The sequence below is a fragment of the Caballeronia sp. INDeC2 genome (genome assembly GCF_023631325.1).
Taxonomy (GTDB): Bacteria; Pseudomonadota; Gammaproteobacteria; order Burkholderiales; family Burkholderiaceae; genus Caballeronia.
Window position 1 is genome coordinate 456172 of the sequence record NZ_JALQDG010000003.1, and the last position, 449429, is coordinate 905600.

The window sequence follows — 449429 nt, forward strand, 5'->3', positions numbered from 1 at the left end:
TTAGGAAGAATTCGAGACGCAATGCCACACGTATTGATTGTCGATGACGATCCCAGTACCCGCGAGGCGCTAGCCGCGATCATCGGCGAAGACGGACTGACGACGGCCACCGCCGGCGATTTGCGCGAGGCGCGCATTCAGCTCGTGCGGCAGACGCCGGATGTCGTATTCACCGATCTCAAGCTGCCCGACGGCACGGGCGTCGATCTTTTCGAGGATCTCGACCCGCGCTCGGGTGTCGAGGTGATCGTGATAACCGGTCATGCCACGGTCGAATCCGCCGTCAGCGCGCTCAAGATGGGCGCAACCGACTATCTCGTCAAACCGATCAACATGCAGCGCGTGAAGGCCATCCTTTCGCGCCTGCCGCGCGCCGGCGACCTGAAGGCGGAGATCGGCACCCTGCGTGGCGAATTGCGCCGCATGGGCCGTTTCGGTCTGATGCTCGGCAACTCGCCCGCGATGCAAACCGTATACGACCAGATCGGCCGCGTCGCGCCGACGGCAGCGTCCGTGCTGCTGATCGGCGAATCGGGCACCGGCAAGGAAGTCGCCGCGCAGACACTGCACGAACTGAGCCTGCGCCGCAAGCATTCGTTCATCGCGGTGAACTGCGGGGCGATCTCGCCGAACCTGATCGAATCGGAAATGTTCGGCCACGAGCGCGGCTCGTTCACAGGCGCGGATCGTCAGCACAAGGGTTATTTCGAGCGCGCGAACGGCGGCACGCTGTTTCTCGACGAAATCACCGAAATGCCCATCGAGCTTCAGGTGAAGCTCCTGCGCGTGCTGGAGACGGGCATGTTTATGCGCGTCGGCACGACCAAGGAACTCGAGACGGACGTGCGCCTCATCGCCGCGACCAACCGCGATCCCGAACAGGCGGTGCTCGAAGGCAAGCTGCGCCTCGATCTTTATCACCGACTGAACGTGTTCCCGATCAACCTGCCGCCATTGCGCGAGCGGGACAAGGACGTGGAACTGCTCGGGCAGGCGTTCCTCGACGAACTGAACTCGCGCTACAACACAAAGAAGGTTTTCCCGCCGGCCTTGCGTGAAATGCTGGCGTCGTACAACTGGCCGGGCAACGTGCGTGAGTTGAAGAACTACGTGCAGCGCGCGTACATCATGTCGGCGTCGGATTCGGACAGTACGGCGACCGTGCCGCTGCAGATTTCGCTGTCGAAGCCGTCGGCGGGCACGGCGGTAACGATTCCGTTCGGCACGTCGCTCGCGCAGGCCGACCGGCAGCTCATCCTCGCCACACTCGACCAGTGCGGCGGCGTGAAGACGCGCGCCGCGGAAATCCTCGGCATCAGCCTCAAAACGCTCTACAACCGGCTCGTCGAGTACGGCGAGGACGCGAACAAGGCGGCCGTCGGCGAGGGTGGCGACATCAACGAGTCGGACAGCGAAAATCCCTGAACGTCGCTTATCTTTAGACGAAAACACCGCCTGCGGCTTTTAAAGAAGCGCAGGCGTTTTTCATTGGCAGGCGCGTTTTCTACGCCGATAATGTGACAGGAGCAGCGCAACGGACGCTCGCGAGGGGCATGTCCCTTGCTGTCGATCGAATGACATCCGCGCGTGGCGCGCAGGCGCCGACGGATGGCGACAGTACGATCACAAGACCGCAAGGAGCCCGCCATGTCATACAGCCTGTCCAATAGCGCTTCCGAAGTTTCGCGTATCGAGGCCCAGACGCCGCAGCCGCCTGACCCTCCGGTCACGCCGCCCGATCAGCCGCCGCCGACGCCGATTCCGCCCGACACGAATCCGGATCCGACGCGCGAGCCGCCCGAGCCGCCGTCGCAGCCGATCGGCGATCCGCCGCCGGGACCGGGCGATACGCCGCACGTGTACTAGCAACGCGGAAGGACGCTGGACTGCAGACGTTGGACAATGCCCAGAATTCGTGCAAGGTTTGAATAAGTTTCCATCCGGGATGTCGAGATTACAACGGATGACGCAATAATGACCGGCGACACCTCTGTCGCCGGTCGCTTTTTCTGAAGCCGCGCTTGCCAAAGCGCACCCGTCCGGCGCCGCCGACGTCACTATCGCGACGGCCTTCTTTTCTGGAGGCATCATGAGGCATCCCGCACTTCGACGCTCCGCGCGTCACTCTTCCAAACGCGAAGCCCGCGCCGAAGCGGCCAAGGCAGCCGGCGCTCAGGGCGCATCCGCGCCGCCCGCCGATCACGATCCCGCCGCTCAGAACCGCCCCGCGCCTGGCGCGCCGCCCGACGGGGAGCACAATCAGGGCGGCGTGCGTCGCGAGGGCATCGACTATCAGCGCGATCTGGGTTCCGAGCAGGACGCGTGATTTTCGGCCGGCGGCAGCACCCGGCAAAAGAACAAAAACTTCTACGCGGTGCGCATCCGCCGCGTATTTTCGTTCGTCCGTAACATCTTCATACAAACTTTCATTTACAAAAGAGAACAAAAAGGCACAGCTTTTGCATACCCTAGATCGCCAATTCGAGCATGCAACGACAACTGATGAGGTGATGCTGTAATGAGCAGATTGATCGTGGTATCGAATCGCGTCGCACCGATCCAGGAAGGCAAGCCCAGCGCGGGCGGCCTCGCGATCGGCGTTCTAGACGCGCTCAAGGAGACTGGGGGCGTGTGGTTCGGGTGGAGCGGCGAGATCGTCGGCGAGTCGGGCGCTCCGGTGCTGGAGAAGGGCGGCAAGGTGACCTACGCGACGGTCGGACTCACACGCCGCGACTACGACCAGTACTACCGAGGTTTCTCGAACGCCACGCTGTGGCCGACGTTTCACTACCGCAATGACCTCTCGCGCTTCGATCGCGAGGAATACGCGGGTTATATGCGCGTCAACGCGAGCCTCGCCGCGAAGCTGAAGACGATGCTCAAGCCCGACGACATCATCTGGGTGCACGACTATCACATGCTCCCGTTCGCGCAGGAGCTGCGCAAGCTCGGCGTCGCCAATCCGATCGGCTTCTTCCTGCACATCCCGTTTCCAGTTCCGGAGATGATGCGCACCGTGCCGCCGCATGAGGAACTGATCGCGGCGATGTGCCAGTACGACGTCGTCGGCTTCCAGACGGACAGCGACAAGCAGTCGTTCATCGATTACGTGGAGCGCACGAGCCGCGGCCACTTCAACGAAGACGACGGCATGTTGCAGGCATTCGGCCGCATGCTGAAAGTGGGCGCGTATCCGATCGGCATTTATCCCGACGCCATCGCAAAGGCCGCCGAACAGTTCGCGAACCGCAAGCAGGTGAAAAGCCTGCGCGACAGCATGCACGGTCGCAAGCTCATCATGAGCGTCGATCGCCTCGATTATTCGAAGGGTCTCGTCGAGCGCTTTCAGGCGTTCGAGCGTCTGCTGCTGAACGCGCCGGGCTGGCATGGCCGCGTGTCGCTCGTGCAGATCGCGCCGCCGACGCGCTCGGACGTGCAGACCTATCAGCGCATCCGCCAGAATCTGGAAGGCGAGGCGGGCCGCATCAACGGGCGATTCGCCCAGCTCGACTGGACGCCGATCCAGTATCTCAACCGCAAGTACGAGCGCAATCTGTTGATGGCGCTGTTCCGCCTCTCGCAGGTGGGCTATGTGACGCCGCTGCGCGACGGCATGAATCTCGTCGCGAAGGAATACGTCGCGTCGCAGGATCCGGCCGATCCGGGCGCGCTCGTCCTGTCGCAGTTCGCGGGCGCGGCGGATCAACTGCCGGGCGCGCTCGTCGTCAATCCGTTCGATCTGTCGCAGATGTCCGAAGCGCTGGAGCGCGCCTTGTCGATGCCGCTCGCCGAGCGTCAGGCGCGTCACGCGGACATGATGGCGCCGCTGCGCGAGAACAATCTTTCGGTGTGGCGCGATTCGTTCCTGTCGGATTTGCGCAGCGTCGCAACGGCGACGTCCGTCACCGAAAAGACCGTCAAGACGGTGAAGCAGGGCGCATCCGAAGCCAAGCGTCCTGCGGCGAAGGCCTGATTTCGCGCCGAACGTCGTCACGTAATCACGGCCCCGCGCGTCGAAAGAAGCGCGGGGCTTTTTCATGCGTCGAGCGCAATGTCGCGGAACGGGATTTGCGGATCCATCATCGACACGATCCAAGGAGGTCATGATGAGTGGAAGCACATTGAACCCGCCCGAAGACGACGGCGCCGAATACGGCAAGGGACACGGCACCGGCGCGCTCGGTCCGAGCGACTCGTCCGACAGCGGCTCGGACGTGCAGGGCGAAAAGCGCTATCCCGGCGACATCGAGGACGAACTCGACGCACACGCGCTCGGCCAGTCCAAAGCCGAGCTGAACAGCGATACGGACCGCTTCGGCACCGGCGAAACCGCATCCGCTGACGGCGACAACAATCTGGAAGCCGACTCGGACATCCTTCCCGACGAAATCGAGGATGAAACCCGCGGCCTCGAGGACGAAGACGCCGACCCGGCCGCCGACAAGCCCTGACACGCATCCGGCAGCAACGTTCACGCGGCGCGCTCTTCACGGAGCGCGCCGTTTTTTACACACGCTTCGCAGTGCGGCGCTAACATCGTCGCTTGACACTTCAAGCCGCGCTCACGCTTCCCGCCGATGGATCAGGACGTCTCCGCCAATCAATCCGCGCCCGTCGCCTCGGGCCGCACGTCGCGTTTCGGCTGGCTCTCGTGGATCGCGGATCCGATCACGCAATGGTCGCAGGACCACTGCCTGATGTTCTCGGCGTCGATCGCGTTCTTCGCCGCGTTTTCGCTCGCGCCGACGCTCGTCATCGTGATCGCGGTGGCGAGCATCTTCTTCGGCGCCGATGCCGTGCAAGGGCGGCTCTTCGCCGAAATCAGCGGCGTCGTGGGCGTGGACGCGGCGCGCACGCTGGAGGCGATCGTCGCGAACGCGTGGCACGCGGACATCGCGCGCAGCACGGCGATTCTGTCGCTTGCGGGCGTGCTGATCGGCGCGTCGGCGACCTTCTCGTCGCTGCATAGCGCGCTCAACGTCATCTGGCCGACGCCCGCCGTGAGCACGCGCGAGAGCATCGTCACGCTGCTGCGCGTGCGGTTCATGTCGTTCGGGCTGGTGGTCGGCTCCGGTCTGCTCGTCGCGATGCTGCTCGTGCTCGATGCGCTCGTCGAGATACTCGGGCATTGGGTGCTCGGCGACGGCAGTCCGTTCATCGTGCTCTCAGGCCTCACGCGGCGCGCGATATCGCTCGGCGTGCTGATGATCGCGTTCACCGTGCTGCTCAAGTTCCTGCCGACTGCGCGCATGCGCTGGGGCGACGCCGCGCTCGGCGCGACCGCAGCCGCGCTGCTGTTCGAAGGCGGCAAGCGCCTCTTTGCGTTCTATCTGGCGCACGCTGGCATGGCGAACATGTTCGGCGCGGCGGGTTCGCTCGCAATCATCCTCATGTGGCTCTACTACTCGGCCGCGGTATTCCTGCTCGGCGCGGAGCTTTCGGCGACTGCCGCGAGAAAGCGCACGCATCGGGCATCGGGCTGGCGCTGATCGGAGACAAAAAAAGGCCGTCCGCGAACGGACGGCCTGTCGATTACGCTCTTGTCGCTCAGGCGCCTCGCTTGACCGGGTCGTCGCCGAGCGCTTGGGAGCGTGAAAACATCACGCCTGACGGCGCAGTTCGGCGGGCGGCACCTTCATCAGATGGCGATACTTCGCCACCGTGCGGCGCGCGACGATCACGCCCTGATCCGCGAGCATCTTCGCGAGACTCACGTCGGAGAGCGGATCGCGCGTGTTCTCCTTCGAGATCATTTCCTTGAGCAGCGCGCGCACGGCCGCAGCCGAGCATGTGCCGCCGCTTTCCGTGCTCAGTTCGCGCGGGAAGAAGTGCTTGAACTCGAAGATGCCGCGCGGCGTGGCCATGTACTTGTTGCCCGTCGCGCGCGAGATCGTCGATTCGTGCAGGCCGAGTTCATCGGCGACATCGCGCAGCACGAGCGGCTTGAGCGCGATCTCGCCATAGTCGAAGAACGCCTTTTGATGCGAGACGATGCATTCGGCGACGCGCTGGATCGTCGTGAAGCGCTGCTGCGCGTTGCGAATCAGCCAGCGGGCTTCCTGCAATTGCTGCGCGAGCGGCGATCGGCTCGCGCCGGCCGATTGCGCGAAAAGCTCCGCATACATGCGATGAATACGCGCGCGCGGCAGCACCGCCGGATTGATCGTCACGACCCATTGCTTCTTCACCTGACGCACGATGACGTCGGGCACCACGTAGTTGTCTTCGCTCTGGCCGTAGTTCTCGCCCGGCTTCGGATCGAGGCGGCGCACGAGCGCGCACGCGATGCGCAGTTCATCCGCGCTGCAGCCGATCTTCTTCTGCAACTCGGCCTGCTCGCGCCGTGCAAGGCGTTCCAGATGATGCGTGACGATCTCGAGCGCAACCGCGCGGCCCGGCGTGTCCTCTTCCAGCGCTTCGAGTTGCAGCGCGAGGCATTCGGACAAATTGCGCGCGCCGACGCCCGGCTTGTCGAGCGACTGCACGAGCTTGAGCGCGATGTTGAGTTCATCTTCGTTCAGCGCGGGTTCGATCTCGACGACATTCGCGAGCTCGCTCAATTCCTGGCGCAGATAACCGTCGTCGTCGAGGGCTTCGATGATGAGCTGCGCAATCGCGCGATCGCGCTCGTTCAGCTGATAAAGGCGCAACGCGTCGTGGAGCGTTTCGTGTAGCGACGGTTCGATGCGCACCCAGTCGGCGGGATCGGAGCCTTCGCCGTCGCCGCCGTTGCGCGAGCCGCGGCCGAACGGATCGGACGAGAATTCGCTCATGGAGTCGTCGCGCGAGTCGTCGCGTGAACCGGCATCGACGCTTTGCTCGCTCTCCATGTTCGTCTCGGGCGCGAGCGGGGCTTCGGCGGTGTCGCTCGGACTCGTCGACAGGGACGATTCGCCCATCGAGCTGCCGTTGTCGGCGCCGAGCGCATTGTCTTCAGTCTGCGACTCGTCGTATTCGAGGAACGGATTCGTGTCGAGCGCGTTGCGCAGTTCTTGCTGGAACTCCAATGACGAAAGTTGCAGAAGACGGACCGACTGCTGCAGACGCGGCGTAAGCGCGAGCGTTTGCTTCGCGCGGAGTTCGAGTGTAGGCGGCATTGCTTGCTAATCCTCGATTGTTCTAGAAATGATGGGCAGGTTTGCGGGGTAATAAAGCAACGACCGTGCCACCGTTGGATAAGGTCGTACAGCGACTACGTTTTTCACCCTCCGCTGCCGCATTTCGACGCGATTGCGAGCCTCGTTTCACGCAGTTTTTACACGCGCCCAGACAAAAGCGCCGCGGGTTTCGGGCGGCGCGGCGCACGCCGCGGCGAACGATTTCGCAAGCGTCGAAGATTTGTTCGACGACACACGAAGGCTTTGCCGCGCGGCGCTTTCGACGCATTTCGACAAAACCGGGACCGCGCTTTCTTCCGATCCGGCACGCAAGTTGCGGAAGGGACTGCACGTTCCCGCGTGCTACGGCGCGGACGTGATCAAGAGCCGCCTCGCGCATCGAAGGCGAACGGGGCGCCAGACCAAAATCGAAAAAATGGGAGTATTGCCATGAAGACGACTCAAATCCTGAAGGCAGCCGGCGGTATCGCGTGTGTCGTGTTCGCGCTCAACGTCGGCGCGCAAACCAATTCCACGTCGTCGACGAGCGGTTCGGGCACGTCGGTCGGCCAGAAGGTCGACGACAGCGCCGTCACCACGAAGGTCAAGGCCGAACTGCTCGGCGCGAAGAACGTCAAGTCCACGCATATTCACGTGAAGACCCGTTCGGGCGTGGTGTCGCTGACGGGCACGGTGCCGTCGGCGGAAGACAAGACCGCCGCCCAAGAAGTCGTCTCGAACGTCTCGGGTGTTGCTTCGGTGAAGAACCATCTTAAAATTGCCGCCGAGTAATGGCATAGTTCGTATGCCCGGCTTCGCCACGGCGGGCCGCGGTTGAGTGCCAGCAGTACGGAACCCGCGCGGGGTTCGACGATTCGCCACATGCGGCGAGGAGTCGGACGAAGCGCGGGTTCTCGCATGGAGGCACGGGCTTCGCGTTATATCGCCCGATGCTTCAGTCGCAATCACGCATGACGCATCACGCAGTGCGCTTCACCTCGCAGCACTTCGAAACTTAAAAACGAGTACGACCGTTCAGGACCGTACTTGCACAGGCGGCTCACGAATGCGCAGTAGCCCGGCGTTCAGAGGCCCCGGAAAAATGGAGCTCTTTCATGAAGACGAAAAAGATGGCATTGATCGGCGCGCTCGCGCTGGCATTCTCGACGACGGCGTTCGCGCAGGCAGCTTCCGATGCGGCCACGGCGGGCGCGGATACCGGCACGCACGCGAAGAAGCAGAAGGGCACCTATCTGCACCAGCAGGACAAGGCGCACAAGCTGAAGGGCGCGTCGGCAGCGGCGGCAGCTTCGGCGCTCGGCACCAACGACAAGGGCCAGCCGCACTAACGCCTCACACGCTTTCTCGACAAGCAAACGGCCGCATCGCGCGGCCGTTTGTCTTTAGGCGGCCCGATGGTTCATCGGGCCGCATTTGCGTCAGCGCTTAGGACTTCGCGGCCGCGTACTGATCGCGCAGATCGCGGATGCGGTCGTGATTCTCGAGCACGCCCTGATACTGACGTTCGACGATCGCACGGATATCGGCAGGCAGATCCTTGTCCAGCGCCTCGCGATAGTTCTTCTTCGCGGCATCCTCGCCGCGCTCGCACTCCGCGAGAATCGCGTGGTCGCTGTGACCGCTCACGGCCGACTTGACATCGACCCAGCCGCGATGCAGCGCGCCGGCGACCGAGCCGCCGGTTTCGGGCTTGCCGCCCAGCCGCGCGACGACGTCCTGCAGTTCGCGCGCGCCTTCCGCGCACTTCTGCGCGCGATTCTGAAACAGCAGCTTGAGGCTTGGATCACGCGTATCCTCGGCGGCCTTGAGAAAACCCTTTTCCCCATCCTTCGAGGTTTCGACGAGATCGTTGAGTACCGATACGACGTTCGTGCTCATATGACACCTCCATTTAGTTTCGATATTTCACTGCGCAGCCTCCCTGCGGGATGCGGCTCGCCGATTCATTACGCACGCGGCGTGCCAGCGCTGCTTCCGAGGGGCATGTGGTTTGCTCTAACCACGGCACAGCAGCGTGCATCCGATTCGAGACGCGCGCGGATCACGGCAACAGGAGAGCGCAGTGAAATTTTTCAATCGACTCGCGCATCGCGAGTTTCTGATCATCGTGGCGGTCGCGGCCTCGGCGCTGACCTTGCATGTTCGACAACACGTCGCCGATACGCATACGCAAACGCCCGCCGACTATGGGCGCATGTGCGAAGGTCCATCCGTCAGTCCGGGCAAGGCGCGCGTGTTGCCCGCCGATTGCGCCGTACGCGCGAACATGCGGCCCGAGCGCACGCACGCGCCTTGGGTCTGACGACGTCCGTCGGTGAGGCCATCAACGCAAACGCCCGCGCGAAGCGGGCGTTTTCATCGGCACAGCGAGAAAAAAATCACACGCGCGTCTGCGCGAACTCCTTCACCGGATGCGGCGGCTGAAGCGGATCGAAATCGCTCCACTTGCCTTGTTTCCAGCGTCCCGACGCACGCTCGATATCCATGCCGCCCGCCTCGCGCAGCGTCGTCGTGGCGCGCTCCTGCGTTTCGGGCGATACATGCACGGCGACGAGCACGCCTGCGTGACGCGTCGGCTCCTCGACGTGCGCGGCGTTGTGCGGCTTCTTCTTCGTATGCGACATTGCGCCGACGAGCGATCCCACATACGCGCCGACGCCCGCCGCGATCGCCGAGACGATCAGCGGCGCATGAAAGATCGCGAAGATCGCCGCGCCCGCCACCGCGCCGACGACCGCGCCGATCGTCACGCCCTTGCCCGCGCCTTTGGGCGATGCGCTCGCGCCCGCGTCGGTACTGACATCACCGCCGACGGGAAAGCGCGCGTGCTGGCCGCTCGGATTCACGAAAAAGAGCGTCACGTCTTCTTCCACGAAGCCCTGCGCGAAGAGTTTCTGGGCCGCCGCTTCGGCCGCGGGAAAGGTCTGGAATCGGCCCGCAATGATCAATGACATGTTCCCTCCTTGTTGGCTTGGGTGATGTGAGATGCGCGCGCTGTCGCGAAGAGAAGGCCGCTCAGTCGGGCTCCATGCCGGCGACGCGGAACAATCCGCTCCTCAGCACGGCGGGCTGGCCGCCGTTGTCGTCGAGGACTTCGGCGCACACCGCGCGAATGCGCGCCGTGCCGCGCGCGTAGGCGTCGAGCAGATCTTCCTCGCGAGGCGATTTCGCGCCGAAGTGATCTTCGAGCGCTTCGGCGGTGATCGAACATACGACCGGCTCGCCGTCGATGAGCGCGGCGAAGTGAATGGCGAGGTCGTCGCCGTCATAAACGGGGGCTTCGTCTGCAAACGTGATGTGCATGGTCGAGTCCTCATAAGCGGGACGGCAAGCGGAACGGGAAGCGGCGGCGCGCGCGGCGGCATACGCGATGCTCATGACGCCGCCTTCGCTTTCGCGAGTTGCTGCGCCATCTCGTAGTGATGACTGATGACCGGCAACGCCTTGGTCGCAGCCGCCTTCAGGGCCGTGTCGTTGCCGCTTTCGCTCTCTTTCTTGAAGAGCGCAACGGCCTTCTCATGTCCGTCCACGGCCACCTTTTCAATATAGGCCTTGTCGAACTCCGCGCCCTGGAGATTTTGCAGGCTGCCTATCACCGACGAATCCGCAGTCGCCGGCGCGGTGATGGCATGACGCTTCGCGAGCACGTCGAGATTGCGCGCGAGTTTGGTGTGATCCACGATCATTCGCTGTGCGAACTCCCGCACCTGCCGATCGCTCGCATGCGTGAGCGCGAGCTTGCTCGCGGCGAGTTCCGTCGCACCCGCCTGCCCCGCGTCCTGAAGAAACTGCTGGTCGATCGGCGAGAGCTTTTCTTCGGTCTGCGCCTGTGCGACGGGCGCGAGCGCAGCCGCAACAGCGAGCGACAACGCGACGGCGCGTGTGCGTGAGATGAGCGATCTCGACATCGGCTCGGCTCCGGTGCGATGCATCAGGCGGCGCGCGTCTTCGCTAGCGCTTCGATCAGCGCGTTGTTGAACGCGGGCAGATCGTCGGGTTTCCGGCTCGTGATGAGATTGCCGTCGATCTGCACTTCCTGATCGACCCACGTGCCGCCCGCGTTGCGAATGTCGTCCTGCAGGCTCGGCCAGCTCGTCATCGTGCGGCCCGCGACGATGCCTGCCGAAATCGGCAGCCAGCCGCCATGGCAGATTACCGCGATCGGCTTCTTCGCCTGATCGGCTTCCTTTACGAAGCTTTGCGCCTTCGAGTCGAGTCGGATCGCGTCGCCGTTGACGACGCCGCCGGGCAATACGACCGCGTCGTAATCGGCGGCGCTGACGGAGTCGAACGTCACATCGACATCGACCTTGTCGCCCTTGTCGACGTGCTTGAAACCCTGAATTTGACCGGCCTTCTGCGATACGACATCCACCTGCGCGCCGGCTTCCTTCAGCGCGCGTTGCGGCTCGACGAGCTCGGCCTGCTCGAAGCCATCGACGGCGAGAATCGCGACCTTGTAACCGTTGAGGGAAACGCCCATGAACACACTCCTTTATTGCTGTTTTCGAACCTTCCGCGTGAGCGGAAAAACTTGCCCGAAGTTTCAGCAAAGGCCGTGCCCAGCGAGCGGCCGGGCGGCAAGGAGAGAAGATGCCGGGTCAGGCGGGCTCGATGCTGCGCTTGCCGGTGAGACGCAGCACGCTGACCACCGCGGCAGCCGCCGCGAACACTGCCGCGACCGCAATCGCAATCACCGCGCCTTGCTTCGGCGCGAGCCCGAAGATCAGCGCGACGAGCGCCGCGCCCAACGTCTGGCCGGTGAGACGCGCGGTGCCGAGCATGCCGCTCGCGCCGCCGCTGCGATGACGCGGCGCGGCTGAGAGCATCTGACGATTATTGGGCGACTGGAAGAGTCCGAAGCCGAGCCCGCATACGGCCATGCGCCACGCGATGTCCAGCGCGGACGGATGCGCGCCGACGCTCGCGAGCAGCACGAGCCCGACGGTCAGGATCGCGAGCCCGATGCCGCCGAGCAGTCCGGCCGAGTATCGATCCGCGAGCACGCCCGCGAGCGGCGCGACGAACACGATGACGAGCGGCCACGGCGTCATCAGAAAGCCGGTTTCGACCTGGCTCATGCCGAAATTGTTTTGCAGCAGGAACGGCAGCGAGACGAATGCGAGCATCTGCGCGCAGAACGAACACACCGACGCGCCGACCGAGAGCGCGAACACCGGAATGCGCATCAGATCGACAGGCAGAAGCGGCGCGCTTTGCGTCAGTTGCCGCTTCACGAAGAAGTAGCCGATGACCGCCGTCACGACGATCTCGCCGATCACATACGGTCGATGCTCGCCGTGCCCGAAACCATCGACCGCGACGATCGCCATGCCGAAGAAGAGGGCGTTCATGATCGCGCTGACGTAGTCGTACGGCTGCCGATGCCCCGGCGTGCGCGGCAACGACGTCAAGCCGATCGCGAACGCCACGATGCCGATCGGCACGTTGATCGCGAAGAGCCACGGCCAGGTCGCGACGGCGAGCACGCCCGAGGCGACCGTCGGCCCGATTACCGACGAAATGGCGACGACCGTCGCGTTGATGGATACGCCGCGTCCAAGTTGATCGTGCGGATAGATGATACGCACGAGCGCCGTGTTCACGCTCATGATGCCGGCCGCGCCGAAGCCCTGCACGACGCGCGCGATGGTGAGCGTGACGAGTGAGCCGGACAGTGCGCACGCGAACGACGACACCGTGAAGAGCGCGAGCCCCGCCATGTACACGCGCCGGTAGCCGATGCGATCGCCGAGCGAGGCGAGCGGCAAAAGCGAGATAGTGATGGCGAGCTGATACGCGTTGACGACCCAGACGGAGTCGGCGGGCGAGGCGTTCAGATTGCGCGCGATGGTCGGCAGCGCGACGTTGGCGATGGCGCCGTCGAGCACCGCGAGCGTGATGCCGAGCGCGACGACGGCAATGGCCCAGTATCGCTGGGGCAGCGGCAGACCTTGGTCGGAATCCATCGATGGGCGGGAAGTGGCGAGCGGCGCATCGCATGGCGCGCCGTTTTCAAATGAGGGTGTGAGCGCGGCGCGGTCACGCCGCGCCGCGCCGCTTCCCGGCTTTACTTCAACTCGTAGAGGCCGGTGTAGGTCGCCGAATCGATTTCGTTGAGATGCGTCATGAAGCGCGCCACCGCGTTGGTCACGTTCCCGTCGAGCGGCAGGCTCTCCGCGGAGAGCGCATGAATGCGGAAGATGTAGCGATGCGGCTTGTCGCCACGCGGCGGCGCCGCGCCGCCGAAGCCGACCGTGCCGTAGTCGTTGCGAAGCTGCAGCGCGCCTTGCGGCAGCAGACTGCCGTCGGCCTTGCCGGCATTGCGCGGCAGCGAGCGCACGTCGGCCGGAATGTTGACGACGACCCAGTGCCAGAAGCCGCTGCCCGTGGGCGCGTCGGGATCGTAGACGGTGAGCGCGAGACTGCGCGTATCGGCGGGCGGGTCTTCCCATTGCAGCGCCGGGGAAATGTTCTCGCCCGCGACGCCGAAGGCTTGCTGGTCGAATTCCTGGGCGCGCGTCATAAAGCCGTTCGCCGGAAATTCGTCGGACCAGATGCGGAAATCAGCCATGAGAGTCGTGCCTCCTTCTTCTTGCAATGTGAATGGATGCGGCGCCGCGCACCGGACTGCGCGATGTCGCGCGATCCTTTGGGCGTGCAGCAAACGTGCCCGAGCGTTGCGGCCCGCGGAACGCGGGAACGCGGAAATGGCCACGAGCATGGCCGATCGAGTGTAGCATCCGCCCCCGATATCCGGCACCAGCGCAAACGCCGCGGCGCGCGTTGCAGACCGGCGATTCGACGCCGGAAATATGACGCGCGCTACAATAATGAGATGAATCCGGGCATCGACCAGGAACCCATTTTGAGCCGGCGCGAGCCGAAAGGATGACCATGCCAAACGACCCGCGCCGCGCTGCCGGTCAATTCATGCCGGCGAGCGTGCCGGAGGACGATGCCGACATGTTCGACCTCGCGCCCGTCTCGCTCTGGCTCGAGGACTTCAGCGCCGTGCGCGAGCAGTTCGAGCGCTGGCGCGCGGCGGGCGTCGCAGATCTGCGCGCGTTTCTAGCCGAGAATCCCGAACGTATCGCCGAATGTTCTTCGCGCATACGCGTGGTGAAAGTCAATCAGCGCACGCTGTCGCTGTTTCACGCGAGGGACGTCGATCATCTCGTGCAGAACCTCGACCGTGTGTTCCGTGACGACATGCTCACCACGCACATCGACGAGCTGGAGCAGTTGTGGTCCGGCAAGTCGCGCTTCGTGAGCCAGACGGTCAACTACACGCTCGGCGGCAAGCGCCTCGACGTGCTGCTCAAGGCGGTCGTTCTGCCGGGCCACGAAGACACATGGACCCGCGTGCTCGTCACGATCGAGGACATCACCGAACTCGAAGCAATGCGTCGCACGGCCGCCGCGAGCGAACTGTATGCGCGGGGGCTCTTCGAGCATTCGCCGGTGTCGCTGTGGGTGGAAGACTTCAGTTCCGTGAAGTCGCTGCTGGACGATGTGCGCGAGCGCGGCATCGTCGACTTTCGCACGTTCACCAACGTTCATCCGGAGTTCGTCGAGCGCTGCATGCAGGAGATTCACGTGCTCGACGTGAATCAGCACACGCTACGCATGTTCGCCGCACCGACCAAAGCGACGCTGCTCTCGCGCCTGTCCGACGTCTTTCGCGACGACATGCAGCAGCACTTCCAGGAACAGTTGATCGAGTTGTGGGAGGGCAAGCTCTTCCATCAGCGCGAGGTGCTCAACTATTCGCTCGAAGGCAACGAGGTGCATGTGCATCTGCAGTTCTCGGTGTTTCCGGGACACGAGGCGCGCTGGGACCTCGTGCTCGTCGCGCTCACGGACATCACCGCGCGCAAGAAGGCCGAGGCGTATCTGGAATTCCTCGGCAAGCACGACGTGCTCACGAAGCTCAAGAATCGCTCGTTCTATGTCGACGAAATCAATCGCCTCGAACGCAAGGGCCCGTTCCCGGTGACGGCAATCGCGGTCGATGTGAACGGACTCAAGGCCGTCAACGACCAACTCGGCCACGCCGCCGGCGATGCGCTGTTGCGCCGCGCGGGCGAAGTGCTCGGCAAGGCGGTGGAGAAACCGTTCCAGGCGGCGCGCATCGGCGGCGACGAGTTCATGGTGCTTCTGCCCGGCACCGACGAACGCGGCGGCGAAGCGGTGATCGAAAGCATTCGCCAGTTGCTCGAAGTGAACAACCAGTTCTATTCGGGCAATCCGCTTTCTTTCGCGATGGGCGCGGCCACCGCGCACGACGGCGAGCGGCTCGAACCGATGCTGCAACGCGCCGACGCCGCGATGTACGCGGAAAAGCGCGCGCACTACGACGGCAAGAGCGCGTAACTGGATCCTACTGCTGCGTGACTTCGTCGATGCCGCGATTGAGCGCCGGGCACGCCTCGCCGATTTCCTTCCGATACTCCGCCGGATTGCTCGTCTTCAGCTTCTCGAAGCGATCGACGGTCGGTTGCGCCTGCGCTAGACCGAGCTTCCATTCGCCGTCGAAATCGGGTGCGTCGGGATAGCTCGTGCGCACGGCGTCGCGAAAGCGCGCGACCTTCGCGGCATCGATATGGCAGACATCGGCCGCGCCGCGCGCGATGTTCGCGCTCGTCATCACCCCTTCGGCGGCCATCAGTTCTCGCGACGACGGATGGCCGGGCGGCATCGCGGTTTGCGCCATTGCGCAGAGACACCATGTGGCCAGAATGGACGGAGCCAGAAAGAGCGAATGCTTTTTGCGCATGTGATTTTCTATTGGTTTGCGGGGTGAAAAAATTATAGGTGAAGCCCTCCGTAATGAGCGCCTGTTAGGGCGAGGATGCGTCGAAATCGCGTGCTAGAATCGATTTTCAACGCCGTTCTCAGACAGAAAAATGAAGAAAGGAAGCAAGGCCGCTACTGCTGCGCCCTCGTCGACCACGGAGCAAGGGCGGCGCAAGTACGATCCTGAGGAGACCAAGCGGAACATTCTCGACATCGCCACGCAGGAGTTCTCGGCGATGGGCCTCGCGGGCGCGCGCGTCGACGCCATCGCGGAGCGCACCAACACCACGAAGCGCATGCTGTACTACTACTTCGGCAGCAAGGAAGGCTTGTACGAAGCGGTATTGGAGCAGGTCTACGGCGATATCCGCGCGCTCGAACAGGAATTGCAACTCGCGGAAATGGAGCCGGAGGAAGCGCTGCGCGAATTCATCGGTTTCACGTTCGACTATCACGACAAGCAACGCGACTTCGTGCGCCTCGTGACGATCGAAAACATTCACGGCGCGAAGTACATCGAACAATCGAAGACCTTCAAGGCGCGCAATTCGACGGTCGTAAAAACCATTGAAGATCTCATCGCGCGCGGCGTCGCGGCGGCCAAGTTTCGCGACGACATCGATCCCATCGACCTGCATCTGATGATCAGCTCGTTCTGCTTTCATCGCGTGGCGAACCGTCATACGTGGAGTGCGGCGTTCGGGCGTGATCCGTCGGGCGCGCGTTCGCGTGCGCGTCATCGCGAGATGATCGTCGATGCGGTGGTGCGCTACATGCGGCGCGACGGTTGATCCCTTCTTCGCGCGCAAGGCCAAACGGCGACACGCTCACGAGGTCGCCGTTTTTTCGTGGCCAACGGGTTATCAACGTTCCGGGTTATCAACGTTCCAGCAAGGTCTGGAAATGCGCGAACATGCGCTCGGCATCCGGCTCGCGGCCGGTAAAGATGCGCAGCGCATCGACCGCCTGGCAGACCGCCATGCCGCCGCCGCTTACCGTGCGGCATCCGAGCGCCTTCGCGGCTTTCAGCAGTTGCGTTTCGAGCGGGAAATAGACGATCTCCGCGACCCACAATTCCTTGTGCAGATACTCGGCCGGCAGCGGCAGGCCGGGCAGCTTCGCCATGCCGGTCGGCGTCGCGTGGATGAGGCCGCTTGCGACGGCGAGCGTGTCGCGCAGATCGCCGCCGCTCTTCACGATGCGATCCGGAAAGCGCGCCGCGAGGTCGGCGGCGAGCGAGGCGGCGCGTGCCGCATCGGAATCGAACAGCGTGAGTTCGCGCGCGCCCATCGTCAGCGCGGCATGCGCGACGGCCGCGCCCGCGCCGCCCGCGCCGAGCTGCACGACGCGCTCCATCGGCGCGCCGGGCAGACCGCGCTGGAACGCGCGCGCGAAGCCCGACCCGTCGGTGTTGTAGCCGATGCGTTTGCCGTCCTTCAACACCACCGTATTCACGGCGCCGAGTGCGCGGGCGTCGGAATCGAGATCGTCGAGCAACGGGATCACGCTTTGCTTGCACGGATACGTGATGTTCAGGCCGTCGTAGCCCATGCGCTCGGCGGCGTCGAGCAGATCGGGCAGGGCGGATGGCTCGAGCGCCAGCGCCTGAAGATCGATGCGTCGATACACATAGTTGAGACCGAGGTTGCTGCCTTCCTTCTCGTGCATGGCGGGCGTGAGCGAGCCGGCGATGCCGGATCCGATCAGGCCGATGAGATACGAAGTCTTGGTGGTCATGCGAGCGCTCCGGCAATGAACGAGCACTGCATGCTGCAGTGCGAGATTAATAGGCCGCAGTGTGAACGCACGCGCGAGACTTGTCGGTTCGTGTTTTCACCAATTTGTACGGTCTAGTTAGTTTGTTATTATCTCGCAGAATGACATGGATTGCGCGCGTCAGTCATGCGGACGGCCTACACTGGAAGGCGCCGCTCCGATCCATCCGCATTCACCGAATTGCAACGAGGAGGCAGCGATGCTGCGTTCAATCCGCACTTCCATCGCGACGGTATCCATCAGCGGCACGCTTCCCGAGAAGTTGCGCGCCATACAGGCGGCCGGTTTCGACGGCGTCGAGATCTTCGAGAACGATCTGCTGTATTTCGACGGCACGCCCGCCGACGTGCGTCGCATGTGCGCGGACCTCGGCCTCGAGATCTACCTGTTTCAGCCGTTCCGCGATTTCGACGGCGTGAGCCCCGAGCGGCTCGCGAAGAACGTCGAGCGCGCGAAGCGCAAGTTCGAACTGATGCACGAGTTGGGCACGGACCGCATCCTCGTGTGCAGCAACGTATCGCCCGACACGATTCGCGACGACGCGCTGCTTGCCGATCAGCTCGGCGTGCTCGCGAACATCGCGCAGGAGGCGGGCGTGATCGTCGCGTACGAGGCGCTCGCGTGGGGTCGCTACGTGAACTCGTACAAGCACGCGTGGAAGCTCGTCGACGCGGTGAATCATCCGAACCTCGGCCTCGCGCTAGATACGTTTCATACGTTGTCGATCGGCGATTCGGTGGAAGAGATCGCGTCGATTCCGGGCGAGCGCATCGCGTTCGTGCAGATCGCCGATGCGCCCGTGCTCGCGATGGACGTGCTCGAATGGAGCCGTCACTATCGCTGCTTTCCGGGGCAGGGCGCGTTCGATGTCGCGGGCTTCACGGCGCGCGTGCTCGAAGCGGGCTACAAGGGTCCGCTGTCGCTCGAAATCTTCAATGACGGCTTTCGGGCCGCGCCGACCGCGATCACGGCGGCGGATGGTTACCGGTCGCTGCGTTTTCTCGAAGAACAGACGCGCGAGTTGATGGGCGACAAGGCGCCGCCCGAGCTCTTCAACCCTCCCGCACCGCCCGCGCACATCGGCTTCCAGTTCCTCGAATTCGCCGTCGACGACCGCACGCGCGAGCACCTCGCGCAATGGCTCGGCCGGCTCGGTTTCAGGCTTGCGGGCAAGCATCGCTCGAAGGATGTCGCGTTGTACCGACATGGCGCGGGGTCGATCGTGCTCAACGCCGAGGCCGATTCGTTTGCGAGCGCGTTCTTTCAGAAGCACGGCTTGTCGCTGTGCGCGTCGGCGTTTCACGTCGACGACGCGAAGCAGGCGTTCGAGCGCGCCGCCGCGTACGGCTCGGCGCCGTTTTCGGGACAAGTCGGTCCGAACGAGCGCGTGGTGCCGGGCGTACAGTCGCCCGACGGCAGCCTCGACTATTTCGTCGATGAAGCGCCCGGCGGCCCGACGCTGTGGGAATCCGACTTCAATCTGACGGATATCGACGGACCGTACGAAGTGGGTCCGCTCTCGCGCATCGATCACGTGTGCCTGTCGCTTCCCGCAGACGCGCTCGATACATGGGTGCTGTTCTTCCGAAGCGCGTTCGGCTTCGAGACCGAAGCCGCCGTGCTCGTGCCCGATCCGTACGGTCTCGTGCGCAGCCGCGCGGTGCGAAGCCGCGACGGCTCGGTGCGCATCGCGCTGAACGCGTCGGTGGATCGGTACACCGCGGTGTCCGAATCGTTATCGACGTATCGCGGCTCGGGCCTGAACCATGTCGCGTTCAGCACGCCCGATATCTTCGATGCGATCCCGCGTCTCGAAGCCGATGGCGTCAAATTCCTGCATATCCCGGGCAACTATTACGACGATCTCGTCGCGCGCTTCGGCCTGCCTGATGAGCAGATCGACCAGATGCGCGAGCACAACATCCTGTACGACCGCGACGAGCGCGGCGGAGAGTTTTTCCACGCGTACACGGAGCAGCTCGATCAGCGCTTCTTCCTCGAAGTGATCGAGCGGCGCGGCGGCTACGACGGCTACGGCGCGGCCAACGCGGCGGTGCGGCTCGCGGCGCACGCGCAACAGCAGCAGCGCGCGCGTCGAACGGCGTGAAGCGGGGCGGCGCGTGACCTAAAATCGATACATGGCGCCAGTGAAAAGCGGAGGGACGTCATGTGGGATTTTTCGAGCATTTTCGTCGGACTTGCGTGCCTGGCGACGATCGTCATCGTGCTGCTCGCGCAGGATTGGCGCGATGGACATCGCAGGCGCGTGGCGGCGCGAGACCACGCGCATCGGCATCCGTTGCGCGAATGGTGGCTGAGGCATCGACATTGACACGCGCTCAGGCGCTTTTAGCTTTCGCGAGAGCAGCCTGCTCGCGTTCGCTTCGAAGTTCTTCTTCGCGCTGACGCCCGGCCGCCTCGAACGCGTCGATATGCAAATACAGCCGATGCACGGTCTGAATCTGCGTGTGAGAGAGATGTGACCGGCGCGTAATCGATGCCAGCCGCTCGCGCCAGTACGAAGGCGGCAGCAGCGGCCCGCCGAGATCGCACGACAATGAGCGGCGCAGCACCAGTTCGAGGTGCGTCAGGTCCTGGTCTGCCAGCAACGCCGAAAACGCGCCCTGCGGCTTGGTATCGGGATAGGGGTCCATTACTCCGATGGCGGCGCGGCTCAGCGAAACTTGATAGGTGCAAACCCTCGGTTCCGACGATTTTTTCCGGGGCGCGTCCTTGCGTTCGAATTTCTTCGCGCCGACCCCGATCCCGCCGATGGCGTTTGTTATACTCTGCGCTCGCTTGGCCGCGCTGTCGGCCACGCACGGTCCGCTCCCCGTAGTTCAATGGATAGAACGAGTGCCTCCTAAGCGCTAGATGCAGGTTCGATTCCTGCCGGGGGGACCACGATCCCGCACGCCGCCCTCGCGGCTTCTTGTTCGTTCCCGTTCCCGTCGCCGCCGCCGCGCTTCTTATCTCCGCTTTTCATCCGCTTCTCATCCGCTCCGCATTGGACCGCAAGCGCTTTCCCGCCGATAATGCGACCACTCCGGTCACGCCATCACGGCTCGCGCGTTCATGACGGAAATCCAGTCCGCGGTGCTCGTCTTCATTCTCCTTCTGGCCAGCACGGGGCTGGGCGCGATCGTGCGGCCGCTGCTGCCCGAAGAGCACAAGGCGCAGGAGACGGTGCAACTCGTGCAGTTGCTCGTCGGCATGCTGGTGACGTTCGCGGCGCTCGTGCTCGGCCTCCTGACCGCATCGGCGAAAACGGTCTTCGACACCACCAACAGCGACATGCGCAGCTACGCGACATCGATCATCGAACTCGATCGCACCATGCGCGATTACGGCGCCGATCTCGATCGCGCGCGCGAACTCCTACGCTCGTACACGGCGGCCGCAGTCGCGAGCACGTGGCCGAACGAGCCGCGGCCGCCCGGCCATTACCCGGACGTCGAGCCGTCGACGAAAACCGACAATCTCGCGAGCAGCACGCTCGGCGCGATTCTGAGCCAGGCCCAGCGCGACGTGCGCCTGCTTCGCCCGCACGACGACTATCATCGCCAGATCGCCGCCGAAGCCGCCGCGCGTTTCGAGCAACTCATCGCACTGCGCTGGAAGCTCGTGGAGGAAGCGCACGGATCGATTTCCTATCCGTTCGACCGGATACTCGTCGGCTGGCTTCTCATCATCTTTCTGTGCTTCGGGCTGATCGCGCCGCGCAACGCGCTTTCGCTCGTGACGATCATGCTCGGCGCGCTGTCGATCGCATCGGCGGTGCTCGTGATCCTCGATCTCGATACGCCATTCACCGGCCCGATCATGATCGGCAGCCAGCCGATGCGCGACGCGATCGCATACCAGAGCCGCTGATGCTCTACGACGATCCGCGCCTCGTCGCGCTCTACGACATACTCAATCCGTTCGCGCCAGATACGGCGTTCTATCTCGCGCTGGCCGAGCCGGCGAAACATATCGTCGATCTCGGCTGCGGCACGGGTTTGCTCGCCTGCGAACTGGCGAAGCGCGGGCATCGCGTGACGGGCATCGATCCGTCGCCGCAAATGCTGCGTGTCGCGCGAGCGCGTCCGCACGGCGACGAGGTGACGTGGATCGAAGGCGATGCGAACGCGCTGCCGTTCGTCGGCGCGGCGGATCTGCTCGTGATGACGGGGCACGTCGCACAAGTATTTCTCGACGATGCCGCGTTCCTCGCGACGCTCAAGGCCGCGCGACGTGCGATCCGGCCGGGCGGCGCGATCGCCTTCGAAAGCCGCAATCCGGCGGCGCGGGCGTGGGAAAACTGGACGCGCGAACGCTCGTCGAGGCGCGTCGAAGCGCCGGACGGAAAAACAGTGGAAGTGTGGCAGGAGCGGCACGCGCAACCCGATCCGTCGACAACCGGCCGCGCCGCGTTCACGACGCACTACCGCTTCATGTCGACGCCCGAGGACACGCTGAGCGCCACGAGCGAACTGCGCTTTCGCACGCTCGACGAGCTCGCGCGCCTTTTGACCGATTCGGGTTTCGCGCGCATCGACTGGTATGGAGACTGGGATCGCGCGCCGGTGGATGAAACGAGCCGCGAGCTGATCGCGGTGGCGCGGTGAAAACCCGCCCCGCAAACGGCAGTGGGTATCAGAACTCGACGACGACGAAGTCGGCCTTGCCCACGTCGCACAGCGGGCAGCGCCAGTCGGCGGGGATGTCGTCGAAACGGGTGCCGGCGGGAATGCCGTCGTCCGGCAGACCTTCTTCCTCGTTGTAGATCCAGCCGCAAATCAGGCAGACCCAGCTCTTGAATTCGATGACTTCGCTCACGACAGACTCTTGATTCGAAAGAAATAAACGGAAACCGCGTGCGCTCGAAGACGATGCGCGGCGCGGCGACCCGGCATCTTACAGGAATCGGCGCGATCGTCCCGATTACGGCGATCCGTAAGCCCGGTGTATGCTTTTTGGGTCTCCGGCGCCGCTTTCGCGCCAGCGACCGGTTTCACAACATGGAGAAAACGATGAACAAGAAAATCTTGGGTGCGATGCTGACAGGCGCGTTTCTGCTCGCGCAATACGCCGGCGCGGCGCATGCGCAGGCGCGCGTCTATTTCGTCGAGCCGAAAGATGACGCCACCGTTACGAGCCCCGTGCACGTGAAGTTCGGCGTCGACGGCATGTCGATCGCGCCGGCGGGCACGATGACCGACGGCACCGGCCATCACCATCTGCTGATCGATGGCAAGCCGCTGCCGAAGGGCACCGTGATCCCGGCGAACGATACGTCGCTGCACTTCGGCAAGGGCCAGACCGAGGCCGACGTGAAACTGCCGCCCGGAGATCACACGCTGACGATGCAGTTCGGCGACGGCGCGCACCGCTCCTACGGGCCGGAAATGAGCCAGACGATCAAGGTGCATGTGAAGTAACGCGTTTTCGGCGCGAGACGAGGCAAGGCCGCCGCGGATCGGATCCGGGCGGCCTTGCCGCATTTTGGGCTGCCGGCCCTCATCCGTTCGGCCTTAAGCCGCGCGCGTCGTGCGTTGTCGGGCGCGGCGCCCGGTACAATGGCCGCTTCCATCGGTTGTCGTGTTCGTCGCCGATTCTTCGCCATCCATCCGGTTTTCCCATGTCGCTTTATTCCATTTCGGACGCGCAGCTCGCGTTCGGCCACGTCGCATTGCTCGACCACGCCGACTTCTCGCTCGAAGCGGGCGAGCGTGTCGGGCTGATCGGCCGCAACGGCGCGGGCAAGTCGTCGCTTCTCAAGATCGTCGCGGGGCTCGCCGCGCCCGATGACGGCCTCGTCACGCGTCAGAGCGAGCTCACGACCGTCTACGTGCCGCAGGAGCCCGAGTTCGATCTCGACGCCTCCGTGTTCGATGTCGTCGCCTCCGGCCTGATCGATGCGCGCGCATTGCTCGACGAGTACGACGCCGTCGCGCACGCGCTCGCCGACACGCCCGAAGGCGCGCAGCACGACGCGTTGCTCGCGCGCATGAACGCGCTGCAATCGGCGCTCGACATGCGCGATGCGTGGAACTGGCGCACGCGCGTCGCAACGACGCTCGCGCAAATCGGCCTCGACGGCGACGCGCGCGCGGGCGACCTGTCCGGCGGCATGAAAAAGCGCGTGGCGCTGGCGCGCGCGCTCGTCGTGCAGCCCGATGTGCTTTTGCTCGACGAGCCGACCAACCATCTCGACTTCGACGGCATTCGCTGGCTGGAAGAACTGCTCGTCACGCTGCGCACCGGCTTGCTCTTCATCACGCACGATCGCGCGTTTCTCGATCGCGTGGCGACGCGCATCGTCGAACTGGATCGCGGGCGTCTGCTGTCGTATCCGGGCAATTTCAGCGCGTATCAGACGAGGAAGGCGCAGCAGCTCGAAGTCGAAAAAATCGAGCAGGAGAAGTTCGACAAGCTGCTCGCGCAAGAAGAAGTGTGGATTCGCAAGGGCGTCGAGGCGCGGCGCACGCGCAGCGTCGGGCGCATCGCGCGGCTCGTGGAAATGCGCAACGAACGCGCCGAACGCCGCAACGTGCAGGGCAACGTGAAGCTCGATGTCGGGCAGGGCGAGAAGTCCGGCAAGATCGTCGCCGAACTGACCGATGTCACGAAGCGCTACGGCGAACGCACGATCGTCGACCGCTTCACGGCCACGGTGATGCGCGGCGACAAGATCGGTCTCGTCGGTCCGAACGGCGCGGGCAAGACCACATTGCTGAAGCTCATCCTCGGCGAGTTGCAGCCCGACGAAGGGCGCGTGCGCGTCGGCACCAACATTCAGGTCGCGTACTTCGATCAGATGCGCGCGCAACTCGATCTCGACAAATCGCTCGCCGACACCATCAGCCCCGGCAGCGAATGGGTCGAAGTGAACGGCGTGAAGAAGCACGTGATGAGCTATCTCGGCGACTTCCTGTTCGCGCCGGAACGCGCGCGTTCGCCGGTGCGCTCGCTGTCGGGCGGCGAGCGCAATCGCCTGTTGCTCGCGCGCCTTTTCGCGCGGCCCGCGAACGTGCTCGTGCTCGACGAGCCGACCAACGACCTCGACATTCCCACGCTCGAACTGCTCGAAGAACTGCTCGCTGATTACGACGGCACCGTGTTGCTCGTGAGCCACGACCGCGCGTTTCTCGACAACGTCGTGACGTCGGTGTTCGCCGCGGAGGGCCGCGGCCTGTGGCGCGAGTATGTCGGCGGCTTCTCCGACTGGCAGATTCAGCGCGAACGTTCGGAGCGTATCGCGGAAGAAGCGGCGCGCCAGACGGCGAAAGAAGCGCCGAAGGACGACACGCCGAAGGAAAGCGCGGCGGGCCGCAACGCGCAGCGCACGGTGAAGCTGTCGTTCAAGGAACAGCGCGAGCTGGAAGCGCTGCCGGGGCGCATCGCCGAACTGGAAGACGAGCAGAAGGCGATCGGCGCACAGCTCGCAGACGGCTCGATCTTCGCGAAGGACGCGAAGGAAGGCGCGCGGCTGTCGGAGCGCCACGCGGCGATCGAAGAGGAATTGCTCGTCGCGCTCGAGCGCTGGGAAGAGCTGGAAGCGAAGCGCACGTAAGCGCTTTCGGGGCCGCGCACGACACGCCTTTTATCGGTCCGAGGTGGGCGCGGCGTGCGAAAACCGCTATTCTCCTAGCGCGGCTCGGATCGGCGGGCGGTTTTCCGCCTCCCGCACCGGCATCCGGCCAGGCATTTTCATCAAGCATTCGCCGGCAGATCGGGCGTCACGTTGTGGCATTTCCCGCGAGAACGCTCGAGAGCCGGATCAACGTTCAACTATGTCCACGAAAAAATCCAGCGCAATGGCGACAGGCACTGAACGAGGCAAACGCCTCGTCATGAACGCCAAGGCAGCCGGCTACAGCGAAGCATCGATCAAGGTGCTCAAGGGCCTGGAGCCGGTCAAGCAGCGGCCCGGCATGTACACGCGGACCGAGAATCCGCTGCACATCATTCAGGAAGTGATCGATAACGCCTCCGACGAAGCGCTCGGCGGCTTCGGCAAACAGATCATCGTCACGCTGCATAACGACAACTCCGTGTCCGTCGAGGACGATGGCCGCGGCATTCCCTTCGGCATGCATCCGGAAGAGGGCGTGCCGGTCGTCGAGATCGTGTTCACGCGGCTGCATGCGGGCGGCAAGTTCGACAAGGCCGCGGGCGGCGCGTACACGTTCTCGGGCGGTCTGCACGGCGTCGGCGTCTCCGTCACGAACGCGCTCGCGACGCGCCTCGAGGTCGCGGTCTGGCGCGACAACAAGGTCGCGCAACTGGCGTTTTCAAACGGCGACGTCATCGAAGAACTTACGACGCGCGCGGCCGAGCGGGGCGCCAAGAAGAGCGGCACGCGCGTGCGCGCATGGCCGAATCCGAAGTACTTCGATTCCGCCAATCTGCCGCTCGGCGAATTGCAGCGTCTCTTGCGCTCGAAGGCCGTGCTGCTGCCGGGCGTCGAAGTGGTGCTCGTCGTCGAGAAGACGGGCGAGCGTCAGACGTGGAAGTATGAAGACGGCCTGCGCGGTTATCTGCTCGAAGGCATGGGCGGCAGCGAACTGCTGATTCCCTTGTTCGAAGGCGAGCGCTACGCGGAAAGCTCGAAGAACACCGAGGAAACTTTCGCGGAAGGCGAGGGCGCCTCGTGGGTCGTCGCGTGGAGCGAGGAAGGCCCGCTCTTGCGCGAATCGTATGTGAACCTCATTCCGACGCCCGCGGGCGGCACGCATGAATCCGGCCTGCGCGATGGCCTCTTCCAGGCGGTGAAGAACTTCGTCGAAATTCACAACCTGCAGCCCAAAGGCGTGAAGCTGCTCGCGGAGGACGTGTTCGCGCGCGTGTCGTTCGTGCTGTCGGCGAAAGTGCTCGATCCGCAATTTCAAGGGCAGATCAAGGAACGCCTCAATAGCCGCGATGCGGTGAAGCTCGTGTCGTCGTTCTCGCGGCCTGCGCTCGAGTTGTGGCTGAACCAGCACGTCGAGTTCGGCAAGAAGCTCGCGGAACTCGTGATCCGTCAGGCGCAGGCCCGCACGCGCGCCGGCCAGAAGATCGAGAAGAAGAAAAGCTCGGGCGTTGCCGTGTTGCCGGGCAAGCTCACGGATTGCGAATCGACAGACATCGCGCGCAACGAGCTTTTCCTCGTCGAGGGCGATTCGGCGGGCGGGTCCGCGAAGATGGGCCGCGACAAGGAGTTTCAGGCGATTCTCCCGTTGCGCGGCAAGGTGCTGAACACGTGGGAAACGGAACGCGACCGGCTCTTTGCGAACAACGAAGTGCATGACATCGCCGTGGCGATCGGTGTGGACCCCCATGGCCCCGACGATCAGATCGATCTGTCGAATCTGCGTTACGGCAAGATCTGCATTCTTTCCGACGCGGACGTCGACGGCGCGCACATTCAGGTGCTTCTGCTCACGCTCTTCTTCAAGCACTTCCCGCAACTGATCGAGCGCGGCCACGTGTGCGTCGCGCGTCCGCCGCTCTTTCGCGTCGATGCGCCCGCGCGCGGCAAGAAGCCCGCGCAGAAGCTCTACGCGCTCGACGAAGGCGAGCTCGAAGCCATCCTCGACAAGTTGCGCAAGGACGGTGTGCGGGAAACGGCGTGGACCATCAGCCGCTTCAAAGGTCTCGGCGAAATGAGCGCGGAGCAGCTCTGGGACACGACGATGAACCCCGACACGCGCCGCCTCCTGCCGGTCGGCCTCGGCGATCTGGGCTTCGATCTCACCGTCTCGCGCATGACGATGCTGATGGGCAAGGGCGAAGCGGCATCGCGCCGCAGCTGGCTCGAAGAAAAGGGCAACGAAGTCGAAGCGGACATTTGAGCGCGACTTGAGCAACGCATAACGGATATCGATATTCGATGGGAATCACAGACGATCTCTTCGCCGAACAGACCGCACCGGACGGCGAACAACTGACGCTCGGCGATTACGCCGAGCGCGCCTATCTCGACTACGCGGTGAGCGTGGTGAAGGGCCGCGCGCTGCCGGATGTCTGCGACGGACAAAAGCCCGTGCAGCGCCGCATTCTCTACGCGATGAGCGAGATGGGCCTCGCGTCCGGCGCGAAACCGGTGAAGTCGGCGCGCGTGGTCGGCGACGTGCTGGGCAAATATCACCCGCACGGCGATCAATCGGCGTACGACGCGCTCGTGCGTCTCGCGCAGGACTTCTCGATGCGCTATCCGCTCATCGACGGTCAGGGCAACTTCGGCTCGCGCGACGGCGACGGCGCGGCGGCCATGCGGTACACGGAAGCGCGCCTCACGCCCATCGCGCGCCTGCTGCTCGATGAAATCGATCAGGGCACGGTCGACTTCATGCCGAACTACGACGGCTCGTTCGAAGAGCCGAAGCTTTTACCCGCGCGTTTGCCGTTCCTGTTGCTGAACGGCGCATCGGGCATCGCGGTGGGTCTCGCGACGGAAATCCCGTCGCACAATCTGCGCGAAGTCGCGCAAGCCGCCGTCGCGATGATCCGCGATCCGAAGATGGGCCACGCGGGTTTGATGGAGAAGTTGCCCGGACCGGATTTCCCCGGCGGCGGGCAAATCATCTCGTCGCCCGCGGAAATCTCGGCGGCCTACGAGACGGGCCGCGGCAGCCTGAAGGTGCGCGCGCGCTGGAAGATCGAAGACATGGCGCGCGGCCAGTGGCAGGTCGTCATCACGGAATTGCCGCCGGGCGTGTCGAGCCAGAAGGTGCTCGAGGAGATCGAGGAACTCACCAACCCGAAGATCAAGCTCGGCAAGAAGACGCTTACCCCCGAGCAGGTCCAGACCAAGCAGACCTTGCTCGGCCTGCTCGACGCCGTGCGCGACGAGTCCGGCAAGGACGCGCCCGTGCGTCTCGTGTTCGAGCCGAAGTCGAGCCGCATCGATCAGACCGAGTTCGTCAACTCGCTGCTCGCGCATACGAGCCTCGAATCGAACGCGACGATCAATCTCGTGATGATCGGCGCGGATGGCCGGCCGCGTCAGAAGGGCATCGTCGAGATCCTGCACGAGTGGATCGGCTTTCGCTTCGTGACGGTGACGCGGCGCACGCAGCATCGCCTCGGCAAGGTCAACGACCGCATCCATATTCTCGAAGGGCGAATGATCGTCTTCCTGAATATCGATGAAGTCATTCGCATCATCCGCGAATCGGAGGAGCCGAAGCAGGCGCTGATCGCGCGCTTCAATCTCTCCGACCGTCAGGCCGAAGACATCCTCGAAATTCGTCTGCGTCAGCTGGCGCGGCTCGAAGCGATCAAGATCGAACAGGAGCTGTCCGACTTGCGCGACGAAAAGACCAAGCTTGAAGAGCTGCTCAACAGCGACGCCGCGATGAAGCGCGTGCTCATCAGGGAAATCGAAGCGGACGCGAAGCAATACGGCGACGATCGCCGCACGCTCATTCAGCAGGAAAAGCGTGCGACGTTCGAGGCGCGTGTCGTCGATGAACCCGTGACGGTCGTCGTGTCGCAGAAGGGCTGGGTGCGCGCGTTGAAGGGCCACGGACTCGATCCGGCGGGCTTCACGTTCAAGCAGGGCGATGGTCTCTATGCGGCGTTCCTGGCGCGCACGCCGGATTCGCTGGTCGCGTGGGGCAGCAAGGGGCGCGTGTATTCGGTGCCAGTGTCGGCGTTGCCGGGCGGGCGGGGTGACGGCGTGCCGGTGACGTCGCTGATCGAGCTGGAATCGGGCACGCATCTGCTGCACTATTTCGCGGCGAACGCGGAGCAACCGTTGCTGCTGGCATCGAGCAATGGCTTCGGCTTCATGGCGAAGCTGGGCGACATGGTGAGCCGTCAGAAGGCGGGCAAGGCGTTCATGACGATCGACGAAGGTGCGGCTCCGCTTGCGCCGATGCCGATCAATCCGGGCGCGACTCATGTCGCGTGCCTGTCGAGCGCGGGCAAGCTGCTGGTCTTCGGCATGGACGAGATGAAGACGCTGTCGGGCGGCGGTCGCGGCGTCATTCTCATGGGCCTCGATGCGAAGGAAACGCTGCGCCAGGCGCTCGCGTTCGACGCGCGCGGCGTGATGATGATCGGCACGGGGCGTGGCGGGAAGGCGCGGGACGAGAAGCTCAGCGGATCGCAGTTGCAATTGCATCTCGGCAAGCGCGCGAGGAAGGGGCGTGCGCCGGATTCGTCGTTGAAGGTGACGGAGTTGAGGCCGGTATTTGAAGGGTAAAGTGTTTGAGGGGCGTCGCTGACGTCCGCCCGTGACCTGAGAAGCCCGCTTCGTGCGGGCTTTTTTTGCATCTGCCAATCTGCCTCGCGACATTCGGTTATTCACCATTTCCACACTCGCTCCAAGCCAACAGACTTTGCTTTGGCGTCGCGAAGTCTCAGCGAGATGCTTGAAAGAAACGCAGTGACGATTCCCATATTGGTATATCTGCCATTGCGTGATGGAAGAAAGAGAAGGAGGTGGTGGAGTCGTCGCGGGATGGCACCTATCGCGCCGTCTACACGGTGAAGTTCGTGCACGCGGTCTATGTACTGCATTGTTTCCAGAAAAAGTCGGCAGACGGCATCGCCACGCCGAAGCCGGACATCGACATCGTTCGGGCGAGGCTGAAAGCGGCGCAAGCGCATGCCGCAGGAGAAGGCAATGATCGAGATTGAAAAGGGCAGCGGCAACGTTTATGCCGACCTGGAAACGGCCGACGCCGACGAAATGCGAGTCAAGGCGCAACTCGCCGGCAAGATAGGCGAGGTCATCAAGGCACGTCGCTGGACACAACAGCGAGCGTCCGAGGTGCTGGGCAACAGTCAGCCGAAAATGTCGCAACTGCTGCGGGGACAATTCCGGGGCATCAGCGAGGCGAAGATGCTGGATTTGCTGGCACGTCTTGGCCGCAACGTACAGATCGTCGTCGGTCCGCAGCGGCGCTCGACGAAAAAAGAGCCGAGTGGAAGTCGTTTTCGCCGCACGACGGCGAATTCAGGTTAGCGAACGATCCGGATGACGGTAGCGAGTAGCACCGCGATGACCGCGCGTCGCATCATAAATATGCACCAATGCGGGAACTCGTTACGCGACTCGCATTCTTAGTGTTCTGGGCTCGACCGCCAAGTCTCGTCACTTGCAGCAGCAGTTTCCAATCTTCGGCTTGAGTCCGCCCATGACTTTCACGCCGCAACCCGTCCATCGAGTTTTGAACCGCATCCGGAATCCCCAATGAACAAAGCCATCGAAGCGGCGCTCTTTCTGCATTTGCTCGGCGTCGCCGTCTGGATAGGCGGCATGATCTTCGCGCATTTCTGCCTGCGTCCCGCGCTCGGTGATCTCACGCCGCAACTGCGTCTGCCGCTTTGGGAATCGGTCTTCGCCCGTTTCTTCAATTGGGTGGGCGCGTCGGTGCTCGTGATTCTGATCACCGGCGGCTTCCTGCTCATGGAGTTCGGCGGCGGTCACGCGGCGTGGCCCTTGCATACGATGGCCGGTCTCGGCATCGTGATGATGCTGATCTACGGTCATATCCGCTTCGCCGTGTTTCCGCGCATCCGTCGCGCCGTGCAGGCGCAGAACTGGCCCGACGGCGCGAGGGCGGTCGGGACCGTGAGACGGCTCGTCGTGATCAATCTCGTGCTCGGCGTCGTGACGATCGGCACGGCGGTGCTGTCGCGCGGTTTTTGATTCTTCGATACGCGTGCCGGCCTGATTTCGAGTTTCTTCGATTGCGCAGGTGTCGTGGGTTCGTCGATCTTTGCGGCGATCCAATTCCCATGACAGTGCAATCAACTCATGAACAAGCAGGCAAGGCATCGACGCAGGGCACGATGGGCGTATCGAACAGTCTTTCTGGCGCTCGCGGCGCTGGCCGGATGTCGCGAATCCGGCTCCTACGACATTCAGGTTCCGGCCGCGATCCGGCCGGCCGTACAGACGTATCGGCTCTCCAAAATCCCGAATGGCGATTTGCTCAAGCCGGAAATCAATCGCGCGCTGATCCAGCTGAGCGAGCAGGCCTGCGACCGGACCGCGATGGGCACATTGGCCGCGCAACTCGACTTGCTCGGCTTTCACGCCGACGCAGGAAGAGTGCTCGTCCAGTTTGTCGAACACTGCGGCAGGGCCGACGGTTTCCTCAGTGCGGCGGCGGACGATTTCATCGCGACGGGAGACTTCAAACAGGCGATCGATCTGCTGAACCGGCTGCTGGCGAATGACCCGCTGAATGCGCAGTTCACCTTCGACCGTGGCAGGGCGCTGGAAAGCGCGGAACGTTACGATGAAGCGCTATCCGACTACATGCAGGTGCTCGCGCTGGAGTCCGATCGCGCAGCCTTAAGCGGCAATCTCTTCATTCGCGCGGCAGAGATTCATGCGCGCGCCGGGCGCTACTGTGACGCGATCGGCATGATCCGGATGTGGACGTCCGCGAGCCCCGATCGCGCCGACAATCCACAGGCGAAGTCGATGATCGCCCGATACGCTTCGACGCAGACCTGCCCTTCGAGCTACGCGTCCGGGCAGGCGACGTTCGCGCGCCGCACCGGCAGCACGATCAAGGTCCGCGTGACGATCAACGGGACGGAAGGTACGTTCATCGTGGATACGGGCGCATCGTATGTCGGATTGACGTCCGGGTTCGCGCAGCGCGCCAGCATTCACACCGACCATGCGAAGGTGATCCACATGCAAACCGCGAACGGTGCGCGCGATGCCAAACTCACACAAGCCGATACCATCGCGCTGAACGGCGTTACGGCATCGAATGTGCCGGTGACCGTGGACAACACCGGCGGCGCGAGTTTCGGCGCCGGTATCGACGGATTGCTCGGGCAGTCGTTCCTTTCGCGCTTCGACGTGCGCTTCGCACCGAATCAATGGTCGATCGCGCAGCGATAACCGGAAAGCGTCTTACCCGCCGCGCGCATCCGTCAGCGCGGTGCTCGACTCCTGACCCGCATCCTTGCGCGAGCGCGGCGACTGTCCGCGCGGCCATCCGCACACGCCGAAGCGGTCGAGCAGCGCCTGCACGCCATCCGCCGGCACGGGGCGTGAGAACAGGAAGCCTTGCGCTTCCACCGGCCCGAGCGCCGCGAGCCATGCAATCTGCTCTTCGCGTTCGGTTCCTTCGACGACCACCGTCAGTCCCAGCGAGCGCGCCAGGTTGATGATCGCCGACACCATCACGCACACGCTGCGGTCCTCGGGAATCGCCTGGACGAACGAGCGATCCACCTTGAGCGTATCGACCGAGAAGCGGTTCAGATACGACAGCGACGAATAGCCCGTGCCGAAGTCGTCGAGCGCGATGCGCACGCCCAGGCGCTTCAACGCGACGATCTTCTCCTGCACGAGCTCCGGATACTCGACCATCACCGTTTCGGTGATTTCGAGTTCGAGCTTGTCGGGCGGAATGCCGCTCGCCTCGATCGCGCGCGCGACCGTCTCCAGCAGGTCGCCGCGCCAGAACTGCACGGCCGAGATGTTCACGGCGAGCGACAGCCCGTGATAACCGTCGCGCTGCCATTGCGCGAGCTGCATGCACGCGGTGTAGATCACGAAATCGCCGACCGCGACGATCAGCCCTGTCGATTCCGCCACCGGAATGAATTCGTTCGCCGGAATGAGTCCGTGCTGCGGATGATTCCAGCGCACGAGCGCCTCGAAGCCCGTGATGCAGCGGCGCGTGAGATCGATCTTCGGCTGATAGACGAGAAAGAGTTGCTGCTCGGTCAGCGCGACGCGCAGTTGCTGCTCCCACTTCATCAGATGATCCGCGCGATGCGACAGTTGCGGCGAATAGAACTGATAGCAGTTGCGGCCCGCGTCCTTCGCGCTGTACATCGCGAGATCGGCCTTCTTCAGCAGGTCGATTTCGCTTTCGTTCGATACCGAAAAGAGCGCGATGCCGATGCTCGCATGCAGCACGAACGCGCTGCCGCGCACGTCGAAAGGCGTGGCGAACATCGTCGAGATGTCGTCTGCGAGCGTGACGGCGCGCTGTTCGACGTCGTCGCCCTTCACGACGACCACGAACTCGTCGCCGCCGATGCGCGACAGCGTGCCGCTTTGCCCGACCGTCTCCGCGAGCCGCGACGCGGTCATTTGCAGCACGATATCGCCGGCGTTGTGACCGAGCGTGTCGTTGACCGTCTTGAAGTTGTCGAGATCGATGAAGAGCAGCGCGAGCCGCCCGATGTTCTCCGGCTGCGCCACGTCTTGCCTGAGCGCGCGCAGGGTCGAGTAGCGGTTGCGCAGGCCGGTCAGCAGATCATATTCGACGAGATGCGTCATCTCGCGCTCGCGTCCGAGCAGCTTGCCGATGAGCCCCGTCGCGACCGCGAAGAAGCCGAGCATCGCGAGCGAGATGAAGCTCGCCATCAGCAGATAGACATTGCGCGTGTGGTTGTAGTCGATCATCTCCTCGCGCTCGGAGAGGCCGACGAGCACGCCGAGTGGATAGCCGTCGATATGCCGGTACGACACGATGCGCTTCACGTGATCGATCGGATCGACGTAGATGCCCGACGCGTGATCCGTCGTCGGATACACGCCGGTCGCGCTGAACGCCGCGTGCGCGCGGTCCGCCGGGCCGCCGTGGGCATTGCTCTTAACGGCGGAACTGGCCGCCGCGTTTTCGGCGAGACTGCCGCCCGTACTGCGCGCGAGCACCGAGCCGTTATCCGACACGACGGCGATCACGCCCTCGCGTCCGATCGACGCGACGTTGTAGAAATCGCTCGTGAAATACGCCGGATCTTCCGACACGACTACGACGCCCGCGAACGAGCCGTCCGGATGATTGAGCCGGCGCGTGATCTGCAACGTCCACAAACCCGACACGCGTCCGCGCACGGGCCGGCTGATATACAGCAGGTCGTCGTTCGAATGGGCGTGGATCTTGTAGTGCTCGCGATCGGACAGGTCGATCGGCTTCGGGTGCGGATCGGACGTATTGGCGATGAGCGTGCCGTATTCGTCGATCAGCGAGACTTGCACGAGCGTGTCGCTCTGCACGACGCCTTTCTCGACGGTTGCGATCAGGTCGAAGTTGTCGGGCGACTTCTCGTACTCGTACTTGACGAAGCGGGTGATCTGGTCGACCTGATGGATCGCCTTGATGGTGTGCTGCTCGAGCGCCGAAGAAAGGATCGCGGCGGAGGCCATCGATTCGTGTGTCGTCGCTTCGCGCTCGACGGAGAGCCGGGCGAAGATCACCGCCCACAGCAGCACCAGCACGAAGGTGCCGAGCACGGGAATGGCGAGGAGGGCGCGCCGACGCCGCGCCGTCGGCGCGCCGAAGAGGGTGTCGGAAATGGCGTAGGAGCGCACGCGCTTCATGGCGCGTCCGCCGGCGCTCTGCCGCGTAGCGCGTGGCGTGCTGCGAACTGCGCGAGGTGGACGAAGCGATGCATGTTTTGAGGCGTTCGGCCGAAACGAGTGACTATACCGTGCGCGGCGCGCAGCGGATGATCGGCGGCTTGTTTCTCCGAGACCCGATCCACGTCCGGATTCACGCCAGGAGGTCGCGCAACGGCCGTTCGGCGAGCGGTGCTTCGCAGCGGCGCCCGAAGCCCGGCATGAGCGAGACGGCGAGCGTTCGGTGTCGTTAAGAGCATACGTTTGCGCTGCGGCGCAAGCGGATCACACTCGCGACGCCAGTCTTTCGCCGATGTGAAACCGCGATTGCGTTCTGATCCCCGATTGTTCAGATATTAGCGAAGCCTCGAAGATTAAGAAAGGGGCGACGCTTGGGGGTATACGCGCGCCTGCCGGCAGCGCGTAGGTCATTGTTTCAGATGCAGAATGTGCCGTCGATCACAGTTACCGAGGCCCCGCCGATCCAGATCGGTGCGCCGTCTTCCCGGTCGCCGTATTCGATGCTCACGCGGCCGTCGCGGCCGAGCGCGGTGCCTTGCCGCACGGTGTATGAAGCGCCGGGCCGCTTGCCTTGTTGTGTCAGGAGCGCGGCGAGCGCCGCGTTCGCGCTGCCCGTCACCGGATCTTCGATGTTCTCCGCGCCGAGCAGGATCACGCGCAGCTCGAAGGTCGCGGGACCATCGGCGTCATGCGGTCCGTACACGGCGATGCCGTGCGTGCCCACTTCCGCGACGAGCGCCTGCAACGCATCCCGCGCCTGCCCGCGCAGCGATAGCGCGAGACATTGCGCCGCGTCCTTCACGCGCACGACGAGCCACGGCGCGCCGTTGTCGACGGCGGCGGGCGGCGCGCTGAAATCGATTACCGCGGGCGCGAGCGCAGCGGCGAGGCGCTCGTTCTGCGCGTCGGTCAGCGGCGCGATGGTCGCGGGCGGCGCGGCGAAGGCCCACTCGCCGTTGCCGCGCTCGGCGAGCGTGACGAGCCCGACGCCGCATTCCTGCACGAGCCGGCCGGGCGTCTTCGGCGTGTAACCGCTGTCGATGAGCGCGTGCGCGCTGCCGAGCGTCGGATGTCCGGCAAAGGGCAGCTCGACGGCCGTCGTGAAAATGCGCACGCGATAGTCGGCGCGCGGATCGGTCGGCGGCATCAGGAACGCCGTCTCGGACAGATTGGTCCAGCGCGCGATCTCCTGCATGCGTTCGGCCGACAGGCCTTCGGCGTCGAAGATCACCGCGAGCGGATTGCCTTTGAACGGAACCGGCGTGAAGACATCGACCTGCTTGAACTGGACGGTGCGCGCGGACATGAGCGTATCGAATTGAAAAGCACACAAAAAACCCGACGGCCGGAGCGCGTCGGGTTTCGCTGACGAGCGACGGCAGACGCGCTTTAAGCGACTTCCGCGATCAACTCGATCTCGACGCACGCGCCGAGCGGAATCTGCGCCACGCCGAACGCCGAGCGCGCATGTTTGCCCGCATCGCCGAACACTTGCGCGATCAGCTCCGACGCGCCGTTCGTAACGATGTGCTGCTCGGTGAAGCCGAACGTCGAATTCACGAGGCTCATCACCTTGACGATGCGCTTCACGTTGTTCAGATCGCCGACGTGCGCGTGCAGGGTCGCGATCAGGTCGATGGCGACGTTGCGCGCCGCGGCCTTGCCTTCTTCCGTCGTGATGTCGTCGCCGAGCTTGCCGACATGCACCTTACCGTCCTTCTTCGCGATGTGCCCGGAGAGATACACGGTGTTGCCGCTCTGCGCGCTCATCACATAAGCGGCGGCGGGCGCGCCCGCCGTGGGTAGTTCGATGCCGAGTTCCTTCAGCTTGTCGTACACGTTGGATGCCATCTGTTGCTCCTCTGAACGTTGAAATCAGACGCTCGCGCGAATCAGCGCGCCGAGCTTGGCCACGCCTTCGTCGATCGTCGCGGGCGGAACCGTCACGAAGGAGAGGCGCATCGTGTTGAGCTGGGCCTCGTTCGCGAAGAACGGACCGCCGGGCACGAAGGCCACATTCTGCGCGATCGCCTGCTCGAGCAGCTTCATCGAATCGATGTGTTGCGGCAGTTTCACCCACACGAACATGCCGCCTTCCGGCCGGTTCCATTCGACGCCGGCGGGCATGTGGCGTTCCAGCGCGTGAAGCATCGCCTCGCACTGGTCGCGATAGAGCGCGCGGATGGTCGGAACGTGCTGATCGAGAAAGCCGTCCTTGACCACTTCGTAGACGATGCGCTGCGTGAGGCTCGGCGTGTGCAGATCGGTGGCCTGTTTTGCCTGCACCAGTTTGAAGTGCAATTCCTCGGGCGCGATGATGTAGCCCACGCGCAGGCCCGGCGCCAGCACCTTCGAGAACGAGCCGAGATGCACGATATGCTCGGGCGCCATCGAGAGCAGCGTCGGCAGCGGGGCGCCGGCGTAGTCGAGCGCGCCGTAGGGATCGTCCTCGATCACCGGAAAGGACGCCTTCTGCGCGAACGCGGCGAGCGCGCGGCGGCGTTCGAGCGGCAGGCGGCGGCCTGTCGGATTCTGGAAGTTCGGCTGCGCGTAGAGCAGGCGTGCGTTCGCGGTGAGCGCGGCGTCGAGCGCTTCGGGGATCAGGCCGGATTCGTCGGTCGGCACCTGCACGTAATGCGGCTCGAAGAGCGAAAACGACTGCAGCGCGCCGAGATACGTCGGCGTTTCGACGAGCACGCGGCTGCCCGGATCGACGAGCGTCTTGCCGAGCAGATCGAGCGCCTGTTGCGAGCCGGTCGTGATGAGCACCTGCGTCGGGCGGATATGCGCGCCGTTCACCGAATAGCGCGCGGCGACCCATTCGCGCAGCGGCATATAGCCTTCGGTCGCGCTGTACTGGAGCGCGGCGGCGGGCTGATCGCGCAGGATGCGTTCCGAGGCGTGGCGCATTTCCTCGACGGGAAACGTTGCGGGCGAGGGCAGGCCGCCCGCGAACGAAATGACTTCGGGCCGCTCCGTAACCTTCAGGATTTCGCGAATCGCCGAACTGGTGAGCTTGCGTGCGCGTTCGGAGAGTTGCCAGGGCGTGGCGCGGAGATCGGCTTGATTCATGAAATGCCTCGATTGTCTCTGGGATGATGTCTTTCGCGGCGCGGGCCGCGAATTTTTGGGCTGACGAGGTACGGCAAAGCGCAATTATCGCGCGAGTGCGTCATCTTGCGTGCGTCGTGCCTGCCGAGACGACTGCCGCCGGCGGCGCGGGACGCACGGCGGTCTTGCGGCCCAGCACGACGGTCGCAATGACGGCGGCCGCATACAGCCAGGTCGACGCGCTCACGTGCTCGCCGAAGAAGAGTGCGGAGAAGGCCATCGTGAAGAAGATCTGCAGCAGTTGGACTTGCCCGACGCGCGCGATGCCGCCCATCGCGAGTCCGGCGTACCACGCGAAGAAACCGATGAATTGCGAAAACAGCGTGACATAGCCGAACGCGAGCCATGTCTTGAGCGCGAGCGGTTCGGGATGCGCCGCATGGCTTCCGAAAAACTGCGCCCACGCGAGCCAGCCGACCGGCAGCAACAGGAACGGCGCGGAGAGCACGAGCGCCCAGCAGATCACCTGCCAGCCGCCCATCTGACGCGCGAGCCGCGCGCCTTCCGCGTAGCCGAGCGCGCCGATGCCGACCGCGACGAGCATCAGCAGATCGCCGGCCTGCAGGCCGCCGCCGCCCGCCTGCAACGCGAACGCGACGACGATCGCGCTGCCCGCCACCGCGCTCGCCCAGAATGCCTTCGACGGCCGCTCGTGCGACAGCCACGCGGCATAGATCGCGACGCACAGAGGCTGCAGGCCGTTCACGACCGCGCCGTGCGACGCGGGCACGGTCTTCATCGCCCATGCCGAAAACACCGGAAACGCGATGATCACGCCGAGCGCGACGACGGCGAGGCTCTTGACCTGCGGCCACGTCGGCAGCTTTTCGCGGCGCCAGATGAGCAGTGCGGCGGCCGGAATCGCCGCGACGAGGGCGCGTCCGAGGCCGTTCAAGAGCGGATGCACCTCCGCGACGACGATGCGCGTCATCGGCAGCGTCAGACTAAAAATGACGACGCCGATCAGGCCGAGCAGCATGCCTTCGGTTTCGCGGGTTTTCATCGTGCGGTGTCTCCTTGTTTGTCCGACGCGCGGGTTCAATCGGGTTGCGGCGGCGCTTCGGGTTCGTCCTGCGCGTCCGTTTTCTTCACGCGGCGGCGCTTCGACGCCTGCCGCGCTTCTTCCTCGCGGGCCTGCGCCTGTTCCGCCGATTCACCGAGCGTGAGCGTCGATCCGTCCGGCAGATCGAACTGTGCGACGAGCGTCGGCGCGCCCGCCATCTGCTCGATGCGCATCAGATGCGCCGCGCCGAGCCAAGCAAGCTGTTCGGACAGCGCTTGCGCTTCCGGATGGAAACCCGTCAGCGCGCGCAGCGCGATGCCCGTTTCCGGCAGCGCGTCGCTCGGATGGCGCGGCGTGTCCCACTGGATCAGCGAGGGCAGCACGCCGTCGCCGGCGCCTTGCCACGACGGAAACGCGCCGTCGTCGGGCACGGTCAGGCCCCACGTGTTGCCCGCACGCGACATCGCCGCGACGGGTGCAATGCGCTGCGGATACTGCTCGCGCCAGCGAGAAAGCGACTTCGGGCGGTCGACGCGCGCGACCCAATGCACGAGTTGCGGGCCGTCATCGGCGAGGCGACGCTGCATCCCGGGATCGTCCAATGCGAAAAGGCGCGGCCGGGTCGACTCGACGTTCGCCGCGGACGGATCGATCGCGATCACTTCCAGATACGCGCCGCCCCACAGATTCAGCAGCCGGTTGTGCGTGCGCATCAGCGGGTGCGCGCCGCCGGCTACCGTCTCGACGCCGAATTTCGCGGCGACGAACTGCGCACCTTCTTCCAGCGTGCGTGCGGCGACCACGAGGTGATCGAGTTTGAGTCGATGATCGGTCATGACGGAGCGATGCGATAAACAGGGGCCGACAGCATAACGCTTTCCGTATCGCACGCCGGACGCCGAAAGCAAAATGTAGCCGCTATCACCATAACAGTAACGGTACAATCAGCCCAATACTATTCGGTACAGTTCTTTCCGGCGCATAGCCGCGCTCCCCGTACACCGGAGGCCCGCATGTCCGTTCCGCTCGACCAGATTCCCGCCCCGCACGACGCCGCGCAACTCACGCTCGTCGATCAACTGGTGCAATGGGGCCGCCGCCGTATCGACGAGCGCGTGTTCCGGCCCGGCATGCGCATGCCGTCGATCCGCAAGCTCGCGCTCGACAAGGGCGTGTCGCGTTTCACGGTCGTCGAGGCGTACGAGCGGCTCGTCGCGCACGGCTATCTCGATTCGCGGCGCGGCTCGGGCTTCTATGTGCGCGAGCGCGTCGCGCCGGCGCTCGTCGCGAAAGGCGAGACGCCCGCCGTCGCGGCGGAGCGCGAACCGGTGCAGAACACCATCGACGTGGTCTGGCTGCTGCGCAACATGCTGCATACGTCGAGTCCTGAGAAAGGGCCGGGGCTCGGCTATTTGCCGGGCCGCTGGCTCGATGGCGAACTGATCACCAACGCGCTGCGCTCGCTGTCGCGCCAGAGCGGCGCGCAGATGCTTGGCTTCGGCACGCCGCAAGGGTTTCTGCCGCTGCGCCAGCAGTTGCAGACGCGGCTCGAAGAACTGGAAATCGGCGCGTCGGCGGCGCGGCAGATCGTGCTCGTGTCGGGCATCACGCAGGCGATCGACCTGATCTCGCGGCTGTATGTGAAGCCCGGCGACGCGGTGATCGTCGGCGATCCGGCGTGGTTCCAGATGTTCGGGCGCTTCGCGTCGCAGGGCGCGCGGCTCGTCGGCATGCCGTACACGCCCGACGGCCCCGATCTCGACGCGCTGGAAACGCTCGTCGCGACGTGGCGGCCGAAAATGCTGATCATCAATTCGGTGCTGCAGAATCCGACCGGCACGTCGCTCACGGCGGCGCAGGCGTTTCGCATTCTTCAACTCGCGCAGGAATACGACTTCATCGTCGTCGAGGACGATGTGTACGGCGATCTCTGTCCGGCGGGCTTTCCCGCGACGCGCCTCGCCTCGCTCGATCAGTTGAAGCGCGTGATCTTTCTCGGCAGCTTTTCGAAGACGCTCGCGGCCAATCTGCGCGTCGGCTATATCGCGGCGGCGCCGGAAGTGGCGAAGGCGCTCGCCGACCAGAAGATGCTCGTCGGCATGACGAGTCCCGAGATCAACGAACGCGTGGTCTACAAGGTGCTGACCGAAGGGCACTACCGGCGACACGTCGAACGGCTGCGCGCAAGGCTCGACGGCGTGCGCGACAAGACCGCTCGCATGTTGGAAAAGACCGGTTTGCGACTGTTCGCGACACCGGCGGCCGGCATGTTCCTGTGGGCGGATGCTGGCGTCGATTCCGATGGTCTCGCGGCGGCGGGCCACGAAGCGGGCTTTCTGCTGACGCCCGGCAGCCTCTTCTCGCCGCATCAGTCGCCGACGACGTGGATGCGCTTCAACATCGCCAATTGCGGCGATCCGGCGCTGCCCGGGTTGTTGTCCAACTATTTGGAAAAGGCCGCGCGGCGCAGCGCCTGACGCGCTTTTTTTGTTTGCTTGTGCTTCTATGTAGCGGATTTGGCGAACTTGAAAAACCGCCGGCCGCCCTTATTTAGGGCAAATTGGCCGCGTAGCCAACACGCCGCCAAGGCAATCGCACTAACGAAATCAACACAGAGGACCCGACCATGGCGCAAGAAACCATGAGCTTTCAGGCAGAAGTGAAGCAGCTTCTGCATCTGATGATCCATTCGCTCTACAGCAACAAGGAAATTTTCCTGCGTGAGCTGATTTCCAACGCATCCGATGCCGCCGACAAGCTGCGCTTCGAAGCCATCGAGAACAGCGCGCTCTACGAGAACGACCCGGACCTGCGTATCCGCGTGTCGTTCGATAAAGCCGCGCGCACCGTCACCATCGACGACAACGGCATCGGCATGAGCCGCGACGAAGCGATTTCTCACCTCGGCACCATCGCGCGCTCGGGCACGAAGGAATTTTTCTCGAAGCTTTCCGGCGACCAGCAGAAGGACGCGGCGCTCATCGGCCAGTTCGGTGTCGGCTTTTATTCGGGCTTTATCGTCGCGGACAAGATCACCGTCGAAACGCGCCGCGCCGGTTTGCCGGCGAACGAGGGCGTGCGCTGGACGAGCGCGGGCGAAGGCGATTTCGAAGTCGAGGACATCGAGCGCGCGCAACGCGGCACGACCATCACGCTGCATCTGCGCGCCGACGAGGACGAATTGCTGTCGTCGCACCGGCTGAAATCGATCATCCAGAAGTACTCGGATCACGTCGCGCTGCCCATTCTGATGAAGAAGGAAGAGTGGGACGCCGAGAAAGGCGAGATGGTCACGAAGGACGAGGACGAGACCGTCAACCAGGCGAGCGCGCTCTGGACGCGCCCCAAGAACGACATCAGCGACGAACAGTACAAGCAGTTCTATCAGCACATCTCGCACGATCACGACGATCCGCTCGCGTGGACGCACAACCGCGTCGAAGGCCGCAGCGAGTACACGCAACTGCTGTACGTGCCGAAGCACGCGCCGTTCGATCTGTGGAACCGCGAGCATCGCGGCGGGCTGAAGCTCTACGTGAAGCGCGTGTTCATCATGGACGATGCCGAGCAGCTGCTGCCCGCGTATCTGCGTTTCGTGAAGGGCGTGGTCGATTCGGCCGATCTGCCGCTCAACGTGTCGCGCGAAATCCTGCAGGAAAGCCGCGATGTGAAGGCGATCCGCGAAGGCGTGACCAAGCGCGTGCTGTCCATGCTCGAAGAGATCGCATCGTCCTCCGCCGAAGCGACCGAAGAAGCGGACAAGCAAAAGTACGCGACCTTCTGGAACGAGTTCGGGCAGGTGCTGAAGGAGGGCATCGGCGAGGATTTCAGCAATCGCGAGCGGATCGCGAAGCTGGTGCGGTTCGCATCGACGCATAACGACAGCGACGCCCAGAACGTGTCGCTCGCCGATTACGTCGCGCGCATGAAGCCCGAGCAGACGAAGATCTACTACGTCACCGCCGACAGCTGGCAGGCCGCGAAGAACAGCCCGCATCTCGAAGTGTTCCGCAAGAAGGGCGTCGAGGTGCTGCTGCTGACCGATCGCGTCGACGAATGGATGCTGTCGTTCCTCAATGAGTTCGATGGCAAGCCGCTTGCGAGCGTCGCACGCGGCGACCTCGATCTCGGCGCGCTCGACGACGAGGAAAAGCAGCAGCAGGAGAAGGTCGGCGAGGAGATGAAGCCGCTCGTCGAAAAGATGAAGGAAGCACTCGAAGGCAAGGCGAAGGACGTGCGTCTCACGTTCCGTCTCACCGATTCGCCGAGCTGCCTCGTCGCCGATGAAGGCGACATGAGCGGCTATCTGCAACGCATGCTGAAGGCCGCGGGGCAGAAGGCGCCGCAGGCGGAGCCGATTCTCGAAGTGAATCCGGAGCATCCGCTGGTGAAGGCGCTGAACGCGGACAGTGCGAATTTCGTCGACTGGTGCCATCTGCTCTTCGACCAGGCGTTGCTTGCCGAAGGCGGCGCGCTGGAAGATCCGGCGAGCTTCGTGAAGCGCACGAATGTGCTGTTGCTCGCGCGTTGAGTTCGCTCGAACGCTGCCGATGAACGCGCCGCCGGGAAACCGGCGGCGCGTTTTTTCTTGTGTTCGCGCGCCGTAAGACGCGGAATTTATAATCCGCAGCATGCTCACGCCCAACGATCCCGTCGATGCGCACTGGCGCATCGTCCCGCTTTCATCGCTCACCGACGCACAAAAGGACTGGCTTACACGCGGCGGCTCGCTGACCGCGCAGCTGCGCACGCTCGGCGGGGTGACGGTCGAAGTCACGCGCGAAGCCGTCGACATGCCCTGGCAGGATGAAGCGACCGCGCTCGGGCTCACGCCGCGCACGCCGGTGTGGGTGCGCGAAGTCGCGTTGAAGGTCGATGGCGTGCCGTTCGTCGTTGCGCATAGCATCGTGCCGCTGTCGCACAGCGCGGGCGTGTGGCAATCGATGCGCCGTCTGCGCACGCGTCCGCTCGCCGAACTGCTTTATAGCGACAGCAGCGTGTCGCGTTCGGCGCTCGCGAGCCGCAGAATCACTGCGCGGCATCCGCTGCATCGGCTCGCGTCGGCGCAAGGGAATGAACGTGCGCACGCGCTCGTCGCGCGCCGTTCGGTTTTCAAACGCCACGACGCGCCGCTGATGGTCACCGAGTGCATGCTCGATGCGCTCTGGCGCAGGCTCGCGACGATGCACGGTACGCATCGGCGCGAACATGCCCGCTCATACGATCACCTGAGCTCGCATGCGAAGCGCGTCGCGCACGGCGAGGCAAGATGAAACTTGCGGGATTCGAGCCCATCGGCGATGAAGAGACGCACACGCTCATCCTCGGCAGTTTTCCGGGCGTCGCATCGCTCGCGGCGACGCAGTACTACGCGCATCCGCGCAATCAGTTCTGGCGGCTCGTCGGCGCGGCGATCGGCGAGGATCTTCACGCACTCGCCTATGACGATCGTCTCGCGCGTCTCGTCGCGCATGGCATCGGTCTATGGGACGTGCTCGCCGCATGTGAGCGCGAAGGCAGCCTCGATACGGCGATCCGCAACGCGTCGCCCAACGACTTCGCGCAGTTCCATACGCGCTTTCCGAAGCTGCGCAAGGTGTGCTTCAACGGCAAGACCTCGGGCAAGTTCGCGCCCGTTTCGAGCGCCGCAGGCTACGCGACGCTCGTGCTGCCGTCGTCGAGCGCGGCCAATGCTATTCTCTCGTTCGATCAAAAATTGCGCATCTGGCGCGACATCCTCAGCACACAATGACGAATCTCATCAAGCGCGCGTCGGCGGAAGCTCGCGCGTTCGGCCGCAAAAAAGACGACACTCAATCGAAGCGCAAGCGCAGTGACGACGACCGCGACGATCTCGCGAACGCGCCGCGCATCGACGCGCCCCGCAAGCCGCGCTTCGCCCCCGTGACGTTCTCGGAAGAGGGCGGCGTGCGCTATCTGCATTTCGGCACCGAATGGGTGCAAGGCGCGATGCGTCTGAAGAAGCCCGATCACATCGAGCTCGAATACGCGCAGCAGATGATGGCGTGGCTTCTTTTCGTCGAAACGCCCGAACGCATTGTGCAACTCGGGCTCGGCGCGGCGGCGCTCACGAAGTTCTGCTATCGCTTTCTGAAGCACGCGAAAGTGGAGGCCGTCGAACTGAATCCCGCGGTCGTGATCGCCGCGCGCGCGATGTTCGAACTGCCCTACGACGACGCGCGCCTCACCGTCACCGAACGCGACGCGTGGGAGTTCGTCAACGATCGCGCGAATCACGGGACGATCGGCGCGTTGCAGATCGATTTGTACGACGCCACCGCGCGCGGCCCCGTGCTCGACAGCGTCTCGTTCTATCGCGCGTGCCGCGCGTGTCTCACGCCGGAAGCGGGCGTCGTCACGATCAACCTCTTCGGCGATCATCCAAGCTTCGTGCGCAACATGCGTCATCTGAACGAGGCGTTCGGTCATCGCGTGATCGCGCTGCCCGAAGTGCACGACGGCAATCGCGTCGCGATCGCGTTCGCCGGTCCCGCGCTCGACGTCTCGTTCGACGCGCTCGACGCGCGCGCGAAGCTCATCGAAGCGCAACTCGGCTTGCCCGCGCGCAAGTGGGTGAAGGGTCTCGCGCAGAGCGCGGGCATCGCGACGAGCGGCGCGTTTTCGATCTGATTGTCGCCGCGCAAGAAGCCAAGGCCAGAACGAGGGTTTTGGCCTATTTACACGATGCTTTCAAAACAGCGGAATAGTCGGGAATCCCCCTGCTTGACCGTGTTTTAAGGGTCCATATACTCCCTCTGTTATTTCGGGGCGCTTTCAGCGGCATGTCTATCCGACACCGGCATCCCGCCGGGCTCGCAATAACGACGCGAAACAAAACAAGAGGAGACCGTTCATGGCTCACGAAGCTACGACCGGCACCGGACAACCGCGCAACAAGCATTGGCTTTGGCTTCTGATCCTTCCGTGGATCGGTGTGGTATGGGTGCCGTTTTACAACAAGATCGAGCCCGTTTTGTGGGGCTTTCCGTATTTCTACTGGTATCAGCTCCTATGGGTGCTGATCAGCGCGGTCATCACCGCCGTCGTCTATAAGAAGACAAAGGCGCTGCCTTCGGGACGCAAGAACGGAGGTGCGCGATGATGAACGCCACTGCAACCTTCGTCTTCGTTCTCTTCTTCGTCGGCGTCACGATTCTCGGCTTCATCGCCGCGCACTGGCGCAAAGGCGATCTCGCCCAGCTCGACGAGTGGGGCCTCGGCGGCCGCCGCTTCGGCACAATCGTCACGTGGTTCCTGCTCGGCGGCGATCTCTACACCGCCTATACGTTCGTCGCGGTGCCGGCGCTCGTGTTCGGCGCGGGCGCGACGGGCTTCTTCGCGCTGCCGTACACCATCCTCATCTATCCGTTCGCATTCGTCGTGTTTCCGAAGCTCTGGAGCATCGCGAAGCGTCACGGCTACGTGACCGCCGCCGACTTCGTGCACGCGCGCTACAACAGCCGCATGCTCGCGCTCGCCGTCGCGTTGACTGGCATCGTCGCAACGATGCCGTACATCGCGCTGCAGCTCGTCGGCATCGAAGTGGTGATCGGCGCGCTCGGGTTCTCGACGCAAGGCTTCGTCGGCGATCTGCCGCTCATCATCGCGTTCGCGATTCTCGCGGCGTACACGTACACGTCGGGCCTGCGCGCGCCCGCGATGATCGCCGTGGTGAAGGACGTGCTGATCTACATCACCATCATCGCCGCGATGATCGTGATTCCGGCGCAGCTCGGCGGCTTCGGGCATATCTTCAGCGTCGTGCCGCCCGAGAAGCTGCTGCTGAAGGCGCCCGATGCCGCGAGCCTGAACGGCTACAGCGCGTACGCGACGCTCGCGGTCGGCTCCGCGCTCGCGCTCTTCCTGTACCCGCACTCGGTGACGGCGATTCTCTCGTCGAACTCCGGCAACACGATCCGCCGCAACATGTCGCTCTTGCCGGCGTATTCGCTCGTGCTCGGCCTGCTCGCGCTGCTCGGCTACATGGCGCTCGCATCGGGCGTGAAGGACATGCCCGAGTACGCGTCGTACTTCAAGGCCTACGGCGCGAACTTCGCGGTGCCCGCGCTCTTCCTGCACTACTTCCCGTCGTGGTTCGTGGGCGTGGCGTTCGCGGCGATCGGCATCGGCGCGCTGGTTCCGGCGGCGATCATGTCGATCGCGGCGGCGAATCTCTACACGCGCAACGTGCATCGCGAGTTCGTCAATACGTCGATGACGCCGGAGCAGGAAACCAACGTCGCGAAGCTCGTTTCGCTGATCGTGAAAGTCGGCGCGGTGGTTTTCATTCTCGCGCTGCCGCTGACCTACGCGATCCAGCTGCAACTGCTCGGCGGCATCTGGATCATCCAGACGCTGCCCGCGCTCGTGCTCGGGCTTTATACGCGCGTGCTCGACCATCGCGGCCTGCTGTTCGGCTGGGCGGTGGGCATCGGCGTCGGCACGTGGATGGCCGTGTCGCTGCAACTGAAGGGCTCGATCTATCCGCTGCATCTCTTCGGCTATGTCGTGCCGGGCTACGCGGCGGTGTGGGCGCTGATCGCGAACCTGATCGTCTCCATCGTCGTGAGCCTGCTCGTGCGTGTGCTGGGCCTCAAGCGCTCGGATGACCGCACGCGTCCGGAAGACTATCTGGATATCGTGGAAGGCTGATCCCGAGCGATCGACCGATCGCGCACGCCCCGGCGCGGCGCGCGAAAAGCTGGTAAAACGCCCGTAATAGCCATCCGGCCGTTACGGGCGTTTCGTTTTCCGACAGCCTTCGCTCGACGGGCGTGCGTGTTTCATCGACGTGAGCGAACCATGCTTTCTCCGACATCGACGTCACTCGGGCGTAGCCGTCTCGCGCGCCTCTTTCATTCGATCGCGTCGCCGTACTTCCGCTACCGGCACGCGAACGTAATTCATGCGGTGCGCGTCGGACTCGCGATGGCGGTGTCGATCGCGGTCACGACGGGCATCGACATGCCGCACGGCGTGTGGGCGTCGGTATCGGTGCTGGTCGTGATCGGCGGCTTGCAGCACTACGGCAACATCCGCAAGAAGGCGGGCGAGCGCGCGCTCGGCACGGCGCTCGGCGCGTTCTTCGGACTCGTGCTCATTCTCGCGCAGATGCTCACCGGCTCCGTGATGGTGTTCTTCGTGCTGATGTGCGTGATCGCGGGCGGCTGCGCCTACTACGCGATCGGCAAGGCGGGCTATGTCGCGCTGCTCACGGCGATCACCATGGTCATCGTCTCCGGCCACGGCGACCTGCCGTTTTCCACCGGATTGTGGCGCACGGCCAACGTGATGATCGGCGTCGTGATCGCGCTCGGCTTTTCGTTCGTCCTGCCGCAATACGCAACGTATTCCTGGCGCTACCGCCTCGCGGACAATCTGCGCGAGTGCGCAAAACTCTACGGCGCGTTACTCGACGGCACGCCGCTTCTCGCGGAGGAAACCACGCGGCGCTTCTACGCGATGAGCCAGCGGCTCGTGCAGTCGCGCGCTCTGATGGAATCGGTCGCGAAGGAAACCAATGTGCCGATGGCGCGGCTCGAAGAGATCCAGCGGCTGCATCGCTCGATTCTCGCGGCGCTGGAAATGCTGGTCATGTCGATGCCCGAAGTCGCGCGTGCCGCGCCTAGCCGTTTCGCGATTGCGTGTTCGCCGGGCGAGTACGCGGTGCGCCAGCAGCTTCTGCAGATGGCGCGCGCGTTGCGCTTCGGGCGTGTGGGTTTGCTGTACCGCGCGGTGGATGCGTCGGGGGTGCCGCCTTGCCCGGACGACGATGGAAACGCGACGACGCAGGGCATGCACTGGCTCGCGATGCGTTTCGTGGAGCAGGTGGATCGCCTGCGGCTGCGTCTGTCGGAAATCGAGCGGCAGTGGAATATCGAAGGCGCGCGGCCGCTCAATCTTGAAGCGATGAAGCGATGAAGCGATGAAACTCAGGCCGTCGGTGCTTCGCCTTCGTGCACGACGTTGATGAGCCAGGGCACGCCGAAACGATCCGTCAGCATGCCGAAGCCTTGTGTCCAGAACGTGGATTGCCACGGCGTCAGGACATTGCCGCCTTCAGCGAGCATGTTGAAGATGCGCTCGCCGGACGGCGCGTCGTTCGCGGAGATCGACAGCGTGAAGCCCGAGTAATCCTTGCGCGGCTGACCATAGCGGCCGTCCGAGACCATGATCGCGTTCGGGCCGACGCAGAAGACCGCGTGCATGACCTTGTCCTGCCAGTCGGGCGGTGCGTTGCCGCCGTCCGGCGCGTCGCGGAAGCGGATCAGCGCGGCGATCTGCGCGCCGAATGCTGCCTGATAGAGTTCGAGCGCGGCTGCGCAATCGCCGTTAAAGAAGATATAGGTGTCCAGTTGCATGACCGGTGACTCCGTACAAATGAAGCGGACATGCCGCCGAAGCCCGAAAGTCTATTGCAACGCGGTTCCACGCTGACTCGGAAAGAGTCAAATTACGTCATTAGGCAGCGAAATAGAAAAAACCGCATATCGCACCGATGTTCCGGCGCGATATGCGGTTCCGTTCAAACATGCGTCATTGAAGCGCGGTGATCAGCTTTTCCAGCTTGATCGCGTCGGCGGCGAATGCGCGGATGCCTTCGGCGAGCTTTTCGGTGGCCATTGCGTCGTCGTTGACGAGGAAGCGGAACGTCGGTTCGTCGACGGCGATCTTCTCCACGTTCTCGTTCTCCACCGCTTCCGGCGAGAGCTTGCGCTCGACCGTGTCGTTGCTGTCGGCGAGTTTCTTGAGGAGATCGGGGCTGATCGTCAGCAGGTCGCAGCCGGCGAGCTCGGTGATCTGGCTCACCGTGCGGAAGCTCGCGCCCATGACCTCGGTCTTGTAGCCGAACTTTTTGTAGTACGAGTAGATGCGCCGCACCGACTGCACGCCCGGATCGTTCGCGCCACCGTTCTTCACTTCGTCCCACTCGGCGCCGGCGGACTTCTTGTACCAGTCGTAGATACGGCCGACGAACGGCGAGATCAGTTGCGCGCCCGCTTCGGCGCACGCGACCGCTTGCGCGAGCGAGAAGAGCAGCGTCATGTTGCAGTGGATGCCTTCCTTCTGCAGCACCTCGGCCGCGCGGATGCCTTCCCACGTAGACGCCAGCTTGATCAGCACGCGCTCGCGGCCGATGCCCGCGTTCTCGTACAGCTTGATAATGTCGTGCGCCTTGTCGATCGACGCTTTCGTGTCGAACGAGAGGCGTGCGTCGACTTCGGTGGACACGCGGCCCGGAATGATCTTGAGAATCTCGGTGCCGAACGCCACGAGCAGATTGTCGATGATCTGCGGCATCGGCTTCTTCGCGTGCTCCTTGACGGTCTTTTCGAGCAGCGGCTTGTAGTCGTCCTTCTGGACGGCCTTCAGGATCAGCGACGGATTCGTGGTCGCGTCCTGCGGCTTGAACTGGATGAATTGCTGGAAGTCGCCCGTGTCGGCGACGACGGTCGTGTATTGCTTGAGCTGGTCGAGAGCGGATGTCATGTCGAGTCTCAGACGCGTTGCGCCTTGTCAAATTGCGGGAATCAACCCGCGGATTGCCATGATTGCGACACCGTGCGGCGACTTCGTTCGCGCGGCGCGCCCCTGATTGTCATTCTCCCATTCTAGTCCCGAGCGTGGCTGGCTCGCTGATACCGTGCGCGCCGGTTTCGAGCGGGGGCCTTCAGTCGACCGCGTAGGCGAGTTCGTGCCAGCGCCGCACCGTGCCCGAGCCGAGCTGACCCCGTGCGAAGCGCATTTTGCGGACCTCGTCGAGTGCGTGGGCGTCTTTCGCCTGATCGCCGCAGCTCATCTTGAGAACGACGTCCTGGACGTGCCCGGCGTCGTCGAGCAGCACGCGCACGATAGTCTTGCGTTTCTGGGTGGCGCCGGGCGGCGTGGAGCGCGCCAGCAGTTTGTCGATCAGAGCCATGACGGAATACGAATGTCTGTTGCGGAGAGACGGCCGGAAAGCGGGGCCGATCCCGTCATTGTAGGCTGCGTCAGGATCGCCGGGCGTTGAGCACGAAATGTGTCGCGACGCCCGCGATCAATCCCCAGAACGCCGAGCCGATCGACAGCAGCGTGAGGCCCGATGCCGTCACCATGAACGTGACGAGCGCGGGCTCGCGCTGGCGCGCGTCGTGCATCGCGTTGGCGAGGCCGCTCATGATCGAGCCGAAGAGCGCGAGCGCCGCGACCGACACGACCAGCTCCTTCGGAAATGCCGCGAACAGGGCGGCGATAGTCGCGCCGAACGTGCCCGCGACCAGATAGAAAATGCCGCACCAGACCGCCGCCGTGTAGCGCTTCTCGCGGTTCTCGTGCGCCTCGCGGCCGGTGCAGATCGCGGCGGTGATGGCCGCGAGATTCACGCCGTGCGAGCCGAACGGCGCGAGCACGAGCGACGCGATGCCGGTCGTCGAGATGAGCGGGGCGGAGGGCGTCGTGTAGCCGTCGGCGCGCAGGACGGCGATGCCCGGCACGTTCTGCGACGCCATCGCGACGACGAAAAGCGGAATGCCGATGCTCACCGCCGCGGCGAGCGAGAACGCGGGCATCGTGAAAACGGGATGCGCGAGCGCGACGTGAAAGTGCGTGAAGTCGAGCAGCCCGAGCGCGCCCGCGATCGTGATGCCCACGACGAGCGTGGCCGGAATCGCGTAGCGCGGCACGAAGCGCTTGCCCAGGAGATACGTGAAGAACATCGCGATGACGAGCGCCGTCCGATGCTCGGCCGCGCGAAAAATCTCGATGCCGATCTCGAACAGAATGCCCGCGAGCAAGGCGGCGGCGATACCCGACGGAACGCGCTTCATCAGCGTGTCGAACCAGCCGGTGAGACCGACTGCGCTCAAGAGCACCGCGCAGACGATGAACGCGCCGATCGCATCGGCATACGCGACGTTCGGCAGCGACGACACGAGCAGCGCCGCGCCCGGAGTCGACCACGCGACGACGATCGGCGCGCGATAACGCAGCGACAGCCCGATGGTGCAGACCGCCATGCCCATCGAGAGCGCCCAGATCCACGATGAAATCTGCGCGTTCGTGAGATGCGCGGCCTGGCCCGCCTGGAACATCAGCACGAGCGAACTGGTGTAGCCGGTCATCATCGCGACGAAGCCGGCGACGACGGTGGACAGTGAAGTGTCAAACAAGAAGCGCGGCGCGGCGGGCGCCGGAGCGGAAGCTTTCATGCTGGTTCTATTGGTTTTATTTCGACAGCGCCCGCATGGCGGTTTCGAGGCCTGCCATCGTGAGCGGATACATGCGATTGCCGAGGACATTGCGGATCGCGGAAATCGACTGCCGATACTCCCATAGCCGCTCGGGCTCGGGATTCAGCCACGCGTGATGCGCAAACTGATCGGCAAGCCGGCGCAGCCACACCGCGCCCGCTTCGGCATTGTTGTATTCGACGGAGCCGCCGGGCTGCAGCACTTCGTAGGGGCTCATGGTCGCGTCGCCGACGAAGATCAGCTTGTAGTCGGGCGTGAACTTGTGCAGCACGTCGAAGGTCGGCGTGCGTTCGGTGTGACGGCGGCGATTGTGCTTCCACAAATAGTCGTACACGCAGTTGTGGAAGTAGTAGAACTCGAGATGCTTGAACTCCGCCTTCGCCGCCGAAAACAGCTCTTCGACGCGCTTGATGTGATCGTCCATCGAGCCCCCGACATCGAGGAGCATCAGCACCTTCACGTTGTTGTGACGCTCCGGGACCATCTTGAGATCGAGCCAGCCCGCGTTGGCGGCGGTGCTGCGGATCGTATCGGGCAGATCGAGCTCTTCGGCCGCGCCTTCGCGCGCGAAGCGCCGCAAGCGACGCAGCGCGACCTTGATGTTGCGCGTGCCGATTTCGACCTGATCGTCGTAGTCCTTGTACGCGCGCTCGTCCCACACTTTCACGGCGGTGCGATTCCCCGACGATTCCCCGCCGATACGAATGCCTTCCGGGTTATAGCCGCCGTGCCCGAAGGGAGAGGTGCCGCCCGTGCCGATCCATTTGTTGCCGCCTTCGTGCCGCTCCTTCTGCTCGTCCATCAGCTCTTTCAGACGCTCCATGAGCTTGTCGAGGCCGCCGAGCGCATCGATGCGCTTCTTTTCCTCCGCGGTGAATTCGCGGTCGAGGCGCTTTTTGAGCCAGTCGAGCGGGATATCGAACGCTTCGTCGGGAAGCTGCGTCACGCCGTGGAAATACGTGCCGAACGCGCGATCGAACTTGTCGAAGTACTTCTCGTCCTTCACGAGCGTCATGCGCGAGAGGAAGTAGAACTCGTCGAGCGACGGAGAAATCACCTGTGCCCTCAGCGCTTCGAGCAAGGTCAGATATTCCTTCACCGAGACGGGCAGCTTCGCGTCGCGCAGCGAGTAGAAGAAGTCGATCAGCATGGCGCGCTCTCCATCGTGTCGAGTTTCAGCGGTCGAGGCGGTAGGTCAGATTGGCGCGCACCGCAGGCCACTCCGACTGGATGATCGAGAACACGACGGTGTCGCGCAACACGCCATCGCGGCCCACCTGATGATTGCGCAGGATGCCGTCCTGCTTCGCGCCGAGCCGCGCGATCGCCGTGCGCGACGCGTGGTTCATGAAATGCGTGCGGAACTCCACGGCGATGGCATCGAGCTTTTCGAACGCGTGCGTCAGCAGGAGCAACTTGGCTTCGCTGTTGAGCGCGGTCTTCTGCACGCGCCTTGCGTACCACGTATGGCCGATTTCCAGCCGCCGATTCGCTTCATCGACATTGAAGTACCGCGTCGAACCGACGACATCGCCCGTCTTCGCATCGATCACCGCGAACGGCAGCGCGCCGAGGCGCTCGCGCATGTCGAGCGCCGTTTCGATATAGCCGCGCGTCTTGTCGGGCGAGGGCACGAAGGTGTACCAGAGCTTCCACAATTCGCCATCGCTCGCGGCGGCCGTAAGGGCCGGTTCGTGTTCGCGCGTGAGCGGTACGAGCCTGACATGCTCGCCTTCCAGTGTGACGGGTTCGATCCAGCGGCTCATTTTCTTTTAGCGATGGTTGCGGTTCATGAAGAGCAGGCGCTCGAACAGCGCGACGTCCTGCTCGTTCTTCAGAAGCGCGCCGTGCAGCGGCGGGACGATCTGCTTCTGATCTGACGAGCGCAACGCTTCGGGCGGAATGTCTTCGGCGAGAAGCAGCCTGAGCCAGTCGAGCAGTTCGGACGTCGACGGCTTCTTCTTGAGTCCCGACACGTTGCGCAGCTCGAAGAAGCTCTGCATCGCGGCGGCGAGCAGGTCCTGCTTGATGTTGGGGAAATGCACCTCGACGATCGCCTTCATCGTCTCGGCGTCCGGGAACCGGATGTAGTGGAAGAAGCAGCGGCGCAGGAACGCGTCCGGCAGTTCCTTCTCGTTGTTCGACGTGATGATCACGAGCGGCCGATGCTTCGCCTTCACGAGCTCGCGCGTCTCGTACACATAGAACTCCATGCGGTCGAGTTCGCGCAACAGATCGTTCGGAAATTCGATGTCCGCCTTGTCGATCTCGTCGATAAGTAGCACGCTCTGCTGGTCCGAGTCGAACGCCTGCCACAGCACGCCCTTGACGATGTAGTTGCGGATGTCCTTCACGCGCTCGTCGCCGAGTTGCGAATCGCGCAGCCGCGAGACTGCGTCGTATTCGTACAGGCCTTGCTGCGCCTTGGTCGTCGACTTGATATGCCATTGCAGGAGCGGCATGCCGAGCGCGCCCGCGACTTCTTCCGCGAGCATGGTCTTGCCGGTGCCGGGTTCGCCCTTGATGAGCAGCGGCCGTTGCAACGTCATCGCGGCGTTCACCGCGAGCTTGAGATCGTCGGTTGCGACGTATTGCGATGAGCCTTCGAAACGCATGACGAAGATCCGGTCGGGAAAAAAATCCCAGTATAAGTCAGAAGACCTTTCGGCATTGAGGCGTGCCGGGTATCGTTTGAGCCGCTCTATCGGCGCGTTGCCGTAGCGTGCTCGAACGCGTCTTCAGCGTGCGCGCAAGCGGGCTCATGGCGTGTACAGGGACGAATTGTCGCAGGCCGAACGACTGCTTTTCAGCCGATTCCCCTTGCCAGAAGGGCTTCGGCGCGGTTCGCGTGTGGACGGGGGGTAGGTCGCGCGGTACAATTAGCGCGATTTTTTTGGCCTGCGTGGCGACACACCCTGTAGCAGCAAACAGTCCCGAGAAGGTTGTAAGCGCTCGGCGCGGGCCGCGGCCTTTGGAGCGCCGGATTTCCCCTCAAGCCAGGTTAGAAGAGCTATGAACAATTTCGTCGGCAAATGTGCCGTGATTGCAGCGCTGTCCGGTCTCGCCGGCTTCGCGACCCAGGCGTCGGCCGACGTCGTCGGCAACGCGAAGGCCGCAGAGGGCAAGGTCGCGATGTGCATCGGCTGCCACGGCATCCCCGGCTATCGGACCGCGTATCCCGAAGTCTACGAAGTGCCGATGCTGGGCGGCCAGAATGCGCAGTACATCGCCAATGCGCTGCACGCCTACAAGAAGGGCGACCGTCATTTCGACACGATGCGCGCCATCGCGACGACGCTGTCGGATCAGGACATCGCCGATATCGCCGCGTACTATGCCGCGCAGACTCCCCAATCGAAGAACAATCCCGACAAGTGATCCGCCCGTGACACGGCAAAGCGATAACGGGAAGGAGAATCCATGAAGCCCTCCAAGGCACTTCACACCAGCTTCAAGGCAGCATGCGCGGCAGCGGCGCTCATCGGCATGACGGTCGGCGTGGCGCACGCGGCCGACGTGAGCAACGGCAAGGCGCTATCCGACAGCCACAACTGCGCGGCCTGCCACGGCCCCGGTCTCAACAAGCCGGTGAGCGGCGAGTATCCGCGGCTCGCGGGCCAGCATGCGAGCTATATCTACTGGGCGCTGCGCCAGTATCAGATCGGCGGCAACAACCCGAACTTCGGCCGCAACAACGCCATCATGGCGGCGCAGGTGCAGAGCCTGTCGCAGAGCGATCTGAAGGATCTCGCGGCGTATATCGAATCGCTCGACGGCAGTCTCGTGCTCAAGAAGTAAGCGTGCGGCTTTCGCAGATTCGTCCGCAGACGACAACACCCCGCTTCTCAAGCGGGGTGTTTTCATTTCGACGGCGCGTTTTTTCGGATGCTTAGTCGCGCGAAGCACGGCGCTCGATGAGCGCGAGATAGGCGTCCGTATCGGGCGGCGTGCCCGAGCGCTGCGCTTCCCAGATCACCTGTCCGAGGCAATCCATGATCGCGTGCTGCGCGTCGTGCGGCGAACCCAGGCGCGCGACCAGCCTGTCGTGGGCGCGGCGGATGCCCGGCGGCTGATCGATCGACAATTGCTCGCTGATCGCAAGATGCATCGATAGATGCAGAAACGGATTGGTCTGGCCGCGATCGGGCGAGTAATCGGCAACGCGCGATTCCGGATTCACGAGCTCGTCGTGATATTCGGGATGCTCGCCGATCCAGTCGGCGGCCATGCTTTCGAGCGGCGTCAGAATCTCGCCGGCGCGCTCCTTGCGCCAGGTTTCGGTGAAGAACTGGCGGACTTCGTCGCGACTGGGGTTGAACATAACGTGTTGATTCGTTGCGGGTTTCTGAATCCGCTATTGTAGACCGCGACGCGCCCGGTCTGCCCAAACGCTCATTCGACGGGCGCAGGCGTCTTCGGCCGATATTCGCAGAGCGGCTCGATCGCGCAATGCCAGCACTCGGGCACGCGCGCCTTACACACGTAACGCCCATGCAGGATCAGCCAGTGATGCGCATCGTGCAGAAACTCTTTCGGCGTGAACTTTTCGAGCGCGGTTTCGACCGCGCGCACGTCCTTGCCCGGCGCTAGCCCCGTGCGATTCGCGACGCGGAAGATGTGCGTATCGACGGCGATCGTCGGCTGCCCGAACGCCGTGTTCAGGACGACGTTCGCCGTCTTCCGTCCGACGCCCGGCAGCGCTTCGAGCGCCTCGCGATTGTCGGGCACCTCGCCGCCGTATTGATCGATGAGAATGCGGCACGTGGCAATCACGTTCTTCGCCTTCGTGCGATACAGCCCGATCGTGCGGATGTACTCCGTTACGCCTTCTTCGCCCAGCGCGAGCACCGCCGCCGGCGTATTGGCGACGGGAAACATCTTGCGCATCGCCTTGTTGACGGAGACGTCGGTTGCCTGCGCGGAGAGCATCACGGCGATCAGCAGTTCGAACGGCGTGGTGTATTCGAGCTCGGTCGTCGGATGCGGATTCAGGCTTTGCAACGTCTCGTAGATGGCGCGGCGCTTCGTGGCGTTCATGATTCGATGTCCGTACTCACGCGGGTTTGTCGCTGCGATCGCCGTCGCCGGGATGGAGCGCGTTTTCGTCGTTCGCGAGGCCGAGACGGCGCCGGCGTTGCTCGGCGGCGTCGATCTGCGCCTGCACTGCGGCGCTCAGGTGATCGGTGTTCTTCGGCCCCGCGCCGAGCTTGGCCATCTCTTCCTTCTTCTTGCGCGCGCGTTCCAGCGCGGCCTGAATGATCGCGCGTTTCTTCGCTTCGGGATCGTCGCTTGCGTTTGGCGCGGCCGTTTGCGCCGGTGGCGTTTCCCGGATCGGCTGGTCGACGTGCGCCGCGCGCGCTGTCTGACGCGCGCTTGCCCGCGCCTCGGCCTCTGCGCGCTCGCGCTCGAGACGCGCGACGCGGCGGTCGTGCCGTGCGCGCGCCGCATCGGCTTCTTGCTGGCTCCATGCGTCCCAGCCGGTGCGCTCGCCGGTCACGGGCACCATCGCGATGCAATCGACCGGGCAGGGCGGCACGCACAGATCGCAGCCTGTGCACAGTTCGGCGATGACCGTATGCATCTGCTTCGCCGCGCCGACGATAGCATCGACGGGACACGCCTGCATGCACAGCGTGCAGCCGATGCACACGTTCTCGTCGATCACCGCGACGGGCCGCGGACGCTCGACGCCATGCGTCGTATCGAGAGGAATATCGGGCTTGCCGAGCAATGCGGCGAGCCGCGCGACGCCTTCGGCGCCGCCCGGCGGGCATTGGTTGTAGTTCGCCTCGCCCGCGGCGATGGCGTCGGCGTAAGGTCGGCACGCAGGGTAGCCGCACTTGGTGCATTGCGTCTGCGGCAGCAGATCTTCGATGCGCTCTGCGAGCGTCTTGGGAACAGTTGCGGTCACGAGGGATTGCGATGATGCCTTGGGGACGAGCGCAGCATGTGCGCGACGTGGCGATGCGCGTGGCTGTGATCACGTCCACTGCGACGACGGCGGCACGCTGCCTGTTCGGCGCGTGTCCCGCATTTCGGGCACGCGCTCGGCTTTGACCGACATTATCGCCGAAGTCGTCACTCGTCGTGCCGGATGGCTTTCAATCCTAATTGCCAATGTCCTTCGATGTGCGCATAATCGAAGCGCTTTTCCGTTTGACCGCAGGACGGTGTTTCCCAATAACCCTGGGCAGCGCCCGTTCACGTCATGTACCCCAATGCGGGCCGCGTGACGCTAATCCGGCAACGCGGCTCCCGAGTCATGCCACCATGAATCAGCCGAAAATCAAAAGAGATCCTGAAGGCACCCGGCGCCGTATTTTGCTTGCCGCCGCAGAAGAGTTCGCTGCCGGAGGTCTGTTCGGCGCCCGCGTCGATCAGATCGCGCGCCGGGCGGAGACCAATGAACGCATGCTCTACTACTACTTCGGTAGCAAGGAGCAGTTATTCACCGCCGTGCTCGAACATGCGCTGGCCGCGCTCGTCGATGCCGAGCGCACGCTCGAACTCGACGGCATCGCGCCCATCGAGGCGATGACGCGTCTCGCACATTTCGTCTGGGATTATTACCGGGATCATCCGGAATTGCTGCGCCTCATCAATAATGAAAACCTGCATGAGGCAAGATATATCAAAGGTTCGAATCGAATCCGCGAGCTTATTTCGCCGATCGTCACGACGCTCACTGCTATTCTCGATCGTGGCCAAAAGGCCGGATTGTTTCGCACCGACGTCGATCCGCTCAAGCTGTATATCGTGCTGTCGGGGCTTGGCTATTACATCGTTTCGAATCGCTTCACGTTGGAAGCGACTTTCGGGCTCGATTTCAGCGAGCAAAGCCAGCGCGAGCAGATCGTCCGCATGAACACCGAGTTGCTGCTCGCTTATCTGACGCGCCGCTGATCCGGCGCTGTCGAAAGAAAAAACGTCGCGCCTTTTTGCAAGGCGCGACGTTTTCATTTGGTGCGATGGAATCGGTCCCGTCGCATTCGTGCTCGGGTTCGTGCCTACGCGGGCACGGCTTCCGTTTTCGGCGTCTTGTCGTGTTCGAGAATGAACTCGCGCAATTGCGGATACACCATCGTGCGCCAGCGTCGGCCCGAGAAGATGCCGTAGTGGCCTGCCTTCTCCGCCGTGAAATGCCGCTTATGCTTCGCGGGGATGCCGGTGCACAGATCGTGCGCGGCGCGTGTCTGGCCGCTACCGGAGATGTCGTCGAGTTCGCCTTCGATGGTGAAGAGCGCAGTGTGCTTGATGTCCTGCGGACGCACGAGTTCGTCGTTCACTTCCCACGTGCCTTCGGCAAGCCGGAACTCCTGGAACACGATGCGGATCGTCTCGAGGTAATACTCGGCGGCCATGTCGAGCACGGCGTTGTATTCGTCGTAGAAACGGCGATGTTGCTCGGCGTCGTCATCGTCGCCGCGAAGCAGATTTTGATAGAAGTCCCAATGGGCCGTGAGATGGCGTTCGGGGTTCATCGCGACGAAGCCCGCATGCTGCAGGAAGCCCGGATACACCTTGCGTCCGACGCCCGGATAGTTCGCCGGCACCGTGTAAATGACGTTGTTCTCGAACCATCCGTAGGAGTGCTCGTTCGCCAGCGAGTTGACCGACGTGGGACTGCGGCGCGCGTCGATCGGGCCGCCCATCATCGTCATCGTGCGCGGGGTGTCTTCGCCGCGGCTCGCCATCAGCGAAATGGCGGCCAGCACCGGCACGGTGGGCTGACACACCGAGATCACGTGCAGGTCCTTCGCGCCGATGTGGCGGATGAACTCCTGAATGTATTCGACGTAATCGTCCAGATGGAACGGGCCGTTTTCGATCGGCACCATGCGCGCGTCGATCCAGTCGGTGATGTACACCTTGTGGTCTTGCAGCAGCGTCTTCACCGTGTCGCGCAGGAGCGTCGAATGATGGCCCGAGAGCGGCGCGCACACGAGCACGATCGGCTCGTTCTTCAGCTTGGTGACGGTAGCGCTGTCGTCGGCGAAGCGCTTGAAGCGCAGGAGCCTGCAGAACGGCTTCTCGATGACCGTCTGCTCGACGATCGGGATGTTATGCCCGTCCTTGACAATCTGATGAATGCTGAACTCGGGCTTCTCGTAGTCCTTGCCGAGCCGGTAGAGCAACTCGTAACCCGCGGCCAGACGGCTGGAGCCCGGAATGTAGGCGAGCGGGCTGGCCGGGTTGACGAACGACTTCGATGCGGCCTCGGCCCATGCTGTGAGGGGAGACAGCATGGCTCGCTGAAATTCGTGAATTTGATAGAGCATGGTTGCCCCAGTAACTCCGGTGGAAACCGGTACCCGTTGATCCGGCAATGCATCCGGCGATGAACTTCAACGGCATTCGATGACCCCCGGCGGCGCGGCGGGCTGTCGCCATGCTGCCGGGGCACTGTCCTTCCTGCGATGCGTCCTGCCTGCCTTTCCGTGCTGCCGCCCGCGCAATACCGACTTTGAAAATGAAGCTGGGAGCGCGCGCAAGATTTTCCGCGCATTAAGCATTCAATTCAACTGATCGGTCGAACTTGCCGGCCTGGAAACAACACATCTCGGCATCTTACGTTTTGTGCATTGCACCAATATTACCGGTAAACGCCAATTTCATCAAATGAAACAGAGATTTAGGACTTTCCGGTTGCAGCATCGATCTCGGCTTGCGCTTCCGTTTCGCCGTGATGTTCCGCGCCGGACGGCTGGCCGATCGCCTTCGCCATTTCCTCCTCGTGACGCATCAGGTTCATCCCGGTGTGGACCAGCGCCACGTGGGTGAAGGCCTGCGGGAAATTCCCGACCATGCGCTTTGCCACCGTGTCGTATTCCTCGGCCAGCAGTCCGACGTCGTTCGCGAGACCGACGAGGCGTTCGAACATCGCGTGCGCTTCGTCGATCCGGCCTTGTAGCGCCAGATTGTCGACCAGCCAAAAGCTACAAGCCAGAAACGTGCCTTCTCCCGGCGGCAACCCGTCCGCGACTTCGGCGGTGTGATAGCGCTTCACCAGGCCATCGTGCGTCAACATGGTCTCGATCGCATGTACGGTTCCGGTCACTCGCGGATCTTTTGGCGGCAAAAATCCGAGCAATGGGATGAGCAGCAGGCTTGCATCGAGCGCATCGCTGCCGTAGGCCTGCGTGAACGAGTTCAGCGCCGGGTTCCAGCTCTTCTTCAACACCTCGGCACGGATGCGCGTACGCATCTCGCGCCAGTGGTCGATCGGGCCGGGCAGGTCGAACTTTTCCGCCGATTTGATCGCGCGGTCGTAGGCGACCCACGCCATGACTTTCGAAAACGTGAAGTGCTGGCGTCCGCCGCGCACTTCCCAGATGCCTTCGTCGGGCTGTTCCCAGATCGTGTCGAGGTGTTGCATCATCGCGCACTGGATCGACCAGGCGGTTTCGTCGCTCTGCAGGCCGCCGACGCGCGCGAGGTGCAGCGCGTTCATCACTTCGCCGTAGACGTCGAGCTGCAACTGATCGACCGCGCCATTGCCGATGCGCACCGGCGCCGCGCCCTCGTAGCCGGGCAGCCACGCAATCTCCCACTCGGGCAGGCGGCGCTCGCCCGCGATGCCGTACATGATCTGAATCTGCGACGGCGAACCCGCCATCACGCGGCCCAGCCACGCCCGCCACGCGCGGGCTTCGTCGTAGTAGCCGCCGCGCATCATCGCGAGCAGGGTGATGGTCGCGTCGCGCAGCCAGCAGTAGCGATAGTCCCAGTTGCGCGTGCCGCCGAGCTGCTCCGGCAGCGAGGTCGTGGGCGCAGCGACGATGCCGCCGGTCGGCTCATAGGCGAGCGCCTTGAGCGTGATGAGCGAGCGGCGGATCGCACCCGCCCAGCGGCCCTTGAGTTCGCTTTGCCCCGACCATTCGCGCCAGTGGTTTTCGGTGCGCGCGAGTTGCGTCTGGGGATCGGATGCGTGCGGCAGACGCAGATGCGACTGCGAATAGCACAGCGAGAAGGGCACCCGCTCGCCGGCGCTCACGTCGAAGCAGGCGGTGGTGCGCATGTTTTCACCGACGAGATCGACCGGCGTGCGCAGCACCGCGAGATCCGGTCCGGCGATCGCGCGGATGCCGCTATCGTCGGGAAGGCGGCTGACCCAGGGCACGGCCGAGCCGTAATCGAAGCGCAGCACGAGTTCCATCTTCATGCGCACCGTGCCGCGCCGGCCGATTACGATGCGCACGAGCTCCGAATGCCCGTTGCGCAAGGGCATGAAATCGACGATCGTCACCGCGCCTTGCGGCGTTTCGAAATCGGTTTCGAGGACCAGCGTGTCCTCGCGATAGCGGCGGCTGATGACGGGCGTTTCGCCGTCGGGCATCTCGGGCGCGAGGAGCCATCGGCCATGCTCGGGCGTGCCGAGCAGCGCCGCGAAGCACGCGCCGGAGTCGAAGCGCGGCCAACAGAGCCAATCGACGGAGCCGTCGCGGGAAATGAGCGCTGCGGTGTGGCCGTCGCCGACCATCGCATAGTCTTCGATCAGTGCTGGCATAAGTGAACATCGTCCTGCTGGCGGCGCGGGCCGGATCGAAACGCGCCGCGGGTTGAGCAAAAGAGTCGGGACGCGGCGCGCCCCGAGCGAAGCGCGGCGTCATCGGCGGATGAAGCGACGCACGCCGCGCATGCTGTCTGGCCGCATTCTGCCGCAATCGTTCGCGGCAAGCAGAAAACCCGTCCGCGTGCGATCACGGTGCGCCGCGCCGCGCTGGCGAAAAAGCACTGGCGAAGCGCCGGTCGGGACGTTGAAAGGACATTCGACTGATGTTAAGAACGAGGTTCGCCGAAACTTTTGGAGCCTTTCACGCGTCTTTCATGCACGGTCCGGCGCGTTCGCACTTGCGGGCCCTGCCTGTCCCGTTTGAACCCTAACGTAGCGTTTTCGTGGAACAGAACCCGTGCTCTGTCCGTCGAACGCCGACTGCAACGCCATTCTTTCCGCCGCGAGCTGCGTCTCGGACGCCGAGGTGCTTCTCGCGCTCGATCACAAGCATCTCGGTCTATCGCGCAACGCGATGGAAACCGCCGCTGCTTTCCTCACCGAGCGCGGCTGTTTCAGCCGCTATAGTTTCTGCGCCGCGGGCGTCTCGGTCGGCGCGCTGTCGTTGCAGGGACGCCTGCGTCTGGACCAACTCACGAACGGCTGACGAACCCACGCCGGTCGTGCGTGTCCTTCTTTCGTGACACTTTGCGCACGCGCGCGGATCATCTAGTGCGCGTTGGCGTTTGCGGCCGCATCTGCGGAACCGTCGACGTGAATCGGCGTCACAACGACAGCCGCGCGCCCGTCAGAAATGAGCCGATCCCATACCGAACAGACCGATCAGCCCGATCACGATCAGATAGATCGCGACGATGAAGTTCAGCAACCGCGGCATGATGAGAATCAGGATCCCGGCGATCAGTGAAACCAGCGGGCCAAGGCTTAGGTGAATAGTCATCGCGGCAACTCCTGTTGTTGGTTCGAATCGTGTCGGTTGGCCTGACGTGCGCGGTGTATCTTGGCGGCGAACCCCGTCGCTCGTGATGGCGGTCCGCGCCGTTTGGAGCGGAATTTGCTCTCGCACGTCCTTGGGCCTTGCGATGCCGGCGAACTCGCGCGTCGCCCCCGACAACAAGCAGCAAAGAGACGATGAGGAGGTTTCATGCACCCGAGCCATCCCTGCGGCGCGAATTCGCTGATGCCCGTATTGCAAGACGCGCGCCCGATGCGCACGAGGCCTGTCGCGTGGGCGAAAGGCATCGCGCTGATGCTGTCGCTCGCGGCCGCGCAAGCCTTCGCGCAGACCGCCGCGACGCCCGCCGCGCCTGCCGCAGCGAGCGGCGCGGCCACGACGAGCGCGTCGGCCGGCGAGATCTACGATCTGCTCATCGGCACCTACACGGGCGGCGGAAAGAGCGAAGGCATCTATGTGTATCGCTTCGATACGGGCAACGGCGAACTGTCCCGCATCGCGTCGGCGCAGACGGTCAATCCGTCGTATCTCGTCGTGAGCCGCGACCGGAATTACGTGTATGCAGTGAACGAATTGCCCGGCGACAACGGCCCCGCGACGCAGCGCGGCGGCGTGAGCGCCTTTCGCTTCGATCGCGCGACCGGCCAGTTGAGCTTCCTCAACCGCGTTTCATCTGACGGCAACGATCCGTGCTATCTCGCGCTTTCGCCCGATGGAAAATATCTGCTCACCGCGAACTACTCCGTCGCTTCGAATCCGGGCGGCAGCTTCGCGGTTTTTCCGCTGTCGTCCGACGGACACGTCGGCAACTCCGTGCTGACCGTGCATCACGAAGGCGGCGGACCGGTGAAGGGACGGCAGGACAACTCGCACGTCCACTCGACCGTGTTCTCGCCTGACGGCAAGTATCTCTTTGCGCAGGATCTCGGCGTCGACAAAGTGTTCGCCTATCGCTACACGCCCGATCCGTCGGCATCGGGCCGCGGCCTCCTCGGTCCGACCGAAGCGCGCTTTACGCCGATGAAGGCGGGCTCCGGACCGCGCCATCTGATCTTCGACGCAAGCGGCAGGCACGCCTATCTGACGACCGAACTGAACGCGTCCGTGTACGTGTTCGATTACCGCGACGGCAAGCTCGCGCAGGTCCAGAACGTGTCGCTGATCGCGCCCGGCTTCAGAGGCAAGATCGGCGGCGGCGCGGTTCATCTGTCGCCGGACGGGCGCTTCCTTTACGCGACCAATCGCGGCGACGCCAACGAGCTCGTCCAGTTCGCGGTCGATTCGAAGAACGGCCATCTGAAGCTCGTCAAACGTTACCCGACGCTCGGCAAGACGCCGCGCGAATTCGCGATCGACCCGACCGGGCGCTGGCTCATCGTCGGCAATCAGGAGAGCGACAGCGCGTACTTCTTCCGCCGCGATCCACAGACGGGCGAGCTCGCGTCGGACCCGAAGAAGCTGTCGATCGGCTCGCCGGTCGATTTCAAGTTCGTGTCGCCGTCGTGATGGCCTGATCGGAGAGACCAAAGCGGCCGTCGAGCCGCGACCCACGAGCGACGCGCTGTCCGACGACGATGAAAAAAATCTGGTCAAGGCGGTCATGGTTTCGATGGTGTGCGCGCCGTTCGCGGTCCGCGCGGACGAAAACAAGCGATGCGATTTCAAGCGGGACCGAATGTCGTCGGCGTGCCAGCGTGTGATGCGCGTCGCCGACGACGGCACATGGGATCTCTACGTGACCGGCTACGGCTGGCATGTCGATGGCTTCGACAATCGCAGCGAACTGAACCCATGGTCGTACGGCGGCGGCGCGGGCAAGCACTGGACGGATGCGAACGGCAACGAGGACATTTTGTTTGCGTTCGCCTTTTCGGATTCGCATCGCAACTTCGAACCGATCGGCGGTTACGCGCGCCAGTGGTACAAGAAGCCGGTGCTCGGCGGCTTGCAGGCGGGTGGCGGGTTCTTCGTCGGCGTCGCGGCGCGCGTCGATCATGGCGACGATCATCCCGTGCATCCCGGGCCTGAACGACGGCGACGTCGCGTTCTTTTGGGGGCGCTACGAGTTCTAGTACGATGCGTTTCCGAGGCGCTTTTCTCTCGCATTCGACTGAAAGGTGTACTGAGGAAAACGAAAGGAAACAGCAGGGAATGCAAGATTGAACACGACTCGACCATTCGATTCACGCGAGCGCCCGCCCAAGCGCAACGAGCCGGCGCCGCCGGGCTTCATCAGCGCGTTCAGCTTCGCCGGCGGCGAGGCGCTGCGGCTGACATGGGACGAAGCGCGCGATTCCGTCGTGGGCGACGGCCCGACGTGGCTGCATCTGTCGGCGAACGACGACACCGTCGAAGGCTGGCTCGAAGGCGTCACGTCGATGCCGGATGTCGCGCGCGAGTTCCTGAACGGCGAGGATAAGCGTCCGCGCGTGCATATCGGCTCGAACTTCATGTACGGCGTCGTCGCGGACCTCGAACTCGTCGCGAAGACGCCGGATGCCGCCGCGCCCGGCGTGCGCGAAGCGAACCGCGCGACCGGTGCGCTGCGTTTTTACGTCGACAAACATCGCATGATCACGGTGCGCGCGCGGCCGCTGGAATCGACCGACCGGTTGCGCCACGCGGTGCTCGAGGGCGCGATCTTCCGCGATACCGTCGACCTCTTCGCGGGACTCATTCGCGCGCTGAACGATACCTTCGCGGACCGCATCGACGAAATCGGCGACTGTCTCGACGATGTCGAGGAAAGCGTGCTCGAAGGAAGCCATTCGAAATGCCGCGCGGTGCTGGGCGACGTGCGGCGGCGCATCGTGGAAGTGAAGCGGTTCATCGATCCCGAGCGCAACGCGCTGACGCAACTCGTGTTGCGCAAGCTCGAATGGGCCGAACCGCGTTCGATGGAAGCGCTCGTGCAGGCAATCCAGGTGCTGAACGGCCTGGGCGGCGGCCTGGAAGGTCTCTACGAACGCGCGAAGCTGTTGCAGGATGAAATCGCCGCGGCGCTGTCGGAAGACATCAACCGCAAGCTGCTCTGGCTCGCGATCATGTCCGCGTTGCTCTTGCCCGCCACGCTCGTGACGGGCATTTTCGGCATGAACGTGGCGGGATTGCCGGGAACGAAGGATCCGGCGTCGTTCTGGGTCGTCGTCGGCGTGATGACGGGCTGCGCCGCCATCACGATCTTTCTCTTGCGCCGCCTGCGTCTCTGGTAGCGCTCACTCCGCCGGGCCGGGCGGCGCGAGAACTTCGCGGTTGCCGTTGTTGCTCATCGACGAAACGAGCCCGGCCGCTTCCATCTGCTCGACGAGGCGCGCCGCGCGGTTATAGCCGATGCGCAACTGCCGCTGCACCGACGAAATCGACGCGCGCCGCGTGCGCACGACGAAGGCCACGGCTTCGTCGTAAAGCGGATCGGCTTCGGCGTCGGGCGTTTCGCCGAAGAGGTCCGGCGTGCCGCCGCCTTCGGAGGTAGGCCCGGACAGAATGCCTTCCTCATACTCCGGCTCGCCGAACTGCTTCAGATATTCGACCACGCGATGCACTTCGTCGTCCGCGACGAACGCGCCGTGCACGCGCTGCGGATAGCCGGTGCCGGGCGGCAGGAACAGCATGTCGCCCGCGCCGAGCAGCGATTCCGCGCCCATCTGGTCGAGAATCGTGCGCGAATCGATCTTCGACGACACCTGGAACGCCACGCGCGTCGGAATGTTCGCCTTGATGAGGCCCGTGATCACGTCGACGGAAGGCCGCTGCGTCGCGAGAATCAGATGGATGCCGGCCGCGCGCGCCTTCTGCGCGAGACGCGCGATCAACTGCTCGATCTGCTTGCCCGCGACCATCATCAGGTCCGCGAGTTCGTCGATGACCACGACGATGAGCGGCAGCGTGGAAAGCGGCTCGGGCGCGTCGGGCGTGAGCGAAAACGGGTTCGTGAGCTTCTTGCCCGCGGCTTCGGTGTTGCGGATCTTCTGGTTGAAACCTTGCAGATTGCGCACGCCGACCGCCGACATCAGCCGGTAACGCTTCTCCATTTCGCCGACGCACCAGTTGAGCGCGTTCGACGCGAGTTTCATGTCGGTGACGACCGGCGCGAGCAGATGTGGAATGCCTTCGTAGACGGACAGCTCCAGCATCTTCGGATCGATCATGATGAGACGCACGTCCTCGGGCTTCGCCTTGTAGAGCAGCGAGAGGATCATCGCGTTGATCGCGACCGACTTGCCCGAGCCCGTCGTGCCCGCGACCAGCATGTGCGGCGCGCGGGCGAGGTCCGTCACGACCGGATTGCCGACGATGTCCTTGCCCATCGCGATCGTCAGGTTCGACTTCGACGTTCGATACACGTCGTCCTCGAGAATCTCCGAGAGGCGGATCATCTGGCGCTTCGCGTTCGGCAGTTCGAGGCCCATGCAGGTCTTGCCGGGAATCGTTTCGACGACGCGAATCGACGTGAGGCCGAGGCCGCGCGACAGATCCTTCATCAGGCCGACGATCTGGCTGCCGCGCACGCCGAGCGCCGGCTCGACTTCGAAGCGCGTGATGACCGGACCGGCGGACGCGCCGACGACCGTCACCGGCACCTTGAATTCCTGCAGACGCTGCTCGATCAACTGGCCCGTTTCGTTCAGATGCTCTTCGGAGACGGGCTCGATCTCGCCGGACGCGGGTTCGAGCAGATCGAGCGTCGGCAATTCCACCGCCGATGCGTGCGGCGCGTGGAATTCGAACTCGGTCGGCAAGGAGCCGCGTACGGGCGGACGCGGTTCGGGTGGCGTCGCGTTTGGTTGACTCGGAGCCTGGGTTACGACGGGCGGCGCGGCGCTGACCGGAAAGCGCACGACGTTCGACGGCGACGCGAATTCGTCGCCCGCAACCTGGCGCCCGGCGATGCGCTGTGGCTCTTCCTCGGGCATGTCGAGCACGTCGTCCGGTTCGTCGGCGACGCGCAGAAGCGGCGGGGCAGGGGGCTCGCTGTGGCCGTCGCGGGAATCGGGTGCGTCGAGCCACGGCGGCGTCGGTGCGATATCGCGCGAGTGATTTTCTTGTTCCCGATGTCGCGCGACAGGCGGAAGCTCCGCCGCCTCTTGCGGCGCGTCTGCTTCGACTTCCGTTTCGTTTGCGTTGAACGCGGTCGACTCGGCATGGGCCGGGGGCGGCGGCGCAATCGCGACATCGGCGGCCAGCGGTTCCGGCAGACGCAAGTCGAAGAGCGGCGGCGGCTCGACGAGCGCGGGCGCGATCACGTGCGCGTCGATCAGCGGCGGCTCGATGGGCGCTTCGAATTCCTGCACGTTTTCGGGCGGCGGTGCGTGCGGCTCGACTTCCTCGGCCTTTGCGGGCGGCGGGGCCGCAGGCTCGATACGCGCGTCGATTTCCTGGGCTTTTGCAGGCAGCGGCGCGTGCGGCGCGATGCGCGGTTCGAGCACCGTTCCGGCGATGTTCACATCGGCCGTCGTCAACGGCTTCGCCTCTGCGTTCGGCTGAATCTCGGACTGGCCGGCGCGCGCCATCGCCACGTGTCCGCGGGCGAGACTCGCGCCCGCGAGCGAGGTCCACAGCGCGGTTTTCTCTTCGATGGATCGCAACGTCGCCTGAATCGCATCGGGTGCGGGCGGCGGTGCGGGCGGCCCGAGCGGCTTGGCCGGGCGCGAGAACGCGGGCGCGGCGAGCGGCGTGGGCGCAAACTCGCGCGTTCCGGCGACTGCGGAAGGACGCGCGGCCGGCGCACGCCTGATGCCCTGTGGCGCTTGTGGAAGAGGCGTTCTGCGCGCGCCGCTCATGCCCGTCGCGATTGACGTAGATGTGCTCGCCACGCCCGACGACCGTTGCGCGGGTATCGAAGTCACCGGAGCGCGGGGACGATCCATACGGGGCGCGGGCGTCGGCGGCGCGGATGCGCGCGGCTTGTCGACAGCGACGGATGCGCGCAAGCCCGAGCCCGAAGGCTCGAACGCGGACGCCCGGCGCGGCGCGAACGGCGCACGTGCCTCGCGATTCCCCGGCGACGCGGACGGATTCAGCCATTCCGAAGGCGCGACCGGCTCCATCTGCGTGACCGGAGGCGAGACGCCGGCGGCCTCGAACGCGGGGCGCTTGGCGTAAGCCTCGGCGGTGGCGATGGCGCTCGCGGTGGCCGTCGACGCGCGATTGACAGCGCTCTTGCCGTTCGAAGGCGGGCGCCACGCTGTCGGCCGCTGATAACGGGTGCTCCGCGGGGCGGTCGGAAGACCGAGCGTCGGCTCGTCGTGCGACGTGCGCGGCGAGGGCGCATCGAAACGCTCGGCGCGATGGCCACGTTCCTGCAAGTCGCGCGCGGCTCGCACGCGGGCGCGGCGTTCGAACCAGTTGCCCGACTTGTCGCGTTTTTTGTCGCGGCCGGGCGCGCTTTGCCGCGGCTCGCTTTCGCGCTCGCGCGGCGTGAGCCAGCTTTGCGGCAAGCCGAAGCCGAACGCTTCGTCCGCCCACGCGAGCACCGACCGCCAGCTGAATTCGATCAGCCAGGGCAGGAAGATGGCGAGCACGACTGCCGCGATCGCGGCTGCGCCGCCCAGATGCACGAGTCCGCTCAACGCGGTGGCGAGCGCGCGCCCGAGACGGTTGATGTTTGCCTGCGTTTCGAGGGAGTGTGCGAGCGCGCCTTCCAGCGTGCTGCTCGCGAGCAACACGCCGACGAAACCGAGCCAGAGGCGGATCGTGCCGGGGCCGCGCACGCCCCCGCTGCCCGGCAGCGCCAGCTTGACGATGCGCCAGAGAAGCGGAAGGAACCAGACGACCGATGCGCCGAACCAGCCGAGAACTACCATCTGCATGCTTGAGATTGAATCAATGTTGGGTGAAACGAATCAGGTCGGAACCCGGAGACCGCCGTCCGGCCGCGCTTGCCGGCCGGACTGTTCGATCGAGCAGTTTAACGGCAACCACACGGGAGCTGCGCGGGAACCGCGTGGCCGCCGCGCCCGCGCGACGCGCGTGCCGCATGTACGCAACACATTACTTCGCGCGAGGCGAGAACGTGAGCACCTGACCGTCGTCGAGCGTCAGTTGCAGCGCTTGCGGCGGGTTCATCTGCACGCCGCTTTTCGCGACATGTGAAAGGGCGTCGAGATAGGGCCGCTCCAGCGCGGCGCCCGTACCCGACATGCATGCCATGCGCGTGCCGGCGAGCGGGCCGAACGTGAGCTTGCCGTCCTTCAAGTCGTACGTCCCGGCGAAGCGGTTGCAGCCCGAAAAGCCGCTCGCCTGGCGATGACCGCTCGCGGTCGAGAAATCGAGCGTGATCGGCCGTGCGTCGCTTTCGCCCGCGTGCGGCACGGCGCGCGGCTGGCCGCTCGCGTCGGTCCAGCTCGTGAGTTGCCATTGCGTGTCGTCGAGCAATTGCGTGGCGGCGGGATTATAAGGATCGGTGGGCGGCGCGCTGGCATCGGGATGCGTCGGCAGCGCGCAGCCCGCGACGACGCTCGCCGCGGCGACGAACGCGCACGCGCGGGACGCGAGCGAAAGCGCCTCTTTGCGGCGCGACAGGAAACTTGACGATGAGCGCGCCCGACGAAGAGCGTATGCGCGAAGGAAATGCGTGGGCATCGATGATCCTGAAGCAGGCGAAACCGTAAGGGTATCGCACGCGTCCTGCGATTTGTCTAGCGCCCGCACGCAACAAAATGTTCGCCTCGATCGTCGGGAGGCTGACATCGATCGGAAATGTGTGGGGAATTCCAATCCGCATTCGCGTGTCAATACCGTTCGTGACGACGCAGTCAATAGACCGGACGGCAGAGTGTTGCGCCCCGCGCTGCGTGTTAACATCGCGCCCAATTCCGCCGCTTTCGGCTTTATTGGCCTCGTCATCCGATCGATTCCAGGAGCACTCATGCAGACCGATTCGTTCCGCCCCGATGCCTTGCGCATCGGCACGCCGCTTTCCGCCAACGCCACACGCGTGATGCTGCTCGGCGCGGGCGAGCTCGGCAAGGAAGTGATCATCGCGTTGCAGCGGCTGGGTGTCGAAGTGATCGCCGTCGACCGTTATGCGAACGCGCCGGGGCATCAGGTTGCGCATCGCGCGCACGTGATCGACATGACCGACGCTGCGGCGTTGCGCGCGCTCGTCGAGAAGGAGCAGCCGCATCTGATCGTGCCGGAGATCGAGGCGATCGCGACCGACGCGCTCGCCGATATCGAAGCGGCGGGCGTCGCGACCGTCATCCCGACGGCGCGCGCCACGCAGCTCACGATGAACCGCGAAGGCATCCGCCGCCTCGCCGCCGAGGAACTCGGCCTGCCGACATCGCCGTATGCGTTCGCGCAATCGCTCGACGAGATGAAGGCGGCGATCGCCAAGATCGGCTTTCCGTGCGTCGTGAAGCCGGTGATGTCGTCGTCGGGCAAGGGGCAGTCGGTGCTCAGGAGCGATGCCGACATCGAGCCGGCATGGAACTATGCGATGGCGGGCGGACGCGTGAATCACGGACGCGTGATCGTCGAGGGCTTCATCGACTTCGAATACGAGATCACGCAGCTCACCGTGCGCGCGGCGGACCCCGAAAGCGGCGAAACGCAAACTTATTTCTGCGATCCGATCGGCCATGTGCAGGTCGCTGGCGACTACGTCGAATCGTGGCAGCCGCAGCCGATGAGCCCGGCCGCGCTCGAAAAAGCGCGCGATGTCGCCGCCAAGGTGACGACCGCGCTCGGCGGGCGCGGGCTCTTCGGCGTCGAGCTTTTCGTGCGCGGCGACAATGTCTGGTTCTCCGAAGTGAGTCCGCGTCCGCACGACACCGGCCTCGTCACGCTCGCGACGCAGCGTTTCTCCGAATTCGAATTGCATGCGCGCGCGATTCTCGGCTTGCCCGTGGATACCGCCTTACGCGAGTCCGGCGCGTCCGCCGTGATCTACGGCGGTCTGGATGAAGCGGGCATCGCGTTCGAGGGCGTGGGCGAGGCGCTCGCGGTGCCGGGTGCGGATTTGCGGCTCTTCGGCAAACCCGAAAGCTTCGTGAAGCGCCGCATGGGGGTCGCGGTCGCGACGGGCGCCGATATCGGCGAGGCGCTCAAGCGCGCGAAACTCGCCGCGTCGAAGGTGCGGCCGGTTTCGGCAAAATGACCGGCGCGCGGGCGCCGGCGGGAGCGAGAACGTGAAATGGAAAGCGGTAGCCGCGCTCGTCGCGGTTTCCCTGGGACTGTCGGGTTGCGGACTCGCAGCGGCGCCGTGCCGCATCGCGTCGGCGGGGCTCAAGATCGTGCCGGTCGTCGGGCATGTCGCGGCAGCGCCGACCGACGCATGCGCGGACGTGATCGATCCGTGATCGCCGCGCTCGCATCGACTTCGAAACCATCGCGAATCGGATGATGAAGACACCAATCGCACTGACGCTCGCGTCGCTCGTGGCGCAATCGGCGCTTGCAATGCCGCTCACCGTGCCGCAGATCCAGACCGCGTCGACGCAGACGACCCGCTATGACTGCAAGGACGGCAAAAGCGTGTCCGTGCAGTACACGAACACGCGCAATCATCAGAGCTTCGCGGCGTTGACCGTCGACGGGCGCAAGCTACTGTTCGTCAACGTGATCGCGGGATCCGGCGCAAAATACGTCGCCGATCAATACACGTGGTGGACCAAGGGCCCGCAGGCGAACCTGTACGACGAAATGGCCGCGAAGGATTCGCCGCCGCTGCTCGCGGATTGCGAGGCGCGCAAGAAGTAGGCGCGCGGCGTGCCGGAATGCGGTCCGGACGCGCTTTCGCGCCGCGGGAGCCTACCCGCGCGCGGTGCTACAATGTGCGGCTTTCCGGCTGTGGAAATCGCAGCCGGTCCGAATTCCGGATTTTCCGGCACCGCCGTTCGATGCCGGCTGAGCGGTACACGGGCTCGAGCGAACCGCCGCTCAGAAAATCGGGGATGCCGCTTGCCTTGAAGGCGTCATCGAAGCCGTGTCGCATCTGAGCGCAGGCTCGATACCGGCCGCCCCGTCCAGCGCGCACTGTGTGCCTGATTGATGCGCCGCGTGCGCCAACGAAACCCATCCGCGTAAGCTGCCGGTCGCGACATCGACCGAACGATTCGACCGATTTTTTACGCGCGCCGCATCGAGCGGCACTTTAGCGAAAGCCAATATAGTCACCATGTCCGATTCCGCCGCCACGAACACGTCCACCGCAGGGGCCGACGCGCCGACGTTCGACCAGTTCGGATTGTCCGCCGACATCCTGAAAGCGGTGCGCGAGTCCGGCTATACGACGCCCACGCCCATTCAGGCGCAGGCGATTCCGGTTGTCCTCGCGGGCCGCGATGTCATGGGCGCCGCGCAGACCGGCACCGGCAAGACCGCGAGTTTCTCGCTGCCGATCATCCAGCGCCTGCTGCCGTCGGCGAACACGAGCGCCTCGCCCGCGCGACATCCGGTGCGCGCGCTGATGCTCACGCCGACGCGCGAGCTCGCCGACCAGGTCGCCGCCAACGTGCAGACCTACTCGAAGCACACGCCGCTGCGCAGCACGGTGGTGTTCGGCGGCGTCGACATGAATCCGCAGTCCGACGCGCTGCGCCGCGGCGTCGAAATCCTGATCGCGACGCCCGGGCGTCTGCTCGATCACGTGCAGCAAAAGACGGTCAATCTCGGCCAGGTGCAGATGCTCGTGCTCGACGAAGCCGACCGCATGCTGGACATGGGCTTCCTGCCCGACCTGCAGCGCATCCTGAATCTGTTGCCGAAGGAGCGCCAGACGCTGCTGTTCTCGGCGACGTTCTCGCCCGAAATCAAGAAGCTCGCGTCCACCTACCTGCGCAATCCGCAGACGATCGAAGTCGCGCGCAGCAATTCGACCGCGACCAACGTGCGGCAGATCGTCTTCGAGGTCCATGAAAGCGACAAGTCCGGCGCGGTCGCGCAGCTCATTCGCGAGCGCGAGCTGAAGCAGGTGATCGTGTTCTGCAACAGCAAGATCGGCGCGAGCCGGCTCGCGCGCGTGCTGGAGCGCGACGGCATCGTCGCGACGGCGATCCACGGCGACCGCACGCAAAGCGAGCGCATGCAGGCGCTTGACGCGTTCAAGCGCGGCGAGATCGAGGCGCTCGTCGCCACCGACGTCGCCGCGCGCGGTCTCGATATCGCCGAATTGCCGGCCGTCATCAACTTCGACCTGCCGTTCAACGCAGAAGATTACGTGCACCGTATCGGCCGGACGGGGCGCGCGGGTGCGTCGGGAGATGCGTTGTCGCTCTGTAGCGCGAACGAGCGCAAGCAACTCGCCGACATCGAAAAGCTGATCAAGCGTCCGCTCGAAGTCGAGTCGCTCGAAGTGACGGTGCGCGCGCGCCGCGACGGAACGGCGCCGCGCCGTGATGAGCGCTTCGGCCGGCCGGAGCGGACCGAGCATCGGCATGCGTCGCGCGACGAATCGGGTCCGCGTCGCCGTCCGGCGGGCGCGCACGATCGCCCGCGCGGCCGTCAGCAGCCCGTCGACGAGTTTTTCCTTAAGCCGTATGAGCCGTCGCCGTCGGCGATGAAGCGTCACGAGGAAACGGTCGAACCCGAGCGCAAGAGCGCGCCGAAGCAGCCGCTCGCAGCGTTGCTCGGCGGGCTGGGAATGCCGCGCAAGTCGTCGTGAGTTCCTGAAATCGCATGGAAAAGGCAGCCCGTACGGCTGCCTTTTTTCTTTCGAGCGACGAATCTAGCGCGCGAAGCGCTTCGCCCATTCGGCCGTCGCGGCGCTGTAAAACGCGTCGAGCGAATTGGCCGACACGTCGATGCCCAGATGCCGCGCCGCCGCGACGAGCGCTTCGAGCGGTGCGTGCCGATCGAGCGGCGCCGCGCCCGTCTGCTTGCTCAGTTTCTCGCCGATATCGTTGTTGACGACGGCCACATGCAGATAAGCCGGCGTCGGCACGTCGAGGCACCGCTGCAGATAGATCTGTCGCGCGGTCGAATCGAGGAGATCGGCGCCGCGCACAATGTGCGTGATTTCGGCGTCGGCGTCATCGACGACGACTGCCAGTTGATACGCCCACAGGCCGTCCGCGCGCTTCAGTGCGAAATCGCCGACTTCCGTCGCGAGATTCTGCATCTGCGGCCCTTGCCAGCGATCGACGAACGTAACGAGCGCCGCGTCGCCATCCGGCACGCGCAGCCGCCATGCGCGCGCGGGTTTGCCGTGCAGGCCGTCGCGGCATGTTCCCGGATACGCGAGCGTCGCATGGCGCGCGTGCGCGTGAATCAGCGAATCGGCGATTTCGCGTCGCGTGCAGCCGCATGGATAGATGAGACCCGCCGCCTGGAGACGTTCGAACGCGGCCTGATACGCATCGCCGCGCTTGCTTTGCCATACCGGAGGCTCGTCCGAATGCATGCCGAAATGCGCGAGCGTCGCGAGGATTTCATCGGCGGCGCCGGGCACGGTGCGCGGCGCGTCGACATCTTCGATGCGCACGATCCAGCTTCCGCCGTGCGCGCGGGCATCGAGAAAACTCGCGAGCGCACTGACGAGCGAGCCCGCGTGAAGCGGTCCGGTGGGCGAAGGTGCGAAGCGGCCGCGATAGCTCATCGGGCTTGCATCGGGCCCTCAGGCCGCGCGGCTGACCTTTGCGTCTGGGTGACAAGCCGGGCACGTCTCGCCCGGCTTGTAGAAAGGCGACAATTGATCTTCCACCGGCACCACCGCGCGGCAGCCGAAGCATTGCGCGGTCGCGGTGGGCTGCAGGTTCGGATCGAGCGCCGTGCGGTAATCGAACACGAAACATTCGCCGGTGTAATGCGCGCCACCAACCTCCTCGAAGTACTTCAAAATGCCGCCTTCGAGCTGATAAACATGCTCGATGCCGACTTCCTTCATGTGAATGGCGGCCTTCTCGCAGCGAATTCCGCCGGTGCAGAACGACACGACAGTCTTGTCCTGCAGATCCGCGCGATTCTGCTCGATCACCTCGGGAAACTCGCTGAACTTCGTGATGCGGTAATCGAGCGCGTTGTCGAACGTGCCGACATCGACTTCGAACGCATTGCGCGTGTCGAGCATCACGACCGGACGGCCTTCGTCGTCATGGCCGCGGTCGAGCCAGGCTTTCAGCGTGGGCGCATCGACGGACGGCGCGCGGCCGAGTTCCGGCTTGATCGCGGGCTTCTTCATCGTGATGATCTCGCGCTTGAGCTTCACCAGCATGCGGCGAAACGGCTGCTTCGCGGAGATGCTTTCCTTGAACTGCAGATCGGCGAAACGGCCGCCGAAGAGGGCATCCGTGCGGATGTAGTCGATGAATTCGCGGACTTCGGGAATTGGCCCCGCGATGAAAAGGTTGACGCCCTCCGGCGCCAGCAGAATCGTGCCCTTCAGCCCGAGCGCGTTGCAGCGTTCGGTGACGAGCGGCCGCCACGCGGGGCCGTCCTCGATGGTGACGAATTTGTAGGCGGAGAGATTCAGAATGCTCATGATCGGATGAGGCGCAACGGCTGTAACGGATAAAAAGTGCGCGGATGAATCGGGCGCAAAACACGTATTATCCCGCAAACGGCGCGCGGCTCCCGCCGATTCGATCAGCCGTGTCGCCAGTCCTTGCGCGTGCGCAATGTCGGGCGGGCGCGCGGGCCTTATCCGTTCGGCCAACGCGGCTGCCGTGCCCGCGTTCGCGTATATCCCGCATGTACAATACCGCCATGTCAGATCCCCGCTTCGTTCATCTTCGCGTCCACTCCGAATTCTCGATCGCCGACGGCATCGTGCGGCTGGACGACGTCGTCAAGGCTGCCGCCAAAGACGGGCAAGGCGCGCTCGCGCTGACCGATCTCGGCAACGCCTTCGGTCTCGTGCGTTTCTACAAGGAAGCGCGCGGCAATGGCGTCAAGCCCATCGCGGGCTGCGATGTCTGGATCACCAATCCCGCCGATCGCGACAAGCCCTCGCGCGTGCTTCTTCTCGTGCGCGACAAGCAGGGCTATCTCAATCTGTGCGAGCTGTTGAGCCGCGCGTGGCTCACGAACCAGTATCGCGGCCGCGCCGAAGTGATGGTCGAATGGCTCGAAGAAGGTCTGGCCGAAGGACTGCTCGCGCTCTCGGGCGCGCAGACGGGCGACATCGGCATGTCGATCGCGGCGGGTAATACGGCCAGCGCGCAACGCAACGCCGAGCGCTGGGCAGCGCTCTTTCCGAACGCGTTCTACATCGAATTGCAACGCGCGGGTCAGCCGGGCGAGCAGGTCTACATTCAGGAGGCGGTCAAGCTCGCCGCGAAGCTGAAGCTGCCGGTGGTCGCTACACATCCGCTGCAGTTCATGACGCCCGACGACTACACCGCGCACGAGGCGCGTGTCTGCATTTCCGAAGGCGACATTCTCGCGAATCCACGCCGTCAGAAGCGCTTCACGAACGATCAGTATTTCCGCACGCAGGACGAGATGTGCGCGCTCTTCGCGGACATTCCATCGGCGCTCGCGAACACCGTCGAGATCGCGAAGCGCTGCAATCTGACGCTCGAACTCGGCAAGCCGAAGCTGCCGCTTTTCCCGACGCCCGATGGCATGTCGCTCGACGACTACCTCGTGCAGTTGTCGAAGGAAGGTCTCGAAGTCCGTCTGAAGCAGCTTTATCCCGATGACGCCGAACGTGAAGCGCAGCGCGAAACGTATTACGCGCGCCTCGAATTCGAGTGCGGCACGATCATCAAAATGGGCTTTCCGGGCTACTTCCTGATCGTCGCCGACTTCATCATGTGGGCGAAAAACAATGGCGTGCCGGTTGGCCCGGGGCGCGGTTCGGGCGCGGGCTCGCTCGTCGCGTATGCACTCGGCATCACGGACCTCGATCCGCTGCGCTATAACCTGCTGTTCGAGCGCTTCCTGAATCCGGAACGCGTGTCGATGCCCGACTTCGACATCGACTTCTGTCAGGAAGGGCGCGACCGCGTCATCCAGTATGTGAAGGGCAAGTACGGCGCGGACGCCGTCTCGCAGATCGCGACCTTCGGCACGATGGCCGCGAAGGCCGCGGTGCGCGATATCGGCCGCGTGCTCGATCTCGGCTACATGTTCACCGACGGCATCGCCAAGCTGATTCCGTTCAAGCCCGGCAAGCATGTGACCATCGCGGATGCGATGAAAGAAGAGCCGGCGCTGCAGGAGCGCTTCGACAGCGAGGACGAAGTGCATCAGCTGCTCGAACTCGCGCAGCGCGTAGAAGGGCTCACGCGTAACGTCGGCATGCACGCGGGCGGCGTGCTGATCGCGCCGGGCAAGCTCACGGACTTCTGTCCGCTTTACACGCAGGGCGAAGACGGCGGCGTCGTCAGCCAGTACGACAAGGACGACGTGGAAGCCGTCGGCCTCGTGAAGTTCGACTTCTTGGGCCTGACCACGCTCACCATCCTCGACTGGGCCGAACGCTATATCCGCCGGCTCGATCCGTCGAAGAAGGACTGGAACCTCTCCCAGGTTCCGCTCGACGACCCGGCGTCGTTCTCCATTCTCAAGAAAGCGAACACCGTCGCCGTGTTCCAGCTGGAAAGCCGCGGCATGCAGGGCATGCTGAAGGACGCGCAGCCGGACCGTTTCGAGGACATCATCGCGCTCGTGGCGTTGTATCGTCCGGGTCCGATGGATCTGATCCCGAGCTTCTGCGCGCGCAAGCACGGACGCGAGATCGTCGAATATCCGGACCCGCGCGTCGAGCCTGTTCTGAAAGAGACCTACGGCATCATGGTCTATCAGGAGCAGGTGATGCAGATGGCGCAGATCATCGGCGGCTACTCGCTCGGCGGCGCGGACTTGCTGCGTCGCGCGATGGGCAAGAAGAAGCCCGAGGAAATGGCCAAGCATCGCGAGATTTTCGCGGAAGGCGCGGCGAAGAACGGCCTCACGCGCGAGAAGGCGGACGAGACCTTCGACCTGATGGAGAAGTTCGCCGGCTACGGCTTCAACAAGTCGCACGCGGCCGCTTATGCGTTGCTCGCGTATCACACGGCGTGGCTGAAGGCGCATCATCCGGCGGAATTCATGGCGGCCAACATGTCGCTCGCCATGGACGACACCGACAAGGTGAAGATCCTCTTCGAGGACTGCATCGCGAACGGCATGGCGGTGCTGCCGCCGGACATCAACCACTCGGCGTATCGTTTCGAGCCGGTCGCGGAACCTGACGGCAAGCGCTCGAAAACCATTCGCTATGGTCTGGGCGCGGTGAAGGGCAGCGGGCAGAACGCGATCGAGGAAATCCTGCGCGCGCGCGAGGACGGCCCGTTCGTCGATCTGTTCGATTTTTGCGAGCGCATCGACCGTCGCGTCGTGAATCGTCGAACGGTGGAAGCGCTGATCCGCTCGGGTGCGTTCGACACGGTGCATGCGAATCGCGCGCAACTGCTCGCATCGGTGCCGCTCGCGATGGAAGCCGCCGATCAGGCCGCCGCCAACGCGATGCAGGCCGGTCTCTTCGACATGGGCGACGCGCCGCTCGCGAAGCACGAATACGTCGACGAACCCGAGTGGTCGGACAAGAAGCGCTTGCAGGAAGAGAAGACCGCGCTGGGCTTCTATCTGTCGGGCCATCTCTTCGATGCCTATAAGGGCGAAGTGCGCCGCTTCGTGCGCCAGAAGATCGGCGAGCTGAAGGAAGGGCGCGACAAGCTGGTTGCAGGCGTCATTTCGGCGATGCGCACGCAGATGACGCAGCGGGGCAAGATGCTGATCGTCAATCTCGACGATGGCAGCGGGCAGTGCGAAGTCACCGTCTTCAACGAGCAGTTCGAGGCGAACAAAGCGCTCTTCAAGGAAGACGAGCTGCTCGTCGTGCAGGGTCAGGCGCGCAACGACGCGTTCACGGGCGGCATCCGCTTCACCGTCGATACGGCGATGGACCTCGAGCGCGCGCGTAGCCGCTATGCGCAGTCCGTGAAGGTCGAGATGAACGGCAACGCCGATGCGTTGCGCCTGCGCCGTGTGCTCGAAGCGCATGCGGCGGGCGCCGAGGCGCCGGCGCCCGTTGCCGCGCCGCCCGCTCGCGACAACGGCCGTTCACGTCAGTCCGCGCCGATTCCGAACGGGCTGAACGTGAGCATCGTCTATCGCAGCGAGCATGCCGAAGGCGAAGTGCGCCTGGGCGACGCGTGGCGCGTCAAGCCGACCGACGAACTCATCACGGCGCTGCGCGGCGAATTCGCGGGCAGCGCGATCGAAATCGTTTACTGATGCGCATCGGCATATCGGCGAATGCGTTGAAGCATTCCGGCGGTCTCGAGCGCTATGCGATGGATCTCGTGCGCGGTCTCGCCACCGCAGGTTTCGAGGGCAAGCGCCGGCCCGCGTTCTTCGCGCGCAAGATCGATAAATCGTTGCCCGAAAGCCGTCTGGTCGACGCGCGTCGCATCAAGGTGTCGTTTCTGCCGGGCAAGCTGCGCGATGCGTATTTCTCGTGGGCGCTGAAGCGCGCGCGCAAACGCGCGAAGGTCGATGTGCTCATCGGCTGCAATCGCGTGGAAGGTTCCGAGATCGCAATTTGCGGCGGTACGCACATCGGCTTTCTGCGCGCGACCGGACGGCGCGAGAAGCGCTCGGACATGCGGCAGATCGCGCTGGAGCGCCGCCAATATGCTCAGGCGAAGGTGGTCGTCGCGCATTCGGACATGATGAGCGACGAACTGCGCGCGCTGTACGGCGTGGACATTCGGAAGATTCGCGTGCTGTATCCGCCCGTCGATGGCGCGCGATTCTCTCCGGTCGATGCAGCCACGCGCGCACGTCTGCGCGAGCGATTCGGTTTCAAACCCGATGAAACGGTGCTGCTGTTTCCGTCGAGCAGTCACGAACGCAAAGGCTTGCCGCTGATCGAGAAGGCGCTCGCCGGCACGAACGTGGTAATCGCCGTCGCGGGTCGCGCGCCGGAGAAGAAGCCGGCGGCGAACGTGCGCTACGTGGGATACGCGAAGAACATCGAGGATGCCTATCGCGCGGCGGATTTCACGATTCTCGCGTCGAGCTACGAGCCGTTCGGGCTCGTCGGCATCGAATCGGTGATGTGCGGCACACCGGTCGTCTTTCCAGCGTGCATCGGCTGCTGCGGTGCGATCGCGGATCACGCGAAGCACGTCTTCAAATCCGGCGACGCCGACGATCTGCGCCGCACCGTGCTCGACGCCATCGAAACGCGGCACGAGGCTGCGCGCGTGCCGGACGGCGCGGTGCGCTACGACACGAGCGTCGATTCGCACGTTCGAGCGCTAATTGACATTGCTCGCGACATCGATGCGAAGCGTTGAGATGCTCAGCGCATTTCGTTCAGATACGCGAGCTTGAGAAACCGGTAGTAGACCGTCTGCGCGTTGAACACCGCGATCATGAAGCCGGCCTTGCCGTCCAGGAACCCGCGCCGCAACACATAAGTCCGCACGAATGCCCACGCGCCGCGTGCGAGCGCGATGCCGAAACTGCCGCGCTTGCCGGCCGCGTGACGCTGCTGCGCGCCCGCCGTCGAGTACGCGTCCAGCTTGCGCAGGACCGCTTCGAAATCCTCGTAGGAGTAGTGCATCAACTTGCCGGAGAGGCGCGCGACCGGCTTGCCCGTCGACAGCACGAGCCGCTCGTGCACCAGATCGGGCGAGAAGCGCGCCGTGCCGCGCCGGAACAGCCGCGGAATCCAGTCGGGATACCAGCCGCTGTGCCTTATCCACACGCCGCAGAAGCTCGACAGGCGATCGACCGCGTAGACATCCGCCTGCGGATCGGTAATGGCCGCGCGAATCGAAGCGGCCAGTTCCGGCGACACGATTTCGTCGGCGTCGATCGAGAGCACCCAGTCTGTGGTGAGTGCGTCGAGCGCGCGATTTTTCTGCGGGCCGAAGCCCGGCCAGTCGCGCGCCTCGATCACGCGCGCGCGGTGCGCCTCGGCGATGCCCACGGTCGCGTCGGTGCTGCCGCCGTCGATGACGACGATCTGGTCGGCGAAGGAAACCGCCTGCAGACATTGTGCGAGCCGCGCGGCGGCGTTGTGGGTGATGATGGCGATGCCGAGGGTGGGGAACGTCATGGTGCCTTTCAAATGGCGTGAGTGCCGGGTCGTTCGGTCGGGCGGGCTGAACGCGAAGCTCGCGCGCTCATCCGCGCAGATGCCGTTTCACGAAGAAGAACGGCGAGAGCAGCCACGGACACGTCGCATAGACGAACATCCTGAAGCGAAAGCCGAAGTCCACGTCTTTCGCAGCCGCGACGAGCGCGATCTTGCGGCCGAGCGAGCGCTCGCCAAATACCGCGCTGACGTACGTTTCGCGCGCGGATTTCGCGGCGAGCAGCGCGCGCATCGGGCCGCCGACGCCCACTTTCTCCGCATCTTCCACGAGCTGGCTCGTCTCGCCCGCGCCGTTGATGTTGGCGAGCTTGATGCGCCCGACATAGTCCGCCGGCGTGCGCCATATGCGCTTTCTGGACAGGCCGCCGCGCCGGTACTGTACGAGCGGTTCGTGCAGCGTATGGGCGCCGCGACTCATGATCGCGCGAAACGTCATGATCTGATCTTCGCCGTAGATGCCGGGGGCGATCGGCCCGAATTCCTCGAACAGCCGTCGCGTCCACGCGTGCGCCGCCCCGACGACGTGCGGCCGGTTGCCTGACCAGTCCTCGAAGCTGCGGTAGTCGTCGAGATCGGTCACGCGCAGCACGCCGTGCGCGTTGCCAACGGCGTCGATGTCCTGCAGGTCCGTCGCAACGAGGTCGTAGCGCCTGCCGCTCGCGAGCCAGTCGCGCATCACGCGCTCGACGCGCTCGGGCCTGGAGATGTCGTCGCCCGCTGCGATGAACAGCATCTCGCCCGATGCGCGCGCCGCGAGCGCGCTCAGATGCGCGCTGATGCCGAGGTTCCTGTCGTTGCGATAGAGCCGCACGGTGTGCGGGCCGCGATAGTCGCGCACGCAACGCTCGGCGACCGCGAAGGTGTCGTCGGCGGAGGCATCGTCCGAAATTAGGATTTCGAGCGGCGCCCAGGTCTGGGCTAGCGCGCCGCGGATCGCGTCGGCGACGGTTTCCTGCTGATTGAACGTGATGAGCAGGAGGCTGGCGAGCGGTGCGTCCGGCTCTATTTCTGTTGTCGCTGGCATGTCGGATTTACAACGCATGAAATGCCCGGCATCCCGTCCCGGCCGCGTGTCAGGCGTTCCGTGAGCGAAGAGCGTGCCAGGCGGCACCGGCTATAATATCGCGGGTTTTCCGGGCGCGCGACCGGACCGGCTGGTCGAATTCACGTCAGGTTCTTGATTTGGAAAAAATTCTGCGTTATGTCATCGCCGGCATGGTCTTGCTGGCCCCTGCGACCACTCTGGTCGTACGAGGTGGAACCGGTTACTGCTTTTTCGTGTTGCTCGCCATCGCGCTCTTCGCCGGATTCAGCAAGCCGTTTCGGCTGAAGGGAAGTCTGCTCATCACCGCTTATCCCTGGTACACCGCGGGCATGCTCTGTTGCATGGTCTACTTGCCATTGCAGCAGGCGATCGAAGGCTACTATCTGCCGCGCGAGTTCGACGGCCTGTCGCGACTGGCATTGAGCCTGCCGATCTTTCTGTTGCTCGTGAATCTTCCGATCCGCCATCTGAAGGCACTCGGCTGGGGCTGCGCGCTCGGTGCGATCGGCGCGGGCGCGTGGGCCGTGGACAGCAACCTCCACATGACGATCAACGATCTGAATCGCCTCGGCAACGACTATACGAATCCGATTCCGTACGGCAATACCGCGCTCCTGCTCGGCTTCCTTTCGGTGATGACGATCCGCTGGGACGACTATCCCAATGTGCTTGCGAGGCGCGTCGGCATCGCGATCAAGCTTTTGGGGCTCGTGGGCGGCGTCTATGCGTCGTATCTGTCGGGCACGCGCGGCGGATGGCTCGCGATTCCGCTGTTCCTCGTGTTGTGCTCGCTCAATTTCGACTGGATCAGGCAGCGCCGTCACTGGTTCGCAGCATTGCTCGTCGCCGTGCTGGCCATGTCGGCCTTGCTCGCATCGCCGCTCGGCCGTGAGCGCGTGATGGCGACGCGATCGGACATCGTGCGGCTGTCGGAGGGCTCGACCGACTACAGCTCCATCGGTGCGCGCCTGCAACTCTGGCGGGCGTCGATTCATCTGTTCGAGGCCCATCCGCTCATCGGCGTCGGCAAGGGGCGTCTGGAGCCGTCGCTGAGAGACATGGCGAACAAGGGCGAGGTTCCGGCCTACATCGTCAATCAGCGCGCGCATAGCGAATTTTTTTCGACGATCTCTGAACTGGGCGCGGCGGGCGTCGTCTGTCTGGCGCTGATTTACTTCGGGCCGCTCGTGTACTTCGTGCGCTATCGGAAATCGCCGCACCGCGATGTCTCGACCGCTGCGTATTGCGGGATCGCGGTATCAGGGTCGGTTATCATCTTTGGCTTGAGCATCGACGTATTCACGGTGGTGATGAGCACCGCGCTCATCGCGCTCCTCTGGGCCGTGCTGCTAGCGGTCATCACCCACGACGCGCGCCGGCCACAGGGCAAGCCGGGCCGCGGTGCAATCGGCTGATCGGCAAGCCGGTCTCGCCGGCTGACGACGCTACCAACAAACGCCGCGCGACAGGTGGGTCAGGCGCCGGGCGAAGTGGAGATACACCTTTGAACGATCAAGCAAGTTTGCGCAAACCTATCGGCGGTGAGGAAAGCAGTTCGCCCACGGCCGTCATGAAACGGCTGTGGCCGTATATCCGTCCGCTGATGGGCATGGTTCTTCTCGGCCTGTTGACGATGGGCATCGTCGCCGCGAGCGAGGCGGGCATCCCGATGCTGCTGAAGCCCTTGCTCGATCACGGCTTCGGCTCGAAGAGCAGCGATCACGCGAAATGGCTCGTGCCGGCCGCGGTCATCGGCCTCGCGCTCGTGCGCGGCGCGGCGCAATACGCGTCCGGCTATTTCCTCTCGTATGTGACGAACAAGATCCTGCTGCAACTGCGGCTCGAAATGTTCCACCGCATGATCCACACGAGCGCGGGTTTCTTTCAGCGCGAGACCGCGAGCACGGTCATCAATGCGATCGTCTTCGAGGTCAACCAGATCCTGAGCGTGCTGTCGAGCGTGGTCGTCACGCTCGTGCGCGATTCGCTCACGGTCGTGTTCCTGCTCGGGTATCTGTTCATCCTCAACTGGCGCCTCACGCTGATCGTCGCGGTGATCCTCCCGGCGATCGGCTGGCTCGTCAGCAAGATCAACCGGCGTCTGCGGCGCCTGAACCGCGAGCATCAGACGCTGACCAACGAGCTGTCGTATATCGTCGAGGAGACGGTCGGCGGCTACAAGGTCGTGAAGGTGCACAACGGCGAGCCGTATGAGATCGGCCGCTTCACGGAGATGAGCCATCGCCTGCGCGGCTACGCTATGCGCATGCAGGTATCGGGCGGGCTCGCGCAGCCGCTCACGCAGTTTCTCGCGTCGATCGCACTTGCGATCGTCATCACGATCGCGGTCGTGCAGTCGGCGAACGATCAGACGACGGTCGGGGGTTTCGTCGCGTTCGTCACGTCGATGCTGCTCGTGATTTCGCCGCTCAAGCATCTGATCGACATCAACCAGCCCATGCAGCGCGGCATGACGGCGGCCGAGCTGATCTTCGGCCTGATCGACGAACCGGCCGAGCCAGAGGGCGGCGGGCGGCGTCTTCCGCGCGCACGCGGCGAAGTCGAATTCCGCGACGTGACCTTCAGCTACGGCTCCATCGACCGGCCGACGCTCGATCGCGTGTCGTTCAAGGTCGCGCCGGGCGAGATGGTTGCGCTTGCCGGCCCGTCGGGCAGCGGCAAGACGACGCTCGTAAATCTGCTGCCGCGTTTCTTCGATCCGCGCGCCGGTCACGTGCTCGTCGATGGCGTGCCGATCGACGAATACAGCCTGCACGATCTGCGCGGTCAGCTCGCGATGGTGAGTCAGGACGTCGTGCTCTTCAACGATACGATCGCGGCGAACGTCGCGTACGGTCAGACGCCGGATCGCGAGCGGGTGATGTCGGCGCTTGCCGCGGCGAATCTGTCGGATGTGGTGACCTCGCTCCCGGACGGGATCGATACGCTGATCGGCGGCAACGGCATGCGGCTCTCGGGCGGGCAACGTCAGCGTCTCGCGATCGCGCGAGCGATCTATAAGGATGCGCCGATTTTGATTCTCGACGAAGCAACGTCAGCGCTGGATTCGGAATCGGAGCGGCACGTGCAGTCGGCGCTCGAGACGCTGATGAAAGGACGGACCACGCTCGTTATCGCGCATCGGTTGTCGACGATCGAGCGCGCGGACCGCATCCTGGTGATGGAAGCGGGGAAGATCGCGGAGCAGGGGAGTCATGCCGAGTTGTTGCGCAAGGATGGGTTGTATGCGCATTTGCATCGGATTCAGTATCAGCAGCAGGCGGCCTGACGCGCGAACCTCGCCCAAGCGCGCCTCGGGCGAGGTTTTTCGCGGGAGCTACATCAGCACGATATCGTACTGCTCCTGACTGAGATTACTCTCCACCTGCAGCGAAACCGGCTTCCCGATGAAGTCCATCAGCATCGCCAGATGCTGCGACTCTTCTTCCAAAAAAAGATCGATAACCTGCTGCGAAGCGACCACGCGAAATTCACGTGGATTGAACTGTCGCGACTCGCGCATGATTTCGCGCAGCACGTCATAGCACACGGTGCGCGGCGTCTTCACCTGACCCTTGCCCTCGCATATCGGGCACGGTTCGCACAGCACATGCGCCAGTGACTCGCGCGTGCGCTTTCTCGTCATCTCCACGAGCCCGAGCTGCGAGAACCCATTCACCGTCACGCGCGTCCTGTCCCGCGACAACGCCTTCTTCAGTTCCCCCAGAACCTGATCGCGATGCTCGACATTCTCCATGTCGATGAAATCGATGATGATGATCCCGCCAAGATTCCTCAACCGCAATTGCCGCGCGATCGTATGCGCCGCTTCGAGGTTCGTCTTGAAGATGGTGTCGTCGAAATTGCGCGCGCCCACATAGCCGCCCGTATTGACGTCGATGGTCGTCATCGCTTCGGTCTGGTCGATCATCAGGTAGCCGCCCGACTTGAGATCGACGCGCCGCGACAGCGCACGCAAAATCTCCGCCTCGATGTTGTACAGATCGAAGAGCGGTCGCTCGCCAGTGTAGTGATGCAGACGCGACGCCACCGCCGGCGTGAACTCCGCCGCGAAGTCGGCGAGCATCTGATACGTTTCGCGCGAATCGACCTGAATGCGCGTGGTCTCGTCGTTGACGAAGTCCCGCAGTACCCGTTGCGCGAGGTTCAGATCCTGATACAGCAGCGTAGTGGGCGGCACGCGCTGCGCTTGAGCCACGATCGTCGCCCAGGTCTTGCGCAGATAGGCGACATCGGCGGCGAGCTCTTCGCTCGTCGAGTCTTCGGCGATGGTCCGCACGATGTAGCCGCCTTTCTCATCGGCGGGCAAGACGGCCGTCAGGCGCGCGCGCACGGCCTCTCGATCCGCCTCGCTCTCGATCTTCTGCGAGATGCCGATATGCGGCTCCTGCGGCAGATACACGAGCGTGCGTCCCGCGATGCTCACCTGTGTCGATAGCCGCGCGCCCTTCGTGCCGATCGGGTCCTTCACGACCTGCACCATCAGCGACTGTCCTTCGAAGACGATCTTCTCGATCGGCACATGCGGCGCCGACGAATGCGGCTCGCCCGCGATGCGCGGATGCCAGATATCGGCGACATGAAGAAACGCCGCCCGCTCGAGACCGATATCGATGAACGCCGACTGCATGCCCGGCAGCACGCGCACAACCTTGCCGAGATAGACGTTGCCGACGCGTCCGCGCGAAAGCGTGCGCTCGACGTGAAGTTCCTGAACGGCGCCTTGCTGAACCAGTGCGACCCGGGATTCCTGCGGTGTGACGTTGATCAGGATTTCTTCGTTCATGGCCTGTTTAGAATGCGACGCGCGCCACGCGCAAGAGTGCTGCTGTTTCGAAAAGGGGCAAACCCATGATACCCGAATAGGACCCGTCGATTCGCTCGATGAACTCCGCCGCGCGTCCCTGTATGCCGTACGCGCCCGCCTTGCCGAGCGGCTCGCCCGACGCGGCGTAGCGCTGCAGCGCAGCACGGTCGGCGCGCGCGAAGCGCACCGTCGAGCGCGAGAGCGCGGGTTCGAGCAGCGCGCCATCGGCATCGACGACGGCGAGCGCCGTCAGCACTTCATGCTCGCGGCCCGCGAGGCGTTCGAGCATCGCGACGGCGTCTTCTTCGTGAAGCGGCTTGCCGAGAATCAGGCCGTCGATGGTCACGGTCGTATCGGCGACGAGAATCGGCGCGAGCGCATAGCCGCCCGCGACGAGCCGCGCGCGCGCCGCGTGCGCCTTCAGCGCGCAGACGCGCGCGACGTACGCATCGGCGGATTCGCCCTGCAGCTCGGCTTCGAGCGCTTCGGCGTCTTCATCGGGACGGGGAAGAAGGAGTTCGTACTGCACGCCGAGCTGACGCAGCAGCTCCTGACGGCGCGGGCTTTGAGACGCGAGATAAACGAAGCGATGAGTCGGCATCTTGAAGTCGGGTTCGAATGGCGCGCGGGCATTCGATCCGACATCGAAAAAGCCTCACGCGCGATGGTAGGGATGATTCTGCGTGATGCTCCACGCGCGGTAAAGCTGTTCGGCGAGCAGCACGCGCACCATGCCATGCGGCAGCGTGAGGCTCGACACGCGCAGCATCAGTTCGGCGCGCGCCTTCACGGCCGGGTCGAGCCCGTCCGCGCCGCCGATCACGAACGCGACATCGCGCCCGTCCTGCTGCCAGCCGGGCAGGGCGTTCGCGAGTTGCATCGTGGTCCAGTCGCGGCCGCGTTCGTCGAGTGCGACGACGCGCGCGTTCTTCGGCAAAGCCGCTTCGATACGCTGCTTCTCGGCCGCCATCACGCTCTCGGCGTTGCGTCCCGACGAGCGCTGCTCGGGCTTGATTTCTTTCAGCTCGATGCGCAGTTCGGGCGGCATGCGCTTCGCGTATTCGTCGAAGCCATTCGTGATCCAGTCGGGCATCTTGTGTCCGACGGCGAGGATGACCAGCTTCATCGAATGAAGCGGCTTCAGTGCTTGCGCGTGGTCTTGCGCGCGGGACGTTTGGCCGCGGGCGCGGCGTCTTCGTCGTCCTCGTCTTCGTCGGCGGTCACGTTCGCGCCGCCGAACATGTTCGGCGTTTGCAGCTTCACGCGCACGGGCTTGTCGCCCCAGACTTCCTCGAGGTTGTAGTACTGGCGCAGCGCGGGTTGCAGGATGTGGACGACCGCGTCGCCGCAATCGACCAGCACCCATTCGCCGATCTCTTCGCCTTCCGTGGAGATGATGTCGCCGCCGGCTTCCTTGACCTTCTCGCGCACGCTGTTGGCGAGCGCCTTGGTCTGCCGGTTCGACGTGCCGCTCGCCACGACCACGCGGTCGAACAGCGACGTCAGATGGGTCGTGTTGAACACCTTGATGTCTTGCGCCTTGACGTCTTCGAGACCGTCGATGATCGCGCGTTGAAGCTTCTGAAGTTCCATATTTACCGTGTCTGGTACAGGTGATGTTGAACAATATAGTCCCATACAGCCGATGGGACCTGATCGCGTGCATCCGCGCGGGCGCCGTGTTCGTCTGTCATCGTGCGCGCTTCCTCGCGGATCGCCGTGGCGGATACGTCGAGTAGAAGCGTTTCGTCGATGAGCACGTGCCCGTGCGGGCTCGCTTGCAGTGTTTCGGGCGATGCGGCGCGCTGTCCGACTTGCGCGGCGACCACGGCGGGCAGCGTCGAGACATCGAAGCCCGGGCGGGTTTCCACGCAGATGTGCGCGTAGTCGAAGAGCCGCATCCATTGATGCCACGAGTCGAGCTTGACGAGCTGATCCGCGCCCATCAGCAACGAAAGCGATGCGTCCGCGCCTTCGCGCTCGCGCCAGCGCGCGAGCGTGTCGACGGTATAGGTGTCGCCCTGGCGATCGATTTCATCGGTTGCGACGATGACCTGCACGCCGTCGAGCACGAGCGATGCCGCCGCCGCGCGCGTCATCGCCAGCCGATGTTCCGGCGCCGATACGCCCGCTTTCTGCCACGGCTGACCGGCGGGCAGCAGCACGAGCTCGGTCAGTCGCAGCAATTCGACGAAGCGCCGCGCGAGCGCGAGATGCCCGTTGTGGATCGGATCGAAGGTGCCGCCGAATATGCCGACGCGCTTGGCGCTCGACGCGCTCACGGTTGCGGCTTGCATCACAGCCATTCCCGCCGCACCAGAAAATCTTCGTACAGCCGCGCTTCCGGCGTGCCGGGCTCGGGTTTCCAGTCGTAGCGCCAGTTCGCGACGGGCGGCATCGACATCAGGATCGATTCGGTGCGTCCGCCGCTTTGCAGGCCGAAGTGCGTGCCGCGGTCGAACACGAGATTGAATTCGACGTAGCGCCCGCGACGGTACGCCTGGAACTCGCGCTCGCGCTCGGAATACGGCGTGTCGCGGCGGCGCTCGATGACCGGCAGATACGCTTTCAGAAACGCATCGCCGACGCTTTGCATCATCGCGAACGATTTCTCGAAGCCGGGCTCCGAGAAATCGTCGAAGAAAATGCCGCCGATGCCGCGCTGCTCGTCGCGGTGCTTCAGATAGAAGTACTCGTCGCACCACGTCTTGAAGCGCGGATACAAGTCCGCGCCGAACGGATCGAGCGCGTCGCGGCAGACTTGGTGAAAATGCCGCGCGTCTTCCTCGTAGCCGTAGATCGGCGTGAGATCCATGCCGCCGCCGAACCAGAAGATGGGCGCTTCGCCGGCTTTCGTCGCGGTGAGCATGCGCACGTTCATGTGCACGGTGGGGCAGTGTGGATTGCGCGGATGCATCACGAGCGAGACGCCGAGCGCCTCGAAGCCGCGTCCCGCGAGCTGCGGACGCGCCGCGCTTGCGGAGGGCGGCAGCGCGTCGCCCTGCACGTCGGAAAAGCCGATGCCTCCGCGCTCGAAGAACCCGCCGCCTTCCAGGATGCGCGTGACGCCGCCGCCACGCAGATGTGCGCCGGGCTCGCGGGTCCACGCATCGGTGCCGAAGGCGGTGCCGTCGAAGGCGCCGAGGGCATCGGCGATGCGCGTCTGCAGGCCCGTCAGATAGTCGCGGACGGCCCCGATATCGTGGGCTGCGTCGTGTTCTTTGCGTTGTTCCGCGCTGCGGTTCGGTTCACTCATCGATTGCTGCGTGCGCCCGTGGGCGGCCAAGAAAGGGCGGGGGTAAACCCTTCGCCTCGAAACTCTCAAAAGCGCGCTGCCGGACACGAGGTCCGGCAGCGCGTTGATTCGTGCGGCAAAAGCCGCGCCATGACATCTTCAGTGCTTGTCCGCGGGCTTCTCCGCCGACTGCTTGCGGTTCACCGCCCGATAGCCGATGTCCCGGCGATACTGCATGCCGTCGAAGGAAATCTGGTTGACTGTATCGTAGACCACGGATTGCGCGCCGCGCACGGAATCCGCCAGACCGACGACACACAGCACGCGGCCGCCCGAGGTCGTGAGCTTGCCGTCGGTGAGCGTCGTGCCCGCGTGGAAAGTGACGGAGTTATCGGTTTCCGCCGGAATGCCGCTGATGCGGTCTCCCTTGCGCGGCGTCTCCGGATAGTTGTGCGCCGCGAGGACGACGCCGAGCGCCGTGCGGCGGTCCCAGTCGAGATCGACGGTATCGAGCTTGCCGTCGATCGCCATTTCCACGACTTTCGAGAAGTCGCCCTTCAGGCGCGCCATGATCGGCTGCGTCTCAGGATCGCCCATGCGGCAGTTGAATTCGAGCGTCTTCGGATTGCCGTTCGCGTCGATCATCAGGCCGGCGTACAGGAAGCCCGTGAAGCGGATGCCTTCGCTTTCCATGCCGCGCACCGTCGGCTGGATGATTTCGCGCATCACGCGCGCGTGCAGTTGCGGCGTGACGATCGGCGCGGGCGAGTACGCGCCCATGCCGCCCGTGTTCGGGCCCTTGTCGCCGTCGAGCAGGCGCTTATGGTCCTGACTCGACGCGAGCGCCAGCACGTGCTTGCCGTCCACCATGACGATGAAGCTCGCTTCCTCGCCCGCGAGAAACTCCTCGATCACGACGCGCGCGCCCGCATCGCCGAGCCTGTTGTCGGCGAGCATCGAATCGACGGCGGCGTGCGCTTCTTCAAGCGTCATCGCGACGACGACGCCCTTGCCGGCTGCCAGCCCGTCGGCCTTGACGACGATCGGCGCGCCTTTCGCGTCGATGTAGGCGTGCGCGGCCGCGGCGTCGGAGAAAGTTTCGTATTCGGCCGTCGGAATGTTGTGGCGCTTCATGAACGCCTTCGCGAAGTCCTTCGAGCTTTCGAGCTGCGCGGCTTCCCTGGTCGGTCCGAAGATTTTCAGGCCGCGCGAGCGGAACACGTTGACGATGCCCGCGGCGAGCGGCTGCTCCGGCCCGACGAGCGTGAACGCGACATGCTCTTTCTCGACGAAATCGGCGAGTTCCGCCGGGTCCGTGATGTCGACGTTGCGCAGACGCTCGTCCTGCGCGGTGCCGCCGTTGCCCGGCGCCACATAGACGATCTGCACGCGCGGCGATTGCGCGAGCTTCCAGGCCAGCGCATGTTCGCGGCCGCCGGAACCGACGACGAGTAACTTCATTTGAATCCCCGAAATCCTGACAAAAAGCGGCTTGAGAAAAGCGGCGGGCGCATGGCCACCGAGTTGCGCGTTATGACGGCCGTCAAAACGTCGCGAAGGCGGCTCGCGCTGACATCGGCTGCGTCACGCGCCTTCCAGTGGCGATGCGGCGCCGCGAAGAAACGCGCGGCGCTGCTCCGGCATGCGAGCCGAAGCGAAAGATGTTCCACGCGAGGGCGGGGCGGCTCACGTTGCGCCGCGCCCTGTGCGATCCGAAGCTTTAGTCTTCGTTGATCGCGGCGTTTGTATGGACTTCCTGCACGTCGTCGAGATTTTCGAGCGCGTCGAGCAGTTTTTGCATCTTCACTGCGTCGTCGCCGCTGAATTCGACTTCCGTCTGCGGTTTCATCGTCACTTCGGCGAGTTCGGCCTTGAAGCCCGCGGCTTCGAGCGCGTCCTTCACCTTTTGAAAGTCGTTCGGCGGGCAGACCACTTCGATGCTGCCGTCCTCGTTCGTCACGACGTCGTCCGCCCCGGCTTCGAGCGCGGCGTCCATGAGCTTGTCTTCCGGGGTGCCGGGCGCGAACAGGAACTGGCCGACGTGATCGAACATGAACGACACCGAGCCGTCCGTGCCCATGTTGCCGCCGAACTTCGAGAATGCGTGGCGCACCTCCGCGACGGTGCGTGTGCGGTTGTCCGTCATCGTGTCGACGATGATCGCCGCGCCGCCGATGCCGTAGCCTTCGTAACGGATTTCTTCGTAGTTCGCGCCATCGACGCCGCCGACGCCGCGCTGGATCGCGCGGTTGATGTTGTCCTTGGGCATGTTGGCGTCGTAGGCCTTGTCGACGGCGAGACGCAGGCGCGGGTTCGAATCGACCTCGCCGCCGCCCATGCGCGCCGCGACCTGGATTTCCTTGATGAGGCGCGTCCAGACCTTGCCCTTCTTCGCGTCGGCCGCGGCTTTCTTATGCTTGATGTTGGCCCATTTCGAATGACCCGCCATTACGTTTCTCCGTCGCGCGCGGGCGTCTAGCCGTGCGCCTAGTGTGCTGTCGTGCTTTGTGATGCCGAATGTGTCTGCCCGCGCCGCGCTCGTGCAACGGCGGCCAGTTCGCTCGCGGATCGTCCGATCCGGCGTAACCATGTAGGAACAGACCGAAATTTTAGCATGGCGGCGCGCGCTCCCAGAACCGCTGCGCGCCGGCCGAAACGGGAAAAATGATGCAAACCGCGTGAAATTTCGGCGAATCGCGGCGAAATCGGGCAAAGGCGGCCGCAAACGCAAACCGCCGCGCAAGGGCGCGGCGGTCGAACGCGAAAACGCGCAATGAAGCGGATGCTCAGTTCTTCGTGCCGAACAGGCGGTCGCCCGCGTCGCCGAGACCCGGAACGATGTACGCATGCTCGTTCAGATGCGAATCGAGCGACGCGACGTAGAGCTTCACGTCCGGATGTGCGTCCCGGAACACCTTGACGCCTTCCGGCGCGGCCACCAGCGCGACGAACACGATGTTCTCGCTCAGCACGTTGCGGCGCTTCATCACGTCGACGGCGTGCACCGCCGAGTAACCGGTCGCGACCATCGGATCGCACAGGATGAAGACGCGCTCCTCGAGATCGGGCGGCAGCCGCACGAGATACTCCACCGGGCGGTGATCCTCCGCCCGATACACGCCGATATGCCCGACGCGCGCCGACGGCACCAGATCCAGCAGACCGTCCGACATGCCGATGCCCGCCCGCAGCACCGGCACGATCGCGAGCTTCTTGCCGGCGATCACGGGCGCATCGATCTCGACGAGCGGCGTTTCCACGCGCTTGGTCGTGAGCGGCAGATTGCGCGTGATTTCGTAGCCCATCAGCAGCGTGATTTCCCGCAGCAGCTCGCGGAACGTGCGCGTCGACGTGTCCTTGTCGCGCATGTGGGTGAGCTTGTGCTGGATCAGCGGGTGATCGAGGATGAAGAGATTGGGGAAGCGGCTGTCTTGTTTCATGGGTCTCGCGCGCGCTGCGCGTCCTGCTCGTGTGATGTTCTGCCTTCGACGCTCGGGGAGCGACAGTGGCGACAGTTTACCCAAAAGCCCGTCCGCACCTAAGAAGAATCGCGCGCTCAAGTCCGCGGCACCGCCGACGTTGCCGCCCCGATTCTTCTAGAATTGCGCGAGAGACATGAGACCCGCGTGCGCCGCGACGCGCATGCTCGACCAACGCATAAACGAAACTGGAGGATCGACGATGGATATGGGAATCGCGGGCCGCACCGCGCTGGTGTGCGCGGCGAGCAAGGGTTTGGGACGTGGCTGCGCCGAAGCGCTCGCCGCCGAGGGCGTGAATCTCGTCATCACCGCGCGCACGGCGGAAACGCTCGAAGCGACGGCCGCGCACATCCGTGCGCAATACGGCGTCACCGTGACGACGGTCGCGGGCGACATCACGACGCCCGAAGGCCACGCCGCCGCGCTCGCCGCGTGCCCCGCGCCGGACATTCTGGTGAACAACGCGGGCGGCCCGCCGCCGGGCGACTTCCGCACCTTCACGCACGACATGTGGATCAAGGCGCTGGAAGGCAACATGCTGACGCCGATCGAGCTGATCAAGGCGACCATCGACGGGATGATCGAGCGCGGCTTCGGTCGCATCGTGAATATCACGAGTTCGTCGGTGAAGGCGCCGATCGATGTGCTCGGCCTGTCCAACGGCGCGCGTTCGGGGCTTACGGGCTTCGTCGCGGGCGTCGCGCGCAAGGTCGCTTCGACCGGCGTCACGATCAACAATCTGCTGCCGGGCACGTTCGACACCGACCGCATCGCCGTGACGATGGAAGCGCAAGCAAAGGCCCAGAACATTTCGATCGACGAAATGCGCGCGCGCCGTGCGCAAAGTCTGCCGGCGGGACGGTTCGGCACGTCGGAAGAATTCGGCAAAGCGTGCGCGTTTCTGTGCAGCGTGCACGCGGGCTACATCACCGGTCAGAACCTGCTGATCGACGGCGGCGCGTACCCCGGCACGTACTGATCGAGGACACGGATATGACCACACGCGTCGCGCTGATCGCGCACGACATGAAGAAGGACGACATCGTCCAGCTCGCGGGCGAATTCGTCGATACGCTCGCGCAATGCAATCTCGTCGCGACGGGCACGACCGGCGGACGCATCGCGGCGGCGCACGGGCTGGAAGTGGAGCGCAAGCTCTCCGGCCCGCACGGCGGCGACTTGCAGATCGGGGCGGAACTGGCGGAAGGCCGCGTGAATATCGTGATCTTCCTGCGAGACCCGATGACCCCGCAGCCGCACGAGCCGGACATCAATGCGCTCGTGCGCGCTTGCGACGTGCACAACGTGCCGTGCGCGACCAACATCGCGACGGCGCGCATGATTCTCGACGACTTGCGCCTGCGTTTTGCGCGGGCCTGACGAACCGATGGAGACGATGAAGCGATGACCAAGGCAATCCGATTCGACAAGGCAGGCGGCCCGGAAGTCATGAAGTGGGTCGACGTGGACGTGGGCGCGCCGGGCAAGGGCGAGATCCGCGTGAAGCATCATGCGGTGGGGCTGAATTTCATCGACGTGTACTTTCGCACCGGTCTCTATCCGATGCCGCTGCCCGGCGGCCTGGGCATGGAAGCCGCCGGCGAGGTGACGGCGGTGGGCGAGGGCGTCACGCAATTCAAGCCGGGCGATCGCGTCGCGTATGCGTCGCGTCCGCCGGGCGCGTATGCGCAAGAGCGCGTGATGTCGGCGGATTTCGTCGTCAAGCTGCCCAATTCGATCGGCTATGAAGACGCCGCGTCGATCATGCTGCAAGGCCTGACCGCGCAATATCTGCTGCGGCGGACGTATCGCGTGAAAGCGGGCGATACCGTGCTGATCCACGCGGCGGCGGGCGGCGTCGGCATGCTCGCGTGCCAGTGGGCGAAGGCGCTCGGCGCGACGGTGATCGGCACCGTCGGCTCGGACGAGAAAGCCGAGCTCGCGAAGGCGCACGGCTGCGATTACCCGATCGTCTACACGCGCGAGAACTTCACGCAGCGCGTGCGCGAAATCACCAACGGCGCGGGCGTGCCGGTGGTCTACGATTCGATCGGCAAGGATACGTACATCGCGTCGCTCGATTGCCTCGCGCCGCTCGGCCTTTTCGTGAGCTTCGGCAATTCGTCGGGGCCGCTGCCGCCGATCGATTCGTCGGAGCTTGCGGGACGCGGCTCGCTGTACTTCACGCGGCCGACGCTCTTCAGCTACATCGCCAAACGCAGCGATCTCGATGCGATGGCGGCGGAGCTGTTCGACGTCGTCTCGTCGGGCAAGGTGAAGACGAACGTGCGCCAGCGATACCCCTTGTCCGATGCGGCGCGCGCGCACGAAGACCTCGAAGCGCGCAAGACGACCGGCTCGACGATCCTTCTGCCCTGAGATGACGCGCGAGGGCGGTTCGTCACCATAACCACCAACTAGAAGATGAGCGAGCCGTCCTTCACCGTCGTCCTGATCGAGGACGAAAAGCAGATTCGCCGCTTCGTGCGCGTGTCGCTCGAAGCGCAGGGCATGTCGGTCCATGAGGCGGAAACGGGTCAGAAGGGTCTCGTCGAAGCCGCGACGCGCAAGCCCGATCTCGTGATCGTCGATCTCGGCTTGCCCGATACCGACGGCATCGACGTGATCCGCGAACTGCGCGGCTGGACGGAGTTGCCGATCATCGTGCTGTCGGCGCGCACGCAGGAAGAAGAGAAAGTGGCCGCGCTCGATGCCGGCGCCGACGACTACCTCACGAAGCCCTTCGGCGTCTCCGAACTGACGGCGCGGATTCGCGCGCATCTGCGGCGTCGCAATCAGGCGCAGGCGAGCGAGACGCCGGTCGTCGCGTTCGGCGATGTGAGCGTCGATCTCGCGTTGCGCCGCGTCGTGAAGAACGGCGAGAACGTGCATTTGACGCCGATCGAATACCGTCTGCTCTCGACGCTCGTGCGGCACGCGGGGCGCGTGTTGACGCATCGGCAATTGCTCGTGGAGGTGTGGGGGCCGTCGCATGTCGAGAGCCCGCATTACCTGCGCATCTACATGGCGCATCTGCGCCAGAAGCTCGAGCGCGATCCCGCGCAGCCCGAGCATATCGTGACGGAAACGGGCGTCGGCTACCGGCTCGTCGGTGCGGCGTGACGGACGGTGTGCGCGGGTTCGAGCTTGAGCGAATCCAAGACGATATCGATCGGCTCTTCGCCGCCGACGAACGCGATCATCCGGTTGCTGATGCCGAACGTCACGCATTGCAGCGCGATGCGCGCGACGTCGGCGCGCGAGACTTCGGGCTTGTGCTTCGTGAGTTCGCAGGCGGGCGCGATCGCGCCGTGCGCCGGTTCGTCCGATAGCGCTCCGGGCCGGAGAATCGCGTAAGGCACGCCGCGATGCGCGACGTATTCGTCGGCTTCGCGCTTCATGCGCGAATAGTGGCGCAGTGCGAACCCGCTGCGCTCCGGGTAGAACGCCGACAGCGCGCTGATGACGACGAGTTGCTGCACGCGCCGGCGTTTGGCGTAGTCGGCGGCGTGCATGACGGCGTCGCGGTCGATCGCGCGTTGCTCGTGTACGCTTTCTGTTTGCGCCGAGCCGGCGGCGTAGATCACGTGCGTGATGTCGTCGAAGGCGTGGGAGAAATCGTTCGACAGATCGCCGAGGACGATTTCGGCGCCCATCGCGGTGAACTCGCTTTTGTGGGCGGATTTGCGCAGCATGGCGCGGAAGGGGATGGATTCGGCGTGGAGACGCTGCGCGATCAGTCGGCCCGTGCGGCCGTGGGCGCCGATCAGCAGAACCTTTAGCGGTTTCATGCGGGACGCTCCTTTGTTATGGGCCGCAGTGAGCCTCTAACCGAGAAAGTAGGCGATTTTTGCGCGGAGCGCTGGGGGAGGTGTTTGCGGGTGCAGCAATTTTGTTTTTGCTTGGGTTGTTGCCGGAACCGGCGAAAACCCAAGAGCGTCGCTCACTCCGCCATGCTCGCAGGACGCGCCCGCCTCGCCCGGCGCTCCTCCCCACGAATCCGAAACCGATCCATATACAGATAAACAACAGGCGTCGTATAAAGCGTCAACATCTGACTAACGATCAGCCCCCCGACAATCGCAATACCAAGCGGCGCACGCATCTCCGAGCCTTCGCCGGTGCCGAAAGCGAGCGGCAGCGCGCCGAGCAACGCCGCCGCGGTCGTCATCATGATCGGACGAAACCGCAACAGACACGCTTCGCGAATCGCATCCTGCGGCGTCTGCGCACCATGCCGCGTCGCCTCGATCGCGAAATCGACCATCATGATCGCGTTCTTCTTCACGATGCCGATAAGCAGAATCACCGCAATCAACGCAATGATGCTGAACTCCGTCTTGAACAGCAGCAGCGCGAGCAACGCGCCGATCCCCGCTGACGGCAGCGTCGAAAGAATCGTGATCGGATGGATATAGCTCTCGTACAAAATGCCGAGCACGATATACACCGCCGCCAGCGCCGCGAGAATCAGGAGCGGCTGGTCGTTGAGCGATTGCTGGAACGCCTGCGCCGTGCCCTGGAAGCTGCCGTGAATAGTCTGTGGCACTCCGATCTCGGCCATCGTTTCGTAGATGGCGGCGGTCGCGTCCGACAGGGATTTGCCCGGCGGCAGGTTGAACGAAATCGTCGACGCGACGAACTGGCTCTGGTGATTCACCGAAAGCGGCGTGTTGCCCGGTCCGAACTTCGCGATGGCCGATAGCGGGACCATGGTTTCCTTCGACGTCGATACAGCCGCGCCCGACGACGATCCGTTCTTGCCCGTCGCCGCGATCGCGTTGGTGGCGGAGTTCTTCACCGCGGCAAGCGCGAGGGCGGCCGTGGTGTCGCTCGTGCTAGTCGATGACCCGCCCGCGCCGGTCGATCCGGTCGCCGTAGTGGACGCGGTCGACGTCGTGCCGGACGTCGTCGTCGATTGCGTCGATGCCGATCCGCTCGCCGTTCCGCCCGACGTGCTGACGTAGATCTGCTTGAGCGTCTCCGGGTTCTGCCAGTATTTCGGCGCGAGTTCCATCACCACGTGATACTGCGACAGCGGGTTGTAGATGGTCGAGACCTGGCGCTGGCCGAACGCGTCGTAGAGCGTGTTGTCGATCTGCGCCGGCTTGATGCCGAGGCGCGCGGCGGTCGAGCGGTCGAACGTGACCATTGCTTCGAGACCGCCCTGTTGCTGATCGGAGTTGACGTCGGTGAGCTCGGGGCGCTTTTGCAGCGCGTCGGTGAGCAGCGGCCCCCATTTGTAGAGATCGGATGTCGTGTCGGACAACAGCGTGAACTGATACTGCGCGTTCGATTGCCGCCCGCCCACGCGAATGTCCTGCACCGCCTGCAGGAACGTGCGCGCGCCCGCAACGTCCGCGAGCGGTTTGCGCAACCGGTTGATTACCTGATCGGCAGACACCTTACGCACGCTCTTCGGTTTCAGCGAGATGAACATGAAGCCCGAGTTGGTCGAACGCCCGCCGGTGAAACCCGCGACGCTATCGACGGCCGGATCCGCCTCGACGATCTTCATCATCTCCGCGAACTTGATCTTCATCGCCTGAAACGACGTGCTCTGGTCCGCCTGAATGCCGCCGATGATGCGCCCCGTATCCTGCTGCGGGAAAAAGCCCTTCGGCACGATGATGTACAGATAGATATTCAGCCCGATGGTCGCGAGCAAAATCAGCAGAATCGTGCGCGGATGCGCGAGCGCCCAGCCGAGCGTGCGCGCGTATGCGCGCTGCATACGGTCGAACTGGCGCTCCAGCCAGCGCGCGACGCGGCCTTCTTCCTTGCGGTCGTGCGGCTCCACGAGCAGACGCGAGCACATCATCGGCGTGACGGTCAGCGACACGACGAGCGACACGCCGATCGCGAGCGACAGCGTCAGTGCGAACTCGCGGAAGAGCCGCCCGACGATGCCGCCCATCAGCAGAATGGGCAGGAACACCGCTACGAGCGACACGCTGATCGACAACACCGTGAAGCCGACCTCGCGCGCGCCCAATATCGCGGCTTGCATGCGCGGCACGCCTTTCTCCACATGCCGCGTGATGTTCTCCAGCACGACGATGGCGTCGTCGACGACGAAGCCCGTCGCGATGGTCAGCGCCATCAGCGACAAATTGTCTAGCGAGAAGCCGAGCAGATACATTGCGGCGAAGGTGCCGATGATCGAAATCGGCACGGCGACGCTCGGTATCAATGTGGCGCGCCAGTTGCGCAGGAACAGGAACACGACCATCACGACGAGCGCCACCGCGATCACGAGCGTCAGCTCGGTATCGTGCAGCGACGAGCGGATGGTGGTCGAGCGGTCGGCGGTCGGCGTGATCTGCACGTCGGCGGGCAGAGCCGCTTGCAGTTGCGGCAGCATCGACTTCACCCGGTCGATGGTCTCGATGATGTTCGCGCCCGGCTGGCGATACAGGATCACGAGCACCGCGCGCTTATTGTTGATGAGGCCGAGGTTGCGCAGGTCTTCGACCGAATCGACCACTTCGCCGACATCGGAGAGCTTCACCGCCGAGCCGTTGCGGTACGCGACGACGAGATCCTTGTATTGCGAAGCCTTGCTCGCCTGATCGTTGGTGTAGAGCTGAACGCGGGTGCCCTTGAACTCGATCGCGCCTTTCGGGCTGTTCGCGTTCGCCGACGCGAGCGCGGCGCGCACGTCCTCCAGTCCGATGCCGTAGTGGAAGAGCGCGCCCGGTTCCAGTTCGACGCGCACCGCGGGATTCGCGGAGCCGCTCACGTCCACTTCGCCGACGCCCGGCACCGTCGATAGCGTCTGTTGCAGCACGGTCGCGGCCGAGTCGTAAAGCGAGCCCGCCGTGCGCGTGGGCGACGAGAGCGCGAGCACGAGAATAGGCGCGTCGGCGGGGTTGACCTTGTGATACGTCGGGTTCTGGCGCAGCGCGGTCGGCAGATCGGCGCGCGCGGCGTTGATGGCGGCCTGCACGTCGCGCGCGGCGCCGTCGATATCGCGATTGAGGCCGAATTGCAGCGTGATGCGCGTCGAGCCGACCGAGCTCATCGACGTCATTTCGCTTACGTCGGCAATGGTGCCGAGATGCCGCTCCAGCGGGCTCGCCACGCTCGTCGCGACTGTCTCCGGGCTCGCGCCGGGCAGCGTCGCCTGCACGGAGATCGTCGGGAAATCGACCTGCGGCAGCGGTGCCACGGGCAGCCGCACGAATGCGAACATACCCGCGAGCGCGATGCCGATCGCGAGCAGCGTCGTTGCAACCGGCCGGGCGATGAAGATGCGCGACAGATTCATGGCTCAGCGTCCCTCACTGGCCGGCGCTGGCGGCGCGCTTCGGTGAAAACGCGCGCGCAGCCTGCGGGCGAGCGAATCGAAGCCGAGGTAGATCACCGGCGTCGTAAAGAGCGTGAGCAATTGCGACACGATCAGACCGCCGACGATCGCAATGCCGAGCGGATGCCGCAACTCCGAGCCCGCGCCCCAGCCGACCATCAGCGGCAACGCGCCGAGCAATGCGGCCATGGTCGTCATGAGAATCGGGCGGAAGCGCAACAGGGATGCCTGGAAGATTGCTTCGCGCGGCGACTTGCCCTGATCGCGTTCGGCTTCGAGCGCGAAGTCGATCATCATGATCGCGTTCTTTTTCACGATGCCGATCAGCAGCACGATACCGATGATCCCGATGATGTCGAGATCGTGCCCGGTCATCATCAGCGAGAGCAGCGCGCCGACGCCCGCGGACGGCAGCGTCGAGAGAATGGTGATCGGATGGATGAAGCTCTCGTACAGCACGCCGAGCACGATGTACATCGTCACGATCGCCGCGAGAATCAGGAACAATTCGTTCGACAGCGACGCCTGGAACGCGAGCGCCGCGCCCTGGAAGCGGATCTGGAACGATGCGGGCAGGCCGATGTCCTCTTTCGCCTGCTCGATCGCCTTCACCGCTGCGCCGAGCGACGCGCCCTTGGCGAGATTGAAGGAGACGGTCGTCGCCGGGAACTGGCCGAGGTGCGTGACGAGCAGCGGCGCCGCGCGCTCGTGGAACTTCGCGATGGCCGAGAGCGGCACCTGCCCGTTGCTCGCGGTGGAAGAGGGCAGATAGATGCCGTTGAGCGTGTCGCTGTAATGCGCGTCGCTCGGTTCGGCTTCGAGAATCACGCGGTACTGGTTCGACTGTGTGAAGATCGTCGAGATGATGCGCTGGCCGAACGCGTCGTAGAGCGCGTTGTCGACGGTCGCGGGCGTGATGCCGAAGCGCGCGGCGGTCGCGCGGTCGATTTCGATGTACACCGACTGCCCGTTCTGCTGCAGGTCGGTGGCGACATCGGTAAGGATCGACGTGTGTTGCAGGCGCTCGACGAGCTTCGGCACCCATTCCGCGAATTCGGACGGATTCGGGTCCGTCAGCATGAACTGATACTGCGTCGGGCTGACGGTCGAATCGATCGTCAAATCCTGCACCGGCTGCATGTAGAGCTTGATGCCGGGAATGTCCGCGACTTCGCTCTGGATCGTGCGGATGATGTCGCTCGACGTGTTGCTGCGGTCGTCGCGCGGCTTCAGATTGATGAGCATGCGCCCGCTGTTGAGCGTGATGTTCGTGCCGTCGACGCCGACGAACGAAGTCAGACTTTCCACGTCGGGGTTCCGCAGGATTTTCTGCGCGAGCGCTTGCTGCTGCTCCGCGACCGCCTGATACGACGCCGCCTGCGGCGCCTGGGTGATCGCCTGGATCACGCCGGTGTCCTGCGTCGGGAAGAAGCCCTTCGGAATGTAGACGTACAGCACGGCGGTGAAAACGAGCGTGAGCACGAAGACGAGCAGCGTCGCGCGTTGACGCTCGAGCACCCAGTTCAGCGCGACCGCATACCGCCCGATGACGTAGTCGATGAACTGATGCGCGCGCGCTTCGAAGCGCTTGCTCTCCTTCGGCGGCGTGTGGCGCAGGAGCTTCGCGCACATCATCGGCACGAGCGTGAGCGAGACGATCGCCGAAATGACGATGGTTACCGCGAGCGTGATCGCGAATTCGTGAAAGAGGCGGCCGACCACGTCGCCCATGAAGAGCAGCGGAATCAGCACGGCGATGAGCGAAACCGTCAGCGAGATGATGGTGAAGCCGATCTGCTTCGAGCCCTTCAACGCGGCCTCGAGCGGCGATTCGCCTTCCTCCACATAGCGCGCGATATTCTCGATCATCACGATGGCGTCGTCGACGACGAAGCCTGTCGCGATGGTCAGCGCCATCAGCGAGAGGTTGTCGAGCGAGAAGCCGCACAGGTACATGATCGCGAGCGTGCCGACGAGCGAGAGCGGCACCGACAAGCTGGGGATGATGGTCGCGTAGACGTTCGCGAGGAAGAGATAAATCACCAGCACCACCAGCACGACGGAGAGCGCGAGCTCGAACTGCACGTCGCGAACCGATGCGCGGATGGTCGTGGTGCGGTCCGTCACGACACGCACGTCGAGCGCCGCGGGCAGCGCCTGCTGCAACTGCGGCAGAATTTTCTTGATGCCGTCGACGACCGCGATAACGTTCGCGCCCGGCTGGCGCTGCACGTTCAAGATGATCGCGGGCGTCGCGTCGACCCACGCGCCGAGCTTCGTGTTCTCCGGGCCCTGCACGATGGTCGCGACGTCCGTCAGCATGACCGGGCGGCCGTTGCGATAGGCGACCACCGCGCTCTTGTAGGCGTCGGCGTCGGTGAGCTGGTCGTTCGCGTTGATCGTGTAGGCGCGCGTCGGGCCGTCGAAGTTGCCCTTCGGCGTGTTGACGTTGAGGTTCGAGATCGTCGTGCGCAGATCGTCGATGTTGAGGCCGTAGGACGCGAGCGCGCGCGTGTTCGCCCGAATGCGCACGGCAGGACGATTGCCCCCGCTCACCGACACGAGGCCCACGCCCGCGACCTGCGAGATCTTCTGCGCGAGGCGCGTGTCGGCGAGATCCTGCACTTGCGTGAGCGGCAACGTCTTCGAGCTCACGGCGAGCGTCATGATCGGCGCGTCGGCGGGATTCACCTTCGCGTAGATCGGCGGCGCGGGCAGATCGGACGGCAGAAGATTGCCCGCCGCATTGATCGCCGCCTGAACTTCCTGCTCGGCGATATCGAGCGGCAAGTCGAGGCTGAACTGCAGCGTGATGACCGATGCTCCCGCCGAGCTTTGCGACGACATCTGGTTCAGGCTCGCCATCTGCCCGAACTGCTTTTCGAGCGGCGCGGTGACGCTCGATGTCATCACGTCCGGCGACGCGCCCGGATAGAACGTCTGGACCTGGATCGTCGGATAGTCGACGGCGGGCAGCGCCGAGAGCGGCAAAAAGCGCAGCGCGACGAGGCCGACCAGCATGATCGCCGCCATCAGGAGCGCCGTGCCGACCGGACGCAGAATAAAAATGCGAGATGGGTTCATGCCGGATTCGTTACGTAATGCCTGCGGTTACTGCTGCTGCGACTGCTGACGCCGATGCCCGCCATGCCGCGCGCCCGATGCCGCCGATGCCGCGGATGCCACGGATGGCGATGCGCCGGAAGCCCCTGACGCCGCCTGCGCCTTCTCGGCCGGGATCGTGATCTTCGCGCCTTCCTTCAGGCGGTCGGAGCCGTCGATCACCACGCGCTCGCCCGCTTGCAATCCGGATTTGATGCTGGTGCGCTCGCCGTCGACCGGGCCGGTCTTCACGTTGCGCACCGTGACGGTGTTGTCCGGCTTCACGACATAGACGAACGAACCGGACGAGCCGTTCAGCACCGCGGACGTGGGCACGATGGTCGCGTTCTTGATCACATCGACGAGCAGCTTCGTGTTCACGAACTGATTCGGGAAGAGCATGCTTTCCTTGTTGTCGAAGGTGGCGCGCAGCTTCACGGTGCCGGTGGTGGTGTCGATCTGGTTGTCGACGGTTTCGAGGTAGCCCGCTTCGAGCGGCGTCGTGTTCGCGCGGTCGTACGCGGTCACCGACATCTTCGTGCCCGCGTGCAGCGGCTTGAGAATGGCGGCGAGGTTGTCCTCGGATGTCGTAAAGATCACGCTGATCGGCTGCAATTGCGTGATGACGACGACGCCGTTGGTGTCGCCCGTCGTCACGTAGTTGCCCGGATCGACCTGGCGCAAGCCCACGCGGCCCGACACCGGCGCGGTGATGCGCGCGTAGGTCAGATCGAGCTTGTAGGTATCGACGTTCGCCTGATCGGACTTCACCGCGCCTTCGTACTGCTTCACGAGCGACGCCTGCGTGTCGACCTGCTGCTTCGCGATGGAGTCTTGCGAAAGCAGCGTCTGATAGCGCTGCAAATCCAGACGCGCGGTTTGCAGCAGCGCCTGATCTTTCGCGAGCGCGCCTTCCGCGTTGCGCAGCGAGATTTCGTAGGGGCGCGGATCGATTTGCGCGAGCACATCGCCCTTCTTGACCATCTGGCCTTCCTTGAATGCAACGTCGACGAGCGTGCCGTTCAGCTGCGTCTTGACCGTGACGTTCGCGAGCGGCGTGACGGTGCCGAGCGAATTGATGACGACGGGCATCTCGCCTTGCTTGACGGTCGCCACATGCACCGGCTGCGGCTGGTTCGCCGCTTGCGCGCCGCGCCGTCCGCCTTGACGCGCGTCTTGCGGCGCGTTCGTGCCGCCGCTGCCGCGATTCCACGGGTGCCACCACGCGATCGCGCCGGCGACGATCAGAAGCGCGACGATGAGCGGAACGATCCTGCGCCGCCGCGGCGCGGGTTCGATGGCGGCGGGCGCCGGAGGCGCCGGGCGCGGCGCTGCGGGAGGATTCTTTTGGTCGTCCATCGGTTCGGAGGCTGGGTCTTTCAAATCTGTACGGAGCGCGGACGGGCGGCCGTCGCGGTTCTGACGCGCAAGGCGATGCGCCGCGCGCATGAACCGTGACCGAAGCGGAGGCCGTGAAAATCGCGGGGCCGTCGAAAGCGGCTGGAAAGCCTGCCTGTCGAGTCAGGCCGGGAATCCGGCGCGGCCCCGGTGCGCGCGAAGCATGATGCTACGTCCCGCACCCGGGGCCGTCTACCGGCCATTCTTTCTGTTGATTACGACTGTTACACGCGCGCCGGTGCGACCTTTCGACGGGCTTCGGCGCGCGCTGTGCCGTCGCGTAGTCGCGTAGTCTAACCGGCGCGTGCGGCGGTCGCCGGGCGCGTGCCGCCGATCTCGCGCGTGATTTGCTCGACGCATTCGAGCAGGACCGGTGCCACTTCGCCGGTCAGTACGTCGTGCGGGCACTGATGCGCGGCCCCGCCGCAGTTGACCGAATAACGCTCTCCGGATGGCCCGACGAAGCCCGCCGCGACCGCGTTAAGCCCCTGATGCCATTCGCCGACGGAGATGGCGAAGCCGAGGCGCAAGGCATCGTCCAGGCCGCGCTGCAGGCCGCCCGCGATGGCCGGCCAATCGTCGCCCGACGCAGTCTGTAAACTGCCGATGAGCGCGCGCCGATCCGGCTCCGACAGCACCGCGAGATACGCGCGGCCGACCGCCGTGCGGCTCAGATCCATTCTGCCGCCGACTTCGAGCCGCGAGACGAGCACGGCGGAGCGGGGGCGGATGGCATCGATTACAACCATCTCCAGCCGATCGCGCACGGCGAGGTGAACGGACAAGCCGGTGCGTTCCGCGAGCCGGATGAGGAACGGGCGCGCCCGTGCACGAATATCGAAGTTGCGTAAGAATCCGTTGCTCAGCTCGAGAACCGACGCGGTCAGCACGAAACGCTCGCTATCGGGCAGTCGCAGCAGCAGCCCGGCCCCGACGAGCGTCGCGGTGATGCGCGAGATCGTCGGCTTGGGGATGCCGGTCCAGTCGGTCAATTCACGATTGCTCACGGGGGCGTCGGCGGCGGCGATCCGGCGCAGTACGTCGAGCCCACGGGCGAGCGCGGTGACTTCCTCGCCGTCCTTCTCCCGGGCGCGTTCCCGGCTTGGCGGCCGTTCATTTTGCATAGGCATCTGTTTTGTGAAACATTGTTTTATTAGATCACGGGCCGCAATTCTACAGACCTGCGCCGCGAAACTTGCAAGCGATGCAAGCCTTCACGATAACCTGCATTCACGATGTAACTTTTGCGGCAATGCATAGGCATCGGACGAAACCTGGGCAGTTGCCCGGACCGAGAAATTTTGCTTGACTTAGGCAGCGATCCCGGAAAAAATGGAACCGAATTTCGAAACCGAGGGTGATGTGCGCGTCCGCGCTTTCCGCTCGAGGCTCGAAAGACAGGCTCTCAGGTTCTAGCACGGCCCTCGGAATGGCTAGAACTTTTAAGGCGCTACGGCAACGTAGCGCCTTTTTTTTCGTCCGTGGGTTAGCAAAGCGCTCTGGCGCGAATATAACCGACCGTACGCGGCGGCGCCGGGATGGCAAAAAGGAAGGGGTAATGCGAGGGGAGGTTGAAGCGGCGCGGAAAGCAAAACGCGGCGCACAGTGGCGCCGCGTCGAAGGAAATCAGTACATGTTCGTGAACACGCGAGGCTGCCTGAGCAGGCGCTTGCCGCGCGCAATCCAGTAGACGCTCGCGCACACGAGCAGCAGGGCGACGGCCAGCACGAGAATCGGCGAAATGCGTTCCGGCGCGGGCGGGCTCGTCGCGATGAACAATGCCGTCAGAAACGCCGCGGCCGCCTGATAAAACGAGCGGTTAGCGAGATTGCGACGCATGCGGGGTGTGGTGAAGCGTGAGACGGGGGCGCGAGTGAACGGCTCGAACAGCATCAGCCCTGCGACAAGGGCGACTGCGACATTCATGAAAAGCATGGTGCGAGAATTCGTGGAGGCGGCGATGTCGGCGAATATATGTCAACGAAGTAGGGCGCCAGAACCAGAAGTCTCTTAAATATAGAGGGAAAATTCTATTTCCGTTTCGATGCTTCTCTGCCTCCGCCGGTAGCTTGCATCGAAGACTGGCGCAGCCCTCGCGCGCCAGCCAGGTTCCCCTGCGATGCAAGGTTTCAGAGTTCGATTCGCGTGCCGAGCAGCGCGAGAAATTGCCTGATCCACGCCGGATGCGCGGGCCATGCCGGCGCGGTGACGAAATTCGCATCCGTGATGGCTTTGTCGACGGCGATGTCGGCGAAGGTCGCGCCGGCGAGCCGCACTTCCGGCGCGCACGCCGGATAAGCGGAAATGCGCCGTCCCTCGATCACGCCCGCGGCTGCGAGCACTTGTGCGCCGTGGCAGACCGCCGCGATCGGCTTGTTCGATCGCGCGAAATGGCGCACCAGTTCCAGCACGCGATCGTCGAGACGCAGATACTCCGGCGCGCGGCCGCCTGCGATCGCGAGGGCGTCGTAACGGGCCGGGTCGACATCGTCGAAGCTCGCGTTGAGCGTGAAGCGATGGCCGGGCTTCTCCGTGTAAGTCTGATCGCCCTCGAAATCGTGGATCGCCGTCTTCACGTGATCTCCGCGCTTTTTACCCGGACACACGGCATCGACCGTATGACCGACGGCCTGAAGCGCCTGGAACGGGACCATCGTTTCATAGTCCTCGGCAAAATCGCCGGTAAGGAACAGAATCTTTTTCGCAGCCATCGCCAGACCTCGTCAGGGAATGAGTTGTCGGATGCCGCGCGCAAAGCGCGCAGCGCGGACCAGTCTACTATTCAGCGAAGCGTCGCATGTGACACGCCGGGTCGCATTTCGGAGGGGCATGGCGTCGGCAGCGTATGATGTGCGCGAGTTTTTTGAGATCACGAATCAGGCGGAAGGTAACACCATGCAAATGACTCCCATGAGCCGCATCGCCGTGGCGCTCGCGGCGCTCGGCGTACTGGCCGCGTGCGAGAAGCACGACGCAACTGCGGGACAGGCCGCGGGCGCACTGAACAATCTAGCGAGCCAGACGAGCCAGAAGTTCGACCAGGCGGCGAGCTATGTCGGCCAGAAGGTCGATGCGGCCAAGCAGTCGGCGCAACAGAGTGTCGATAGCGCCGGATCGATGCCCGATGTGTCGGCGAGCAGCGTCGCCGCGACGGCGCGATCGAATTTCGATAGCGCGGCGAGCGCCACGAACGCCGCCATCAACAACGCCGCGAGCGCGACGGGCGCCGGCCTGCAATCGGCGGGACGCAAGCTGCAGGAATGGTCCGCGACCAGCGGCGCGTCGAATCCGCAAGCGAGCGCGCAAGGCTCGGTCGCAAGCCCGGCCGCTGATGGCAGCGGCGCACGCACGGAGATGGACAAGTAGCACTTATTCGTCTGAATAAATCACGCAAATCGGCTTAACATTCGGTTACGTCGCCGCTGGGCGGCGTTCCTTTCATAGCCGCTAAACTGGCGGTCTTTCAGAAATCGAGACCGTTATGAAGTTACGCAAGCTCGCGCCCGTGCGCGCGGCGGCGTCTGTCGCGATGTCCTGGATGGCGGTGCTCGTGCTTTTCGGCGCCGTGCTTACGCGCCGCGCGTCGTCAGTGCTTGCCGTGTTCGTCGCGTCGATCGCGCTCGCGGCGCCTGCCGCCCAGGCTGCTCCCGCGCTCACGCTGCCTTCGTTTCAGGAACTGATCACGCCGCCCGCGCCCGCGACCGCGTCTGCACCGGATGCCGCGTCCGCGCCCGCCATGTCCGATGCCGAGATGGTGCGCTCGCTCGACAACATCATCGCCACGCTCGACAGCGACAAGCAGCGCGCCGCGCTCGTCTCGCAATTGAAGCACCTGCGCGATGCGAAGCGCGCCGCCGACGCCGCCGTTCCCGCATCCGGCGCGGCGGCGGCTTCCGCGACGACCGACGCCACCGCGAGCGGCACGACCGCCGCGGGCGTGACGCCGACATCCGGCGCGGCGACACAGTCGGTGGTGGCGACCATCGCGCAGAACGCGGGTTTGCTCGGCGCGATCGCGTCGGCGCTCACCAATATCGAAGCCGACGTGAAGCGCGGCAAGACGCCGATCGCCTACTGGATCGGCCGCTTCAACGCAGCCGGCAACGAGCTCTTCACGATCGTCACGAGCCAGAGCCGCGAGCCGTTCGGCCGCACGCTCTTCAACTACTTCGCGACGCTCGCGGGCTGGGGCGCGTGCGCGATGGCGCTGGTCTACTTGCAGCGGCGCGTGCAGGCGCGTCATGGCATCGGCACGGGCCTGCACTCGAATCCGACGACGCGCGAACTGCTGCTGTTCGCGCTGCGCCGCGTCGCGCCGTATCTCTTCGCGTTCCTCGCGGCGCTGACCTTCACGCATTACATGCCGCTGTCGCTCGGCCGCACGCTCGCGATGGTCACCGCGTACGCGATCGTCGCGGGCGCGGTGTTTTCCGCGATCTGTCTGATCATGTTCTCGCTGTTCGGCTCGGCGCACCGGCGCGTCGCGGTGAACCTGCTGATCCTGCGCGCGCGGCGGCTGCTTTTTCTGATCGGCACGCTCGGCGCGCTCGGCGACGCCGCCGCCAATTACGACGTCGCGCAGCAACTGGGCACCAATCTCGCCGGGCTCATCTCGACGTGCGCGAACATGGGCGCCGCAGGCCTCACCGCGTATTTCGCGCTCGCGTTCCAGCGGCCCGTCGCGCATCTGATCCGAAGCCGAAGCTACGAGCAGCGCAACGCGCGCAAGGCCGCGACGGAAACGTTCGAAGTGGTCGCGTCGCTGTGGCAACTGCCGCTGCTGCTGCTCGCGTCGGCGTCGGTGGTGGCGACGCTGATGGGGCATCGGCACGTCGGAGAATGTGTTGCAGATGGCGATCGCGACCGCGGGCCTGCTCGTCGTCGCGTTCTTTCTCTCCGCGATCATCGTGCGCATCACGCGGCCGAAGTCGCGCAAACCGCGCCGGCAATCGGCGTATGTGCGCAGGCTCATCAAGTTCGTCGGCACGATGATCGTGGTCGGCGTGTGGCTCGTGTTCCTCGAACTGTCGTCGCGTTTCTGGGGTTTCTCGCTCGCCCACATGGCCGAGGAGAGCGTGGCCGCGCGCGGTATCGCGCACGCGGTCGCGATGATCGTGCTGACGTTCTTCGTCGTATGGCTGATCTGGATTCTCATCGACACGGGCATTCAGGAAGCGCTCAGGCCCGACGCGACGCGGCGCGGCGGGCGCGGCCCGAGCATGCGCGCCCGCACGATGCTGCCGCTCGTGCGCAACGTCGTGTTCGTATTCCTGCTCACGGTCGCGGCGATCGTCACGGCCGCCAATCTCGGCCTGAACGTGACGCCGCTGCTCGCGGGCGCGGGCGTGATCGGTCTCGCGGTCGGTTTCGGCGCTCAATCGCTCGTCGCCGATCTGATCACGGGGCTCTTCATCATCATCGAGGACACGATTTCGGTCGGCGATTCGATCGAGGTCGAAGGCGGCCACGCGGGCATCGTCGAAAGCCTGACGATTCGCACCGTGCGCCTGCGCGACGGTCAGGGCGCGATCCATGCGATCCCGTTTTCGCAGATCAAGACGGTCAAGAACCTGTCGCGCGATTTCGCCTATGCGGTGTTCGAAGTGCGCGTGCCGTTCACGGCCGACGTCGATGAAGTCACGCAAATGATCCGCGAAGTCGGCGCCGAGCTGATGGCCGATTTCCGCTATCGGCTGGAGATGCTGGGCCCGGTCGAAGTGTGGGGACTGGACCGTTTCGACCCGAACTGGATGGTCGTGAAAGGGCAGATCAAGACGCGGCCGTTGCAGCAATGGAGCGTCGCGCGGGCGTTCAATCTGCGCATCAAGCGCAAGATGGACGAAGCCGGCATGGAGATTCCCGTCCCGCAGATGCATGTGCAGATGACGCGCGATGCCATGCTGGGCGCGGACTCGGCCGAAGGACGCGAGCGGGCGCGGCGCATCTGGACGGGCGAGGCGCCGCCGTCAGCGCAAGAAGACGAGGCGCAAGCCGCGGCGCGCGACGTGTCGCACGAGCCGCAACCGGCGCCCCCGCCGACGGATCAGTCTGTGCCGATTCCGCCGCAAATACCGACGGCGTCCGAGCCGGGGAAGGGCTGAGCGTCCTTCAAGCCGCCAGCAGATCGTTGACGTGCGTGGCGATCTGCTCGCCCGCGACGCCATAGACATGGAGCGACACGGCGCGCATGGCGGCATCGGCGGAAAGGCCGAGTTGATGAATCGCGCCGCGTCCCGCATCCACGTACGACACCGCGCCCGGCGGCCGTGGATGACGCCGCGTTTCGAGCGCGCGATGCTCGACCGCGTCCCAGCGATAGAGCGTTTCCTCCAGCGTGCCTTCCATGACCGCATAGCCGCACCACGTCCGATGACCATGCACCGGGCTCGCTTGCCCCGGCGCCCAGACGAGCGCGGCGATTGCATAGCGGTTGAGCGGATCGGCGGCGAGCAGATGGCGGCAATAACCCTGCGGATTGCTCACGCGCTGATCGGGGCGCAGCACGCCCGGATCGGCGACGGCCCGTTGCAGCGCAAGCCGCACGCGCTGTCCGAACGACGCGTTCGGTCCGGCTTCGGCAGCCGCGAAAGCCGCATCGAGCTCGCGGCACAGTTGTTCGAGCGCCGGGCTTCGGCAGGAAGCGGAAGCCGGGGAAAAGGGCCGCGCCGGGCGGCTGACATGTTCGAGTTGCATAGTGGATGAGCCGTCGCTTTGTTGATGCCTGATCCACTCATTTATACCGGCTTGCCTCCAGAATTAGTTTCCATATAATTTCGCTCGACCATCGAGAAATAGAATAATTTCCTATAAGGGGTGCAGCATGGGAATGGACCTCATCGACCGCAAACTGCTCGAATTGCTGCAGAACGACGTGACGATGCCCATCGCGGAACTCGCGCAACGCGTGAATCTGTCGCAGACGCCGTGCTGGAAGCGCGTGCAGCGTCTGAAGGAGACGGGCGTGATCCGGGCGCAGGTGGCGCTGTGCGATCCGAAGAAACTGGGCGTCGGCACGACGGTATTCGTCGCGGTGCGCACGAATCAGCACACGCAAACGTGGGCGGAGGATTTTACGCGCGCGGTCCGCGACATTCCGGAAGTGGTCGAGGTGTATCGGATGAGTGGCGAGACCGACTATCTGCTGCGCGTCGTGGTGTCGGATATCGATGACTACGACCGCGTCTACAAACAGCTCATTCGGGCGGTTCCTTTGTATGACGTGAGTTCCAGTTTCGCGATGGAGCAGATCAAGTATTCGACGGCGCTGCCGGTGAGGCCGACGCTCGAGCCCTGAGCGTTCGCGAGCGCACTAACTTAGGATGATTAAGCGATACGCGTCGTATTTCGCCGCGCATCGATAAAACAAAAAGCCGCCCGGGAGGGCGGCTCAACACGTCCGGTCACAAGGTATCCCGGGATTTGCCCTTGCCGCCCTCGCCGGGATCGGACGCGCATGGAATCGCAATCAGTATGGTCGACCGGACGGGCTTCCTTCAAGCGGCGCGGTGCAGCAGTGAATTTCGCCATCGGCGTGCGCGTATCGAAACGACATGAGCGGAAATGCCGTGAATCGGCGAGCCTCGCAAAGCAACTGAAACCCAACACGAGTACCATGTCGGGTCTTTCTCGAAACGTCGCCACGAACCTTTTCATGAACCACGACCCCCGCGATCCTCGCCGCCCGGACGGTAAGCCGAAGAACCCGACTCGCGCCGTCAGCGTGTTCATCGTTGTCGTGGTGCTGCTCGTGATCGGCACGATTCTCTTCAACGCCATTCGCGAGAAGCGGGAGTTCGATCAGCAAAACGCGCAACCGTCTGCCGCGAGCGACGTGCGCCCCGCGGTGCCTGCGATCGGCGTATCGCAATAGCGCCAGGCGGCGTTCACACCGGCAGCCGAATCTGCGCGGCGTCCTTGCCGATGAGCGACGACGCGGTCAGCATCTGCTTGCATTGATGCGCGAGCAGTTTGAGATCGTGAAGCGCATCGGCGGGCAGCGATTGCGCGCGCTCGGCATCGACGACCATCTTGTCCAGATCGCGCCGCAATTCCTTGAGCGCGTCCGCTTGCGCGGGCGGCGCATCGGGCCTGGGCATGGCGGGCAGTTCGCCGACGGCATCGGCGAGATTGTCGCGCACGAGTCCGAACGTGCGCTGCACCGGTTCGAACGGCTGGCCGCCCGCTTCGTTGAGCGACTGCAAGAGCGGCGCGGCAGCCGTGATCTGCGAGGCGAGCACATGGCTTTGCACGAGCAGGTCGTTCAATTCGGCGACGTACCGTTGCTGCGCCTTCGGTTCGAGCATCATGCGCTGGAACGCCTGCGCGAGATTGGCGAAAGCGATATGCACGTTCTTGCGCGCGAGCCGATAGCGGAAGTCGCGATCGAGCGCGGTGGCGGCGACCGTCGCCGCGGCGGATGCGCCCTTGCTCGCGGTCGCCGCCGTGCTTTCTCCGATACTCACCGACGACAGACGCTGCGCCGTCGCGCTCGCGGCTTTCATTGCCGAATCGGCGACCAGTGCGGGATCGAGCGCCGGTGTGGCTGCCGTGATCGTCGCGGTTTGCGCGGGCACCTCCCCAACCGACGACGCCACCGCCCCCGCGCCCGCGTTGGCATCGGCGAACACGGCGCGCTCGACGGGCGTTTCCATCGCCGATGAAGAAGCCGCGCGCGCCTTCTCCGCCTGCGTCGGCGGTTTCGCTCTCCACCACCAGCTCGCTTCCAGATAACTGCGCGTCGCGGCGAGCAGATCTTTCACGAGCTTGCCCATCAACCGGTATTCCCAGTAAGGGAAGAGATGGCTGGCCGCGATGGCGATCGCACAGCCGACGACGGTGTCGATCGCCCGCTCGCCGATCAGCCGCAAGCTGCCCGGCGCGAGCAGATGGAACATCAAGAGCACATACGACGACGTGAACACGACGCTCGCCGCATAGTTGAAGAGCAGGAGGCTGTAACTCATGACCATCGACGCGAACATCACGACAAGCAGGATATGCGGCTCCTTCACGAAGAGAATCAGCGCGATGGTCACCGCGCAGCCGATCGCCGTGCCGATGATCCGCTGCGTATTGCGCTGCTTCGTCAGCGAATAGCCGGGCTTCAGGATGATCACCGTCGTCATCACGATCCAGTATGCGTTCGTGAGCGGCAACAGACGTCCGAGCCAGTAACCGATGCCGACCGCGATCGTCACGCGCAGTGCATGACGGAAGCTCGGCGAGGCCATCGTGAGATTCGAAAAGATCTGCATGAACGGCACGCGCCGGCTCGAAATGAACCGCGACAATGCGTGATCGATCTGCACTTCGGTTTCGGTCGCGCTCGCCTGGTCGCGCGTGCGGCGGCGCATCTTGTCGATGAGGCGCGTTGCGCTCCAGAGCCGCCTGAACACCGCGGCCGCCGCCGTGTACGCTTCGGGATTCTTCTCCGGCAGACCGTGCTTGCGCATCAGTTCGAGTTCGTATTCGATCGCGCGCAACTCGGCCTTCATACTGATTTGCCGCCCGGCCGGATTGTTCTGCAGCACGGCGAGGCCGATTTCTTCGAGATCCGCGCTCGCCTTACGCATCAGGTCGCGATAGAAAATGAGCACGTCCGAGCCCGCGAACGTCTTTCTGACGAGCGGATAGTCCGTGTGTGCGCCGACGAAGAACTCGTGCAAATCGACCACGTTGATGAAGAGGTTGAAGAGCCGGGCGCGCCGTGCATCGAGCTTGCCGCTCTTCACTTTCGGCAGGTTGCGCAACACGATGTCGCGCGCCGCTTCCTGCCGCTCGACAGCCGCGATCTGCTTTTCGATGAGCACGCGATAGCACTCGTCGAGGTCGGCGTCGCCGTCATAGAACTCGGCGCGCGCGAGCAGGTATTCCGCGCAACTGAAGATGCTTTCGGCGAGCGCCTGCTGCTCGATGCGATACACGAGCAGGCGGCTCACGAGCGTCGCCCAGTACGTGTACCAGAGTCCGCCCAGGAGAATCCACGACGCGTTGATGAGCGCCTGCATGGGCGTGAAATGCTCTTCGAGCGTGACGACCATCATGAAGAGCGTCGCGAAGCTGATCTGCGGCCAGCGATTGCCATATACGACGATCAGCGATAGCACGAAAGTCAGCGGCACGATGGTGAGCCATAACGTGAGCGGATGCGCCGTCGCGATGCCCGTTGCGAGCGCCGCAAGAAAGCCGATCAGCGTGCAGGCGAGCATCTCGTTGTGCTTGTGCCTGAGCGGGCCGGGCATGTCGACGACGCACGCGCCGAGCGCGCCGGTTGCAATCGTGAACCCGAGCTCGCGATTGTCGAAAACGATGAGCATCAGGACGGCGGGCAGCGACACGCCCAAAGCGATGCGCAAGCCGCCGAAGAAATACTGGCTGTAAATGAACTTCCTGATTTCGAACGAATAACGCATCGACTTCCTGTTTTTGATGCTCGTTGGTTTTCCGGGGACGAGGCGAAAACCGAGTCTAACTCAACTCACCCGGGCTTCGACCCTCGGCCATTCGGCCAGGTTCTCGCCGCCGCGCCCGCTTTGCTATGCTGGCGCCTGAACGTTGCAAAGCTTTTCGAATCCCGCCATTTCAGGCCGCACAGCACGGCGCTTTCATGCTCGAACTCTTTTATTCGAATCGTCACGAGACGCTCGCCGCGGCGCTCTTCGAGGACCTCGACGCGTTCGCGATGCGCGAGAGCGATCCTTTCGCGCGCGAAGCCGTCATCGTGCCGAGCGCGGCCGTGCGGCGGCGGCTCGAACTCGACATGGCCGAACGCTTCGGCATCTGCGCGAACGTCGATTTCTGCTATCTCGCGCAGTGGCTCTGGGCGCAGATCGGGTGCGTGCTGCCCGTGCCCGCGCATTCGCCGTTCGCGCCGGACCGGCTCGCGTGGCGCTGCTATCGGCTCTTCGAGGATCCGTCGATCGGCGATTCGGCGCGGCTGTCCACGTATCTCAACGCCGCCGACGACTCCATGCGCTACGAGCTCGCGCGCCGTATCGCGACGGTCTTCGATCACTATCTGACGTACCGGCCCGAGTGGCTCACGCACTGGCAGACAGGCGGTTCGATTCTCGCGGGCAGCGGCGCCGAAACCGATGTGCGCGGCCCGCGTCTCGCCGGCGCGAACGATATCCAGCGTGAAGACGAGCGCTGGCAGGCGGCGCTCTGGCGCGCGTTGCTCGCGGACCTCGCACACGATGCCAACGGCAACGAAAAAGATCCGACGCCGCCCGCGTACCGCTTTCTCGCTCATGTGCCCGATCTCGATCTCGATGCCGTGATGCACGCGCAATGGCCGCGCCGCATCAGCGTATTTGCATTGCCGACGATGCCGCCGCTGCATATCGCGCTGTTGCGCGAGCTGTCACGCTGGATCGACGTGCGGATCTATGCGCAGAATCCTTGCCGCGAGTTCTGGTACGACATCGTGAGCGAGGCGCGCGTCGAACAACTCGAACTGAAGGGCGAAGCCGATCATCAGGAAGTCGGTCATCCGCTGCTCGCGCAATGGGGCCGCCAGACGCAGGCGCAACTGCACATGCTGCACGAATTAACGGAAAGCGCTGCGTCGAGCGAGCGGCAACTTTTCGAGGACAATCCCGCGCCCACGTGGCTCGCGCGCGTGCAGAACGGCATCCTCGCGCTCGATGAAGAGCACGCGGAGCCGCAGCCCGAAACGATCGTCGAGAACGGCATCGAAGTGCACGTGTGTCACAGCCTTTCGCGCCAGCTCGAAGTGCTGCATGACCGCCTGCTCGACTGGTTCGACGAGATCGAAGGCCTGGAGCCGTCGGATGTGCTTGTCGCGTTTCCGGATCTCGCCGTGGCGGGGCCGCTCATCGACGGCATCTTCGGCACCGCGCCCGCTGGCGCGAGCAACGAGCGGCGGCGCATTCCGTATCGCATCACGGGCCTGCCGCCGTCGCAGGCGAATCCCGTCGCGCGCGCGCTCATCGACTGGCTCGCGCTCACCGAGCGCAGCGTCGGCGCGCCCGAGCTCGTCGAATGGCTGCGCGTGGATGCGATCGCGGCGCGCTACGGCATCGACGCCATCGCGCTCGAAACGGCGCAGGCGTGGCTCGCCGCGGCGGGCGCGCGTCGCGGATTGCGTCCCGAAGAAGTCACCGACGCCGACGTGCCCGCCGCGCGCCACACGTTCGCCGACGCGCTCACGCGTCTCTATCTCGGCTACGCGTTGCCGGGCGGCGGCGCGCCGGTTGCCGAGTGGCTGCCGATCGAAGGCGCGAACGGTTCCGATGCCGAGTTGCTCGGCCGTCTGACGCGCTTCGTCGACGATATCGATGCGTTCGCCGAACGCATCGCGATCTCGCGCACCGCGCGCGCGTGGGGCGATCTGCTGCTCGATGCGCTCGAACGCTTCTTCGATGCGGGCGTCGCGTTCACCGACGCCATCGGCGACGTGCGCCGCGCGATCGATTCGCTCGTCGTCGCGATGGACGAAGGCGCGGGCGCGACCGAGGTATCGGCGGCCGTGATCCGCACCGCGCTCACCGATACGCTCGACGATCCCGCGCGCGGCGGCGTGCCGTGGGGCGGCGTCACGTTCTCCTCGTTGACGAGTCTGCGTGGCCTGCCTTATCGCGTGGTGTGCCTGCTCGGCATGGATGACGGCATGCTGCCGAGCCTCACGCGCGCCGACGAGTTCGATCTGATGGCGCGTTTCGGCAAGCTCGGCGACCGCCAGCGCCGCGACGACGAGCGCAACCTGTTCCTCGATCTCATGCTCGCCGCGCGCGACCGGCTGATGATCGCGTACACGGGGCGCAGTATCCGCGACAACGCCGTGCTGCCGCCCGCCGCGCTCATCGACGAATTGCTCGACTATCTCGCGCAGTCCGTCGCGGGCAAACATGCCGCGCCCGATGAAATCGCAAAGGCGCGCGCGCGTTTCGTGTTCGAGCATCCGTTGCAACCCTATGCGCCGGACTATTTCGATGCGCACGGCCGTCTCTTCACGTACGAGCCCGAACGCGCCGAACTCGCCCGCGCATTGGAGTCGGGAAAGTCACAGGCCGTCGCGCGGTTTTTCTCCGCGCCGTTGCCGCAAGAAGACGACGTCCGGACCGTCGCTTTCGACGACTTCGTGCGCTTCTGGCGCCATCCCGCGCGCGCGCTGTTGCGCGACCGCCTCGGCATCGCGCTCGTCGATGCCGAAGCCGAACTCGACGAGTCCGAACCGTTCGAACTCGGCTTCGCGGGCCGCGATGCGCTCGCCGCGCGCGTGCTGCCCGCGCTGCTCGAAGCCGCCGCCGACGAGCGCGCCGCACGCGAACGCGCGAGACGCGTGGCGCGCGCGAGTCCGGAAATGCCGGGCGGCGCGACGGGCGGCGTGTGGCAGGCGCGCGAGCTTCACGCGCTCGGTCAACTGGCCGAACGCGTGCGCGCCTCGACATCGGCGGGTGTCGAGCGTATGCCGTTCTCGCTCGATCTCGCGCCGCGCTGGCCCGACACTGCGGGCATCGCGCTCTTCGGCGCGTACGACGATGCGCTCGTCGACGTTCGTCCGATGACGCTCGTCGGCACGCTCAACGCACTGACGCCGCAAGGCCAGGTGATTTATCGCTACGACACGCCGCGCGCGCGGGATTATCTGTCCGCGTGGCTCGCGCATCTCGCGTATTGCGCGGCGCTTCCCGATGGCCCGCGCCGCACGATCTGGCACGGGCGCGGATCGCAATCGGCGGATTTCGAGCTGATGCCCGTCGCCGATCCGCACGCGCATCTCGCCGCGCTGGCGGCGCTCCATCGCGCGGGACGACGCATGCCGCTCCGGTTCTTTCCGAAGAGCGCGTGGCTCAAGGTGAAGGAGGGCGATTCGAAAGCGCAGGCCGCGTGGGAGTCCGACCGCACACGCGCCGAATCCGACGACCCGGTTTTTCGCATCGCGTTTCGAGGCGCGGACCTCGCGCTCGACGATGCCTTCGCCGCGCTCGCGCGCATCGTGTTCGAGCCGCTCGTACAACATCTGCGGAGCGGCGCATGACGAACCTCATGACATCCGTCGACGACACCGGCGTGCAGGAACTCGATGTCTTCTCGTGCGCGCTCGATGGCGTCAATCAGATCGAAGCGTCCGCCGGCACGGGCAAGACCTGGAACATCTGCGCGCTGTACGTGCGCCTGCTGCTCGAAAAGCGCCTGTCCGTCGAGCAGATTCTCGTCGTGACCTTCACGAAGGCGGCGACCGCCGAGTTGCACGAGCGCATCCGCTCGCGGCTCGCAGGCGTTGCGCATGCGATCGAAAACGGCGATGCGGCCGGCGATCCCTTCATCGAGCAACTCTTCGAAACGACGCTCTCGGAGATCGACGCGCAGGAGGCCGCGAAGCGCTTGCGCATCGCCGTGTCCACGTTCGACCAGGCCGCGATCCACACGATTCACGCGTTCTGCCAGCGCGCGCTGCAGGAAGCGCCGTTCGCCGCCGCGATGCCGTTCGCGTTCGACATGGAAGCCGACGACAGCGCGCTGCGCTTCGAGCTCGCCGCGGATTTCTGGCGCGAGCGCGTGGAGCCGGTCGCGGCGCGCACGCCGTCGTTCGCATCGTGGCTCGTCGCGAAGGGCGCGGGGCCGGCATCGCTCGATGCGCAGCTCGCGCGGCGTCTGAAGAAGCCGCTCGCCGCGTTGCGCTTCGGTGGCACGGACGCCGCCGCAGCGGCGGACACGCAGGCGCTGTTCGATGAAGCCTGCGCGTTGTGGCACGCCGAGCGCGACGGAATCGCGAAGCTGCTCTTCGACGCCGAAGCCACGCTCAACAAGACGACGCACAAGCGCACGATCATCGATGCGGCCATCGAGGCGTGGGCCGACTACTTCGCCAACGCCGACTGTCATGCGCCGCCGCCCAAGGAAGCGCTCAAGCTCACCGCGACCGCGCTCGCGAAGGGCACGAAGGGCAAGCACGCGCCGCCCATGCACGCGTTCTTCGATCAGGCCGATGCGCTCGCCGCGACCGCCGCCGCAGCCGAGGCGTCGCAGCGCGCGATATGGTTCGGCATCGTGCGCGACTGGCTCGATCACGCGCCATCGGAACTCGCCGCACGCAAGCGCGCGCGCCGCGTCGTTTCGTTCGACGACCTGCTGTCGAACCTGCATCACGCGCTCGTCAGGCATGCGTGGCTCGCCGACGCATTGCGCGCGCGCTATCCGGCGGCGCTCATCGACGAATTCCAGGACACCGATCCGCTGCAATACGAGATCTTCAACCGCGTGTTCGCGCCGCACGGGCCGCTTTTTCTGGTCGGCGATCCGAAGCAGGCGATCTACAGCTTCCGCGCCGCCGACCTGCACACGTATCTCGCCGCGCGCGACGGCGCGAGCGCGCGTTATACGCTCGCGGTCAATCAGCGCTCGACGCCGCAGATCATCGAGGCGTGCAATCGTGTATTCGAAGCGAATCCGGCGGCGTTCATTCTCGATGGGCTCGACTATCAGCCGGTGCGTGCCGGCACGCGAAAGCGCGGGCCGTTCGTCGACGCAACGCCCGCCGCGGCCTATTCCGATATCGCCGATTTCTGCGTGTGGATGCTGCCGCACGGCGAATCCGCGCTTTTGAAAGCCACCGCGCAGCGCGAGGCCGCCGAAGCGTGCGCCGCCGAGATCGCGCGGCTCTTGCGCGGCGCGCAGCGCGGCGAGGTGACGATCGGCCGCGCGCCGCTTTCGGCGGGCGATATCGCCGTGCTCGTGCAGACGCATCGGCAGGGCAGTCTCGTGAAGCGCGTGCTCGCGGCGTGGGGTATCGGCAGTGTCGAGCTCGCGCAGGCGTCGGTGTTCGGCTCGCTCGATGCGGAGCAGATCGAGCGCGTGCTCGCCGCCATCGACACGCCGGGCGATTTGCGCCGTCTGCGCGCGGCGCTCGCAACCGACTGGTTCGGCCTCGACGCCGCCGCGCTCTGGAAACTGGAGCACGCGGACGCGGCCGATCCGCACGGCGAGCCGATCGATTCTACGAGCTGGGTCGAGCGCTTCTCGCGCTATCGCACGATCTGGCATGAGCGCGGCTTCGCGGTGATGTGGCGCACACTCGCGCGCGAGTTGTCGATCGCGACGCGTCTTGTCGCACGGCCCGATGGCGAGCGCAGACTCACGAACGTCAATCATCTGGCGGAGTTGCTGCAGGCGCGTTCGGCCGAACAGCCGGGCATCGCGCCGACGCTGCGCTGGCTTGCCGCGCAACGCGAGCAGCAGGGCGGCGGCGAGGAAGCGCAACTGCGTCTCGAATCCGATCGCAATCTCGTGCAGATCGTGACCGTTCACAAGTCGAAGGGGCTGGAGTACGCGGTCGTGTTCTGTCCGTTTCTGAACGACGGCGCGTCGCGGGAATCGTCGAAATCGGGCTTGCCCGACGCGCGCGAGTATCACGACGACGCGGGTGAAGCCGTGCTGCATTACGGCATCGAAGGCGAGCATGAGGAGCGCGTGAGCGCGGCGATCGCACGCGAGCAGGCGGCCGAGCGCGCGCGCCTCGTCTACGTCGCGTTGACGCGCGCGGTGTTTCGCTGCTATGTCGTCGCGGGTTTCTATGTGTCGAACCGGTCGACGAAGGAATCGCGCCGCAGCGTGCTCAACTGGCTCGTCGCGGGCAGCGGGAAGGAGTTCGATGCGTTCTGCGACGAACCGCCCGAGGAAGCGGACATCGTCGCGGCCTGGAATGCGGTCGCCGCGCGCTCGGACGGCGCGATCGGCGTTGCGCCGTTGCCTGTGATCGACATGCGCGAGCCGCTCGTCGCCAATGCGGCGAGTCGGCACGAGATCGCCGCGCGCGTGAATCAGCGCATCCTGCGCGATCGCTGGCGCATGGCGAGTTTCAGCTCGCTGATCGCCGCCGGCGCGCGCGACGAGGCGAATCAGGCACAGCCGGCCGAAGCGCGTCCCGATCACGACGAACTCGCCGCGCTCGACGACGCCGCGCGAGTAGTGGCGTCCGCACGCGACGATTCGCAGCTCGCCCCCGACGACATTCTCGCGTTCCCGCGTGGCGCGGCGGCGGGCGAGTGCCTGCATCGCATGTTCGAGCTTGCGGATTTCACCGATCCGTCCAGCTGGCCTGCCGCCGTCGAGCGCGCGCTGCACGAGCATCCGACGCCCGCGCCGGAAGCGCTCGCGCAGCGCCTGCGTCCGATGATGCTGCGTCTGCTCGCCGATACGGTCGCCGCCGAGATCGCGCCTGCCATGCAGCTACGAACCATCGCGATGACGCGCCGCATGAACGAGCTGGAGTTTCTCTTCCCGGCGCCCGCGCTCGATTTCACCGCGTTGCGGCGTTTGCTCGCCGCGCACGGTTTCCCCGACGTCGCGCTCGAAAACGGCGCGCTGCGCGGGTTCATCAAGGGATTCATCGACATGATCGTCGAGCATGAAGGCCGCTACTGGATCGTCGACTGGAAATCGAATCATCTGGGCGACGCCGCGTCCGACTACGCCGCCGCGCCGCTCGCCGTGGCGATGGCGGAACATGCGTATCACCTTCAAGCGCTCATTTACGTGGTGGCGCTGCATCGGTACTTGCGCGCGCGTCTGGCGGACTATGCGTACGACACGCATATCGGCGGATATCTGTATCTCTTCGTGCGCGGCGTGCGTCCCGACTGGCGCGACGGCGAAGCTGCCAGCGGCGTGCATCGCGGACGGCCGTCGCTGGAACTGGTCGACGCCCTCGATCGATTGATGTCGGGAGGCGCGGCATGAGCACGCTCGACGCAATGGAAGCGGCGCGTCCCGTTCCGGTGCTCGCCGACGAAAGCGCCGCGCTCGCCGAAGGCTTCGCGCGGCGCCTGAGCACGCTCGCGGCGCGGCTGGGCGCCGACGAGCGCGGCGTGCTGTGGGCCAAGCGCGCCGCACTCGCGATGAGCCGCGCGACCGCGCAAGGCCACGTGTGCCTGCCGCTCGCCGCGCTCGCCCGGCGACACGATGCACGCTTGTCCGAGGCGCGCGAGGCGCTGCTCGCGAGCGGCGTCGCGTGCCTTGCGCACAGTGACGCGCGCGCGGACGCCGCCGATCTGCTGCCGCTCGTCATCGACGAGGATGGGCGGCTCTATCTCGCGCGCTACTTCGATTACGAGCGGCGGCTCGCGCGGGCGCTCGTCGAACGCTCGCGCGATGCGCGTGTGCCGGTCTCGCAGAAGGACATCGCGCAGCAAGCCGGGCGCATCGCGCGTTATTTCGGTCCGCGCCAGGACGACGATATCGACTGGCAGCGCGTCGCCGCATTGGTTGCGCTGGCGGGGCGGCTGACGATCGTGAGCGGCGGGCCGGGTACCGGCAAGACGACGACGGTGGTCGGCGTGCTCGCGTGCCTGCTCGATGCCGACCCGGAAGTGCGCATCGCGCTCGCCGCGCCGACCGGCAAAGCCGCGCAGCGCATGCAGGAGGCGCTCATCGAACGAGCGGACAAGCTGCCGCCGGAACTCGCCGAGCGCCTGCCGCGCACGTCGTTCACCTTGCAGCGGCTGCTCGGCGTGCAGTCGGACGGGCGCTTCCGGCATCATCGCGACAATCCGTTGCCGTACGACGTGATCGTCGTCGACGAAGCCTCGATGATCGACGTCGCGCTCGCGGCGCATTTGCTCGAAGCGCTCGCGCCTTCGAGCCGTCTCGTGATGCTCGGCGACAAGGATCAGCTGTCGGCCGTGGAAGCCGGCGCGGTGTTCGCGGAACTGAGCGCGCAGCCGTCGTTCAGCCCAGCGGGCGTGGCGCGCATCGCGTCGGCGCTCTCGATCGATGCGAAGCGGCTCGAAGCGGCGTTGCCGTACGCCGAGACGACGACGAGCGAGCCGCAACTGGGACTCTTCGACGCCGCGCCCGTCGACGATTCCGAAGGCTACGGCGCGCTCTTCGATACGCTGCCCGAAGACCGGCGCGACGCCGCCAAGGAAGGCGAAACTCCGCTGACCGATTGCGTCGTCTGGCTGCAGAAGAACTATCGCTTCGGGCTGGATTCGGACATCGGCCGGTTATCGATCGCGATTCGCAACGGCGACGAGCAGGCTGCGCTCGATGCGCTCGATCCGTCCGGCGCGCGCGCGGCCGTGCTCTTCGACGACGGCGACGCGGCGCTGTCCGAACGCACGCTCGCGCGCCTCGCCAAAGGCTTCGCGCCGTATGCCGATGCATTGTCGGCCGTGCTCGATGGAACACGAGCCGATCACGCCCCGCTCTTCGACGCGCTCAATCTTTTCCGCGTGCTGTGCGCGACGCGCAAGGGACCGCGCGGCGTCGACGATGTGAACGCGCGTATCGCCGCGAAAGTGCGCGAGCAGGCGGGCATCGCGCTTGCGCTCGGTGCGCAGTGGTTCGCCGGGAGGCCGGTGATCGTCACGCGCAACGACTATGCGCTTGGACTTTTCAACGGCGATATCGGCATTGCGCTGCCGGGCGCGGACGGATCGCTGCGCGTCGCGTTCCGCATGGCCGATGGCGCGCTGCGCTACGTATCGCCGGCCGCGCTGCCGCCGCACGACACCGCGTTCGCGCTCACGGTGCACAAATCGCAAGGCTCGGAATTCGAACACGCGGCGCTCGTATTGCCTGGCGCGTTCGTGCGCGTGCTGTCGCGCGAACTGGTGTACACGGCGATCACGCGTGCGAAGCGCAGGGTGGAAGTCATCGGCTCGGCGGCGATCTTCGCGCAGGCCGTGAGGGAGCCGACGCGGCGCGATTCCGGACTTGCGGCGAGAATGCGGCGTCTCACGTGAACGCAGGACAACAAGGAGCCGACCGATGACGATGACCGACAGCCTCGCCGTGCCGCCGAACGAAATCGAGCTGACGGCCGTGCGCGCGCAGGGCGCGGGCGGTCAGAACGTCAACAAGGTGTCGAGCGCGATCCATCTGCGTTTCGACATCCGTGCGTCGTCGCTGCCGGAGCACATCAAGGCGCGTCTGCTCGCGCTTACCGACAGCCGCATCACGCGCGACGGCGTGATCGTCATCAAGGCGCAGGAGCATCGCACGCAGGACATGAATCGCGCGGCGGCGCTCGCGCGGCTCGACGAACTGATTCGCAGCGTCGCCGTCACACGGCGCAAACGCATCGCGACGAAGCCGACGCGCGCATCGCAAATGCGTCGTGTCGAAGGCAAGGTGAAGCGCGGCGCGATCAAGGCGGGCAGGGGTCCGGTGCGTGGGGATTGAGTCAGCCCCTTGTTGCTTCGGCGGCACATCGATGCGCGGGCCGACGAAGCACGGCTTCAGCACATCGCGGAGATCACGCGTCCGAGGTCGGCGAAGCGTAGTAGTTGCGGATCGTCAGAATTTGGACCGCTCGGAACTGCGGCCAGATGATATGCGTGATCAGCGCGTGATTTGGCGTCACCAGGTCGTGCGTGTCTTTCCAGTAATCGAACATCGGCTCGAGATGATGGAAGATGCGGCGACGATCGTGTAGACGAGCGTCTTTCATCCTGCATTGCGGGCGACGCGTACTAATGCTATTTCGCGCTGAACCAGCGCGCTATAACTACTAGCTTGTCAGGCCGTGCGTGGTCCAGCCCGGTTAAACCTACGAGGGCGACACTTGGGCAGCCCACGATCGGCTGGCAAGCGTGGCCAAATTGCGTGTGACCACGGGCCTAAACGGGCTGCTTTCCTTGGTTAATTTCTTTGCGTTAGCCAAAGAAAGTGACTGCCGCTCTAGGAAGGGGCAGTGCTAATAAACCGAAACCGATACAGGTTTCCCGCAAGCTCACGGCGCGACGCTGCGTCGCCCGGCAAAAGGCATGCGCTTCACGAAGCCCGTCGCAAGCGCGGTCCCCGCAAGCACGATCGCGCAACCCACGATCATCACCAGCGATACATGCTCGCCAAGAAAAAGCGCTCCCCACAAAATGCCGAAGAGCGGAATGACGAAGGTGACTGTCATCGCGCGAGCAGGCCCCGCAACCGCGACCAGACGAAAATAGATGAAATACGCGATGCCCGTGCACCCGATGCCGAGCGCGAGCACCGCACCCCACGCGTGCGCGGAAACCGGCGCGCCGGGCCACGTGAGAAACGCGATGGGCGCGAGCGTGAGGGTCGCGCCGATCATGCTGCCGGCAGCGTTGGTCAACGCATCGACGTCCATCAGATATTTCTTCGCGAAGTTGCCTGCGACGCCATAAAGCGCCGATGCCGCGAGCGCCGCGGCCGCCGCGAGCATGCCTTGCACCGGCAGGGCCGTGTCGTGCCCTCCGCGATCCGGCGCGATCTGATTCCACACCAGCACGAGCACGCCCGCGAAGCCGATCGCCATGCCGATCGAGCGTGCCGTCGTCAGACGGTCCCGGAGCCACAGGAAGGCGACGAGCGCGCCGAAGAGCGGCGTCGTCGCGTTGATGACGGACGTCGCGCCGGCCGAAAGCGTCAGCTCGGCATACGCGAAGAGACAGAACGGCGCGGCGGAGTTGAGAATGCCGACGGCGAGCAGCTGAAGCCAGCGCGTGCGCAGCGTCTTGACGGTGGCGGCGAACGGGCGCCGCGCAAGCAGCATCGCGACCAGAAACACCGCGCCGATGCCCACGCGCAAGGCCATCAGCGGTGCCACGCCGAACTCGGCCACGCCGACGCGGATAAAGAGAAACGATGCGCCCCACAGGGCGGCGAGCACGATCAGTTGCAGCAGATTGGCGGGTGACATGGCGAGGCGGACTTCGGGATGCTGATTGAAAGTCCGCGCATGTTAGCACCGCGCCCGTATCGATAGAACGCTCGTCGAACGAGAGCGCAAGAAGCGGGAGAACCGCGCCGGATTTTCAGTGCGGCGGAATCATCCACGTCAGAACGTTCTGCTGCAGCCACACGAGCACGCCGAGCACGATCGTCAGCAGGATCGAATGCTTGAAGGTGCGCGCGAAGACTAGACCTTCCTTGCCTTTGAGTTCGGTCGTCGCGACGCCGGTCGAGATGTTCTGCGGCGAGATCATCTTGCCCATCACGCCGCCCGACGAGTTCGTCGCCGCCATCAGAACCGGATTCAGGTTCAGCTGATTCGCCGCGACCACCTGCAGATTGCCGAAGAGCGCGTTGCCCGACGTGTCGCTGCCGGAGAGGAACACGGCCACCCAGCCGAGGAACGCGGACACGAGCGGGAAGAACGGCCCGACCGACGCCACGCCCAGACCCAGCGTGTAGTTCATGCCCGAGTAGTTCATGAGATACGCGAGGCCGACGATCGTCGCGACCGTCAGAATGGCGATGCGCGTCTGCACCCACGTATCCACGATCGCCGCGCCGTACTCGTGCACGGGCAGTTTCACCAAGAGCGCCGTGATGATCGACGCCACCAGAATCGCGGTGCCCGTCGCGAGCGGCTGGAAGTCCCAGATCGCGCCGTACGGCTGGTTATAGAGCGTGATGTAGACGGCCTTGTCGAGACCGGGCCACGCGATCTTGACATCGCCGATCAGGAAAATCTTGAGCACCGTCCACACGATCACGACCACCGACACGACGATCCACGGCACCCAGCCGTGTCCGCCCGAGAGCGTTGCGCGGGTTTCGCCGAGGCGATCGACGTTCACGGCGAAGCGCTCGTCGGCGACGGGCTTCCAGACGCGCAGGAACGCGATCGTGAGAATCAGCGAGACGAGCGACGAGAGCACGTCGGTGAGCGCGTAGCTGATGTAGTTCGACGTCACGAACTGCGTGAGCGCGAACGCGCCGCCCGAGACGAGCAGCACCGGCCAGATGCGCAGCATGTTGCGAAAGCCCGCATAGATGCCGATCACATAGAACGGCAGGAAAAACGCGAAGAACGGCAACTGGCGGCCGACCATTTTCGCGAGGGCGTCGGTCGGCAGGTGCGTGACCGCGCCGAGCACGGTGATCGGCACGCCGAGCGCGCCGAACGCGACCGGCGCCGTGTTGAAGATGAGCGTGAAGGTGAGCGCTTCGAGCGTCGGGAAGCCAAGCAGGATCAGCAGCGAACTCGTGATCGCGATCGGCGTGCCGAAACCCGAGATCCCTTCGAGCAGCGCGCCGAACGAGAAGCCGATCACGACGAGCACGATGCGCCGGTCGTTCGGCAGGTTATCGACCATCCACAGGCGAAACGCCTCGAAACGTCCCGAGCGCTGCGCGACGTTGTACAGCAGAATCGCGGCGAAGACGATCCACATGACCGGCCACAGCGCGAAGACCGCGCCCGCCGCGACCGAATCGAGCGCGAGCCCGACCGGGAAATGCCAGCCCGCCACGGCGATGATGAGCGCGAGAATCAACCCGGCAAGCGATGCCTGCCACGCGGGGCGGCGCGCCCAGCCCAGCAGCACGAGCACGAGGATGATCGGCAGCGCGGCGACGATGAACGATGCGAACAGGGAATGAGCGATCGGGGTGAGTAGCTGGTGGAACATCGGGTCTCCTTCTCTTTGTCGTGAGCCGAAGCGGCGCAAAGCAAAGCTGCGATGCGCGCGGAGTTCGATGTTCGGCAGCGGTCAGCCGCGAGCTTAAGCAAACGCATAACGCGCTCACTAAGAATAGGGCGCGAACGGCGTGCGTCAAGGCGTGAATGCATGTTCGAGGACGCGTCGTCGTGCAGCGGGGGCGTCAGCCCTCGGCCACCGCTTCCGGCGCGCGACCGTCCTGACCGGCAGATGGCGTCCGGCGGAACACCCACACGGTCAACAGGCCGAGCGAGGCGAGCATCCACAGCAGGAAAAACATAAAGGCCATCATGTCCGATCCCCCGATACGGAAAAGTGCGCCGATGCCGCGAGCGGAGTTTTGATACTTTGGTCGCGGCTGCGACGTGAACGTATAGGGGAGCTATATAGCCAGAACCGTGCCAAACGTCTGGCGAAATGTGCCGAAGCCTTGTCGGATAAGGAAAGTGTCGCGGCGCACAGATGCGCAATTTCCGCGCGAACGCGCGTGTTCACCGGAAAATGTTGCAGCGATGTTACGCAGCAGCGCGCAAAACGGTTTTTTGTCTCAGCGCGCGTGTCACACGACAGGGGTGATCAGTGGCCGTGGCCGCCTCCGCCGCCGCCATGCCATCCGCTGCCTCCGCCATGCCAGCCGCCGCCACCGCCATGCCAGCCGCCTCCGCCGCCGTGCCAACCGCCGCCGTGCCAGCCATGACCGCCCCAGCAGCAACCACGGCCGCCCCAATAACCGAAGCCGAACGAGACCGCCGGATAGCCGTAGCCGTAATAGGCCGGATAGCCCGCGTACGGATAGTACGGATAGGGGTAAGGATAGGTCTGGTAGTAGTCGGAATAAGGCGATCCCACCGCGTATTCATATTGCGGCGGAAGCGTGGCAGGCGAGGTAGCGACAGCCGCCCCCGACGCAGGCACCACGAATTCGCGCTGCGTGTAAATGGCGCTAGTGACGGGATAGGACGGATAAGCCGGGTAGCCGTAAGGGTAGTAGCAGCCGCTGAGTAGAAGCCCGACGGCGAGCGCGGCGGCGGCCGTTTTGGGTCCGGAAATGCTGCGGGCGGAAATCATGATGCTGCTCCTTGCGCTACGGCTTGCCGGACTCTCGAGTCTTGATCGATGAAGATCGAACGGTCCGTCAGAAGCAGCTTAAACGAATGGTGAGACGCAGGCGTAAGGTGTCATGTGACAAAGCATTACCAAAGCGCCTTTCTGTAACAGATATGAAACAGCGGCCTGGTCTATGGCGGCGATGCGGATCGCTTCGCCGCCCGGACGATGGCCTCGTTACTTCCCGACCTGATTGCCGATGACGCCGCCGACCGCAGCGCCGCCCAGCGTCGAAAGTGCGCTGCCGCCGATCACGGCGCCGCCCGCCGCGCCGACGCCCGCGCCGATAGCGGTATCCCGTTGCCGCGTGCTCATGTCGCCGCAAGCGGTCAAGCCTCCCAGAAACGCAACCACCGTTACAGCGGCGCCGATCTGTTTGATGTTTTTCATGTCGACTCTCCATTTCGATGATGAGATGAATCGGCTCCGGTTCGCCCGCGACTCGACGAGGCGCGTTGCTACCGTTTCGGCGTCGGCCGGATGAAGGCCGCCATGTTTTTCGCCGGTTCGTGCGTTTTTTGCAGCAGAAAAGATGCCCGAATCGTCAGATCAAGCGCCCATCGAAGCGCGACAAGCCATTGCGCCCGATCCGCACGCAAAAACGGCCTGCCGCACGCACGGTGCGACAGGCCGTTGCAGCCGAAAACAAGCATCAAGTCGGCTGATAGATTTCCGAGCCCTTCTTGACGAACTCGATCGCCTTCGTCTCCATGCCCTTGGCGAGCGCCTCGCTTTCGCTCACGCCTTGCTTCGCCGCGAAATCGCGCACGTCCTGCGTGATCTTCATCGAGCAGAAATGCGGGCCGCACATCGAGCAGAAGTGCGCGACCTTGGCCGAATCCTTCGGCAGGGTTTCGTCGTGGAACTCGCGCGCCTTGTCGGGATCGAGGCCGAGGTTGAACTGATCCTCCCAGCGGAACTCGAAACGCGCCTTCGACAACGCGTTGTCGCGAACCTGCGCGCCCGGATGACCCTTCGCCAGATCCGCCGCGTGCGCCGCCAGCTTATAGGTGATGATGCCTTCCTTGACGTCGTCCTTGTTCGGCAGGCCGAGATGCTCCTTCGGCGTGACGTAGCAGAGCATGGCCGTGCCGAACCAGCCGATCATCGCCGCGCCGATGCCCGACGTGATGTGGTCGTATCCCGGCGCGATGTCCGTCGTCAGCGGCCCGAGCGTGTAGAAGGGCGCTTCGTCGCACCATTCGAGCTGCAGGTCCATGTTCTCCTTGATGAGCTGCATCGGCACGTGGCCGGGGCCTTCGATCATCACCTGCACGTCGTGCTTCCACGCGATCTGCGTCAGTTCGCCGAGCGTCTTCAACTCGCCGAGCTGCGCTTCGTCGTTGGCGTCGTAGATGGAGCCGGGGCGCAGGCCGTCGCCGAGCGAGAACGAGACATCGTATTGCTTCATGATTTCGCAGATGTCTTCGAAGTGCTCGTAGATGAAGCTTTCCTTGTGATGCGCGAGGCACCACTTCGCCATGATCGAGCCGCCGCGCGACACGATGCCGGTCATGCGGTTCGCGGTCAGCGGCACGTATTGCAGCCGCACGCCCGCGTGAATCGTGAAGTAATCGACGCCTTGTTCCGCCTGTTCGATCAGCGTGTCGCGGAAAATTTCCCACGTCAGGTCTTCGGCCTTGCCGTTGACCTTTTCGAGCGCCTGATAGATCGGCACCGTGCCGATCGGCACCGGCGAATTGCGGATGATCCACTCGCGCGTTTCGTGGATGTGCTTGCCCGTGGAGAGATCCATGACCGTGTCGCCGCCCCAGCGGATCGCCCACGTCATCTTGTCGACTTCCTCTCCGATGGAGGAGGTCACCGCCGAATTGCCGATGTTCGCGTTGATCTTCACGAGGAAATTGCGCCCGATGATCATTGGCTCGCTTTCCGGGTGATTGATGTTCGCGGGGATGATCGCGCGGCCGCGCGCCACTTCCTCGCGCACGAATTCGGGCGTGATTTCCTTCGGCGCGTCCTTGCCGAACGCGGCCGCGCCGAAGGCCTGGCCGGGATGCTGACGGCCCATCATGGCGGCGAGCTTTTCGCCGTTCGGGCCGCTCTTCTTCAGGCTTTCGAGGTATTCGGCGCGCCGCTGGTTCTCGCGGATCGCGATGTACTCCATCTCCGGCGTGATGATGCCCAGCCGTGCGTAGTGCATCTGCGAGACGTTCTTGCCGGGAATCGCGCGGCGCGGATGGCGATGCAGCCCGGGGAAGCGCAACTCGGCGGTCTTCGGATCGGCGGCGCGCTCGCGGCCGAATTCGCTTGAAAGACCGCTCAGTTCTTCCGTGTCGCCGCGCTTTTCGATCCACGCGCCGCGCAGCGCGGGCAGGCCCGAGCGGATGTCGATTTTCGCGTCGGGATCGGTGTACGGGCCGGACGTGTCGTACACGTAGACGGGCGGATTCTTCTCGCCGCCGAAGCCGTCGGGCGTGTCCGATTGCGTGATCTCGCGCATCGGCACGCGGATGTCGGGCGTCGAACCCTCGACGTAGACCTTGCGCGAGTTCGGCAGCGGCGCGATGGCGGCGGCATCGACGACGGCGTTCTCGGACAGGAATTTCGGGTTGGCATTCATGTGGCTGTCTCTCCTGTGTGGACGGTTTTATCCGGCTCGACGCGGACGAACGCCGCCGAGCTCGGCTGATTCAGGAGCTAAACAGGGAGGAACGAGACGGAAAGGTACGGGTCCGGAAGAAGTGGTGTGGATGCTGCGAACCATGGAACCCGAACGCTTCCCTGCGCTGGCATTATCCAGATCAGGTTCAAAGGGTATTTCTCACCCACGCCGCACGAAGCGAGTTCGTCGATAAAACCGATCGAGATCGCGATGTGCAACGCAGGACCCCCGCGTTAGCAGCCGACACGTTACACCGCGGCGTGGCGTCTTGGCAACCACTCGTAAAGTTCTGTGGCCGCGTTCCGCGCTTACTGCATAATGTCGGGCGCCGCGGATTCTCGGGGTTTTCCCGGGGATCGCGCGGTCTCTCCTCGCGCCATCCGCACTTCTTTCGTTCCGTCATGCCGTCCAGTCTGGTTGTTGCCGCAGCGTATTTCCCGGTCTCTCTCGCAGTTATCCGGCGCGCAGCCGTCGCGGAGTAATGCATGTCCGCTCTGCCGCCGCCGCGCCTGCCGTTCAGTTTCCCCGACCGTTTTCCGTTTCGCGCGCCGCGCTCCTTCAAAGGGCAGGTCGCGTTCGCGCTGGCCGTCGTTTATCTCGTGTGGGGCTCGACGTATCTTGGGATCCATCTTTCGCTCGAGTCGTTCCCACCGCTCATGCTCGGCGGCCTGCGCAACCTGTGCGCCGGCGTCGGGCTTTTCGTGATCGCCGTGCATCGGAAGGCGGTGTGGCCCAGTGCCCGGGAAGTGCGCAATGCGGCGATCGTCGGCACGTTGCTGGAGGGCTTGTCGAGCGGGATGATGGCCTACGGCATGCGCACGGTCGGCACCGGCACGGCCGCGGTGATGGTGGCCACCGTGCCGCTCTTCGCGACGATCTTCACCGCGCTCAGCGGACGCGGCGTCGCGAGAGGCGAATGGTTCGCGGTGGCGCTAGGTCTCATCGGCATCGTGCTGCTGAATCACGGCGATCCCTCTGCGAGTTCGACGGTCGGCACGCTGGCGATTTTGTGCGCGGCGATTTTCTGGGCGGGCGGCGCGCATTTGGCGACGCGGCTGCCGCAGCCTTCGGATCTGCTGATGTCGACGGCTTTGCAGATCGGCCTGGGCGGGTTGATTGCGACGGTGATCGCGCTGGCGTCGGGCGAGCGGCTGACGCACATGAGCGTCGGCGCGGGATTTTCGTTCGTATATCTCGTGGTGATCGGATCGATGGCTGCATATGTCGCGTATAACTTTCTGATTCGCAATACGAGCACGATTGTCGCGACGAGTTGTCTTTATGTGAATCCGGTGGTCGCGGTCATGTTGGGCGCGCTGTTGCTCGGCGAAGTCGTCACGCAATGGACCGTGATTGCGACGGTCGTTATTTTGCTTTCCGTGGGGCTTTCTTTTTGGTTCGATTATCGGCGGCGGGGGCTGGCTTGACAGACTTCTTGCCGAAGAGCGCGTAATCGTCGCGAGTCCGTAATCGCTGGGCTGGGTGTCCGTGTCGCGGCGCGGATATTCGGGCGCCCCCGAACTTTATCTTCGGAGCATCAGGGTGAAACAATCTGTCTTCGTACTTGCCCGCGGGTCGAGCGCCGGACAGAATCAGCGGCCAGAGCGCGTCGCGGAGCCGACACGCGGCAACACGGAGCATCGCCATGACCACCCACGTCATCAGTTTTTTCACCGACGATAACGCTCGCGCGTCGTTTGAGAACCATCGCCGCTATTGCGCGCGGCAGGGGTACGCACACGAATACGTCGATGCGAGCGCGATCGGCTGGTTGCAAATGCGCATGATCCTGAAATACCAGGTGTTGTTGCGGACCCTGCGTGCCTGCGCCGAGGGCGATCTTGTTCTGCTGCTGACGCAAGACTCCCTGCTTTTGACCGATATCCGATGCGAAACGCTGATGGAGGATCGCAGATCGGACTGGGTCGTCGCTCTGGACAGAGAGGGGGATTCAGATTATGTGATGGCGTCGTTCCAGGTCTGGCGTAATAGCTCGGCGGCGCGCGATCGCGTGAAACGTCTCTGCGACGGCCCGAAGCTGGGTCGCGCACCGGCGAGCGAGTCCGACTTGCTGCGAATATTGGAGCCCGAGCCGTTCTGTTTGTCATACGGCGGGCGCCTTGCTGTCGCGCCGGCAGGCCTGCACGCGTCGCTGTCGTGGACCGAATGGCCGATCTTCGCGCTCGCGCTCGTCGACCTGCCCGAAGCGCCGAAGAACCATCCAGTTTTTGCGAAGTTGCGCGATCTGTTTGCCGAGCATATCAACGATTGTCAGGCGAAGCGGATGCCTTATCTCACGCTACCGTCGCCGGATGCCGGACAATCCGCTGCGGGCTACGAAGTAATGAATCCACAGGCGCCCATTGCGCTCGCCATGCTTTATACGCCGAACGTGCGCGAGTACGGCGAGATCGCGGAGCGCAACTTGCGGCGCTATTGTGCGCGGCACGGCTACGCGCTGCATCTCTATCGCGACGTGCCTGCGGAGGCGGGCTCGAGCGTTACCGGCAACTGGTTCAAGCCGTGGGTGCTGCGCCGTCATCTGCCCCAGCACCAATGGCTGTTCTGGATCGACGCGGACGTGCTGATCATCGATCAAAAGAAGCAGCTGGAGCCGTTGTTGCAGAATCGCGATCGCGTGATCACGACGGACATCAGCTGGCATTTGAACTCGGGAGTCATGGGCTTTCGCAATACGCAAGAGAATCTCCGGGTGCTGACGGAAATCGAGCAGGCGGTCAGCAAATTCGCGGACAAGTCGTCCGTCTACTCGAACGGCGGCGATCAAGATGTTTTCATTCACGTAATGCGGCGCAATGGCATGGCCACCGAAGACGAGTTACTCGATTGCACGACGCTCAACACGCCTTATCAGCTTCAGACGCCCACGAGCTTCATGGTGCACTACATGGGTATGTGGCCCGTCCTTCGCGCACTGGTGATGCATCATGGCGAGCAGATGAGTCTAGAGCTTGACGCAAGCTGTTGTTGACCTTGTGACGGCAGGCGCGCATCGCGCGCGCTTTTATTCGTTTGATCGATGACTTGCGGGTGAACAGCTTTCGACGGCGACGCCTCGAAGGCGCGCTCAATCGTTCATGCGTCGGAGCACTGTTCGCGCGCAGAACGCGCTTTGTCCTCGTTGGCTGTACGGTTCAGGAGGGCCAAAGCTATATGCTTCGGAGGACGAAAGAGCCTCCATTTTGCGCGTGGCGACGTGGCATGCGGGCGATCATGGCGCCTTCGTAGGCTCTTATGCAGGGGCTGGTGCCTCCGCTGTTGCAGTGGGCTCTCGCAGCAGTGCAGGCGACGGCGGTGCGGCGGTCGGGTTGAATTCGCAATCGGGGACGGGGTTTCGATCGGTTCTGGCGCCTTTGGAGAATCTGGCCTTGCGATCGGAACGCGCCATTCAGGAACTACAACCGCCAGGCGTCCTGTTCCAGTTCTCCGAGGACGCGTGTCAAGACTTCATCCCAGTCGCCGCGTTCTTTCTGGTTGAAAATCCGCATGCCCGGATACCACGGCGTGTCTCCGCGATCACGCATCCAGCGCCAGCAGCCATACGCGCTTGCCCATTGCGCCAGCGAGATGGGCTACGGATGTGCCGACACAGACCACGAAATCCAGCGATGCGACGAGCGCGGCCGTATCGGCGAAATCCTCTATCTCATTGATCCAGTCGACGATATGAACGCGTTGCCGGCGTAGCAGTTTCTTCGCGTCGCTCACTGGTTTCTGCAAGCTGATCCAAACTGCATGCGGCCACGAGATGAGCGCGTCGAATTTCGACCGGCATGTTTCGTCCCGCGTCCACTTCCGTTATTAGCGTGCTGCAGGCCCAAGCAAGGCCGATACGCGGCAGCGACGAGTTGTGCAGGCCGGCGAGACGTTTCGACCATCGTTGCGCTGCGCACGGTTCCGCGTGCAGATACGGGATCGCGGTCGGGCTTGTGTCGACATCCGGTCCGAATGCCATAGGCAGTGACAGGAGCGAGCTGTACTTGTCCCTGTCGCAAGTCGACGCGCGTCGCGTCGTTATTTGCGAACTGGAGCGCGGCACGGAAGAAAGAGCGAACGTGGGTTAGCGCCGTTGTCTTTCCCAAACTCCCATCACGGGGCGCCGCCGATCTGACTTGACGGCACTCATCCCCGAAAATTTCGATGAGTAAACCCCGCTTCGCCGCTTGTAAGATTCGGCCAACGATGGCGCGTCTGCGCATCTCGTCCACCTTCCGCATCTCCTCTCCCGAAGCAATCCTCTAACGAAAGCAAAGCCTTCTCGCGCAAGGCTTTGCGGCCTCTCCGAGCGATTACGCACCGATCAAGGGCACGTCGATTGCTCAATGCGTTCACCCGTCATGGCGGTGTCATCGAAGCTGACAACGCCACCGACGGCCGAGGAAGGTCAACCCGGGAGAGTCGCGACGTCGAACGCGAATGCGCATTACGCGCCACGCAATCACGCCGCGGACTCAAAGAACGATCAAAACAAAGGAAGGTGGAACCATGAAGCTCATCCGCACCGCTGCCGCGCTCGCCGCCGTCGCCGCTTTGCTCTCCGCTTGCGGAGGAAGCTCCGACGATGTCGGCAAGGAAATCGGCGTCACCCAGCCGCAAGTCCATTTCATTCACGCGATTCCGAGCGGCCCGAACGTCGACTTCTACGACAACGCCAAGATTCTGCAGCCGAATCTAGCCTACAAGGCGGTGACCAACTTCGCGAACATCGACACGGGACAGCACAGCTTCTCCTACGCGGCCGTGAACACGACGACGCAGCTCGCCACCGACACGAGCATCTCGAACGCCGCGAAAGGGCATGAGTACACGGTGATCGCGCTGCCGGACGCGGGCTTCCTGCCGTCGATCGCGGTGATCGACGATCCGTTCGACAAGGGCTTGCTCTCGGGCAGCGCGCGCGTGCGCGCGTTCAACGCGTCGACGAACGCGCCGAACCTCGACGTCTATCTCGTCGCGCCGGGGACGAATATCGCGAGCGTCAGCCCGACGATGGCCGGCGTCGCCTACAAGAACGCCGTGCCCGCGACGACGCAGGATTCCATCTATGTCTCAGGCGGCACGTATCAACTGATCGCGACGCTGCCGGGCTCGAAGACGCCGGTCTATACGTCGGCCTCGTTCGATCTCGTCAACAACGCGGACTGGCTCGTAACGACGCTGCCTTCGGGAAATGCGGCCTCGCAACTCGTGCCGGAGAAGATCCGCGTGCTGGTCGCACAGGGCGGCAACACGCAGCAACCGGCGCTGGAATTGCCCGACACGCAATGACGGTTCGCGCCTGACGCACCGAAGCCCGGCCGCGCGCATCGGCCGGGTTTTTTTTGCCCGTCCCGCGTGCGGCGGCGACGCAAAAAAATCCCGCCACGCGAACGTGGCGGGAAGACAGGGAACTACCTCAACGCTATGGAACGCCTGAGCGCGTGCGCCGCAACGATGCGGCGCGCGTCGCCCGTTACTTGTGCTCCTCGGCGGAATTCGAAATGGCCTGACCGCCCTTCGAGATGTCCTGGCCAGCTCCCGAGACGGTGTTGCAGCCCGCGAGAGCCGCCGTGCCTGCGATCAGCAGTAGAGCGATGAGTCGAGTCATGTTTATTCCCCTTGGAGTTGAAATGCGTGACAGGAATCGGGTCCGCGCATCGTGTCAGGTGACGGACGCTTTTCGTCGCCCCGCCTACCGGTGTGAACAATCATAAAAAAAGCGGGCTGTTTCAGGCTGTAGGCACGGCTGCGATTTTGTTGTCGGCGGCGTCTGCATTCGGTGTCGGCATCGTCCTACGGGGACGGCGCGACAATCGATGCATCCGCGCTGCGCTCGCGCGGCATCGACACGCTGATGGCCGTGCCTCGCGGCGACGCGCGCTCGATCTCGAAACGCCCGCCACGCGCCGACACACGCTGGCGCATGCCGACGAGCCCATGCGTCTGCGTGCGCTTGAGATCCTGCGGCCGGATGCCGATGCCGTCGTCGGTGATCGAGAGCGACACGTTCTCGTCTTCGACCCCGAGCGTCACGCGGATACGGGTCGCGTGCGCGTATTTCGCCGCATTCGTCAGCGTCTCCTGCGCGACGCGGAAGAGGGCGATCTCGATCGCCTCGCCGAGCTTCACGTCGTCGCCCGGCAGATCGAACTCGACGCTCCAGCCGTTGCGTTGCGCGGCTTCGTCGGCGAGCGAGCGCAGCGCCGTCACGAGACCGAAGCTCGCGAGCACGGTCGGCCGCATGTCCTCGATGATGCGACGTTTCAACGCGATGCCCTGATCCAGATTGCCGAGCGCGCGCGCGAGTTTCTCGGCCATCGCGGGCTCGCTGTCCTTCAGCTTGCCACGCACCCACGCGACATCCATCTTGCTCGCGGTGAGAATCGAGCCGAGCTCGTCGTGCAGTTCGCGCGCGAGCTCCGTCTTTTCGTTTTCGCTGACCGATTGCAAGTGCCAGGCGAGCGCTTCGAGCTGACGCGTGCGCGCGAACACGAGCTGATCCAGCTCTTCCTGCTGCGTGATGAGCGTCTTCTGCACGCGCGCCTGCTTGTCGAGTTGAATGCCCAAATTGCGAAAGAGCAGGATGAACAAGACGATGTTGAGCGCGCACAACGCCGCGACACACAGCGTCGAGATGCGCTGATCCGCGCGGCTGGCGTCGAGCGCGTGCTGCGCGCGCCGTTCCTCGTTCAGACGTAGCAGGGACAACGCCGCGTCGAGCGTCGCGCTCGTGTCGGGCGGCGGCAGCGCGAGTGCGCGCTCACGGGCAGCGGCGTCCGTCGGCAAGGCGGCGAGGCGGGCGGTGCCTTGCGCGATCTCATCGTCGGCGGCGGCGCGGATCTGCGCGAAGCTCGCGAGCGCGGTGTCGTCGCCGATGCGCCGGTAGTACGCATCGAGCCACGCCAGCGTGCGCCGCACGCGCCCCGCCGTGTCGCGAAAGTGCGCGGGAAATGCGCCGTCCGCCTTCAGCGCGAAGCCGCGCTCGTCGGCGGTGAGCGTGGCGATATCGGCGGCAAGCATCGAAAGCTGCGCGGTCGCGCCCTTCGCTTCGAGCGCGGTTTCATATTCCGACGCGATTCGCATGCGGCCCGATTCGAGAATGATCAGTCCGCCCACGGTGATGACGATTGCGACGGTCATCGCAACCGCCCAGCTATAGCGGCGCATCCATTCGTTGAAGCGCGCCGCGCGGCGCGCGAGGCCAGCGGGCGCGGGCGCTTTCGGGAGGTCCGGCTCGTCGGCCACGAACAGGGGCGGGTCGTCTGGCAGGATCGCGGCGGGCGGTACGTGGCTCATGTCGTCGGTGGTTCGGCGTTTCACTTCGGCAGCCGGCTTGAAAGCAAGTGTCGGTGGATTCCCACAGCAAAAAAGGAGCCTGCCCGAATGCGCCGCGCGACGGGCGTCGCTAGCATGGTTCCGTCAACCATTCTTACGGGGAACGATCATGCTGAAGTGGGCCTTGTTTTTCGCGATCGTGGCCGTGATCGCCGGCGTGCTGGGTTTCACGGGCGTCGCGGCGGGAGCGGCGGCCATCGCCAAATTCCTGTTCGTGCTGTTCCTGATCCTGTGCGTCGTATTTCTGGTGCTGGGCTTCGTCGTCACGAAGAAAGCCATCGATTAGCGTCGCTCCGGCAGGATCGCCGGACCGTTTTCAACCACTCATATAGAAGGAGCCCACATGCTTCACTACGCTGCAGTCTTCTTCGTCATCGCCATTATTGCCGCCGTGTTCGGCTTCACCGGCATCGCGGCCGGCGCGGCGGAAATCGCGAAGATTCTTTTCTTCATTTTTCTCGTCGTGTTCGTGGTCACCTTGCTGCTCGGCGTGTTCCGGACATGACGTTCGCAACCGGGCGAAAAGCCTGAACCAGCAAGCCGCGCGCGGAATTTACGACCGTCGCGCGGCTTTTTCGACCGATCAGGCATGGCGCATGCATCACGGTTTCCGATTGGATAGCAGCAGTCTATGCACGCGGCATCTGCAGCGACCTGCTCGAAGCGAAACATCGTCATGTCACCCATCACAGAGGAGCGAACCAAATGTCCACATCGTCTACTGTAAAAGCCGATTCGAACCGGTCCACGGATGCTTTTGTCCTCGATGTCGAAAAAATTCGCGCCGATGCGCGTCAGCACATGGATGAAGGCGCGGTGACGGAAGGGTACGGCGCCGACCGCGAGACGGTCCTGAAGCTGCTCAACGACTCGCTTGCCACGGAAATCGTCTGCACGCTGCGCTACAAGCGCCACTATTTCATGGCGAAGGGCATTCACTCGGAAGCCGTCGCGCAGGAGTTTCTCGAGCACGCGAACGAGGAACAAGAGCACGCCGATTCGCTCGCCGAGCGCATCGTGCAACTGGGCGGTGCGCCGAACTTCGCGCCCGACGGTTTGTCGTCGCGTTCGCATTCCGAGTACAACGAAGGCAAGGATCTGATCGATATGATCCGCGAGAATCTGATCGCGGAGCGCATCGCGATCGATACGTATCGCGAGATCATCCGCTATCTCGGCGACAAGGATGTCACGACGCGACGCATCTTCGAGGACATTCTGGCTGTCGAGGAAGAGCACGCCGACGACATGGCGGATCTGCTGGAAGGCCGTAACGGGTAAGAGCGATGCAGCCGGATATGCTGTGGGCATATCCGGCCGCTTGCATGACATGGCCGATCAACTACTACAAGAGCGTCCGGCAGCGCGGACGACGCGAATGATTCGAGTCTTGATAGCCGACGACCACGCGATCGTGCGCAGCGGATTCAGGCAGTTCGTCGTGGACGAGCCCGACATGGAAGTCGCCGGCGAGGCCGCTACCGGCGACGAAGCCATTGCGCTCGTGCGCGCGCAGGCGTTCGATGTCGTGCTGCTCGATATCGCGATGCCGGACAAGAACGGCGTCGACACCTTGCGCGTCATCAAGCAGATCCGGCCGGAGCAGGGCGTGCTGATGCTTTCGGGCTTTCCGGAGAGCCAGTACGCGATCAACCTGCTGAAGGCGGGCGCGAACGGCTATCTGAACAAGGACGCCGCGCCTGAAGAGATCGTCCGTGCGATCCGCACGGTAGCGCGCGGGCATCGTTATCTGTCCGAGTTCATCGCGGATGCGCTCGCCGACAAGCTCGACAAGCCCGCCGCGGAACGGCCGCACGAGTTGCTGTCGGAGCGCGAGTTCCAGATCTTCTGCAAGCTCGCGGGCGGCCAGATTCCGACGGAAATCGCGCAGGAACTGCATCTGTCGGTGAAGACGGTGAGCACGTATCGCGCGCGCGTGCTCGAAAAAATGCGGCTCTCCAATAACGCCGATCTCACGTATTACGCGATCAAGAACGGTCTGATCGAATAGCGGCGCACCGTTCGAAATCCGCGAGCATTGCCGGAGGGCGCCCGACGTGGGCAATCACATCACCACTGACGACCGAAGCGGACAACCGGGCGCGCGGCGCTCGCCGCTCGCGGTGTTGCTGATCGAGGACTCGCCGCTGATCCGCCGCAGCCTGACCGAGGCGATCGAAGCGCTCGGGCCGTGGCGCGTGAGCGCGTTCGCCGATGCGCCTGACGACGCGATCGCGCTTTTGTCGGCGCAGGCGTTCGATGCGGTGATCGTCGATCTGCAACTGAAGCGCGGATCGGGCATCGACGTGCTCGCGTGGCTGAAAGAACGCGGCGCGGCGCGCCTGCAAAGCGCGTTCGTTGCCGTGCTCACGAATCACGCGCTGCCGACCTATCGCGAGCGCTGCCTGCAATACGGCGTGCGTCACTTCTTCGACAAGTCGCTCGAATTCGATCGCGTGCTCGACGCGCTGTGCGACTACGCACGCGCGCGCGGCTGAATCTTCTATTGCCGATCGCGACCGCGCCAGTGGCTGAAGCCGGCGAGACCCGTCGCCGTGAGACCGGCGAGACAGACGCCCGTCCAGCCCATCGCCTGCCACGCGAGCGAGGCGATTCCCGAACCCAGCGCCCCGCCGATGAAATAAGCCACCATGTACACCGTATTCACGCGGCTGCGCGCGTCGGGCTTTAGCGCGTAGATGCGCGACTGATTCGAAATCTGCGCGGCCTGCACGCCGACATCGAGCACGATCACGCCGACGACCAGCCCCGCGATGCTCGTCGCCGAGAACGCGAACACGACAAACGACAACGCGACGAGCCCGATGCATAGCGAGATGACGGCGCGCGGGCCGCGCTTGTCGGCGGATTTTCCGGCGAGCGGCGCGGCCAGCGCGCCCGCCGCGCCGACGATGCCGAAGAGCCCCGCCGCCTGCGGACCCATGTGAAACGGCTCGCCCGCGAGCAGCAGCGTGAGCACCGACCAGAAGATGCTGAACGCCGCGAAGAGCGCGCCGCCGGTGAGCGACGCCTCGCGCAACGCACGGTTTTCCACCGCAAGATGCCACATCGAGCCGAGCAGTTTGCCGTAACCGAGGGTCGAGGTCGGCCGGCTTTTCGGGAGCCGCGCGATCACGACGGCCGCCAGTGCGATCGTTGCGAGCACGGATGCGCCGAACACGGCCCGCCAGCCGAAATACTGCGCGACGAAGCCCGACACCGTGCGCGCGAGCAGGATGCCAAGCAAAAGCCCGCTCATCACCGTGCCCACGGCGTGGCCGCGCTCGGCGGCGGGCGCGAGCTCGGCGGAGAAGGGCACGGCCTGCTGCGCGATCGTCGATACGATGCCGATCGCGAGACTCGCCGCGATCAGGACGACGAGCGTCGGCGCGCTCGCCGCGACCACGAGCGACGCGCCGAGCGCCGCGAGTTGCAGCAGGATCAGGAGACGCCGGTCGAAGCGGTCGCCGAGCGGCGCGAGCACGAGCATGCCGAGCGCGTAGCCGAGTTGCGTCGAGGCGGGCACCGCGCCGATCAGCCGGGCGTCGTCGGGAAAACTCGCGCGGAAGTCGCCGAGCAGCGGCTGATTGAAATAGATGTTCGCGACCGAGACGCCCGCGATGGTCGCGAGCAGCCACAGCGTGGCGCGCGAATAGTGCGGATGGCGCGCCGGAGGATTCGATTGCGGCGGATTGGGCATGGATCGAAGACGCGCGAGCGCCGCAGAGTGTCGTCAGAAAGGCTGCGGGCCGCCGCCCTGCTCGACGCTCATGCAATGCGTGACGAGTCCGAGATCGGCGCGCCACAGATGCAGGCCGAACGCCGGCGGCTCCATGACGAACGCGTCGGGGCCGTCGGGTTTCAGTTGCAGCGCTACCTGATGCGCGGTCGACGGCGCGCACCATGCGAGCGTGCCGCCGAACCGCGCGCTGATCGCCCGATGCACATGACCGCACACGATGCGCTCGACGTTCGAATGACGGCGCACGAGCGTATCGAGCGTGCGGCTGTCGTCGGGCGCGAGGCGAATGTCGTCCATGAAGCCGATGCCGCACGCGACGGGCGGATGATGCATGCCGATGACCACGGGCCGGTCGCGGCAGCCGTCGAGTTGCGCTTCGAGCCAGCCGAGGCGCGTGGCGCAAAGACGGCCCGCGCCCGAGCCGGGATCGAGCGTGTCGAGCGCGATCACGCGGACGCCGCCGACATCGAATGCGTATTGCACGAAGCCGTCGTGGCCCGTGAGTTCCGGGCGATCGCCGAACACCGCGCGCAGGTTCGCGCGGTCGTCGTGATTGCCGACCATGACGCGCCACGGTACCGCGAGCGTATCGAGGAGCGTGCGCAGATTCCGGTATTCGTCGATGCCGCCCGCATCGACCAGATCGCCCGTGACAAGCACGGCGTCGGGGCGCGGATCGAGCGCATTGAGCACGCCGATCGCGCGGGCGAGAAAGGCGGCCGTGTCGACGCGGCCGTAGGCGAGCGTGCCCGGCGCCGTGATATGCAGATCGCTGATCTGGGCGAGCAGCATGCGCGTGGATCTCCTAGTCGCGGGCGGTTTAGACTCTCAATCGTCGGATGCTGCGACCGGTGGCTTGGGCGCGAGTTTCGCGGGAACGAGCCACTGGAAGCCTGTCATCGACGTCTCGTTGAACGTGCATTCTGCTGCTGCGGGCACTTGCGCCGGCTTGGTGGCGGGCGGCTTCGGCGGCGTCTGGATCGTGCCGTGCACGACCACCCGCAGGCCATGATAACTCGCGCCGGAACCGGTGATTTTCAGCGGCGCGCTGGCGGCGTCGGGATAATCCGCGCGCACCTTGTCCTTGCAGGCGTCGACGTTCTTGTAATAGGACGTGCAGCCGGCGAGATAAGCGAGCGGAATCGAGAGCAGGACGAGCAGCAGTTGGCGGGTGCGATGGTTCATCGATGAATTCGGTCGGTGCCCGATGCCGCGAAGGGATCGGAGCGAAAAGAGGACGGGGCGAAACTTTATATCATGCGCCGCGCGCGGGTTGGGCCGGGCGCTTGTTTTATCGCGCGATGCGGTAGCACAATCGGCACTGTCATTCGATCAGCGCGTTGCGCACGATGGAGGCGACCGCCATGCAGAAGGACATCGAAGTAGGCGACTACCTGCTTGCGTTGCAGGCCACGCCCCGGCCCATCGCGGCCGATGGCGATGCGCAGGGTTTTGCGATCCGCGTGCGCGTGACGCGGCTCGACCGAAAACCCGTGCACGGTTCGACACTCGCCGACGATTCCGGGGAGATGACGGGTGACCACGGGCCGTTCGAGACCGTTGCCGAGGCGGTCGCGCACGGCGAGGCGTGGGGGCGGCATTACGTGGCGCGCGTGCTGGGACATGCGGTGTAGCGGCGGGCCGCGTAAGAGGGGAAGTGGTCCCCGCGTCAGGCGGGTGCAGCGCGGCGAAGGGGACCGCTAGACTCTGTTCATCGACCGGACCATCGCCGAGGCCGCCATGACGCCCGTTGCTCTCTATATCACCCCGAACTACATTGCGTCGGTGCGCAGCGGCAAGACGCGCGACTGCTTTGGCGGAACGGTGCGGTTCATCGGTGTGGATGCGTTGCCGTTCGATATCGAGCATGTGTGCCTGCTCGATCGCGATACGGCGATCGAGGCGCTGTTCGATGCGGTGAGGGATGCGGAGCGGCTGTTGAATGCGGTGTAAGGGAGCTGCTTCGACGGTCAGGAGGACCAAGGCCGCTCGCCTGCTCCGCATCAACACCTGAAAGATGTTCCGTTATGGCTAAAACTGCTTCGGCTCGAAGCCCGAAACGTCGAACTCCAACGTTCGATTGCCTTGCTGGAAGAACGTCGCTTCAAAGCGCACACGTTTCGCCTTCAGCATCGACGCGTAGAACTTGTCGAATGGTTCTATAAACAGAAGCGTCGAATCGCTGTCGGACGGTTCGGTCGCGGAGAAGCTTTGGCCGTTTGCATCGTCGAACCGAACCGTGACGCTGCAGGAACGGATGTGGCAAAGAAATTGCCCACGTTCGATTTGAAGCAATACATCTTTTCCGTGCCGGACGTGTTTTCTCAAGGTGAGTATCGAGTGCTGAGGGCCGCCGTAGGGGAAGTCGAACGTTAATTCGTTCGTGCTTATTACATAGGCGAACTTGTTGGTTCCATTTTGCATCGAGTCGGGCCGCTGCTCGTAATGCCAGTGCGGGCGCGGCGCCGCAGGTGTGGCGTTGTTTGAAGCTCCCGTTGCTGCTTGCGTGGATGTCGATGCGCCACTGGCGGGAAGGGCAGCAGACGGGATTGGTGCCGTTTCGGAATCAGGGCTGGTAAGCCGAGGAAGGACGCCGCCGATGATAAAAAGCACAATCAACGCTAGTACTATTTTGGCGAACAGTGAGGTGCGCTTTACCGGATTCTGTATTCCGCACTTCGGGCAGACCTTGGCTTGATCGCTGACTTCGGTACCGCATTCCCGGCATTTTTTAGCGCCATTATGTTTCTCCGTCCACGCTTGCAGCCAGCCTTAATGAGAAAACACAGCTTGGCTATGCTTGGTAAACATAGGTCAATTCAACTCAAGCTGAATGTGAAAAAATCGGAGGACTGCGGATTGTTTGAGTCCGAGAAATCCTCGGGGAGAAAGATTCGTTTTGCGAGCAGAAATACGTTTCTAAGCGGCAGGGACGGACGAATTCTGAATCTCGGTTCTGGCCGGCGGCGGGTTTGAACCGGGCTATCGATTACCGCAGCATGCGTTACGGAGCGCGCTATAGCTGATGGACGTGAAGTGCCTGTGGGAAGATTAATTCGGGCGTATCTCGCGATGCCCCACAAAAGCCTCGGCAGTCAACAGTCGAGCTTTACCGTCGCTCGCAAAACAAAAAGCCCCGAGAGCGTTACGCTGCCGGGGCCTTCGATAAAACCTGAGTGTCACATCGCTTGCAAACCACTTGGTGCCGGGGACCGGACTCGAACCGGCAAGCCGTGAGGCGGCGGATTTTAAGTCCTAACCCACTGTGTATACGAACAGTGGTTGAGCAAGGCTCCGACGGAAATATAAGGCTCTGCGGGCGGCGCGATACTGTATATAAAAACAGTGGATGACGATAGGTTGGCAGAAAAATGCACACCCCTATCTGCCTCCTATCTTCTCGATCGCCGTCGTCAGTTTCTCGGTGACGAGATGGCTGTAGCGCTTCGTCGAAACGATCGATAGATGCCCGAGCACGCCACCTACGGTGAAGAGGTCGACGCCTGCGTTGATCATCTCCGACGCAGCCGCGTGGCGCAAGTCATGGAAATGCGTCGTTGGGAAACCGGCGGCGCCGCGCGCGGCCTCGAAGTGATTCCCGAACACGTTTGCATTGACTGTGAAGCGCACGCGGCGCGCGAGCACGGCGATGCGCGGGTGGATCGGCACGATACGCGGTTTCCCGTTCTTCGTGTCCGTCAGCACGAAGCCCTTCTTTGTCACCTTGGCGCGCAGGATCTCCGACTTGCGCATGCCGGAATAGAACGCGATGCGGATTCCGGCGCGCACCTCTCGGTGCTTGCATGCCCGCGCGATCAGCAGCATCTCGCGCCGCTGCGGGTAGTGGTGGCGCTCGTTGCTCACAGACGGCATGGCGATGCGCGCGGTTTGATCCTCGGACAGCATGCCGACCTTGTGGGCGTATTTGATCGCCGCGCGCAGGTAGGCGAGCGTGTTGCGAATAGAAGCATCTGTCAGCGGGCGTTTCGGCATGCCGCGATGATCCTTTGCGGCGCGCATATATCCGACGAAGCGAATTGACCAGTCGTGGAGATCGAGCGCGTCCTGATCGGCATACTCGGCGCTCCATTTCTGAAGAATACGGATTCGCTTCACCGCATCCTTCCAACCATCCTTTTTATCGGCGACGTGCTTGCGCACACAGTCGCCGATCGTTACCGTCGCGCGGCGCTCGCCGTTCGCGATCGCATAGATCTCGGCTTCCCATCGCCTGGCTAAACCGTCTGCCTCTGCGGAAGAAACTCCATGAGGGAGAAGCTTGGTTTGGCGGATACGTTCGCCCTTGATGATCCGATTGAACGTCCACCGGTAGCGCTTGCGGCCGTTTTTTGTAATGGTTTCGATTGGCATGATTCGAGGTAGACGTAGAGCGATTGCAGGTCGTAAACGTGCGTCTTGCGCGTGAGTTTGAAGCGTTGAATGAACTGGCCTTCGACGTCGAGCCGGCTGATCAGGTGCGCCGGCACGCCGAGTATCTCGGCAGCTTCCTTGGCGGTCACTCGCTTTCCGGATGCGATTCCCATGTCTGGCTCTCCAGATACGCGCGCGTCACGCGCATGAATTCTTCGATGTTGCTGGTCACTTCAATCCTTCAGTTCTTTCTCAGCCTCTGCCAGCGCTGCGTTCAACTCAGTCATGGCCGCGTGCGATCCGCCTAGACGGTCCGGATGATGAACTGCTGCTCGACGGCGATACTCGGCGCTGATCACTGCCATGTCACGGACGTGCGCCGCCACTCCTAGCACCTCGCGCCACGTTCGCGAGGCACCGGGTGCCGGCAGGGCAGCGAAGCCAGTAAAGGCTGCGGCCATCATGTCCCCCGTCCCCCATCTAGCTATTCCGCGGAGAGCGTCGATCGTCTTTACGATCGCGTGCATGTTGTGCTCGACCTTGTCCCAGCGGTCGCATGCAAAGCACATCTGTTTTCCATCGAGAGTGAAGTAAGCGGCCACGCCTTCGTCCTCTAGTTTGCGATAGCTCGCGTATGGCAAACCGTCCTGGCGCAGCGGAATATTTGTCGAGATCACGAGATTCATACCGCCGAGCCGGCGAACCTCGGCAATGAGGTTGTCGCGCGCGACCGCGAATGTCGCGTTGAACGCGGCGCGGCCTCGCCGGTGCGGCGCGGTGCGAGGCCGGCCTTCGGGCCATTGAAGTGGGTAAGCTGTCGTTTCGCTCAATTCGATTTCTCCTCTTTGCTCGCCACAGCCCACGCTTGACGCGCGTCTGTCGTCATCAGAACGTGCAGTTCCACCAGTTCGACAGGCTCTTCCTCGGTCGCTTCTTCGACGTACTGCCAGTAGTAGTGAACGGCATCGCGATATGCGACATCCTTCGGCCCCGACGTCGCTGCCAGCACCATTCCACCTTTCCTGATTTCAAAGTCAGCCATCCCGCTTCTCCTCTCCGCTCTGCGCGGTTTGCATCGGTTTCCAGTGCGTCGGCGTGTAATAGACGTACATTGAGTCGTCCGGACACCACCACAGGTGACCCCGGCGCTTGAGTGACTGCTCGTTGCGAGGGCCGAAAGAATCGTCGATCTTCGTCATCACATCCTCGCCCTCCGGCGCAGTTTCAATCGGCTGCCATTCGCTCACGCTCCCTCCGTATCTTTGCTCTGCGCGTCGAGAAGGGCGCGGATCGCGTGAGCACAGGTTTCTGCGCCGTCCGACTCGCCTTGAACATAGTCACTGGCGCGGCCTTCCTCAGATCCGGTGTACGGTGCGCGGCCCTTGTACAAATTCCATCGGTCGGTGGACACTTCGTCGCATATCTGCGCCGCCCGCTCCAGCGCCTGGCGCTCGGCTGCTTGCCAGACGGCGAAACTAGCTAACAACATCGTGCGCGGCTGGCTATCGATCCACGCTTCGAATCGTTCTCGGCTAGTCATTTGCCTTCCTTCATAAGTGCGCGGATGGCGTTGGCACATGCAGTACCGGTCTCGTAGCTAACTGCGCTTACAGAGCGCACGCGTTCGCACGCCTCGGCAGCCCGTTCCAACGCTTGGCGTTCGATCTCGCGAAGGTGTTCGTCGTAGATGCGCATTACCTCTCCGAACTTGTGCTCCATCCGATGGAAGCTTGCCTGCGCCATCGTCTCGCCGCCGTAAGCCAGAAGAGCCTTAGCAAACTCGGTCCGACTATTCATTCCCTTCCTCCCCGGATTGCCTTGCTCGGTCGATGGCCTTGTGGATCTTCCAGTCGAATTTGTCGGCGTCGTCATCGAACGTAACCAGCGCGCCTTCCGGACTGCGCAGGTCCACCCATCCTGCGTTGCGCTCTAGGCCGATCTCGATTTGCCAGCCTTCCGGCAGATCGCCGCACGCGCGCTGCATCGGATCGGTGTTGTAGACCGGGTTCCAGTGCTTCCGATCTGACTGGCTTGCATCATCCGGCGCGGGGTGGGTGAATAGCGGAACAGCCCATTCGTCGCCATCAGCGAGCGGCACTTCTTCCTCAGTTTCATACAAGCAGAGGGTTTTGCTGTGCTGCCACCCGGCAGGCTCTTGCTTCCTCTCCGCCAATACGCGGGATTCGAGGGCGGCGCTCCGTGCGGCCTTGTATTGAGCGCGCAGTATTTCGAGAAACTGAACGCACACAACTTCGCCTTGCGGAACTAGTTTCAGTTCATAGGCCATTTGTCGAAGCATCTTAGTGGTTGGCTCTTCAGGTTCCCACGGCCAATTAGTCATTTGCTCGCTCCCTTGGCAAGAATCGATCGGATCTCTTTGTCCGTCTGCAAACGAATAGCTGGATCGCTGATGTGTTTCGTCGCGATCAACACGACCGCATCAATCCTGTCTTGCTCTGCGGACTCGTTAGGGGTACGGCACTCGCTGCACTGGAACGAGTGCATCACTTCTTGCAGAGCAGCCCATACGTCTGAGTACGCGGCCGTATCCCAATGGTCCGGGTAGTGAAGCGTTTCAGCGATCAATGCTGCGTGGTCTTGCTCTGCGGACTTGTCATCACGCAGGATCGACCCGGTAAGCCCTTTGCGCACCAAGTAGTCCAGTGCCTTAGCGCCTAGATCGTTGTCCGGCGAGGCTTTGTTGAGCGCGTGGACTAATCGCTGAACGAGCATCCGCAAATCGTCCACTACACCGGATTGCTCTGCGGACTGGGCGAGAGGGGCGGCGTAGAGCAAAGTGCCGTGTTTGAGCGACTTGTCTCGAATCTTGATGTCCCACGCAGTGTGACCCGTGAGCGTCTCGTATCGAACGATCTCCGCCACCGCCTCTTGCTTGTCGCTCGGATTGGCGGCAAATAAGTTAGCTAGAACGTCAGGCGGAAGCTTGGCCGCGAGTTCGCGGAATTCCGATGCAACTCGGTTGGCAACTTCCATCAATTTTTCTTCCGCCACCGGTTCATCTGAGAGAGGGGCGGGGGTGGCGAGAAGTGCGCGCAATTCGCCGACGCGCACCGTGTAAGCCTCGTCGTCGAGGTATCCGTTCAAATCGTTGAGTGTGGTCATCATTTCCTCAATCATCGTTGTCGCTGCGAGGGCGTTAGGCGGTCAACAAATCAACTTGCCGCGATCGTTCGTCGAGCAGGCCGACGTAATCCGGGTTTAGCTCGCAACCGACGAACTGCCGCCCGAGCTGGCGCGCTGCGATGGCCGTCGATCCGCTGCCGAGGAATGGATCGACCACGATCCCGCCGGGCGGCACCGAATACGCGATCAGCGGCGCGAGGATGCCGAGCGGCTTCTGGGTCGGATGCAGGGCGCGGCCGTGCTCGTTCGCGATGTCGATCACGCTGCGCACCAGTCGCGGGCCGCCGTCCTCGCTGACGTAGTGACCGGCTTCGATGTGGCCGGTGTGCGTCGGGCGCGTTTTGCGGCGCACAGTCTTCGCACGCGCGTCGTTCGTGAACTGCGGCTCCTTGTAGATCTCGCTCCACGCACCGCGGTAGAACTGGACGGCATGCTCATGCACACGGCGGAAGCGGTCGGCATGGAAGCCCGAGCCGTTTTGCTTTTCCCACACGATGTCCTGCGCGTACTTGAAACCGTACGACTCCATCTCGTCAAACATGCCGGCGATGAAGCGCATGCTGCCGAATACCCAGATCGCCGCGGAAGGCTTCAACACGCGCGCGACCTGCACGAGCCAGCCTTCGCAGCGCCTATCCCATGCAAGACTCGTGTCGCCGTAGGGCGGATCCGTGATGCACGCGTCCGCGAACGCTGCAGGCCACGTGCTCATTACCTGTCGGCAATCTCCCGCGTGTACCTTATTGAGCCAGTCGCTCATTTCTCTCTCGCAATAGGTGTTTCGGCAATCACTTCGTCAGCCGCTTGGATGAACGCGGCAGCTTGGTGCGCGTTGATCGCGTTGCCGTAGGCGCGCAGGCGTCCCACTCGGGAGGAAGCCCCATCAACCAGCGGGAATGAGCCGGGTTCAACTGGCCGCCACTTTTCGTCGCGGCAGAGCAGCCAGTCAGCATCTCGCCAGAAGCCGTTAGTCGGGCCGGCTGGCTCGATACGTTCGAAGCCGTCAGGCAAGCCATCGCCGCCAGATCGGGACCGTGCAAGCGCATCGCCTCGCGGATACCGCCTTCCGTCGAGCGCACACCCTTGTCCGCGAGTGCCGATGTCGGCGTCGGCCAGTTCGCCAGCTTCGCGACCAGACCGAGGTCCGTCAGGCTCGCGCCCATCTTCGATCCCTTCGCGATCGACTTCAGCTTTCGCGCGATGAACTGCTCTGGTGTTCCGCCTGCCTCGCACGCTGTTGGTGTAGGCCACGAAGAACGACCGATCGCGGATGTGCGGAGCACCGACGCCCGCAGACGGGAACGGGACACACCCGAGGGCGTAACCCATTGCTTCCAAGTCAGCTTGAACAAGGTCGATCCAAGGTTCGACGTCTTTGCTCGCAACCTGCTCTCCAAGGATCGTTGGAGGTCGGCGCTCGCCGATGAGCCATGCCCAAGCGGGCCAAAGGTGCCGCTCATCATCAAACCCAAGTCCTTTGCCTGCCGCGCTGAAAGGTTGGCACGGACAGGAACCGGTCCAAACAGGTCGGTCATCAGGCCATCCGGCGAGCCGAAGGGCATACGACCAGACGCCGATTCCGGCGAAGAAATGACACTGGTCGTATCCTCGGAGGTCGTCAGGTCGAACATCCTCAATGCTCCTTTCGTCGACGTCGCCAGGCGCGATGCGCCCGGCGGTTATCAGGTTGCGCAGCCATTGCGCGGCGTGTTTGTTTATCTCGTTGTAATAGACTCGGGGCACGTTGTTCTCGCAATAACAGCATTCCCGACAATGACGCTGACTCTCTGCCCGGTTATGTGCGAGAGCACTTCCACGAAGGCCACGCAAGCGGCGTGGATGAGGGCGTCAGTGGCTTTCTTCGCGCGGCCTAGGCGGTCTAGGGCTTCGAGCAGCGCGAGGTATGGGTGGGATAGGCGGATCATTGGCCGGTGGCTTTTGCAATTGCGGCGCGGGCCATGTCGAACTCGACGGTTGCTCGGTCCGCGACAGAGACGACCGCTTGAAGCGCTTCGAGCAACTCAGGCGCTGCGGCGATCAGGTTGGCATTCGCCGTTTCCTGCTCGCTATCGCCGAACGCTTCCGAGTAGACACGCGCGAGCAACGTATTAGCGGCGACTGCTGAATGTGGCAGACCGGGCTGCGCAATGCGCCCGTGGTTGGTCCACGGGCCGCGAGTGTGCTTCGTGCTCATGCTGTCCTCTTTAATCGTTATCCGGCGCAGAGCCGGGGGTGTCTGGCGTCAGAACGAGTCGATCTCGTCTTCGGTCGCCGCAGTCGTGTACGTCGGCGTGTAGCCGCCTTGCACATAGAACGGCTCGCCGCACAGTACCGAGGGGCAGACGACCTTAGTTCGGCGTTCTTCGGGCGCGAGCGCCCACAGGTCGTCGCCGTCGCTGCCTTCCGCGTAGTGGTTTGCGCCCATCTCGTCGTCGGTCATCTGGTGGCGGCAATGCGGGCAAATGATGTGCGGCTGCTTGTAGCGGTCGAGGTAGTCGAGAAAGTCGCTCATGCTTTCTCTCCGGTTGCCTCGCGCAAGTCGATTTCGAAGTCGTCGAACTCGAAGTCGTCGAAGCTGATGATCGCGATGCCCGCGCTGCCGTCCATCTTCGGGAAGCCTTCTTCGCGACCTTCGCGCAGGCTTCGCGTCCCACTCCACGACGCGATGCTCTCGCGCAGGGCGATCAGATAGACCATCTTCAGCCACTCGTCGAAGTTCGGCTTGTCGGCCCAGAAGTCGCTGCATTCCTTGAACTGGGCATCGGTGAAGACTGCGTGGTCGATCTCAAGGACCATTTCGGCGGCGCTGGCGTAGGTAAGGTGGTAGCGCTTCTTCACTGCTTCTCTCCGGTTGCCTTGATAGTCACTCTTCGCCGTCATTCGACTTGAACGCCGCAAGGAAGTCGTCATCGGTCGGAAGGGCATCGAGCGGCCACGATGCAACGAACTTGCACTGGTGGTATCGATACGGCTCGCCGCCGTTATCCTTAAACGTGTGGCCACCGGGATGCAGCGGGAACGACGCGAATCTTTCGCCTTCGGGAAGCGGTGATGTGTTGAATCCCTTGAAGGCCTCGAACGTGCCCTTATCGAAATCAGCCAGCCAGACCCATTCGCATGACAGAGAATCGCCAGCAGAGTCGGCGTCGATTCGAAGAGGAACAGCGCCATTCGCGCTCTGAATCATCGAAAGGATTTTTGCGCCAGTATCGCGGCTCATGCTCGGGTGGTGCAGCTTGAAGTTTTCCGAGACTCCCATACTGATCCATCCTGTCTCGATCGCTTCGTCATCCGCACCCGCATCGCGATACCACTGATCGATCTGCTCGCGAGTCGGCTGAAATGTCTGTTCGAGCGACGACATAAAGCGCGGCTTGTCCATCGTGTCACGAAGGAACGTGAGAGCCGTAAGGCCTTGTCCATCCGGATAGCCGTCCCACTGACCGTATTGAGCCACTTTGTATTCGCCGTTCAGCACGACGCACGTCAGATTTCGCGTTCCCATTTTTCAAGTCCTCGTTCAGTTACCAGATGCAATGCGCGTCGACTCTGGTTGCGAGTCTTGACGCGAGATGAGTTCCTTCGGCTTGCGCTTGCACTCGAAGCCGGCGTCGCGCATCGCCTGGTAGATTTCCTCGCTGATCTGGCAGCGGATGCCGATCGCTGCGGCGCGCAGGGCGGCTGCGTGTTCGGCATCGACGGTGGACTGGCGCGTCATTTCAGCGGCAGCGACTTCCAGCACACATGACCGCTGGTCTTTGCTGGAACCGAAAGCACCGCTAAACCCGGCAACAGCAAATCCACCTTGCGTCGTCTGGCCGCAGTTGAACTGCGAAAAGCTCGCTGCATAAGCACCGAGAATCGGCGCGGAAACATTACGAACCGTCTGGGTTGTGTGCTCCGGCGTCTGACTAAATTGGATGGAACCCTGAGCGACCGACTGCGAAGAACTAGTCTGATTCGCTTCGGACGTGCTCTGCGCATGCGCATGGCCGATCCCCAGAAGTGTTACGATTAACGCGGTCGTGAATTTATTCATGGCGGCTCCTTCCTCGTGTGGAGTCAGGCCCCGGGTGTTCCTAGGCACTCGGGGCCTCTTCGTTTGTGGGCTTAGTACGCGAACGAGCCGTTGAGATTCGTGTAGCCGTAGCTCGAATAATCGACACCAGCGCCGGCACCCGTTTGGCCAGTCGCGCTGCCGCTCGTGTAACCGCCCGAATTCGCAACCGTGTTCGAGCCACCGACAGCGCCCGAGAACGAACCGCCCGCGCCGATTGCGCCGATGCCGTTGTAGGCATACGATCCGGCAGCGCCCGCGCCGATCGCCGTGCCGCCTGCGGCATAGCCGGTGGCTGCGCTGTTCGACTCCTGATGCGAATAATCCGTCGAGTTCGACGTGGTTTGCGCCATCGAACCGCCCGACAGCGACACCGACGAACCGAAACCGCCGCTGACGCCGAACGAATCAGCCGCTTGTGCGTGACCAACGAATGCTGCGAGAACCGCGACTGCCAGAATTGCCTTCTTCATTTGTGTTGCTCCTCGTGATTTACGCGAATCCGTCGCGCGGCGGGTTGTGAATTTGGCGGCCGTCTCTCCGACCTGTCACGCCTAGATCTCGCCGCGGCGTTCCGTACCTCAGTGGAACCGTTTCAGGCTGAAAGCGGCCAGTCGATGCGCAGCTGCGCTTCTTCGATTTCGGCCATGCGATCAATCTCGTTTGCAGCGCCACGAATAAGAGCGATTGCACCGCCGCCGATCATCAACAAAGAGAGGACTACTACGGTTAATGTCATCATGATGGTGAGCTTTTATAGTCTAAATAGTTCAGGCTGCCTTACGCCTCAGAATTTGTTCGTTTTCGCTGACGATTCGTTCGAAGTCGATAAGATCGGTCTCGAGCTTCTCAATAAACGTTTCGTCGCGCTCCACGCGGACGTGATATATCTGCTTTCCGATGGATTCGAGCTGCGGGCAGTACATGACAAAATCAGCCCACTTTCGACCTGTGATCCAGAGCCCACCTTGGATCTGATGCACGTACTCGCTCAGATCGCCGTCGCGCCACATTGAGACGATCTTCTCAGCGCTCGCCAAACTCTTGATCTCGATGAGACCGTCATCGCCGATGAAGCCGTCTGTCGAGTAACCGAAAAGACGGTCGTCGGTGAGAACGATTCCTGACTCTGAAGCGAAGTTGCTCGTCAGAGCTTCGTATTCCATACGTGCGGACGGCTCCATCTCTGTGCCGCGTTTCATCTGCCATGACACAAAGGTCTCGTCACAAGGCTGCTTGCTGATTCGCTCGATCGCTACCTGAGCCGCGTAGAGCGTCGCCTTAGCAGTCATCGCGCCTTTCTGGGTCTTGTCGCATGCGTCGCGAAACTTGCTTGCAGTGATCACGCCGACCCGAGCGGCGTGCCACGCTTCGCTGCCTTGTTGGCATTCGATGACGATCATTGCCTTTCCTTTTCCAGAGTTGCTGCAAACTCATCGGAGAAGTCGTCGTCTTTACCCGGCTCACGTGCCGTTGGTTCTTGTGCAGCAGTGAACGACTTTCCTTTCGCTTCGACAGAGGCCTTGAACGCGTTATATGCTGGCATGTCTTTCGACGCCTTGAACACCTTCACGCCTTCAGTCCATACCAACTTTAGCGCTTCCGCTGTGGTCGAATCGTTCGCCTTCTCGATCCACTTCTGAGCGAGCGCTGAGTCTGTCACCGGCCCTGCATCAGCAAATTGCTCGCGGATCGTCTCGTCAAGGTCTTCAAGGTCTTGAGCAAAGATGTCCGAGCATCCTAGCGCGGTTAGCGTCAGATCAATCTGTGCGCGCTTCTTTGCCATTTTGAGAACCGTATTGGCCATGTCGGCCGGAGAGACGCGAATCTGCTGCGTCTGTTGGACCTTGTTCTGCCACTTACTCCACTTCACACGGCGATCAGCTTCGTCTGCGGCGTCGAACTCCTCTTGACAAACAGCGCGGCGCCACGCGTATTTGTCTTCGCCTGTAGAGCATTCGCCGACGCCATACCCGACTTCATTCCCCGTCCCGATGTGACGGCCGACGCATTTCACCCGATAGCGAATTTCGCGGATGCGGTTGCGCTCGTCACGGCTGATGAACTCTTCGACGATAGGCTCAACCGCAATGCGGAAGGTTGAGAGAAGCGCTTCGGACCCTGCTTTGTACAGACTGGGCTGTTTGCAGCCCGGAATGACACCGTAGTGAACGTCTTGCTTCATCACCGAGTGCATCACCGTTTGAATGGTGCGCGCGGTCTGGAGGGTGTCTTGAACAGAGATTGGTGCCGAATGGCTACGCACTTCCACAATGTCGTTACTCATACTGACCTCGATAAAATGCAGCCGTACCAAATTAGCGCGATCATCACGCCATACACGAGCATCCAGACAATCGGCGCGAATCGCGCTTTACGCCGAGGCGCAGAGAGTTTTTGCGTCGAGTAAGGCCCGAACGCCTCGCTGATGGAGCGGGGCGTTCGGCATGTGAAGTCTTTCAGGTCACGCGAGAACATGTCGATCCCCTACGAAAGGAACGTCGCGATCACGCCGACAGAGAAGATGGCTCCAAGGCAAATCGTGAGGTATGCAGCGAACACGCTTGCATCGTTAAGTTCTTGCTCTGTTGCGGTTCGCATTAACGCCCCCTCGGTTTGCTAATTTGTTCCCACGCGCGACGCTTCGCAATCTTCTCGATTGCATCCGTGAAGACGCCTTCTAGCTGGTAAGCGAAGTGCGTGCGATCCTTGTCGAGCGCATGCATCAGATACGCTTTCTTACGCGAGTCGAGGTCCGTCAGTTCCTCGATCACGTCGTCGAACGTGACCTCGCGCGCCGCGGCTTCTTTCGCGTCCTCGAATTCCAGATCGGCGCGCTCTTGCCGAGCGGCGGCTAGATCAGTCATGAAGTCGTAGAGACGACTGGCTTGTGCGATGCTCATGCTGTTGCCACTCCCATAAATTCGTGGAATTGCGCGTCGTTCATATCGGTGCAGTCCGTCCAGCCCGCCACCAGCAGACAGTCGACTGCGCTCGGGTGATGCCACTCGGCTGTCTTGCGCGACGGACATACGAGCAGGCGGAATCCTTGGTCACGTAAATTCACTTGGTCACCTCACGTCTCAATGAAGCGTCCTCAACGTGGGCGCTTTAGTGAAACCTGCTTTCAGCAGTACTTATCACAATGGACTAAGAAATGACCGCTCCCCGAACGGACATTCATCAATCCACTGTCACGCACGGCCCGGCTACTCCCGATCGAATCGGCTCCGGGCCCGTGAGTGGTTGATCAATTCGCTAGACGTTCTATAACTGCATCTGGCAGCCAGGCGTTTCGCGAATAGCCGTCGATCTTGTGTCAGGGGTAACGGGTTGAGCCCTGGGCCTAGCCGCTCACATCGAGCAATCGGCCTGTTCTATCTCTTCCGACTTGTTAAAGAGCGTCGCCGCTTCTGGCGTTGCGCCGTTCGTTCAGCGCATGTAGGCATATTAGGCAAAGCCTAGGAGCATGTCAAGGCAAAGCCTAAAATAATTTCGAGTGAAATTCGCGGCAGACTGGCTGGAACAACTGGAGGACGTCATGACCCCACTCGACGTGATTACTATTTTCGAAAGACTGAATGTGGAGGGAAGGGCGGATGTACCGATCGATGGGACCGTCGCCGGGTTCGCTGGATGGCTGGCCGATGCGTGGGAACGGCTCGACGATGACGACATCGCGCTGCTGACGTCGGTGGGTGCGACGCTGTGGCGGGAAGGGTTCGCCAGGCGTGGGAAACGCGGGGAAGCGCTCAGCTAGCCTTGGCGTACCGCGGCGAGAGTTCGGGCGCCGACTCGATTTCGGCTAGGAGGGACGCGGCTACGCTGGCTTGCGACGGCAGCAGACGGTTGCTGCTCGCGATGCGCTCGATGCGGCCGCGCCAGTAGGGAAGAGGGAGGACGCGGTTTTGTTCTGTGATGATCGTCGCCAGCACTGCGCGCAGGTGCGCGAGGTCTTGATCGACGAGCCGCAACTCGTAAGAGCTGGCGAGGGTGTCTCTGGGTTCCATGCCAAAAATATCGGCAGGGAAGCGCCCATCTTAAGTGCCTGCTAACAAAAAACCCGCCGAAGCGGGTTTGTGGACGAAAGCCTGGAAAGTCACTCGGGAGAGCCATCGTTAGACACTTGCGCTGGATCGATCTTCTCGGCGAGCGAAGCGAAAATGTTGGCCAAGTCGGCGTATCCCAAGCGGCCTTCTGCCACATCGACCATAATTTCTTCGAGCGCCAGGGTGCGCGGTACTAGAAATAGTTCCAGCGCCAGATACACGAGGGCAGCCATGAGCGCGGTGCGCTTGTTCGCGTCTGTGAACGCGTGGCCGCGCGCGATAGCTTCGGCATACATGCCCGCGATCTCGAACACGTCGTCGAGCTGATCGTAGTACCGCTTGGCTTCGATACGAGAAAGCGCGCCCTCGAGCGCGCTTCTGTTGACCCCTGGTACTCCTGGTTCCTCACTCAAAATAACGTCGTGAATGACGATTACCAGGTCGCAGTCTAGATTCATCGGAACGCGAGCGCCCTGAAGACGTCATGATGCTGCTCCAAGACGAACTTTGCTGCGTCAATGACCTTTCGGCGGCCTTCAGACGTGCGCGTGTTAATCTCGACGGTGGGTTGCTGGCGATGGGACCGAGCTTTGACTTCGATACCGTGGATGGTCCCGGTCTTGCCTTGGCGGATCATTTGGGCTCTCCTTCGGGTTGCTTTAGCGTTTCCTAATTGACGGTATTCTACGGGCAAAGTTTAGGGCATTGCACAACTGAAACAATTTATGCTGGCTGCCCCACATTCACCGGAGACTAGCGGCCCTTAACAGTCCAGCTGTGGACTGCTAATGCCTGCTCAATAGGTATAGGCGAGAGAGCACGTTTCAATCCTGAACGATTCGTACACTTATTACCGCTCTCGGCAATCACAGGCAGCGCCGCGCTGCCTCAACAAACTTCTGCTCTCGAGTCACCATGCGGCTGGGAGTGGCGTCACTCGGGCCGCCAGCTCGACGGTCGGCAGATTGCGCGGACGAAATGCATCTTTTCGATCTCGTCATCCTGCAAAGTGATCGGTTTGTGTGCGTCGTTTGCTGAGATGAGGTGGGTGCGAGCCGCTCGCTTATAGAGAAACTCCTTGACCATGACGCGGCCATCTTTGGATTTGACGAGGACCTCATCGCCAGGTTGGATCTCCTGATTCGGCTCAATCACCACAAATTCCCCGTCTTTGATACGAGGTCGCATCGAATCACCCTCGCACTTCAATGCGTATGCATCCGGATCTTTGGTCGGGAAATCGATGTACCCGTCTCCGTGGCCCACAGGGTACTCCATGTCGGCCCAGTGTCCGTTATCGCCCAGTTGTGCCCGTCCTACCACCGGAATTGCTCTCCATTTAGTTATAGGGATAGGGTCGTACGGATCATTGTGCCTAACAGCGGTAGTTCGAGACCCCTTTCCCAACAGGAGCCAAACCGAGTTGACCCCAAATGCTTCTTGCAAACCGACCGCGTGGTCGACGCTGATCTGGGTAGACTTTCCTGAAAGCCATCCGGCAACTACCTCGTCAGTGGTTTGGGCGGCGGCTGCCACCCTCGAGATGTTTCCGCCAGCGTCGTCAATTACAGACTTAATCCTATCAGCCAGGCCGGAACCGCCCATCGAGAGAACAGCGGCAGAATTTGCCCCTTCATCGCCGGTTATCCACCAGTCAGCGGAGTGACCGAACTCTTCGACCAGTTTTGGGATGTGCTTCTTGGCGATCCGCCCGTAGTTTACCCAATCGTATACAGAAGGGGCTTTAACGCCGAACAGGTCGGCTATCTCGGCATGCGTGAGGTTGCGGCGCGCCATCTCGTCTCGGAGGCGGTCGCCGATGTGTTTGGGTTCTTTAGGCATTGCCTGTATATACCCATCGCGATTATTTTCGGCAATGCCTTGACTGTCGTTTAGGCTTTGCCTAGAATCATCTGCATGAACGAGTCCATCAAAAATTCCGTCCTTCGTGCTTGCGCCATTCTTGGAAGCAAGTCTGCTCTCGCGCGTGCGGTCGGAGTCAAGCCGCCCACGGTCCAGCAGTGGTGCACTGGCGAGCGGCCCGTTCCTCCCAACAAGTGCGTCGAAATTGAGCGGGTCACCAGTCGTCAGGTGCTTGCCGAACATCTCTGTTCCGACGTCGATTGGGGTTTCATCAGGGAGGCGGGAGTTGTCAAGGATGCCGATTTTATCGGGGGCAAGTCGGCGGCGGTTTGACATCATCTTTCGAACTCGTTTTTGCGTCAGTTTCATTGTTGTTGGTCTCACTCGCGAAGAAGTGAGCCAACTTTATTAACCAAACAGTTCCTGCGCATTCTGCGCATATGGAATCGGGGAGAAAGCAAGTGAACGGTCAGGAATCGCAGTCTGATGGATCGTCAATTATCGTCGAGCGCCTGATTCAAGCGCGGGTCGACAAGCGGCGGAAACATGAAGTTGCAGAGGCAGTTGGCTGGGGTGTCGAGATGGTCGAGAAGGTGTGTGCAGGATCGACGGGTATTCCTGCCGAGAAGGTGGCGGCGTTGCTTACGTCGCTCGGCCTTGTTGTAACGACGATCGAGTACATGGATTACCTCGCGCGTGGCAACGTCATCGGATCGAACTGCCGATGTGCGCGGATGAACATGGGTGAGTGCGGCCGATCAGGGCGGTAAGCAGAACAGGGAAGAACTCAAACACAAGCCGTTTCTCGTTGAGACCGCTTTTGTTCGATTTCGTTGTCCTAACGGGGGACGTCCCATGGAAGACTTCTACAGCCCAAGGTCGGGCCGGCGCGTCGCTGAGACCCAGCACGCGTCGTTTCACTCCTTGACCGTAAAGCAGCTGTGCCATACCCAGAAAATGGTGATGGACTGCTTCGTCGGTCAGGAAACACTTCTCACGCGCGAGGAAATCTCGGCGCGCACCAATCTAAAACTCTCGAGCGTCTGCGGTCGTGTCCGCTCGCTTTTGGATGCAAGTCTGCTCCAGAAGCGCGGCACGCGGCGCGACGTCGCAACCGGCAAGAGCCAAGAACTTCTCGGGCTGCCGAAGGTGTCCGCGTGAGTGTTCAAGCAATGTCATGGGCGATGGATCAAGACGTCGTTCAAAACCCGACCGCGCGCCACGTGTTGCTGGTGCTTGCGAATTACGCCGACGTCCATGGAAAAGCTGCTTTCCCGTCTGCTGAAACATTGGTTCGGCAAACGGGGCTGTCGGAGCGCGCCGTGCGCAACAAGCTCTCCGAAATGGAGGAGTTAGGCGTGATCGTGCGCGGTAATCAAGCGATCGTAGAGGCATACATCGAGCGCGGCGATCGTCGTCCGGTTTGCTACGACTTGGCTATGCCGCAGGAAGAAAAACGGGGTGCATCTGGTGCACCTCGTAAGTCACGGGGTGCACGTGGTTCCGTCACGGGGTGCACCTCATTCCAAGACGGGGTGCACGTCGTTCCAGAACGGGGTGCACCACGTGCACCCAATCCATCCTCTAATCCATCCTTTAAACCACCCATAAAACAAAACCGTTCCGACGAGGGTGCTGATGCACCCATCGACGGCGACGAAAAAAAGGTGACGAGCTTGAGCGGCGAAACATGGAACGCCTACTCGAACGCATACGAGCGTCGTTACAAAACCAAGCCGGTTCGCAACGCGACCGTGAACGCGCAAATGGCCAGCTTTGTGAAGCGCCTTGGCGCGACAGAAGCGCCGGCAGTTGCCGCCTTCTACGTCGCGCACAACAACCGGTTCTACGTTCAAACGATGCACAGCACTGGCGCAATGGTGAAGGACGCCGAGAAGCTGCGCACGGAGTGGGCGACAAGTACCCGCGTCACTGAAACGCAGGCGCGTGAGGCTGACCGGCTCCAAAGCTCGGGCGATATGTGGTCCCGACTCATCGAACAAGCGGAGGTAGCAAATGGCGGCCGTTGACCTGATTCAAGCATTGGCCGCAACGGCCGAACTTTGCGGTACGAACCTGAGCGAAGCCGCGGCGAAGTTGCTTTTGATGGATCTCGCCGAATACGACGAGCGTGCTGTGATGGTCGCGCTTTCGAAGTGCCGCCGTGAGTTGAAAGGTCGCCTGACGCTCGCAGAGATCGTCACACGCATTGATGACGGTCGGCCCGGTGCTGAGGAAGCGTGGGCTGTTCTGCCGTTCGACGAGGCAACGTCTGTCGTGTGGACGCAGGAGATGTCGGCCGCGTTCTGGATTGCGCAACCGCTTATCGACCAAGGCGAGATGGTGGCGGCCCGCATGGCGTTCAAAGAATCGTATCTGCGCCTTCTTGGCGAAGCGCGCGAGAAGCGCATCGCGGCGAAGTGGACTGTCTCGCTAGGTCACGACAAAGACGGGCGCCAGCCGGTCATCGCAGCAGCGGTCGAGAAAGGGCGCATCACTCATGACTTTGCGCGGAATCTGCTGCCGAACTATGAATCGGTCGATACCGTGACGCCGCTGCTTCAGGAGCAGTCGAATAAGGCGTTTGCGATGGCCGAGCAGGTCATCAAGCGCATCGGGGGCAACAAGTGAGGCGCGCGGCAAAGATCGACGCCAACCAGCCTGAAATTGTGGCCGCGCTGCGAAAGTTTGGCGCGAGTGTGACGCCGATCCACGGGGTAGGGCAGGGATGCCCCGATCTGTTGGTCGGCTTCCAAGGAAGAACCCTGGTGCTGGAAGTGAAGGATGGCGCCAAGCCGCCTAGCGCGAGAAAGCTGACGGACGACGAGGCGGTGTGGTTCGGGAACTGGCGCGGCGAAGCGTACGTGGTTGAGACGGTGGCCGATGCGATTGAGTGTCTTACGAGGAGCAGATGAAATGGCGGGCGGAAAAGTGTGGTCGAAAGCCGAGGAAAAAATCGTCCGCGACCTGTGGTCTAGCGAGCGACTGATCAAGGAATGCATCGATCTTTTGCCGGGACGCAGCGAGCGGGCAGTCCTGACGCGCGTGTGGGTGCTCAAGCTCGGACCGCGTCCGGAAATGAACTGGCGTGCAAAGTCAGTGATTCTGAAGATGGTTCTCGCCGAGATGGAGCGAGGCTACACCTTCAGCTCGCGCGACATCTCGAACAAGTACGCCTGCACGCTCAAGCACGCTAGCGATCTTATCGCCGATGCGAAGAAGGCCGAAAAAATCCACATTCAGGATTGGCGCCGCAGCCGTCCGGGCGGCTGCTACATCGCCGTCTACGGGCTCGGAAACTTGCCAGATGCTGAGCGTCCGAGCGCCAAGACGAAGCAGGAATACAACCGCACTCGCTACGTCAACAAGCGCATCAAAGAAGGGAAGCGGATCGGCAACGTGTTTGCCGTCGCAATGGCGCAGGTCATGGGTCAAGAGACGCCGAAGCCAAGCAAGGGCCGGTATCAGAGCCGAATCTACGTGCAGGAGGCCGCGTAATGCTCCCCGACAACTTCGACGCGTACTTCGCGGTGATGGGTGTCAAGCGGCGCGATTGGGTAAAACCTGTGCAGGTGACGGAATGACGACGCCGATCCTCTATCGCGAATTCCTGATGCACACGCCAGGCGTCGGGCATCACCTCGTCGCCTTTCTGAAGGCAAACTGCGGCGCGTACGCAGACCGCGGCGAGCCGCTTCGGGTGATCGTCACTGCCGAAGAGAAGCAGCGCAACGTGCAGCAGAACCGCTTCTACTGGGGCGGCATTCTGAAGCAGATCTCCGAGAAGGCGTGGGTCGACGGGCGCCAGTTCGATAAGGACGCATGGCACGAGTTCTTCGCGCGCAAATTCGGCGTGCTCGACGAGCTGGTGCTTCCCGATGGAGAGATCGTGACCCGGCGTAAGTCGACGACGCAGATGTCCGTGGGCGAGTTCTCAGAGTTCATCGAGCAAGTGCAGGCCTATGGATCCGGCGATCTCGGCGTGGAGTTTGATCGATGACTGCGCGCCTCATCGGAATTCCAAAGCCTCACACGTTCCGCAGCGAGAAGCTTCGGCGCGCGGTGGCCGCGCTGCCGTGCGTGAACTGCGGGCTGGAGCTGTCTACTCAGGCCGCGCACGGCAACTACGGCAAGGGTGGGGCAATCAAGGCGAGTGACGCGCGCATCGCCGCGCTGTGTGTCACGTGCCATGAGGCGCTCGACCAGGGCGGCAAGATGACCAAGAACGAGCGGCGCGCGTTCGAGAACGAGGTTATCGCCAAGACCTACGTCGCGCTGATGGAAAAGGGCATGCTGGAGGTGATCAATTGAGGCGCGGAGACTATCGAGACCCGGCAGTCATCATCGAGGAACGCGAGGCGCGCACGTGCCGCGGCTGCATTCACTTCATCGAGCAGCGCCTCTTCGACGTCAGCTACGTGGCCTGTAAGCGTGATCGCACAAAGCATTGGAAGGACGATTGGAAATCGCGCCGCTGCGCGCAATACGACACGGGAACGATATGAAATTTGAAACGACCGAGCAGCGTTTTGACAACTGGGGCCGCACAGTGCGCATGCCGAAGTTTCAGGAGGGCGTGTGCGCGCAGTGGGCGCGGCTATACGTTGCGCTTCGTGATGCGTCGAGCATTCCGGTCGTCATACGTCCGGAGGAGCAAGACGGATGGTTGGTCGAGGCAGCATGGGCGGCGATGCCCAATCACGTGCACAAGTGGGTGCTGAAATACACCTACGTGTGGCGGATGTCGCCGGAGCAGGTGCAGACGCGTATGCGCAAATCGCACGGCGCCGTATTGCGCGGCCGCCAGTTCGATCTGATCCTTGCCGAGGCGGAGAAGTCACTTAACCAAAGCGTCGCTCGGATCAAGGCGGCAGATTTTGTGAAAATTTTTCGAACAGATGCTTGTAAACGATTGGAATCGTTCATATAATCACGCGCAGATGACTGAATCCGCCTAGCGCGTGAGCTTTGCTTCCCACATGGGAGGCAAAGTCGTCTCATAACGAAGCCCGCCACTGAGCGGGCTTTTTCTTTTTCTGGAGCTGATCATGACCACCTACAAAGTCGAGCTTACCGTCACGGCTGGCGGCGATCCGATCCCGTCGCCGACTGGCCTCGCGTCTGGCGCGACGCGCTTCACGATCACGGACACGAACGGTGCTGTGGTCCAGACGCAAGACGTCAACGGTGACTCGGCAACCTTCGCGGGTCTGGCCGATGGCACCTTCACGGCGAGCGCTCAGCTGCTCGATACCGCCGGCGTTCCTCTTGGCGACGCAGTGACGACCAGTTTTGTCGACGGCAACGAAGTCCCGACCGATCCGGGTCAGCCCGCTGGTGGCGAGCCGTCGAGCGCCACGTATGTTCCGCTCGCGTCGCTCAGCGCGAACGTAACGCCGGAGTAACGGTCATGCCGGAAACCTATCGGCCGCTCAAGGCCATTTCCGGCACCGTGACTGAGGAGCCGCAAGTCTGCGCTCCTCCACCGCACCGACACCACCATCCCGGACATGAACTCATGGAGGAATTGTTCGGGCGCCTCGTCCGTTTCGGTGCGCACGCGGACGCAGAGATCGTCATGCTGTTCAATCGGATCAAGGCCGAGTTCAAGTAATCCTGTCTCATCCACCTCAGATGTGGGGTTCGCGCCCGCGACGTCTCCTCGTGTCAGCGGGCGCTTTCTTTAGAGAATGAATCATGGCGCAGCAAAAAAAGGCCGCGCCGGACTGGGAGCGTATCGAAGGCGACTACCGGGCCGGTCTGTTATCGGTGCGGGAAATCGCGGCATCCCAAGGTATCTCGCATACCGCAATTCAGAAGCGAGCGAAGGCAGAAGGCTGGGTCCGCGATCTGAGCAAACGCATACAGGATAAGGCTGAGGCGCTGGTTGCCAAGCGCGAAGTTGCCAAGTCAGTTGCCATGGAAACCTCCGTTTCCGATCTGGCAATCATCGATGCTAATGCGGAAGTCATCGCCGGTATTCGACTGGCGCACCGCAAGGACATTGCGCGCTCTCGCAATCTCGCGATGGCGCTGCTGGCTGAGCTTGAATCAGTGACCGGCAACACGGAACTGTTCGAACAGCTAGGCGAAATTCTCCGCTCGCCGGATGAGAAGGGGCAGGACAAGCGGAACGACCTTTATCAGAAGGTGATCTCGATGTCCGGTCGCGTGTCGAACATGAAGGCGCTGTCCGATACGGTCAAGACGCTGGTAGGACTGGAGCGCGAGGCGTACGGAATCAATGCGGCCGCGGAAGGCGGTGGTAACGAAGCGCCAGTTGGGCTGGATCATTTCTATGGAGATGTCGAGGAAGGCGACGCTTAACCCGGCGCTCCGCCAATTCTGGAAGCAACCGGCGCGCAACCGCGTGTTGCATGGAGGCCGGGCATCGTCCAAGTCTTGGGATGCGGCAGGCTTCGCAATTTTCCTAGCTAATAGCTTCACGATCCGCTTCCTATGCGCTCGGCAGTTCCAAAACAAGATCGCTGAGTCCGTCTATTCGCTGCTGAAGATTCAGATTGAGCGGTTCGGGCTTTCAAGCCGGTTCGACGTCCAGCGCGACAAGATCATCAACCGCGCGACCGGCAGCGAGTTCCTGTTTTACGGCTTGTGGCGCTCCATCGATGAAATCAAGTCGCTGGAAGGCATCGACATCTGCTGGATCGAAGAAGCCCACAACCTCACTGAGGAGCAGTGGGAAATCCTGAATCCGACGCTGCGTAAGTCCGGTTCGCAGTTCTGGATCATCTTCAATCCCAGGCTGGCGACGGACTTCGTCTACAAGCGGTTTGTGACGAATCCGCCGCCGCGCACTGTCGTCAAGCAGATCAATTACGTTGACAACCCGTTTCTCTCCAACACGATGCTGGAGATCATTGAAGCGGCGAAGGAAGAGGATTACCCGACCTACGAGCATATCTATCTAGGTGTGCCGCGAGACGACGATGATGATTCGATCATCAAGCGTTCGTGGATCATGGCCTCCGTCGATGCTCATCTCGCGCTAGGGATTGAAGCATCAGGCGCAAAACGAATCGGCTTCGACGTCGCGGACAGCGGAGCTGATAAGTGCGCAAACGTCTATGCGCACGGCTCGATTGTCAGTTGGATTGATGAGTGGAAGGCCGGCGAGGATGAATTGCTGAAAAGCTGCTCGCGCACATACGCATCCGCTGCCGAGCGAGGCGCTTCTATCACCTATGACTCAATCGGAGTCGGCGCTGGCTGCGGTTCCAAGTTCGGCGAGATCAACGAGACACGTCGCGAGCAAGGCGAAACCAACGACGTGCACTACGCCAAGTTCAATGCTGGCGGTGAGGTCTGGGAACCTGATCGGAAGTATCAGCCGCACATCACTAACAAGGACATGTTCTCGAACATCAAGGCGCAAGCCTGGTGGATGCTCGCGGACCGATTCAGGAACACATTCAACGCTGTGCGTAGAGGTGAGAAATTTGCCGATGATCAGCTCATCTGCATTTCCAGTGACACGCCTCACCTTGAGCGGCTGATTGATGAATTGTCGACGCCGAAGCGCGACTATGACCAGAACGGACGAGTGAAGGTCGAGAGCAAAAAGGATCTGGCAAAGCGCGAGATCGCCTCGCCAAACCTCGCTGACGCCTTCGTTATGTGCTTCGCGCCCGGTGCGCGCGCTCTTGACGTGTGGGCCAGCCTAGCCGACTAAACAGAGATGACACGAAAGCGAGCAAATTCCACCGCGAGCAAACAGCCGGCGGCTGCTGGCACACGCGCGCAGGCCGGAGACAGCTTCGCTAACTTCGCCGCGCGCGTTGGTGTAGGCACGGACAATCAGTCGAGCAACTCGACGTATCAGTTTGACTTCATCAGCCGCAATCGCATCAAGCTTGAGGCGATGTATCGCTCGTCATGGATCGTCGGGCAGGCGGTCGACGTCGTTGCCGAGGACATGACTCGCGCCGGCATAGAGATAGTCGGAGACACCGTTCAGCCCGATGATAAGGAGCGTGTCTACAAAGCGTTCCAACGTCTTGGCGTGTGGGATAAGACGACTGACACTGCGAAGTGGGGTCGTCTTTACGGTGGCGCGATCGCTGTGATGCTCATTGACGGGCAGAACATGGCCACGCCGCTGCGCCCAGAGACGGTCGGAAAGGACCAGTTCAAGGGCCTGTACGTGCTCGATCGTTGGATGTGTCAACCGTCGCTCACCCAGAAGGTAGCCGAATTCGGGCCGCACTTCGGCGAGCCGATGAACTACACGGTCCAAACGAGCCAGACGCCGCTGGATGGCAAGGTCATTCATTACTCGCGCGTGCTGCGCTTCGATGGCGTTGACCTTCCGTATCAGCAGCGCTTCAGCGAACAGGGCTGGGGACAGTCGGTCATCGAGCGGCTTTACGACCGGCTAGTGGCATTCGACAGCACAACGCAAGGCATTGCTCAGCTCGTCTACAAGGCTCACCTTCGCACGCTGAAGGTCAAGGATCTTCGCAGCGTTCTCGCTGCTGGCGGCCCTGCGGAGCGCGCTCTGCTGCGCAACGTGGACTTCATACGGCGGTTTCAGTCCAATGAAGGGCTAACGCTGATCGATGCCGAAGACGAATTCGATTCGCACCAGTTCACGTTTTCCGGGCTCGACAACGTACTGTTGCAGTTCGGGCAGCAGTTGTCTGGCGCGCTGCAGATTCCGTTGGTTCGCCTGTTCGGGCAGTCACCTGCCGGCCTGAACGCGACCGGCGAGTCCGACCTCGCGATGTACCACGACAACATCAAGCAGCAGCAGGAGCGGCGGCTTCGTAGTCCCTTCGACACCCTGCTCGAGGTGCAGTGGCGCAGCGAGCTTGGCATTGATCCGCCCGAAGGCATGACGTTCGAGTTCCGCTCACTTGAACAGATGTCGGATGTCGAGAAATCGACCGTGGCGAACACGGTCGCTGATGCAGTCGGCAAGGCCTACGACATGCAAGCGATCGACCGCGCGACGGCCATGAAGGAGTTGCGCGCGTCGAGCCATGCAACTGGAATCTTCAGCAACATTACCGACGAGATGATCGCGGAAGCTGAGAACGATCCTCCTCCCGTCTTGGAACTGCCCAATGCTGATGAAAACCAGAACGGCGGACCGGGAGCGCAAGCGCAATCGGAACCGGGATCCGGTCAAAACGCGGCGGGTTGAACTGACGTACGCCGGCCAGTTGCGCAAGGTGGCGCAGCAAGTCGGCGCGATCATCGATGGATTTCCACCCGGCGATCCTGAAGCCGTGCCGACGGTCACGGACATGCTCGCGAAGTACGCCGAGATCCTGATTCCTTGGGCGACGGCTACCGCTTCGAAGATGCTCGGCGAGGTCAATCACCGAGACGAGCAGGCGTGGTTCTCTCACGCGAATGACATTTCGCGGGCGCTACGCGAGGAAATTCGCACGGCGCCGACCGGCGCTCTCATGCAGCAGTTGCTAGCGGAACAGGTCACGCTCATCAAGAGCTTGCCTCTCGACGCTGCTAAGCGCGTACATGAGCTCACGCTCGCGGGCATCGAGGATGGAACGCGCGCTAAGGAAATCGCGAAGGAGATTGTGCGGTCTGGCGAAGTGTCGATGAACCGCGCAAATTTGATCGCACGCACGGAAGTCGCACGCACCGCGTCGAAACTGACCGAAGCGCGCGCCCTGCACATCGGCAGCGATGGCTACATCTGGCGGACGTCAAAGGATTCTGACGTGCGTCACTCACACAAAGAGATGGAAGGTAAGTACGTGCGGTGGGATACACCGCCACGGCTTTCTGACGGCACGGTCACGCATGCGGGGCAAATCTATAACTGCCGGTGCTACCCGGAGCCTGTAATCCCGGATCTATGACATGAAGTTCTACGCCACACAGCAGCTCGGGCCGAAACGCTCTATGACGCCGGAGGGGTATCTCGTCTGCAAAGACGTGCCTGTCGCGCGGACTGGCGACATGACGTACGCGCCGGGAGAGGTTCCGATAGCACCGGGCCCCGATGGCTTGATTCACATCACGCGTGACGCCGATGAGGTTTTTCATCCAGACACGCTGGCCAGCTGCGAAGGCAAGTCGGTCACCGTTGCACACCCGCCGGACTTCGTGAATCCCGACAACGTCGATGAGCTTGAGGTCGGGTTGATGATGAACATTAGGCGCGGAAGCGGCATCGACTCCGATCTGGTCCTCGCCGATCTGCTGATCAAGCGGCGAGTTGGCATCGATGCTGTTCTCAAGCACGGCGTCGAGCAAGTCAGTCTTGGCTACGACGCCGACTATCAACAGGTATCACCCGGCCGCGGGGTTCAGCGCGGAATTTTAGTCAACCACGTGGCGTTGGTTCCCCGCGGCCGATGCGGTCCGCGCTGCGAAATCGGAGATGAGGAAACGGTTATGCCGACCACCGACAAGAAGCCCAGCTGGCTGGATGGCCTGAAGGCGTTTATCAAGGATGCCGAGGCCGAAGGCGAAACGGAAGCCGAAAAGGAAGCGCGGCTGAAGAAGGAAAAGGAAGACGAGGAAGCCGCCGAGCGAAAGAAGACCGGTGATGCTCTCTCTATGATCCTGCAAAAGCTCACCACGCTCGACGCTGATGTGCAGGCCCTGAAGAAAGGCAAGACCGGCGACGAAGAGACGGCCGAAGAGAAAGAGGCTCGGGAGAAGAAGGAAAAGGCCGAGAAGGAAGGCAAGACGGACGACGAAACGATCGCGGGCGCGGAGTCGCAGTCGAACGGCGTGCTCTCCGATCAAGACGTCTTGATCTACACCGGCGACAGCGCCGCCCTGATCCCGGCGCGCGCGGAAATTCTCGCGCCCGGCATCAAACTCGCGACGTTCGACTCGGCGAAGGCCAGCACGAAGGACACGGCAGCGCATCTGTGCGCATGTCAGCGTCGCGCCCTTGCCGCCGCGCACAAGACCGATGACGGAAAGGCTGTGCTCACACCTCTCGTCGGTACCGCGACCGTAGATTTCGACAAGATGCCGCCAATGGCCGTCAACGCAATCTTCACGAGCGCGGCCGAAGCAATGCGCGCGAAGAACAACGCCGGCGGCGGCAAGGGCGCGACTATCGACCTCAAGCCAATGGGCAAGATGAGCGTCACCGACTCGATTCGCAAGATGCAGGAAAACGCCAACAAAATGTGGGCCGGTTCGGTCCAATCCAAATAAGGAGCCTTAGGACATGACCGCTTACCTCTACCGCCTGCCCAGTGGCTTCGCAGGCATGATCACGCGTGTCGACGCGACGGATACGGAGCCGCAGATCATCGACAGCACGACGCCGCCGACGTCGTTCGGCGTGCCCGTCAAGATGGTCGCGGGCAAGATTCAGCCGATCGCAGCCGGTGACACCGCTTCGGTGATCTATGGCTTTCTCGTGCGCCCGTTTCCCTTCCAAGGGCAGAACATCGCGCAGGCGATCGGCACGCAGGTTCCCCCGACCTCCGGCACGGGCGACATCATGCGCCGCGGTTACATGTCGGTGAAGGCAAACGCAGGCACACCGGCGTTCGGCGGCGCTGTATATGTGCGCGTCGGCTCGCCTTCTGGCGCCAAAGTCATCGGCGGCATTGAAGCGGCTGCTGACGGTGCAAATACCGTGATCGTTCCGACCGCGCAGTTCAAGAGCGCGCCGGACGCAAACGGCAACGTCGAAATCGAATACAACATCTAAGGGGCTGACCGTCCATGAGCAAGTTCAACAAAACGCTTATCGCGGCTGCCTCCGGCCTTGTAGTGCCGCAAGCGCCAGCGATCATCCGCGCGCGCACGATGGATAGCGCGATGCAAACCTTCGACGCGGCTACCGTCGACAGCGCCGGCGCTTTCCTTATCGGCGAACTGGAGCGTCTCGATCCGACGCTGCACGCGCCGCTCGCATCGTTCACTTGGTCCCGTGACATCGATCTGCGCGAAGACATCACGCTCGCTGACGACTTCTCGTCGTTCACGCGTACGGAGTTCGCCGCTCCGGATGGCACGGCCGTGTCGAAGAAGTCGTGGATCGGTAAAACAACGACCGCCCTCACCGGCGTCGGCGTGGACAACGCCAAGACCCCGACCCCGGTTACTCCGTGGGGTATGGAACTTGGCTGGTCGATGTTCGAATTGGCGTCATCGATGCAAGTCGGCCGCCCGATCGACACCGACAAAGTCACGGCGATGAACTGGAAATACAACTTTGACGTCGACGAACAGGTGTATATGGGCGACGCTGGTCTTGGCCAGTACGGCCTGCTGAATTCGCCGCTCGTGACGCCGACCAACGTTCCGAACGGAGCGAGTGGCTCGCCGCTCTGGTCGCAGAAGACGCCCGACGAAATTCTGGCGGATGTGAACTCGACGTTGACCGGCGCATGGGCAGCTTCTGGCTACGCTTATGTACCGACTCGTCTGCTCGTTCCTCCGACCGCGTTTGCCAGCCTGGTGTCGACTAAGGTCAGCACCGCAGGTAACGTGAGCATTCTCGAGTTTCTGAAGGCGAACTCGATCGCGATGGCCAATAACGGCACGCCGCTCGAGATTCTGCCGGTGAAGTGGCTGGAAACGGCTGGTGTCGGCAGCACGCGCCGCATGGTGGCGTACACGAAGCAGCGCGACAAGGTCCGCTTCCCGCTCGTTCCGCTGCAACGCACGCCGCTGCAATTCCGCGGGATCCATCAGTACGTCGCCTATTACGGTCGTCTCGGCGCCGTGGAAGTGGTGTATCCGGAACTCATCGCTTATCGCGACGGCATCTAAGGAGGCAGTCATGGCGAAGGTAATCGCGAAGAAGGCATTCCGTCTCACGCGCGACGACGGCTCGACGGTAGACTACGCGGCTGGTGACACAGTCTCAAAGGAAGACGCAGAGCACTGGTACACCAAAGCGCATCTCGACGATGCACTCGCCGACGATGAGCAGGCTAACCGCATTGACGAGGCCGCGCAAAATCCCGCCGGCAACGTCCCGAACGCCGAAGCGCAGAAGCAAGCCGAGGCCGCCACCAAAGCGGGCGATACCGTCCGCGCATCGACGAAAGGCTGATGACACCCGACCAGTTCCGCGCCGACTTCCCAGAGTTCGAGAGCGTCTCGGATGCGCAGATCAACTTCTGGCTGACCGTATCGACAGCCATGGTTGACCCTGCGCGCTGGGATGAACTCACGAACATCGGGATCGAGCTTCTCACGGCTCACCAGCTCGCGATTGCTCTGCGCGATCAAAAGACTGGCGCAGCTGGCGGTGCGACTGGTGGAGTGTCTGGTCCAGTCTCATCGAAGTCTGTCGATAAGGTCAGCGTCAGCTACAACACGTCAGGCACACAGTATGCCGACGCGGCGTTCTGGAACATGACCTCGTACGGCGTTCGCTACCTCGCGATGGCGCGCATGTTCGGCGCCGGCGGATACCAGCTTTGATGCCATGCCCGTCAGAATCACTGTCGATAAGATGGCCAGCATCATCAAGGCCATCAACGAGCTCGGCGCAAAGGATGTGCTCGTCGGGGTTCCGGAAGGCAACACCGACCGGAAGTCCGGTGATCCTGCGACCAATGCGCTGATCGGCTACGTGCAGGAATTCGGTTCGCCGGCGAATAACATACCCGCTCGTCCATTTCTGATTCCGGGTGTGCAAGACATCCAGAAACCTGCTTCTGACCGGCTGAAGGTCGCCGCGCAGCGCGCATTGAGCGGTGACCTGTCGCAAGCTGAGAAGCAGCTGAACGCAGCCGGCATGATGGGCCAGAACTCTGCTCGCGCGAAGATCAACAGCAACATCCAGCCGAAACTGTCCGAACGCACGTTAGCGGCGCGGCGCGCGCGCGGCGTCACGCGCGAGAACACGTTGATCGACACCGGTCAGCTCAGAAATTCCATCACGTACGTTATTCGTAAGAAGTAGCCATGCCCCTTCTCGATGTTTCCGAAGTTCTGGGTGATCCGGACTTCGCGGATACGCTCGTCTGCATCCGCCAGACGCAGACGGTCGGTGACGATGGTATGGCGGTCAACGCCACTCAGACCGTCTCATTTGTCGGCGTCGTCACGGCTGATCGCGGTGTAGAACTCGCGCGGCTCGCTACAGGTTCCCATGTCTCGGGTTCAATCCTTGTTCACACGGTGTTCCGCCTAACCAACGGCGGCCCGAATGGCGTTGATTCGGATCGCGTGCAGTGGAACGGTAGCGAGTACATCGTAACGAGCGTGAACGACTATTCGAGGTATGGCGCGGGCTTCGTTTGCGCGAGTTGCGATCTGATTCCGCTTTCCGGCTGACATTCATGGCAAACGATTCTTCGACCGGCGGCTATCTAGCGCCGGTAGACGCGCAACCACCTCCAGAGGACGCAGCGCTCGATGCGATCTTTCAGCAGTTGGTTGTTGGCGTGACGGGCTTGCCCGGATCTCTGGTGCGGCCTCGCTGGCAGCCCGTTGTCCCGAAGCAACCTGAGGCGAACGTCAACTGGTGCGCCATCGGCGTGTCGGATCAGACCCCGGATGCATCGCCGGCCATTCAGCACAACCCAGCTGGCGACGGGAGCGATACCTATATAAGGCACGAGGACATCGATGTCATGTGCTCGTTTTACGGGCCTGGTGCGAAAGGCTTTGCACAGATGCTCGTCGATGGACTGTGCATCGCGCAGAACATCGAACAGATCAAGGCGCGCGGCATGGCCTTCGTGAGCACGAGCCTGATTCGCGCGGCGCCCGATTTAGTCAACGAGCAGTGGATACGCAGGTACGACCTGACCTTGCACTTTCGAAGGGCGGTCACGCGGACCTACGCAGTGTTGAACATTCTGTCGGCCCAGCCCGACTACCACAGCGACAACCCTTAACCGGATCGCGGAGAAATACTCATGTCTCAGGGACTTTCCGTCAGCGACGTCGTCAATGTGTCGATCGTCATGTCGCCGATCGCGGCCGCGGTCCGAAACTTCGGTGCGCTGCTCGTGCTTGGATCTTCGTCTGTCATCGACACCAACGAGCGCATCCGTTCCTACACGACGCTCCCCGCTGTCGGTAATGACTTCGGCACGACCTCGCCCGAATATCTCGCGGCGCAGAACTTTTTCTCGCAGTCGCCGCAGCCGTCGTTGCTGTACATCGGCCGCTGGGCGCAGACCGCGACTTCTGGCGTCTTGCACGGAGCGCGCCTGTCGACTTCGCAGCAGGCGATCGCGAATTTTCAGGCGATTACGAACGGCGGCTTCAACATTACGGTCGACGGCACGGTCAAGAACATCACCGGCCTGAACTTCTCCGGCGCAGCGAACCTGAATGCCGTCGCGGCGATTATAGCGACCGCGTTAGGTGCGTCGGCCAATGCAGTCTGGGGCGCAAACAACCAGCGCTTCGACATCGTCAGCAAGACGACGGGCGCCACGTCGACTGTGTCCTATGCGTCCGCTGGCACCGGAACTGACATCTCGACGCTGCTCGGGTTGACCGCTGCAAGTGGCGCATCGGTTCCTGTCGCTGGCATCGTGGCCGAGACGCTTCTCTCCGCGGTTGCCCAACTGGCGAACCTGTCGAACGACTGGTACGGCCTAGCTATCGCCGCGATCGGCCTGAATGACGCGGACCAGATCGCCGTTTCCGGTTTCATCGAGGCGTCGAACCCGAACCGCATTTTCGGCATCACGACGCAGGCCGCAGCCACGCTCGACCCGACTTCCACGACTGATTTGGCCTACGTCTTGGCCGCGGCGAAGTACCGCCGCACGTTCATCCAGTATTCGAGTTCGAGTCCGTATGCGGTCACCTCGATGTACGGCCGTGCCTTCACCGTCGATTTCACCGGCAACAAGACGACCATCACGCTGAAGTTCAAGCAGGAGCCGGGAGTCACCGCCGAGACGCTCACGGAGACGCAGGCTGCGACGCTGAAGGCGAAGAAGTGCAATGTCTTCGTGAACTACAACAATTCGACGGCCATCATTCAGGAAGGACAGATGTCGGATGGTTCGTTCTTCGACGAGGTGCATGGACTCGACTTCACTCAGAACGATGTGCAGACGGCCGTCTATAACGCGCTCTACACGAGTCCGACGAAGATTCCGCAGACCGACGCCGGCAACGAGATCCTCGCCAACGTCGTGTCCGCGCGGCTTGCGCAGGGCGTGACGAACGGCCTTATCGCGCCAGGCGTGTGGAACTCGGCTGGCTTCGGTGCGCTGTCTCAAGGCGACACGCTGGACAAGGGGTACTACGTCTACACGCCTCCGGTGTCTAGCCAGTCGCAGGCCGATCGCGAAGCGCGCAAGGCGGTAACGATGCAGTGCGCAATCAAGCTGGCGGGCGCAGTGCATAGCGCGAACGTCATCATCAACGTCAATCGATAAGCGGGGTTCTGGATGAGCACCTATTCGTTTCAAGACGTCCAGGCTTCGATCACGGGACCGGGCGGAAACTTTGCGCTCGGTTATGGTCAGGCGACGGCGAAGGAAGGCATTTCGATCCAGCGCGCAGCGAACAAGAACACGATGCTGGTCGGGTCCGATGGCGAGGGCATGCACAGCCTTCACCCGGATAAGTCCGGCACGATCACGCTGCGGTACCTGAAGACGGCGCCGATCAATCAGAAGCTGATGGCGCTCGCGACCGCGCAGGCAGTGAGCTCGACGCTCTGGGGGCAAAACGTCATCACGGTGACCCAGAAAGCTTCTGGCGATCTGACGACCGGACGGCAATGCGCGTTTCAAAAGATCCCGGACCTTAACTATGCAGAGGACGGTGACGTCGTCACGTGGGTGTTCGACGTGATCAAGATCGACACGATGCTTGGGGCGTACCAGCAATGACCGAGTTCGAAATCAACGGCGTGCAGTATCGTAGCGGGAAACTCGACACGTTCAAGCAGCTGCACGTCTCGCGAAAGATTGCTCCGCTGGTGCCGAGGGTTCTTCCGGCGTTCGCTGCGATCGCCCAGGTGAAGCGAGAGGACGGAGCTATCATCGGCGACGCGCTCGATGAAGCTCGTAAGCTCGGCGTCAAGGACATCGATCTGATCGCGAAGGCGATCGAGCCCGTCACCAACGTCATGGCCGATATGTCTGACGCCGATGTCGAGTATCTCTTCGCGAACTGCCTGACGGTCGTTCAGCGCAAGCAGGGAAAAGACTGGGCGCCGATCTGGCGCAACGATGCGCTGATGTTCGATGACATTGAACTGCCTCAAATGACGCAGATCGCGATGAAGGTCATCTGGGACAACCTCGGGCCTTTTATTCAAGGGTTGCTCGCCAAGCAGGCCGCGAACAACCCGGCAGAAGCATCGGTACAAGCTCAGTCGAATGGGCCACGATGACCGATGACGAGGACTGGATCATGCGTCCTTGCGTGCGTGGCATGTGTCTTTACGAAAGCATGCTGTCAGGCAAGATCGGGCTGCATGACATTGCCCGCATGAACGAGGCGCTCGACGTCCTAGAAATCAACCGCCATAAGGCGCAAGCGCTGCAACCGCGAGAGTAGATATGGCCGCTGAAACCGAGCTGATTAAAGAGTTCCTCGTCTCGCTCGGCTTCAAGATCGAAAAGGCGGGTCTTGAATCCTTCGTCAAGGGCATCACGGCCGCATCGTCAGCGGTGCTTGCCAGCGTCACGGCGATCGAGGATAACCTCGAGCGCCTGTACTTCGCCTCGCAACGTACGAAGGCTTCTGCGGACAACATTCGGGCGTTCGGTTTTGCGCTCGGGCAGATGGGTTCGAGCGCTGGTGCGGCGCTCGAGACGATCGAGAACCTTGCGCGCTTCATGCGCAGCAGCCCTGGCGCCGCGGGCCTCATTCATAGCCTGGGCGTTCAGACGCGCGATACGAACGGCCAGCTGCGCGACACGACCGACATTCTCAAGGATCTCGGTCGCCAGTTCGCGCAGATGCCGTATTACCGCGCGAACGCATACGCGCAAGCGCTCGGCATCGATGAGAAGACGCTGATCGCGTTGCGGGAAGGCGTCGGCGACTTCGGCGACACCTATCGCGACATGCTCGCGAAGATTGGCCTGGATCTGGACGATGCGAGCAAGAAGAGCCATGAATTCATGGTTCAGACGCGCACGCTGGCGTCGGCGATCGCGATCGTAGGTCAGCGCATCTCCGAATCGTTCAGCGAACGGCTGACAGTTTACATCCGGCGCTTTCGTGAGCAGCTCGTCGACAACTTCGGGCGCATCTCCGAGATCATCGAGAAGGTGACGAAAGGCGTGCTCTGGCTCGCCGACATCGTTTCGCAGATGGCTCTGCGGGCGATTCAAGCGGTGGAGACGGTTGTCGATGCCTGGAACAGTCTCGATGACGGCACGCAGAAGGTTATTGCGGGCATCGCGGCGCTCGTCGTTGGCTGGAAGTTGCTAAATGCAGTCTTTCTCGCGACGCCGCTCGGGCGCCTTACGGCGCTGTCGCTTGCGCTGCTGACCCTGTACGACGACTACAAGACGTGGCGCGAGGGCGGAAAGTCCCTCATCGATTGGTCTATCTGGGAAGAGCAGATCAATAACGCGATGTTCGGCCTCGGCAAGCTCGGACGCGCGCTGCGCGGTCTCGGGAAGATGGCGCAGGATGCATGGGCCGGTCGCTGGTCGGCGCTCCCTGCTGACTGGGAGGAAGTGAAGGCAGCGCTCAATGCGGGCGATGTGGGAGGTGGGAACAGCCAGGCCGATGTCGACGCGTACAAGGACCAAGGTGGCGCACGCCTGACACCCGATGCGCAGCGGCGTCTGTCGGGCTCGGGCGGCTTTGAGGAGGACGGCACCATCGTGGAGGTGCCCGACGCGCGCGCGCCGCGGGGCATCCGCAATAACAATCCCGGCAATCTTGAGTATCGCGGCCAGGCTGGCGCGTCGTTGGAGGACCACGCGAACCCGCGCTTCGCTCGGTTCCGTACCGCGGAGGAAGGCCTTGCGGCGCTCGCTGCGCAGCTGCGACGTTATGGGCAGCGTGGCATCGATACCGTTGGCAAGGTCATCTCGAAGTACGCGCCGTCGATCGAAAACGACACACCTGGTTACACCGGATCTGTGTCGCGAAGGCTCGGCGTAGATTCGAACACGCGACTTGATCTGAATGACCCGGCGATACTTCAAGGCCTGATGGGCGCAATCATTCAGGTCGAGAACGGCCGCAATCCTTACAGCGCCGAGCAGATTGCGGCCGCGTCGGGCGCGCGTGCGGCCGGCGTGCCGGATCGGCCCGTATCGATCAGCCAAAGCACGACGATCCATGTGGCCGGCGGCACGAATCCAGAGGCGACCGGCCAGGCCGTCGCGGGGCAGCAGGATGGCGTCAATCAACGGCTGGTGCGAAACATGAGGACGGTCGCGCAATGAGCATCCTGACGAACGCTCTGATTCTGGGCGGCGTAAATATGCTGGAAACGGTCTTGCTCAAGCGCGGCCGATCTCTGGCCGGCATCATCCCGAACGTAGTGCTCGAGGAGTCGCACACCGACGAACTGACGATCACGAATCACCCGGTGGAACGCGGTGCATCTATCACCGACCACGCGTTCAAGAATCCGTCTCAGGTCACTGTTCACTATGGATTCGGTCAGAGTGGCGCGCTCTTGAGCGCGCTTTCCGGCGCCAGCGATCCGAAGACGGTGTATCAGCAACTGCTCGACATACAGGCGTCGCGCATCCCGTTTGACCTGGTGACCGGCAAGCGCTCGTATTCGAATATGCTGATCGCGACGCTATCGGAAACGACGGACCTGCAGTCGGAGAATGTGCTGATCGTCACGGCTACCATGCGCGAGATCCTAATCGTCGACACGAGTGTCGTGACGCTCGCGCCAGCAGATGCTCAGGCGAGTCCAGAGAAGACGGCCGGCGCGGAAAACGCAGGCACGAAGCAAGCGCAGGAAAAGCCATCGGTGAGCCTGCTGTATCGCGCCAAGACGGCGATTCAATCCTCGTTGGGGTTCTGATGGCGATCTACGAAATTCCGCTCAGCGGCGTGCCGCAGTCCTTTCAGATCGCGCTCGCTGGCGTGACGTACAAGCTCACGCTCATGTGGCGAGAAGCGCCGCAAGGCGGATGGTTCCTCGATATGGCCGATGCCGCGGGAAACCGAATTCTCAGCGGTGTGCCGCTGGTCACCGGCGCGGATCTTCTCGAGCAGTATGAGTATCTTGGCATCGGCGGTGAGCTGTGGCTGCAGACAGATGGCGATGAAGCGGCGGTGCCGACGTTCGATGACATCGGCACTACGTCGCACCTGTATTTCGTCACGGCGTGATGACGCGCTCGACAGTGCACAGGATCGGTTCAAAGTGATGCGCGGTGGCGCTTGGGAAAAGGTCTTGACACTCGACCGCGGCGCGCTGCCCGCGCAATCGCTTGAGCGTATCGAAGTTCTTTCCCGTCGCAGATAGCTGCACGATACCTGTCGTGGCCAGCGGCGTGTCGGGGTCATTCGGCGTAGTCCCAGCGGTTATTGAGTGATCTAAGACGATAGCCGGAAACTTGACTCGTACTTCATTGCCAAGTTGAAGATCAGTTCCCGGAAGCATCTCAATCTTGCCGGACAGCGTAATCGGCTCCCAGTAGGCCACGCGCTCTTGAGCATGGACGGGTATCGAGGCGATCAACGCCGCAGCGAGAACGATTTTTTTCATTCACATCTCCTGTAATGGCACAGCTATATATCCGGAAGGTCAGCCTGTTGATCGGGTCCGACACTGGCGAAGGTCTTGACCTGTCGGAATTGCACCTGAACTTCGCGGTGTGGAGCTCGACAGCTCAGACGCTGCGCCACGCACGAATCCGTGTGTATAACGCAAGCGACGAGACTGTCCAGCGGATTCAGAATGAGTTCACGCGCGTCGTACTCCAGGCCGGTTACGACGGCAATTTCGGCCTCATCTTCAGTGGCACGGTCGGGCAGTACTCGCGCGGGCGAGAGAGCGCCACCGACACGTACCTCGACATCGTCGCTCAGGACTCCGACGAGGCATATAACTATGCGGTCGCGAACGCGACGCTGGCGAAGGGGTGGAAGCCTGACGACTATTACAAGTCGCTGCTCCAATCGTTCTCGCCGTACGGCATCGACCAGGGCAACAAGCCGGACTTCTCGTCGTCTGCGGCACCGCGAGGCAAGGTCGTCTATGGCATGGCGCGCGACTATATGCGCAGTTTCGCTGCCGCGACCGGCACGCGCTGGTATCTAAAGGACGGCCAGTTGCACGTCATACCGCTGAACGGGTACTTGCCCAACGAGGCCGTCGTGCTGCGTGCAGACACCGGCATGATTGGCATCCCAGTTCAGACGCTGGACGGCATCGTGGTTCGCTGTTTGATGAACTCGAACATCGTGACCGGCGGCCGCGTGCAGATCGATAACTCGAGCATCACGCAAAAGCGGATCGTCAATCCACAGACAACGAACGTCGACGATTACAACATCCCGGATCTGAGTAATGACGGTGTGTATGTCGTCTACTCGCTCACGCATGCAGGTGACACGCGCGGAAACGCGTGGGAAACGCAGATGGTGTGCTTCAACCCAAGCAACGCGCCCCGAACGGCGACCTTCACGAACGCGGTGATCGATGGACAACAGGGAACGAGTTAGCGACCCGGAGGAAACGCTTCGCGCAGCGATGGATGGATTGCGCAGTGGCCTTTGGACGTCGATGCCGGGCATCATTGATTCATTCGATCCGTCGACGCTCACCGCAACCGTGCAGCTCGCGATCAAGGGGGTTGTCACTGGAATAGACGGCAGAGCGCAGTTCGTCAACATGCCGCTGCTCGTCGACGTGCCCGTGCATTTCCCGCGCGGCGGTAACTGCACGCTGACGTTTCCGATCTCGTCAGGCGATGAATGCCTCGTCGTGTTCGCCGCGCGATGCATCGATTCCTGGTGGCAGTCGGGCGGTGTGCAGGTGCCGTTCGAGCCTCGCATTCATGACCTAAGCGACGGTTTCGCGTTCGTCGGATTCTTCTCGCAGGCCACGAAGATCTCTGGCGTCAGCACGGCCAGCGTGCAGCTACGTAGCAATGATGGCAACACCTATGTGGACCTGAATCCGACGTCAGGCGCAATCAAGATTGTGGCACCGGGTGGATTCGAGGTAGATGCGCCCACGATCGTCCTGAACGGCAATCTCGCACAGGGGAATGGGTCCACGAAGTACCCGGCAACGCTGCAAGGTCCCATTACCGTCATCAACGATGTGGTGGCCGCCGGCAAGAGCGTCAGCACCCACACCCACCATGAGAACGGCGCGGGAAGCAATACGAACCCGCCGAACTGAGTTTCGACATGCGATACCGCAAGGAAGATGGAAACGGAGATTATGTCTTCGGGCATCAGCTCGCCGACTTCTATCAGGACGTCCCCGAAGCGGTCGCGCAGGCCGTCAAGACGCGGCTCGGTCTGTTTACAGGCGAGTGGTATCTCGACACGACCGACGGCACTCCGTGGCGCACCGAAGTGCTTGGGAAATACACGAAGGAAACGTACGACGCCATCATCAAGGATCGAATCCTGGGCACGCCGGGCGTGCAGGAGATCGTTTCCTATTCGAGCTCGTTTGACGGCGATAGTCGAGTGCTCAACGTTTCCGCGACCATCACAACCGTATATGGCCCTGCGCCGATTGCGACGACTCTATGATCACGACCACCGCTCCGACGATCGACGCGACAGGCATCAGCGCGCCAGCGTTCTCGGACATCCTTGACTTCTTGAAGTCGAAGTACCAGGGCATCTACGGGCCAGACACCTACCTCGAGGATGACAGCAAGGACGGCCAGCTGCTTGCGATCTTCGCGAGTTGCATCAACGACGCGAACGCAGTCGCGATCTCCGTCTACAACGCTTTTTCGCCGGCGACCGCGCAAGGCGCGAACCTGTCGAGCGTCGTCAAAATTAACGGCATTGCGCGCGCGGTTGCAAGCGCATCCACGGTCGATGTGACTATCGTGGGCGTCGTCGGCACAACGATAACGAATGGCATCGTGCAGGACACCAATCAGGTGAACTGGGATCTGCCTGCTTCGGTGACCATTCCGCCGGCGGGCCAGATCACAGTAACGGCGACCTGCGAGCAGGCCGGCGCAATCAGCGCGGCGCCAGGCACCGTGACGACGATCGCAACGCCGACGAGTGGCTGGCAGACCGTTACCAACGCGAGCGCCGCCTTGTTGGGCAATCCGGTCGAAGAAGATGCCGATTTGCGCGTGCGACAGTCTTCATCGACCGCGCTGCCGTCGTTGACCGTGCTCGATGGAATCATCGGCGCGGTCAAGTCGGTCACGGGTGTGACGCGTGTCGCAGCCTACGAGAACGATACGAACATCGTCGATTCGAACGGGTTGCCTCCGCATGTCATCTCGCTCGTCGTCGAAGGTGGCGACGCTACGGCCATTGCGAACGCGATCGCGACAAAGAAGACACCCGGTGGCGGCACATACGGCACCACGACGGTGACGGTCACGGACATCTACGGCATCCCGCATCCAATCAACTTGTTCCGTCCGACGCCGCAGGCGATCACGGCAGTGGTCAATTTGAAGGCGCTCTCCGGTTACTCGTCTGCGGTGGGGTCGCGCGTGCAACAAGCCGTATCCGACTATGTGAACAGTGTCGCTATAGGCGGCGGTGCAGCTGGTGCTGTTGAGTGGGACGCTTGCATCGCGGCGGCGAAGGGCGTGGTCGGCGGCAATACCTTCAAGATCACGTCGCTCACGATCTCAGGCCCGGGCGGTGCTGGGGCGCCCGACGTTCCGCTCGCTTTCAATCAGTCGGCGACATGCACGCCGGCAAGCGTCACGGTGAACCCGACCTGATATGGCACAGACCAGCGATTACATCGATCTCGTCACGAGCGAGCACGCTGACAAGCCGAAGTTCATCGCGACGCTGTCGGCGCTCGTTCAATGTTTCGTCGATCTGCAAAACGTTACGCTGCAAATCCCGTTCGACTTCGATCTCGATGAAGCCATCGGCGTCCAACTCGATGCGGTCGGCGAATGGGTCGGTCGATCGAGAAACGTGAATACTCCACTGACTGGCGTTTACTTCTCGCTCGATACGGCCGGTCTCGGTTTCGACCAAGGCGTCTGGAAGGGCCCGTTCGATCCTGACACGGGAGTCGTGTCTCTGGATGACGATACGTACCGTCTGCTGCTGCGCGCGAAAATCGGCGCAAACAACTGGGATGGCACGCTCGGAACATCGGCTGCGATTCTCAACAGCATCTTTAACTCTGGTAATTCGGCCGTCGTCAATCCGGTAGCGATTACTGCGAGCAACGAGCCGTTCGGCTTGGGAGATGGCGCCACCGCTCAGTTCCAACTCAAGTATCAGGGGCAGCCACTGATTGGTGTTTCGTCCGCGCAGATCTATCGCAACGACTGGCAAGGCAATCAACTGCTGTATGCGACGCCGCGCACGAACGTTCTGGGACAATCCGAGAATCTATCGGCAAGCTGGACGATTACCCGCGCATCGCTCACGCAACCCGGATTGCAAACGCTGCGCGGGTCCCTCGCCTATAAGATCGTCGAGGATTCGAGCTCAACGACGACGCACTTCATACAGCGCACGTCTGGCGGCACGTTCAATAGCGGCGACATTGCCTGTGTTTCGGCGCTAGTGCACGCGGGAGAGCGCACGCAGGTCAGACTAGGAACATCTGCTAGTGGTGGTTTTGCTTCGACCTCAATCATCGCCGACTTAAGTGCACTGACGACCGCGACGTTTTCTGGATCGCCGATCGCTTCCGGAATCATCGCACTAGGCTCTGGATGGTATCGAGTATGGGTCGCCGTGCAGGCTACCTCGGCCGGAACGGCGACTGCGCAATGCATTCTTGCCAATGGTGGAACATCGAGCTACACGGGCGACGGTGCGAGCGGATTGTATGTCGATGCTGTTCAGATCGAACTCGTGTCAGCGGCAGCGCCTGGACCGACGAGCTACATCGCGTGCCCGACGACCGCTTCCGTCACGCTCACGGATTACACGCTGACGTCGAGTGGCGCGTTGGCTCTCGCTGTGGCGCCACTTGCTGGAGCAGTACTTTCGTGGAGCGGAAGCGGGACGATCTACCCAGCGGGAACGTACGTCTTCATCCAAGACAATGGAGACATGTCGATCACGTACGGAGTCGCCGGCAACGTTCCGAGCGCGCTGTTCCTTGCGTTGCTGCGTGGTGGATACATTCCACTAAAGCCAGAGGCAGTGCACGTTAATGGCTATTACGTCACGTCGAACCCGGGCGGTCCTCTGTTCGGATTCGATGTTGAGAACAATCTGATTTCCGGTTTCGACGTCGGCGCATGGGGCGTCGCTGCCTGACCATCACGGAGCATAAATGGCAACGAATGACTTTCTTCCGTTCGCGACCGGCGGTTCGGCGAACGTTCTTACGCAGGCGCAGTGGGCAGCGCTAGCTTCTGTCTCGACTGGCTTTCAGTCCGGACTTGCCGATTCAAAGTCGGTAAACAAGGCTTTGCGTCAGTCGAGCATCATGTCTGCCGTGGTTGCGCAGTTCATCGTCAATCAGACGGGTCAGAATGCGACCGATGACGGCACGACGGCAACGCTCATCGCAAACTTGCTTGCGGCCGTGAGGGCATCGTCGAATGCCGTCGTCGGTTCGATGCGTAATGCGAAGATGTACGTCACGACCGCCTCCGCGAGTGCAACATTCACAGCAGATGAGATCATCGTCGAATCGGTCTTGGGTGGCCTGACCTACCGCATCTCAGGCTTCAACAAGACGATCAATCTCGGCACGACGGGATCTGGTGGAATTGACTCAGGTTCAGCTCCGGTAAGCGGCTATGTCGCGCTTTATGCGATCTATAACCCGACAACCGGCGCCAGCGCGCTGCTGGCAACGAATGCAACGTCAGCTGCAGTTCCGCATGTATATGGCGGCGCCAACATGCCGACTGGATTCACAGCATCTGGTCTCGTAAGCGTATGGCCGACGAACGCTAGTTCTCAGTTCATTGTTGGATTCCAGAGAGATCGGCGAGTATCGTTCCCATTCACGTTGGCGCTGTCATCCAGCAGTTCGGCACCCGCCAGCTTCACGACGTTGTCGATCGCCGCTTTGGTGCCGATGAACGCTGTCTCGATTGGAGGCGAGGTTCTCGCGGGTTCAACATCTTCCGCGAACATCACGCTCGGCGTCGCGGCGGACAGTGCTGGAAATGGGCAGCAAGCGTCTCAGGCGGCGCTAGTCACGGTAGCGGTGTGCAACTTCAAGATTGACCTCATTGTTGCGCAGACGCTGTATTGGAAGGCGTCGGTGAGCACAGGCACGCCGAATATGTCGATTGCCCTCTCTTCTTACGAGTTCTGATATGCAACTGATAAATGTGCAGTTTGCGGATGAATCGGAGGCAAAGATTGTCTCGTATTTCGCCGGGCCGCAAGATTCGGCAGAGTATCCGAATCAAGGCACCGTGCAAACCGATGACGACAGATGGAAAGCCTTCTACGAAACCGTCTCTTCAGAGATACGTCCGTACGTGCCTTCTCCATCATAAGAGGCATTAGCCGTGCGGCGATTGCTTCTGATCACACCGAGCGGCTCTTCTTAGGTCTCGTTCTGTCCACGCCCATAGGGCAATCCCAAAGAAGCTTGTAATTAGGCTTCCATTGTTTATCTGGAAGCCAAGCATCCACGCAATCAAGACGCTCGCGGAGATTGCACCCACTAACCGGATGAACCATGTAATCATTTCTGAAGTCTCTCAACAAGAGGCCCAATAACGGCCGCCATTCTTTGCGCCTCGATTTTGTACATTTCGCCTCTTGGGTGTATGCAGTCCGACAGCATGTCCTGCCAGTTCGGAAGTGAAAGAAGGTATTCGTAGTTTTTGACCAGCGGTGTATTCTTTTCCGCAGCAACATCTTCCATCGCTTCAGCATATGCATCAAGGCCCGTGAACTGCTCTCCGTTCACGCAGGTTGGGTTGGGCTGTTCAAAGACGATGATCTTGCCGCCACGAATCGCTGTGTCAGCGATCTCCCGAAGCGCAGCCTTGTAGGCGTCTAGGCTCTCTGGACGAAGCATTCCATCGTTAATTCCGTAATTGACGATCATGATCTGTGCATTTGAATTTGCCACTACCTGCGTCCACGGAAGGTGAACGGTGTCAGATCCTTCGACTAACTGCGGAGCGCGCGTCCCTGACACACCTTGATTCGAAACCGTAACCGAATCGCCGTATTTCGCTTGCAGAGAAGATTGCAGCACAGCCGGCTGATTGTCGACCGAAATAGTCGCAAGGGTACCAGGACCGTTCAGGTAGGTATAGCCCTCCATCGTCGAGTCGCCGTATGCCTCGATCAAGACCGGTTTGGGCGCTTGTTTGACGGTCGGAGCAGTGGTGATGTTTCCGCCGCCTCCGCCGCCACAAGCACACATGATTCCGGAGGCAAGGAAGGCTATTGTTGCGGATTTCCATCCGCTGACAAGTCGACATGCGCGCCATACGCGCGCATCCGGTCGAGGATTCTTTCGAAGGTGTCCTGATCGAGTTCGAGTCGCGCCGTTGCGAAGAAGAGCATTTGGAGACTCATGTCTCGATGATTCGTCGGATCCTCCGGCTTGCTCGTATATCTGCGCCACTGACGTCCAGTCGCGACGCCAAACAGATCTGCCATCTGTGCGCTCGAATAGCCTAGCGCCTCCTTTAGGCGAACAAGATCTTCGGGTGACGGTGGCTTGTATTTCATTGCGGATTTTCCGGAGCGCGCGCAAGCGCGAATAGGCAGCAGTCGTCATGGTCATTCCCGTAGGAGCATCGAACCGCGCTGGATGCGCAGCTCTATGGCGAGCATAGTAGGTCCAAAGGGTACGAATGTCAACTTCTGCCGGGATGGGATCGCGGGGTTATGCCTTGGCAATCGGATTACGAACGGTTTATCCCGGCGTGCGCCGGATGCTCTTGCAAGGCGCCGCCTTCCCGTTCTGGACGCTTCCTTGCAAGGAATGGCTTCTCAACTCCGTAATACGAGCACACTGCGATAGCAATGCTGGCCGCCGTTGCTAGCACTGCCCAGAGGGCGAAGCGCTTAGGTCCCCAAGTCCCAACTGGGCTCACTGCATTGCCGAAGCGAATCGTTCCCTGGAGAACGAGAAGGTGGAGGAGATATAAGCTGTAGCTGATCGTTCCGAGGCCAACCATGACGCGACTGAACAACACCTTCGGATTCAGGTAAATCACAGATGCGAACGTTGCGCTGGTCACGATCCAACTGAGCAAGGCACCCGAGATGTTTCCGATGGCAGCAGAGTCGGTCAACTTCCATAGCCACAAAACCATCTGGCGATGTGGCAGTGCTATGTACAAAGCAGCAAGTGCGAGAAAGACGACTGTTCCAAGCGTCGATTGTTTTGATCGAGCCCGACTAGACTCGGCTATTGCAGCACCGGTAAAGAAGAAAAGGAGTCGATAGTAGGCGTTGTTATAGGCGAACACGAACGCAATCAGCGCGACGATGCCGCTCCACAGCAAGAAGCGATTGCCTCTGAATGCAACAAGCAAGGGAAGCAAGATATAGAACTGCCACTCATATGCCAGTGTCCAGATCGTCGCCGTGAAGTAGGTGGTGTCAACGCCATTTATGGTTTGCTGACCGTCGAACCCGAATGTGAAGAGCGCGAAGATTTGATGGAGCAATTCGCTCGTCAAAATCTTCCTTTCCCAACCGGTGATGAACCCCACGCTGATCAATACGATCGCAGCGAAGAGAAAATATGCAGGGACAAGTCGGCAAACACGATTCACGTAGAACCGCGACCAATCAGTGACCCTCCCTGATATTGCTACCTTCTTCCAGAAAAGATAACCAGTGATGCAGAAGAACAGTTCGACGCCAAAGCTTCCGGAATTCCCTGCGCACATCAACGCGAATTTGCTGAGCCCGAATTGCCCAATCCATTTAAATCCGATCCCCATAGAGGCAAATGGAAGGTGGTTGAGCACTACCAGTAACGCCGCAAACCCTCGAAGTCCTTCGATGGATAAGTCCTTCTTCAGTGCTGTTTCTTTATGTTGGATCTTCATTTTTAAGTAATCCCCACCACGCGGCCTGGAATGGGGTGGTTTCGGCGAGCCAGATGATACCGCAACCTGTCGTTAACACCTTGCGGGACTGTAAGCATCAGACCTGCAATCGAGCACCATCTGATCCCATGTGTTTTATCGCAAGCCGCCGTCGAGCGGCTTTTTTTATGCCCGGACCACCGGCGACAGTACGAGGAAGGACAGTTCATGCCATTGCCAGAGTGGACGCAAAACACCGGAGCGGGCGCGGTTGCAGCGCTCGCCTTCCGGTGGATATGGCAGGAAGTCAGAAGCCGGCGCAAAGACATTCAGGTCGATCAATCCGAGGCGCTCGCCCTCAAGAACATGAAGGACGAGATCGCCCGGCTGACCGAGCGCATCGACTCGCTGGAAAAGAAGCTCGACGAACGGGATGTCGAAGTCGAGTCCGAGCGGAAGCTGCGACGCATCGCGGAGAACGAGCTCGATCAGGAGCAGCGGCGGAGCGCCGCGCTCGAGGATCGGATCGCCGAATTGGAGAGCGAACTTGCCAAATCTTAGTCAATGGTGGCGCGCGAGCAAGTTGCTCATCGCCGTATGTCTTTTGGTGCTCGTGGCTGGCTTCGCCGGCGCGCAGTGGCAGTCACGGGCTGACGCGGATGAGCGCGCTGTGCTGCTCGATCGTTTCCCGAAGGTTAGAGCGGAGGAGCGCGCTGCATGCACGCGCGAGTTCACTGCGCAGATCAACGGCCTGAAGGCGGTGAACGAGCAGGGCGCGAGCGATCTCGCCGCGATGAAGCAATCGATCGACGACACGAATCGGATAGTCGCCTACACCCTGCGCTTTCTCGGCGACCGCGCAAAGGTCACCGACGCGCGGCAGGCGGCTCTCATCAAGCAGGCGAGGCAGGCCGCTGCCGCTGCGACGGTCGCCGCTCAGAAGACAGAGGTCGTCGAGCAGAAAGTCGCAGTCGCTGCGACGAAGGCCGATGAGGCTGCGAGCGCCGTGAAATCTGTCGACAAGAAGCTCGAAACCGCAACGCATCCGACGGCTGCAGTTCCGCCGACGCCTTGGGCCGGCAGTCGCCGCTGACATTCTCCCTTTCCACCTCAACCCGGCCGCGCGCCGGGTTTTTCATTTCTGGAGGGCATATGCCACTCATCCCGTTCACTCGCTGGCGGCTGACGCTCGCCAACGGGTGGCAGAAGCTTCATACCCGCGGCACGGTCATCGCCGGCGCTGCGTTCACGGCGCTCGCCGGCGCTGGGCCGATCATCTCGCAGGCGTGGTCCGGCATGCCGCGCGAGCTGCGCGACGTCATCCCGCAGAACGTTCAGCAGTGGATCGCCTACACGATCTTCGGCCTGACGTTCATCGCAATCCGTTACACGTCGGTGCATCGCGCGCCGGCCGATAGCGAGGCGCAACGATGAGCTGGCTCGACGCAGTCATCGCGCTGTTCAAGCCAAAGCGGCAGGGCGGCGGTTACCAGCCCTTGCCGACGCCTGAGCCGCTTCCTCCGCCACCTGCGCCCGCGCCTTCCGCGCCCGCCGTATCTCTGTCGTCCCGTCTGCCGACGATGACGCCGCAGAACGAGATGGTTCTCGTCGACGAGTTACGCCGCGACGAGGGCGTGCGATACACGCGCTACCTTGACTCGAAGGGCATACCGACTACCGGCGTAGGGCACAACCTGCAAGCGAAGCCGCTGCCTGCCGGATGGACCTATCCACTGTCAGATAGTCAGGTCGATCAGCTGCTCGAGGACGACCTCGACGACGTGTACGTCGATTTAGACCGCAACCTGTCGTGGTGGCGCGCGCTCGACGCCGTTCGTCAGCGGGTCATCTGCAACATGTGCTTCAACATGGGCATCGGCCGGCTGCTCGGCTTCAAGAACATGATCGCGGCCGCGCGCGCGGGCAACTACTCGAAGGCGGCCCTCGAGATGCTCGATTCGAAGTGGGCGCGCGAAGACGTCGGCATTGGCACGGCCGCGAAGCCGGGCCGCGCGCTGCGTCTCGCCAACATGATGAGGGACGGGAAATGATCGAACTCTTGATGAAGCTCGGGCCGTGGATCGGGATGGGGATCGCCGCCGCGTGGGCGCTGATCGTTCACGCGCGTTCGAACGCCAAGGTGTCGGACGCGAAGCAGCAGGCGCAGATCGACGTCGCGGCCGCGAAGGCGCAACAGCGAGTAGCAGAAGACAACCTCACCGCACGGAAGACGGCAGACGTGCAAGCCGATGCCGATGCAGCGAAGACTGCGGCGACCGCCGCGCAGGAGCGAACCAATGTGGAAAATTCTCAGGCCATTCTCGATGACGCTGCTGCTCGTGACGAGCTTATCCGGATGCTTCACGGCTCCGGCGAAGACAACCCCGGAAGTGGTCAAGGAAGTGCCGGGGCCGACCCGGGTCGTCGATAACTCGTGCCTGTACTTCAAGCCAATCACGCCGACTGAAGCCGACGTGCTGGGTATGTCGCGCGGCCTCGTCGATCAGATCACGGCGCACGACAAGATCGGCATCCAGCATTGCGGGTGGAAGTTGGGCGGGACAGATCAAGACCGATAGGAAAGTGCGTGCTCGTTCTCATCGAGCCACTTCTTCACCCAAGCGATCGCCACCTTTTCAGCGATCGCACTGTTCCCGCACGTTCCTAAGTCGCTGAACACGAACCGATCCTTTCGCTTCGCTTCGTCGAAAGTGAAGGCCCCGCGGAAGATCACAGCCGATGCTGTTGTCGATCCTTCGCCGACGGTCGTCGAGATCGACCAGCCTCGATATTCGCAATACGCCCCGATCATCACGCGCCCTATAAGTACTGTATTGATATACAGTATAGCCGCGCCGGCCAGATCGGGTTTGACAGAAAAATGCACACCGGCATTTCGAGTGACAGACTTCGGGTTCAGCAAAACCCTTGTCAGAAGCGTGGTGCCGGGGACCGGACTCGAACCGGCAAGCCGTGAGGCGGCGGATTTTAAGTCCGCTATGTTTACCAATTTCATCACCCCGGCAGGGCGGACGCGATTCTACCATTGCCCGACATCGCGCCAAAGCCACGCCGTTCGCCACCCGCGCACGCCATTCGACAAGTTTTCGACCCTCCCGCATAATCGGCGGCACCGATATCCGCGCGAGGACACGCGATGGGCAAGAGCCTGCCCGATGCATTCAGCGATGGCGTCATCGAACGCGCGGTCGGCGCGGACCGCAAAGGCAAGCTTTCGGTGCTGCTCTATCTCGTCGCCATTGCCGTGCCGTTCTGGCAGCCGTGGATCGCCGCAACGCTCTACGCGCTCGTCGCGGCCGCGTGGCTCGTGCCCGATCGACGCATCGAGCGCATTCTCGCGAACGAAGAAACGTGATGCGCATCGGCGTCATCTCCGATACGCACAACCTCGTGCGCCCCGAAGCGCTCGACGCATTGCGCAATTGCGCGCACATCATTCACGCGGGCGATATCTGCAAGCACGGCGTGCTCGATGCGCTCGCGTCCCTCGCGCCGCTCACCGTCGTGCGCGGTAATAACGACGTCGGCGATGACGTCGTCCGATTGCCCGAACACGCTCGCATCGAACTGGGCGGTGCGACGATCCACGTTGTCCACGATATCGCCGATGTCCCGAAGCAACTCGACGGCATCGATGTCGTCGTGACCGGTCATTCGCACAAGCCGCTCGTCGAGCGGCGCGGCGGCGTGCTCTTCGTGAATCCGGGCAGCGCGGGGCCGCGTCGTTTCAAATTGCCGATCACGCTCGCGCTGCTCGATATCGTCCATGTAAGACTGGAAGCGCACATCGTCACGCTCGTGACATAAAAAAGGCCGGCGCTCACGCACCGGCCTTACGCGTTCAAACAGACTGACGCTTTACGCGCGCACCGTGCCTTCCGGGAACGTATCGTCCATTTCCGCGGCCTCGCGATGGCCACGCAGGATTGCGTGCGCTTCCGACTTCGACGCCACGGCCGGCGGCGAACCCTTCAGCGGCTTCTTCGCTGTTTCGTGCAGCGCGAGCACCGACACGATACCGATCAGCGACGCGCCCATCAGATAGTACGCGGGCATCATCAGGTTGCCGGTCTTGTCGACGAGCCATGCCGTGACGAGCGGCGTCGTGCCGCCGAAGAGCGACACCGACACGTTGAAGCCGATCGCGAGCGCGCCGTAGCGGATCTTCGTCGGGAAGAGGGCCGGCAGCGACGACGGCATCACGCCCGTGAACGTCGACAGCAGCGCGCCGAGAATCATCATGCCCGCGAAGATCGACGGCACCGTGCCCATGCGGATCAGCGAAAGCGCCGGAATCGACAGCACCAGGAGGCCGATACAACCCGCGAGCATCACGGGCTTGCGGCCGATCGTATCCGACAGGCGGCCGGCGAAGAGCGTCAGCGGCATCATCAGCACCATCACGACGAGCACGATGAAGAGGCCGTGCGTCTCGTTGAACTTGAGCGTCGCCGACAGATAGCTCGGCAGATACGAGAGCGCCATGTAGTCGGTCACGTTGAAGATCAGCACGAGGCCCACGCATTGCAGAAGCGGCTTCCATTGCTGGATCAGCGTCTCGCGGAACTGCTCCTTCGTGGTCTCGTGCGACACCGCTTCCGCCTTCTCGGCTTCGCGCTGGAACGCCGGCGTTTCTTCGAGCTTCATCCGGACGTACAGACCGATCAGGCCGAGCGGACCGGCGATCATGAACGGAATGCGCCAGCCCCACGAGAGCAGTTCGCGCTCCGACATCACTGCGGTCAGCACCGCGACGACGCCCGCGCCGAGCACATAGCCGACGAGCGTGCCGAACTCTAGAAAGCTCGACATGAAGCCGCGCTTTTTGTCCGGCGAGAATTCGGCGATGAAGGTCGCTGCTCCACCGTATTCCCCGCCCGTCGAGAAGCCCTGCACGAGACGCGCGACGAGCAGCAGGACCGGCGCCATCACGCCGATCGACTCGTAGCTCGGAATCAGGCCGATACAGAAGGTGCCGACGGCCATCATGATCATCGTCATCGCGAGCACGCGCTTGCGGCCGATGCGGTCGCCGAGCGGGCCGAACACCATGCCGCCGATCGGGCGCACCAGGAACGCGGCCGCGAACGTGCCGAAGGTCGCGAGCAACTGCGCGGCCGGGCTGCTCGACGGGAAGAACACCTTGCCGAGCGTCACGGCGATGTAGCTGTACACGCCGAAGTCGAACCATTCCATCGCGTTACCGATGGCCATCGCGCCGACCGCGCGCTTGAGCAGGGATTGATCGACGATGGTGATGTCGTCGAGAGTGAGATCGGACTTCTGACTCGATGAATCGCGTGTGCGCCAAAGGCCCTCGTGAAGAGAAGACATAGTTCGAAAAGCTCCGTGTTCGATCCCGAGAACTCGCGGAGAGCTTCGGGCGCGCCGTCATCGAGACAGCGCGTATTGCCGGGACAGTGCAGTTTCGCGACGGCGCCGCTATGCGTTGCGGAAAACGGACGCCAACGGCTCCGCGCAGCATCCTGAATGAGGCAGATGCTGAAAAAAAGCGAACGCGGTGCCGGTGCTTCGCGGTGGGTCGCGAAATTGCACTCGGATGAAACAAACGAATTTGACGTGCGGACGGCGAACCCGGCGTGGAAGCTGAGTTGTCGCGGGTGGGCCGCGACGTCGGCGAAAAAACAGCCTGAGACGAAAAAGGCCGGCGTGAGTCTGGCAAACCAGCTAGTAAACCGACGCGCCTCTTTGTATAAAAACTGTCACTACCGCGATGTGCCCGATAAGCGATGCCCCGGACTCATGCGCGTGAATGATGGTGAATTACTGTTGATAACGAACACGATGATAACACGATGACAGAAGATGTGCAAACCGGCCGCTCTTGGCCGGTTGCGGCGGCCGCCCGAATCCCATTTTGGCTATAGGATTGCACCGAATTGCAGGCCATTCCTCCGATGGTCCAATCGGAACATTTGCGCCTGCGCAGGCAACAAAAAACCGGCCCGCGGGCCGGTTCTTGCCATGCGGTCAAGCCACCATCTCAGCTTTGCGGCGGAACGTAGCCCGTAGCCGTGTCGGCGCCTTCGCCGAAGAAATATTTCTCGGTCTGCTTGAGGAGGTACTGGCGCGCGCGCGGATCGGCCATGTTCAGGCGATTCTCGTTGATGAGCATCGTCTGCTGCTTGAGCCAACCCTGCCAGGCTTCCTTCGAGATCGTTTCGTAGATGCGCTTGCCGAGCTCGCCCGGCAGCGGCGGAAAGTCGAGTCCTTCGGCTTCCTTGCCGAGCTTCGCGCATTGAACCATTCGGGCCATTGTGAGTTTCTCCTCTGTATCGGGGGGCGAAGCGCGGTTCGCGCTTCTCAAATCGGATTCAAAGCTGTTTCATCAGGACGAGCGACTTGCGCTGCCAGTTGTAGAGGCGCCGACGATCTTCGGGAAGGTCGTCCACGGTCACCTTTACGAAGCCGCGTTTCAGGAACCAGTGCTCGGTGCGCGTCGTCAGCACGAAGATACGCGTGAGGCCGCGCGCCCGCGCACGCTGCTCGATGCGTTTCAGCAGGCGCTCACCGTCGCCCGAACCTTGCGCTTCCGGCGCGACGGTCAGGCACGCCATCTCGCCGATGCGCTCCTGCGTGTACGGATAGAGCGCCGCGCAGCCGAACAGCACGCCATCGTGCTCGATGACCGAGAAGTGATCGATATCGCGCTCGATCTGGTGACGTCCGCGCCGCACGAGCGTGCCATCGCTTTCGAGCGGCTCGATCAGCGTGAGAATGCCGCCGACGTCGTCCGGCGTCGCTTCGCGCAAGCTTTCGAGGTTCTCGTACGAGATCATCGTGCCGACGCCGTCGTGCAGGAACAGTTCGAGCAGCACGCTGCCGTCGAGCCGGTACGGAATGATGTGGCCGCGCGCCACGCCGCCGCGGCACGCGCGCACCGTGTGCTTCAGATAGAACGCCGTGTCGCCTTGCAGCTCGCCGCTTTCTTGCAGGCGATAGGCGTCGTCGAGCGACATTTCGCGGATGAGCTCGTTTTCCGAATCGACGAGCCCGGGAATTTCGGTCACGAAGATGATCTTGTCGGCGCGCAGTGCGATGGCGGCGGCGGACGCGACGTCTTCCATCGACAGATTGAACGCTTCGCCAGTCGGCGAGAAGCCGAGCGACGACAGCAACACCAGCTTGTTCGACGCGAGCGACTGGCGGATGGAATCGCCGTCGATCTTGCGCACGACGCCCGTGTGCTGAAAATCGACGCCATCCAGAATGCCGACCGGCCGCGCCGTCACGAAGTTGCCCGACACGACGCTGATGTGCGCGTGCGCCATCGGCGTGTTCGGCAAGCCCTGGCTGATCGCGGCCTCGATGTCGAGACGCACTTCCCCCGCGGCTTCCTTCGCGGATTCGAGCGCGCGGGCATCGGTGATGCGCAGGCCGTGCGAGAACGACGATTCGACGCCGTGCAGGCTCAACTGCTCGTCGAGTTGCGGGCGCGAGCCGTGCACCAATACGACGTGAATGCCCATTGCGTGCAACAGACCGACGTCCTGCACGAGCGCGTTCAGACGACCTTCCTGCACCAGCTCTCCGCCGAACGCCACGACGAAGGTTTTGTTCCGGAACGCGTGAATATACGGCGCGACGGAGCGCATCCAGTCGACGAACTGAGCGTGGAGATCCGGCGCTTCGGGCTCTGCTGCCAGAGGCGACGCGGTCATCGTGAGGTCGGTTTGGGAATTCATCCCGGGATTATAATGCGACGCTATGCCGAATGTTTCCCGTCCATCACGTCCCGATCAGGCGGGCAAGTCCCAGTCCGCCGATAAATCCCTCGATACACAGGAGCAGTTGCGACAACTGCGTGAAAATCTGCTGCGCGGCGCGCAGGAGGGCGGGGGGGCGTCCAGAGATTCCGGAGACGCCGCGGGACTGAGCAAGAAGGAACTCGCCGCGCGGCGGTTTGCGGGCGGGGCGTCTGCTGCGCCGGCGTTTGCGTCGAGCGGTGAGCGTGGCAAGGCCGGCAATGTGACGAGCGGGCAGAGTGGTACGGCGGCAACGAAACGACCGCCGACGGCCCAGCAGCCACAAGCTGCACAGCCTGGCCGCGATCGGGCGAAGCCGAAGGCCGCGCTTTCCGCGAAAGCGGATCGTGCTCCGGCGCGCGAGCCGCGTTCCGAATCTCAACAGCCTACGGCCGCGAAACGCGATGAGGCTCGTCGCGCACAAGACGCGCGTTCGTCGCGCGAGCCGCGTTCGGAATCTCGGCAGGCTGCGCCTGCAAAGCGCGACGACGTTCGCCGCGGAGAAGACGCCCGTCCGCCGCGCGAGCAGCGTTCCGAACCTCAACAGCCCGCGCCAGCGAACCGCGACGAACCGCGTCTGCCGCGCGACGGACGTCGCGTACCGACCAAAGCAGCCGATACACGCGGAACCGACGCCCATCGCGCCGAACGTCGAAACGAACGTCCCGCGGCCGACGCGCGCCGCGAGCCCGTCGGCTCAGCGCCGGCCGCCAAACGCGAGCCACACGAACCCCGCCCGCCGCGCACTCCACGCGTCGTCACCCCAAACCCGATCCCGCCGATCACCTTCCCCGAAGCGCTGCCGGTCTCCGCCCGGCGCGAGGAAATCGCGCGCGCGATCGCCGGAAACCAAGTCGTCATCGTCAGCGGCGAAACCGGCTCGGGCAAGACCACGCAACTGCCGAAAATCTGCCTCGCGCTCGGACGCGGTCTCGGCGCGGGCGGCAGCGGCCTCATCGGTCACACGCAGCCGCGCCGTATCGCCGCTTCGGCCACGGGACGCCGCATCGCCGAAGAACTCGGCACGCCGTTCGGCGAAGTCGTCGGCTACAAGGTGCGCTTTACGGACAATCTCGCGCCGGGCGCCTCCGTCAAGCTGATGACCGACGGCATCCTGCTCGCCGAAACGCAGACCGATCCGCTGCTCAACGCGTACGACACGATCATCATCGACGAAGCGCACGAGCGCAGCCTCAACATCGACTTTCTGCTCGGCTATCTGAAGGAAATCCTGCCGAAGCGCCCCGAGCTGAAGCTGATCGTCACGTCGGCGACCATCGACGCCGAGCGTTTCGCGCGCCATTTCGGCAGCGACGACAAGCCCGCGCCGGTGATCGAAGTAAGCGGGCGGCTGTATCCGGTCGAAGTGCGCTATCGGCCGATCGAGGAAGAAAGCGAGGCGATCAAAAACGCGCAAGGCACGCTGTCAAAGCGCAACGACCGCAAGACCGATCGCGATCTGATGGAAGCCATCGTCGATGCCGTCGACGAACTGTGCCGCGTCGGCGCAGGCGACGTGCTCGTGTTCCTGCCCGGCGAGCGCGAAATCCGCGACGCCGCCGAGGCGCTTCGCAAGCATCATCCGCCGCACACGGAAATACTGCCGCTCTTCGCGCGCCTCTCCGCGCAGGAACAGGAGCGCGTGTTCAGGCCGTCGAACGCGCGGCGCATCGTGCTCGCGACCAACGTCGCGGAAACGTCGCTGACGGTGCCGGGCATTCGTTACGTCGTCGATACAGGCATGGCGCGCGTGAAGCGCTATTCGTATCGCAACAAGGTCGAGCAGTTGCAGATCGAATCGATCTCGCAGGCGGCGGCGAATCAGCGCGCGGGCCGCTGCGGGCGCGTGGCCGATGGCGTCTGCATCCGTCTCTACGACGAAGCCGACTTCCAGTCGCGCGTGCGCTTCACCGATCCGGAAATCCTGCGCTCGTCGCTGGCGTCCGTGATTCTGCGCATGAAGTCGCTGCATCTGACGGCGATCGAAACGTTCCCGTTCATCGAGCCGCCGCCGGGCCGTGCGATCGCGGACGGCTATCAGCTGCTGAACGAACTCGGCGCCGTCGATGACGACAACGCGCTCACGCCGCTCGGCCGCGAACTCGCGCGCCTGCCGCTCGATCCGCGCGTCGGCCGCATGATCCTCGCCGCGCGCGATCATCATGCGCTTGCGGAAGTGCTGATCATCGCGTCGGCATTGTCGGTGCAGGATCCGCGAGACCGGCCGATCGAGGCGCAGGAGCAGGCGGATCAGGCGCATCGCCAGTTCGTCGACGAGCGCTCCGAGTTTCTGCAGTGGACGCGCATCTGGAAGTGGTTCGAGGACGCCGTCGCGCACAAGAAGTCGAACAAGCAGCTCGCCGATGCGTGCCGCGCGAATTTCCTGTCGCATCTGCGGCTGCGCGAATGGCGCGACGTGCATTCGCAATTGCTGACGGTCGTGCGCGAGCACGGCTGGCGTTTGAACGAATCGGATGCGACGTTCGAGCAGGTGCATCTGTCGCTGCTGACCGGGCTTCTCGGCAACGTCGGATTGAAAGCCGACGACGAGCCGCATTATCTCGGCGCGCGCGGCATCAAGTTCCATCTGTGGCCGGGCTCGGCGCTCCTGAAGAAGGCGGGGCGCTGGGTGATGGCGGGCGAGCTCATCGAAACGAGCCGGCTGTACGCGCGCACGATCGCCAAGATCGAGCCGGAATGGCTGGAAACCGTCGGGGCGCATCTGCTGAAGACATCGCTTTCCGATTCGCACTGGGAAAAGAAAGCCGCGCAGGTCGTCGCCTACGAGCGCGCGACGCTGTACGGGCTGACGGTCTACGCGCGCCGGCGCGTGAGTTTCGGCAAGCAGGACCCGAAATACGCGCGCGAGCTGTTCATCCGCGGCGCGCTCGTCGAAGGCGAATTCGATACGCGCCTGCCTTTCTTCGCGCACAACCGCAAGCTCGTCGCCGACATCGAGCAGCTGGAGCACAAGTCGCGTCGCCAGGACGTGCTCGTCGACGATGAACTCATCTACGGCTTTTACGATTCGCTGATTCCCGAAGGCATGTGGACGGGCGCGGCGTTCGAGCGCTGGTATCGCGACGAGCAGAAGAAGGAGGGCAACGAAAAGCTCCTTTTCCTGTCGCGCGACGACCTGATGCGCCACGAAGCCGCCGGCGTCACGACCGACCTGTTCCCGAAGCGCATGACGATGTCGGGCATCGAAATGTCGCTCACGTATCACTTCGAGCCGGGCTCGCCGCGCGACGGCGTCACGCTCGCGGTGCCGCTCTACGGGCTCAATCAGGTCGATGCGCGCCGTGTCGAATGGCTCGTTCCCGGCATGATCAAGGAGAAGGCGCAACTGCTGCTGAAGTCGCTGCCGCAGAAACTGCGCCGCCACGTCGTGCCGTTGCCGGAGTACGCGGCGGGTTTTGCCGAGCGTCATGCCGGGCCGAAATTCGGCGCGGGCGCGCTCGTCGATTCGCTCATCGCCGATATTCGCGAGCAAACGCAATTCGCCGTGAAAAGCGCGGATTTCAAGCTCGAAACGCTGCCCGCGCATCTCTTCATGAACTTCAAGGTGATCGACGAGCACGGCCGCCAGCTCGCGATGGGCCGCAATCTCGCGCAGTTGCGCGCGGAACTGGGCGGCCAGGCGCAGCAGCAATTCCAGAAGCTGACGTCGGCTGCGGCGTTCGATGCGCTCTCTGGAGAGTCGGAATCGGCGCCGCAAACGCAACCGGCAGGCGTCGGCACCGCGCTTTACGAAAACCTCACCACCTGGAATTTCGGCAAGCTGCCCGAACTGCTGGAAATCCGCCGTCGCGGACACAAGCTCTTCGGTTATCCGGCGCTCGTCGATCGCGGCACGCATTGCGACGTCGAAGTGTTCGATTCGCCCGAGGAAGCGGCGCGCATTCATCGTGGGGGATTGCGGCGGCTGTTCGCGCTGCAACTGCGCGAGCCGATTCGCTATCTGGAGAAGAATCTGCCGGGCTTGCGCGAAATGTCGATGCAATACATGGCGCTCGGCACCGCCGATGAATTGCGCGACCAGATCGTCGAGACGGCGCTCGATCGCGCGTGCCTGCAGGACCCGCTTCCCGATGACGACAGTAGTTTCCACGCCCGCCGCGACGCCGCGAAGGGCCGCCTGACGCTGCTCGCGCAGGAGATCGCGCGGCTCGTCGGCGCGATTCTGGCCGAATACGCCGCGCTCGCGAAAAAGCTGGCGCAGGCGAAGACGTTCACATCGGCGTATGCGGACATGCAGGCGCAACTGAGCGCGCTCATTAGCAAGCGCTTCGTCATCGACACGCCGTATGCGCAGCTCGCGCATTTTCCGCGCTATCTGAAGGGAATCGGGCAGCGCATCGACAAGCTCAGAGCCGATCCAGCCCGCGACGCGCGTCTTGCCGCCGATCTGCAGCCGCTCGCGCAGCACTACCAGCGCGCGATTTCGCAGCGTGGCGGGGTCGCGGATGCGCGGCTTGCCGAGTACCGCTGGTTGCTGGAAGAACTGCGCGTGTCGCTCTTCGCGCAGGAATTGCGCACGCCGATGCCGGTGTCGGTGAAACGGCTCCACAAGGTCTGGGAATCGATGCAGCGCTAGGCGGTGGCCAGGTGGCGGCTAGAACGCGGCGCAACCTGCTATTTCTTGCTCCGGTTCAGCGTATTGCGCAAAAAGCCGCACCCGGTCAACCCGCCGCGCGAAGCAAACGTTCTACAATGACGCCTGCCTTCCGAAGCCTATTTTCCATGCGCAATATTTTCCATAACGGCCGCATCCGCGCGGCCGCCGCACGCGCGGCGCTCGCCGCCGGCGCCGCTCTTGTCGCCACCGCAGCGTTTGCCAACAACATCATCGTGCTCAATTCGGCGGAAGCCACGCTGAGCCTCATCGACGAAAACACGCGTCAGGTCGTCGGCACCGTGCCCACCGGCAAGGAACCGCACCATCTGATGCCCACGCCCGACAACTCGTCGCTGATCGTCGCGAATTCGGTGTCGAACAATCTGATGTTCGTCGATCCGAAAACCGGCGCGTTCCAGCGCTGGGTGCAGGACATCGAGGATCCGTATCAGATCGGCTTTTCGCCGGACAAGAAATGGTTCGTGTCGACGGGCCTGCGCCTCGATCGCCTCGACATTTACCATTTCGACGGCAAGAACGTGAGCCTCGCGAAGCGCCTGCCGCTCGCGACGATGCCGAGCCACATCGCATTCACGAACGACAGCTCGACCGCGTTCATCTCGCTGCAAGTGTCCGGTGAAGTCGCCGCGATCGATCTGCCGACGCAGACGGTGAAATGGAAGATGAAGGTCGGCAAGGTGCCCGCGGGCGTCTGGCTCACGCCGGGCGACAAGTATCTGCTCGTCGGCATGACGGGCGCGGACTACGTGGCCGTGGTCGACTGGCGCAACCAGAAGGTCGTCAAAACCATCACGACGGGCAAGGGCGCGCACAACTTCCGCTCGATGGCCGACGGCAAGCACGTGCTGGTGTCGAATCGCGTCGCGAACACGATCAGCATCATCGACGAAGACTCGCTCACGAACGTCGGCGATATCACCGGGCTGCTGCCCGGCCCGGACGACATGGAACTTTCCGCCGACAAGAAGTATCTGTGGGTTACGTTCCGCTTCGCGAAGCACGTCGGCGTGATCGATCTCGCAAATCGTAAGCTGATCGAAACCATCAAGGTCGGCCGCTCGCCGCACGGCATCTACTTCTACAACCGCGCACCGGTGACGGCGCCCAACGGGGCGTAAGCGGAGGAAGAGGGCGCGCCTGCCGCGCCCTATACTACGATTGAGGAAGGGCCGGCGCACCGGACGGCCGCACGCACCACGGAGCATCATGTTTCATTCGATTCTTTCGTCGCTGGACGGTCTCGTTTCCTGGCTGCAGACGCTTCTTTATGTCGATGTCGTGCAGCCGGCGCTGTTCAAGATCGGCATGATGGATTACGACGAGGACACCTACGACGCGCTCTACTGGGTGATCGTCGGCGTCCTGGAAGTGCTCGCGATGTACGCGATCCTGCGCCCGCTCGAAGCGTTGCGCCCCGCGGAGCCGTGGCAGGACCGAAAGGGCGTACGTGTGGACGTGCTGTACACGTGGATCGTCAAGCTCGGCATTCTGAATCTGTTTTTCTTTTTCACGTTCCAGCCGCTCTTCGATTCGATGCAGAGCTGGCTGCGCATCCACGACGTGCCGAATCTCGAGATCGACAACCTGTGGCCCGGCGTCACCACGCAGCCGCTCGTCACGTTCGTCATTTATCTGCTGATACTCGATTTCGCGGGCTACTGGTATCACCGGCTGGAGCATCGCTTCGGCATCTGGTGGGAACTGCATGCGGTGCATCACAGCCAGCAGAAGATGTCGCTCTGGACCGACGATCGCAACCATCTGCTCGACGACGTGCTGCAGGCGAGCTTCTTCGCCTGCGTCGCGCTCGTGATCGGCGTGGAGCCGTCGCAGTTCGTCGTGCTCGTCGCCATCACGAATTTCATGCAGAGCGTGCAGCACGCGAACATCCGGCTGCATTTCGGCTGGCTGCTCGATCGCATCGTCGTGAGTCCGGCGTTTCATCGCCGTCATCACGCAATCGGCTTCGGTCACGAGGGGACGATCTACGGTTGCAACTTCGGCGTGCTGTTCTCGTTCTGGGACATCCTGTTCCGCTCGGCATCGTTCAACCGTACCGTCGAGCCGACCGGCATCCGCGACCAGCTCGGCGCACCGGGCGTGAAGCCGGTCCATTATGGCGACGGTTTCATCGAGCAGCACTGGCTCGCGTTCAAGCGTATCGCCGCGCGCCTTTCCTCGGGTCGCGCGGGCGCGTCTCCTTCGGACAACTCGGCGGCCGTCTGAACGTTCCGTCAAGACCAGCGCCCGTGTGCGGCGCTGGTTTATCCTGTCGGTTCCTCTTTCTTCTACTTCGAATCACGCATGAGTGACTTGCTGCGTTCGTTCGTGCGCGCGCTCGCGAACGTCTTTCATCCGCGCATGCTCTGGCTGACGCTGATGCCCTTCGGCGTCGCCACCGTGGTCTGGGGCTCGATTCTCTGGTTTTTCTGGCAGACGCTCACGGGCGCAGCGAACGGCTGGCTCGACGGCTGGGCGCTTACGTCCGCGATGTACCGCCTCTTCGATACGGTCGGCTTTTCGTCGCTGCACGCGGTGATCGCGCCGTTCCTCGTCGTCATCATGACGGTGCCGCTGATCGTCGTCACGGTGCTGCTGCTGATCGCGACGCTGTCGATGCCCGGCGTCGTCAAGCTGCTCACGCGGCGGCCGAAAGGGCATTATTCCTCGCTCGAAGAACGGCGCGGCGGTTCGTGGTACGGCAGTCTCGGGCATTCGGTGGTGACCACGGTCGTGTGTCTCGTGCTGCTCGTCGTCACGCTGCCCTTGTGGCTGATTCCGCCGTTCTTCGCGTTGATTCCGCCGCTGCTGTGGGGCTGGCTGACCTATCGCGTCATGACTTACGACGCGCTCGCGCTGCATGCGAGCGTCGAAGAGCGCCGCGCCATCACGCGCGATGCGCGGTGGCCGTTGCTCGGCATCGGCATCGTGAGCGGCCTGCTGAGTTCCGTGCCGACGATGCTCTGGGCGTGGTCCGTATGGCTCTTGCCGCTCTTTCCGGTCGTCGCCGCCGTGACGATCTGGGCGTATGCGTTCATCCTCGTGTTTTCCGCGCTGTGGTTCGCGCATTACTGTCTGCACGCGCTCGAGCGCCTGCGCGCGAGCGCGCCGCGTTATCCGGCGATCACGGTCGAATCCCGCGACGTTTCACTGTAAGAACAAAGGGGCATTCATGGGCATTGGCGTCATCATCATCGGCGACGAGATCTTGTCCGGCCGCCGCACCGACAAGCATCTGCCGAAAATCATCGAATTGCTGAGTGCGCGCGGGCTGGCGCTCGACTGGGCCGAGTATGTCGGCGACGATCCCGCGCGCATCACCGCCACGCTCGCGCGAACCTTCGCGTCCGGCGATATCGTCTTTTCGACGGGTGGCATCGGCGCGACACCGGACGATCACACGCGCCAGTGCGCGGCGGACGCGCTGGGCGTGCCGCTGGCTTTGCATCCGGAAGCGGCGGAGCTGATCCGCGCGCGCATCCGCGATATGGCGGAGCAGGCCGGCAAGCCGGTGGAGCTGGAGTCGCCGGAGAATCTGCATCGGTTGAACATGGGGACGTTTCCGCAGGGCGCGGAGATCATTCCGAACAGCTTCAACAAGATTCCCGGTTTCTCGGTCGGCGATCATCACTTCGTGCCGGGCTTTCCAGTGATGGCCTGGCCGATGATCGAGTGGGCGCTCGACACGAAGTACGCGCATCTGCACCACGCGACGCCGCGTGTCGAGCGCTCGCTGCTCGTGTTCGGCCTGCCGGAATCGCGCATCACGCCGCTGATGGTCGCGATCGAGCGCGATTTCGAGGGCGTGCGCGCATTCAGCCTGCCGAGCGTGGGCGATGCGGCGCGCGGTGCGCTTTACGCGCGCTCGCACATCGATCTGGGCGTCAAGGGCGATCCGGAACAGGCGAACGCGGCGTTCGAGGTGCTGCGTGAAGGCGTGATCGCGCTGGGCGGCGAAGTCGTGGAAGTGCCGCCAGAGGAAGCGAAGTGACGTTGCTGGAAGTCATCGCGACCACGGTGGCCGATGCGCGCGCGGCGCAACGCGGCGGCGCGAACCGGCTGGAGCTCGTCACCGCGATGGGCGAGGGCGGACTGACGCCGAGCATCGGGCTGATCGAAGCGGTGGCCGAGGCGGTCGAGATTCCGGTGAATGTGATCGTGCGGCCGCACAGCCGCTCGTTCGTCTACGATGCCGACGACTTGGCCGTCATCGTCCGCGACGTGCGCGCGATTGCGAAGACGCGGGCGAATGCGATCGTCGTCGGCATGCTGAACGCGCATGGCGATGTCGACACCGACGGCCTCGCGCGCGTGATCGAAGCGGCGGATGGCTTGCCGCTCACGTTTCATCGCGCATTCGACGAAGCACGCGATCTCTTCGCCGCTTTCGACACGCTCTTGACCTTCGATGCCGTGACGAACGTGCTGACCTCGGGCGGCAAGCCGTCGGTGCTGGACGCGCAGGCGACGATCGCAAAGCTCGTCGCAAGGGCTGCGGGAACGCGCTGCACGGTGCTGGCGGGCGCCGGGCTGACGGTCGATGCAGTGAAGCCCTTCGTCGCGTCGACGGGCGTGCGCGCGGTGCATTTCGGCTCGGGCGTGCGCGCGGATGGAAAGGGGCTCGCGCCCGTCGATGAAGCGTGCGTCAGGCGCGTGCATCAACTGCTGAATCAGGAAGTCGCCAGCCCCGAGGGTTGATGACGCCTAAACCGGCGGCTTCGAAGGGAGATGTGTCGCGAGTCGCCACGGTCATTTCATGCGCGCCGGCGACGGCGGCGATGAAGCCATCGGCCGAGGCGATGCCTCGTGCTTCGGCCCGTGCCTTCGTCGTCAGATCGGCGTAGCTTCGGGCGCAGTCGCCATCGAAGGGCAATATGCGCGAAGCCATGAGGAACAGCAAGCCTTCTTCGAGCTTCGCGCCGAGAGTCGCGCGTCGCTTGCCTACCGAAAGTTGCACGACGTCCCACCGGAGTCCGCGACCGAGATGGCAGACAAAAATAGCGTTTCGACCGGCTGTGAATCGAGCCACTCGACGACATTCACGTCCGGCGCCAGACGAAGCAGCTCGGAAATGACGTTGGTATCCAGCAAGATCATTCGAAGCTCACGGGCCTGGCTGGCGTCCGGTCGCGAATATCTTCGAAGATGGCAAATTCGTCGTCGCTCAGTCCCGCTTCACCGCCGTATCCGACGAGAAACGTACCCGGCCGCACGCGGCCAGCCGGTTTCACGCAGCTTCCAATATGCCGCGCACCTCCGCCTCCGTACTCCGACCGCGCTCGGCCGCGCGAATGCGCAAGGCGCGGTGCACTTCGCCTGGAAGATTGCGTACAGACGGCATCGCCCTCTCGTTCCCCATCTTGAATGCGGTTACGCCGAGGCCTCAAGCCCCGATCCACGGCAGCTTGCGAAAACACCATCCCGACACCGTTTTCCGATGCCCCTGCCCATCCTTGTCGCCTTCGAATCCTTCGAGCAGGTCATACGCTTGGGCATAACCCTCTTTCTGCGCCGCGACCGCCGCGAGCTTCGAACGCGCGGCGCTGCGGCACAGAAACACGACAGGCGTATCGGGAGTGGCGACCTGTCGCAATTGTTCGATAAACTCGGCATTCGGCACGGAGCCGGGGTAGCGGATCCACTCGATGTGCGCGTACTGCGCGCCATCAACAGCCGGGCGGCCGACCCAGTCCAGCTCGGCGCGCGTGCGAACATCTATGAGGCGCGCGCGCGGGTCGAGTTGCAGCAGTTCGAACGCTTCGACGGGCGAGAAAGCGCCGGCGTAAGTGAGGTTGTTCTCGGCCGCGCGTTTGCCGGCCTGGCTATAGAGTTGTTCGAGCGTGCTCATGGCGCAGTCTCCGTTAAGCGCAAAGAATCATTCTAGCGTGCTGCGCGAGGCGGGCAGCACGATGCGCAAGTCTGGTGCGCGACGTCGATGGCGCACCGAAAAGGTGCTTTGATTAAACTGGACAAACGGCGACGCACCGAAAAGGTGCGAATCCGATTCGCAGCGCAACAGGGATCGCTTCAAAACGCGCGCTGCTTCAAGCGCTTAGCGCAAAGATGGTGCGCTTGGCACGGAAGCTGCTTTTTCATCCTCGATTGAATCGATGTACAGGATTGGTCGGGGCGGCGAGCGATTCGCCGACTTTTGTTAATCAGGAGATAGGTAATGAGTAAATCCGTGGCCGACGTCATGCAACTCGTCAAAGACGAGGACGTCAAGTTCGTCGACTTCCGTTTCACCGACACGCGCGGCAAAGAACAACACGTTTCGGTGCCGGTCTCGGCATTCGACGAAGACAAATTTGAAAGCGGCCACGCTTTCGACGGTTCGTCCATCGCCGGCTGGAAGGGCATCGAAGCGTCGGACATGCTGCTCGTGCCGGATGCGGACACCGCGTTCATCGACCCGTTCTATGAAGAGTCCACGCTCGTTCTGACCTGCGACGTGGTCGAACCCGCCGACGGCAAGGGCTACGAGCGCGACCCGCGTTCGCTCGCGCGCCGCGCGGAAGCCTATCTCAAGAGCTCGGGCCTGGGCGACACCGCCTTCTTCGGTCCAGAGCCGGAGTTCTTCATTTTCGACTCGGTGCAATGGAACACGGACCAGTCGGGCACGTTCGTGAAGATCGGCTCGGAAGAAGCGCCGTGGTCGTCGGCGAAGGAATTCGAAGGCGGCAACACCGGCCACCGTCCGGGCACGAAGGGCGGCTACTTCCCGGTCGCGCCGGTTGACACGTTCCAGGACATCCGTTCGGAAATGTGTCTGCTGCTCGAACAGATCGGCATTCCGGTCGAAGTGCATCACCACGAAGTGGCGGGCCAGGGCCAGAACGAAATCGGCACCAAGTTCTCGACGCTGGTTCAGCGCGCGGACTGGCTGCAACAGATGAAGTACATCATCCATAACGTGGCGCACACGTACGGCAAGACGGCGACCTTCATGCCGAAGCCGATCGTCGGCGACAACGGTTCGGGCATGCACGTCCACCAGTCGATCTGGAAGGACGGTCAGAACCTGTTCGCGGGCAACGGCTACGCGGGCCTGTCGGAATTCGCGCTGTTCTACATCGGCGGCATCATCAAGCATGCGCGCGCGCTGAACGCGATCACGAACCCGGGTACGAACTCGTACAAGCGTCTCGTGCCGCACTTCGAAGCGCCCGTGAAGCTGGCTTACTCGGCTCGCAACCGTTCGGCATCGATCCGTATTCCGCACGTGTCCAACCCGAAGGGCCGCCGTATCGAAACGCGCTTCCCGGATCCGCTCGCGAACCCGTACCTGTGCTTCTCCGCGCTGATGATGGCGGGTCTCGACGGCGTGCAGAACAAGATTCATCCGGGCGAAGCCGCGGACAAGAATCTGTACGATCTGCCGCCGGAAGAAGACAAGAAGATCCCGACCGTGTGCGCGGGCCTCGACCAGGCACTCGACGCGCTCGACGCGGATCGCGAGTTCCTGACGCGCGGCGGCGTATTCACGGATTCGATGCTCGACGCATACATCGAACTGAAGACGAACGAGCTGCAGCGTTATCGTCAGGCGGTGCATCCGATCGAGTTCGAGATGTACTACTCGCTGTAAAGCGACACACGCCCGCATGATTGAAGCGCGTTTCGTCGCGAGCAGTTCGATGAAGCGCGCGACGCATGCGATGCAGTGAACAAAAAGGGACGGCGCGCCGTCCCTTTTTTAATCGCCGCAATGTCATAGATCGAGAAGAAGATCGGTATCACGAACGACCTCAACCATTGCTCGATGGTGCTAAAGAACCTCATCAAGGCGCGCAAGGGTCATGCCGATGCGCTGACGGACGACTCGCAACTGGCGGGCAGCGGACTGCTTCCGGGATTCGAAGCGCTGCCCACGAACGTGCTCGTTCTGGACATGCGCAATCTCAGGATCGCGTACGCGAACCCATCGGCGGAAGCGATGCTGGAGATGTCGCGCAAGCAGCTGACGCAGATGAACTGGCCCGAGCTCTTCGCGAACGCGGACGAGCTCGCGACCACGATCGCGTCGATCGCGGAGAACCGCTTCAATGCTACGCGGCTCGATGCGGTGCTCGAACGTCAGAGCCGCGAGCCGGTGCACGTGCATGCGATCGTCGGCTATCTCGAAGCGGCGCCGGAGTACGTGCTGCTCGAGCTCTTCGAGAACGAGCGCCATCTGCGCACCGATCGCGAGGAGCGCATTCACGATCTCACCGCCGTCAACAAGCAGCTGATCCGCAATCTCGCGCACGAGATCAAGAATCCGCTCGGCGGCATCCGGGGCGCTGCGCAGTTGCTCGAATTCGAGCTCGGCGCGCGTGAACGCGACGAACTGCGCGAGTACACGCAGGTCATCATCAAGGAATCGGATCGCCTGCAGACGCTCGTCGATCGCTTGCTGGAGCCGCACCGGCATCCGCATATCGTCGGCGATGTGAACATCCACGAAGTATGTGAACGCGTGCGTGCCGTGATCCTCGCGGAGTTTCCGCGCGGCCTCACGATCGAGCGCGACTACGACGTGAGCGTGCCCGACTTGCGCGGCGACAAGGAGCAGCTGATTCAGGCGCTGCTCAACGTCGTGCGCAATGCAGCCGAAGCGCTGAAGGAGCGCATCTCGCAAGGCGATGCGCGCATCGAACTGCGCACGCGCATCGCGCGCAAAGTGACGATCGGCAAGAAGCTGCACAAACTGGCATTGGACTTGCATATCACTGACAACGGTCCCGGCATCCCCAGCGAAATCCGCGACCGGATCTTCTTTCCGCTCGTATCGGGCAGGGAAGACGGCAGCGGACTCGGTCTCACGCTCGCGCAATCGTTCGTGCATCAGCACGATGGCTTGATCGAAGTCGAGAGCCGGCCGGGCTGCACCGAATTCGCCATCCTGCTGCCGTTTGAGAATTGATCACGATCGACCAGCGACGTCACGACAAGCACGTGACACATCAGGCATCGAAGCCTGACCGTTTCGACGGGCTCACACCGAACCATACGAAGACTTCTCGCCGAACGATATGAAGCCGATCTGGATAGTAGACGACGACCAATCCATCCGCTGGGTGCTGGAAAAGGCGCTTGCACGAGAAAACTTCACGACGCGCAGTTTCTCCGGCGTGCGCGATGCGCTCGCCGCGCTCGAAGGAGAAAGCCCGCAAGTGCTCGTCTCCGACATTCGCATGCCGGGCGGCTCCGGCCTGGAGCTGCTGCAGACCGTGCGCGACCGTCTGCCGGGCCTGCCCGTCATCATCATGACGGCGTTCTCGGATCTGGACAGCGCCGTGGCCGCATTCCAGGGCGGCGCGTTCGAATATCTCGCCAAGCCCTTCGATGTCGACAAGGCCGTCGAGCTGATCCGCCGCGCCGTCGACGAAAGCATGCGCGGCGAGGCGGCCGTCGACGAGCGCGTGACGGAGACGCCCGAGATGCTCGGTCAGGCGCCGGCGATGCAGGATATGTTCCGGGCGATCGGCCGCCTGTCGCATTCGGCGGCGACCGTGCTCATCACGGGCGAATCAGGCACCGGAAAGGAGCTTGTTGCGCGCGCCTTGCACCGACATAGCCCACGCGCGAACGGACCGTTCATCGCACTGAACACGGCGGCGATTCCGAAGGATCTGCTGGAGTCCGAACTGTTCGGACACGAGCGCGGCGCGTTCACCGGCGCGCAGGCGATGCGTCAGGGCCGCTTCGAGCAAGCCGAGAACGGCACGCTTTTTCTCGATGAAATCGGCGACATGCCGTTCGATCTCCAGACGCGCCTGTTGCGCGTGCTGTCGGATGGACAGTTCTATCGCGTGGGCGGGCACAATCCGCTGAAGGCGAACGTTCGGGTGATCGCCGCGACGCACCAGAATCTCGATGCGCGCGTGCGGCAGGGCCTGTTCCGCGAGGACTTGTATCACCGGCTGAACGTGATACGCCTGCGCTTGCCGGCGCTGCGCGAGCGCAGCGAGGATATTCCGCTGCTCACGCGCCACTTCCTGCAAAAGAGCGCGCGCGATCTGGGCGTCGAGCCCAAGCGCGTGTCGGACGCGGCGCTCGCGTATCTCGCGTCGCTGCCGTTTCCCGGCAACGTGCGTCAGCTGGAGAACCTGTGCAACTGGCTCACGGTGATGGCGCCCGCGCAGGTGATCGAGCAGAAGGATCTGCCGCCCGATCTCACGCCGCGCCAGGACTACACGCCGGAGGCCATCGCCGTTTCGTCCGATGGCGCGGTGGCTGCGGCTCCGGCGGCGCAGAACGGCGCGAACGCGTCGGCGGCGGTCGCGAGCGTCGCGACGAGCGTATGGGAGAACGGCTTGCGCACGGAAGTCGCGCGCCTCTTGCGCGAAAACTCCGCCGACGTGATGGACGAACTCGCGCGCCGTTTCGAAGCCGCGGTGATCCGCGAGGCGCTCGACTTTACGCGCGGTCGCAAGGTCGAGGCGGCGGAGCGGCTGGGCATCGGGCGCAACACGATCACGCGCAAGATTCAGGAACTGCATCTCGACGCGTGAGCGTCGTCTGAACGGGGATCAGCCGATCGTCGCGATCACGGGCGCGTGGTCCGACGGCTGATCCCATTTGCGCGGCACCTTGTCCACTTCGCATGACGTGCAGCGCGCCGCGAGCTCTTCCGACAGCAGAATGTGATCGATGCGCAGCCCCGCGTTGCGGCGGAACGCCATCATCCGGTAATCCCACCACGTGAAGAGCTTCTCGGGCTGCTCGAACTTGCGGAAGGCATCGGTCAGCCCGAGCCCGACGAACTGTGCGAAGTGCGCGCGCTCCTCGGGCGAGACGAGATTCTGTCCTTCCCAGGCCTTCGGATCGTGCACGTCGCGGTCTTCCGGCGCGATGTTGTAATCGCCCAGCAGCGCAAGCTGCGGGTGGCGCGCCATGTCCTCGCGCAGCCATTCGCGCAGCGCATCCAGCCAGCGCATCTTGTAGGCGAATTTCTCGGAGCCGGGCGCCTGGCCGTTCGGGAAATACGCGCAGACGATGCGCACGCCGTCGATCGTCGCGGCGATCACCCGTTGCTGCAAGTCCTCGAAACCGGGGATGTTGCGCACCACGCTGACTTCATCCACTTCGAAGCCCGCGTCCGCTCGCACCAGAATGCCGACGCCGTTGTACGTCTTCTGCCCCGCGAACCAGCTCTTGTAGCCGGCGGCTTCGAGCTCGGCGCGAGGGAATTTTTCGTCGGGCATCTTCAGTTCCTGAAGGCACAGCACATCGACGCCCGAGAGCGCGAGCCAGTCGATGACGTGTTGCTGGCGGACCTTGAGGGAATTGACGTTCCAAGTGGCGATTTTCATGAATCCCTGTCTTCTTCGTAGAGCGCGGCGGTGCGCCGAAGCCACGATTCTAGCGGAGCGGCGCGGCTAGTCCCGCGTCCGCGGCGACAGTGTTTTTACGCGATTTTTACGGCCCCGTTCCCACCTTTGTCGCGGCCTTTACGTCCATTTCCTTAATCTCGACCCTGTCCAGAACCACACAAGGGGAGAACACGACAATGGACCTGCTTTACCTCGCCGGCATCGTCCTTTTCTGGGGACTGTGCGTGGCGCTCACGGGCGGCTGCGAGCGTTTGCGCCGCCGCGTGCCCGGAGGCCGCCCATGAACGCCTGGATGCTGTGGCTCGCGGCAGCCTCGACGCTGCTGCTTCTCGTGTACCTCGTGTACGCGCTTCTGCGTGCGGAGGATCTCGAATGAACGCCAATACCTTGATGCAGACGGCGATCTTCATCGTCGTGCTCATCGCGCTTGCGATACCGCTCGGGCGCTACATGGCGGGCGTGTTTGACGGCACGTCGGTCGTCGTGCGCAAGATCGGGCGTCCCGTCGAAGCGATGCTCTACCGCATCGCCGGCGTCGATCCCGGTGCCGAGATGTCGTGGAAGCATTACGCGCTCGCCGTACTGCTCTTCAACGTCCTCGGCGCGCTCGTGCTGTACGCGCTGCTGCGCCTGCAAGGCATGTTGCCGCTCAATCCGCAGTCGATGAGCGGCATGACGCCCGACGCCGCGTTCAACACCGCCGTCAGCTTCGTGACCAACACGAACTGGCAGGACTACGGCGGCGAAAGCACGCTCGGCTATCTCGAGCAGATGGTCGGCCTCACCGTGCAGAACTTCCTGTCGGCGGCGACGGGCATCGCGGTCGTCGTCGCGCTGATTCGCGGCTTCAAGCGGCACTCGGCGCAGACCATCGGCAACTTCTGGGTCGATCTCACGCGCACGACGCTGTACATTCTTGCGCCGCTCGCCGTCGTCTTCGCGCTCGTATTCGTGAGCCAGGGCGCGATCCAGAACTTCAAGGCGTATCAGGACGTGCCGACACTTCAGGTCACGCGCTATCAGACGCAATCGACTAACGCGCAGGGCAAGTCCGTCACGCAGACGCTTACGGCCGACAAGCAGGCATTGCCGATGGGCCCGGTCGCCTCGCAGGAAGCGATCAAGATGCTCGGCACGAATGGCGGCGGTTTCTTCAACGCCAACTCCGCCCATCCGTACGAGAACCCGACGCCGTTCTCGAACTTCATGCAGATGCTCGCGATGCTCATCATCCCGGCGGCGCTGTGCGTCGTGTTCGGCCGCACGGTCGGCGACGGCCGGCAAGGCTATGCCGTGCTCGCGGCGATGACCATCGCGTTCGCGGCCGCGTGCGTCGGCGAGATCTCGGCGGAGCAGGCGGGCAATCCGCTGTACGCATCGCTGAACGTCGATACGCACGCATCCCCAACGCAGGCCGGCGGAAACATGGAAGGCAAGGAAACGCGCTTCGGTATCGCGCAATCGGGCATCTTCACGGTCGCGACCACGGCGGCTTCGTGCGGCGCGGTCGCGAACACGCACGACTCGCTGACGCCTTTGGGCGGCCTCGTGCCGATGCTGCTGATCCAGCTCGGCGAAGTGATCTTCGGCGGCGTCGGCTCGGGGCTCTACGGCATGCTCGTCTTCGCGCTGCTCGCCGTGTTCGTCGCGGGTCTCATGATCGGACGCACGCCCGAATACGTCGGCAAGAAGATCGAGTCGTTCGAGATGAAGATGGTGTCGATCGCGATCCTGCTTACGCCGCTGATCGTGCTCGTGGGCACGTCGATCGCCGTGCTCACGGCATCGGGCACCGTGGGCATCGCGAATCCGGGCGCGCACGGCTTCTCCGAAATCCTCTACGCGTTCAGCTCGGCTGCCAACAACAACGGCAGCGCGTTCGGGGGGCTTTCGGTGAACACGCCGTTCTACAACTCGATGCTCGCCATCGCGATGTGGTTCGGCCGCTTCGGCTCGATCGTGCCGGTGCTCGCCATCGCGGGCTCGCTCGCGGCGAAGAAACGTCTTGCCGTGACCGCCGGCACGCTGCCGACGCACGGTCCGCTCTTCGTGGTGCTGCTGCTAGGCACGCTGCTGCTCGTCGGCGCGCTCACGTATGTGCCCGCGCTCGCGCTCGGTCCCATCGTCGAACATATCACCATGATTGCAGGCCACTGAATTCGAGAACAGCATGACTCAATCTAATCAACCTCCGCTGCATCGCCCGGAGAATCTCGGGCAGGCGCGCACGGCGTCGCGCTCGATGTTAGACCCGGCGCTCGTGAAGCCCGCGATCGTCGATGCGTTCAGGAAGCTCGGGCCGCGCACGCAGCTGCGTAATCCGGTGATGTTCTGCGTCTATGTCGGCAGCATTCTGACGACGGTGCTCTTCGTCGCCGCGCTCGCCGGCCAGGCCGAAGCGCCCGCCGGCTTCATCCTCGCGATCGCGTTGTGGCTGTGGTTCACCGTGCTCTTCGCCAACTTCGCGGAAGCGCTCGCGGAAGGGCGTTCGAAGGCGCAGGCGGCGTCGTTGCGAAGCGCGAAGCACAACGTGATGGCGAAGAAGCTCAACGAGCCGCATCCGAAGTCGCCGATCCGCATCACGACGTCGACCGATCTGCGCAAGGGCGACGTCGTGCTCGTCGAAGCGGGCGACGTGATCCCCGCCGATGGCGACGTGATCGATGGCGTCGCGTCCGTCGACGAATCCGCGATCACGGGCGAATCCGCGCCGGTGATCCGCGAGTCGGGCGGCGACTTCTCGTCGGTGACGGGCGGCACGCGCGTGCTCTCGGACTGGATCGTCGTGCGAGTGTCGGTCAATCCGGGCGAGGCGTTTCTCGATCGCATGATCGCGATGGTGGAGGGCGCCAAGCGCCAGAAGACGCCGAACGAGATCGCGCTGACGATTCTGCTCGTCGCGCTCACGCTCGTGCTGGTCTTCGCTACGGCCACGCTGCTGCCGTTCTCGATGTTCTCCGTGGAAGCGGCGAAGCAGGGCCACGTCGTCACGATCACCGCGCTCGTCGCACTGCTCGTGTGCCTGATTCCGACGACGATCGGCGGGCTGCTCTCCGCGATCGGCGTGGCGGGCATGAGCCGCATGATGCAGGCGAACGTGATCGCCACGTCGGGCCGCGCGGTCGAAGCGGCGGGCGACGTCGACGTGCTGTTGCTCGACAAGACCGGCACGATCACGCTCGGCAATCGCCAGGCGTCGACGTTCGTCGCGGCGCCGGGCATCGCCGAGCGCGATCTCGCCGATGCGGCGCAACTCGCATCGCTCGCCGATGAGACGCCGGAAGGCCGCAGCATCGTCGTGCTGGCGAAGCAGCGCTTCGACATCCGAGAGCGCGACATGGCGACGCTGCACGCGACGTTCCTCGCGTTCACGGCGCAGACCCGCATGAGCGGCGTCGATCTTCACGATCGCGAGATCCGCAAGGGCGCGGCCGACGCGGTGAAGAAGTATGTCGAAGAACACGGCGGGCGTTTTCCGCAGGACGTGCAGAACGCCGTCGACGAGATCGCGCGTCGCGGCAGCACGCCGCTCGTCGTCGCCGAGCGCGTGAACGAAACGACGCGTGCGCTCGGCGTGATCGAACTGAAGGACATCGTGAAGGGCGGTATTCGCGAGCGTTTCGCGGAGCTGCGCAAGATGGGCATCAAGACGGTGATGGTGACGGGCGACAACCGCCTGACGGCCGCGGCGATCGCGGCGGAAGCGGGTGTCGACGACTTTCTCGCCGAAGCGACGCCCGAGGCCAAGCTCGCGACGATTCGCGACCATCAGGCGCAGGGGCGGCTCGTCGCGATGACCGGCGACGGCACCAACGACGCGCCCGCGCTCGCCCAGGCCGATGTCGCGGTGGCGATGAACACCGGCACCAAGGCCGCGAAGGAAGCGGGCAACATGGTCGACCTCGATTCGAATCCGACGAAGCTGATCGAGATCGTCGAGATCGGCAAGCAGATGCTGATGACGCGCGGCTCGCTCACGACGTTTTCCATCGCGAACGATGTGGCCAAGTACTTCGCGATCATCCCGGCCGCGTTTGCGACGACGTATCCGCAGTTGCGCGTGCTCGATTTGATGCATCTCGCGTCGCCTGCGTCGGCGATTTTGTCGGCGGTGATCTTCAATGCGCTGATCATCGTGTTTCTGATTCCGCTTGCGTTAAAGGGCGTTAAGTATCGGGCGCTGGGTGCGGCCTCGTTGTTGCGGCGGAACCTGCTGATCTATGGACTGGGCGGGATTCTGCTGCCGTTTCCGTTCATCAAGCTGATCGACATGACGATCAGCGCGCTGGGCTGGAGTTGATCGTTTCTTTTATCGAGGCACGTACATCATGAAGAATCTTCTGCGTCCCATGCTGGTGTTGTTCGTCGCGTTGAGCGTCGTGACGGGCGTGGTTTATCCGGCGGTCGTGACCGCGATCGGACAGGCGGCGTTTGCGCATCAGGCGAATGGCAGTCTGATCGAGCGCGATGGCAAGGCCATCGGTTCCGAGATCATCGGACAGCAGTTCGATGCGCCTGGGTATTTCTGGGGCCGTTTGTCCGCGACGACGCCGAATCCCTACAACGCTGCGAATTCCAGCGGATCGAATCTCGGACCGACGAATCCCGCTCTCGCGGATGAGGTCAAGGCGCGGATCGCCGCGTTGCATGAGCTCGATCCGGGCAATCGGGCTGCCGTGCCTGTCGATCTCGTGACTTCGTCGGGGAGCGGGCTCGATCCGGATATCAGTCCTGCGGCCGCGGCTTATCAGGTTCCTCGCGTTGCGAAGGAGCGCGGGATGTCGGTGGCGGAGGTCGAGGCGATTGTCGCTCGGGCCACGAGCGGGCGGCAGTTTGGTTTGCTCGGAGAGCCCAGGGTGAATGTGCTTAAATTGAATCTTGATTTGGATGAGAAGCACGTGGGGCGGTAGGGGGTTTTTTTTTCGCCGGATCCCGTTTTCTTTTTGGTTTATTAGCGTTGCCCCTGTGCGGGGCGGCAGTCACTTTCTTTGCTGCTGCAAAGAAAGTAACCAAAGAAAGCAGCTCGATAAGCCCGCGGTCACACGCAGTTTGGCCATGCGTGCCAGGCGATCGTGGGCTCAGTAGAGAGTGCCCTCAATGGCCCCGCCGGGCTTGGATCGCGCACGGTCTGACAAGCTAGTACTCTGAGCGTGCTGGTTCAGCATCAAATAGCACCGGCACAGCGCTACGCGCTGCCGCAGGGTATGCAAGGGACAACATCGGTCTGCACGTGCAGTGAGATGGAGGCGTTAGTAAAGAAGGTTCGGCAAACCCGATTGACCGGTCGGCCGCGAAGCGGGCCGAAGCCATTTGGCGCTGAGCCAGTGAGTGAAGCGGTGCGAGGCGACAGACCGTGCGCGAGCCAAGCCCGGTCAAACCTTTGAGGGCGACACTTAGGCAGCCCACGATCACATGGCACGCGTGGCCAAACTGCGTGTGACCGCGGGCGTATCGAGCTGCTTTCTTTGGTTACTTTCTTTGCAGCAGCAAAGAAAGTGACTGCCGCCCCGCACAGGGGCAGAGCCAATAGACCGACACGAACACAGGGTTCCATAGAAGCCCGAGCAAACCAAAGCAAAGCGAAGCAAAAAAACAGAACCATGCCCCGCCCAACCCCCGACGAACTCATCGACAAACTTCACCGCGAGGAAGAAAAACGCCAACGCGGAAGGCTGAAGATCTTCTTCGGCGCCTCCGCCGGCGTAGGCAAAACCTTCGCGATGTTGCAAGCCGCCCGCCGCCGCGACGAAAACGTAGAAGTCCTCGTTGGCATCGCAGAAACACATGGCCGCAAGGAAACGCTCGCCCTGCTAGAAGGGCTCGAAACACTGCCGCCCGCGCGCATCGAATATCGTGGCCGTCTGCTCGCCGAATTCGACCTCGACGCAGCCCTCGCAAGAAAGCCCCAACTCATCCTCGTCGACGAGCTCGCACATTCGAACGTCCAAGGCGCGCGCCACATGAAGCGCTGGCAGGACGTGCAAGAACTGCTCGATGCGGGCATCGACGTGTACACGACCGTCAACGTCCAGCACCTCGAAAGCCTGAACGACATCGTCGGGCGCATCACCGGTATTCGCGTCTGGGAGACCGTGCCCGACCGCGTCTTCGATCTCGCCGATGAAGTCACGCTCGTCGATCTGCCGCCCGAAGAACTGCTCGACCGTCTGCGCGAAGGCAAGGTCTACCTGCCGCAGCAAGCCGAGCACGCGGTGCGCAACTTCTTTCGCAAAGGCAACCTGATCGCGCTGCGCGAGCTCGCGTTGCGTCGCACGGCCGATCGCGTCGATGCGCAAATGCGCGAATATCGCGCCGATCAGTCGATCGAACGCATCTGGCGTGCGCGCGAGCGGCTCATCGCGTGCATCGGGCCAGGACCGGAAAGCGCGACGCTCGTGCGCGCGGCCGCGCGGCTCGCCGCCGCGCTCAAGGCAGACTGGCTCGCCGTCTATGTCGAAACACCGAAGCTGCAACGGCTTTCCGACGACATCCGCCGCCGCACGCTCGATGCGCTCAAGCTCGCCTCCGAACTCGGCGCGGAAACGGTCACGCTCGATGGCGCCGATGCCGCCGCGACGCTCATCGACTATGCGCACATGCGCAACGTGTCGAAGCTCGTCGCGGGCGCATCTTCGAGTGAGGGATGGCGGCGCGTGTTCGCACGGCCGGTGAGCGAGCGCATCATCCGGCAAGGCTCGGATATCGACGTGACGCTCGTTTCGACCGGCGCGCGCGACGAGCGACGCCGCACGCTCGCGCAGGTTTTCGGCATCCGGCGCGACGGCGCGCACTCGCCGCCGCGCGCCTATCTCTTCGCGCTCGCGATCGGCGGCGGCATCACGCTCGTCGCCGACATGCTGGCCGCGCATCGGTTCGCGCTCACGAATCTCGTGATGCTCTACCTGCTCGGCGTGATCTTCGCGGCGGTGCGCCTCGGGCGCGGGCCGGGCGTGATGCTGTCGTTTCTCTCCGTCGCCGCGTTCGATTTTTTCTTCGTGCCGCCCGAGCTGTCTTTTTCCGTGACGGACACGCAGTATCTGCTGACCTTCATCGTGATGCTGCTGACCTCGCTCACGATCAGCCATCTGACGTCGAGCCTGCGGCGCGAGGCGCGCATCGCGTCGCAACGGGAGCGGCGCACCGGCGCGATGTACGCGATGACCAAGGAGCTCGGCGCGGCGCTGATGACCGAGCAGATCATCGAGATCGGCACGCGGCACGTCGCGGAAGTATTTCAGTCGAAGGTCGCGATGCTGTTGCCCGACGCCGCCGAGAAAGTGCGGCAGAAAGTGGGCGAGCCCGATCCCGACGTGACGCTCGATGCCGCGCGTCTCGATCTCGACATCGCGCAATGGGTCTACGACCAGCAAAAGCCCGCGGGCCGCGGCACCGAAACCCTGCCCGCGAGCCAGGCGCTCTATCTGCCGCTGAAAGCGCCGATGCGCACGCGCGGCGTGCTTGCGCTCGCGACCGAGCGCGAGGCCGAACTCGCGGTGCCCGAACAGCGCCGCATGATCGAAACGTTCGCGTCGCAGATCGCGCTCGCGCTGGAGCGTGTGCATTACGTCGAGATCGCGCAGGACGCGCTCGTCAACATGGAATCGGAGCGCTTGCGCAACTCGCTGCTGTCCGCGATTTCGCACGATCTGCGCACGCCGCTCACGTCGATCGTCGGCTTCGCGTCGGTGCTGGAGGAACGCGCGCGTGAAATCGGCGGCGACGCGGATGAATCGCAGGAACTCGTGCACGCGATCCACGAGGAAGCGCTGCGCATGAGCGGGCTCGTGACCAATCTGCTCGACATGGCGCGCTTGCAGGCGGGCGCGATTCGCCTGAACCGCCAATGGTCGATGCTCGAAGAGACCGTGGGCGCCGCGCTCGCGACCTCGCGCCGCGTACTCGCGGGACGCGCCGTGCAAGTGCGCGTGCCCGCCGATCTGCCGCTTCTGCAACTCGACGCCGTGTTGATGGAGCGGCTCTTCGCGAATCTGCTGGAAAACGCCGCGAAGTACACGCCGTCCGCGACGCCGATACACATCGGCGCGGCGCTGGAGCACGACGGCGATGCGCGCTTCGTGCGCGTATGCATCGACGATGAAGGCTCGGGCGTGCCCTCCGGCATGCAGACCCGTCTCTTCGACAAGTTCACGCGCGGCGAGAAGGAATCGGCGCAACCGGGCATCGGGCTCGGTCTCGCGATCTGCCGCGCGATCGTCGAGGCGCATGGCGGGCGGATCGGCGTCGAAAATCGCTTGGATGCGAGCGGACGCATACCAGGCGCGCGCTTCTGGTTCACGCTGCCGGCCGACGATGCCCCGCCCGAAGTTGCGCCGCCCGATGAAGACATCGAATCGAAGGCGGCGGCGCCAGGAGCGGGCGATGCCTGATGCGGACGTATCGGTCGTCGTCATCGAGGACGATCCGCAGATTCGCCGCGTCGTGCGCGCGACGCTGCATGCGCACGGCATGACGGCGATCGAAGCCGATACGGCCGCCGCCGGTCTGCGCGAAGCCGCGACGCGCAAGCCCGATCTGATCGTGATCGATCTCGGCTTGCCGGATGCGGACGGCATCGACGTCATTCGCGAGTTGCGCGGCTGGACGCGCACGCCGGTGATCGTGCTCTCGGCGCGCACGAGCGAGCAGACGAAGGTCGCCGCGCTCGATGCGGGCGCCGACGATTATCTGACCAAGCCCTTCGGCGTGCCCGAACTGCTCGCGCGCATGCGTGCGCAGTTGCGGCGCAACGCGCAGACGCACGACGAGACGCCGACGGTTTGCTTCGGCGATATCGCCGTCGATCTGGGCAAGCGGCAGGTGATGCGCGATGGGCAGCCGGTGCGCCTCACGCCGATCGAATACAAGCTCTTGACGGTGCTGATGCGTCACGCGGGCTGCGTGCTCACGCATCGGCAGTTGCTGCGCGAAGTGTGGGGACCGGAGCAGGTCGGAAACGCGCATTATCTGCGCGTGTACATGGGGCATCTGCGGCAGAAGCTGGAGCGTGACCCCGCGCAGCCCGCGCATATCGTGACGGAGACGGGTGTCGGATACCGGCTTGCCGGCGTTGGGTAGCGCGGCGAATTATGATGTCGTCTCACCGCAAACCAGCAAACGATCGATGAGCCAACCGACCTTGAACGGGCAACGCGTGCAGCTTCGCCCGCTACAACGCGATGACCGCGCCGCCTTGCTCGACGCCGCCGCCGATGGCGAACTCTGGAATCTCAACGTGACGGTCGTGCCGAACGAAGACACGATCGACCGCTATCTCGACACCGCGCTCGCGGGCCGCGATGCCGGCACGGTGATGCCGTTCGCGATCGTGCGGGCCGATGACGGGCGCGTCGTCGGCAGCACGCGCTACTGGAAGATCGATCGCGCGAACCGCAAGCTCGAAATCGGCCATACGTGGCTCGCGGCATCGACGCAACGCACCGGCATCAACACGGAAGCGAAGTATCTGCTGCTCGCGCGCGCGTTCGACGCGATGAACTGCGTGCGCGTGCAGTTCACCACCGACGAGCTCAACGAGAAATCGCGCGCGGCGATACTCGGCATCGGCGCGAAACAGGAAGGCATCGTGCGGCACGAGCGCATCATGCCCGACGGCCGCAAGCGCAACTCGGTGCGCTTCTCGATCATCGACGACGAATGGCCCGGCGTCAAAGCGATGCTGCTCGCGAAGCTCAACCGTCGAGCGTAGCCGTCGCCTTCAGCGCCTTCAGTGCCTTCACACGCGCTTTCATGAACGCGACGAAGCCGTGCGTGACGGTGTCGTCCCGTGCATCTTGCCATGCGAGGCCGACGCGCCATCGCGCGGCCTGATCGCGCAAGGTCAGCACGCGCGCATCGCGCAGCAGGTATTGCGCACGCGACGGCAGAAACGCGGCGCCCACGCCACCCGCCACGGATGCGAGCACGGACTGGATATCGTCCGCTTCCTGAATCACGCGCGGGACGAAGCCGTGCCCGGCGCACCAGCGATCGATTTGCGCGGCGAGGCCCGGCCCGCGCGTGCGCGACAGCGCGATGAATCCCGGCTCGTTCAGCGCGTTCAGATCGGCGGGTAGACGCTTGTAGCGCGTGTGCTCGGGCACGGCGAGCGCGAGCGTTTCGTCGAGCACGGCGAAGCCGGAAAGCCCCGCGCTCGCAGGCATCCGCATGAAGCCCACATCGAGCTTGTTCGCGAGAATGCGGCGCGTCTGCTCGTGCGACGACAGATCGTGCAGCGTGATGCTCACGCCCGGATTGAGCGCGCCGAATTCGGCGATCAGCTTCGGCACGTGCGTGAGCGTCGACAGGCACAAGCCGACGCGCAGAAACCCGCGTGCGCCGCTCGCGGCTTCGCGGGCGCGCACGAGCACGGCGTCGGCGTCGCGCACGAGCGATTGCGCATCGGCGATGAAGCCCGCGCCGAACGCCGTCAGATCCGCGCCGTGACGTCCGCGCTCGAAGAGACGCGCGCCGAGGCTCGCTTCTAGCGCGGCGATCTGCTTGCTGAGCGCGGGCTGGCTGAGGTGCAGCGCGTCGGCTGCGCGGCCGAAATGGCGCAAGTCCGCGATGGTGAGGAAGGCGCGCAGGAGTTTCAGTTCCATCGGATGTTCGATTCCATTTGGCGATCGAATCGATCGAAACATTCATTTTACTTATCGATGGGCGAGCGGTTCAATGAGGCCATCTACTCGTTTGTTCGGGAGCCTCGCTTGAATGCCGCTTCGTTTCGCATCGCCGTGACCGTGCTCGATTCGCAACATGCCGATGCCGCGCGCCATTGTGCGCCGATTGCCGGCAAGCTCGCCGAGGCCGCATGTCAGGACGTACAGCTGGTGGTGTTTCCACAACTGAGCATCCGCGCGGCGGACGACCTGTCGCGTGCCGAATCGTTCGATGGCCCTTCGATCCGCGCGATCGCCGCCGCCGTGGACGATACCGGCGTCGCGGCGGGCGTCGGCTGGATCGAGCGCACCGAAGACAAACGCCTCTACGACAGCTACGCGATTCTCTTCCCGGGCGGCGCGCGCGTGCGTCATCGCAAGCTGCATGCGTCGCATCGTGGATTGCAAAGCGGCGAGCGCTTCACCGTGTTCGATTCGCCGTTCGGCGCACGCATCGGCATTCTGATCGGCGATGACAACGACGTCGTCGAGAACGTGCGAATGACGGCGCTCATGGGCGCGACGCTGCTCATCGCACCGATGCGCGATCAACGAACGCAGCGCGCGACGCTCGCCGCGCGCGCCGCCGACAACGGCATGTACATCGCGTGCAGCCATGCGTCGAGCGACGAGGCGCTGATCGCTGGGCCGGACGGCCGTATGCTCGCCCGTCGTGCATCGGCGAATAGCGGGCTCATCGTCGCGGACGTGCAGCCGTCGTTGGCCGCGACGAGCGCCGGTCGCCGGGCGCTGTCCGCGCGCCGTCCCGAACTCTACGAACCGCTCGCGCGGCAGGGCATTGCCTATCCGCTCACGATCGAACCGGAACGCGCCACGCCGCGCGGTTCGCTGCCGCTTAGTTTCGCCGTGGTCGGACGCCATCGCGTCATGCGCTGAATCGAACGCCGCACGGCTTTTCTGTCCCGATACAATCGAGCAAATACAGCGGACGAACAGCCTGCCACGGAGGTTTCGCACATGGACTTGATCATTCGCCGCGCGTCGCTCGCGGATTCGCGCGGGCTTGTCGATATCGGCATGGAAATGGGGCGCATCGCCGCGATCGAGCCGCATCTGGCCGCCACCGCACGCGAGGAAATCGATGCGAACGGCGCGCTCGTCACCGCGCCTTTCGTCGATGCGCACTTTCACATGGACGCGACGCTTTCCTATGGTTTGCCGCGCGTGAATGCGTCGGGCACGCTGCTCGAGGGCATTGCGCTGTGGGGCGAGCTGAAGCCCGAGCTCACGCAGGAAGCGCTCGTCGAGCGCGCGTTGCAGTATTGCGACTGGGCCGTGGCGCGCGGGCTGCTCGCGATCCGTTCTCACGTCGATGTCTGCGATCCGCGCCTGCTGGCCGTGGAGGCGCTTGTCGAAGTCAAACGCCGCGTGAAGCCGTATCTCGATCTGCAACTCGTCGCGTTTCCGCAAGACGGCGTGTTGCGCAGCGCGGGCGCGTTCGACAACCTGAAGCGCGCGATCGCGATGGGCGTCGATGTGGTCGGCGGCATTCCGCACTTCGAGCGCACGATGGCCGACGGCGCGGCGTCGGTGAAACTTCTCTGCGAATACGCGGCGGAGCAGGGCTTGCGGGTCGATATGCACTGCGACGAATCCGACGATCCGATGTCGCGCCACATCGAAACGCTCGCGGCGCAAACGCATCGTCTCGGACTGCACGGCCGCGTGACCGGCTCGCATCTCACGTCGATGCATTCGATGGACAACTACTACGTCAGCAAGCTCATTCCGCTGATGCGTGAAGCGGGCGTCGCGGCAATCGCGAATCCGCTCATCAACATCACGCTGCAAGGGCGTTCGGATACTTACCCGAAGCGGCGTGGCATGACGCGCGTGCCGGAACTGATGGCGGCCGGCATCACGGTCGCGTTCGGCCACGATTGCGTGATGGACCCGTGGTACAGCCTCGGCTCCGGCGACATGCTCGAAGTCGCGCACATGGGTCTGCACGTCGCGCAGATGACCGGCGTCGATGCGATGCGCGCGTGCTTCGATGCGGTGACGAAGCATCCGGCGCGCATTCTCGGGCTGGAAGGCTATGGCATCGAAGTGGGCTGCAACGCGGATTGCGTCGTGCTCGATGCGCGCGATCCTATCGAAGCGATTCGGCTGCGCGCGGCGCGCACGGCCGTCGTGCGACGCGGCAAGGTGGTCAGCCGAAGCCCCGCCGTTCGCGCGACGCTGGCGCTGGAAGGGCGGCCATCGGAGATCGATTTCAGGATCGACAGGCGATAAAAAACCCGGTCCCTTGCCTGCGGACCGGGTTTTTTTCGGCGGCTAAGATCAGTGTGCCGCTTGGCCCGACATGCCGTTATGACGCAGCAATGCGTCGATGTCCGGTTCGCGTCCGCGGAACGCCTTGAACGAATCCATCGCCGGGCGGCTGCCGCCGACTTCGAGAATCTCGCGGCGATAGCGCGTGCCCGTGGTCGCGTCGAGCACCGAGCCGTTGCCGGCCTTCGCGGCTTCCTCGAACGCGGCGTACGCATCCGCCGACAGCACTTCGGCCCACTTGTAGCTGTAGTAGCCCGCCGCGTAGCCGCCCGCGAAGATATGGCTGAACGTGTTCGGCCAGCGCGAGAACGGCGCTTGCGGAATCACATGGAACTTCTCGTTGATCGCGCGCGCGAGATCGTTCACGTTCTGCGTCGCGTTCGCGGGATCGTAGGACGTGTGCAGCACCATGTCGAACATCGAGAAGACGATCTGGCGCAGCGTGCCGAGACCGCTCTGGAAGTTCTTCGCGGCGAGCATCTTGTCGAACAGTTCGCGCGGCAGCGGCGCGCCGGTTTCGACATGCGCGGACATGTCGGTCAACACGTCCCACTCCCAGCAGAAGTTCTCCATGAACTGCGACGGCAGTTCGACCGCATCCCATTCGACGCCGTTGATGCCCGATACGCCCAGCTCGTCGATGCGCGTCAGCATGTGATGCAGACCGTGCCCGAACTCGTGGAACAGGGTGATGACTTCATCGTGCGTGAAGCAGGCGGGCTTGCCGCCGACCGGCGCCGAGAAATTGCACGTGAGATAGGCGACCGGCGTCTGCACGCCGCCCTGTGTGCGCTTGTGGCGCGAGCGGGCGTCGTCCATCCACGCGCCGCCGCGCTTGCCTTCGCGCGCGTAGAGGTCGAGATAGAACTGCGCGACGAGCGTGCCGTCCTTGTTCTCGACGCGGAAGAAGCGCACGTCGGGGTTCCATACGGCGGCTTCGTCGCGGCGGATCGACACGTTGAAAAGCGTTTCGGTGACCTTGAAAAGGCCCTTCAGCACGGCTTCCTGCGGGAAGTATTGCTTCACTTCGTTCTCGGAGAACGAGTAGCGCTTCTGGCGCAGCTTCTCGGCCGCATACGCGATATCCCACGGCTGAAGCTCGGGCATGCCGAGCTCGGTCGCGGCGAACGCGCGCAGTTCCATCCAGTCGTTTTCGGCATACGGGCGGGCGCGCTTGGCGAGATCCTCGAGGAACGCGATCACTTGCGCGGGCGATTCGGCCATCTTCGGCGCGAGCGATACTTCCGCGAAGTTCTGATAGCCGAGCGTCTTCGCTTCTTCCTCGCGCAGCTTCAGATTCTCGACGACATTGGCCGTGTTGTCCCATTCGGCCTTGCCGTCGCCGTAGGTTGGGCCCAGCTCCGACGCGCGCGTGACATACGCGCGATACATCGCTTCGCGCATCGGCCGATGTTCGGCATATTGCAGCACCGGGAAATACGACGGGAAGTGCAGCGTGAATTTCCAGCCGGCTTTGCCATCACGTTGAGCGGCTTCGCGGGCCGCTTCGATCACGTCGTCGGGCAGGCCGGCGAGGTCGCGTTCCTGCGTGACGATGTACGCGTACGCGTTGGTCGAATCGAGTACGTGATCGGAGAATGCCTTCGAAAGCGCCGCCTGTTCTTCCTGCAACTGCGCGAAACGCGGCTTGCGGTCTTCGGGCAATTCAGCGCCCGACAGACGGAAATCGCGCAGCGAGTTTTCCAGAATCTTTTTGCGCTCGGCCGATAAACCCGCGAATTCCGGACCGGCGGCGATCGCCTTGTACTTCTCATACAGCGCCAGATTCTGCCCGACGCTCGCGGAAAATTCGGTGACGCGCGGCAGGTTTTCGGCGTGCGCGGCGCGCAGTTCGGGCGTATCGGCAACGGCGTTCAGATGGCCGATGACGCCCCACGCGCGCGACAATTTTTCCGATTCCTGCTCGACCGCCTCGACGACGTCCTTCCAGGTCGCCGGCGTGTCCGGCGCGCTCGCGCGGTCGACGGCGGCTTTCGCGTCGGCGAGCAGCACGTCGAGCGCGGGCGTGACGTGCGCGGGCTGAATCTCGCCGAAACGCGGAAGATCGGAAAAATCGAGCAGCGGATTGGCCGCTGCCGGGGTGGACGTGGTGTCGCTCATGACTCTCCCGTTCTGTGTTGGATGAAGCCTGGGCGGGGATGGGTGCGAATACCGGCACCCCGCGCCGGCTCTCTCCGAGATTATTGGGGCGGGCGGGGCAAATTCCAATCGATTGTTTTTAAGGGGCCGATTAATGCCGCCCCGCGCCGATGTTCACGCCTGCGCGGCGCGCTCGGCCGCTTCGATCGTATTGACCAGCAGCATGGTGATGGTCATCGGGCCGACGCCGCCCGGCACCGGCGTGATGAACCCGGCCACTTCTCTAACGCCCGCGAAATCGACGTCGCCGCACAGCTTGCCTTCGTCGTTGCGATTCATGCCGACGTCGATCACGGTTGCGCCCGGCTTCACCATGTCGGCGGTCAGAATGTTGCGGCGTCCGACCGCGGCGACGATCACATCGGCATCGCGCGTGTGCTTCGCGAGGTCGCGCGTCTTGCTGTGGCAGATGGTGACGGTCGCTCCGGCTTCGAGCAAGAGAAGCGCCATTGGCTTGCCGACGATGTTCGAGCGGCCGATCACCACCGCGTTCGCGCCTGTCAGGTCGATGTCGTGCGCCTCGAACATCTTCATTACGCCATAGGGCGTGCACGGACGAAAGAGCGGCTTGCCGGTCATGAGCGCGCCCGCATTGGCGACGTGAAAGCCGTCGACGTCCTTCTCCGGCGCGATGGCCTCGATGACCTTGTGGCTATCGATGTGCGCGGGCAGGGGCAACTGCACGAGAATGCCGTGGATCGAAGGATCGGCGTTGAGCTTCGCGATATGCGCGAGCAACTCGTTTTCGGCGAGCGTCGCGGGGAAGCGGTCCATCACCGAATGCATGCCGTTGTCGTGGCACGCCTTCACCTTGTTGCGCACGTAGACCTCGCTCGCGGGATTGTCGCCGACGAGCACGACGGCCAGGCCCGGCTTGTGTCCACGGGCGGTGAGGGCGGCGGCGCGCCGGGCGACGTCGGCGCGGAGGGTCTTGGAAAGGGCGTTGCCGTCGATGAGTTGGGCAGTCATGGCGAATCGGATCGAGGATGGGCGAGGGCGCGCGAGGGCGTAAAGCCGACGCCGCGCCCGCCGCTTTCGGGCGGCGGCGGTGCGCGGCGCTCGCGCATGGTGCTGGGCGCAATGTCGGGAAATACGCCTCTGGGAAGGGCGAAATTATACCGCCGGGCGCTATCGCGCGTTCCGGCCCGCCATTGCCGCCATGCCGCAACTTACGGCGTAACCGCCTTCCACGACGAATCCGGATTGAACGACTTGATCGCCGCGGCCGCGCGCGTGGTCGCCGGACCGAGATCCTTCTCGTAGATCTGCCCGTCCTGATTGACGATGAAGGTCATCACGCCGGTCTGGCCGTAGCGCGCGGGCGTCGCAATCAGGCCGAAGCCTTGTGTCAGCTTGCCGTCCTGCAGATAGCTCTTAGCGCGGCCCTGCGCGTTCGGGCCCTGCGCCGTCAGGATGCGGTAGTGATAGCCGTAGTAGCCGTCGGCCGCGCTCGGCTTGTTCGGCATCGTCGCGGCGAGCGGGCCGAGCGGGCTGTCCGGCTCGCCCGGCGCGGTGTCCCAGTAGAGGCCGTCGTGCTTGCCGGGCGTGCTGACGAAGCGATCGGCGTACCGGCCGGCCGTCTTGTGATAGTCGTTCTGCGCGGCGACGTACGCGAGCGCGACCTGCATCGCCGAACGCTCGTTGCGGCCTATGCGCCGCGTGAGCACTTCGTCGCGCGCGGCGGGCATGTCGAAGCGCCAGCCGTTCGCGACCTTCACAAGCGGAATCGGCAGCGTCCAGCCGCTCGTGCCCGCTTCGATGCGCGCGGCCGGATGGCCGTTGAGCGGTTGCGCATCCTCGACGATGCGATGCTGCTGCGCCCACGCGCCGAGGTACGCATAGATGTCTTCTTCGCCGATGCTGCCCTCGGGCACGTAGCGCCCGTGGTCCTTGCCGAGGACTTTGGCGAGCGCGGCCTTGTCGTTGGTCGCGATCGCGTCGGTGAACGCCTGCGCGGCGGCTTCGGCGGTGGGATACACGGCCTGCGCCTGCACGAGCGATGCGCCGAGCGCGAGCGACGCGGCGACGAGGACGCGGAGAATTGGTTTCTTCGATGCGGCGAATGCTTGGGTAGGGGTCATCTCGGGCTCCTGAATCTGGCGTGCGCCGCGGGCGCGGCGCATGTTCGATGAGTCGGATCGATCATCAACGGCGGTGGAAGCCTCCGCCGCCGCCTCGCTGGAACCCGCCGCCGCCGTGCATCCCGCCACCGCCACCGAACCCGCCGCCCTGACGTTGCACGCCGCCGCCGCCCGCGCCGAGACCGCCGCCCGCACGCTCGATACCGCCGCCCCCGCCGCCCCCGCCGCCCCCGCCGACGCGGTTGTGCGACTGATTGGCGAACGATTCGCGGCTCGCCTGTCCGCGCTGCATGTCCTGCCGCGCACCGTTGCCATCGCCCGCGCCGCGCAGCGCGTTATCGCGATTCAGGTTCTGTGAGCGCTGCCGCAGGTCGCCCGTGTTGCGGGCGTTCTCTCCGCCGCCCTGGCGGATGTTCCGCACGCGCTGGCTCGCCGGCTGGTTGAGGTTTTGCCCAGTGCGCTGCTGCAACGTCTGGGCCGCCTGCGCGCGCGCATCCTCGCGGCCGCGAAACTGGTTGCCGTTCGCGCCGAGATTCGCGTTGTTGAACGTGTTCTGCCGGTTCGCGACGTTGGTCCGGTTGAACTGCGGATCGTTGCGGTTCCAGCGCACGTTGTTCGTGTTCGAACTGATGCGGTTGTTCACATTGATATTGTTGTAGCGGTTCACGTTGACGTTGACATCGCCGCGACCCCAGTTGCAGTTGCCCCACAGCGAATTCACGACCGCGACGCCCGCGCCGAACGCGAGACCGCCGACGAACGCCGACGCGATGGCGTATCCCGGAGGCGGCGGCACGTAGACCGGCGGATAGGCCGGATAAGGCCACGTGCCATACACGACCGTCGGGTTGTAAGTCGGCACATAGACCACTTGCGGATTGGCCGGCTCGATCTGGATCACCGTGGTGCTGGTGGTCGTGCTGCCCGCCGGCGCCGGCGCGCTCGTGATCTTCTGCTGCTCGTTCGACTTGAGATTGCCGGCGCTCTGCGCCGCGCGCCGCAGACGCTGAACGGAGTCCATCACGTCGCTCGGTTGCGCGATGAAGGCGTTGCCGAGCTGCGTCACCCAGTCGATCTTGGAGGCCATCGTCGCGAGCGCCTGCGGGAACGCGACGAGCGATTGCACGCTCGGATCCCACGGCTCGGATTGCACGGCCTTCACCGCGTCGTCGCCCTTGACGTTCGGATTCGCCTTCGACCACCCGGCCGCGTCGGTGATTTGCGATGGATACGTCGACGCCATCAGCACCTGCGCGAGCAATGCGTCGGGGTAGAGCGCGACCGGCGCGGCGAGCGCATCGAGCTGCTGGTTCGTGAGCTTCTGTCCGGTGCTCGCGGCGCCTGCCGTCTGCGCGTGGACCGGGCCGGACTGCAGCGCCGCGAACGGCAATGCGAGCGCCACGCTCATCGCCATGATGCGCAGCGTGTGCGAGCGATGCGCGAGGACGGTGTAGGGGTATCGTTTCAAGATCAAGTCCTCCGGTGCACGACGCTCGTTGCGCGTGTACTGCCGATGCGGCGGGATGCGCTTGTTGTTTGCCTATAGGCAGCGAACTGATGCGCAGTGCTTGATGAAAGCGAGGGAATCGATGAGGAAGCGTCTTCGTTTCCGAAGGCTTGAGCGTCAAACGTTCGACAGTCGAGCAAGGACGTGGCAGCCGTCTCGTCGCGCATGACCGATGTCCGGTAGTGAAGCTCACGCCAACTTACGGGCGCGCCTCGAAGTGTGTCAACGTGATTGAGGAAATATCACGTTTCACTCATGCAGACAACGGGGTTTCGGAAGGGGACCGGTGGCGCGGGCCTGGCATCAGGCGCGCCATGAAAGCGCGGCCGGCATGACGATGCCGGCCGCGAAAGGGAGAGAGCAAGCCGTTATTGCTGAGGCTTGTTCGACAGCGCGAGGCGCAGCAAATCGGCGACGGTGTTCACGGAGAGCTTCTCCATGATGTTCGCGCGATGCGCTTCCACCGTCTTGATGCTGATGCCGAGATCGTCGGCGATCTGCTTGTTCAGGCGTCCCGCGATGATGCGCTCGAGCACCTGATGCTCCCGCGCGGTCAACTTGCCCAGACGCTCGGCGGCGGCGCGCTGCTGCTGCACGCTGCTGCTTTCGCTGCGCGCCTTTTCCAGCATGCGCTCCACGAGCTTGCGCAGCTCGGCTTCGTCGAAGGGCTTTTCGATGAAGTCCATCGCTCCTTTTTTCATCGTCGAGACGGCCATCGGCACGTCACCGTGACCCGTCACGAAGATGATCGGCAAGAGCGAGTTCTCGGCGATGAGTTTTTCCTGCAGCTCGAGCCCCGTCATGCCGGCCATCCGCACATCGAGGATCAGGCAGGAAATCGCGCCGGAATGCGAGATCGGCAAATAGACGTCGAGGAACGATTCCGCGCTGGAGAAACACTGAACGCGATACCCGTTTGCTTCGAGCAGCCAGCGCAAGGAATCACGTACCGCTTCGTCATCGTCGACGACGAAGACGGTTTCCTGGGTGGTGACTGTGCTCATAGTTCTCCCGTAACTGTTTGTTGTCTCGTATGTTCGTCCCGCGCATCCGTGCCGCCCGTGCCCGATGCGCCGTCCACTTCGCCGATCGGCAGGCTGCAGTGGAAGGTCGCGCCGGTCACGTGGCCGTCCGCTTCGACGTTGTTGACCACCCAAAGGCGTCCGCGATGCGACTCGATGATCGAGCGGCAGATGTTCAGCCCCATGCCCATGCCGTCGGACTTGGTGCTGTAGAACGGCTCGAAGAGGCGCTCGGCGGTTGCCTCGTCCACGCCCGGACCTTGATCGACCACGCTGATGCACACGAAGCCGCCGTCCATGCGCTGCACGACGACGCGAATCACCGGATCGACGGCGTTCGGTTTTGCATCATGCATCGCTTCGGCCGCGTTTTTCAACAGGTTGACCAACACTTGTTCGATCAAAACCGGGTCGACGTAGATCACCGGCATGCGCGAGCGGATTTCAGTGACGATGCGGATCTTGCGTTTGCGCGCCTCGATCTCGGCGAGACCGACCGCGTCAGCGACGATATCCGCGACGCGCGTGGCCTGACGCTTGGGCTCGCTGCGCTTCACGAATTCGCGGATGCGCTTGATGATCATGCCCGCGCGCACGGCCTGCTGAGCGGTCTTTTCGAGCACGGGGAGGAGCGTCTCCTGTGTCATGCGGCCGGATTTCACCAGCGCGACGCAGCCCGAGCAATAGTTGTTGATTGCCGCGAGCGGCTGATTAAGCTCGTGCGCGAGCGACGACGCCATTTCGCCCATCGTCATCAGGCGGCTCGTGAACTGCAGTTTCTCTTCCTGCTGATGCGCGAGTTCCTGCGCCTGCTTGCGCTGCGTGATGTCGGTGGCGATCTGCATCTGCGCGAGATGGCCGTCGACCCACTGGATGTACTGGCGGCGCACCTCGAACCACTTCTGGATGCCTTCGACATAGACTTCTTGCGCGTCTGCCGAGCTTTCGGTGAGCGCGGCGGCGGGCAGGCCCGCGTAGGTGTCGACCATGTCGATGGTGTCGGACGAGCTTTGCGAGCCGCCGTCGAACGCGGCGCCGGCGAGCTCCAGATGGCCGTCCGGACGGATGCCGAACAGATGCCGGTAATAGCGATTGGCGAAGAGCAATTCGGCTTCGTCGGCGGCGAGCACGGAGACGGCCGCATCGAGGCTTTCGAGCACGGTGGTGAAGCGCTCGTGCGCCGCGGCGAGTTCTTCGCGGGCGCGCTTGGGCTCGGTGATGTCCGTCATCGACGACATCCAGCCGGTCTGGCGGCCCGAACTGTCGATCAGCGGCGAAACGTACAGCCGCGCGTGGAAGAACGAGCCGTCCTTGCGGCGCACGCGCAATTCGAAGCCGGACGAGGGCGCCTTGCCGCGCAGCGTCATGTCGAGCTGGCGCTGCATTTCGGGATACGCGTCGCGCGGCCAGTACGGGAACGGCGCGTTCTTGCCGACGAGATCACTTTCGTCCCAGCCCGTCATGCGGCAGAACGCGGGGTTCACGTGCGTGATGCGGCCGTGCATGTCGAGCACGCGCATGCCGATAAGCACGGAGTTTTCCATCGCGCGGCGGAAGAACGCTTCGGCGTACAGCGCCTGTTGCGCCTCGAAGCGCTGGCGCGTGTGCTTCCACAGGCTCCAGAGACTCCACAGCACGAAGCACGACAAGCCGGCCACGAGCCAGACGAGTGTGTTATTGGTGAAGTTCGTGAGCTGCGGATACGAGTACACACGCACCGACAAACCCTGGCCCGGCGGATCGAGCGGCAGGTCGTAGAACATGTCGCGCGGCAGGCGCGGACGGCTCGACGTGGTCGCGAGCTCGCGATTGTTCAAGTCGGTGATGGAGATCTTGTACTTCGCCGACAGTTCGGTGGGAATGTCGTGCTTCAGGATGCCTTCGATCGAGAACACCGCCGCGATCGAGCCGAGGAATTCGCGGTCGCGGAAAACCGGCGTCTGCAGGGTGATGTAGCCATTGCCGAGGTCGTCGTAGAGCAATGGCGAGTAGACTTGGCGGCGGGTGGTGCGGGCTTCGTCGAACGCGGCTTGCACGGCCTCGTCCATCTGCGTTTCGTTCGGCTTCGCGAGGCGCGATCCGAGCACGGGCAGCGGCGTGTTCGGCCAGCGCGGCTTATGCTCGCTCGTGTACCAGTTCATGTAGAGGATCTCGGGATGCCCCTGCATGATGTCGGTGGAGGAGGTCTGGAAGGTCTGCGGGTCGCCGTGGCCGCTCGCGATGTCGCGCGCGAGCGCCTGGATCTGCTCTTGCGCGCCTGTCATCGACAGACGGATTTGCTGCTGCGCCCACGCGACATTGCGGTAGAGCGTGTCTTCCTGCTGCTGTTGCTCGCGCCGGTTCAGGCTCCACAGGATGAGACTCATCACGACCAGAAATACCAGGATCGAAATGAGCGGCGTGAGTAAATAGGAGTTCGACCACCACGGGCCGTGGTGCCAGCGGGAGGGCGAGGCGTCGGTCGGCTTGCGCGCGACCCTCGCCGAGCGTTTGATCAGCCGTTCGGTCAACATGGAAGCGATTGTAACGCAGCGCCTGATTGTTAATCGGCGTAAAAAGAGGGTAAAGAAGCATGGTTCGTGGGAAAAGGAGGAGAAACGTCTGAGCAAAAAAAGCTTATGGGACGGTGCGTTGCAGCAATTTTTCGTATGGTGAGATCAGCTCTCATGATTTGAAAAATTTCTTGCGTCATGGTCTGGACCCTCTTTAGAATTGCCGGCACGCGGCCAGTGCCCGCCTTCGATCGGGCGTGCGCCGGCGGTTCTCAGAGTGTTCCTCACATCAGGAGACGAGCATGTCCGCTGTACCCGACGAAGTTCTCAAATATGTCGCCAACGCCAAGGACGACGATCCTCAGGAAACCGCCGAATGGCTCGACGCACTCGACGGAGTCATTTCCGCGGTCGGTCCTGACCGCGCGCACTACCTGATCGAGAAACAGATCGAATTCGCTCGCGTGCATGGCGAGCACCTGCCGTTCTCGGCGAACACGCCGTACATCAACACGATCCCCGTCGCTTCGCAGGCCAAGATTCCGGGCGATCAGGACATCGAACACCGCATTCGCTCGTACACGCGCTGGAACGCCATCGCGATGGTGCTGCGCGCGGGCAAGGACACCAACGTCGGCGGCCACATCGCTTCGTTCGCCTCCGCCGCGACGCTGTATGACGTCGGCTTCAACCACTTCTGGCATGCGCCGTCGAAAGAACACGGCGGCGATCTCGTGTTCGTGCAGGGCCACTCGTCGCCGGGCGTGTACTCGCGCGCGTTCCTGCTCGGCCGCCTGACCGAGAAGCAACTGAACAACTTCCGCCAGGAAGTGGGCGGCGAGGGCATCTCGTCGTATCCGCATCCGTGGCTGATGCCGGATTTCTGGCAATTTCCGACCGTGTCGATGGGCCTCGGCCCGATCATGGCGATCTATCAGGCGCGCTTCATGAAGTACATGGCGGCGCGCGGCATCGCGAAGACGGAAGGCCGCAAGGTCTGGGCGTTCCTCGGCGACGGCGAGACGGACGAGCCGGAATCGCTCGGCGCGATCGGCATGGCCGGCCGCGAGCGTCTGGACAACCTCGTGTTCGTCATCAACTGCAATCTGCAGCGTCTGGACGGCCCGGTGCGCGGCAACGGCAAGATCATCCAGGAACTGGAAAGCGAATTCCGCGGCGCGGGCTGGAACGTCATCAAGGTCATCTGGGGCAGCCGCTGGGATGCGCTCTTCGCGCGCGACAAGACCGGCGCGCTGATGCGCCGCATGATGGAAGTCGTCGACGGCGAATACCAGACGTACAAGTCGGAATCGGGCGCGTTCGTGCGCGAGCATTTCTTCAACACGCCGGAACTGAAGGCGCTCGTCGCCGACTGGTCCGATGAAGACATCTGGAACCTGAACCGCGGCGGCCACGATCCGCACAAGATCTACGCGGCATTCGACGCCGCGACCAAGACGAAGGACGCGCCGACCGTCATCCTCGCCAAGACCATCAAGGGTTACGGCATGGGCGAGCATGGTCAGGCGATGAACATCACGCACCAGCAAAAGAAGCTGCCGATCGACACGCTGAAGAAATTCCGCGACCAGTTCCGCCTGCCGCTCACCGACGAGCAGATCGCCGACGTGCCGTATCTCACGTTCGAGGAAGGCTCGAAGGAACTCGAGTACATGCGTCAGAAGCGCATGGACCTGGGCGGCTATCTGCCGTCGCGTCGCGAAAAGGCGGAATCGCTGCCGGTGCCGGCGCTCTCCGCGTTCGAGCCGCTGCTCAAGGGCACGGGCGAAGGCCGCGAGATCTCCACGACGATGGCATTCGTGCGGATCCTGAATATCCTGCTGAAGGACAAGGCGCTCGGCAAGCGCATCGTGCCGATCGTGCCGGACGAATCGCGTACCTTCGGCATGGAAGGCCTCTTCCGTCAGATCGGCATCTGGAATCAGGAAGGCCAGAAATATGTCCCCGAAGACTCCGACCAGCTGATGTTCTACCGGGAATCGGAAACCGGTCAGATCCTGCAGGAAGGCATCAACGAAGCGGGTGGTATGTGTGACTGGATCGCGGCCGCGACGTCGTATTCGACGCACGGCGAGATCATGATCCCGTTCTACATCTTCTACTCGATGTTCGGCTTCCAGCGCATCGGCGATCTGGCGTGGGCTGCGGGCGACATGCGTTCGCGCGGCTTCCTGCTGGGCGGCACCGCGGGCCGCACGACGCTCAACGGCGAAGGCTTACAGCACGAAGACGGCCACTCGCTGCTGTGGGCGGCGTCGGTTCCGAACTGCGTGAGCTACGACCCGACCTTCGGCTACGAACTCGCGGTCATCATGCAGGACGGTCTGCGCCGCATGGTCGCCGATCAGGAGGATGTGTACTACTACATCACCGTGATGAACGAGAACTACGAGCATCCGGCGATCCCGCAAGGCGATGCAGTTGCATCGGACATCATCAAGGGCATGTACGCGTTCAAGAAGGCCGATGCCGCCGGAAAGGCGCACGTCCAGTTGATGGGCGCGGGAACGATCTTCAACGAAGTGATCGCGGCCGCCGATCTGCTGAAGAACGACTGGGGCGTCACCGCCGACCTCTGGAGCGTGCCGAGCTTCACCGAACTCGCCCGCGACGGTCAGGCGTGCGAGCGCTGGAACCTGCTGCATCCGACGGAAGAGAAGCGCGTGCCCCACGTGAGCGCGCTGCTCGAGGGCGCGAAGGGCCCGGTGATCGCGTCGACGGACTACATCCGTGCGCTCGTCGACCAGATCCGCGGCTATGTGCCGAACAAGTTCGTGGTGCTCGGCACCGACGGCTACGGCCGCTCGGACACGCGCGAGGCGCTGCGCCACTTCTTCGAAGTCGACCGCTATTGGGTGACGCTGGCCGCGCTGAATGCGCTGGCCGACGAAGGCACGATCGAGCGCAAGGTCGTCGCTGAGGCGATCAAGAAGTACAACCTCGACCCGTCCAAACCCAACCCGATGACCGTCTAAGGCATCGCCCCCGAGCGTTGTGACGCGGCCGCCTTCCGAAGCGGAAGGCGGCCGCGTGCAACCCAGGAGACACTAATAATGAGTCAAGCGATCGAAGTCAAAGTGCCGGACATCGGCGATTTCAAGGACATCCCCGTGATCGAAGTGCTGGTCAAGGTGGGTGATACGGTCGAACCCGAGCAGTCGCTCGTCACGCTCGAATCCGACAAGGCGACGATGGACGTGCCGAGTTCGGCGGCGGGCACCGTGAAGGAGGTCAAGGTCAAGGTCGGCGACAACGTGTCGGAAGGCACGCTCATCGTCGTGCTGGAAGGCGGGGCATCCGCCGAAGCACCCAAGCAGGCGGCCGCGCCTGCCCCGGCAGCCGCACCGTCGGCCGCGCCCGCGTCGAGCGGCGGCGGTTCCGTCGAAGTGAAGGTGCCGGACATCGGCGACTTCAAGGACATTCCGGTCATCGAGATCGGCGTGAAGGTCGGCGACAAGGTCGAGAAGGAGCAGTCGCTGGTCACGCTCGAATCCGACAAGGCGACGATGGACGTGCCTTCGCCGGCATCGGGCACGGTGAAGGAACTGAAGGTCAAGGTCGGCGACACGGTTTCCGAAGGCTCGCTGATCCTCGTGCTGGAAGGCGGCGACGGTGCCGCAGCGCCCGCCGCGGCTCCCGCAGCTCCCGCGCCTGCAAAGCCGGTCGAAGTGCCGTCCGACGCGCCCGCGAAACCCGCTCCCGCGAAAGAGCCGCCGTCCGCGCTCGCGCAGGCGCCCGTGATTCCCGCCGGCGACGGCTCGCGCACGTCGAGCCACGCGTCGCCGTCGGTGCGCAAGTTTGCTCGTGAACTCGGCGTCGACGTGTCGCGCGTGCGCGGCAGCGGTCCGAAAGGCCGCATCACGCAAGGCGACATCACCGCGTTCGTCAAGGGCGTGATGTCGGGTCAGGGCGCGGCGCCCGCGGCGGCCGCACCGGCCGGCGGTGGCGGCGGCGAGCTGGGTCTCCTGCCGTGGCCGAAGATCGACTTCACGAAGTTCGGCCCGGTCGATCCGAAGCCGCTCTCGCGCATCAAGAAGATCTCGGGCGCGAACCTGCATCGCAACTGGGTGATGATCCCGCACGTCACGAACAACGACGAAGCCGACATCACCGAGCTCGAAGAACTGCGCGTGAAGCTCAACAAGGAGCACGAAAAGGCGGGCGTGAAGTTCACGATGCTCGCGTTCGTCATCAAGGCGGTGGTCTCGGCGCTCAAGAAGTTTCCGGACTTCAACGCGAGCCTCGACGGCGACAACCTCGTGTTCAAGAAGTACTACCACATCGGTTTCGCGGCCGATACGCCGAACGGCCTCGTCGTTCCCGTGATCCGCGACGCGGACAAGAAGGGCCTCGTCGATATCGCCAAGGAAATGGCGGAGCTGTCGAAGCTCGCGCGCGACGGCAAGCTCAAGCCCGATCAGATGCAGGGCGGCTGCTTCTCGATCTCGTCGCTGGGCGGCATCGGCGGAACGCACTTCACGCCGATCATCAACGCGCCCGAAGTGGCGATTCTCGGCCTGTCGCGCGGTCAGATGAAGCCGGTGTGGGACGGCAAGCAGTTCGTGCCGCGCCTCACGCTGCCGATGTCGCTGTCGTACGACCATCGCGTCATCGACGGTGCGGCCGCCGCGCGCTTCAACGCTTATCTGTCGGCGATTCTGGGCGATTTCCGTCGCGTCATTCTCTGATCATTTGATCCGGCCGACGGCGGGACCTCGGGGCGCTGCCCTGAGGTTCCATCCGCACATCTCTTAGGGGACAACATGAGTCTCGTCGAACTAAAAGTACCCGACATCGGCGACTTCTCCGATGTCGATGTCATCGAAGTCAATATCAAACCCGGCGACAGCATCGAAAAGGAACAGGGCGTCATCACGCTCGAAACCGACAAGGCCACGATGGAAGTGCCCGCCGATCTCGCGGGCACCATCAAGGAAGTGAAGGTCAAGCAGGGCGACAAGGTCAGCCAGGGCTCGGTCATCGCGATGGTCGAAACCGAAGGCGCGTCGGCGGCGCCTTCGCCTGCGGCAGCGCCGGCGCCGGCGGCCGAAAAGCCCGCCGCGACCGGTGGCGGCGTGCAGGACGTGAAGGTGCCGGACATCGGCGACTTCAAGGACATTCCGGTCATCGAAGTGCACGTGAAGCCGGGCGATACGGTCGAGAAGGAGCAGTCGCTCATCACGCTCGAATCCGACAAAGCCACGATGGACGTGCCTTCGCCGGCCGCGGGCACGGTGAAGGAGCTGAAGGTGAAGGTCGGCGACAACGTGTCGGAAGGCACGCTGGTGCTGACGCTCGAAGGCGGCGGCGCGGCTCCCGCATCCGCGCCTGCGCCGCAGAAGGCCGCTCCGGCAGCCGCTGCAGCCGCTCCGTCGCCCGCGCCGCAAGCGGGCAGCTATTCCGGTTCGGCCGATGTCGAATGCGACATGCTCGTGCTCGGCGCGGGTCCCGGCGGTTATTCGGCGGCGTTCCGCGCAGCCGATCTCGGCATGAAGACGGTGCTCGTCGAGCGTTACGCGGCGCTCGGCGGCGTGTGCCTGAACGTCGGCTGCATTCCGTCGAAGGCGCTGCTGCACACCGCGCTCGTCATCGACGAAGCGGCGGAACTCGCGGCGCACGGCATCAGCTTCGGCGAGCCGAAAGTCGATCTGGATAAGCTGCGCGGCTTCAAGGAGGGCGTCGTCAAGAAACTGACCGGCGGTCTCGCGGGCATGGCGAAGGCGCGCAAGGTGCAGGTGGTCACGGGCGTCGGCAATTTCGTCGATCCGAATCACATGGAAGTGCAGGGCGCGGACGGCAAGAAGGTCGTGAAGTTCAAGCAGGCGATCATCGCGGCCGGCTCGCAAGCGGTGAAGCTGCCGTTCTTCCCGGACGATCCGCGTGTCGTCGATTCGACCGGCGCGCTCGAACTGCGTCAGCTTCCGAAGCGCATGCTCGTGGTGGGCGGCGGCATCATCGGCCTGGAAATGGCGACGGTGTATTCGACGCTCGGCGCGGACATCGACGTCGTCGAAATGCTCGACGGCCTCATGCTCGGCGCGGACCGCGATCTCGTGAAAGTCTGGGAGAAGTTCAATTCCAAACGCTTCACGAACGTGATGCTGAAGACCAAGACGACGAAGGCCGAGGCGAAGGAAGACGGCATTTACGTGACCTTCGAAGGCGAGAAGGCGCCGAGCGAACCGCAGCGTTACGACCTCGTGCTGCTCGCGGTCGGCCGCAGCCCGAACGGCGGCAAGATCGGCGCGGACAAGGCCGGCGTGGCGGTGACGGAGCGCGGCTTCATCAACGTCGACAAGCAGATGCGCACCAACGTGCCGCACATCTTCGCGATCGGCGATCTCGTCGGCCAGCCTATGCTCGCGCACAAGGCCGTGCATGAAGGCCACGTCGCGGCGGAAGCGGCGCATGGCGAGAAGGCGTATTTCGACGCGTTGCAGATTCCGTCGGTGGCTTACACCGATCCGGAAGTGGCGTGGGCGGGCAAGACGGAAGACCAGTGCAAGGCCGAAGGCATCAAGTTCGGCAAAGCGGTGTTTCCGTGGGCCGCTTCGGGCCGCGCGATCGCGAATGGCCGCGACGAAGGCTTCACCAAGCTCATCTTCGATGAGGAGACGCATCGCGTGATCGGCGGCGGCATCGTCGGTCTGAACGCGGGCGATCTGATCAGCGAAGTGTGTCTCGCGATCGAGATGGGCGCGGATGCAACCGACATCGGCAAGACGATCCATCCGCACCCGACGCTGGGCGAATCGGTCGGGATGGCCGCCGAGTTGTACGAAGGCGTGTGCACGGACTTGCCGCCGCAGCGCAAGAAGTAAGTCTCCGCTCTAAGAAGTGCAAAAGGCGCGCTCCTTCACGGGAGCGCGCCTTTGTTATGTGCAAGGCCCAGACTGCAGACGACAAAAAACCCGGCGCGGTGGCCGGGTTCTTCTTCATGCGTGCTGCACTTGAGCCGGGCAGGGCCCGGCGGCAAACTTAGGCAACCGACTTCTTGGCGACGCGGGTAGCTTGCTCGGACGCTTGCGTGGCAGCCTTCGTCGCAGCCGTAGCGGCAGCGTTGAAGTTGCTTTCGGCGATCTCGACAGCTTGCTTCGTTGCCTTGTGAACCGTTTCGTACGTCGTGTTGGCGGCGGTGATAGCCGACTTCATCACGGCGACAGCGGTTTCCGAACCGGCCGGTGCGTTCTTCGCGACGTTGTCGACGAGCGTTTGCACCTTGCGGTTCTGCTCTTCGTACTGCGCTTCCGCGACGCGGGCGAATTCGGCTTGCGTGGCCGACGCGATTTCATACAGGTGACGGCCATACGACAGCACCTTTTCCGCGACCGGCTGCGTCAGGCTCGCTTGCAGCGCGAGCAGTTCTTGCGCGTCCTTCACCGACAACGCGCGTTGTGCGTTTTCCTGGCTTTCGGCCAGCGTAGACTTCACGACTTGCAGGTTCAGTTCGACCAGCTTCTCGACGCCTTCGAACGCCTTGTTCGTCAGACCGAACAGCGTGTCGAAGTTAGCTTTTTGTGCAGCGGCGATTTGCTCGGGGGTCAACAGCGTCATCTCAGGCTCCTGATGGCCGACCCATCAAACGCGGGTCGTGGTTTGGTAGTTCCGGCGCGATGAACCTTCAGCCGGCTAGGTGCAACTGCAATTGGTGCGTCGCAACATGAGACCCATTTTAGAGATATTCCGATGGATGTCAAGCATTTTTTGTGCGCCGCACAATTGGTCGAAAACGTAAGTTAAACAACGACTTACTTGATCTACGAAAGCGTAAAGCGAGCAACGGTGAAAACCCTATGCCCCCGACGGCTCACGGTATTTCAAACTTGGTGAAAGCCGATCAAAGCACGTCGCCATGAACCTTTGATGTTCCCGCCGGGTGCGAAGCCGCGTTTCATCGCCATGCAGAACGAGAAGTTTCTGAAGGTTGTCTTATTTTTAAGATGTCGCCGTACACCAATTTGCTGAAGAAACGTTAACATTTCGTCTGTCCGATCTGTCGCAAGTCGTCAGCGGCATCCGACCCGTCCCTTCCGTCGATGCGAGGTTCTGCGTTTTGTCCGATCAGATTCACACGTTCGACTAAAGTCGTGGCAAGTTTTGCCGATAGTGCGTGTGGCGTCGTGTAGGAAAGCGCGCTGTGGGCAGTTCGGTTCCGCCGGGACGATCGTTTTTTTCCGATCGAGGCGCGCTGTTGATCGGCAATATGCAACTCGTGGCTTACAACTCAGTTTAACGAGTGCCGATAAGTGCTTAATATTGCTTAAATTTCGTAGCTTCACTACACTTGGCGGTACCCTCCAGCCGCCCAACAGAACACTAATGAAAACCGAAATGTTTTCGTCGTTGAAGGTGGTGCATGGCGTGGCAGTGCGTTCGGCATTGTCCATCGCCGTCTCCATCGCAGTAGCGACGTCCTTCGCAGCGGCTCCGGCTGAAGCCCTCGCAAAGACCGCCACAGCAACCAAAACCGTAAAGAAATCCGCCGCCAAAGCTGAAAAGCCCGCGCGCGTGGCGAAAACCACGCTCAAGGCGCCGAAGCCCGCGAAGGCCGCCAAGGTCGCCGCCACGGATGACGACGACGATGCGCCCCGCGCATCGCGCAAGCGTCGCGTGTCGTATCGCATGGATGCGCATGCGCGTCGCGCCTCGGTGCACGCGGTCGCATTCCAGCCGCGGGCGACGTCGGTCGGCCAGGCGTTCGGTCTGCATGACACGCCCGACAGCCTCGCGCTGCGCTCGAGCGTCGCCTATGTCGTCGACCAGAACACGTCCGAGACGCTCTTCGACAAAAACTCGCGCGCCGTCGTGCCCATCGCGTCGATCACGAAACTCATGACGGCGATGGTCGTGCTCGATTCGCACATGCCGCTCACCGACGAGATCAGCGTCACCGACGAAGACCGCGACTACGAGAAGTTCACGGGTTCGCGCCTTGCCGTTGGTTCGGTGCTGAATCGCGAAGACATGCTGCATATCGCGCTGATGGCGTCCGAGAATCGCGCGGCGGCCGCACTGTCGCGCTATTACCCGGGCGGCCGTCCGGCGTTCATCGCCGCGATGAATGCGAAGGCGAAGTCGCTCGGCATGACCGATACGCACTTCGAGAACTCGACGGGCCTGACGAGCCAGAACGTGTCGAGCGCGCGCGACCTCGTGAAGATGGTGAACGCGGCGTATCAATATCCGCTGATCCGCAAGTTCTCGACCGACCGCAGCTACGATGTCTTCACCGGCAAGCGCAACCTCGCCTACAACAGCACGAATGCGCTGATCCGCAACGCGTCGTGGGATATCGGCTTGCAGAAGACGGGCTTCATCAACGAAGCGGGCGAATGTCTCGTGATGCAGGCCACCGTGAACGGCCGTCCGGTCGTAATCGTGCTGCTCGACTCCTATGGCAAGTACTCGCGTTTCGCCGATGCGGGCCGCCTGCGCTCGTTTCTCGATACGCTCGGCGAGCCGCACATCATGAGCGCCGATATGGGCAGCGGCGCGAACCCTTGAGCGATCGCGTTTCGCGGCTTCAAAAAAGCAAACGGGATTCGTCGAAAGACGAATCCCGTTTTTTCATGCGGCGTGGATCGCGGATTAGCGGTGCGCGTGTTGCACTTCGGCCGCCTGTTCCGGGTGATACCCCAGCGATTGCGAGATTTCGAGCGCCGTGTGGCTCAGTTGCTTGAGCCACGCGTCCTGCAGACGATCGGCCGGCGCGGAGAGCGATAGGCCGGCCACGAGCCGTCCGGTGTCGTCGTAGATGCCGGCTGCTATACAGCGCACGCCGAGTTCGAGCTCCTCGTTGTCGCGCGCGCAGGCCTGCTGACGCACCAGAGACAGTTCACGCTCGAGCTTCGAAAGATCCGTGATGCTGTTCTGCGTATGACCGGAAAGACCGGTGCGCATTGCGTAGGCGCGCACGCGTGCGGCTTCGTCGTCGGCGAGGAATAGTTTCCCCACCGATGTCAGATGCAAAGGCGCACGGCCACCGATCGCCCGCACCACCTGCATGCCCGAGCGCTCCGAATACGCGCGCTCGATATACACGATCTCGTCGCCTTGCCGCACGGACAGATTGACGGTTTGGCCGGTTTGCCGATGCAGTTCGCGCATCGGCGGCATCGCGGCCTCGCGCACCGAAAGACGCGCCTTCACGAGGTTGCCGAGTTCGAGCAGCCGCATGCCGAGGCGGTACGTGCCGGGATCGGAACGATCGACGAGACGGCACAGCACCATGTCATTGAGAATGCGGTGCGCCGTCGACGGATGCAGCTCAGTGCTCTGGGAAAGCTCTTTGAGGCTGACGGGATCGGTGTGGTCGGCGAGGGCGTCGAGAAGACGCATCATGCGCTCGATCACCTGGATGGAAGTCTTGGAGTCCGGGTTCGTATCGCTCATCGTGAAAAATCGGTTGATGCGTCAAACAGCGGAACTGTGATTGTATCTCATAATGTGAAAAAAACGAGCGGCGGTCAAAAAGATGACTCCCTTCGAAGACGCTTGCGGACCGGCGCGCGCCGCCTGGCGGGACTTTCGCGGATAATCGGCGGTGCGTTCATATCACTTCTACAAAACAGGAAACGCCCCTAATGCGAGTCGGACTTTTCGTCACGTGTCTCATCGACATGATGCGCCCTGAAATCGGCTTTTCGGTCATCAAGCTGATCGAGCGGGCGGGTTTCGAAGTGGCGGTGCCGCCGTCGCAAACATGCTGCGGCCAGCCCGCCTACAACTCGGGCGATCGTCCGCTCGCGCGCGATCTCGCCGAAAAAACGCTGCGCGAGTTCGAGCAGTTCGACTATGTGGTCGTGCCGTCGGGTTCTTGCGGCGGCATGATTCGCGCGCATTACGGCGATCTCTTTCGCGACGATCCGCAACTGATGAGCCGCTTCGGGCGCCTGCAGCCACGCGTGTTCGAGCTGACCGACTTTCTTGTGAATGTCGCGAAGGCGCGCATGGAACCCGGCGCATTCGACGGCATGGTGACCTATCACGATTCCTGCTCGGGTCTGCGCGAACTCGGCGTGAAGTCGCAGCCGCGCGAACTGCTCGCGCGGGCGGGCGTCCCGGTGACGGAGATGCCGGGCTGCGAGCATTGCTGCGGCTTCGGCGGAACGTTCGCGGTGAAATACGGCGACATTTCCACGGCGATCGTCGACGAGAAGTGCGCAAACATCAAGGCGAGCGGGGCGGACACCGTCGTGCTCGGCGATCTCGGCTGCATGTTGAACATCGAAGGGCGTCTGCGCCGCACCGGCGATACGTCGACTCGCGTGCTGCACATCGCGCAAGTGCTTGCCGGCGACGCGCAAGGCCGCGCGTGAGCGCATCCTGAAAGAGAGACCGCACATGCAAGTCCAGACGATGCATTTCAAGGCACGCGCGACAGCCAAGCTTGCCGACGAGCGCCTGCAGCAGAACCTCACGAAACTCTCGACCAAGTTCGTCAGCGCGCGTGCGAGCGCGGTGCGTGACATCGACTTCGAGGCGACCCGCGCGGCGCTCAAGGAGCGGCGCAATCGGGCGCTCGACAATCTCGATGTATGGCTCGAAACCTTCGAGCGCGAAGCGACTCGGCGCGGCGCGACGGTGCTGTACGCCGAATCGACGCAAGACGCGGCCAGGCTCGTCGCGGATATCGCCCGCAAGCACGACGTGAAGAAGGTCATCAAGACCAAGTCGATGGTCTCGGAAGAGATGCAGCTGAATCGCGTGCTTGGCGAGATGGGTGTGCAGTCCATCGAGACCGATCTCGGCGAATACATCCTGCAGATCAACGATAACGAGCCGCCGAGCCACATCATTGCGCCGGTCGTCCATAAGGATAAGGAGCAGATCGCCGATCTCTTCGCGAAGACGCACAACAAGCCGCGCCTGACCGATATTCCCGACATGACGCGCGAGGCGCGCGAAGTGTTGCGCCCGCATTTCATGTCGGCGGATATGGGCGTGACGGGCGGCAACTTTCTGATTGCGGAGACGGGGTCGGTCGCGGTCGTGACGAACGAGGGCAACGAAGGCATGTGCACGGTGATGCCGCGCGTGCATGTCGCGGTGACGGGCATCGAAAAGATCCTGCCGACGCTCGAGGATCTCGCGACCGCCATGCGGCTCCTGCCGCGTTCGGCGACCGGGCAGACGATCTCGAACTATTTCTCGCTGTTGACCGGGCCGCGCGCGGCGGACGAATCGGACGGGCCGGAGCACATGTATTTCGTGCTTGTCGATGGCGGGCGCACGGGGCTTATCGGCGGGGAGTTTCAGGAGATGCTGCGCTGTATCCGTTGCGGCGCGTGCATGAACCATTGCCCGGTCTATCAGAAGATCGGCGGACATGCGTATGGCTGGGTCTATCCGGGACCGATGGGCTCGGTGCTAACGCCGGCGTATGTCGGCATCGACAAGGCGCTCGATCTGCCGCAAGCCGCGACGCTCTGCGGCGAGTGCAACAGCGTGTGTCCGGTGGGCATTCCGCTATCGGATCTCTTGCGCAAGTTGCGCGAGAAACAGATGGAGCGCCGGCTGCGTCCGTGGAACGAGCGCGCCGCGCTCGCGGCGTGGGGCTATCTCGCGAAGCGGCCGGCGGCGTATGCGCTTTTCACGAAACTCGCCGTGCGTGTGCTCGAACGCATGGGCGGCGACAGGAAAGCGATTTCGCGCTTGCCGCTCGGCAAGGGATGGACCGGCACGCGCGACATGCCCGCGCCGGTCGGGCGTACGTTCCGGGAGTTGTACAAAGCGCAGCATTCGCATCTCGGATAGAACAAGGCCACGGCAATGTGCCGCGGCCTGTATTTCCGATGCAAGCGTTCGCCGCGTTATCCGCCGTAGCGTCCGAGAAAGCCGCGTGAATTGCCGCCTTCGCGGCTGCCGCCATTCGCGGATGGTGCGGGGGCGCGATTCGGCCCCGGAGGTTGACCCCCCACCGCCTTGGGCATCGCCTGCGGCGGGGCAGCGGCCGGAGGACGACCGCCGCCTGCCTGTGGCGGCGGGCCGTTCGGATGTCCACCGCCCGCTTGCGGCGGCGGGCCGCCCGGTCCGCGATCGCGCGGTTGCCGATCGCCATGCCAGCCACCCGGCGGCGGCCGGCGCCAGCCCGGACCGTCATCCCAGTAGCGGCTGCGGCCGGGACCGTAATAGGCCGGACCGGAGTAATATCCGCCGCCCACGACGACGCCCGGCTGAACCACCGGCGGACCGCCGTAGTACCCATAGCCCGGATCGTCGTAGACACCGGGATAGCCACCGCCATAGGACTGTCCATCGGGATAAACCGCGCAGCCGCCGAGAAACGCAGCGGACGACGCAAGCAGAAGACCAGCAACAGCGGATTTCATGATCTTGATTGAACCTGTCGAACCATTACTGTATGAGACAGCATCGGCAGGCGGATGTCCCCAAGAACTTTGTAAGCCTTTATGACGGCGAAGTGTCATAAAAGCTCACCGCCCGCGCGAAATACTTGTTGTCGTGCGCGCAACGATCCTTTGCTTTTCAACGGCTTTTTAATATCGGGACGATTCCGTACCATTCGAAGTGTCCGCCAGTGGGTCTTTGTCACTTGTTACCCACTGCGACATTTCGACCAAAGGTAGTCCCATGAAAAAGACAATATCGACTTACTGGCCCGTCGCCATCGTGCTTCCGATCGCGCTGGCTTTTTGCATGCACGCCGGCGAAGGCGGCAGCGCGGCCATGCGCCACGAAGCAACCAGCGTAGCGGGCGTGAGCGCCGAACTCGCTCGCGCGATTTCACTCGGCTTCGTCGAGGACGACGACGCGACACCCGCTGCGACATCCGTGCAAAAGACGCTCTGAGTCGGCGGTTTCCGACGCGCACAAAAAATGGCGCCCCGCGAAGGGCGCCATTTTCATTTGAAGCTTCCGGGCCGGCTTACTTCAGCACAGCCGCGACGGCGTTCGCGACGGCATCGAGGTTGCGCGTGTTCAGCGCCGCCACGCAGATACGGCCGGTGCTCACGGCGTAAATGCCGAATTCTTCGCGCAGACGATCGACTTGCGCCGCCGTCAGACCCGAGTACGAGAACATGCCGCGCTGCTTGTTGACGAACGAGAAGTCGCGATCGACGCCGCTCGCCTTCAGGCGCTCGACGAGACCGTTGCGCATCGCGCGGATGCGATCGCGCATTTCGCCCAGTTCCTGCTCCCAGGTCGCGCGCAGTTCCGGCGATGCCAGCACGGCCGCGACGATCGAGCCGCCGTGCGTCGGCGGGTTTGAATAGTTGGTGCGGATCACGCGCTTGAGTTGCGACAGCACGCGGGTCGATTCTTCCTTGCCCGTCGTGATGATCGACAACGCGCCGACGCGCTCGCCGTAAAGCGAAAACGACTTCGAGAACGACGACGAAACGAACACGTTCAGATCGGCGGCCGCGAAGAGACGCACGGCGGCAGAGTCAGCGTCGATGTTTTCCGCGAAGCCCTGATAGGCCATGTCGAGGAACGGCACGAGATTCTTCGCCCTCACGACTTCGACGATCTGCCTCCACTGATCGTCCGTGAGATCGACGCCCGTCGGGTTATGGCAGCACGCGTGCAGCACGACGACGGTGCCCGGCGCGTAGCCGTTGAGCGCGGCCAGCATGCCGTCGAAATTCACGCCGTGCGTGGCGGCTTCGTAATACGGGTAATTGACGACCTCGAACCCGGCGCCTTCGAAGAGCGCGCGATGGTTCTCCCAGCTCGGATCGCTAATTGCGACGATCGCATTCGGATTCACGCGCTTCAGAAAATCCGCGCCGATCTTGAGCGCACCCGTGCCGCCGAGCGCCTGCGCCGTCACGACGCGGCCTGCGGCGACGAGCGGCGAATTGTCGCCGAGCAGCAATTTCTGCACGGCGGCGTCGTAGGCGGCGATGCCGTCGATCGGCAGATATCCGCGCGGCAGCGCGGCGTCGACGCGCGCTTTCTCGGCTTCGCGCACGGCGCGCAAGAGCGGAATCTTGCCTTCCTCGTTCGTGTACACGCCCACGCCCAGATTGACTTTGGTCGTGCGCATATCGGCGTTGAAGGCTTCGTTGAGGCCCAGAATCGGGTCGCGGGGAGCGAGTTCGACGGCAGAGAATAGAGACATGATCTATCGGCAGTGAGGGAAGGACGTGCGGCAGGATGCAAACGGGCGATGCAGGCGCGCTTCGAACATCATGCTAAGGCGTGGCGCGCAGCCCAGTCGCACATTGTAGCGAATCCGGCGTGGCTTTTCGGACGAATATGGTGCGAATGCGCGTGCTTTTCGGCCCTTTTTTGCATCGAAAAGCATAAAAGGGACGAAAAAAAGGGTGCGAATGCGCGCGCTTGAGATTATCGGCCAATGCCCAATCTGTTGACGATCAGCCTCCCGAATCCCGTCACGTCATGGCGAGCGCGCGAATTGCGTACGACGCTAGAATGCTTGTTTGCGCAGGCGTTGACTCTCTCGATCTCTCATGTCCGACACTCTCATCGAATCACCCGAAGAACTGGACGAATCGAAGTTCGTCACGTTCGACGGTTCGCCGTTCCAGCTCTATCAGCCGTATCCGCCGGCGGGCGATCAGCCGACCGCTATTTCGACGCTCGTCGAAGGCGTCGAGGACGGCCTGTCGTTCCAGACGCTGCTGGGCGTGACCGGCTCGGGCAAGACCTTCACGATGGCGAACGTGATCGCGCGTCTCGGCCGCCCGGCGATAGTTTTCGCGCCCAACAAGACGCTCGCGGCGCAGCTCTACGCGGAATTCCGCGAGTTCTTTCCGCGCAATGCGGTCGAGTACTTCGTTTCGTACTACGACTACTACCAGCCGGAAGCGTACGTGCCGCAGCGCGATCTGTTCATCGAGAAGGATTCGTCGATCAACGAGCACATCGAGCAGATGCGGCTTTCAGCCACGAAGAGTCTGCTCGAGCGGCGCGATGTGGTGATCGTTGCGACCGTGTCGGCGATTTACGGTATCGGTAATCCGTCCGAGTACCACAAGATGATTCTCACGCTGCGCACCGGCGACAAGCTCGGCCAGCGCGACGTCATCGCGCGGCTGATCGCAATGCAGTACACGCGCAACGAAGCCGACTTTCAGCGCGGCTCGTTCCGCGTGCGCGGCGACACCATCGACATCTTTCCGGCGGAACACGCGGAAATGGCGGTGCGCGTGGAGCTTTTCGACGATGAAGTCGAATCGATGATGCTCTTCGATCCGCTCACCGGCCGCGTGCGCAACAAGATTCCGCGCTTCACGGTCTATCCGTCGTCGCATTACGTGACGCCGCGCGACACCGTGATGCGCGCGATCGAAACCATCAAGCTCGAACTGCGCGAGCGGCTCGAGTTTTTCCATGGCGACGGCAAGCTCGTCGAAGCGCAGCGCCTCGAGCAGCGCACGCGCTTCGATCTGGAAATGCTCCAGGAGCTCGGCTTCTGCAAGGGCATCGAGAATTATTCGCGGCACTTTTCGGGCGCGGCGCCGGGCGAGCCGCCGCCGACGCTCGTCGATTATCTGCCGCCCGATGCGCTGATGCTGCTCGACGAGTCGCACGTGCTGATCGGCCAGTTGAACGGCATGTACAACGGCGACCGCGCGCGCAAGGAAAATCTCGTCGATTACGGTTTTCGCATGCCGTCCGCGCTCGACAATCGTCCGCTCAAGTTCAACGAGTTCGAGCGCAAGATGCGTCAGGCGATCTTCGTCTCCGCAACGCCCGCCGACTACGAAAAGCAGAAGGCGGGGCAGGTGGCCGAGCAACTCGTGCGGCCGACCGGTCTGGTCGATCCGGAAATCGAAGTGCGTCCGGCGCGCTCGCAGGTGGACGACGTGCTCTCCGAGATCAATGCGCGCGTCGCCGTGCATGAGCGCGTGCTCGTCACCGTGCTCACGAAGCGCATGGCCGAGCAGCTGACCGAGTTTCTCGCCGATCACGGCGTGAAGGTGCGCTATCTGCACAGCGACATCGACACGGTCGAGCGCGTGGAAATCATCCGCGACCTGCGGCTCGGCACGTTCGATGTGCTCGTCGGCATCAACTTGCTGCGCGAAGGTCTCGACATCCCCGAAGTGTCGCTCGTTGCGATTCTCGACGCCGACAAGGAAGGCTTCCTGCGCGCCGAGCGCTCGCTGATCCAGACGATCGGCCGGGCGGCGCGCAACGTGAACGGCAAGGCGATTCTTTATGCCGACAACATGACCGACTCGATGACGCGCGCCATCGGCGAAACCGAGCGGCGCCGCGCGAAGCAGATCGCGCACAACGAAAAGATGGGCATCACGCCGCGTGGCGTCGAGAAGCGCATCAAGGACATCATCGATGGCGTCTACAACGCCGACGACGCCCGCGCCGAACTCAAGGAAGCGCAGGCGCGCGCGAAGTTCGAGGACATGTCCGAGAAGCAGATCGCGAAGGAAATCAAGCGCCTCGAAAAGCAGATGATGGATCACGCCAAGAATCTCGAATTCGAAAAGGCCGCGCAGACCCGCGACCAATTGGCGCTCCTGCGACAGCGCGTGTTCGGCGCGAATGTCGGCGATCACGTGAGTGGTATCGGCGGGAAATAAGCTTAGTTTCGAACTGTAGATCGAATAGGCGCGGCGAAAGGAACCCTTCGCCGCGCTTTTTTTATCTGCCGAGATTGCCTCACACCCGCGAAAAGCCTTACTGCGCCTAGGTCTGTAAGTTTGCTCAAATTGTTCCGGGTGTCGAACGATGCTAAACTGACGAACATTGAGAATGGTTCGTATTAACGTTCACAGAGTTGTGCTAGTGCGCCTCTGCGAACCGGCGGATCGGCGCTTTTCTTCCGAGCGTCTCATGTGCTGGTCCGGTATTCCGGTGGCAAGGCTCGCGTGGCACGCGCGCCAATCGATAACAACAAGGAGTTTCTGATGGGTTCAACGTTGATGCGCGGCCTCGTCGCCGCCGCAGGTCTCACGGCGATGATGGCAGCATCGGCCGCCGAATATCCGATCGGCAAGCAGCACATCGAGGGCGGCATGGAAACGGGCGCCGTGTATCTGCAACCGATCACGATGGCGCCCGAAGGCATGATGCGCAAGGCGTCGGATTCGGATATCCACCTCGAGGCGGACATCCACGCGGTCAAGAACAACCCGACCGGTTTCGCCGAAGGCGACTGGATGCCGTATCTGAACGTGACGTATGAACTCACGAAGGTCGGCTCGACGCAAACCCTCAAGGGCGATCTGATGCCGATGGTCGCGAGCGACGGCCCGCATTACGGCGACAACGTGAAGCTCTTCGGCCCGGGCAAGTATCACCTGAAGCTGCACATCTCGCCGCCGTCGCAGGAAGGTCATATGGCGTTCGGCCGCCACACCGACAAGGAAACGGGCGTCGGCCCGTGGTTCAAGCCGTTCACGATCGAATACGACTTCCCGTTCGCGGGCATCGGCAAGAAGGGCGGTTACTGATCGTCCGAGCGCCCGGCATCCCGGACCGGGCGCGTTCATCCTCAGGAAGTACGCATGAAACTGAAAATTCAGGTGGCCGCGCTCGCGATGTCCGTGTTCGCCTCCGGGACCGCATTCGCCGTCGACCTGCCGACATTCAAGCTCGAAATGAACGACGGCAAGCTCAACCCGGCGCGCATCGAGGTGCCGGCGGGGCAGCGCATCAAGATCGAAGTGCATAACGTCGGCAAGGGGGCCGCCGAGTTTGAAAGCGTGCAGTTGCGCAAGGAGAAAGTGCTTGCGCCGGGCGCGGATTCGTTCGTCGTGATCGCGCCGCTGGACCCGGGCGAGTACAAGTTTTTCGACGACTTTCATCAGACCGCGCAGGGCGTGATCGTCGCAAAGTAACGGTCGTGGCGGCGCGCAACGTCATGTCGCGCGCCGCCGATCGAAGTGGAATTGCTGGAGGTTTGGAATGGGGCAGGTACTTTTCATCGTGTGGCGGGAGAGCGTCGAGGCGTTGCTCGTCGTCGGCATTCTCTACGCGTGGCTGAAGAACGGCGACCATCAGGCGCGCCGCGGCCTGCCTTATCTGTGGGCCGGTGTCGTCATCGGTCTGCTCGCGGCCGTGGCGCTGGGCGCCGCGCTCATCGGCTTCACGGAAGTGCTGTCGGGCAATGCGCAGGATTACTTCCAGACCGCGATGGTGCTGGTCGCGTGCGTGCTGATCGTGCAGATGGTCCTGTGGATGAAGCGCCACGGCCGCACGCTCAAGCGCGACATGGAGTCGTCGCTGCAAAAGAGCACGCAGGACGGGCACTGGTGGGGCATCGCGCTGCTCGTCGCGCTCGCGATCGCGCGTGAGGGCAGCGAAACCGCCGTGTTCCTTTACGGTGTCGGCTTCGGGCAGTCGGGGCACGTCGACGTGTCGCAGTATGTCGCGATCGTCATCGGTTTCGGCCTCGCGCTGCTGACGTTCTATGTGCTGCAGCTTGGCGGCAAGATCTTCTCGTGGCGCTCGTTCTTCCGCGTCACCGAAATCATGCTGCTGTTCCTCGCGGCGGGCCTGTTCGAGACGGGCGTCGACAAGCTGATCGACATGGAAGTGCTGCCGGTCATCGTCAATCAGGTGTGGAACACGTCGTGGCTGCTCGACGATTCGAGCACCTTCGGTTCACTCGTTGCTACACTCACCGGCTATCGCGCGCATCCGGCGGGCATGAACCTCGTCGCGTATGCGGTGTACTGGATCGTCATCTATCTCCTGATGCGCCATTCGAATAACCAGATGGCGCAGAAACAAAAGGCGGCAAGCCGTCCAGCATGAGTTCCGTAATGCCTAGACCGGGCCGGCTGCAACAAGCCGGTCACTGGATGCAGCGTCACGGCAGCACGATCCGCATGATTCAGTGGATCGTCGTTGCCGTGTATGCATTTCTGATCGTCGTTCCCGCCGTGATGCCGCTGCCCGATGGCTCCGCGCATCTGTGGAGCAATCTCACGCTCGCCGCGCAGTTCGTGTTCTGGGGCATCTGGTGGCCGTTCGTGCTGCTTTCGATGGTCATGCTCGGCCGCGTCTGGTGCGGCGTGCTGTGTCCCGAGGGCGCGCTGTCCGAGTTCGCGAGCAAATTCGGCCGCGGCTGGGCGATTCCGCGCTGGATGCGCTGGGGCGGCTGGCCGTTCGTCGCGTTCGGATTGACGACGATCTACGGCCAGATGGTAAGCGTCTATCAGTATCCGAAAGCGGTGCTGCTCGTGCTCGGCGGCTCGACCGTGGGCGCGATGATCATCGGCGTGCTGTATGGCCGCGAGAAGCGCGTGTGGTGCAAGTATCTGTGCCCGGTGAACGGCGTGTTCTCGCTGCTCGCGCGGCTCGCGCCGTTTCATTACAAGGTCAGCGAAGACGCGTGGCGCCGCTCGTACAAGGAAGGCGAGCACGGTCACCGCGTCATTCCGATCAACTGCGCGCCGCTCGTCCCGCTGCGCAACATGAAGGGCGCAGCCGACTGCCACATGTGCGGACGATGCAGCGGCCATCGCGATGCCATCGCGCTCACGTGGCGCTCGCCGTCGGAAGAAGTCGTGAAACTCGGCGACAAGGCCGCGAATCCGTGGGACACCGCGCTCATTCTGTACGGCCTGCTCGGCATCGCGATCGGCGCGTTTCACTGGACCGTGAGCACGTGGTTCGTCGACCTGAAGCAATATCTCGCCGCGTGGCTGATCGATCACGACATTCTCTGGCCTCTCGATACCAACGCGCCGTGGTTCCTGTTCACGCATTACCCGGAGCAGAACGATGTCTTCTCGTGGCTCGACGGGACGATGGTGATCGGCTATATAGTCGCGACGGGAATCGTGTACGGCACGGCGTTGCTTGCGCTCCTCGCGATGAGCACGCGCATGCTCGGCAAGATGAACGCGACGCGCCTGCATCATCTGACGCTCGCGCTGATCCCGATTGCAGGCGTCGGCGTGTTCCTCGGCCTGTCCGCGACGACCGTGTCGCTCTTGCGTGCCGAGCATCTGCCGTTGTGGTGGGTGCCTGGCCTGCGGCTCGGTCTGCTCGGTGCCGCGAATCTGTGGAGCGCGTGGCTCGCGTGGCGCGTGACGAGCCGCTATGCGTCGGCGCTTGGTTCCCGCGTGCTCGCGATGGTATGGTTTGTCTCGGCGCTGGCCGTCGCGGACAGCGCGTGGTACCTGATGTTCTGGGGCTTCACCCGATAAACCGTACACGCCGTCACGCGCGGCAACGAGAGCGAGAAGTGAGAACCAAACCCGTACTGACCGACGAAGACGTCAAGATCATGGCTGCCGCCGCCGAGGCGCATGCAAGGGAACACAACTGGAACGTGACGATTGCGATCGTCGACGATGGCGGGCATCTGCTGCATCTGCATCGCCTGGACGGGGCGGGCGCGGGCACCGCCGAAATGGCAACGGGCAAGGCGCGCACCGCCGTGCTCGGCCGCCGCGAGACCAAGGTCTACGAAGACACCATCAAGCAGGGCCGCACGGCATTTCTCAGCGCGCCCATGACCGCGATGCTCGAAGGAGGCGTGCCCATTTTCGTGGACGCGGATATCGTCGGGGCCGTGGGCGTGTCGGGCGTGAAGTCGGATCAGGATGCGCAGATCGCGAAAGCGGGCATCGCGGCGCTGGGCATCGAGAACGTCTGACGCTTTCGCGCAATAAAAATGGCACGTCTTCGTAACGAAGGCGTGCCATTTTTATCGGATGCGGCGCTCGTCGGCGTGCATCGTGAGAACTCAGGCAGGAACCAAAAAAAGCGGCTTCGCTTGCTATCGACGACTGGCTGGTGTTTGCACGAAGGGGTCTAAATTCTCGCGTGCAAGTCGTCCTCGCTGGCTAAGGCCAAACACCTCTTGGCGAGGTGGTCCCCACAATACTCGGTACGTACTGCCGTTCTTGCGCTGTTTCGCGCGTTACTTCGTCAGGATCAGTTTGCCCAGCCGTGTCGCGCGCAACTGATAAGTCTCCCCGTTATGCAAGATGCTCACGTGGCTGCGTCCCTGCAGCAGCGCGTCGCTCTTGAGCGACCGTTCGACGTTGCCTTCCGCTGCGTGCGCGACGTGAACCGTGGTCACGGTGGTCGCCTTCGGGCGGGTGATGGCGGCGTCGCGGACAGCCGGGCGGCGCAGCCTGAGCGTGGAGGATCGCAGCGTGTCGGTCATGTCGGAAGGGTGCGTTCGTTGATTCGATGGGACTATAGTAAATGATAACTATTCCTATTTGCAACTAGACTTTCCGATTGAAGCCCAACTTTTGATAGCCAGTCTCGATGCGGTGGCAAAACATTCGTCACCGCATCGGTGAAACGCTCAATGCAGCGGGCTTTCGTCCTTGCGGCCGTGCACGAACTGGCGAATCAGCCGCACGGTATCGATATCCGACTCGCGATACGCCGACTTCACGATCTCCTGCGTCTGGCGCTCGTCGGGTGTCGCGTTCGCGTTCTCGGGCAGCGTCGTGCTGTAGGTGAAGCGCAGGAATAGCTGAAGCGCGTCGGGCTGCTCGATCGCCATCGTAAGCGAGCCGCCGACGTACTCGGCGGTCGGCAGGATGTCATAGCGCACGCTCGAACCGGGCGTGAGCGTCACGCGATCGCGCACGGTGGCCTGGCCATAGTGCAGCTCGCGTTCCATCGTGTCGCCATCGCGCGAGAGGATGTCGCAGCTATCCAGCCCCAGCACGAACAATTGCGGCTGCTCCGCGCGCAGGACGAGACCTTCCCATAGCTGTTCGGGCGTGAGCGAATCGACGAGCGGGTTGAGCGGATCGTTGATCTGGATCAGGTGTTCGAAATTCAAGACGACGTTTCCTTGGACGTTCGTGGTGCCTGCGATGCATCACTGCGGCGTGAGCCCGGAGTGGATGTGAATCGCGCCGGACAGAACCTTGTGCATCGGGCACGCGTTGGCAATTTGCAAGAGCCGTTCCCGCTGTTCGTCGGACAACGCGCCTTCGAGCGCGATGCGGCGATCGATGTGCGTACCTTCGGCGGTGCTCTTCATCGACAATTCGACGCGCACGCCGTCCAGCGGCCATTCCTTGCGCTTCGCGTACATCTTGAGCGTAATGGACGTGCAGGCGCCAAGGCTCGATAACAGCAGCGACGCCGGTTCCGGTCCGGTGTCGCCGCCGCCGAGGCTGGCCGGCTCGTCGGCGATCCACGAATGCGTGCCATCTTCGAGACGGACTCGATAGTCGGTGTTGCCGATCTCGGCAGTCACGGAAGGTCCGGCCATGCGTTGCTCCTTATGTTGATGGGACCGCAGGAATGACGAAAAACGGCGCGGCAAGAACGGTCATTGTGACGCAATGTGTCCGTTCATGCCGCGCCGTTTCATCGGTTCCGCTTTGGTGCGCGGGCGCGGCGCTCAGTGCGTGATCGCGCCCATCCGGCCCGCCTGAAAGTCGACGACCGCCTGACGGATTTCGTCCTCCGTGTTCATCACGAACGGGCCGTAGCGCACGACCGGCTCCTTCAGCGGCACGCCGCCGATCAGCAGCAGCTCGACGGGCTCGCCGGCGGCGAGTGCGATCGTATCGCTGTCGTCGCGAAAGATAACCATCTGCTGCGCGCGTATCGGCTGGCTCTGCGGACCGTACGACGCGGTGCCCGACAGCGGATAGGCGAACACGCGATAATCGCGCGGCACGGCCAGCTCGATCTTCGCGCCGGGCTTCAGCGAAAAGTGCTGATACAGGATCGGCGTGCGCGTTTCGATCGCGGCTTTCACGCCGAGCGCCTCGCCCGCGATGACCTTCACGCTGACCTTTCCGTCCTCGCTCGTTGCAACAGGAATCTGCGTCGACGGAATCTCCTGATAATGCGGCGCGATCATCTTGTCGCGCTGCGGCAGGTTCACCCACAGCTGCAGGCCGTGCACGCGGCCGCCGCGGCGCGTGAAGTCCTCGGCCGGCATTTCGCTGTGCACGACGCCCGCGCCGGCGGTCATCCATTGGACATCGCCGGGGCGCAGCGTGCCCGAATGACCCGCCGAATCCTTGTGGCCGAACTCGCCTTCGAGCATGTACGTCACCGTTTCGAAGCCGCGATGCGGATGGTCGGGCGCGCCCTTCGCCTCGCCGGGCGCGTAGTCGGCGGGGCCCATCTCGTCGAGGAGAAGGAACGGGTCGAAATCCATCAGAAGTCGGGTCGGAAACGGACGATGCACGACGAACCCGCCGCCTTCGACAGTGCGGATCGCCGGAATGATGCGTTCGATGCTGCGGCTCGTGGACATGGATTGCCTCGCGTTGCGACTACGGAAGTAAGGGGAATAGCGATAAATCTGAAACACGGAGCTATTATATGGGCCGTGTTTGGCGATAAAAGACGCTAGCGCGCAATGGATTGTCGCGCTGGCGATAACGAACGGACTCGACGAGCGACCATGAAAGCCGACTCGCATGACCTGAACGATCTGATGTATTTCTCGCATGTCGTCGAGCACGGCGGATTTTCGGCGGCCGAGCGCGTGCTCGGCATTTCGAAGTCGCGTCTGTCGCGGCGTGTGTCGGAGCTCGAGGCGTCGCTCGGTGTGCGCCTCTTGCAGCGCTCGACGCGCAAGCTCGCGCTGACCGAAGCCGGCCAGCTTTTCTACCAGCATTGTCAGGCGATGCTCGCGGAAGCCCAGGCGGCTGTCAACGTCGTGCAAAGCCTGCGCGATTCGCCGCGCGGCTCGGTGCGCGTAAGCGTGCCAGTGACGATCGCGCAGACGTTTCTCTCCGCGGTGATGCCGGATTTCATGCATCGCTATCCGGAAGTGCGTATCGTGCTGCGCGTGACGAATCGTGTCGTCGATCTGTTCGAAGATGCCGTCGATGTCGCGCTGCGCGTGCGCTCGGAGCCGCCCGCGAGTTCGAACGTCGTCGCCCGGCCGCTGTGGCGCACGGAGCAGATGCTCGTCGCGGCGCCGTCGCTTTTGAGGTCGAATGCGCCGCCGATGACGCCTGCCGAACTCGCGCAATACGACACCATCGACACGCCTTCTGCCGATGGCCGTCACGTCTACCGGCTGATCGCGCCGGACGGCACGCGCCACGAATTCGAGCACGAACCGCGGCTCGTCACGGCGGACCTGTCGATGATCCGCGAAGCCGTGATGCGCGGCGTCGGCATCGCGGCGCTGCCCGAGATGATGTACGGCGCGCCGCTGCGCACCGGGCAGCTCTCGCCGGTGATGCCGGGCTGGACGTTTCCGTCGCCGCAACTCTATGCGGTCTTTTTGTCACGTCAGGGCATGGTCCCCGCCGTGCGCGCGTTCGTCGATTTTCTCGTGGAGTCGATCGGCAGCGGCCAGCGCTTTCCCGGAGAATGTCCTGTTCAGGAAACGCCGGAACGCGAAACGGTTTGACTGTATCGGCGTTCGTCATTGGTTTATGACATTGAAGCGCGCGTTTGCGATGGTCAGATTCAATGATGGCCGGAATTCGCGGCGGTATACTGAAGTTCCCTTCGCTAAGGAGCTCCTTATGCGAAAACTCACGGCTGCTCTGATAGTTAGCCTGATAGGGTTGATTGCGCTGTCCGTGTCGACCACGGCTGCCGCATGCGACGGGACTTCCGGTTCTGGCTATTCGAACCCAAAGTGACCGCCTCACCCGAATGCGCCGAGTGCGCACGAAAAAAGGCCTTCATCTGACGATGAAGGCCTTTTACTTTAAAGGCTAGCGCGAGCGCTTAATTGCCGCTTTATTTCCGCCTTACTTGCCGTTCTTCGGCTCCGTGACGAAACCGATCTTCGTCAGTCCGCCAGCCTGCGCCGCCGACATCAGATCCGCGACTTTCTCGTACGCCACCTGACGGTCCGCGCGCAGATGGATCTCCGGCTGCGGATTCTGCTGCGCTGCCTGCGCAATGCGCGCGTTGAGCGTCGCTTCGTCGATCGGCTGATCGTCCCACAGCGTCGTACCGTCGGCCTTGATCGCGATATTTACGTGCGCGGGCTTCTCGTCCTGCGGCTGGCTGCTAGCGTGCGGCAGATCGATCTTCACCGCGTGATGCATGGCCGGAATCGTGACCAGGAAAATGATCAGCAGCACCAGCATGACGTCGACGAGCGGGGTCATGTTGATCTCGCTCATCATGCCGTCGTCTTCGTCTCCGGCGAAAGGGCTCATGGCCATTGCGAGTCTCCCGGGCTTACGACGCGCGCGTCGCGAGACGCAGGCTGTCGGTCGAGGCGTTCGTCGCGCGCTTGGTCGACGAGAGCTTCGAGCCTGTGACGAAGAATGCGTGCAGGCCGTGCGCGAAGCGGTTCAGCTTCGTGACGATGCCCTTGTTCGCGCGGGTGAGGGCGTTGTAGCCGAGCACCGCCGGAATCGCGACGAAGAGGCCGAATGCGGTCATGATGAGCGATTCGCCGACCGGACCCGCGACCTGATCGATCGACGTCTGGCCCGTCGCGCCGATGGTCAGCAGCGCGTGATAGATACCCCAGACCGTGCCGAACAGGCCGACGAACGGCGACGTGGAGCCGATCGACGCGAGAACCGCGAGACCCGACTGCATGCGGCCAACGCCTTCGTCCATCACGTCCTTGAGGCAGCGCGTGATCCAGTCCGACACGTCCATGCGGTCGTGCAGATGCGGCTGCGTCTGATGATGATGGTCGGCGGCTTCCTGTCCGGCGAGCGCGAGCGCGAGGAACGGGTTGTCCGCGGGGCTCGACGACTGGCCGCCGAGCTTCTTGATGCCGTCGTTGAAGTCGTCGGAATGCCAGAAGGCTTGTTCGGCATTCTTGGTGAGGCGCTTCAGGCGCACGACATTCCATGCCTTCACGACGATCACCGTCCACGAAAGCACAGACATGATGACGAGCGCGAGCGCGATGCCCCGCGTCACGAAATCGCCTTGCGCCCAGACGTGCGCAATCCCGTAGTTTTCCATTTCTCTTTCCTTGTATCTAAAAAAATCGGTCAGTCGTTCAGACTGAAAACGAATGGCACCGTGGCGGTCGCGCGAATCGCTTCGCCATTTTCCTTGTACGGGCTGCACGCGCTGCCGCGTACCGCATCGAGCGCGGCGTCATCGAGCCGCGACGATCCGCTGCTCTTTTGCAGCGTCACGTTTTCGATCTTGCCCGACAGTCCCACCGTCAGACGGACGACGGCCGTGCCGGTTTCGCCGCGCCGCCGGGACATCGACGGATAGTCTGGCTGCGCGATATTACAGCTGAGGTGCGCGACGTTCTTCGGCGCGGCGAGATCCATGCTAGGTTTGCCGATGGCCGGCGCGGCGGGCGGCGGCGCGGGTTGCGGCGGAGCGGGCGGCGTGGGTTCGGGCGCGGGCGCGGCAATTTGCGACGGCGCCTCGGTGACCGGCATCGGCGTGGGCTTCGGCTCGATTTTCGGTTTGACCTTCGGCTTGGGCTGCGGCTTCGGGACGGGTTGCGGCACCGGCTTGGGCGGCGGAGGCGTTTCGACCGCGACCGGCTGCGGCGCGGGCTGCGGCGTTTCGCTGATCAGTTGCGCGGTGATCGATTTGGCCTCGATCGGGCGCGGCAGCGGCTCGTGGTGCATCGTCAGCGCGACGCCCAGAAGCGCGGCATGAATGACGACGACAGCCGCGCACGCCGCGATCACGCGCGGATTGGCGTTTGCGGCTGGCGCCGTCTGAAAGGCGGCGGGAGTAGTGGTCGGGGACTGCATTGTTATTGGCTGCTTGCAATACTGCGTGAATGCCGGCTGATAACGCTGCCTTCCAACTCGAGGTCCAACGACTGCGCGGGCACGGCGCGGAAGAAACCAGACGGCGTCATTTTCGGAAAATAAGCAGGGAAATAAACAGGGTGGCCACGAAGCCGATCAGCAGTTCCATCTTTCCCTCCAAGGGGTAAAGGGTTGCACGACTGGCTAAAAGTGACCGGGAGTTCGAAGGTAACCTGGCTTGCTGGAGGCGAGAATAAGACCGAACGGCGCGAGCGGACATCATCGGGCGCTGTCGGTTTTGAGCGCGACCACGGTCGCGCGGGACGCTTCAGGCGGCCTGGCGCTCGTAGAACGTGAGCGGCGCAACGTGCTCGCGCTGCTCGACACCGCAGCGCGACGCGCACACGCCGCTTTCTGCCATCACGTCGCGAACGCTCGGCTCGCATTTGCCGCAGCACAGCGCCACGCCGAGCTCGAATTGCAGTTCGTCGAAAGAGTCCAGTCCTTCCGCGATGGCGGCTCGAATCTTCCGGTCGGACACTGATTTGCAGACACAGACAATCATGATCGTTCGCGATAGCTTGCGTTAATGCGAATTATTATCATTCAATATGGACGGCTTTGCAAGCGGGCCTCAGTGTTTTTTGTAACAGAGGGAGCAAGTTAGCGGGTTTATTGCTAGGAGCCTTATTGGGCGGGCGAAAGCGCGTAATAGCAGCCGACACGCCAGGAAAGAAACCCTCAGACGATGTCGGGTTCAGCGAGGCGCGTTCGGCGCGAAGGGATGTCGACGTGCTCGACTTTCGCGTCGAGCTGAAGCAGGGCGGCGGCAAGTTGGCGCTGCGATTCGCCGTCGGCGGTGGAATAGAAGCGCGGCAGGGTGTCCGGTGGCGCGGTGAGGTTCTTTTGCGCGTGTGCGTCCAGCAGACGATCGAGTTGCCGCGCGATGGCCACGCTCGTATCGATTATGTGCAGCCGCTCACCGGCGATCTCACGAATCGCGCGATCGAGAAAAGGGTAATGCGTGCAGCCGAGCACGAGTGTGTCCGCGCCTGCGTCGAGCATGGGCGCGAGATAGCTTTCGAGCAGCGCCATCAGCGCCGGCGACGACGTATCGCAACGTTCGACCGCCTGCACCAGCCCGTGTCCCGCCTGACAGATGAACCGGCAATCGCCCGCATAACGGTCGAGCAGCGACTGAAAGCGCGCGGAGCGCAACGTGACGGCCGTGGCGAGGACGCCGACCACGCGCGATTTCGACACCGCCGCCGCGGGCTTCACGCCCGGCTCGACGCCGACGAGCGGAATTGCCAGGCGTTCGCGAACGAGCGCGATCGACTGGGCGGTGGCCGTGTTGCAAGCGACGACGAGCGCCTTCGCGCCTTGCCCGACGAGCCACTCGCCGATCGCCATCGCCCGGTCGACGATGAAATCGTCGTCGCGCTCGCCGTAGGGCGCGTGACGCGAATCGGCGACGTAGATCAGACGTTCGTGCGGCAGCGTCGCGCGGATGGCGCGCAACACCGACAGTCCGCCGAGACCGGAATCGAAAATGCCGACCGGCGCACTCGCGTCGGACGCGGCATGCTCGTTCGGCTTCGGCAAGGGCAATCCACCGGACATTCGATTACTCGTGATCGCCCATCATGGTTTGCTGGTAGTTCTGGATGCCGACCTTGTCGATCAGATCGAGTTGCGTTTCCAGCCAGTCGATATGCTCTTCGGTGTCGTGCAGGATGCGTTCGAAGATTTCGCGCGAGACGAAATCGCGCACGGACTCGCAATACGCGATGGCTTCCTTGCACGTCGACTGCGAAATCTGCTCGAGCTTCAGATCGCATTCGAGGATTTCCTTAGTCTCTTCACCGATCAGCAGCTTGTGCAAATCTTGCAGATTCGGCAGACCGTCGAGCATGAACACGCGCTGGATCAGCCAGTCGGCATGCTTCATCTCGCCGATCGACTCGTCGTATTCGTGCTTGTTGAGCTTCTCGAGGCCCCAGTGCTGATACATCCGGGCGTGCAGGAAGTATTGATTGATCGCGGTCAGTTCGTTCTTCAACTGCGCGTTCAGATATTCGATGACTTTTGCGTCGCCTTGCATGATTTCGTTTCCTGTTCTTAACGTGGGGCTTTTGAAAAGATAAACCTTGAGCGTGACAATGCCAAGGTTGAGTAGAAATTTTTTGTTTCAGACAAAACTGAGAATGAAAACCTTTCTCGACTGGCGCCGTTCAAAAGAAAAGAGCCGGGCGGATTGCCCGGCTCTTTTCCTTCTAGCGGTAATAAGCCGCCATTAATTGACGATCAAGCCGTCGCGACCGGAATCTTGCCGATCTTCGCCTGCCATTCCGCGGGACCGGTCTTGTGAACCGACGTGCCGTTCGAATCGACGGCGACCGTCACCGGCATGTCCTGCACGTCGAATTCGTAGATCGCTTCCATGCCGAGATCTTCGAACGCGAGCACCTTCGCCTCGCGGATCGCCTTCGACACGAGGTACGCCGCGCCGCCGACGGCCATCAGGTACGCGGCATTGTGCTTCTTGATCGCCTCGATCGCGACCGGGCCGCGCTCGGCCTTGCCGATCATCGAGATCAAGCCGGTTTGCGCGAGCATCATCTCGGTGAACTTGTCCATGCGCGTCGCCGTGGTCGGGCCCGCCGGGCCAACGGCTTCGTCACGCACCGGATCGACCGGGCCGACGTAATAGATCACGCGGTTCGTGAAATCCACGGGCAGCTTTTCGCCCTTGGCGAGCATGTCGGCGATGCGCTTGTGCGCGGCGTCGCGGCCCGTCAGCATCTTGCCCGAGAGGAGCAGCGTCTGGCCCGGCTTCCACGATGCGACTTCTTCCGGCGTCAGCGTGTTCAGGTCGATGCGCTTGCTGGTTTCCGTGTTCGGTGCCCAGGTGACCTTCGGCCATGCGTCGAGCGGCGGCGCTTCGAGCTTCGCCGCGCCCGTGCCGTCGAGCGTGAAGTGCGCGTGGCGCGTGGCCGCGCAGTTCGGAATGATCGCGACCGGCTTCGACGCCGCATGCGTCGGCGCGGCCATGATCTTCACGTCGAGCACGGTCGCGAGGCCGCCGAGACCTTGCGCGCCGATGCCGAGCGCGTTCACTTTCTCGTGCAGCTCCACGCGCAGCTCTTCGATCCAGTCCTTCGGTCCGCGCGCGATGACGTCCTGAATGTCGATCGGGTCCATCAGCGATTCCTTCGCCATGACCATCGCCTTTTCGGCCGTGCCGCCGATGCCGATGCCGAGCATCCCCGGCGGGCACCAGCCCGCGCCCATCGTCGGCACGGTCTTCAGGATCCAGTCGACGATCGAATCCGACGGATTCAGCATCGCGAATTTCGACTTGTTTTCCGAGCCGCCGCCCTTGGCCGCGACTTGCACGTCGACCTTGTCGCCCGGCACGATCTCGTAGTGGATCACGGCCGGCGTATTGTCCTTCGTGTTCTTGCGGCCGCCTTCGGGCGGACTCACGATCGATGCGCGCAGCACGTTGTCCGGATTCAGGTAACCGCGGCGCACGCCTTCGTTGATCATGTCGGTGACCGACATCGTCGCACCGTCCCAGCGCACGTCCATGCCGACCTTCACGAACACCGTGACGATGCCCGTGTCCTGGCAGATCGGGCGCTTGCCTTCGGCGCACATGCGGCTGTTGGTCAGGATCTGCGCGATTGCGTCTTTCGCGGCGGGGCTCTCTTCCAGCTCGTAGGCGCGGCCGAGCGCCTGAATATAGTCGAGCGGATGGTAGTAGCTGATGTATTGCAGCGAATCGGCGATGCTCTGAATCAGGTCTTCCTGCTTGATGACTGTCATGGCTTGGGCTCTGGGGGACGAAATTTTTGCTTGCGTTCTATCGGACGCTTCAGTCGAGCGCGCTTCGGGGCGCGACCGTCTCGCTGTGAAAATGGCGCGGATGCGTATGCGTGGTCAACCGGTCGACATACGCCATGATGAGTGCGGAAACCAGGAACGCGACGTGGATGATCACTTGCCACAGCACCGTGTGGAACGTGTGCTGGTCGGGGTTGATGAAGGTTTTCAGCAGGTGGATCGACGAGATGCTGATGAGCGCCATCGACAGCTTCACCTTCAGCACGCCCGCGTTGACGTGATCGAGCCACTCGGGCTCGTCGGGATGGCCTTCCACGCCTAAGCGCGACACGAAGGTTTCATACCCGCCGACGATCACCATGATGAGCAGATTCGAGATCATGACCACGTCGATCAGCCCGAGCACGACGAGCATGATGTTGGTTTCGTCGAGCGTCATCGCGTGCGTGACGAGGTGCCACACTTCCTTCAGGAACAACACGACGTAGACGCCTTGCGCGACGATCAGGCCCAGATAAAGCGGCACCTGGAGCCAGCGGCTCATGAAGATGACTTTCGGCAGCAGTTTCATCGAGCCGGGCTGTGAGGGCGAGGCGGGAGAATGCTTGGGAGCGGACATGGGCGGCTTTTCAGTCGAGGCGGGTCGGACCGGAATGATGACGGGCGAATATGACGAACAAAAACGTACGATGCGCCGGCAAACGCGCGCTTTGAGCGCAATTGCGGTGTCGGGAAGCCCGCTATTGTAGCGCTTCGTCGCCGGCGCCTGCCGAAAGCCTTCGGAATCCGCCGATGAACGGCCGAGCCGTTCCTAAACGCGTGTTTCCCGCGGCACGGAACCGGCGGCGCGCGTTTTGAGACTCGCCAGCGCGATGCCCGTCACGACGCACGCGAGCGCAACGCCGTGCGCGAGCGTCGGCCGTTCGTCGAGGAAAGCGATGCCGTAGAGCGCCGCCGCGACCGGCAGGACCGCGCAGAACACGCCGGCGAGACTGCCGTCGACGTGGCGGATGCCTTTCATCCACAGCCAGAACGAAAAAATGCTGGCGGAGAGTCCATACCATAAGACGAGCGCCCATGTATCCCAGGCGACGCCGGTCCAGTCGAAATGCGCGAGCGAAGTCGCCCCGATGGGCAACATCAGCAGCAGACCGATGGCATGCGTATACGCGCAGATGTCGATGGCGGGCAGCGTCTGCGTGAGACGGCGCGACAGGATCACGTAAAGCGATTCGCAGCACACCGCGCCGAGCACCATCAGATTGCCGGGCAACGAGCTCGCGCCCGCGTCGCCGGCTTGGGCGACGTTGATGACGAGCACGCCCGCGATCGCCAGTCCAATCGATATGAATGCGCGGCCGCCCGGTTTCTCTTTGAGGAAGATCCACGCAAAGAGCGCGACCACGGCCGGGATCGTGCTCGTGATGACGCCCGCCGCGACCGCGCTCGTGCGCGCGACCCCGTTGAGCATCAGCAGCGTGAAACCGAATGTGCCGAAGAACGCCTGCAGGAACAGATTGACCCATTCGCCGCGCGCGACGCGCTTCATCTTAGACCAGCGCAGAAGCGGCCAGAGCACCGCGAGCGCGATCACGAAGCGCAGCAGCGCGAAGAGCGCAACGGGAACGGAAGCGACGATCGACTTGCCGATGCCGACGTTGCTTCCGACGAGCAGCATGGCGCCGATGAGTAAGAGGGCGTAGCGATTCAAGCTGGATACCGCGCGGGTAGTTCAGTTACGATTGTGGGGAGGCATTGTAGAAGCCGCGCGGACTCCGTGTATACCCCGTGCCCGTTGGGCCGGCCACGTAAGAAGCGGGTAAGTTGAACGGCTTATCTTGAATTCAATGCAGGATGTCGTGGGCGGACGAATGTGCCCCGACATGCTTTTCGTGCCGCCCGGCACGGTTCAAGGAGACAAGGTCGGACACGGGAACGCCGCGCGCATCCTGGTTCGAACCTCATAAACATGCGGCGCACGCAACCCATTCAGCGATGCGCGCGCCGCCGGATTTTGGAAACACCATCAGGAGAGGTTGTCGATGTCTGCGATCGAATCGGTTCTTCAGGAAAAACGTGTGTTCCCGCCGTCTGCCAAGGCGACCGCGGGTGCGGCAATCTCCGGCATGGACGCCTACAAGGCGCTTGTAGCGGAAGCAGAGCAGGACTACGAAGGCTTCTGGGCGCGCGTCGCACGCGAGACGCTCACCTGGCACAAGCCGTTCACCAAAGTGCTGGATGAATCGAAAGCGCCGTTCTATACGTGGTTCGAGGACGGCGAACTCAACGCGTCGTACAACTGTCTGGACCGTCACGTCGAAGCGGGGCGCGGCAACGAGAACGCGATCATCTTCGAAGCCGACGACGGCACCGTCACCAATGTCACCTATCAGGACCTGCTCGAGCGCGTCTGCCGCCTGGCGAACGCGCTCAAGAAACGCGGCGTGAAGAAAGGCGACCGCGTCGTGATCTATCTGCCGATGTCGGTGGAAGGCGTGGTTGCGATGCAGGCGTGCGTGCGCATCGGCGCGACGCATTCGGTCGTGTTCGGCGGCTTCTCGTCGAAGTCGCTCAATGAACGTCTCGTCGATGTCGGCGCGGTCGCGCTCATCACCGCCGACGAGCAGATGCGCGGCGGCAAGGCGCTGCCACTCAAGAGCATCGCCGATGAAGCGCTCGCCGCCGGCGGCTGCGAGAAAGTGAAGAACGTCATCGTGTATCGGCGCACGGGCGGCAAGGTCGCATGGAGCGAAGGCCGCGACGTATGGCTGCACGAAATGGTCGAGAACGAACCGGCGACGTGCGAGCCGGAGTGGGTGAGCGCGGAGCATCCGCTCTTCATCCTCTATACGTCGGGTTCGACGGGCAAGCCCAAGGGCGTGCAGCACAGCACGGCGGGCATCCTGCTGTGGGCCGCGCAGACGATGAAGTGGACCTTCGACATGAAGCCGGGCGACATCTTCTGGTGTACGGCGGACATCGGCTGGATCACGGGGCATAGCTACATCGCGTATGGGCCGCTCGCGATCGGCGCGACGCAGGTGATGTTCGAAGGCGTGCCCACGTATCCGCACGCGGGCCGTTTCTGGGAGATGATCGCGCGCCACAAGGTCACGATCTTCTACACGGCGCCCACGGCCATCCGCTCGCTCATCAAGGCGTCGGAAGCGGACGCGAAGGTGCATCCGAAGAGCTTCGACCTGTCGACGCTGCGCATTCTCGGCACCGTCGGCGAGCCGATCAATCCGGAAGCGTGGATGTGGTATCACGAGAACGTCGGCAAGGGTCAATGCCCGATCGTCGATACGTGGTGGCAGACCGAAACCGGCGGCCACATGATCACGCCGCTGCCGGGCGCGACGCCGCTCGTGCCGGGTTCGTGCACGCTGCCGCTGCCGGGCATCATGGCCGCGATCGTCGATGAAACCGGCCAGGACGTGCCAAACGGGCAGGGCGGCATTCTGGTCGTGAAGCGTCCGTGGCCGTCGATGTTGCGCACCGTGTGGGGCGATCCGAAGCGCTATCAGACGAGTTACTTTCCCGAGGAACTCGGCGGCAAGCTGTATCTGGCCGGCGACGGCGCGGTGCGCGACAAGGAGACCGGCTACTTCACGATCATGGGCCGCATCGACGACGTGCTGAACGTCTCCGGCCACCGTCTCGGCACGATGGAAATCGAGTCGGCGCTGGTCGCCAATCCGATGGTCGCGGAAGCGGCGGTCGTCGGCCGGCCGGACGACACGACGGGCGAAGCCGTGGTCGCGTTCGTCGTGCTCAAGCGCACGCGTCCGGAAGGTGACGAAGCCAAGCAGATCGCGACCGAACTGCGCAACTGGGTCGGCAAGGAAATCGGCCCGATCGCAAAGCCGAAGGACATCCGCTTCGGCGAGAATCTGCCGAAGACGCGCTCGGGCAAGATCATGCGGCGTCTGTTGCGCTCGCTCGCGAAGGGTGAGGAAATCACGCAGGACGTGTCCACGCTGGAAAACCCCGCCATCCTCGACCAGCTCGGCGAAGCGCGCTGATCTCGCGCCGCCCGCCGCCGCGGGCGCGGTCGATCCTTATTGCCGACGCCATGCGGTTTTGTTAAAAAGCCGCATGTCCGATTTCTCCAGCCCGACACCCGCCTCGCCGCCGCCCGTATCGGCGGCGATGGCGCGCGCGCATCGACGCTACTGGCGCTTCAACGTCGCGCTGATCGTCGTGCTGATGACGATCGGCTTCGTCGTCTCGTTCGGCCTGCCGCTTTTCGCGCAACGCTTTGCGCACGTGCGCGTCGCAGGCTTTCCGCTGCCGTTCTACTTCGGCGCGCAGGGCGCGATCCTCGTCTATGTCGCGCTGATCTTCGTCTATATCGTGCTGATGCAATTCGCCGATGCGCGTCTTTTGCGCGCCGCCCGATCGGAACAGGGCGACGCGGCATGAAGCTCACGCATCGGCTGATTCTTTCCTACGCGCTCTATACGCTCGGCTTCCTGCTTTTCATTTTCCTGATGGAGCGCATCGAGCGCACGACGGGGCCGGGCACATGGATCGGCTACGTGTTCCTGTTCGTGCCGATCGCGGTGTATGCGGTGATCGGTCTTTTGTCGCGCACGTCCGATCTCGTCGAATACTACGTGGCGGGGCGGCGCGTGCCGTCCGCGTTCAACGGCATGGCGACGGCAGCGGACTGGTTGTCGGCGGCGTCGTTCATCGGCCTCGCGGGTTCGATCTACTCGAGCGGCTACGATGGCCTCGCCTACGTGATGGGCTGGACGGGCGGCTACTGCCTCGTCGCTTTCCTGCTCGCGCCGTACGTGCGCAAGCTCGCGCGCTACACGATTCCCGATTTTCTCGGCACGCGCTTCTCCAGCAATCTGGTGCGGGCGCTCGCGGCCGTCGCAGCGATCCTCTGTTCGTTCGTGTACCTGGTCGCGCAGATCCAGGGCATCGGTTTGATCGCGTCGCGCTTCATCGGCATCGAATTTTCGATCGGCATCTTCTGCGGCCTCGCGGGCATTCTCGTGTGCTCGTTTCTCGGCGGCATGCGCGCGGTGACGTGGACGCAGGTCGCGCAATACATCATCCTCATCAGCGCGATGTTGATTCCCGTGTCGATGATCGCGCATCGCGAAGGGCTCGGCTGGTTTCCGCAATTCAACTATGGGCGCGTGATGGAGCGCGTCGAAGCGCTCGAGCGCGCCGTCGCCGTTTCACCCGATGAAGCGCGCGGACGCGCCGATTTTCAGCGTCAGGCAGCGCGGATCCAGCAGCGCATCGATGCGTTGCCGCAGTCGTTCCACGAGGAGCATGCGCGGCTCGTCGCGGAGATCGCCGATCTGCGCCGGCACAACGGCCCGCTGCGCGAAATCAATGAGCGCGAACGCGAACTCGCGGCCTTTCCGCGCGATCCCGCCGATGCGCAAGCTAAATGGACGCGCGAACGCGACGCCCTGATCGAGCGTGTCGCCGCGCCCGTGCCGATGACCGAGGCGTTCGCGCCCGGCTCTTCCGGCGATGAAAGTCCGCGCGTGCATCAGGTGAACTTCCTGTCGCTGCTCTTGTGTCTGTCGATCGGCACGGCGAGCTTGCCGCATATCCTCACGCGCTACAACACGACGACGTCGGTATCGTCCGCGCGGCGTTCGGTCGGGTGGACGCTGTTCTTCGTCGCGCTCTTCTACTTGACGGTGCCGGTGCTCGCCGTGCTCATCAAGCACGAAATATTGACGGGACTCGTCGGTCATCGCTTCGCGGATCTGCCGCAGTGGGTCACGCAGTGGCGGCGCGTGGAGCCGTATCTGATCCGTATCAGCGATGTGAACGGCGACGGCATCGTGCGCTGGGCCGGCATCCAGATGCAGCCGGACATGGTGGTGCTCGCGGCGCCCGAAATCGCCGGATTACCGTATGTGATCTCCGGCCTGATCGCGGCGGGCGCGCTGGCGGCTGCGCTCTCGACGGCGGACGGCTTGCTGCTGACGATCGCCAATGCGCTGTCGCACGACGTTTACTACTGCATGGTCGATCGCCGCGCAACCAGCCAGCGGCGCGTGACGATCTCCAAGATTCTGCTGCTCGGCGTGGCTTTGCTGGCATCGTATGTGGCGTCGCTCAATGCGGGAAACATTCTGTTTCTCGTCGGCGCGGCGTTTTCTCTTGCAGCGTCGAGTCTTTTTCCGGCGCTCGTGCTCGGCGTGTTCTGGAAGCGGACGACACAGCGCGGCGTCGTCGCGGGGATGATCGCGGGGCTCGTCGTGTGCGTGTACTACATCGTGTCGACGTATCCGTTCTTCGTGCAACTGACGGGCTTCGCGGGGCCGCGCTGGTTCGGCATCGAGCCGATCAGCTCGGGCGTGTTCGGCGTGCCGGCGGGATTCGCGGTGGCGATCGTGGTAAGCCTTCTGGATCGCAAGCCGGATGCGTACACGCGCGCTCTGGTCGATTACATTCGCCATCCGTAGGGACTGGCGCACGCGCGGGAAGTTGGTATAATCGCGGTCTTCCGGAGAGATGGATGAGTGGTTTAAGTCGCACGCCTGGAAAGCGTGTATAGGGTAAAACCTATCGGGGGTTCGAATCCCCCTCTCTCCGCCAGAATCTCAAGCCCTTGATCTTCAAGGGCTTTTTTATGCGCGCTAACAGTTGATGTCAGCAAAGCCGACCAGACACGGAGCGCTTACGGACACGAAACACCAGACGTCGCTGTTTCGATGTTCGCCCTTTGTTCCAGCCTGGAACCCCGCGTACTTTCATCATCTTCTTAACGCTTCGCCGCAACCGCGGACGCGGTTCATCGATGACGAATCCGGTCATCAAACGATTCGGATAGCTACATAAAATTCCAATGCGCGTGATGATTAGCGAGGCGAGCACGCGCATCTACGAAGGGGATCGGGGAAAGAAGAGACAGGCTGAAAAGATGTCGTAAGAGTAGTGGGCGCCGGTATGGCTGTGCCTCTAATAATGCTCGATTGACTCTCGCACATGGCAGGGCGCAGCGGCCCATGCAACCCACCTCTTACGACATTCAGAAGGATAGTCGATGGCGGCAAGAAAGGAATCAGATTAATCGCGTTATGCGCGGACGATTTCAGCGACGCACGCCTTTCCGAGCGAACGCCGCGATCGGATCATCGTCCGTTGTGGTGACCGCGGTCTGAACAGACGCCTTGCGCGCCGCCGCTTTTTTCTTCTGCGATGCAGCAGATTTTGGCTGACCGCCCGCTATCTCCGCGCTCGACATCCAGTGCTCGGTGTATCTCGCGCTGGCAGGTGCGGCGCTCGAAAAGAGCGCAACGGCGACCGATATCAAGATGAGGCTGAGTGTTCGCATGGTTGTGAGGAAGTTCTGGAACGTTAGAACGCCACGAAGCGATGCCAGGGGCGACCTGCGTTCTGCTTCGCCGCGAATGAAGTGCGCAGCATGAGGCACGGGGCATCGCATCGATCTCGCTCGCGCCCGTGGCCAGACGCGAGCGGAATGAAAGCTCAGTGCGACGTGATGATCATCTGTGCAGTCTGATTTTCCGCGTCGTAGTGCAAGGCCGAATTTGCCGCGTGTTCCTCGTGAATCAAAACTTCGCGTGCAGCCTGAGCGCCTCGCTCATAGCCTGATCTCGTTGCGTGTTCCTCGAGCGCGGCGATGAGCGGCAACTGCTCCTCCGCGACCGAACGCATCAGATTCAGCATGTCGCGACGCATCGATTCGGAATATGCGCAAAACTGCTCGAAACCGCCCGGCGCCGCAACGATGTTCACGAGCGACCTAAGCAGGCGCGCGCGGTTGGCGCAATGTTCGCTGACCTGCACCGATTGCGAGAGCGTCGCGTAGCCGTTCGCGTCAACGGAAATCTGCAGTTCCTTCATTTTGTGAGCCTCGTATAAGAACGGAAGGGCTGCATTTAATCGGCTTCAGCCGCAAAAAACGTTCGGACGAATCCTATTACCCGGGCGCGCGACGATCCTTTACTTTCGGAATCGTTCGCTCACGAAAAGAGTCGCAGGAAGGTGCGCCAGAAGGCGTCCCAGCGGCCCGGCGTAACGACGCGCGAGGCATCCATGTCGCGCTGCCAAGTCGCGTCTTCCTGATCGTCGCGCGCCCGGGTGACGAGTGTCCCGAAGTACATGGCGAAGCTCCTTTGCGGGTATCGATGACGGAAGGCGTCGCCGTGAGCGGACACCATACGTTCAAGATGTCCTAGCATCGCTAGCCGCGAAACCCGCCCGACGCAGCGAGCAGAGCCGCTGGCCGGAGATGGACAAAAGTAGGGGCGCGCCTCAGGCGAAATGAGACAGCGAGCGCAGCCGCGCGAGCGCCGCGCGCGATTCGTCGCGGGCGGTCTTGTCGAGCCAGCGCGCCGCTTCGTCAACGGCGTTCTTGTCGTTCAGCGCCGGCGCGATCCGCCGCAACGCTGCCTCGCTTACGAGCACGTCGTGGAGTCGCACGAGCGCGGCCCGCGCCGCGAGCAGATGCGTCATCGTATGCCGATGCCCGCGTTCGAGCACCGGCGCGAACAACTCGAGCAGGCACTGCAGTTTCGTCGCCGCTTCTTCGATGCTGCGCAAAGTCTTCGCGTCCACACGCTTCATCTTCGATGCCCGATGTTCCCGCTTGCTGAGCATGTCGTCGGCAAGCGCGACACGCCGGCGCGCAAATTCCTCCAGCGTGCGATCCTCGCCGCGCGCTTCGAGACGTCGCCGCGCATCGGCGAGCGCGCGACGCAGCAGCACATCGACGTGGGCTTTGCGCAGCGTCACGCAGCTCATCGCCGATGCGTCGCGCCGCTCCAGCCGCAGCGTGCGCACGACCGCCCCGAGGCGCGTGCAATGCTGGTCGGCATGTGAGAGCAGATCGCACGCTGCATCGAGTTCATGCGGCTCGCCGGCGATGTCCGCGAGACGCTTGAAACGCTTGCGAACCAGGCGCGTCTCCTTCTCGTCGAGCAGCGGCTCGAACGCCCACCATATCGCGCGCAATCGGCTCAGCGTCGAGCGCAGCCGTTCGAGCGATTCGATGTCGGCGCGCTCGGCCATCAGTTCCGTTTGCTCGAACGCTTCGCTCGCGAGCGGTGCGGTCAGCATGATGAAAGCGTCGGCGACGGGTTGGTCGCGCAAGGAAAAGTCACGCGCGCGCGGCGGGGCGGCGTACGCGGTGAGCGAACTGCCGAGGCTCTTTCGGGCAAGCCCTGGATCGAAGTTCAGCGTCATCGTCTCGGTATGCACGTGGTTCGCACGACGCTTCTTTTTATTGCTTTTGCGTTCGGTGCGCCGATGGTCCAATAGGGGTGCTGGCCGGAAACATAGACTTGCTGAATGTCACGCGAATGACAGGGCCGGCAATCTTCAGTGAAATCGTTCTCACGTCCACCGCGCGGTTCCCCGCCGGGCGTCATGAAAGTCTTACGCGAACAGTTGACACAAAAGATTCACCGTCGGCAAGGTCGACGAATCATGGCGGCGTCGGTTATGCCGGATTGCAGCTGGCGATCGATCTCGAGTCCGTCCGACTGAGTTCCGCACTCCCTTAATTTCTGATCGGCGTCACGACACCGCCAACGCAGTCGCGGCCGTCATCTATACGCACTCGCAGGCGCCGAACGTCGCGGTCGTCTGGTCAGGCACGTGGAATTTCATCGGTGTGCTCGTGTCGAGCGGCGCGGTCGCGCTCGGCATCCTGCAACTGTTGCCCGTCGAACTGATTCTCCAGGTCGGCAGCAGCGCGGGGTTCGCGATGGTCTTCGCGCTGCATCGCCGCGATCATATGGAATCTCGCGACGTGGTACTTCGGCTTGCCGTCGTCGAGCTCGCATACGCTGATCGGCTCGATCATCGGCGTGGGATCAACGAATCAGTTGCTGCGCGGGCCGAACGGCACGAGCGGCGTCGACTGGTCGCATGTCGCGGGCGTCGGCAAGTTGCTGCTGTTTTCGCCGATCGTCGGCTTCATCTGCGCGGCGCTCTTGCTGCTTGTGCTGAAGGCGCTCGTGCGCGTGCCGGCGCTCTACAAGGAGCCGAAGAAGAATCACCCGCCGCCATTCTGGATTCGCTCGCTGCTGATTCTGACCTGCACGCGTGTGTCGTTCGCGCACGGCTCGAACGACGGGCAAAAGGGCATGGGCCTCATCATGCTGATTCTGATCGACACGGTGCCGACGGCTTAAGCGCTCAACAAGGCGGTGAGTCCTTCTGAGACGCAGAACTTCGCGAAGTATCTGAATGACGCCGCGCCTTCCACCGATGCGCGCGCGGACACGCAGGCCTATGTGCGCCCGCCAGCTATGTGCGCAACAACATGTACCTCGTTTCCCAAGCAATCCGCCTGATGAAGAAGGCGAACATGCCCGCGTTCGCGCCCGCGGACCGCGCCGTGATCGACAACTGCAAGCAGCAACTCGATTAAGCGACGAAGTTCATTCCGGCGTGGGTGAAGGTCGCGGTGGCGATCGCGCTTGGTCTCGGCACGATGGTCGGCTGCAAACGCATCGTCGTCACCGTGGGCGAGAAGATCGGCAAGCAGCATCTCGCGTACGGGCAGGGCGCTTCGGCCGAGATGGTCGCGATGCTGACCATCGGCGCGGCGGATGCCTGCGGCTTACCGGTCTCGACGACGCATGTGCTGTCCTCGGGCGTCGCGGGGACGATGGCGCCAAACGGGTCGGGGCTGCAATGGAATACCGTGCGCAGCCTCGTGCTCGCGTGGGTGTTGACGCTGCCGGCCTCGATTGTCCTGGCAGCCGGCCTGTACTGGGCCTTCCGAAAACTCGTCTGAGCGGGCGAAGTTCAGGCGTTCGCGGGGCGGCCCGTCTTGACTGTTTCGAGCGCCTTGATCGCTTCGACGAGACGCTTATCGGGCGCGGCCTCGAGCATCGCGAGCGCGGCGCGCAGAAGTTCGCTCTTCTTTACGCGCACGCCATTCTTCTGGCATTTTTCCTTGAGCGTGGCGATCTTCGCGTAGTCCGACTTGGGCATGGTGAAGCTGTCGCGCACGACTTTTTCTTTCTTCACGCGTCTGGTTTTTGCGTCGGACTTGGGCTGGGTATCGACGGTCTTTTTCGTTGCGGTGGAAGGTGCCTTCGCGGCTGGTTTCTTTGCTGCTTTCGGCGTCGCGGCCGCCTTGGTTTGCGTCTTCTTGACCGCCTTGGCCTCCGTCTTGTCAGCGGCGCTCTTCGGGGTATCGATCGCCTTCCTGCTCGGCGCCTTGACTTGCGGTGTGCTCATCCGTTCTCTCCTGACGTGTGTGGAGAAAACAGTATATACGGTTTATGTGTGCGCGTGCCGCATGCGCGCGTTTCCTGAACGCGCGTGGAAATGCCCGTCACATCAACGCGATGTCCGCGCGCCGCAAGAGTTATCTACACGCTTGTCCACCGAAACTGTGGACAAGCCGCGCTGCTTGCCGTGACCGTCGCGATCACCATTGTTCCGATCGAACCGGCAAGGCTTGTCGTCACAGCCCGGCGCGCCGGGCAGAGGTTGCGCGACATAGCCCGGCAGATCGGCGGCGTCGATCGCGAACACGAAGAACTGATTCGGATTGTCGATGCCGTTCGGGTGATTCGTGTCCGTCACGGTGCCGACGAAGTCGTTGTCGTTCTCGATGAAAAGCGTGTGCTTGAGCGCGCCGATGCGCACGTCCAGCCGAACGCGAGGCTTTCGAGCTTGGCGGGAATATCCGTCGATGCGATGCCGTGCGCGTTCAACACGCAGACGACATCGAGAAACAGCGTCTTCGTGAGCGCGTAGGGCGCAAGGCCGTTTTCGCCGCTCGTCTGGCTCCGTCCTGCGCGACGGCGATATCGACGCGATACACGCGCTTGATCTTCGCGGTCGGATCGTCGCCGAAGCCCTTGCCCTCGCGTTCGTCGAGCAGAAGCTCGTGATCGTTCACGGCGACGTTATCGCTGATGGTCGGATAGCCGGCGAACTGGCCGTGCCCATGCTCGTGAACGGATACGCATATTGCGTCGCCTTGCGTGCGCAGATTGCTGCGCAGTATGCGCGTGTAACCGCCGTTTGCGCCGCCGTCCTGCGGAAGCGGGCTTTGCATCACGCCGAAGAGCGTATCGCCGTGCAGGGCGATGTATCTCAGCCCGCATACGGGAGGCCCGATCCGATGCCGCCGAGCAGATTGCCTGGCGCGCCGTTTTGAGCGGAGCGGCCGTCGCTTTCGGACGATCGACGGCGTTGCCGCTCAACTGCACGAATGAACGGACCGATGCGGCGCGCGCTGCGATGAGGCGCTAACGATGCATTCGCGCAAGCTTAATTTCGCTTCCTGCCCGCTTCGAATCGTCCCGCACGTTGTTACGAGCGGCGGGTGACGTTTGTATGACTCAGGAAGTGAACTATCGACTGGCGATAGCGATTGCATGAACCCGCAAAAACGCCGGCCCGTGGCCGGCGTCGTGGACGAAAGCGTGCGCGCCTTATTGCTTCATCGTCCCGGTCGACTGAGAACCCTGCGCCTGATTCGGCGACATGCCTTGCTCGCGTTGCTGCATCAGCGTGCCGCTGCCGGACGAGCCCGACTGCACGCCGCCCTGCGACGCGTCGCCCGTGCGCGGGGCCGGCATCGAATCACTTTTGCCCGGTTGCATTTGCTGCTGACGCTGCATCATCTGATCGCGCGACATTTCCTGCGAAAGCGCGGCAGTGCTGGCGAGCGCGAGGAGCGCGCCAGCAATCATCGTGGTGGTTCTCATGTCCGTCTCCTTGAGGGGCGGGCGCCGGTTGCGCCGCTTACATGGATGTCAGCATCGAACGTGCCGCATTGGATCGGGATTAGGATTGTCCTTATTTATATCTGAAGCGACGATAAATGCCCGATAAACGGATAGCATATTCGATGAGCGATCAAGGGCGCGGGTCTATTACAATTCGCGATCCAAACAATCTCGAACCAACTGAATCCGACTCAAAGGGCTGGACGCCGCGGAGTATGTCATGTCGATCACATTAAACGATTTATTGGAATGGCGCGATCGTTTGCCCGAAGAGCCGGGTGAAGAAGCGCAGATGGTGCGAACGTTGATTGCGCGTCGTGAAGCGGAGTTGCGCACGCATATCGCGGGTTTGATCGCGTCGGTCAGCCAGCGGGAAAACTGGAAACTGCAACGCTGCGCGGCAATTGCGCGGCGGGCCGAGCAAGCGCCCGTTCAGCATCTCGAATCGATTCACGGATTTTTTCAGGATCGCGACGAAGGGAAGCGGTCTTTCGAAACGCCCGTCGTCCTTTCCGAATTCTTCGCCGACGATCGACGACAAGAGCCTGAAGTCCCGCGTGCCCCGGCGTCCACGCCGTTCGTCGCTGCGAGGCCGCTCGCGCCTTTGCCGATCGCCAATCTGCACGGGGTGATGGGCTCGCTCGAATCGCGCGTCGCCAATACGCCAGGAATCGGGACCGGCGTACAGGGCATCAGAATCATGCGCATGGTCGCGCTGATGTCGAAAGCGCGCTCCGCCCAGATCGCAAAGATGAGAATGAGCGGCACGCAAGCGTTTTATCGCCATTCGTGATGCTCGACGCTTTATTCGGCGCTTGCTGATTCCGTCGAGTTATTTTTTATGCCGTATTTTTCGTTGAATCCGCATACCGCATCGGCGTCTTTTCGCTTCGTTTGAATCGTCGAACGTCTCGCCTATACTTGATTCGACAGCTTATTAATCCAGAGCCAATGGACGTCGTTCGTCATGCAGAATAATCGAGCGCTGCATTCAGGAAATTCGAATAACGCATGTTGCGGTCCTGTTTTCCGCCAACGCCACTGCGTGACGGCTGGTCCTGAAAAAGGATCTGTCAAGGAGCCATCGTGAAAAGTCTGCTGAGCAGAAGAGGGAGCTTGCTCGACAATGCACCATCGTTTCTCGTGCGCCAGAAAGCGCACAGTCCCGTCCGTTTCCCCTCGCCTGAAATCAAGGCGGAAGACGTGCTCGAGGAAGACGATATCCCGGCAGTCGCGTCCTCGACACGGGTGACGCCGTTGCGTCCCGCAACGGTGCCGGTTCAGCAAACCGTCAAGACGTTGCAAGCCGCGCAGCTTGCCGAGGTCGAATGGCTCGTTCAACAAGGCTCGCTTTCCACGTTTCGCACGTTTCAGAGCTTCGGTTATTCCACGAGTTTGCTGTTCTATCCGCATGAGCTGATCTATTACGCCGTGCTGTACCACGAGGGCGCCATCTGGCGCGTGCTCAAAGCCGGCGACATCGATGCAGCCGAGCCGGCGTTCCGGCATTTCGTCGAACAGGCAATGCGCCTCGCCGACGCCGAAATGCGGCGCGCGCATCTCGAAGCGCAGAACGAACAGTTCTCGCGTCTCATAGCAGAGTCAGAGGCGCAGATCGAACGCGTGCGTGTCGATCTGAGTCGAGGCAGCGAGCAGGATCAGGAAGTCGCGCTGAAGCAACAGGAAGTCCGCAAGGCGCTTGCGCAACTGGAAGGGCGGCGCGTCGCCGCGCAGGCGCAACTCAACAAGCTGCAGCGCCAACGTCATCAGCTCAATGTAACCGTCAATGAGAGCGTGCCGTTTCTGCCGCCCAAGCGATGACCGCGCAAGGAATTCGTCGGAAGAAAACTTTCCGATCTCGCGTAGAATCGCCCCTTCGTGCAGCTAGTCGATTCTTTCGGCATACTCCGCACCGAACTTCGCAATATATGTGCTGAGCCCGCGTCCGGCGCGGGCGAGCTGCTTCATTTCCTCGACGCGCGCGCGACCGGGCACGCGATAGTCATACAAGTATGTCCCGCCGCTGACGAAGCGCACCTTGATGCCGTCGCGCAGGATGTCGAATGCTTCGACGCCCGAATTGCCGGCAAGATTTCGATAGGGTTGCATGGTGTCTTCAAGTTCGAACGAACGCAAACGATTGCGCGTTCGAGGCTGGCCTAAAGTTTCGCCGGCCGGGACCGTTAAGGGTGTCATGGATAAAGATCAATTCCCGTTCCTCGACTCGGACGATCCACACTTTCAGCACGCACGCGCGCTGAGCCTTTCCGTGGGTGCGATTCGACGTGCGCAGGGCAAGTGCAGTCCCAACGACTTCCCGGTCGGTTCGCTCGAATGGCACTTCGCCATCGAAGATTTCGCGGGCGACGTCCTGCGCGCGCTGATGGACGAGACGGAAAACACCGACATCCAAGTCGGCGAGCGCCCGCGCGACTGAGCGAGCGCACGCTCCCGTTTCGACGTTCAGCCGTCCTGTCGTCCTTGCCGCCATTCGGCGGCGATTCCCCTTTCGTTATAGCTTCACGCCGCCCGCTTCGGGCGCATCCACGCCGCCGGGCGGGATCGCGCCGCTCGGGCTGATGTCGCTCGTGCGGTCGTTCGACCAGTACGGCTCGCGTCCGTAGTGCTGATGGACGGTGCTCGCCCAGACGCGATCGGCCATCGACGGCCACGCATCCTTGTCGAACCCCGGCGAGTTGCGAACTTGCTCGGCCGTCGCGTCGATGCGAAAGCACCGGTTGTCGGTATCGAGCGTGAGCGCGCTCCACGGCACCGCCAGCAGTTTGTCGCCGATGCCGAGAAAGCCTCCGCTCGATAGCACCGCATACGCGACGCGTCCGCTCGTCACATCGAGCATGATTTCCTTGAGCGAGCCGACATCGTGACCGTCGCTGCTCATCACCGAATTGCCGTCGAGTGTGCTTGCCGCCATGACATCGGGTCCCGGACCCGCGGCCGTCGCTGCGCCCTTGCCAACGATCTTCGCGCCTGCCGAAGACGGTTCCGTCGATTCAATCATGATCCGCTCCTTGACCGGTTGTGTGGACACGTTTTGTTCAGCAACGGCCGTACCATGAGGCGTCACGTCGTCTGCTAAGCTCGGAGTTCGTTCAATCCTGTCGCCGCCCATGATCGCTATCGAGGAACTGCTCGCCGTCGCGTACAAGAAGGAACGCATGCAGAGCCGGCGGCTCGCGAAGGGCGCGGCGATATCCGAGCACGCGGCGCTCGTCAGGACACTGGAAAAGGCGGCGGCGGGGCAATCCTTGCGGAATCTGATCGATGCGCGCCGCGCCGCGCAAAACCGGCACGCCGACGCGCTGATTTCGCGCGCAAGCCGCCGTACCGAGCGTGCGAGCCGGGCGAAGCGGCGCGATGCCGAGATCGAAACCCACGGATGGCGCGGCTGGTTCGACGGATCCGCGCTGCCGAATCCCGGGCGGCTCGGGATCGGCGGCGTGCTCGTCGGGCCGCTGGGAGAGACCGTCGAGATCAGCGTCGCCGCGGGCACGGGCGACAGCAGCGCGGCGGAATATCTCGCGCTCATCGCCGTGCTCGAAGCGGCAGCGCGAGCCGGCGTCACCGATGCGGTGATCTACGGCGACAGCCGCGTCGTGATCGACGACGCCAGCGCTTCGGACGACGCGGCCATCCGCTCACTTGCGCATCATCGCGCGCGCGTGCGTGCGCTCGTCGCGCGGATCGGCGATGTGCGGCTGCAGTGGATACCGCGTGCCCGCAACGTCCGCGCAGACGCGTTGTCGCGCAAGGCGCTCGGTTCGGCGCGCGCGACGGTCGAAGCCGCCTGACGCGGCGCGCGCCCGACATAAGGAAGCCATAAGCCGCGGGCTTCGATAATCGCTGCCGTCACTTCAAATCGCGGACATCGGCCGTCGGCGTGTCGCCGAATGCATCGCTGAGCAGATAGTCAACGACCTTGCGCGCCGATTCTTCGGGCGTCGCGAGCTGGCCATCGCGTTTGAGAGCGTCGAAGCGTTCGCGCATCGGAAAGCGTTCGAGTTCCGTGCCACGGATTTCGGCCTGCATGTCGGTGTCGACGACGCCCGGCGCGACGCTGCAGATGCGCAGCGCGCGATTGCCGTCGAGTGTGACGGCGCGCGCGTGGTGATCGAGCGCCGCCTTCGTCGCGCAGTAGATGCTCCAGCCAGGATACGCGTTGCGCGCCGCGCCGCTGGAAATATGGACGATGCGCGTGTCCGTCGCCTGCGCGCTGGCCTGAACGACGGCCGCTGCGAGCGTCAGCGGGGCGGCGACGTTCACGCTGACCGCACGCGCGACGGCGGCCGGCTCCTGATCCGCTAGACTGCCGACCGGCGCGAGCATCCCGGCATTGTTGACGAGCAGCACGCGCGCGGCGCCGGAGACGAAGCGGGACAAGGCATCGCCCGACAGCCAATCGCCAAGCTTCGTCAGATCGGCGAGATCCAGTTCGACCTCGTGCAAGCGGCCGGGATAGCGCGCGGCAAGTTCGTCGTTGCGGTTTCGGGAGATGGCGAGCACGTCGGCGCCTTGCGCGAGCAGAAGTCCCGCGAGCGCTGCGCCGAGTCCGCGGGTGTGGCCAGTGAGGATGGCGCGCGTCTGATTGGACATGGGCGTGATCGAGTTGGCTGAAGTCGTCCCGATTCTAGCGGCATGTGCGTCCACGTGTCGGCTACGCCCAATCGCGACGATCCGGCAAGCTGAAAACGTGCGCTGAACGGTCGATCGTTGGTTCCTGGACACAGCGGCGACGAGTGACTTTTTTCTGACTGACAAACGACTTCACAAAATTGACAATCTTCTTCAAACGAGAATCGCGGGAGACTGCCATGCCGAACCGCCCAAAAGCGTCCCGAGCTGCGTCGCCTAATTCCGAGGCCGGTCATGTCGACGCGCGCTCGCTGACGTTTTCTGTAGCGCTATGCGCGACGCTAATCGGCTCGCCGGCGGCGGTGTGGGCGCAGAGTTCCGTGCAGCTCTACGGCGAGCTCGATACTGGCGTCGCTTATACGAGCAACGTCGGCGGCCGTTCGCAATATCGGCTGACCACCGGCACCATCGACGGCAGCTACTGGGGTCTGCAAGGTACCGAAGATCTCGGCGGCGGCGCGCGCGCGATCTTTCGGCTCGAACGCGGCTTGTCCGTCACGACGGGCGAGGGCCTCAACGATCATCCGGTGTACGTCGGCATCGGCACGGATACGCTCGGCACGGTCACCTTCGGGCGCCAGTACGATTCGATCCACGATTATTTCCAGACCTTCACGCTCACCGGCAACACGGGCGGCACTGCGTTCGCGCACGTGCTGGACAACGACAACGCCAATAACTCGTTCCTGGCGGCGAACTCCGTCAAGTACACGAGCGCGAGCTACGGCGGCTTCAGTTTCGGCGGCCTCTACGCGTTCTCCAACGAAGCGGGCGCGTTTTCGGACAACCGCGCGTACAGCGTCGGAGCGAACTACTCGGCCGGCTCGTTCAATGCGGGCGCAGCCTACCTGCACAACAAGGGACGCGGCAACACCACGGCCGGCGCATACGATTCGCTCACGCTGCCCGGCCCCGGCAACACGGTCTTCAACGCAAACATTCAGCGGCAGAACACGTTCGGCGTCGGCATGAGTTACGAACTCGGCGAATTCACGTTGAGCGGCGCGTTTTCCCGCGCGATCAACTCCGGCGTAACCGATGCCGACACCGGCGACCTGATGCCGTCGCTCGCGCTCAACAACTACGAGATCAACGGCATCTACAAGCTGACGCCGGCGATCCAGTTGTCGGGGATGTACGTGTACACCAGCGGCGGCGGCGCGCACTGGCACGAGGGCGCGTTGCAGGTCGACTATCTTCTGTCCAAGCGCACGGACGTGTATCTCGAATCGATCTATCAGCGCGCTTCGTCGGGCGCGCCGGCGGTGATCAACACCAACGATCCGTCGAGCGGTCGCAACCAGCTGATGCTGAGCACAGGCATTCGTCATCGTTTCTGAGGGTTCTAGGCGCGTCGCGCGCGTGCTAACTTAGCGGTCTGTTTTCCGCTGGTCAGCAGGTGCCTTATGTCGCTCCAGACCTTCTCGATTTTTCTGCCCGCATGCTTCGCCATCAACATGGCGTTCGGGCCGAACAACGTGCTGTCGCTGTCGAACGGCGCGCGCGATGGCGTGCGCGCATCGGTGCTGGCGTCGTCGGGACGGATCGTCGCGTTCGCGATCATGATCGCCATCGCGGGACTGGGGCTCGGCGCGCTGCTGCTGGCGTCGCAGACGCTCTTCACCGCGATCAAGCTGGCCGGCGCGGCCTATCTCGTCTGGATTGGCGTGAAGCTGATGCGCTCGGGGCCGTCGCTCGTCGTCAGGGAAGAAGGCGCGGCGCGCGGCCGCGTGAGTCTTGCGCGCCTCACCAAGCAGGAATTCTGGGTCGCAGCCGGAAATCCGAAAGCGATCCTCGTATTCACGGCGTTCTTCCCGCAATTCGTCGATCGCGGCGCGTACGCGGCGAGTTTCGCGATTCTCGGCGCGACGTTCCTGCTGCTCGAACTGGTGGCGATCGTCATTTACGCGGCATTGGGCGCGCGCCTGGGTTCGCTCTCGCGCGGCGCGCGGGGCTTCTTCTGGTTCAATCGCGTGAGCGGGGCGCTGATGATCTGTTTCGGCGTCATGCTGGCTTTCGTGCGCCGGCCCGCGACGTGAATCCGCCAATATCGAAACCGAATTAATCGCGCGGAGTATTACGTCGAGTGATGGAGAATAACGGCGCATTAAGCTTTCAGGGCTATGCCCCGAGTGACCGAATCACAAATAAATACAAAATGCGGCACTCGCGAATCGTCTTTCGTTTCGCTTAACTAAGCTGGCGCGTAGGCAAGCGATCCTGAAAGGTAGATGAAATTGGACCTGCCGCACCCGGCGACGTTGGGTCGCGTGCCTGCTCTTGCGCCTTATCCCATACTGTTGCGCGCCATATTTGTTGACCGCAGGCAGCGCGTGCCCGTAATTTGCGATAATCACACGTTTTATCCACAAATAATCGCATGCGTAGTCGCGCGACCGTTTCGTGGCGTAATTCGCGCGGGTCGCTTATTTCGTTATTGCCTGCGATCGGCACCGTGAATTGCGCCGATTCGCTCATGTTGTCCGAAGGATCTTTTCCGATGCTTGCTCACTCGTCCGGCACCTCGCAGACGCGCTCGTTCACGACCGTCTTTCTGATCGAAATGTGGGAGCGTTTCGGCTATTACGGCATGGCCGCGCTGCTCGTGCTTTTCATGATCGACAAAATCGGTTTCGCCGATGACCACGCCAACCTGACCTGGGGCGCGTTCACCGCGCTCGTGTTTTCGGCGCCGTCGATTGGCGGCTGGATAGGCGACAAAGTGCTCGGCACGCGCCGCACGATGACCGCCGGTGCGATCGTGCTCGCGCTCGGTTATCTGATGCTCGCGCTGCCCATCGACACGCTCGGCTTCATGTATGCGTCGCTGGGCGTGATCGTCGTCGGCAACGGGCTTTTCAAGTCGAACGCGGCGAATCTCGTGCGCCGCATCTACGAGGGCGACGACGCGCGCATCGACAGCGCGTTCACGATCTACTACATGGCCGTGAACATCGGCTCGACCTTCTCGATCCTGGCGACGCCGTGGATTAAGGATCACTGGGGCTGGCACGCCGCATTCGCCGTGTGCTGCGGCGGCATGGTGCTCGGCCTGCTCAATTTCGCGTTGATGCGCCGCACGCTCGCGCACGTCGGCTCCGCGCCGGACGATACACCCATTCGCTGGAAACACGCGTTCGCGGTAGCGGCGGGCGGCATCGCGCTCGCGGCATCGACCGTGTTCATCCTGCAGCACAAGGCGGTGGCCGTTGCGTGCGTCTACGCGGCGGGCGTCGCGATTCTCGCGATCTTCGGCTACATGCTCACGAAGTGCGACCGCAGCGAGCGCGCCGGCCTCGTTGCCGCGCTGATCCTGACGCTCCAGGTCATTCTGTTCTTCGTCTTCTATCAGCAGATGTCGACGTCGCTCACGCTGTTCGCGCTGCGCAATGTCGATCCGTCGTTCTCGCTCGGCGGCCTGGAGCTGTTCACGTGGAGCGCGGCGCAGTTCCAGGCGCTCAACCCGATCTGGATCATGCTGCTGAGCCCGATCCTCGCGTTCGTCTATACGCGACAGGCGCGCCGCGGCCGCGATATTCCCGTGGCGGCAAAGTACGCGCTGGGCTTCGTCGTCGTGGCGGTCGGGTTCTTCGTCTTCGGTCTGAGCGGACGTTACGCCGTGGACGGGCGCGTGTCTTCGTGGTTCATGGTGGCGGGCTACGGTCTCTATTCGCTCGGCGAACTGCTCGTGTCGGGCCTCGGTCTCGCGATGATCGCGCGTTACGTTCCCGTTCGCATGAGCGGCTTCATGATGGGCGCGTATTTTGTCGCGACGGGCGTGTCGCAGTATCTCGGCAGCGTCGTGGCCAACTTCGCGCGGATGCCGTCCGGGAACCTGGAGCCGCTGCAATCGTTGCCGCTCTACACGCATCTGTTCTTCGGGCTCGGCTGGCTTGCGGCGGGCGGCGCGGCGGTCGCGATGGCGCTTTTGCCCGTGCTCGGGAAACTGTCGCGGGCGCATCAGCGTGCGGTGGAGCAGGCCGTGAATGCGAGCGGGGAGAAGCGCACACAGCCGTCGGCGACGTTGAGCACAAAGAACGTTTGACTTCGAAGAATAGTCCGGTCTATAATTCAATTCTTCAGACGCGGGGTGGAGCAGTCTGGCAGCTCGTCGGGCTCATAACCCGAAGGTCGTAGGTTCAAATCCTACCCCCGCAACCAAATCGTCAAGCAAAGAGCCCGGTTCAGCCGGGCTCTTTGCTTTTCTGCGCTCGTTATGCCGATTGAGTCGTTCGAGCGCGACATTTCCAATCAAGAACACCTATCCCCCAAGCACGAAAAGCCTGCATGAGCTTTCACTCATGCAGGCTTTGTGCGATCTTGCCAACTTGCATCGACTGGGGCGCAACTAGAGGTGCGCAAATCCGCGAGCTTTCACGCGACCTGCGCGCGAAACCGCGACCCGATCGATCTCAGGTTGCGATGCCGATCCTGTCAGGATGGACGAGGGCGAGACGCCCCGCGTCGATCAATAGAATTTCTTCGGCAGTTGCGCGCGACGGATCTGCTTGCGCAGGCGAGCGACAGCAGCAGCTTTCTTGCGCTTGCGCTCGGTGGTCGGCTTCTCATAGGCCATGCGCGACTTGAGCTCTTGAATCAGGCCCGTGCGTTCGACGGTACGGCGAAAACGACGCATGGCGACGTCGAAAGGCTCGTTCTCTTTCAACAGTACTTTAGTCATTGAAATCTCGGTTGATCTGGCCCTGCCAGAATTTAGGGCAAAACGCAATTGTACACTTTTTGAGAGTCGGCCTGCACGCACTTTGTACGAAGACGTGCGCGCGCGGACTCGGGAATCACATCGTAGGTCGTTGAATCGAGACGACAATCCCCAAATACCCGGGCTCAGAAGGCGCGTCGGCGGACAGACCGCGAATCGGGCGGAGCGACGCGCGCATCCGGCTGTTCGATCGTCACATCCGATTGTGCGAGCGCCACACAAGGCAGAATCCATCCTTCGGATTTCTCTTCGGCGGTGAGCCCCGGCCACTCCACGCGATACGCGATCCGGCCATCGACGAGCCGGCACATGCACGCGCGGCACGTACCGTTGCGGCACGACCGCGGAAGCGAGAGACCCGCCTGCAACGCCGCCTCGAGCAGCGTGACGCCCTCTCTCACCGCGACGAAGTGCCCGGCCGGCGCGATGACCATTGCGAAGGCGCGCGGCGCGTCGTCGCTCACGCTTTGAGCTCGATACCCGCGCGGCCGTTGGTGAGATCGCGCAGCTCGACGGCGGCCGGCTCACGCGCCGCGGCGGGCATCCGCACGACGAGTCGCACGGTCATCCCGTATTCGCTTTGCACGAGCTCGGCGTCGTGCTGCTCGATCCAGCGGCGCACGCGCGCTTCGTCGGCGTAGTCGATTTCGATGCCGATCAACCCGCGCTCGATACGCTCGATGCGCTCGGCGAGTTGCATCGCGCTGGCGATCGCGTCCGTGTAGGCGCGCACGAGTCCGCCCGCGCCCAGCTTGATGCCGCCGTAATAGCGCACGACGGCGGCCAGCACGCCATCGACTTCATGATGCCGCAGCACTTCGAGAATCGGGCGGCCCGCGGTGCCGGAGGGCTCGCCGTCGTCGGACATGCCCGACTGACCGCCCGCGAGCAACGCCCAGCAGACGTGAGTCGCGGTTGAATGCTCGGCGCGCAGGCGGTCGAGTTCGCGCATGGCTTCATCGCGGTCCGCGACCGGCAGCGCGAGCGCGATGAAGCGGCTCTTGCGGATGTCGATTTCGGCGCTGACGGCAGAGGCGAGGGTGTACGTTGGCAAAGCGAAAATGCGCAGGAGGCAAATGTCGAATCATAGCCGCTCGGCGCGACCGCTCATGCCGCGACGTCCGATGCGGTCTTCAGCGCGCGCTGCATCAGCACGGTATCGACCCATCGTCCGTGCTTGAAACCGACATCGCGCAGCACGCCGACATGCTCGAAACCGAGCCGCGCATGCAGCGCGATCGATCCCGCGTTGCCGCTGTTGCCGATCACTGCGATCATCTGCCGCCACGGTCCGCGTTCGCATCGTTCGATGAGCGTCGTGAGCAACGCGAAGCCGATGCCGCAGCGGCCGAAGCCCTCGGCGACATAGACCGAATCTTCGATCGTATGGCGGTAAGCCGAACGCGGCCGATAGGCCGACGCATACGCATAGCCCGCCACCTGGCCGTCGAATTCGGCGACGAGATAGGGCAGGTCCGCCGCCGCGATCGCCGCGTGACGCGCGCGCATGTCGTCGGCCGAAGGGGCGATCTCCTCGAAGGTCGCGAGCGCGTGCTCGACGTAGTGCGAGTAGATGCGCGCGATGGCGTCGAAGTCTTCGGGTACAGCGTCCCGCACGAGCGGACGGGGGCGATCGTCTGAGGTCATGGCTGTCATGCGGTGCAAGGAAAAGGCCGTTTCTGGTCTGGCCATTTTCGCATGGCGCGCGGACGGCAAAAAAAGGGCCTGCGGGCCGTGCGGAAGCCCACCAAAAGGGTGAGTTTTCGGGCAAAGAAAGCATTGAATCGGGCGATGCGCGGCCCCTACACTAGGTCGTTTGTCCGAGACTCTCGCACGAGCGGCGCAACTCGAGCCGACTCAGTCGAGCAGGGAACGAAAAACGCGGCGCGCGACATGGCTGGCGCCGCGGTCCATAACATGCAATGAACAAACTTCAACGTGGTGCCTTGGCGGCGCTTCTGATCGTCATCGTGGTAATCGCGGCGCTCGCGCCGGCGGGGATCGGCTTTTTGTTCGCGCAGCGCAGCCAGCGGCATGACGAGGCCGAGCGCCTGAACACGGTCGCTAAAGCAGCGCTCTACCGCGCCGAGGACGTGACGCGGCGCCTCTCAGGTGCGCTCGGGGAGATCGGCAAGGTCTCGGCGGCGCCTTGCTCGCCGCCGTATCTGAAAGAGCTGCGGCGCATCGCGCTCACGCACGAGCAGGTGCGCGACGCCGGCGCGTACGATCACGACGGTCGCTGGCAGTGCTCGTCGTTGCTCGGCGCGGTGTCGGCGGGCGTGCTCGACGGCCTCACGCTGCCGCCGCCCGACTGGCGCTCGCGCGACGGCGTGATGGCGTGGTACGGCCTGTCGCGTCTGCCGGGCGGCAAATCTTCGCTCGTGATGGGCCGAAACGGTTTCTACGTCGCAGCCGACCCTTCGCTCTACATCGACACGCTCGATGCGAACGACGACGTCGCGAGCGGCGTCGCCATCATCAACACGGAAGTGAGCCGCGTGATCGCGACCACGCCTGCCACCGACGCCAACGCCATCCTCGCCGTCTATCGCACCGCGCCGCCCGCGCGCGATTGCTCGCCGTACGTCGTGCGCCGTTCCGTGTCGATGCCGCTCGCGGTCGTCGTGAGCGCGCCGCATCAGACGCTGCATCAGCGCCTGCGCACGCTGCCCTGGGGCTGGCTGCTCGGCGGCGTCGTCGCGGGGCTCGTGCTCGCGAGCTGGGCGGCGTTCTTCTTCGTGCGCCGGCTGTCGCCGCGCGGACAACTCAGCGACGCGGTGCGGCGGCACCAGTTCATCGTCGCGTATCAGCCGATCGTCGATCTCGCGACGCGACGCTGCGTCGGCGCCGAAGCGCTCGTGCGCTGGAAGTATCACGACCGCATCGTGCGGCCCGATCATTTCATCCCGCTCGCGGAGCATCGCGGGCTGATTCAGGCGATCACGGATCAGGTGCTCGACACGATCCTGCTGGAGCTCGGCGACTTTCTGAAGCGCTACCCGGAGTACTACGTGTCGGTGAACCTCTCCGCCCAGGATCTCACGACGCGTCGCTTTCTCGACGTACTCGGCCCGGCGATCGCGCAACAAGGCGTGCGGGCGCAACAGATCCGCATCGAGGCGACCGAGCGCAGCTTCCTCGACGCCGATGCCGCCAAGGAAGTCATCAGCGCGTTCCGGGAGGCGGGCCACGCCGTCTATCTCGACGATTTCGGCACCGGCTATTCGAGTCTTTCGCACTTGCAGAACTTTCGCATCGACGGACTCAAGATCGACAAGTCTTTCGTCGATACCGTCGGGCAGGATGCGGCGTCGAGCAGCGTCGCGTCGCATATCATCGACATGGCCGCGACGCTCGATGTGCAAGTGATCGCCGAAGGCATCGAGCACGAGGAGCAGGCCGCGTATCTGCAGGCGCGCGGCGCGCAGTACGGGCAGGGCTGGCTCTTTTCCGCGCCGCTTTCGGCCGCGGAATTCATCCGCTATGCGGGCAGGACGCGCGGCGCTTGATCGGCAGCGGATCGTCCTCAACTATGCCGTTTCCAGACGAGGCGCGATCATGAACGACCAGACAGCCACCACTTTCCTGCGCGACGTGCGGCATCCGCTGCTCACGCTCCATCGCAGCGTGCTTGCGCATTTGCGCGCGCGCCACGAGGCGGAGTTCGGGCCGGTGTCGCCGGGCGAATTCCTGCAGATCGTGATCAACGGTTCGGCGTATCGCTGGCTCACGCCGCTTTCGACGCTGATCGCCGCCATCGACGACGTGCTCGACGACGACGAAGCCACCGCCGACGCACGCATCGCGCACGCGAAGGCGGTCGTCGACATGTTCAGCGCCGGGACGCGCGATCCTGCCTTCGCGGAGCAGTTCCTGCCCTTGCTGCAGGACAGCCCGGAGATCGCCGTGGCCAACGGGCAAGTCGCGCAGCTGGTGCGCGGCGTCGCGCGCGCGTAGAAGGCGCACGCGGCAGACGCGGCACACGCGCGGTCTATCGAAAATGCGACCTGAAAAATGCAAATTTCGACGGCCGCGTGTATGCGGGTTTTCCTGTCTGTCGCGCGCGGGCAGCGTTTCTCGGCGGGCGCGGGACGGCGCCGCCGCGCGCTTCATCCACATGCTGCGTCGCAGCAAACAAACTTCCTCACCGTTGAGCGATTGATTTTCGCTTGCGAGTATCGCCGCCAATCGCCGGAGCGTGGCTTTAAAGCGCGCTCCGTTTCTTTCCGGTCGACACGAAAGACGTTGGAGGCGACTCTTGAACCTGTACGGCTTCGGCCCGCTCCTCTTGGCGGGCGCCAAAGAGACGCTCGCGCTCGCGGTGCTCTCACTCGCGGTATCGGTGCTGCTCGGCCTGGCGGGCGCATCCGCGAAACTCTCGCGTCACGCGCCGTTGCGCGGCATCGCGACCGCGTACACGACGCTCATCCGCTCGGTGCCCGATCTCGTGCTGATGCTGCTGCTCTTCTACAGCATCCAGATCGCGGTAAACAATCTGACCGATGCCTTCGGCTGGGATCAATTCGATATCGATCCGTTCACGGCCGGCGTGCTGACGCTCGGCTTCATCTACGGCGCGTACTTCACCGAGACGTTTCGCGGCGCGTTTCTCGCGGTGCCGCGCGGTCAGCTCGAAGCGGGCAGCGCATACGGCATGAGCGGCATGCGCGTGTTCGGGCGCATTCTCTTTCCGCAGATGATGCGCTTCGCGCTGCCCGGCATCGGCAATAACTGGCAGGTGCTCGTGAAGGCGACGGCGCTCGTGTCGATCATCGGTCTTGCCGATGTCGTGAAGGCCGCGCAGGACGCGGGCAAGAGCACGTTCAACATGTTCTTCTTCATCCTGATCGCGGCGTTGATCTATCTCGCGATCACGAGCGCGTCGAATCTCGTGCTGATGGCGCTCGAGCGCCGCTATTCGATCGGCGTGCGGCATGCCGAACTCTGAACTCCGCTAGCGAGCGACAAGCCATGATCCAGATCTTCGCCGAATACTGGCGCCCGTTCCTGTACTCCGACGGCATGCGCGCGTCGGGCCTCGTCGTCACGTTATGGCTGCTCGCGGCCTCGATCGCGCTCGGCTTCTGCGCGGCGGTGCCGCTCGCCTGCGCGCGCGTGTCGCGCAATCGCTGGCTCTCGACGCCCGTGCGCATCTACACCTACGTGTTCCGCGGCACGCCGCTCTACGTGCAACTGCTGCTGCTTTACACGGGCATGTACAGCCTGGAATTCGTGCGCACGCAATCCCTGCTCGAAGCGTTCTTTCGCAGCGGCTTCAATTGCGCGATCCTCGCGTTCGCACTGAACACTTGCGCCTACACGACCGAAATCTTCGCCGGCGCGATCCGCGCGATTCCCCACGGCGAAGTCGAAGCCGCGCGCGCCTACGGCATGAGCACGTTCACGATGTATCGCCGCGTGATCCTGCCGTCGGCGCTGCGCCGCGCCTTGCCTTTGTACAGCAACGAAGTGATCCTGATGCTGCACGCGACGACCGTCGCTTTCACGGCGACCGTGCCGGACATCCTGAAGGTCGCGCGCGATGCGAATTCCGCCACCTATCAGTCGTTCGAATCGTTCGGCATAGCTGCGCTCCTGTACGTGGCGATCTCGTTCGCGCTCGTCGCGGCATTCCGGCGCGCGGAACGCCACTGGCTCGCGTATCTGCGGCCGGCGGGCGCGGCGCGTCGAGCTCGGCGCGCCTGAGCGGTAGAATTCGAACCATTGCATCAGTCCCTGTCATCACCCGAGGAGAAAGCGTTGGAGCCAACCGCCAAAGACGTCGCGACCAAGCTCGTCGCCGAGGACATTCACAAGCGCTACGGCGACAACGAAGTGTTGAAGGGCGTCTCGCTCGCCGCCCGCGCGGGCGATGTCATCAGCATCATCGGCGCGAGCGGCTCGGGCAAGAGCACGTTCCTGCGCTGCATCAACTTTCTCGAGCGGCCGAACGCGGGGCAAATCATCGTCGACGGTGAAACGGTGCGCACGAAGGCCGACCGCGCCGGCAATCTCGAAGTCGCGGATCACAAGCAGTTGCAGCGAGTGCGCACCAAGCTCGCGATGGTGTTCCAGCATTTCAATCTCTGGTCGCACATGACGGCCATCGAGAACGTGATGGAAGCGCCGATCCACGTGCTCGGCGTGTCGAAGAAGGAAGCGGAGGATCGCGCGCGCACGTACCTGGAGAAAGTGGGCTTGCCGCCGCGCGTCGAGAAGCAGTATCCGTCGCACTTGTCGGGCGGGCAGCAGCAGCGCGTCGCGATTGCCCGCGCGCTCGCGATGCATCCCGACGTCATGCTTTTCGACGAACCCACGTCCGCGCTCGATCCCGAACTCGTCGGCGAAGTGCTGAAGGTGATGCAGAAGCTCGCCGAGGAAGGGCGCACGATGATCGTCGTCACGCACGAGATGGGCTTCGCGCGCAACGTGTCGAATCACGTGATGTTCCTGCATCAGGGGCGCACGGAAGAAGAGGGCGCACCCGCGGAAGTGCTGAGCGCGCCCAAGAGCGAGCGTCTGCGCCAGTTCCTGTCGGGCAGCCTGAAATAACGTGGCAGGCGCGCCGCTGCAGGTTGCGATCGTCGCGCTCCCGCCGATGTCGATGAGCGGCATCGGCCCGATCATCGACAGTCTTTCTCTCGCCAACGAGATCGACGGCCATCGTCTCTACGAATGGCGCGTCTGTTCCTGGGACGGCCGTCCCGTGCCGCTTTCGGGCGGCGCGCAACTCCCTGCCGATTGCGCATTCAACGACGCGGTGCGCTGCGACTGGCTCATCGTCGTGTCGGAGCGTTATCAGCAGTTCGCCGATTACCGGCTCTTTCTCGCGAGCCTCGCGCGCGTCGCGCCGCGCACGCCGCTCGTCAGCGGCGTCCATCACGGCGTGTGGTGGCTCGCGATGGCCGGCCAGCTCGCGCAATATCGCGTCGCGGTGAACTGGGAGACGTATCAGCAATTCACCGAGCAGTTCGAACGCGCGATCGTCACCCAGCAGATTTTCGAAATCGACCGCGACCGCGCCACGTGCTCCGGCGGCCAGGCGAGCATCGACTTCATGCTCGCAATGATCGCGCGCGATCACGGCCCGGACCTCGCGGAGCGCATCGCGGATTCGCTCGGCATCGGCGCCGTGCGCGCGGGCACTGAACGTCAGCGCATTCCGTTCGTCACCGCGCCCGGCGAACGTCATCCGCGCCTGAACGATGCGCTGCAACTGATGGAAGCGAACATCGAAGATCCGCTCGCCACCGATGAAATCGCGAATCTCGTCGGCATCTCGCGCCGCCAGCTCGAGCGGCTCTTTCGCCAGTATCTCGGCGCGATGCCCTCGAAGTACTACCTCAACCTGCGGCTGACGAAGGCGCGCACGCAATTGCAGCGCACGAGCAAGTCGGTGGTGCAGATCAGTCTCGCGTGCGGGTTTTCATCGGCGGCGCATTTTTCCAATGCGTATCGTGACCGCTTCGGCGTGACGCCGCGCGAGGAGCGCCGCAACTGGATCGAAAAGCAGCGCGGCGGGGCCATCGACGAGCCGCGCGGCGGCGCGCTGATCGAGCCGCCCGGGCTCGCCTGAAGGCTGCGAAAAACCCCATCGAAGCATGTCGCGAACGCGCAAGACGGAACGCGCGCGATTGCCTAATATCGAAGCTGATTGCAAGAACCTGACGAGGAGTGACTCATGACCGACATCAAAGTGAATCGCGGTACGTTCGACGAAGTAATGGTTCCGGTATTTGCCCCGGCCAATTTCGTGCCCGACCGGGGCCGCGGCTCGCGCGTCTGGGACACCGAAGGCCGCGATTATGTCGATTTCGCCGGCGGCATCGCGGTGACGGCGCTGGGCCACGGTCATCCCGAGTTACTGAAAGTGCTGCACGAGCAGGGCGAAAAGCTCTGGCATATCGGCAACGGCTACACCAACGCGCCGGTGTTGCGCCTCGCAAAACGCCTGACCGATCTGACCTTCGCCGATCGCGCGTTCTTCGCGAACTCGGGCGCGGAAGCGAACGAAGCGGCGCTCAAGCTCGCGCGCCGTTATGCGATCGACAATCACGGCGACGACAAGATCGAGATCGTCTCGTTCACGCAGTCGTTCCACGGCCGCACATTCTTCACGGTGAGCGTCGGCGGCCAGCCGAAGTACGCCGAAGGCTTCGGCCCGCAGCCGCAGGGCATCCGTCATCTGCCGTACAACGATCTGCCGAAGGCGCTCGAAGCCATCGGCCCGAAGACGTGCGCGGTGGTCGTCGAACCGGTGCAGGGCGAAGGCGGCGTGCTGCCCGCCGATCCCGCCTTCCTGAAGGGCCTGCGCGAAGCGTGCGACAAGCACGGCGCGCTGCTCATTTTCGATGAAGTACAGACCGGCGTCGGGCGCACGGGCACCTTCTACGCGTACATGCAGTACGGCGTGACGCCCGACATCCTCACGAGCGCGAAGGCGCTGGGCAACGGTTTCCCGATCGGCGTGATGCTGACGACCAACCAGATCGCCGCGCATTTCAAGGTCGGCGTCCACGGCACGACCTATGGCGGCAATCCGCTGGGCGCGTCGATCGCGGAGAAGGTCGTCGAGCTCATCAGCGATCCGAAGCTGCTCGAAGGCGTGAACGAGCGCAGCCGCGCGATCAAGGCGCATCTGGAGCGTCTGAATGAGCGCTTCGGCATGTTCAAGGAAATCCGCGGACGCGGTCTGTTGATCGGCGTGGAACTGAACGACGCCTACAAGGACCGCGCGAAGGACGTGCTCAACGCGGCGGCGGCGAACGGCGTCATCATGCTGATCGCCGGGCCGAACGTGCTGCGCTTCGCACCGTCGCTCATCATGCCGATGGGCGATCTCGACGAAGGCTTCGCGCGCATCGGCAAGGCGATCGAGCAGGTCGCCGGCGCCGCCGCCGTCAAGTGATGAACAGGACCCGATGATGCTATTCGTCCGTCCCGCAAGACTCTCCGATCTCGACGAGCTCGAACGGATGGCGCGCGCAGCGCTCCCCGTGCTGCACTCGCTGCCGCGCGACCGGCGCGCGCTCGACACGCGCGTCGCGCTGTCGGAAGACTCGTTTCGCGCCGAAGTCGAATTTCCCGGGGAGGAGTTCTATCTCTTCGTGCTCGAAGATGCGCAAACGGGCCGGCTGCTCGGCACGTCGAGCATCGTCGCATCGGCGGGCTATTCCGAGCCGTTCTACACGTTTCGCAACGACGCGCTGATCCACGCGTCGCGCGAGCTCAAGGTGAACCGCAAGATTCACGCGCTCACGATGTCGCATGAACTGACGGGCAAGAGCCGTCTGACGGGTTTCTACATCGATCCGTCGCTGCGCAACGAAGCGAACGAAGCGGCGGCGCATCTCTTGTCGCGTGCGCGCATGATCTACATCGCCGCGAACCGCAAGCGCTTTTCGAGCGAAGTCTTTTCGCTGATGCTCGGCGTCACCGATGACACCGGCGCGTCGCCGTTCTGGGATGCGGTCGGTCGCAAGTTCTTCGGCCGCGACTTCGAGCAGGTGGAATCGGAATCGGGCGGACGCAGCCGCACGTTCATCGCGGAAGTGATGCCGAGCTATCCGCTCTATGTGCCTTTGCTGCCCGGCGAAGCGCAGCGCGTGCTCGGCGAGCCGAACGAAGGCACGCTGCTCGCCTACGACATCCATCTCGAAGAAGGCTTCGAGCCGGATCGTTTCGTCGATATCTTCGATGCGGGCCCGGTGCTCACGATCGCCGTCGACAAGAGCGCATCGGCGAGTTCGAGCGAACTGCGCACCGTGCGCGACGGTGCGTCCGAAAACGGCGCGCCGTATATCGTCGCGGCGGGCGGCGCGCATGAGTTCCGCTGCATCGTCGCCGGACTCGCGGGCACGCGCGCCGACGGCGCTGCATTGACCGCCGCCGCGCGCGAGGCGCTCGGCGTGGAGGACAAGGACACGGTGCGTTGCGTGCCGTTGCATCAGGCATCGGGAGAATTGCAATGATCGTCGTGCGTTGCACGCAGCCGGGCGATGTCGATGCGCTCGTCGCGCTCGCCCAGGAAACGGGTCCGGGACTCACCACGTTCAAGCCGGATCGCGATGCGCTCGCGGCACGCGTCGAACGCGCGCGCCGCACGCTCGAGGGTGAAGCGCAGGCCTTCGAAGCGGGCTATTTCTTCGTGATGGAAGACACCGCGACGGGCGATGTCGCGGGCGTATGCGGCATCGAAACGGAGGTCGGGCTGGAGCAGCCGTTCTACAACTATCGCGTGTCGACGGTCGTGCATGCGAGCAAGGACATGGGCGTCTGGACGCGCATGTCGCTGCTCAACATCTCGCACGATCTGACGGGTTATGCGGAAGTGTGCTCGCTGTTTCTGAGTCCGCGTTTCCGGACGGCCGGTGTCGGCGGCCTGCTGTCGCGCTCGCGCTTCATGTTCATCGCGCAGTTCACGGATCGTTTTCCGCAGCGCCTGTGCGCGGAATTGCGCGGCCATTTCGATGAAAACGGCGAGTCGCCGTTCTGGAACGCGGTCGGCTCGCATTTCTATCAGATCGATTTCAACGAAGCGGATTACCTGAGCTCGCATGGCAAGAAGTCGTTCGTCGCCGAGCTGATGCCGCGCTATCCCGTGTATCTCGACCTGCTGCCCGATGCCGCGCAACGCGCGGTCGGCGTCACGCATAGAGACACGGCGCCCGCGCGCAAGATGCTCGAAGCGGAAGGGCTGCGTTATGAGAATCACGTCGATATCTTCGATGCGGGCCCGGTGCTCGAATGCCATACGACGGACTTGCGCACCGTGCGCGAAAGCGTGATCGCGAATGTGCGCATCGGCGAAAAAACGCAGACCGACAGCGACGCGAAGAGCCTCGTATCGAACACGCTGCTCGAAGACTTCCGCTGCGGCGCGACGGCGGGCGCGGTCGAAAACGGCGCGTTCCTGCTGACGGCGGAAGAAGCCGCCGCATTGCGCGTGAAGGAAGGCGACCAAGTGCGCGTGTTGACGTCCCGGCCGCGCGCGAAGTGAACGAGAGAGAACATGGATATTTCGAACCAGTTGTATATCGGCGGTGATTGGCAGGCTGGCTCGGGCGCGGCGTTCGCATCGCGCAATCCGGGCACCGACGAGACCGTATGGCAGGGCCTGAGCGCGTCGGCGGACGACGTGGATCGCGCGGTGTCGTCGGCGCGGCGCGCGTTCGCTTCGTGGTCTGCGCTTTCGTTCGATGAGCGCGTCGCGATCGCCAAACGCTTCGCGGCGCTCTTGAACGAAAACAAGGAAGCGCTCGCGAACGCGATCGGCCGCGAGACCGGCAAGCCGCTGTGGGAAGCGCGCACGGAAGTCGCATCGATGGCGGCGAAGGTCGATATCTCCGTGCAGGCGTATCACGAGCGCACCGGCGAAAAGCGCGCGCCGATGGCCGATGGCGTCGCGGTGCTGCGGCATCGTCCGCATGGTGTCGTCGCCGTGTTCGGGCCGTACAACTTTCCTGGGCACTTGCCGAACGGGCATATCGTGCCGGCGCTGATCGCGGGTAATACGGTCGTGTTCAAGCCGTCGGAGCTCGCGCCCGGCGTCGCGGCCGCGACGCTCGCGCTGTGGATTCAGGCCGGATTGCCCGCGGGCGTGCTCAATCTCGTGCAGGGCGAGAAGGATACGGGCGTCGCGCTCGCGAATCACCGGCAGATCGACGGGCTGTTCTTCACCGGCAGCTCGGACACGGGCACGCTGCTGCACAAGCAGTTCGGCGGCCGTCCCGAGATCGTGCTCGCGCTGGAGATGGGCGGCAACAATCCGCTCGTCGTCGCGAACGTCGAGGATATCGATGCAGCCGTGCATCACGCGATCCAGTCGGCGTTTCTGTCGGCGGGGCAGCGCTGCACATGCGCGCGCCGTCTCTTCGTTCCCGACGATGCCTTCGGCGAGCGCTTCATGCAGCGCTTCGCCGAGGTGAGCGCGAACATCCGAGTCGGCACATTCGACGACGAACCGCAGCCGTTCATGGGCGCCGTGATTTCGGCGCGCGCGGCGGCGCGCCTCGTCGATGCGCAGACGCGTCTGATCGAAGCGGGCGCGAGGCCGGTGCTGCAAATGGCGCAGCGCGCGGCGAATCTCGGCTTCGTGTCGCCCGCGATTCTCGACGTGACGAACGCCCGCGACGTGCCCGACGAAGAGCACTTCGGCCCGATGGTGCAGCTCACGCGCTACAAGACCTTCGAGGAAGCGATCGAGCGCGCGAACGACACCGCCTACGGCCTTTCCGCAGGCCTGCTCGCCGACGACGAAGCCGCATGGAACCACTTTCAGCGCACGATCCGCGCGGGCATCGTCAACTGGAACCGGCCGACCAACGGCGCATCGTCGGCGGCGCCGTTCGGTGGCATCGGACGCTCGGGCAACCAGCGGCCGAGCGCGTATTACGCGGCGGACTATTGCTCGTATCCGATGGCATCGGTGGAAAGCGCGCAATTGCAGATGCCCGCGAGCGTGTCGCCGGGACTCACGTTTTAAGTACGGGAAATGACCATGCAGGCATCGAAAGCATACGAGGCGAACTTCGACGGGCTGGTCGGCCCGACGCACAACTACGCGGGACTTTCGTTCGGCAACGTCGCGTCGCGCAGCAACGAGAAGTCGGTGGCGAATCCGAAGGCCGCCGCGAAACAGGGCTTGCGCAAGATGAAGCGGCTCGCCGATCTCGGTTTTCAGCAGGGCGTGCTGCCGCCGCTGGAACGCCCGTCGATCAGGCTTCTGCGCGATGTCGGCTTTTCCGGCGACGACGCCACCGTGATCGCCCGCGCGGCGCGTGAAGCGCCCGAACTGCTCGCCGCGGCAAGCTCGGCATCGGCGATGTGGACCGCGAACGCCGCGACCGTGAGCCCATCGGCGGACACGGAGGACGGCCGCGTGCATTTCACGCCCGCGAATCTCGCGGCCAAGCTGCATCGCGCGATCGAGCATGGAGAAACGCGGCGTTCGCTCGGCGCGATCTTCGCCGACGAATCGCGCTTTCGCATTCATCGCGCGCTGCCCGGCACGCCCGCGCTCGGCGACGAAGGTGCGGCGAACCATACGCGCTTCGCGCGCGAGTACGGGGAGAAGGGCGTCGAGTTCTTCGTGTATGGACGCAGCGAGTTCGGGCGGGGTCCGCAGCCGCAACGCTATCCCGCGCGTCAGACGCTCGAAGCGAGCCGCGCGGTTGCGCGTTTGCATGGCTTATCCAGCGATGCAACCGTGTTCGCGCAGCAATCGCCGGACGTGATCGACGCGGGCGTGTTCCACAACGACGTGATCGCGGTCGGCAATCGCACGACGCTCTTTTGCCACGAGCGCGCGTTCGTCGATCAGCACAAGGTCTACGACGAACTACGCGCGAAGCTCGAAGCGCTCGGCACGCCGTTCAGCGCGCTCGAAGTGCCGGAAAGCGAAGTGAGCGTGGAAGACGCGGTCTCGTCGTATCTATTCAACAGCCAGTTGCTCTCGGGCGCGGATGGCCGGCAGTTGCTGATCGTGCCGCAGGAGTGCCGCGAAAATGCGCGCGTGGCGGCTTATCTCGATTCGCTCGCATCGCGCAAGACGCCCATCGACGAAGTGCTCGTCTTCGATTTGCGCGAGAGCATGAAGAACGGCGGCGGCCCGGCGTGTCTGCGGCTGCGCGTCGTGCTCGACGATGCCGAACGCGCCGCGGTCAATGCGCGCGTATGGATGAACGACGCGCTCTTCACGCAACTCGATGCGTGGATCGACCGACACTATCGCGACCGTCTCGCGCCCGCCGATCTCGCCGATCCGAAGCTGCTCGCCGAATCGCGCGCGGCGCTCGACGAGCTGACGACCATCCTCGGACTCGGTGCCGTCTATGACTTCCAGCGCTGATTCGGCCTTGCTCGAAGACTTCCTTGCTTTCACGCTCGAAGGCAAGCGTTGTGCCGCCAACGCAGGAACCGCGGCTTCCGGCGTTCGCTGGACATGGCAGGGCGAAGGCGTGTTGCTGCTCGAACCCGCGCAGGCGCCGGCGCATAGCGTGCTCGTATCGGCGGGCATTCATGGCGATGAAACCGCGCCCATCGAAATGCTGTCTTCGCTCGTCGCCGATATCGCGAATGGCCGGGCATCGCTCGCCGCGCGCGTGCTCGTCGTGCTCGGCAACATCGGCGCGATGCGCGCGGGCGATCGTTATATCGACGACGATCTCAATCGCCTCTTCAGCGGCCGGCATGCGCGGTTCGAGACGAGCCGCGAAGCTCCGCGCGCCGACGAACTCGAACGCGCCGCGCTGAACTTCTTCGCTGGCGCCGCGCATCCGAAGTGGCACATCGATATGCATACGGCGATCCGAGCATCGGTGTTCGAGCAGTTCGCGTTGTTGCCGCACACGGGCGCGCCGCTCGCCCGCGCAATGTTCGATTGGCTGCGCGATGCGCGTCTGCAAGCCGTGCTTCTGCATCGCGAGAAGGGCAATACGTTCACGCATTTCACGGCCGAACAAGCGGGCGCGCTCGCGTGCACGCTGGAACTGGGCAAGGTGCGGCCGTTCGGCCAGAACGATCTCGCGCGCTTCGCGGCGTCGGATGCGGCATTGCGCCGCCTGATCGCGGGCGAGGCGACGACGGAACATGCGCCGTTGCGCGTGTTCACGGTCGTCGCGCAGATCGACAAGCAAAGCGAGCACTTCGTGCTGAACGTCGCGAGCGATGTGCCGAACTTCACCGCTTTCGCCGCGGGCACCGAGCTCGCGCGCGATGGCGATTATCGCTATCGCGTGTCGCACGATGAAGAGCGCATCGTGTTTCCGAATCCGAAGGTCAAGCCGGGCTTGCGCGCCGGACTGATGGTCGTCGATACGACCGATTCGACGCTCGCTTCTCTCGATTGAGTCGATCGCTTCCCAAGTTCGCGCGCTACAATCGCGCCCGGTGTCGGGTGCGAGTGGGGAATTTAATGCCGCAATGTTTCAGCGGATGTGCGAAGCCGCATCACGACGCCTGTATCGAACCGCAATGGAAGGAGATGAAAGTTGAAAAAATCGCATCTGATCGGTCGCAAGCTCGCCGCGTTCGCCTTGCTGGGGGCGACTATCGCCACGGGCGCCGCATCGTTGAACGCTCACGCGGCCGATGACATGAAGCAACTGCGTTTCGGCGTCGAAGCGTCTTACGCGCCGTTCGAATCGAAGTCGCCGAGCGGCGAACTGATGGGCTTCGACATCGACATCGGCAACGCGGTGTGCGCGAAGCTGAAGATGAAGTGCGTATGGGTCGAGAACTCGTTCGACGGCCTCATTCCCGCGTTGCAGGCGCGCAAGTTCGACGGCATCAATTCGGACATGACGATCACCGACAAGCGCAAGGCCGCCATCGACTTCACGGACCCGATCTATACGATCCCCAATCAGCTGATCGCGAAGAAGGGCAGCGCGATCCAGCCGAGCGTCGATGGTCTGAAGGGCAAGCGCGTGGGCGTGCTGCAAGGCTCTATCCAGGAGACGTACGCGAAGGCGAAGTGGGCGCCGGCGGGCATCGATGTCGAGTCGTATCAGGCGCAGGACCAGATCTATGCGGATCTGGCGTCGGGCCGTCTGGATGCGGCGTTCCAGGATGCCGAAGCGGCGTCGAAGGGCTTTCTGAAGCAGCCGCAGGGCGCGGGCTTCGCATTCGCGGGACAGGCCGTGTCGGATGACAAGCTGCTGGGTTCCGGCGTGGGCTTTGGCGTGCGCAAGAACGACAAGGCGCTGAAGGAAGCGCTCAATCGCGCGTTGAAGGAATTGAAGGAAGATGGGACGATCGATCGCTTCGCCGCGAAGTATTTCGATGTGAAGGTGGTGTCGAAGTAAGGCGGCGTCGCGATGCTGGATGTGAGAAGCCCGCTCGGCGAAAACCGGAGCGGGCTTTTTATTCGTCTGGCTGCCTCAAGAGCACACGCACATCACCGACAGGTAATCAGCCGGTTCTTCGCGTTCGATTGTCCCTTCTGCGACTTCGACCATCACTTCGGCGAGACCGTCTTCGATTTCAAGTGTCGAGGACAGGTCGTAGCCCTGGACGCTCAAATATGTCAGGGCACAGACCGGAGCCGTGCGTTTGTTTCCGTTGTTGAAAACGCGGCCCCGAGCAATGGCTACCGCATACATCCGCAATGCCGAAGACGTCGTCGAGTCCGGCGTAGTGAGCATGATTCTCGACACGGGCGAGCACGGCCTCGACGGCATCGCGAATGGCTCGGCGAATCGCTCAACTAGAGCCCGCAATCACCACCGTACACGTCGTCCCCGCGCTCAGCAGCACCCCCTCCGGCACATCATCTATATGCACCCGCACCGGCACGCGCTGCGCCAGGCGCACCCAGTTGAACGTCGGGTTCACGTCGGCGAGCAGTTCGCGGCTTTGCGGATTGTCGCGGTCGTAAATGCCGCGGGAAATGCTCTCCACATGTCCCTTCAGCTCGCCGCCGCTCATCAGCCGAATCGACGCCTTGTCGCCGATGCGCACACGCGGCAGCTTCGTTTCCTCGAAGTAGCCGTACACCCAGAACGAATGGCTGTCGACGATCGCGAGCTTGGCCGCGCCCGCCGCCGCATAATCGCCGCGGAACACGTTCAGGTTCGTCACATAGCCGTCCACCGGCGAAAACACCTTCGTGCGTTCGAGATTGAGCTTCGCGGCGTCGAGCGCGGCCTGCGCCTGCTGCAACTGCGCTTCGGCGGTCGATGCGGTCTGCATCGCGTTTTCACGCGCTTCCTTCGACACGACCTGGCTGTCCATATCGGCGCGGCGCGCGGCATCCGCACGGCGCATGCGCAGTTCGGCCGCGCGCGCCGCGACGTTCGCCTGCGCCTGCTCGACCGCAATCCGATAGTGCGACGGATCGATCTCCATCAGCAGATCGCCTTTCTTCACGAGCTGGTTGTCGTGAACCGGCAACTGCACGACGGCGCCCGACACGTCCGGCGCGACATTGACGACATCCGCGCGCACGCGGCCATCGCGCGTCCACGGCTCGTCCATGTAATGCACCCACAGCACGCGCCCGATGACAAGCGCGACGGCGAAGATGGCGATCGTCATAACGATGCCGATGATTTTCCGGAGAATCATGATGCAACTCTTTTTCAGCTTGTATGAAAGTGATGCCGCTCAACCGTACGCAACGAGCCCGAGCGTGCCGCAGATGCACACGAGCAGACTCGCGCGAAAGAGCGCCGGGTGCCAGACCACGCGATAGAGCCCGGTCAGCGAGAGCACGCGGTCGACGACCCACGTGATCATCGCGCCCGCGATGAAGAGCAGCAGGATCGTCGGCACATAGGCTTCGAGGATCGCGACGTTACGCGGCAACATGGGACGCTCCTTCGGGCGCGTGTCTTCCGGCCGGCGCAAACCGGGCGAACGGTGATTCGTGATCGAGCAGCGCGGTGCGGATGAAATGCAGATGACTCGCGATGCGCTGCAGCCGATGTCTGTCCTCGCGCGGCCGGTCCGTCAGCGCGAGCAGCGCCTGGGTATCGGCGATCGCGCGTTGGGTTGCGGCGAGCGCGGCGTCGAAGCGCTGGGCTTGCGGCCGATCGAAGAGGCGCGCGACGGCATCGAGCGTCGTATCGATGGAGCCGCGCCCGTTCGGTAACTCTTCGATTTCCCGTCGCAAGTCGATCACCGCATTGCCGAATTCGAGCACCGCGAAGAGCCATTGCAGCGCGTCGCGTTGCAAATCGGCACGGCCGTCGGCGAGGGCGTTGATCTGCGAAAGCAGATCGCGCGTGCGGCTTTCGAAGTGCGTCGTGAGACTCGCGAGACGTCCGCGCCGCGCGTTCACGACTTCGCGCCGCAAGTCGCCGAGCAGCAGACGGCGCAGCCACGGCGCATCGGTCGGCAGGAGCACGGCGAAGGCGATCGCGGCGACGATCATCGACAAAACGAGCGCGATCGCATCGTTCATGAAGCCGGTCGGATCGTAGTGCACCAGATTGTCCGGCCCCGCCAGAAAGCAGAAGAAGATGCAATAGCCGATGCCCACGCCCGCGAGCGTGCGCCGCGTGCTCAGATACGCGCCGAGCAGAAGGGCGGGCGCGAGCGCGGCGCACATCATCGCGAAGCCGTCGATATGCGGAAACACGCCGAACACGACAATCATGCCGACGACGGCCGCGAGCATCGTGCCGATGGCCATTTGCGCCGACATGAGCGTCGGGCGCGGCGAGGACGAGGCGAGCGCGCAGACGGCCGCGGCGTTGAGGACCATCGTGCCGCCGCTCGGCCACGCGGTTTCGATCCAGAACGCGGAGAGGACGAACATCACGGCCGCGCCGCGCAAGCCCGAGATGGCCGCCGCGAACAGGTTGGTCCTCGGCACGTAGCGCGCGATCCAGCGCTCGCGTTCGTGCGAGGGCGATGTCAGCGACGCGTACGTGTCGGCATACGCGAGCATGTCGTCGACGAAGCGGTAGAGCAGTTCCGTCGCCGTATCGAATTCGAGCTGCGCGAAGTCCGGATTCGTTTCGAGCGCGGCCCGCGCCGCGCGCACGCGTTTCGGCAAGGCGGCCTTGTAGTCACGCAGCTGCGCGGCGGCGTGGGCGGCGTCGGCGGCGTTGCGCACCGGCTCGCCCGATAGCGAGAAGAGGGGCGGCACTTCGCGAAAGAACGGTTCGAGCGCGGCGATGGTCGTCGCCGATGCGTTCTCGCGCAGCCGGTTCATCAGTTGATGCAGCGCGTGAAAACGCGTCGATGCGCTCATGAACTCGCTGTTCAGACGCGCGAGCCGCCCGCCGCGCATGCGCGATTCCGGATTCTCGAACACGGCGACACTGCGCGCCGCCTCGAAGCCGACGATGTCCGACACGAACGCGAGATTCGTCCGCTCGATCTGCGCGCGCTCCATGTTGCCCGCGAGCGCGCGGCACACGTAATCGACGAACTGCGTGAAGCGCCGGCGCACCGTCGTGCGGACCTGCTCGCCTGCATGCTGCGGAAAGATGAGCGCGCTTACCGCGCCGGAACACACGATGCCGAGCGTCACTTCGCCGACGCGCGTAAGCGCCGACAGATAGGCGGCCTCCGGATGCTGCGCCGCCGGAATGCCGATCAGCGCGGCCGTGTAGCCCGCGAGCACGAAGCCGTACGAGCGAAAGTTGCGGTTGCGCGCCGCACCCGCCGTGCAGATGCCGACCCACAGCGCCGTCGCCGAAAGAAACAGCACCGGCTGCTGAGAGAACAGGCTGATGAAGACCATCATCACGACGAGACCGACCATCGTCCCGCAGAAACGATAGAAGCTCTTCGCGAGCACCATGCCGCTTTGCGGCTGCATCACGACGAACACGGTGGTCATAGCGGTGCGCGGCTGCTGCATGTCGAGGCGCATCGCGATCCACAGCGACAAGAGCGCGGCGAGCACGGCCTTGAAGATGTAGACCCACGCGAGGCCGTCGGTGCGCGCCCAGTCGAGCAAAGTCTGCTTGAGCGACGGACGTTCGATGAGCGTAGCGGGCGTCGACATGATCAGTTCCGCGCCTTGCTGAACGGACCGATATGCTTCGACGGCAGAAGCGCGTTCTGTTCGGGCCCGTTCGACGGATCGTCGATGCCGCCGCCGAGCGCCGATGTGAGCGTCGCGTACGACGCGAGCCGTTGCGCCCGCACGCGCGCCTGCCCGTCCTGCGCCTTGAGCAATTGCGTTTGCGCGACGAGCACGTTCAGGTAATCGGTGAGCCCGCGCTTGTAGCCTTCGTTCGCGAGATCGTAGTTCTTGCGCGCGGCGGCGACGGACCGGCCGGACGCTCCGAGTTGCGTGTCGAGCGAATGCACGCGCACGACCTGATCGGCGATGTCCTTGAGCGCGGCTACGAGCGTTGCGTTGTAGTGATCGACGGCCTGATCATATTGCGCCGATGCCGCGCCGAGCTGCGCGCGCAGGCGTCCGCCTTCGAAGATCGGCAGCGAGATCGCCGGGCCGAAGCTGTAGCCCGACGCATCGCGCGTCAGGAAGCTGAGCAGCGCGCCGCCCGCGAACGCCTGTGTCAGCGACGCCGCGAGATTGATGTTCGGATAGAAACCCGCCTTCGCCACGTCGATGCCGCGCGCCTGTGCCGCGACCATCCAGCGCGCCGCGACGATATCGGGCCGATGTCCGACGAGCTCCGCCGGCAACGCGGAGGGCAGGGGCAGCGGCGTCGCGAGCGACAACGCCGGGCGCGTCAGCGCTTCGCCCGCGCCCGGACCATCGCCCGCGAGCGCGGCCAGTTGATTGCGCGCGAGCTGGATGTCTTCCTTGTAGACATCGACCTGACGCTCGTACTCGGGCAGCGGCGCTTCGGCCTGGCTCACTTCGAGCTGCGTGCCGAGCCCGCCCTTCAGACGCCGCCGCGCGAGATCGGCGATGCGCTCCTGCTGCGCGAGCGTGTCCTCGGCGATATCGAGCAGCGCGAACGACTGCGAGAAGCCGATATAAGCGCGCACGAAGTTCGTTTCGAGTTCGAGCTGCGCGGCGCGCGCGTCGGCGGCGCGCACCTGGGCGACGTCGAGTGCGCGTTCGGCGTTGTTGTCGTCGCGATGCCAGAGGTCGAGGTTGTAGGACAGCGAAAGGCCGGCGGTGTTGTCCCAGGTCGTCGTGTCGGCGAACGGGCCGGGGCCGTAGAAATCGTTATTCGGCCAGTTCTTGCGCGAGACGCTCATCGCGCCGTCGACGTGCGGCAGGAGTTCCGAGCGCGCGACCCCCGCCTGTTGCTGCGCTTCGCGCACGCGCGCGGCGGCCATCGCGAGCGTGGGACTGCCTTCGGTCGCGCGCGAAATCCAGGCGTCGAGTTGCGGGTCGCGATAGGCGCGCCACCATTGATCGTCGGGCCACCGGGCATCGGCGTTGGCGGCGCGAATGGCGCTGCCGGCATCGAGCGTGGAGGCATCCTTCAGCGAATCTTGCGGCGCGATCTTGCCCGTGCTTGCGCACCCGGCAATTGTTAATATTGCTGTAAGAACGGCGGCACAAGCAGCGCTTCTGGACACTCGCCTTCGCACGATTCACTCCCAAAAAGGAACTAGTTTCAAGGGAGTCATTATATTTTTGCGCGGATTGTCGAATAACCCGTAAGGATGCAAAGCATTTTTACGGGAGGTGTGATAATCGTTGTTGCCGGTCGTGCAACAATTCGCTCCACGAACAGTTCTCAAAGACGGTAAACGCCATGGACACGCTCCAGAACATGCGCGTATTTGTGCGGGTCGTCGAAGCGGGCAGCTTCACCGCGGCCGCGCAACATCTCAATACGACGACGGCCTACGCCTCGCGGGCCGTATCGGACCTCGAAGCGCATCTGCGCGCGCGCTTGCTGAATCGCACGACGCGGCGCATCGCGCTCACCGAAGCGGGCGAGCGCTATCTGCAACGCTGCGAGCAGATTCTTGCCTATGTCGATCAGGCGGAAGCCGAGGCCGGCGACGCCCACGCGCGTCCCTCCGGCAAGCTGAAGGTTCATTCGATGACGAGCTTCGGCCAGCACTACATCGTGCCGATGATCTCGCGCTATCAGCAGCGCCATCCGGCGGTGCAGGTCGATCTGACGCTCGCGCAGCGCATGCCGGATCTGCTCGACGAAGGCTACGACGTGTCCGTCGTGCTCGCGTCCGATTTGCCCGATTCCGGACTCGTGTCGGCGCGGCTCGGCTCGGTGTACAGCATCGCGTGCGCTTCGCCGGCTTATATCGAGCAGCACGGCGCGCCGCACGTGCTATCCGATCTCGTGCGCCATACCTGCCTGCATCTGATGACGCCGGTGTTTCCGCCGGATCGCTGGGTGTTCGACGGCCCGAACGGCCAGGAGACGGTGAGCCTCGGGCCATCGACCTTCACGGTGAACGTCGCCGAGGCGATGGTCGTGGCGATCCGCGAGAGCATGGGCATCGGCGTGCTGCCGACTTCGTCGGCGCTTCCCGGTCTGCGCGCGGGGACGCTCGTGCGCGTGTTGCCGCAGTACACGATGCAGGAGCTGAACGTCTACGCACTCTATCCGTCGCGCCAGTATCTCGACGCGAAAATCCGCACATGGGTGGAGTTCCTGCGCGAGGCGCTGCCCGATACGCTCGCGGCGGACGCGGAATCGTTGAAGGAATTCGTCGTCGCCTGAAGACGCGGGCGTTCAGTTACGAAAAAAGCCTCGACGCAACACTTGCTTACGCACGATGTGCCCGCAGCTTGATACCGTCTGCACTGGTTCCACCGCGTTTTCACCGGGATACGTCATATGAGTACGCCACTTCTGCTCGCGCTCGCCGCGCTTCTGGTGCTGATCGCCGTTCCGGCGTCGCGCGATCTTTTGAACGCCATGCGCGCCGAGTCGGAGCGCAACGCGAAGCGGCGTCTCGTGCCGGTGCGCATCGACGACGATCGCGACGTGCGTGCGCGGCGCATGCGGGATCCGCACGATCGCTGATCGAGTCAGAGCAATGTTTCGAGCGGTTCGATGAGTCGCGGCTCGTCGTTGGTCGTGCGATTAACATCGCTCGATACGCGATGCCACACGAAGTGCGACGCCGGCACGCCGTCGGCTTTGACGAGCGCCGCCAGATCCTCGATCGACGCAGCGGGATCGAGCCAGCGTCGCGCGGCGGCGGGCGAGAACACGAGCGGACGGCGGTCGTGCACATCGATCAGACCTTCATCCGCTGCGGACGTCACGATGACCAAGCCCGCGCCGGGCGCCGCGGCATCCTCGTCGCGCATGATGCTGGTGAGCGCCGCGAGGTACATCGGCTCGCCGTCTGCGCGCTGAATGAAATACGGCTGCTTGAAGGGCTTCGCCGCCGGGTCTGCCGGGCGCGGCTCGATGCGCCATTCGAACCAGCCGTCGGCCGGCACGAGAATGCGCGCCTTCTTCCACAAATCCTTGAAATATGCGCTCGTCGCCGCGGTCTCGACGCGCGCGTTGATGGTTTGCGGCAGCTTCTTCTGGATGGCCCACGGCGGGCAGTAGCCCCAATGAACCGCGCGGATGGTTTCGTCGGGATAGACGGCGAGCGGATGCGTGCCTGGACCGAGGTTATAGCCGGGACGTCTGTCGGCGGCATCCACGAGCACGAACGGATTTTTCAGATGCAGGCGTTGCGCGTAATGCATCGGCAGTCGGTACTGGCTGATTCGGCCGCACATGGCGTTCCTCCGCAAAGTCCCCCACGGTTCCGTGCTTCCTGACGCGTTGCCGCGCTATATCTCGACGACCTTGTCCCACGCGAACTCGGGATTCTCCCACTGTTGGCGGCGGCGGTCGAAATAGCCGCGCGGATTGCACACGACCCGCGTGCCCTCGACGACGTAATCGAACGACGTATGCGTATGCCCGTGAATCCACAGCGATGCGGGCGCACGCGCGAGCGAGGGCAGATGATTGACGAAGCCCGCCGACACGAGATCTTCCGCGTAGCGCGGCGCGAGGCTTTCGCGCATCGGCGCATGATGTGTGACGACGATCGTCTGGCCCGCGAACGGCTTCGCGAGTTCGCTTTCGAGCCACGCGCGCGCCTGTTCGTGCAGCGCGAGAGAGTCGTCGGGCGCGAACTCGCGTGGCTTGCCGTCCGGCTCGGGCCATGAGAGCTGAATCAGGCCTTTGTAGTCGAGCATGACTTTCGTGCACGCCTGCTTGGCCTTCTCGATTTCCTCGTCGCTTGATCCGAACAGCGCGAAGTCCGTCCAGAGCGTCGTGCCGAGCACGCGCCACGCGCCACGGCGATCCACCAGCGACGCGTTGTTCAGATAGTGCACGTTGTCGACACTGCGCGCGGCGTCGTGCATCGCCGCTTCCATCGCGCCGAATTCGGCGTCGTAATACTCGTGATTGCCCGGCACGTAGATGACGGGGACATCGGAATCGAAATTCTCCGCGGCCCAGCGCAAGCCTTCGGCGTGATTGTGGATATCGCCCGCCAGCACGACGAGATCGGCCTCGGTGTACGGAATAGCCAGCGGCTCGTCGCATTCGAGATGCAGGTCCGACAGCACGCGAATCTTCATGCGATGTTCTCCTTCGAAAGCGCCGCGCCCCAGTGCACGACCTTGCCGGGATTCATCAGGTTATCCGGATCGAGCGCGGCCTTGATCGTCTGCATGAGCCGCACTTCGACCGGCGACTTGTAGTGCATCGCTTCATCCACTTTCAACTGCCCGAGACCGTGCTCGGCGCTGATGCTGCCGCGATGCCTGTGCACCTGGTCATACACGAGCGCGTTGATCGGCGTCTGGAATTCGTCGAGGAACCGTTTCGCATCGACGCCTTCGGGCGCCTGCACGTTGTAGTGCAGATTGCCGTCGCCGAGATGGCCGAACGTCACCATGCGCACGCCGGGCACCGTGTCCGCAATGATCGCATCGGTTTCGTCGATGAAGCGGCCGATGCTCGAAACGGGCACGGCGATGTCATGCTTGATGTTGAGACCTTCTTCCGCCTGCGCGAGCGGAATATGTTCGCGCAAGCTCCAGAACGCCTGCGACTGCGCGAGACTTTCCCCGACGACCGCGTTTTCCACGATGCCCTTTTCGAGCGTTTCTTCCATCAGCCGCTCGAACAGGGCGCGCGCGTGCGCCTCGTTTTCGCTGTCGGAGAGCTCGAGCAGAACGGTTTGCCCGTGCCGTTCGTCGAATGGATAGCGCAGTTGTGGAAAATGCTTGCCGACGAGGCGCATCGAGAAATCGGACATGAGCTCGAAGCCGGTCAAAAGCGCGCCCGTATGATGCTGCGCCAGCGAAAGGAAATCGAGCGCGGCGTGCGGCGATGCGAGTCCGGCCAACGCCGTGACTTTCGCGACCGGCGCGGGATGCAGCTTCATGACCGCGGCCGTGATGATGCCGAGCGTGCCCTCCGCGCCGATGTAGAGATCGCGCAGATCGTAGCCGGTGTTGTCCTTGCGCAGACCGCGCAGGCCGTCCCAGATCTCGCCCTGCGGCGTCACGACTTCGAGCCCGAGGCACAATTCGCGCGTGTTGCCGTAGCGCAGCACGCCGGTGCCGCCCGCGTTGGTCGAAAGATTGCCGCCGATCGTGCAGCTGCCTTCGGCGGCGAGACTCAACGGGAACAGCCGCTGCGCGCTTTCGGCGCGCGCCTGAATTTCGGCGAGCACGACGCCCGCTTCGACGGTCATCGTATTGTTATGCGGATCGACGCCGCGAATGCGATTGAGCCGTTTCAGGCTGACGACTGCCTGCGCGCCGCTCGCATCGGGCGTCGCGCCACCGGCGAGGCCTGTGTTGCCACCCTGCGGCACGATCGCGATTCGATGCTCGCGTGCGAGCCGCACGATTGCCGCGACCTGCGCGGTATCGGCGGGCAGCAGCACGGCGCATGCGTTGCCGCGATAGCGCTTGCGCCAGTCGACGAGATAAGGCGCAGTGTCGCGGGCGTCGGTCAGGACATGCGGTGCGCCGAGAATGTCAGCGCAGGCGGCGATGAAAGCTTCAGTTGCGGTCATGGGCAGTCGAGCAAAGATTCCGATGGAGCGTAGCGCACAGTATCGCGCAGTGGCGCGGCGCGCGACCCTCGGCCGAATGGCATAGGCACGCGCGTCGGTGAGCGTTTCATGCTACAAAGCATCACGTCCGGTCGATGCGCGCATCAAAAAAGCGGCCGGATCAGCTTTTTTTCGAACGTGCGTTCAAGCGGGCCGCGCGTTTGAAAGGCGCGACATAAGCGAGCGCGCAGGCGAAGAACGCGAGTGCGAGGAGCGCTTCGAGCCAGGCCAGCGAAGCGCAAAGGCCCGCGTCGGTCATGCCGCGCACGACGCCTTCGGCCAGGTAAAGAAGGACGAGCATCGACGCCCATTGCAGCGTGTAGACGTTCTTGCGCGCGACGCCCGGCAGCGCGCACACGAGAGGCAGCGCCTTTAGCGCGAGCGTCCATGCGCCGGGCCGCAGCGGCGCGAGCCAAAGCTCCCAGGCGAGCGCGAGCACGATGAGCGCGACGATGCTCGCAAGCGCGGCCAGTGCGAACGCGGCGTTCGATCGCGCAGTCGTGGCGGAGGGTGCGTTCATCGGCCGGTTCATGCCGAGCGCGCGCCGCGCACGAGGTCGAGCGCGGTGCGCGCGAGCCGGGCCCCGAGCGCGATGGCGAGCGCCTTCTCGTCGGCGGAAATGCCGTGGCGATGGTTTTCGTCGCCGCCCGCGCGCGCATGATGCGACGCGCCGTAGGGCGTGCCACCGCTTTGCGTCGTGGTCAACCGCGACTCGGTGTACGGGATGCCGACGATCATCATGCCGTGGTGCAGGAGCGGCAGCATCATCGAGAGCAAGGTGCTTTCCTGGCCGCCGTGCAGACTCCCGGTCGACGTGAAGACGCTGGCGGGTTTGCCCGCCAGCGCGCCGGAAAGCCACTGCGGCGTCGTGCCGTCGAGGAAGTATTTAAGCGGCGCGGCCATATTGCCGAAGCGCGTCGGCGATCCGAGCGCGAGACCTGCGCATTCTTCGAGATCGCCCAACTCGGCGTAGGGCGGGCCGTCGGCGGGAATGTCGGGTTGAGTCGCTTCGCAGACGGTGGAAACCGGCGGCACGGTGCGCACACGCGCTTGCATGCCGGGCACGCTGTCGACGCCTTGGGCGATGGCTAGCGCAAGCTCGCGGGTCGCGCCGTGGCGGCTGTAGTAGAGCACGAGGATGTCGTTCATAAGGCTTTTTTAGTGAACGGCTATTATAGGTATTGGGTGATTTTCGTGGCGAGACGCGGCTGTGCGCGTGCGGGCCGCCACGACGGGAGAACGCGTTTGCAGCACGTTTCCATCGATCTCGCACCGGTCAAGCGCCTCGCCGGCTTCGTGGCGCGACGCATCGGAGAAGACCGGGTCGCGCAAGTGGCGGGCAGCCTCACGTTCACGAGCGTGCTGTCGCTCGTGCCGCTTGCCACTGTCGCCTTCGCGCTCTTCACCGCGTTCCCTATCTTCGGCTCGTTTCAGGCGTCGCTGCAGGATTTCCTCGCGGTGCACCTGATGCCGCCGCAGATCAACGACCAGATTTTCAAGTATCTGAATCAGTTCGCGTCGAAGGCCAAGGGACTCACGACCGTCGGCATGATCATCCTGTTCGTGACCTCCGTCATGACGATGATGACGGTCGAGTCCGCGTTCAACGTGATCTGGCGCGTGAAGAAGGCGCGTCCGTTTGCGCAGCGCGTGCTCGTCTACTGGTCGATCATTACGCTCGGGCCGATTCTCTTCGGCTGCAGCCTGTCCATCTCGTCCTATGTGTTCGCGCATTCGGTCGCGTTCGCGGGCTCGCACAACCTGATGCCGCCGATCGTCGAATGGGCGCTGACGGGCGTCTCCCTGCCGCTCACGGCGCTCGCCTTCACGATCATTTACGTGTACATGCCGAACTGCAAGGTGGAGTGGCGCGATGCGATCGTCGGCGGCTTGATCGCGGCGGTGGCTTTCGAGCTCGGCAAGCGCGGCTTCGGTTATTACGTGCGGCGCATTCCGACCTATACCGCAGTCTATGGCGCATTCGCCGCGCTGCCGGTGTTCCTGCTGTGGGTCTACCTGTGCTGGATGTTCGCGCTCGTCGGCGCGATGGTCACGTCCGCGTTGCCCGCCATTCGCACGGGGCAGTATCATCGGCGCGATTTTCCGGGCAGCGATCTGCTCGATGCGCTCGAAATCCTCGCGCGGCTCGTCGAGGCGCGCGACGAGGGCAAGCCCGGGCACACCGCATTGCAGCTTTCCAGCCTGGCGCGCTGCGATCTGGACACGTCGACGCGCCTGATCGCACGGCTCGATGCGCTCGGCTGGATCGGCCGGCTGGAGGATTCGCGCACGCCGCGCTATGTGCTGATCGCCAATCCGAATCAGATCACGGTGACGATGCTCTTCGAACAGTTCGTGATCGACCGCGCCGAGCTCGAATATCAACTGAAACTGGACGCGGCGCAGGTGGATTGCGCCGCGCTCATGAACGCGTTGGAGAACGACAAGCTGGAAATTTCGCTCGGCTCGCTGATCGCGGCGCGCGTATCCGCGCTCACGAGCGCGCGGACGCTCGAGGCGCCGCGTTCGTCGATGCCTGAGCAGCCTGCGTGAGCGCGTGCCGGGCGCGGATCAAAGCGAGATCTTGCCGACGCAGATGTCCTTGAACATAACCCAGTCGCCCATCAGGCTGTAGACCGGATGGCGAAACGTCGCGGGACGATTCTTCTCGAAGAAGAAATGGCCGATCCACGCGAAACCGTAGCCGCAGACGACGGCCGCGGGCAGCCAGAGCCAGTCGCCGGTCGCGATCGTCATAGCGAGGCAGCCGATCACGCCGAGCGAGCCGATGAAATGCAGCCTGCGCGAAACCAGGTTCCGGTGTTCGTCGAGGTAATAGGGGTAGAACTCGGCGAAATTCGCGAAATGTTCACCGTGTGCGGTGTGCGCCATGACGGCCTCCCTGATGAAGCCTGCCGGTCTCGTGCGGGCGGTGTGCGCCTGTCTGACGATTGGCCGGCAAGAACCATTCTGCGACTGCGCCGCGCGCCATGCAAGCGGCTGCGGCGAACGTGCGCGGTCCGCCGCACGCGCGGGTTCAGCCGGCCTTCGCGTCCGTTTTGGCGCAGGCGAGCGCGAACGCGAACAACGTGTCGAGCGTCGCGTCGGGCTGCTCGGACATCAGCGCGTGTCCGGCGTCGAGTTCCACCGATTGCACCGTGGCCCCGGCTTTCCTGAGCGCATCGACGAGCGGCCGGGCGGCACGCGGCGGCGTCATCATGTCGCGCTTGCCGCTCACGACACACACCGGGCAGCGCACGGCGGCCGCGCGTTCGAGCGCACCCGCATAGGTATTGCAGGCGCTGAAATCGGTATGAAAAAGGAGCGCTTCGCCACGCAGGCTCACGCGCTCCATGAGCCGCTGATTCACGCCCTGCAACCAGAAACCCGGCGCGGGACTCGACGGCTTCGCGGCGATCGTGGAATGCGACCACTGATTGACCATCGCGATCGCCTCGGGCTCGTGTTCGCGGGCGGCGTCGAGCAGCGTGTCGGAGACGGCCATCGGCGCGGCGGTGGCGAGCAGGGCGAGGCCTGTCGCGCGCGCGGGATAGCGGCCCGCGATGTCGAGCGCGATCAGCGAACCCATGCTGTGGCCGACGAAGATCGCCTTTTGCACCTTCGCCGCGTCGAGCACGGCGATCACCCAGTCGGCGAGTTCGCCGATCGTCGGCAGCGCGGGCCCGTCGCTGCGCCCGTGACTCGGAAGATCGAGCGCCAGTACGCCGAAGCCGTGATGCGCGAAATAGCGGCTCTGCAGCGCCCATACGCTGTGATCGTGCTCGGCGCCGTGAAGGAACACGACGGCGGGCCGGGCGGCGTCGAGCGATTTGCCCCCGGTGTAGGCGTAGGCGGCGCGGCCGCGGACGTCGAGGATCATGCGCGGCTCCCGAGCGGCGCGGCCGTGGCGGCGTCCTGGCCGCTTTCGGCGGCTTTCTGGGCGGCCTTGAGCGCGCGCTTGAGATCGTCGATGAGATCGTCCGGGTCTTCGAGTCCGATCGAAAGGCGGATGCGCCCCGGCCCGATGCCCGCGGCTTCGAGCGCGGCGGCGTCCATGCGGAAGTGCGTCGTCGAGGCGGGATGGATCACGAGCGAGCGCGCATCGCCGACATTCGCGAGATGAGAAAACAGCGTGAGCGTTTCGATGAACGTGCGCGCCGCCGGCACGCCGCCCTTCAGATCGAAGCTGAACACCGCGCCCGCGCCGCGCGGCAGCAGACGCCCGGCGAGCGCGTGATCGCGATGCGTCGGCAGTTCGGGATAGGCCACGCCTTCCACTGCGGGCGAACTCAGCAGAAACTCGATCAACTTGTGCGTATTCGCGACATGCCGATCCATGCGCAGCGGCAACGTCTCGATGCCTTGCAGCAGTTGCCACGCCGCTTGAGGATGCAGACACGCGCCGAAATCGCGCAAGCCCTCGCGCCGGGCGCGCAACAGGAACGGCGCGACCGTGCTCTCTTCGGCGAACACCATGCCGTGAAAGCCGTCGTAGGGTTCGGTGAACTCCGGAAAGCGTCCGCTCGCCGTGAAATCGAAGGTGCCGCCGTCGACGAGCACGCCGCCGATCGTCGTCCCGTGGCCGCCGAGGAACTTGGTGGCGGAGTGATAGACGAGGTCCGCGCTATGCTCGAACGGACGCAACAGATAAGGCGTGGTGAACGTGGAATCGACGAGCAGCGGCGCCGCGTGCTCGTGCGCGATTTCCGCGACGCCCGCGATATCGAGCACGTCGAGGCCCGGATTGCCGAGCGTTTCACCGAAGAAAAGCCGCGTGTTCGGCCGGGCGGCGGCGCGCCACGCATCGAGATCGTGCGGCGGCACGAACGTCGTCTCGATGCCGAAGCGCCGCAACGTGTAGTGGAGCAAGTTGTGCGAACCGCCGTACAGCGCGCTCGAAGCGACGATATGCGAGCCTGCGCCCATCAGCGTCGCTATGGCGAGATGCAGCGCGGCCTGGCCGCTCGCCGTGCCGATCGCGCCGACGCCGCCTTCGAGCGCCGCGACGCGTTCCTCGAACACCGCGACCGTCGGATTCGAGATGCGCGAGTACACGTGCCCCGAACGCTCCATGTTGAAGAGCGCGGCGGCGTGATCGCTGTCGCGGAAGGTGAACGAGGTCGTCTGATAAATCGGCGTTGCGCGCGCGCCCGTCACGGGATCGGGCGCGGCGCCCGCGTGCAGCGCGAGCGTGTCGAAGCGGTTGGCTGGCATCGTAGGCGGCCGGCGCGCGCAAGGCGGCGCCGGCGTGCGGCGAGAAATGAGGGTCAATCATCGTAACATCGGATGCGCGCGCCCAAACCTAGGGCGAACGCTTGTCAAAAAGCGCGCGAAGCCTTGTCCGTTCGGCTGATGCGGGCCATGTTCGCTTTCCTTTTGCGGGTCTTTCCGATAGCATCGACCTATGGTTTCATCACCGTTTGGGCATCTGAACAGGCATTTCGCGAGGAGACAGTCATGCGAGTCAGCGACATTCTGAAAGTGAAGGGCAACACGCTCTTTACCGTGACACCCGATACGCCGCTCTCCGACGCGATCGACACGATGGCCGCGCATGATATCGGCTCGCTCGTCGTCATGGAGTACGGCGACCTGGTCGGCATGCTGACCTTCCGCGAGATCATCCTGACCTTGCACAACAACAGCGGTTCGGTCGGCGCCACGACCATCCGCAAGATCATGGACGATCATCCGCTCACCTGCACGCCGGAAACGGACGTGAACGAGGTGCGCCGCATGATGCTCGAGCATCACGTGCGCTATCTGCCGGTCATGGAAAAGCGTCAGTTGATGGGCGTCATCTCGTTCTACGACGTCGCCAAGGCCGTCGTGGAAGAGCAGGGCTTCGAGAATCGCATGTTGAAGGCGTATATCCGCGACTGGCCCGAGCAACAGGAGGAAGCACGCTGAGCGTCGCCGAGCGTTGATCCGGTGCCGCGAGGCATCGCGCTTCGCGGCATGATGCGCACGATATACGAGCCGATGCTTCGCGCAGAATTCAGCACCCGAAGCGCGCCCTTATGGCGCGTTTTTTTTCGTCTGGCCGGGGTGGAAATCCGCCTTCGACCCGGTTTTCGTTTCATTCGGATTCGATCGCCCTACGCACGCGATCAACGCCGAACTCAACCTGTACGCAAGACATGAGTGACAACCCGATGCGCGCCTCGTCGCGCACTTCCCGACGTTCGCATGCCGAGGGCGAGAGCCAGTTCAGCCTCCTGCGCGAGCGCCGCTTCGCACCGTTCTTCTGGACGCAATTCCTCGGCGCGATGAACGACAACATCTTCAAGGTCGGCTTCACGTCGCTCGTGACGTTCCAGGCCGCGCGCTTTTCCGGCGTCGATCCGAAGACGGCCGCGTTTCTGATTTCCGCGATATTCATCGTGCCGTTCGTGCTGTTCTCGGCCACCTCCGGGCAAATCGCCGACAAGTACGACAAGGCCGTGCTCGCACGCCTCGTGAAGAGCTTCGAGATCGTCGTGATGCTGATCGGCGGCGCGGGCTTTCTGCTGCACAGCGCGCCGCTTCTCTATGCGTGCACGTTTCTGATGGGCGTGCACTCCACCGTGTTCGGGCCGGTGAAGTATGCGTACCTGCCGCAGCATCTCGATTCGCATGAACTCGTCGGCGGCAACGGGCTTGTGGAGATGGGCACGTTCGTCGCGATCCTGATCGGCACGATCATCGGCGGGGCGGCGGCGGGCGCGACGCAGCATGGCGCGATGCTGCTCGCCGTCGCATGCGTCGCGTTTGCGATCATCGGGCGCGTGGCGTCAACGTTCGTGCCGAAGTCGGACGCATCGCAGCCGGATCTGCGCATCAACTGGAATCCGTTCTCCGAGACGTGGCGCAATCTCAAACTCGCGCGCGCCGATCGCACCGTGTTTCTAAGCCTGCTCGGGATTTCGTGGCTCTGGTTCGTCGGTGCGACCTTTCTCACGTCGTTCTTCAATTTCGCGAAGGACGTGCTGTCAGCCGATCCCGATGTCGTGACCATTCTTCTCGCGACGTTTTCCATCGGCATCGGCACGGGATCACTGTTGTGCGAGCGGCTTTCGAAGCGCCGCGTCGAGATCGGGCTCGTGCCGCTGGGCTCGATCGGCATCAGCGTGTTCGCGATCGATCTGTTCTTCGCGAGTCATCGCATCGCGCCCGCGGGGCACTTGCTCAATGTCGGCGAATTTTTGCTGGCGCTGCCGCACTGGCGCATTCTCGCGGACCTGTTTCTGCTCGCAATGTTCGGCGGCTTCTACAGCGTGCCGCTCTATGCGCTGATTCAGGCGCGCAGTCAGCCCACTCACCGGGCGCGCATCATCGCGGCGAACAACATCCTCAATTCGTTCTTCATGATCGTCTCGGCGTTGATGGCGCTCGCGCTGACGTCGTTCGGCGTCGGCATTCCGGGCCTCTTTCTGGCCACGGCGCTGCTCAATGTCGTCGTCGCGGTCTATATCTATTCGCTCGTGCCGGAGTTCCTGCTGCGCTTCATCGCGTGGATTCTGGTGCACACGTTCTATCGCATTCGTCTCGTCGGCGCGGAGCGTATTCCGTCGCATGGCGCGGCCGTGCTCGTGTGCAATCACGTGAGTTTCGTCGATGCGGTCGTCATCATGGCCGAAAGCCCGCGGCCGATCCGCTTCGTGATGGATCACCGCATCTTCCAGACGCCGTTCGTCGGCTGGATGTTCAGGCATGTGAAGGCGATCCCGGTCGCGCCTGCGCACGAAAACGCCGACACGCTCGAACGCGCCTACGCCGCATGCGGGCAGGCGCTGAAAGAGGGCGATCTCGTCTGCATCTTTCCCGAAGGCAAGCTCACGCGCACGGGCGAGATCAATCCTTTTCGGCACGGCATCTCGGAGATTCTGCGACGCCAACCCGCGCCTGTCGTGCCGATGGCGCTGCGCGGGCTCTGGGGCAGCGTGTTTTCGCGTCACGAGGACGCGCAATGGCCACGGCCGATTCAGCGCGGCGCGATGACGCGCCTGACGCTCGCGGTCGGGGAACCCATCGCGCCGGAAGACGCGACGCCGCAACATCTTCAGGAAGTCGTGAGCGCGCTGCGGGGCGCAAGGCGCTGAGCGCAGTGGCGCTGGCATAATATCGGTTTCCCCCGACACTTTTTTTCAGGTCGACGCTCATGTCCGGCAATACCCTTGGCACGCTCTTCACCGTCACGAACTTCGGCGAGTCGCACGGTCCGGCGATCGGCTGCGTGATCGACGGCTGCCCGCCCGGCATGGCGCTCACCGAAGCCGATATCCAGATCGAACTCGATCGCCGCCGCCCCGGCACGTCGCGTCACGTCACGCAGCGCCAGGAGGCGGATCAGGTCGAAATTCTTTCCGGCGTGTTCGAAGGCGTGACGACCGGCACGCCCATCGCGCTTCTGATCCGCAATACCGATCAGCGCAGCAAGGATTACGGCAACATCGCGCAGACGTTCCGGCCGGGTCATGCGGACTACACCTATTGGCAGAAGTACGGCGTGCGCGACTATCGCGGCGGCGGCCGTTCGTCGGCGCGTCTGACTGCGCCGACCGTTGCGGCGGGCGCGGTAGCGAAGAAGTGGTTGCGCGAGAAGTTCGGTCTGGAGACGCGCGGCTGCATGAGCGCGCTGGGTGAAATCGAGATCCCGTTCGTCGACTGGCAGCATGTGCCCGACAACCCGTTCTTCTCGCCGAATGCCGAGATCGTGCCGCAGCTCGAGGCGTATATGGACGGACTGCGCCGCGATGGCGATTCCGTCGGCGCGCGCATCGAAATCGTGGCGACGGGCGTGCCCGTCGGACTCGGCGAGCCGCTGTACGACCGGCTCGATGCCGACATCGCCCACGCGATGATGGGCCTCAATGCCGTGAAGGCCGTCGAGATCGGCGCGGGCTTTGCGAGCGTCGCGCAACGCGGTTCGCAGCACGGCGACGAGATGACGCCCGAAGGCTTTGCGGCCAACAACGCGGGCGGCATTCTCGGCGGCATTTCGAGCGGACAGGACATCACGGTGTCGATCGCGATCAAGCCGACATCGAGCATTCGCACGCCGCGTCAGTCGATCGACAAGCAAGGCGCGAGCGCGACGGTCGAGACCTTCGGCCGTCACGATCCGTGCGTCGGCATTCGCGCCACACCGATCGCCGAAGCGCTGCTCGCGCTCGTACTGATGGATCACGCGCTGCGGCACCGAGCGCAATGCGGCGACGTGGTCGTCGATACGCCCAGGATTGCGGCGCAAAGACCTTCGAAATGAAAAATAGGGCGCCGGTTTGAAACCCGGCGCCCTTTTTCCGTTCAGCGGCGAAAAATCACATGTTCGGATAGTTCGGCCCGCCGCCGCCTTCCGGCGTGACCCACACGATGTTCTGGGTCGGATCTTTGATATCGCAAGTCTTGCAGTGCACGCAGTTCTGCGCGTTGATCTGCAGGCGTTCGTTGCCGTCGTCGGACTTGACGAACTCGTACACCGCGGCTGGGCAGTAACGCGCTTCCGGACCGGCATAGGTGCGCAGATTCACGTTGACCGGCACGCTCGGATCCTTCAGCGTCAGATGCGCGGGCTGATTCTCTTCGTGATTCGTGTTCGAGATGAACACCGACGAAAGACGATCGAACGTGAGTTTGCCATCGGGCTTCGGATAGACGATCGGCTTGCATTGCGACGCCGGTTTCAGCATCTCGTGATCCCAATGCTGATGATGCAGCGTCCACGGCACGTTGCCGCCCATCACTTTCTGTTCGAGGCCGACCATGAACGTGCCGAGGTACAGGCCCTTGCTCATCCACTGCTTGAAATTGCGCGCGCGATAAAGCTCGGTCTTGAGCCAGGACGTATCGAATGCTTCGGGGTAGGCCGTGAGTTCGTCGTTCTGACGGCCCGACTGCACGGCGTCGAACGCGGCTTCGGCGGCCATCTTGCCCGACTTGATCGCCGCGTGACTGCCCTTGATGCGCGATGCGTTCAAAAAGCCCGCATCGTCGCCGGCAAGCGCGCCGCCGGGGAACGCGAGCTTCGGCAGCGACATCAGACCGCCCGCGGTAATCGCGCGCGCGCCGTACGAAATGCGCTTGCCGCCTTCGAGGAACGGACGGATCGACGGATGCGTCTTGTAGCGCTGAAATTCCTCGAACGGCGACAGATACGGGTTCGAATACCCCAGTCCGACGACGAATCCCACCACCACCTGGTTGTTGTCCATGTGGTAGAGGAACGAACCGCCATAGGTATCGGGATCGAGCGGCCAGCCTGCCGTGTGGATCACGAGCCCCGGCTTGTGCTTGACCGGATCGATTTCCCATAATTCCTTGATGCCGATGCCGTACACCTGCGGATCGGAATTCTGGTTGAGCTTGAACTTGTCGATCAATTGACGGCCGAGATGCCCGCGCGTGCCTTCGCAGAAAAGCGTGTACTTCGCGTGCAATTCCATGCCGAGCTGGAAATTCTCAGTCGGCTGGCCATCCTTGCCGACGCCCATGTTGCCGGTAACGACACCGCGCACCGAACCGTCATCGGCATACAGCACTTCAGCGGCCGGGAAGCCCGGAAAGATCTCGACTCCGAGTGCTTCAGCCTGCTGACCGAGCCACCGCGTCACATTCGCGAGACTGATGACGTAATTGCCGTGATTCTTGAAGTTATCGGGAAGCAGCCAGTTCGGCACCTGCTTCGCGTCGTTCTGTGTGAGGAAGAGGAACCGGTCTTCGGTCACCTCGACGTCGAGCGGGGCGCCTTTTTCCTTCCAGTCGGGAATGAGTTCGGTCAGGCCGCGCGGGTCCATCACCGCGCCGGACAGGATGTGCGCGCCGATCTCGGAGCCTTTCTCCAGCACGCATACGCCGATTTCGACGCCTTTTTCTTCCGCCAGTTGCTTCAACCGGATGGCCGCCGACAAACCGGCCGGCCCGCCGCCGACGATGACGACGTCGTATTCCATCGATTCGCGGGGACCGTATTGCTCGATGAGGCTCGCCGGGGTCATCAATGCTCCTATGTACCGTTAGAATGCCCTTTCAGGATCGCGTATTTTCAGGGAAGGTGAGGCGGGCCGCAACCAAGGCTCGCCAATTTAGCACGATCGCACTATTCACGACGCCGCGCTATCGGTGTCGACGCGACAGCCTGCATCGGCGCATGCGCGCCCGCCCGGGCTGAACCAACCATAAAAAGGAAGCACAATGGGCCGTTCGATCAACCTGGAAGGCAAGGTCGCGCTGATCACAGGCGCGTCCAGTGGTTTGGGCAAGCGTTTCGCACAAGTACTGTCGCAGGCGGGCGCCAAGGTGGTGCTCGCGAGCCGCCGCACCGAGCGACTGAAGGAACTGCGCGCCGAAATTGAGGCGTCGGGCGGCGCGGCGCATGTCGTCTCGCTCGACGTGACCGATTATCAGAGCGTCAAGTCGGCGGTCGCGCATGCGGAAACGGAAGCGGGTACCATCGACATCCTCGTAAATAACTCGGGTGTTTCGACTACGCAGAAGCTGACCGACGTCACCCCCGCGGATTTCGAGTTCGTGTTCGGCACGAACGTGCGCGGCGCGTTCTTCGTCGCGCAGGAAGTCGCGAAGCGCATGATCATGCGCGGCAACGGCGCGGCCAAGCCGGCGTATCGCATCATCAACGTGGCGTCCGTGGCCGGCTTGCGCGTGTTCCCGCAGATTGGTCTCTACGCGATGAGCAAGGCCGCCGTCGTGCAGATGACGAAGGCGATGGCGCTCGAATGGGGCCGCCACGGCATCAACGTGAACGCGATCTGCCCGGGTTATATCGACACCGAAATCAATCACCATCACTGGAAGACCGAGCAGGGGCAGAAGCTCATTTCGATGCTGCCGCGCCGCCGCGTAGGCACGCCGAACGATCTCGACGGTCTGCTGCTGCTGCTCGCCGCCGACGAATCGCAGTTCATGAACGGCTCGGTGATCTCCGCGGACGATGGCTTCTCGCTTTGAACTTCGTCCTTCTTTTCATGGCAGCCAATGACCACGCATAACGACTTTCACACTGTATTCGAACTGTCCATGCCCATCCGCTGGGGCGACATGGACGCCTTCGGCCACGTCAACAACACGGTCTATTTCCGCTACATGGAGCAGGTGCGCATCTCGTGGTTCGAGGCGATCGGCATCGCGGGCGGCAATGGCGAGGGGCAGGGCCCGGTGATCGTGAATGCGTCGATGGAGTTTCTGAAGCAGCTTCATTATCCCGGCGACGTGATCGGGCGGATGTCCGTCGGCAAGCCCGGACGCAGCAGCTTCGACACGCACTTCGAGCTCTATCGCGCCGATGCGCCCGGCGTGCTCTACGCGCGCGGCGCCGCGAAGGTCGTGTGGATCGACTATGCCGCGGGCAAGTCGGCGCCGATTCCAGAGTTCATGCGGCGGACCATCGAGGCCAGTTCGCCCGTCGCACTCTGAGCGTGCACGTCAGCTGCCGAGCAGCCGCTGTAAAAGCTCGGTGGCATTGCCCGTGTCGTACTTTCTCATGAGCCGCGCGCGGTAGATGTCGACCGTGCGCGGGCTGATATCGAGCACGCGGCCGATCTGCTTGCTCGTCTTGCCCGTCACGAGCTGCGCGGCGATTTCCCGCTCGCGCGGCGTCAGTTCGATCGCGACCCGCCGCGTCGCGCTAAGATCCTCGAACGTCCAGACGCCCGCCGCATGCGGTGCGGCGCGGTCGAGCGCGCGTCCGGTCACGTGGCACCAGAACAGTTCGCCGTTTCTGCGCTTCATGATCCGGTCGTCGCTGTAGGTGCCTTCCTTGCTGATATGCGCGGCGATGCGCTCGCCGATGCGCGCGAACTCGTCCGGCGATGGATACAGCACCTCGAACGACTTGCCGATGAGCGCCTCGCGCGCAAAACCGAAGATCGCGCAAAGCTGCTCGTTGCAGTCCTCGATGATGCGCTCGCGCGAAAGCACGAGCCCGACGGGCGCGAGATGAAACGCGGTTTGATAATCCAGTGCACGCATGTGAAATCGGGCGCGCGGGCGCTTGCGTTTCGCGGCGAAAAGGCGCCGGGAACCAAACGTGCGCGGGCAAAGACTTATGTATTTTTGCGTATTGTGCCGGATCACCGGCCCAAAGTACTCTTTTGCGATGCCAAAAGGCCGTGCGACGCGCTCGTGACAGCGCGAACGCGGCGTCAAAAAGCCGATTTTCAGTTGGTTTCAAACATGGAAGGGACATTCAGATGAACAAGGTCTATCCCAGCGCGAAGGCCGCGCTCGAGGACATCGTCAAGGACGGGCAGACGTTCGCCGTCGGCGGTTTCGGGCTGTGCGGCATTCCCGAGGCGCTCATCGCCGCGCTGCGCGACACGGGCGTGAAGGACATCACCTGCATCAGCAATAACGCGGGCGTCGACGGTTTCGGGCTCGGTCTGCTGCTCGAAACGCGTCAGATCAAGAAGATGATTTCGTCGTACGTCGGCGAAAACAAGGAGTTCGAGCGGCAATATCTCGCCGGCGAACTCGAACTCGAATTCACGCCGCAGGGCACGCTCGCCGAAAAGCTGCGCGCGGGCGGCGCGGGCATCCCGGCGTTCTTTACGAACACCGGCTTTGGCACGGTGATCGCGGAAGGCAAGGAAACGCGCCAGTTCGGCGAGAACCACTACGTGCTCGAGCATTCGCTGACCGCCGATGTCGCGCTCGTAAAAGCCTGGAAGGCCGACAAGTCCGGCAACCTGATCTATCGCCGCACGGCGCGCAACTTCAACCCGAACTGCGCGATGGCCGGCAAGATCACCGTCGCCGAAGTGGAAGAGATCGTCGAGACGGGCGAACTCGATCCGGACGCGATCCACACGCCCGGCATCTTCGTGCAACGCCTCGTCCTGAATGCGCATCCGGAAAAGCGCATCGAACAACGCATCGTCCGCGCGAAAGGAGAGTAATCATGGCTTGGACTCGAGACCAGATGGCCGCGCGCGCGGCGCGCGAACTGCAGGACGGCTTCTACGTGAACCTCGGCATCGGCTTGCCGACGCTCGTCGCCAATCACGTGCCGGACGGCATGGAAGTGTGGCTGCAATCGGAAAACGGTTTGCTGGGCATCGGCCCGTCGCCGTACGAAGACGAAGTCGACGCCGATCTCATCAACGCCGGCAAGCAGACCGTGACGACGCTGCCGGGGTCGTCGATCTTTTCATCGGCGGATTCGTTCGCAATGATCCGCGGCGGCCACATCAACCTGGCGATTCTCGGTGCGATGCAGATCAGCAAGAAGGGCGATCTCGCCAACTGGATGATCCCCGGCAAGATGATCAAGGGCATGGGCGGCGCGATGGACCTCGTTGCCGGCGTCAAGAAAGTCGTCGTGCTGATGGAGCACGTCGCAAAGGGCGATCAGCACAAGATTCTCGAAGAGTGCTCGCTGCCGCTGACGGGCGTGGGCGTCGTGGATCGCATCATCACGGACCTCGGCGTGATCGACGTCATCGAAAACGGCCTGAAGGTCGTCGAGCTGGCGGACGGCGTGACGGCCGAAGAAATTCAGAGGAAGACGGGCGCGCCGCTCGATGTCACGAGCGTGAAGTGATGTCGACGTGACGAACGCCGCGTGAGCGCGGTGGATAGACGATCGCCAGGCGGGCGGAGCTTTTGAAGCTTCGCCCGCTTTGCTTTGCGCGTTTCGGCCGCATCTGCCGCGCGCGGGGTCGTCCATTCGGCTAACGCCCGCTCGATCTGGCGCGATGCGTTTTACAATCGTTTCGACACTGCCCAAAAGGAACTCTCCAATGACCGCATCCATCGTCGTCGAAGCAGTGCATTCCGATTCGAGCGAGCCGCGTCAGCGCTTCGTGCAATGCGCGAGTCCGGCGGGTCTGCATCGCGTTGCTTATACGGAGTGGGGCGATCCGGCGAATCCGCGCGTGCTGCTTTGCGTGCACGGATTGACGCGTTCGGGCCGCGACTTCGACAAGCTCGCGCAGGCGTTCGCGCACGAGTATCGCGTGGTGTGCCCGGATGTGGTCGGGCGTGGCCTGTCCGACTGGCTTGCCGATCCGCGCTACTACGGCGTGCCGCAATACGTCGCCGACATGGTTACGCTCATCGCACGCCTGAACGTCGAGACGGTGGACTGGTTCGGCACGTCGATGGGCGGGCTCATCGGCATGGCGCTCGGCGGGCTGCCGAATACGCCGATCCGCAAGATGCTGCTCAACGATGTCGGGCCGCATATCGAGCCGATCGCGTTGAAGCGCATCGGCGACTATCTCGGCAAGCCGGCGCGCTTCGCATCGCTCGATGAAGGCGTGCGGCATGCGGCGGCGCTGGCGGCGTCGTTCGGGCCGCTCACCGACGCTCAGTGGGCGAACATCAATACGCCGCTGCTGCATGAACGCGACGGCGCGTGGGGGTTTCGCTACGACCCGGGCATCGCGACGCCGTTCACGTCGGCGACGGACGAGCAGAACGCAGCCGGAGAGGCGTTCCTGTGGCGCTCGCTTGCGTCGATCAGGACGCCGGTGCTCGTCGTGCGCGGCGAGACGTCGGACCTGCTGTCGCGCGAGACGGTCGCGCAGATGGTCGAGAAAGGTCAGGCCGTGACGAGCGTCGAGATTCCGGGCGCGGGACATGCGCCGGCATTTCTTGCCGAGGATCAAATCGCTGTCGCCAGGGGGTTCTTTCTCGGCGATGGCGGCAGCGGGGCATAATATCGGGCTGAAGCGTGCGTCGCTTGCGCCTATTTTTTCACCAGTCATCGATCAGGAACACATAATGGCAGTCATTCGTCATCACGTCGGTCCGCGTCTTTCCGAAACCGCCATCCACAACGGCACGGTGTATCTCGCCGGCCAGATCGCGGAGGACACGGACCAAGACATCACGGGTCAGACGCGCGAAGTGCTCGGCCACATCGACCGCTTGCTCGAAGAAGCGAACAGCGACAAGTCGCACCTGCTGTCCGTGCAGATCTATATCTCCGACATGATTCATTTCCCCGGCATGAACGCGGTGTGGGACTCGTGGGTCGCGGAAGGCAATACGCCGCCGCGTGCGACGGTCGAGGCGAAGCTCGCCAATCCGGCGTGCCTCGTCGAAATCGTCGTGATCGCGGCGCAACGTAGCTGATTCATCGCATCGCCTGACGTAGTGGCTTTATCCGCATGACCGCGACCGCCGTCCCCGCCGAAACGCTGCCCGAGCCGTCCATCGAAGACGCGCTCGCGTTCGTGCGCGAACACGCGAAGGACGCGCGCGTCTCGACGGGCGAACTCCTCGCGGAACATGCTGCGGGCACCGCGCGCATCATGCAGACGCTCAACGTCGATCCGCACGCGGTCGCGGCCGCGGCGCTCTTCGTGCTGGCGCCGCATCTCGACGATCCGGAGAAGGTCATCACCGAGCGTTTCGGGCCGGAGGTTCAGCGGCTCGTCGGCGATGTACGCAAGCTGCTGCGGCTCGGTTCCGTCAGCTCGCGCGCGACGCTCGCGGAACTGCCCGAGAACACGCGCGATGCGCAGGCCGCGCGCCGCGCGCAGGTCGAGGCGCTGCGCAAGATGCTGCTCGCTTTCGCGCAGGACATACGCGTCGTACTGATCAGGCTCGCGTCGCGCGTGCAGACGTTGCGCTATCACGCCGCGCACAAGACTGAACCTTCGCCCGACGTTCCGCGCGAGGCGCTCGAGATCTACGCGCCGCTTGCCAATCGGCTCGGCATCTGGCAACTGAAGTGGGAACTGGAGGATTTGTCGTTCCGCTTCGAGGATCCGGTCACGTACAAGCGCATCGCGAAGCTGCTCGACGAGCGGCGCGTCGAGCGCGAAAGCTATGTGACCGAGGCGATCGCGCGGCTGCAGAAAGAACTCGACACCGCGCACATCAAGGCGGAAGTCAGCGGCCGGCCGAAGCACATCTACAGCATCTGGAAGAAGATGCGCGGCAAGCATCTCGACTTCTCCGAACTGAACGACGTGCGCGCGTTTCGGGTGATCGTCGGCGACATCAAGGACTGCTACACCGTGCTCGGTATCGTGCACAACCTGTGGCAGCCCGTTCCGCGAGAGTTCGACGATTACATCTCGCGTCCCAAGCCCAATGGCTACAAGTCGCTGCATACGGTTGTGATCGGCGACGACGGGCGCGCGTTCGAGGTGCAGATCCGTACCCACGAAATGCATCAGTTTGCCGAGTACGGCGTGGCCGCGCACTGGCGTTACAAGGAAGCGGGCGCGCGCGGCTATGCGGGGCAAGTGACGGCGAGCGAGAAATACGACGAGAAGATTGCATGGCTGCGCCAGCTTCTCGCGTGGAAAGACGACGTCGAAGGCGAGGGCCAGGGCGAACAGCGGGGCTGGCAGCATCTGCGCAACGCCACCCTCGACGACGATCATATCTACGTGCTGACGCCGCAGGCGCGCGTGATCGCGCTGCCCCAGGGCGCGACCGCCGTCGATTTCGCGTATCACCTTCACAGCGAGCTTGGGCATCGCTGTCGCGGCGCGCGCGTCGACGGCGCGATGGTGCCGCTCAACACGCCGCTGCAGAACGGGCAGACTGTCGAGATCGTCGCGGTCAAGGAAGGCGGGCCGTCGCGCGACTGGCTCAATCCGCAGCTCGGCTATCTGCACAGCGCGCGGGCGCGGCAGAAGGTGCGCTCCTGGTTCCTTGCGGCCGACGCGGCGGAGCACATCGCGGCGGGGCGGACAATCGTCGAAAAGACCTTGCAGCGCGAAGGGAAGACGTCGGTGAGCCTGGAGCAACTCGCGGCGAAGCTCGGCTTCAAGACGCCGGATGAGCTCTACGCGGTCGTCGCGAAGGAAGAGTTCAGCCTGCGCAACATCGAGCAAGCGCTTTCCGATACGCCACCGCCCGAGCCCGAGCCGGAAGCGCCCGAGCAGTTCGAAAAGCGCAGCAGCGGGCAAAGCGTCGCGCACGGCGCGTCGACGGGCGTGCTCGTCGTCGGCGTGGATGCGCTGCTCACGCAACTCGCACGCTGCTGCCGTCCTGCGCCGCCCGATCCGATCGCCGGTTTCATCACACGCGGCAAGGGCATGTCGGTTCACCGCGCCGATTGCGCGACGTTCAAGCGCATGGCCCAGCGCTCGCCCGAGCGGGTGCTGCATACGACATGGTCCGCCGATGTGATGAACGGGCGCGGATCGTCGGTGTATCCGGTGGATCTTTCCGTGGAGTCCGCGGACCGGCAAGGTCTGCTGCGCGACATTTCCGAAGTGTTCGCGCGCGAGAAGATCAACGTGATCGGTGTAAAGAGCCAGAGCCGCAGGAACATCGCCTATATGCAGTTCACGGTGGAAGTGTCGAGCGCGGCGCAGATTCAGCGCGCGTGCACGCTGCTCAATGAAGTGCAGGGCGTTATTCGCGCATCGCGTCGCGCGTAATCGGCAGGCGTTGAACGGATCGGCGAATATTTTCGTTTTTTCTGAAGATAAGCACTTGCCAAGATCCGAAACGCTCCATATAATCTCACTTCTTTCAGGCTCGTAGCTCAGCTGGTTAGAGCACCACCTTGACATGGTGGGGGTCGTTGGTTCGAGTCCAATCGAGCCTACCAACGAAAACGAAACTCGGCGGACTTCGGTTCGCGGATTTCAACCCGCAAGAAGCGCTCAGCGCAAAAGGCGAAAAGAAATGGCACGTCGAACGTTGACCGAAACAAATTCGGAGCGACGCTAGTCGAGGACCTATTTCGCCTTCTGCCAAATTGTTTCGCGGTATGTGTGAAAAGTGAATGCGGCCCCTCGATAGCGGGGCCGCATTTTTTTTGCCTTGCGAATTTTGAAGTGAAATCGCGCGGCAATGCTTAAATGGAAATCGCTCGGCATGCGCCGGCGTCTTGGAGAACGATATGGTTTCGGTACGTTTGCCTGATGGGTCGGTCCGACAATACGACCACCCGGTGACGGTCGCGGAAGTCGCGGCATCGATCGGCGCGGGCCTCGCCAAGGCGGCGCTCGCCGGCAAGCTCAACGGCGAACTCGTCGATACCTCGTTTATGATCGACAAGGATTCGTCGCTTGCCATCGTCACTGACAAGGATCCGGAAGGCGTCGATGTCGTGCGCCACTCGACGGCGCATTTGCTCGCGTATGCGGTGAAGGATCTCTTTCCCGAGGCGCAAGTGACCATCGGGCCGGTCATCGACAACGGCTTCTATTACGACTTCTCGTATAACCGTCCCTTCACGCCCGAAGATCTCGAGAAGATTGAAAAGCGCATGCAGGAACTCGCGAAGAAGGACGAGCCGGTGTCGCGCCGCGTCGTCTCGCGCAACGAGGCGGTGGAGTACTTCAAAAGCATCGGCGAAAACTACAAGGCGGAGATCATCGAGTCCATTCCGGAAAGCGATGAAATTCGTCTGTACGGGCACGGCAACTTCATCGACCTGTGTCGCGGTCCGCACGTGCCGTCCACCGGCAAGCTGAAGGTCTTCAAGCTGATGAAGGTCGCCGGCGCGTACTGGCGCGGCGACTCGAAGAACGAGCAGCTTCAGCGCATCTACGGCACCGCATGGACCAAAAAGGAAGATCAGGACGCCTATCTCCACATGCTCGAAGAAGCCGAGAAGCGCGACCACCGCAAGCTCGGCAAGCAACTGGACCTGTTCCATTTGCAGGACGAAGCGCCGGGCATGGTGTTCTGGCATCCCAAGGGCTGGTCGCTGTGGCAGCAGGTCGAACAATACATGCGCCGCCGCGTGAACGACGCCGGTTACCTCGAGATCAAGACCCCGATGGTGATGGATCGCTCGCTCTGGGAAGCGTCGGGCCATTGGCAGAATTATCGTGAAAACATGTTCACGACCGAGTCGGAAAAGCGCGATTACGCGATCAAGCCGATGAACTGCCCGGGCCACGTTCAGGTGTTCAACCACGGCCTGCGTTCGTACCGCGATCTGCCGTTGCGTTACGCGGAATTCGGCTCGTGCCATCGCAACGAGCCGTCGGGCGCGCTGCACGGTCTGATGCGCGTGCGTGGCTTCGTCCAGGACGATGCGCACATCTTCTGTACCGAAGATCAGTTCATCGCGGAATCGATCGCCTTCAACACCCTCGCGATGAGCGTGTACAAGGATTTCGGGTTCGATCACATCGACATCAAACTGTCGCTGCGCCCCGAGCAGCGCGCCGGCACCGATGAAACCTGGGATCGCGCGGAGCAGGGCTTGCGCGAGGCGTTGACCGCGTGCGGCCTGAAGTGGGAAGAGCTCGCCGGCGAAGGCGCGTTCTATGGTCCGAAGATCGAGTACCACATCAAGGACGCGCTCGGGCGCTCGTGGCAATGCGGCACGCTGCAGCTCGACATGGTGCTGCCGGAGCGCCTCGGCGCCGAGTATGTCGCGGAGGATAACAGCCGTCGCCGTCCGGTGATGCTCCACCGGGCAATTGTCGGATCAATGGAGCGATTCCTCGGCATTCTGATCGAGCACCACGCGGGCGCAATGCCGCCGTGGCTCGCGCCGATCCAGGCCGTTGTGCTGAATATTGCCGAAAGTCAGGCCGAATATGCGGGTAATCTGGCCCAATCGTTGCAAAAACAAGGGCTTAGAGTGGAGTGCGATTTGCGCAACGAGAAGATTAGCTATAAAATACGTGAGCACACGCTGCAAAAGGTGCCGTATTTGCTGGTCGTCGGCGACAAGGAGCGTGATGCACAAACCGTGGCCGTGCGTGCTCGTGGCGGCGTCGATCTGGGCGTGATGCCGGTTGACGCATTCCTCGAACGTCTGCAGCAGGAAGTGCGGGCGTTCAAGTAAGTCACTCGCAGCGCGGCTTGTTTTTTCATTTTTAGAGGAAACGTAACATCGCTACTGATAAGTCGTCACATCGCATCAACGGTGAAATTACCGCGCCGGAAGTGCGCTTGGTCGGAGTGGACAACGAGCCGCTCGGAATCGTGAAGCTGGCCGAAGCTTTCCGTCAATCGGAACAGCTCGATGTGGATCTCGTCGAAATTGCGCCGCAGGCGTCGCCGCCTGTCTGCCGTTTGATGGACTACGGCAAGTTCAAGTATTCGGAAGCGAAGAAGCAACACGAAGCGAAGCTGAAGCAGAAGATCGTGCAGGTGAAGGAAGTCAAATTCCGCCCCGGCACGGATGACGGTGACTACAACGTCAAGCTGCGCAACCTTACGCGCTTCCTCGAAGACGGCGACAAGACGAAGATCACGTTGCGTTTCCGCGGCCGTGAAATGGCGCACCAAGAAATCGGCATGCGCATGCTCGAACGCCTGAAGTCCGATTTGGACGAATTCGGCCAGGTCGAGCAGATGCCGAAGATGGAAGGGCGTCAGATGATCATGGTCCTTGCCCCGAAGAAGAAGGGCAAGTAAGCGCAAGAGCGGCAAGACGATGGATCGCGCGCCGTCGCAAGGCGGCTGGCGCGGCATTGTCGGAAGTTTCAGGGCGTCGCCGCTTCGGTGGCGGCGCGCATGGAAGGCGGCGGTTCTTCACCGAGCCGTCCGCACATAAGTGGAGCGTGGGTTTCGAAGGGCGGGAAGGGATTCGTAGGCAGCATCGACGGATCAGCCGCACACCCATGACCATCTAATAAACTGGAGTTGTTTCATGCCGAAGATGAAGACCAAGAAGAGTGCTGCAAAGCGCTTCGTGGTGCGTCCGGGCGGTACCGTCAAGCGCGGTCAGGCCTTCAAGCGCCACATTCTTACCAAGAAAACCACCAAAAACAAACGCCATTTGCGTGGCTCGACGGCCGTTCATGATTCCGATCTGAACTCCGTCCGCGCAATGTTGCCGTTCGCTTAACCTCAACAAACTCATAGGAGCGCAACATGCCTCGAGTAAAACGTGGGGTTACCGCACGGGCCCGTCACAAGAAGATCATCCGTCTGGCCAAGGGTTACCGCGGCCGTCGCAATAACGTCTATCGCATCGCCAAGCAGGCGGTCATGCGCGCAGGGCAGTACGCCTATCGCGATCGCCGCAACAAGAAGCGTGTGTTCCGCGCACTGTGGATCACGCGTATCAACGCGGCGGTGCGTCAGCACGACATGACCTACAGCGTGTTCATCAACGGCCTGAAGAAGGCGTCGATCGAACTCGACCGCAAGGTTCTGGCTGACATGGCTGTGTTCGACAAGGCTGCTTTTGCTGCGATCGTGAAGCAGGTGAAAGCCGCCGTTGCAGCCTAATTGCGAAATTAGTACTGCGTGGTTCGCCTCTTCGTCGCCGGGTCGTTGACGGCGGCGGAAGGCAGAAAACGGGGCTCTCACCGAGCCCCGTTTTTGTTGGTCGGACGGTTTTGCTTATCCACGCGCCTGGCACGCGCATCGAGAAGCGTGGATTAGCAAAACCGAACCTCAGTTTGTATTTCGACGTTAAAAGATGGGATCAATGGATCTGGACCAGATTGTCGCCGACGCGAAAAGCGCCTTTGAACACGCCACCGATACCACCACGCTCGAAAACGAGAAGGCCCGGTTTCTCGGCAAGTCCGGCGCGCTGACCGAATTGCTGAAGGGATTGGGCAAGCTCGATCCGGAAGCGAAGAAGGCCGAAGGCGCGCGCATCAATCAGGCGAAGCAGCAGGTCGAAGCCGCGCTCAACGCGCGCCGTCAGGCGCTCGCGGACGCGTTGCTGAACCAGCGTCTCGCGGCGGAAGCCATCGACGTTACGCTGCCGGGACGCGGCGCGGGCGCGGGCACGCTGCACCCCGTGATGCGCACGTGGGAGCGCGTGGAGCAGGTGTTCCGCACGATCGGCTTCGACGTCGCCGACGGTCCCGAGATCGAAACCGACTGGTACAACTTCACCGCGCTGAACAGCCCGGAGAACCATCCGGCGCGCTCGATGCAGGACACGTTCTACGTCGACGGCCGTGACGGCGATGGCCGGCCGCTCTTGCTTCGCACACACACGAGTCCGATGCAGGTGCGCTATGCACGCATGAACAAGCCGCCGATCAAGGTGATCGTGCCGGGCCGCACGTATCGCGTCGACAGCGACGCCACGCACTCGCCGATGTTCAACCAGGTCGAAGGCCTGTGGATCGAAGAGAACATTAGCTTCGCGGATCTGAAGGGCGTCTACACTGATTTCCTCAAGAAGTTTTTCGAGCGCGACGACATTCTCGTGCGCTTCCGTCCGTCGTATTTTCCGTTCACGGAGCCGTCAGCCGAAATCGACATGATGTTCGAGCATGGCAAGAACGCGGGCAAATGGCTGGAAATCTCCGGCTCGGGTCAGGTGCATCCGAGTGTCATCCGCAACATGGGCCTCGATCCTGAGCGCTATATCGGCTTCGCGTTCGGAAGCGGGCTCGAGCGCCTGACGATGCTGCGCTACGGCGTGCAGGATCTGCGTCTGTTTTTCGAGAACGATCTGCGTTTCCTGCGCCAGTTCGCGTAAAGCGGCGGCCTTGCCTGCGACGTTCGGCGCTCGAACGAGAAGCCGAACGAGACTCCAAACATTTCGAACGTAGACACACATGCAATTCCCAGAATCCTGGCTCCGCAGTTTCGTCGATCCCAAGCTTTCCACCGACGAACTCGCGCACGCGCTGACGATGGCCGGTCTCGAAGTCGAAGACCTGCGCCCGGTCGCGCCGCCGACCACGAAGATCGTCGTCGGGCAGGTGCTCGAAGTCGCCAAGCATCCGAATGCCGACAAGCTCAATGTCTGTCAGGTCGACGCCGGCACGGGCGAACAGTTGAACATCGTGTGCGGCGCGCCGAACGTGTCGCCGGGTATCAAGGTGCCGGTAGCGCTCATCGGCGCGGTGCTGCCGCCGGCCGAGGCGGGCGGCGAGCCGTTCGCGATCAAGCCGACGAAGCTGCGTGGTGTCGATAGCCAGGGCATGTTGTGCTCGGCGCGCGAGCTGAAGTTGTCGGAGGATCACAGCGGTCTGCTGATCCTGTCCTCCGATGCGAAGGTCGGCCAGGATATTCGCGAGGCGCTCAACCTCGACGACACCGTGTTCGAAATCAAGCTCACACCGAACAAGGCGGATTGCCTATCGGTGTTCGGCGTCGCGCGCGAGACTGCCGCGATCACCGGCGCGCCGCTGAAGCAACTGGACATGCCCGCGGTCGAAACGAAGCTCGACGAAAAGCTGCCCGTGAAGATCATGGCGCCCGATCTGTGCGGCCGCTTCTCCGGCCGCGTGATCCGCGGCGTGAACGCGCACGCGAAGACGCCGCAATGGATGGTCGAGCGCCTCGAGCGCGCGGGCCAGCGCAGCATCTCCGCGCTCGTCGATATCTCCAATTACGTGATGCTCGAACTCGGCCGTCCGTCGCACGTGTTCGATCTCGACAAGATCCACGGCGCGATGGAAGTGCGCTGGGGCAAGAAGGGCGAGTCGCTGAAGCTCCTGAACGGCAATACCATCGAGGTCGATGAAACCGTCGGCGTGATCGCGGACGATCACCATCTCGAAAGCCTCGCGGGCATCATGGGCGGCGACAGCACCGCCGTGTCGCTCGACACGACCAACATCTATCTCGAAGCCGCGTTCTGGTGGCCGGACGCGATTCGCGGCCGCGCGCGCAAGTACAACTTCTCGACCGATGCGGCGCATCGCTTCGAGCGCGGCGTCGATTACTCGACGACCGTCGAGCACATCGAACGCATCTCGCGCCTGATCCTTGACATCTGCGGCGGCGAAGCCGGCCCGGTCGACGATCAGATCGTCAACGTGCCCGAGCGCAATCCGGTGTCGATGCGCGTGTCGCGCGCGCATCGCATCATCGGCGTGGAGATCGGCGCAGAAGAGATCGCGCAGATCTTCACGCGCCTGAACCTCGCGTTCGAGCGCGACGGCGATACTTTCAAGGTCACGCCGCCGCCGTATCGCTTCGATATCGAGATCGAGGAAGACCTGATCGAGGAAGTCGCGCGCATCTACGGCTTCGAGAAGATTCCGGCGCGTCCGCCGATCGCGCGCAGCGAGATGCGCATCACCAACGAAACGAAGCGCTCGATCCACACGCTGCGTCATGAAGTGGCCGCGCGCGATTACTCGGAAACGGTGAACTTCAGTTTCGTCGATGCCGAGTGGGAGAAGGATTTCGCCGGCAACGACAACCCGATCAAGCTGCTCAACCCGATCGCGAGCCAGCTCTCGGTCATGCGCACGACCACATTTGGCAGCCTGATCGAAGTGCTGCGCTACAACCTGAACCGTCGCGCGGACCGCATTCGCGTGTTCGAGGCGGGTCGCGTGTTTCATCGCGATACAACGGTGAAGGCGGGCGAACTGGCGGTCGAAGGCTTCGCGCAGCCGAAGATGATCGGCGGCCTCGCGTACGGTCCGGTGATCGACGAGCAGTGGGGCGCGGCTTCGCGCAATGTCGACTTCTTCGATGTGAAGGGCGACGTCGAAGCGCTTTTCGCGCCGGTCGTGCCGCGCTTCATGAAGGCGGAGCATCCGGCGCTGCACCCCGGGCGCAGCGCGCGCATCGAAGTGGCGGGGCGCGCGGTCGGCTGGATCGGTGAGTTGCATCCGCGCTGGCTGCAAAAATACGACCTGCCGAACGCGCCGATCCTCTTCGAAATCGATGCCGACGCATTGATGGATCGCGCGTTGCCGGCGCCGTCGGAAGTGTCGAAATTCCCGCCCGTGCGGCGCGATATCGCGATTGTCGTGGATCAACACGTGCCGGTTCAGGCGCTGCTCGACGAGCTCGAAAATGCCCGCTCGGAGGCCGCTTGCAGGCACGTCACGAGGGTTGCGCTTTTCGATGAATTTCGTCCAAAATCAAATACTTCCGGCGGCTTGGGAGAGCATGAGAAAAGTCTTGCCTTCCGTGTAACGTTGCAAGATACTGGCGGCACGCTTCAGGACGAAACGGTCGATACGGCCATCAAAACGCTGGTGGATCGCCTGGCTCGAGTACACGGCGCGCGGTTACGCGGATAGCCTGCAGTTGGCCCTTTCCGTCTCAATCGCCAAGTCTTCAATGTGGCAAGCGCCGTTCTACCGATATGAACCAAATGAACTCGAGTGATTTCGAAGCCCTTCTTTCGGCGCAGCGTAGCGCCATGACCCGAGATACCCCGACCTCGAGCGCATCCGCCGACACGCCGACGCTCACCAAAGCCGAACTGGCGGAGATGCTGTTCGACCATGTCGGTCTGAACAAGCGCGAAGCCAAAGACATGGTCGAAGCCTTCTTCGAAGTCATCCGCGATGCGCTGGAGAGCGGCGAGAGCGTCAAGCTCTCAGGCTTCGGCAATTTCCAGTTGCGCGACAAGCCTCAGCGTCCGGGCCGCAATCCAAAGACCGGCGAGGCCATTCCTATCGCCGCGCGGCGGGTCGTCACGTTTCATGCAAGTCAGAAGCTGAAGGCGCTGGTCGAAACGGGAGCGGAGACCGATCTCGCTCGCTGATGTTCCGGCGGCGCGAAATGATCCGCGCCGCGCTGCATGACCACCGCGCTTCAATCGACATCACTTATAACGATGGTTGATCGACGATGGAAAAAGTCGTCTTGCCTCCGATCCCCGCCAAGCGTTACTTCACGATTGGCGAAGTCAGCGAGTTGTGCGGCGTCAAGCCTCACGTGCTGCGCTATTGGGAGCAGGAGTTCACGCAACTGAGGCCGGTCAAGCGGCGGGGCAATCGCCGCTACTATCAGCATCACGAAGTCTTGCTGATCCGGCGCATTCGGGAGTTGCTGTACGAACAGGGCTTCACGATCAACGGCGCGCGCAACCGGCTCGATTCACAGGGACGCGCGATCGACGACGACGCCGAGATGGACGAAGCGCAGGGATCGGCGCAAGCGCAACCGGGCGTCGATGTCGACCAGCTCCGCAAAGACATTCTTCAGGTGATCGACCTCTTGGGCGGATAAGCGCCGCCGCGATCCATTGCATCCTGCCGCGATTCGTCGCGGCATTTTTTTCGTCCGATCGATGAGCGCTGCCCGCTGCCCGCAACGGCAGTAGCATGGTTGCTTGCTCTTTCCTCGTCGCCGCGTGAGGCTCGCTCGCCGCGGCTTTAAAACATCGATTCAGGAGGGCTTATGCGAGTGTTGCTCGTTGGCGCAACTGGCACGTTGGGCACGGAGATCAAACGGATTCTAGAGCCCGGGCACGAAGTGATCACCGCGAGCCGCAATGGCTCGGACGTAGCCGTCGATTTGTCGGACAAGGCGAGCATCGTCGCAATGTACGAGCAGGTCGGGAAGGTCGGCGCTGTCGTGTGTGTCGGCGGCGCTGCGAAGTTCGCGCCGCTCGACGCGCTCGCCGATGACGACTATGCCTTCAGCGTCGCGAACAAGCTCATGGGGCAGGTGAATCTCGTGCGCTGCGCGATCGGTCACGTTGATGAAGGCGGATCCGTCACGCTGACGAGCGGCACGCTGGCTCAAGAGCCGATGGTCGGCAGCGCGGCGGTGAGCCTCGTGAACGCGGGCGTCGAAGGGTTCGTGCGCGCGGCCGCGCTCGAATTGCAGGGCAAGTTGCGTGTGAACGTCGTGAGTCCGGGCTGGGTGTCGGAAACCTTGGTCTCGATGGGCAAGGACGGGTCGCAGGGCATCGCGGCCGCGGAAGTCGCGAAGGTGTACAAGCGCGTCGTCGACGAGACGGTGACGGGGCAGACGCTGCCCGCAGCTAAGACTTGATGCCCGCGCGAAAGCGCCGCTTCGGGCCGACCGTCGCCTCGGATCGCGACGCGGGCATCGTCACATTGATCGACCAATACACGATGCTCGGCCCGACGCCCCATGGCGGATAGATGCGCCAGTCGTCGACGCCGTGATGGAAGAAGTAGAGCGCGAAGCATCGGCCTGGTTTGGTTGCGCTCACGCACACATAGCGGCTGCCGCCAGGATAGATGCGCCCGAAGCGCGTGACGCGCGCGCGGCTCGTAGGGCCGAACCATCGGGCGACTTCCGCATGCAGGGCGGAAAAGGGTCGACCGGACAGGGTACGCCGCTGTTGCGCGGACATCGAGACAGGCAAAGGCATGGGGCGCCGTTCCTTATGTGTCACCTTAAGATTAGGGCTTAAATCACTGACACACAAGTGTTTTTTCTGTTTTAACGTCTGAATAAAGACGCTCGGGCGCTTGTCGTCCGCCCGACAGACTGGCGTCAGACGTTCATACCCATCATGACCGTTGCGTTGGTCGAGCTCTCGTCTTCGGCGCGGACTTTGAGCATTGCGTCGGCGACGCGGTAGTAGAGTTGCGCGCGCTCTTCGAGAAGCGCGGGTGACGCGTCGCTGGGAAGTGTTTCGCGGGCCATGTCGGCAGCTAAAGCCTGGCCCGCGAAGTAGTCGCGCAATGACATGCCGTAGTTGCTGTTGCCGGGAAATGCACGCGGGTTGTTGAGCTTGTTATATGCCATTGTTTTGCTCGTTTCATCGATACGGCGGCGTTCGATGGGCCAAAGAAAAAAGGCTCTCCGGCCGAAGCCGGAGAGCCTTTGAATTCTGGTCGGGGCGAGAGGATTTGAACCTCCTCGAACCTACCGTGAAATAAGGCTTCGCGGGCAGTGTGCTAGTGCGAACCGCCGGGCTAATTGACACAGTGCGGCGCGAGTGTAACACAGAGTACGTTGTCATCGACGAGTCCGCCTTTTGCCCCGTCGCAATGAACGCGGACGGACGCATTGAGGTGTAACCGTACGGGCTTACCAGCGGTCGCTAACGTCAAAAAGGATTGGACAGCAGCATTGTTATTCTGAACAATTTCAGGCCTTACCGAATTCCGATTCGCCAGACGATTTCTTGGAACGACTATGCCATCCAATCTCGATCGATTCAAAACTGACCTGCATGACCTCATCCAGCGTGGCGACGAGTTAGCGGTCTCACTCCAGCTTAAATGCCTTCCTTCTCAATTCAAGGAAACTGTAAAAAAGCAATTAAAAGACAAAACTGAGGAGTTCATTAAAAACCTTCCTTCGTTCGATGCTGAATATCAGCGTTGGTACTCGGAAGGTCTTAGTTTTCTGCGTCAAGTTTTACCGGATCGGGTATTGGACTTCTGTCGGCATTATGAGAAGCCGAAAGGCCGTAAGGACATTACCTCCGAGAGCTACAGAGTCGAGGACGCGCTGCAAGGTCTTACTGTCAACCGTGGTTCCCAGAAGGTGGTGGGATTGGAAGCGGCCATACCGCACTATCAGCAACAACTCGCGATCATCAAGGCTGCAGCCGCCCGGTTTGAGAGTTCTTTGTTCGATATTCGACAGATCGTCCAAGCCGATTTGATGGACTCGGAGTTAGAAGCTGCGGAGCATCTTGCCAAGTCGAAGTTTTATAGGGCGGCTGGTGCGGTCGCGGGTGTGGTGTTGGAGCGTCATCTCGGCGAAGTGTGCGCCAATAGGCAGATTACAATCTCAAAGAAAAATCCAACGATCGGAGATTTCAACGAAGCGCTGAAAGGCGGAGGAGTGATTGACATTCCCCAGTGGCGATTCGTTCAGCACCTCGCTGACATTCGCAATATCTGCGATCACGCAAAAACACCCGAGCCGACAGCCGAACAAGTTTTAGATTTATTGGCAGGCGTTAAAAAGACGATAAAAACCGTTTTCTAGTACGAGCGTTCTCGCGAATGACGCCTTATGCGGTTGCGGCGGCTTTAGCTCGGAGCCGTTTGACCGCATTCTCCACAACGCTTGCACCTCATGGGCCAGGGGCCGTGATGTAAGCGCTCTGCGCTTGTTTCAAGGCGAGAATCTTGGCGAGGCGTAGCGCGTCCACGCGGCTCCTCGTCTGGCGCATGGCGGCGATGAGTTGCGCCGTGCTCGCCGTGTTCCCCGCGATTAACTTGGCGTCTCTGCGGCCTTGTCGGCTCGCGTTGTCGCAGATTTTGCAGGTCGCTTTGACGCGGAGACGATGATCCGCTTTCGAGTAGAAATCCGACAGGGGTTTCGCCACGAGACAGCAAGTGCAGGTTTTCAAAAGGTTGCTCATAGCGTTTCGGTCTGCCCGGTGTCTATCCGGGAATGGTTGTGAGTTACAGGGACTGGCGGGCCTCGAACCGGGCCAGCATGCCGGTAGCCTTGCCGGTCTTCGGGATGCTCGCAAGTTCGGCCTCGCGCTGCGTCTGCAATTCGGCGAGGGTCTTCCTGCGCGGCTTGATGCCCGCTGCGCGATCGGCGTCGCGCTTTGTGGCTTGGGCGGCTTGCTGATCCCGCCACGCGTCCCATGCGGCCTGTTCGGCTGCGGCTGTCACTTTACGGCGTTGGGGGCGGGGCTTCGCCGATTCGCCACTCGTCGGCGTCTTATAGAAGCTAAGGTTTCCTCGGCAGAGGTTCAGCGGGTTACCGTCGCGGAACCGATAGCGGTCCCCGTCTTTGAAACCGTACAGAATGGCGACGACCGAAAACAGAGTGTCAGCTTCGTCTGGGTCGCCCGCTTTCACGATGCGGACCTCGCCATCGACGAGATACCAGCGGGTGGCGCGGTACCCCAACTCGCCTAGATGGCGGTAAAGGTCAGGGCGAAGCCGAGCCGCGAGGTCGGGGCGACCCTCTATCGGTACGTATTGAAATCCGTTCCTACAGTAGGGCAGGTAGACCGCCTGACTGCCGATGCGCCTGCCAGCGGCGGCGAACGCAATAGGGTCGTTCCGAATGGCCTTCTTGTCTTCAGCGGTGAGCGGTGCGCCCTTGGGCGTGCGTGTATTTCCGTAGGCGGTCATGGTGTCGTTTCTGTCAGTTTGAGCGCCGGTAGCGCGGCCCCAGCCCCATCGCGGAACGCGGGGTCATCGGGTCGGCTTGGAGTGGGCGCGGGAGTTGGTTAGGGTGTTGCGGGGACGGCGCGGGCGTCTCTTCGAATCGCGGGCCGTCAATTTGAATCCACGGGAGTCCCGGGGCTTCCTGTCGGAACGTCGCTTCGGGCCACGGGCCGGGGCTGCGTGTCGGATCGGGCGCGGGGCCGATCTCTTTTCCTTCCGGGTCAAGCCAAGCGAAGCGGCGCTGATGGTAGGGAGGAACCGGGCGCGGCTCTGTCTTCCAGCTACAGGCCATCGCCCGTCGCCTTCGAAACAATGCGGAGGTTGGCGCGACGCAGATCATGCGCCTTCCCATTGATCGCCTCGACCGCTTCGCCGTCTGACGCGGCGGCGATATAGTGCGCCGCCAGCATCTTCTGACCGTCGAGACGAAGCGTCACAGGGGCGCGACGCCTTGCGCATATCTTCACATCAGGGTGCGCGACGAAAGCTTGCGCTAGAGATAGATCGAGAGTCACGCGGATGCCGCCCAAGTGCCATGTCACGGCCCCATCGGGCCGGACGGTGAAGCGTGGTTTCGGCGTCAAGGTTAGAGAGCGATGGCGTTCGCCGGGAGCGGATCGCCGGGTTTCGCCAGCGTCGGGGAGCGGTACGTGGTCTCGCCTGCTTTCGTCGTGAGGCAGCCTATGCACGACTCGTCGAGAATTAGGAGACCCGTGACGGTATCGTCTGGGCCGACTGTGAGGAGGAAGGGAAGGTCCATCGTTTTGTCCTGGGGTGTGAGGGGTGACACGGCGGGCCGGATGACCACGCCGCTGAGGGTTAAACGGATTTCGCTGCGGTGTTCTGCGAGGCGGCTTCGAGTAGCGCGGGGAGCCAGTCGTCGGGAGGAAAAGCACATGCCGACGTGAGTGACTTTTTCGCGAGGCGTAGGTCATCAGCGCAGCAGGCCGCGCACAGGCCAGCGTCGACATATGCGCGACTGAGATAGGGCGCATTTGTCTCGCATCGCGAGCACGCCTCCCACTGGGGGAAGGCCGTGTCTACCGGGATCGTGTATGGAATCACGGGCGGGTCCGAGAGTGCGGGCGTGTAGCCGTCGCCGGGGTCAGTAGCCAGTGACATCCACCACCGTATACTTTGAATTCAGGCCGTTGTCCCAGGCATTGCCTTGAGTGCCGTTCGGTAGGGTGTACGGGCCGTAAGGGTCCCCCGTGTACATCTGGTGCTGAATGACGACATCGTTCCCATCGACGCGAGCAAACGCAGAAGTAACCTCCTGCAGACCGTCATACAGGCCGATCGATCCCGGATGCGGGACCATGTTCACAAGCTCCATCCGCGCGTACTGTTGCCAGCATATGAGCGCGGCATTGCGCCCCTGCGCTGCGCCCTGAAAGCGTCCGACGCCTGCGGCCGTGCTGAGGACCCGCATAGGTGGCCGTCCCGTATCCCATATCGGATTTCCGTTGGCGTCGCGGATTAATAGGCCGTAATTGAGGCCGGACGGGGTGTAAGGGCCGAAGACAAAGTAGTAGACAGGCGACGACGCGGGCGGACCGAAGACGTGTAGCTGCGTTCTCCCTTGGTATGAACCGGCGACGGCGATCGGATTGGGGCCTGTGAACGCCAGTAGTTCACCGGGATTCATCGGAATGTCCATCTGCGTCGTCTGTGGGTTATTCGGGTCCCCGTAGTTCAAGCCGTTGGGGATACCCGTCCCAGTCTGCGTGCCCTTCCGCAATAAGACGTAGTGCTGGCATTCCCCGTCGATCTGCAATACGTTCGCGTTATTGCGGATTTGAAGTCCTGCAGGCATTAAGAGATTCCATAAAGAAGGGTGCAAGTCGGCGTCCCCCACCATGAAGGCTGACCGCTGGGGGCGCGTTGCCAGATCAGCGTGTTACCCGAGAAATTCACGGTGGGCGAGGTTAGGTATTGCATGATGTCGACATGTCCAGAGATCGTGCTATTCGCGTTGATGAGCGATGGCCCTTCGAGTAGGGGCACTGCCCAAGGAATGCCCAATAAAAACCGATCGTCCGTGATGGTGCCGGTACCGAACCCAATAACCACGGAGCCGATGTGACGTCCTAGGAAAGTCGAGTTATCCACGACGACATTGTTAGCCGCGTCGCGAACGATGATCCCGGCTGGCATTCATTCGCCTATCTGTTTGAGGTGGAACACCGCGCGGACGATGCCGTCCTTGTCGATAATCTCGGCGACTTCCCGATCTGCGCGGACAATCACTGGACCGTCGAGCTTGAACGCCACGGCAGGTAACGCGCCGCGAGGAGTCACAGCGACGTCGCCAAGCAACGCGGCCTCAGCCATCGATCAAACCGCGTGCAATGAGTTCGGCGCGGGCGGCTGCGCCTTCATCGACGTTCGCAACGTGTCCGACGTTCGAGTAACCACGGGCGCGAAGTTGCTCGCGGGCGGCTGCGGCGTCTTCCATGCTCGCGTAGTGCGTCTGGACGCCGTGCGGATCGGTCGCGTGCTTATGAGCGCGGTACTGCTCGACAGTCATGGAGTCACTGCCGCCCCACGTTTCCATGCGCCCCTGTGCGTCGAGGAGCGGCTGGCCGTCCCCGTTGGCGCTGACATGTTGACCGTTCGGCAGTCGGATGATGTATTGCGGGTTGCCGTTGTGCGCCTCGACGTGTGTCGGCTGTGCATAGCGGCTCGTGTGGATTTCCGTGTTGGCGTTGCGGATAAAGGTCATGGTGTGATCTGAGAAGGTTAGTAAAAAGGGAACGGGGCGGACTAGCGCATGCCGTTGCGTTGTGCCATTGCGTCGATGGGCGACAGCGCGTCATCGCGGCTGCGCTGATACTCGGCCCACTGGACGGCCTCGCGCTTCTCGCGAATCTTTGCGTAGTCGGCTGCGCACTGGGGTTGTGCGGGCGGCTCGATGCCGCCGCCGTACGAACTCGTCGCCCAACGGACGGCCCGCGTGAGGTCTTCGTCAATCACTTGGATCGACGTGAACGCGGCAGGATCGCGCTTGTTCTTTTCGAGCGAGGACGCCGCGAATCGAAGCGCCTCGGCGCGATTGCGGTGCGACGGGCTGAGTGCTTCGAGCGTCTCCGCGACGGCGCGGTATGCCTTGGGAGTCTCGGCATCGCGGAGGGCTTCGAGCGACTTCTGGAGTTCGATTGCGCCCAAGCGCTGCGCGGTTTGCTCCGGGGTCAGCGGGGCGCAGCCTTCCGGCACGCGCATGAACGGGTGGTCTTTGTGGTCAGTCATGAGATAGAAATGAAAAACCCGCCTGAGTCAGCGAGTTCGGAATGGTGCGGCCCGTGTTGATCGGGCATGCGGAAGGAGATTTGACTAGCGGCGACTGCAGCGCCGGATGTACAGAGTCAACAGGAGGTCATGCGCCGCGATCGGTACGCCTCGCTTCATATCTCGTTCGAAGCGAGCGAGAAGTGCGTCCGACCCCAATGCGCCCTTGCGGACGTTGCACACGCGGCAGAGGTACGCCACGTTCCCTTGTCGATAGGGCAAGGCGGCGTCGATGCGATCGAGGTGGAGTCTTCGGAAGTCGGAGGGACGGAAGTTGCAGCAAGCGCATGCGCCGGTCTGAATCGATTCGAGATACGCGGGCGTCAGGTCGAAGACCGGGGCGCGTTTGCGGGCGCTTCGAATGTCTGTTGCTGCCCAGTGCTTACGTCGCCAAGCGGCATCGATTGCCGCATGCTTCGCGGGGTTGGCTATTGCCCATGCCCGCGCTACGGCGTGACTACAGGTCTTGCAGTAGGACTTCAGGCCGTCACTGCGAGTCGCGGCGCGGTAGAAGTCGTCGCGGGGCTTCTCGACGTCGCACTTTCGGCATCGTTTGGTAGGGGAGTCTGTTGCCATGATCGGGGAGATTGAAGGATTGAGGGCGGCGGAAACTTCGCGGCGATGATCTCGGGCGCTCGAGACTTATTGAGCATCGACAGGAACAGCGCCTCCGCGTAGATGTCTTCGCGTAGATGGTCAGCCGGAAACGTGCTCGAGCCTGCCAGTTGCCAAAGCGGATACAGGACGGAGCTAGTGCGGCCGGCGATGACTTTGGCGTCCTCCAGCTTCGCGATGTATCGACGTACGTGCCCGGTCTGCTTACCGGTCAGTTGCGCATACCATCGGGCCAATTGATCGATGCCCGGTGTCAGGCCCCGGCGACGATTGCGGAACTTCAGGACGAACTGAGCGAAGGCGCGAACCTCCGGCCGGAGTTCCGACAGGATGAATTCCCGCTGTAGCTGGCGTTCGCTGGTGCGGACTGGATAGCGGTAGTCGGCACGGGTGCGGGCTTCCGGGTCGCTAAGAATCTCGCCGGTAGTCTCATCGAACCACTCGACTACCAAGGGGGCGAGGTATCGTTCGACGCGCTTCCGCTTAGCTTTCCCGATAAGCGATGTGCCGTTGCGGGAACCCAGCGTTATCGGATAGTCGAGCTTCCGCCATTTGGCCTCGATGGTGTAGGGGCGAAGGCATGCGACGGCCTTATGGTCGTTGGTTGATTTCATACAGGGGAACGAGAAGAAGATCGGGCGGACGGGCTTGTCCGGCGAAAAAGGGAAGGACGGCAGAGCGCCGCGCTTAGGCTCAACTATCTGGCCTGAGCGTCGATGAGGACCTCGACCGTTGAAAAGAGGCGACACGTCCGCGTCGGGCAGGCGCGAACACGGGCTGTGCTGCGCCTAAACGGATTCGCTGGAGAGCAAAGTAGCCCATCATCAAACTACAGTCAGGCCGTCCAGAGCACAAGCGCACGGGCGGCACATGGGGCCGTTGTTTGCGTAGAGTCTTCTACCATGTGCGGTTTTGATCGCGACGCCTTACTGGGTGGTCACCCTGTGTCGGTTTGATCGTCGCTGGTATAGGGTCTTCTACCATGTGTCGGTTTAATCGCGACCCATCGGAATCTGACACCATGAGTAACGAAATGAAGATGGGCACCAAAGAAATCTCGGCGATCACCAAGAAGTCACACTCGGACGTCAAGCGTCTCATCAAACGTCTTGCCGATCAGGGCATCGTGACTTTCACTCAAATTGAGCAAAAGTCGACGAGAGGCCGTCCGCTGACGGAGTGGTCCTCCCCGCGATCTGCCGCGACGGCGTGTACGTCAAGGGCGAGGAGCACGCGCAAGGCGAAGCGGGTTTTTCCGAGCGGGGAAGTCTCCATGCCGCTCTAGTTGCCGTCCGTCCGGTTTAGTTCGCGTAATCGTCGGAGCTTCTCAATCGGCGTAAGCGTCTCATCGGTCAGGATGTCAGCGTGGGCGGTCGAAGGCGCGGCGTGAGGATCATTGAACATCTCGGGGTGTGTCACTGGGCGGAGATACGTCCGCATACGCGCCTCACGCCATGCCCGAATCTTTTGCCTGACCCAATGACGTTCGCCGTCCTTACCCGCCCATTGGAAAGGCAGTTGCGCGAGACGTCGTAGATGGCCTTGCTTCGCGAGCAGCGCCCGGTCCCGGGCCTCTTTGCGGGCTTTGTGGGTCGCTGCGAGGGCATCGGGCGTCATGTTGCAATGGCGCTGCGTCCAAGCGGAGTCACGGCGATTCTTGTACGTCTGCTTCCGGGCCTTCGATGCGGCGATGTCGGCGGCAGGGTCGGCGTGATAACGGGAGCGGCGCTTGGCGCGTGTGCATTCCTTGCAGTCGAGGAAGTAGGCCGATGTCGTCCATTCGGAGTCGGCGCGGCGTCGATAGAAGTCGGAGATGGCCTTGCGGCGTCCGCACGTTCGGCACGTGCGGTCTGCGGGCGGCGGTTGCCAGCGGGAGAGGGGCATGGGATATGGGAAAGGAAGGGCGGGAAACTGGAGGAAAGCGGGATGGTCATCCACTTTCTGAAGGGCGAAAGCCTTATGGAGCAAGGGTTCCGAGCGTGTGTTCTAGATTTGATACAGGGATGCGCGGGAGGGCGCTGGGAGTCGCTTAGACGTTTCGGTCGGGACGGCGACGGGCGCGTGCTCGCGGGTGCGTCCAAGCGTGTCCGGCGCTGAGAAGTGGCAGGGAAACTGGAGTGCCATCCACTTTCTGGAGGGCGAAAGCCTTATGGGGTAAGGGTTTCGACGTGTCGCTTAGAATAGATAATGTGACACGATGGGAGGTCTCAAGGAGTCGACCGTAGCGCTCTTCGAGCGGCAGTAATCAGCGACGCTCAGGCCGGCGCGGCGAACCCTTCGAGGTCATTGAACGTCGCCGCGAGTCGCTTAGACGTCCCTGACTACCCACCAAGGAAACCAATCTGATATTGGTCGAGGACGGCTTAGGCCGGCTCTAACCCTCTCTTAGAGGTATAGGGGCCTCGGAGCGTCACCCTGTGTCGGTTTAATCGCCCGAAACGAAAAGCCCGCGCGAGGCGGGCCGTGAACGGGGAAAGGGGCGGTTAGTGAGCCGTGGCGCGTTCGATCATCATGTCGAATAGGACGGCCTTGAAGAATGCGCGGGCGCTCGCGGTAGCTGGATGCCGTCCGCCTGTCAGGCGCGTCTGTTCGGTGATAACGTCCCAGCCGAACTTCGCGAGCGCCGCGACGCTCACGTCAAGCCCGTATTTCTCCTTAAGCGTCTTCGCGGCCTTCAGTGCGACGTTCGGTACAGCGTTCGATACGCTCGTCGCGCTCTTTGCGTGGTGACGGATGACCTTACGGGCTGCGGTGGCTTCTGGGCCTCCACGCTGAAGGGCGGCAATGAGGTCATCAGTGATGGCGGGCATTTGAGCTTGCATGGTCATTCCTTTATGGCTTTGCGATGCGGGTAACGTTCGGCGCTTTCGCCGGGGTCGCTGACCTGCTATCGTGTGCCCGTGACTCGTCCGGGCGATTAATGGGTGGTTCTGCTTGGTCGCGGTGCTGTCTCTTACTTGTTCGTGCGGGTCACCTCCTTTCCTCTGCGTTAATGCCTTTTGCGGCCCTCATGGCCCGCGCCACGGCGCTCTTGCTAACGCCGAACTCCTGCATTGCTTGCGACCACGTCATGCCGCTAGAGACCGCCTGTGCGATCTGGGCGTCATCAATCGCCTTTGCGCGGCCCCGATACTTCCCTTCGCTCTTCGCGTTCTCGATGCCGCGTTTTTGCATCTCCCGCCGGTTCAGGTAATCGGCCTCGCCCTGCGCCGCCATGAAAGCAAGCACGGCATCGCGAACAGCCTTCGAGATGGCCTCCGTAGCATTACCGTCGAATTCCATGCCGTTGAGCGTGCAGCGCACGAGCACGCCTTCATCCATCAGGCGTCGCATGGTCGCGTGTAGCTCGTCATAACGGCGGCTGATGCGGTCAAGCCAGCGGACGATAAGAATGTCGCCGCGCCGCAAGCGGCCCTCTACCTTCGCCCATTGATCGCGGTCAGCCGGTGCGACGTGATACCCGCTTACGCCTTCATCCACGAAGACATTCTTTGCAGGGATGCCCAGTGACTTCGCTTCGTTGGTCTGCGTCGCGATCGTCTGACCGTCCGTGGTCGAGATGCGCCCGTAATAGAACGTCTGGCTCACGCCGAACTCCTTGGTGTCGTTGAGATCTGGTGTCGATTATTCATTGGGTTTCATTGAACTGTCAACCCCATTGACACCACAACCATAGTTCGATGCTCCGGTGTCACACCGGTACACCCTGACGACACCAACTTGGGGCGCAGAAGCTCGTGGGGTTCGCACTGACGGCAGGAGCGCGGTTACGGGAGCGGCACAGCTAAGCATCGCCGGGGGCTTCACTGCGAAGCGGTGAGCAGGGGGCATTCTCTAAGGTGAGCCGGTGCCCGCGTCGCCGCGTTAGCAAGCATTCCCGGATGGTCGCACCAAGAATCAGGGGGAGGGGTACGGGGGAAAATCGACTAGCGCGGCGGAACAGACCTTGTCACGCATTTCCGGCCGCGAATCGAGCCGGTGTCCTCCCCGCGATGTGACCGTGTATCAATTCTATTGAAATGCTCAGGTGTTTACGCGACGCTATGTGCTCTTGAACGATCAAACGAGAAGGTGCGATGAAGTGCCCCCATTGTGCGGTTGAAATTCACCCGGATTTCATGACTGAGCGCTTAAACGAAGTTCCTGTCCTCGGTGACAACCGAAGTCACGAGGCGATCGGCGGGAGAACGTGGTCGGTCTCGTATATGACGTGCCCGGCATGCAAGGAAGCAATAATTTGCCTGGGTGGCGAAGGAAAAGCGAAGATTAATATACGCCCGTTCGTGGCATACCCGAAGGGCATAGGTCGACCACCGGCACCGGCGGAGGTTCCAGCGTATATCGCCGAAGATTATCGAGAGGCGAGCGCCGTCCTGAAAGATAGCCCGAAAGCATCAGCGGCACTCAGTCGGCGGTGTCTTCAGTTCGTTCTGCGAGAGAACGGGTTTCCGCAGAAGGACCTTGCGCCCGCGATTCAAGCTCTGCTCGACTCGAACAAGCTACCTAGCGCGATCGCGGATAACGTCGACGCGATTCGGAACATCGGCAACTTCGCGGCGCACCCGATAAAGGATACGAACACGGGCGAGATAGTTCCGGTCGAGCCTCACGAAGCTGAATGGAATCTCGATGTGCTGGAGCAACTCTTCGACTTTTTCTATGTGCAACCCGAGCGGGCACGTCAGCGTCGCGCCGCGCTCAACGAGAAGCTCATTGCGGCCAATAAGCCCCCGATGAAGGGGACGACGGGCGCGGCACCGGTCGAGCCTCAGTAAGTCTCAGACGGGGCGCTGGCGTCACGTCGACGCCCAAAAAAGCGTTCACTAGGGCGATGGCGTTTTCGCGAAAATCAACGCAGCACCGTTCCGTTCAAGAGGTGCGACACGGCAAAGCACCACTGAGCGACGGAGATGAGCGCATACATCGATGCCGCCACGCCTACATAGAAGAAGATTAGGAAGACAACTACGAGAGATCGACGCGGCTGTGGAGTCGGTAAGACGTTTAGAAACTGCGCAAATCCCTCGTCCGACTTTGTGTAAGTGTTGACTTGGAGCCAAGTGACCGGCGCGAAGTAGAGGTACGACACACGTACCTGTTCATTGGGCACGAGCGCGGGAATCACGATTTCCCAACCACCAACCGGGGACGCCTTTACCTCGTGCTCAACCAAAGGCTCGATGACGTACTGATGCACTTTCGCGTTGTGCCCGATGCGCACCTCGAACGCGGTCTTCTTTCCAGCGTTTCGGACGACGATCCCGTGAACGTGGACGCCGCCCCCAGATTGCGACGGAGCAGCCGGGGCCGGTGAAGTCGGAGGGGCGTCTTGTGGGGCCGGTCCTGCTTGGCCTGCGGGTGCCTCGACTGTGAAGCCCGCTGCGTGAGCGAGGTAGGTCACGAGCTTCGGCCGATCTTCTCGGCGCTTCGCTATCGCCGCGATTATGACGGCCGTGAGAATCGGGAAAACGAGCTTACTGATCAAGTCCCAGTTGACGGTCATGCGCTGTCCTTTTCGTGTGAGGAGTCAACAATACACACCTTCTGGCGTTTTCGGGGGCGGGCGCAACGTCACCAAGCGTTGCCGGGCCTCTCCCGCAAAACCCGGGACGCCTCGCGCATCAGATCGGCACTGCGCTGGAGCGCGTCGGCGGATTCGAGGAGTAGGGCGGCGAGGCGGGCATGATCGGGAGACGGAGGTTTGACGGGCACGGTGACGTCCCGGCGAGGCTTAGGCGTCGCAGGCCGTCCCATGATCCGCTCGCGATACCATTCGCGCATCTCGGCGGGAACGGTCCCATGCTTAGGCGGTTTGAGCTTGTACTCTGCCCAGCTTTCCGCCGTCAGGCGCATCTTGCGCGGCAGGTCCCGGAAGTCGTGGGAGTCGCACCAGCGGTGGAACGCGGACTCGCTGACCGATCGAAGCCGTCCCACGCGGAGTGCCAAGCCTAGCGTGTACCACTCCGCGCGTCTTACGTGGTTGGTTGTTTTGATCGTTGCCCATGCTTGCTGCCCACGCGCGACAATTGCGGCCTGCTCGGGGATAGGAATCTCATCGAGTGTCTTCATTGCTGTCCGTCCGTCTGAGTGATTCGCGGACTATCGGCGGGCAGGAAGGGAGGGTCTAAGAGAGACCCCGCGCGGCACTCGGGTTATCCGATGGTCACTGAGCGGACCGGGAGAGGCGGCGGGGCGCGGACAGTGTCAAGACCATCGGAGTGGGGAGCTACTCAGGCAGTGACTTGGGCGGCCGCAGGAGAATCAAACATGCCGACGGCTTGTGCGAATTGAAGCCCAAAAGCGGTTCGCATTACCGTTCCGCGCAGGATCTCAATGGTGCTGCCATCTCGTTCATGTTCCGCCTTCAACTGTTTGACAAGCGTCCGCTCCTCAACCCATGAATAGCGCCCCTCGTCCGTCATGAACCGCTCGTAACTTACGTCCACCAATCCGAGGCGAATCCAGTTGTCGACCATCGCCGGAAACTCCGGCAGTTCCCGTTGTTCTCCAGTTTTCGGGTCGATCAAACCAGCGTAATGGCGGACGAGCATGTTGTAATGCCCGAGGGGACCGCCGGTCGCCCGATTGATTTCGACGATCGGGAGCATGTCGCGCGAAAGGAGCGGGCGAAGCAGTGCGACTTCGCTTGCGTCGATTTGGCGGATGATTTCCACGAAAGCCGGGTGCGCAGACTTACTGACACGCTTATCCATTGCCGTCGCGAGCAGGGAAAGATACATCGCCTTCAAGTCCGGCTCGTCGTGGGTGAAAGCTAGCCCTTGAAGTGCCGGACCCGCCACGGAGGGCTTAGGGTCGACAATCTCTTCCGGCGGGATCGCGGCCGCTTTGACTTCCATATCACGTGCAAATCGATCGGCGAAATAAGCCCTTGCTTTATCAATTCCGAAGTTAAGCGCCGCGAGCGGCAGAAGCGCATTATTAATCGTTCTCGTCACGGTGACGGCCGCCTGACCCAGATTCTTCCCCGCTTCTTTTACTTCAGGCGTTTCGCCTGCCGTTTTCATCAGAGCGCCTGCCACCTCGATCGCCCCCTTTGCTGCCGACACCGGTTCGACCATTCGCCACCTCCCTACGTTTCAACACATGAAACTCAATTATACGAAGAGAACAACGGCCACAACACCGTGTGTTATGCGGTAGTTACGGGAAACTCCAGGCGATCGAGCGCCTCCCTCATAGCTTTTAGGCTCGCCGTCGCGGTGTAGACTTTTCGGCCACTGGAACCTGTCGCAGCGTGCCCCGTGATCGCATCGGCCGTCGCTTCGCCCACATGCTTCTCGGCCAGCGCGGAGCGAATCCAGTGGCGGAACTTGTGCGACCCTTCGAGCGCACCCGAAGGCAAACCAACCGCCTTGCGGAAATACCGGAACCATTGACCGGCCGTATCGCTAGGGCCTCGCGCCCGCCGGCACATTGTCGGCATGGCGTTCCCTGTGCGTCCCATGACGCCTTCGAGCCACGTTGAGAACCACGGATCGGCCAACAGGTGCTCCGCGAGCGGGACGACGCGTTCGGATTCTTGCGTTTTGACCGTACCGGCCTCTGCCGTGATACGGATTGAAACTAGTCCGCTCCGCGTCAGGAAGTCTTCCCGCCGAAGCTGCGCGATCTCGCCAATTCGTGCGCCCGTGTGCAGAAGCATGAGAAGCAGGGCGCGACCGTCTGCCGGGTCAACGTCGTGCCATCTTGGCGTCTCGCTCATGCCGTCGCTGAACAGCTTGTGGGAATAGATACGCCTAAGCTGTTCGTCAGTCCACGGCTCACGCTTCTCTGCGCCGATGCTCGTGTCTATCGACAGGTCAAAGGGATTCAGCGCAATCAGATCATCTTTAACCGCGACGTTCATCAGCGCCGATATGGCAGACGCGTGATTATTTGCGGTCTTTCGGCCGAAGCCCCGTGCCGTCTCATCGAGCAGGAAGCGCAAGAACCTCACGCCAGATGCCTTCGTTAGCTCCGTTACGGGGACCACGCCCACGGCCTGCTCGAACAGCTTGAGCGCGTGTTCCGCGCGGCTGATCGCGTTCGGCCTCGCGGACGTTCGTGTCTTCCATGACGGTAAGACGTCGCGGAGAGTCATAGGAGGCGCGGCGGGTTCTTCGGGTGTCGCGGTGACGCTCGCGGGCTTCTGCGGGTCGCTTGGTGTCTCGACGGGTTCGCCCTTATCCCGTTCGGCTGCGCCTTTCCATGCTCTAAGGATCGCGCGGAGGATTCGCTGGAGGGCCGTGCGTGCGGTCGGTTGCGTCCAATCGACCCGGAGCGCCATCGACTCGCAATAGGAATGCGCCACGCGACGGGCTGCGTCTAATTGGCCGGTCGCGACTTCGATCTGTAGCGCCCGCACAATAGCCTCATGCACGTCGGTCAGGTGGTGAAACTGCGACTGGTTGAGGTAGTCGCCCGTCGTAGCCCACCAGACTTTAAGCATTGGCTTCCCAGACAAGAGGCCGGGTGCCGCGCTCGCGTTCATCATCGATGCCATCAGATCGGGATTGGATCGGAGAACGTCATCGGCGGCGAGAACGTCGCGCTCCGCCTTCTCGACGATGTAACCGACGAGATCGTCAGTGATCGGCGTGAAGGATTTAGGCCGGGAGTCGGCGCGGAGCTTCTCGAACTTCGCTTGATATTCCGCGATCAGCGCGTGTGCCTTTGCGGCGGCTTCGTTCCGGTCGGATGTGCCTAGACTTTTGCGATAGGCGTCCACGGCAGGTTTGCCGTTCTTCTGACGCGGCCAGAGATGACGCACGTCATCAGGGATACCAATGCGAATTTGATAAACAGAACCGCGAAGGCGGACGCCAGCGGGAAGGGTAGCGGGCATATCGGTCATCTCCGTATTTTCGCACGGCGATTGACACACAATTCAGACACACCCAAAAAACAGAAAGCCCGGAGACCCTTGTCAGTACTGGCTGTCCCAATACTGGCGCGGGTCTCCGGGCCTTATTTCTGGTCGGGGCGAGAGGATTTGAACCTCCGACCACCTGCACCCCATGCAGGTACGCTACCAGGCTGCGCTACGCCCCGAAAGAGCGAAAGTATATCAGAGAGAAACGAATAGTAGAACTGCTTCCAACAATTTCGCTGTTGCACTCACCAAATTCACTCGATGTGCGTCACAGCGTCAACTCCGACTGCGTGTAAGGCGAGGTTTGAATCTGCACTGAACCGTCACGCTCCGTCTCGCTTCGACCTTCGCCGCGCTTGTGCGCGAAACGCTGACGTCGACGAAACCTCAGCGCCAGCACGAGCGATATCGCACATGGAATCAGATAGGTGATGATCCGCTCGCTCCACGCGATCCTCGATCCGAGGCTGTCGTACTGATTGCGCTCATGGAAGCTCGCGGATGCGAAGACCATCGTCAGCGTGAAATCGAGGAGCATCGCCAACACGCACAGCGCCAGGAAGAGCAGTGCGCCGTTCCACTTCAGCGCGCCGAGACTCGCGTTCAAGGTGCGGCAGATGAAGAGCGCCAGCCCAAGCAAGGTCAGAATGAAGGCCAGGGGAAGCCAGGGAAAATCCATATCGCGCGTGCCTCGCGTGCGGGTAACAGGGACGATCCCGGCAGCGCGCAAGATGAAACTTTTTGTCACGTCTCTAGCGCCCGATCCGGAAGCGGGCGCGATCTTCACACGCGAGCCCCCACGCGAGAATAAGAGTATTCCTAATCACATCGGCCGATCGGCCAATGACTCCGACAGGAAATCGATAAACGTCCGTACCTTGGTCGTCATGTATTTTCGGCTCGTATACACCGCGTACACCGACGGCGCGAACGCGGTGTAGCTCGGCAGCACGCGCACGAGCGCGCCCGACGCCAGCTCGGGTTCGACGATCCACGCCGGAAAGTACGCGAGTCCCAGTCCGGCGCGCACGAGCTGCAGGGCCATCGACGTATCGTTGGTCTTGAGCACGGCCTGATTCTTCACGGTGAACGCGCCGTCCGGTCCCGTCAGCGTCACGGAGTCGACGTTCGTGTACGTCGGCAACACGAAGCGATGACGCGCGATATCGTGCGGATGGCGCAGCTTCCCGTGCCGTTCGAGATAGGCACGCGCGCCGGCGAGCACGAAGGGCATCTTGCACAGCGGCCGCACGATCAGCGAAGGCGACGGCTCGGAGGTCGCGCGGATCGCCATGTCATAGCCTTCCTCGACGAGATCGACGAAGCGGTTCTCCAGCCGCAGGTCGACGAGCACGCTCGGATAGCGCGCCTGATACGCGACGAGCAGATCCGCGAACGCGCGATTGGCGAACCAGCCCGGCGCGGTGACCTTGAGCACGCCTTGCGGCTGCGCCGTTTGCACGCCGACTGCGGCTTGCGCGGCCTGCAGGATGTCGAGCGCCTCGCTGCACTGCTCGTAATACACATTGCCGGCTTCCGTGAGGCTCAGATGGCGCGTCGTGCGGTTCAAGAGGCGCACGCCCAACTGGCGTTCCAGATTGGCGACGTGCTTGCTCGTCATCGCAGTAGAGATGTCGAGCCGTTCCGCGGCTTTCACGAAGCTTCCCGCCTCGACGACTTCACGGAACACACGCAGGCTGGTCAGAGCGTCCATCGATCATTTCCTGGCCGGAAACAAAAATATCAATGTTAGAGCGTGTCAGATACTTTCGCTAAGCAATGCTCAGCCGACGGATGTCGGCCCCTATGGATGGCCTGATCGACACGCTAGCGGGAGCCGGAGAACGGCCAGCCAATGCTCGCATGGCCCAGCCACATGGAGCATCGACGATCGGCGTTGATGCCTATTTAGGCCATTCGTCGAGCTCGTCGTTGAAGAGCGAAGCGACGATCCTGCGCAGCCACATCGTGCGCGCGTCGTTATGAAACTTGCGATGCCAATGCTGCTTCAGATCGAAGCGCGGCAACGCGAGCGGCGGCTCGGCGAGCGTGATCGACGCATGCTCGGCGACATACGCGAAGCCGATCGCATGCGGCACCGTCGCGATCAGATCCGTGCGCGACAGGATGAACGGCAAGCTCATGAAGTGCGGCGTCTCGAGCACCGCGCGGCGCCGCACGCGTTCCTTGTCGAGAAAATTTTCCAGAATCTCCTGACTGCGGCCCTCGGCGCGCACGACCGCGTGGCCGCATTCCATGAAGCGCTGCAAAGTGAGCGGCTCGCTCGCGAACGGATGGTCGCGCCGCATCAGACAGATGAAGCGATGCGAGAAGAGCCGCTGCTGAAAAAAGTTGTTGCCGCGCAAATCCGGAAAGTAGCCGACCGCAAGATCGATCTCGCCCGCTTCGAGCCCGCGCTCGACATCCCCGTGCGATGCCGACACCGAGCGCAGATTCGCATTCGGCGCTTCCCTCGCGAACGCTTGCAGAAGCCGCGGCAGGAACACGATTTCGCCGACATCGGATAGCGCGATCGAGAACGTCTCCGTGCTTGCCGACGCGTCGAAGTGCTGCCGGTCGAGCAGGCCGCGTTCGATACGCGCCAAAGCCTCGCGCGCCGCGGGTACGAGCGCGATGGTGCGCGGCGTCGGTTCCATACCGCGCGACGTGCGTACGAATAGCGGATCGTTGAAGTACTCGCGCAGACGCGCGAGCGCCGTCGACACGCGCGGCTGGCTCACGCCGAGCCGTTCGGCGGCGCGGCTCACGTTGCGCGTTTCCTCGATGGCGACGAGGTACGGGATCAGATTCAGATCAAGGTCGTTCATGGCGTGATGCTCCGCCGACGATGTTGGCGCGCGGCATGTCCCACGTCAACGCGCGCCATCAGCCGCGCCGCGCGACCATGTCCGACACGCGCTGCGCCGCTTCCTGCAGCGGCTCCAGAAACGCCTTCACCATCTGCTTCGCGTTTTTGCGCTGGGCGTTTCCGCTGATGTTCAGCGCCGCGATCGCGCGTCCCTGCCGGTCGCGGATCGGCGCGGACATCGAAATCAGTCCTTCCTCCAGTTCCTGATCGACGATCGCCCAGCCCTGGCGGCGCACGACGGCGATCGCTTCCTTGAGCGCTTCTTTGTCGACGATCGTGCGCGGCGTGCGCGCGACGAGCGAACTCGAATCGAGCACAGCGTCGAGACGGGATTCGTCGAGTGCGGCGAGCAGCACGCGACCCATCGACGTGCAGAATGCCGGCAGGCGGCTGCCGATCGACAGATTCTGCGTGATGATCTTGTGCGTCGGCACGCGCAGCACATAGACGATTTCCGGGCCGTTCAGCACCGCCGCCGAGCAGCTTTCGTGCACTTGCTCGACGAGGTCTTCCATCACCGGCTCGGCGAGATTCCAGAACGGCATCGAGGTCAGGTAGGCGAAGCCCAGATCGAGGATCTTCGGCGTCAGTTGAAAGAGACGCCCGTCCGCCTCGACATAGCCGAGCGCCTGCAGCGTCAGCAGAATGCGGCGCGCCCCCGCGCGCGTGAGGCCCGTCGCAGCGGCAACATCGGTGAGTGTCTGGGCGGGGCGGTTCGCATCGAACGAACGGATCACCGCGAGCCCGCGCGCGAACGACTGCACGTAGGCATCGCCGGGACGCGACTGCGCCTCTTGCGATTCGGCTTCAGGATTGGGCGTGGCTGAATTCTTCATAAGGCTCGTCACGAAAGGGGCGATAGTCGGCGGCTCCGTGAAAACCCGCAGTTTGCATATGCTTCGTTGACACGACAACGAATGCAGGACTACCATGCCGATGTTCGCTAAACGAATCCATGTTCGCATGACGAACATTTTGGAGCAAGTCCGAATATCCAAAGGTAAACCCGAATTCGGGAAGCGCGATTGCAGTTCGGCTTTCCCGAGACAGGAGAAGGAAGGGCACATGATCAACAAGATTTTCGATTCGCTCGCCTCGGCCGTGGCCGACGTCCACGACGGCGCGACCATCATGATCGGCGGTTTCGGCACGGCGGGCATGCCGTCCGAGCTGATCGACGCGCTCATCGAGCAGGGTGCGCGCGAACTCACGATCGTCAACAACAACGCCGGCAACGGCGACACGGGTCTGGCCGCGTTGTTGAAGGCGAAGCGCGTGCGCAAGATCATCTGCTCGTTTCCGCGTCAGACGGATTCATATGTGTTCGACGCACTCTATCGCGCGGGCGAAATCGAACTGGAACTCGTGCCGCAGGGCAATCTGGCCGAGCGCATCCGTGCGGCGGGCGCGGGCATCGGCGGCTTTTTCACACCGACCGGCTACGGCACGAAGCTCGCGGAAGGCAAGGAAACGCGCGTGATCGACGGCAAGCACTATGTGCTCGAAGCGCCGCTGCACGCGGATTTCGCGCTCGTGAAGGCATTCAAGGGCGACCGCTGGGGCAATCTGGTCTATCGTAAAACTGCGCGCAACTTCGGCCCGATCATGGCGAGCGCCGCGAAAACGGCGATCGTGCAAGTGTCGAAGGTCGTGCCGCTCGGCGAGCTGGACCCCGAAAACATCGTGACGCCGGGCATCTTCGTGCAGCGCGTCGTGGAAGTGCCGCAAGTGGTGCATCAAGCCGAACTCGCTGCCTAAGGAAGGACGAAAAGCCATGAAGAAACTCACTCGTGACGAAATGGCCAGGCGCGTGGCCGCGGATATTCCCGAAGGCGCATACGTGAATTTGGGCATCGGCGTGCCGACGCTCGTTGCCAATCACCTCGCTGCGGATCGCGAAATCTTCCTGCACAGCGAAAACGGTCTGCTCGGCATGGGCCCGGCGCCCGCGACGGGAGAGGAGGACGATGAGCTCATCAACGCCGGCAAACAGCACGTGACGTTGCTCACGGGCGGCGCGTATTTCCATCACGCGGACTCGTTCGCGATGATGCGCGGCGGCCATCTCGACTTCTGCGTGCTCGGCGCGTTCCAGGTCTCGGCGACGGGCGATCTCGCGAACTGGCACACCGGCGCGCCCGACGCGATTCCGGCCGTCGGCGGCGCGATGGATCTCGCGATCGGCGCAAAGCAGGTCTACGTGATGATGGAACTGCTGACGAAGCAAGGCGAAAGCAAGCTGGTCGCCGAGTGTTCGTATCCGGTGACGGGCGTGCAGTGCGTCGACCGCGTCTACACCGACCTCGCCGTGTTCGACGTGACGCCGGAAGGCTTCGTCGTGCGCGAGATCGTCGAGGGACTGTCGTTCGAGGAATTGCAGAAGATGGCCAAGGTGCCGCTTCAATACGCGCCGCTGACCGAAGCCGTCTGACGCCTGAGAGACATAAAAGAACTGGAGCAACTGATGAAAGAAGCTTTCGTATGTGATGCCATCCGCACGCCGATCGGCCGTTACGGCGGTTCACTGTCGTCCGTGCGCGCCGACGATCTGGGCGCCGTGCCGTTGCGCGCGCTCGTCGAGCGCAACAAGGAAGTGGACTGGGAAGCGGTCGAGGAAGTGATTTACGGCTGTGCGAATCAGGCGGGCGAAGACAACCGCAACGTCGCGCGCATGTCGGCGCTCTTGGCCGGGCTTCCGGTCGGGACGCCGGGCTCGACGGTGAACCGCCTGTGCGGTTCGGGCATGGACGCGATCGGCGTCGCGGCCCGCGCGATCAAGGCGGGCGAGACGAGCCTGATGATCGCGGGCGGCGTCGAAAGCATGAGCCGCGCGCCGTTCGTGATGGGCAAGGCGACGAGCGCGTTCTCGCGTTCCGCCGAGATCCACGATACGACCATCGGCTGGCGCTTCGTCAATCCGCTGATGAAGAAGCAGTACGGCGTCGATTCGATGCCCGAGACCGCCGAGAACGTCGCGGACGACTACAAGATCAGCCGCGCCGATCAGGACGCGTTCGCCCTGCGCTCGCAGCAGAAGGCGGCACGCGCGCAGAAGGACGGCACGCTCGCACAGGAAATCGTTGCGGTGACGATCCCGCAGAAGAAGGGCGATGCGCTCGTCGTCGACCGCGATGAGCATCCGCGTGAAACGAGCCTCGAAGCGCTCGCGAAGCTGAAGGGCGTCGTGCGTCCGGACGGCAGCGTGACGGCCGGCAACGCGTCGGGCGTGAACGACGGCGCGGTCGCGATGCTGATCGCCGACGAAGAAAGCGCGAAACGCCACGGCCTCACGCCGCGCGCGCGCATTCTCGGTCTTGCGACCGCGGGCGTGCCGCCGCGCGTGATGGGCATCGGTCCGGGTCCGGCGTCGCAGAAGCTGCTCGCGCGCCTTGGCATGACCATCGACCAGATGGATGTGATCGAGCTGAACGAAGCCTTCGCGTCGCAAGGACTGGCTACGCTGCGCATGCTCGGCGTCGCCGACGACGATCCCCGCGTGAACCCGAACGGCGGCGCGATCGCGCTCGGCCATCCGCTCGGCGCCTCGGGCGCGCGGCTCGTCACGACCGCGAGCTATCAGCTTCATCGCACCGGCGGCCGCTTCGCGCTGTGCACGATGTGCATCGGCGTAGGCCAGGGCATCGCGATGATCATCGAGCGCGTCTGACGCGATGTTCGCATCCACGGGACGTCTCACCGATCTCATTTGCGGCAACGCCGCCGCGAACGAAATCTGGTCGCCGCGCGCGACCGTGCAGGCGATGCTCGACGTCGAAGCCGCGCTCGCGCGCGCATCGGCGCTGCATGGCGTGATTCCGCCGGGCGCGGTCGAGGCGATCGTCGCCGCATGCAACGCGGACAACATCGACGCGAACGCGCTGATGAACGGCGCGCAAGCGGGCGGCAACCTCGCGATTCCGCTCGTCAAGCAATTGACGGCAGTCGTGAAGGCGAGCGATGCCGAAGCCGCGAAGTACGTGCACTGGGGCGCGACGAGTCAGGACATCATCGATACGGGCGTCGTGCTGCAACTGCGCGCGGCGCTCGATCTGCTCGATGCCGACTTGCGTTCGTTATCCGACGCGCTCGCGCGCCAGGCCGACACGCATCGCGCGACGCCGATGATCGGCCGCACGTGGCTGCAGCAGGCGCTGCCGATCACGCTGGGCTTGAAGTTCGCGCAATGGCTCGATGCGGTGGCGCGTCATCGTCAGCGTCTCGGCGAGTTGAAAGCGCGCGCGCTGGTGCTGCAATTCGGCGGCGCGGCGGGCACGCTCGCGAGTCTGCGCGACAAGGCGTTGCCGGTTGCAGCATCGCTCGCGGACGAACTGAAGCTGACGCTGCCCGCGCTGCCTTGGCACACGCAGCGCGACCGGATCGCGGAAGCCGCGTCGTTCTTCGGCATGTTGACGGGCACGCTCGGCAAGATCGCGCGCGACGTGTCGCTCATGATGCAGACCGAACTTGGCGAAGTCGCGGAGCCGGCGGCGGCAGGCAAGGGCGGTTCATCGACGATGCCGCACAAGCGCAATCCCGTTGGCTGCGCCGCGGTGCTCACTGCCGCGACGCGCGCGCCGAACCTCGTCGCGACGATCTTCGCCGGCATGGTTCAGGAGCACGAGCGCGCATTGGGCGGCTGGCAGGCCGAATGGGAAGCGCTGCCCGATCTCGCGCGTCTGACGGCAGGGGCGCTTTCCAACATCGTGAGCATCGTGCCGGCGATGGAAGTCAACGTCGAACGTCTCGCGCAAAACCTCGATGTGACGAACGGCCTCGTGCTCGGCGAAGCGGTGATGCTCGCGCTCGGCGACGCCATCGGCAGACTCGATGCGCACAAGCTGGTCGAAGGCGCATCGAAGGCGTCGGTCGCGAACGGCACGTTGCTCTTCGACGAACTCGCCGCGAACGAAACCGTCACGCGCCATCTCTCGCAAGATCAACTGAAGCAATTGCTCGATCCGGCGAACTACGTCGGTCAGGCGCAGGCGTTCGTCGCTGCCGCCATCGCGAGCGCTGACTCGAAAAAACAGGAGCAGTAAAGACATGCCTCTTGCCGAAGTGAACGGAACGCGAATTCACTATCGCATCGATGTGACGGCGGGCGACGACGCGCCGTGGCTCGTGCTGTCGAATTCGCTCGGCGCCGATGTTTCGATGTGGACGCCGAACATCGAAGCCTTCGCGAAGCATTACCGCGTGGTGCGCTACGACACGCGCGGCCACGGCCATTCCGATGTGCCTAAAGGTCCCTACACGATCGATCAGCTGATCGGCGACGTGACCGGTCTGATGGATCACCTGAAAATCGAGCGCGCGAACTACTGCGGCCTGTCGATGGGCGGGCTGACCGGCATCGGCCTGGCCGCGCGTCATCCGGAGCGCTTCTCGCGCGTCGTGCTGTCGAACACCGCCGCGCTGATCGGCTCCGACGCCGTGTGGACGCCGCGCGCCGCGAAGGCGCGTGAGCCGGGCGGCATGCCCGCGCTGACCGACGCCGTGATAGCGCGCTGGTTCACCGCGCCGTTCATCGAAGGTGAGCACCTCGCGCTCGCGAATATCCGCGACGTGTTTCGCCACACTTCGGGCGATGGCTACGCGTCGAACTGCGAAGCGATCCGCGACGCCGATCTGCGCGACGAAGCCAAAACGATCAAGCTGCCGGTGCTCGTGATCGCAGGCACGCACGATCTGTCGACGACAGCCGAGCAGGGCCGCGAGCTCGCGGGTTACATCGACGGATCGCGCTACCTCGAACTGGACGCGGCGCATCTGTCGAACATCGAAAAGCGCGACGACTACACGCGCGCCGTCCTCGACTTCCTCGGAGAACGACAATGACCGACGACGAACGTTACGAAGCGGGAATGAAGGTGCGTCGCGCGGTGCTGTCCGATGCGCACGTGGACCGGTCGCTCGCGAATCGCACGGAGCTGACGACGGAGTTTCAGAACTTCATCACGCGCTATGCATGGGGCGAGATCTGGACGCGCGACGGCCTGCCGCGCCACACGCGCAGCCTCATCACGATCGCGATGATGGTCGCGCTGAACCGCAGCGAGGAACTCGCGCTGCACTTGCGCGCCGCGAAGAACAATGGCGTGACGCAGGACGAAATCAAGGAAGTGCTGTTGCAGACGGCGGTCTATTGCGGCGTGCCGGCGGCGAATTCGGCATTCCACCTCGCGCAGAAGATCTTCGACGAGGAAAGCAAGGCGTAACCGCGCAACGCGTCCGACAGGAAACCGCCTCCGGGAAACCGGAGACGGCTTTTTCGCTTCTGGACTCAGAACGCGTAATACGGTCCTGGTCCCGCGGGCGTCGCGCGTCCGGCGAGCGCGGTGAACACGCGGCGTCCGTAGAAGAACGGCAAGCCCCAGTCGAAGTAGCCGCTGGCCGACCCGGCGAGGTTGTCGAAGGCGAAGTTGCCCGTCCCGAACAACGCCGTCGATTGCGCGATGGTGAAGCTCACCGCGCTCTGCGCGCCGCTCGGCGAGCGGATGGTCGCCGCGATCGTCTGCGGTGTCGACGGGCAATACCACACGCCGCATTTGGCGAGCGTCGTCGAAGGGAAGAAGACGCCGTTCGATCCGCTGTCGATGAAGCTCGACGCATACTGGCTGCCGCCGAAATCCGTCGTGACATAGCCCGACAGCGAGTTCGACTTGAGCACCGTCGCCTGGCCGAGCAGATTGTTCGACTGCGAGCCGATGCCGAAAGTCATCGTGCCGGTCACGGTCGCCGCGCCGTTGTCGGGCACGTCGGGAAGCTCGATCAGCACGCCGTTGTTGTCGCTGGCGAAGTTCGCGACCGGATTCGTCACCTGCTGCGCGACCGCCAGCGTACTCGCGACGCAGTTGGCCGAGACGCAGCTGTAGTACCAGCGCGGCATCGCGGTGACCGCACATCCCGCGCCGCAGTCGGCGCTGAAGGGCCCGACGCCGAGAATGCCGTTCGCGCGCAAGGACGACGCGGAGAGCATCGGCAGGCCGGACTGGGTGCAGTCCTGCGCGGTCGTGGGCGCGGCGCTGTCGGCGATCAGCTGGACGGAGGTCGAGCGCGCGACCTGGCCGGCGAGCCGCACGTCGGCCGTGCGCACCGCGCCCCAGGTATAGCCCGAACCGAACACCGCGCATTCCGCGACGACCGCGCTTTGATTGCTGCCCGCGACCAGCGGCAGCGCAATCGACGGACTGAGCGCGGAGGCCAGGATGCGCAGGCCATGCGACCCGGTATCGACCTGAATGTTGTCGATCGTCTGACAGGTGCTCGTGCCGGGCACGCAGATCGTCACGCTGGTTTGCAGAATGTTGCGCGTGTTGGTGGAGTTGCTGGCGACGCGGATCGTCTGGACGTTGGGCGTCGTCGATTGCGGCACGGTCGTGTCCGCGGCGGCCGACGATGGGGCGCTCGCGGGCGTGGCGGCGCTGGCCGTGGCCGCCGCGCTCGCGGTTGCGGGCGCGCTCGCTTGCGGGGGCGGCGCGGCGGAACTTTCGTTCGAGCCTCCGCCTCCGCCGCATGCGTGAAGCAGGGCGCAGAGCGCGAAGAGGGGCATCGAGAGGAGGGCGCGTGTGTTCATCGTCGGCCTCTCACTGAATGTCGGTCGATGTCACGCCCGCCGGCAGGCCGCTCGCGAGCCATGCGCGTCCGCTGAATTCGCGTAGCCGCACGCGATTTTCGACGACGAGATCGCCCTGCGCGACGCGCGTCGCATGCAGACCGGCATCGCCGACCGACGCATTCGCGCCTTGCCTGAACGTCTCGAAGTGCGCGCCAAGTAGCGCGCCGATGTCCGGCATCGCCGGGCCGCGCCAGGAGACGCCGTACACCGCACCGCTCGTGTCGACATATTCACGCACGACGATGCCTTGCTGGTCCGTCGTTTCGCGATATTGCACGAGGCCGCCCTGCGCCTGATGCACGACATCGCCTTCCGACGCACCGGCCGCGCGCCCGGTCGCGCCGAGTTGCGCGTGAGCCGTCGCCGTCGCGCCGATCGTGATGATCGCCAAGCCTGCGATCACGTAGTGAGGAATTCTGATCTTTCTCATGTATTTTCTCCGTTATTTAGGACTCTTCTTGTTTTTTGAGATGGGATTTTAGATGTAGAGCCCAGCAAAACGATACGGAGGAAGGCACGTGGCAAAGCGATCGATTCCCGTCGTTCTAGCGATGAATCCGCCTATGAATCAGCAGGTTGCACACAGCGAGAGACCGAATTCCTGATTTTCGTGATTGTCATAAATTGTCAATTCGATGCGGAGCGTCTTAAATACAAAATGCAAACGCGCAATTTGGCTGCTTTCAATCCGCATTCTGCGACACCGAGCAATAGGCAAAATGCGCACGCTGCACGCGCTCGCCGGAGGCCGACCGGACCTCTTTTTTTCACGGCGCAGCGTCGGACCGGTAAAATGCTGGGTTGATCCACGGAAGAACGCCCGTGGCGTAGCGGAAGGATTTCTCCAAATGACAGATTTTCGTGTGACCAAGCGCATGGCTGCGCTTTTCGCGGTGGCCGGAATCGTGGCGGGATGCGGCAGCACCAATCCCAACGCATTCAACTACAAGAGCGATCAGCGTTCCAAACAGGTGTCTCTCGCCGTTCCGCCGAATCTGCTCGACGAAGCGGTCGACCAGCGCTCGCTGCCGCCGCAGGGCGGGCAGGCATCGCTCTCCGAGCTTCAACAAGTCCAGAAAGTCGCACCGAACGCGCCCACGGTGGTCCCGCCGGTCTCGGGCATGCACATACAACGCGACGGAACCGAGCGCTGGCTCGTCGTCGACGGCAAGACGCCTGAACAGGTCTGGCCGCAGATCCGCCGCTTCTGGCAGGAGCAGGGCTTTCTGCTCGTCGTCGATCAGCGCGACAAGGGCGTGATGGAAACGGACTGGAACGAAACGCATCCGCAGATTTCGGACGGCCTGATCCGCGACACGCTCGCCAAGGCAACCGGCAATTCGTATGTCACGGCCGAACGCAACAAGTACCGCACGCGCCTCGAGACGGCGCCGAGCGGCGGCACTTACGTGTTCATCAGCCAGAAGGGCATGCGTGAGGCGCTGACCGGCGTGAACAACGATTCGAGCCAGTGGCAGGCGCGTCCGAACGATCCGGCGCTCGAAAACGAATATCTCAAGCGCCTGATGTCCTCGCTCGCGATGGCCGATCAACGCACCGCCGCAGGCGGCGCGACGCCGCTCGACACGCCGGCCGCGGCAGGTGCAGCCGGTGCAGCGAGCGCGCAAGCCGGGAAGGGCGGCGACGCGAAGGCCGCGTCCGTTGCGGCGCAGAACGTCGCGAACGCGGGCAATTCGCCGATCCGCAACGAAGTCGTGCCCGAGGCCTCGTCGTCGCAACTGACGTTGCCGGAAGCGTATGACCGCGCATGGCTGCGCGTGGGCATCGCGCTCGATCGCGCCAACTTCACGGTGGACGATCGCGACCGCAGCAAGGGCGTCTACTACGTGCGCTATGTCGATCCGACGGACAAGACATCGGCGGAGCAGGGCTTCTGGAGCCAGGTGTTCCACGGCCGCAAGGAAATGAAGGCGAAGCAGTATCAGGTCAACGTGCGCGCCGTCACCGAGCAGCAAACGCGCATAGCGATTGTCGACGACAAGGGAAATGTCGATGCGTCCCCGCAGGCGCGCCAGATCATGGCGTTGCTCGCCGACCAGATCAGCTGAACCGTTTCTTCACTTCGTCGCACGCAAAATCGCACGCAAAAACGCCTCGTTCACGCGAGGCGTTTTTTTACGCGCTCATCGCCGCGCCGCCCGCGCAAACGATTTCGTCAGCGTGCACAGAAATGCGAGCGTCGCCGAGGAATTGCGCAGACAATTCTTTCTATTCGGAAATGTGCGCAAAAGCTTATAGAAATGAACGGGTGGACAGTACATTGCATCAATGACGTAATTCACCCGCCCGAAGCGCTTCCAAAGCGCGCCGATCAGGTGCGCCGCACCGGACAAACAGACGATTGGTTCGCTACACGCGAACCCCGATGGCCCCGTCGCCTATCCTCGTAGGGCGACGGTTTTTGCCCGCGTTTCGCTTGGAACGCGGGCTTTTTCTTTAGACACGCTCTTTGGTGTTTTCGGCGATGTCGGCTGCGCGCGTTTATGCTCGTGCTTTCATCGTTTCATCGAAAACAGGAGAACACTCATGTCGGAAGTTGCCGTCGTCGCTATTTTCGTCGCCAAGCCGGGCAAGGAAGAGGAACTGAGGCAAGTGCTCGAAGCCAACGTCGAGCCGACGCGCAAAGAACCGGGCGCGCTGCAATACGATTTGCACCGCGACATCAAGGAGCCGCGGCGCTTCATTTTCGTCGAACGCTGGGAGAGCGAAGCCGCGCTAGCGAAGCACGGCGAATCGGCGCATATTCAGGCGTTTCGCGCCAAAGCGCCGGATCTGTACGAGCACGGCGAGGTCCGCGTCGCGAGCAAGATCGTCTGACGGTCGAAACCGTCTTCAGTGCGTCTCGTGCGGCACGTCGAGGATCAGGATGATGGTCCAGTCGGCGTCGCCGTCGTGGTGATACTGGCGCTCCGCGACGATGAACGGCTGCTGTTTGCCGCTCGGCCCGAGGAAGAGCACGTCGCCTTCCATCGGTAGACATTCGACGGGCGGCAGCGCCAGATACGAGTCCTTGTTCACGTTGCGCGGCATCAGTTTTTCGATCTTGCGCGATGCCGCTTCGGTCCATTCGATATCGAGCTGGATATTGCTCATGCTGTCGTTCGCACGCTGAGTGCGCTCCACGGTTGAATCGTTGAAAAGACGATGCGCAATGTAGCACACGCGGTGCTCGATCCATGAGGCACGCCAAACGGAAAAACGGCCCTGGGGCCGTTTTTCCGCTCGTGCGTCAGAACACGCTGGATGCTCAGATTTCCTCGTACAGCGGCAGCGTCAGAAACTCGGTGAATTCCGCCGATGTCGACATCTCCTCGAAGATCTTCGCGGCGCGTTCGTACGGCTTCGTGTCGGCACCCGACGCGCCGACAGCCTGCTTCACCTTCTCCAGTTCGTCGATGGTGATCTCGCGCACCATCGCGGCCGTGACCTTGCGGCCGTCGTCGAGCTTGCCCTTCGGCGAGCGGATCCATTGCCACACTTGCGAGCGCGAAATCTCCGCGGTCGCGGCGTCTTCCATCAGATTGTGGATCGGCACGCAGCCATTGCCCGCGAGCCACGAACCGAGATAGTGGACGCCGACGTTCACGTTGTTGCGCAAGCCCGCTTCGGTGATCGGCTCTTCCGGGCGGAAGTCGAGCAGATCGTGCGCGGTGACCTGCACATCGGTGCGCTGCTTCTCGATCTGGTTCGGCTTGTCGCCGAGCACCTTCACGAACTCTTCCATTGCCACCGGCACGAGTCCCGGATGCGCGACCCAGCCGCCGTCGTAGCCGTCGGTCGCGTCGCGGGCCTTGTCGGAGCGCACACCGCCCATCGCCTTGTCGTTCGCCGCCGGATCGTTCTTGATCGGAATCAGCGCCGACATGCCGCCGATCGCCGGCGCGTTGCGCTTGTGGCAGGTCTTCAGCAATTCGAGCGCGTAGGCGCGCATGAACGGCGAGGTCATCGTGATCTTCGCGCGGTCGGCGAGGCAGAAGTCCGTGTCGTTCTTGAACTTCTTGATCGCCGAGAAGATGTAATCCCAGCGGCCCGCATTCAGCCCGGAGCTATGCTCGCGCAGTTCGTACAGGATCTCGTCCATCTCGAAGGCGGCAAGTATCGTTTCGACGAGCACGGTCGCCCGAATCGTGCCGCGCGGGATGCCGACGCCTTCCTGCGCCGCGATGAAGACGTCGTTCCACAGGCGCGCTTCGAGATGGCTTTCCATCTTCGGCAGATAGAAGTAGGGGCCGCTGCCGCGCGCGACCAGTTCCTTCGCGTTGTGGAAGAGGAAGAGCGCGAAATCGAAGATCCCGCCCGACACGCGCTGCCCGTCGACGCTCACGTGCTTTTCATCGAGATGCCAGCCGCGCGGGCGCACGATCAGCGTCGCGATCGTGTCGTTGAGCTTGTACGACTTGCCGTTCTGCTCCAGCGAGATCGTGCGGCGCACCGCTTCCTTCAGGTTGATCTGGCCGACGATCTGGTTGTCCCAGCTCGGCGCGTTCGAATCCTCGAAGTCGGTCATGTACGAATCCGCGCCGGAGTTGAGCGCGTTGATGATCATCTTGCGCTCGACCGGACCGGTGATCTCGACGCGCCGGCGTTGCAGGTCCTTTGGCAGCGGCGCGACTTTCCAATCGCCCTCGCGGATCGACTTCGTTTCTTCGAGGAAGCCGGGGCGTTCGCCCGCATCGAGACGTTTGGTGCGCTCGACGCGCGCCGCGAGCAGTTGCTGGCGGCGCGGCTCGAACTGGCGATGCAGCGAGGCGACGAACGCCAGCGCCTCGGGCGTGAGGATGGTCTCGTAGCCGGGCTTGATATCGGCTGAGATTTCCATGCCTTTCGGAAGCGAAAGCGGATTCGATGGATGCGTCATGGTTTTCTCCTTGGTCGGTCAGACGGTTTTGCGAGTGGTGTGTTTGAATCGATGAAAAGGCGCCTAGATGCCGGGCGGCCGGCGCGCGTTGCCTGTCTTGCGGCCGCGCGTTGCGGTGGCCGCGCGCGCAAAGCCGCCTTCGATGAAAGCGACGAGTTCGGCCATACCGCGGCCGCTGCCGTGCGCCGTGACGCCCAGTTCCTCGAAGGGTAGCGCGGCGCGGTCGATCCAGAACGTCGTGTAGCCGAACCATGTCGCGCCCGCGACGTTCCAGCCGTTGCTCGACACGAACACGATGTCGCGCGCGGCGGCGTCGAAGGCGCGCGTCCCGAGCGCGTACGCGGCGGCGGCGGGCTTGTAGGCGCGCGCGGAATCGGCCGACAACACGTGATCGAAAAGCCCGCTCATCCCGGCGCTTTTCACCGCGATGTCGAGCATCGGCGGATTGCCGTTCGACAGAATCGCGAGGGGAATGGCGAGGCCATCGCGCAACGATTTGAGCGCGGGTACGGTGTCGGGAAATGCGGAGAGGCACGCGTATTCGTCCATCAGCCGCTTTTCGGCGGCGCTCGTCAGCGCGTCGGCGAGCTTCAGGCGCGCGGCGGCGTGGCGCAGCGCGTCGATCGTGATTTTCCAGAACGGCTCGTAGTGCGCCCCCGACGGATCGGCGAGCGTGCGCAACTGCGTGTATTCGATCTGTTTGCGACGCCAGAGCTTCGAGAGAGCATCGCCGTGGCCGGGAAAAAGCTGCTCGGCGGCTGCGACGACCGAATGGACGTCGAAGAGCGTGCCGTAAGCATCGAAGATGACTGCTCGGGGAAGCCGGGAAGATTCGATGGACGATGCGGGTGTCGTTATGGCCGACATAGCCGTGCGCTCCGTTTAGAGGTCGGAACCGATTCTATTCGTGATCTAAGTGATGGAAAAAGCACCGCAACATCACTTGATCTTTTACTTTTACTTAACTAATCTGGGCGTGCGAAGCTTAATTAACGACGAACACGCATGGATCGATTCAAACAGATAGAAACTTTTGCCTCGGTCGCGGCGAAGGGCAGCCTGTCGGCGGCGGCGCAGGCGGAGGGCATCGCGCCGGCTGTTATCGGACGCAGGCTCGACGCGCTCGAAGAACGGCTCGGGGTGAAGCTGCTCGTGCGTACGACGCGCAAGATCACGCTCACTTTCGAAGGCTCGGCGTTTCTCGAGGACTGCCAGCGCATCATCAACGACATGCAGAACGCGGAGGCGAGCGTATCGGCGGGCGGCGTGAAGGCCAGCGGGCATTTGCGCGTATCGGCGCCGGCGGGCTTCGGGCGGCGTCACGTCGCGTCGCTCGTGCCAAAATTCACGACCCTGCATCCGGATGTGTCCGTCAGTCTCGATCTGACCGACCGCATGGTCGACCTCGTCAACGAAGGCTTCGACTGCGCGGTGCGACTGGGCGAACTGCCGGATTCGTCGCTCGTGTCGCTGAAGCTCGGGGAGAACCGGCGCGTGTGTGTCGCATCGCCGGACTATCTCGCGCGGCGCGGCAAGCCCGCCGATCTCGCCGCGCTCGCCCATCACAATTGCCTCGCGCTCGGTGCGTCGGCGAATCAGCAGCGTGGCTGGGTCTTCGAGCAGGACGGCAAAGTCGTGACGATCAAGGTTTCCGGCACGATGGAGTGCTCGGACGGCGCGGTGCTGCACGAATGGTGTCTCGAAGGCCGTGGTCTCGCGTGGCGGTCCTGGTGGGAAGTGGGCGAGGACATTGGCGCGGGGCGTCTCGTGAGCGTGCTCGATGCGTTCGCCGCGCCGCCGATCGGCATTCATGCAGTGTTTCCGCAGAGACGGCATTTGCCGTTGCGGGTGCGCTTGTTTCTCGATCTGCTCAAGCATACGTATAACGCGCCAGGGTATTGGGGCTGAATCCGCGCATCGGCGGAAATTTCGGATTCCTATGCGGGCGCAGTGAGTGACGGTTCGAAGCGGCACTTCGCCGCGCGCTTTCATCGAAATTTTCTCCGCGTCAGTCCGCGTTACTACAATAGAACCACGCACTTACACGTGACGGGGGACGCCATGTTCAAACACATCCTCGTGCCGACCGACGGCTCCGAGCTATCGCAAAAGGCCATCGACGGCGCGATCGATCTCGCGCAATCCGTTGGCGCGCGCATCACGGCTTATGCGTGCCTGCCTCAATATCCGTATTCGCCTTTCGCCGATGTCGCCGTCGAGCCGCCCGACGACTTCCACGCGCGCGCCGAGAACGAAGCGCGCGAGCATCTGCGCGCCGTCGAGCGGGCCGCCGAGAGCGCCGGCGTGCCCTGCGCGAGCGTGACGAGCATCGATGCCGCGCCGTATATCGGCATCATCGAGGCGGCGGAGCAAAATGGCTGCGACGTGATTCTGATGGCATCGCACGGACGCCGTGGGCTGGGAAGCTTGCTAATAGGCAGCGAAACGCAGCGCGTGCTGACGCATACGACAATTCCGGTCATCGTGTACCGCTGATGTCTCAAACGAAAGCGCACGCGATGCGCTTTCGTTTGAACGGCGGCCGTCGCGCGATACTGCGTGCGCCACGGCCGCCGCTTCTTTTCACCGCTCTCCCTGATTCACCCTGTCTGACGCGTGATTACGCGACCTTCTTGTCGAAGAACTGCTCGTCTTCGGTCGAACCGTGCAGCGCGGTCGTCGATGATTCCTTCTCGACCGTCTGCGTCACGGCGTCGAAGTAGCCCGTGCCCACTTCGCGCTGATGCTTCACCGCCGTGAAGCCCTTGTCGGCGGCGGCGAATTCGGCCTGCTGCAACTCGACGAACGCGCTCATCTGCGAACGGGCGTAGCCGTGCGCGAGGTTGAACATCGAGTAGTTCAGCGCGTGGAAGCCCGCGAGCGTGATGAACTGGAACTTGTAGCCCATCGCGCCGAGCTCGCGCTGGAATTTGGCGATGGTCGCGTCGTCCAGATTCTTCTTCCAGTTGAACGACGGCGAGCAGTTGTACGACAGCATCTTGTCCGGGAACTGCTTGTGGATCGCCTCGGCGAACTTCTTCGCATATTCGAGATCCGGCTTGCCGGTTTCGCACCACACGAGGTCCGCGTAAGGCGCGTAGGCGAGGCCGCGCGACACCGCCTGTTCGAGGCCCGGCTTGGTGCGGAAGAAGCCTTCCACGGTGCGCTCGCCGGTCAGGAACGGCTTGTCGTTCTCGTCGATGTCGGACGTGACGAGATCGGCGGCTTCGGCATCGGTGCGCGCGATGAGCAGCGTCGGCACGCCGCACACGTCCGCGGCCAGACGTGCCGCCGACAGCTTCGCAACGTTCTCGCGCGTCGGCACGAGCACCTTGCCGCCCATGTGGCCGCACTTCTTGACCGACGCCAGCTGATCTTCGAAGTGCACGCCCGCGGCGCCGGCTTCGATCATCGCCTTCATCAGTTCGAACGCGTTGAGCACGCCGCCGAAGCCCGCTTCGGCATCGGCCACGATCGGCGCAAAGTAGTCGATATAGCCTTCATCGCCCGGATTCTTGCCTTCGGACCATTGAATCTGATCGGCACGCGTGAGCGTGTTGTTGATGCGCTTAACAACCAGAGGCACCGAATTCGCCGGATACAGCGACTGGTCCGGATACATTTCGCCCGCGACGTTGGCGTCACCAGCCACCTGCCAGCCCGACAGATAGATCGCCTTGAGGCCGGCCTTGACTTGCTGCATCGCCTGATTGCCGGTCAGGGCGCCGAGCGCGTTGACGAACGGCTCTTCGTGAATCGACGCCCACAGCCTTTCCGCGCCGTGGCGTGCGAGCGTGTGCTCCTGCTGCACCGAGCCACGCAGACGCACGACGTCATCCGCCGAGTAGCCGCGCTTGATGCCTTTCCAGCGCGGATCGGTTTCCCACTGCTGCTGGAGTTGCTGAGCTTGTTGTTGGCGTGAGGTCATAGCGGTTTCTCCTGAGATTGGACTGAACGACGAATGTTGAATCGATGTTCCTGAACGACTTGAGCTCCGATGCGCCTGATCCGGCAGCCTGCGTTTGCTCAACTCTTATATAAGAGTCTAGGCAAATGAGGCCCTGCGAAACACCCCTCGGGACGAGATTTATAGATTATTTTTATCGTTATGATTCAATGGGATATTTTTTGAATATCGTATAGCGGAATGATGTTTTCTATCTTGCAACGAGTTAGTTTGTGCCGCGCAGCACATCTTTTGCGACGCAAAAGACCATTGCACATCGTGAAATATGACGACGGGACGAAAAAAAACCGATGCGCGAAGCATCGGTTCTTTTCCGGACTTGGGAAGCGGCGTTCGAATCCGCTTCCTTAAGTTGCTTAGCTGCCGCGGCGCGGAGCGCGCGGGCCGTCGTTGCGGCGTGCGCTGTAGCCGTCGCGCGAGCCGAAGCCACCTTCGCCACGGTTACCGCCGTGATAGCCGCCATCGCTGTTGCCGCCGCGATAACCGCCGTCGCTGTTGCCGCCACGATAGCCACCGCCGTCGCGCGAACCCGCGTTCGACTTGTTGCCGTAGCCGCCGGCGTTGCCCGCACCGTAGCCACGACCGCTGCCGCCGGTACCAGCGTTACCGCCGAAGCGACGACCGCCGCCGCCGTTGCCGCCCGGACGGCCGCGGCCGCCGCCGAAACCGCCCTTCGGCGGTGCCTTGCGCGGCTCGAAGCCGACGACGACGTTCACCGGCAGCGGCGTGCGCACGAAGCGCTCAATGCGCTTCAGCGCGCCCATTTCGGCGTAATGCACGAGGCTCACCGCCGTGCCGCTACGACCGGCACGACCGGTACGGCCGATACGGTGCACGTAGTCTTCCGCGAACTTCGGCAGGTCGTAGTTGAAGACGTGCGTGATGCCAGGAATGTCGATGCCACGCGCCGCGACGTCGGTCGCGACCAGCACGCGCACACGGCGCTCGCGCAGCGCACGGATGGTGCGATTGCGCGCGCCTTGCGGCAGATCGCCGTGCAGCGCGGCGGATTCGAAGCCCGCGTCGGCGAGACGATTGGCGATGAGATCGGCATCGCTCTTCGTCGCCGTGAAGACAATCGCCTGATCGAGACCGGAGTCGCGCAACAGATGGTCGAGCAGACGATCCTTGTGATCGCGATCATCCACATAATGCACGGCCTGCGCGATATTGCCGTTCGCTTCGAGCTTCTGCACGATCTCGATACGCTCGGGGTCCTTCAGCAGACGACCGGTCAGCGACGTGATCTTGCTGTCGATGGTCGCGGAGAAAAGCAGCGTCTGGCGCGAAGCCGGCGTCGCATCGACGATCCGCTCGATGTCTTCGATGAAGCCCATGTCGAGCATGCGGTCGGCTTCGTCCAGCACGAGCATGTTGAGGCTCGACAGATCGATGCGGCCGCGTTCGAGGTGATCGATCAGACGTCCCGGCGTCGCCACGAGAATCTCGGGGTTCTTCGCGAGCAGCATCAATTGCTGGCCATAAGCGACGCCGCCGAGAATGCTGACGGTGCGCAGACGGCGCAGGTGCTTGCCGTACGTGGTCGCGGCGGTGGAAACCTGCATCGCGAGTTCGCGGGTCGGCGTGAGCACGAGCAGGCGCGGACGCGCGACCGGCTGCGGACGGCGGCTGCGAGCGTTCGGATCACGCGGCTCGCGCGGTTGCTGCGCTTCCTGCTTTTGCAGTTGCGAGAATTTTTCGATGGCCGGCAGCATGAATGCCGCCGTCTTGCCCGAACCGGTCGGGCTCGATACGAGCAGGTCGCGGCCGGCGAGCGCGGCGGGAATCGCGCGCTGCTGAACGGGCGTCGGGCTCTGATAGCCAGCGGCGGTCAGCGCGGACACGATGTCGGCGCACAGGCCGAGCGATTCGAAAGAGGGGCCGGCGGGCTTGTCGGCGGGGGCGTCGGTGGCCGGGGTGTCGACCGTGGGGGTGATGCCAATGTTTGCTGCGAGATTGTCCAACGGGCTAGCGGTGAAGCTCGAAGTCATGTCGATCCTTGAAACGAGGAATAAGGCGTCGGCGCCAATCGGCATACCCAAGTCGTTGGATTCAGCGAGCGAAGAAACAGCGAGCAAATCGAAAAACGGGGGCTGCTCGCGCGAACGTGCGGCGAGCATGTTTTGTTAGAAGCTGTATCGGATACGACAGGCTCGATCGTTCGAACATGAACGACGGGCGCTGACGTCAGCCTGATGCATGACGGGCCGCGAAACATACTGCGCGCAATAAAACCGCGCAACGGCCTAGCAGGGAGGGGACAGTTTCTAAACTGGATTGGGGCGAAACGCTACGAAGCGCCTTGCTGCGCGAGGCTTTGCCGAAAAGCAGGCAACCCGCAGTCGAGCGCTGGCCGCTAGTATATCTGACTTTGCTGCACCGCGCCACATTTTGAAGCATGACCGCGCCACCGTCGGGCATCGATGGCGCGGGATCTCGTTCGCATTCGCGTCAGACCGCTTCGCCTCGCTTGAGCGACTCGACGAGTTCCACGTAGCGCGCTTTCGCATCGTCGGCGGGCGTGCCTTCGAGCGCGGCCCACGCTTCGTATTTGTATTTTCCGGCGATGTCCGTGAAACCCGGCTTGTCGCCTTGCACATCGCCGACGCTCGCCTGCTTGAACAGCGCGTAGAGACGCAACAGCGTCAGATTGCCGGGGCGCTCGGGCAATCGGGTCACGTCGGTCTGGGCGGTAGCGAATTGCTGATCGATGTCGGTCATGCGTTCTCCGTTCTTATCGAGATAGGACCGGACGATCTTAGCAAGCGAGGCGGGCGAGACAGGTCGAGGCTTTCCTCCAACCGAGGACGTCTTCCAGACGCGATCCGGATCGCGCCGCCTGCGCGGATGGCGCGAATGCGGCGCATGTCCCGCATTACAATACCGGCTATGACACGCACCGTTTTGCTCGCCCTCGATACGTCGACAGAGTTTTGCTCCGTCGCGCTCCTGCTCGCCGACACCGCTTCCGCCCCCATTCGATCCGCCGCAGTCCCCCAGTACGAAAACGGCGACACCCGCGTCTGGTTCCGTCACGAGGCGACCGGCGCAGTTTCGAGCACACGCCTTTTGCCCGCCGTGCGCGAGCTATTCGATGACGCCGGCCTCGCGCTCGCCGATTGCGCCGCGATTGCATTCGGTGCGGGCCCCGGTTCGTTCACCGGCCTGCGCACCGCGACGGGCGTCGCGCAAGGGCTGGCGTTCGGCTTGAGCGTGCCGGTCGTGCCAGTGAGCACGCTGCTCGCTTGCGCTGAAAGCGCGCGGCTGAATGATCCGTCGATCCCGCCGCGTGTGCTCGCCGCGCTCGATGCCCGCATGGACGAGGTGTACTGGGCCGACTTCGAATTCGATCCCGTCGCCGGCGAATGGCGCACGCTGCACGCCGCCGCGCTCGATGCGCCCGGCGCGCTGCCGCTGCCGGACGTGCCGTTCGCGCTCGCCGGCAATGCGGCGGCGGCGTTCGGCGATCGCCTGCCCGCGGTGGCCGCCGCCGCTCGTGTCGATCGTGAGGCGTTGCCGCACGCGTTGCCGGTCGCGCTGATCGGCTTGCGTGCCTTTCGGGCTGGTCGTACCGTCGCGCCCGAGCACGCCGCGCCGGAATACGTGCGGGACAAGGTCGCCCAGACAACGGCGGAGCGCATGCAGGCTCGCGAGGAGGCGCTTCGGTGAGCGGGGTGCTGCTGGCCGATCGGTATCTCACGCCGATGACCGAAGCCGACCTCGACGAAGTCGCCGCGGTCGAAAAGCTCGCCTACGAGTTTCCCTGGAGCCGCGGGAATTTTCAGGATTCGCTGCGCAATGGCTATTACGGCGTGTGCCTGCGCCATGTGACCGGCACACTGATCGGTTATTGCGTGCTGATGCCTGTAGTCGACGAGATGCATCTGCTCAACCTGTGCGTCGCGCCGGCGGCGCAGCGCGCGGGCGCGGGACTCACGCTGCTGCGCGAAGCGGTGCGCATCACGCGCACGGAGAAGCTCGAAGGCGTGCTGCTCGAAGTGCGTCCGTCCAATCCGCGCGCGATCCAGCTATACGAGCGCTTCGGCTTCACGGCCATCGGACGCCGCAAGAACTATTACCCCGCGCGGCATCGTTCGCGCGAGGACGCAATCGTCATGCGTCTGTCGTTCACGAAGGAGAGTGCGCATGGCGCTCGATGAATCGCTGATTGAGGAACTGGGAATCGGGCCGGTCTGGGTGCGGCGGGGTGCCGTGTCCGTGGCGCCCGTTGAGCGCGTTGAGTCCGTTGAGTCCGCCGCGCCGGAGCCGGAAGCGCCCGCGCCTGTAGAAATACGGCAGGAGCCGAAGCCCGCCGGGCCGCCGTCGCCCGGCGTGCAGCCGGAATCCGACGCACTGCCCCTCGATGCCTACGACGATCTTCCCTGGACCGACGACGCACCCGTCCACGCCGAAGCTGCCGCCGTCGAAGCGCCGAGCGACGTCCACATGCTCGACTGGGATGCGCTCGCCGAACGCGTCGCGAACTGCGAGCGCTGCCGGCTGTGCGAGCGCCGCACGAACACGGTCTTCGGTGTCGGGGATCGCGAAGCGGACTGGATGCTGATCGGCGAAGCGCCGGGCGAGAACGAGGACAAGCAGGGCGAGCCGTTCGTCGGCCAGGCCGGCAAGCTGCTCGACAACATGCTGCGCGCGCTCACGCTGTCGCGGCAGTCGAACGTCTATATCGCCAACGTAATCAAGTGCCGCCCGCCCGGCAACCGAAATCCCGAGCTCGATGAAGTCGCGCGCTGCGAGCCGTATCTGCAACGGCAGGTCGAGCTCGTGAAGCCGAAGGTCATCGTCGCGATGGGGCGCTTCGCCGCGCAAAGTCTCCTGAAGAACGAGGCCAGCATCGCGTCGATGCGCGGGCGCGTGCACGCGTATCGCGGCGTGCCGGTCATCGTCACGTATCACCCGGCTTATCTGTTGCGCAGTCTTCAGGACAAGTCGAAGGCGTGGGCGGATCTTTGTCTCGCACGTAACACGTATCGCGAGGCGCTCGCCGCGCTCGGCGTCGAGCAAGGAGCGCAGAAGGGCGGCATCTGATGGCCATGCGGACGAGCGAGCTCACGCGACTCGTCGATCGTTTCGACGACGTCACGGTCCGCGATCTCGCGTGGCTGCTTTTCGCGCCTGATCTGCTGCGCGAGGGCGACGTGCCTCTGGCGCATCCGCTCGCCTCGCCGCAAGAGCGTGACGCGACGCTCGATTGGCTCGCGACGCTCGATGCCGCGCCGCAGCCGCTTCACGATCACGCACGCGATCCCAAGTTCACGCGTCTCGGCATCTACGCCGAGAGCCTCATCCGATTCTTCCTCTCGCACGGTCCCGCGGCGCGCCTCGTCGCGGCGAACGTGCCGTTGCGGCGCCAGCGGCGCACCATCGGCGAATGCGATTTTCTGCTCGAATCGGCCAACGGCGTCCGGCTGCATTGGGAACTGGCGGTGAAGTTCTACCTGCATATCGGTGACGCCGATGCAGCTTGCGCCGTGCGTCTGTCCGACTATGTAGGACCGAATCTCCAGGACCGCTTCGATCTGAAGCACGCGCGGCTCGTCACGCATCAGCTTGCTTTGACCTCGCGCCCGGAATTCGCCGCGCTCGGCTTCGAAGGGCCGTGGCGCGCGCAGTTGTTCATCAAGGGGCGGCTCTTCTATCACGGCGTTGGAGACGGCCACGTCGAGCCGGCGCGCGAGATCGGCGCGAGTCATTTGCGCGGATGGTGGCTGACGGCGTCGGAATGGCGCGAGGCGCGGGCGAACGTATCGGACGATGCACGCGCGTGGGTCGTGCAGCCGCGCATGGCATGGCTCGCGTCGCGGCGACTCGATGCGACCGCCGCCGCGGCGCTGATCGCGGAATCGGATGCGATCCGCACCCGTCTGGAAACGACCGCCGCGCCGACGATGATCGCCGCCTATGCGCGCGACGCCGCCGGGCAATGGATCGAGGAATCGCGCGGTTTCATCGTGCCGGACGACTGGCCCGAGCGTGCGCGCGCATTCGCCGCCGCGCCGCCCTGATCACCACCAGCGATAAAAGTGATGCACCGGCCCGACGCCATGACCGACGTCGAGCCGCACGCTCGCCTCGATCGCGCCGGTCAGATAGCGCTTCGCTTCGGCCGTCGCGCTCGCGAGATCGTCGGTTTGCGCAATCAATGCCGCGATCGCCGATGACAGCGTGCAACCCGTTCCGTGCGTATTCTTGAGCGGCACGCGCGCGCCGCCGAGCCTGAGCGACCCGCTCGCCTCGATGAGCCAGTCGGGACTATCGGACGACGCGAGATGGCCGCCTTTCATCAGCACGGCCTGCGCGCCGAGCGTGCACAACGCTTCGCCCTGACGGACCATTGCGTCTTCATCGACGGCGCTTTCGACGCCGAGCAGCGCCGCCGCTTCGGGCAGATTCGGCGTGACGAGCGTCGCGAGCGGCAGCAATTCGTCGCGCAGCGCGGCGACCGCATCCGCCGCGAGCAGCGCGTGATTGCTCTTCGAAATCATCACGGTATCGAGCACCACATGCTTCGGCCGATGACGCTTCAGCGCATCGGCGACCGCGCGCACGATGCCCGCGTTCGCCAGCATGCCGATCTTCACGGCATCGATGCGGATGTCGTCGAACACTGCGTCGAGCTGCGCGGTGACGAACGCCGGTTCCGGCGCATGAACCGCCGTGACGCCGCGCGTGTTCTGCGCGGTGAGCGCCGTGATGACGCTCGCGCCGTACGCGCCGAGTGCGGAGAACGCCTTCAGATCGGCCTGGATGCCCGCGCCGCCGCCCGAGTCGGAGCCTGCGATCGTGAGCACGTTGGGAATGGGTTTCGTTGCGGACATATCGGGATCAGGTTCGGGCGCGCACGATAGTCGCGCGCAATGCCGCGGCTGCTTCGCGCGGGTCGGCGGCCTTGCAGATGGCCGAGACCACGGCGAGGCCGGCGGGTTTCGCGCGCATCACGTCGGCGGCGTTATGCGCCTGGATGCCGCCGATCGCGACGGTCGGCAAGCGCGTGGCTGCGCAAATTTCGGCGAGGCCGTCGATGCCGCATGGCGCGGAGGCGTCGGTTTTGGTCGGCGTCGCGTACACCGGACCCGCGCCCAAATAGTCGACGACGCCCGCGAGCTTTTCCGCGTCCGCGGTTTCGTCGAGATTCGACACCGACAGACCGATCAGCGCATCCGGCCCGAGCAAGCGCCGCGCGGCATCGGCGGGGAGATCGCGTTGCCCGATATGCACGCCATCGGCGCCGATGGCCAGCGCGACATCGACATGATCGTTGATGACGAACGGCACGCCGTGCGCACGCGTGATCGGCAACAACGCGCGCGCGAGATCGAACCACGCGCGCTTGTGCCATTCGGGCGCGCGAAGCTGCACGATGGTCGCGCCGCCTTCGAGCGCGGCGCGCGCGACGGCGATCGCGGCATCGTGGCCGCCGCACTGCACGGGATCGAGCACGAGATAGAGCGAGAGATCGAACGAAGCGCGCATGATCAGCCGGCGACGATGTCGCGCTGCACGAGCGTTTTCTCGAACGCTTCGGCGTCGAGCGATGCGAGCCGGTCGAGATACGCGACGGCGAAGCTGCCGGGCAGGGCGGCGTCGCGCGCGGCGAGTTCGCCCGCAATGGTCGAATACGCGATCGCGGCGACGGTCGCGGCCCAGAACTCGTCGCGATCCGACGCCGTGCCGACGAACGCCGCGACCGTCGCGGAGAGCGCGCAGCCGACGCCCGTCACGCGCGTCATCAACGGCGTGCCGTTCGACAGCGCGATCACGCGGCGGCCATCGGTCACGTAATCGGTCTCGCCCGTCACCGCGACGACCGCATGCGTCTTCAGCGCGAGGACCTGCGCGGCATCGAGCGCGGCGTCGGTGGCGGCGGTGCTGTCGACGCCGCGTCCGCTTGCCGCTCCCCCCGACAGGCTGATGACCTCAGACGCGTTGCCGCGAATCACGGCGGGCTTCGATTCGAGCAGATCGAGCGCGAACTCGGTGCGAAACGCAAGCGGGCCGACCGCGACCGGGTCGAGCACCCACGGTTTTCCTGCGCCGTTGGCGGCATCGACGGCGGCGCGGATCGCGCGGCTCTGCGGCACGTCGAGCGTGCCGAGGTTGACCGACAGCGCATTGGCTATCGGCGCGAACTCGCCGACTTCCTCGCGCGCGACGACCATCGCCGGGGCGGCGCCGATCGCGAGCAGCACGTTCGCGGTGAAGTTGGTGACGACGAGATTCGTCAGGCAGTGCACGAGCGGCGCGCGTTTGCGCACGCGATCGACGAACGGGAAGAGGTCGGCGGCGAGCATGATGAGAGTCGATCGAAACGAAAGCGCGCGGCGCGTCAGTGCCGCGCTTCACCGATCAGCGCGACCGAATCGAACGCGCGCTGATTGGCCTGATGCCGCCGCATCACGAAGTACATCATCAGGCAGACGAACGAGCCGAACAGCACGATGACGAACTGGATCGGCATGTCGAGCCACACGAGCACCGCGTAAAGGCACAGCATGACGAGCACCGAGAGATTCTCGTTGAAGTTCTGCACGGCGATGGAATGCCCAGCGGAAAGCAGCACGTGGCCGCGATGCTGGAGCAATGCGTTCATCGGCACGACGAAGAAGCCCGACAGGCCGCCGACGATCATCAGGAACAGATACGCGACCAGCAGATAGCCCGGGAAGTGCATCTTGCCGAAGTAGATGCCCCAGTGCGCGGGAAAGAGGTGGCGCGTGTAGAACGCCATCAGCATGACGGCGAGGCCCATGACGATGCCGACGGGCAGCACGCTCAGCGAGCGTTTGAGCGGCACGCGCGCGGCCGCGAGCACCGCGCCCGCCGCGACGCCGACCGCGATCACCGCCTGCAGGATCGCAGCTTGGGAGAGCGTCATGCCGAGCGACACTTCGGCCCATTTCAGTACGATGAACTGCAGCGTCGCGCCCGCGCCCCAGAAAAGCGTGGTGACTGCGAGCGAAATCTGGCCGAGCTTGTCGCGCCACAGCACGATGAAACAGTCGGCGAAATCGGTGATGAGCTTGAGCGGCCGCGTCTCCTGCTTCGGATAGCGCGCGCCGGTGTCGGGGATGCGCAGGTTGAACATCGCGGCGACCACGTACATCAACACGATGACGAGCATCGCGGCCTCGGCGGGCGTGTGGATGCGCGGGATATTCAGCGACAGCAAATGGCTCGCGATATGCGGGCTGATGAGCGCGCCGCCCATCACCGTGCCGAGGATGATCGAGCCGACGGTCGTGCCTTCGATCCAGCCGTTCGCGGCGACGAGCCGGTCGGCCGGAAGGAGTTCGGTGAGAATGCCGTATTTCGCAGGCGAGTAGGCGGCGGCGCCGAACCCGACGATGCCGTAGGCAAGCAGCGGATGCGCGCCGAAGAGCATCGTCAGACAGCCGACGACCTTGATCGAATTGGTCACGAACATCACGCGGCCCTTGGGCCTGGAATCCGCGAAAGCGCCGACGAAAGCCGCGAGAATCACATACGACAGGACGAAGAACAGCTTGAGCAGCGGCGTCATCCAGTTCGGGGCGTGAAGGTCTTTCAGCAGTGCGATGGCAGCGATCAGTAGAGCGTTGTCGGCCAGCGATGAGAAAAACTGCGCGGCCATGATGGTGTAAAAACCTTTTTTCATCTGATCCGAAGCTTTCCTCACTGCGGGTGATCCGCCCCGAGCGCCTGTCGTGCACGCGGGCTTATGCCTTTCGAAATGGGTTGTGCGCACGGCTTTATAACACGAAAATAGGCGCATTCTGACTAGCAGTAATCTCGATCGCGCGAGAAATGACACGTTCGTGCCTGAGATTCCTCATAAGATACTGATTCGCAAGGCGTCCCGGTCGGAGCAGCGCGACGCGTCCCGCTGACGTATGCTCACCTTTTAGAACGCACTCACTGCAATTCCACCAAACGCTCATGCCTCGCCCCCTTTCTGCAACGATCCACACCGCCGCACTCGCCAACAACCTCGCCATTGCACGCAAGTACGCGCCGAAATCCAAGATCTGGGCTGTCGTCAAGGCCAATGCGTATGGCCACGGACTCGCCCGGGCGTTCCCCGGATTGCGCGCGACGGACGGCTTTGGCCTTCTCGACCTCGAAGAAGCCGCGAAGTTGCGTGAATTGGGCTGGGCGGGGCCGATTCTTTTGCTCGAGGGCTTTTTCCGGCCGACGGACATCGACGTGATCGACCGCTACAGCCTCACCACGGCGGTGCACTGCGACGAGCAGTTGCGCATGCTGGAAATGGCGCGCCTCTCCAAGCCCATCAACATTCAGTTGAAGATGAACAGCGGCATGAACCGCCTCGGCTACACGCCGGAAAAGTTCCGTGCCGCGTGGGAGCGGGCGCGCGCCGTGCAGGGCGTCGGCCAGATCACGCTCATGACCCATTTTTCCGATGCCGACGGCCCGCGCGGTATCGCGCATCAACTGGAAGCGTTCGAGCGCGGCGCGGAAGGCATTGCGGGCGCGCGCAGCCTGGCGAACTCGGCGGCCGTGCTGTGGCACCCGGACGCGCATGTCGACTGGGTGCGGCCGGGCATCATGCTGTACGGCGCGTCGCCCTCGGGCCTCACCGCCGATATCGCCGATACGGGGCTCAAGCCCGCGATGACCTTCCAGTCCGAACTGATCGCCGTGCAGACGGTCAGCGCGGGAAGCAGCATCGGTTACGGCTCGACTTTCACGGCGGGCGCGCCAATGCGCGTCGGCGTGGTCGCGTGCGGCTATGCGGACGGCTACCCGCGCGTGGCGCCGGAAGGCACCCCCGTGATCGTCGATGGCGTGAGGACGAAGCTCGTCGGACGCGTGTCGATGGACATGCTGACCGTCGATCTCACGCCGTGCCCGAACGCGGGCATCGGCTCGCGCGTCGAACTGTGGGGCGCCAATCTGCTGATCGATGACGTCGCCAGCGCGGCGGGCACCATCGGCTATGAACTCATGTGCGCGATCGCGCAGCGCGTCCCGGTGCGCGCGGAGTAAGTCTTTCAGCACCGATAACGCAATTCGAATCAAGGCTCTGTGTGGCGAAAGCAGCAAAAGCAAAAACGCTCTATACGTGTAGCGAATGCGGCGGACAGTCGCCGAAATGGACCGGCCAGTGCGCCGCGTGCGGGGCGTGGAATACGCTGGTGGAATCGGTGGAGCAGGCGGCATCGGCGCATCGCTTTCAGGCGCTCGCGAAGAGTTCGCCGGTGCGAAAGCTCGCCGATATCGAGGCGTCCGACGTGCCGCGTTTCACGACCGGTGTCGGCGAATTCGACCGCGTTCTGGGCGGCGGGCTGGTTCCGGGCGGCGTGGTGCTGATCGGCGGCGATCCAGGCATCGGCAAATCTACGCTGCTGTTGCAATCGCTCGCCGAGATTGCGCGCGAACGGCCTGCGCTCTATGTGAGCGGCGAGGAATCCGGCGCGCAGATCGCATTGCGCGCGCAGCGGCTCGGGTTGATCGGCGAAGCGAGCGCGGCGGGCGATCTTGGGCTGCTGGCGGAAATCCAGCTTGAAAAGATCCAGGCGACCATCGACGAGCAACGGCCCGAAGTCGCCGTGATCGACTCCATCCAGACCATCTATTCGGAGGCGCTGACGTCTGCGCCCGGCTCGGTCGCGCAGGTGCGCGAGTGCGCGGCGCAACTGACGCGCATCGCCAAGCAGACGGGCACGTCGATCATCATGGTCGGCCACGTGACGAAGGAGGGCAGTCTCGCGGGGCCGCGCGTGCTCGAACATATCGTCGATACCGTGCTGTATTTCGAGGGCGACACGCATTCGTCGTTCAGGCTCGTGCGCGCGTTCAAGAACCGATTCGGCGCGGTCAACGAACTCGGCGTTTTCGCGATGACGGAAAAGGGCTTGCGCGGCGTCGCGAATCCGTCGGCGCTGTTCCTTTCGCAACACGAGCAGAGCGTGCCGGGTTCGTGCGTCCTCGTGACGCAGGAAGGCTCGCGGCCGCTTCTCGTCGAAGTGCAGGCGCTGGTCGATACCGCGCACGTGCCCAATCCGCGCCGGCTCGCGGTCGGTCTGGAGCAGAACCGGCTGGCGCTGCTGCTGGCCGTGCTGCACAGGCACGCGGGCATCGCGTGTTTCGATCAGGACGTGTTCCTGAACGCGGTCGGCGGCGTGAAGATCACCGAGCCCGCCGCCGATCTGGCCGTGCTGCTCGCCATTCACTCGTCGATGCGCAACAAGCCGCTGCCCAAGGGCCTCATCACGTTCGGCGAAGTGGGGCTGGCGGGGGAGATTCGGCCTTCGCCGCGCGGTCAGGACCGTCTGAAGGAAGCCGCCAAGCTCGGTTTCTCGATGGCGCTGATTCCGAAGGCGAACGCGCCGAAGCAGGCGATCGACGGTCTGAAGGTGATCGCGGTGGACCGCATCGAGGAAGCCATCGACCGGGTTCGCGATCTCGAATGACGGGCTGATCGGACCCTTCGTAACGGGGCGTAAGAATACGGTTGCGCAATGTAACCCAAGCGACGCGCGGTTTTTCTATCCTTACGGAGCTACCTCATTGGGGTAAGTTCGCGGCCAACTTCACTAAGAGCAGCGCAAGAAGCGAAGTGGCCCGAAGGATCGAGAGGACCACGCATTGAAACACGTCAAATCAACCCGGCCGCAGCCCGCGTTCCATCTGCGCGGCTGCCGCGTCTCCGCGCCGCTTCAGCAGCCTTGGGGAAGCGGCTGCCGGATCGTCGAATGGATCGACGAGCAAGGGCAGATCTCGCGCCGCGTCGTTGCGGCCGATATCACCGAGGACGAGGTCGTCGCGACCATTCGCCAGCATGTGACGGGGCGCAAGCACGTACTCGTCGACGACGAGCACCAGCCGCGCCAGGTCTTGCCCCGGCGCTAGCCTTTGCGCATTTCAGCTTTCGTAGCCGCGAAAGAGCGGATGCACCGCAGCTTCGGCGGGCGTGAGCACGGGCGCGACGCAGCAGTCGAGCGGCTCAAGCAGCGTCATCCATTCGTCGCGGGTGCGTTCGCGAAAGCGCGCGGCAAGCTGCGCCGACAATTCCGCCGCGTCCGCGCCGCCTATCGCCTGGCCGAGGCTCCAGTGCCGCCTCGCCCAATCGGGGCAGCCGAGCGCTTCGCACAAGGTCTGCCAAAATTTCAGCTCCAGCGCGCCGACCGCGACGAAGCGGTCATCGCGCGTGCGATACACGTCGTAACAGGGCGCGCCGCCGTTCAGCAGGCCCGCGCCGGCGCGCGTCGATCCTTCGTTCGTGTTGGCGAGCGCGATATGCGCCATCACGTTGTGCGCGTGCGTCGCGTGGGTCATTGACACATTCAGGCAACGCCCTTCGCCGCCACGCGCGACCTGCCACGCCGCCGCGAGTATTTCCATGACGGCCGAAAGCGCCCCGCCGAGCAGATCCGCCAGCTGAAAGTTCGGTGCGACGGGCGTGCCGTCGCGCGTCGCGAGCTGATCGAGCACGCCCGCATAAGCGATGTAATTCAGATCGTGACCGGCCTTTTGCGCGAACGGGCCGTCGCTGCCGAAACCCGTGATCGCGCAATAGATGAGCTTCGGATTCGCCTCGCGCAATACGTCGTAGCCGACGCCCAGCCGTGCCATCACCGAAGGACGGAAGCTTTCGACCAGCACATCCGCGTCGCGCGCGAGTTCGATCAGCTTCGCGCGGCCTTCGTCCGTCTTGAGATCGAGCGTGAGCTGCCGCTTGCCGCGATTGACGATGCGATAGAACGCGCTCGGCGTGCCGGTTCGCCGGTCGGCGTCGGTTTGCAGCATCGTGCGCGCGTAATCGCCTTCGCCCGGCGGCTCGATCTTGAGCACGTCGGCGCCGAGTTCAGCGAGCCGCAAGGTGGCGACGGGGCCGGGAAGCAGCCGCGTCAGATCGAGCACGCGCAGGCCGGTGAGAGAAGGCGTCAAGATCGTCGATCTCCGGTTATGAGCCGATTTGCTCCAATTCCTCGTGCGCTTCGAGCCACTCCATTTCGAGCGTTTCGAGGCGGGCATTCACTTCGCCCTGACGGCGGATCGTCTCGGTGAGCTTCGCCTTCATCGCGGCTTCGTAGCTGGCCGGATCGGCGACGAACGCATCGAGCTGCGACTTCTCCGTGTTGAGCTTTTCCATCTCCTTCTCGATCTTCGCGATGCGCGACTGCAGCGGCCTCTTTAGATGCGCGAGCTTCTGCCGCTCCTGCGCTTCCTGCCGACGCTGTTCCTTGCGATTGAGCCCGTTGTCCTGCACATCGCCCGACGCCACGCCGCCCGTTTCCTTGGCCGCCGCGCGCGTCTCGGCGGCGTGTTGCAGGAGCCAGTCGCGGTAATCGTCGAGATCGCCGTCGAACGGGCTCAGGCGATGTTTCGCGACGAGCATGAAGGTATCGGTCGTCGCGCGCAGCAGATGCCGGTCGTGCGACACGAGAATCAGCGTGCCCTCGAACTGCGCGAGCGCCATCGTCAGCGCGTGGCGCGTTTCGAGGTCGAGGTGGTTGGTCGGCTCGTCGAGCAAGAGCAGATTCGGCTTCTGCCAGATGATGAGTGCGAGCGCGAGCCGCGCCTTCTCGCCGCCCGAGAAGGGCGCGATTTTCGCGGTCGCCATGTCGCCGGAGAAGTTGAAGCTGCCGAGGAAATCGCGCAGTTCCTGCTCGCGCGTGTCGGGTGCGAGGCGCGCGAGATGTTGAAGCGCCGAATCGTCGGGGCGCAGCGTCTCGAGCTGATGCTGCGCGAAATAGCCGATTTTCAGGCCTTTGCCTTGCCGGACACCGCCGGAAAGCGGGTCGAGCGTCTGCGCGAGCGTCTTGATGAGCGTCGACTTGCCCTGACCGTTCGCACCGAGCAAGCCGATGCGCTGGCCGTTCTGGATCGATAGCGTCACGCCCTCGACGATCGGAATCTCGCCCCCCGCGTCGTTGTGATAGCCGCAGCGCACGCTCTCCATGACCATCATCGGATTCGGCGCGGCATCGGGCTCGCGGAACTCGAACGTGAAGGGCGAACTCGCATGCGCGGGCGCGATCAGCTCCATCTTCTCCAGCGCCTTCACGCGGCTTTGCGCCTGCTTCGCCTTGGTCGCCTTCGCCTTGAAGCGGTCGATGAAGCTCTGCAGATGCGCGACGGTTCTCTGCTGCTTTTCATACGCGCTCTGTTGCAGCGCGATCTGCTGCGCGCGCAGCACTTCGAACTGGCTGTAATTGCCGCCGTAACGCTTCACCTGGCGATTTTCCAGATGAAGCGTGACATTGCAGACCGAATCGAGAAACTCGCGATCGTGCGAAATGACGACGAGCGTACCCGGATAGCGGCCGAGCCAGTCTTCTAGCCAGACGATGGCGTCGAGGTCGAGGTGGTTGGTCGGTTCGTCGAGGAGCAGCAGGTCGGACGGGCACATCAGCGCCTGCGCGAGATTCAGCCGCATGCGCCAGCCGCCTGAAAAGCTCGACACCGGCTCGCGCGTCTGGTCGAGTGTGAAACCGAGGCCCAGCAGAAGCGTTTCGGCGCGCGCGGGCGCGGTGTAACCGTCTGCGTCCGCGAAGGCGGCGTGGGCTTCGGCTTCGGTGGCGCCCTCGTGGGCGGCGGAGGCCGCCGCGATGCGCGCCTCGATCGCGCGCAGATGCGTGTCGCCATCGAGCGTGTAATCGAGCGCGCTGCGGTCTACCGCGGGCGTTTCCTGCGCGACATGCGCGATGCGCCACGACGGCGGCATCGAGAAATCGCCGCCGTCCGCGTGCAGCTCGCCGCGCAGCACGGAGAAGAGCGTGGACTTGCCCGCGCCGTTCGCGCCGACGAGACCGGCTTTCTCGCCCGGATTGAGCGTGAAGCTCGTGTCTTCGAAGAGCGGCTTGGTGCCGCGGGACAGGCTGAACTGGTTGAAACGGATCACGTAGAGAGGGCGGCGAAAAGGGCGCGGCTTTGAGGGAAAGCGCTATTTTAGACCGGACCGGTTGCGGGGCAGGGGTCGTCCGTTCGGCCGATGGCGGATGAACGCGCGCCGGGTTAGCATCGCCTTTCACTCACCGGTTTCATTTCGCGGAGCACGCCATGAGCGCAGCCAACGAAGGCATCTACGGCTTCTCGGCCGAAACACTCGACGGCGCGACCGTCGGTCTCGACACCTACCGCGACAAAGTGCTGCTCATCGTGAATACGGCGAGCGAATGCGGTTTCACCCCGCAGTACAAAGGTTTGCAGGAGGTCTACCAGCACTTTGCGTCGCGCGGTTTCGAGGTGCTTGGTTTTCCGTGCAACCAGTTCGGCAAGCAGGAACCGGGCGACGCCGGGCAGATTGGCGCTTTCTGCGAGAAGAACTACGGCGTCACGTTTCCGATGTTCGCCAAGATCGACGTGAACGGCGCGAACGCGCATCCGCTTTACAAGTATCTGAAGGACAAGGAGCCCGGTTTGCTCGGGATCGAGGCGATCAAGTGGAACTTCACGAAGTTCCTGGTCGACCGGAGAGGGAATGTCGTCAAGCGTTACGCGCCGCAGACGAAGCCGGAGTCGATCACCGACGACATCGAGAAGCTGCTCTGAGCGTCGGGCGCGTTCAGAGGATCGGCGAGAAAAGGCGGGCGACGTGCATCGCCATGCGTCGCCAGAACGCCTTGCCGCGGTAGTCGTCGCTGTCGATTTCGAAGGAATCCGCGAAGTCCGCGAGCAGCATCGATTCGACCTGGCTCGCAAACGCGCGATCGACCGTCAGCACCGTGATCTCGAAGTTCAGGCGAAACGACCGGTTGTCGAGATTCGCGCTGCCGATCGACGCGGCGATGTCGTCGACGAGCACGACCTTCTGATGCAGAAAGCCCGGCCCGTAGCGGAAAATGCGCACGCCCGCCTGCACGAGGTCGTAGGCATACAGGCGGGATGCCGCGAAGACCACGCGATGATCGCGCCGGCTCGGAATCAGGATGCGCACGTCCACGCCGCGCATCACGGCGAGCCTGAGCGCCGAGAAGACCGCTTCGTCGGGAATCAGATAGGGCGACGTGATCCAGATGCGCTCGCGCGCCGCGTTGATCGCCTCGACGAAAAAGAGCGAGCAGGTTTCCTGTTTGTCGGCGGGGCCGCTCGACAGCACCATGCAGTGCATGTTCCCGTCCGAATGCGGCGCGGGGCCGAGTTCGGGCAGACGCTGCGTCGCCCAGTACCAGTCTTCGGTGAACACGAACTGGATGCTCGCGACCGCCGGCCCGCGCACTTCGACGTGCGTGTCGCGCCACGGCGAAAGCCGCGGATTGCCGCCGAGATACTCGACGCCGACGTTATGCCCGCCGACGAACGCGCACTTGCCGTCCACCACGACGATCTTCCGATGATTACGGAAGTTGATCTGGAAGCGGTGCACGAACTTGCGCGTCGCTGCGAACGGATGCGCCTCGACGCCGCCCGCGCGCAGCGCGCTCACGTAGCGATGCGGCAGGTCGAAGCTGCCGATGCTGTCGTAGAGGAAGTACACGCGCACGCCCGCCTGGGCCTTCTTGATGAGCGCGTCCTTGAGCATGTCGCCGAGGGCGTCGGCGCGCACGATGAAGAACTGCACGGCCACATAGCGTTCGGCCGCGGCGATCGCCTCGAGGATCGCTTTGAAGGTGGCATCGCCATTGATGAGCACGCGCGCCGAGTTGCCGCGCAGGAACGGCATGCCCGAGAGCCGCTGCAACGTGCGGATGGTCGGGTTGCCGAGATAAGCAGCCGGGCCCGGCACGATCTCGCCGCGCGCGCCGGTGGGATCGGCGAGCGCGGCGGCTTCGGGCGCATCGCTGCGGGCGCCGGAATCCCATTCGGCAGGCTTAGAGCGGCTGCGCAGGATCTCGATTTCCAGCCGCCGCTCGTCGATATAGCCCGCAAACTTGCTGCGGCCGAGGAACAGATACGGAATCAGCGTGAAGTAAGGCATCGCGACGAGCGACACCGCCCACGCCACCGCGCCTTGCGACGTGCGTGTGTTGATGACGGCATGGATCGCGGCTATCACGCCGAGCACATGCGCGGCCATCACGAGTGTGCCGAGATGTAGCCAGTCGGATGCTTGCATGGACGCGGAGGGAGCGAAGTGGCTCGCTATTGACGATTCGCCATATTACCCAAGCCTTCCGCGCGAAGTGACAGCGATCGTTGCGGCACGTGCACCGCCGCGACGATCGCGCGGGCAGATGCTTCAGGCGGGAAGATCGGCGGCCTGGATCAGGAACACGTTGTCGTCGCCGGCGCTCGTCGAGAGCCAGACGAGATCGAGACCGCCGAGCGCGGCTTCCACGTTCGGCCGCTCGTTGCCGATTTCGACGACGAGCACGCCGTCTTCGGTCAGCCACTTGCGGGCGTCGCGCACGATGCGCCGCACGACGTCCATGCCATCCGCGCCACCGGCGAGCGCGAGCTCGGGCTCGTGCCGGTACTCTTCGGGCAGCGCCTGCATCGCCTGCGCGTTGACGTAGGGCGGATTGGTGATGATCACCTCGTAGCGCGTGGACGGCAGCGGCGCGTACAGGTCGCCTTCGTGCAGACTCACGCGCTCGCCGAGCCCGTATTCGTCGACGTTGCGGCGCGCGACCGCGATCGCATCGGGCGAGATGTCGACGGCATCGACATCGGCGTTCTCGAAAGCCTGCGCCGCGAGAATCGCAAGACACCCCGAGCCGGTGCAGAGTTCGAGCACGCGCGTGACCTGGTCCGGATCGGCGACATACGGCTGCAAGCCGTCCTGCAGCAATTCGCCTATGAACGAGCGCGGCACGATCACGCGCTCGTCGACGTAGAAGCGGCGGCCGTGCATCCACGCTTCCTGCGTGATGTACGCGGCGGGAATGCGCTCAGTCGCGCGGCGCTCGATCACTTTCATGACGGCGTCGATTTCGTTGTCGAGCAGGCGCGCGTCGAGGAACGGGTCGAGCGTGTCGAGCGGCAGATGCAGCGTGTGCAGGATCAGATACGCGGCTTCGTCGTAGGCATTGGCCGAGCCGTGGCCGAACGACAAGCCCGCTTCGGTGAAACGCGAGACGCCGAAGCGCAGCAGGTCGCGCACGGTGGTGAAGGGCAGCGCCATCGAAGGCTCCTTTTTATTGTGTGAGTGTGAATTCAGGCGATCAGTGCTTCGAGCACGCGCCGGTAGACGTTCTTGAGCGGCTCGATGAAGCTCACTTCGACATGCTCGTCGATCTTGTGGATCGTGCCGTTGGGCGGGCCGAATTCCACGACCTGATCGCAGATTTGCGCGATGAAGCGCCCATCGGATGTTCCGCCCGAGGTGGACAGTTCGGTGCGCACGCCGGTTTCATCGGCGATGGCTTGTTCGAGCGCATCCGAAAGCGCCCCGCGCGGCGTGAGAAAGGGCAGGCCGCTCACGATCCATGTCAGATCGTAGTCGAGTCCGTGTTTGTCGAGAATCGCGCGCACGCGGCTTTGCAGGCTCTCGACCGTGCTCGCCGTCGAGAAGCGGAAGTTGAACATCAGATCGGCGTGGCCGGGAATGATGTTGGTCGCGCCGGTGCCGGCGTGCAGGTTCGATACTTGCCAGGTCGTCGACGGGAAGTATTCGTTGCCGTCGTCCCAGCGCTCGGCGACGAGTTCGGCGAGCGCGGGCGCGAGCAGATGCACGGGATTCTTCGCGAGATGCGGATACGCGATATGCCCCTGCACGCCCTTGACGACAAGCTTGCCTGTCATCGAGCCGCGCCGGCCGTTCTTGACCATGTCGCCGAGCGTGGCGTTCGAAGTCGGCTCGCCGACGATGCAGTAATCGAGCCGCGTGCCGCGCGCCTTCAACGCTTCGACGACCTTGATCGTCCCGTCGGTCGCGGGGCCTTCTTCATCGCTCGTGATGAGAAACGCGAGCGTGCCGCGATGCTCCGGATGTTTCGCGACGAACTCCTCGCTCGACACGACGAACGCCGCGAGCGACGCCTTCATGTCCGCCGCGCCGCGGCCGAAGAGCTTGCCCTCGCGGTGCGTCGGCGTGAAGGGCGGCGAGGTCCATTGTTCGAGCGGGCCGGTCGGCACGACATCGGTGTGGCCGGCGAACGCGAGCAGTTTTGCCGAAGCGTCCGTGCCGCGCTTCACGGCCCAGAGATTGGTGACGCCGCCCGATCGAAAAGTTTCGCATTCGAAGCCGATCGCCGCGAGCCGCTCGATCATGAGCGCCTGACAAGCCTTGTCGTCGGGCGTGACGGATGCGCGTTCGATCAGCGCTTCGGTGAGGGAGAGGGTGGCGGACATGGTATCAAGTCGATGCGATAAAAAATGCCGGCGCGCAGGCCGGCACTCGTAGCAATCTTGCGATGACCGTCGAGTTCACAGTCATCGCGTTCACTTCAGGCAAAGAGCGTTTCGTACTGCTCGGCGGAGAACCCGAGCGTCTTCACGCGCCCGTTCACGACGACGACCGGCCGCTTGATGATCGACGGCTTGTGGATCATCAGCGCGATCGCGCCGCCGGTCGTGTCGGCTTCGGCCTTGTGCACGTCGGACAAGCCGCGCCACGTCGTGCCGCGCTTGTTGATGAGCTGGTCTAGCGGCACGTCCTTCAGCCAGTCCTGAATCAGCGCGTTCGACACGCCGGCCTTCTTGAAGTCGTGAAACTCGAACGGCACGCCGTGCTCTTCCAGCCACACGCGCGCTTTTTTCACGGTGTCGCAATTCGGAATGCCGTAGACGACCGTGGTCGGGGTGGAACCGCGCGCCACGATCAGTCGCCTCGCAGCAGTTCGTTCAGGCCAACCTTCGCGCGCGTCTTGGCATCGACCTTCTTGACGATCACGGCGCAGTACAGGCTGTGCGACCCGTCCTTCGACGGCAGATTGCCCGCCACGACGACCGAGCCCGCCGGAATGCGGCCGTAGCTGACTTCGCCGGTTTCGCGGTCGTAGATCTTGGTCGATTGGCCGAGATACACGCCCATCGAAATGACGGAGTTCTCTTCGACGATGACGCCTTCCACCACTTCGGAGCGCGCGCCGATGAAGCAGTTGTCCTCGATGATGACCGGGTTCGCCTGCAGCGGCTCCAGCACGCCGCCGATGCCCACGCCGCCCGACAGATGCACGTTCTTGCCGATCTGCGCGCACGACCCGACCGTGGCCCATGTGTCCACCATCGTGCCTTCGTCGACATACGCACCGATGTTCGTGTACGACGGCATCAACACGACGTTCTTCGCGATGAACGAGCCGCGGCGCGCAATGGCCGGCGGCACGACGCGAAAACCGCCCGCGGCGAAATCCTCGGCCGTGTAGCTGGCGAACTTCGAGGGCACCTTGTCGTAGAACTGCGAGTATCCGCCCGCGGGCATCGGCGCGTTGTCTTCCAGGCGGAACGACAGCAGCACGGCCTTCTTCAGCCACTGATTCACGATCCATTCGCCGTCGCGCTTCTCGGCCACGCGCATCTGGCCACGGTCGAGCTGCTCGATGGCATGCGCGACGGCCTCGCGGACTTCGGCGGGCGCGGCCTTCGGGGAAAGCTCGGCGCGGTTTTTCCAGGCGGTATCGATGATGCTCTGAAGTTCTTGCGACATATTGATATCAAGGATGGAGGATTGGACCTACTGCGCTCGATGTCAGTCAGGCCTCGAGCGAGCGGCAGAATTCGACGATGCGGCGGGCTCCTTCGACACATTCCTCGGTCTCGGCCACGAGCGCGATGCGCACGAAACCTTCACCGGGATTCGTGCCGTGCGCCTGGCGAGCGAGAAAAGAGCCCGGCAGAACCGTCACATTATAGTCGGCGTACAGGCGCGCCGCGAACTCGGTATCCGTGAGGCCGGTGCCCGAAACGTTCGCCCAGAGGTAGAACGCGGCGTCGGGCAGGCGCACGTCGAGCACGTCGGCGAGCATTGGCGTGACTGTCTGGAATTTTTTCAGATACTGCGCGCGGTTGTCGCGCACGTGCGTTTCATCCTGCCACGCGACGACGCTCGCGCGCTGAAACACCGTCGACAGCGCCGCGCCGTGATACGTGCGATAGAGCAGGAAATCTTTCAGGATCGATGCGTCGCCCGCGACGAAGCCCGAGCGCATGCCGGGAACGTTCGAGCGCTTCGACAGGCTCGACAGCATTACGAGACGCTCGAAACCGCGATCGAGCAGCCGCGCCGCTTCGAGGCCGCCGAGCGGCGGATTGGCTTCGTCGAAATAAATTTCCGAGTAGCACTCGTCCGACGCGATCACGAAGCCGTGTTCGTCCGACAGCGCGAAGAGCTCACGCCAGTTGTCGAGCGTGAGCACCGCGCCCGTCGGATTGCCGGGCGAGCATAAATAGAGCAGTTGCGTGCGCGCCCAGATGTGATCGGCCACCGCGGAATAGTCGCACGCGAAGTTGCGCGCCGGGTCGCTGTTGACGAAGTACGGCTCGGCGCCCGCAAGCAAGGCGGCGCCTTCGTAGATTTGATAGAACGGGTTCGGACAGAGTACGATGGGCGGTTCGGCGGCGTTCGTCGTACGGCTGTCGACGACGGTCTGCGCGAGCGCGAAGAGCGCTTCTCGCGAGCCGGACACGGGCAGGACCTGCGTCGCAGCATCGATCGATTCGAGGCCATAGCGCTGCATGACCCACGCCGCGATCGCCGCGCGCAGCGGCTCGCTGCCGAGCGTCGCCGGATAGGAGGCGAGACCGTCGAGCGAATCGATCACGGCATCGCGGATCAGCGCGGGCGTCGGATGCTTCGGCTCCCCGATGCCGAAGCTGATCGGCGTGAATCCGGCGCGCGGCTCGATGCCCTTGAAGAGCGCACGAAGCTTTTCGAACGGATAAGGCTGAAGTTTCTTGAGAAGTGGATTCACGGCGTGACCGGTAAGCAGTGAGCGATGCGCGCGAGGCAAAAAAGCGCCTGCGTAGGAGGCATCGAAAGACATCGAATGGACGCGAAGCAAGCGGACGATTATAGCGTGCGGCCCTGGGCCCGAAGCGGGCAGCGGCGCGCGGAGCGAAGGATGACAGTACGAATGACCGCAACAAAAATGGATGGGGCGACGGCATGAGCCGCGGTCTGCAAAACGCATGGCCGACGCTCGCGATCATGCTGGGCGCGTCGGTGTGGGGCCTCGTCTGGTACCCGATGCGCATGCTCGCCGCGATGGGCCTCTCCGGCACGGCCGCCAGCGCGACGACGAGCGCGGCGGCGTGCGTCTTCGTGCTGCTCGCGAAACGCCGCTCGATCAACACGCTGTCCTGGCACTGGCTGCTCGTCGGGCTTGGCGTGGCGGCGGGCGTGACCAATATCGGTTTCGTGTGGGGCGCGATCCACGGCCAAGTCATGCGTGTGCTGCTCCTCTTCTATCTGACGCCCGCCTGGACTGCGATCTTCGCGCACTTCATCCTGAAAGAGCGTCTGACCCGCGCCGATGCGGCGCTCTCGCTGCTTTCGCTCGCGGGCGCCGTGACGATGCTCTGGTCGCCCGAGCTCGGCATGCCGCTGCCCGCCGATCTCGCGGAATGGGCGGGTCTCGTCGGCGGCATGGGCTTCGCGATGAGCAACGTGCTCGTCGTCAAGGTCACGCGCACCTTGCCCGCGATGAAGCCCGAGATGCGCACGGCCGTGATCTTCGGCGGCGCGGCGCTGATCGCATCGGTCGTCACGCTGTTCGAGCCGATGCCCGCGCCGCCCGCCGCCGCGCTGTTGCCCACCGTGACGCTCATCGTGATCGGACTGGGCGTCCTGCTCGCGGGCAACAACATGATCGTGCAGGTCGGGCTCGCCCGCGTGCCGGCCAATCGCGCGTCGATCATCATGCTCTTCGAACTCGTCGTCACCGCGCTCTCGGCGTGGCTCTTCGCGGGCGAAGTGCCCGGCCCGCGCGAATGGGCGGGCGGCGCGTGCATCGTCGTGGCGTGCGTGCTGTCGGCATGGGTGCATCGGCAGGGCGCCACGCGCTCGCCTCCCGCGCCCGAAGCGCTCGACGTTGCACGAGACGCGCCGGAAAGCAAAAAGAAATCGACTCGCGCGATGGTATGATGGTGTCCGCTTCGCCGGGACACGCAAGTGTTGTCGCGCTGCGTGACCGAATGCGATCGACGCTCCGCAATGCGGCTCGTCTGCCATCTACCCTCCGTCATCAATTCAAAACAGCGATATCGCCGTGCGTCTGACCTCGATAAAACTCGCTGGCTTCAAGTCCTTCGTCGATCCCACGCATTTTCAGGTCCCCGGCCAGCTCGTCGGAGTGGTCGGACCGAATGGCTGTGGCAAGTCCAACATCATCGATGCCGTGCGCTGGGTGCTCGGCGAGTCGCGCGCTTCCGAGTTGCGCGGCGAATCGATGCAGGACGTGATCTTCAACGGATCGACGGCGCGCAAGCCCGGCAGCCGGGCGAGCGTCGAACTCATTTTCGATAACGCCGACGGCCGCGCCGCCGGTCAGTGGAGCAGCTACGGCGAAATCGCCGTGAAGCGCGTGCTGACGCGCGACGGCACCTCCAGCTACTACATCAACAATCTGCCCGCGCGCCGCCGCGACATTCAGGACATCTTCCTCGGCACGGGCTTGGGCCCGCGCGCCTACGCGATCATCGGGCAGGGCATGATCTCGCGCATCATCGAGGCGAAGCCGGAAGAGCTGCGCGTGTTTCTCGAAGAAGCCGCCGGCGTGTCGAAGTACAAGGAGCGTCGCCGCGAGACCGAGAACCGTCTGCATGACACGCGCGAGAATCTGACGCGCGTCGAGGACATCGTCCGCGAGCTGTCGAGCAATCTCGAGAAGCTCGAAGCGCAGGCGGTCGTCGCGACGAAGTACAAGGAACTGCAGACCGAGGGCGAAGAGAAGCAGCGCCTGCTGTGGCTCCTGCGCAAGAAGGAAGCGGGCAACGAAGCCGAGCGTCAGCAGCGCGCGATCCGCGAGGCGCAGGTCGAGCTCGAAGCGCAGACCGCGCGTCTGCGTGAAGTCGAAGCGCAACTGGAAACGCTGCGTGTCGCGCACTACAGCGCAAGCGACGCGATGCAGGGCGCGCAAGGCTCGCTCTACGAAGCCAATGCCGAAGTGAGCCGGCTGGAGGCGGAGATCCGCTTCATCGTCGAATCGCGTAATCGCGTGCAGGCGCAGATTGCCGCACTCACCGCGCAGCGCGAGCAATGGCAGGTGCAGGCGCAGAAGGCGCGCGACGAAATCGACACCGCGACCGAAGCGCTCGCCGAAGGCGAGGAAAAGGCCGCGATCGCTGCGGATACCGCCGCCGCGAAGCACGACGCGCTGCCCGCGCTCGAAGCCCGCTGGCGCGACGCGCAGGCGCAACTGAACGAAGAACGTGCGGGCATCGCGCGCGCGGAACAGGCGCTGAAGCTCGAAGCGGCGCATCAGCGCAATGCGGATCAGCAGCTTCAGCAATTGCAGCAGCGTCAGGAGCGGCTCAAGAGCGAAGCGAAAGGGCTGGACGCGCCGGATGAAGCGCATCTCGAAGAGTTGCGCATGCAGCTCGCCGAAAACGAAGAGATTCTCGCTGAAGCGCAAGCACGCCTTGCCGATGCTCAGGAAACGGTGCCGCGTCTGGATGCCGAGCGCCGCGAAGCGCAAGAGCGCGTGCAGAAGGAAAGCGCGCAGATTCATCAGCTCGAAGCGCGCCTCGCCGCGTTGAAGCAGCTTCAGGAAAGCGTGCAGACCGAAGGCAAGATCCAGCCGTGGCTCGACAAGCACGAGCTCGGCGCGCTGCCGCGTCTGTGGAAAAAGCTGCACGTCGAGACCGGCTGGGAGGCGGCGCTCGAATCCGTGCTGCGCGAGCGTCTCGCCGCGCTGGAAGTATCGAATCTGGATTGGGTCAAGGCCTTCGCCACCGATGGGCCGCCCGCCAAGCTCGCGTTCTATTCGCCGCCCGTCGCGGGCAAGCAGGTTCAGACGGCCGATGGCTTGCGCCCGCTGCTGTCGCTCGTGCGCATCGACGATCCGGGTCTGCGCGCCGTGCTCAACGAATGGCTCGCCACGACTTTTATCGTCGACGATATCGCGCAGGCGCTGGCTTCGCGTAATCAGTTGCCGGATGGCGCCGCGTTCGTCGTGAAGGCGGGACATATCGTGACGCGCGTGGGCGTGCAGCTCTACGCGGCGGATTCCGAGCAGTCGGGCATGCTTGCGCGGGCCCAGGAAATCGAGAATCTCACTAAGCAGGTGCGCGCGCAGACGCTGCTGTCCGACGAAGCGAAAGCCAACGCCGTGCGCGCCGATGCCGCGCACACGCAAGGCTCGCAGACGCTCGCCGAGGCGCGCGCCGCCGCCGAGCGCGCGACGCAGCGCGTCCACGCATTGCAGCTCGACGTGCTGAAGCTCGCGCAGGCGCACGAACGCTACACGCAGCGAAGTACGCAGATCGGCGAGGAACTCGAAGAAATCGCCGCGCAGATCGAAGAGCAGCGTGCGCTGCGCGCCGAATCGGAAGCCGCGTTCGAGCGTCACGACGGCGAAATCGCGCAATTGCAGGCGCGCTTCGAAGACAATCAACTCGCGTTCGAATCGCTCGACGAAGAGCTGACGAATGCGCGCCACGAACTGCGCGAACTCGAACGCGCGGCGAGCGACGCGAGCTTCGCGGTGCGCGGCCTCTCCGCGAAGATCGACGAATACCGGCGCAACATCGACACGGCGCACGATCAGAGCGAGCGCATCGCGGGCACGCTGGAAGACGCCCGCGCCGAACTCGAGACCATCAACGAGCAGACCGCGCAAACCGGCCTGCAGGACGCGCTCGAAGTGCGCGCGGCGCGCGAGGAATCCTTGCATGCGGCGCGCGTCGAACTGGACGATCTCACCTCGCGTCTGCGTCAGGCCGACGAGCAGCGTCTCATGGCCGAACGCTCGCTGCAGCCGCTGCGCGACAAGATCAACGAACTGCAATTGAAAGAGCAGGCCGCGCGCATCAGCGGCGAGCAGTTCGTCGAGCAGTTGCAGGCGGCGGGCGTAGACGAAGCCGAGCTTGCGGAGAAGCTTACGCCGGACATGAAGCCGTCGTATCTGCAAGGCGAAGTCACGCGTCTGAACAACGCGATCACCGCGCTCGGCCCCGTCAATATGGCCGCGCTCGAAGAACTCGCGGCGGCGACCGAGCGCAAGCACTTCCTCGATGCGCAATCGGCGGATCTCAACGACGCCATCGGCACGCTGGAAGACGCGATCCAGAAAATCGACCAGGAAACACGCGCGCTGCTGCAAGGCACGTTCGACGAGGTGAACCGTCACTTCGGCGAGCTGTTCCCGCGTCTCTTTGGCGGCGGGCAGGCGAAGCTCATCATGACCGGCGACGAAATCCTCGACGCCGGCGTGCAGGTGATGGCGCAGCCGCCCGGCAAGAAGAATTCGACGATTCACCTGCTCTCGGGCGGCGAGAAGGCGCTCACCGCGACCGCGCTCGTGTTCGCGATGTTCCAGTTGAACCCCGCGCCGTTCTGTCTGCTCGACGAAGTGGACGCGCCGCTCGACGATGCGAACACGGAACGCTTCGCGAACCTCGTGCGCGCGATGGCTGCCAAGACGCAGTTCCTGTTCATTTCGCACAACAAGATTGCGATGGAAATGGCGCAGCAACTGATCGGCGTGACGATGCAGGAGCAGGGCGTGTCGCGCATCGTCGCCGTGGACATGGAAGCCGCGGCGGGTTTCGCGCAGAACGGCTGAAGCATCGCGGTTCGCAAAAGTTTCGATTGAGTGAAGGGCCGGACGGCGATCCGGCGGCGTGCGTCAAGGCGCGGAGTGGCGCGCATCGGCCAGGCGGCGGCGACAAGCCGGAACGCGGCGCGATGCGTGCGACAGATCGCGCGGCGCTTCGTAATCTAAAAGAATGATGGAGCCTGCATGGACGAGTTGACACTCGGTTTGATTGGAGCCGGAGCCGTGGTGGTGGGCGGCGTGGTGGTGTACAACGCGTGGCAGAGCGCGAAGGTGCGGCGCAAGATGCCGCGTCCGATGCCCGACGAAGCGGCCGATGCGCTCGCGCGACAGGACGCCGACGACGAACAGCCGTTCATCGAGCCGGTGCGCCAGTCGCGGCGCGAGCCGGTCGCGGGCGATGTCGATGGCGCCGACGATCAACCGCGCGATACGCGCGTCGAACCGAGCTTCGGCGGCGTGAATCCGCCGCCGGTCGCGCCCGCCGACACGGCCGTCGATCTCCAGGCCGAAGCGACGTCCGCCAACGGGGCCGCGCAAGAAACCGAAAGCAGCATCGAGGATGAACGCACCGAACCGGTGTTGCCCGCCGCGACCACGATTTCGTCGGCGCTGCCGGCGGTGGTGGATCGGCGCATCGACTGCGTCGTGCCGATTCGCCTCGCCGCGCCGGTCGCGGGCGATCGCGTGATTCCGCTCGCGCAGCGTCTGCGTCGCGCTGGCACGAAACCCGTCACGATCGAAGGCAAGGCCGAGGGCGACGCCGCCTGGGAGTTGCCGCGCAACGGCATGCGCTACGAAGAGCTGCGCGCGGCTGCGCAACTCGCGAACCGCAGCGGCCCGCTCAACGAGCTCGAATTCTCCGAGTTCGTGACGGGCGTGCAGCGCCTCGCCGACGCCATCGACGGCGCGCCCGAGTTTCCCGACATGATGGAGACCGTCGGCATGGCGCGCGAGCTCGACGCGTTCGCCGCGCAATGCGACGCGCAGCTTTCGATCAACATCCTCTCCGACGGCGCGCCGTGGTCCGCGAACTACGTGCAGGCGGTGGCGTCGCAGGATGGCCTTCTGCTGTCGCGCGACGGCACGCGTTTCGTGAAGCTCGACGCGAAGCAGAATCCCGTCTTCATGCTCCAGTTCGGCGACACCAACTTCCTGCGCGACGACCTCACCTATAAGGGCGGGCAGATGATCACGCTGGTGCTCGACGTGCCCGTCGCCGACGAGGACATTCTGCCGTTCCGCCTGATGTGCGATTACGCGAAGTCGCTGTCGGAGCGCATCGGCGCGCGCGTCGTCGACGATCAGCGGCGGCCGCTGCCCGAATCAGCGCTGCTCGCCATCGAAAAGCAGTTGATGACGCTGTATGCGAAGCTGGAGCAGGCGGGCATGCCGGCTGGTTCGCCCGCGACGCGGCGTCTTTTCAGCCAGTAAGCGTTCGACGCGCAGCTGGCCACGCGCGCTCGCTGCAAGAAAATCGCGCCCCGGCCGGGGCGCTTTTGTTTGCATGCGCGACGCCGCACCGACGCCCGCACTTAGGCCGTTCGGCCGACGCCACGATTTAGCGATCTTCTGCCACAATCGAACGGTCGGTTGACTGACTCATCCACTTTCTCGAAGCCGCATGTCCCGAACAACAAAAGCCGAGTCCGCCGTTTCCGCCAGGTCGGAAGCCGCCGTGCCGAGTGCCGACCGTCCGGCCGAGCGCGCGGCGTGGCTGCGCTCGGAACTGGAGCGCGCGAATTACGCGTATTACGTGCTGGATCAGCCGGATCTTCCCGACGCCGAGTACGACACGCTCTTCAAGGAGCTTCAGGGCATAGAGTCCGATCACCCGGACCTCATCACGCCGGATTCGCCGACGCAGCGCGTGGGCGGCGAAGTGGCCGAGGGTTTCACGCCGGTCGTCCACGACGTGCCGATGCTCTCGCTCAACAACGGTTTCGCGGACGAAGACATCGTCGCGTTCGACAAGCGCGTGTCCGACGCGCTGGGCCACACGCCCGTCGAATATGCATGCGAGCTCAAGTTCGACGGCCTCGCCATTTCGCTGCGCTACGACGACGGCCATTTCGTGCAAGCCGCGACGCGCGGCGACGGCGCGACCGGCGAGGACGTCACCGCGAACGTGCGCACCATCCGCTCCATTCCGCTCACGCTCAAGGGCAAGAACGTGCCGAAGCGGCTCGACGTGCGCGGCGAAGTGCTGATGTTCAAACGCGATTTCGAGCGCCTGAATGCGCGTCAGCGCGACGCCGGGCAACGCGAGTTCGCGAATCCGCGCAACGCGGCGGCGGGCGGCTTGCGTCAGCTCGACCCGAAGATGACCGCGCAACGCTCGCTGTCGTTCTTCGCTTACGGCATCGGCGTGCTGGAAGGCGCCGAGATGCCCGCCACGCACACCGCGCTGCTCGACTGGTACAAGGAACTGGGCTTGCCGGTGAACGCAGAGCGCGCGGTGGTCGAAGGCGCGGACGGTTTGCTCGGCTTCTTCGGCAAGATCGGCGAGAAGCGCGACAAGCTGGCGTATGACATCGACGGCGTCGTCTACAAGGTCGATCGCCGCGACGAGCAGGACAAGCTCGGCTTCGTGTCGCGCGCGCCGCGTTTCGCGCTCGCGCACAAGTTCCCGGCGCAGGAAGCGCTGACCGAGTTGCTCGCCATCGACGTGCAGGTCGGCCGCACGGGCGCGATTACGCCGGTCGCGCGTCTTGCGCCGGTGTTCGTCGGCGGCGCGACGGTCACCAACGCGACGCTGCACAACGAGGATGAAGTCCGGCGCAAGGACATCCGCATCGGCGATACGGTCACGGTGCGGCGCGCGGGCGACGTGATTCCCGAGGTGGTCGGCGCGATTCTCGAGCGCCGTCCCGCGGATGCGCGCGAATTCGTGATGCCGACGGAATGCCCGGTTTGCGGCTCGAAGATCGAGCGACTGCCGGACGAGGCCATCGCGCGCTGCACGGGCGGGCTTTTCTGCCCGGCGCAACGCAAGCAGGCGCTGTGGCACTTCGCACAGCGCCGCGCGCTCGACATCGACGGGCTGGGTGAGAAGATCATCGATCAATTGGTCGAGCAGAACCTCGTGCGCACGCCCGCCGATCTGTTCAATCTCGGCTTCTCGACGCTCGCCGCGCTCGACCGCTTCGCCGACAAATCCGCGCAGAACCTGATCGATTCGCTGGAGAAGGCGAGCAAGACGACGCTCGCGCGCTTCATCTACGCGCTCGGCATCCGGCACGTGGGCGAATCGACGGCGAAGGATCTGGCCAAGCACTTCGGCTCGCTGGATCCGATCATGAGGGCATCCGTCGAAGAGCTGCTCGAAGTCAACGATGTCGGCCCGATCGTTGCGGAAGCGATTCACAACTTCTTCAGCGAAGAACACAACCAGCATGTGATCGAACAACTGCGCGTGAAGGTGTCGTGGCCGGAAGGACCGCCCGCGCCGAAGGCGCTTCAGGGTGTGCTGGCCGGCAAGACCGTCGTGCTGACGGGGACGCTGCCCACGCTCGCGCGCGAGGAAGCGAAGGAAATGCTGGAGGCGGCCGGGGCGAAAGTGGCCGGCTCGGTTTCGAAGAAGACCGACTACGTCGTGGCGGGTGCGGAAGCGGGCAGCAAGCTCGCGAAAGCAGAGGAACTCGGTGTGCCGGTTCTCGACGAAGACGGCATGCGTAAGCTTTTGGAAGGAGTCACTCCATGATTCGCGAAATCCTGAAGATGGGCGATCCGCGGCTGTTGCGTATCGCGCAGCCGGTCGAGCATTTCGACACCCCCGAACTGCACGCGCTCGTGCAGGACATGTTCGACACGATGCACGACGCCAACGGCGCGGGCCTCGCCGCGCCGCAGATCGGCGTCGATCTGCAGGTGGTGATCTTCGGCTTCGGGCAGAACGAGCGTTATCCGGACGCGCCGTCGGTGCCGGAGACGGTGCTCATCAATCCGATCATCACGCCGAACGGTCACGACATGGAGGAAGGCTGGGAAGGGTGCCTCTCCGTGCCGGGCTTGCGCGGCGCGGTGCAGCGCTTTTCGATGATCCGCTACCAGGGCTTTGACCAGTACGGCAACGCCATCGAGCGGCTCGCCGAGGGTTTTCACGCGCGCGTCGTGCAGCACGAGTGCGACCATCTGATCGGCAAGCTCTATCCGATGCGTATCACCGATTTCTCGAAGTTCGGCTTCACGGAAGTGCTCTTTCCGGGGCTCGACCCGGCGCGCGACGACTGACGCTGCGCAGATCGCCCCGCAGGGAAATCGCACGGAAGGCCGCTTCGGCAGAAGCGGCCTTTTTTTATGCGAACGTCCTCGAGTTGCCGCTGATTTCCGGCTGACGGAACAGGACGACGTGCTCCGGATTCGCCGATGCCTGGAGGCGTCCGTCGGGCAGGCGGGCGATGACCATCTCCCCGACGCCGGGGCTCATCACCACGACTTCGTCGCGCAAGGCGAGCAGGGCTTCGAGCCGTCGTCGGCCGCTCACGATCTCCAGACCGGTCCCTGTCTCACGAACGATGATCTCAACTGACATGGCCAATTCTCCATCCATCAATGTCGTTTCAATGCTGCTGATCCTGTTGCTGTCCATCTGAACGGCGAGGCCGTTCGTAATGCGCATCCGCCTGACCGGTGTAACGGATCGACGATTCATTTTCTTTAGTCAAAAAGCGGCTGAAAATGAAAAGGCACGACCGGAATTGCATCGTGCCGATTTTTTCGCTGGAACGTCGTATTTTTGCGACGCAACAGACGTCCCACGCACGTTCTATCGGACGTGCGTCGGGACTGTCCGGTTTGCTCAGAAGGTCTCGTCCTGGGCGAGATAGCGCCATTGACCGGCCGGCAACGCGCCGAGCGTGACGCGGCCCATGCGGATGCGCTTCAGGCCGACGACATCCAGCCCGACCAGTTCACACATCCGGCGAATCTGCCGTTTTTTGCCTTCGCGCAGCACGAAGCGAAGCTGTTCGCCGTTCTGCCAGCTCACTTGCGCCGTCTTGAGCGGCACGCCGTCGAGTTCGAGGCCGTGACGCAGAAGCGCGAGTTTCTCCGCAGGCAGGTGTTGCTCGACATCGACCGTGTGCTCGCCGAAGCGCACGCGCACGAGGTATTCCTTATCGACTTCAGAGTGTCCGCCGATCAGTTGCTTCGCGATGCGGCCGTCTTGCGTCAGCACGAGAAGCCCGGTCGAATCGATGTCGAGACGGCCCGCCGGCGCGAGCGTGCGCAAATGTCCCGGCGCGAAACGGATGCCCGAGCGATCTTCGTCCCAGTGATTGGCCGGGTTGATGAGCGTGACTGCGGGTTCGTAGCCGTCTTCCGCTTGGCCCGACACGTAGCCGACAGGCTTGTGCAGCAGGATCGTGACGAGCTGCGACTGTGCCGAACGCGCGGCGGGGAGGATCTCGACGTTCTGCGTCGGACGGATGCGCGTGCCGAGCGTGTCGATGACTTCACCGTCGACGAGCACCCAGCCTTTCTCGATCCATTCGTCGGCTTCGCGGCGCGAGCAGAGGCCTAGTTCCGACATCACTTTGGATAGGCGTACGAGGCCGTCGTTGTGGTCGCGGTGTTTGGGTGCGGACTCGAGTGCAGGTTTGTCCGCTTCGGCGCGCTCGTCGCGTTTGGTGAACGGGCGGTCGTCGTCGCGGCGTGGGGGGCGCGCTCCCGAAGTGCGATTGTCGCTCGGTTTGAACGGGCGATCCCCAGTCGATTTTCGCGGGCCGCGATCGCCGAATGCGGGGCGCGAATCGTCGCCGCGTGGTTTGAACGGGCGACGTTCGTCGCCGCCCGATGGGCGTTCGCCGCGTGCCGGCGGACGGCCTTCGAACGATTTACGCGGGTCGCGATCGCCGAACGCGGGGCGCGAATCGTCGCCGCGTGGTTTAAATGGGCGACGTTCGTCGCTGCCCGATGGGCGTTCGCCGCGTGCCGGCGGACGGCCTTCGAACGATTTACGCGGGCCGCGATCGCCGAACGCGGGGCGCGAATCGTCGCCGCGTGGTTTGAACGGGCGACGTTCGTCGCCGCCCGATGGACGTTCGCCGCGTGAAGGCGGACGGTCTTCGAACGATCTACGCGGACCCCGATCGCCGAACGCGGGGCGCGAATCGTCGCCGCGTGGTTTGAACGGGCGACGTTCGTCGCTGCCCGATGGGCGCTCGCCGCGCGCAGGCGGCCGGTCTTCGAACGGCTTGCGCGGACCGCGATCGCCGTAGGCGGGACGCGAATCATCGCCACGCGGTTTGAACGGCCGACGTTCGTCGCTGCCCGCCGGGCGCTCGCCGTGTGACGGCTGACGGTCGTCGAACGACCTGTGCGGACCACGCTCGCCAAAAGAAGGACGGGAGTCGCCACCGCGCGGTTTGAAAGGGCGACGCTCGTCGCCGCCCGCCGGACGCTCGCCGCGTGAAGGCGGACGGTCTTCGAACGATCTACGCGGACCACGATCGCTGAACGCGGGGCGCGAATCGCCACCGCGCGGTTTGAACGGGCGGCGCTCGTCGCTGCCGGCTGCCCGCTCGCCACGCACCGGCGACCGCCCTTCGAACGATTTACGCGGACCACGATCGCCATAAGAAGGCCGCGAATCATCGCCGCGCGGCTTGAACGGTCGACGTTCGTCGCCACCCGCTGGACGCTCGCCGCGTGAAGGCGGCCGTCCTTCGAACGACTTCCGCGGCCCACGATCCCCAAACGCAGGCCGTGAATCATCCCCCCGCGGCTTGAACGCGCGTGCTTCGCGCTTATCGGTCGTCGGCTGGTTCGCACGCTTCGGGCGCGCCTCTTCCGGCGCGGTTGGGCGAACAGGCTTGCGCCCGGTGGCCGTGCCGGTTCGCACCGGTGAACGCGTCGCCGAAGTGGGACGCGGATGTTTGGCTGTCAGTTTGACGCGCATAAAGTCTCAGGCTGCGATCGCGCGCAGCAACTCGGTTTCCACCTGGATCTGCGTGCGGTTGTTCGACAGGCTCTTGCCGTCGAGCAGGAACACATCCTCGACGCGTTCGCCGAGCGTGTTGATCCGTGCCGCCTGCACGCCGATCCGGTGTTGCGCCAGAACGCGCGCGATGGAATAAAGAAGGCCCTGCCGGTCGTTGGCCGACACTGACAGGATGTAGTACTGGCCGCGGTCGTCGGGACGCAGGTCCACACGCGGCGTGATCGGAAACGTGCGCACGAGCCGCGATACACGGCCCTTCGACGGTTCCGGCAAAATGCGCTCGTCCGCGAGCAGCGCGGCCAGTTGCTGCTCGACGAGATTGGCGATGTCGCGATAACTTCCATCGTGATCCGGATGGGCGACGAGGAAGTTATCGAGCGCGTAGCCGTGGCGGGTCGTCGTCACGCGCGCATCGAGCACGGAGAGACCGTTCTTGTCGAAATACGCGCAGATGCCGGCGAAAAGATCGGGCCGATCCTTCACGTACACGAGCACCTGCAACGCCGCGCCGATGGGCGAGGGCCGCGCGCGCACGATCGGCTCGTCGCTCTCTACGTGCCGGTAGAGCACGCGCGTCTGCCACGCGATGTCGGCCGGATCGTGGCGCAGGAAATAGCCGACGTCGAGCTGATCCCACAGGCGCTTTTGCGCGTGCTCCGGCACGGTTTCCAGCCGCAGCAGCGCGAGCGCCGCTTCCTGGCGCGACTTGAGCTCCGAATGCGCATCCGGCTGCGCCCCGCCGAGCACCGCCTGCGTCGCACGGAACAGGTCTTCGAGAAGCTTGCCTTTCCAGTTGTTCCAGACTTTCGGACTCGTGCCGCGGATATCGGCGACGGTCAAAAGGTAAAGCGCGGTGAGCCGCCTCTCCGTCTTTACCACCGACGCAAACTGCTTGATGACTTCCGGATCGCTCGTGTCCTGCTTTTGCGCGACCTGGCTCATCGTCAGATGCTGCTGCACGAGCCAGATGACGAGCTCGGTATCTTCGGCGCCGATGTCGTGCTCGCGGCAGAAACGCCGGGCGTCGGCCATGCCGAGCGTCGAATGATCGCCGCCGCGGCCCTTCGCGATATCGTGGAAGAGCGCCGCGACGTAAAGCACCCACGGACGCTCGAAGTTGCCCATCAACTGGCTGCAGAACGGATACTCGTGCGCATGCTCGGCGATCGCGAAGCGCCGCAGGTTGCGCAGCACCATCAGGATGTGCTGATCGACGGTGTAAACGTGATAGAGATCGTGCTGCATCTGCCCGACGATGCGCCGGAAGTTCAGCAGATAGCGCCCGAGCACGCTCGTCTGGTTCATCAGGCGAAACGCATGCGTGATGCCTTCGGGCTGCTTGAGGATCTCCATGAAAAGCCGGCGATTCTCCGGGTCGCGCCGCCAGTCGCGGTCCATCAGATCGCGTGCGTTGTAGATCGCCCGCAGCGTACGCGCGGAAAATCCCTTGATGCCGCGCGTCTGTTCGTATAGCAGGAACGCTTCGAGAATCGCGTGCGGCTCGCGCTCGAACACATCGTCGCGGGCGATTTCCAGCATGCCTTGCTTCTCGACGAAGCGCCCGGAAATGACGCGCGTGATGCCGCTCGTCGACGGGAAAAGCTGTGCCTCCACATTCTGGATCAGGATGGTCGCGAGCTGCGTGACCGCCTTCGCCGCCCAGTAGTAGCGGCGCATCAGTTGCTCGCTCGCACGCTTGGCCGTTGTCGCCTTGAAGCCGAAGCTTTCGGCGAGCGGCGTCTGCAGATCGAACACGAGAATGTCCTGACGGCGCTTCGCGATCACGTGCAGCCGCGCGCGCAGCGCTTTCAGAAAGCCTTCGTTGCGGCGCAGTTCGCGCGCTTCGCGCTCGGTGATGAGCCCGCGCGCATCGAGTTCGCGCCAGCTGCTGCCGAAGCCCGCCGCGCGCGCGATCCACAGAATCAGTTGCAGATCGCGCAGGCCGCCGGGGCTTTCCTTGATGTTCGGTTCGAGGCTGTAGGGCGTGTCCTGGAACTTCGCGTGACGCTGGCGCATTTCCAGCACTTTCGCCTGGAAGAACGCGCGCGGATCGAGCGTCTCGCGATAGCGCGCGGCAAAGCGCTGAAAGAGCGCCATGTCTCCGCAAATGCGCCGCGCTTCGAGCAGCGAGGTTTGCACGGTGATGTCGTTGCCGGCCTCGGCGATGCATTGCTCGACCGAGCGCACGCTGCTGCCGATATCGAGTCCCAGATCCCACGCCATCCCGATGAAACGCTCGACGCGGCCGTTCAGGTCAATATCGCTGGTTTGCGCCGACGTCTCGGGAAGAAGCACGAGGATATCGACGTCGGAATAGGGCGCGAGCTCGCCGCGCCCATAACCGCCGACCGCGACGAGCGTCGCGCCGTCCGGCATGTCGCAGGCGGCCCACGCGCCCTTGAGAGCGTCGTCGGTGGCGCGGCCGAGCGCGTGCATCAGCGGTTCGACGTTCGACGCCGCCCCGAAGCGTTCGATGAGCGCCGCCTTCGCAGCCTTGTAGGCAGCGCGCAGCGTTTCACAGGGCGTGGCGACGGCGGCGGTTACGCTCATGGAAGGAAAGTGGCGAGGACGACAGAGAGATGCGCCCGCGTGCATGCACGACGAGCACGAAGAGGTGCGATATCAGGCCGTCGCGGCGATCAGTTGCGATGGCGACTGCGTGCCCGCCGAGACGGTCAGCACGTCGTAGCCCGTCGGCGTGACGAGCACCGTGTGCTCCCATTGCGCCGAGAGGCTGCGGTCGCGCGTCTTGACGGTCCACTGGTCCGGCATGGTGCGGATTTCGCGGCGGCCCGCGTTGATCATCGGCTCGACGGTAAAGATCATGCCGGCCTGTAATTCGATGCCCGTGCCCGGACGGCCGTAGTGCAGCACTTGCGGCTCCTCGTGGAAAACCTGTCCGATGCCGTGGCCGCAGTATTCCCGCACGACGCTGTAGCCTTGCGCTTCGGCGTGCTTCTGAATCGCCGCGCCGATATCGCCCAGATGCGCGCCGGGTCGCACCTGATCGATGCCGAGCCACATGCAGTCGAACGTGGTCTGAACGAGGCGTTTCGCCAGGATCGAGCCTTCGCCGACAATGAACATGCGGCTCGTATCGCCGAAATAGCCGTTCTTGATGACGGTGATGTCGATATTCAGCGCATCGCCGTTCTTCAGCACTTTTTCGCCGGGGATGCCGTGGCAGATCACGTCGTTCACCGAGATGCACGTGGCCTTCGGATACGGCGGGTAGCCGGGCGGCTGATAATTGAGCGGTGCGGGAACGGTGCCCTGTTCCTTCACCATATATTCGTGACAGAGACGATCGAGTTCCTCGGTCGTCACGCCGGGAACGATATGCGGCGTGATGAAATCGAGCACTTCGCTGGCGAGCCGGCAGGCGACGCGCATCTGCGCGATATCGTGGTCGTTTTTCAGCGTAATGGACATGACTAGGCCCGAAATGCGTGGGTGCGGAGTGAGCCGCGAAAGCGGCATTATCGCACCTTAAGAAATGCGCCGCACCCGGTTAGTTTGGCCGGGCGGCGCGGCGCCAAGGTGGCTGGCCGAAACGCGCGCGACGTTCGGATCGGTCGCGCGGCTTGAGCCGACCAATCCTCACATGCTATACTCGAAGGCTGAGTCGTAATCTATATTGGCGTCATGATTTGATATGACACGCCTTACGGAATACGGCTTTGATACTCGTCTCAAGTCGATACGCAAGCCGGCGCACCCAGGGTGTCCGGCGTCCGGCAAGCAAAAAGCCCGGGCGCAGGATGCGGCAGCCGGCTTAAGACCCAACCCTCGCGGAGAATTTCATGGCAGTCACGATGCGTCAAATGCTGGAAGCCGGTGTCCACTTCGGTCACCAAACGCGCTTCTGGAACCCCAAGATGGCCCCGTACATCTTCGGTCATCGCAACAAGATTCACATCATCAACCTCGAAAAGACGCTCCCGCTCTACAACGACGCGCTGAAGTATGTGCGCCAGTTGGCAGCGAACCGCGGCACGATTCTCTTCGTCGGCACGAAGCGCCAGTCGCGCGACACCATCGCGCAGGAAGCAGCGCGCGCCGGTATGCCGTTCGTCAACGCCCGCTGGCTCGGCGGCATGCTGACGAACTTCAAGACGCTGAAGGTCTCGATCAAGCGCCTGAAGGACATGGAAGCGGCTGTCGAATCGGGTGAAACCGAGCGCATGAGCAAGAAGGAAGCGCTTCTGTTCGAACGCGAAATCGCCAAGCTGCAAAAGTCGATCGGCGGCGTGAAGGACATGGGCGGCATTCCGGACGCGATCTTCGTGATCGACGTCGGCTACCACAAGATTGCCGTGACCGAAGCGAAGAAGCTCGGTATTCCGGTCATCGCCGTGGTCGACACGAACCACTCGCCGGAAGGCATCGACTACGTGATCCCGGGCAACGACGACGCCTCGAAGGCTGTGTCGCTGTACGCTCAGGGCGTGGCTGACGCGATCCTCGAAGGCCGCGCAAACGCGGTGAACGACGTGGTCCAGGCCGTCCGTAACGGCGAAGGCGACGAGTTCGTCGAGGTCAACGCAGAGGCGTAATCGAGCCCTGTGGCCGACAAAAAAGGGGGCTTTGCGAAAGGCCCCTTTTTTTTAGTCGAAGCGATAGAAATGCCTATTTTCCTGCCGTGGGCGAGTCGTAAGGCCGGCGGCACGTATCAAACAGACTCAAGGAGCGAATGATGGCGGCAATTACCGCAAGCATGGTGGCAGAACTGCGCGCGAAGACCGATGCGCCGATGATGGAATGCAAGAAGGCGCTGACGGAAGCCGACGGCGACATGGCGCGCGCGGAAGAGCTGCTGCGCGTGAAGCTCGGCAACAAGGCGAGCAAGGCGGCATCGCGCGTGACGGCCGAAGGCATCGTGACGGCGCACGTCGAAGGCGGAGTGGGCGCGCTCGTCGAACTGAACTGCGAAACCGACTTCGTCGCGAAGAACGACGACTTCATGGCATTCGGCAAGACGATCGCCGAACTCGTGGCGAAACAAAACCCGGCCGACGTCGCAGCCCTGTCGGCGCTGCCGCTCGAAAGCTCGACGGTCGACGCGGTGCGTCTCGCGCTTGTCGGCAAGATCGGCGAAAACCTGTCGATCCGCCGTTTCGTGCGCTTCGAAACCGCCAACAAGATCGCGTCGTACCTGCACGGCACGCGCATCGGCGTGCTGGTCGAGTTCACCGGCGCGGACGAGCAAATCGGCAAGGACGTCGCGATGCACGTCGCCGCGATGAAGCCGGTTTCGCTGTCGTCGGACGAAGTGCCGGCCGATCTGATCGCCAAGGAGCGCAGCATCGCCGAGCAGAAGGCCGCTGAATCGGGCAAGCCGGCCGAGATCGTCGCGAAGATGGTCGACGGCTCGATCCAGAAGTACCTGAAGGAAGTGTCGCTGCTGAACCAGCCGTTCGTGAAGAACGACAAGCAGACGATCGAGCAGATGCTCAAGGCCGGCAACGCATCCGTGCAGAAGTTCGCGCTGTTCGTGGTCGGCGAGGGCATCGAGAAGCGTCAGGACGACTTCGCGGCAGAAGTCGCGGCGCAAGTCGCGGCGGCCAAGCAGTCATAAGACTCGCCAAGCTTCGCTAAGGCTCGCTTAAGGCGCGTGTGCTGTCATGACGCAGCGGCGTGCCGAGTTAGCAGGACCCGCGGCGGAAGATCCCGCCGCAAGCGTTCAGCGATTCGGATCGCACAAGCAGCGGGCGCGGTAGACTGGGGGTAAACCCTGATCTACCGCGCCCGCCGCCCGATCCGGCCCGTTTGCGGTAAGTAATGTTTCACCCCTACAGTTCTACGTTGTTGCAACCCTCCTCGGCGCGATCGGAAACTCACATGCCCACAGCCTACAAACGCGTACTCCTCAAACTCTCCGGCGAAGCCCTCATGGGCGACGATGCTTTCGGCATCAATCGCGCAACGATCGAAAGGATGGTGGCGGATGTCGCGGAGGTGGTGCGGATCGGGACCCAGCTTGCCGTCGTCATCGGCGGCGGGAATATCTTCCGCGGTGTGGCGGGTGGCGCGGCCGGCATGGATCGCGCGACGGCCGACTACATGGGCATGCTCGCCACGATGATGAACGCGCTGGCGCTGCAGGACGCCATGCGCCACGCGGGCATCGAAGCGCGCGTGCAGTCGGCGCTGCGCATGGATCAGGTGGTCGAGCCGTACATCCGCCCGCGCGCGATTCGCCAGCTCGAAGAGGGCAAGGTCGTGATCTTCGCGGCCGGCACGGGCAATCCGTTCTTCACGACGGACACGGCGGCCGCGCTGCGTGGCTCGGAAATCGGCGCCGAAGTGGTGTTGAAGGCGACGAAGGTCGATGGCGTATACTCCGCCGACCCGAAGAAGGATCCGCACGCGACGCGCTACAGCACGATCAGCTTCGACGAGGCAATCGGCAAGAATCTTCAGGTGATGGACGCCACTGCGTTCGCCCTATGTCGCGACCAGAAGCTGCCGATTCGCGTGTTCTCGATCACGAAGCCGGGCGCATTGAAGCGCATCGTGCAAGGCGACGACGAAGGGACCCTCGTCCACGTGTAAACTCTCGCGATATCAGGCGCCGCGCGACGGGCGGGAAGCCTCGCGCGGGATGCGCCGTCATCGCCGGTAAAACCCAGGTTTGGAGGTTCAAAATGAGTGTGGCTGACATCAAGAAAAGCGTCGACCAGAAGATGCAGCGGTCGATCGAAGCGTTCAAGGCCGATCTCGCCAAGATTCGCACGGGCCGCGCCCACACCGGGCTGCTCGACCACATCCAGGTCGATTACTACGGCTCGAACGTGCCCATCTCCCAGGTCGCGAACATGACGCTCGTCGATGCGCGCACGATCGGCGTGCAGCCGTGGGAAAAGAAGATGGTCGCGGTGATCGAGAAAGCGATCCGCGAATCGGATCTCGGCCTGAACCCGGCCACGCAGGGCGACCTGATCCGCGTGCCGATGCCGGCGCTCACCGAAGAGCGCCGCCGCGAACTCGTGAAAGTCGTGAAGAGCGAAGGCGAGACCGCGAAGGTCGCCGTGCGCAACTTGCGCCGCGACGCGAATGATCAACTGAAGAAATCCGTCAAGGACAAGGAGATCTCGGAAGACGACGAGCGCCGCGCGAGCGAGGAAGTGCAGAAGCTCACCGACAAGTTCGTCGCCGAGATCGACAAGCTCATTCAGACCAAAGAATCCGAAATCATGACGGTGTGAGGCCGTAGAAACGGTTCCGCCGGCCCCGGGGGTTTATATATTCGGGCTGGCTCTCACTCTTTCAGATTCCCAGATTCAGCGGCCATGACCTATACCAGCTCTACCGTTACCGTGCCCGATGTCGCGGCTGTCCCGCGCCACGTCGCGATCATCATGGACGGCAATGGCCGATGGGCGACGGAGCGCCGCCTGCCGCGCGTCGCCGGTCATACGCGCGGCGTCGATGCGGTCCGCGCGACCGTCGAAAGCTGCGCGCGACGCGGCGTCGAATTCGTCACGCTCTTTGCGTTCAGCTCCGAGAACTGGCGCCGTCCGACCGACGAAGTGTCCTTCCTGATGCGCCTTTTCGTCACCGCGCTCGAGCGCGAGATCGGCAAGCTGCATGCGAACGGCATCCGCCTGCGCGTCGTCGGCGACATCAGCATGTTCGACGACCGCATCCGCGCGCTGATTCAACGCGCCGAGAGCAAGACGGCCCGCAACACGCGCCTCACGCTGACCATCGCCGCCAACTACGGCGGGCGCTGGGACATCATGCAGGCGACGAAGAAGCTCATCGCAGAGTCTCTCGAAGCCGGCGTGCCCGCGCGCGTGGACGACGAGTCGTTCGCCGAACATCTCGCGATGGCCTATGCGCCGGAGCCGGATCTCTTCATCCGCACGGGCGGCGAGCAGCGCATCAGCAATTTTCTGCTGTGGCAGCTCGCGTACACCGAGTTTTATTTCACAGATACCTACTGGCCCGACTTCGACGCCGACGCGCTCGATCGCGCGATCGCTTCGTACGGCGACCGCGAGCGCCGCTTCGGGCGCACGAGCGCGCAACTCGCTTCCCAATCGCAGAAGGCCGACACCCTTTCATGCTAAGAACCCGTGTCATCACGGCCATCGTCCTGCTCGCGGTACTCGTGCCGATCACGCTGTTCGCGCCGATCGGCGCCTTCGGGGCGCTCATCGGTTTCGTCGTGGTGTTCGCGGCCTGGGAATGGGGGCGTCTGCTCAAGCTGAACGGAGCGGGGCCGGTTGCATACGCGCTCGTCGCCGGGCTCGCGCTCATTATCAGTACGTTTCTCGGGATCAAGTCCACGCCGCTGTACCAGATGGCCGCGATCTTCTGGGTGCTCGCCGGTCCCTACGCGTTGCTGCGCAAGCCGACGCTGGCGGCTCACGCGTGGCGAGCGTTCCTGCTTTTTGCGGGGATCGTCGTGTTTCTGGCGTGCTGGCATGCGGTCGTCGACGCGCGCACACGGGGCGTGGCATTCGTGCTATCGCTTCTTCTAGTAGTCTGGCTGGCTGACATAGGCGCATACTTCGCCGGCAAAGCGCTCGGCCGCCACAAACTCGCTCCGTCGATCAGCCCGGGCAAGACCTGGGAGGGCGCCGTCGGCGGGTGGCTCGCCGTCATCGTCATCGGCGCGCTCGCCGCCGCCACCGGCTTTTATGCGCCTACCGTATTTACGGCCTTCGTCGAATATCTCGGCTGGGATCGCTCGTTCGTCGCGCTTTCCGTGCTGGTCGCGTTCAGCGTGGTCGGCGACCTGTTCGAGTCGCTGCTGAAGCGCCAGGCCGGCGTCAAGGATTCGAGCGGCCTGTTGCCGGGTCACGGCGGCGTCCTCGACCGCATCGACGCATTGTTGCCGGTATTGCCGATCGCACTGCTCATGCTTGGCTAATCGGCTAGAGAAGAATTTATGCAAACACGTCTCACACTGCTCGGCTCCACGGGCTCGATCGGCGACAGTACGCTCGACGTCGTGGCGCGGCATCCGGACCGCTTCTCGGTCTATGCGCTCACCGCGCATCGCAACGGCGACAAACTCGTCGCCCAGTGCCTGAAATTCCAGCCCGAAGTGGCGGTCGTCGGCGACGCCGAAACGGCCGCGCGCGTCGCGGCCGCGTTGCGCGCGCGGGGCTGCAAGACCGAAGTGACGCACGGCGCGCAAGCGCTCGTCGAGGTCGCGCACGCGGCGCAGTGCGATACGGTCGTCGCGGCCATCGTCGGCGCGGCGGGCCTCGCGCCCACGCTCGCCGCGGCGCGCGCCGGCAAGCGCATCCTGCTCGCGAACAAGGAAGCGCTCGTGATGTCCGGCCAGATTTTCATGGACGCGGTGCGCGACAACGGCGCGATCCTGCTGCCGGTCGACAGCGAGCACAACGCCGTGTTCCAGTGCCTGCCGCCTTGCGCGGACAAGGAAGCGAAGCTGCATGGCGGCGTCTCGAAGATCATTCTGACGGCGTCGGGCGGCCCGTTTCGCACGCGCGAGCCGGCGACGCTCGCAAACGTGACGCCCGAGGAAGCCGTCAAGCATCCGAACTGGGCGATGGGCCGCAAGATTTCCGTCGATTCCGCGACGATGATGAACAAGGGCCTCGAAGTGATCGAGGCGCATTGGCTCTTCAATCTGCCGGGTTCGCGTATCGAGGTGCTGATCCATCCGCAGAGCGTGATTCATTCGATGGTTTCCTACGCCGACGGCTCGGTCCTCGCGCAACTCGGCAACCCGGACATGCGCACGCCGATCGCGCACGCACTGGCGTATCCTGATCGCGTTGACTCGGGCGTGGCGCCGCTCGATCTCGCGCAGATCGCGACGCTCACGTTCGAAAAGCCCGATTTCGCGCGTTTTCCGTGCCTTGCGCTCGCCATCCAGGCGCTCGAAGCGGGCGGCATCGCGAGCGCGGCGTTGAACGCGGCCAACGAAATCGCCGTGGAAGCGTTCCTGGAGCGCCGCATCGGCTTCATGGCGATCGGCGGCGTGGTCGAGCGCGTGCTGAACGCGCTGCCGAATACGAGCGCCGCGACGCTGGCGGACGTGCTCGCCGCCGATGCGAACGCGCGCCGTCTCGCATCCCGTTTCGTCGCTGAGCTCACCGCGAGCGCGCCGGGCGCCGAACCCATCGCCCATTGAGGCCGTCATGAACTTTTTGACCGAAATCGTCGCCTTCGTCGTTGCGATAGGCGTACTCGTCGTCGTCCACGAATTCGGTCACTACAGCGTCGCCCGACTGTGCGGCGTGAAGGTGCTGCGTTTCTCGGTCGGCTTCGGCAGGCCGCTCGTGCAGTGGGTCAGCAAGAAGACGGGCGTCGAATGGACGATCGCCGCGCTGCCGCTCGGCGGTTACGTGAAGATGCTCGACGAGCGCGAGATCGATCCCGACAGCGGTAAGACCATTCCCGCCGAGGACTTGCCGCGCGCGTTCAACCGCCAGAGCGTCGCCAAGCGCATTGCGATCGTCGCGGCGGGGCCCATCGCCAACTTCGTGCTCGCGATCGTGCTTTTTTCCGCCGTGTTCGCGGGCGGCGTGACCGAGCCCGCCGCGATCGTCTCGCAACCCGCGCCCGACACGGCAGCGGCGCACGCGGGTTTCGAAGGCGGCGAGACGGTTCTGTCGATGCGCGACGCGCAAGGCGGCGAGACGCATCCGATCCGCTCCTGGTCCGATTTGCGCTGGAAGCTGCTCGACGCATCGTTCGATCATCGACGTATCGTGCTGACGGCGAAGACGCACGACGGGACCTTCGACTTCCCGGTGAGCGTTGCGGGCATCACGGACGAGCAGGCCGATCAGGACTTCATGGACAAGCTCGGCTTCGCGCCGGGCGGCGGCACGCTGACAGTCGCGGGCGTCGAAGGCGGGAGCGCCGCGCAGAAGAGCGGGCTCAAGGCGGGCGACATGCTGCGTGCGATCGATGGCCGCAGCGTCGATAACGCGACGAGCTTCATCGATTACGTGAAAGCGCACGGTGGGAAGCCCGTCACGCTCCTGATCGAGCGCAACGGCAAGCGCGAATCCGTGCAGATCGTGCCGGATCTCAGGCACGATGCTTCGACGGGCAAGGAGATCGGCCGCATCGGCGCCGCGCTCGCGAACCAACTGCCGACCGTGGACGTGCGCTACGGGCCGCTCGAAAGCTTGCGCCTCGGCGTGAACCGCACGTGGGACATCAGCATCTATTCGCTGCGCATGTTCGGGCGGATGGTCGTCGGCGAGGCATCGCTCAAGAATCTCTCGGGGCCGGTCACTATCGCCGACTATGCGGGCAAGAGCGCAAGGCTCGGCGTGGCGGCCTTCGTGTCGTTTCTCGCACTCGTGAGCATCAGTCTCGGAGTGTTGAACTTGTTACCGATTCCGGTATTGGACGGTGGGCATCTGTTATATTATTTGGTTGAAGCTGTTACCGGCAAGGCCGTATCCGATCGCTGGCAGCTGGTTCTGCAAAGGGCGGGCCTGGTCTGCATCGTCGCACTGTCGATGATCGCGCTGTTCAACGACCTCGCTCGTCTGATTCGTTTTTGATCCACTTTGACAATTTCTGGCGGCGCCTTTCGAGCGACCGCCGGAACGAATGCAGCTTTAAATACTGGGGAAGCACGTTGTTCAAACCTCATCGCTTTGTTCCTAAGACGGCTGTGGCCGCGGCACTCGCCGCAACGGGTATGGCGGCACACGCCACCACGCCGTTCGTCGTGCAGGATATTCGGATCGACGGTCTCCAACGCATCGAGCCGGGCTCCGTGTTCGCTTATCTGCCGATCAAGCAAGGCGACACCTTCACCGACGACAAGGCCTCCGAAGCGATTCGCGCGCTCTACGCGACGGGCTTCTTCAACGACGTTCAGATCGCCACCGAAGGCAACGTGGTGATCGTGCAGGTGCAGGAGCGCCCGGCCATCTCGGCCATCGATTTCGCAGGACTGCACGAGTTCGACAAGGACAACCTCACGAAGGCGCTGCGCTCGGTCGGTCTGTCGCAGGGCCGCTCGTACGACAAGGCACTCGTCGACAAGGCGGAGCAGGAGCTCAAGCGCCAGTACCTCACGCGCGGCTACTACGCGGCGGAAGTCACGACCACGGTGACGCCGGTCGACCGCAACCGCGTCGCCATTCTTTTCTCGGTCGCGGAAGGCCCGAGCGCCAAGATCCGCCAGATCAACTTCGTCGGCAACAAGGCGGTGAGTTCGAGCACGCTGCTCGGCGAAATGCAGCTCTCCACGCCGAACTGGTTCTCCTGGTACACGAAGAGCGATCTGTACGCGAAGGAAAAGCTCACGGGCGACCTCGAGAACGTGCGCTCGTACTATCTGAATCGCGGCTACCTCGAGTTCAGCATCGACTCCACGCAGGTGTCGATCTCGCCGGACAAGAAGGACATGTATCTGACGATCGCCGTGCATGAAGGCGAGCCGTACAAGATCAGCAGCATCAAGCTTTCGGGCAATCTGCTCGACCGCGAAGCCGAGCTCAACAAGCTCATCAAGATCAAACCGGGCGAGCGCTTCTCCGCCGAAAAGCTGCAGGCAACGACCAAAGCGATCGTCGACAAGCTCGGCGAATACGGTTACGCGTTCGCGCAGGTCAACGCGCAGCCGCAGATCGATCAGGCGAACCACACCGTGGCGCTCACGCTGCAAGTCGACCCGAGCCGCCGCGTGTATGTGCGGCGCGTGAATATCGTCGGCAATACGCGCACGCGCGACGAAGTGGTGCGCCGTGAAATGCGCCAGCTCGAAAGCTCGTGGTTCGATTCGAGCCGCCTCGCGTTGTCGAAGGACCGGGTCAACCGTCTCGGCTACTTCACCGACGTGGACGTCACCACGACGCCCGTCGAAGGCACGAACGACCAGGTCGACGTCGACGTGAAGGTCGCGGAAAAGCCGACCGGCGCGATCACGCTGGGCGCGGGCTTTTCGTCGACGGACAAGGTGGTGCTGTCGGCGGGCGTGTCGCAGGACAACGTGTTCGGCTCGGGCACGAGCCTCGCGGTCAACGTGAACACCGCGAAGACGTACCGCACGCTGACCGTGACGCAGGTCGATCCGTACTTCACGATCGACGGCATCAAGCGCATCACCGACGCGTACTACCGCACGTATCAGCCGCTGTACTACTCGACCGATTCGAGCTTCAAGATCGTGACAATGGGCGCGGACACAAAATTCGGTATCCCGTTCTCCGAGCAGGACACGGTGTTCTTCGGCGTCGGTGCCGAACAGAACACGATGGACGTGGACTCGAACACGCCGCAGTCGTACATCAACTACGTGAACGAGTTCGGCCGCGTGGTGAACAACTATCCGCTGACGGTGGGCTGGTCGCGCGACAATCGCGACAGCGCGCTCGTTCCGAGCCGCGGCTACTACATCCAGTCGAACGCAGAGTACGGCACGCCGCTCGGCAATACGACGTACGCGAAGTTCGACGCGCAGTTCCAGTATTACTACTCGTTCGCGCGCGGCTTCGTGCTCGGCTTCAACCTGCAGGGCGGTTACGGCAAGGGCTTGCAAGGCCAGACCTACCCGATCTTCAAGAACTACTATGCGGGCGGTATCGGCTCGGTGCGCGGCTACTCGCCGAGCTCGCTGGGTCCGCGCGACGCGAAGACGAACGACCCGATCGGCGGTTCGCGCATGGCGGTCGGCAACATCGAGCTGACGTTCCCGCTTCCGGGCACGGGCTACGACCGCACGCTGCGCGTCTTCACCTTCCTCGATGCCGGTAACGTCTGGGGCGATCCGAACCAGGGCGGCACGAGCGGCGGCGCGAACGGCCTGCGCTACGGCTACGGGGTTGGTCTCGCGTGGATCTCGCCGATCGGCCCGCTCAAGCTGAGCCTCGGCTTCCCGCTGCAGAAGCACGAAGGCGACCAGTATCAGAAGTTCCAGTTCCAGATCGGTACGGCCTTCTAAGGCACCCGTTGGACACGAACTTCATCCATTCAGACGTAACGTGAGGAACACTTTGGGAACCGGTAAGCATTCGAAACATAGGGCGCTGGCGCTTGCGTTGTCGATGGTTCTCGGCCTGGGCGCGGCGATGTCCGCCAGTGCTCAGGAAGCGCGCATCGCTGCGGTCAATTCGGACCGCATCCTGCGCGAATCGACTGCGGCGAAAGCCGCTCAGTCGAAGCTCGAGCAGGAATTCTCCAAGCGCGACAAGGCGCTGCAGGACATGGCGCAGCGCCTTAAGGCGATGTCGGACAACATCGATAAAAACGGTTCATCGATGTCGCCGACGGACCGCGCAGCGCGCCAGCGCGACCTCGCGCAACTCGACGCCGACTTTCAGCGCAAGCAGCGCGAGTTCCGTGAAGACCTGAACCAGCGTCGCAACGAGGAACTCGCGGCGGTGCTGGATCGGGCCAACAAGGTGATCAAGCAGATCGCCGAGCAGCAGCATTACGACCTGATCGTGCAGGAGGCGGTGTACGTGAGCCCGCGCATCGACATCACCGATCAGGTGCTGAAGGCGCTGGCCGCGGGTGCGACCGGCACGGGTTCGCTCACGAGCCCGAACTGACGAGGACTGAGACGAGATGGCATCAGGCATGGCGATCACGCTCGACGAACTGGTGAAGCGCTTCGGCGGCGAGGTGGTCGGCGACGGCGCGCACGCGGTCGGGAGTCTCGCGCCCCTCGACAAGGCCGGCTCCGCGCAACTCGCGTTTCTCGCGAATCAAAAATATCTGCCGCAAGTCGAAACGACGCGCGCCGGCGCGGTGCTGATTTCTCCGGGCGACCTCGAAAAGGTGACGAATCGCGCGGGCAGTAATTTCATCGTCACGCCGAACCCCTACGCTTATTTCGCGCGCGTGGCCCAGGCGTTCATCGACCTGGCGACACCGAAAGCGAGGCCTGGCGTGCATCCGAGCGCCTACGTCGACCCGGACGCGAAGGTCGCGGCGAGCGCCGTGATCGGACCGCACGTGACGGTGGAAGCGGGCGCGGTCGTAGGCGAGCGCGTGAAGCTGGATGCGGGCGTGGTTGTCGGCCGCGGGGTGAAGCTCGGCGACGACGTGCATCTGTATCCCAACGTCACCGTGTATCACGGCTGCAAGCTGGGTGCGCGCGTGATCGTGCACGCGGGCGCCGTGATCGGCGCGGACGGCTTCGGCTTCGCGCCGGATTTCGTCGGCGAGGGCGATGCGCGTACCGGCAGCTGGGTCAAGATTCCGCAGGTAGGCGCGGTGGATATTGCAGACGACGTGGAAATCGGCGCGAACACGACGATCGATCGCGGCGCGATGGCGGATACCGTCATCGAGGAATGCGTGAAGATCGACAACCTCGTGCAGATCGGTCACAACTGCCGCATCGGCGCGTATACGGTGATCGCCGGCTGCGCGGGCATCGCGGGCAGCACGAACATCGGCAAGCATTGCATGATCGGCGGGGCGGTAGGTATCGCGGGACATGTGACGCTCACGGATTACGTGATCGTCACGGCGCAATCGGGTGTCTCGAAGTCGCTTCTGAAGCCCGGCATGTATACCAGCGCGTTTCCGGCCGTGCCGCACGGCGACTGGAACAAGAGCGCGGCCATCATGCGTAATCTGGACAAGATGCGCGAGCGCATCAAGGCGCTGGAAACGGCGCTCTCCGATGCGGGCAAGCGTGACGCTATGAGCGGCGGCGCATAAGCAAGCACCCCGAGCAGAGCGGGCTTGTGCAAGCCGCCGAAGCGAGACAGCAATTCCGGGCGGGCGTTCCATACGACCCGCCATCCAATTTCCGCGCCCGACGCGCGCGTGAGCAGAACGACCATGAGCACAGAAAAAATCAATCTCGACATCCACAAGATCCTCACGCTGCTGCCGCATCGCTACCCGATCCTGCTCGTGGACCGCGTGCTCGAACTCGAGCCGCACAAGAGCATCAAAGCGTTGAAGAACGTGACGATCAACGAGCCGTACTTCCAGGGCCACTTCCCGACGCGGCCGGTGATGCCGGGCGTGCTGATTCTCGAAGCGCTCGCGCAGACCGCAGCGCTCCTGACCTTCGCGGAAGAGCCGCACGATCCGACCAATACGCTCTACTACTTCGTCGGCATCGACGGCGCGCGCTTCAAGCGCGTCGTGGAGCCGGGCGATCAGCTGATCCTCAACGTCCACTTCGAGCGGTATATGCGAGGCATCTGGAAGTTCAAGGCGCGCGCCGAGGTCGATGGCGCGACCGCCGCCGAGGCCGAGCTCATGTGTACCGTCAAGAGCACGGACGCCTGAGCGCATTTGCGTTCACCCCGCGTTCATCGTAACAAGCAGCACGAACAGCATAGGCGAAATGCGCATGAGCAAGATTCACCCAACCGCGATCATCGAGCCGGGCGCCCAGCTCGACGAGTCCGTCGAAATCGGGCCGTACGCGATCGTCGGTTCGCACGTCGTGATCGGCGCGGGCACGACCGTCGGCTCGCACAGCGTGATCGAAGGCCACACGACGATCGGCCGCGACAACAGCATCGGCCATTACGCGTCGATCGGCGGCCGTCCGCAGGACATGAAGTACAAGGGCGAGCCGACGCGCCTCGAAATCGGCGACCGCAACACCATCCGCGAATTCACGACGCTGCACACGGGCACGGTGCAGGATCAGGGGCTGACCTCGATCGGTAGCGATTGCTGGATCATGGCGTACGTGCACGTCGGCCACGACTGCCGGTTGGGCGACAACGTCATCATGTCGAGTAATGCGCAACTGGCCGGGCACGTGTTCGTCGGCGATCACGCGATCATCGGCGGCATGTCGGGCGTGCATCAGTTCGTGCGCATCGGCGCGCATTCGATGCTCGGCGGCGCTTCCGCGCTCGTGCAGGACGTGCCGCCCTTCGTGATCGCGGCCGGCAACAAGGCGGAGCCGCACGGCATCAACGTCGAAGGACTGCGCCGCCGCGGCTTCACGCCCGAGGCGATCTCCGCGCTGCGCTCGGCGTATCGCATCGTCTACAAGAGCGGTCTGTCGCTCGAAGAGGCGAAGGTGCAGTTGAAGGAACTGAGCACGGCCGGCGGCGAGGGCGACCAGGCGGTCACGGCATTCTCCGATTTCATCGCGGCGTCGCAGCGCGGCATCATCCGCTAGACACGCTGCCCGATGACCCTGATCACCCACCCGCCACGCATCGCGATGGTCGCGGGCGAGCCGTCCGGCGACCTGCTCGCGGCGTCGCTGCTGAAGGGCCTCACGCAAACCTTGCCGGAAGGCACGCGCTATAGCGGCATCGGCGGCCCGCGCATGACGGCCGAAGGCTTCGAAGCGCACTGGCCGATGGACAAGCTGACCGTGCGCGGCTATGTCGAAGCGCTGAAGCATATTCCCGAGATCCTCGGCATCCGCAACGAGATCAAGCGTCAGTTGCTGGCGGAGCCGCCGTCGGTGTTCATCGGCGTGGACGCGCCCGATTTCAATTTCGGCCTCGAACAGCCGCTGCGCGAAGCGGGCATTCCGACCGTGCATTTCGTGTGTCCGTCGATCTGGGCATGGCGCGGCGGCCGCATCAAGAAGATCGCGAAAGCGGTTGATCACATGCTGTGCGTATTTCCGTTCGAAACCGCATTGCTGGAGAAAGCGGGCGTGTCGGCGAGCTACGTCGGTCATCCGCTCGCCGACGAAATCCCGCTCGAACCCGACGTCATGGGTGCGCGCCGCGAACTCGGCATCGCGCAAGGCGGACCGGTGATCGCCGTGTTGCCGGGCAGCCGGCGCTCGGAAATTTCGCTGATCGGCCCGACCTTCTTCGACGCAATGGAACTGATGCAGCTTCGCGAGCCCGGCGTGCGCTTTCTGATGCCCGCCGCGAATCCGGCGTTGCGCGCGCTGCTGCAGCCGCTCGTAGACGCGCATCCGCATCTGTCGCTGACGATCACCGACGGCCGCGCGCAAACCGCGATGACCGCCGCCGACGCGATCCTCGTGAAAAGCGGCACGGTAACGCTGGAAGCGGCGCTGCTCAAGAAACCGATGGTCATTTCGTACAAGGTGCCCTGGCTCACGGGTCAGATCATGAAGCGGCAGGGCTATCTGCCGTATGTCGGTTTGCCGAACATTCTGGCGGGCCGCTTCGTGGTGCCGGAAATCCTGCAGCATTTCGCGACCCCCGAAGCGCTCGCCGACGCCACGCTGAAACAGTTGAACGACGACGCCAACCGCCGTACCCTGACGGAGATCTTCACCGACATGCACATCGCGCTGCGTCAGAATACGTCGCAGAAGGCGGCCGAGGCGGTCGCGCGCGTGCTCGAAAAGCGGAGCCCCCGATAATGGCGGCGAAACGGCCGGCTCAGGCAGGACTCGATTTCAGTTCACCTTTCGACATCGTCTGCGGCGTCGACGAGGCGGGGCGCGGTCCGCTGGCCGGCCCGGTCGTGGCCGCCGCGGTGATCTTCGATCCCGCCAGGCCGCGCATCAACGGTCTCGACGATTCCAAGGCGCTGACTGCCAAAAGACGCGAGGAGCTGTACGAGAAGATCGTCGATCGCGCGCTCGCGTATTGCGTCGCGTCGGCGAGCGTCGAGGAAATCGACACGATCAACATCCTGCACGCGAGCATGCTCGCGATGAAGCGCGCGGTGGAAGGGCTGTCGGTCGCGCCGACGCTCGTCAAGGTCGACGGCAACCGCTGTCCGACGCTGTCGATCCGCGCCGAAGCGGTGATCGGCGGCGATGCGCTCATCAAGCAGATCTCGGCGGCATCGATTCTCGCGAAGGTCACGCGCGATCGCATGCTGGTCGAGCTTCACGAAACCTTTCCGATGTACGGCTTCGATGCGCATTCCGGCTACGGCACGCCGCAGCATCTGAAGGCGCTGCGCCAGCATGGCCCGTGCGAGCATCATCGGCGTTCGTTCGCGCCGGTGCGCGAGGCGCATCTCCTGTTCGGCTCGGTGCTGCCCGAGATCGCGCCGGAAGTGCTTCACGCAGCCTCGACAGCCGAAGACGATCCGGACGCGCGCGCCTTCTGAGCGGCACTCGGCACTCAATTCAAACGTGAAATCCATCACTTCGCGGGACAATCCGCTCTATAAGCGCATCAAGGCGCTGGCCGGCTCGACCGCGCAGCAGCGTCGCAGCGGCCATGCGCTGCTCGAAGGGCTGCACCTGGCGTCGGCTTATGTCGATGCCGCGGGACAGCCCGAAACGTGCGTAGTCACCGAAGGCGCGCTCACGCATGAAGAAGCGCGCGAAATCGTCGCGCGTATCGAGGAGAAGCGTGTCGTCGTGTTGCCGGACGCGCTCTTCGGACAGCTTTCGAGCGTCGTGCATGGCGTGGGCATGCTGTTGCTCGTCGAGAAGATCGATGCCGGGATGCCCGAGCGCGTTGCTGAAACGTGCGTGGTCCTCGACGGCATTCAGGACGCGGGCAATGTCGGCTCGATTCTGCGCAGCGCGGCGGCTGCGGGCATCAGGCGCGTGTTCTGCGCGCCGGGCACCGCGTACGCGTGGTCATCGAAGGTGCTGCGCTCGGGAATGGGCGCGCACTTTCTGCTGGATATTTTCGAGGACGTGGACTCCGCGGATTTGATCGGGCGGCTCGACCTGCCCGTCACCATCACCGATTCTCACGGCGCAGTCGCACTCTACGATTGCGATCTGTCGGGGGCGCTGGCGTGGGTGTTCGGCAACGAAGGCTCGGGTGTGTCGCAGATCTGGCGCGATGCCGTGACGCATCGCGTGACCATTCCGCAGCCGGGCGGCATGGAGTCGCTCAACGTGGCGGCCGCGGCGGCGATCTGTCTTTTCGAGCAGTGCCGCCAGCAGCGTTGAGCCAAACAATCAGTAATACGACGGCCGTTCCGGCTTGATCTCCTGAAGGATCGTCGTGGCGATTTCCTCGATCGACTTGTGCGTAGACGAAAGCCACTTTATGCCTTCGCGCTTCATCATCATTTCCGCTTCGTTGATCTCGAAGCGGCAGTTCTCCAGCGCCGCGTACTTGCTGCCCGGACGCCGCTCGTTGCGAATTTCCGCGAGCCGCTGCGGGTCGATCGACAGACCGAACATCTTCGAACGATGTTCGAGCAAGGGCGTAGGCAGCTTGCCGCGCTCGAAGTCTTCGGGAATCAGCGGATAGTTCGCGGCCTTCACGCCGTATTGCATCGCCAGGTAAAGGCTCGTCGGCGTCTTGCCGCTGCGCGATACGCCGACCAGAATGACGTCGGCGTCGGCGAGATTGCGGTTGGACTGGCCGTCGTCGTGCGCGAGCGAAAAGTTGATCGCCTCGATGCGATTCTTGTATTCCTCGGTGTCGGCGTTCTGGTGGACGCGGCCCATCGCGTGGGTCGACTTCATTTCCAGTTCGTGTTCGAGCGGCTCGATGAAAGTCTGGAACATGTCGAGGACGAGCGCGTTGCAGCCTTTGACCACTTCATTCGACGCGCTGTCGACGAGCGTAGTGAAGACGATCGGCCGGCGGCCATCGAGCTTCACCACCTCGTTGATCTTCTCGACGGTCGCACGGGCCTTGTCGATCGAATCGACGAAAGGCACGCGCACGAGCCGGAACTTTTGATCGAACTGGGCGAGGATCGAATGCGCGAACGTTTCGGCAGTGATCCCGGTCCCGTCGGAAACGATGAATACGGAAGGCGGCATCGGCAAAAGACCAAATGGGAACGAGTTGGGGCGGGCGCGTTCAAACGGTAACACGCGAAATAGACCGCGGGAACGCCCGGCACGGCGGACGAAAGCGCCTGTGTTACATTGGTTGCCCAGCGGTGTGCGCCGGCGAACCGAGCGGCGTGAAGACTTCGATTTTGCCGTGGAATTACTGTCTCTGCCGAAACAATTTGAGAATCGGCACGGTAGAATAGCGGCAACCTGTTCGATAAGCAATTGCGGAGAAATTGATTCGGATTTTCGTCAAATCGCGGTCGGTTCGTCGGTTCTGGCAGCAAAAACCCACGGTTTCGAGCAGATTTCAGACGTTCCGCTTCTTTTTGCAACGCGCGCCGGTTCCGGCGACGCGGCCCCGATGGTTTATCAAACAGGTTGTACGAGATGCGTGCGCGCTTCCAATGAGCGCCGCCGCATATGAGCCCACTCGTGCGATCGTGAATTCCATCCACCTTAGGGGCTTGTATGACTAACGCAGTCAATGTTGCGAAAGATGTCGCAAAGGATCAGGCGTATGTAGTTCCATTCGAGCAGTTGCGAATGACCGACGTGGAAATCGTCGGTGGCAAGAATGCGTCGCTCGGCGAAATGATCAGCCAGCTTTCCGAAGCCGGCGTTCGTGTGCCGACGGGCTTTGCCACAACTGCGCTCGCATTCCGCGACTTCCTCCAGCACAACGACCTGACCGAGCGCATCGCCAAGCGTCTCGAGACGCTCGACGTCGACGACGTGAAATCGCTCGCCGAAGCCGGCAAGGAAATCCGCCAGTGGATCGTCGACGCGCCGATGCAGCCGCGTCTCGAAGACGAAATCCGCCGTGGCTTCGAAGTTCTTCAGAACGGCTCGCCCGAAGAGCTCTCGTTCGCCGTGCGCTCGTCCGCGACCGCCGAGGACTTGCCGGACGCATCCTTCGCGGGCCAGCAGGAAAGCTATCTGAACGTGGTCGGCATCGAGGACGTCCTCGATCGCATGAAGCACGTGTTTGCATCGCTCTACAACGACCGCGCCATTTCCTATCGCGTCCACAAGGGCTTCACGCATGCGGAAGTCGCGTTGTCGGCGGGCGTGCAGCGCATGGTGCGCTCGGACGTCGGCGCGGCGGGCGTGATGTTCACCATCGACACGGAATCGGGCTTCAAGGAAACCGTGTTCATCACGTCGAGTTACGGCCTCGGTGAGACGGTCGTGCAGGGCGCGGTGAATCCGGACGAATTCCACGTTTTCAAGACCACGCTCGAACAGGGCAAGTATCCGATCATTCGCCGCTCGATCGGCTCGAAGCTCATCAAGATGGAATTCACGAAGGCGGGAGAAGCGGGCCGCGTGAAGACCGTCGACGTGCCGCACGAGCAGCGCAACCGCTTCTCGATCACCGACGAAGACGTGATCGAACTCGCGAAGTACGCGGTGATCATCGAGAAGCACTATCAGCGTCCGATGGACATCGAGTGGGGCAAGGACGGCCGCGACGGCAAGCTGTTCATCCTCCAGGCGCGCCCGGAAACGGTCAAGAGCCAGGCGTCCGGCAAGGCCGAGATGCGCTTCAAGCTCAAGGGGCAATCGAACGTGATCGTGACCGGCCGCGCGATCGGCCAAAAAATCGGCGCGGGCCCCGTGCGTGTGATCCACGATCCGTCGGAAATGGAACGCGTGCAGCCGGGCGACGTGCTCGTCGCCGACATGACCGACCCGAACTGGGAGCCGGTGATGAAGCGCGCATCGGCCATCGTGACGAATCGCGGCGGCCGTACGTGTCACGCGGCGATCATCGCGCGTGAGCTGGGCGTGCCGGCGGTGGTCGGTTGCGGCGACGCCACGGACTTGCTGAAGGACGGCGCGCTCGTCACGGTATCGTGCGCGGAAGGCGACGAAGGCAAGATCTACGACGGCCTGCTCGAAACGGAAGTGACCGAAGTGCAGCGCGGCGAGCTGCCGAAGATTCCGGTCAAGATCATGATGAACGTCGGCAATCCGCAACTCGCGTTCGACTTTTCGCAGTTGCCGAACGCGGGCGTGGGTCTCGCGCGGCTCGAGTTCATCATCAACAACAACATCGGCGTGCATCCGAAGGCGATTCTGGAGTATCCGAACGTCGACGCCGACCTGAAGAAGGCGGTCGAGAGCGTCGCGCGCGGTCATGCGTCGCCGCGTGCGTTCTATGTCGACAAGCTGACGGAGGGCATCGCCACGATCGCGGCGGCGTTCTATCCGAAGCCCGTCATCGTGCGTCTGTCGGACTTCAAGTCGAACGAGTACAAGAAGCTGATCGGCGGTTCGCGCTACGAGCCGGACGAAGAGAATCCGATGCTCGGCTTCCGCGGCGCGTCGCGCTACATCGCGGAAGACTTCGCCGAAGCGTTCCATATGGAATGCATCGCGCTGAAGAAGGTGCGCGAGGAGATGGGTCTGGACAACGTGCAGATCATGGTGCCGTTCGTGCGCACGCTGAAGCAGGCGGATCGCGTCGTCGAGTTGCTGAAGAAGTTCGGTCTCGAACGCGGCAAGAACGATCTGAAGCTCGTGATGATGTGCGAAGTGCCGTCCAACGCGATTCTCGCGGAGCAATTCCTCGAACGCTTCGACGGCTTCTCGATCGGCTCGAACGATCTCACGCAGCTGACGCTCGGCCTCGACCGCGATTCCGGCATGGAACTGCTCGCAGCCGACTTCGACGAGCGCGATGAAGCGGTGCTGTTCATGCTCAAGCGCGCGATCGAAACGTGTCTCAGGATGAACAAGTACGTCGGCATCTGCGGCCAGGGTCCGTCCGATCATCCGGACCTCGCGGAGTGGCTCGCGAAGCAGGGCATCGAATCGATGTCGCTGAATCCGGACACGATCATCGAGACATGGCAGCAACTGGCGAAGACCTTGTCAAAATAAGTCAGCAACGCCTTTCCGGATGCTTTCGGAAAGGCGCGAGCGTGCTATAAAAACACCCCGGACTTCTCCGGGGTGTTTTCGTTTGGAGGCTGGCGATGGTTACGAGTGGATTGATTTGGTGGACCGCGGCGGGCGCGTTGATCGTCGCGGAGTTGTTCACCGGTACGTTCTATCTGCTCATGATCGCGCTCGGGATGATCGCGGGCGGCATAGCTTACGTGTTCGGCGCGTTGCCGCATGTGCAGATGGGCGCGGCGGCCGTCATCGCGCTGATTGCCGTCGCGGTGCTGCGGCGCTCGCGCTTCGGCAGCTGGAAGCGGCGCGACGCGTCGCGGGATGCGGCCGTAAATCTCGACATCGGCGAGACGCTGGAAGTGGATCAATGGCGCGATGGCCATGCGCGTGCGATGTATCGCGGCGCGCAGTGGGACGTCGAACTCGCGCCGGGTGAAACCGAGGGCGCGCGGTACTACCGCATCACGGCGCTGGACGGGAACCGGCTGATCGTCGCGGCCAAACGCTAGACACGCTCGCTCAATAAGAAGGAGTTACACAATGTATTTCGCGCTCATCGTGCTCATCATCGCCATCGTGATCGTGGTGAACACGGTCAAGATCGTTCCTCAACAGCATGCCTGGGTGTTGGAACGATTCGGCCGCTATCATGCGACGCTCACGCCGGGTCTCAACATCGTGCTGCCGTTCATCGATCGAATCGCCTACAAGCATATGCTCAAGGAGATTCCGCTCGAAGTGCCGAGCCAGGTGTGCATCACGCGCGACAACACGCAGCTGCAAGTCGACGGCGTGCTGTATTTCCAGGTCACCGATGCGATGAAGGCGTCGTACGGTTCGAGCAACTTCGTGTTCGCGATCACGCAGCTTTCGCAGACGACGTTGCGTTCGGTCATCGGCAAGCTGGAGCTCGACAAGACGTTCGAGGAACGCGATTTCATCAACCAGAGCATCGTGAATGCGCTCGATGAAGCCGCGTCGAACTGGGGCGTGAAAGTACTGCGTTACGAGATCAAGGATCTGACGCCGCCGAAGGAAATCCTTCACGCTATGCAGGCGCAGATCACCGCGGAGCGCGAAAAGCGCGCCCTGATCGCCGCGTCCGAAGGCCGCAAGCAGGAGCAGATCAATCTCGCCGCGGGCGCGCGCGAAGCCGCGATCCAGAAGTCCGAGGGAGAGCGTCAGGCGGCCATCAATCAGGCGCAGGGCGAGGCATCGGCGATTCTCGCGGTAGCCGAGGCGAATGCGCAGGCGATCCAGAAAATCGGCACGGCGATTCAGACGACGGGCGGCATGGAAGCGGTGAACCTGAAGATCGCGGAACAGTATGTCGGCGCGTTCGGCAACATCGCGAAGACGGGCAACACGTTGATCGTGCCGGGCAACCTGTCCGATATGAGCTCGATGATCGCGTCGGCGTTGACCATCGTGAGGGGCGAGGGCGGCGGCATCATCAAGAAGAGCTGACGCGGCAAAGCAATCGGGGCGCTGAAAAAGCGCCCCGATTCGTTTAGCGCGAAGCCGTACGCATCAGCCGCCCGCGCTCGCGTTCCCAGTCGCGCTTCTTTTCGGTCTCGCGCTTGTCGTGCAGCTTCTTGCCCTTCGCCAGCCCGATCTCGCACTTCACGCGGCCGTCCTTGTAATGGAAGTTGAGCGGCACGAGCGTATGCCCGCGCTGCTCGACCTTTCCGATGAGCTTGTCGATCTGGTCGCGATGCAACAGCAGCTTGCGCGTGCGCACCGGATCCAGATTGGCGAATTTCGATGCCTCGGGCAGCGGACTGATATGCGTGCCGATCAGAAAGAGCTCGCCGTTCTTGATCACGACGTAGCCTTCCTTGATCTGTGCGCGGCCCGCTCGCAGCGCCTTGACTTCCCAGCCTTCGAGCACGAGACCGGCCTCGTAGCGCTCTTCGACGAAGTAATCGAAGAAGGCTTTTCTGTTGTCGATGATGCTCATGAATGGAAAGTGCCCAACTCGTTTAAAATCACGATTTTAGCAGCGCGCCGACAGGCATTCGAACTCCTGCCGCTTTATCTTGCGCGTTGCCGCCCAATTCAGCCACCGCTGCGCCCTATATGGCAGACGTCCAGAAAACCGTATTGATCCGCCATTCGGCGGAAGAAATGTTCGACCTCGTCACCGATGTCGCCGACTACCCTAATTTCCTCCCCTGGTGCGGCGGCGTCGAAATCGGCCGCCAGGACGAGAACGGCATGGAGGCGAAGATCGACATCAGCTTCAAGGGCATCAAGCAGCACTTCGCGACGCGTAACACGCAGAAGCGTCCGACCAACATCGATATGGAGTTCCTGAGCGGCCCTTTCAAGAAGTTCACCGGGTACTGGCGCTTCACGCCGCTACGCGCGGACGCGTGCAAGATCGAATTCGCGCTGCACTACGAATTCTCCAACGTGATCCTGGAAAAGCTGATCGGGCCGGTGTTCAGTCATATCGCCAACACGTTCGTCGATTCCTTCGTGAAGCGCGCCGATCAGCGCTATGGCAAGCCATGATGCATATCGACGTTTGCTACGGCCTGCCCGATCGCGCGTTTCTGAAGCGCGTCGATCTGCGCGAAGGCGCGACGGTGCGCGATGCCATCGACGCGAGCGGCGTGCTGAGCGCGTATCCGGAAATCGATCTGACGACGCAAAAGGTCGGCGTGTTCGGTAAGGTGAGGGCGCTCGACGCAGCGCTCGCCGACTTCGATCGCGTTGAGATTTATCGGCGGCTCAAGGTCGATCCGAAGGCTGCGCGCCAGCGCCGCGTCGACAAGTCGCGCAAGGCTGGTTCGATCGAAGGGCGCAAGTGGCAGTCGAAGGATTCGCGCTGAGCGGATTCAATGCGCGGGCGCTTCCTTCGCGCCCGCCGGCGCAGGCTCGAGCGTGTGTTGTCTGACCGACCAGAGCACGCCGACGAGCAGCAGCACGATCGCAAGCACTTCGGGCATGCGTGGCCAGCGGCCGTCGTAAACGAAAGCGTAGAGCAGGGCGAAGAGCGTTTCGAACACGATCATCTGGCCCGCGAGCGTGAGCGGCAGACGCTTTGCCGCCGCATTCCACAGCATGTTGCCGAGCCACGAACCGCCGGTTGCGAGCGCAAAACATACGATCCAGAACACGTGCCAGCGCGCGGCCGGCACGCTCGCCTGAACCGTGCCTGCGGGCAGCGTCCAGATGACGGCGCCCAGCACGAGGCCGAGCAGGCCCGTCACGATGCCCCACAGCACTGACCACTCGTTGCCGTCGAAGTGGCGATTCGCTTGCAGATAGCGTGCATTGACGACCGCGTACCACGTCCACGATGCGAGCGCGCCGAGGGCGCACGCGAGACCTGTCAGGCGCGTGAGCACGCTCGCCGCATGTTCGCTGCCGCCCGAGGATGAAAGCACGTCGCGAAACACATCCAGGTTGATGCACGCGATGCCGGCCAGCACCAGCAGCAAAGGCCCGACGAGCCGCCTGAGATCGATCGCGCCGTGGTCGCGCCGTCCGGCGAGCGTGACGGTCACGGGCAGAATCCCGACGATCAGCGACGAAGGCGCGACGCCCACGAGCTGCACCGCGCTCGCGAGCAGCATGTAGTAGAGCAGGTTGCCGACCAGAGCCAGCTTCACGAGCGCGATGAAGTCGGCGCGCGTGAGCTTGGCAAGGAGCCGTCGAGCGATCGGCAGCGCGACCGCGAGCGACACGGCGCCGTACATCAGATAACGTCCGACGCTCAGTGCAAGCGGCGAAAAATCCGGCAAGAGCCGTGGCGCGAGAAAGATGAAGCCCCAGATCGCGCCTGCTGCCATTCCGTAGATCACACCGCGCTGCATTGCCCGACTCCCGCTCGTTATTCATCTGACGGCGCGAAGCGTAGCACGCGGTCCCGGGCGGCCGTCTTGTCGAAAACTGCAACGGCGCGAGCGCCCGGCACGCGGGCGCAAACGGCGCGGATTTTGCGGCGGAACGGTCTAAGCTGCTGTTCGGGCAGTGAAAATGCAGGGAACTATCGGTATAATCTGCTTTTGCGCCCATAGGATTTGCCATGCGTCTGATCCAGAAAGCACTCACGTTCGATGACGTGCTCCTCGTGCCCGCGTTCTCCAGCGTTCTCCCGCGCGACACCAGCCTGAAATCACAGCTGACTCGCAACATTTCCCTGAACATGCCTCTCGTGTCCGCAGCCATGGACACGGTCACCGAAGGCCGGCTCGCCATCGCGATGGCGCAAATGGGCGGCATCGGCATCGTCCACAAGAATCTCACCGCCAAGGAACAGGCCCGCGAAGTCGCGAAAGTGAAGCGCTTCGAGTCGGGCGTCGTGCGCGATCCGATCACGGTTCCGCCGCAGATGCGCGTGCGCGACGTCATCGCGCTCACGCAGCAGCACGGCATTTCGGGCTTTCCGGTAGTCGAGGGCGCGCAGCTGATCGGCATCGTCACCAACCGCGATCTGCGTTTCGAAGAACGTCTCGACGAGCCGGTGCGCAACATCATGACGCCGCGCGAGCGTCTCGTGACGGTCAAGGAAGGCACGTCGCTCGCCGAGGCGAAAGCGTTGATGCACAGCCATCGCCTGGAGCGCGTGCTGGTCGTCAACGACGCGTTCGAACTGCGCGGCCTGATGACGGTGAAAGACATCACCAAGCAGACCGAAAACCCGGACGCCTGCAAGGACGAGGACGGCAAGCTGCGTGTGGGCGCGGCCGTGGGCGTCGGTCCGGACAATGAAGAGCGCGTGGACCTGCTGGCGCAAGCGGGCGTCGACGTGATCGTCGTCGATACCGCGCACGGCCACAGCCAGGGCGTGCTGGAGCGCGTGCGCTGGGTCAAGCAGAATTACCCGCGCGTGCAGGTCATCGGCGGCAATATCGCGACGGCGGCGGCGGCGAAATCGCTCGTCGAATACGGCGCGGACGCGGTGAAGGTCGGTATCGGCCCGGGCTCGATCTGCACGACGCGTATCGTTGCGGGCGTCGGTGTGCCGCAGATCACGGCGATCGCCAACGTCTCCGAAGCGCTGCGCGGCACCGGCGTGCCGGTCATCGCCGACGGCGGCGTGCGCTTCTCGGGCGACGTCTCGAAGGCGCTCGCGGCGGGCGCGAACGTCGTCATGATGGGCAGCATGCTCGCGGGCACCGAAGAATCCCCGGGCGACGTGTTCCTGTACCAGGGCCGTCAGTACAAGTCGTATCGCGGCATGGGCTCGGTCGGCGCGATGAAGGACGGCGCGGCGGACCGCTACTTCCAGGACAACTCGGCGAACATCGACAAGCTCGTGCCGGAAGGCATCGAAGGCCGCGTGGCCTACAAGGGCTCGGTCAACGCCATCCTGTTCCAGATCGTCGGCGGGGTGCGCGCGAGCATGGGCTATTGCGGTTGCCGCACCATCGCCGAGATGCACGAGAAGGCGGAATTCGTGCAGATCACGGCGGCGGGCATGCGCGAGTCGCACGTGCACGACGTGCAGATCACGAAGGAAGCACCCAACTATCACGTCGATTAATCGAGCGGAGCGATCATGAAACCGTTGCTGCGGGTCGTGCTCGTCATCAATGCCCTGATTTTTCTGGCGTTCGGTTTGCTGTTTTTGCTGACGCCGTGGGCGGGCTTGTACGGCGCGCTGCAACTGGATTCGATCCGCGTGGAACCGGTGTTCGCCGGGCAGTTGCTCGGCATCGCGCTCATCGGGCTTTCGTGGCTCGCGTTTCATGCGGCCGTCGATGGCGCGTTGACGGCCCGCGCCGCCCGCGTTTCGGGACACGTACAGTGGCTCTCGGGCGTCGTGGTGCTGGTCTGGCTGCTCGGGCTGCATGCGCCACAGGTCGATGGCTTCGGACAGATCAGCGCGGCGGTGGTCGGCGCCGTGCTGATCCTGCTCGGATTGGCGAGTGTGAGACTGTCGTCGGCGGTGCGCAGGCGTGAGCGCGCGGCGCTGGCCGGCGCGGCTTCGGCCCAGCGCGCCGAGACGAAGGCGGCGCAAAAGCGTGAGGATGTTCGCGCGAACGCCGCGGGCCCTTCAGCGCGCGTCGAGCCGATCGATACCGGCGTCCGTCCCGCGGCGCGCGCGCCGGATGCGACGGCCATCGACCCGGTGTCGGGTCGCGCGATCGATTCAACGGGGCGTCCGCTCGATCCCGCTTCGCCTATTTCCTCCGCCGCGGTGCGCGCGCATCCGGACGGCGCCGTCGATCCGGTTACGGGCGGCACGCTCGATCCGATAACGGGCCGCGCGATCGATCCGGTCACCGGCAAGCGCATCGAACCCGTGATCAGCGGCGAGATCGATCCGGTGACGGGGCGCAGAGTCGATCCGCTCGCGCCCGACGCACCGCGTTGAGGCCGTGGCGCATGCCGCAAGCCAGCAGCGGAAATACGCAGGACATATACGGTCGGCCTTTGCGCCGGCCGTCGATTTATATAAAGGCGGGCTGCGCGACATCGCGTCCCCGCAGCACAGACATTCATCGTTCACTTAGCCTTTGGCCGCAGCCATGCACGACAAAATCCTGATTCTCGATTTCGGCTCCCAAGTCACCCAGCTGATCGCACGGCGCATCCGCGAGTCACACGTCTACTCGGAAATCCACCCGTACGACGTCGACGAGACGTTCATCCGCGACTTCGCTCCGAAGGGCATTATCCTGTCGGGCGGTCCGAGCTCGGTCACCGAGGCGAAGTCGCCGCGCGCGCCGCAGATCGTTTTCGATCTCGGCGTGCCGGTGCTCGGCATCTGTTACGGCATGCAGACGATGGCCGATCAGCTCGGCGGCAAGGTCGAACTGGGCAACGTGCGTGAATTCGGCTATGCGGAGGTGCAGGCGCTGAATCACACGGGTTTCCTGGAAGGCATCGAAGATTTCAAGAGCGCGCAAGGCGAATCGATGCTCAAGGTGTGGATGAGCCACGGCGACAAGGTCGTCGACTTGCCCGCGGGCTTCAGACTGATGGCCTCGACGCCGTCGTGCCCGATCGCCGCAATGGCCGACGACGACCGCCGCTTCTACGGCCTGCAATGGCATCCGGAAGTCACGCACACCGTGCAGGGCCGCGCGATGCTCGAGCGCTTCGTGCTAGAACTGTGCGGCGCGAAGGCGGATTGGGAGATGGGCCATTACATCGACGAGGCCGTGGAGAAGATCCGCGCGCAGGTCGGCAGTGAGCACGTGATTCTCGGCCTGTCGGGCGGCGTCGATTCGTCGGTGGCTGCGGCGCTCTTGCATCGCGCGATCGGCGATCAGTTGACGTGCGTGTTCGTCGATCACGGCTTGCTGCGTCAGAACGAGGCGGAGCAGGTCATGTCGACGTTCGCGGATCATCTGGGCGTGAAAGTGATTCACGTCGACGCGAGCGAGGAATTTCTGCAGAAGCTCGCGGGCGTGACCGATCCGGAAGCGAAGCGCAAGATCATCGGCGCGGAGTTCGTCGAAGTGTTCCACAAGGAATCGGACAAGCTCACCGACGCCCGGTGGCTCGCGCAGGGCACGATCTATCCGGACGTGATCGAATCGGCGGGCAAGGGCAAGAAGGGCGCGCACACCATCAAGAGCCATCACAATGTCGGCGGGTTGCCGGAGACCCTCAATCTCAAGCTGCTCGAGCCCTTGCGCGAACTCTTCAAGGACGAAGTGCGCGAGCTTGGCGTGAAGCTCGGGCTGCCGCCTGCGATGGTGTATCGCCATCCGTTCCCGGGACCGGGCCTCGGCGTGCGGATTCTCGGCGAAGTGAAGCGCGAGTTTGCGGATCTGCTGCGTCGCGCCGATGCGATTTTTATCGAGACGCTGCGTAACACCATCGATCAGGAAACGGGCAAGTCGTGGTATGACCTCACGAGTCAGGCGTTCGCGGTGTTTCTGCCGGTAAAAAGCGTCGGCGTGATGGGCGATGGGCGGACGTATGAATACGTCGTCGCGCTGCGTGCGGTGCAGACGCTCGATTTCATGACCGCGCATTGGGCGCATCTGCCGCATGAGTTGCTCGGGCATGTGAGCAACCGCATCATCAATGAGGTGCGCGGGATCAATCGGGTGGTGTATGACATTTCGGGGAAACCGCCTGCGACAATCGAGTGGGAGTGAGCGGGCGTCCGACGTTCATCCCCACCGCCTGGTAGAAAGTGCCTCGAAGCCCACGTCAGAGTGGGCTTTTTTCGTTTTCAGGCCGTTGTTTCTGGCACGCCGAAGCAGAGTCGACCGCTTCGTCACGAACCAAAACAACCTCAACGCGCCTCACCCGGCGCCACCGATGGCAATCCCGGCGGCGGACCGCTGTCTGCGAGGTTGAACATCGGCATCGCGCTCGGACAATGAAAGCGCGCGAGTACATCGCTCGTGAGCGGATTGGCGACGCTGCCTGCAGCGATCAGATCCAGCGCCGCCTTGCGGCCGTCGAAGTCGAACACCACTCGCGTGCGCCCAAGCGTGGCAGTCGGCACGACTTGCCCGCGACGCAACAGACGCATCAACGCCCACGGGCCATCGGCGCTGATGGTCGACGTCTCCGCGCGAATACGCGGGCTTGCAGTCACTTCGACGTGCACGCCGCCGCGCGGCCCCGGCCAGGTGAATTTGAGTAGCGTGACGGGGCCATGCTGATACAGGGTGCTCTGCCCATCGATATCGATGCCCAGGTTCAATATGGTGGGATCGAGCTCGGGAACACGCAACTCGGCCTTCCACGCAACTTGCTTGCCCTGATCGCCGAAGAAGGCAGCGCGGATGGCGACCGCCTGCTGAAACGGTTCGAGATCCGGACCTCGTACCGGCTCCGTCGAACCGGGCAGGGTTTTGTATCGCCACGGCTGTGACGACGTATCCACGAAAGCAGCGAGATTCTTCGTAAAAAAATCGTCGATCAGGCCGCCTTGAGCGAACACGCGCGTGAAATCCTCCACGCTGATGTCACGGCTGCTCTCTGGCACGAACGGAAACGTGCCCTCGACCGCCAGGCGGCATGCATCGCCGACGACCGCCTGTGTCTGACGCGAAAGCAGTTGGCCGACGCCGCGATTCACTTCGACGGAACCCTGCGTGGCCAGTCCCAGCAACACTTCGCGGAAAGGCGCGGGCATCGTCGCGGCGGCCATTTTGAGTTTGGCCGATGCATCGCTCGGCGGCGGCAAGCCGCTATTGGCCAGCGCGTTGTCGGCGATCGTGAGCGCCGTGTAACTGTCGTTGAGCAGCGTCGTCACGCTGTCGAGTCCGGTCTTTCCGGCAGACGCGGCGGCAGGCGCATCGGTCTGGATCTGCGCACTTCCCGTCACCATCTCGCGTAGCGGCGCAAAGCGATCGTCGACCAGTTCGCGTTCAACTCGCTCTTGCGCGCGAAAACCGAACAACTTCGCTTTCTCATCGAGCTTGCTGCTCGTCCTGTCGATGAGCGTGCTGTCCGGGCCCGTGACCTTCTGCGTAAGTGTGGTTTCGCGTGCGACGGCCCGCGCGAGACGCGCCAGCGGCGAATCGGGCGCCGAGAACCGACGCAAGATCTGAAGATTGAACGCGAGGCTCGATCCGGTGACAGGCCGGATATCCGCGAGGAAGGTTTCCCATCGCTGCGCGTATTCGGTGAGATAAAGCCGGCGGATCGCATCGGTCAGACCGTCGTCCCCGCCCGCGGCGATAGGGGCACTTTCAAGCGTTTTTTTTTGAGCCGATGCGTAGTCTGTCAGATAGGATCGGCCCATGACCCAGGCATCGTCGTCGCGTGCGACTTGCACGAGCCCGGGCAGACGCTTGTCGAAGAGATTGCGATAGCCGTCGAATGTGAAGAGCCCCGGCACACCGCGCGAGAGCGGATCGCCGCTCGCGCGCGTGAACACCGTTCCCGCTTGGGGGCCCGCTGCACGCAACAGCGTGAAGTCATCCGGCGCGTCTTGCTGCATCGCGGCCTTCGCCCGTTCGTAGATCCGCTGCGTACCGTTGCTGGAATCGAGAAAGGCGCGAGCGCGTTCGATCAGCGCGTCGTTTCGGATGAGCGGCGACTGAACGATCTGGTTGCGCGAAAAGAGCTGTTGCGCATGCTCCAGCATCGAGGCGCGCGCGCCGAAGATTGTTGCGCTATCGGTTCGCGACCAGTCGTCGAGGACCCACGCGTCAAGTTCGTCGGCGTCGTACTTCGTGCGGTCGTGCAGCATCAGATAGACGCGCAACGCGGAGTAGGCCGTCTTCGTGTCCTTGTCCGCGATGGCCTTGGCGATGACCGCCTCCATGCGGCGCACGATCTGCGGAAGCAGCAGATTGCCCTCCAGCGCGCGGTAGGTTTGCGCGCTCGCAGTGACGACGCCCGGTGCGGCGTACAGGCCGTAGCGGAAGCTTGCATCGGGATCGACGAGATCGAGCCCGGTCCAGCTTGGCAGATTGCGTGCATCGGTGAGGATATCGGGGATCGCCTCCGGCTTCGGATCGCGATAAAGACGCGCGACGTTCGCAGAAAGCGTCTCGGTCTTCTTCGCGATGGCTTGCAGATAGTCGCTGTTGTTGCCAAAGCTCGTACGCAATCCGAAGGCAAGCCACACGAACGAAATGATCGCGATGGCATGCCCGCACAGACGCAACAGACGCGAGCGATATTCCCAGCGCAGGTTGGGATGCACCAGATGCGCTTCCGGAAGAATGACGCGGGAAAACAGGTCGCGCAGGAAATAACTATGCGCACTCGGCGACGAAGCCGCCCGATTCACCAGCGACGTTTTGAGCGGCGCGGCGAGCCGCTGCATGATGGTGAGCGGTTCGCCCGGCAGCGCAATTCCTTCCTGCATGGCGCTCGTGAAGTACACACCGCGCAGCATCGACTGATGCTGTGTGTCGTCGTAGCGCGAATCGAGGAACGTTTGAGCGAGCAGATCGCAGAGCGGCGCAGTCAGTGCGGTGAACGCTTCGGGCAGGGCGGCGAGTTGCCGTCGACGCTCGACGTCGTATTCGTCCTCGAGACGCGTATTGACGCCCGCTGCAATGCGAACGGCAAGTTCAGTCAGTTCCTGCGCGCAGCGTTCAGCGAATGACGGCTCCGCAAGCGGCAACGTGAATCCCCAAATCTGCGCGCGATGCTCCTCGGTCAGCGAGGCGAAGTAGGCATCGAATCCTGCCAGCCGATCCATCTGCGTGACGATCAGATAGACGGGAAAGCGGATTCCGAGGGTCGAACGCAAATCGGTGAGTCGTGCGCGCAGCGCAGAAGCTTCGGCCGCGCGCGTCGCCGGATCGGGATCGGTCAGGAGTTCGAGCTTGATGGTCAACAACGCGCCGTTTATCGGCGTGCGCGGGCGCTTGCGGCGCAAGAGCGCCAGAAAGCCCAGCCATTCGTCAGTGTCGGCCTGACGCCGATAGGCCGCATCGTCGAGATCGACCGATCGCCTTTCTGCGCGCCGCACGCTCGCATGATTTCGCGCCATCTTGTCGTCGCCGGTGAGCGCCGTCTGCATGACGGGCTCCGGCAACTCGTAGCCCGACTTGCCAGGATGGATGTAGTAGCCGGCGGTGTCGATGAATACCGCATCGTTGGTCAGCCACCACTCCACCGCCGAGCCTGATGACTGCTCCGATGACGTGCCGATCGAAGCGAGGCTTCGTGGTGCAATGTCCGCCGATACCGGAAGGCCCGCGTTGAGTATGACGCGCGTCTTCCCCGAACCCGTCGACCCCAGCGCGATGTACCACGGCAATTGATACAAGTGACGCGTGCCCTGAAACAGGCGCGTCACGCCGTGCGTGCCGGAACGCATGCGTTTGAGTCGCGCAAGCGCGGCGTTCATGCGCGCCTCGATCTCTTTCAGACGTGCGGCCGCGGGGGAGTCGAACTTTCGGTTGTCGAAGGCGAGTGCCTTGTTCAGGAAC

442 protein-coding genes, 6 tRNA genes, 10 pseudogenes and 1 riboswitch (1 of these 459 running past the window's edge) are annotated in these 449429 nt (G+C 63.4%); of the genes and pseudogenes, 247 read left to right on the top strand and 211 right to left on the bottom strand.

Going from position 1 to position 449429, the window contains the following annotated elements; translation table 11 throughout:
* Positions 1-21: 21 nt before the first annotated feature.
* The 6 genes from NCS28_RS03765 (at position 22) to NCS28_RS03790 (ending at position 5489) form a co-directional block, all read left to right on the top strand.
* On the top strand, positions 22-1425 hold the full coding sequence (locus NCS28_RS03765; RefSeq protein WP_250512531.1) for a sigma-54-dependent transcriptional regulator: 1404 nt from the start codon (positions 22-24) through the stop codon (positions 1423-1425).
* A 222-nt stretch (positions 1426-1647) separates the two neighbouring features.
* Positions 1648-1866, top strand: coding sequence for a hypothetical protein (locus tag NCS28_RS03770; protein WP_250512532.1), 219 nt, complete (start codon positions 1648-1650; stop codon positions 1864-1866).
* Between the two features lie 223 nt (positions 1867-2089).
* Positions 2090-2326 carry a hypothetical protein gene (locus NCS28_RS03775; RefSeq protein WP_106855610.1) on the top strand — a complete coding sequence of 79 codons (237 nt, stop codon included), beginning with the start codon at positions 2090-2092 and terminating at the stop codon, positions 2324-2326.
* Between the two features lie 192 nt (positions 2327-2518).
* Positions 2519-3973, top strand: coding sequence for an alpha,alpha-trehalose-phosphate synthase (UDP-forming) (gene otsA / locus NCS28_RS03780; protein WP_250512533.1), 1455 nt, complete (start codon positions 2519-2521; stop codon positions 3971-3973).
* Positions 3974-4103: 130 nt separating this feature from the next.
* Entirely contained in the window at positions 4104-4451 is a 348-nt protein-coding gene (locus NCS28_RS03785) for a chemotaxis protein (RefSeq protein ID WP_250512534.1), read from the top strand.
* Positions 4452-4577: 126 nt separating this feature from the next.
* A complete protein-coding gene (locus tag NCS28_RS03790) occupies positions 4578-5489 on the top strand; it encodes a YihY/virulence factor BrkB family protein (protein ID WP_250512535.1) in 912 nt (303 codons plus the stop codon).
* Between the two features lie 111 nt (positions 5490-5600).
* On the opposite strand, the gene NCS28_RS03795 is transcribed toward NCS28_RS03790, so the two are convergent.
* A complete protein-coding gene (locus NCS28_RS03795) occupies positions 5601-7097 on the bottom strand; it encodes an RNA polymerase factor sigma-54 (protein ID WP_250512536.1) in 1497 nt (498 codons plus the stop codon).
* A 450-nt stretch (positions 7098-7547) separates the two neighbouring features.
* Here NCS28_RS03795 and NCS28_RS03800 point away from each other — a divergent pair, with 450 nt between their 5' ends.
* Both NCS28_RS03800 and NCS28_RS03805 read left to right on the top strand, forming a co-directional pair.
* On the top strand, positions 7548-7889 hold the full coding sequence (locus NCS28_RS03800) for a BON domain-containing protein (RefSeq protein ID WP_250512537.1): 342 nt from the start codon (positions 7548-7550) through the stop codon (positions 7887-7889).
* Positions 7890-8212: 323 nt separating this feature from the next.
* Positions 8213-8446, top strand: a complete 234-nt coding sequence (locus tag NCS28_RS03805) for a hypothetical protein (RefSeq protein ID WP_250512538.1) — start codon at positions 8213-8215, stop codon at positions 8444-8446.
* A gap of 97 nt (positions 8447-8543) precedes the next feature.
* Here NCS28_RS03805 and NCS28_RS03810 read toward each other — a convergent pair whose 3' ends face one another.
* The gene (locus NCS28_RS03810; protein WP_250512539.1) at positions 8544-8996 is read right to left on the bottom strand and encodes a PA2169 family four-helix-bundle protein; all 453 of its coding nucleotides are present in this window, start codon (positions 8994-8996) and stop codon (positions 8544-8546) included.
* Positions 8997-9180: 184 nt separating this feature from the next.
* On the opposite strand from NCS28_RS03810, the gene NCS28_RS03815 reads away from it, so the two are divergent.
* Entirely contained in the window at positions 9181-9420 is a 240-nt protein-coding gene (locus tag NCS28_RS03815; protein WP_250512540.1) for a hypothetical protein, read from the top strand.
* Between the two features lie 76 nt (positions 9421-9496).
* On the opposite strand, the gene NCS28_RS03820 is transcribed toward NCS28_RS03815, so the two are convergent.
* The 6 genes from NCS28_RS03820 to NCS28_RS03845 form a co-directional block, all read right to left on the bottom strand.
* On the bottom strand, positions 9497-10072 hold the full coding sequence (locus tag NCS28_RS03820; protein ID WP_250512541.1) for a glycine zipper domain-containing protein: 576 nt from the start codon (positions 10070-10072) through the stop codon (positions 9497-9499).
* Between the two features lie 61 nt (positions 10073-10133).
* Positions 10134-10496, bottom strand: a complete 363-nt coding sequence (locus tag NCS28_RS03825; protein ID WP_250512542.1) for a DUF1488 family protein — start codon at positions 10494-10496, stop codon at positions 10134-10136.
* Positions 10493-11026, bottom strand: coding sequence for a DUF4142 domain-containing protein (locus NCS28_RS03830; RefSeq protein WP_250512543.1), 534 nt, complete (start codon positions 11024-11026; stop codon positions 10493-10495). Before NCS28_RS03830 ends, NCS28_RS03825 begins: the two co-directional genes overlap by 4 nt.
* A gap of 23 nt (positions 11027-11049) precedes the next feature.
* Entirely contained in the window at positions 11050-11601 is a 552-nt protein-coding gene (locus tag NCS28_RS03835; protein WP_250512544.1) for a type 1 glutamine amidotransferase domain-containing protein, read from the bottom strand.
* Between the two features lie 118 nt (positions 11602-11719).
* Positions 11720-13087: an MFS transporter gene (locus NCS28_RS03840; protein WP_250512545.1), complete on the bottom strand. Its 1368-nt coding sequence runs from the start codon at positions 13085-13087 to the stop codon at positions 11720-11722.
* A gap of 101 nt (positions 13088-13188) precedes the next feature.
* Positions 13189-13692, bottom strand: coding sequence for a YbhB/YbcL family Raf kinase inhibitor-like protein (locus NCS28_RS03845; RefSeq protein WP_250512546.1), 504 nt, complete (start codon positions 13690-13692; stop codon positions 13189-13191).
* A gap of 323 nt (positions 13693-14015) precedes the next feature.
* Between NCS28_RS03845 and NCS28_RS03850 the strand changes: the two genes are divergently transcribed.
* Positions 14016-15494 (top strand): sensor domain-containing diguanylate cyclase, encoded by a 1479-nt coding sequence (locus NCS28_RS03850; protein ID WP_250512547.1) that lies wholly within the window; start codon positions 14016-14018, stop codon positions 15492-15494.
* A gap of 7 nt (positions 15495-15501) precedes the next feature.
* Here NCS28_RS03850 and NCS28_RS03855 read toward each other — a convergent pair whose 3' ends face one another.
* The gene (locus tag NCS28_RS03855) at positions 15502-15897 is read right to left on the bottom strand and encodes a hypothetical protein (RefSeq protein WP_250512548.1); all 396 of its coding nucleotides are present in this window, start codon (positions 15895-15897) and stop codon (positions 15502-15504) included.
* A gap of 130 nt (positions 15898-16027) precedes the next feature.
* Between NCS28_RS03855 and NCS28_RS03860 the strand changes: the two genes are divergently transcribed.
* Complete coding sequence (locus NCS28_RS03860) at positions 16028-16708, top strand: TetR/AcrR family transcriptional regulator (RefSeq protein WP_250512549.1); 681 nt, start codon at positions 16028-16030, stop codon at positions 16706-16708.
* A gap of 88 nt (positions 16709-16796) precedes the next feature.
* Here the strand turns inward: NCS28_RS03860 and NCS28_RS03865 are convergent, their stop codons facing one another.
* Positions 16797-17654, bottom strand: a complete 858-nt coding sequence (locus NCS28_RS03865) for a shikimate dehydrogenase (protein ID WP_250512550.1) — start codon at positions 17652-17654, stop codon at positions 16797-16799.
* Between the two features lie 250 nt (positions 17655-17904).
* On the opposite strand from NCS28_RS03865, the gene NCS28_RS03870 reads away from it, so the two are divergent.
* A complete protein-coding gene (locus NCS28_RS03870) occupies positions 17905-19800 on the top strand; it encodes a bifunctional sugar phosphate isomerase/epimerase/4-hydroxyphenylpyruvate dioxygenase family protein (protein ID WP_250513051.1) in 1896 nt (631 codons plus the stop codon).
* Between the two features lie 60 nt (positions 19801-19860).
* Positions 19861-20025 carry a hypothetical protein gene (locus tag NCS28_RS03875; protein ID WP_250512551.1) on the top strand — a complete coding sequence of 55 codons (165 nt, stop codon included), beginning with the start codon at positions 19861-19863 and terminating at the stop codon, positions 20023-20025.
* Between the two features lie 7 nt (positions 20026-20032).
* Here the strand turns inward: NCS28_RS03875 and NCS28_RS03880 are convergent, their stop codons facing one another.
* A complete protein-coding gene (locus tag NCS28_RS03880; protein ID WP_250512552.1) occupies positions 20033-20512 on the bottom strand; it encodes a hypothetical protein in 480 nt (159 codons plus the stop codon).
* Between the two features lie 10 nt (positions 20513-20522).
* On the opposite strand from NCS28_RS03880, the gene NCS28_RS03885 reads away from it, so the two are divergent.
* From NCS28_RS03885 to NCS28_RS03895, 3 genes are all read left to right on the top strand, one after another.
* Positions 20523-20597, top strand: a tRNA-Arg gene (locus tag NCS28_RS03885).
* 171 nt (positions 20598-20768) lie between these two features.
* Entirely contained in the window at positions 20769-21566 is a 798-nt protein-coding gene (locus NCS28_RS03890) for a bestrophin-like domain (protein WP_250512553.1), read from the top strand.
* Positions 21566-22303 (top strand): class I SAM-dependent methyltransferase, encoded by a 738-nt coding sequence (locus NCS28_RS03895; protein WP_250512554.1) that lies wholly within the window; start codon positions 21566-21568, stop codon positions 22301-22303. Before NCS28_RS03890 ends, NCS28_RS03895 begins: the two co-directional genes overlap by 1 nt.
* Positions 22304-22331: 28 nt before the next feature.
* On the opposite strand, the gene NCS28_RS03900 is transcribed toward NCS28_RS03895, so the two are convergent.
* Positions 22332-22514: a rubredoxin gene (locus tag NCS28_RS03900; RefSeq protein ID WP_250512555.1), complete on the bottom strand. Its 183-nt coding sequence runs from the start codon at positions 22512-22514 to the stop codon at positions 22332-22334.
* A gap of 194 nt (positions 22515-22708) precedes the next feature.
* Here NCS28_RS03900 and NCS28_RS03905 point away from each other — a divergent pair, with 194 nt between their 5' ends.
* The 8 genes and pseudogenes from NCS28_RS03905 to NCS28_RS03940 all read left to right on the top strand — a co-directional run bounded on the left by NCS28_RS03905 (position 22709) and on the right by NCS28_RS03940 (position 32535).
* Positions 22709-23116, top strand: coding sequence for a DUF4399 domain-containing protein (locus tag NCS28_RS03905; RefSeq protein ID WP_250512556.1), 408 nt, complete (start codon positions 22709-22711; stop codon positions 23114-23116).
* Between the two features lie 200 nt (positions 23117-23316).
* Positions 23317-25251 (top strand): ATP-binding cassette domain-containing protein, encoded by a 1935-nt coding sequence (locus NCS28_RS03910; RefSeq protein WP_250512557.1) that lies wholly within the window; start codon positions 23317-23319, stop codon positions 25249-25251.
* A gap of 280 nt (positions 25252-25531) precedes the next feature.
* Positions 25532-27511: a DNA topoisomerase IV subunit B gene (locus NCS28_RS03915; RefSeq protein WP_250512558.1), complete on the top strand. Its 1980-nt coding sequence runs from the start codon at positions 25532-25534 to the stop codon at positions 27509-27511.
* A 38-nt stretch (positions 27512-27549) separates the two neighbouring features.
* On the top strand, positions 27550-29868 hold the full coding sequence (parC, locus tag NCS28_RS03920) for a DNA topoisomerase IV subunit A (RefSeq protein WP_250512559.1): 2319 nt from the start codon (positions 27550-27552) through the stop codon (positions 29866-29868).
* A gap of 236 nt (positions 29869-30104) precedes the next feature.
* Positions 30105-30305 (top strand): annotated as a pseudogene (locus tag NCS28_RS03925) (type II toxin-antitoxin system RelE/ParE family toxin); the annotation flags it as partial.
* Entirely contained in the window at positions 30292-30633 is a 342-nt protein-coding gene (locus NCS28_RS03930; protein ID WP_250512560.1) for a helix-turn-helix domain-containing protein, read from the top strand. The pseudogene NCS28_RS03925 and the gene NCS28_RS03930, both read left to right, overlap by 14 nt.
* A 228-nt stretch (positions 30634-30861) precedes the next feature.
* Entirely contained in the window at positions 30862-31320 is a 459-nt protein-coding gene (locus NCS28_RS03935) for a CopD family protein (RefSeq protein ID WP_250512561.1), read from the top strand.
* Between the two features lie 108 nt (positions 31321-31428).
* Positions 31429-32535 carry a retroviral-like aspartic protease family protein gene (locus tag NCS28_RS03940; RefSeq protein ID WP_250512562.1) on the top strand — a complete coding sequence of 369 codons (1107 nt, stop codon included), beginning with the start codon at positions 31429-31431 and terminating at the stop codon, positions 32533-32535.
* 12 nt (positions 32536-32547) lie between these two features.
* Here the strand turns inward: NCS28_RS03940 and NCS28_RS03945 are convergent, their stop codons facing one another.
* The 6 genes from NCS28_RS03945 to NCS28_RS03970 all read right to left on the bottom strand — a co-directional run bounded on the left by NCS28_RS03945 (position 32548) and on the right by NCS28_RS03970 (position 39966).
* Positions 32548-34977 carry a bifunctional diguanylate cyclase/phosphodiesterase gene (locus NCS28_RS03945; RefSeq protein ID WP_250512563.1) on the bottom strand — a complete coding sequence of 810 codons (2430 nt, stop codon included), beginning with the start codon at positions 34975-34977 and terminating at the stop codon, positions 32548-32550.
* A gap of 454 nt (positions 34978-35431) precedes the next feature.
* Entirely contained in the window at positions 35432-36322 is an 891-nt protein-coding gene (locus tag NCS28_RS03950; protein ID WP_250512564.1) for a PhzF family phenazine biosynthesis protein, read from the bottom strand.
* 83 nt (positions 36323-36405) lie between these two features.
* Positions 36406-36867, bottom strand: coding sequence for a RidA family protein (locus NCS28_RS03955; protein WP_250512565.1), 462 nt, complete (start codon positions 36865-36867; stop codon positions 36406-36408).
* 24 nt (positions 36868-36891) lie between these two features.
* Positions 36892-38088: an aminotransferase-like domain-containing protein gene (locus NCS28_RS03960; RefSeq protein WP_250512566.1), complete on the bottom strand. Its 1197-nt coding sequence runs from the start codon at positions 38086-38088 to the stop codon at positions 36892-36894.
* A gap of 100 nt (positions 38089-38188) precedes the next feature.
* A complete protein-coding gene (locus NCS28_RS03965; protein ID WP_250512567.1) occupies positions 38189-39130 on the bottom strand; it encodes a DMT family transporter in 942 nt (313 codons plus the stop codon).
* A gap of 35 nt (positions 39131-39165) precedes the next feature.
* Entirely contained in the window at positions 39166-39966 is an 801-nt protein-coding gene (locus tag NCS28_RS03970) for a VOC family protein (protein ID WP_250512568.1), read from the bottom strand.
* Between the two features lie 177 nt (positions 39967-40143).
* On the opposite strand from NCS28_RS03970, the gene NCS28_RS03975 reads away from it, so the two are divergent.
* The 8 genes from NCS28_RS03975 to NCS28_RS04010 all read left to right on the top strand — a co-directional run bounded on the left by NCS28_RS03975 (position 40144) and on the right by NCS28_RS04010 (position 49072).
* On the top strand, positions 40144-41607 hold the full coding sequence (locus NCS28_RS03975) for an aminotransferase-like domain-containing protein (protein WP_250512569.1): 1464 nt from the start codon (positions 40144-40146) through the stop codon (positions 41605-41607).
* 149 nt (positions 41608-41756) lie between these two features.
* On the top strand, positions 41757-43661 hold the full coding sequence (gene htpG, locus NCS28_RS03980; protein ID WP_250512570.1) for a molecular chaperone HtpG: 1905 nt from the start codon (positions 41757-41759) through the stop codon (positions 43659-43661).
* Positions 43662-43761: 100 nt separating this feature from the next.
* On the top strand, positions 43762-44403 hold the full coding sequence (locus NCS28_RS03985) for a chorismate--pyruvate lyase family protein (RefSeq protein ID WP_250512571.1): 642 nt from the start codon (positions 43762-43764) through the stop codon (positions 44401-44403).
* Positions 44400-44882 (top strand): DNA-deoxyinosine glycosylase, encoded by a 483-nt coding sequence (locus NCS28_RS03990; protein ID WP_250512572.1) that lies wholly within the window; start codon positions 44400-44402, stop codon positions 44880-44882. Before NCS28_RS03985 ends, NCS28_RS03990 begins: the two co-directional genes overlap by 4 nt.
* Positions 44879-45781, top strand: coding sequence for a class I SAM-dependent methyltransferase (locus tag NCS28_RS03995; protein ID WP_250512573.1), 903 nt, complete (start codon positions 44879-44881; stop codon positions 45779-45781). The genes NCS28_RS03990 and NCS28_RS03995 overlap by 4 nt, the downstream gene beginning before the upstream one ends.
* Before the next feature lie 223 nt (positions 45782-46004).
* Positions 46005-46253 (top strand): DUF3311 domain-containing protein, encoded by a 249-nt coding sequence (locus tag NCS28_RS04000; RefSeq protein ID WP_008350708.1) that lies wholly within the window; start codon positions 46005-46007, stop codon positions 46251-46253.
* Positions 46253-47803, top strand: a complete 1551-nt coding sequence (gene mctP / locus NCS28_RS04005; RefSeq protein ID WP_250513052.1) for a monocarboxylate uptake permease MctP — start codon at positions 46253-46255, stop codon at positions 47801-47803. Before NCS28_RS04000 ends, mctP begins: the two co-directional genes overlap by 1 nt.
* Before the next feature lie 150 nt (positions 47804-47953).
* The gene (locus NCS28_RS04010; RefSeq protein WP_250512574.1) at positions 47954-49072 is read left to right on the top strand and encodes an FUSC family protein; all 1119 of its coding nucleotides are present in this window, start codon (positions 47954-47956) and stop codon (positions 49070-49072) included.
* Positions 49073-49083: 11 nt separating this feature from the next.
* Here the strand turns inward: NCS28_RS04010 and NCS28_RS04015 are convergent, their stop codons facing one another.
* The 7 genes from NCS28_RS04015 to NCS28_RS04045 all read right to left on the bottom strand — a co-directional run bounded on the left by NCS28_RS04015 (position 49084) and on the right by NCS28_RS04045 (position 54995).
* Positions 49084-49512, bottom strand: a complete 429-nt coding sequence (locus tag NCS28_RS04015; protein ID WP_250512575.1) for a VOC family protein — start codon at positions 49510-49512, stop codon at positions 49084-49086.
* Positions 49513-49687: 175 nt separating this feature from the next.
* The gene (gene tal / locus NCS28_RS04020; protein ID WP_250512576.1) at positions 49688-50641 is read right to left on the bottom strand and encodes a transaldolase; all 954 of its coding nucleotides are present in this window, start codon (positions 50639-50641) and stop codon (positions 49688-49690) included.
* Between the two features lie 181 nt (positions 50642-50822).
* Complete coding sequence (locus NCS28_RS04025; RefSeq protein WP_250512577.1) at positions 50823-51071, bottom strand: energy transducer TonB; 249 nt, start codon at positions 51069-51071, stop codon at positions 50823-50825.
* 70 nt (positions 51072-51141) lie between these two features.
* Positions 51142-52338, bottom strand: coding sequence for a benzoate/H(+) symporter BenE family transporter (locus NCS28_RS04030; RefSeq protein WP_250512578.1), 1197 nt, complete (start codon positions 52336-52338; stop codon positions 51142-51144).
* Positions 52339-52354: 16 nt separating this feature from the next.
* On the bottom strand, positions 52355-53530 hold the full coding sequence (locus tag NCS28_RS04035; protein ID WP_250512579.1) for a vWA domain-containing protein: 1176 nt from the start codon (positions 53528-53530) through the stop codon (positions 52355-52357).
* Positions 53531-53555: 25 nt separating this feature from the next.
* The gene (locus tag NCS28_RS04040) at positions 53556-54146 is read right to left on the bottom strand and encodes a GNAT family N-acetyltransferase (RefSeq protein WP_250512580.1); all 591 of its coding nucleotides are present in this window, start codon (positions 54144-54146) and stop codon (positions 53556-53558) included.
* A 6-nt stretch (positions 54147-54152) separates the two neighbouring features.
* Positions 54153-54995, bottom strand: coding sequence for an AAA family ATPase (locus NCS28_RS04045; protein ID WP_250512581.1), 843 nt, complete (start codon positions 54993-54995; stop codon positions 54153-54155).
* Between the two features lie 397 nt (positions 54996-55392).
* Here NCS28_RS04045 and NCS28_RS04050 point away from each other — a divergent pair, with 397 nt between their 5' ends.
* Both NCS28_RS04050 and NCS28_RS04055 read left to right on the top strand, forming a co-directional pair.
* Positions 55393-55758: a c-type cytochrome gene (locus tag NCS28_RS04050; RefSeq protein ID WP_061121774.1), complete on the top strand. Its 366-nt coding sequence runs from the start codon at positions 55393-55395 to the stop codon at positions 55756-55758.
* A 42-nt stretch (positions 55759-55800) separates the two neighbouring features.
* Positions 55801-56178 (top strand): c-type cytochrome, encoded by a 378-nt coding sequence (locus tag NCS28_RS04055; protein ID WP_250512582.1) that lies wholly within the window; start codon positions 55801-55803, stop codon positions 56176-56178.
* Positions 56179-56269: 91 nt separating this feature from the next.
* Here NCS28_RS04055 and NCS28_RS04060 read toward each other — a convergent pair whose 3' ends face one another.
* The 3 genes from NCS28_RS04060 to rsxB form a co-directional block, all read right to left on the bottom strand.
* On the bottom strand, positions 56270-56701 hold the full coding sequence (locus tag NCS28_RS04060) for a DUF1841 family protein (protein WP_250512583.1): 432 nt from the start codon (positions 56699-56701) through the stop codon (positions 56270-56272).
* Between the two features lie 71 nt (positions 56702-56772).
* Entirely contained in the window at positions 56773-57417 is a 645-nt protein-coding gene (gene nth, locus NCS28_RS04065; RefSeq protein WP_250512584.1) for an endonuclease III, read from the bottom strand.
* Between the two features lie 16 nt (positions 57418-57433).
* On the bottom strand, positions 57434-58291 hold the full coding sequence (gene rsxB, locus NCS28_RS04070; RefSeq protein WP_250512585.1) for an electron transport complex subunit RsxB: 858 nt from the start codon (positions 58289-58291) through the stop codon (positions 57434-57436).
* Positions 58292-58650: 359 nt separating this feature from the next.
* Between rsxB and NCS28_RS04075 the strand changes: the two genes are divergently transcribed.
* Positions 58651-59283 carry a TetR/AcrR family transcriptional regulator gene (locus NCS28_RS04075; protein ID WP_250513053.1) on the top strand — a complete coding sequence of 211 codons (633 nt, stop codon included), beginning with the start codon at positions 58651-58653 and terminating at the stop codon, positions 59281-59283.
* A gap of 104 nt (positions 59284-59387) precedes the next feature.
* On the opposite strand, the gene NCS28_RS04080 is transcribed toward NCS28_RS04075, so the two are convergent.
* Positions 59388-60659, bottom strand: coding sequence for a polyhydroxyalkanoate depolymerase (locus NCS28_RS04080; RefSeq protein WP_250512586.1), 1272 nt, complete (start codon positions 60657-60659; stop codon positions 59388-59390).
* A gap of 353 nt (positions 60660-61012) precedes the next feature.
* Positions 61013-62887 carry a glycoside hydrolase family 15 protein gene (locus NCS28_RS04085; protein WP_250512587.1) on the bottom strand — a complete coding sequence of 625 codons (1875 nt, stop codon included), beginning with the start codon at positions 62885-62887 and terminating at the stop codon, positions 61013-61015.
* A 403-nt stretch (positions 62888-63290) separates the two neighbouring features.
* Here NCS28_RS04085 and NCS28_RS04090 point away from each other — a divergent pair, with 403 nt between their 5' ends.
* A complete protein-coding gene (locus NCS28_RS04090) occupies positions 63291-63539 on the top strand; it encodes a hypothetical protein (RefSeq protein WP_250512588.1) in 249 nt (82 codons plus the stop codon).
* A gap of 141 nt (positions 63540-63680) precedes the next feature.
* Here NCS28_RS04090 and NCS28_RS04095 read toward each other — a convergent pair whose 3' ends face one another.
* Positions 63681-63833, bottom strand: coding sequence for a DUF3096 domain-containing protein (locus NCS28_RS04095; RefSeq protein WP_074168899.1), 153 nt, complete (start codon positions 63831-63833; stop codon positions 63681-63683).
* A 204-nt stretch (positions 63834-64037) separates the two neighbouring features.
* On the opposite strand from NCS28_RS04095, the gene NCS28_RS04100 reads away from it, so the two are divergent.
* The 3 genes and pseudogenes from NCS28_RS04100 (at position 64038) to NCS28_RS04110 (ending at position 67060) form a co-directional block, all read left to right on the top strand.
* Positions 64038-65354 carry a lactonase family protein gene (locus tag NCS28_RS04100; protein ID WP_250512589.1) on the top strand — a complete coding sequence of 439 codons (1317 nt, stop codon included), beginning with the start codon at positions 64038-64040 and terminating at the stop codon, positions 65352-65354.
* A 193-nt stretch (positions 65355-65547) separates the two neighbouring features.
* A pseudogene (locus NCS28_RS04105) lies at positions 65548-65802 on the top strand (antimicrobial peptide resistance and lipid A acylation PagP); the annotation flags it as partial.
* 205 nt (positions 65803-66007) lie between these two features.
* The gene (locus tag NCS28_RS04110; RefSeq protein ID WP_250512590.1) at positions 66008-67060 is read left to right on the top strand and encodes a transporter; all 1053 of its coding nucleotides are present in this window, start codon (positions 66008-66010) and stop codon (positions 67058-67060) included.
* Between the two features lie 3 nt (positions 67061-67063).
* Here the strand turns inward: NCS28_RS04110 and NCS28_RS04115 are convergent, their stop codons facing one another.
* Entirely contained in the window at positions 67064-70657 is a 3594-nt protein-coding gene (locus NCS28_RS04115) for a DNA translocase FtsK (protein ID WP_250512591.1), read from the bottom strand.
* 181 nt (positions 70658-70838) lie between these two features.
* A complete protein-coding gene (locus NCS28_RS04120; protein WP_250512592.1) occupies positions 70839-71429 on the bottom strand; it encodes an META domain-containing protein in 591 nt (196 codons plus the stop codon).
* 286 nt (positions 71430-71715) lie between these two features.
* Here NCS28_RS04120 and purT point away from each other — a divergent pair, with 286 nt between their 5' ends.
* The 4 genes from purT to NCS28_RS04140 all read left to right on the top strand — a co-directional run bounded on the left by purT (position 71716) and on the right by NCS28_RS04140 (position 75453).
* Positions 71716-72948, top strand: coding sequence for a formate-dependent phosphoribosylglycinamide formyltransferase (gene purT / locus NCS28_RS04125; protein ID WP_250512593.1), 1233 nt, complete (start codon positions 71716-71718; stop codon positions 72946-72948).
* A gap of 31 nt (positions 72949-72979) precedes the next feature.
* Complete coding sequence (locus tag NCS28_RS04130) at positions 72980-73150, top strand: DUF6726 family protein (RefSeq protein WP_250512594.1); 171 nt, start codon at positions 72980-72982, stop codon at positions 73148-73150.
* 43 nt (positions 73151-73193) lie between these two features.
* On the top strand, positions 73194-73550 hold the full coding sequence (locus tag NCS28_RS04135; protein ID WP_250513054.1) for an MliC family protein: 357 nt from the start codon (positions 73194-73196) through the stop codon (positions 73548-73550).
* Positions 73551-73968: 418 nt separating this feature from the next.
* Complete coding sequence (locus NCS28_RS04140) at positions 73969-75453, top strand: DEAD/DEAH box helicase (RefSeq protein ID WP_250512595.1); 1485 nt, start codon at positions 73969-73971, stop codon at positions 75451-75453.
* A gap of 63 nt (positions 75454-75516) precedes the next feature.
* Here NCS28_RS04140 and gluQRS read toward each other — a convergent pair whose 3' ends face one another.
* Positions 75517-76386 carry a tRNA glutamyl-Q(34) synthetase GluQRS gene (gene gluQRS, locus NCS28_RS04145; protein ID WP_250512596.1) on the bottom strand — a complete coding sequence of 290 codons (870 nt, stop codon included), beginning with the start codon at positions 76384-76386 and terminating at the stop codon, positions 75517-75519.
* An 18-nt stretch (positions 76387-76404) separates the two neighbouring features.
* Positions 76405-77268 (bottom strand): sulfurtransferase, encoded by an 864-nt coding sequence (locus NCS28_RS04150; protein WP_250512597.1) that lies wholly within the window; start codon positions 77266-77268, stop codon positions 76405-76407.
* 209 nt (positions 77269-77477) lie between these two features.
* Here NCS28_RS04150 and dnaE point away from each other — a divergent pair, with 209 nt between their 5' ends.
* Both dnaE and NCS28_RS04160 read left to right on the top strand, forming a co-directional pair.
* Positions 77478-81011, top strand: coding sequence for a DNA polymerase III subunit alpha (gene dnaE / locus NCS28_RS04155; protein ID WP_502801141.1), 3534 nt, complete (start codon positions 77478-77480; stop codon positions 81009-81011).
* Positions 81011-82078: a glycosyltransferase family 4 protein gene (locus NCS28_RS04160; protein ID WP_250512599.1), complete on the top strand. Its 1068-nt coding sequence runs from the start codon at positions 81011-81013 to the stop codon at positions 82076-82078. Before dnaE ends, NCS28_RS04160 begins: the two co-directional genes overlap by 1 nt.
* Before the next feature lie 5 nt (positions 82079-82083).
* Here NCS28_RS04160 and NCS28_RS04165 read toward each other — a convergent pair whose 3' ends face one another.
* On the bottom strand, positions 82084-82845 hold the full coding sequence (locus tag NCS28_RS04165; RefSeq protein ID WP_250512600.1) for a glycosyltransferase family 2 protein: 762 nt from the start codon (positions 82843-82845) through the stop codon (positions 82084-82086).
* A 67-nt stretch (positions 82846-82912) separates the two neighbouring features.
* Positions 82913-83908, bottom strand: coding sequence for a glycosyltransferase family 2 protein (locus NCS28_RS04170; RefSeq protein WP_250512601.1), 996 nt, complete (start codon positions 83906-83908; stop codon positions 82913-82915).
* 158 nt (positions 83909-84066) lie between these two features.
* Between NCS28_RS04170 and NCS28_RS04175 the strand changes: the two genes are divergently transcribed.
* Positions 84067-85344 carry an O-antigen ligase family protein gene (locus tag NCS28_RS04175; protein ID WP_250512602.1) on the top strand — a complete coding sequence of 426 codons (1278 nt, stop codon included), beginning with the start codon at positions 84067-84069 and terminating at the stop codon, positions 85342-85344.
* Positions 85345-85499: 155 nt separating this feature from the next.
* Entirely contained in the window at positions 85500-87218 is a 1719-nt protein-coding gene (gene msbA, locus NCS28_RS04180; RefSeq protein WP_502801151.1) for a lipid A export permease/ATP-binding protein MsbA, read from the top strand.
* Between the two features lie 48 nt (positions 87219-87266).
* On the opposite strand, the gene rng is transcribed toward msbA, so the two are convergent.
* From rng to upp, 9 genes are all read right to left on the bottom strand, one after another.
* Positions 87267-88736 carry a ribonuclease G gene (gene rng / locus NCS28_RS04185; protein ID WP_250512604.1) on the bottom strand — a complete coding sequence of 490 codons (1470 nt, stop codon included), beginning with the start codon at positions 88734-88736 and terminating at the stop codon, positions 87267-87269.
* A 7-nt stretch (positions 88737-88743) separates the two neighbouring features.
* Entirely contained in the window at positions 88744-89358 is a 615-nt protein-coding gene (locus NCS28_RS04190) for a Maf family protein (RefSeq protein ID WP_250512605.1), read from the bottom strand.
* A 54-nt stretch (positions 89359-89412) separates the two neighbouring features.
* Positions 89413-89883 carry a 23S rRNA (pseudouridine(1915)-N(3))-methyltransferase RlmH gene (gene rlmH, locus NCS28_RS04195; RefSeq protein WP_250512606.1) on the bottom strand — a complete coding sequence of 157 codons (471 nt, stop codon included), beginning with the start codon at positions 89881-89883 and terminating at the stop codon, positions 89413-89415.
* 14 nt (positions 89884-89897) lie between these two features.
* Positions 89898-90350, bottom strand: coding sequence for a ribosome silencing factor (gene rsfS / locus NCS28_RS04200; protein ID WP_250512607.1), 453 nt, complete (start codon positions 90348-90350; stop codon positions 89898-89900).
* Between the two features lie 2 nt (positions 90351-90352).
* Complete coding sequence (locus NCS28_RS04205; RefSeq protein ID WP_250512608.1) at positions 90353-91054, bottom strand: nicotinate-nucleotide adenylyltransferase; 702 nt, start codon at positions 91052-91054, stop codon at positions 90353-90355.
* Positions 91054-92013, bottom strand: coding sequence for an oxygen-dependent coproporphyrinogen oxidase (hemF, locus tag NCS28_RS04210; RefSeq protein ID WP_250512609.1), 960 nt, complete (start codon positions 92011-92013; stop codon positions 91054-91056). Before hemF ends, NCS28_RS04205 begins: the two co-directional genes overlap by 1 nt.
* Before the next feature lie 138 nt (positions 92014-92151).
* On the bottom strand, positions 92152-93453 hold the full coding sequence (gene purD, locus NCS28_RS04215) for a phosphoribosylamine--glycine ligase (protein WP_250512610.1): 1302 nt from the start codon (positions 93451-93453) through the stop codon (positions 92152-92154).
* A 259-nt stretch (positions 93454-93712) separates the two neighbouring features.
* Positions 93713-94441, bottom strand: coding sequence for a YebC/PmpR family DNA-binding transcriptional regulator (locus NCS28_RS04220; RefSeq protein ID WP_250512611.1), 729 nt, complete (start codon positions 94439-94441; stop codon positions 93713-93715).
* Between the two features lie 337 nt (positions 94442-94778).
* On the bottom strand, positions 94779-95432 hold the full coding sequence (upp, locus tag NCS28_RS04225) for a uracil phosphoribosyltransferase (RefSeq protein WP_250512612.1): 654 nt from the start codon (positions 95430-95432) through the stop codon (positions 94779-94781).
* A gap of 241 nt (positions 95433-95673) precedes the next feature.
* Here upp and NCS28_RS04230 point away from each other — a divergent pair, with 241 nt between their 5' ends.
* From NCS28_RS04230 to kdpE, 4 genes are read left to right on the top strand one after another with little or no spacing between them, the layout of a single operon-like run.
* Positions 95674-96453, top strand: coding sequence for an SDR family oxidoreductase (locus NCS28_RS04230; RefSeq protein ID WP_250512613.1), 780 nt, complete (start codon positions 95674-95676; stop codon positions 96451-96453).
* Positions 96454-96467: 14 nt separating this feature from the next.
* The gene (locus NCS28_RS04235; RefSeq protein ID WP_250512614.1) at positions 96468-96854 is read left to right on the top strand and encodes a methylglyoxal synthase; all 387 of its coding nucleotides are present in this window, start codon (positions 96468-96470) and stop codon (positions 96852-96854) included.
* A 24-nt stretch (positions 96855-96878) separates the two neighbouring features.
* Positions 96879-97853 (top strand): quinone oxidoreductase family protein, encoded by a 975-nt coding sequence (locus NCS28_RS04240; protein WP_250512615.1) that lies wholly within the window; start codon positions 96879-96881, stop codon positions 97851-97853.
* Positions 97854-97898: 45 nt separating this feature from the next.
* Positions 97899-98597: a two-component system response regulator KdpE gene (gene kdpE, locus NCS28_RS04245; protein ID WP_250512616.1), complete on the top strand. Its 699-nt coding sequence runs from the start codon at positions 97899-97901 to the stop codon at positions 98595-98597.
* Here kdpE and NCS28_RS04250 read toward each other — a convergent pair.
* From NCS28_RS04250 to NCS28_RS04280, 7 genes and pseudogenes are all read right to left on the bottom strand, one after another.
* A complete protein-coding gene (locus tag NCS28_RS04250) occupies positions 98573-99265 on the bottom strand; it encodes an SDR family oxidoreductase (RefSeq protein ID WP_250512617.1) in 693 nt (230 codons plus the stop codon). The two genes, kdpE and NCS28_RS04250, sit on opposite strands and share 25 nt — an antisense overlap.
* A gap of 152 nt (positions 99266-99417) precedes the next feature.
* Positions 99418-102744 (bottom strand): efflux RND transporter permease subunit, encoded by a 3327-nt coding sequence (locus NCS28_RS04255; RefSeq protein WP_250512618.1) that lies wholly within the window; start codon positions 102742-102744, stop codon positions 99418-99420.
* A gap of 3 nt (positions 102745-102747) precedes the next feature.
* Positions 102748-105870 (bottom strand): annotated as a pseudogene (locus NCS28_RS04260) (MdtB/MuxB family multidrug efflux RND transporter permease subunit); the annotation flags it as partial.
* A 24-nt stretch (positions 105871-105894) separates the two neighbouring features.
* Positions 105895-107244: an MdtA/MuxA family multidrug efflux RND transporter periplasmic adaptor subunit gene (locus NCS28_RS04265; RefSeq protein ID WP_250512620.1), complete on the bottom strand. Its 1350-nt coding sequence runs from the start codon at positions 107242-107244 to the stop codon at positions 105895-105897.
* Between the two features lie 332 nt (positions 107245-107576).
* Positions 107577-108413, bottom strand: coding sequence for an IclR family transcriptional regulator (locus NCS28_RS04270; protein ID WP_502801142.1), 837 nt, complete (start codon positions 108411-108413; stop codon positions 107577-107579).
* Between the two features lie 496 nt (positions 108414-108909).
* Positions 108910-109209 (bottom strand): hypothetical protein, encoded by a 300-nt coding sequence (locus tag NCS28_RS04275; protein WP_250512622.1) that lies wholly within the window; start codon positions 109207-109209, stop codon positions 108910-108912.
* A 203-nt stretch (positions 109210-109412) separates the two neighbouring features.
* Positions 109413-109994 (bottom strand): DJ-1/PfpI family protein, encoded by a 582-nt coding sequence (locus NCS28_RS04280; RefSeq protein WP_250512623.1) that lies wholly within the window; start codon positions 109992-109994, stop codon positions 109413-109415.
* Positions 109995-110178: 184 nt separating this feature from the next.
* On the opposite strand from NCS28_RS04280, the gene NCS28_RS04285 reads away from it, so the two are divergent.
* Together NCS28_RS04285 and NCS28_RS04290 are read left to right on the top strand one after the other, a co-directional pair.
* The gene (locus tag NCS28_RS04285) at positions 110179-110649 is read left to right on the top strand and encodes a BCAL1086 family glycoprotein (protein WP_250512624.1); all 471 of its coding nucleotides are present in this window, start codon (positions 110179-110181) and stop codon (positions 110647-110649) included.
* A 115-nt stretch (positions 110650-110764) separates the two neighbouring features.
* Positions 110765-113384 (top strand): annotated as a pseudogene (locus tag NCS28_RS04290) (mechanosensitive ion channel family protein).
* A gap of 7 nt (positions 113385-113391) precedes the next feature.
* On the opposite strand, the gene NCS28_RS04295 reads toward NCS28_RS04290, so the two are convergent.
* Positions 113392-113976: a cysteine dioxygenase family protein gene (locus NCS28_RS04295; RefSeq protein ID WP_250512625.1), complete on the bottom strand. Its 585-nt coding sequence runs from the start codon at positions 113974-113976 to the stop codon at positions 113392-113394.
* A gap of 127 nt (positions 113977-114103) precedes the next feature.
* Here NCS28_RS04295 and NCS28_RS04300 point away from each other — a divergent pair, with 127 nt between their 5' ends.
* Positions 114104-114577 carry an Lrp/AsnC family transcriptional regulator gene (locus NCS28_RS04300; protein ID WP_106857134.1) on the top strand — a complete coding sequence of 158 codons (474 nt, stop codon included), beginning with the start codon at positions 114104-114106 and terminating at the stop codon, positions 114575-114577.
* 357 nt (positions 114578-114934) lie between these two features.
* Positions 114935-115153, top strand: coding sequence for a hypothetical protein (locus NCS28_RS04305; protein ID WP_250512626.1), 219 nt, complete (start codon positions 114935-114937; stop codon positions 115151-115153).
* 13 nt (positions 115154-115166) lie between these two features.
* Here the strand turns inward: NCS28_RS04305 and NCS28_RS04310 are convergent, their stop codons facing one another.
* On the bottom strand, positions 115167-117695 hold the full coding sequence (locus tag NCS28_RS04310) for an FUSC family protein (protein ID WP_250512627.1): 2529 nt from the start codon (positions 117693-117695) through the stop codon (positions 115167-115169).
* 194 nt (positions 117696-117889) lie between these two features.
* On the opposite strand from NCS28_RS04310, the gene recC reads away from it, so the two are divergent.
* The 4 genes from recC to arfB are packed head-to-tail and all read left to right on the top strand — an operon-like array spanning position 117890 to position 127431.
* The gene (recC, locus tag NCS28_RS04315) at positions 117890-121285 is read left to right on the top strand and encodes an exodeoxyribonuclease V subunit gamma (protein WP_250512628.1); all 3396 of its coding nucleotides are present in this window, start codon (positions 117890-117892) and stop codon (positions 121283-121285) included.
* On the top strand, positions 121282-124986 hold the full coding sequence (recB, locus tag NCS28_RS04320; protein WP_250512629.1) for an exodeoxyribonuclease V subunit beta: 3705 nt from the start codon (positions 121282-121284) through the stop codon (positions 124984-124986). Before recC ends, recB begins: the two co-directional genes overlap by 4 nt.
* A complete protein-coding gene (locus tag NCS28_RS04325) occupies positions 124983-126992 on the top strand; it encodes an AAA family ATPase (protein WP_250512630.1) in 2010 nt (669 codons plus the stop codon). Before recB ends, NCS28_RS04325 begins: the two co-directional genes overlap by 4 nt.
* A 25-nt stretch (positions 126993-127017) precedes the next feature.
* Positions 127018-127431, top strand: a complete 414-nt coding sequence (gene arfB / locus NCS28_RS04330) for an alternative ribosome rescue aminoacyl-tRNA hydrolase ArfB (protein ID WP_250512631.1) — start codon at positions 127018-127020, stop codon at positions 127429-127431.
* Positions 127432-127504: 73 nt separating this feature from the next.
* On the opposite strand, the gene NCS28_RS04335 is transcribed toward arfB, so the two are convergent.
* The 7 genes from NCS28_RS04335 to thiC all read right to left on the bottom strand — a co-directional run bounded on the left by NCS28_RS04335 (position 127505) and on the right by thiC (position 134352).
* The gene (locus NCS28_RS04335; RefSeq protein ID WP_250512632.1) at positions 127505-127699 is read right to left on the bottom strand and encodes a hypothetical protein; all 195 of its coding nucleotides are present in this window, start codon (positions 127697-127699) and stop codon (positions 127505-127507) included.
* Between the two features lie 282 nt (positions 127700-127981).
* The gene (locus tag NCS28_RS04340) at positions 127982-128914 is read right to left on the bottom strand and encodes a DMT family transporter (protein WP_250512633.1); all 933 of its coding nucleotides are present in this window, start codon (positions 128912-128914) and stop codon (positions 127982-127984) included.
* A gap of 115 nt (positions 128915-129029) precedes the next feature.
* The gene (locus tag NCS28_RS04345; protein WP_250512634.1) at positions 129030-130631 is read right to left on the bottom strand and encodes an L-lactate permease; all 1602 of its coding nucleotides are present in this window, start codon (positions 130629-130631) and stop codon (positions 129030-129032) included.
* Positions 130632-130824: 193 nt separating this feature from the next.
* The gene (locus NCS28_RS33170) at positions 130825-130953 is read right to left on the bottom strand and encodes a hypothetical protein (protein ID WP_284504741.1); all 129 of its coding nucleotides are present in this window, start codon (positions 130951-130953) and stop codon (positions 130825-130827) included.
* A 284-nt stretch (positions 130954-131237) separates the two neighbouring features.
* On the bottom strand, positions 131238-131729 hold the full coding sequence (locus NCS28_RS04350; RefSeq protein WP_250512635.1) for a hypothetical protein: 492 nt from the start codon (positions 131727-131729) through the stop codon (positions 131238-131240).
* A 216-nt stretch (positions 131730-131945) separates the two neighbouring features.
* On the bottom strand, positions 131946-132158 hold the full coding sequence (locus NCS28_RS04355; RefSeq protein ID WP_250512636.1) for a YMGG-like glycine zipper-containing protein: 213 nt from the start codon (positions 132156-132158) through the stop codon (positions 131946-131948).
* A gap of 262 nt (positions 132159-132420) precedes the next feature.
* Positions 132421-134352 (bottom strand): phosphomethylpyrimidine synthase ThiC, encoded by a 1932-nt coding sequence (gene thiC / locus NCS28_RS04360; protein WP_250512637.1) that lies wholly within the window; start codon positions 134350-134352, stop codon positions 132421-132423.
* A 140-nt stretch (positions 134353-134492) separates the two neighbouring features.
* Positions 134493-134634: riboswitch (TPP riboswitch) on the bottom strand.
* 245 nt (positions 134635-134879) lie between these two features.
* Here thiC and NCS28_RS04365 point away from each other — a divergent pair.
* Together NCS28_RS04365 and NCS28_RS04370 are read left to right on the top strand one after the other, a co-directional pair.
* Positions 134880-135821: an EamA family transporter gene (locus NCS28_RS04365; protein ID WP_250512638.1), complete on the top strand. Its 942-nt coding sequence runs from the start codon at positions 134880-134882 to the stop codon at positions 135819-135821.
* A 218-nt stretch (positions 135822-136039) separates the two neighbouring features.
* Complete coding sequence (locus NCS28_RS04370) at positions 136040-137386, top strand: hypothetical protein (protein WP_250512639.1); 1347 nt, start codon at positions 136040-136042, stop codon at positions 137384-137386.
* Between the two features lie 545 nt (positions 137387-137931).
* On the opposite strand, the gene NCS28_RS04375 is transcribed toward NCS28_RS04370, so the two are convergent.
* The gene (locus tag NCS28_RS04375) at positions 137932-138123 is read right to left on the bottom strand and encodes a hypothetical protein (RefSeq protein WP_250512640.1); all 192 of its coding nucleotides are present in this window, start codon (positions 138121-138123) and stop codon (positions 137932-137934) included.
* 777 nt (positions 138124-138900) lie between these two features.
* Here NCS28_RS04375 and NCS28_RS04380 point away from each other — a divergent pair.
* Entirely contained in the window at positions 138901-139683 is a 783-nt protein-coding gene (locus tag NCS28_RS04380) for a DUF4397 domain-containing protein (protein WP_250512641.1), read from the top strand.
* Between the two features lie 184 nt (positions 139684-139867).
* Here the strand turns inward: NCS28_RS04380 and NCS28_RS04385 are convergent, their stop codons facing one another.
* Together NCS28_RS04385 and NCS28_RS04390 are read right to left on the bottom strand one after the other, a co-directional pair.
* Positions 139868-140002, bottom strand: a complete 135-nt coding sequence (locus NCS28_RS04385; RefSeq protein WP_016344885.1) for an entericidin A/B family lipoprotein — start codon at positions 140000-140002, stop codon at positions 139868-139870.
* Between the two features lie 185 nt (positions 140003-140187).
* Positions 140188-141690 (bottom strand): sensor histidine kinase, encoded by a 1503-nt coding sequence (locus tag NCS28_RS04390; RefSeq protein ID WP_250513055.1) that lies wholly within the window; start codon positions 141688-141690, stop codon positions 140188-140190.
* A gap of 148 nt (positions 141691-141838) precedes the next feature.
* Here NCS28_RS04390 and NCS28_RS04395 point away from each other — a divergent pair, with 148 nt between their 5' ends.
* From NCS28_RS04395 to NCS28_RS04415, 5 genes are all read left to right on the top strand, one after another.
* Positions 141839-142015: a DUF1328 domain-containing protein gene (locus NCS28_RS04395; protein WP_008350561.1), complete on the top strand. Its 177-nt coding sequence runs from the start codon at positions 141839-141841 to the stop codon at positions 142013-142015.
* 57 nt (positions 142016-142072) lie between these two features.
* A complete protein-coding gene (locus tag NCS28_RS04400) occupies positions 142073-142234 on the top strand; it encodes a DUF1328 family protein (protein ID WP_016344888.1) in 162 nt (53 codons plus the stop codon).
* A 200-nt stretch (positions 142235-142434) separates the two neighbouring features.
* Positions 142435-143010, top strand: coding sequence for a ferritin-like domain-containing protein (locus NCS28_RS04405; protein ID WP_250512642.1), 576 nt, complete (start codon positions 142435-142437; stop codon positions 143008-143010).
* A gap of 97 nt (positions 143011-143107) precedes the next feature.
* Positions 143108-143740 (top strand): response regulator, encoded by a 633-nt coding sequence (locus tag NCS28_RS04410; protein ID WP_250512643.1) that lies wholly within the window; start codon positions 143108-143110, stop codon positions 143738-143740.
* Positions 143741-143786: 46 nt separating this feature from the next.
* The gene (locus NCS28_RS04415) at positions 143787-144227 is read left to right on the top strand and encodes a response regulator (RefSeq protein ID WP_250512644.1); all 441 of its coding nucleotides are present in this window, start codon (positions 143787-143789) and stop codon (positions 144225-144227) included.
* A 5-nt stretch (positions 144228-144232) separates the two neighbouring features.
* Here the strand turns inward: NCS28_RS04415 and NCS28_RS04420 are convergent, their stop codons facing one another.
* From NCS28_RS04420 to NCS28_RS04430, 3 genes are read right to left on the bottom strand one after another with little or no spacing between them, the layout of a single operon-like run.
* Positions 144233-145429, bottom strand: coding sequence for an MFS transporter (locus NCS28_RS04420; RefSeq protein ID WP_250512645.1), 1197 nt, complete (start codon positions 145427-145429; stop codon positions 144233-144235).
* A 33-nt stretch (positions 145430-145462) separates the two neighbouring features.
* Positions 145463-146263: a phosphodiesterase gene (locus NCS28_RS04425; protein ID WP_250512646.1), complete on the bottom strand. Its 801-nt coding sequence runs from the start codon at positions 146261-146263 to the stop codon at positions 145463-145465.
* Positions 146264-146299: 36 nt separating this feature from the next.
* Entirely contained in the window at positions 146300-146656 is a 357-nt protein-coding gene (locus NCS28_RS04430) for a hypothetical protein (RefSeq protein WP_250512647.1), read from the bottom strand.
* Between the two features lie 179 nt (positions 146657-146835).
* On the opposite strand from NCS28_RS04430, the gene NCS28_RS04435 reads away from it, so the two are divergent.
* Positions 146836-147105, top strand: coding sequence for a hypothetical protein (locus NCS28_RS04435; protein ID WP_250512648.1), 270 nt, complete (start codon positions 146836-146838; stop codon positions 147103-147105).
* A 106-nt stretch (positions 147106-147211) separates the two neighbouring features.
* Positions 147212-147424 (top strand): hypothetical protein, encoded by a 213-nt coding sequence (locus NCS28_RS04440; protein ID WP_062252909.1) that lies wholly within the window; start codon positions 147212-147214, stop codon positions 147422-147424.
* Between the two features lie 78 nt (positions 147425-147502).
* On the opposite strand, the gene NCS28_RS04445 is transcribed toward NCS28_RS04440, so the two are convergent.
* From NCS28_RS04445 to NCS28_RS04545, 22 genes and pseudogenes are all read right to left on the bottom strand, one after another.
* Positions 147503-148084 carry a hypothetical protein gene (locus tag NCS28_RS04445; protein WP_250512649.1) on the bottom strand — a complete coding sequence of 194 codons (582 nt, stop codon included), beginning with the start codon at positions 148082-148084 and terminating at the stop codon, positions 147503-147505.
* Positions 148085-148144: 60 nt separating this feature from the next.
* Positions 148145-148237: pseudogene (locus NCS28_RS33310) on the bottom strand (zinc-ribbon domain-containing protein); the annotation flags it as partial.
* A gap of 615 nt (positions 148238-148852) precedes the next feature.
* Complete coding sequence (locus NCS28_RS04450; protein ID WP_250512650.1) at positions 148853-149842, bottom strand: tyrosine-type recombinase/integrase; 990 nt, start codon at positions 149840-149842, stop codon at positions 148853-148855.
* A gap of 233 nt (positions 149843-150075) precedes the next feature.
* Positions 150076-150672, bottom strand: coding sequence for a J domain-containing protein (locus NCS28_RS04455; protein ID WP_250512651.1), 597 nt, complete (start codon positions 150670-150672; stop codon positions 150076-150078).
* Positions 150669-150884: a hypothetical protein gene (locus tag NCS28_RS04460; RefSeq protein WP_250512652.1), complete on the bottom strand. Its 216-nt coding sequence runs from the start codon at positions 150882-150884 to the stop codon at positions 150669-150671. Before NCS28_RS04460 ends, NCS28_RS04455 begins: the two co-directional genes overlap by 4 nt.
* A complete protein-coding gene (locus NCS28_RS04465) occupies positions 150877-151089 on the bottom strand; it encodes a hypothetical protein (protein WP_250512653.1) in 213 nt (70 codons plus the stop codon). The genes NCS28_RS04460 and NCS28_RS04465 overlap by 8 nt, the downstream gene beginning before the upstream one ends.
* On the bottom strand, positions 151086-151382 hold the full coding sequence (locus tag NCS28_RS04470) for a hypothetical protein (RefSeq protein ID WP_250512654.1): 297 nt from the start codon (positions 151380-151382) through the stop codon (positions 151086-151088). The genes NCS28_RS04465 and NCS28_RS04470 overlap by 4 nt, the downstream gene beginning before the upstream one ends.
* The gene (locus NCS28_RS04475; RefSeq protein ID WP_250512655.1) at positions 151379-151639 is read right to left on the bottom strand and encodes a hypothetical protein; all 261 of its coding nucleotides are present in this window, start codon (positions 151637-151639) and stop codon (positions 151379-151381) included. The genes NCS28_RS04470 and NCS28_RS04475 overlap by 4 nt, the downstream gene beginning before the upstream one ends.
* Positions 151632-152129 carry a hypothetical protein gene (locus tag NCS28_RS04480; protein WP_250512656.1) on the bottom strand — a complete coding sequence of 166 codons (498 nt, stop codon included), beginning with the start codon at positions 152127-152129 and terminating at the stop codon, positions 151632-151634. Before NCS28_RS04480 ends, NCS28_RS04475 begins: the two co-directional genes overlap by 8 nt.
* 50 nt (positions 152130-152179) lie before the next feature.
* Positions 152180-152968: a hypothetical protein gene (locus NCS28_RS04485; protein ID WP_250512657.1), complete on the bottom strand. Its 789-nt coding sequence runs from the start codon at positions 152966-152968 to the stop codon at positions 152180-152182.
* 31 nt (positions 152969-152999) lie between these two features.
* On the bottom strand, positions 153000-153698 hold the full coding sequence (locus NCS28_RS04490) for a DNA-methyltransferase (RefSeq protein ID WP_250512658.1): 699 nt from the start codon (positions 153696-153698) through the stop codon (positions 153000-153002).
* 44 nt (positions 153699-153742) lie between these two features.
* Entirely contained in the window at positions 153743-154729 is a 987-nt protein-coding gene (locus NCS28_RS04495) for a DNA cytosine methyltransferase (RefSeq protein ID WP_250512659.1), read from the bottom strand.
* Between the two features lie 178 nt (positions 154730-154907).
* Positions 154908-155180 carry an XkdD/Y8K6 family phage-associated protein gene (locus NCS28_RS04500; protein ID WP_250512660.1) on the bottom strand — a complete coding sequence of 91 codons (273 nt, stop codon included), beginning with the start codon at positions 155178-155180 and terminating at the stop codon, positions 154908-154910.
* A gap of 48 nt (positions 155181-155228) precedes the next feature.
* Positions 155229-155498, bottom strand: coding sequence for a hypothetical protein (locus NCS28_RS04505; RefSeq protein ID WP_250512661.1), 270 nt, complete (start codon positions 155496-155498; stop codon positions 155229-155231).
* On the bottom strand, positions 155495-155824 hold the full coding sequence (locus NCS28_RS04510; RefSeq protein WP_250512662.1) for a DUF2528 family protein: 330 nt from the start codon (positions 155822-155824) through the stop codon (positions 155495-155497). The genes NCS28_RS04505 and NCS28_RS04510 overlap by 4 nt, the downstream gene beginning before the upstream one ends.
* Positions 155825-155849: 25 nt before the next feature.
* Positions 155850-156464 carry a hypothetical protein gene (locus NCS28_RS04515; RefSeq protein WP_250512663.1) on the bottom strand — a complete coding sequence of 205 codons (615 nt, stop codon included), beginning with the start codon at positions 156462-156464 and terminating at the stop codon, positions 155850-155852.
* A gap of 42 nt (positions 156465-156506) precedes the next feature.
* Entirely contained in the window at positions 156507-157025 is a 519-nt protein-coding gene (locus NCS28_RS04520; protein ID WP_250512664.1) for a hypothetical protein, read from the bottom strand.
* Positions 157026-157096: 71 nt separating this feature from the next.
* Complete coding sequence (locus NCS28_RS04525) at positions 157097-157516, bottom strand: hypothetical protein (RefSeq protein WP_250512665.1); 420 nt, start codon at positions 157514-157516, stop codon at positions 157097-157099.
* Positions 157517-157638: 122 nt separating this feature from the next.
* Complete coding sequence (locus NCS28_RS04530) at positions 157639-157785, bottom strand: hypothetical protein (RefSeq protein WP_250512666.1); 147 nt, start codon at positions 157783-157785, stop codon at positions 157639-157641.
* A gap of 28 nt (positions 157786-157813) precedes the next feature.
* On the bottom strand, positions 157814-158446 hold the full coding sequence (locus NCS28_RS04535; RefSeq protein ID WP_250512667.1) for a lambda exonuclease family protein: 633 nt from the start codon (positions 158444-158446) through the stop codon (positions 157814-157816).
* Positions 158443-159330: a hypothetical protein gene (locus NCS28_RS04540; protein WP_250512668.1), complete on the bottom strand. Its 888-nt coding sequence runs from the start codon at positions 159328-159330 to the stop codon at positions 158443-158445. Before NCS28_RS04540 ends, NCS28_RS04535 begins: the two co-directional genes overlap by 4 nt.
* A 313-nt stretch (positions 159331-159643) precedes the next feature.
* Complete coding sequence (locus NCS28_RS04545) at positions 159644-159946, bottom strand: hypothetical protein (protein WP_250512669.1); 303 nt, start codon at positions 159944-159946, stop codon at positions 159644-159646.
* 638 nt (positions 159947-160584) lie between these two features.
* Between NCS28_RS04545 and NCS28_RS04550 the strand changes: the two genes are divergently transcribed.
* The gene (locus tag NCS28_RS04550) at positions 160585-160803 is read left to right on the top strand and encodes a hypothetical protein (RefSeq protein ID WP_250512670.1); all 219 of its coding nucleotides are present in this window, start codon (positions 160585-160587) and stop codon (positions 160801-160803) included.
* Here NCS28_RS04550 and NCS28_RS04555 read toward each other — a convergent pair.
* From NCS28_RS04555 to NCS28_RS33175, 4 genes are all read right to left on the bottom strand, one after another.
* Positions 160796-161053, bottom strand: a complete 258-nt coding sequence (locus NCS28_RS04555) for a hypothetical protein (protein ID WP_250512671.1) — start codon at positions 161051-161053, stop codon at positions 160796-160798. The genes NCS28_RS04550 and NCS28_RS04555 overlap by 8 nt on opposite strands.
* A gap of 89 nt (positions 161054-161142) precedes the next feature.
* Positions 161143-161550, bottom strand: a complete 408-nt coding sequence (locus NCS28_RS04560) for a type II toxin-antitoxin system death-on-curing family toxin (protein ID WP_250512672.1) — start codon at positions 161548-161550, stop codon at positions 161143-161145.
* The gene (locus NCS28_RS04565; protein ID WP_250512673.1) at positions 161547-161729 is read right to left on the bottom strand and encodes a hypothetical protein; all 183 of its coding nucleotides are present in this window, start codon (positions 161727-161729) and stop codon (positions 161547-161549) included. Before NCS28_RS04565 ends, NCS28_RS04560 begins: the two co-directional genes overlap by 4 nt.
* 296 nt (positions 161730-162025) lie before the next feature.
* Positions 162026-163324: an XRE family transcriptional regulator gene (locus NCS28_RS33175; protein WP_502801143.1), complete on the bottom strand. Its 1299-nt coding sequence runs from the start codon at positions 163322-163324 to the stop codon at positions 162026-162028.
* Positions 163325-163416: 92 nt separating this feature from the next.
* Between NCS28_RS33175 and NCS28_RS04580 the strand changes: the two genes are divergently transcribed.
* From NCS28_RS04580 to NCS28_RS04720, 29 genes are all read left to right on the top strand, one after another.
* Positions 163417-163725, top strand: coding sequence for a DNA-binding protein (locus NCS28_RS04580; protein WP_250512675.1), 309 nt, complete (start codon positions 163417-163419; stop codon positions 163723-163725).
* 85 nt (positions 163726-163810) lie between these two features.
* Positions 163811-164116: a hypothetical protein gene (locus NCS28_RS04585; protein WP_250512676.1), complete on the top strand. Its 306-nt coding sequence runs from the start codon at positions 163811-163813 to the stop codon at positions 164114-164116.
* A 23-nt stretch (positions 164117-164139) separates the two neighbouring features.
* Positions 164140-164985: a helix-turn-helix domain-containing protein gene (locus tag NCS28_RS04590; protein WP_250512677.1), complete on the top strand. Its 846-nt coding sequence runs from the start codon at positions 164140-164142 to the stop codon at positions 164983-164985.
* Positions 164972-165586: a hypothetical protein gene (locus tag NCS28_RS04595; RefSeq protein WP_250512678.1), complete on the top strand. Its 615-nt coding sequence runs from the start codon at positions 164972-164974 to the stop codon at positions 165584-165586. The genes NCS28_RS04590 and NCS28_RS04595 overlap by 14 nt, the downstream gene beginning before the upstream one ends.
* Before the next feature lie 285 nt (positions 165587-165871).
* Positions 165872-166453 (top strand): hypothetical protein, encoded by a 582-nt coding sequence (locus NCS28_RS04600; RefSeq protein ID WP_250512679.1) that lies wholly within the window; start codon positions 165872-165874, stop codon positions 166451-166453.
* An 82-nt stretch (positions 166454-166535) separates the two neighbouring features.
* Positions 166536-166955, top strand: coding sequence for a recombination protein NinB (locus NCS28_RS04605; protein WP_250512680.1), 420 nt, complete (start codon positions 166536-166538; stop codon positions 166953-166955).
* Positions 166952-167266, top strand: a complete 315-nt coding sequence (locus tag NCS28_RS04610; RefSeq protein WP_250512681.1) for a hypothetical protein — start codon at positions 166952-166954, stop codon at positions 167264-167266. The genes NCS28_RS04605 and NCS28_RS04610 overlap by 4 nt, the downstream gene beginning before the upstream one ends.
* A gap of 148 nt (positions 167267-167414) precedes the next feature.
* Positions 167415-167885: a hypothetical protein gene (locus NCS28_RS04615; protein WP_250512682.1), complete on the top strand. Its 471-nt coding sequence runs from the start codon at positions 167415-167417 to the stop codon at positions 167883-167885.
* A gap of 118 nt (positions 167886-168003) precedes the next feature.
* On the top strand, positions 168004-168360 hold the full coding sequence (locus tag NCS28_RS04620; protein WP_250512683.1) for a hypothetical protein: 357 nt from the start codon (positions 168004-168006) through the stop codon (positions 168358-168360).
* Between the two features lie 5 nt (positions 168361-168365).
* Positions 168366-168569, top strand: a complete 204-nt coding sequence (locus tag NCS28_RS04625; protein ID WP_250512684.1) for a hypothetical protein — start codon at positions 168366-168368, stop codon at positions 168567-168569.
* An 83-nt stretch (positions 168570-168652) separates the two neighbouring features.
* A complete protein-coding gene (locus tag NCS28_RS04630) occupies positions 168653-169282 on the top strand; it encodes a hypothetical protein (protein ID WP_250512685.1) in 630 nt (209 codons plus the stop codon).
* Positions 169236-170645, top strand: coding sequence for a PBSX family phage terminase large subunit (locus tag NCS28_RS04635; RefSeq protein ID WP_250512686.1), 1410 nt, complete (start codon positions 169236-169238; stop codon positions 170643-170645). Before NCS28_RS04630 ends, NCS28_RS04635 begins: the two co-directional genes overlap by 47 nt.
* Positions 170646-170651: 6 nt before the next feature.
* Positions 170652-172118, top strand: coding sequence for a DUF1073 domain-containing protein (locus tag NCS28_RS04640; protein WP_250512687.1), 1467 nt, complete (start codon positions 170652-170654; stop codon positions 172116-172118).
* Positions 172039-172803, top strand: a complete 765-nt coding sequence (locus NCS28_RS04645; protein WP_250512688.1) for a phage head morphogenesis protein — start codon at positions 172039-172041, stop codon at positions 172801-172803. Before NCS28_RS04640 ends, NCS28_RS04645 begins: the two co-directional genes overlap by 80 nt.
* Position 172804: 1 nt before the next feature.
* Positions 172805-174121 (top strand): DUF2213 domain-containing protein, encoded by a 1317-nt coding sequence (locus tag NCS28_RS04650; RefSeq protein ID WP_250512689.1) that lies wholly within the window; start codon positions 172805-172807, stop codon positions 174119-174121.
* 13 nt (positions 174122-174134) lie between these two features.
* Positions 174135-174626: a structural cement protein Gp24 gene (locus NCS28_RS04655; RefSeq protein ID WP_250512690.1), complete on the top strand. Its 492-nt coding sequence runs from the start codon at positions 174135-174137 to the stop codon at positions 174624-174626.
* Between the two features lie 14 nt (positions 174627-174640).
* Positions 174641-175693: a DUF2184 domain-containing protein gene (locus tag NCS28_RS04660; RefSeq protein WP_250512691.1), complete on the top strand. Its 1053-nt coding sequence runs from the start codon at positions 174641-174643 to the stop codon at positions 175691-175693.
* 10 nt (positions 175694-175703) lie between these two features.
* Positions 175704-175979 carry a hypothetical protein gene (locus NCS28_RS04665; RefSeq protein WP_250512692.1) on the top strand — a complete coding sequence of 92 codons (276 nt, stop codon included), beginning with the start codon at positions 175704-175706 and terminating at the stop codon, positions 175977-175979.
* On the top strand, positions 175979-176353 hold the full coding sequence (locus tag NCS28_RS04670) for a DUF4054 domain-containing protein (protein WP_250512693.1): 375 nt from the start codon (positions 175979-175981) through the stop codon (positions 176351-176353). Before NCS28_RS04665 ends, NCS28_RS04670 begins: the two co-directional genes overlap by 1 nt.
* A 31-nt stretch (positions 176354-176384) precedes the next feature.
* Positions 176385-176837 (top strand): phage virion morphogenesis protein, encoded by a 453-nt coding sequence (locus NCS28_RS04675; RefSeq protein ID WP_250512694.1) that lies wholly within the window; start codon positions 176385-176387, stop codon positions 176835-176837.
* 2 nt (positions 176838-176839) lie between these two features.
* Entirely contained in the window at positions 176840-177211 is a 372-nt protein-coding gene (locus NCS28_RS04680; protein ID WP_250512695.1) for a hypothetical protein, read from the top strand.
* Positions 177212-177216: 5 nt separating this feature from the next.
* Positions 177217-177777 (top strand): phage neck terminator protein, encoded by a 561-nt coding sequence (locus NCS28_RS04685; RefSeq protein ID WP_250512696.1) that lies wholly within the window; start codon positions 177217-177219, stop codon positions 177775-177777.
* Between the two features lie 21 nt (positions 177778-177798).
* Entirely contained in the window at positions 177799-179283 is a 1485-nt protein-coding gene (locus tag NCS28_RS04690) for a DUF3383 domain-containing protein (RefSeq protein WP_250512697.1), read from the top strand.
* Positions 179284-179295: 12 nt separating this feature from the next.
* On the top strand, positions 179296-179742 hold the full coding sequence (locus NCS28_RS04695) for a phage structural protein (RefSeq protein ID WP_250512698.1): 447 nt from the start codon (positions 179296-179298) through the stop codon (positions 179740-179742).
* Positions 179739-180248, top strand: a complete 510-nt coding sequence (locus tag NCS28_RS04700; RefSeq protein WP_250512699.1) for a phage tail assembly chaperone — start codon at positions 179739-179741, stop codon at positions 180246-180248. Before NCS28_RS04695 ends, NCS28_RS04700 begins: the two co-directional genes overlap by 4 nt.
* Positions 180245-180415: a DUF6889 family protein gene (locus NCS28_RS04705; protein WP_250512700.1), complete on the top strand. Its 171-nt coding sequence runs from the start codon at positions 180245-180247 to the stop codon at positions 180413-180415. Before NCS28_RS04700 ends, NCS28_RS04705 begins: the two co-directional genes overlap by 4 nt.
* A gap of 2 nt (positions 180416-180417) precedes the next feature.
* Positions 180418-182268, top strand: coding sequence for a hypothetical protein (locus tag NCS28_RS04710; protein ID WP_250512701.1), 1851 nt, complete (start codon positions 180418-180420; stop codon positions 182266-182268).
* 53 nt (positions 182269-182321) lie between these two features.
* Positions 182322-182867, top strand: a complete 546-nt coding sequence (locus tag NCS28_RS04715; protein WP_250512702.1) for a phage baseplate protein — start codon at positions 182322-182324, stop codon at positions 182865-182867.
* On the top strand, positions 182867-183178 hold the full coding sequence (locus tag NCS28_RS04720; protein WP_250512703.1) for a phage baseplate plug family protein: 312 nt from the start codon (positions 182867-182869) through the stop codon (positions 183176-183178). Before NCS28_RS04715 ends, NCS28_RS04720 begins: the two co-directional genes overlap by 1 nt.
* On the opposite strand, the gene NCS28_RS04725 is transcribed toward NCS28_RS04720, so the two are convergent.
* Entirely contained in the window at positions 183168-183557 is a 390-nt protein-coding gene (locus NCS28_RS04725; RefSeq protein ID WP_250512704.1) for a DUF4431 domain-containing protein, read from the bottom strand. The two genes, NCS28_RS04720 and NCS28_RS04725, sit on opposite strands and share 11 nt — an antisense overlap.
* Positions 183558-183571: 14 nt before the next feature.
* Between NCS28_RS04725 and NCS28_RS04730 the strand changes: the two genes are divergently transcribed.
* The 7 genes and pseudogenes from NCS28_RS04730 to NCS28_RS04760 all read left to right on the top strand — a co-directional run bounded on the left by NCS28_RS04730 (position 183572) and on the right by NCS28_RS04760 (position 189266).
* The gene (locus tag NCS28_RS04730; protein ID WP_250512705.1) at positions 183572-184516 is read left to right on the top strand and encodes a phage protein; all 945 of its coding nucleotides are present in this window, start codon (positions 183572-183574) and stop codon (positions 184514-184516) included.
* On the top strand, positions 184494-185201 hold the full coding sequence (locus tag NCS28_RS04735; protein WP_250512706.1) for a Gp138 family membrane-puncturing spike protein: 708 nt from the start codon (positions 184494-184496) through the stop codon (positions 185199-185201). The genes NCS28_RS04730 and NCS28_RS04735 overlap by 23 nt, the downstream gene beginning before the upstream one ends.
* Positions 185202-185209: 8 nt before the next feature.
* Positions 185210-185563, top strand: coding sequence for a contractile injection system sheath initiator (locus NCS28_RS04740; RefSeq protein ID WP_250512707.1), 354 nt, complete (start codon positions 185210-185212; stop codon positions 185561-185563).
* Complete coding sequence (locus NCS28_RS04745) at positions 185560-186738, top strand: baseplate J/gp47 family protein (RefSeq protein ID WP_250512708.1); 1179 nt, start codon at positions 185560-185562, stop codon at positions 186736-186738. Before NCS28_RS04740 ends, NCS28_RS04745 begins: the two co-directional genes overlap by 4 nt.
* 1 nt (position 186739) lies before the next feature.
* Positions 186740-187159: pseudogene (locus tag NCS28_RS04750) on the top strand (baseplate wedge 1 family protein); the annotation flags it as partial.
* Complete coding sequence (locus tag NCS28_RS33505) at positions 187148-188251, top strand: phage head spike fiber domain-containing protein (RefSeq protein WP_502801152.1); 1104 nt, start codon at positions 187148-187150, stop codon at positions 188249-188251. The pseudogene NCS28_RS04750 and the gene NCS28_RS33505, both read left to right, overlap by 12 nt.
* A gap of 16 nt (positions 188252-188267) precedes the next feature.
* Positions 188268-189266 (top strand): hypothetical protein, encoded by a 999-nt coding sequence (locus tag NCS28_RS04760; protein WP_250512709.1) that lies wholly within the window; start codon positions 188268-188270, stop codon positions 189264-189266.
* A 378-nt stretch (positions 189267-189644) separates the two neighbouring features.
* Here NCS28_RS04760 and NCS28_RS04765 read toward each other — a convergent pair whose 3' ends face one another.
* The 3 genes from NCS28_RS04765 to NCS28_RS04775 form a co-directional block, all read right to left on the bottom strand.
* Positions 189645-190337, bottom strand: coding sequence for an SGNH/GDSL hydrolase family protein (locus NCS28_RS04765; protein ID WP_284504743.1), 693 nt, complete (start codon positions 190335-190337; stop codon positions 189645-189647).
* A gap of 20 nt (positions 190338-190357) precedes the next feature.
* Positions 190358-190648, bottom strand: coding sequence for an XRE family transcriptional regulator (locus NCS28_RS04770; RefSeq protein ID WP_250512711.1), 291 nt, complete (start codon positions 190646-190648; stop codon positions 190358-190360).
* 176 nt (positions 190649-190824) lie between these two features.
* Positions 190825-191982, bottom strand: coding sequence for an acyltransferase family protein (locus tag NCS28_RS04775; protein WP_250512712.1), 1158 nt, complete (start codon positions 191980-191982; stop codon positions 190825-190827).
* 207 nt (positions 191983-192189) lie between these two features.
* Between NCS28_RS04775 and NCS28_RS04780 the strand changes: the two genes are divergently transcribed.
* Genes NCS28_RS04780 through NCS28_RS04800 form a run of 5 tightly spaced genes read left to right on the top strand, consistent with a single transcriptional unit; the run spans position 192190 to position 194392 of the window.
* Positions 192190-192522, top strand: coding sequence for a hypothetical protein (locus tag NCS28_RS04780; RefSeq protein WP_250512713.1), 333 nt, complete (start codon positions 192190-192192; stop codon positions 192520-192522).
* Positions 192509-193054 carry a hypothetical protein gene (locus tag NCS28_RS04785; protein ID WP_250512714.1) on the top strand — a complete coding sequence of 182 codons (546 nt, stop codon included), beginning with the start codon at positions 192509-192511 and terminating at the stop codon, positions 193052-193054. The genes NCS28_RS04780 and NCS28_RS04785 overlap by 14 nt, the downstream gene beginning before the upstream one ends.
* A 59-nt stretch (positions 193055-193113) precedes the next feature.
* A complete protein-coding gene (locus NCS28_RS04790) occupies positions 193114-193395 on the top strand; it encodes a DUF7940 domain-containing protein (protein ID WP_250512715.1) in 282 nt (93 codons plus the stop codon).
* Positions 193392-194012 (top strand): glycoside hydrolase family protein, encoded by a 621-nt coding sequence (locus NCS28_RS04795; protein WP_250512716.1) that lies wholly within the window; start codon positions 193392-193394, stop codon positions 194010-194012. Before NCS28_RS04790 ends, NCS28_RS04795 begins: the two co-directional genes overlap by 4 nt.
* On the top strand, positions 194009-194392 hold the full coding sequence (locus NCS28_RS04800; RefSeq protein ID WP_250512717.1) for a hypothetical protein: 384 nt from the start codon (positions 194009-194011) through the stop codon (positions 194390-194392). Before NCS28_RS04795 ends, NCS28_RS04800 begins: the two co-directional genes overlap by 4 nt.
* Before the next feature lie 135 nt (positions 194393-194527).
* Here NCS28_RS04800 and NCS28_RS04805 read toward each other — a convergent pair whose 3' ends face one another.
* Together NCS28_RS04805 and NCS28_RS04810 are read right to left on the bottom strand one after the other, a co-directional pair.
* Positions 194528-194884 carry a hypothetical protein gene (locus tag NCS28_RS04805; RefSeq protein ID WP_250512718.1) on the bottom strand — a complete coding sequence of 119 codons (357 nt, stop codon included), beginning with the start codon at positions 194882-194884 and terminating at the stop codon, positions 194528-194530.
* A gap of 17 nt (positions 194885-194901) precedes the next feature.
* Positions 194902-194986, bottom strand: a tRNA-Leu gene (locus NCS28_RS04810).
* Between the two features lie 132 nt (positions 194987-195118).
* Between NCS28_RS04810 and NCS28_RS04815 the strand changes: the two genes are divergently transcribed.
* Positions 195119-195337, top strand: a complete 219-nt coding sequence (locus tag NCS28_RS04815) for a hypothetical protein (protein WP_250512719.1) — start codon at positions 195119-195121, stop codon at positions 195335-195337.
* Positions 195337-195789 (top strand): metallophosphoesterase family protein, encoded by a 453-nt coding sequence (locus tag NCS28_RS04820; RefSeq protein WP_250513057.1) that lies wholly within the window; start codon positions 195337-195339, stop codon positions 195787-195789. Before NCS28_RS04815 ends, NCS28_RS04820 begins: the two co-directional genes overlap by 1 nt.
* A 51-nt stretch (positions 195790-195840) precedes the next feature.
* On the opposite strand, the gene proP is transcribed toward NCS28_RS04820, so the two are convergent.
* The 3 genes from proP to argA all read right to left on the bottom strand — a co-directional run bounded on the left by proP (position 195841) and on the right by argA (position 199688).
* A complete protein-coding gene (gene proP / locus NCS28_RS04825; RefSeq protein ID WP_250512720.1) occupies positions 195841-197316 on the bottom strand; it encodes a glycine betaine/L-proline transporter ProP in 1476 nt (491 codons plus the stop codon).
* A gap of 670 nt (positions 197317-197986) precedes the next feature.
* A complete protein-coding gene (locus NCS28_RS04830) occupies positions 197987-198259 on the bottom strand; it encodes an oxidative damage protection protein (protein WP_044041255.1) in 273 nt (90 codons plus the stop codon).
* Between the two features lie 58 nt (positions 198260-198317).
* Positions 198318-199688, bottom strand: a complete 1371-nt coding sequence (gene argA / locus NCS28_RS04835) for an amino-acid N-acetyltransferase (protein WP_250512721.1) — start codon at positions 199686-199688, stop codon at positions 198318-198320.
* 22 nt (positions 199689-199710) lie between these two features.
* Here argA and hrpA point away from each other — a divergent pair, with 22 nt between their 5' ends.
* The 6 genes from hrpA (at position 199711) to NCS28_RS04865 (ending at position 209085) form a co-directional block, all read left to right on the top strand.
* Positions 199711-204345 (top strand): ATP-dependent RNA helicase HrpA, encoded by a 4635-nt coding sequence (gene hrpA, locus NCS28_RS04840; RefSeq protein WP_250512722.1) that lies wholly within the window; start codon positions 199711-199713, stop codon positions 204343-204345.
* A 146-nt stretch (positions 204346-204491) separates the two neighbouring features.
* Positions 204492-205505 carry a YVTN family beta-propeller repeat protein gene (locus tag NCS28_RS04845; protein WP_250512723.1) on the top strand — a complete coding sequence of 338 codons (1014 nt, stop codon included), beginning with the start codon at positions 204492-204494 and terminating at the stop codon, positions 205503-205505.
* Between the two features lie 88 nt (positions 205506-205593).
* Positions 205594-206613, top strand: a complete 1020-nt coding sequence (locus NCS28_RS04850) for a sterol desaturase family protein (RefSeq protein WP_250512724.1) — start codon at positions 205594-205596, stop codon at positions 206611-206613.
* A 78-nt stretch (positions 206614-206691) separates the two neighbouring features.
* The gene (locus tag NCS28_RS04855; protein WP_250512725.1) at positions 206692-207543 is read left to right on the top strand and encodes an EI24 domain-containing protein; all 852 of its coding nucleotides are present in this window, start codon (positions 206692-206694) and stop codon (positions 207541-207543) included.
* Positions 207544-207559: 16 nt separating this feature from the next.
* Positions 207560-208378, top strand: a complete 819-nt coding sequence (locus NCS28_RS04860; RefSeq protein ID WP_250512726.1) for a competence/damage-inducible protein A — start codon at positions 207560-207562, stop codon at positions 208376-208378.
* A complete protein-coding gene (locus tag NCS28_RS04865; RefSeq protein WP_250512727.1) occupies positions 208375-209085 on the top strand; it encodes a copper homeostasis protein CutC in 711 nt (236 codons plus the stop codon). The genes NCS28_RS04860 and NCS28_RS04865 overlap by 4 nt, the downstream gene beginning before the upstream one ends.
* Here NCS28_RS04865 and NCS28_RS04870 read toward each other — a convergent pair.
* The 3 genes and pseudogenes from NCS28_RS04870 to NCS28_RS04880 form a co-directional block, all read right to left on the bottom strand.
* Positions 209033-209484: pseudogene (locus tag NCS28_RS04870) on the bottom strand (type II toxin-antitoxin system VapC family toxin). The gene NCS28_RS04865 and the pseudogene NCS28_RS04870 sit on opposite strands and share 53 nt — an antisense overlap.
* Positions 209481-209746 (bottom strand): annotated as a pseudogene (locus NCS28_RS04875) (FitA-like ribbon-helix-helix domain-containing protein). Before NCS28_RS04875 ends, NCS28_RS04870 begins: the two co-directional pseudogenes overlap by 4 nt.
* Positions 209747-209770: 24 nt before the next feature.
* The gene (locus tag NCS28_RS04880; protein ID WP_250512728.1) at positions 209771-210235 is read right to left on the bottom strand and encodes a rhodanese-like domain-containing protein; all 465 of its coding nucleotides are present in this window, start codon (positions 210233-210235) and stop codon (positions 209771-209773) included.
* Positions 210236-210559: 324 nt separating this feature from the next.
* On the opposite strand from NCS28_RS04880, the gene glnA reads away from it, so the two are divergent.
* The 3 genes from glnA (at position 210560) to ntrC (ending at position 214883) form a co-directional block, all read left to right on the top strand.
* Complete coding sequence (glnA, locus tag NCS28_RS04885) at positions 210560-211975, top strand: type I glutamate--ammonia ligase (protein ID WP_061119874.1); 1416 nt, start codon at positions 210560-210562, stop codon at positions 211973-211975.
* A gap of 174 nt (positions 211976-212149) precedes the next feature.
* A complete protein-coding gene (gene glnL / locus NCS28_RS04890) occupies positions 212150-213292 on the top strand; it encodes a nitrogen regulation protein NR(II) (RefSeq protein WP_250512729.1) in 1143 nt (380 codons plus the stop codon).
* Positions 213293-213401: 109 nt separating this feature from the next.
* Entirely contained in the window at positions 213402-214883 is a 1482-nt protein-coding gene (gene ntrC, locus NCS28_RS04895; protein ID WP_250512730.1) for a nitrogen regulation protein NR(I), read from the top strand.
* A gap of 18 nt (positions 214884-214901) precedes the next feature.
* Here ntrC and xth read toward each other — a convergent pair whose 3' ends face one another.
* The gene (gene xth, locus NCS28_RS04900; protein ID WP_250512731.1) at positions 214902-215684 is read right to left on the bottom strand and encodes an exodeoxyribonuclease III; all 783 of its coding nucleotides are present in this window, start codon (positions 215682-215684) and stop codon (positions 214902-214904) included.
* 197 nt (positions 215685-215881) lie between these two features.
* Between xth and NCS28_RS04905 the strand changes: the two genes are divergently transcribed.
* From NCS28_RS04905 to NCS28_RS04940, 8 genes are all read left to right on the top strand, one after another.
* Positions 215882-215989, top strand: coding sequence for a potassium ABC transporter ATPase (locus NCS28_RS04905; RefSeq protein ID WP_250512732.1), 108 nt, complete (start codon positions 215882-215884; stop codon positions 215987-215989).
* Positions 215986-216081: a K(+)-transporting ATPase subunit F gene (gene kdpF / locus NCS28_RS04910; protein ID WP_250512733.1), complete on the top strand. Its 96-nt coding sequence runs from the start codon at positions 215986-215988 to the stop codon at positions 216079-216081. The genes NCS28_RS04905 and kdpF overlap by 4 nt, the downstream gene beginning before the upstream one ends.
* Positions 216078-217862: a potassium-transporting ATPase subunit KdpA gene (gene kdpA, locus NCS28_RS04915; protein WP_250512734.1), complete on the top strand. Its 1785-nt coding sequence runs from the start codon at positions 216078-216080 to the stop codon at positions 217860-217862. The genes kdpF and kdpA overlap by 4 nt, the downstream gene beginning before the upstream one ends.
* An 85-nt stretch (positions 217863-217947) precedes the next feature.
* Complete coding sequence (gene kdpB / locus NCS28_RS04920) at positions 217948-220005, top strand: potassium-transporting ATPase subunit KdpB (protein WP_250513058.1); 2058 nt, start codon at positions 217948-217950, stop codon at positions 220003-220005.
* A 28-nt stretch (positions 220006-220033) separates the two neighbouring features.
* Entirely contained in the window at positions 220034-220615 is a 582-nt protein-coding gene (kdpC, locus tag NCS28_RS04925; RefSeq protein WP_250512735.1) for a potassium-transporting ATPase subunit KdpC, read from the top strand.
* A 690-nt stretch (positions 220616-221305) separates the two neighbouring features.
* On the top strand, positions 221306-224092 hold the full coding sequence (locus tag NCS28_RS04930; protein WP_250512736.1) for a DUF4118 domain-containing protein: 2787 nt from the start codon (positions 221306-221308) through the stop codon (positions 224090-224092).
* On the top strand, positions 224085-224780 hold the full coding sequence (locus tag NCS28_RS04935; protein WP_250512737.1) for a response regulator: 696 nt from the start codon (positions 224085-224087) through the stop codon (positions 224778-224780). Before NCS28_RS04930 ends, NCS28_RS04935 begins: the two co-directional genes overlap by 8 nt.
* 46 nt (positions 224781-224826) lie before the next feature.
* On the top strand, positions 224827-225411 hold the full coding sequence (locus NCS28_RS04940) for a GNAT family N-acetyltransferase (protein WP_250512738.1): 585 nt from the start codon (positions 224827-224829) through the stop codon (positions 225409-225411).
* On the opposite strand, the gene NCS28_RS04945 is transcribed toward NCS28_RS04940, so the two are convergent.
* On the bottom strand, positions 225395-226303 hold the full coding sequence (locus NCS28_RS04945) for a LysR family transcriptional regulator (RefSeq protein WP_250512739.1): 909 nt from the start codon (positions 226301-226303) through the stop codon (positions 225395-225397). The two genes, NCS28_RS04940 and NCS28_RS04945, sit on opposite strands and share 17 nt — an antisense overlap.
* Positions 226304-226411: 108 nt before the next feature.
* Between NCS28_RS04945 and NCS28_RS04950 the strand changes: the two genes are divergently transcribed.
* A complete protein-coding gene (locus NCS28_RS04950; RefSeq protein ID WP_250512740.1) occupies positions 226412-227260 on the top strand; it encodes a nitrilase-related carbon-nitrogen hydrolase in 849 nt (282 codons plus the stop codon).
* Between the two features lie 81 nt (positions 227261-227341).
* Positions 227342-228619 (top strand): amidohydrolase family protein, encoded by a 1278-nt coding sequence (locus NCS28_RS04955; RefSeq protein WP_250512741.1) that lies wholly within the window; start codon positions 227342-227344, stop codon positions 228617-228619.
* A gap of 48 nt (positions 228620-228667) precedes the next feature.
* Here the strand turns inward: NCS28_RS04955 and NCS28_RS04960 are convergent, their stop codons facing one another.
* The 6 genes from NCS28_RS04960 to fixL form a co-directional block, all read right to left on the bottom strand.
* The gene (locus NCS28_RS04960) at positions 228668-230779 is read right to left on the bottom strand and encodes a M3 family metallopeptidase (protein WP_250512742.1); all 2112 of its coding nucleotides are present in this window, start codon (positions 230777-230779) and stop codon (positions 228668-228670) included.
* 153 nt (positions 230780-230932) lie between these two features.
* Positions 230933-231787, bottom strand: a complete 855-nt coding sequence (gene folD, locus NCS28_RS04965) for a bifunctional methylenetetrahydrofolate dehydrogenase/methenyltetrahydrofolate cyclohydrolase FolD (protein WP_250512743.1) — start codon at positions 231785-231787, stop codon at positions 230933-230935.
* Between the two features lie 200 nt (positions 231788-231987).
* Positions 231988-232899 carry a DUF2950 domain-containing protein gene (locus tag NCS28_RS04970; RefSeq protein WP_250512744.1) on the bottom strand — a complete coding sequence of 304 codons (912 nt, stop codon included), beginning with the start codon at positions 232897-232899 and terminating at the stop codon, positions 231988-231990.
* A gap of 64 nt (positions 232900-232963) precedes the next feature.
* Positions 232964-234307, bottom strand: a complete 1344-nt coding sequence (locus NCS28_RS04975) for a DUF3300 domain-containing protein (protein WP_502801153.1) — start codon at positions 234305-234307, stop codon at positions 232964-232966.
* Positions 234308-234774: 467 nt separating this feature from the next.
* Positions 234775-235410, bottom strand: a complete 636-nt coding sequence (gene fixJ, locus NCS28_RS04980; protein ID WP_162065331.1) for an oxygen response regulator transcription factor FixJ — start codon at positions 235408-235410, stop codon at positions 234775-234777.
* The gene (gene fixL / locus NCS28_RS04985) at positions 235407-237941 is read right to left on the bottom strand and encodes an oxygen sensor histidine kinase FixL (protein WP_250512745.1); all 2535 of its coding nucleotides are present in this window, start codon (positions 237939-237941) and stop codon (positions 235407-235409) included. Before fixL ends, fixJ begins: the two co-directional genes overlap by 4 nt.
* A 281-nt stretch (positions 237942-238222) precedes the next feature.
* Between fixL and aceE the strand changes: the two genes are divergently transcribed.
* From aceE to lpdA, 3 genes are all read left to right on the top strand, one after another.
* Entirely contained in the window at positions 238223-240916 is a 2694-nt protein-coding gene (gene aceE, locus NCS28_RS04990) for a pyruvate dehydrogenase (acetyl-transferring), homodimeric type (RefSeq protein ID WP_250512746.1), read from the top strand.
* Between the two features lie 78 nt (positions 240917-240994).
* The gene (gene aceF / locus NCS28_RS04995) at positions 240995-242629 is read left to right on the top strand and encodes a dihydrolipoyllysine-residue acetyltransferase (RefSeq protein WP_250512747.1); all 1635 of its coding nucleotides are present in this window, start codon (positions 240995-240997) and stop codon (positions 242627-242629) included.
* Between the two features lie 75 nt (positions 242630-242704).
* Complete coding sequence (lpdA, locus tag NCS28_RS05000) at positions 242705-244762, top strand: dihydrolipoyl dehydrogenase (RefSeq protein WP_250512748.1); 2058 nt, start codon at positions 242705-242707, stop codon at positions 244760-244762.
* A gap of 157 nt (positions 244763-244919) precedes the next feature.
* Here the strand turns inward: lpdA and NCS28_RS05005 are convergent, their stop codons facing one another.
* On the bottom strand, positions 244920-245495 hold the full coding sequence (locus NCS28_RS05005; RefSeq protein WP_250512749.1) for a phasin family protein: 576 nt from the start codon (positions 245493-245495) through the stop codon (positions 244920-244922).
* A 765-nt stretch (positions 245496-246260) separates the two neighbouring features.
* On the opposite strand from NCS28_RS05005, the gene pbpG reads away from it, so the two are divergent.
* Positions 246261-247445: a D-alanyl-D-alanine endopeptidase gene (gene pbpG / locus NCS28_RS05010; protein ID WP_250512750.1), complete on the top strand. Its 1185-nt coding sequence runs from the start codon at positions 246261-246263 to the stop codon at positions 247443-247445.
* Positions 247446-247529: 84 nt separating this feature from the next.
* Here the strand turns inward: pbpG and NCS28_RS05015 are convergent, their stop codons facing one another.
* Entirely contained in the window at positions 247530-248333 is an 804-nt protein-coding gene (locus NCS28_RS05015) for an IclR family transcriptional regulator (RefSeq protein WP_250512751.1), read from the bottom strand.
* A gap of 191 nt (positions 248334-248524) precedes the next feature.
* Here NCS28_RS05015 and NCS28_RS05020 point away from each other — a divergent pair, with 191 nt between their 5' ends.
* Positions 248525-249259 (top strand): (Fe-S)-binding protein, encoded by a 735-nt coding sequence (locus NCS28_RS05020; RefSeq protein WP_250512752.1) that lies wholly within the window; start codon positions 248525-248527, stop codon positions 249257-249259.
* 25 nt (positions 249260-249284) lie between these two features.
* Positions 249285-250697, top strand: coding sequence for a lactate utilization protein B (locus NCS28_RS05025; protein ID WP_250512753.1), 1413 nt, complete (start codon positions 249285-249287; stop codon positions 250695-250697).
* A gap of 56 nt (positions 250698-250753) precedes the next feature.
* On the opposite strand, the gene NCS28_RS05030 is transcribed toward NCS28_RS05025, so the two are convergent.
* Complete coding sequence (locus NCS28_RS05030) at positions 250754-251272, bottom strand: hypothetical protein (RefSeq protein ID WP_250512754.1); 519 nt, start codon at positions 251270-251272, stop codon at positions 250754-250756.
* A gap of 262 nt (positions 251273-251534) precedes the next feature.
* Between NCS28_RS05030 and NCS28_RS05035 the strand changes: the two genes are divergently transcribed.
* The gene (locus tag NCS28_RS05035; protein ID WP_250512755.1) at positions 251535-251753 is read left to right on the top strand and encodes a hypothetical protein; all 219 of its coding nucleotides are present in this window, start codon (positions 251535-251537) and stop codon (positions 251751-251753) included.
* Positions 251754-251829: 76 nt separating this feature from the next.
* Here the strand turns inward: NCS28_RS05035 and NCS28_RS05040 are convergent, their stop codons facing one another.
* Positions 251830-253029 carry an amino acid aminotransferase gene (locus NCS28_RS05040; RefSeq protein WP_250512756.1) on the bottom strand — a complete coding sequence of 400 codons (1200 nt, stop codon included), beginning with the start codon at positions 253027-253029 and terminating at the stop codon, positions 251830-251832.
* 352 nt (positions 253030-253381) lie between these two features.
* Here NCS28_RS05040 and uvrB point away from each other — a divergent pair, with 352 nt between their 5' ends.
* The 6 genes from uvrB to NCS28_RS05070 all read left to right on the top strand — a co-directional run bounded on the left by uvrB (position 253382) and on the right by NCS28_RS05070 (position 259509).
* Positions 253382-255478, top strand: a complete 2097-nt coding sequence (gene uvrB / locus NCS28_RS05045) for an excinuclease ABC subunit UvrB (protein ID WP_250512757.1) — start codon at positions 253382-253384, stop codon at positions 255476-255478.
* Positions 255479-255805: 327 nt separating this feature from the next.
* On the top strand, positions 255806-256351 hold the full coding sequence (locus NCS28_RS05050) for an iron transporter (protein WP_502801144.1): 546 nt from the start codon (positions 255806-255808) through the stop codon (positions 256349-256351).
* Between the two features lie 54 nt (positions 256352-256405).
* Complete coding sequence (locus NCS28_RS05055) at positions 256406-256738, top strand: cupredoxin domain-containing protein (RefSeq protein ID WP_250512758.1); 333 nt, start codon at positions 256406-256408, stop codon at positions 256736-256738.
* Positions 256739-256805: 67 nt separating this feature from the next.
* Complete coding sequence (locus NCS28_RS05060; RefSeq protein WP_250512759.1) at positions 256806-257657, top strand: FTR1 family iron permease; 852 nt, start codon at positions 256806-256808, stop codon at positions 257655-257657.
* On the top strand, positions 257654-259057 hold the full coding sequence (locus NCS28_RS05065) for a 4Fe-4S binding protein (protein ID WP_250512760.1): 1404 nt from the start codon (positions 257654-257656) through the stop codon (positions 259055-259057). Before NCS28_RS05060 ends, NCS28_RS05065 begins: the two co-directional genes overlap by 4 nt.
* 38 nt (positions 259058-259095) lie before the next feature.
* The gene (locus tag NCS28_RS05070) at positions 259096-259509 is read left to right on the top strand and encodes a GlcG/HbpS family heme-binding protein (RefSeq protein ID WP_250512761.1); all 414 of its coding nucleotides are present in this window, start codon (positions 259096-259098) and stop codon (positions 259507-259509) included.
* A gap of 267 nt (positions 259510-259776) precedes the next feature.
* On the opposite strand, the gene hemP is transcribed toward NCS28_RS05070, so the two are convergent.
* The 4 genes from hemP to NCS28_RS05090 form a co-directional block, all read right to left on the bottom strand.
* A complete protein-coding gene (gene hemP / locus NCS28_RS05075; RefSeq protein ID WP_250512762.1) occupies positions 259777-260025 on the bottom strand; it encodes a hemin uptake protein HemP in 249 nt (82 codons plus the stop codon).
* Between the two features lie 147 nt (positions 260026-260172).
* On the bottom strand, positions 260173-260661 hold the full coding sequence (locus NCS28_RS05080; RefSeq protein WP_250512763.1) for an SRPBCC family protein: 489 nt from the start codon (positions 260659-260661) through the stop codon (positions 260173-260175).
* A gap of 39 nt (positions 260662-260700) precedes the next feature.
* Positions 260701-261099: an OsmC family protein gene (locus NCS28_RS05085; protein WP_250512764.1), complete on the bottom strand. Its 399-nt coding sequence runs from the start codon at positions 261097-261099 to the stop codon at positions 260701-260703.
* A 132-nt stretch (positions 261100-261231) separates the two neighbouring features.
* A complete protein-coding gene (locus tag NCS28_RS05090; protein ID WP_250512765.1) occupies positions 261232-262101 on the bottom strand; it encodes a pirin family protein in 870 nt (289 codons plus the stop codon).
* Between the two features lie 150 nt (positions 262102-262251).
* Here NCS28_RS05090 and NCS28_RS05095 point away from each other — a divergent pair, with 150 nt between their 5' ends.
* Positions 262252-263214: a LysR family transcriptional regulator gene (locus tag NCS28_RS05095; RefSeq protein WP_250512766.1), complete on the top strand. Its 963-nt coding sequence runs from the start codon at positions 262252-262254 to the stop codon at positions 263212-263214.
* A 349-nt stretch (positions 263215-263563) separates the two neighbouring features.
* On the opposite strand, the gene NCS28_RS05100 is transcribed toward NCS28_RS05095, so the two are convergent.
* The 8 genes from NCS28_RS05100 to NCS28_RS05135 form a co-directional block, all read right to left on the bottom strand.
* Positions 263564-263986 (bottom strand): ExbD/TolR family protein, encoded by a 423-nt coding sequence (locus tag NCS28_RS05100; protein ID WP_250512767.1) that lies wholly within the window; start codon positions 263984-263986, stop codon positions 263564-263566.
* A 16-nt stretch (positions 263987-264002) separates the two neighbouring features.
* Complete coding sequence (locus tag NCS28_RS05105) at positions 264003-264749, bottom strand: MotA/TolQ/ExbB proton channel family protein (protein ID WP_250512768.1); 747 nt, start codon at positions 264747-264749, stop codon at positions 264003-264005.
* Between the two features lie 29 nt (positions 264750-264778).
* A complete protein-coding gene (locus NCS28_RS05110) occupies positions 264779-265510 on the bottom strand; it encodes an energy transducer TonB (protein ID WP_250512769.1) in 732 nt (243 codons plus the stop codon).
* Between the two features lie 328 nt (positions 265511-265838).
* Positions 265839-266075 (bottom strand): (2Fe-2S)-binding protein, encoded by a 237-nt coding sequence (locus tag NCS28_RS05115; protein ID WP_250512770.1) that lies wholly within the window; start codon positions 266073-266075, stop codon positions 265839-265841.
* A gap of 176 nt (positions 266076-266251) precedes the next feature.
* Positions 266252-267133 carry a glutamate racemase gene (murI, locus tag NCS28_RS05120; protein WP_250512771.1) on the bottom strand — a complete coding sequence of 294 codons (882 nt, stop codon included), beginning with the start codon at positions 267131-267133 and terminating at the stop codon, positions 266252-266254.
* Positions 267134-267137: 4 nt separating this feature from the next.
* On the bottom strand, positions 267138-267614 hold the full coding sequence (bfr, locus tag NCS28_RS05125) for a bacterioferritin (RefSeq protein ID WP_250512772.1): 477 nt from the start codon (positions 267612-267614) through the stop codon (positions 267138-267140).
* Between the two features lie 203 nt (positions 267615-267817).
* Positions 267818-269341: a fumarate hydratase gene (locus NCS28_RS05130; protein ID WP_250512773.1), complete on the bottom strand. Its 1524-nt coding sequence runs from the start codon at positions 269339-269341 to the stop codon at positions 267818-267820.
* 49 nt (positions 269342-269390) lie between these two features.
* On the bottom strand, positions 269391-269978 hold the full coding sequence (locus tag NCS28_RS05135; RefSeq protein WP_250512774.1) for a TIGR00645 family protein: 588 nt from the start codon (positions 269976-269978) through the stop codon (positions 269391-269393).
* On the opposite strand from NCS28_RS05135, the gene NCS28_RS05140 reads away from it, so the two are divergent.
* Entirely contained in the window at positions 269902-270108 is a 207-nt protein-coding gene (locus tag NCS28_RS05140) for a hypothetical protein (protein ID WP_250513074.1), read from the top strand. The genes NCS28_RS05135 and NCS28_RS05140 overlap by 77 nt on opposite strands.
* 62 nt (positions 270109-270170) lie before the next feature.
* Here NCS28_RS05140 and NCS28_RS05145 read toward each other — a convergent pair whose 3' ends face one another.
* The gene (locus NCS28_RS05145) at positions 270171-271070 is read right to left on the bottom strand and encodes a DMT family transporter (protein WP_250512775.1); all 900 of its coding nucleotides are present in this window, start codon (positions 271068-271070) and stop codon (positions 270171-270173) included.
* A gap of 331 nt (positions 271071-271401) precedes the next feature.
* Between NCS28_RS05145 and acs the strand changes: the two genes are divergently transcribed.
* From acs to NCS28_RS05165, 4 genes are all read left to right on the top strand, one after another.
* Positions 271402-273384: an acetate--CoA ligase gene (gene acs / locus NCS28_RS05150; protein ID WP_250512776.1), complete on the top strand. Its 1983-nt coding sequence runs from the start codon at positions 271402-271404 to the stop codon at positions 273382-273384.
* Between the two features lie 73 nt (positions 273385-273457).
* Positions 273458-273784 carry a DUF4212 domain-containing protein gene (locus tag NCS28_RS05155; protein WP_250512777.1) on the top strand — a complete coding sequence of 109 codons (327 nt, stop codon included), beginning with the start codon at positions 273458-273460 and terminating at the stop codon, positions 273782-273784.
* Positions 273781-275805, top strand: a complete 2025-nt coding sequence (locus tag NCS28_RS05160; RefSeq protein ID WP_250512778.1) for a sodium:solute symporter family protein — start codon at positions 273781-273783, stop codon at positions 275803-275805. Before NCS28_RS05155 ends, NCS28_RS05160 begins: the two co-directional genes overlap by 4 nt.
* Before the next feature lie 43 nt (positions 275806-275848).
* Positions 275849-275938, top strand: a tRNA-Ser gene (locus NCS28_RS05165).
* Between the two features lie 496 nt (positions 275939-276434).
* Here the strand turns inward: NCS28_RS05165 and NCS28_RS05170 are convergent.
* The 4 genes from NCS28_RS05170 to NCS28_RS05185 form a co-directional block, all read right to left on the bottom strand.
* Complete coding sequence (locus NCS28_RS05170; protein WP_250512779.1) at positions 276435-276587, bottom strand: hypothetical protein; 153 nt, start codon at positions 276585-276587, stop codon at positions 276435-276437.
* 245 nt (positions 276588-276832) lie between these two features.
* The gene (locus NCS28_RS05175) at positions 276833-277210 is read right to left on the bottom strand and encodes a hypothetical protein (protein ID WP_250512780.1); all 378 of its coding nucleotides are present in this window, start codon (positions 277208-277210) and stop codon (positions 276833-276835) included.
* A 119-nt stretch (positions 277211-277329) separates the two neighbouring features.
* Positions 277330-277470 (bottom strand): hypothetical protein, encoded by a 141-nt coding sequence (locus NCS28_RS05180; protein ID WP_250512781.1) that lies wholly within the window; start codon positions 277468-277470, stop codon positions 277330-277332.
* Between the two features lie 151 nt (positions 277471-277621).
* Positions 277622-278551 (bottom strand): CHAD domain-containing protein, encoded by a 930-nt coding sequence (locus NCS28_RS05185; protein WP_250512782.1) that lies wholly within the window; start codon positions 278549-278551, stop codon positions 277622-277624.
* A 334-nt stretch (positions 278552-278885) separates the two neighbouring features.
* On the opposite strand from NCS28_RS05185, the pseudogene NCS28_RS05190 reads away from it, so the two are divergent.
* Positions 278886-280112: pseudogene (locus NCS28_RS05190) on the top strand (inorganic phosphate transporter); the annotation flags it as partial.
* A gap of 11 nt (positions 280113-280123) precedes the next feature.
* Here the strand turns inward: NCS28_RS05190 and NCS28_RS05195 are convergent.
* The 4 genes from NCS28_RS05195 to NCS28_RS05210 all read right to left on the bottom strand — a co-directional run bounded on the left by NCS28_RS05195 (position 280124) and on the right by NCS28_RS05210 (position 282045).
* A complete protein-coding gene (locus NCS28_RS05195; RefSeq protein WP_250512783.1) occupies positions 280124-280561 on the bottom strand; it encodes a hypothetical protein in 438 nt (145 codons plus the stop codon).
* A gap of 102 nt (positions 280562-280663) precedes the next feature.
* The gene (locus tag NCS28_RS05200; protein WP_250512784.1) at positions 280664-280975 is read right to left on the bottom strand and encodes a hypothetical protein; all 312 of its coding nucleotides are present in this window, start codon (positions 280973-280975) and stop codon (positions 280664-280666) included.
* Between the two features lie 64 nt (positions 280976-281039).
* A complete protein-coding gene (locus NCS28_RS05205) occupies positions 281040-281390 on the bottom strand; it encodes an esterase-like activity of phytase family protein (protein ID WP_250512785.1) in 351 nt (116 codons plus the stop codon).
* Positions 281391-281769: 379 nt separating this feature from the next.
* A complete protein-coding gene (locus tag NCS28_RS05210; protein ID WP_250512786.1) occupies positions 281770-282045 on the bottom strand; it encodes a hypothetical protein in 276 nt (91 codons plus the stop codon).
* A 241-nt stretch (positions 282046-282286) separates the two neighbouring features.
* Between NCS28_RS05210 and NCS28_RS05215 the strand changes: the two genes are divergently transcribed.
* Positions 282287-282859, top strand: coding sequence for a hypothetical protein (locus NCS28_RS05215; protein WP_250512787.1), 573 nt, complete (start codon positions 282287-282289; stop codon positions 282857-282859).
* Positions 282860-283152: 293 nt separating this feature from the next.
* Positions 283153-283887 carry a DUF2968 domain-containing protein gene (locus NCS28_RS05220; protein WP_250512788.1) on the top strand — a complete coding sequence of 245 codons (735 nt, stop codon included), beginning with the start codon at positions 283153-283155 and terminating at the stop codon, positions 283885-283887.
* A gap of 63 nt (positions 283888-283950) precedes the next feature.
* Here the strand turns inward: NCS28_RS05220 and NCS28_RS05225 are convergent, their stop codons facing one another.
* Positions 283951-284175, bottom strand: coding sequence for a hypothetical protein (locus tag NCS28_RS05225; RefSeq protein ID WP_250512789.1), 225 nt, complete (start codon positions 284173-284175; stop codon positions 283951-283953).
* Between the two features lie 85 nt (positions 284176-284260).
* On the opposite strand from NCS28_RS05225, the gene NCS28_RS05230 reads away from it, so the two are divergent.
* On the top strand, positions 284261-284503 hold the full coding sequence (locus NCS28_RS05230; RefSeq protein ID WP_250512790.1) for a hypothetical protein: 243 nt from the start codon (positions 284261-284263) through the stop codon (positions 284501-284503).
* A gap of 75 nt (positions 284504-284578) precedes the next feature.
* Here NCS28_RS05230 and NCS28_RS05235 read toward each other — a convergent pair whose 3' ends face one another.
* Positions 284579-285085 carry a PRC-barrel domain-containing protein gene (locus tag NCS28_RS05235; RefSeq protein WP_250512791.1) on the bottom strand — a complete coding sequence of 169 codons (507 nt, stop codon included), beginning with the start codon at positions 285083-285085 and terminating at the stop codon, positions 284579-284581.
* A 109-nt stretch (positions 285086-285194) separates the two neighbouring features.
* Here NCS28_RS05235 and NCS28_RS05240 point away from each other — a divergent pair, with 109 nt between their 5' ends.
* Positions 285195-285875: a ribonuclease HI family protein gene (locus tag NCS28_RS05240; RefSeq protein ID WP_250512792.1), complete on the top strand. Its 681-nt coding sequence runs from the start codon at positions 285195-285197 to the stop codon at positions 285873-285875.
* Positions 285876-285933: 58 nt separating this feature from the next.
* Here the strand turns inward: NCS28_RS05240 and NCS28_RS05245 are convergent, their stop codons facing one another.
* Positions 285934-286677 carry an SDR family oxidoreductase gene (locus NCS28_RS05245; RefSeq protein WP_250512793.1) on the bottom strand — a complete coding sequence of 248 codons (744 nt, stop codon included), beginning with the start codon at positions 286675-286677 and terminating at the stop codon, positions 285934-285936.
* Positions 286678-286895: 218 nt separating this feature from the next.
* Between NCS28_RS05245 and NCS28_RS05250 the strand changes: the two genes are divergently transcribed.
* The 4 genes from NCS28_RS05250 (at position 286896) to NCS28_RS05265 (ending at position 290877) form a co-directional block, all read left to right on the top strand.
* Positions 286896-288056, top strand: coding sequence for a porin (locus NCS28_RS05250; protein ID WP_250512794.1), 1161 nt, complete (start codon positions 286896-286898; stop codon positions 288054-288056).
* Between the two features lie 66 nt (positions 288057-288122).
* Positions 288123-288755: a LysE family translocator gene (locus NCS28_RS05255; protein ID WP_250512795.1), complete on the top strand. Its 633-nt coding sequence runs from the start codon at positions 288123-288125 to the stop codon at positions 288753-288755.
* A 461-nt stretch (positions 288756-289216) separates the two neighbouring features.
* Complete coding sequence (locus NCS28_RS05260) at positions 289217-290761, top strand: peptide MFS transporter (protein ID WP_250512796.1); 1545 nt, start codon at positions 289217-289219, stop codon at positions 290759-290761.
* Positions 290762-290800: 39 nt separating this feature from the next.
* Positions 290801-290877, top strand: a tRNA-Met gene (locus NCS28_RS05265).
* 307 nt (positions 290878-291184) lie between these two features.
* On the opposite strand, the gene rpsU is transcribed toward NCS28_RS05265, so the two are convergent.
* The 4 genes from rpsU to NCS28_RS05285 all read right to left on the bottom strand — a co-directional run bounded on the left by rpsU (position 291185) and on the right by NCS28_RS05285 (position 293083).
* A complete protein-coding gene (gene rpsU / locus NCS28_RS05270; RefSeq protein WP_006999077.1) occupies positions 291185-291397 on the bottom strand; it encodes a 30S ribosomal protein S21 in 213 nt (70 codons plus the stop codon).
* 164 nt (positions 291398-291561) lie between these two features.
* On the bottom strand, positions 291562-291870 hold the full coding sequence (locus NCS28_RS05275) for a 2Fe-2S iron-sulfur cluster-binding protein (protein WP_250513061.1): 309 nt from the start codon (positions 291868-291870) through the stop codon (positions 291562-291564).
* A 26-nt stretch (positions 291871-291896) separates the two neighbouring features.
* The gene (locus NCS28_RS05280) at positions 291897-292490 is read right to left on the bottom strand and encodes an IMPACT family protein (protein ID WP_250512797.1); all 594 of its coding nucleotides are present in this window, start codon (positions 292488-292490) and stop codon (positions 291897-291899) included.
* 53 nt (positions 292491-292543) lie between these two features.
* Positions 292544-293083: a GNAT family N-acetyltransferase gene (locus tag NCS28_RS05285; protein ID WP_502801145.1), complete on the bottom strand. Its 540-nt coding sequence runs from the start codon at positions 293081-293083 to the stop codon at positions 292544-292546.
* 275 nt (positions 293084-293358) lie between these two features.
* Between NCS28_RS05285 and NCS28_RS05290 the strand changes: the two genes are divergently transcribed.
* From NCS28_RS05290 to NCS28_RS05350, 13 genes are all read left to right on the top strand, one after another.
* Positions 293359-294945 carry an EAL domain-containing protein gene (locus tag NCS28_RS05290; RefSeq protein ID WP_250512799.1) on the top strand — a complete coding sequence of 529 codons (1587 nt, stop codon included), beginning with the start codon at positions 293359-293361 and terminating at the stop codon, positions 294943-294945.
* Positions 294946-294994: 49 nt separating this feature from the next.
* Entirely contained in the window at positions 294995-295393 is a 399-nt protein-coding gene (locus NCS28_RS05295; RefSeq protein WP_250512800.1) for a hypothetical protein, read from the top strand.
* Positions 295394-295694: 301 nt separating this feature from the next.
* Positions 295695-296384, top strand: a complete 690-nt coding sequence (locus NCS28_RS05300; protein WP_250512801.1) for an ABC transporter permease — start codon at positions 295695-295697, stop codon at positions 296382-296384.
* A gap of 23 nt (positions 296385-296407) precedes the next feature.
* On the top strand, positions 296408-297142 hold the full coding sequence (locus NCS28_RS05305) for an ABC transporter permease (RefSeq protein ID WP_250512802.1): 735 nt from the start codon (positions 296408-296410) through the stop codon (positions 297140-297142).
* A gap of 54 nt (positions 297143-297196) precedes the next feature.
* Positions 297197-297988, top strand: coding sequence for an ABC transporter ATP-binding protein (locus NCS28_RS05310; RefSeq protein WP_250512803.1), 792 nt, complete (start codon positions 297197-297199; stop codon positions 297986-297988).
* A gap of 46 nt (positions 297989-298034) precedes the next feature.
* Positions 298035-299012, top strand: a complete 978-nt coding sequence (locus tag NCS28_RS05315) for a GlxA family transcriptional regulator (protein ID WP_250513062.1) — start codon at positions 298035-298037, stop codon at positions 299010-299012.
* Positions 299013-299117: 105 nt separating this feature from the next.
* Positions 299118-300344, top strand: coding sequence for an aspartate aminotransferase family protein (locus tag NCS28_RS05320; RefSeq protein WP_250512804.1), 1227 nt, complete (start codon positions 299118-299120; stop codon positions 300342-300344).
* A 16-nt stretch (positions 300345-300360) separates the two neighbouring features.
* Positions 300361-301407: an arginine/ornithine succinyltransferase subunit alpha gene (aruF, locus tag NCS28_RS05325; protein WP_250513063.1), complete on the top strand. Its 1047-nt coding sequence runs from the start codon at positions 300361-300363 to the stop codon at positions 301405-301407.
* Positions 301404-302435 (top strand): arginine N-succinyltransferase, encoded by a 1032-nt coding sequence (gene astA / locus NCS28_RS05330; RefSeq protein WP_250512805.1) that lies wholly within the window; start codon positions 301404-301406, stop codon positions 302433-302435. The genes aruF and astA overlap by 4 nt, the downstream gene beginning before the upstream one ends.
* A gap of 12 nt (positions 302436-302447) precedes the next feature.
* A complete protein-coding gene (gene astD, locus NCS28_RS05335) occupies positions 302448-303920 on the top strand; it encodes a succinylglutamate-semialdehyde dehydrogenase (RefSeq protein ID WP_250512806.1) in 1473 nt (490 codons plus the stop codon).
* Between the two features lie 15 nt (positions 303921-303935).
* Positions 303936-305285 (top strand): N-succinylarginine dihydrolase, encoded by a 1350-nt coding sequence (gene astB, locus NCS28_RS05340; RefSeq protein WP_250512807.1) that lies wholly within the window; start codon positions 303936-303938, stop codon positions 305283-305285.
* Positions 305269-306285, top strand: coding sequence for a succinylglutamate desuccinylase (astE, locus tag NCS28_RS05345; protein WP_250512808.1), 1017 nt, complete (start codon positions 305269-305271; stop codon positions 306283-306285). Before astB ends, astE begins: the two co-directional genes overlap by 17 nt.
* 141 nt (positions 306286-306426) lie before the next feature.
* Positions 306427-307242 (top strand): ABC transporter substrate-binding protein, encoded by an 816-nt coding sequence (locus tag NCS28_RS05350; RefSeq protein WP_502801146.1) that lies wholly within the window; start codon positions 306427-306429, stop codon positions 307240-307242.
* A gap of 75 nt (positions 307243-307317) precedes the next feature.
* Here NCS28_RS05350 and NCS28_RS05355 read toward each other — a convergent pair whose 3' ends face one another.
* The 5 genes from NCS28_RS05355 to NCS28_RS05375 are packed head-to-tail and all read right to left on the bottom strand — an operon-like array spanning position 307318 to position 312412.
* Positions 307318-307581 (bottom strand): type II toxin-antitoxin system death-on-curing family toxin, encoded by a 264-nt coding sequence (locus tag NCS28_RS05355; protein WP_250512809.1) that lies wholly within the window; start codon positions 307579-307581, stop codon positions 307318-307320.
* A 58-nt stretch (positions 307582-307639) separates the two neighbouring features.
* On the bottom strand, positions 307640-308503 hold the full coding sequence (locus NCS28_RS05360) for an efflux RND transporter periplasmic adaptor subunit (protein ID WP_250512810.1): 864 nt from the start codon (positions 308501-308503) through the stop codon (positions 307640-307642).
* Between the two features lie 39 nt (positions 308504-308542).
* The gene (locus NCS28_RS05365) at positions 308543-308746 is read right to left on the bottom strand and encodes a DUF1656 domain-containing protein (protein WP_250512811.1); all 204 of its coding nucleotides are present in this window, start codon (positions 308744-308746) and stop codon (positions 308543-308545) included.
* Entirely contained in the window at positions 308733-310898 is a 2166-nt protein-coding gene (locus NCS28_RS05370) for an FUSC family protein (RefSeq protein WP_250512812.1), read from the bottom strand. Before NCS28_RS05370 ends, NCS28_RS05365 begins: the two co-directional genes overlap by 14 nt.
* Before the next feature lie 2 nt (positions 310899-310900).
* Positions 310901-312412 carry an efflux transporter outer membrane subunit gene (locus NCS28_RS05375; protein WP_502801147.1) on the bottom strand — a complete coding sequence of 504 codons (1512 nt, stop codon included), beginning with the start codon at positions 312410-312412 and terminating at the stop codon, positions 310901-310903.
* Between the two features lie 167 nt (positions 312413-312579).
* On the opposite strand from NCS28_RS05375, the gene NCS28_RS05380 reads away from it, so the two are divergent.
* Entirely contained in the window at positions 312580-313518 is a 939-nt protein-coding gene (locus NCS28_RS05380; protein ID WP_250512814.1) for a LysR family transcriptional regulator, read from the top strand.
* A gap of 117 nt (positions 313519-313635) precedes the next feature.
* Entirely contained in the window at positions 313636-313824 is a 189-nt protein-coding gene (locus NCS28_RS05385; protein WP_250512815.1) for a hypothetical protein, read from the top strand.
* Between the two features lie 5 nt (positions 313825-313829).
* On the opposite strand, the gene NCS28_RS05390 is transcribed toward NCS28_RS05385, so the two are convergent.
* From NCS28_RS05390 to wrbA, 5 genes are all read right to left on the bottom strand, one after another.
* The gene (locus NCS28_RS05390; RefSeq protein ID WP_250512816.1) at positions 313830-314540 is read right to left on the bottom strand and encodes an SOS response-associated peptidase; all 711 of its coding nucleotides are present in this window, start codon (positions 314538-314540) and stop codon (positions 313830-313832) included.
* Between the two features lie 54 nt (positions 314541-314594).
* Entirely contained in the window at positions 314595-315398 is an 804-nt protein-coding gene (locus tag NCS28_RS05395; protein WP_250512817.1) for a metallophosphoesterase, read from the bottom strand.
* Positions 315395-316849 (bottom strand): FAD-binding oxidoreductase, encoded by a 1455-nt coding sequence (locus NCS28_RS05400; RefSeq protein WP_250512818.1) that lies wholly within the window; start codon positions 316847-316849, stop codon positions 315395-315397. Before NCS28_RS05400 ends, NCS28_RS05395 begins: the two co-directional genes overlap by 4 nt.
* A gap of 160 nt (positions 316850-317009) precedes the next feature.
* A complete protein-coding gene (locus tag NCS28_RS05405) occupies positions 317010-317408 on the bottom strand; it encodes a DUF2069 domain-containing protein (RefSeq protein ID WP_250512819.1) in 399 nt (132 codons plus the stop codon).
* A gap of 8 nt (positions 317409-317416) precedes the next feature.
* Positions 317417-318037: an NAD(P)H:quinone oxidoreductase gene (gene wrbA / locus NCS28_RS05410; protein ID WP_250512820.1), complete on the bottom strand. Its 621-nt coding sequence runs from the start codon at positions 318035-318037 to the stop codon at positions 317417-317419.
* A 96-nt stretch (positions 318038-318133) separates the two neighbouring features.
* Between wrbA and NCS28_RS05415 the strand changes: the two genes are divergently transcribed.
* Positions 318134-319441, top strand: a complete 1308-nt coding sequence (locus NCS28_RS05415) for a YihY family inner membrane protein (protein ID WP_250512821.1) — start codon at positions 318134-318136, stop codon at positions 319439-319441.
* Between the two features lie 18 nt (positions 319442-319459).
* On the opposite strand, the gene NCS28_RS05420 is transcribed toward NCS28_RS05415, so the two are convergent.
* The 3 genes from NCS28_RS05420 to NCS28_RS05430 all read right to left on the bottom strand — a co-directional run bounded on the left by NCS28_RS05420 (position 319460) and on the right by NCS28_RS05430 (position 322102).
* Positions 319460-319780 (bottom strand): Mpo1-like protein, encoded by a 321-nt coding sequence (locus tag NCS28_RS05420; RefSeq protein ID WP_250512822.1) that lies wholly within the window; start codon positions 319778-319780, stop codon positions 319460-319462.
* A gap of 145 nt (positions 319781-319925) precedes the next feature.
* Positions 319926-320768 carry an alpha/beta fold hydrolase gene (locus tag NCS28_RS05425; RefSeq protein ID WP_250512823.1) on the bottom strand — a complete coding sequence of 281 codons (843 nt, stop codon included), beginning with the start codon at positions 320766-320768 and terminating at the stop codon, positions 319926-319928.
* Complete coding sequence (locus NCS28_RS05430) at positions 320765-322102, bottom strand: O-acetylhomoserine aminocarboxypropyltransferase (RefSeq protein ID WP_250512824.1); 1338 nt, start codon at positions 322100-322102, stop codon at positions 320765-320767. Before NCS28_RS05430 ends, NCS28_RS05425 begins: the two co-directional genes overlap by 4 nt.
* Before the next feature lie 243 nt (positions 322103-322345).
* Here NCS28_RS05430 and NCS28_RS05435 point away from each other — a divergent pair, with 243 nt between their 5' ends.
* The 3 genes from NCS28_RS05435 (at position 322346) to aroC (ending at position 326135) form a co-directional block, all read left to right on the top strand.
* Positions 322346-322798, top strand: a complete 453-nt coding sequence (locus NCS28_RS05435; protein ID WP_035503407.1) for a CBS domain-containing protein — start codon at positions 322346-322348, stop codon at positions 322796-322798.
* Positions 322799-323028: 230 nt separating this feature from the next.
* Positions 323029-324969 (top strand): MFS transporter, encoded by a 1941-nt coding sequence (locus tag NCS28_RS05440; RefSeq protein ID WP_250512825.1) that lies wholly within the window; start codon positions 323029-323031, stop codon positions 324967-324969.
* A 59-nt stretch (positions 324970-325028) separates the two neighbouring features.
* Positions 325029-326135 (top strand): chorismate synthase, encoded by a 1107-nt coding sequence (aroC, locus tag NCS28_RS05445; protein WP_250512826.1) that lies wholly within the window; start codon positions 325029-325031, stop codon positions 326133-326135.
* Between the two features lie 55 nt (positions 326136-326190).
* On the opposite strand, the gene NCS28_RS05450 is transcribed toward aroC, so the two are convergent.
* Entirely contained in the window at positions 326191-327864 is a 1674-nt protein-coding gene (locus NCS28_RS05450) for an electron transfer flavoprotein-ubiquinone oxidoreductase (RefSeq protein ID WP_250512827.1), read from the bottom strand.
* A 196-nt stretch (positions 327865-328060) separates the two neighbouring features.
* On the opposite strand from NCS28_RS05450, the gene NCS28_RS05455 reads away from it, so the two are divergent.
* Positions 328061-328834, top strand: a complete 774-nt coding sequence (locus tag NCS28_RS05455) for an SDR family oxidoreductase (protein WP_250512828.1) — start codon at positions 328061-328063, stop codon at positions 328832-328834.
* Between the two features lie 27 nt (positions 328835-328861).
* Positions 328862-329299: an acyl-CoA thioesterase gene (locus tag NCS28_RS05460; protein ID WP_250512829.1), complete on the top strand. Its 438-nt coding sequence runs from the start codon at positions 328862-328864 to the stop codon at positions 329297-329299.
* Positions 329300-329308: 9 nt separating this feature from the next.
* Here NCS28_RS05460 and NCS28_RS05465 read toward each other — a convergent pair whose 3' ends face one another.
* Positions 329309-329854 carry a LuxR C-terminal-related transcriptional regulator gene (locus NCS28_RS05465; RefSeq protein ID WP_250512830.1) on the bottom strand — a complete coding sequence of 182 codons (546 nt, stop codon included), beginning with the start codon at positions 329852-329854 and terminating at the stop codon, positions 329309-329311.
* 221 nt (positions 329855-330075) lie between these two features.
* Between NCS28_RS05465 and NCS28_RS05470 the strand changes: the two genes are divergently transcribed.
* The 15 genes from NCS28_RS05470 to NCS28_RS05540 all read left to right on the top strand — a co-directional run bounded on the left by NCS28_RS05470 (position 330076) and on the right by NCS28_RS05540 (position 344437).
* Positions 330076-330780: a CoA transferase subunit A gene (locus NCS28_RS05470; RefSeq protein WP_250512831.1), complete on the top strand. Its 705-nt coding sequence runs from the start codon at positions 330076-330078 to the stop codon at positions 330778-330780.
* A gap of 2 nt (positions 330781-330782) precedes the next feature.
* On the top strand, positions 330783-331424 hold the full coding sequence (locus tag NCS28_RS05475) for a CoA transferase subunit B (RefSeq protein WP_250512832.1): 642 nt from the start codon (positions 330783-330785) through the stop codon (positions 331422-331424).
* Positions 331425-331623: 199 nt separating this feature from the next.
* Entirely contained in the window at positions 331624-332544 is a 921-nt protein-coding gene (locus tag NCS28_RS05480; protein ID WP_250512833.1) for an alpha/beta fold hydrolase, read from the top strand.
* 64 nt (positions 332545-332608) lie between these two features.
* Positions 332609-332962, top strand: coding sequence for a RidA family protein (locus NCS28_RS05485; RefSeq protein WP_061120079.1), 354 nt, complete (start codon positions 332609-332611; stop codon positions 332960-332962).
* 35 nt (positions 332963-332997) lie between these two features.
* Positions 332998-335232: a RelA/SpoT family protein gene (locus NCS28_RS05490; RefSeq protein ID WP_250512834.1), complete on the top strand. Its 2235-nt coding sequence runs from the start codon at positions 332998-333000 to the stop codon at positions 335230-335232.
* Between the two features lie 96 nt (positions 335233-335328).
* Positions 335329-335405: transfer RNA gene (locus NCS28_RS05495), tRNA-Val, on the top strand.
* 294 nt (positions 335406-335699) lie between these two features.
* Positions 335700-337607 (top strand): threonine--tRNA ligase, encoded by a 1908-nt coding sequence (thrS, locus tag NCS28_RS05500; protein WP_250512835.1) that lies wholly within the window; start codon positions 335700-335702, stop codon positions 337605-337607.
* Between the two features lie 47 nt (positions 337608-337654).
* On the top strand, positions 337655-338182 hold the full coding sequence (infC, locus tag NCS28_RS05505; RefSeq protein ID WP_075583873.1) for a translation initiation factor IF-3: 528 nt from the start codon (positions 337655-337657) through the stop codon (positions 338180-338182).
* Positions 338183-338417: 235 nt separating this feature from the next.
* Positions 338418-338615 (top strand): 50S ribosomal protein L35, encoded by a 198-nt coding sequence (gene rpmI / locus NCS28_RS05510; protein ID WP_006052501.1) that lies wholly within the window; start codon positions 338418-338420, stop codon positions 338613-338615.
* 26 nt (positions 338616-338641) lie between these two features.
* Positions 338642-339001 (top strand): 50S ribosomal protein L20, encoded by a 360-nt coding sequence (gene rplT / locus NCS28_RS05515; RefSeq protein WP_008350196.1) that lies wholly within the window; start codon positions 338642-338644, stop codon positions 338999-339001.
* Positions 339002-339203: 202 nt separating this feature from the next.
* Complete coding sequence (gene pheS / locus NCS28_RS05520; RefSeq protein ID WP_250512836.1) at positions 339204-340217, top strand: phenylalanine--tRNA ligase subunit alpha; 1014 nt, start codon at positions 339204-339206, stop codon at positions 340215-340217.
* 79 nt (positions 340218-340296) lie between these two features.
* Positions 340297-342729, top strand: coding sequence for a phenylalanine--tRNA ligase subunit beta (gene pheT / locus NCS28_RS05525; protein WP_250512837.1), 2433 nt, complete (start codon positions 340297-340299; stop codon positions 342727-342729).
* A 65-nt stretch (positions 342730-342794) separates the two neighbouring features.
* Positions 342795-343199, top strand: a complete 405-nt coding sequence (locus NCS28_RS05530; RefSeq protein WP_250512838.1) for an integration host factor subunit alpha — start codon at positions 342795-342797, stop codon at positions 343197-343199.
* A gap of 86 nt (positions 343200-343285) precedes the next feature.
* The gene (locus NCS28_RS05535) at positions 343286-343666 is read left to right on the top strand and encodes a MerR family transcriptional regulator (protein WP_250512839.1); all 381 of its coding nucleotides are present in this window, start codon (positions 343286-343288) and stop codon (positions 343664-343666) included.
* Positions 343667-343837: 171 nt separating this feature from the next.
* Positions 343838-344437 carry a short chain dehydrogenase gene (locus tag NCS28_RS05540; RefSeq protein ID WP_250512840.1) on the top strand — a complete coding sequence of 200 codons (600 nt, stop codon included), beginning with the start codon at positions 343838-343840 and terminating at the stop codon, positions 344435-344437.
* Here the strand turns inward: NCS28_RS05540 and NCS28_RS05545 are convergent.
* Both NCS28_RS05545 and NCS28_RS05550 read right to left on the bottom strand, forming a co-directional pair.
* Positions 344427-344783, bottom strand: coding sequence for a hypothetical protein (locus NCS28_RS05545; RefSeq protein WP_250512841.1), 357 nt, complete (start codon positions 344781-344783; stop codon positions 344427-344429). The two genes, NCS28_RS05540 and NCS28_RS05545, sit on opposite strands and share 11 nt — an antisense overlap.
* A 125-nt stretch (positions 344784-344908) precedes the next feature.
* Positions 344909-345163 (bottom strand): hypothetical protein, encoded by a 255-nt coding sequence (locus tag NCS28_RS05550; RefSeq protein WP_250512842.1) that lies wholly within the window; start codon positions 345161-345163, stop codon positions 344909-344911.
* 393 nt (positions 345164-345556) lie between these two features.
* On the opposite strand from NCS28_RS05550, the gene NCS28_RS05555 reads away from it, so the two are divergent.
* A complete protein-coding gene (locus NCS28_RS05555) occupies positions 345557-346360 on the top strand; it encodes a hypothetical protein (RefSeq protein ID WP_250512843.1) in 804 nt (267 codons plus the stop codon).
* Between the two features lie 422 nt (positions 346361-346782).
* Here the strand turns inward: NCS28_RS05555 and NCS28_RS05560 are convergent, their stop codons facing one another.
* The 7 genes from NCS28_RS05560 to NCS28_RS05590 form a co-directional block, all read right to left on the bottom strand.
* On the bottom strand, positions 346783-347469 hold the full coding sequence (locus tag NCS28_RS05560; protein ID WP_250512844.1) for a hypothetical protein: 687 nt from the start codon (positions 347467-347469) through the stop codon (positions 346783-346785).
* Between the two features lie 317 nt (positions 347470-347786).
* A complete protein-coding gene (locus tag NCS28_RS05565) occupies positions 347787-347942 on the bottom strand; it encodes a hypothetical protein (protein WP_250512845.1) in 156 nt (51 codons plus the stop codon).
* A 668-nt stretch (positions 347943-348610) separates the two neighbouring features.
* Positions 348611-349321: a hypothetical protein gene (locus tag NCS28_RS05570; RefSeq protein WP_250512846.1), complete on the bottom strand. Its 711-nt coding sequence runs from the start codon at positions 349319-349321 to the stop codon at positions 348611-348613.
* Positions 349322-349662: 341 nt separating this feature from the next.
* Complete coding sequence (locus tag NCS28_RS05575; protein ID WP_250512847.1) at positions 349663-349839, bottom strand: hypothetical protein; 177 nt, start codon at positions 349837-349839, stop codon at positions 349663-349665.
* A complete protein-coding gene (locus NCS28_RS05580) occupies positions 349832-350230 on the bottom strand; it encodes a hypothetical protein (protein WP_250512848.1) in 399 nt (132 codons plus the stop codon). The genes NCS28_RS05575 and NCS28_RS05580 overlap by 8 nt, the downstream gene beginning before the upstream one ends.
* Positions 350231-350271: 41 nt before the next feature.
* Entirely contained in the window at positions 350272-350727 is a 456-nt protein-coding gene (locus tag NCS28_RS05585; protein WP_250512849.1) for a hypothetical protein, read from the bottom strand.
* 545 nt (positions 350728-351272) lie between these two features.
* Positions 351273-352022, bottom strand: coding sequence for a hypothetical protein (locus tag NCS28_RS05590; protein WP_250512850.1), 750 nt, complete (start codon positions 352020-352022; stop codon positions 351273-351275).
* A 407-nt stretch (positions 352023-352429) separates the two neighbouring features.
* On the opposite strand from NCS28_RS05590, the gene NCS28_RS05595 reads away from it, so the two are divergent.
* Positions 352430-352693, top strand: coding sequence for a hypothetical protein (locus NCS28_RS05595; protein WP_250512851.1), 264 nt, complete (start codon positions 352430-352432; stop codon positions 352691-352693).
* On the opposite strand, the gene NCS28_RS05600 is transcribed toward NCS28_RS05595, so the two are convergent.
* The 3 genes from NCS28_RS05600 to NCS28_RS05610 all read right to left on the bottom strand — a co-directional run bounded on the left by NCS28_RS05600 (position 352690) and on the right by NCS28_RS05610 (position 354996).
* Entirely contained in the window at positions 352690-353292 is a 603-nt protein-coding gene (locus NCS28_RS05600; RefSeq protein ID WP_250512852.1) for a hypothetical protein, read from the bottom strand. The two genes, NCS28_RS05595 and NCS28_RS05600, sit on opposite strands and share 4 nt — an antisense overlap.
* A 599-nt stretch (positions 353293-353891) precedes the next feature.
* Positions 353892-354236 (bottom strand): hypothetical protein, encoded by a 345-nt coding sequence (locus NCS28_RS05605; protein WP_250512853.1) that lies wholly within the window; start codon positions 354234-354236, stop codon positions 353892-353894.
* A 142-nt stretch (positions 354237-354378) separates the two neighbouring features.
* A complete protein-coding gene (locus NCS28_RS05610; protein WP_250512854.1) occupies positions 354379-354996 on the bottom strand; it encodes a recombinase family protein in 618 nt (205 codons plus the stop codon).
* A gap of 488 nt (positions 354997-355484) precedes the next feature.
* Here NCS28_RS05610 and NCS28_RS05615 point away from each other — a divergent pair, with 488 nt between their 5' ends.
* Entirely contained in the window at positions 355485-356183 is a 699-nt protein-coding gene (locus NCS28_RS05615; protein WP_250512855.1) for a DUF4145 domain-containing protein, read from the top strand.
* Between the two features lie 74 nt (positions 356184-356257).
* On the opposite strand, the gene NCS28_RS05620 is transcribed toward NCS28_RS05615, so the two are convergent.
* The 10 genes and pseudogenes from NCS28_RS05620 to NCS28_RS05660 form a co-directional block, all read right to left on the bottom strand.
* On the bottom strand, positions 356258-356911 hold the full coding sequence (locus NCS28_RS05620; protein WP_250512856.1) for a hypothetical protein: 654 nt from the start codon (positions 356909-356911) through the stop codon (positions 356258-356260).
* 68 nt (positions 356912-356979) lie between these two features.
* Entirely contained in the window at positions 356980-357477 is a 498-nt protein-coding gene (locus NCS28_RS05625; RefSeq protein WP_250512857.1) for a hypothetical protein, read from the bottom strand.
* A 161-nt stretch (positions 357478-357638) separates the two neighbouring features.
* Positions 357639-358487, bottom strand: a complete 849-nt coding sequence (locus tag NCS28_RS05630; protein WP_250512858.1) for a DUF4393 domain-containing protein — start codon at positions 358485-358487, stop codon at positions 357639-357641.
* A 71-nt stretch (positions 358488-358558) separates the two neighbouring features.
* Positions 358559-359911: a tyrosine-type recombinase/integrase gene (locus tag NCS28_RS05635; RefSeq protein WP_502801154.1), complete on the bottom strand. Its 1353-nt coding sequence runs from the start codon at positions 359909-359911 to the stop codon at positions 358559-358561.
* A gap of 132 nt (positions 359912-360043) precedes the next feature.
* Positions 360044-360262: pseudogene (locus NCS28_RS33510) on the bottom strand (DUF6538 domain-containing protein); the annotation flags it as partial.
* A gap of 120 nt (positions 360263-360382) precedes the next feature.
* Positions 360383-360459, bottom strand: a tRNA-Pro gene (locus NCS28_RS05640).
* A gap of 89 nt (positions 360460-360548) precedes the next feature.
* Positions 360549-360959, bottom strand: coding sequence for a hypothetical protein (locus NCS28_RS05645; protein ID WP_250512860.1), 411 nt, complete (start codon positions 360957-360959; stop codon positions 360549-360551).
* 144 nt (positions 360960-361103) lie between these two features.
* Positions 361104-361994, bottom strand: coding sequence for a LysR family transcriptional regulator (locus NCS28_RS05650; RefSeq protein ID WP_250512861.1), 891 nt, complete (start codon positions 361992-361994; stop codon positions 361104-361106).
* Positions 361995-362184: 190 nt separating this feature from the next.
* On the bottom strand, positions 362185-363108 hold the full coding sequence (locus tag NCS28_RS05655) for a LysR family transcriptional regulator (RefSeq protein ID WP_250512862.1): 924 nt from the start codon (positions 363106-363108) through the stop codon (positions 362185-362187).
* A gap of 58 nt (positions 363109-363166) precedes the next feature.
* A complete protein-coding gene (locus NCS28_RS05660; protein ID WP_250512863.1) occupies positions 363167-363985 on the bottom strand; it encodes an IclR family transcriptional regulator in 819 nt (272 codons plus the stop codon).
* A 229-nt stretch (positions 363986-364214) separates the two neighbouring features.
* Here NCS28_RS05660 and NCS28_RS05665 point away from each other — a divergent pair, with 229 nt between their 5' ends.
* Genes NCS28_RS05665 through pcaC form a run of 6 tightly spaced genes read left to right on the top strand, consistent with a single transcriptional unit; the run spans position 364215 to position 369367 of the window.
* On the top strand, positions 364215-364907 hold the full coding sequence (locus NCS28_RS05665; protein WP_250512864.1) for a 3-oxoacid CoA-transferase subunit A: 693 nt from the start codon (positions 364215-364217) through the stop codon (positions 364905-364907).
* 16 nt (positions 364908-364923) lie between these two features.
* Positions 364924-365580, top strand: a complete 657-nt coding sequence (locus NCS28_RS05670) for a 3-oxoacid CoA-transferase subunit B (RefSeq protein ID WP_250512865.1) — start codon at positions 364924-364926, stop codon at positions 365578-365580.
* Between the two features lie 33 nt (positions 365581-365613).
* Positions 365614-366816, top strand: coding sequence for a 3-oxoadipyl-CoA thiolase (gene pcaF, locus NCS28_RS05675; protein WP_250512866.1), 1203 nt, complete (start codon positions 365614-365616; stop codon positions 366814-366816).
* Positions 366817-366820: 4 nt separating this feature from the next.
* A complete protein-coding gene (locus NCS28_RS05680; protein ID WP_250512867.1) occupies positions 366821-368188 on the top strand; it encodes a 3-carboxy-cis,cis-muconate cycloisomerase in 1368 nt (455 codons plus the stop codon).
* A gap of 4 nt (positions 368189-368192) precedes the next feature.
* Positions 368193-368987 carry a 3-oxoadipate enol-lactonase gene (pcaD, locus tag NCS28_RS05685; RefSeq protein WP_250512868.1) on the top strand — a complete coding sequence of 265 codons (795 nt, stop codon included), beginning with the start codon at positions 368193-368195 and terminating at the stop codon, positions 368985-368987.
* Complete coding sequence (gene pcaC / locus NCS28_RS05690) at positions 368984-369367, top strand: 4-carboxymuconolactone decarboxylase (RefSeq protein ID WP_008350165.1); 384 nt, start codon at positions 368984-368986, stop codon at positions 369365-369367. Before pcaD ends, pcaC begins: the two co-directional genes overlap by 4 nt.
* 65 nt (positions 369368-369432) lie before the next feature.
* Here the strand turns inward: pcaC and NCS28_RS05695 are convergent, their stop codons facing one another.
* Positions 369433-370725, bottom strand: coding sequence for a DUF3443 domain-containing protein (locus NCS28_RS05695; RefSeq protein WP_250512869.1), 1293 nt, complete (start codon positions 370723-370725; stop codon positions 369433-369435).
* A 10-nt stretch (positions 370726-370735) separates the two neighbouring features.
* Positions 370736-371197 carry a DUF2844 domain-containing protein gene (locus NCS28_RS05700; protein WP_250512870.1) on the bottom strand — a complete coding sequence of 154 codons (462 nt, stop codon included), beginning with the start codon at positions 371195-371197 and terminating at the stop codon, positions 370736-370738.
* Positions 371198-371615: 418 nt separating this feature from the next.
* Between NCS28_RS05700 and bamC the strand changes: the two genes are divergently transcribed.
* Together bamC and NCS28_RS05710 are read left to right on the top strand one after the other, a co-directional pair.
* Positions 371616-372836, top strand: coding sequence for an NlpB/DapX family lipoprotein (gene bamC, locus NCS28_RS05705; protein ID WP_250512871.1), 1221 nt, complete (start codon positions 371616-371618; stop codon positions 372834-372836).
* A gap of 478 nt (positions 372837-373314) precedes the next feature.
* Positions 373315-373605 carry a putative quinol monooxygenase gene (locus tag NCS28_RS05710; protein WP_035503481.1) on the top strand — a complete coding sequence of 97 codons (291 nt, stop codon included), beginning with the start codon at positions 373315-373317 and terminating at the stop codon, positions 373603-373605.
* 15 nt (positions 373606-373620) lie between these two features.
* Here the strand turns inward: NCS28_RS05710 and NCS28_RS05715 are convergent, their stop codons facing one another.
* From NCS28_RS05715 to NCS28_RS05725, 3 genes are all read right to left on the bottom strand, one after another.
* Positions 373621-373881, bottom strand: a complete 261-nt coding sequence (locus NCS28_RS05715; RefSeq protein ID WP_035503563.1) for a hypothetical protein — start codon at positions 373879-373881, stop codon at positions 373621-373623.
* Between the two features lie 154 nt (positions 373882-374035).
* A complete protein-coding gene (gene aceB, locus NCS28_RS05720; RefSeq protein ID WP_250512872.1) occupies positions 374036-375646 on the bottom strand; it encodes a malate synthase A in 1611 nt (536 codons plus the stop codon).
* Positions 375647-375709: 63 nt separating this feature from the next.
* Positions 375710-376513: a haloacid dehalogenase type II gene (locus tag NCS28_RS05725; RefSeq protein ID WP_250512873.1), complete on the bottom strand. Its 804-nt coding sequence runs from the start codon at positions 376511-376513 to the stop codon at positions 375710-375712.
* A gap of 138 nt (positions 376514-376651) precedes the next feature.
* Between NCS28_RS05725 and NCS28_RS05730 the strand changes: the two genes are divergently transcribed.
* Positions 376652-377554 carry a LysR family transcriptional regulator gene (locus tag NCS28_RS05730; protein ID WP_250512874.1) on the top strand — a complete coding sequence of 301 codons (903 nt, stop codon included), beginning with the start codon at positions 376652-376654 and terminating at the stop codon, positions 377552-377554.
* A 153-nt stretch (positions 377555-377707) separates the two neighbouring features.
* Positions 377708-378142: a universal stress protein gene (locus tag NCS28_RS05735; RefSeq protein ID WP_250512875.1), complete on the top strand. Its 435-nt coding sequence runs from the start codon at positions 377708-377710 to the stop codon at positions 378140-378142.
* 124 nt (positions 378143-378266) lie between these two features.
* Here NCS28_RS05735 and aceA read toward each other — a convergent pair whose 3' ends face one another.
* The 3 genes from aceA to NCS28_RS05750 form a co-directional block, all read right to left on the bottom strand.
* Positions 378267-379574: an isocitrate lyase gene (gene aceA, locus NCS28_RS05740; RefSeq protein ID WP_250512876.1), complete on the bottom strand. Its 1308-nt coding sequence runs from the start codon at positions 379572-379574 to the stop codon at positions 378267-378269.
* 395 nt (positions 379575-379969) lie between these two features.
* Positions 379970-381604 carry a DEAD/DEAH box helicase gene (locus tag NCS28_RS05745; RefSeq protein WP_250512877.1) on the bottom strand — a complete coding sequence of 545 codons (1635 nt, stop codon included), beginning with the start codon at positions 381602-381604 and terminating at the stop codon, positions 379970-379972.
* Positions 381605-382064: 460 nt separating this feature from the next.
* Positions 382065-382334, bottom strand: a complete 270-nt coding sequence (locus NCS28_RS05750; protein WP_250512878.1) for an acyl-CoA-binding protein — start codon at positions 382332-382334, stop codon at positions 382065-382067.
* 168 nt (positions 382335-382502) lie between these two features.
* Here NCS28_RS05750 and tsaB point away from each other — a divergent pair, with 168 nt between their 5' ends.
* The 4 genes from tsaB to NCS28_RS05770 are packed head-to-tail and all read left to right on the top strand — an operon-like array spanning position 382503 to position 385636.
* Positions 382503-383282, top strand: a complete 780-nt coding sequence (gene tsaB, locus NCS28_RS05755) for a tRNA (adenosine(37)-N6)-threonylcarbamoyltransferase complex dimerization subunit type 1 TsaB (RefSeq protein WP_250512879.1) — start codon at positions 382503-382505, stop codon at positions 383280-383282.
* Positions 383279-383773: a ribosomal protein S18-alanine N-acetyltransferase gene (rimI, locus tag NCS28_RS05760; RefSeq protein ID WP_250512880.1), complete on the top strand. Its 495-nt coding sequence runs from the start codon at positions 383279-383281 to the stop codon at positions 383771-383773. The genes tsaB and rimI overlap by 4 nt, the downstream gene beginning before the upstream one ends.
* Entirely contained in the window at positions 383760-384659 is a 900-nt protein-coding gene (locus NCS28_RS05765; protein ID WP_250512881.1) for a uracil-DNA glycosylase, read from the top strand. Before rimI ends, NCS28_RS05765 begins: the two co-directional genes overlap by 14 nt.
* Positions 384659-385636 (top strand): DUF1853 family protein, encoded by a 978-nt coding sequence (locus NCS28_RS05770; protein ID WP_250512882.1) that lies wholly within the window; start codon positions 384659-384661, stop codon positions 385634-385636. Before NCS28_RS05765 ends, NCS28_RS05770 begins: the two co-directional genes overlap by 1 nt.
* On the opposite strand, the gene thiD is transcribed toward NCS28_RS05770, so the two are convergent.
* The 4 genes from thiD to lplT are packed head-to-tail and all read right to left on the bottom strand — an operon-like array spanning position 385637 to position 389265.
* Entirely contained in the window at positions 385637-386449 is an 813-nt protein-coding gene (thiD, locus tag NCS28_RS05775; protein ID WP_250512883.1) for a bifunctional hydroxymethylpyrimidine kinase/phosphomethylpyrimidine kinase, read from the bottom strand.
* A 7-nt stretch (positions 386450-386456) separates the two neighbouring features.
* Complete coding sequence (gene thiE, locus NCS28_RS05780) at positions 386457-387104, bottom strand: thiamine phosphate synthase (protein WP_250512884.1); 648 nt, start codon at positions 387102-387104, stop codon at positions 386457-386459.
* A 2-nt stretch (positions 387105-387106) separates the two neighbouring features.
* Complete coding sequence (gene thiM / locus NCS28_RS05785; protein ID WP_250512885.1) at positions 387107-387922, bottom strand: hydroxyethylthiazole kinase; 816 nt, start codon at positions 387920-387922, stop codon at positions 387107-387109.
* A gap of 35 nt (positions 387923-387957) precedes the next feature.
* Complete coding sequence (gene lplT / locus NCS28_RS05790; protein ID WP_250512886.1) at positions 387958-389265, bottom strand: lysophospholipid transporter LplT; 1308 nt, start codon at positions 389263-389265, stop codon at positions 387958-387960.
* A 281-nt stretch (positions 389266-389546) separates the two neighbouring features.
* Here lplT and alr point away from each other — a divergent pair, with 281 nt between their 5' ends.
* From alr to NCS28_RS05805, 3 genes are all read left to right on the top strand, one after another.
* Positions 389547-390617, top strand: coding sequence for an alanine racemase (alr, locus tag NCS28_RS05795; protein WP_250512887.1), 1071 nt, complete (start codon positions 389547-389549; stop codon positions 390615-390617).
* A 41-nt stretch (positions 390618-390658) separates the two neighbouring features.
* Positions 390659-392044, top strand: coding sequence for a DNA repair protein RadA (gene radA, locus NCS28_RS05800; RefSeq protein ID WP_250512888.1), 1386 nt, complete (start codon positions 390659-390661; stop codon positions 392042-392044).
* Between the two features lie 175 nt (positions 392045-392219).
* Positions 392220-392483, top strand: coding sequence for a DUF2866 domain-containing protein (locus NCS28_RS05805; protein ID WP_250512889.1), 264 nt, complete (start codon positions 392220-392222; stop codon positions 392481-392483).
* Between the two features lie 12 nt (positions 392484-392495).
* On the opposite strand, the gene NCS28_RS05810 is transcribed toward NCS28_RS05805, so the two are convergent.
* Both NCS28_RS05810 and NCS28_RS05815 read right to left on the bottom strand, forming a co-directional pair.
* The gene (locus tag NCS28_RS05810) at positions 392496-393521 is read right to left on the bottom strand and encodes a CaiB/BaiF CoA transferase family protein (RefSeq protein ID WP_250512890.1); all 1026 of its coding nucleotides are present in this window, start codon (positions 393519-393521) and stop codon (positions 392496-392498) included.
* A 16-nt stretch (positions 393522-393537) separates the two neighbouring features.
* A complete protein-coding gene (locus NCS28_RS05815) occupies positions 393538-395478 on the bottom strand; it encodes an ATP-binding cassette domain-containing protein (protein ID WP_250512891.1) in 1941 nt (646 codons plus the stop codon).
* Positions 395479-395636: 158 nt separating this feature from the next.
* Here NCS28_RS05815 and NCS28_RS05820 point away from each other — a divergent pair, with 158 nt between their 5' ends.
* On the top strand, positions 395637-396128 hold the full coding sequence (locus NCS28_RS05820; protein WP_250512892.1) for a glutathione peroxidase: 492 nt from the start codon (positions 395637-395639) through the stop codon (positions 396126-396128).
* A 13-nt stretch (positions 396129-396141) separates the two neighbouring features.
* On the opposite strand, the gene cls is transcribed toward NCS28_RS05820, so the two are convergent.
* The 6 genes from cls to dapC all read right to left on the bottom strand — a co-directional run bounded on the left by cls (position 396142) and on the right by dapC (position 402370).
* The gene (cls, locus tag NCS28_RS05825) at positions 396142-397632 is read right to left on the bottom strand and encodes a cardiolipin synthase (RefSeq protein WP_250512893.1); all 1491 of its coding nucleotides are present in this window, start codon (positions 397630-397632) and stop codon (positions 396142-396144) included.
* Positions 397633-397755: 123 nt separating this feature from the next.
* Positions 397756-398640 (bottom strand): 50S ribosomal protein L3 N(5)-glutamine methyltransferase, encoded by an 885-nt coding sequence (prmB, locus tag NCS28_RS05830; protein WP_250512894.1) that lies wholly within the window; start codon positions 398638-398640, stop codon positions 397756-397758.
* Positions 398641-398672: 32 nt separating this feature from the next.
* A complete protein-coding gene (gene dapE / locus NCS28_RS05835) occupies positions 398673-399809 on the bottom strand; it encodes a succinyl-diaminopimelate desuccinylase (RefSeq protein ID WP_250512895.1) in 1137 nt (378 codons plus the stop codon).
* 95 nt (positions 399810-399904) lie between these two features.
* Positions 399905-400276, bottom strand: coding sequence for an ArsC family reductase (locus NCS28_RS05840; protein ID WP_061117578.1), 372 nt, complete (start codon positions 400274-400276; stop codon positions 399905-399907).
* Positions 400277-400278: 2 nt separating this feature from the next.
* Positions 400279-401106 (bottom strand): 2,3,4,5-tetrahydropyridine-2,6-dicarboxylate N-succinyltransferase, encoded by an 828-nt coding sequence (dapD, locus tag NCS28_RS05845; protein ID WP_250512896.1) that lies wholly within the window; start codon positions 401104-401106, stop codon positions 400279-400281.
* A 46-nt stretch (positions 401107-401152) separates the two neighbouring features.
* The gene (gene dapC, locus NCS28_RS05850; RefSeq protein ID WP_250512897.1) at positions 401153-402370 is read right to left on the bottom strand and encodes a succinyldiaminopimelate transaminase; all 1218 of its coding nucleotides are present in this window, start codon (positions 402368-402370) and stop codon (positions 401153-401155) included.
* A gap of 194 nt (positions 402371-402564) precedes the next feature.
* Between dapC and NCS28_RS05855 the strand changes: the two genes are divergently transcribed.
* The 5 genes from NCS28_RS05855 to def all read left to right on the top strand — a co-directional run bounded on the left by NCS28_RS05855 (position 402565) and on the right by def (position 411406).
* A complete protein-coding gene (locus NCS28_RS05855; protein WP_250512898.1) occupies positions 402565-403542 on the top strand; it encodes a DMT family transporter in 978 nt (325 codons plus the stop codon).
* Positions 403543-403666: 124 nt separating this feature from the next.
* The gene (gene smc, locus NCS28_RS05860; protein WP_250512899.1) at positions 403667-407182 is read left to right on the top strand and encodes a chromosome segregation protein SMC; all 3516 of its coding nucleotides are present in this window, start codon (positions 403667-403669) and stop codon (positions 407180-407182) included.
* Between the two features lie 177 nt (positions 407183-407359).
* Positions 407360-408607 carry a cell division protein ZipA C-terminal FtsZ-binding domain-containing protein gene (locus NCS28_RS05865; protein ID WP_250512900.1) on the top strand — a complete coding sequence of 416 codons (1248 nt, stop codon included), beginning with the start codon at positions 407360-407362 and terminating at the stop codon, positions 408605-408607.
* 190 nt (positions 408608-408797) lie between these two features.
* Positions 408798-410876: an NAD-dependent DNA ligase LigA gene (gene ligA, locus NCS28_RS05870; protein WP_250512901.1), complete on the top strand. Its 2079-nt coding sequence runs from the start codon at positions 408798-408800 to the stop codon at positions 410874-410876.
* The gene (def, locus tag NCS28_RS05875; protein ID WP_250512902.1) at positions 410873-411406 is read left to right on the top strand and encodes a peptide deformylase; all 534 of its coding nucleotides are present in this window, start codon (positions 410873-410875) and stop codon (positions 411404-411406) included. Before ligA ends, def begins: the two co-directional genes overlap by 4 nt.
* Before the next feature lie 64 nt (positions 411407-411470).
* Here the strand turns inward: def and NCS28_RS05880 are convergent, their stop codons facing one another.
* The 4 genes from NCS28_RS05880 to map form a co-directional block, all read right to left on the bottom strand.
* Entirely contained in the window at positions 411471-411794 is a 324-nt protein-coding gene (locus tag NCS28_RS05880) for a hypothetical protein (RefSeq protein WP_250512903.1), read from the bottom strand.
* A gap of 180 nt (positions 411795-411974) precedes the next feature.
* Positions 411975-414074: a pseudouridine synthase gene (locus tag NCS28_RS33515; RefSeq protein ID WP_250512904.1), complete on the bottom strand. Its 2100-nt coding sequence runs from the start codon at positions 414072-414074 to the stop codon at positions 411975-411977.
* Positions 414075-414080: 6 nt separating this feature from the next.
* Positions 414081-416666: a [protein-PII] uridylyltransferase gene (locus NCS28_RS05890; RefSeq protein ID WP_250512905.1), complete on the bottom strand. Its 2586-nt coding sequence runs from the start codon at positions 416664-416666 to the stop codon at positions 414081-414083.
* 72 nt (positions 416667-416738) lie between these two features.
* Positions 416739-417548, bottom strand: coding sequence for a type I methionyl aminopeptidase (map, locus tag NCS28_RS05895; protein ID WP_250512906.1), 810 nt, complete (start codon positions 417546-417548; stop codon positions 416739-416741).
* Between the two features lie 371 nt (positions 417549-417919).
* On the opposite strand from map, the gene rpsB reads away from it, so the two are divergent.
* From rpsB to NCS28_RS05975, 16 genes are all read left to right on the top strand, one after another.
* The gene (gene rpsB / locus NCS28_RS05900; protein ID WP_061117569.1) at positions 417920-418672 is read left to right on the top strand and encodes a 30S ribosomal protein S2; all 753 of its coding nucleotides are present in this window, start codon (positions 417920-417922) and stop codon (positions 418670-418672) included.
* A gap of 140 nt (positions 418673-418812) precedes the next feature.
* Positions 418813-419694, top strand: coding sequence for a translation elongation factor Ts (gene tsf, locus NCS28_RS05905; protein ID WP_250512907.1), 882 nt, complete (start codon positions 418813-418815; stop codon positions 419692-419694).
* A 263-nt stretch (positions 419695-419957) separates the two neighbouring features.
* Entirely contained in the window at positions 419958-420671 is a 714-nt protein-coding gene (gene pyrH / locus NCS28_RS05910) for a UMP kinase (RefSeq protein ID WP_008350086.1), read from the top strand.
* Between the two features lie 92 nt (positions 420672-420763).
* Positions 420764-421324: a ribosome recycling factor gene (frr, locus tag NCS28_RS05915; protein WP_250512908.1), complete on the top strand. Its 561-nt coding sequence runs from the start codon at positions 420764-420766 to the stop codon at positions 421322-421324.
* An 84-nt stretch (positions 421325-421408) separates the two neighbouring features.
* Positions 421409-422191, top strand: a complete 783-nt coding sequence (gene uppS / locus NCS28_RS05920) for a polyprenyl diphosphate synthase (protein ID WP_250512909.1) — start codon at positions 421409-421411, stop codon at positions 422189-422191.
* Positions 422185-422997: a phosphatidate cytidylyltransferase gene (locus NCS28_RS05925; protein ID WP_250512910.1), complete on the top strand. Its 813-nt coding sequence runs from the start codon at positions 422185-422187 to the stop codon at positions 422995-422997. The genes uppS and NCS28_RS05925 overlap by 7 nt, the downstream gene beginning before the upstream one ends.
* A gap of 18 nt (positions 422998-423015) precedes the next feature.
* On the top strand, positions 423016-424233 hold the full coding sequence (locus tag NCS28_RS05930) for a 1-deoxy-D-xylulose-5-phosphate reductoisomerase (protein ID WP_250512911.1): 1218 nt from the start codon (positions 423016-423018) through the stop codon (positions 424231-424233).
* 7 nt (positions 424234-424240) lie between these two features.
* On the top strand, positions 424241-425623 hold the full coding sequence (gene rseP, locus NCS28_RS05935; RefSeq protein ID WP_250512912.1) for an RIP metalloprotease RseP: 1383 nt from the start codon (positions 424241-424243) through the stop codon (positions 425621-425623).
* Positions 425624-425700: 77 nt separating this feature from the next.
* On the top strand, positions 425701-428013 hold the full coding sequence (gene bamA / locus NCS28_RS05940) for an outer membrane protein assembly factor BamA (protein WP_250512913.1): 2313 nt from the start codon (positions 425701-425703) through the stop codon (positions 428011-428013).
* Positions 428014-428116: 103 nt separating this feature from the next.
* Positions 428117-428623: an OmpH/Skp family outer membrane protein gene (locus NCS28_RS05945; protein ID WP_250513065.1), complete on the top strand. Its 507-nt coding sequence runs from the start codon at positions 428117-428119 to the stop codon at positions 428621-428623.
* Between the two features lie 28 nt (positions 428624-428651).
* Complete coding sequence (lpxD, locus tag NCS28_RS05950; protein ID WP_250513066.1) at positions 428652-429743, top strand: UDP-3-O-(3-hydroxymyristoyl)glucosamine N-acyltransferase; 1092 nt, start codon at positions 428652-428654, stop codon at positions 429741-429743.
* A gap of 123 nt (positions 429744-429866) precedes the next feature.
* Positions 429867-430325, top strand: coding sequence for a 3-hydroxyacyl-ACP dehydratase FabZ (gene fabZ / locus NCS28_RS05955; protein ID WP_062258069.1), 459 nt, complete (start codon positions 429867-429869; stop codon positions 430323-430325).
* A 64-nt stretch (positions 430326-430389) separates the two neighbouring features.
* Complete coding sequence (lpxA, locus tag NCS28_RS05960; RefSeq protein ID WP_250512914.1) at positions 430390-431178, top strand: acyl-ACP--UDP-N-acetylglucosamine O-acyltransferase; 789 nt, start codon at positions 430390-430392, stop codon at positions 431176-431178.
* A gap of 12 nt (positions 431179-431190) precedes the next feature.
* Entirely contained in the window at positions 431191-432357 is a 1167-nt protein-coding gene (lpxB, locus tag NCS28_RS05965; protein WP_250512915.1) for a lipid-A-disaccharide synthase, read from the top strand.
* On the top strand, positions 432357-433058 hold the full coding sequence (gene rnhB, locus NCS28_RS05970; protein WP_250512916.1) for a ribonuclease HII: 702 nt from the start codon (positions 432357-432359) through the stop codon (positions 433056-433058). Before lpxB ends, rnhB begins: the two co-directional genes overlap by 1 nt.
* 25 nt (positions 433059-433083) lie before the next feature.
* A complete protein-coding gene (locus tag NCS28_RS05975) occupies positions 433084-433860 on the top strand; it encodes a TrmH family RNA methyltransferase (RefSeq protein WP_250512917.1) in 777 nt (258 codons plus the stop codon).
* A gap of 9 nt (positions 433861-433869) precedes the next feature.
* Here the strand turns inward: NCS28_RS05975 and ppsR are convergent, their stop codons facing one another.
* A complete protein-coding gene (ppsR, locus tag NCS28_RS05980) occupies positions 433870-434688 on the bottom strand; it encodes a posphoenolpyruvate synthetase regulatory kinase/phosphorylase PpsR (protein ID WP_250512918.1) in 819 nt (272 codons plus the stop codon).
* 100 nt (positions 434689-434788) lie between these two features.
* On the opposite strand from ppsR, the gene NCS28_RS05985 reads away from it, so the two are divergent.
* The 4 genes from NCS28_RS05985 to NCS28_RS06000 all read left to right on the top strand — a co-directional run bounded on the left by NCS28_RS05985 (position 434789) and on the right by NCS28_RS06000 (position 439074).
* Positions 434789-435130, top strand: coding sequence for a hypothetical protein (locus NCS28_RS05985; protein ID WP_250512919.1), 342 nt, complete (start codon positions 434789-434791; stop codon positions 435128-435130).
* Positions 435131-435174: 44 nt separating this feature from the next.
* Positions 435175-437592, top strand: a complete 2418-nt coding sequence (gene ppsA, locus NCS28_RS05990) for a phosphoenolpyruvate synthase (protein ID WP_250512920.1) — start codon at positions 435175-435177, stop codon at positions 437590-437592.
* Between the two features lie 95 nt (positions 437593-437687).
* A complete protein-coding gene (locus NCS28_RS05995) occupies positions 437688-438116 on the top strand; it encodes an NfeD family protein (protein WP_250512921.1) in 429 nt (142 codons plus the stop codon).
* Between the two features lie 31 nt (positions 438117-438147).
* Entirely contained in the window at positions 438148-439074 is a 927-nt protein-coding gene (locus tag NCS28_RS06000) for an SPFH domain-containing protein (RefSeq protein WP_250512922.1), read from the top strand.
* A 43-nt stretch (positions 439075-439117) separates the two neighbouring features.
* On the opposite strand, the gene smpB is transcribed toward NCS28_RS06000, so the two are convergent.
* Positions 439118-439567 carry an SsrA-binding protein SmpB gene (gene smpB, locus NCS28_RS06005; protein WP_061117552.1) on the bottom strand — a complete coding sequence of 150 codons (450 nt, stop codon included), beginning with the start codon at positions 439565-439567 and terminating at the stop codon, positions 439118-439120.
* 119 nt (positions 439568-439686) lie between these two features.
* Here smpB and NCS28_RS06010 point away from each other — a divergent pair, with 119 nt between their 5' ends.
* Both NCS28_RS06010 and NCS28_RS06015 read left to right on the top strand, forming a co-directional pair.
* Positions 439687-440124, top strand: a complete 438-nt coding sequence (locus tag NCS28_RS06010) for a type II toxin-antitoxin system RatA family toxin (RefSeq protein ID WP_061168572.1) — start codon at positions 439687-439689, stop codon at positions 440122-440124.
* On the top strand, positions 440121-440444 hold the full coding sequence (locus NCS28_RS06015) for an RnfH family protein (RefSeq protein ID WP_250512923.1): 324 nt from the start codon (positions 440121-440123) through the stop codon (positions 440442-440444). The genes NCS28_RS06010 and NCS28_RS06015 overlap by 4 nt, the downstream gene beginning before the upstream one ends.
* A gap of 6 nt (positions 440445-440450) precedes the next feature.
* On the opposite strand, the gene NCS28_RS06020 is transcribed toward NCS28_RS06015, so the two are convergent.
* The gene (locus tag NCS28_RS06020; protein ID WP_250512924.1) at positions 440451-441431 is read right to left on the bottom strand and encodes a DMT family transporter; all 981 of its coding nucleotides are present in this window, start codon (positions 441429-441431) and stop codon (positions 440451-440453) included.
* A gap of 212 nt (positions 441432-441643) precedes the next feature.
* Between NCS28_RS06020 and guaB the strand changes: the two genes are divergently transcribed.
* The 3 genes from guaB (at position 441644) to guaA (ending at position 445676) form a co-directional block, all read left to right on the top strand.
* Positions 441644-443104: an IMP dehydrogenase gene (guaB, locus tag NCS28_RS06025; protein ID WP_250512925.1), complete on the top strand. Its 1461-nt coding sequence runs from the start codon at positions 441644-441646 to the stop codon at positions 443102-443104.
* Between the two features lie 15 nt (positions 443105-443119).
* Positions 443120-443938 (top strand): hypothetical protein, encoded by an 819-nt coding sequence (locus tag NCS28_RS06030; RefSeq protein ID WP_250512926.1) that lies wholly within the window; start codon positions 443120-443122, stop codon positions 443936-443938.
* A 154-nt stretch (positions 443939-444092) separates the two neighbouring features.
* Positions 444093-445676 carry a glutamine-hydrolyzing GMP synthase gene (gene guaA, locus NCS28_RS06035; protein WP_250512927.1) on the top strand — a complete coding sequence of 528 codons (1584 nt, stop codon included), beginning with the start codon at positions 444093-444095 and terminating at the stop codon, positions 445674-445676.
* 140 nt (positions 445677-445816) lie between these two features.
* On the opposite strand, the gene tssM is transcribed toward guaA, so the two are convergent.
* A protein-coding gene (gene tssM, locus NCS28_RS06040; protein ID WP_250512928.1) for a type VI secretion system membrane subunit TssM crosses the window boundary here: on the bottom strand, positions 445817-449429 show its 3' portion. 383 nt of this gene lie beyond the right edge of the window; 3613 of the gene's 3996 nt are visible here — the last part of the coding sequence; the start codon falls outside the window, past its right edge; the stop codon is at positions 445817-445819.

What these genes read in the sequence shown, in the direction of transcription:
- NCS28_RS03765 (WP_250512531.1), top strand. Translation starts at nt 22, where the DNA reads ATGCCACACGTATTGATTGTCGATGACGATCCCAGTACCCGCGAGGCG.
- NCS28_RS03770 (WP_250512532.1), top strand. Translation starts at nt 1,648, where the DNA reads ATGTCATACAGCCTGTCCAATAGCGCTTCCGAAGTTTCGCGTATCGAG.
- NCS28_RS03775 (WP_106855610.1), top strand. Translation starts at nt 2,090, where the DNA reads ATGAGGCATCCCGCACTTCGACGCTCCGCGCGTCACTCTTCCAAACGC.
- otsA (WP_250512533.1), top strand. Translation starts at nt 2,519, where the DNA reads ATGAGCAGATTGATCGTGGTATCGAATCGCGTCGCACCGATCCAGGAA.
- NCS28_RS03785 (WP_250512534.1), top strand. Translation starts at nt 4,104, where the DNA reads ATGATGAGTGGAAGCACATTGAACCCGCCCGAAGACGACGGCGCCGAA.
- NCS28_RS03790 (WP_250512535.1), top strand. Translation starts at nt 4,578, where the DNA reads ATGGATCAGGACGTCTCCGCCAATCAATCCGCGCCCGTCGCCTCGGGC.
- NCS28_RS03795 (WP_250512536.1), bottom strand. Translation starts at nt 7,097, where the DNA reads ATGCCGCCTACACTCGAACTCCGCGCGAAGCAAACGCTCGCGCTTACG.
- NCS28_RS03800 (WP_250512537.1), top strand. Translation starts at nt 7,548, where the DNA reads ATGAAGACGACTCAAATCCTGAAGGCAGCCGGCGGTATCGCGTGTGTC.
- NCS28_RS03805 (WP_250512538.1), top strand. Translation starts at nt 8,213, where the DNA reads ATGAAGACGAAAAAGATGGCATTGATCGGCGCGCTCGCGCTGGCATTC.
- NCS28_RS03810 (WP_250512539.1), bottom strand. Translation starts at nt 8,996, where the DNA reads ATGAGCACGAACGTCGTATCGGTACTCAACGATCTCGTCGAAACCTCG.
- NCS28_RS03820 (WP_250512541.1), bottom strand. Translation starts at nt 10,072, where the DNA reads ATGTCATTGATCATTGCGGGCCGATTCCAGACCTTTCCCGCGGCCGAA.
- NCS28_RS03825 (WP_250512542.1), bottom strand. Translation starts at nt 10,496, where the DNA reads ATGAGCATCGCGTATGCCGCCGCGCGCGCCGCCGCTTCCCGTTCCGCT.
- NCS28_RS03830 (WP_250512543.1), bottom strand. Translation starts at nt 11,026, where the DNA reads ATGTCGAGATCGCTCATCTCACGCACACGCGCCGTCGCGTTGTCGCTC.
- NCS28_RS03835 (WP_250512544.1), bottom strand. Translation starts at nt 11,601, where the DNA reads ATGGGCGTTTCCCTCAACGGTTACAAGGTCGCGATTCTCGCCGTCGAT.
- NCS28_RS03840 (WP_250512545.1), bottom strand. Translation starts at nt 13,087, where the DNA reads ATGGATTCCGACCAAGGTCTGCCGCTGCCCCAGCGATACTGGGCCATT.
- NCS28_RS03845 (WP_250512546.1), bottom strand. Translation starts at nt 13,692, where the DNA reads ATGGCTGATTTCCGCATCTGGTCCGACGAATTTCCGGCGAACGGCTTT.
- NCS28_RS03850 (WP_250512547.1), top strand. Translation starts at nt 14,016, where the DNA reads ATGCCAAACGACCCGCGCCGCGCTGCCGGTCAATTCATGCCGGCGAGC.
- NCS28_RS03855 (WP_250512548.1), bottom strand. Translation starts at nt 15,897, where the DNA reads ATGCGCAAAAAGCATTCGCTCTTTCTGGCTCCGTCCATTCTGGCCACA.
- NCS28_RS03860 (WP_250512549.1), top strand. Translation starts at nt 16,028, where the DNA reads ATGAAGAAAGGAAGCAAGGCCGCTACTGCTGCGCCCTCGTCGACCACG.
- NCS28_RS03865 (WP_250512550.1), bottom strand. Translation starts at nt 17,654, where the DNA reads ATGACCACCAAGACTTCGTATCTCATCGGCCTGATCGGATCCGGCATC.
- NCS28_RS03875 (WP_250512551.1), top strand. Translation starts at nt 19,861, where the DNA reads ATGTGGGATTTTTCGAGCATTTTCGTCGGACTTGCGTGCCTGGCGACG.
- NCS28_RS03890 (WP_250512553.1), top strand. Translation starts at nt 20,769, where the DNA reads ATGACGGAAATCCAGTCCGCGGTGCTCGTCTTCATTCTCCTTCTGGCC.
- NCS28_RS03895 (WP_250512554.1), top strand. Translation starts at nt 21,566, where the DNA reads ATGCTCTACGACGATCCGCGCCTCGTCGCGCTCTACGACATACTCAAT.
- NCS28_RS03905 (WP_250512556.1), top strand. Translation starts at nt 22,709, where the DNA reads ATGAACAAGAAAATCTTGGGTGCGATGCTGACAGGCGCGTTTCTGCTC.
- NCS28_RS03910 (WP_250512557.1), top strand. Translation starts at nt 23,317, where the DNA reads ATGTCGCTTTATTCCATTTCGGACGCGCAGCTCGCGTTCGGCCACGTC.
- NCS28_RS03915 (WP_250512558.1), top strand. Translation starts at nt 25,532, where the DNA reads ATGAACGCCAAGGCAGCCGGCTACAGCGAAGCATCGATCAAGGTGCTC.
- parC (WP_250512559.1), top strand. Translation starts at nt 27,550, where the DNA reads ATGGGAATCACAGACGATCTCTTCGCCGAACAGACCGCACCGGACGGC.
- NCS28_RS03930 (WP_250512560.1), top strand. Translation starts at nt 30,292, where the DNA reads ATGATCGAGATTGAAAAGGGCAGCGGCAACGTTTATGCCGACCTGGAA.
- NCS28_RS03935 (WP_250512561.1), top strand. Translation starts at nt 30,862, where the DNA reads ATGAACAAAGCCATCGAAGCGGCGCTCTTTCTGCATTTGCTCGGCGTC.
- NCS28_RS03940 (WP_250512562.1), top strand. Translation starts at nt 31,429, where the DNA reads ATGAACAAGCAGGCAAGGCATCGACGCAGGGCACGATGGGCGTATCGA.
- NCS28_RS03945 (WP_250512563.1), bottom strand. Translation starts at nt 34,977, where the DNA reads ATGAAGCGCGTGCGCTCCTACGCCATTTCCGACACCCTCTTCGGCGCG.
- NCS28_RS03950 (WP_250512564.1), bottom strand. Translation starts at nt 36,322, where the DNA reads ATGTCCGCGCGCACCGTCCAGTTCAAGCAGGTCGATGTCTTCACGCCG.
- NCS28_RS03955 (WP_250512565.1), bottom strand. Translation starts at nt 36,867, where the DNA reads ATGGCATCCAACGTGTACGACAAGCTGAAGGAACTCGGCATCGAACTA.
- NCS28_RS03960 (WP_250512566.1), bottom strand. Translation starts at nt 38,088, where the DNA reads ATGAATCAAGCCGATCTCCGCGCCACGCCCTGGCAACTCTCCGAACGC.
- NCS28_RS03965 (WP_250512567.1), bottom strand. Translation starts at nt 39,130, where the DNA reads ATGAAAACCCGCGAAACCGAAGGCATGCTGCTCGGCCTGATCGGCGTC.
- NCS28_RS03970 (WP_250512568.1), bottom strand. Translation starts at nt 39,966, where the DNA reads ATGACCGATCATCGACTCAAACTCGATCACCTCGTGGTCGCCGCACGC.
- NCS28_RS03975 (WP_250512569.1), top strand. Translation starts at nt 40,144, where the DNA reads ATGTCCGTTCCGCTCGACCAGATTCCCGCCCCGCACGACGCCGCGCAA.
- htpG (WP_250512570.1), top strand. Translation starts at nt 41,757, where the DNA reads ATGGCGCAAGAAACCATGAGCTTTCAGGCAGAAGTGAAGCAGCTTCTG.
- NCS28_RS03985 (WP_250512571.1), top strand. Translation starts at nt 43,762, where the DNA reads ATGCTCACGCCCAACGATCCCGTCGATGCGCACTGGCGCATCGTCCCG.
- NCS28_RS03990 (WP_250512572.1), top strand. Translation starts at nt 44,400, where the DNA reads ATGAAACTTGCGGGATTCGAGCCCATCGGCGATGAAGAGACGCACACG.
- NCS28_RS03995 (WP_250512573.1), top strand. Translation starts at nt 44,879, where the DNA reads ATGACGAATCTCATCAAGCGCGCGTCGGCGGAAGCTCGCGCGTTCGGC.
- NCS28_RS04000 (WP_008350708.1), top strand. Translation starts at nt 46,005, where the DNA reads ATGGCTCACGAAGCTACGACCGGCACCGGACAACCGCGCAACAAGCAT.
- mctP (WP_250513052.1), top strand. Translation starts at nt 46,253, where the DNA reads ATGAACGCCACTGCAACCTTCGTCTTCGTTCTCTTCTTCGTCGGCGTC.
- NCS28_RS04010 (WP_250512574.1), top strand. Translation starts at nt 47,954, where the DNA reads ATGCTTTCTCCGACATCGACGTCACTCGGGCGTAGCCGTCTCGCGCGC.
- NCS28_RS04015 (WP_250512575.1), bottom strand. Translation starts at nt 49,512, where the DNA reads ATGCAACTGGACACCTATATCTTCTTTAACGGCGATTGCGCAGCCGCG.
- tal (WP_250512576.1), bottom strand. Translation starts at nt 50,641, where the DNA reads ATGACATCCGCTCTCGACCAGCTCAAGCAATACACGACCGTCGTCGCC.
- NCS28_RS04025 (WP_250512577.1), bottom strand. Translation starts at nt 51,071, where the DNA reads ATGGCTCTGATCGACAAACTGCTGGCGCGCTCCACGCCGCCCGGCGCC.
- NCS28_RS04030 (WP_250512578.1), bottom strand. Translation starts at nt 52,338, where the DNA reads ATGAAAGCTTCCGCTCCGGCGCCCGCCGCGCCGCGCTTCTTGTTTGAC.
- NCS28_RS04035 (WP_250512579.1), bottom strand. Translation starts at nt 53,530, where the DNA reads ATGCTGATCGACTTCTTCTACTCGCTGCGCGACGCGAAGCTGCCCGTC.
- NCS28_RS04040 (WP_250512580.1), bottom strand. Translation starts at nt 54,146, where the DNA reads ATGAGCCGCTGGATCGAACCCGTCACACTGGAAGGCGAGCATGTCAGG.
- NCS28_RS04045 (WP_250512581.1), bottom strand. Translation starts at nt 54,995, where the DNA reads ATGCGTTTCGAAGGCTCATCGCAATACGTCGCAACCGACGATCTCAAG.
- NCS28_RS04050 (WP_061121774.1), top strand. Translation starts at nt 55,393, where the DNA reads ATGAACAATTTCGTCGGCAAATGTGCCGTGATTGCAGCGCTGTCCGGT.
- NCS28_RS04055 (WP_250512582.1), top strand. Translation starts at nt 55,801, where the DNA reads ATGAAGCCCTCCAAGGCACTTCACACCAGCTTCAAGGCAGCATGCGCG.
- NCS28_RS04060 (WP_250512583.1), bottom strand. Translation starts at nt 56,701, where the DNA reads ATGTTCAACCCCAGTCGCGACGAAGTCCGCCAGTTCTTCACCGAAACC.
- nth (WP_250512584.1), bottom strand. Translation starts at nt 57,417, where the DNA reads ATGAACGCCACGAAGCGCCGCGCCATCTACGAGACGTTGCAAAGCCTG.
- NCS28_RS04075 (WP_250513053.1), top strand. Translation starts at nt 58,651, where the DNA reads ATGAATCAGCCGAAAATCAAAAGAGATCCTGAAGGCACCCGGCGCCGT.
- NCS28_RS04080 (WP_250512586.1), bottom strand. Translation starts at nt 60,659, where the DNA reads ATGCTCTATCAAATTCACGAATTTCAGCGAGCCATGCTGTCTCCCCTC.
- NCS28_RS04085 (WP_250512587.1), bottom strand. Translation starts at nt 62,887, where the DNA reads ATGCCAGCACTGATCGAAGACTATGCGATGGTCGGCGACGGCCACACC.
- NCS28_RS04095 (WP_074168899.1), bottom strand. Translation starts at nt 63,833, where the DNA reads ATGACTATTCACCTAAGCCTTGGCCCGCTGGTTTCACTGATCGCCGGG.
- NCS28_RS04100 (WP_250512589.1), top strand. Translation starts at nt 64,038, where the DNA reads ATGCACCCGAGCCATCCCTGCGGCGCGAATTCGCTGATGCCCGTATTG.
- NCS28_RS04115 (WP_250512591.1), bottom strand. Translation starts at nt 70,657, where the DNA reads ATGCAGATGGTAGTTCTCGGCTGGTTCGGCGCATCGGTCGTCTGGTTC.
- NCS28_RS04120 (WP_250512592.1), bottom strand. Translation starts at nt 71,429, where the DNA reads ATGCCCACGCATTTCCTTCGCGCATACGCTCTTCGTCGGGCGCGCTCA.
- purT (WP_250512593.1), top strand. Translation starts at nt 71,716, where the DNA reads ATGCAGACCGATTCGTTCCGCCCCGATGCCTTGCGCATCGGCACGCCG.
- NCS28_RS04135 (WP_250513054.1), top strand. Translation starts at nt 73,194, where the DNA reads ATGAAGACACCAATCGCACTGACGCTCGCGTCGCTCGTGGCGCAATCG.
- NCS28_RS04140 (WP_250512595.1), top strand. Translation starts at nt 73,969, where the DNA reads ATGTCCGATTCCGCCGCCACGAACACGTCCACCGCAGGGGCCGACGCG.
- gluQRS (WP_250512596.1), bottom strand. Translation starts at nt 76,386, where the DNA reads ATGAGCTATCGCGGCCGCTTCGCACCTTCGCCCACCGGACCGCTTCAC.
- NCS28_RS04150 (WP_250512597.1), bottom strand. Translation starts at nt 77,268, where the DNA reads ATGAGCATTCTGAATCTCTCCGCCTACAAATTCGTCACCATCGAGGAC.
- dnaE (WP_502801141.1), top strand. Translation starts at nt 77,478, where the DNA reads ATGTACAATACCGCCATGTCAGATCCCCGCTTCGTTCATCTTCGCGTC.
- NCS28_RS04160 (WP_250512599.1), top strand. Translation starts at nt 81,011, where the DNA reads ATGCGCATCGGCATATCGGCGAATGCGTTGAAGCATTCCGGCGGTCTC.
- NCS28_RS04165 (WP_250512600.1), bottom strand. Translation starts at nt 82,845, where the DNA reads ATGACGTTCCCCACCCTCGGCATCGCCATCATCACCCACAACGCCGCC.
- NCS28_RS04170 (WP_250512601.1), bottom strand. Translation starts at nt 83,908, where the DNA reads ATGCCAGCGACAACAGAAATAGAGCCGGACGCACCGCTCGCCAGCCTC.
- msbA (WP_502801151.1), top strand. Translation starts at nt 85,500, where the DNA reads ATGAAACGGCTGTGGCCGTATATCCGTCCGCTGATGGGCATGGTTCTT.
- rng (WP_250512604.1), bottom strand. Translation starts at nt 88,736, where the DNA reads ATGAACGAAGAAATCCTGATCAACGTCACACCGCAGGAATCCCGGGTC.
- NCS28_RS04190 (WP_250512605.1), bottom strand. Translation starts at nt 89,358, where the DNA reads ATGCCGACTCATCGCTTCGTTTATCTCGCGTCTCAAAGCCCGCGCCGT.
- rlmH (WP_250512606.1), bottom strand. Translation starts at nt 89,883, where the DNA reads ATGAAGCTGGTCATCCTCGCCGTCGGACACAAGATGCCCGACTGGATC.
- rsfS (WP_250512607.1), bottom strand. Translation starts at nt 90,350, where the DNA reads ATGGAACTTCAGAAGCTTCAACGCGCGATCATCGACGGTCTCGAAGAC.
- NCS28_RS04205 (WP_250512608.1), bottom strand. Translation starts at nt 91,054, where the DNA reads ATGCAAGCCGCAACCGTGAGCGCGTCGAGCGCCAAGCGCGTCGGCATA.
- hemF (WP_250512609.1), bottom strand. Translation starts at nt 92,013, where the DNA reads ATGAGTGAACCGAACCGCAGCGCGGAACAACGCAAAGAACACGACGCA.
- purD (WP_250512610.1), bottom strand. Translation starts at nt 93,453, where the DNA reads ATGAAGTTACTCGTCGTCGGTTCCGGCGGCCGCGAACATGCGCTGGCC.
- NCS28_RS04220 (WP_250512611.1), bottom strand. Translation starts at nt 94,441, where the DNA reads ATGGCGGGTCATTCGAAATGGGCCAACATCAAGCATAAGAAAGCCGCG.
- upp (WP_250512612.1), bottom strand. Translation starts at nt 95,432, where the DNA reads ATGAAACAAGACAGCCGCTTCCCCAATCTCTTCATCCTCGATCACCCG.
- NCS28_RS04230 (WP_250512613.1), top strand. Translation starts at nt 95,674, where the DNA reads ATGGATATGGGAATCGCGGGCCGCACCGCGCTGGTGTGCGCGGCGAGC.
- NCS28_RS04235 (WP_250512614.1), top strand. Translation starts at nt 96,468, where the DNA reads ATGACCACACGCGTCGCGCTGATCGCGCACGACATGAAGAAGGACGAC.
- NCS28_RS04240 (WP_250512615.1), top strand. Translation starts at nt 96,879, where the DNA reads ATGACCAAGGCAATCCGATTCGACAAGGCAGGCGGCCCGGAAGTCATG.
- kdpE (WP_250512616.1), top strand. Translation starts at nt 97,899, where the DNA reads ATGAGCGAGCCGTCCTTCACCGTCGTCCTGATCGAGGACGAAAAGCAG.
- NCS28_RS04250 (WP_250512617.1), bottom strand. Translation starts at nt 99,265, where the DNA reads ATGAAACCGCTAAAGGTTCTGCTGATCGGCGCCCACGGCCGCACGGGC.
- NCS28_RS04255 (WP_250512618.1), bottom strand. Translation starts at nt 102,744, where the DNA reads ATGAATCTGTCGCGCATCTTCATCGCCCGGCCGGTTGCAACGACGCTG.
- NCS28_RS04265 (WP_250512620.1), bottom strand. Translation starts at nt 107,244, where the DNA reads ATGGACGACCAAAAGAATCCTCCCGCAGCGCCGCGCCCGGCGCCTCCG.
- NCS28_RS04270 (WP_502801142.1), bottom strand. Translation starts at nt 108,413, where the DNA reads ATGCCTATGCAAAATGAACGGCCGCCAAGCCGGGAACGCGCCCGGGAG.
- NCS28_RS04275 (WP_250512622.1), bottom strand. Translation starts at nt 109,209, where the DNA reads ATGAATGTCGCAGTCGCCCTTGTCGCAGGGCTGATGCTGTTCGAGCCG.
- NCS28_RS04280 (WP_250512623.1), bottom strand. Translation starts at nt 109,994, where the DNA reads ATGGCTGCGAAAAAGATTCTGTTCCTTACCGGCGATTTTGCCGAGGAC.
- NCS28_RS04285 (WP_250512624.1), top strand. Translation starts at nt 110,179, where the DNA reads ATGCAAATGACTCCCATGAGCCGCATCGCCGTGGCGCTCGCGGCGCTC.
- NCS28_RS04295 (WP_250512625.1), bottom strand. Translation starts at nt 113,976, where the DNA reads ATGCAACTCGAACATGTCAGCCGCCCGGCGCGGCCCTTTTCCCCGGCT.
- NCS28_RS04300 (WP_106857134.1), top strand. Translation starts at nt 114,104, where the DNA reads ATGGGAATGGACCTCATCGACCGCAAACTGCTCGAATTGCTGCAGAAC.
- NCS28_RS04305 (WP_250512626.1), top strand. Translation starts at nt 114,935, where the DNA reads ATGAACCACGACCCCCGCGATCCTCGCCGCCCGGACGGTAAGCCGAAG.
- NCS28_RS04310 (WP_250512627.1), bottom strand. Translation starts at nt 117,695, where the DNA reads ATGCGTTATTCGTTCGAAATCAGGAAGTTCATTTACAGCCAGTATTTC.
- recC (WP_250512628.1), top strand. Translation starts at nt 117,890, where the DNA reads ATGCTCGAACTCTTTTATTCGAATCGTCACGAGACGCTCGCCGCGGCG.
- recB (WP_250512629.1), top strand. Translation starts at nt 121,282, where the DNA reads ATGACGAACCTCATGACATCCGTCGACGACACCGGCGTGCAGGAACTC.
- NCS28_RS04325 (WP_250512630.1), top strand. Translation starts at nt 124,983, where the DNA reads ATGAGCACGCTCGACGCAATGGAAGCGGCGCGTCCCGTTCCGGTGCTC.
- arfB (WP_250512631.1), top strand. Translation starts at nt 127,018, where the DNA reads ATGACGATGACCGACAGCCTCGCCGTGCCGCCGAACGAAATCGAGCTG.
- NCS28_RS04335 (WP_250512632.1), bottom strand. Translation starts at nt 127,699, where the DNA reads ATGAAAGACGCTCGTCTACACGATCGTCGCCGCATCTTCCATCATCTC.
- NCS28_RS04340 (WP_250512633.1), bottom strand. Translation starts at nt 128,914, where the DNA reads ATGTCACCCGCCAATCTGCTGCAACTGATCGTGCTCGCCGCCCTGTGG.
- NCS28_RS04345 (WP_250512634.1), bottom strand. Translation starts at nt 130,631, where the DNA reads ATGTTCCACCAGCTACTCACCCCGATCGCTCATTCCCTGTTCGCATCG.
- NCS28_RS33170 (WP_284504741.1), bottom strand. Translation starts at nt 130,953, where the DNA reads ATGATGGCCTTTATGTTTTTCCTGCTGTGGATGCTCGCCTCGCTCGGC.
- NCS28_RS04350 (WP_250512635.1), bottom strand. Translation starts at nt 131,729, where the DNA reads ATGATTTCCGCCCGCAGCATTTCCGGACCCAAAACGGCCGCCGCCGCG.
- NCS28_RS04355 (WP_250512636.1), bottom strand. Translation starts at nt 132,158, where the DNA reads ATGAAAAACATCAAACAGATCGGCGCCGCTGTAACGGTGGTTGCGTTT.
- thiC (WP_250512637.1), bottom strand. Translation starts at nt 134,352, where the DNA reads ATGAATGCCAACCCGAAATTCCTGTCCGAGAACGCCGTCGTCGATGCC.
- NCS28_RS04365 (WP_250512638.1), top strand. Translation starts at nt 134,880, where the DNA reads ATGTCCGCTCTGCCGCCGCCGCGCCTGCCGTTCAGTTTCCCCGACCGT.
- NCS28_RS04370 (WP_250512639.1), top strand. Translation starts at nt 136,040, where the DNA reads ATGACCACCCACGTCATCAGTTTTTTCACCGACGATAACGCTCGCGCG.
- NCS28_RS04380 (WP_250512641.1), top strand. Translation starts at nt 138,901, where the DNA reads ATGAAGCTCATCCGCACCGCTGCCGCGCTCGCCGCCGTCGCCGCTTTG.
- NCS28_RS04385 (WP_016344885.1), bottom strand. Translation starts at nt 140,002, where the DNA reads ATGACTCGACTCATCGCTCTACTGCTGATCGCAGGCACGGCGGCTCTC.
- NCS28_RS04390 (WP_250513055.1), bottom strand. Translation starts at nt 141,690, where the DNA reads ATGAGCCACGTACCGCCCGCCGCGATCCTGCCAGACGACCCGCCCCTG.
- NCS28_RS04395 (WP_008350561.1), top strand. Translation starts at nt 141,839, where the DNA reads ATGCTGAAGTGGGCCTTGTTTTTCGCGATCGTGGCCGTGATCGCCGGC.
- NCS28_RS04400 (WP_016344888.1), top strand. Translation starts at nt 142,073, where the DNA reads ATGCTTCACTACGCTGCAGTCTTCTTCGTCATCGCCATTATTGCCGCC.
- NCS28_RS04405 (WP_250512642.1), top strand. Translation starts at nt 142,435, where the DNA reads ATGTCCACATCGTCTACTGTAAAAGCCGATTCGAACCGGTCCACGGAT.
- NCS28_RS04410 (WP_250512643.1), top strand. Translation starts at nt 143,108, where the DNA reads ATGATTCGAGTCTTGATAGCCGACGACCACGCGATCGTGCGCAGCGGA.
- NCS28_RS04420 (WP_250512645.1), bottom strand. Translation starts at nt 145,429, where the DNA reads ATGCCCAATCCGCCGCAATCGAATCCTCCGGCGCGCCATCCGCACTAT.
- NCS28_RS04425 (WP_250512646.1), bottom strand. Translation starts at nt 146,263, where the DNA reads ATGCTGCTCGCCCAGATCAGCGATCTGCATATCACGGCGCCGGGCACG.
- NCS28_RS04430 (WP_250512647.1), bottom strand. Translation starts at nt 146,656, where the DNA reads ATGAACCATCGCACCCGCCAACTGCTGCTCGTCCTGCTCTCGATTCCG.
- NCS28_RS04435 (WP_250512648.1), top strand. Translation starts at nt 146,836, where the DNA reads ATGCAGAAGGACATCGAAGTAGGCGACTACCTGCTTGCGTTGCAGGCC.
- NCS28_RS04440 (WP_062252909.1), top strand. Translation starts at nt 147,212, where the DNA reads ATGACGCCCGTTGCTCTCTATATCACCCCGAACTACATTGCGTCGGTG.
- NCS28_RS04450 (WP_250512650.1), bottom strand. Translation starts at nt 149,842, where the DNA reads ATGCCAATCGAAACCATTACAAAAAACGGCCGCAAGCGCTACCGGTGG.
- NCS28_RS04460 (WP_250512652.1), bottom strand. Translation starts at nt 150,884, where the DNA reads ATGGCTGACTTTGAAATCAGGAAAGGTGGAATGGTGCTGGCAGCGACG.
- NCS28_RS04470 (WP_250512654.1), bottom strand. Translation starts at nt 151,382, where the DNA reads ATGACTAGCCGAGAACGATTCGAAGCGTGGATCGATAGCCAGCCGCGC.
- NCS28_RS04475 (WP_250512655.1), bottom strand. Translation starts at nt 151,639, where the DNA reads ATGAATAGTCGGACCGAGTTTGCTAAGGCTCTTCTGGCTTACGGCGGC.
- NCS28_RS04480 (WP_250512656.1), bottom strand. Translation starts at nt 152,129, where the DNA reads ATGGCCTATGAACTGAAACTAGTTCCGCAAGGCGAAGTTGTGTGCGTT.
- NCS28_RS04485 (WP_250512657.1), bottom strand. Translation starts at nt 152,968, where the DNA reads ATGATGACCACACTCAACGATTTGAACGGATACCTCGACGACGAGGCT.
- NCS28_RS04490 (WP_250512658.1), bottom strand. Translation starts at nt 153,698, where the DNA reads ATGAGCACGTGGCCTGCAGCGTTCGCGGACGCGTGCATCACGGATCCG.
- NCS28_RS04500 (WP_250512660.1), bottom strand. Translation starts at nt 155,180, where the DNA reads ATGAGCACGAAGCACACTCGCGGCCCGTGGACCAACCACGGGCGCATT.
- NCS28_RS04505 (WP_250512661.1), bottom strand. Translation starts at nt 155,498, where the DNA reads ATGAGCGACTTTCTCGACTACCTCGACCGCTACAAGCAGCCGCACATC.
- NCS28_RS04520 (WP_250512664.1), bottom strand. Translation starts at nt 157,025, where the DNA reads ATGAATAAATTCACGACCGCGTTAATCGTAACACTTCTGGGGATCGGC.
- NCS28_RS04525 (WP_250512665.1), bottom strand. Translation starts at nt 157,516, where the DNA reads ATGAAGAAGGCAATTCTGGCAGTCGCGGTTCTCGCAGCATTCGTTGGT.
- NCS28_RS04530 (WP_250512666.1), bottom strand. Translation starts at nt 157,785, where the DNA reads ATGATGACATTAACCGTAGTAGTCCTCTCTTTGTTGATGATCGGCGGC.
- NCS28_RS04535 (WP_250512667.1), bottom strand. Translation starts at nt 158,446, where the DNA reads ATGATCGTCATCGAATGCCAACAAGGCAGCGAAGCGTGGCACGCCGCT.
- NCS28_RS04540 (WP_250512668.1), bottom strand. Translation starts at nt 159,330, where the DNA reads ATGAGTAACGACATTGTGGAAGTGCGTAGCCATTCGGCACCAATCTCT.
- NCS28_RS04545 (WP_250512669.1), bottom strand. Translation starts at nt 159,946, where the DNA reads ATGAGCATCGCACAAGCCAGTCGTCTCTACGACTTCATGACTGATCTA.
- NCS28_RS04550 (WP_250512670.1), top strand. Translation starts at nt 160,585, where the DNA reads ATGACCCCACTCGACGTGATTACTATTTTCGAAAGACTGAATGTGGAG.
- NCS28_RS04555 (WP_250512671.1), bottom strand. Translation starts at nt 161,053, where the DNA reads ATGGAACCCAGAGACACCCTCGCCAGCTCTTACGAGTTGCGGCTCGTC.
- NCS28_RS04560 (WP_250512672.1), bottom strand. Translation starts at nt 161,550, where the DNA reads ATGAATCTAGACTGCGACCTGGTAATCGTCATTCACGACGTTATTTTG.
- NCS28_RS04565 (WP_250512673.1), bottom strand. Translation starts at nt 161,729, where the DNA reads ATGATCCGCCAAGGCAAGACCGGGACCATCCACGGTATCGAAGTCAAA.
- NCS28_RS33175 (WP_502801143.1), bottom strand. Translation starts at nt 163,324, where the DNA reads ATGAAACTGACGCAAAAACGAGTTCGAAAGATGATGTCAAACCGCCGC.
- NCS28_RS04585 (WP_250512676.1), top strand. Translation starts at nt 163,811, where the DNA reads ATGGAAGACTTCTACAGCCCAAGGTCGGGCCGGCGCGTCGCTGAGACC.
- NCS28_RS04590 (WP_250512677.1), top strand. Translation starts at nt 164,140, where the DNA reads ATGGATCAAGACGTCGTTCAAAACCCGACCGCGCGCCACGTGTTGCTG.
- NCS28_RS04595 (WP_250512678.1), top strand. Translation starts at nt 164,972, where the DNA reads ATGGCGGCCGTTGACCTGATTCAAGCATTGGCCGCAACGGCCGAACTT.
- NCS28_RS04600 (WP_250512679.1), top strand. Translation starts at nt 165,872, where the DNA reads ATGGCGGGCGGAAAAGTGTGGTCGAAAGCCGAGGAAAAAATCGTCCGC.
- NCS28_RS04605 (WP_250512680.1), top strand. Translation starts at nt 166,536, where the DNA reads ATGACGACGCCGATCCTCTATCGCGAATTCCTGATGCACACGCCAGGC.
- NCS28_RS04610 (WP_250512681.1), top strand. Translation starts at nt 166,952, where the DNA reads ATGACTGCGCGCCTCATCGGAATTCCAAAGCCTCACACGTTCCGCAGC.
- NCS28_RS04620 (WP_250512683.1), top strand. Translation starts at nt 168,004, where the DNA reads ATGACCACCTACAAAGTCGAGCTTACCGTCACGGCTGGCGGCGATCCG.
- NCS28_RS04625 (WP_250512684.1), top strand. Translation starts at nt 168,366, where the DNA reads ATGCCGGAAACCTATCGGCCGCTCAAGGCCATTTCCGGCACCGTGACT.
- NCS28_RS04630 (WP_250512685.1), top strand. Translation starts at nt 168,653, where the DNA reads ATGGCGCAGCAAAAAAAGGCCGCGCCGGACTGGGAGCGTATCGAAGGC.
- NCS28_RS04640 (WP_250512687.1), top strand. Translation starts at nt 170,652, where the DNA reads ATGACACGAAAGCGAGCAAATTCCACCGCGAGCAAACAGCCGGCGGCT.
- NCS28_RS04645 (WP_250512688.1), top strand. Translation starts at nt 172,039, where the DNA reads ATGCTGATGAAAACCAGAACGGCGGACCGGGAGCGCAAGCGCAATCGG.
- NCS28_RS04650 (WP_250512689.1), top strand. Translation starts at nt 172,805, where the DNA reads ATGAAGTTCTACGCCACACAGCAGCTCGGGCCGAAACGCTCTATGACG.
- NCS28_RS04655 (WP_250512690.1), top strand. Translation starts at nt 174,135, where the DNA reads ATGACCGCTTACCTCTACCGCCTGCCCAGTGGCTTCGCAGGCATGATC.
- NCS28_RS04660 (WP_250512691.1), top strand. Translation starts at nt 174,641, where the DNA reads ATGAGCAAGTTCAACAAAACGCTTATCGCGGCTGCCTCCGGCCTTGTA.
- NCS28_RS04665 (WP_250512692.1), top strand. Translation starts at nt 175,704, where the DNA reads ATGGCGAAGGTAATCGCGAAGAAGGCATTCCGTCTCACGCGCGACGAC.
- NCS28_RS04670 (WP_250512693.1), top strand. Translation starts at nt 175,979, where the DNA reads ATGACACCCGACCAGTTCCGCGCCGACTTCCCAGAGTTCGAGAGCGTC.
- NCS28_RS04675 (WP_250512694.1), top strand. Translation starts at nt 176,385, where the DNA reads ATGGCCAGCATCATCAAGGCCATCAACGAGCTCGGCGCAAAGGATGTG.
- NCS28_RS04680 (WP_250512695.1), top strand. Translation starts at nt 176,840, where the DNA reads ATGCCCCTTCTCGATGTTTCCGAAGTTCTGGGTGATCCGGACTTCGCG.
- NCS28_RS04685 (WP_250512696.1), top strand. Translation starts at nt 177,217, where the DNA reads ATGGCAAACGATTCTTCGACCGGCGGCTATCTAGCGCCGGTAGACGCG.
- NCS28_RS04690 (WP_250512697.1), top strand. Translation starts at nt 177,799, where the DNA reads ATGTCTCAGGGACTTTCCGTCAGCGACGTCGTCAATGTGTCGATCGTC.
- NCS28_RS04695 (WP_250512698.1), top strand. Translation starts at nt 179,296, where the DNA reads ATGAGCACCTATTCGTTTCAAGACGTCCAGGCTTCGATCACGGGACCG.
- NCS28_RS04700 (WP_250512699.1), top strand. Translation starts at nt 179,739, where the DNA reads ATGACCGAGTTCGAAATCAACGGCGTGCAGTATCGTAGCGGGAAACTC.
- NCS28_RS04705 (WP_250512700.1), top strand. Translation starts at nt 180,245, where the DNA reads ATGACCGATGACGAGGACTGGATCATGCGTCCTTGCGTGCGTGGCATG.
- NCS28_RS04710 (WP_250512701.1), top strand. Translation starts at nt 180,418, where the DNA reads ATGGCCGCTGAAACCGAGCTGATTAAAGAGTTCCTCGTCTCGCTCGGC.
- NCS28_RS04720 (WP_250512703.1), top strand. Translation starts at nt 182,867, where the DNA reads ATGGCGATCTACGAAATTCCGCTCAGCGGCGTGCCGCAGTCCTTTCAG.
- NCS28_RS04725 (WP_250512704.1), bottom strand. Translation starts at nt 183,557, where the DNA reads ATGAAAAAAATCGTTCTCGCTGCGGCGTTGATCGCCTCGATACCCGTC.
- NCS28_RS04730 (WP_250512705.1), top strand. Translation starts at nt 183,572, where the DNA reads ATGGCACAGCTATATATCCGGAAGGTCAGCCTGTTGATCGGGTCCGAC.
- NCS28_RS04735 (WP_250512706.1), top strand. Translation starts at nt 184,494, where the DNA reads ATGGACAACAGGGAACGAGTTAGCGACCCGGAGGAAACGCTTCGCGCA.
- NCS28_RS04740 (WP_250512707.1), top strand. Translation starts at nt 185,210, where the DNA reads ATGCGATACCGCAAGGAAGATGGAAACGGAGATTATGTCTTCGGGCAT.
- NCS28_RS04745 (WP_250512708.1), top strand. Translation starts at nt 185,560, where the DNA reads ATGATCACGACCACCGCTCCGACGATCGACGCGACAGGCATCAGCGCG.
- NCS28_RS04760 (WP_250512709.1), top strand. Translation starts at nt 188,268, where the DNA reads ATGGCAACGAATGACTTTCTTCCGTTCGCGACCGGCGGTTCGGCGAAC.
- NCS28_RS04765 (WP_284504743.1), bottom strand. Translation starts at nt 190,337, where the DNA reads ATGTGTGCTTGTGGCGGCGGAGGCGGCGGAAACATCACCACTGCTCCG.
- NCS28_RS04770 (WP_250512711.1), bottom strand. Translation starts at nt 190,648, where the DNA reads ATGAAATACAAGCCACCGTCACCCGAAGATCTTGTTCGCCTAAAGGAG.
- NCS28_RS04775 (WP_250512712.1), bottom strand. Translation starts at nt 191,982, where the DNA reads ATGAAGATCCAACATAAAGAAACAGCACTGAAGAAGGACTTATCCATC.
- NCS28_RS04780 (WP_250512713.1), top strand. Translation starts at nt 192,190, where the DNA reads ATGCCATTGCCAGAGTGGACGCAAAACACCGGAGCGGGCGCGGTTGCA.
- NCS28_RS04790 (WP_250512715.1), top strand. Translation starts at nt 193,114, where the DNA reads ATGCCACTCATCCCGTTCACTCGCTGGCGGCTGACGCTCGCCAACGGG.
- NCS28_RS04795 (WP_250512716.1), top strand. Translation starts at nt 193,392, where the DNA reads ATGAGCTGGCTCGACGCAGTCATCGCGCTGTTCAAGCCAAAGCGGCAG.
- NCS28_RS04800 (WP_250512717.1), top strand. Translation starts at nt 194,009, where the DNA reads ATGATCGAACTCTTGATGAAGCTCGGGCCGTGGATCGGGATGGGGATC.
- NCS28_RS04815 (WP_250512719.1), top strand. Translation starts at nt 195,119, where the DNA reads ATGGGCAAGAGCCTGCCCGATGCATTCAGCGATGGCGTCATCGAACGC.
- NCS28_RS04820 (WP_250513057.1), top strand. Translation starts at nt 195,337, where the DNA reads ATGCGCATCGGCGTCATCTCCGATACGCACAACCTCGTGCGCCCCGAA.
- proP (WP_250512720.1), bottom strand. Translation starts at nt 197,316, where the DNA reads ATGTCTTCTCTTCACGAGGGCCTTTGGCGCACACGCGATTCATCGAGT.
- NCS28_RS04830 (WP_044041255.1), bottom strand. Translation starts at nt 198,259, where the DNA reads ATGGCCCGAATGGTTCAATGCGCGAAGCTCGGCAAGGAAGCCGAAGGA.
- argA (WP_250512721.1), bottom strand. Translation starts at nt 199,688, where the DNA reads ATGAATTCCCAAACCGACCTCACGATGACCGCGTCGCCTCTGGCAGCA.
- hrpA (WP_250512722.1), top strand. Translation starts at nt 199,711, where the DNA reads ATGCCGAATGTTTCCCGTCCATCACGTCCCGATCAGGCGGGCAAGTCC.
- NCS28_RS04845 (WP_250512723.1), top strand. Translation starts at nt 204,492, where the DNA reads ATGCGCAATATTTTCCATAACGGCCGCATCCGCGCGGCCGCCGCACGC.
- NCS28_RS04850 (WP_250512724.1), top strand. Translation starts at nt 205,594, where the DNA reads ATGTTTCATTCGATTCTTTCGTCGCTGGACGGTCTCGTTTCCTGGCTG.
- NCS28_RS04855 (WP_250512725.1), top strand. Translation starts at nt 206,692, where the DNA reads ATGAGTGACTTGCTGCGTTCGTTCGTGCGCGCGCTCGCGAACGTCTTT.
- NCS28_RS04860 (WP_250512726.1), top strand. Translation starts at nt 207,560, where the DNA reads ATGGGCATTGGCGTCATCATCATCGGCGACGAGATCTTGTCCGGCCGC.
- NCS28_RS04880 (WP_250512728.1), bottom strand. Translation starts at nt 210,235, where the DNA reads ATGAGCACGCTCGAACAACTCTATAGCCAGGCCGGCAAACGCGCGGCC.
- glnA (WP_061119874.1), top strand. Translation starts at nt 210,560, where the DNA reads ATGAGTAAATCCGTGGCCGACGTCATGCAACTCGTCAAAGACGAGGAC.
- glnL (WP_250512729.1), top strand. Translation starts at nt 212,150, where the DNA reads ATGGTGCTAAAGAACCTCATCAAGGCGCGCAAGGGTCATGCCGATGCG.
- ntrC (WP_250512730.1), top strand. Translation starts at nt 213,402, where the DNA reads ATGAAGCCGATCTGGATAGTAGACGACGACCAATCCATCCGCTGGGTG.
- xth (WP_250512731.1), bottom strand. Translation starts at nt 215,684, where the DNA reads ATGAAAATCGCCACTTGGAACGTCAATTCCCTCAAGGTCCGCCAGCAA.
- NCS28_RS04905 (WP_250512732.1), top strand. Translation starts at nt 215,882, where the DNA reads ATGGACCTGCTTTACCTCGCCGGCATCGTCCTTTTCTGGGGACTGTGC.
- kdpF (WP_250512733.1), top strand. Translation starts at nt 215,986, where the DNA reads ATGAACGCCTGGATGCTGTGGCTCGCGGCAGCCTCGACGCTGCTGCTT.
- kdpA (WP_250512734.1), top strand. Translation starts at nt 216,078, where the DNA reads ATGAACGCCAATACCTTGATGCAGACGGCGATCTTCATCGTCGTGCTC.
- kdpB (WP_250513058.1), top strand. Translation starts at nt 217,948, where the DNA reads ATGTTAGACCCGGCGCTCGTGAAGCCCGCGATCGTCGATGCGTTCAGG.
- kdpC (WP_250512735.1), top strand. Translation starts at nt 220,034, where the DNA reads ATGAAGAATCTTCTGCGTCCCATGCTGGTGTTGTTCGTCGCGTTGAGC.
- NCS28_RS04930 (WP_250512736.1), top strand. Translation starts at nt 221,306, where the DNA reads ATGCCCCGCCCAACCCCCGACGAACTCATCGACAAACTTCACCGCGAG.
- NCS28_RS04935 (WP_250512737.1), top strand. Translation starts at nt 224,085, where the DNA reads ATGCCTGATGCGGACGTATCGGTCGTCGTCATCGAGGACGATCCGCAG.
- NCS28_RS04940 (WP_250512738.1), top strand. Translation starts at nt 224,827, where the DNA reads ATGAGCCAACCGACCTTGAACGGGCAACGCGTGCAGCTTCGCCCGCTA.
- NCS28_RS04945 (WP_250512739.1), bottom strand. Translation starts at nt 226,303, where the DNA reads ATGGAACTGAAACTCCTGCGCGCCTTCCTCACCATCGCGGACTTGCGC.
- NCS28_RS04955 (WP_250512741.1), top strand. Translation starts at nt 227,342, where the DNA reads ATGGACTTGATCATTCGCCGCGCGTCGCTCGCGGATTCGCGCGGGCTT.
- NCS28_RS04960 (WP_250512742.1), bottom strand. Translation starts at nt 230,779, where the DNA reads ATGAGCGACACCACGTCCACCCCGGCAGCGGCCAATCCGCTGCTCGAT.
- folD (WP_250512743.1), bottom strand. Translation starts at nt 231,787, where the DNA reads ATGACTGCCCAACTCATCGACGGCAACGCCCTTTCCAAGACCCTCCGC.
- NCS28_RS04970 (WP_250512744.1), bottom strand. Translation starts at nt 232,899, where the DNA reads ATGACCCCTACCCAAGCATTCGCCGCATCGAAGAAACCAATTCTCCGC.
- NCS28_RS04975 (WP_502801153.1), bottom strand. Translation starts at nt 234,307, where the DNA reads ATGAGCGTGGCGCTCGCATTGCCGTTCGCGGCGCTGCAGTCCGGCCCG.
- fixJ (WP_162065331.1), bottom strand. Translation starts at nt 235,410, where the DNA reads ATGAGCACAGTCACCACCCAGGAAACCGTCTTCGTCGTCGACGATGAC.
- fixL (WP_250512745.1), bottom strand. Translation starts at nt 237,941, where the DNA reads ATGTTGACCGAACGGCTGATCAAACGCTCGGCGAGGGTCGCGCGCAAG.
- aceE (WP_250512746.1), top strand. Translation starts at nt 238,223, where the DNA reads ATGTCCGCTGTACCCGACGAAGTTCTCAAATATGTCGCCAACGCCAAG.
- aceF (WP_250512747.1), top strand. Translation starts at nt 240,995, where the DNA reads ATGAGTCAAGCGATCGAAGTCAAAGTGCCGGACATCGGCGATTTCAAG.
- lpdA (WP_250512748.1), top strand. Translation starts at nt 242,705, where the DNA reads ATGAGTCTCGTCGAACTAAAAGTACCCGACATCGGCGACTTCTCCGAT.
- NCS28_RS05005 (WP_250512749.1), bottom strand. Translation starts at nt 245,495, where the DNA reads ATGACGCTGTTGACCCCCGAGCAAATCGCCGCTGCACAAAAAGCTAAC.
- pbpG (WP_250512750.1), top strand. Translation starts at nt 246,261, where the DNA reads ATGAAAACCGAAATGTTTTCGTCGTTGAAGGTGGTGCATGGCGTGGCA.
- NCS28_RS05015 (WP_250512751.1), bottom strand. Translation starts at nt 248,333, where the DNA reads ATGAGCGATACGAACCCGGACTCCAAGACTTCCATCCAGGTGATCGAG.
- NCS28_RS05020 (WP_250512752.1), top strand. Translation starts at nt 248,525, where the DNA reads ATGCGAGTCGGACTTTTCGTCACGTGTCTCATCGACATGATGCGCCCT.
- NCS28_RS05025 (WP_250512753.1), top strand. Translation starts at nt 249,285, where the DNA reads ATGCAAGTCCAGACGATGCATTTCAAGGCACGCGCGACAGCCAAGCTT.
- NCS28_RS05030 (WP_250512754.1), bottom strand. Translation starts at nt 251,272, where the DNA reads ATGAAATCCGCTGTTGCTGGTCTTCTGCTTGCGTCGTCCGCTGCGTTT.
- NCS28_RS05035 (WP_250512755.1), top strand. Translation starts at nt 251,535, where the DNA reads ATGAAAAAGACAATATCGACTTACTGGCCCGTCGCCATCGTGCTTCCG.
- NCS28_RS05040 (WP_250512756.1), bottom strand. Translation starts at nt 253,029, where the DNA reads ATGTCTCTATTCTCTGCCGTCGAACTCGCTCCCCGCGACCCGATTCTG.
- uvrB (WP_250512757.1), top strand. Translation starts at nt 253,382, where the DNA reads ATGTCCGACACTCTCATCGAATCACCCGAAGAACTGGACGAATCGAAG.
- NCS28_RS05050 (WP_502801144.1), top strand. Translation starts at nt 255,806, where the DNA reads ATGGGTTCAACGTTGATGCGCGGCCTCGTCGCCGCCGCAGGTCTCACG.
- NCS28_RS05055 (WP_250512758.1), top strand. Translation starts at nt 256,406, where the DNA reads ATGAAACTGAAAATTCAGGTGGCCGCGCTCGCGATGTCCGTGTTCGCC.
- NCS28_RS05060 (WP_250512759.1), top strand. Translation starts at nt 256,806, where the DNA reads ATGGGGCAGGTACTTTTCATCGTGTGGCGGGAGAGCGTCGAGGCGTTG.
- NCS28_RS05065 (WP_250512760.1), top strand. Translation starts at nt 257,654, where the DNA reads ATGAGTTCCGTAATGCCTAGACCGGGCCGGCTGCAACAAGCCGGTCAC.
- hemP (WP_250512762.1), bottom strand. Translation starts at nt 260,025, where the DNA reads ATGACCGACACGCTGCGATCCTCCACGCTCAGGCTGCGCCGCCCGGCT.
- NCS28_RS05085 (WP_250512764.1), bottom strand. Translation starts at nt 261,099, where the DNA reads ATGGCCGGACCTTCCGTGACTGCCGAGATCGGCAACACCGACTATCGA.
- NCS28_RS05090 (WP_250512765.1), bottom strand. Translation starts at nt 262,101, where the DNA reads ATGTCCACGAGCCGCAGCATCGAACGCATCATTCCGGCGATCCGCACT.
- NCS28_RS05095 (WP_250512766.1), top strand. Translation starts at nt 262,252, where the DNA reads ATGAAAGCCGACTCGCATGACCTGAACGATCTGATGTATTTCTCGCAT.
- NCS28_RS05100 (WP_250512767.1), bottom strand. Translation starts at nt 263,986, where the DNA reads ATGGCCATGAGCCCTTTCGCCGGAGACGAAGACGACGGCATGATGAGC.
- NCS28_RS05105 (WP_250512768.1), bottom strand. Translation starts at nt 264,749, where the DNA reads ATGGAAAACTACGGGATTGCGCACGTCTGGGCGCAAGGCGATTTCGTG.
- NCS28_RS05110 (WP_250512769.1), bottom strand. Translation starts at nt 265,510, where the DNA reads ATGCAGTCCCCGACCACTACTCCCGCCGCCTTTCAGACGGCGCCAGCC.
- NCS28_RS05115 (WP_250512770.1), bottom strand. Translation starts at nt 266,075, where the DNA reads ATGATTGTCTGTGTCTGCAAATCAGTGTCCGACCGGAAGATTCGAGCC.
- murI (WP_250512771.1), bottom strand. Translation starts at nt 267,133, where the DNA reads ATGTCCGGTGGATTGCCCTTGCCGAAGCCGAACGAGCATGCCGCGTCC.
- bfr (WP_250512772.1), bottom strand. Translation starts at nt 267,614, where the DNA reads ATGCAAGGCGACGCAAAAGTCATCGAATATCTGAACGCGCAGTTGAAG.
- NCS28_RS05130 (WP_250512773.1), bottom strand. Translation starts at nt 269,341, where the DNA reads ATGACAGTCATCAAGCAGGAAGACCTGATTCAGAGCATCGCCGATTCG.
- NCS28_RS05140 (WP_250513074.1), top strand. Translation starts at nt 269,902, where the DNA reads ATGAAGATGACTTTCGGCAGCAGTTTCATCGAGCCGGGCTGTGAGGGC.
- NCS28_RS05135 (WP_250512774.1), bottom strand. Translation starts at nt 269,978, where the DNA reads ATGTCCGCTCCCAAGCATTCTCCCGCCTCGCCCTCACAGCCCGGCTCG.
- acs (WP_250512776.1), top strand. Translation starts at nt 271,402, where the DNA reads ATGTCTGCGATCGAATCGGTTCTTCAGGAAAAACGTGTGTTCCCGCCG.
- NCS28_RS05155 (WP_250512777.1), top strand. Translation starts at nt 273,458, where the DNA reads ATGTCCGATTTCTCCAGCCCGACACCCGCCTCGCCGCCGCCCGTATCG.
- NCS28_RS05160 (WP_250512778.1), top strand. Translation starts at nt 273,781, where the DNA reads ATGAAGCTCACGCATCGGCTGATTCTTTCCTACGCGCTCTATACGCTC.
- NCS28_RS05170 (WP_250512779.1), bottom strand. Translation starts at nt 276,587, where the DNA reads ATGTCGAGCGCGGAGATAGCGGGCGGTCAGCCAAAATCTGCTGCATCG.
- NCS28_RS05175 (WP_250512780.1), bottom strand. Translation starts at nt 277,210, where the DNA reads ATGAAGGAACTGCAGATTTCCGTTGACGCGAACGGCTACGCGACGCTC.
- NCS28_RS05180 (WP_250512781.1), bottom strand. Translation starts at nt 277,470, where the DNA reads ATGTACTTCGGGACACTCGTCACCCGGGCGCGCGACGATCAGGAAGAC.
- NCS28_RS05185 (WP_250512782.1), bottom strand. Translation starts at nt 278,551, where the DNA reads ATGACGCTGAACTTCGATCCAGGGCTTGCCCGAAAGAGCCTCGGCAGT.
- NCS28_RS05195 (WP_250512783.1), bottom strand. Translation starts at nt 280,561, where the DNA reads ATGAGCACACCGCAAGTCAAGGCGCCGAGCAGGAAGGCGATCGATACC.
- NCS28_RS05205 (WP_250512785.1), bottom strand. Translation starts at nt 281,390, where the DNA reads ATGCAAAGCCCGCTTCCGCAGGACGGCGGCGCAAACGGCGGTTACACG.
- NCS28_RS05210 (WP_250512786.1), bottom strand. Translation starts at nt 282,045, where the DNA reads ATGAGAACCACCACGATGATTGCTGGCGCGCTCCTCGCGCTCGCCAGC.
- NCS28_RS05215 (WP_250512787.1), top strand. Translation starts at nt 282,287, where the DNA reads ATGTCGATCACATTAAACGATTTATTGGAATGGCGCGATCGTTTGCCC.
- NCS28_RS05225 (WP_250512789.1), bottom strand. Translation starts at nt 284,175, where the DNA reads ATGCAACCCTATCGAAATCTTGCCGGCAATTCGGGCGTCGAAGCATTC.
- NCS28_RS05230 (WP_250512790.1), top strand. Translation starts at nt 284,261, where the DNA reads ATGGATAAAGATCAATTCCCGTTCCTCGACTCGGACGATCCACACTTT.
- NCS28_RS05235 (WP_250512791.1), bottom strand. Translation starts at nt 285,085, where the DNA reads ATGATTGAATCGACGGAACCGTCTTCGGCAGGCGCGAAGATCGTTGGC.
- NCS28_RS05240 (WP_250512792.1), top strand. Translation starts at nt 285,195, where the DNA reads ATGATCGCTATCGAGGAACTGCTCGCCGTCGCGTACAAGAAGGAACGC.
- NCS28_RS05245 (WP_250512793.1), bottom strand. Translation starts at nt 286,677, where the DNA reads ATGTCCAATCAGACGCGCGCCATCCTCACTGGCCACACCCGCGGACTC.
- NCS28_RS05250 (WP_250512794.1), top strand. Translation starts at nt 286,896, where the DNA reads ATGCCGAACCGCCCAAAAGCGTCCCGAGCTGCGTCGCCTAATTCCGAG.
- NCS28_RS05255 (WP_250512795.1), top strand. Translation starts at nt 288,123, where the DNA reads ATGTCGCTCCAGACCTTCTCGATTTTTCTGCCCGCATGCTTCGCCATC.
- NCS28_RS05260 (WP_250512796.1), top strand. Translation starts at nt 289,217, where the DNA reads ATGCTTGCTCACTCGTCCGGCACCTCGCAGACGCGCTCGTTCACGACC.
- rpsU (WP_006999077.1), bottom strand. Translation starts at nt 291,397, where the DNA reads ATGACTAAAGTACTGTTGAAAGAGAACGAGCCTTTCGACGTCGCCATG.
- NCS28_RS05275 (WP_250513061.1), bottom strand. Translation starts at nt 291,870, where the DNA reads ATGGTCATCGCGCCGGCCGGGCACTTCGTCGCGGTGAGAGAGGGCGTC.
- NCS28_RS05285 (WP_502801145.1), bottom strand. Translation starts at nt 293,083, where the DNA reads ATGACCTCAGACGATCGCCCCCGTCCGCTCGTGCGGGACGCTGTACCC.
- NCS28_RS05290 (WP_250512799.1), top strand. Translation starts at nt 293,359, where the DNA reads ATGAACAAACTTCAACGTGGTGCCTTGGCGGCGCTTCTGATCGTCATC.
- NCS28_RS05295 (WP_250512800.1), top strand. Translation starts at nt 294,995, where the DNA reads ATGAACGACCAGACAGCCACCACTTTCCTGCGCGACGTGCGGCATCCG.
- NCS28_RS05305 (WP_250512802.1), top strand. Translation starts at nt 296,408, where the DNA reads ATGATCCAGATCTTCGCCGAATACTGGCGCCCGTTCCTGTACTCCGAC.
- NCS28_RS05315 (WP_250513062.1), top strand. Translation starts at nt 298,035, where the DNA reads ATGTCGATGAGCGGCATCGGCCCGATCATCGACAGTCTTTCTCTCGCC.
- NCS28_RS05320 (WP_250512804.1), top strand. Translation starts at nt 299,118, where the DNA reads ATGACCGACATCAAAGTGAATCGCGGTACGTTCGACGAAGTAATGGTT.
- aruF (WP_250513063.1), top strand. Translation starts at nt 300,361, where the DNA reads ATGCTATTCGTCCGTCCCGCAAGACTCTCCGATCTCGACGAGCTCGAA.
- astA (WP_250512805.1), top strand. Translation starts at nt 301,404, where the DNA reads ATGATCGTCGTGCGTTGCACGCAGCCGGGCGATGTCGATGCGCTCGTC.
- astD (WP_250512806.1), top strand. Translation starts at nt 302,448, where the DNA reads ATGGATATTTCGAACCAGTTGTATATCGGCGGTGATTGGCAGGCTGGC.
- astB (WP_250512807.1), top strand. Translation starts at nt 303,936, where the DNA reads ATGCAGGCATCGAAAGCATACGAGGCGAACTTCGACGGGCTGGTCGGC.
- astE (WP_250512808.1), top strand. Translation starts at nt 305,269, where the DNA reads ATGACTTCCAGCGCTGATTCGGCCTTGCTCGAAGACTTCCTTGCTTTC.
- NCS28_RS05355 (WP_250512809.1), bottom strand. Translation starts at nt 307,581, where the DNA reads ATGCTCACTACGCCGGACTCGACGACGTCTTCGGCATTGCGGATGTAT.
- NCS28_RS05360 (WP_250512810.1), bottom strand. Translation starts at nt 308,503, where the DNA reads ATGATTCTCCGGAAAATCATCGGCATCGTTATGACGATCGCCATCTTC.
- NCS28_RS05365 (WP_250512811.1), bottom strand. Translation starts at nt 308,746, where the DNA reads ATGTTGCCGCGTAACGTCGCGATCCTCGAAGCCTATGTGCCGACGATC.
- NCS28_RS05370 (WP_250512812.1), bottom strand. Translation starts at nt 310,898, where the DNA reads ATGTCGACGCCCGCTACGCTCATCGAACGTCCGTCGCTCAAGCAGACT.
- NCS28_RS05380 (WP_250512814.1), top strand. Translation starts at nt 312,580, where the DNA reads ATGGACACGCTCCAGAACATGCGCGTATTTGTGCGGGTCGTCGAAGCG.
- NCS28_RS05385 (WP_250512815.1), top strand. Translation starts at nt 313,636, where the DNA reads ATGAGTACGCCACTTCTGCTCGCGCTCGCCGCGCTTCTGGTGCTGATC.
- NCS28_RS05390 (WP_250512816.1), bottom strand. Translation starts at nt 314,540, where the DNA reads ATGTGCGGCCGAATCAGCCAGTACCGACTGCCGATGCATTACGCGCAA.
- NCS28_RS05395 (WP_250512817.1), bottom strand. Translation starts at nt 315,398, where the DNA reads ATGAAGATTCGCGTGCTGTCGGACCTGCATCTCGAATGCGACGAGCCG.
- NCS28_RS05400 (WP_250512818.1), bottom strand. Translation starts at nt 316,849, where the DNA reads ATGACCGCAACTGAAGCTTTCATCGCCGCCTGCGCTGACATTCTCGGC.
- NCS28_RS05405 (WP_250512819.1), bottom strand. Translation starts at nt 317,408, where the DNA reads ATGAACGCACCCTCCGCCACGACTGCGCGATCGAACGCCGCGTTCGCA.
- wrbA (WP_250512820.1), bottom strand. Translation starts at nt 318,037, where the DNA reads ATGAACGACATCCTCGTGCTCTACTACAGCCGCCACGGCGCGACCCGC.
- NCS28_RS05420 (WP_250512822.1), bottom strand. Translation starts at nt 319,780, where the DNA reads ATGGCGCACACCGCACACGGTGAACATTTCGCGAATTTCGCCGAGTTC.
- NCS28_RS05425 (WP_250512823.1), bottom strand. Translation starts at nt 320,768, where the DNA reads ATGATCCTCGACGTCCGCGGCCGCGCCGCCTACGCCTACACCGGGGGC.
- NCS28_RS05430 (WP_250512824.1), bottom strand. Translation starts at nt 322,102, where the DNA reads ATGCCAGCCAACCGCTTCGACACGCTCGCGCTGCACGCGGGCGCCGCG.
- NCS28_RS05435 (WP_035503407.1), top strand. Translation starts at nt 322,346, where the DNA reads ATGCGAGTCAGCGACATTCTGAAAGTGAAGGGCAACACGCTCTTTACC.
- NCS28_RS05440 (WP_250512825.1), top strand. Translation starts at nt 323,029, where the DNA reads ATGAGTGACAACCCGATGCGCGCCTCGTCGCGCACTTCCCGACGTTCG.
- aroC (WP_250512826.1), top strand. Translation starts at nt 325,029, where the DNA reads ATGTCCGGCAATACCCTTGGCACGCTCTTCACCGTCACGAACTTCGGC.
- NCS28_RS05450 (WP_250512827.1), bottom strand. Translation starts at nt 327,864, where the DNA reads ATGACCCCGGCGAGCCTCATCGAGCAATACGGTCCCCGCGAATCGATG.
- NCS28_RS05455 (WP_250512828.1), top strand. Translation starts at nt 328,061, where the DNA reads ATGGGCCGTTCGATCAACCTGGAAGGCAAGGTCGCGCTGATCACAGGC.
- NCS28_RS05460 (WP_250512829.1), top strand. Translation starts at nt 328,862, where the DNA reads ATGACCACGCATAACGACTTTCACACTGTATTCGAACTGTCCATGCCC.
- NCS28_RS05465 (WP_250512830.1), bottom strand. Translation starts at nt 329,854, where the DNA reads ATGCGTGCACTGGATTATCAAACCGCGTTTCATCTCGCGCCCGTCGGG.
- NCS28_RS05470 (WP_250512831.1), top strand. Translation starts at nt 330,076, where the DNA reads ATGAACAAGGTCTATCCCAGCGCGAAGGCCGCGCTCGAGGACATCGTC.
- NCS28_RS05475 (WP_250512832.1), top strand. Translation starts at nt 330,783, where the DNA reads ATGGCTTGGACTCGAGACCAGATGGCCGCGCGCGCGGCGCGCGAACTG.
- NCS28_RS05480 (WP_250512833.1), top strand. Translation starts at nt 331,624, where the DNA reads ATGACCGCATCCATCGTCGTCGAAGCAGTGCATTCCGATTCGAGCGAG.
- NCS28_RS05485 (WP_061120079.1), top strand. Translation starts at nt 332,609, where the DNA reads ATGGCAGTCATTCGTCATCACGTCGGTCCGCGTCTTTCCGAAACCGCC.
- NCS28_RS05490 (WP_250512834.1), top strand. Translation starts at nt 332,998, where the DNA reads ATGACCGCGACCGCCGTCCCCGCCGAAACGCTGCCCGAGCCGTCCATC.
- thrS (WP_250512835.1), top strand. Translation starts at nt 335,700, where the DNA reads ATGGTTTCGGTACGTTTGCCTGATGGGTCGGTCCGACAATACGACCAC.
- rpmI (WP_006052501.1), top strand. Translation starts at nt 338,418, where the DNA reads ATGCCGAAGATGAAGACCAAGAAGAGTGCTGCAAAGCGCTTCGTGGTG.
- rplT (WP_008350196.1), top strand. Translation starts at nt 338,642, where the DNA reads ATGCCTCGAGTAAAACGTGGGGTTACCGCACGGGCCCGTCACAAGAAG.
- pheS (WP_250512836.1), top strand. Translation starts at nt 339,204, where the DNA reads ATGGATCTGGACCAGATTGTCGCCGACGCGAAAAGCGCCTTTGAACAC.
- pheT (WP_250512837.1), top strand. Translation starts at nt 340,297, where the DNA reads ATGCAATTCCCAGAATCCTGGCTCCGCAGTTTCGTCGATCCCAAGCTT.
- NCS28_RS05530 (WP_250512838.1), top strand. Translation starts at nt 342,795, where the DNA reads ATGAACCAAATGAACTCGAGTGATTTCGAAGCCCTTCTTTCGGCGCAG.
- NCS28_RS05535 (WP_250512839.1), top strand. Translation starts at nt 343,286, where the DNA reads ATGGAAAAAGTCGTCTTGCCTCCGATCCCCGCCAAGCGTTACTTCACG.
- NCS28_RS05540 (WP_250512840.1), top strand. Translation starts at nt 343,838, where the DNA reads ATGCGAGTGTTGCTCGTTGGCGCAACTGGCACGTTGGGCACGGAGATC.
- NCS28_RS05545 (WP_250512841.1), bottom strand. Translation starts at nt 344,783, where the DNA reads ATGCCTTTGCCTGTCTCGATGTCCGCGCAACAGCGGCGTACCCTGTCC.
- NCS28_RS05550 (WP_250512842.1), bottom strand. Translation starts at nt 345,163, where the DNA reads ATGGCATATAACAAGCTCAACAACCCGCGTGCATTTCCCGGCAACAGC.
- NCS28_RS05555 (WP_250512843.1), top strand. Translation starts at nt 345,557, where the DNA reads ATGCCATCCAATCTCGATCGATTCAAAACTGACCTGCATGACCTCATC.
- NCS28_RS05560 (WP_250512844.1), bottom strand. Translation starts at nt 347,469, where the DNA reads ATGACCGCCTACGGAAATACACGCACGCCCAAGGGCGCACCGCTCACC.
- NCS28_RS05570 (WP_250512846.1), bottom strand. Translation starts at nt 349,321, where the DNA reads ATGCCTGCAGGACTTCAAATCCGCAATAACGCGAACGTATTGCAGATC.
- NCS28_RS05575 (WP_250512847.1), bottom strand. Translation starts at nt 349,839, where the DNA reads ATGGCTGAGGCCGCGTTGCTTGGCGACGTCGCTGTGACTCCTCGCGGC.
- NCS28_RS05580 (WP_250512848.1), bottom strand. Translation starts at nt 350,230, where the DNA reads ATGACCTTTATCCGCAACGCCAACACGGAAATCCACACGAGCCGCTAT.
- NCS28_RS05585 (WP_250512849.1), bottom strand. Translation starts at nt 350,727, where the DNA reads ATGCGCGTGCCGGAAGGCTGCGCCCCGCTGACCCCGGAGCAAACCGCG.
- NCS28_RS05590 (WP_250512850.1), bottom strand. Translation starts at nt 352,022, where the DNA reads ATGAAATCAACCAACGACCATAAGGCCGTCGCATGCCTTCGCCCCTAC.
- NCS28_RS05595 (WP_250512851.1), top strand. Translation starts at nt 352,430, where the DNA reads ATGAGTAACGAAATGAAGATGGGCACCAAAGAAATCTCGGCGATCACC.
- NCS28_RS05600 (WP_250512852.1), bottom strand. Translation starts at nt 353,292, where the DNA reads ATGCCCCTCTCCCGCTGGCAACCGCCGCCCGCAGACCGCACGTGCCGA.
- NCS28_RS05605 (WP_250512853.1), bottom strand. Translation starts at nt 354,236, where the DNA reads ATGACCATGCAAGCTCAAATGCCCGCCATCACTGATGACCTCATTGCC.
- NCS28_RS05615 (WP_250512855.1), top strand. Translation starts at nt 355,485, where the DNA reads ATGAAGTGCCCCCATTGTGCGGTTGAAATTCACCCGGATTTCATGACT.
- NCS28_RS05620 (WP_250512856.1), bottom strand. Translation starts at nt 356,911, where the DNA reads ATGACCGTCAACTGGGACTTGATCAGTAAGCTCGTTTTCCCGATTCTC.
- NCS28_RS05625 (WP_250512857.1), bottom strand. Translation starts at nt 357,477, where the DNA reads ATGAAGACACTCGATGAGATTCCTATCCCCGAGCAGGCCGCAATTGTC.
- NCS28_RS05630 (WP_250512858.1), bottom strand. Translation starts at nt 358,487, where the DNA reads ATGGTCGAACCGGTGTCGGCAGCAAAGGGGGCGATCGAGGTGGCAGGC.
- NCS28_RS05635 (WP_502801154.1), bottom strand. Translation starts at nt 359,911, where the DNA reads ATGGCATCGATGATGAACGCGAGCGCGGCACCCGGCCTCTTGTCTGGG.
- NCS28_RS05645 (WP_250512860.1), bottom strand. Translation starts at nt 360,959, where the DNA reads ATGGATTTTCCCTGGCTTCCCCTGGCCTTCATTCTGACCTTGCTTGGG.
- NCS28_RS05650 (WP_250512861.1), bottom strand. Translation starts at nt 361,994, where the DNA reads ATGGACGCTCTGACCAGCCTGCGTGTGTTCCGTGAAGTCGTCGAGGCG.
- NCS28_RS05655 (WP_250512862.1), bottom strand. Translation starts at nt 363,108, where the DNA reads ATGAACGACCTTGATCTGAATCTGATCCCGTACCTCGTCGCCATCGAG.
- NCS28_RS05660 (WP_250512863.1), bottom strand. Translation starts at nt 363,985, where the DNA reads ATGAAGAATTCAGCCACGCCCAATCCTGAAGCCGAATCGCAAGAGGCG.
- NCS28_RS05665 (WP_250512864.1), top strand. Translation starts at nt 364,215, where the DNA reads ATGATCAACAAGATTTTCGATTCGCTCGCCTCGGCCGTGGCCGACGTC.
- NCS28_RS05670 (WP_250512865.1), top strand. Translation starts at nt 364,924, where the DNA reads ATGAAGAAACTCACTCGTGACGAAATGGCCAGGCGCGTGGCCGCGGAT.
- pcaF (WP_250512866.1), top strand. Translation starts at nt 365,614, where the DNA reads ATGAAAGAAGCTTTCGTATGTGATGCCATCCGCACGCCGATCGGCCGT.
- NCS28_RS05680 (WP_250512867.1), top strand. Translation starts at nt 366,821, where the DNA reads ATGTTCGCATCCACGGGACGTCTCACCGATCTCATTTGCGGCAACGCC.
- pcaD (WP_250512868.1), top strand. Translation starts at nt 368,193, where the DNA reads ATGCCTCTTGCCGAAGTGAACGGAACGCGAATTCACTATCGCATCGAT.
- pcaC (WP_008350165.1), top strand. Translation starts at nt 368,984, where the DNA reads ATGACCGACGACGAACGTTACGAAGCGGGAATGAAGGTGCGTCGCGCG.
- NCS28_RS05695 (WP_250512869.1), bottom strand. Translation starts at nt 370,725, where the DNA reads ATGAACACACGCGCCCTCCTCTCGATGCCCCTCTTCGCGCTCTGCGCC.
- NCS28_RS05700 (WP_250512870.1), bottom strand. Translation starts at nt 371,197, where the DNA reads ATGAGAAAGATCAGAATTCCTCACTACGTGATCGCAGGCTTGGCGATC.
- bamC (WP_250512871.1), top strand. Translation starts at nt 371,616, where the DNA reads ATGACAGATTTTCGTGTGACCAAGCGCATGGCTGCGCTTTTCGCGGTG.
- NCS28_RS05710 (WP_035503481.1), top strand. Translation starts at nt 373,315, where the DNA reads ATGTCGGAAGTTGCCGTCGTCGCTATTTTCGTCGCCAAGCCGGGCAAG.
- NCS28_RS05715 (WP_035503563.1), bottom strand. Translation starts at nt 373,881, where the DNA reads ATGAGCAATATCCAGCTCGATATCGAATGGACCGAAGCGGCATCGCGC.
- aceB (WP_250512872.1), bottom strand. Translation starts at nt 375,646, where the DNA reads ATGACGCATCCATCGAATCCGCTTTCGCTTCCGAAAGGCATGGAAATC.
- NCS28_RS05725 (WP_250512873.1), bottom strand. Translation starts at nt 376,513, where the DNA reads ATGTCGGCCATAACGACACCCGCATCGTCCATCGAATCTTCCCGGCTT.
- NCS28_RS05730 (WP_250512874.1), top strand. Translation starts at nt 376,652, where the DNA reads ATGGATCGATTCAAACAGATAGAAACTTTTGCCTCGGTCGCGGCGAAG.
- NCS28_RS05735 (WP_250512875.1), top strand. Translation starts at nt 377,708, where the DNA reads ATGTTCAAACACATCCTCGTGCCGACCGACGGCTCCGAGCTATCGCAA.
- aceA (WP_250512876.1), bottom strand. Translation starts at nt 379,574, where the DNA reads ATGACCTCACGCCAACAACAAGCTCAGCAACTCCAGCAGCAGTGGGAA.
- NCS28_RS05745 (WP_250512877.1), bottom strand. Translation starts at nt 381,604, where the DNA reads ATGACTTCGAGCTTCACCGCTAGCCCGTTGGACAATCTCGCAGCAAAC.
- NCS28_RS05750 (WP_250512878.1), bottom strand. Translation starts at nt 382,334, where the DNA reads ATGACCGACATCGATCAGCAATTCGCTACCGCCCAGACCGACGTGACC.
- tsaB (WP_250512879.1), top strand. Translation starts at nt 382,503, where the DNA reads ATGACACGCACCGTTTTGCTCGCCCTCGATACGTCGACAGAGTTTTGC.
- NCS28_RS05765 (WP_250512881.1), top strand. Translation starts at nt 383,760, where the DNA reads ATGGCGCTCGATGAATCGCTGATTGAGGAACTGGGAATCGGGCCGGTC.
- NCS28_RS05770 (WP_250512882.1), top strand. Translation starts at nt 384,659, where the DNA reads ATGGCCATGCGGACGAGCGAGCTCACGCGACTCGTCGATCGTTTCGAC.
- thiD (WP_250512883.1), bottom strand. Translation starts at nt 386,449, where the DNA reads ATGTCCGCAACGAAACCCATTCCCAACGTGCTCACGATCGCAGGCTCC.
- thiE (WP_250512884.1), bottom strand. Translation starts at nt 387,104, where the DNA reads ATGCGCGCTTCGTTCGATCTCTCGCTCTATCTCGTGCTCGATCCCGTG.
- thiM (WP_250512885.1), bottom strand. Translation starts at nt 387,922, where the DNA reads ATGCTCGCCGCCGACCTCTTCCCGTTCGTCGATCGCGTGCGCAAACGC.
- lplT (WP_250512886.1), bottom strand. Translation starts at nt 389,265, where the DNA reads ATGAAAAAAGGTTTTTACACCATCATGGCCGCGCAGTTTTTCTCATCG.
- alr (WP_250512887.1), top strand. Translation starts at nt 389,547, where the DNA reads ATGCCTCGCCCCCTTTCTGCAACGATCCACACCGCCGCACTCGCCAAC.
- NCS28_RS05820 (WP_250512892.1), top strand. Translation starts at nt 395,637, where the DNA reads ATGAGCGCAGCCAACGAAGGCATCTACGGCTTCTCGGCCGAAACACTC.
- cls (WP_250512893.1), bottom strand. Translation starts at nt 397,632, where the DNA reads ATGCAAGCATCCGACTGGCTACATCTCGGCACACTCGTGATGGCCGCG.
- prmB (WP_250512894.1), bottom strand. Translation starts at nt 398,640, where the DNA reads ATGGCGCTGCCCTTCACCACCGTGCGCGACCTGCTGCGCTTCGGCGTC.
- dapE (WP_250512895.1), bottom strand. Translation starts at nt 399,809, where the DNA reads ATGTCCGCCACCCTCTCCCTCACCGAAGCGCTGATCGAACGCGCATCC.
- dapD (WP_250512896.1), bottom strand. Translation starts at nt 401,106, where the DNA reads ATGTCGCAAGAACTTCAGAGCATCATCGATACCGCCTGGAAAAACCGC.
- NCS28_RS05855 (WP_250512898.1), top strand. Translation starts at nt 402,565, where the DNA reads ATGAGCCGCGGTCTGCAAAACGCATGGCCGACGCTCGCGATCATGCTG.
- NCS28_RS05865 (WP_250512900.1), top strand. Translation starts at nt 407,360, where the DNA reads ATGGACGAGTTGACACTCGGTTTGATTGGAGCCGGAGCCGTGGTGGTG.
- ligA (WP_250512901.1), top strand. Translation starts at nt 408,798, where the DNA reads ATGTCCCGAACAACAAAAGCCGAGTCCGCCGTTTCCGCCAGGTCGGAA.
- def (WP_250512902.1), top strand. Translation starts at nt 410,873, where the DNA reads ATGATTCGCGAAATCCTGAAGATGGGCGATCCGCGGCTGTTGCGTATC.
- NCS28_RS05880 (WP_250512903.1), bottom strand. Translation starts at nt 411,794, where the DNA reads ATGCGCATTACGAACGGCCTCGCCGTTCAGATGGACAGCAACAGGATC.
- NCS28_RS33515 (WP_250512904.1), bottom strand. Translation starts at nt 414,074, where the DNA reads ATGCGCGTCAAACTGACAGCCAAACATCCGCGTCCCACTTCGGCGACG.
- NCS28_RS05890 (WP_250512905.1), bottom strand. Translation starts at nt 416,666, where the DNA reads ATGAGCGTAACCGCCGCCGTCGCCACGCCCTGTGAAACGCTGCGCGCT.
- map (WP_250512906.1), bottom strand. Translation starts at nt 417,548, where the DNA reads ATGTCCATTACGCTGAAAAACGACCACGATATCGCGCAGATGCGCGTC.
- rpsB (WP_061117569.1), top strand. Translation starts at nt 417,920, where the DNA reads ATGGCAGTCACGATGCGTCAAATGCTGGAAGCCGGTGTCCACTTCGGT.
- tsf (WP_250512907.1), top strand. Translation starts at nt 418,813, where the DNA reads ATGGCGGCAATTACCGCAAGCATGGTGGCAGAACTGCGCGCGAAGACC.
- pyrH (WP_008350086.1), top strand. Translation starts at nt 419,958, where the DNA reads ATGCCCACAGCCTACAAACGCGTACTCCTCAAACTCTCCGGCGAAGCC.
- frr (WP_250512908.1), top strand. Translation starts at nt 420,764, where the DNA reads ATGAGTGTGGCTGACATCAAGAAAAGCGTCGACCAGAAGATGCAGCGG.
- uppS (WP_250512909.1), top strand. Translation starts at nt 421,409, where the DNA reads ATGACCTATACCAGCTCTACCGTTACCGTGCCCGATGTCGCGGCTGTC.
- NCS28_RS05925 (WP_250512910.1), top strand. Translation starts at nt 422,185, where the DNA reads ATGCTAAGAACCCGTGTCATCACGGCCATCGTCCTGCTCGCGGTACTC.
- NCS28_RS05930 (WP_250512911.1), top strand. Translation starts at nt 423,016, where the DNA reads ATGCAAACACGTCTCACACTGCTCGGCTCCACGGGCTCGATCGGCGAC.
- rseP (WP_250512912.1), top strand. Translation starts at nt 424,241, where the DNA reads ATGAACTTTTTGACCGAAATCGTCGCCTTCGTCGTTGCGATAGGCGTA.
- NCS28_RS05945 (WP_250513065.1), top strand. Translation starts at nt 428,117, where the DNA reads ATGGTTCTCGGCCTGGGCGCGGCGATGTCCGCCAGTGCTCAGGAAGCG.
- lpxD (WP_250513066.1), top strand. Translation starts at nt 428,652, where the DNA reads ATGGCGATCACGCTCGACGAACTGGTGAAGCGCTTCGGCGGCGAGGTG.
- fabZ (WP_062258069.1), top strand. Translation starts at nt 429,867, where the DNA reads ATGAGCACAGAAAAAATCAATCTCGACATCCACAAGATCCTCACGCTG.
- lpxA (WP_250512914.1), top strand. Translation starts at nt 430,390, where the DNA reads ATGAGCAAGATTCACCCAACCGCGATCATCGAGCCGGGCGCCCAGCTC.
- lpxB (WP_250512915.1), top strand. Translation starts at nt 431,191, where the DNA reads ATGACCCTGATCACCCACCCGCCACGCATCGCGATGGTCGCGGGCGAG.
- rnhB (WP_250512916.1), top strand. Translation starts at nt 432,357, where the DNA reads ATGGCGGCGAAACGGCCGGCTCAGGCAGGACTCGATTTCAGTTCACCT.
- ppsR (WP_250512918.1), bottom strand. Translation starts at nt 434,688, where the DNA reads ATGCCGCCTTCCGTATTCATCGTTTCCGACGGGACCGGGATCACTGCC.
- ppsA (WP_250512920.1), top strand. Translation starts at nt 435,175, where the DNA reads ATGACTAACGCAGTCAATGTTGCGAAAGATGTCGCAAAGGATCAGGCG.
- NCS28_RS05995 (WP_250512921.1), top strand. Translation starts at nt 437,688, where the DNA reads ATGGTTACGAGTGGATTGATTTGGTGGACCGCGGCGGGCGCGTTGATC.
- NCS28_RS06000 (WP_250512922.1), top strand. Translation starts at nt 438,148, where the DNA reads ATGTATTTCGCGCTCATCGTGCTCATCATCGCCATCGTGATCGTGGTG.
- smpB (WP_061117552.1), bottom strand. Translation starts at nt 439,567, where the DNA reads ATGAGCATCATCGACAACAGAAAAGCCTTCTTCGATTACTTCGTCGAA.
- NCS28_RS06010 (WP_061168572.1), top strand. Translation starts at nt 439,687, where the DNA reads ATGGCAGACGTCCAGAAAACCGTATTGATCCGCCATTCGGCGGAAGAA.
- NCS28_RS06015 (WP_250512923.1), top strand. Translation starts at nt 440,121, where the DNA reads ATGATGCATATCGACGTTTGCTACGGCCTGCCCGATCGCGCGTTTCTG.
- NCS28_RS06020 (WP_250512924.1), bottom strand. Translation starts at nt 441,431, where the DNA reads ATGCAGCGCGGTGTGATCTACGGAATGGCAGCAGGCGCGATCTGGGGC.
- guaB (WP_250512925.1), top strand. Translation starts at nt 441,644, where the DNA reads ATGCGTCTGATCCAGAAAGCACTCACGTTCGATGACGTGCTCCTCGTG.
- NCS28_RS06030 (WP_250512926.1), top strand. Translation starts at nt 443,120, where the DNA reads ATGAAACCGTTGCTGCGGGTCGTGCTCGTCATCAATGCCCTGATTTTT.
- guaA (WP_250512927.1), top strand. Translation starts at nt 444,093, where the DNA reads ATGCACGACAAAATCCTGATTCTCGATTTCGGCTCCCAAGTCACCCAG.